Below are 419,636 nucleotides of genomic sequence, written 5' to 3'. Positions count from 1 at the left end.
GGGGGCGGAAGGGCTGGCGCCCTTGCTCCGGCCCTGACGGCCCGTCAGGGCCCCGCGCCTGACGGCGCGTCAGTTTGACTGGTGCGGGACGGAGTTGGGTTGGGGCCGCCAGGCACCAAGCCCCGTCGCTGACGCGACGTCATATCACGACAGTGCAGGTGGAGATGAGTAAGCCCCTGACGGGGCGTCAAACGAGTATGTATGCCTGGCATTGGCATGCCAGGCATCACGTGTGGTGACTGTGGCACGTGTGGTGACTGGCGTCACCATACCGGGGACACCTTGACCGTGAATCCTCCGAACCACACCCCACCCCCAAGAACCCCCACCACCGGACCGACCGAACACACAACCCCAGAACGGGCCCTGACGGCCCCTAGCAGCACACCACACGCAACGGGAACAAGAGAGAGGAAAGGTCGGGGCAGCCGCACAGTCGCACGCGACGCCGCACAGTGGCGCACACGGCCACACAACCCCACCACGCAGGACCGGACGGCCCCTCAGGGCCCGGAGGAGAGAAACCAGGACCAAAGGGGGCGGGGGAACGCTGGGCGGGCCCTGACGGGCCCACACACAGCCACCACAAGCCCGGAGACGGACACCAGCAGGAAAAGGGACGGGGACGCTGCCGCGCCCCCACACGAGGGCGTACAGGGGCGGGAAGTGACGGAGAAGCAGAACAGCCCCCCACGGGCCCGCAGAGCACCACGCAGAGCCGGACCGGAGCCGATCCGGGGCCGAGGGGCCTGACGGCCCGGGGCGGGCCCCACGGAGCCCACACAGGGGCACACAGACCCCCGTACGGGCCGGTGGGGCCCGACAGGGCCACACCCCACAGGACCAGGGCCAGCCCCCACCACGCACAGCGCGCCAGCGACACACAGAAACCCGACACGCGAACCACACACCCCCACCCCACACCCACCAACAACACCACCCCACACCAACCAACAAGAAGGACAGCACGAAGGGTTGTCAGAAGCCCCCGGAGTACTTACCAGCAGCCTTGACCAGGGGTTTCCCTCGTTGGTCCCTCCGTCGTAAAACGTGCCGTAGGGAGTGTTCTAGGGGGTGCTGTAGGGGATGCCCTAGGGGATGTCTTAGGGAGTCTCTGATTCCTCCATCTGTCGCAGGTTGCCCCCACCCCCCGACCTATGTATAGTTAGCCATGTCGGAACGGGGGAACCCGGGGCGACGAGGGCAAACAATCCGCGTAGTGCGGGATGAGTCCTCAGAGGCCAGAGGAACCCTAGATTCGACGCTAGCTTTAACAACTGAAGACCCATTTGGGAGCCATGCGTCGCCAGGAGTCCGAAAGGACATGTAGCGCACCGCGATAAGGGGTACGGAAGTCGACCCTTAGATGCCTACTGTGCAATTCCTGACAAATGCACAGCATGAATCCGTGATCAGTGGAGACCGAGACGGAGCGACTACCCGTCCCTACTAGATAGCTGGGCCACTTTTGTACCCGGTGAACGTAGGCAAAAGCTGACGCACTGCGGATATGACGGCATGGTGCCGATCCTTGACAACTCAACAGCGCGCACCTATGTGTGACTTGCAGCCTCTCCCAGGTCTGATTGCACTTCCAGTGGACTTCCGCGAGATTCTTTGAATCTGTACGGCCCGCTGGCGGACCGGTCAGAATGGCATTGGGGATGGTATCCGAAGATCGCGTAGGGGCGTTGAATGCCTGGCAGTAATGTCGGGACGCGGTCAGTCTTGACCGTGATCGAGAGACGGCGGAAACGTGCCGCGAGCGACGAAGGGTCCGAGAGGGCGCCGGAGTAAGTGAGACACGCAACAGCAACCGTCTTAAAATAAGCCGTGAATAAGGTCTGCATTCGTTTCGTTGGCCCTGGAAAGAAACCTGCAAGCTTGGTCGAAGACCCGTTTTGGAGAGGCTTGGCAGCAACAGGAGTACAGGTGTCTAGCGATCCTGATAGTTGGACTGGACGACACGGAACGCGGCTTGATTGATGACCCATCTTGGAGAGATCAAGGACGCAAGCAGTACACGCAGGTTGGGCATCACTCACTTGCGTTCGAATGACCTACATGACGACCCTTCCCATAAGAACAGCGAGTGTAGGAATTCGCCACAATTTTCGTCCGGCAGGGGAGCTACTCCCCTGCCGGACCATCGTCCGCGAATCAAAGTAATTGGAGTGGCCAATGAATGGACTTCCGCAGTTATTTACTCACGTCGCGACGTACGTTCCCGGTATTCCTCCGGTGGTACAGCGGCTCCCGCGACCCGTGTCTGAATGGTTCATACGCCGAGAGCACCGACGCCTTAACTTCCAGTGCGTTTCCTCCCCTGGAAAGCTCACCGTGTTCATGGTGCAGGGGTTTCGTAGGAAGTGCCTGTACGTGTATTCCGTGTACGCTCCCGGAAGTGACAGGCCCAAGCAGAGCGGCGAGAGTCCGCGAGAGACTGTCGCACTAGCACGCAGGGTCGATACTGTTGCAAGGTGGGTCGAGCACGGGTGTGCCTCGGTCGTTGAGTACTCAGCGTCATACCTGGCTGAAATGCCAGCCGCCGAATCGGTGATGGACTTCATTGCGAATCAGATTCAGGCTACCGAGGGCATGGGCGCACCCCCGTATTTCGCTGAGCGAATCGCCTATCTCACTGGGATAGGCGAGATTCTGTCTCAGCATCCCGGACTCAAGAACGCGCCCCCCAAGTGGTGTTCCTGGACGATCTGCGGTGATGTTCTCGCCGAGGATGCTCCGGTTAGGGTGGCCATCCTTGCCTTGAATAGGCTTACGCGCGGCCAGGTGGCCCAGTTGGGATTCCGTTCGGGGCCTTCTTATGTAGTACTCACCCCTATGTTCCGCATCCAAGCTATGTAAAGTTAGCCATTAAGTTTGATCCCGGGGGTACGGCGCGCCCCCGGGATCCACGAAAACCAACGGGGGCCGACTGTGGCGGCCCCGCCGCGCTGCAAGTTTCTGCGCTCAGGTGGAACCACTTTGGAGGTGAAATGCCTGACGTCCAGGTCACGGAAGACACCGTGATTGTCACTTACGGCTCCGCTCGTGAAGTGTTCGAGATTGTCAGCAAGCGGATCACAGGCACTGGTCGAGTGATCACCATGCCCGTCGTCGACGACGAGGGTCGCTTGTGGATCACAGCGTGGATTCAGGTTCTCCCCAGCGTGATGGAGGCGTACGCCTGGGCTGAGACTAACCACGCGCTCGCGGTGCCGGCCCCGAACGAGGACGCAGCAACCACCGCCCGTCCGGGTGGGGTTACACGTGACCGCGAGGCCGCAGGTACCCATACCGTCGTCCCCTTCCGTCGAGGTGTCGGGGCGAGGGCAGCATGAGGAATCAGGTAACCCGACTCGATCCCTTGGACAGTTGGCGAGCCGTCAGCCTGTCGGGGGCCGAAGCGAACATCGACATTCGCGGTCAGCACGTGTCCAACTCGCTCGACTGGTGCCTTTACAACTTCCGGGACCGCCGTGGCACGCCCATGCGCGTCGTGGCGCTCGCCGATAAGAGCGAGGTCCGCCAGGTCTATGAGCAGTGCGCAACGGGTACCGCGATTCAGCCATGCGATTGGCTGGAGGGCGAGAGGCCGAGGCGCCCCCCGAAGCCGAAAAGGAGCCCCGTCAAAGTCGGTGGTTGGGTGTCGGCCAAGCCCGAGGACGACGACTACTGGGCGGGAATCGTGATCTCGTGCGAGTGGGCGCAGCAAGAGGCGTCGTATCCCCGGAACCTGCCGCCGTTTTGGTCCTGGGGGTGGTGGGTCGAAGTGAGGTTTTCTGACGGCCGAACACGCCAGGGATTTTGGAACCGCAGTTGGGTGCGAAGCTTCACGGAAGTGCCGGAAGAGCGTCTGGCCGGCTTTGAGCCGTCGTGGCTGGCGCTTGAGGCCGAGCTCGTGGCGGAGCGGGTAGGGCAGTAGGAGTTGGATCGGCAGTTGAGCCGTTGGGCGTTGGGCCGTAGCACGAACGAAGCGCGGCCCGACGTCCAGCAGTGCACTTGGCGCCCCGGAGCACCCCAACGAACGGGGGGTGTGCGTCTCGTTCGAGTCGGGCCCGGGGCACTCGGCGCCAGCCAATCAGGCTGGCGCAGATATCTCATAGGAAGTGCAAACGATGGACACCACCATTGCGGCTCATCTCCAGGCCGCTCGGCTCTGCGAGGAACACACGCGGCCGGGAAGGCAATTCTGGTGCGCAGCTTCCGTGTGCGCCGTTCCTTCGTGCGCCTGACCAGTGAAGGGGGCTGGTTCACCCCCGCGATCGATGTCCCTCATCGCTACCAGGCAACGCCGCGTGAGCTTGAGGACGAGGCGGCGCGGGTGATTGGGCGGAACGGGTTCGCGACGGTCGGCGGTTGGGCCTCCGAGGAGACGGACAGCCGGATGCGCGCCTGCATCACGCTGACGCCCACCGAGAACTATCACGCCCTTGTCAAAGAACGCTGCGCGCAGGTGCCGCGGCTGCTGGGATCGGTGGAGGGCTGGACGATCAAGCCCAGGGAACATGGCGGGTGGACGGTGGAAGACTCCCCCAACGGAGGCGAGTTGATTTTGCTGTGGACGCCCGGGCTGGCGGGCGATGTGTGGTCCGTGGTGTGGCGGTACGCGGAACGACGGTCTTTGGTGGTGGCGACCAGTGGCACCCCCGCCGCGGCGCTGGAGGCTGCCCCGGTTGTCATGCATGCGGTCGTTGAGGACCTTGCATCGGAGCAGTAGCGCCAGGCGCCCCGGAGCACCCAGCGAACGAGGGGGTGCGTAGCGCGTTCGAATCGGGCCCGGGGCACTCCCCCGCTGATCTCCCGGTCAGCGGTTGTGACTTCCCTTAGGAGGCTTCATGTCGTTCCGTCCGACCTGCTGTGAGTGCCGCGAAGCCAAGGACGACGTCGTTCTTGAAGAGGTGCCGGCCCTTCTCGACCCCGCCGAGGAGCCGCCTGCTGGCCCCCTGCACGAATCGGTCTGGCTGTGCGGAGAGTGCAAGCCGATTCGCATGGAGCAGCGCTGACGGGCGCAGCTGCGCCCATGGTGGGTCTTGGTTGCTGAAGGGCCAAGGCTCACCACGGGTGGCAGGGTTTCAACTTCAGACGTTGCGGGCCGCTGCCGGATCGGATCGGCGACCTGGGGCACGAATCATTCGGCGATGCGGCGCACTTCATCTGTGAAGCCGCGCCAACTTGATTCGGGCTGGTCAGGCGGGCTGGTGTGATGCCGTCGCGGGGGCCTTGGGCTGGTGGTGGGCGGTAGTCCATCGTCTTGATCGTCGGGCGAGAGTCACGGGCGGTCTGTCCGTTTCCAGGTCAGAGGGCTGAGCGGGTTCTAGGCTCGCGGGATGACGGAGATCAGCGAAGTCGCCGAACGCGTCGCCGCTCGCCGGGCGGAACTCGACGAGGAGGAGAAGCTCCTGGTCGAACGACTTGAGAAGGTCCGCGCGGAGCGCGAGGATCTCGCTGCGGCGATGCGAGTGTCGGAGCGCATGCACGCTCAGCTGCAGACGGAGAAGGCCGCCACGCAAGCGGTGCCTGCGCAGGTCGGCGGCCGTGGCGTGCTGCTGGTCCGGCACCGCGAGGCGGGCATCGCCGAGGACGCGCTGCCGCCGGACTACCAGCAGATCATGAAGATCGTCCGGGAGGCGGGAGGCCCGGTACGCGCCAAGGACGTCGGCACCGCGCTCGGCCTCGAAGTAGAGGTCAAGGGTCGGCTGGAGCCACTGCGCGGGAAGTTGACCAAGCTGTCGGGCCGGGGCTGGCTGCGCAAGCTGCCCTACGGGCGCTTCCAGCGCATGCCGTAGCCACGGCCGCGGGCCGTAACCGGCATTCCCTCGGCGGTCGTTGACTTCGACGTGTGCATGAAGAAGCTCAACGAGCCCGCCGGGGATACCGGCTTCCCTATCTACCAGTGCCGTCTGCCGGTGTCCCGGAAAACCAACGAATACTGCGCGGACCTGCTGCGGCGCCACCTCAAGACGATCGGTTCACGCTGGCGCCGCCGGGCGCCCGGGCGGATCGTCGTCATCGTCCTCGCCATGCTCCGCCACGACCAGCGCATCGCCGACATGGCCGGCGGCAACCAGGTCGGCGAAACGACCGTACGACGCTGGCGAGATGAGCTGACTGCCCTGCTCGCCGCCCGTGCACCGCGCCTGGACCGAGCCCTGAAGAACATCGCCCAGCGGGGCGGGGAAGTCGTCCTGATCGACGGCACCCTCATCCCCACAGTCCGTCGCACCGGCAAGGACAACCGGCCCAACTACTCGGGCAAACACCGACGTCACGGCCTGCACTTTCTTGCGCTCACCGACGAGAAGGGCCGCCTCATCTGGATCTCCGCGGCGCGCCCCGGCCGCACCCATGACATCACCGCGGCCCGCCGCGACCACATCCTCGAGCATCTGCGCACCGCCGGTCTCGGCACCCTGGCCGACCTCGGTTTCCTGGGGCTGGACGACGACGATGCCCAGCCCGTCGTCGTCACCGGCTACAAAGCCACCCGCGCCCGCAAGCTCACCCCCGGCCAAAAGGAGGCCAACCGCGTCCTGGCCGCCTCACGCGCTCCCGTCGAACACGGCTTCGCCCACCTCAAGATGTGGCGCACCCTCGCCAAGCTCCGTACCGATCCGGCCCGCGCCACCGACCTTGTGCGAGCCCTGCTCGTGCTGACGAACCTCGAGGTCAACCGCTGACAGACGATCAAGGGCACAGACTGTCGCTCGCGAACCGCGTGAGCATGCCCTTCACCGATCACGCCACCTCGCTGACCTGCGACTTCAAGTTGGCAGGGCATCTGTGGGTGCGATGGCCGCGTACACATGGCTTGTCGGCCTGCGCCTGCACCCGCGGGGACTCCCCGTCCTGTCAGCTGGCCGATCTACCTATCGTGGCAAACCACCGGCCCTCACCACCGGGCGTGACACGTACAACCGCGTCTACACCTGGGAGGAATCGGGCCACCGACGGAACTCCCGTCCCGCATCGATGAAGCGTCCGCCGCCCGATCCCGCGACCGGGGCAAGATCACCGTCACCTGAAGCGGTGGCTCGACCGGGACGGCCGCGTGCAACGCCACAGCCCCACCGCTCTCCATCGCCTGACCTCCATTCGAAGGAGTCTGACGTGACCAACACGGATCCGACCGGCCGCTTCCCTGGCGACGCCACCCCTGATGAGATCCGCCTCGCCGTAGATGCTCTGAAACTGTCTGCCAGGCACGACGGCGTCAAGGACTGGGAACGCGTCGCCTGGGTCGCCCGCTGGATCGCTGACGCTGCCGGCTGGCAGAGCCGCGACTCGAAGGCCGAGGCCACGGCTGCCAAGCCCTGGTTGGCCGAGTGCTACGACGACACCACGATTGCGGGCGCCTGATCACGGCCCTCCAGGGCCGGCGGGCCAGCGATACCTCTGTTCTTCTACAGGCCGGGTCCCGACACCCCTGAGACCGATGGACGCTGTTGGTCATCCCGCCACGGTCCGGCCCTGAGCACCCATTCCCTAAGTATCGACTAATCAATAATCTGGCGATCTCTGCTCAGCCGGCGCGCCCACTAGGGGCGCGCCGCCGGCACAGTTGGCGCAGAGGTCCAGGCCCCGGATGGCCACGAGTGAGAACGGAGCCCTACCTATGTCGAGTCACATTTTGATCCCGCTCGATGGCGCCCCTTCCGACCGCACGATCCGTGTCGGCTGGGACGCCCCGCTCGCCACCTTCTTCGCCCATGTCCTTGACAATCCCATCGGCGATGCCGACGAGCCGGTTGCGCTGATGTCGACAGGTGGCCAACCGTACGAAGTGCCTGACGTGGACGTCATCTTGGGCCTCATCGCTCCATATGCGGTGATCCCTTCGGATCTACGTGAGCAGCTGATAGCCGAGGAGGCCGCGGAAGGCGACTCCTTTGCTGGCCGTCCCGGCAGCGCGGTCGTCGCTCGCGTGGCTCTGCAGAATCTTGAAGATCCTCGGCAGATCGCCGCGATTCGTGCGGCGATGCCCGATCTTCCCTAAGTGCAAGTGCGTCCGGGCGACAGGAAAGTCGGCCGTGGTCGTCCTGCGGTCGGGACGCGCACGTGCTGGGTCTGACAGTGATCAGTGATCGGCCTGCGGCGGCCGCCCTCGGGGCGGCCGCCGGCCCCTTTCACGGGAGGAGCGTGATAGGCAACAACGAGGTGGTGCGGCATCCGTTGCGCCTGGATTGGGACCAGGCAGTAATCGTCGAGATGGCAACCTGCCACCCCGAGTGTGGAGCCATGCTCTGTGTGCTGGACGGTGTGCGCAACGACGCGCACGTCTGGATCCGGCATGAGCTAAGCGACGGCGGCCGCGGCGAGACGGACGGCTTGAAGGTGGCAGCGTGCGATCGCGTGCCCGAGCCCCAGCCGAAGGCGTCCACGTGGTCAATGACGATCAGCCAGGTGCCGGCGGTCGGCTTCGCGCTGGGGGTTTCTCATGATGTCGACCGGGCATGGTGGCACTTCACATCACCGAATTGCGCACCCAACGGCAGGTCTTCAACTGCCTGTTCGAGCGGGCGGATGCTGCCGGTCAGGCTTTCTGGCTCGGCAACGCCATTGCGGCGACGTATGCATCCGATTCGGTATGGACACGAGACATCATCCGAGACAGGGCACAGCTGCAGCCGTCGCTGTTGTTGTGGACGTGCCGGGTATGTGAGCAGAACTTCGAGCACCATGAGCGGCTGATCGTGCGGGCCGCGTACTGGCCCTTGGAGACGCCAGCTCGGCTGCGCCATGTGCTGGTGATCGACTGCGGGCCCGGCGCTGCGCCACCGGCAGCTGTCAAGAATCGGCACGAGGCAGAGGTAGCCCGGCTGGAGGCGCTGGGGTTCTACCCGCTGACTGGGCTTGCTGCGAGCTAATGCCAAGCCTCTACCAGCAGCGTGATGCCCCGGTTGGCGGGAATGGAGCCGTCCACGGGAACGACGCCGGCCCGCGACGAACAAGGAGGTCGACGGCTTGGTCCTGTTCGAGGACAACTACGCCCTCCATGCGCACGAACGGACCGTCGAAGACAGAACGGGACCCCGCTCCCCTTTCAGCCTTGACGCACAGGTGTAAGTGGCCCAGCAGGGCCGATCCTGCCTGGCCCAAGGAGAGCCATGTCGGGCGAGACCATCATCGCGGTCAAGGGAATCGTGCACGGAGCGCCAGAGAAGATACGCATCCCCAATGGGGAACGCGTGGTCGGGTTCGGTGTGATAACCCCGCGGGAAGAGTTCGACCACAAGACCCACCGGTGGCGCGAGGCCGAACCCGTCTTCGTAGTCTGCTACGCGTTTGGTAAGCGTGGTGAAGGCGTTCTTACCACCCTGCGGGACGGCATGAGCATCGTCGCCCAAGGCCATCTGACCCTGCGCGACGGAGCCGGGCAGACGCCCTACCTTCGTCTCACCGCAGTGGGACCGGACCTTGGTAACCACCACGTCATCGTGGATCCGGTCAATCTGCCACCACGGCCGGCGTCTCACATACCGCGCCCTGTTCCCCCGAAGCCAGCGGCTTCCCCCACCGTGCACCTGGACCACGAGCATGAGCCGCCGGGCACTGAGCCCTCACGCCCCATCAACTGGTGGTCCCTCACTCACTGAACACGACGGCCGACCAATCACGAACCGTGGTGATCGGGGCTGGTGATCAACAAGGCCCACAGGGCAAGAGCAGACGGCAGCCGTTCACCCCTTCCATTCACAGGGCTGCGCCGCGGAGCGTCACGCTTCCGCCGCGCAGCCCTTTCCTGTAACCACATCTGAAGGAGTCTGTATGTCCGGCAAGAGTCGGAAATCCCGACAGCGCGCCCGGAACAATTCGTCCAGGACTCTGATGGCCGAAGCCATCGAAAACGCTCACGGCGTGTACCGCATGGACATCTCATCGAGCGACCTGCACACGTTGATCCGCCAGGGCTGGGCCACTCCCACCCCGGATGGAAAGAGCTGGTGCATCACCAAGTCCGGCCGCGACGCCCACAACAAAGGCATCAACTAAAGACATCGAGGCCCCATGCCCGCACCGAAGTGCCGTCGCCATAAACGGCATCAGCCTTACCCACGAGGGCCCTTTACTACCGCCCACTCCTGCAGATCACATTCGAACCAGCCGAATCGAACTCCCTCACCGGGTGGGACAACGCGCCTCAATCTGGATGACGAGCTCATCCTGGATCAGGTACCTCATGTCGCATGAATCCTCCATTACGAAGGATCGGCGGACAGTTCGCTACGGCGACAGATCAGTCTCGCTGCCACGCCAGGAGTCTTCACTCACCCGAAATCGATACAGCAAAGGTATGCTCATGACCGCCCATGAACTGATAAAAGCGCTTCTCCCGGAGGCCCCTTATATCGAATCCATACTCCGTGCGGCGGGGTGGGCCCACGAGGAGATAGACAAGGCGCAGGACCGTCACGGCGAGCGAGGAAAGGGCCTGATCTGGAATAGCTTCCTCTTGCTCCAAGCTACGCACGACAAGCTTTTCCGCGAAGTGCTCTACCGCGCGCACTGCCGCGAGATCTTGGACCGCGTCGCCAGGGACGAGGACACCCGACCGGGCACGGACGCGGAGATAATCATCGGCATTCACGAGGCGAGTCTCGTCGCACCCATGACATCCGGCGCCGCTTGCCTCTACTTCCGCCTACTCGACAGGTCGGTGCCTGAACTTTCCCAAGCCGCGGCACCTGACATTGACCTAGCGGCGTATGAGAAAGTGCACGGCCGCGTGGCAGACGAGTATGAAGCCGATTTGCGCCGGAAGCTCCGACAGGAGTCCCGAAAGAAGTGACAGCAAGAGGAGATGACCGTGACAGACGATTTCTGGGCCGTAATCAAGGACCAGCTCAAGGAGCTTGAGTCGGCCACGAGTGCGGATGATGTGATCCGCATCCTGAGTCCGGACCGTAATCCGTACGGCCCTGACTGGGACGGGATGGACGGTGCCGCCGAAGGCTTCTTCGCGGGGTCCGGCGGCGACGGGCGCGTGACGGAGTCCCTGGACGAGGCCGGATGGACCACGGTGTGGTTCAAGGCCCATTACTACTGGGCCATGCGGGCGCCGAACGGCGACGTCATCACCTACATCGAGGGCGACATCTATCGCGGAAACCGGGGCTAATCATGGCTGCTCACGACGAGATCGAGATTCGGAACCTCACCGGTCACGGCTGGTACCGGACCAGGGCGGGAGCGTTCGACCTCATGATCATGAGGTACCTGCCCGCATCCGTCCAAGATCTGCGGGCCAAGATCCGCGAATTGAACCCGGACGCGAACGTGGACGATCTCCAGACGGTCACCGAATGCCTGATGATCCTCGCCGAGCTGCGAGGTCACGCCACCAACTGAACATTCCCGACGCAGCAAAGGCGTGGATCGGTGAGGTTTTCCGGTCCGCGCCCTTCTTTGTCGGTCGTGCAATTAACCAGGGGAGAGGAAATGTTCAAAGTCACGACTGAGTGGCACCAGCAGCGCAACGTGCAAGGCAAGGCGTCACAGAAGAAGCTCAGGAGTGAGACTGACGAATTCGACTGGCCGGACGCCGTAGCGCGTTACGTTGGCGAATTCTTGGAGGAAAACCCGAAGATTGTGTTTTCCGGCATGGAGGAATTCGGCGCCGGCGAGTGCGTGCTGAACCCGATCAGCCTTCGGTGCCGAGTGTACGGGGACTGCCGGGCACACCACATCGAATCCGCTCGGGAGTATGTGGAATCGACGGTTGGTGAGCTGAAGCCCGGTGAGAGTACGGACCTGACCGGGGGCGCGCTGAAGTGGGTGTCCATCACGATCGAGGCCCTGCCGGACAGCGATCCTGAGGAGGATCTCGACTCGGCTCCCGACCCTGAGGAGGAGCTGGAGGGGGAACCGGCAGAGCCCAACGAGCCGGACGCCCCGAAGCCGGCCGAGCCGGAGACATACGTACGACGCTCGGCCTTCCACAGTGAGGTGCGTCCGGTCGGGGAGCCGATCACGCACGCCGAGGACTCACCAGAAACTCTGGCCGAGCGTCGCGAACTGGTCCGCGTCCGGCCGCACTTCAAGGTGCCGGATGGCCGGTCCAGCCTGCGGACGGTGCGCTCTCCGTGGTGCTACGAGGCCCGCGTGGTCCGCGAGAGCTGCGGAGACATGGTGCTCGTCAAGTACACGTGGGAGACCGAGGACGCCCCGTGGACACCGACCGGCGCATTCAAGGTGTCAGAGCTGCACAAGGTGCACGAATGCGAGTGCGCCGGATGCTGCGGCAAAGACGGCATCACCGAATTTGAGGGGGCGTAACCGTGGGAATTTCTCTAGCTCTTGTCGACTCGGAAGCCGTGCTCGGCGAGAGAGCCGCATGGATGGACGAAAAGACCGAACCGTGCGTGCGGCTCGATGAGCTTTTCGAGAAGTGGTACGAAATCCACGGCAAGTACCCGTACGGCCCGATGCAGTTCCTCTCCTGGCTGGAGCGGCGCGGTGTGCCCGTTCAGCCCCCGCACTGGGGCGACCTGAAAACCGCGAACACCCAGAACCAGGTCACGTGGCTGGACGAGGACTTCCACTACACGGTGTTCCAGCTCGGCGACGCGCATTACGTCGCGACAAGTGAGGCCCACACAGTCGAGCACCCCGAGTTCTTCGAGATCACGGCCGCCGAGCCGGAGGACTTCCTGGCGTTCAGCTCCGCGTGGATGGAGTGCGACGCCGGTCACGCGTACGAAACCCAGAACACCTTCCACTGGCAGTTCTACGTCGAAGGGGTGGGCCCGCGCGGGACGAAGTACCGGCTTTGCGACCTGGACCAGGACGGGGACGGCGACCTGCTGTGCCCGAAGTGCACGAACAAGATCAGGAAGTTGGGGGCGTACTGATGCTGATGGAACGCAACGGCATGGACAGGCGGCAGCCGATCGGAACCATGACCGATTCCAGGGGGACGTTGTGGTCGGTGTACGACGTGCGCCACGACGCCGCCGGTGAGATCAAGCAGGCGTACGTCGAGTTCAGTCAGAGTGCGGACGGCCGTGGTCAGTCCATGAAGGACTGGGGCCTTTCGTCGCCGCACTGGACGAAGGAGATCTACCCCGGCAGCACGCTGAAGATCACGCACCGGATCGAGTTCCGGCTGTACAAGCACGAGCACCCGGAGTTCTTCGGCTGCACGACGTGCCCGTACGACGTGGTCGACAGCGAGCAGGCTGGCTGGGCGGCGGCCCGCGAATGGTTGACGGGCAAGGGCTGGCCGGTCGGGGGCCTCGAATTGAAGACGGCCAAGACCTACACGGGCGGCGGTGCGGTGCTGTGGCGCTTCGAGGTGCCCACTGAGGACGCACACGAGTCGGCGAAGGAACGCAGCATCCGTCTCGTCTGGTTCTGACGGCCCGCCCGGTCGACGAGTAGCGAAAACCGTCCTCCCCTATGCGGTATTCGGCGGGTTCGATTCCCGCGCCGGGCACTCAGGGATTCAATTTCGAAATCAGGGAGGGAAAGGTGGCCGCAAGCATGCGCGAAATGCGCGAACAGGCCGTGGAATATCTGGGTTGGGAGAAGCGCGACCCGGAGCGGTACGACATCGACGGAATCGTTCGGGACGCCTGGGTCACCGGCAACGGATCGGACGAGGCGTGGAAGGCCGCCGTGGAGAAGCACTACAAGCGCTTCATGGTCGGTGACTGGGTACGCATCACGGTGGAGGTTGAGGACGGTTTCACCGAGCACCACTACGGCCCGATCGAGAACTTCCGCAAGCCTGACGGCAACTTCTACAAGCGCAACGTCACCCAGCCGTACGCGGCTTTCCTGCACCCGGAGCACACCCGCAGCCACGTTGTACCGCTCGCCGATTTGGTCGAAGAGATCAACGACTTCGAGATCATCACCGAATGGCCCAAGGTCCACGAAGGCGGCCCGAAGCACAACTACGGGGTCTACTCGTGCATCGGAGGTCACGGGCCCTACCCGCCACCCGCCACGGTGATGGTGGTCCACAAGGTGTCAGGGCGAAAGAAGCGGTTCTGCGATGCCTGCAACATCCCTGACTATCGGGCCCGGCTCGCGAACGAAGCGCTGTGGCATCAACGCAATTGCAAGACCACGATTCTGGAGCTGCGCGCGAATCCGGAGCTGATCACCGGCCCGACCAGCGATCCCCGGGAAGCCTGGGACCAGACACCGGCCGACGAGTACCGGTCCTGGGCTGACACCTTCCCCTGGCTCGTGCCGGCCCCGGCCGCCGAGCTGTACGCACAGTGGAAGGAGCAGCAGAGTGCGAGTGTCGCTGCCTGAGATCTGGATTCAGTTGCGTTCGGATGTCGACCTTAAGGAGTACGAGGCCGAGGACGCAACGGCAATTCGCACCGGTGAAATCGTGGTATACGACATCGCGATCATCGAGCCGCGCACCGACGAGAACTGGGACAGTCCGGAGGAATGGACGTTCCTCGACTCGTGCGGGAACTACTTCGGTATCCCGGGCCAGGACAACGTCTACTCCCACCCGCGCCAGATCACCGACGAGATCCTGCGCTTCTACATCACCGACATGTGGATGCATAACCTCGGAATTCGGCCCGGCGATCTCATCCACCACAAGGGCCAGGTCCAGGCCGTGCTCGGCCTGGAATGCGAGCCGTACGAGATGGACATTGTCGGCTACGCGACCGGCCACCTGGTGTGCCGGCCGGCCGGCGGGGGTGCTCCGATCCGTGTGCCAGCCGAGGACGGTCTACGCCAGGTGCTGGAGCTGGCGTGAAGTGTTCCAAGTGCGGGAGGCCGCAGGCTTCCTGACCCCTTCGACGCCCACCGCGATGCAGCCCGAAGCGGTGGGCTTACTGCATTCGAGAGGAAACCACGTGATCGGCAAAACAGTAGGCACCGTGGGTTTGGGGTGGACCATCGTCCACCAGGCCCGCCAGAAGCACTACGACGACCGCTACTACGGCCAGTTCCTCGGCACCCGTAAGGGCAAGACCGGCACCGCCGAATGGATCGTCGGCCGCATGTACCCGGGCAAGAGCAAGGACGACGGCTTCCGCGACGGCGAGTGGGCCTACTCCAAGCACTTCGACGGGCCCCGGTCCACGGACAACGCGGACGCCGCGCTGAAGGCGTACGTCGAGATGTCGCACAAGACGTTCGTGTGGGACCGCATCTTCGAACAGCGTGTGGGTGAAGCGATCGACCGGCACTGGTCCGGTCCCGAGGCCCCCGACGCCCCCAAACTCGCGACCGGCTGGCAGGAGAGCGACGCCGGCCACCGTAACCCGGCGCGCGGTCACACGATCCTGCTGCCGTTCCACGAGGCGAAGTACTACCTGCTGCATTTCCTTCGGAGCACCGAGCTGGGAGCGAAGGCGCACCTGACCAAGGGTGTGACCATCGACCGGCACCAGGCCGTCAAGCTGGTCACCGCAGCGACCGGCCCGATCCGGTTCGAGTACGGCTACAACACCTACTGGCTCGCCGCCGAGGTCGACGTATGAACAGCACTACGGAAACGCAACCTGCCCGGGCCCTTCGAGTCGGAGAACGGCTCGAAGGGCCCGGCGACAAGTCGTGGGAAGTCGTCAGCGTCCAGCACAACGGATGGCGCATGGAGAACGGATACCCCCGGTCTCTCGATCTCTCGTACACCCTGCGCGGCGAGACCACAGGGGAAAGCCGGAAGCTGAAGCCCGCTGACATGGCCGACTACTTCTTGATCGCCCCCGAAAAAGAAACGGACCCGGCCAACCCCGGCCCTCTCTCATAGGAGCGTCATGCGCTGTTCCACTCTTCAGTCCACCGTTGTCCCCGCCGACGACCCGTGCGCCGGTGAGGCCACCCACATGCTCTTGGGCTCGATGCTCGACGGTGAGGCCGGTACACGGGAGCCGTTCCGTGACCCAGTGTGCAAGCCCTGCGGCGAGTCCTACGTACGGCGCCCCGCACTCAAGGCCCGGCTCGTGCCGCTCCACGTGCACATGCCGGAGAGCGTGTTCATCGAGATCGTCGAAGGACACCGGCTGCTCAAGGACGCGGAGCACGAGGCCCGGTGCTTCGACTGCGGCACGACCGGCCGCGTCAACTGGTTCCGTTTCCAGACCAACGGGTGCCCGGGGCGTCCGGAGTCCATCGAGGTTCTGCGTTTCTCGCGCGACATGGTGCACGCCGAATTGCACGAGCGGGCCACGGCATCCGCCGCCGAGTGGCGGGAGTACGCCGTCGATTTCATCCACACGCACATCGAGGACTGGCGGGTGGTCACCGACGACGACCAGTACAGCGCCTACTTCACCTTCCGCGACCGCGAGTACGGCCTGCGGCACGACCTGCCCGCTGGCCGGTTCGGAGCCGAGAAGTTGCCCAACCGGGGGCGCCCCAAGCCGGACATTGTCAACCCCGAACTCGACCGCTCGTACAAGCAGGCCGTCTTCCACTTCCACAACCGGGTCACCGAATCCGGCTCCGCGTACTTCGCCACCTGGACGCCCGGCCACACGAACGTCACCGACCGGGAACTGATCATCCTCTACGCCCCCGAGGGCCAGATCGTGGAAGTCCTGCGCGTCCCGGGCCTGCGGGGCTGGGACGAGACCACCGGCGCGATCTGCGATGCCTTCGGCTCCATCAGCTACGTCGTCCTCCAGACCCGCATCTACGAGTAGGAGCAACACCGTGCCGCAATTCACCTTCGAACCGGTCGACCCCGACAACGACAACCGCCTACGCGTGCGCCTGAAGGACACCGGCGAAGCGCTCGGCAGCGCCTGGCTGACCAAGGGCGCCGGCTGGGTCGCCGAGCACGCCGGCCTCACCGGCACGCAGGGCGCAGTGCACGGCTTCAAGACCGAGCACCTGGCCGCCGAGTTCATGTACTGGTTCAAGCCGCCCGAGCAGTCCGACCGCACCAACCCCACGGACCGGCCACGCCCCCTCAACCCCGAACTGCTGCCGAAGCACGGCGTACTCATCTCCCTCATGCCGATCAACGGCGGCGACTTTCTGGTGGACTGCAACACCCGGGGCGCGGGGTCGGGGATCGGCTACCTCCAACAGCGCGACGACGGCCGCTTCGATGTCCGGGAAGGCCCGACGAGCATCGGCATCGCCGAGAAGCCTGAGACAGGCATGTGGGCGTGCCTGGGTGCCTGGACCGGCGGCAAGTTCTTTGCACGGTTGGTGAAGGGCTTCACGACGCACCCGAAGCACGATCCGTGGGTGAACGGCGTCATCACCTTCCGAGGTGAGACCGTCGAGGCCGCCGCCGAGGGGATCCGTGAGGTGGCCGAGGCAGTGATCGAGGGCCACACCGAATACGAGGCGAGCGAGACCACCTACGACGTGAAGCTCACGCCTACCGAGTGAACCTCTTTCATCCTGAATAGCTGCAGGTGAGAAGGGTGTGGATGGCCTGTACGGTGCGGCTGATGCGGTTGGTGGAGCATCGGGCCCGGCGGAGGATCCGCCAGGACTTCAGCCGGGCGAAGGCCCGTTCGCCCGGCGCTCGGAGTCGCGTGTGGACGCGGTTGAACTGCTGGTAGTGCTCGGGGAGTTCGCGGTGTCTGTAGTACGGAGTGCGCACGGTGGCGCCGGCCCCCTGGTAGGCCCGGTCGGCCAGGACCAGGACTTCCCTGGTCAGGCAGGCCTGGACGATGCCGTGGGCCCGGGCAGCGGTCAGATCGTGCGCCCGCCCCGGCAGCGCGCGGGAAAACCACAGCGGGGTCCCGTCCGGTGCCGCGACGACCTGGACATTCATGCCGTGCCGCTTGTGTTTCTGGGAGTAGTATGGCTCGTCCGCCTTGATGCGGTCGGTGGGGATGAGCGTGCCGTCAACGATGACGAAGTCGCCCTCACCCAGCCCGACCAGGGCCTCGCGCAGGCCTGGGGCCCAGGCAGCGAGGATCTCGAGGGTTTCGTCGACGTATCGCCAGGCCGTGGACTCCGAGACTCCAAAACCTGCTCCGACCTGGGCGAACGTCTCGTTCTTCCGGAGATGCACCAGCACCAGCAGGGCCTGCTTGAAGCACCCCAGCCTCCGCCAGGGCGACTTCAGCTCGCGCCGACGGGCGTGGATCAGCCACGAGACGTGCTCAACGAGCTCGTACGGGACATCGAGCATGGCAGGATACGGAACCAACAGAGCCCCTTGGCGCCGGTGTCGAGTGAGATCAACACCCCAACGACAAGGGGCTCTGCCATGTCACCCACCACCCCGCTGACCAGGCCACTTCACCCCCACGGAACAGGATGAAAGAGGTTCAGTGACCTGGCCGATGACCGGCCAGCCCCGTCAGAAGAATGCAGCCGGTTCAATTCCGGCGCGGGGCACCATGCGTTCAGCCATGGACGCAGCAGAAACGCAGCGGCTCGCCAATCGGCAGGCCGCATTTTTCATGCCCGTGCACCAAGTGGGATGAAGCGCAAGTTAGGAGAACCCATGTCCGACCCCATCTGGAACGATATGCGGCTCGTTTCTGAACCGCTCCGCCTGATCGCGTATGAGACAGCCGCCATGCTCGGCCCGGAGTGGCGGGTCGAGGGCATCTTGAGTTCCGCGATCGTCGTGCACCCCATCGGATTCCGAATCGCCCTGGACGACGGCGCGGACCGAGTCCTTCTCACCGCGCATGTGTCGATCAGCCGCGACAAGCTCAGGCCGCTGGAAGATGTCACCGCCGTGATCGAGACGGCCGACGACCGCTCAGTCAGTGTCCAGCGGACGGTGCAGGCCATCCGCACCGAGATCCTGCCGCACTTCGGACGGGAGGACGCAGTGGCCGGCCTGCGGGTGCTCTCCTTGCCGCTGCGGGATGCGGGAATCAACGCCATCGCCCGGCCTCACACCGAGCGGACGACTATCGAGTACAAGCGAGAGCGGCTGAATGTATCAATCCGGGAGTACGAAGACGGAGAACGACGTCCCCTCCATGTGATCATCACCGCCCCGACCGACGACAGCACCCGTGTGGAGATCCGCCTCCCGCACTTGTCCGTCCGGGAGGCGGCACGAATCACGCAGGGCATCCGGCCGGTCCTCGGCACTCCCATGAAGGGCGTCGAGAACCTTCCGAAGGAATACCGCGCCACGCTCGCCGTGACCTTCCCGGGCCTGATCGCGAAGCATGTCGTCAGCGACATGCCCAGGTACACCGACCTGCAAGACGTCAGTGGCGTTCTCACCATCCGGCATGCCCTGGCCGTGACGCGTGAAGAAACCGGAACCCGGAGCCGGACGTGGGCTGCTGTGTGGCTGCGCAACGCCTCCGTCGCCCAGGCGTACACGGTCCTCAGCGCATACGCATCCTGACCCACCCGACCAAGGAACCACGGAAAGAGGACTGATGAGCACGCCGGTACGGTGGGACGCGTGGATACACACCTGGATCGACAAGGACGGAATCCAGCGGCAGGCGAAGATCCACTACACCCGAGATGATCACGAGGTCGTGTGGGACCCACGCTGGCTCGGTGACGAGGAGCCCTGGTTCGACTCCAGCACTACCAACTGGCGTTGCGGTGACGATGAGTTGGTAACCCTCGGCGACCCCAACGCCCCGCATTTCGGTCCGATAGACCCCGACGAGGAAGAGGAATTCAACTGATGGAGCCCCAGACCGACCGCGGCATCATCGACCTGCGCACGCTGCCGAGCATCCGAGACATCGACCGCAGCCACCTGCCGCCGCTGGAGCAGTCGTTGAACGGGCGTCATGAGCTGATCATCGGCGACATTGCCCGCTTCCGCTCCGGCTTCGAGTACTACGCGCCGATCGCCCCCGACGAGGACGGCCGGCCCCGAGGTGGGACGTTGTCCCTGGACGAGGCGCAAGCCCGCCACGTCTACGCTCAGCTCGGCGCGATGTTCAAGCGCTGGGACCTGGAGAACGAGCGCGAGGCTGACTGGTCCAGCCGCCCTCACTTCAGCGCCTGGATGACCTACGGCATCGGTCACCTCTCCCAGCCGCGCATGGAAGTCGCCGTGTGGCAGGACAAGTTGATTGGCGAGCATCCGGGCGACGAGCGGGCGTGGTCGCCCGACTACCCCACGCCCGCTGCCTTCCGCGCGCTGACCACGGTGACCGCCGAAGACGGGGACCCCGAGGACGGCCGGCACGAGGCCGAGCAGCTTCTGAGCGAGGCCGGGTGGCGCGTGATCGGCGAGTGGCGCGACGCCGAGGACATGGCCTACATCGTCACGGTCGAACGCGCCGAGGACTGACATCCCGGCGCGACGTACGCCCCAAGACAGCGGCGGCTCATCCAAATCCGGGTGGGCCGCTTTTCCATGCTCGGGAAACCGCCCGACCGAGGAACCACGAAAGGACAACGCAATGGAACCCAATGAGCCCGAGCCGGCTGACACCGAGGAAGCGGGATCGGTCCTCACGAAATATGCCGTGAACTGGCACTCGAAGGAGCGCCCCGACATCGTGCGCAGGACGCGCAGCATCGTCGATTCAGCCGACATGACACGGCCTGGTGATCCTGAGCAGCGGGACCAGATCATCCGCGTCCAGCTCGCGAGCCTCCTGCCGATCGGCCAGGGACCGGGGGACGTCATCCTCGATACGGTCGACCCGATCTGCAATTGCGAGCCGTTTCCGGAGTCGGCGAACTGCCTCTACCGCGAGTACCAGGGCCGGCGGTTCTACCTGTCCGCGTCCATCGCCAAGCGCGGCCACGAGGTCATCCACGACCGGCACGGGGACAAGATCCTCGGCGTCGTGCACAACACGCTCAGCGTCAAGTTCCTAACCATGGTCAGAGAAGAATACGGGCACCAGTGATGCCCGACGACTTCCACTTCACCGCCCGGGCGGTGACCGTCCAGGCCGAAGCCGACAGCGAACCGAGCGGCTATGTATGGACCGACGGCCACGGCGCAAACGCAGTGCAGGAGCAGCGCCCGACCGCCCAGGAACTCACCGGCCCGATCGATGACGCCCTCCTGGCCTACTTCGCCGAGACGTACGCCGCCGTCGCCGCCGGAACCGCGATCCCGGTGCGCGCCGACATGGTCCGCCCCGGCATGGACGTGATCGCCGCCGTCCGCCTGGAAGACCGCACCATCGGCACCGTGAAGGCGTACAACGGCCCCGGCACCCCGTGGGTTCAGATCACGTGGACCACCCGCACCCACGCTGACAGCGTCATGGGCGACGCCCGCGTGTTCGAGCCCGGACACCACCTGATCGTTGCGGTCGACTCTCTCGCCCGCCTGTACGGCACCGCCCCCGCCCCCGCCGCGCGCTCGGCCGCCGAGGTCCTCGCCGCCGACCCCGTTCCCGCTGGCGCCTCCGTCCTCGAAGGCATGCCCGGCCGCGAACTCACCCGCGAGGAGCTGCGCACGCCCGCCGAAGTCCTCGCTCACACGGACTACGTCGTCCAGCTCCGCGACGCGGGCCGTTGGATCCTGCCCAACCACGACGACCAGGCCGACATCGACCGCGGCGGCGTCGCTATGGTGCAGCGCCGCATGCTCGACAACACCCCCGGTCGCGCCCGCACCACCCTGGACACCGACGGCACCGTCTACGTGTCCAACGGCTACCAGGCCGCCCGGTACATCCCCACCGCGTTGATCGCTGACCACTCCGTCGACTTCTGCCCCGGCTGCGGCACGCCGTACGCCACAAACGGGGACGGCCCCTGCACCGGTGGCCGCTCCGTCCCCACCGCCGAGGAGCGCCCGGCCGACGACGTCAAGACCCGTCGCCACGCGGTGCAGTTCGCCGGAAAGTGGTGGGCCGACCAGCACACCGAGGAGCCGACCGACGAGGCACTGTGCGCCGCGTTCGCCCACTGCGTGAAGCCGCCTCGGCCGGAGCTGTACCCCGCGATCCGTGAGGCCATCGCCGCCGAGATGCCCCCGGCCACCGCCGCGCCCCTGTTCACCGCGCTCGCCGCGTACGAGGCCATCCGCGACGCGTCCCTGAGCGAGTCCCCGCGCGACCTGCACACGATCGCCTGCCACCTGGAGACGCTGCCCCTGGCCGCGCCCGCCGGCCTTCACCCCGAGCTGCGCGCGGCACGGGACGCCACCGAGGAAGCATGGGAGGCCCTGCGCACCGCCGAAGGGCTCGCCAGCCGCACCGCCGCCCGGGACAAGGCGCGCGCCGCCATCGAGCGCGCCCGCGCGGCAGTCCTGGCTGTCGAGCCGCGCGCCGAGCAGATGCGCGGCACGTACGTCCCCGCCACGGCCGAGGAGATCCGGACGGCGGCCCGCGCGTACATGGCCACCATGGGCACGCCCGACGAGCGTGCCGCCATCGAGACCGGCACGCCCAGCATCCGCGTGGACTGCCGGCCGGTGCTGCCGACCGGGAAGCAGGTGTTCGTCCGGATCACGGCGGTCGTCGACTCGCCCATGGGCCGTATCCCCGCGCACCCGCCCCTGATCGTGCGCATCGCCCGGCTCGACGGCCGCCTGAACGCGGCGGACAACGCCCGTAAGGCCCTGAACCACTTGTTCCGCGTCGAGGTCCCCGTCGAGTACGCCGGACTGAGCCAGGTCTGATCCCGCACCGTGGCGCCGCCCGGCGATCGGGTCGGGCGGCGCCCCCGCGGCCCCGTACGCGCCCACGTGCGTGTGACCGGTTCAGAAAGTCCAGAAACCGCGTCTGTTCGCCCTGCTGGGCGGCGACGTTAGCCGGGCCTGCCCGGCGCAATCCCCGGCGAGAGCAGGCCGGTACCCGAAGGAGAGGAACACCTGATGAGCAGCAGCGAGCAGCAGGCGGCGTACGCCATGCGGATGGTGAACGGCGGTACGCCGGAGCGCATCGAGTTGGAGGCGGCGCATCGAGCGGTAGAGCCCGACAAGCACGGCGAGGGGGGTGTGCGGCAGTCCCAGGTGGGGGAGCTGCGCCCGGCCGTGAGCGGTGAAGGTGCGGAGCTGGACGCGGTGGGAGTCCTGCCGGAGTACGCGCAGGACCCGGGCGTTATCGCAGCGATAGACATCCTGCGGGCGGCCGAAGTTCCGGTGGCCACGGTTCCCGGTCGCAAGATGCTGTACCGGGAGTGGCACAGCCCGGAGGGGCCGCAGGGCGCGTTCATGTGGCCCGGGGCGGGGCGGACGCTGGAACTCTTCTGGTTCATCGACGGTGCGCAGGACGAGCGGGGCATGAGGTCCCGTAAGTCGCGGACCGTCCGCACCGCCCGGAACTCTGCTCTCGACACCGTCGCCGCCGCGTTCGTTGAGGCAGGCTGGAAGGTGTGGCGGGTGGAGAGCAGCAACACGGCGACACGGCGCGCCCTGCGGGTGGACGTGACGCCCCCGCTGGCCGAGAAGCCGCAGGCCAGTTCCTGACCCTGCCCAGTGCCGTCTGGCCGAATGAGGCGGCGGCGCCCTCACCACCACCGCGCCGTCGACGTCGGACGTACCTGGCTGAGCCCCGGCCGTCCGGCCGTACCCGAGCCAGATCGTGCCCCGGGTACGGCCCCACCCCAGCACGCCACACCTCAACCAACACCATCCACCTCCAGGATGTCGGCCGGCGGCCTGCCGTAGAGGCGGCCTCGAAGCCGACCGCGGAGGGCGTCACGTACGGAGCCTTCCGGGACGAACTGACCGTCCCGCACGTCGACGAGTGCGACGACGACTGCTCCTCCTGCCGGGAGAACAACATCATGACCGCTTGGCGTGAACGCCAGACCGTCACCGAACTGCCGCCCGTTTCGGGCATCTTCAGCAGCATGCTCGCAATGGAGGAACGAAAGGTCTGGAAGGTCGAGGACGCCGGCCACGTGTTCACCGTCCAGGGCCAGCCGAATGAGGACCCGCAGCGAGCCGCCTTCTACGTATGGGAGGGGGAGAGCATCGAACTCATTCCGGCCGACGAACTCGTGTCCACCTTCTCTCTGGACCGGGCTCAGTTCTTCATCGCACGCCTAGTGCACAAGGACGACTTCAAGGACTTCGACTGGCTCAATAGGGAAGCCGCCTTCATGGCCGAGTCCGACCCCTGGACCACCGAAGTACCGGACGGCGAAGGAGTCTGGGAATTCACCTTCGACTTCCCCAACGACCCTGCACGAGGCCGGTACTCCTACGTGGCCGACGGCGAATTCTCGTACGCGCGTGAGGTGGCCATCACCCACTTCATCACTGATCAGGAAGCTGACCCGGTCGATGCCCGACTGTGTGAGTGGAACGCGGGCGTACCCACCGGCCTCTACGGCTGGAACGACGTTCGGAAGGCCACCACCTGCTGACTGCTTCGGCGCTCCGCGTCAGCGACGTGGAGTCGCCGTGGCGGCCAACAGGCGCCCGCAACGAGGAAGGAGAAGAGCATGCAGTGTGGCTTCAAGGGGTGCACGAGCACCAACTTCGAGATGGCGCCCGTTGTGTTCATCGACGTCGATGCATCCGACACGCCCACGTTCGAGATCCGGGGTATCGGAGGGGATCTCCTCAACCGCGTATGCGCGAAGTGCGCGAGCGAGGTCGACGGTTCGGATACAGAATTTGATAAGGCAGTTCGGAATTTTCTCGGAGAGCTGCAAAACAAGCTGAGTGGCGATCTCGAACTGTTGCCCAAGGTGTACCCCGACGGAACCCGGATCGACGGAAATTCCGTTTCCACCGACGCGTAGGACAAGACGAATTCGACGGCGGGCCGCTCCCTTCGGGGAACGGCCCGCTTTTGTGTCCGGTAACCCCCGGCAGAAGGAGGATCCGAATCACCATGAAGTACACGACAAAGGCGTGGCTTAGTACCACCGCCACCGAGATCGAGATCAAGCAGGATACCCGCCCAACCTGCGGGGGATTTCCGGGTGACGAGGCGCGCTGCATCATGCGACCGGATCACGTCGTGACGTACACGGTGAACCGTACAGGGATTCCCGGCCTCGGCGAGCGCAGGAACGAGTTCGCTTGCTACCAGCACCTTCACCCCATTGTCCTGCACGCCGAAGAAATGGCGGTCGCAGGGCACGCCTCGATCACGGCGTACAAGGAAGGCTGACCGTGGCCCGCAAGCGACCCAAGATCAATCAGAGCATCGTCGAGATGCTGGAGGAGGCGGAGAAGACCCTGTTGGACGTGCTGATGAAACACGACCCGACGGTCACCGAAGCTCCCGTCAATACCACAGAGATCACCAAGGATCTGCGGCGCCTCAAGTACTACGCCCTCGGAAAACTCGAACTCGCCTTGGAGGAGATCAAGGGGGAGGAATCGAACTGAACCACCCACGCCGTGAACCAGACGGATTCGACGCAGCCCCGGCCGGAACATGGCCGGGGCTGCATTGTGCCCGGTACTCCGCCAGCTGAACCAAAAGGATGCAGAAGTGAGCGACTACTCCGATCGTGCAGCACATGGATATGACGGCCCGCAGGGGCAACAGGACCAGACAGATATTGCGCCGGTGTTGGTGTCGGCGGAGGGGGCCGAGGTGGCTGGGGTGGACATGGTGGCGCAGGCGGTATCGGATGGCGCCCCGCGGAATCTGGGGTCGTTGGGGCGTAAGGCGCAGGCGCGGGGGTGGGAGTGCTCCGTGTGGCGTGACAGTGCGCGGTGCTGGCGTCTGGTGATGAAAGGGTTGTGGCTGGCGCCGGATGGGCGTGGTGATCTTCAGATGACGGATGTGGTGGCCGAGGCTGTGTGGAACGGCAGTCGGTGGGGGTCGGGGACGATGGGGTGTGTGGAGCCCGATGGTTCCGTGACGGTGGTGCACTCCGGCTGCGGGTATCGGGACATGCTTGCCCGCGTCCGAGATGAGGCATGGACGCTGGTGGACCGCACGGGGGAGCGGGAGCAGCGTACGGCGCAGGGGCGGGACGCTGGCCACTGGTGTGAGGTGGCTGGGGAGCGTTCGGCGGATGCGGCGGGGGCGCTGGAGCGGGCGCAGGTGGCGTTGGATGCGGTGACCGCACGGCGCGGCGAGGCTGCGTGGGTGGCGCAGGCGGAGTTGGAGGGGGGCCCGCATTACCGGGCGGCGTATCGGATCGCGTGCCGGGCTCGGGATGTGGTCGAGGCGCTGATGTTTGATGTGTCGGACACGGAGGCTCGCGGCCTGGTGCCGGATGCGCGTCGGGCGTTTGAGATGGCGCGGCGTGTGGCCCGGCTGGCGCAGTTGGCCGTGGACGCGGCCGACCGTTTGGAGAAGGCCCTGTTGGCGCCTGAGGCGGATGAACTGTTCGCTCCGTTGCTGGCGGCCGCTCAGGCCGAGGTGGCGCGGCGGGACGCCGAACGTCTTGCTGCCGCTCCGGGTATGAACCTGGAGACGTTCCTCGGGCAGGTGCGAGGGATCCTCTCCGAGTACGTGCGCCGGTACGCGGATGCTCCGGCATTTGTGGGGGTGGCGCGTGAGCAGTGGGGCGCGGTGTTCGACGCCGAGCGCGAGCGACGGTTTGAGCAGTCCACGGCGGAAGGTGAGGTGTGGGAGGGGCTGTGGGATGCGCGGGACCGCGCGGTAATCGAGCTTGCGGGGGCGGCGGGGCATGAGGAGGTGGCGGAGGAGGGGCGTGCGCTGGACGTTCCGGGCGCCAGGGTGCGGCGCGGTGAGCGCGGAGACATGGTGGCTGCCGCCTGGCGGGCTCTGACCGGCAGCCGGATCGGGATGTACACGCTCCGCCCGTGGCGGGATATGCGGGCTTTGGAGGCAATGCTCCGGGACGGCCGCGTGCCGGCCGGCCCTGAGGCGGCCGAGTTGCGACGGGCGTTGCTGCTGATGGTGGCCGAACGGAATCGGAGCGAAGCACGCCGCCAGGCCCGGGTCGTAATGGAGAAGTGGGAGCAGCGGCGTAGCGAACAGCCGTTGGCGGTGAACGTCGTGGCGCGCGGCTGGGCGTTGGCGGCTGGGTGCGGGCCGGTGGAGACGTACCGGCGGGAGTTGCGGGCGGGGTGGGCGCGGATCACATGGTTCAAGGCAGCGTTCCCGTGCCCTGTGGTGCGGGTGGAGGGGCGTCGGGTGGTGGTGACGCCGGTGGGTGCTGATGTGTCGGCGGGGATGCTGGCGCACCGTGCGGCGCAGGTGTGGGCGTCAGCGGCTGCCGCGCCGATGGGCGAGGAGCACGATCCGACGTTCCCGCGGTGGGTGTCGTCTTCTAGCCGGGAGATTGAGTGGGGGGTTCGGCAGCGCGAGAAGCGGTCGGCTGTGGAGCGTGAGGAGGCGGCGGCGAACGCCCGGGCCGAAGCCACGCTGCAGGTAGGGGCTTGGCTGGGCGAAGTGGTGCCGGGGGCGGTGCTGGGGTCGGTGGAGGTTGCGGCGCCGGTGGAGCGCAACGGCCACGAAGGACTGATCGAGTACCACGAACAGCGTGGTGGGGAGGGTCCGTTTCGGGTGATGTGCAGGTGCCCCGGCATGGGGACCAGGGGGCAGTTCATGGACGGTGATCGGGTGCTGCGTTTCGCTACCGCGCAGGCTGCGCGGGACGCGTTCGCCGAGCACGCCGCGCCGGCTCCCGTGGCCGGTCCCGAAGGCGCGGCGCCGGGTGTGATGACCGACCGTGAACGCGCCAACGTCCTCCGGTGGCAAGCCCGTCTCCCCGAGGTGCTCCGCGCTATCGACGCAGGCGCCGTGAAAGTCACGACGTCGGGCAAGTGGCGCATCCGTAAGGGCGCCCCGGTCCTGCTCAGGGATATGGGGTGGGCGACCGGTCACGGACTGGCAGGGATCACGGTTCCTGAGGATGACGCCGCGCCGCTGTCTGTGGAGTTGACCACCAAGGGACATGAGGCGTTGGCGGTGTGGGACGCACACCAGCCTCCGCAACCGGGCCCCGAGCCGGCTCCACAAGGGGCGCCGAGGGTGGACGTGGCGAGGTGTAAGCGCGCGGTGATCAACGCGGCCGGCGGTGCTGCTACGGCGGTCCTGCGGCTGACGGACGGCCGGTGGAAGGAACTTCACGCGGTGGACCTGACGCCGCCTGGGGAGGCCCGGTGGTTCGTGCGCGGTGCGATGGATCCCGGTGCGGTGAAGGCGGCGAACGCGGCGCTTGCCTCCTTGGGGCTGGTGGCCGAATGGGGGGATGCCGGGTACGACGGGCCGTTCAAGGGCCGCACGGCACGCCTGTCTGCCGCACCTGAGGTGAAATCGGCCCCTGAGCCGGCTCCGGTCCCGGTGCGGGCGGAAGCGGTGGTCACGGAAGACGTGGACGCCGCGCGGTACGACCTGCCCACGGGGTACGTACAGCTGCGGCAGGTGGCGCAGCAACAGGGCTGGTCGTTCCGGGCGCACCCGGGGATCGTGGTCAAGGCTCCGGATCGCGATGCGGTCCCGGCACCCGAGGCGTCCGAGGAAACCAGCGAACCTGAGGAGACCGAGGGGCCGCAGTCGACGGCGCCGGCCGGGCCAGGCCGCCAGGCAGTCCCCCTCCACGCGTTCGCCGGCGCCCCGTCAGATGAGCTGATCGCGCTTGGGTGCGTGGTGACAGGCGCCAACGAGGGGGGCCGGTGCGACATCTGCCACGGCCGCTTCGGTCTCCTCATCGAGGGAGAGCAGGACGGGACACGGTTCCAGGCTGACCGGTGGTGCCTTGGCCGGTACACCGACGCGCCAGCCCAGGCTGCGCAGATGGGCGCGGACGATCACGAAGATCTGGCGGTGGCCTTCGCCGGTCGCACTTGGGGCGAGATCGTGGAGAGCAGCCGGAAAGCGTCGGCCGCGCAGCGGGAATGGGTGCACCTTGAGCGCATGGCGTATGTCGCCTGGTGGGTACGCGCCATCCCCGCCGATGCCATGGACACCCCCGCGGTGGGATGCGGCGAGGAGATGACCCGGACTGGGGAGGCGGACGGGTACGCGTCGATCATGACCACGGCATACGGCCACACGTACCGCATCGAGACCAACCACCGGCTGAAGAAGCCGTTCGTGGTCAAGAACGGCGACGGCAGGAAGGTGGGCGCGGCGTCGGACCGTGGCAACGTGTGGGCAATGGTGCGCCAGGACTCCGAAACGCGCATGCTGGCTGCCGCAGACGACCACGTGCAGCGCGCCCTGGTGGGTGCTCCGCAGGGTAAGTCGGATGAGGGCTGGGAGATCACCTACGGCGGATGGCAGTCGTACGGGATGGAGCGGTACGGGGAACAGTTCGTGGTCTGGGAAGGGCCCGGGTACGGCCACGATCCCAAGACGCGGCGGCTGGTGGGGATCGCCGACAGTAAGCCGGCGGCGCATCAGTTGGTGGTGCAGGCGTACAACGCGACGCGGGCGCGCCTGGCGGAGTTGGCAGAGCAGGACCGTAAGGCGCGGGAAGCGGTCAAGGTTCCCGAGGCGGGAGCGGATGACGCGGCGGAGGTAGTGACTCCCATTCCTGCACACTCCCCCGGCAGCCACTGCGGGGACGATGAGCACGGACCCGTTCGAGATGCTGACAGCGGCGTTGAACGCGTTGGCCGACCGGTGGGCGACGGCGCCGAAACCGAAGACGGGGACGAGGGCAGCGAGATGCTTCCGGCCGACCCCGAGACCGGCGCACCGGAACAGTCCATCGCCGAACGTGAGCGGTGGTACCCGGACTACATGGACGCGGTGGGCATCGTTCCGCGCCTGGGATGGTCGGAGAAGGTTGCCGAGGTAGCCGGATGGGCGGCCGCGGGACGGCTGACCATGGACACCGACGGGGTGGTACGGCTCGATGGAGGCCGCGCGGTGAGCGGGCCTCGGGTTCGGCTGTTGGCCACCGGCGGGTTTGTGCGGCTCCCCGTGCAGGGGCACTGCGGGCCGGTCCAAGCCACAGCAGACGGGAAGCGCGCAGCGTACCTGGCGACGCTGCACACCTCCGGGTGGCTTTGTTCATGAGTCGTGACGGCGGTTGTACACGGGTTCTGGAGGCGCCCGGTTCCACGGTCGGGTGATGTTCACGAGTTTTGACGGCGGTGGGGGGCTTGCCAGGACAGCATCGGGGTGTTTCCGGTGAAAGGTCCTGGTCATGCCGCAGATGTCGAAGGTCGAGCTGTACGCGGCGATCCGGCGGGACCACCGGGCTGGCCTGGCGATGCGGGAGCTGGAGCGCAAGTACAACGTCGGCTGGCGGACGGTGCGCAAGGCTCTGGACTCGGCCTGGCCGGAGCCGCGCAAGCCGCTGCCGCCGCGGCCGTCGGCGCTCGATCCGTACAAGGCGGTGATCGACGGGATCCTGCGGGCGGACCTGGACGCGCCGCGCAAGCAGCGGCACACGGTGACGCGGATCTTTCACCGGCTGGTCGAGGAACACGGCGCCGAGGTGTCGTATCCGATGGTCAGGCGGTATGTCGCCGACCGGAAGCCGCAGATCGCGGTGGAGGCGGGCAAGGCGCCCATCGAGGCGTTCGTCCCGCAGACCCATCCGCCGGGGATGGAGGCGGAGGTCGACTTCGGTGACGTGGCCGTGCGGCTCGCCGGCGAGCTGGTGACCTGCTACTTGTTCTCCTTCCGCCTGTCGTATTCCGGCAAGGCCGTCCACCGGGTGTTCGCCTCCGCCGGCCAGGAAGCCTTCTTCGAGGGCCACGTGCACGCGCTGCGGACGCTGGGCGGTGTCCCGCGGGGGCGGGTGCGCTACGACAATCTCAAGGCCGCCGTCGCCCAGGTGCTGGGACTGAGCCGGGCCCGGGTGGAGACCGACCGGTGGATCGCCTTCCGGTCGCACTTCGGCATCGAGAGCTTCTACTGCCGCCCCGGCATCGACGGCGCCCACGAGAAGGGCGGGGTCGAGGGGCAGATCGGCTACTTCCGCCGCAACCACTTCACCCCGGTGCCGGAGGTTTCCTCGCTGGCGGAGCTGAACGAGATGGTCGAGCAGTGGGACCTGCACGACGGCCGGCGCCGGATCGGCTCGCGGCCGCGGACCATCGACGAGTACTTCGAGCTCGAACGGCCGCTGCTGCTGCCGCTGCCGGAGGAGCCGTTCGAGACCGGGCGGGTGTTCACCCCCAGGGTCGACCGCTACAGCCAGATCACCGTCCGCACCAACCGCTACTCGGTGCCCGTCCGCCTGATCGGCAAGCGGGTCCGGGTCGTCCTGCACGCCTCCCACCTGGTGGTTTACGACCAGAATGTGGAAGTCGCCCGGCATGAGCGGCTGATCGCCAAGGCCGGCTGCCGCCTGGAGCTGGACCACTACCTCGAAGCCCTGATCCGCAAGCCAGGCGCCTTCCCCGGCGCCACCGCCCTCGAACAGGCCCGCTCGGCAGGCAAGTTCACCCCCGTCCATGACGCCTGGTGGGCCCAGGCCCGCAAGGTCCACGGCGAGCGGGACGGCACCCGGGCCCTGATCGAGGTGCTGCTGCTGGGCCGGCACATCCCGCACGAGCACCTGGTCGCCGGGCTGGCCACCGCCTTGCGGGCCGGAGCCCTGACCGCGGACGCGGTCGCGCTGGAGGCCCGCAAGGCCGCCCAGGCCGAGGACGAACCACCGGCCACCGGTCCGGGACCGACGCCAGGAAACGTGACGTTCCTGCACGAGTGGCGTCTTGCCCACCTTCCGCCGGACACCAGGCCGCTGCCCTCGGTGACCCCCTATGACCAGTTGCTCCGACGCCGTCGCGAAAGCGGCGGTGACCACCGTGAGGGAGAAGCGCAATGACCACCCTGCCCCGCCAGCGAGGCTTGACCGAGCAGGCCGCCGACGCCGCCATCGACACCGCCTGCCGCATGCTGCGGCTTCCGTCGATCCGCAAGGAGTTCTCCGACATCGCCGAGCGGGCGCTCAAGGAGCAGATGAGCTACCGGGGCTTCCTCGCCGAACTGCTGATGGCCGAGTGCGACGACCGGGCCCGCCGCCGCTCGGAGCGGCGGATCAAGGCGGCTGGCTTCCCGAGGGAGAAGTCCCTTCGGACGTTCGACTTCGACGCCAACCCCAATATCGACGCGGCCACCGTCCACACCCTCGCCTCCTGCGAGTGGATCAAGAAGGGGCAGCCGCTCTGCCTGATCGGCGACTCCGGCACCGGCAAGTCCCACATGCTCATCGCCCTCGGCACGGAGGCCGCTATGAAGGGCTACCGGGTCCGCTACACGCTCGCCACGAAGCTGGTCAACGAGCTGGTCGAGGCCGCCGACGAGAAGCAGCTGAACAAGACCATCGCCCGCTACGGCCGCGTCGACCTGCTCTGCATCGACGAACTCGGCTACATGGAACTCGACCGGCACGGCGCCGAACTGCTCTTCCAGGTCCTGACCGAGCGCGAGGAGAAGAACAGCGTCGCCATCGCCTCCAACGAGTCCTTCGGCGGTGAAGTAGGCCGCCGACGAGGTGCCCCTGGCTGGGGTCCTTTTCCGACGGCCCCTTCCCGAACGGTACGGGCGCCTTTCAACGCATACCGCTCTCCAGTGACGTCATCTCCGAGTTGAGACCGTGGCCCGTCCTCTATGGATTTCCCAATGGCAGTCGTGACAGACCACAAGGGTCTTGCGTCGACGTTGCGCCATGAGCCTTACCCAGGGAGAAGGTTCGGGCCGACCAGGCCGGTTGAGATCTGCCATCTTACGGATGTGGTGGACTTGCAGACCATTCCGCGATCTGCACATCTCACACTGCCCCGCCAAGAGCCGGTGAATCAGCTCGTTGCTGCCGGTGTATCTCGTTGACGGTTTCCTGTCGACCAGGTCAGCAAAACGTTGCCGCTTCAGCGGGATTCCGCCAAAGCGGGCGACCAGTGGCTTCCTGCCGTCACTGCGCTTGACTATGACCTGCATGCACGTCCGTGGCCCGTCGGGCGTCTGGACGGTCGCCCTATGTCGGCGAGCCATCCTGGTGACGGTGGACTGATGCTTCCTGGCCAGAGTCTTGAGCATGGATGTCTCCATGACCCAGTGCAGTATGCCCAGACGTCCCACGTTTTGGGCCAGCAGGTAGTACTGGACGAGTCCCCGATATTCCGCTTGGTACTTCGCAACGATCGAGTAGTCCTGATCGTGTATCAGTGCCCCGCGAAACTTGGATTTCCCGCGCTTCATATACAACGCGCACCGATTCCGGATTACATCCCGTGGCACGTATAGGCCGATACAGCCATTGACCGCTCGACGCCCCCGAGTGATCTTCGTGTCGGCAAGCTGAGTCCTCAGTTCATAACCGAGGAAGCGCGCCGCCTGGCTGGCAGCGTGCGTGATCAAGGTTTTGGACTCGGAGAGTTCCAGCCTGAGTTCGTCATGCAGGAAATCCTTCATCCGTTTTTTGATCTCCATGGCTTCTCGCTTTGGCCCAGCGAATCCGAGCAGCCAGTCGTCGGCATAGCGGACATACCGCAGCCGCCGATAGTCCGGATCATCCGGGTCGGCACTGGGAAGGCGTCGCAGCTGCTGCCGAAGCGCATGTACTGCCGCCTTATCTCCACGCTGGCCTGCCCGTTTAATCCTCGCTTCGACGCGCCAGTACTCCCGGTTCCGCCGGCGCAGCCTGCCCCGGTTGTAGTCCGGCATGAGGCGCTGTTCAACGAACTGATCCAGCCGGTCCAGGTAGATGTTGGACAGGATCGGAGAGGCCACGCCACCCTGTGGCGCACCACTGAGCGTGGCATTCCATCGCCAGTCCTCCAAGTACCCGGCCTTGAGCATCTGGCGGATCAGCCGCAGAAATCGTCCATCGTGGATTCGCTCTCCCAGGATTGCGAGCATCACCCCGTGATCCAGACTGCCGAAGCAATCGGAGATGTCTCCCTCGATGAACCAATGTGTTCCCTTCCAGACTTCCACCACCTCGTTGAGCGCGGTGTGGCAGCCCCGACCGGGGCGGAAGCCGTGGGAGTGACGGGAGAACTGGACGTCGTAGTACGCCTCCCAAAGGAGGCGGACCACCTCAGCGACCAGCTTGTCCGACCACGTAGGCAGTCCGAGCGGTCTCTTTCTCCCGTTCTTCTTTGGGATGTAGGTCCGCCGAACCGGAGTCCAACGATACGTCTCGGCACGTAACTTACCGATGATCGTGTCGATCTTCTCCAGGGACATACCATCCACGGTTTCCCCGGTGGCCCCGGGCGTCATCGCACCCTTGTTGGCGTAGATGCGCCCGTAAGCCATCAGGAACAACTGCGGGTTGAACAATTGCCGATACAGTCTTGCCAGCGGCAGACCTTGCCTGCCGCGTTCCCGGAGGACGCCCAGCACCGTTGCGGCGCTCTGCATTACGCATACCTCCCATCGCCGGACGCCTCAATCACCTGTGCCCCTTCGCCCTGTGACCGGCTTTCCCGGCCTCCCTGGCAGGTCGTCACTCCTGCGACTACTACGGGCACTCCGTCGCCATAGAGCTCGCGCCCCGTAGGCGATCCCGTGGTACGTCTTCGTTGTACGTATCTAGCGCGACTTAGGCCGCCCACTCATTCCCTTGGCCGCCCTCGCTGGGAGGCGCTCAACGCCATGGAGGTTGCTCCAGCCTCCAACCGCGACCGAAGCATGGCGTGACGTCGAATTCAGGCGTCGTTTCGACGGGTGTCTTTCGCACCGCTGGGAATTGGGCTTCAAGTAATCAAGCCTTAGCCATATCGCGCGGGTCTTGCGGCACCCCGCCCTGGACGCCTCCAGACGGACACCGCTTTCCGAGCATGCTGTTGTCCCCTCACGCTTTCGCGCTCAAGTAAGCCCGGCGACCCAAGAACCTCCCTCCAAGTTCATCCCGACTGCGTCGGGGATACAACGAAGCGCCGCACGGCGCACGCTGGACCAAGACGTTCACCGACCCCCGCCTCTGCGCGGCCATCGTCGACCGCCTGACCTTCAACGGCACGATCATCGAGACCGGCACCGACTCCTACCGGCTCGCCTCCACCCGGGCCCGGGCCGAGGAACCCGCTAAGGCCGGCTGACATCCGCAGGCCCGAACTCGATGGCCCGCCGCCCTCACGGGCGGCGGGCCATCCCACGAAGTGACGTCATTTCTCATGCACATCCACGCCCCCGCAGACCGCGTCCCGCCGCCAAAACCGATGGACAAACGCTGTCGCTTGAAGTGAACGAAGCCATCCGGGCTCCACAAGACGGACAAGGAGGCGAAAGCGGCGCGCCTGGAAGCCGCCTCGGGCTCGCGTGTGTCGAAACAGGAAGCGCGAGACCAAGCCGAGCGGCTGCCGTTCCTGCCCCGCGGCGAGGCAGAGAAGGCGCACCGCGCGGCCCAGATGCGGGAGCTAGAGCAGTGGGTAGCCGACGCCCCGAAGCGTCGCGCAGAGCTGGAAGCGATCACCGCCAAAGGTGAGCTGCGGGACCGTGAGCGGGCGGCCAGGCGGGAACGGCAGATTGCGGAGCGGGAAGCTGCGCGAGCCAAACGAGAAGCGCAGGCATGGGAACGACGGTTCGCCGGATGCGCCGAGGTCGAGGAGGACGAGGAGCAGCAGGACATGAGCGGCGCGGGGAAGCGGCGGATCACGCTCACGCGGATCATTGACGGCATGTGGCACGCGACCACACGCGGCGAGGTCTTCAATGTCGCGAAAGAGTCGGCAGGGTGGGTCGTCGTCGCTCCGGATGATGCACGAATCGGCGTGCCGGTGATCGGTGCGGACGGTGAGCCGGACGCGGAGAGCGTGCGGGCGTTGGTGCGGGCGTACCTGGACGACGAGCCGGCACCGGCCGTGGAAGAAGCGCGCGGGGAGCACGGCTACACGTGGGCGGACGTACGGCGACGGCCGGCCGCGGATGGCCAGGTGGGTGATGTCTTCGTGGTGCCTGGGGTGGGGACGGCGTACGAGGAGTTGTCGGATGGGGTGGTGCGCGGGACCGGGGTCGCTGTTGGGATGCCCCTGGATGGGGTGGCGTGGACGATCACGGCGCGCTCCGGGGACATGATGACGGCGAAGAACCATCGAGGCGAGCGGCATACAGAACTCGTTAAGGCAGGGGCGTATGTGCTTCGTGTCGAGTCGTTGCGAAACGTTGTGGATTCGGAGTCTGGGGGTTCGGAGGCGTTCTTCTCGGCAGCGGGGCCCGAGGTGGTGGCCGATGGTGTGGGCAGCTGTGGAGGTGTTCGCAGTGGTCCTGTTGGCGATCAGGCCGATGTGTCGACGGCTGGTCAGGTGCCCGGCGGTGCCGTGAGCGACGCGCTGGTAGGCAACGGAGAGGAGGGCGACCAGGCGGCAGTGGCGCCGGCTCCCGTACCGGTACCGGTGGAGGGGAACTACATCTCACGGCCGGCGGCGCGGGCGACGGCGTTGGACCTGGCCGAGCGGGAGTGGGCGGTGGAGTGTGACCGGCACGGCCCGATGACGGTCCTGGTGGACAAGTTCGGGGAGCCGACGGAACGCAGGGACCGGGCGGGAGTGTTCACCGGCCGGGAGGATGCGGAGTACGCGGCCGGGCTACACCTGGACGAGCACCAGCGGCGGGATGCGGGAGTGATGACGCCTGAAGAGATCGACGAGGCGGCCGCGCTGGCGCTCAGCAGCGCGCAATCTAACGTGTTGTGGTGGGCGCACGACGGGAAGCTGTTCGAGACCGCGGACGGGTTCGTGGCCGAGGACACGTCGGCGACGCGGTTCGATGTGAACACCAGGGTTGCCAAGGGTCGGGTGTTGACGCTGTGGGCGGCCGGCATCGTGGGCGCAGCCGCGGGCGGTCCGGGATGCCGAAAGATCGTGCTGACGGCGAAGGGACGCCGGACGCGGGACCTCTGGCGCCGGGCGCGGCAGATCGAGGCGGTGGAGTGCGCGGTCGCGGACAACGGCTTCGGGGTGTCGGCGGCGGATCGGCGCCGGTACCCGCTGCTGAGTGAAGATCGGCTCTTCAAGGGGGAGGAGGCGGGGCCGACAGTCGCGGAGCTCAAGGCCGCGCGGGATGCGGCGGCGGCTGAGGCGGCGCGGATCGAGGCGGAGCGCGAGACTCTGCCCGCGGCCGCTGTGGACCTGGTGGCCGAAGCTGAGGAGCAGGGGTGGTCGGTGCGCACTCAGGTGCAGTCGGATCACGCGGTGATGTTGGCGACGCGGGAGCCGGACGGCCTGGCGGTCAAGGCCGCTTGGAAGCACGAGGGGGCTGACGGCTGGCGGTACATGATCGGTGGTGCGGCCAGTGACCATGTGGCGATCAATGACATTCGTGATCTCGACCAGGTGCGGCGCTGCTTGTTCGAGTCAGGGGTGCTGGTACCGGTGAAGGTGGCCGACGTTGTCACCGGTCCCGGGACGCTGGAGGGGTGGGCGGATGACGGCGGGTACTGCCCTGGTGTCGCCGCGCCTGCGGGCGTCGTCCAGGGCGCGGGCGCCGAGGTGGAGAAGGTGCCGGCGGCGCGGTGGGGGGACGGTCCGGCGCTGGTGTTCATCGCCTCCCGCAAGAGCGCTCCGGCGCGAGCGCGCGGGTTGTGGGTGGTGACGCGTGAGGAGGCGCAGCGGTTTTGCTCGCATGCGGCGACGCGTGGGCGGTCCTTCTTCCTGGCGTGGACGGAGCGGCCCGGTGTCGAAGGTGAGGACTGGAGGTGGGTGCGCGATACCGGGTCGTTCGATTTGGTGTTGGCAGAGCTGGGGGTGACGCCCCGGCGGGTGTGGGATGTGGCGGAGGTGGAGCGGTTCCCGGAGTCGTGCCCCCGGTGCTTTGACCGGGACTATGTGCGCGGTGAGCGGTGCGCGGCGTGCCCGACGTTCGGCAGGGGTCGGCACCAGGTTGCCAGCGTGGTTCAGGCGGCCGCGGACGCGGAGTTGCAGGCAGCGATCAAGGGGGCGCTGGTGCGGGCGGCCTTGCCGGCTCCGCGGTACGTCAAGGGTCAGCGGGTGATGGTCACGCCCGAGCCGGTGACGCACGGCGGGGTGACGGTGCAGGGGTTGCCGTGGCGGGGGACGTTTGACCGCTACGAGACGTACGGGCGGGCGTGGGTGCTCCAGGACGGAGAGTACTCGCCGGTGATCGTGCCGGCTCGGGAGGCGAGCGCCGACGTGGCGCCGCCGGAGCATGTGACGCGAGTGTTCACGGTGCCGGGTCAGGGGGCGCGGTCGCGGCGTGCGGGGTATGACCCCACGCTCGATGTGGTCGCGTGGGTGACGTGCTCGTGTGGATGGTCGGCAAGGGCTGGCGGTAATGAGTGGGGCGCGTGCGTGGGGTGGGGGCGTGCTCATGTGGCGGCAGCTCAGGTGGGGCCGTGGAGGGTGCTGGCGCCACCGTATGTTCCGGGTCCGCGGGTGTTCGCGATAGATCCAGTGACGGGTGGTGAGGCATCGCAGGATTGTGGCCTTGGATTTCAAAGCGTAACTGCGCCCCCACGTCTTGCTATCGAAGGCATATCGGCGGGTGAGGCATTGCCGAGGCAGTGTGAGGTGACGGAGTGTCGGCACCGGCAGACGAGCGAACCGGCTCCCTGTAGGGATCACGCAGGGTGCGCTCGGCGCCGTCAGCTCGACGGCGCCGTGGCTGTGCAGTTGGACGACGACGCAACGGTGGTTCGGCTGGCGCGGGTTCCTGCCACCAGGACCGAGCCGTCGACGTCGCCCCACGGCCCGGCCCCCCTGCAGCTCGCCGACCCAGTCGCCGTGTTCGCTGAGGTTGTCAGTGCATTTGACCTGGATGAGCCCACGACTCGAACGAAAGGGAATACGCAGGTTCGCGAGCCGGCCAAGGAAGATACTCAACGAGACCGCAAGAAGCGGGCCGCTCAGCGGCGAGCGGCCAAAGCAAGGGCCGCACTGGAAAGCGCCGGGCAGCAGCGCTTGTTCTAAGAACAGGCATCAGAGCACTTTTCATCATCAACGACTCCGACCTGCCCGACGCGGGTCGCACGCTGCTGCACCTGCCCTTCTTCCGCGAGTGGTTCGCCGAACAGGCCGGATGGGACGACGGCACTCTGCCGGACCTGCTGTGTCTCGCCGACGACTCCCACCCCGGCTCCCCGAGTAGGCCACCTCAACGGCCTCCGCCGCGAGCGGGCCGAACACCTTGCCGCGTCCGACAGCTCCCAGGCCCTGCCGCCCGCGCCCCTGCTCGCCCTCCTGGGCTGACCTGCACCACTCCCCCGCCCGGCCCGCATCCGGGCCCCGCACGAGCGTGAGGGTGGTCGACGACAGAGGCCCGGATCGGGCCCTCCGACATGTTCAGCCTGGCCTTTAGGCCAGTCCTTTGCGCCCGAACAGACGTCCCCACTTCGGTCAGACGGGCATACTTCCCTTGGCCACCCGATCACCTTGGCCGAGGAACAGGACCTTGAACCCTCCAGCACACTCGGGCCAGGCTGATCTCCCTGGAACCACAGACCAGTTGGGAGGACAGCCCATGCCCGACTCGTGCCAGGTCTGACGCCGGTACGGTGAGCCAAAGCCGAAGCCACCGAGGCCACCGGCACGAGGGAGGGGAGCAGGCATGGCGTTGGCCGTACGGATGAGCCCGGAGGTCGAGGCGGCCCTTGGTCCGCAGATGGCCCTGCAGGCCCGGAGCATCGCCGAGGGGACGTGCATCGAGTGCCGGGAGCCGCTCGACAGCGGGCCGGTCAACGTCGTGTTCGGCCGGAGCACCGTGGCGACCGCCGGCAGCATCTGGTTCGCCCACGACCGCTGTGCGCCGTCGAGGGTCATCGCGCTGAACGCCGAGGCCACGGCCGCGGTCGTCCAACCCGAGGGCGGGCTCGACATGACGATGGCCACGGACATCGTGGACGGCACACCCATGCTTGTTGCCCGGATGGTCATGACGCCACTGACGGACTCCGGCACCCACGGCGCCGAGCCCCGCAACATCCTGATGCAGAGCCTGTTGGAGAACGGGTTCCACCTGGTCACGGCCGAGTTGGACGCCCCACCACTAGGACAGTGGGTCGCCGTGTTCCAGCCGCACGGCCGCAACCTGCAGCTCATCGTGCTGGATCCGTCCGGCCAGCGCTTCTACCACGGCACACTTGCCAAGCCCATCCCCGGATGGATCAAGAGCGTGCTCGACGTCCGCCAGGTGCTGCTCCTGGCCGGGGACATCGGCGGCCGCCACGACGACGAGCCGGACCAGTTGCGCGAGGCCCTGGCCGTCGCCGCCAGCAACGGCCAGCTGGCCGGCGCCCGCATTGCGTGCGGCCGCCCCACCGACTTCGGCCTCAACTAACCCACTCGACCAGACATTTCAGGGGGAAACATGAGCTTCACGCCCAAAGGCTGCCTTTTGATTCTGCTCGCCGCCATCGTCCTTGGCGTGATGCGGTGGCATCGTCGGTTGGGCCGAACCGGACCACGCCCAGCACCTGCGTCCGCGACGTGACGCCCATCTCCAGCACCACGACGAACGAGCACGGCCACCCGGGGATGAACTACGAGGGTACGGCCAGCCGGCGGCGGCAGCGTCTCTCCTCACCATCCCAAGATCGCCACACCAGTCCATATTGGATGCGCCTCTTCGCAAGATGCAGTCCGCCCCGATGCAAACCGCGCCTACGGAACGGAACGTCCCGTCCCCAACGAGGAGAACACCAGTGTCCGGCAAGATAAAGATCACGGTTGAGGGGTACCTGTCCTCCGACCCCAAACTGCGTTTCACTCCCAAAGGCACCCCGGCAGCACGGATATTGGTGGTGACGCCATGTCGGCAGTGGGACCATTAAAGCCACCGTTGGATCCCTGACGAGGCTCAACTTACGATCGGGACCGCGCTGGGTCAGTTGGCACTCGACATGTGTGAAGTCCTCCGGGACAGCTTTCCGGTAACCGTTACTGGCCATCTGGCAGGCACCGATAATGGATACGTGGAGCTCGACCTCACTGACGTGGCGATCAGCCTGCGAAATGGCACCGAACCCGCCAAGTCCGCCCACCCAAAAGCGTCTTACGACGTGCGAAAGCTGAGACTCCCCACACCACACGAGGCCCCTGCCGTGTCTTTCGGTGCAGCACCCCTTCCTGCGATACCTCCTCCCCCAGCAACCCCACCGCGGATTCCTCCACAGCCCCCTACGCCCCCCCGTTATGTTTTTCGCGGTCCTGCAAGAGGGCCGCTGGCCTCCGGGCCCGGCATGACTGTTCCCCCCTGTCGAAGGCATGACCTGGGGGGTGGTGTCACCGGGCCCGGGAGGTGCCGTCGGAGACGCTGATAAGAGGTCCGACCGCCGCCTGGCCGGGTGCAATGCCCGGCCGCTCGCGGGCGGCAGGTCTGCATAACGTGGATGCGCGCGTACGACACCGACGCCGAGGCCGACACCGGCAACGTTCCTGGAAGGGCGCGATGTTCGATACCGAAGACGTGGGCGTGTTCCTCGGCCTGGACGTCGGCAAGACCGCTCACCACGGCCACGGACTCACCCCGGCCGGCAAGAAGGTCTTCGACAAGCCCCTGCCCAACAGCGAGCCGAAACTGCGGGCCGTGTTCGACAAGCTGGCCGCGAAGTTCGGCACCGTCCTGGTGATCGTGGACCAGCCCGCCTCCATCGGCGCCCTCCCGCTGACCGTCGCCCGCGACGCGGGCTGCAAGGTCGCCTACCTGCCGGGACTGGCGATGCGGCGGATCGCCGACCTCTACCCGGGCGAGGCCAAGACCGATGCGAAAGACGCCGCGGTCATCGCGGACGCGGCCCGCACCATGCCGCACACCCTGCGCTCGCTGGAGGTGACCGACGAGAACACCGCTGAGCTGACCGTGCTCGTCGGCTTCGACCAGGACCTCGCGGCCGAGACCACCCGCACCTCCAACCGCATCCGCGGCCTGCTCACCCAGTTCCACCCCAGCCTGGAGCGAGTCCTGGGTCCCCGCCTCGACCACGTCGCGGTGACCTGGCTGCTGGAACGCTACGGATCCCCGGCCGCCCTGCGAAAAGCCGGACGCCGCAGACTCGTTGAGGTGATCCGCCCCAAGGCCCCGCGCATGGCCACCCGACTGATCGACGACATCTTCGACGCCCTGGACGAACAGACCGTCGTCGTCCCCGGGACCGGCACCCTGGACGTGGTCATCCCGTCCCTGGCCCGTTCCCTCACGGCCGTCCACGAACAGCGCAGGGCCCTGGAAGCCCAGATCAGCGAACTGCTGGAGGCCCACCCTCTTTCCCCGGTCCTGACCTCGATGCCCGGGGTCGCGGTCAGGACCGCCGCCGTCCTGCTGGTCACCGTCGGCGACGGAACCAGCTTCCCCACCGCCGCCCACCTCGCCTCCTACGCCGGCCTCGCCCCGGCCACCAAGTCCTCCGGGACCTCGATCCACGGCGAACACGCACCCCGAGGCGGAAACCGGCAGCTCAAACGCGCAATGTTCCTCTCCGCGTTCGCCGCCCTGCACGACCACGCCTCCCGCACCTACTACGACAAATGCCGAGCCCGCAGGAAAACCCACACGCAAGCCCTCCTCCGCCTCGCACGCCACCGCATCAGCGTGCTCTTCGCCATGCTCCCCGACGGCACCTTCTACGAACTACGCACCCCCGAAACCGCCCCCGCATGACCCACTCCGCCTTGCCGAAGGACATAGAGGCACCCCCCCCCGCACCTCGCGTTCCTTCCTTCCCTGCGGCGCAGACGATGAAAGTCACGAACCCGAACTGGTTGTTCGAAGTCTGCCGTTCCGCCGCGGAAAACACATCTCGTCACGTGCACAAATCGCCGCGATGACCTGCGACAGCGATCTCGATGCCTGTCGAGTGGCCAGCCGGTCCTGACCGAGGACGAGTTGAATTGCCTGCTCAACGAGGATGGCTGCGGCGCCGGATGGGAGGAGAACGAAGCCTGCGACTGGATCGGTGCCGATGGGCAGGTCATGGGCTCGATGCTGGGGGCGGAACACGCCCGAGGCAGCAGTCCGGGCGCCGGGCAGGGGCCGCCACGCTCCCCGCCCGACACGCGGAGCCTACGGGTCGGCCCCGGCAGCCGTCTCCGACCTGTCGTGGCGGACCAGAACCGGGGTATGCGCCTCGGGGGCCGAAGTGCTTGTGCGGAAGTGCGCGATCGCAGGTCAGATGGTGTAGACGAATGACCAGTCCAGCCCCAGTCGTGGGCGGGGCGGCTGAATGCCTCGCCGGTGGCAAGGACGCGGCCCACGTCATGGCAGGTGGCAGGGCGGTGGTTCTTCGAGCCCGGCGTTCGGCCGGGGCCGGGTCCACATCAGTTAGCGTGCCCGCCCCGAGCGCTGACGGTGGGCCACGCGCACTGACTACGCTCGGCGGAGTCGAGTCTCTTGCCTGCCTGAGTGGGTGTAAGCCGTGTGTGGCCCCAGAGGCTTGGCAAACGCAGCACCCTTCTCCGCGCAAGCGGAGGAAGACGGGCCCCGGGCGACTGGGGACTTTGTCGTGTGTTCACTGCAATGTGGCGAACGCCCTCGCAGCCCGGCTACGCGCGCCATCATGCTCTGATGAACGCACCACTGGAAGTACCGGCGCGTCGCGTCGGCACGCCACTCGGCTGATCGCCACCTTGACTGCTCTGATCGGCGACTGCGCGGCGGCTGCCGGCGCGGTGTACGGGCCGATCGCTGAGGCTTCGCCGGAGCAGGCCGGCGTGCCCGGCCGTCATCTCGACGCGGATGACGGAATTGGCTGCCCGTGCAGGCCGCTAGGGTGACCTGCATGACGCGTTCCACCGTGCCCGTACGCGACGGGCTGCCCACGTCCAAAGAGCTCACGCAGGCCCTGGCCAAGCTGCAGATCCCGCTGAAGGGCTCAATCCTGGAGAACATGACCGAGGACCGGAAGGTCGCGGTCCTGACCGGCATCCTCAACGCGTGGGCTCAGGCGTACGCGATGACCGCGATCGAGGAGGCCAAGCTCGGCCTAGAGGAGTTCTACCTGCTGGTGGAGTCCTCCCAGTCCGAGGTGTCGTTGTCACCGTCGGCGCCCGGGCAGGCTCCGCTCATCGATACCAACATGATCGTTGAGCGGCTGAGGTGGACCGAGGCGCACCTGGCGGCCGTCGACGGGTTCAGCGGACGCACCATCGCAGATCCGATGCGGGGCATCCTGCAGTGCCTGATCGGCCTGGTGGAGCAATGGCGCGACTCGATGGCCGACCCCGCCGCGCAGCTCGGCGATTCCGACACTCGTTTCGCTGACAGCGAGACCGGCGCGACGCATGTCCGTGAACTCGCCGTACATATCCAGGACTTGGCAACACTCATGTTCGGAACGCCCGAGCCGGATACCGGCGGTGCGTAGGCTTCGGGCCCGTGCCGTCATCGGCCTCGTCCACCATGCGTTCGTCGGCGGACCGGCCGTCGTCGGCCCAGCGGCCGAACGGGCCCTCGCAGCCGGGGCCCCGGGCTCCGAGGACTACCCCGACCTTCGTGCGGTGCGACGGTAGCCGGGTCACGACGCCGCCTTCCCGGCTGCCCCAGGAACGGAAGGCCACCCCCGCGTCGGTCAGCAGGCGGTGCGCGCTGCCATACGACCGGCCCGTCACCTCGGCCAGTGCCCTGATGGATGGTGTCGCACCGCCAGGCCACCGCCCCATCGTCCCGGATGGGGGATTCGGCGTCGCCGCCTTCGCTGGAGCGGAACCGGTGCACCGGCGGGCGGCGTTGTCGACCACACGGCCGGTGAAAGACCTCCACCGCCACGTCGAGGGCCTTGCAGTGGTCGACCAACTCGATCGCCTCCAGAGAAGCCAGCCAGTCCCGCCCGAGCCGGTACGGCGCGAGGGGATGCTGCTTGCGCTCGGCCTGTGGGAGGGTGGTGAGCCAGTGCTGGGTGACCTCGTGGCTAAACTGCCGCTCCGGGTCGGCGTACACCGCAACCTGCTCCGGCTCTGCGCTGTCACACTCGGCGCGCAGCTGTTTGGACAGCTTCTGCACCTGCCGGCGCAGGTCAGCGCTCGTGTCGTCCTTCTCCCACAGCAGCCGTTCCTTCTCGGCGAGCTGGGCGGTGTGCCGGTCCAGTTCGGCCTCGCGCCGGACATCCTCCTCGCCCTCCGGCTGGGCCGGGGTCTCCTCGATGCGCTGGACGAGCACGACCGGCGGCGGTGCGCAGGTGGGCTGTGACCGGTCGCGGCCTCGGGCAGCGCCGGATCGACCTGGGTCAGCGGATGGTGCTGCAAGGGACCAGCGCGGTCGGCGTCTGGCAGGTAGGTGCGCACCGCGCCGCCCAGACGCTGAGCCGGTCCAGCCTGTTCGAGAGCGCCCTGCTGGCAGCGTCGTCGGCCATCACCGCGACCTCCGTGAGGTCGCCAGCCTGCTCGCGCAGGATGTCCGCATCGAGCAGGGGGCGGTCACCGCGGCGGTGGGAGGTGCCGATAGGTCGGGCACGACCGAGCCGACGGCGTCCTCCTAATCGTCCTCGGTGCCGTCACCGACGGCGTACGTCCACCACCAGGCGGCCTCCAGCAAGGTGCCGTCTTCGGCGTGCGCCTCGATCCGCCACTGGCCGAGGGTGTCGATCCCGAAGACGACCCTGTGCGGGGTCTTGGCCTCCACCAGCGGCACCACGCTGGGGATGTCGTCACCGAAGGCCGAGCCTGCTGTAGTCGATGCCGGACTCGGCGGCGGTCTGCTACCCCTCGGACACGCGCTGTCTCCCCTCCACGATCAGGACGTCACCGTACGGCGCGATGTGCCGCCTGCGGACGGGCATTGGCCAGGACCGTACACGAACGGGTGGCCTTCGGCCTGAACGTGTCCGACTCCGCTGGGGTGTTTCATAGGCGTGGCTTCGCATGAGGACACCGAGGATCTCGACTGCTTGACGCTGCGCCGCTCCGGCCGAGGATGGCGTCTCAACCCAGTGCTGCTGGCGCCCTCCCGCCGCGCAGGAACGAGGGCGGCCGCCTCGTGCAACCAGTATCCATTCGACGTCGATGCCGGTCTTGGGGCCGCTCTCGTAGTCCAGATGCCGACGACAGTGACGCCTCCCGTCGCCTCAGCGACAGCACTGTCATGTTTCCCGTATGGCCGGAGCAGAGGGCCCCGTACCTCGCATGTACGATTAACCATGCAGGAGTGCTGGCTCTTGGAGTTGCGAGTCGTCGCGGCCGTAACAGGCGGCGTTTTCCCAAGATGGCAGTACCGACCGGGCATCGAGCTGCATTGGCAGGCATGCGGCCCAAGGAGAAAGGTTGCGGTCGCGGTGCAGTTGAACCCGAAGACTGCCGTATACGAGGGCCGTACGGTGGTAAATCGAGACTGGATCAGGCAGAGAACCGGCGCTGGCCTGTCCACGGTCAAACTCTGGTACGCGGAGCGCGAGCAGCAGCCAGAGGGGTTTCGGCACCCGGAAAAGATCACACTCGATCGCGCCGCCTACTTCGACCGAGAGGAATTTGAGCGGTTTTATGTTGCGCATCAGCAGCGCAAACGTGACGCCATTCTTCCCACTGACCCGGAGCTGTACAACGGCGATCCGGATGACTTGATCTCCATTCGTCAAGCCACCGAGTGGTTGAATTTCGCCATGCCGGCTCGATCGCCATACGCCACCATCAAGAAATACTTGGTTGACTTTCCAGGGTATTTCCCTGATCCCGTAGGAGAGGTGGAGGGGCCGACTGGACATCCTCTACCTGCGTTTCTCCGTAGTGACCTTCAAGAGTTCGACCAGAAACGAAAGGGTGTCCAACCGGGCACCGGTACCGGCAGACCGGAGGGTTCTGTCACCGAGCCGAAAGGGCTCAAGGCTACCGACCGAGTCGATATTGCACGCGAGCAGATGCAGAAGCATGGTGGGTGGTATCGAGGGATCGCGACTGAACTATCGCAGAGAAACGGAGGATCACTAACGCTGTGGAGCGTAGCGGTTCGTGAGGCTCGGAAAGCCTTCCCTGAGGCATCCGGCAATCGCGACCGACCGTGAGGTTGGTGAGCGGCTGCCGCGCACGCCTCACCGCAGTCAGGTGGAGCCATAACCATGGTGGATGTGATTGCTTCGCAATGAGGGTGAGCCGTCGTGGTAGGTAGCGTGGTAAGCGGTTGCGGGTGAGCTTAAGGCGAGGGTTACCAACCCTCCCCGCGGCCGATGGCTGCGGGCCCTCCATGCCCGGGAACCTTGATGTTTACCTCGTCCCCCACGGCTTTCTCCCATCGGCCAACACCTGTGCGCGAGCAGGCCCTTGCTGCGCTGTTCGTCCATCGCGCCGCGGAAACGGATCAACTGCGGCGTCTGTTGAGTCCTCCTCCTGAGCTAAGGTACTTTCGGCACTGCCTCCGTGATCTTCAACGGCAAGGAGTGCTCAGCAGCGTCAAACGGGCGCACCATCCGAGCGTCTGGTCACTCACCAAAGACGGCGCCCATCTCGTCGCCAACTGGCCTGAGTTTGCCGGCCAGCGGCGGGTTCGCCGGCATACGGCGTTGGGGGCACGCACGGCACACACGCTGGCCGTGACACGGACTGCGCTGGCGTTTGTCGAAGATGCTCGTCGCCGGGGCGACGAGGTCACACCCTTGGACTGGTCTCCGGAGGTGGCTCATCCCGTCCGTGATGGGGCCGGTGACGGGGATCGCGCGTTGATCGCGGACGCTTTGCTTCGATATACCCGAACGGCGCCTACACGGGCGATGCTGCGGGCCTTCGTCGAGGTAGATCGAGCTACCGAGTCATCCGAGCGCCTGGCGTCGAAGGTGATCACCTATGCGAGGTTCCACAACCATGTCTCAGTCTCGGGGCGACGTGAGGTAGCAGACGTGTCCGGGATGCGTGCGTGGCAGCGTACGTACCCTGTCTTTCCTCGGCTGCTGTTCGTTTTGACCGGAGCCGGCCGGAAGGCGCTTTTGCATCGCGTGGCGGATCTACGGGCATTGGTCCGTGAGCATCCCGCGACGGCTCGGTTCGCCGAGGAAGTGCCCAGCGGTGCCGCAGTGCTGGAGGAGTTGGAGACCCAGGGTGCTTCGGCGGCGGTGTGGTGGCCCCTGGACGACCGTGTGGGCCGACGCAGCTGGATGGAGCTGTGAACCGGCCTTCCCACCGGTGCATGCCAGCAGGTAGTGGCAGACCGCGGCTGCCACCAATCTGGAAGCGGTCGCCTGGGCAGTATTCGCCGGCTAGGTCGAGGGGCCGGTCTCTCCCGCCTTCCCCCGTCGATGCAGCGCACGCTGGTGCGGAAGCCGCCCCAGCCGCAGGCCAGTTTCACGGGTCGACAAGATGCAGCGTCTCCCCCGTTGCGCCGGCGCCCGCCGGCGGGCGGGCCTACCTGGTACGGCGCTGCACTCCCATTGGGATTCGTTTCTCTCCAGCACTGCGGGGATCTCCGTGCAGCTCCGCTCAAGGGGACATTGGCGAGCGAGCACCTGTGCTGGCGACGCTCAGTATTCCCGGCAGCGGCCTGTGACCTCTACCTCGACAACGTGAGTCAACGATCGGAGGAATCTGCCATGCAACCAGATGTCGTCACTGCTCTGAACGACTGGGAACTGGAATGGGACCGCGTCCAGAAGACCGCGATCAAAACGTTGCAGACTGCGTTTATTCCGCTGGCGCGAGCCAAGACTCCGACGTACTGCTGTGCTATCACGTTGGAGTACGACCATGCCGATCTCGGTTCGGGGAAGTTGTGCCTCGACGATCACGGGCGAGTGACCATCGACTTCGGTGACCTGCCCAACGGTGTGATCGCTGAGGCGATGGACGCGGCGTTCGGAATCGCCAGGTTCAACGGTGCGGAGAAGGCTCTCGGAGAGTGCGGGCCCGGGACCTACAGCTACGACTGTGAGACTACAGGCGCTGATTTCGAGGTCGTTTTGGGCACAGCCGAGGTGGGGAAGTTCTGCACGAACTTCGTGACGGTTCCGGATGCGACAGTGATCCTCGACTGTCTGAGCACTGCAGCCAAGCGGCGCTAGCTGAATACGAAGTGAGCCGTGTGCACCGAGAGTCTGCACAATGCCGATCGGTTCCCGGAGTGGGGCTTCACTCCGTCCACGATCTGGTTAAGCGGCGAACCAAAGGGACGGGGCCGCCCGCTCGTGGAGTGTGCGGGCCGTGCCGGCCAGTCAAGGGCGCCTACGGCGGCGCTACGCGCTGGGCGATGCCCACCCTTGACTGCCCGCCCCGTCCCTGGACCTGGCTGGCTATCGGGCGGCCCCTCCCGTGTGGCGACCCTGCCGGAGCTGGAGCGCGAGGACGGGGTATCCAGCGCCTGCGGGTTCGGCTGCCATGAGCAGGGGGCGGTGCGTTTCAGGTCCACATCCGTACGTTGCGTTGGAAGTAGTAGCTGAGGGAGTCGTCGGTGACCCTATCCATTTGCCCGCTGAGCTTCCGGCATGCCTGCGAGGTAGTTGACGCGATGCATCGGCATCATCGCAGGCCACAAGGTCACAAGTTCTCGTTGGGAGCGATTACTGCCAGCGGCGATCTGGTTGGTGTAGCGATCGTGGGAAGACCCGTTGCTCGTGCCTTCGATGACGGAGTGACGGTTGAGGTAACCCGGTTGGCAACCGACGGCACGCGGAATGCCTGCTCACTTCTCTATGCGGCTGCCTGGCGGACGGCCAAAGCGGCTGGATACCACCGGATCATCACCTATACCCAGGAGGGCGAGAGCGGGGCCAGCCTTCGTGCTGTGGGATGGCAGGCAATCGCGCACCGGGCGCCTCGGACCGGCTGGGACGCACCCGGGCGGCCCCGCCAGGTGCTCGGTACCGAATTTGTGGCGAGGACCCTATGGGAGAAGACAGCACGGGCCACCCCGCTCCTGCGCCCGCCAAGTCGGGACGTTCGTGGCAGGCATCCGGGCTCCGATATTCACTGACGCTTCCACCGGCTGTGCGGGTCACCGGGCGCCGGATACCGCGTTTCTGTTAACTCGCCCTGAATCAAGATGAGTTGATGACAATCGACCAGAACCGTGACCAGCAAATGCACCAGAATGGCCGGAAGGGAGGCCAGACCGCCCGCCAGCCCGGCCGCCGCCCGCTCCGGCCGACAGCATCGCCTCCCGACCGGATCCCTTCCGCTCCCCTCTCCCGCCCGAGTGAGCGACTGGAGGGCTACGTCCGGCGCATTGCCGCGGCCGCCGACGTCCTGCTCATGCGGCAGCGGTCGTGCGCAGGAGGGGAAGGCTCGGTGCCCGCATGGGGCGCTCAGTCGTCGCTGAGAACACTCGACCTCATCGCAGCAACAAACAGGTCCCACACCCAGTGTGACAGGGACAAAGACAGACCGGAGGCCGGCAGCGTGAAGCCGACAGGAGCAACGCCTGACGACATCGAACAGACCGAGCCGGACCGCCCAGGACCTCGGCGCAGCCACAACCGGATGGAGGAGTACGCCATGATGAACCACATGACTCAACCCCACCCCGACAACCTGCGTCTCATCGCCTTGATCACCGACCACGATCAAGCCACCGGCAACGCCCCTGACCCGGCCGGAAAAGTCGCCGGGTACGACAGCTTCGCTCTCCTTGGGGCAGCAGGCCACCGGGCCCAGCTGATGCTTGAAGGGCACGGCACCCTGCGAAAGACCGGGCCTTGACCCAAGGCCGGGTAGTTAGGGCTTGCCGGGAAACAAGCCGTCGCTTCCGGCTTCGAGGCTCGTTGTTGTGGTATGGGGAGACCGGAGGGGATCGAAGCCGCACTGACCGCGAAGTTCGAGACGCTGTTCCCGCATCTCGACGAGCGTCAACGGCGGCTGGCTATAGGAGCAGAAGCACGGTCACTGGGACACGGCGGGATCAAGCTCGTCGCCCGCGCGGCCGGGGTCCGGGAGGGCACCGTTTCGCGCGGCGTGAGAGAACTTGAGTCCGGCCAGGCACCGTTGGGACGTGTCCGTCGGGAGGGCGGCGGGCGCAAGCGCGCGGTCGATCTCGATCAGGGGCTGCGGCCCGCGCTGCTGGCCCTGGTCGAGCCGGACATGCGTGGGGATCCGATGTCGCCGCTGCGCTGGACGGTGAAGTCGACCCGGCACCTGGCGGCCGAGCTGACGCGGCAGGGCCATCGGGTCTCGGCGGACACGGTTGCCGTGCTGCTGCGGGAGGAGGGCTTCAGCCTCCAGGGCAACGCCAAGACCATCGAGGGCGCCCAGCACCCGGACCGGGACGCACAGTTCCGCTACATCAACGAGCAGGCCAAACAGTTCCAGGCAGCCGGAGATCCGGTGGTCAGCGTGGACACGAAGAAGAAAGAGTTGGTGGGCAACTACAAGAACGCCGGCCGCCAGTGGTGTCGTGAAGGCGATCCGGTCCGGGTCCGTACCCATGACTTTCCCGACGCCGACCTGGGCAAGGCGATCCCATACGGGATCTACGACCTGGCCGCGGATGCTGGCTGGGTCAGCGTCGGCACCGACCACGACACCGCCGCCTTCGCCGTCCAGACGTTGCGCCGCTGGTGGCACGCGGTGGGCCGCGCCGCGTACCCGCGCTCAGGCCGCCTGCTGATCACTGCGGACGCGGGCGGCTCCAACGGCTATCGCACCCGTGCCTGGAAGGCCGAACTCGCCGCGCTGGCCCTGGAGACGGGCCTGGAGATCGCCGTGTGTCACTATCCTCCAGGCACATCAAAATGGAACAAAGTGGAACACCGGCTGTTCTCCCACATCACCATGAACTGGCGAGGCAAGCCCCTGACCAGCCACGAAGTCATCGTGAACAGCATCGCGGCGACCACCACCCGCACCGGCCTGACCATCCGCTCCGAACTCGACACCGCCACCTATGAAACCGGTGTCCGCATCGGCGACCGGCAGATGGCAGCCTTGCCGCTGGACCGTCATGCCTGGCACGGCGACTGGAACTACAGTCTCCGACCCGAGCCGTATGCCCAGGTCAGTGATGTCCCGGACCCGTTCGATCAGCCCAGTCCCGACCTTGCCTGGCTGTGCCACCCGGCCCTGACCGGACTGCCGCCCGCCGAGTGGGATGCGCTGATCTCCACACTCACCGCCCTCCATGAGGAGCAGCGGGAAACGCACCTGGACAAGCGGCGTGGCCACCGACCCCGCATCAAGGGTGGCCCCCTGACAGGCCGTCGTCCCATCCTCACCCTCGCCGACCGCCTACTGGCCGCCCTCCTCCACTACCGGCACGGGCTCCCGCAGGTCACCGTCGCCCGCCTCTTCACCGTCACACCCGAAACCATCAACCGGCGCATCCGCGACATCCGCCAGCTCCTCGACACCGCCGGATACACCGTTCATCCCGCCGACACCCGTCTCGCCGCCCTCGAAGACCTCCAGGCTTTCGCAGCGGCGGCAGGCATCACCTGCCCATCAGAGATCAAGACGGCGAGTTATTGATCGGCAAGCCCTTAAAGGGCTTGCCGGGAAACAAGCCGTCGCTTCCGGCTCCGAGGCTCGTTGCCATGGTATGGGGAGTCCGGAGAGGATCGAGGCGGCCCTGGCCGCGAAGTTCGCGACGCTGTTCCCGCATCTCGACGAGCGGCAGCGGCGGCTGGCCATAGGAGCAGAAGCACGGTCGCTGGGCCATGGAGGCATCAGGCTCGTCGCTCGTGCGGCCGGAGTCCGGGAGGGCACCGTGTCGTGCGGGGTGACGGAACTGGAGTCCGGCGAGGCGCCGTTGGGGCGGGTGCGCCGGTCCGGTGGGGGCCGCAAGCGTGCCGTGGACCTGGATCCGGGCCTTCGGCCCGCGCTGCTGGCCTTGGTGGAATCGGATGTACGCGGGGACCCGATGTCGCCGCTGCGCTGGACGACGAAGTCGACCCGGCAACTGGCTGCCGAGCTGACCCGGCAGGGGCACCGGGTCTCGGCGGACACCGTGGCGGCCGTGCTGCGCGAGGAGGGCTTCAGCCTCCAGGGCAACGCCAAGACCATCGAAGGTGCCCAACACCCGGACCGCGATGCGCAGTTCCGCTACATCAACGACCAGGCCAAGGACTTCCAGGCCGCCGGAGACCCGGTGATCAGCGTGGACACCAAGAAGAAGGAGTTGGTCGGCAACTACAAGAACGCCGGCCACGAGTGGCGTCGCGAGGGTGATCCGGTCCGGGTTCGCACCCACGACTTTCCCGATGCCGATCTGGGCAAGGCGATCCCATATGGGATCTACGACCTGACCGCGGACACGGGGTGGGTCAACGTCGGCACTGACCACGACACCGCAGCCTTCGCAGTCGCCTCCGTCCGCCGCTGGTGGCACGCGGTCGGCCATGCCTCCTACCCGCGCTCGCACCGTCTGCTGATCACTGCGGACGCGGGCGGTTCCAACGGCTACCGCACCCGGGCCTGGAAGTTCGAGCTTGCCGCGCTGGCTGTCGAGACCGGCCTGGAGATCACCGTGTGTCACTTTCCTCCGGGCACATCTAAGTGGAACCGAATCGAGCACCGACTGTTCTCCCACATCACGATGAACTGGCGGGGCAGGCCGCTGACCAGCCATGAAGTCATCGTGAACAGCATCGCAGCGACCACCACCCGCGCGGGACTGACAGTCCGCGCCGAACTCGACACCGCCAGCTACGAGACCGGCGTCCGCATCAGTGACGGGCAGCTGAACGCCCTGCCACTGAGCCGCCATGACTGGCACGGCGACTGGAACTACACCCTCCGCCCCCAGGAACACCGCCGGGACGGCGTCCTTCCGATCCCGCCCCAGAACGAAGCCGGCCCCGGCCGTGACTGGCTTACCCATCCCGCCCTCACCGGCATCCCGCACGAGCAGTGGGACTCGCTGGTCACCGAGTTGGCAGCGGCCCGCGCGGCTCAGCGGGAAGCAGACCTCCATCAGCGACGCGGCGGCGACCGGCAGAAGACCCCTGCCGCTGGCCTCTACACCGGTCGACGCCCCGGCCTCACCCTCGTCGACCGGCTCCTGGCCACCATCCTCTACCAGAGGTTCAAGCTCCCCCAGGTCGTCATCGCCCCGCTGTTCACCGTGACACCCGTGACCCTCAACCGGGCAATCAGCCAAACCCGCCGGCTCCTCCACGACATCGGACACGCCATCGAACCCGCCGAGACGCAACTGGCCACCCTCGACGATCTCACCGCACACCTCGGCATCCTCAAACCGGAGATCAAGACGGCGAGTTATTGATCGGCAAGCCCTACCCGGCCTTGGGTCAAGGCCCTCGGTCGTGTCGCCCTTCCTCTTGACCAGCTACGAGGACGCGTATCGGACCCCCTCGGCCCATAGACCAGGGCCCGTTGGAATTGGTAGCCCAGGTCAACGGATGACATTACAGCATTCCTCTGTGGACTCCTGACGGTTGATCTACTCGGCGATCTCGTGAGGGCTGTAACAATGCGGCGCGTCGAGATCCCTCCGGTTTTCGACTGGCGAAACTGGAGCATGCCGTTTTTCAGTGAACGAAGAGCACCCGTCGACGACAACGGGCAACTGTTGCTCTGCACATCTCCAATGACCGAGTCTGACCTGGGCGTAGCTCTTAGATGCTTCCGGACGGCTAGGTGGTTCCCTCTGCCAAATTGCAATAAATTTCGTTCCGTTGGGCTCTGAGCGGGAGCACTCAAATCAAATCTGCAAGAGGTCAGCGGGCAGCCAGCGACCAACGTTCTGCAAGGTGATGCGACCGCCATGCCCGACCCATAGCTCAGGTGGGAAAACCAAACCCATTCTCTGCGATCCACCCTGATGCACTGTTCCTTCGTGCCCACTACTGCCACGCGGAGCGGACCGACTCGGCCTCATCACGCCCCGAACTGCCGGCTTCGCGCTTGCATGCACCGCGGCTTCCCTGCCTGATCCGTTTTCACTCACCATGCGAGGAGATCCCGAATGGCAACCCCATCGCTGCAGGAAGAGTTCTGCATTCGAATCGACCCGTATGGGCGCGCCATTCAGGAGGAGGCGGCCCATCTCCGAAAACTGGGGGACCTCATTGCAGTTGAACTTCCTGGCAGCATAAAGGCTTGGGCACCAACTCGCCACAGCGTACTCAAATTCCTTCTGACTGATGACCGGGTGAGCAAGGACGCCACGCAGCACTGGGACGCTTGGCGTAGCGGCTGGCTTCAGGAAAACCCTGAAGCACAATGGATATACGCGTGGTGCGGGGTCCGTAACATGCTCACCGCATTCGGACCTGATCACACTAGGCTACGCAAGTTGGTCGCTCCGGCACTTACGGCAGGGCGAATCAAGGCGCTCCATCCAGCGATAGAGCGTATAACTGCAGAATTGATCACTCATCTCGCCAGGCGACCGGCAGGGGAAGTGGTAGATCTTCGGGCGGCGTTTGCTCACCCCTTGCCCATGGAGGTCATCTGTGACCTCTATGGGCTTGGCGAAGGCGAGCGCGCTGACGTTGCTGCCCTCGCCTCGACGATGATGGACACCTCCGCTCTTCAGACCACCGCGATCGAGGCGTTGGAGGCCGCTCGGGCCGCCCTCGCTCGGCTGGTTGCCCGCAAGCGCACTTTCCCCGGCGATGATTTGACCACTGTGTTGATTGACGCCCGCGATGGTCGGGATCAACTTACCGAGGAGGAGTTGGTCGACACGTTGATCCTCGTCCTTGTCGCCGGCCACGAGACAACGGTCAATCTGATCGCCAATGCCGTCATCGCCTTGCTGCAGCACCCCGACCAACTCACACTGGTCCGAGGTGGAGCTCTTCCGTGGAGCGCCGCCATCGACGAGACGTTGCGGTGGGCACCATCCATCGCAAACCTTCCATTGCGGTTCGCCGTTACGGACATCGCCGTCGCAGGACGCACCATACGAGCTGGCGAAGCAATCTTGTCTACCTTCGGTACCGTCGGTTGGGATCCCGCCCAGCACGGCGCAGGAGCCGCCGCCTTTGACATACGGCGTGCGCGCACCGGTCACTTGGCCTTCGGTCACGGCGTGCACTATTGCCTAGGAGCACCATTGGCTCGCGCAGAGGCATCGATTGCACTTCCTAAGTTGTTCGCACGATTCCCTCGCATCGAACTCGCCGAAGAGGGGCGCCTTGAGCCCCTCTCCTCTTTCATAACCCATGGGCACCGTGCGGCCACGGTATTCCTCAACGGCACGGATATGGTGCAGCCTCCGACTTTCGCGCTCACGCAAAGCACACGTTGTTCTGGCTCCGAACTGACTCCGGAAGAGGGGCAGGCCGGGACAACTGCTGCCTGAGGTTTGGGCGTTGGAGGTCTCAGGTGGTGCTGCCCACTGCCTCCCACAACCACCCCTGTCTTCGACCACGCCAGATGGGGAGATACACCCCGTTCCCAGCGAGCCGAAGCGGCCACGTGGACGCAACGGCTCATGCCACGGTGATTCGAAGTTGATGGGGTACGCCGGCGCGTATCGCTTCAGCTCGGCTCCTGAGTTCGGCTGGGGACACGGCACGCGTCGGCGGAGCCGTGCCGTAGCGTCACGGGTTGGCTCGTCGCCGGCTCCGTGCAGTCAATACACCGCATGTGTGCCCCCTCGCAGTGAGCCCTGGTCACTGCCCCCGAACGTGTCAGCAGTGCGGTACGAGGCGCCATCGGCATCGTTAGCGTTGGAGCTATGACGAACGGCCTACAGTCCGGTCCGTGCGCGGGGACGGAAACACCAACGCACCCGACTACGAGCCAGGGGTGAACCATTTGCATAGTGTTCCCTCACTGCTGACCGCCGCATCACATGATGCGGCGGGTCTACGTGTGCTCCCCGGAGTCGAACCGGGGACCTGACGATTGAAGAGGTTGCGATCGTGGCACGTACCTGGCTGTCCATCAGGGTGGAGTTGGTCTCTGGGCACGGTGTGGACCTGTGGCCTCGCCCTGGCCGTGTCTTCGCCGCCGCGCGCTCGCACTCCTTCGCTCAGTTCGCCACGGCCATCGATCTCGCATTCGGCCGCTGGGATCTGGCCCACCTGCACCTGTTCACGTTGTCCGACGGCGCCGAGATCAGTCCCCTTGATTGGTGGGACGACGAGGCCCCGAATGGCACCGTCGATGGCCGTGCCACCACGCTGAGCAGGCTGCAGGCCGGCGAGCAGTTTGCCTACGTCTTCGACATGGGCGACGACTGGGCCCACCTGTGCACGGTGGCAGACAAACGCATCGATCCTCTCGACGAACTCGGCGCGGCACCTGCCCGCCCGGTTCCCTACTGGGGCTGGGGCAACCTTCCGGACCAGTACGCACGCCGCTGGGACGAGGACGACGGTGAGTCGCCAATGCCGAAGCGCCCAGCGCGCGGGCTCGGCGACCTGCCTCCGATCCTGCCGTGGTGGGGCGAGCGCCGCCGCGGGTGATCTCACCTTGAGATTTAACGTCTCGACTTATCACGCGACATAGACGTTGCGCGGATCAGTGTCGGTTGGTGGTCCGTCACCGGCGTAGAACGTTTACGACGCGTTCCCTGCCCAGGATCGGGGCGTCCTCGCATCCTTCGGGGGTGACGAGGTAGGGGCCGACCCACTTGCGGGAGTAGCCTGTCGGGTCGTCTTGGTCGGGGTAGGTACGGCGGTGCGGCTTTACGAACCACTGGTGGCGGTAGACGCGGCCGGCGGTGTCGCGGGCCCCGCGATCGTCGTTGGGGGCGGGCCGGATGGACTGGCGCAGCGTGATGTAGCGGACCGGGGTATCAGGGTGTTCGGCACCGGCCCGGCGCAGGCGTTTGCGGGCAGCGGCGTCGGGCCGTACCTGCTCGGCCTGCCACAGTGCGCGGCGTGCGTCGGCAGGCTGGCGGATCAGCAGCAGGGTGCCCAGCAAGGTCCGTAGGATCCGCAACTGGTCCTCGTTGATGTCGTTGAGGCGGTCGGCGCCCACGCTGTACCGGTCCTTCGCCGGGCGACCGTGCTTGTCTATGGCCCAGGTCTGCTTCATCTCGTCCCATGGGGTCTCGGTGTTCAGCGGGATCGTCGCGCCGAAGCCGATGGCCAGGTCACCGGCGAGCGAACTGTGGACCTGTCTCGCCCAGCTCGGATCAGCCCGGTTGCCCGCGTCTTCCAGAGCGCGCCGGTAGGGGCCGGCGTCGTCCAGGACCAGGACACGCAGCGACATCCCGGTCCGGCACCACAACACGGCCCGAGGCCGCCCGAGAGTCTTGGTGTGGGCGCTTGGGTCGTCGGACCAGATCAGAAACCCGATCGGATCCGGCAAGTCGTCCGCGTCGAACGCGCACACCGGCAGTTCCTCGCCCGTCGTGCGCGCCAGCCACGTCATACGGTCGTTGACGAAGAACTGTTCCGCGCCTCGTACTGCCGACTGCATCAGGAGTGGATCGGTGAAGCCGTTGACCTGCACCGCGCCCGATTTGAATTTGACCCACAGGAGCAGGTCCTGGCGGACCTCTGGAACATCGCACGCACGCAGGTGAGTTGTCGTCACATGCGGCAGCCTCCCGAACCGCGTATCGCGATGCAAGTCGGGGGCGGGTCTGACAACGGGGACTATGCCTCCGTGCCCTGGCCATCGTTGCTGGGGGTGCTTACCGCAGAGTCGTGATGGGCCTGTGACGGGTGAGCGGAGCGCTGGTAAGCGTCGTGGTAAGCGGCCTGCGGAGAGTCGGGATATCCAACTCCCGAGGAGTCGTCGTGCCGCCCTTGCCCGCCTCCGGCAACCATCGCCGGGCCTCCGCCTCATCACCGTCGGATTCTGCTGGACAGTCGCTGCGTCATCGCAGGGTTTCTTTGGTTCGTGCCGCAGCTCTGGTTGCGCTGGCGTGCGGTCCGCTTGCGCTGGCGACGTCGTGGTTTCCCTCAGTGCCGGCGGTTGGCCCGGCCCACGGTGCCGTGCAGCAAGCGACCGGGAAGTCCGGAGGGGCAGAGGGGCCGGGGGGCTTCGCCGAGTTGTTCGTGAGGATGTGGCTGGCCGGCGATCCTGGGGACGGGCAGGCGTCCGATGCGCAGAAGACTGCGCGATCGTTGGCTCCGGAGGTAGCCCTTCCGGAGTTCCACGGGCGTCCCCCGGCAGTGACAGTGGTTCGGACCGTGCGTTGTGAGGCCGTGCGGCCGGGGGCGTGGTCGGTGACGGTAGGGGTGGTGCTGCAGTCCCCTGGGACGGGGCCTGCGGTGCGCTACTTCCGCTTCCCGGTGCTCTGGCGAAATGGGGCGGGTGCGGGCGGGGGGCAGAGCTTTGTGGTGACCGCGGCGCCCTCTGCTGTGCCCGGCCCCGTTGCTGGTAGGGCCGGGTCGTCTCCGTACACGGTGGAAGTGTCACCCGGATCGGCGCTTGCATCGACGGTAGGGCAGTTCTTGGCGGCGTACCTGGGTGGGTCCGGTGGCGCCGAGCGGTACCTGGCCGCACGTGTGCGGCTTCCTGCTTTGGGTGTGTCCTACGGCGGGGTGCGTACCGAGAGGGTCAGTTCGACACAGAGCGCTGGCGAGGTAGGGCGGGACGGGCAGCAGGTACGTGTTCTTGCGCGGGTCGTGGCGCGCGATGCTCAGGGGACGCAGTGGCCGCTGAGTTACGCGCTGCGGCTGTCGGCGCGCGAGGGCCGGTGGGAGGTCCTGGCCGTGGAGAGCGGTCTGGAGGGCGAGGGTGTGTCGGGTAGGGGAGGTGGTGCGTGATGCATACCGGTCAGACGGTGCAGTTGGCGGGTGCGTTCGCCGACATCGGCAATCACCTGTTCCAGTTGGGGACGAGTTGGGCTGAGGGCGCGCTGAAGCTGGCGCTGCTCATATTGATCGTCGCGAAGATCATTCAGCGGTTCAGTGTGAAGGCTGGTATCGGGGCGATCCTCGGCTACGTGATCATCCTGGCGATCTACAACTCTCAGACCCAGCTGGCGGATGCGTTCAAGGACGAGATCACCCATGCGGGATCCGCGCCGGCTGGGGTGGTGCGCGTTGACAACCGCGGGCCTGAGCCGCTCGGGCCGGCGGGTGCGCAGGGGCGGAGTTCTGGGGGTGATCACGCGTGAGCGGCGTCGATGTCGGGATCCGGGTTGGTCGCTCGTATACGCGGGCGCGGCGGTTGCCGTGGGTATTTGGGAAGGTCGGCGACTGGGTGCTGCCGTTCGGCCCCTATACCGCGGCGCAGATCGGGGTGGCGTTCGTCGGCGGGTTCGTGCTGATCAAGACCTTCTCCTGGTGGCGTGTGCTGGGGCCTGTGCCGGTGGTGGTGCTGGTCGTGGCGGTGTGGGCGGTGCGGCGCGCGAGGATCGGTGGCCGGACGCCCTTCAACCTTGCTGTGGGGGTGGCGGCCCGGATCTTCCAGCCGCGCGGCGGGCGGGTCGACGGCCGGGCAATGCGCCCGCCGAGGCCGCAGGTCGTGTACGGCGGGTGCGTGATCGAGGAGGTCTCTGTGGGGGTGGCGGACGACGTCGCCGATCGCGCTGCGGTCGGTGGGAAGCGCGGTCTGGGTGCGCTGTTGCGAGGGGTAGAAGGACGTCTTCCGCGTGAAGGTCGTCGTAAGCCGCTGCCTCCGCCGCAGCCGCGGCCGGTGCCGACGGCTATGCAGCAGATCTTGCAGCGGCGGGACGCACGGGGCGGGGATGGAGGCATGGGCGCATGAGGCTCGCGATGCGGCATATCGCCGGCAACGTGGTGTGGTCGGCGACCGGTGAAGTGTGGGCGGTATGGCGGCTGGACCCGCAGGGCGGGCAGTACGCCAGTGCCCGGGAGCGGGCGCAGAGCTCCGGCCGACTGGCTTCGCTGCTGCGCGCGTTGCCGACGGCGGCACGGTTGTACAGCCTGTGTGCGCAGACCGATCCGGGGGAGATCGCCGCGCGGATGATCGCTGACGTGTCGTTGGAGGACTGCCCGCATTGGGCGGAGGTGACCCGGGCGCGGCTGGATCTGCTGGACGGGGTCGAGATGCACGAGCGGACCTTGTGGCTGGCGGCCCCGCTGTCGGCGACGGGGTGGCGGGCCGAGGTGCGGGCGACGTTCGGTGCCGCGTGGGCGGAGGTCGGTGCGGTGCTGGGGATGCGTCCGGCTGCGGTGTCGGAGGAAGAGGTCATCGGCTACGTGCAGCAGGCTCGGCGGCTGGCGAACGAGTTCGAGGCGTTTGTGGAGCTCCGCCCGGCTCGTCCGGCGGAGATCGTGTGGATGCATCAGCACGCTGTCCACCGTGGTCAGCAGGAGCCTTTGTTGTTGGAAGCGTCCCGGCACCAGGGGTTTGGGGGCGAGATCGCTCGTGGTGTGTTGCGCTCACCGTCCTATGCCGATCTCGGTCAGGTACGCCTGCTGGAAGGCGGGCACGGTGAGCACAAGCATCGCCCTCGTTCGCGCCGTGCCGAGGGGAAAGCGTCGCTGTTGAAGCGGGCGTGGCTTGAGGTGGAGTCGGCCAGCGGTACGGGGTATCAGGCTCATCTTGCCCTTGAGGAGATGCCGCGTGCTGTGGACGAGGCGGATGCCGACATTCTGGCTCAGTTGGAGGCGCTGCCATGGCCGGTGGATGTCACGGTCGACATGTCGCTGGTGCCGGCGGAGAAGGTGAGTGTCGAAGTCGCCAAGCGGCGGATGGAGTTGTTGGATCAGATTGAGCAGCGCACGGCGCAGCGTGCCATTGGTCTGCCTGATGAGATGCATGATGCGATCGAGGACCTGGACGACGAGGCCGCGCAGGCTGCTGCCAGTCAGTTGGAGGTGGAGGTCCGGTTCGTCACCGTGCTGACGGTGTGGGGCCCGACGCCGAGTGTGTGTATGGAGCGGGCTCAGTCGCTGCAGAAGCGGCTGGGTGGCGCCAGCTATCGAGTGGTGGCTCCACTGGGGGCGCAGGTGGATCTCTTCACGATGGGCTTGCCGGCTGGTGGCAGTCCTTCGAAGTTGAGGGAGTTCACCCAGTACCAGCTTTCGGGTGACTTCGCGCTCAACGGGGCATTGTCGGTGGACGTGTTCGGTGACCGCGGTGGGCAAATGGTCGGCATTTCGCTGGATGCCGGCACGGTGCGGCCGGTGCTGTGGGATGTGGCTGATGCACCGCGTCAGGACGCCTCTGCTTCGTTGGGTGTGGCGGGTGATTTGGGTGGCGGCAAAAGCGTCCTGCTCAAGGTCATCGCGTCCGGTGTCGTCGACCGGGGCGGGCGAGTCATCGTCATCGACCGCACGCCGGTGCGGGAATGGGCTCACTTCGCGAAACGAGCTGCTCCCGGCAGGTGCCAGGTCGTGGACATCGCTCGCGCGGAGGTGTCACTGGACCCGTTGCGCCTGTTCGACCGGGATACGGGGATCCGGTACGCCCGGTCGTATCTGAGTCTGCAGTTGGGAATCGGCCCGATGACCACGCAGGGGGCGCTCTTGAAGAAGGCCGTGGTGGCGGCCGCCGACTCGCAGCAGCCGTGCATGGCTCGGGTCGTGGTGGAACTGGATTCCATGACGCACGGGGACGGGGCGATGGCGCGTGATGCGGCGACCTTGGCCGCGCTGTTGCAGGTGGTGCGCGACGAGCCGCTCGCCGCCGCGGTGTTCGACCCCAATCTGCCGGTCCTCACGATGGATGAGGGCAGCTGCGACGCGGTGGTGGTGACCACCGCGGGTCTGACATTGCCGCCGCGCGAAGCGGTGTTGAACCCGGATCTGCTGCGTATCCAGCCGACCGAGGCGCTGATCGGTCGGGCCGTGCTGTATCTGGTGGCTGCACTGGCGCGGGAGACGGCGTTTGCCATCGATCGGTTCTGCCAGGTCATTGTCGATGAGTGCTACTGGCTGACGATGTCCGCGGAAGGCTCTGCGCTGGTGCACGAGGTCGTCTCGGATGGGCGGAAGCACTACGCCGGCATCGCGATGGGGGCCCATGACGTACGCGAGCTGGGTGGCGAAATGATCCGTGGGCTACTGGCCTACTTGGTCATCTCCCGCACCACCGACCGGACCCTAGCCGGGCACGCTTTGACTGCCTTGGGGCTGCCGGGCGACGACGAGCAGTTGCTGGAGAAGGTCATGACGTTGTCGCCGATGGGCAATCGGGAGCGTGCCGGCGAGATGCTCGGGCGCGATGCCCGTCAGCGCATTGGGCACTTTCAGGTGTTGGTCCCGGAGGTGCATCGCATCCAGGCCAGCATCTTCACCACCCCCGGCAAAACACCCGTACCAGGGGGCGCGACCGCGGCAGCTGGGGCCCTGTCAGCGGCTGACGCGCGGTCATCGTAGTCCTGATTGCGTGGTGGGGAGCTGCTGAGGGAGCGGGTGGTGAGCCCCGTGAAGGAAGCGACGCAAGACTGAAGGAGGAGAGTCTCGTGAGTGATCCCCGTATATCGGATAGCGCCTCGGTGGAAGAGGGTTCAGAGGCGCCGACGTGGGAGCGTCCTCGTGTTCTGTTGCGCCGTATGCGTTCTTCTTGCGCTGGTGAACGGGCGGAGAGGATCTGGAAATGGACTTTGCCGGCGTGGTCGGGAAAACTTCCCGACGGGCGCCCATACAATTCCTGCCCTTCGGCTGGAGAATGCCGAAAGATGTGTTATGCCCGCGCCGGGATGTTCATGATGCCCAGCGTTCTGCGGGCTCACCAGCGGAACCTTCAGTACGTCATGGATGAACCGGACGCATGGCAAGCTCAGATGATCGAAGAGTTGCAGCTCCCCCGGTTTCGGCCTGTCGGCGACACACCTGCACACGTACGTGTACATGACAGCGGAGATTGGTTTTCCGACGAATACTTGTCGCGATGGCTTGAGGTTATGCGAAGCGCACCTGACGTCGCGTTTTACAACTACTCCAAGGAAGTTGATCGACTAAAGCGCATTGCCCAACCGGATCCACCCCCGAATTTCACGTGGCGGTACTCCTACGGGGGCCTCCAGGACGAACTGATCGAACCCCATGACCTTCATGCTGACGTGTTTCCCGACGAGGAGTCGCTGGCCGCAGCCGGCTACGTCTCGCAGACCCCATCGGATCTGCTCGCCGCCTATGGGCCGGAGAAGCTGGGTCTCGCAGCAAATAACTTGCCGGGGCAGAAGCGGAAGCAGGGCGACAAGTCCTTCAGGGCTCTGCAGAGGGCAGCCAACGCCCGCGCCGCGGGTCGGCGATATCCTCGGCGCGGACCGGTACCCCGCCGCCCCGAGGCGCGATAGTTTCCCTGCCGGCGGCAACCTCTTGTCGGCCGGACGACGCCAATGGGTCTAGCTCCTGACGCGCTCGGCATTTGGCGTTCCCGAACGCAGACAGTTGAACGACGGGCGCGTGGGGAAGACTTGGGGACACATGCCGGTCGATGGGGAGGGGGCGGTGTCCGTGGCCGCGGTCGCAGGTGCGGACTCCCTAGCCGCGAGCCCGCTACCGCTGCGCTGGAAGCTCGCCGCCGTGCGACTGCTGCACGGCCTGCCTTACGCGCGCCTCGCCCGGCTGGAGGCTCTGTATACGGCGGTGCTGGCGGTGATTCCCTCGTGGTGGCCGGGCCGGATTGCGTGTGCGGAACTGAGCCTCGCCACTGTCATCGCGACCGCCCTGACCGGCCGCAAGGCCCGCTGGGTGCACGGCGCCCGCTTCATGCCCCACGCCGCACACGCCTGGGCCGAGGTGCCCGAAGGCACGGTCGGCCGGGACATCGGCGACGCCGTCGACCGGCCGTGGATGCCGGTCCTGGCCGAGCCGTAGCAACTCCCGCGCCACCGTGGTCCGGGGCCAACACGAGCCTCCCCGGCCCTGGACCACGGCATCACTCGTTCGAATGAAATGCTGACGGGGGCGGTCGGGGTGACCAGGGGCGATCCCGGACCTGGGGGAACAATCCCGTTGCTCGGCCCCCTGGTTCGGCTCCCTCATGGGGCGCGTGAGTTCTTCCGTATCCTCCCCGCCTGTCGCCGCAGCGGGCCAGCCACCGGTCATGCACCTTGCCTCCGACCGGCACTTCGAGGCGAGCGTCAACCTGTCCACGTGGGCCATAGCCCGCCGACTCCCGCACACTCTCGCCCAAGCAGCCCGGCTCGGCTGGCGCACCGACCACCGTGCCGTCCTGACCCTGCTCACCTGCCAGATCGGCGCCGCCGCCCTCACCGCCACCGCGCTCGCGGCCACCACTCGCGTTCTGGCCGCTGTGTTCACCAGCCCCGACATCTCCACCGGCCTAGGCGAGAACCTGGCCGCCGTGGTCGTGCTCGCCCTCGCCGCATCCGGCCGCTACCTACTCGATGCCGCCGCCCGCGCGTCCGCCGCGCGCCTCGCACCGAAGGCCGTCCGCGAGGCCGACTTGGAGGTCATCACCGCGGCCACCGCCGCCGAGCTCGTCGCCTACGAGGACCCGGACTTCGAGGACGCCCACGCCGCTGCCTCCGACGGGGCGGAGAAGACCGGCGACCTCATCCTCGACGCCCAGCTGCTGACCTCCGCCGCGGCCCAGATGGCCGCCGCCGCGACGGTCGTCACTGTGCTGCACGCGTTGATGCTGCCGCTGCTTCTCGCCTCCGTCATCCCTTGTGCATGGGGTGCCGTACGGGGGGCGCGGATCGAGCACGGCGCCCACCACCGCAACCTCGCCGACTCCCGTCTGCGCAACGTCTTCCGCGCGTACACCACGGAGCGGGCCACAGCCGATGAGGTCCGCGCAGGCACCATGGCCGGCTTCCTGATCCGGCAGTACCGCATCGTCTCCGGCCGCCTGGACGCCGAGCAGCTCAAGGCCACCCGGCAGGCCCTGGTGGTGCAAGGGATCGGCGATGCCCTTACGGCGGTCGGCACCGCCGCGACCTGGGGCGTGCTCGTGCTCCTGGTGGCCACCGGCCGGATGGAGCTCGCCGCGGCGGGAACTGCCGCGCTGGCGGTGCGGACCTCCGGGGCCGCGCTGGCCACGACGGTACGGGCCGGGGCCCGGCTGTTCCGCACCTCTCTGTCTTTGGACGACTGGGCCCGGTTCCTGGCCGTGGCCAAGCCATGGATGACCCGCCGCGGTTCAGCTCAGGTTGCCGAGGACGGGCCCCAGGTGATCAGCGCTACGGACGTCTCCTTCACCTACCCCGGGGCCGACCGGCCCGCGTTGGACGGCATCGACCTGGACCTCAAGCGCGGCGAGGTCATCGCGCTGGTCGGCGAGAACGGCGCCGGCAAGTCCACCCTCGCCCGCGTGCTGACCGGGCTGTTCCTGCCCACGAAGGGCTCGGTGCGGTGGGACGGCGTGGACCTGGCGGACGCCGACCCGGGCGCAGTGCTGTCGAAGGTGGCGCTTGTGCCGCAGGACTACACGCGCTGGCCACTGGCCGCCCGCGAGAACATCACCCTCGGCCAGCCCCGGCCCGAAGGCGACGTTGCCGTGCACGCCGCCGCCGAGGCCGCCGGCGCCGACAGTGTCATCGCCGACCTGCCCCACGGGCTGGACACCTCGCTGGCCCGCTCCTGGTGGGGAGGACACGACCTGTCCGGCGGGCAGTGGCAGCGCGTCGCCGTTGCTCGCGCTTTCCACCGCGACGCCCCCGTGCTGGTGATGGACGAGCCTACGGCCGCGCTCGATGCCCGCGCGGAGCACCGGATTTACATGCGGCTCAAGCATCTGGCCGCCGGGCGGGCGACCGTGTTCATCACCCATCGCCTGGCCAACACCCGCCTCGCTGACCGGATCATCGTCCTCGTCCAGGGCCGCATCTCCGAAACGGGTACGTATGACGAGCTGATCGACCAGGCCGGCGGCTTTTTTGAGATGTTGAAGTTGCAGGAGGACAGGGACTGATCCATTCGCTCACCTGTGAGCACGGGATCGGAGAGAGCGGCCCGGCGGTGCCCGTCTTACCGATGCGCCGCCGTCGGGATCCGGACCGATGTGGAGGGGACTCGCGGGTAGCCGCGGAGAGCGCCGAAGACCCGCTACATGTAAGGACCTGTGCGCCCGAGACGTCGATGAGAGGCCGGTGCAGTTCGTACGGTCTGTGGACACCGACAAGATGGACTTCGACTGCGGCGTCTTCGGGCGCGAACTCGTCCCCCATAAGAAGGGCACCAAACACCGCCGAACTGTTCAGGATTCAGGTCGAAGGCCCACCGCATATGGCTGATCACACCCTCGTCATCCCTGGCTTCGGCATCCTCCAGCCATGCCGCGCGCGGACACGAAGTTCAATGTCCGCGCGCCCCCTGGCGCAGTGCCTGAGCAGCGTGGTGGAGCAGCTCAGCCAGAGCCTCGTCGAATTCGAAGGCCCAGACCAGTCGGACTGCGGGCAGCACATAAATCTCAAGCCGACGGGTCTCGTATGGAGTTGTTGTTGCCGAGCCGGCGAGCCGCCGAGCCGCGTCTTGATGCCCGGCGAGGCAAGCTTGCTCGGCTGTTGGTCCGAACGCGTACGTCGTTGGCGGGCGGCAGCTGAGCTGGGCGTGGTAAGTCGCGGAAGGGCGCCTGGTGAGCAGCCGGGCCTCCCTCTTACCAGCCAGACGTGATGGCCTTGTGACGGGTGAGGAACTCGCTGGTGAGCAGGGTGGTAAGCGACCTGGCGAGCGTTGGGGCATCCCCGAACTCTGTTCTCAGGAGTGCCGATGCCCGCCCTGTTTCGTCGACTGCGTCAGCGTTTCCCTGCCGGCACGCCGGCGACGCCCGGTGTTCGACTGCGCCTACCGGATGCTCCCGGCGTGCGGACAGCCTCGGGCAGGCGTGGTCGACACCGGGCTCCACGACGTTCCTTCTTGCGCTGTCGCCCTGGCCTTCGCCCTCAGCAGGGCACCCATGGGGGTGGGCGGGGGCTGGTGTTGCTGGCGGTGGTTTTGTTGGGCTTGGCGCTGGCGGCAGTTGCGTGGACCACCGGGTGGTCGTCTCTGGCGCTTCCTCAGACAGGACGTGCTTTTTCGCCTGCTGCTCCGGTGTCCGGCCAGCCCCGTCTCCCGCGGCTCGACGGTGACCCGTGTGACCTTCTCGTGGGGCCGGCGAGCGAGTACTGCCACCTGCGCGCGACCCGGCATCGAACGTCTGCTCCGAGCCGGGACTCGGCGGAAGCGCGGCTGGCCACCGTGGTCTTGGGCCTGGGTGCCCTGACGGCGGGGGCTGGCGCGCTCGTCGTGACGCGGCGGCGGCGGTGAGGCGGTGGTTTGGCCGCGGCGCGGTCCTGGCCGGGGTGACAGGGGGCCTGCTGGTCGCTGCGGCCAGCTCTGCGGTGGCGGCTGACGGTACGGGCCCACAGTCGTTGGCAGCCGATGACGGGGGCCTGCTCGGCCCGTTCAGCAACATCAAGACGCCCGAGGGCATTCCGTCGTCGTTCTACGAACTGACCGGTGGGGGCAATGGCATCTCGGATACCGTGATGCGGTTTATGGCCAGCGGCATGTTCGCTCTGGCTCGCCTGGTCACCGGGTACGCATGCTGGATCGTCGACTGGGTCTACAAGTTTCCGATCACCGATCGGCTTGCATCGACATCCCAGCGGGTTGCTGACGCCTATGCGCAAAATATCGTCACTCCTCTGGGTTTGGCAGGTCTCTTCACTGCATGGGCTTTTGCTTTTGGTCTGTTCATGGTGGCGCGTGGCCGTGCAGGGCGTGGTCTCGGAGAGATCCTGGTGACACTGTTGATCGCTGCCATCGGAGCTACATCGCTGGTGCGACCCGATGTGATGCTCGGACAGAATGGGCCGTTGCATCAGGCTCAGCGCGCCGCATTGGAAGCCGCTGCAATCACGACGAAGGCGACCTCGGAGCCCAAGGATGATCCCAATGATCCGTGCAACCTGATGGGCCCAGCGAAGGACATCTGCGAACGAAGCGGCATTCCGGAAAAGGAAAAGAAAGAAGCGGAGAAGAAGGAGAAGAAGCGCGCGGAGTCGTGCAAGTACATGATCGGCCCTGCGCGCGATCTGTGTATCAACGGCAGGACGGAACCGGTTTCAGAGGATGTATCCCGTCCGATCACTAAGACCCTGACTGACGTGTTGATCGTGCAGCCCTACCAGCTCCTGCAGTACGGGCAGAGCATCGACAAGGACAGTCCCTTGTACAAGGACTACCAAGCAGCCCTGGTCACTGGAGATGCGGACCCGACGGCGCATCCATGCGACATGTTGGACGGAAAGGTAGCTGCCCTGTGCCGCCAACGCAGCAAGAACCTTAGTGAGCAATGCGATGACCTGCCGAAGCCGAGCATGGAGATGTGTCGGGAAGACAACGGCGCCGGCGGCGGCAATGGAAAGGTGCAAGAGGAGCTGTTGAAAAAGGACGGGCCGGAGGGAGAGGCAGCCGCCGCTTACATGTCGTCGATGACGTGGGAGCGGGTTCTGGGCGCATTGTGTGTGCTTGTAGCAGCGTTGGTGATGGCTGCAGTCGTAACCGCGATGGCATTTGCGATGGTTGCCGCACAGTTCGCCTGCGTGCTCGCGGCTTGCGCCACCTATGTGGTGTTCGTGGTGGCACTGTTGCCGGGGCCGAACAGGATGATGCTCTGGCGATGGGTCGGCGTCTTCGCCTCTTCCACGGTCGTGCTGTTCTGCGTCTCTGTGTTCATCCCGCTCTTCGGCGTAGCCGCCCGGACGTTGCTGGAGTCGGAGGACACCGCCTTGATCGAACGCCTCGTGCTGCTCGATGCGTTGGCAGTGACCGCCGTCGTGCTGCATCGCCGGATGGTGGCTAGGGGCAGCAACCTCGGCCATGCCTTCGCGTCCTGGATGCGCTTCGCCAAGGTCGGCGGTACTCACATGATGGGCGACGAAGCTGCGGGGATGGGAATGGCTCTGGCAGCTGCCGGTGCCGGCGGGCGCGGATCCGGAGGCATCCCCCCCAGCGCCTCGGTCTCTTTGGCTCGCAGTGGTGCCTCTCCTGCCCATGCAGCGCTGGCCATGCGGCGGGCAAAGCTCGCCTCGGGCATCGCAGCTCTGTCAGACACAGCGGGTCTGCCCGGAAATCCAATGTCGGCTCTGGGCGAAGCACGTGCGGAGGTCCGCCGCGCAGCGGCTCCGTTGTCAGTGCCGCTGCGAGCAGCCCAACTGGCCTGGGTTGGCCCACCGCGCGAGCCAAACTGGCGAGACGGTGCGGCGGGCAATGGGCCCCGCGGTCGCGATGGCACCAATGCACCCGGAAGGACGCGGGGTGGTCAGCTGGCCTTCGACCCGCGGACGGGCGAGATCCTCTCCGAGCGGCCCAATGAGGTTCGACCCGTCGGTCAACGCCTGCGAGAGCGTGTCTCGCGCACACGCGGCGGCCGGGTGCTGCTGGGCGCGGCGCGCGTGGCATGGCACACCACGGTCGGCTTGCCCGCTGGGTGGGAACGGCTGCATCGCCGCAGGAGCGACTTCACCAGGGAGATGTATCGACAGCTGGACCACTACACCAAGGCTCGGGAGAACTGGGGCTCGCTGTCCCGTAACGGGATGCGGCGCATCACCCGCGGTCGAAGCGATCGGGTACAGAACTGGGTCAGGTCGCGCGGTGCCTCTCTTCGTAACCACCTCTGGCGCGGGAGGAGGCTGCCGTGAAGAAGCTTGGATGCCTGGTCGTGCTGTTCGGACTGTTGCTGTTCGGGATACCACTGGGCCTGATCGTGGTGGCCAGCAACAAGCCGCGGCAGGATACGACGATGTCTGCGGCAGCCGCGGCGGCCCCCGACATTCCTGCGCGCATGTTGCAGGCGTACCGGAATGCGTCAGCGAAGGTCGCCTCCGTTGTCCCGAAGTGCCAAGGGATGACATGGGCCGTGGTGGCCGGCATCGCCAAGGTGGAGTCCAATCATGCCGCTGGCCACACCATCGCTGATGACGGGACCATCAGTCCGCCCATCTACGGGCCTCGGTTGACGGGAAGTGGGGTGGGAGGAAACACGCAGTACTTCGCCGATACCGACGGCGGAAAGTACGACGGTGACCCCACCGCAGAGCGTGCTGTCGGGCCGTTTCAGTTCATGCCCTCGACCTGGTCGAGCAGTGGCCAGGACGGCAATGCGGATGGTCGAAAGGATCCTCAGAACGCTGATGATGCGGCGCTGAGCGCCGCTGTCTACCTGTGCGGGCAAGGCCGGAACTTGGCCGACGCACGCCAGCTCCACGATGCGGTGTACTCCTACAACCACTCGGAGGCGTACGTCTCGGAGGTCACCGGTTGGATCAGCCGGTATGCCCAGCTCGATTCGAAGTCCACGTCGCCAATGTCGGCGACCGGCTCGGCGAAGAACGTCATCGAGGCAGCGCTGTCCCAGCTCGGCATGCCGTACTCATGGGGTGGCGGCAACGCCAGCGGAGCAACTACAGGTATCTGCTGCTCACCGGGGGGAAAGTCTGGAGCCTCCATCAAGGGGTTCGACTGTTCGGGGTTGACTCAGTTCGCATTCGCGCAGGTCGGCGTTCAGCTCCCTCGCACGGCAGCTGCCCAGGCCCAGGTCGGCCGACGGATACCCGCCAGTCAGGGGCTAGCTGCCTTGCACCCCGGTGATCTGGTGTTCTTCGGGTACGGGACGGACTCGTCGATCTATCACGTCGCCATCTATCTGGGGTCCGGACAGATGCTCGACTCTCCCCGTCCTGGAAGTATGGTCCGCCGCGAGGCTGTCTGGCAGGACGGGTTCGCCGGCGGGGCTCGGGTGATCTGATGGAACACACCAGGCCCAGGTACTCCGTTGATCCGGCTGGTCCGTATCGTCACGTCGATCGTCGTGTGCGACCGGGTGTCCGCGTGCAGGCTACGCGGTCGGGGGCATCCTCCCGGCCATCTCGGTCCCGTCCTGGTGACGCGCCGGATGTGGCTGGGCGGCCTTGGCTCGGCCACAGCGTGGAAAAGACGCCGCGAGTGCGCAGTTCACCGTCCAATCGAGTTCGAGGGGCGGGATCCTCCACCGCAGCGTTGCAACGCCGCTGGCCTTGGGGGCCGATAGCGCTGGCTTCCGGGTTCGCGGTCCTCGGCCTGACCCTTCTGGTCCGCGCCCCCGCCCAGCCTCTAGCGGCTGGCGGGGCTGCGACTGCGGTTCCTTGGAGCACTGAGTCGAAGAGGCCGAGCCCGTCCTCGCCTCACCAGACAGTGCCCCCCAACCGTGTCACTGGCGGGATTCCGGTCCCAGGAGATGGGCCGGCCGGCGACGCCGCCGTCCAACGCCTGCTCGATCGCAGCTCGCCCCCCGACCTGCCCCGATCCTTGGAGGCCCGGCTCGTTCAGCTTGGCATGCAGGTGTGGGAAGCCGACGTTACTGGCCGTGGGCGTGAGCGGTGGCCGAAGTATTTCGGCTCCAGTGGACCTGCGGCAGGGGGCGGTCGTTCCGTGTACCGCGATGTGCGAATCCAGGCCGGCATCGCTCGAAGAGCCGGCAGTGGGCTGGTCGATGTCCGGTTGGTTTGGGCCGCCACGGACCCGTCTGGTGATCGACGCGACGGACGCCTGGCCCAGTTGTCGTTCCGTCCAGTTCCTGGCCATCCGAATCGTTGGGAGCCCGTTTCATGATCAGCTATGCCTCTTCTCTATGGACCGCGGGGACGGGCCTTGTCGGTGCTGTCGTCGCCACTGTCACGTGGGCCAGCAGCCATCTGATCCTGCTCTGCTGCGTGGGAGCAGTTGTCTGGATCGCCTTCGAGGCGGTGCGGACGCGTTTGGCGGACAAGGCGTCTCGCCGGCGGGCGGCTGTCCGCCTCATACCGGGCAAGACTTTTCAGACCAATGACGAGGAAATCTGGCGCTATGCCACGTTGCTTGCTCGCGTGGCCATGAGTGGTCCGTGGTGGGTTCCCCGCAGGGCGAAAACGGCTCGGCTCCGCATGACGGCCGATGGCAGCCGCCCGCTGGACTTCAGGGTGGAGGGCCCTGCGGCTGCCCGCCACCTGCTGGTCACCACTCCGTACCGCGGCGTCCAGGCCGTCCGGGCTACGCCTGCCCCGCGGGGCAAGAAAGCCAAGCACACTGCCCGTGCAGAGTTCATAGTCCGTGGATCACCGGCTGCGTACCTGCGCGAGGTGCCGCTCCAACCAGACCCACTGCAGCCACTCGTCGATGCGCTGGCAACCGTTCGCTCGGACCTCGGTGACCGAGTTGAAATCTGCCTCGACATCCAGCGCATCCCCGTCTGGCAATTGCAGCTACGTCGTTGGACGTTGTTGGCCGAAGCTCGCCAGAAGGCGATCCGCGCGGCGCAACAGGAGCAGAACGCCTCCATGCGGGTCGAGGAAGGTTGGCGTACGGCGCTTGCGAACCTGGTTTCCTTTGGCCACGAGGAGTCGCGAACGCGACTTTCGGTGCCTCACCGACCACGGCCGGTGGACCGCGGCAAGGTGCTGGGCAAATTGCAGGATCCGGCTGGCCTGGTGCGCGTGCAGATCCTGGTGCGAGCCCTGTCCAACCAAGACGGGCGGGCTCAGCAACGGATCGGGCAGATCGCTGCTGCCCTGGACGTGTTTGCGGGCACCAATCGTTTGATCCACACAGGTCAGCGGCTGGGGCCGATTCGGTTCGGCCCCGACCACCGGTTGCTTCGTAAGGGCTTTGACAAGCGATGGGCGACAGCCCAGATCAGGGGCCATTCGTCGTGGGTGCGCGTGACCGAGATCGCTGGGCTTCTCAAGCCACCGACGATGCACTGCGTGCTCCCCGTTCTGCCTGGCGAGGTGCCTACGTACGTGCCGGGAAGCTCTTCGGCGCAGGAGCTGATGGTGCACGGTTGGTACCCGGGCCCAGATGGGAGGGACCGCTTGCTCGGCACGCGGCTGAGCGAGACGCTCTTCAGCTTGCGTGTCGGCAAGAGCACCTACGGCAAGACGGAGCAAGCACTGTGCCAGTTTGTCGGCCTTGCGCACGCCGGCGAAGCAGGGATGTTCATCGACCCCCACGGTGACTCTCTGCGCAGTGCCGCCCCCTATCTTGCGCACGATCCGATCATGAAGCGGCTGGTGTGCCTGGACTTGACGGGTCGGCTCGGGGGGCGTACGCCGATGGGGACGTGGAACATCTTGAGTCTGGAGCGGGGGCAAAGACCAGACGAGGTGGTGCGCACTGTCACTGATGCCGTCGCTGGGACTCTGGGGTGGAATGATGCAACGCACCCGCGAGCGTTGACATTGCTGACCAAATCAGTGGAGTTGCTTGTAGCGTTCAACGTCAGGGCTCTTGAGGAGAACGCGCCGTCACGGCAGGCAACGCTCTTTCAGATCCGGACTCTTTTGACCAATCCTTCGTGGCGCGAACAGGTGCTGCGGGCCGTGGACAGAAAAGTCGGCGAATGGTGGCGTGTCGTTTTCCCGACGTATCCCCCTGACTCCCCCGCACCAGTGGTCAACCCATTGGAGCGACTGTATGCCAATCCCGTTACGCGAGCTTTCCTGGGCAGCCCAACGAGTACCTTTGACTTCCGTGAGGCGATGGACAGCGGAAAACTTGTTTGGGTTTGCCCCTCGGCAAGTGGCCCGACGGACCGACTGTTGCTCTCGCTGATGTTCGCTGACTTCTTCCGGGCCGGACTCTCGCGTCGCGATCTGCCCGAGCGTGAACGTCGTCCGTTCCATGCCTTCGTGGACGAGCTGATCAGCATCGACGCGGCTTCCTCCAGCGTCATTGCGCAGGTCAGCGAGGAGTTGCGGAAGTTCGGCATCCGACTGCATGCCATGACACAGCTGCTTCAACGGGTCTCTGCCGCCACGCGAGAGAGCCTGATGCAGAATGCCTCGGTGATCTCCTCAACCGCTGGATCAGTTGAGGCAGTCGGCATCGTGGCCAGGGAGTGGGGCTCCGTCGACCTCGTCGAGATTGCCGATCTCCCTCGCTATCACCACTACGTCACTCTCACGGTGGATGGCCGTCGGGTCGGCCCCCTCCTCATTCGTGGGCCGCAGCTCAGCGAACTCTTCGATGATCTCGCTCGCCCCGGGCAGCTGCGAGCATTGCGGGCAGCCATAGACGCCAACCTACGGTCCCGTCCACAAGCCGAGTTGTGCGAAGAAGTGCAACAGCACGAAGCCTTCGTTGAGGAATTCCTGAAGGGAGTGAAGGCGAACAGGCACACACAGAAAGTGTCGTTGAGCAAGGCTCATGGGGCGACGCACGCCGGTGGATCCGATCCGATCGATGACGAACTGCCAACCTCGCACACCGATGCCTAGCAGGTGTCAGCACAGCGTCCGGCAGGAGGTATTGGCCTCGCTGAGATTCCGACGCGTCGGCGGGCCAGACTTCAGATCACGAGGTGATCAAGAGGGTCCAAATTTGGGCGAGTTGCGCAAGCCTTCGCATGATGCCGAGACAGAAGCGCCAGCGGGCTAAGGAAAATCCTGACGACTGGCCTCGTTGAGGCAGCCGGAAGACGAACAGGATGGCCCGGCGTGGAGCCGTCACACTCCCCGCCGGGCACCTGAGCATACAGGCCCCACAGCACCGAGATGGGAAATATTCAAGGATGCATGAGAATCCGCGCGCCCGGTCTCATGCCATCATCCGGGGTGCCTGCCGTGCCTCATTTTCACCTAACGAAATGCGAGTTGGCCGCCGAACATTTTCGCAGCTACCGTGAAGGAAAATCGTCGGATGGCGTCACCGCCTTCCGCCTTATCGACCGTCGATCGTGCTGGCTTCGCCGGGGACGGTGGGGCCATGGGAGGGAACCAGATGGCCGGAAATACTCCGCGGAACGGGATGTCACGGATACCTGGGCGGGTGTCGGCCGCATTCTTCGTAGGCTGTGCCGCGGTGGCATTGGCCGCATGCGGCGGCACGAGCGATCCGTCCCACAGCCGCGCCACCTCAACGCCGTCGCACGCGATCAGCGCGGCACCGACGGCGGGGCAAACCGATCTGCAGGAGCAGGAGATTGCGCGGGCGGCCGTGCTGGCGTCGTACCGGGCGTTGTGGAACGCGCAGGTCAAGGCGTATGCCAGGGCCAGCGATGCGGGTACGGATCTCCAGAAGTACGCGACAGCAGGCGCCCTTGCACAGGCGATGGGCGACCTCCAACGCCTCAAGGCCAGGCACCAGGTAGTGCAGGGCGAGCCGACGCACAATCCCACGGTCACGTCGATCAATGTCAACCAGAAGATCCCGGACGCGAAGGTCACGGATTGCTTGGACGTCTCAGGGTGGAAGCTGATGACAGATGACGGCAAGCCGGTGCCCATATCCAAGGGCGTTCTCAAGCGCTACATCGCGACAGCTACGGTGCAGAAGTGGGGGCAGCGGTGGATGGTGACCCAGCTGGCTCCTGATCCACAGAGGAAGCCGTGCTGATGTGGCGGCGCCTGGGCGCGGTGCTCGCTGCCGGCATGATCGGAGCGTCGATCCCGGCGGTTGCGGCTGCCGATGATGGTGCTGCCGGGCTGTGTGGGGCCCAATGGGTCTGTCTCAGGGCTGCCTCGCCGGGAAACCCTGGGAGCGGAGGCACCGACGGTGGCCCGTCGGCCACGGCGCGCTCTGCGAAGGGAGCTGTTGCGCCTCCTGAGGTGTGCTGGAACCAGCGGCTGTCTCCGCAGCCCCCGGTGTGGAGCCCCCTGTGGGAAGGTCACCGGCCAGGAGACGGGGCGGTGTACATGCGGGTGTGCCCGCACACCTCGGGCGCGGCCTACCTGGCCCCTGGTGTGTTCGCTCCGGGCCCTACATTCTGGGCAGCTACGCCGCCGCCTGCCCGCGCCGTGGATCCCGAGGTCTTGGCGCGCCAGGCCGTTGACCGGATGAGGCTGACCGGTCCAGACATCCAAAGTCCAGCAGCGGACCGGAGGTACCTGGTCGGGATGCCGATGTGGATGCACGTAGGCGTCTCACCGACCACGTTCGGTCCGAACTCGGCCAGTGCGACGGCCGGCGCTGTGACGGTGAAAGCTACCGCCCGCGTCACCAGCGTCCGTTGGGCGATGGGAGATGGCACGACTGTCTCGTGCCCGGGTCCGGGTGCCGTCTACGAGCCGAGTCACGGGAGGAAGACCTCACCGGACTGCGGCCACGTCTACAGCCGCACATCGGCGGACCACAGCGGGTCGACGTACGCGGTCTCCGCGACCTCGCAGTGGGAGGTCGATTGGACCGGCGCCGGTCAGCAGGGCCAATTCACCGTGGAGCGAAGCTCGCAGGTGCACATATCGGTCGGCGAACTCCAGGCACTCGGATAGAGGAGGTGCGGGTGAGCAAGAACGAGGCGGCGTCTGACGGGGACGTCTCTGGCCTTGAGCGTGCGCGACCGGTGGCGCCGCCTCGCGTGGGCCCGCGCCGTCGTCGGCCCGGCGTGATCGCGTTGGGTGTGGTGCTGATCGCCGGCGGCGGCGTGGGCGGGTCGATGCTGTACCTGCACAACGGGCAGCGCACACCGGTGTTGACCGTCGTGCGACACATCCCGGTGGGCGCGACCATCACCGATGCTGACCTGGGTGAGGCATCGGTGGCACTCGATCCATCGATCAGAGCCGTCCCCTCCCGTGACCGGGGCTCCGTGGTCGGCAAACGCGCCGCCGCGGCTTTGACGCCGGGCAGCTTGCTTTCCTCTTCGCAGGTGACGACCGCGACGTTGCTGAAGTCGGGAGAGCAACTGGTGCCGGTCGGCCTCAAGCCTGAGCAGGTCCCGGCCAGCTCGGGCACCTTCCTATTCCCCGGTGCACAGGTGCAGATCGTGCAAGTGCCCGGTGAGAACCAGCCGGCCAAAACGCCAGGAGCTCAAGCGGATGGTCAGCCCATCTCCGCGCGAGTGGTACAGGTGGGCGCTCCGGCTCCCGGTACGGGTGCGGTGGTGGTCGATGTCGCCGTCGCGTCGGTGGACGGGCCCCGACTGGCGGGGTGGGTTTCCTCGGGAAACGCGCGGATTTTGGTCAATGCTCCAGGCGATGGGGCCTGACGATGCCTGTGATCGCGTTGGCCGGCTGTAGCGGTTCCCCCGGGGTGACGACGTCGTCCCTAGCGCTTTTGCTGTCCTGGCCGCTGATGCAGGGCCGGCGGATGGTGCTGGCCGAGTGCGACCCCGACGGTGGGTCGGTGCTCTATGGGATGTTGCAGGGCTCGCTGGGTGATGAGTACGGGATGCGGCATCTGTCGGTGGCCGCGCGGCGCGGGGACATCGAGGACACGTTCTGGCGTCAGTTGATCGTCATGGATGAGGTCAGCCAGGACCGGCTCATCCTGCCCGGGCTGACCGATCCCGCGCAGGCGGCGGCCATGGCTCCTGCCTGGGCGCGGCTGGCGGCATTGTTCGGCCGCATCGAGCAGGAAGCGCAGCACGATGTGCTGGTCGACCTGGGCCGGCGGGGGGCGTTCGGGCCGAGCGGTGTGCTGGCCCAGCAGGCTGACCTGTTGGTGGTCGTCGCACGCTCGACGCTGCGGGGCGTGCAGGCTGCCCGGTCCCGGCTGGAGGCACTGCGCGAGCAGTTTGGCGAGCTGGGTGTACTGCTGGTGGGCTCCGGCCCCTATGGGACACGCGAGGTGGAGCGGGCGTTGCGCACGCCGGTGGTGGCCAGATTGCCGTACCAGCCGGAGTTGGCCCGGGTGCTGTCCGATGGTGCACCGGCCCCGCGGACCTTTGCGCGCAGTGCGCTGATGCGGGCGGCGAACGGGGCGTCCACCCCGCTGCTGCAGCGGGCGATGCTGCGCCGCTCGCGGCTTGCGCCGGCAGCGGTGCGGGAGGGGGAGGGCCGTGCTGGGTAAGCCTTTGCACCCGCACCACGGAGGTGTTGGCGACGTGAGGCCGGCGTCGGTGACGCCGGTGGAGGGTCCCGGCCCGCTGGCCGGTGGAACGCCGACGCGTATCGGCGCAGCACCTGGCGACGCTGTGGGTGCGGTGTTGGGGGAGGTTCCGCAGGTTCACCTCGACTACCAAGTGGTTGGGGAGATCAAGCGCCAGGTCGCCAAGCAGATCCATCGGTGGCGCCAGTCGGCTTCCGGGCCGGTGAGCCGTGCGTCGCTGGAGCAGCGTAGCCGGGGGTGGATCAATGAGGCGGTGGCGTTGTGGTCGGATGGCGTGGCGGCCCGCCACGGGGTGGGTCCCTCGCCGGCTGAGGACGCGGCGATGGCCCAGGCCGTGTTCGACGCGCTGCACCGGGCCGGACGTCTACAACGGTACTTGGAGCGTCGGGACGTCGAAGACATCCTCATCAACGGGCACGACCAGGTGTGGCTGGACCGCGGGGAGGGGCCGCTGGTGCAGGCGGCGCCGGTGGCCGACTCGGAGGAAGAACTTCTGGAGCTGCTGCGGGATCTGGCGCGTAACACCGAGGGCGGACACGGGGAGCGGTCAATCTCCACCGCCAGTCCGTCGCTGGCGTTGCGGTTGGCGGACGGGTCGCGTCTGCAGGCGGTGACCGGGGTGAGCGGTGAGCGGACGTACGTGACGATCCGGCGCCATGGTGTCGAGGACGCTGACTTGGTGGACATGGTGCGGCTGGGGATGATCAGCGAGCCGCTGCGGGCCTTTTTGGCGGCGTGTGTGGACGCGTCGAAGAACGTGATGATCGTGGGGCCTCAGCGGGCGGGGAAAACGTCGCTTATGCGGGCGATGCTGCGGCAGTTTGATCGCGATGAGCGGTTCGCCACGATCGAGAGTGAATTCGAGCTGTGGGCACACACCAATGACTACTTCCGGCAGGTCGTGCCGCTGGAGGCCCGGGAATCCAACGGCGAGCGGGGACCCGATGGCCGGCCGGTGGGTGAGATCACCATGTTGGACCTCATGTACTGGGCGTTGCGGATGTCGCTGTCGCGGATCGTGGTCGGTGAGGTTCGTGGTCCAGAGGTCACCGCGATGATGCAGGCGATGACCAATGGTCAGGGCGGCAACCTGTGCACGCTGCATGCCACCAGCCCGCAGTTGGTGTTCGATCGGATCGCCGAGCTGTATCTGGAGGCAGGAAGCAACCGTTCGGAGGCGTTGGCCTACCGGCAGGCGGCCAACGGATTGGACTTCGTCGTGTTCGTGTCGATGACGGACGAGACGAAGATCGGTGGGCGTCGGCACCGGTACGTCAGTCACGTGCTGGAGGTAGCGGGTCTGGGTGAGAGTGGCCGGCCGGCCACGAACGTGATCTTCGGGCCTGATGTGGAGATGGGTGAGCTCCGTGCCGTGCCGCAGCGATATCCGGCGTGTATCGATGATCTGCGCCGCGTGGGGTTCTCCTCGCTTCATCTGAGTGACCGGTATGGCACATGGGAGCGACCGCTGGAGCTGAAGGTGGGGTCGCGGTGACGCTGGTGTGGGTGATGGTGTGCGCGATGGCGGTGCCCGCGGGGCTGGTGGGTGTGGTGGCCGGCCTCGTGGGGACACAGCAGCCCCCTTCGGTGGGGTGGTGGCGGCGCTGGCGTGCTGATCGAGTGGCTTCCCTGCCGGCGGGCGAGCAGCGCAAGCGCCGTTCCCGGTGGATCGCGGCCGCGGTCTTGGGGGTGGCGGTGTGGCTGGTCAGTGGTGTGTTCGCGGTGGCGGCGTTGTTGGCGGTGGCGGTGGTCGGGGTGCCCTGGCTGCTGTCGCCGACGAGGTACGCGGGCACCCGGATCAAGCAGCTCGAAGGGCTGGGCGAGTGGTGCCAACGGTGCGCGAACGCACTGCAGTTGGGCATGGGGTTGGAGCAGGCCCTGGCCTCCACAAGGAAGAACCCCCCGAAGGGCCTGGAGGATCAGATCACGGATCTGGCTGACCGGCTGCAGGTGGGGTGGCGCCCGCAGGAGGCCCTGCGGCAGTTCGCCGCCGAGGTGAACGACGTCACGGCCGACAAGGTGGCGGCCGCACTGCTGCTGTCGGCAGCCAGTCGGGGACCGGGGCTGGCCCGGTCGTTGGAGGACATGGCCGAGTCGGTGCGAGAAGAAGTCGCACGCCGTCGGACGATCGAGGCGGACAGGGCCAAGCCGCGGACCACGGTCCGGTGGATGACGATCATGACGCTCGGCATAGTCGCCGCCGGGTTCCTGGTGCCCGACTACACGGCCCCGTACGGGAGCGTGCTGGGCCAGTTGGTGTTGGCGGGATTGGGCGGCGGGTTCGTCGCGGTGTTGGTGTGGATGCGGTCGTTGGCCGATCACCGGCCCGTGCCGCGTTTCCTGGTTGCTGATCCGCGCAGTCGTGTCCGTCAGATGTCGACCACAGGGGCTGTGGACGCGGTGGGGGCGAGGGTGCGATGAGCGTGGTGCCTGGCGTCATAGCGGGCGTTGCCGCGGGTGGTGGTCTCGCGCTGCTGGTCGGTGAACTGGGCAGGGTGCAGCCGTCCTTGGAACAGTCGTTGCGCCGTGCGTCAGGGGGTGTCGCGGTTGCGGCTGCGGCCAGTCGGGATGAAGCGGTCGGGCGGTGGGTGCTGCAGCGTCTGCGTCACGTGCCGGGGGTGAGCATCCCTACCCGGAACCTGTTGCTGTTGCAGCAGGCCCCCGAGCGGTTCGTGGTGCTGAAGGTGGGCATGGCGGTACTGGGACTGCTGCTGCCGTCGGTGGCGCTGTTGCCGTGGATGTTTCTTGGCGGCGGCGTCCCCTTTGTCGTGCCGACCGCGGCGGGGCTGGCTGCGGCAGCGGTGTTGTGGTTCGTTCCCGACCTGTCGGTGCGGGACCAGGCGAAGCGGGCTCGGGAGGAGTTCGCCCATGCTATGGCGGCCTACCTGGACCTGGTTGCGCTCAAGCGGGCCGGGGACGCCGGGCCGACCGAGGCCCTGGAACAGGCCGCGGGTGTCGGTGAGGGATGGGCGTTCCAGCGGATCGGGCAGGCGCTGGCGCGCGCCCGGATCGACAAGATCGCGCCATGGCAGGCGTTGGCCGACATGACCGAGGAGTTGGGTCTGCCCGTGCTGAGCGACGTCGCCGACATCATGCGGCAGTCCAGCGACGACGGTGCGGCCGTCTACTCCACGCTGCGCGGTCGAGCCCGGGCGTTGCGTACCGAACTGTTGGAGGCGCAGGCGGCCGAGGCCAATGCCGACAGCGAGAAGATGACCGCTCCCGGTGCCCTGCTCGCTGTGCTGGTCATGCTGCTTCTCGCCTTCCCGGCCGTCATCCGCATCGTCGCTACCTGACTCGTCGAAGGGAGAACGTCATGTTGACCAAACTGGTGGCGCGCGCCTCTGTGTGGGCTGCCGACTACCGCGAGCGGATGGCCAAGTCGCTGGCACAGCCCGATCGCGGGGACATCAGCATCACCACCGTCATCATCTGGGCTGCCGCCATTGGTGGAGCGATCGTGATCGCTGGCACCATCGCCGCGGTGGTCAAGAAGTACGACGGCAAGCTGGGGGGCGTGTGAACCATGCCCGGCAGCGGGGGAAACAGCGATGGCCGAGGAAGGTGGTGGCGGCGGGATCAGGGGGAGGCATCGGTGCAGATGGCGATCGTGCTGCCGGCCATCATCGTGCTGACCCTCGCCGTGGTGCAGGCGGGGCTGTGGTTCCTGGCGCGCGGCATCGCGCTGACCGCTGCACGTGAAGGCGCTGCCGCCGCACGGAGTTACCACGCCACGCTCGGCCAGGGGCAGGAGCGTGCCCGCTCGGTGCTGGACCGGACCGCCGGGGATCTGCTCACCGGCGCCACGGTTCAGGCGGCCGGCACCGGGGAGCGTGTCCGTATCGAGGTCACGGGGCGTGCCTTGTCGCTGCTGCCGGGCGTTCCCGGGCTGCAGATCACTCAGGTCGCGACGGGCCCTATCGAGCGCTACACCTCGCCCGGAGGCTGAGATGCGTGTGCGCTGGCGGTTTGGCGATGACCGGGGCAGTCAGGCGGTCGAGGCAGCCATCGTGACGCCGTTGCTGGTGATGCTGGTGTGCCTGGCCATCGCCGCCGGCCGCCTGGTGCTGTCCGGCTCCCATGTGGATGCGGCGGCTGCCGATGCGGCCCGCGAAGCATCTTTGGCTCGCAGCGTCGAGGCCGCGCAGACTGGCGCCCTTGCCGCAGCTCGCGACACGCTCGGCCGCCAGGGGGTGTCGTGTGCGAGTACCAGCGTGTCGGTCGACACCAGCGGTCTCAATGCCCCCGTCGGTCAGCCCGCCGCGGTGACGGCCACGGTGCGGTGCAGCGTGAAACTGACGGATCTGCTGCTGCCCCTGCCGGGGGCGCACACACTGACGGGGACGTTCACCTCCGTGGTGGACACCTACCGAGAGCGAGTGGCGGGCTCATGACGCACCGGTGGGGAGGGTGGCGAGGGGATCGTGGATCGATCTCGGTGTACACGGCGATCTGCGCCGTGGCGCTACTGGCGCTGATCGGACTGCTCGTCGACGGGTACGGGCGGGTGCGGGCGGTGGAGCAGGCCGATGCGTTGGCGACGGAGGCGGCGCGGGCCGGGAGTCAGGCCGTCGATCCGGCCCAGGCTGTGCCCGGTCGGCAGGTGGTGGTTGATCCGCAGGCCGCCCGGGCGGCCGCGCAGGCATATCTGCGGGCGCACGGTGCGTCTGCGACCGTGACGGTCTCCAGCGGCGGCCGTCAGCTGAGCGTCAGCGTGCACACCGCCTACGCCGCGAAGTTCCTGCCCCTGGAGCTGGCGGTGTCCGGCCACGGGCACGCCAGCCTCGTCCGTGGCGTGGCAGTCGAGGAGGGATCCTGATGCCTACTGTTTCTCACCACCGGGGTGTTCTCCGGAAGCCGGGTGCGGTGGTGCGCGCGGTCGTCAGCGTGGTGGTGCTGGCCGCTGCGATGATCGGGGCTCCGGTCGGTCTTGCGATGGCGTCGCCCCTGGTGTGGGCCAGCGGTGGCGATGCTCTGTTCCACCTGCTCAGCCGTCCCGATACCGGTGCTGCGGCCCTGGTGGTCGTGCTGGCCGTCGCCTGGCTGGCCTGGGCGCAGTTCACGCTGAGCGTGTTGGTCGAGATCGTCGCGCAGGTCCGTGGCCGCGTCATCCGCCCGAGGTGGTCCCTGGCGGTCAGCCAGCGTGCCGCGGCGACGCTCATCAGCAGCATCGTGGTGCTCCTGCCGACCGGCACCGCGCTGGCGGCTCCCGTCTCTGCTCATGCCATCAGCGCTCATCCAAGTGCTGGGCCGGCTCGTGGCCCGTCCTCGCTTGGCGACGCGACGCCGGCCGCGAGGACAGCGCAGATGGACGGTCCTATGGTCCAGGCGGCTCAGACGCAGACGCAGCGCACCTACACCGTGCGGGAGGTCAGGCCGGCGGAGAGTCTGTGGGGCATTGCCGAGAAGGAGTTGGGTAACGGGGAGTTGTGGACGGCTATCGCCGACCTCAACGAGGGCCGCACCATGCCAGACGGCGCGATCTTCCACGCTGAGGGGTTCATACAGCCGGGGTGGGTACTGCGGCTACCAGATACTGGGCAGCACGCCGGACAACCCCACGATGCCAAGGCGCGGACCGTGGTGGTCAAGGAGGGCCAGACACTCTCCGACATCGCCCGGCAGCAACTCGGCGACGCCTCCCAGTATCCGCGGATCTTCGAAGCCAACCGCAACGCGCGGTTCACCGACCCCGGCCTCATCTACCCCGGGCAGCACCTGACGGTGCCCTCACCGACCAGCGACGGCACGAAATCCTCAAAATCCGCCCCGCCTCCCGACACGTTGCACCGCCCCGCCCCGAGCCAGGGCTCACCGGGCGCCCAGCGTGATCGAGATACCCAAGCCCTGCCCCACCAGAACAACCATGCCTCGCCCCGTCCCAAGCAACCGGAGCAACCCGCCGGTCCGTCCTCAGCCGACCCGACGCACACGGCGGCCGCCGCTCCCCCGGCGGCGCACCCCTCCCCCACGCCGACCCCCACTTCTGAACCCAGCACCGCTCATCCCTCTCCTACCTCGGCGGGCCCTGCGGCACCGGACGCGAGGAACGTCAGCCACCAGTCCGACACCGGCATCGGGACCCAGCAACTCGCCGGAATCGGGGCACTACTGGCTGCGGCGCTGACCGGCGGGCTGGCGCTGAAACGCATCCTCCAACAGCGACGACGCAAGGCGGGCGAGACGATCGCCATGCCCGACGAAGCCAGCGCACTGGAGCAGTCCCTGGCCGCGGCCGCCGAACCCGGCAGCGTCCAGCTTCTGGACACCGCCGCGCGCACCCTGCACCACCACCTGCTCGACCAGGGCGAAAAACTGCCGGCGCTGCACGGCGCCCGAGTCACCGGCCGAACCGTGGAACTTCGGCCCGACGCCCCCGCCACGGCACCGATCCCGCCGTTCACCGCGGGGGCGGACGGGTGGTGGACCCTGCCCGAGAAGGCTCAGTTGCTCGACGCCGACCAGGCGCGGAAGGTGCCCGCGCCGTGGCCGGGCCTGGTGACCATCGGCAGCAACCCCGATGGCGATCTGCTGCTGGTCAACCTCCCCCACACCCGCACCCTTTTGATCGAGGGCAACGAGGCGGAGGTGCGCACGGTGGTACGGGCCATCGCGATGGAGGCCGCGACATGCAGTTGGAGCGACCGCACCGAGATCCTCACCGTGGGACTGGGAGAGGAGTTGTCCACCCTTCTCCCCCAGGGTCGTGTCCGGGCGGTGCCCCACCTGCGGGCCGCCACCCGGGACCTGGGCGAACTCCTACTGGAGCAGCATCAATCTGTCGACGCCGAGACCAAACCACTGCCGTGGCTGCTGATCTGCGCTGCCGACGCCGAGGAGCAGGACGCGTGGGACCTGGCCGATGCCGTCGCCGCCGCCCGGGACCTGCCCGTCGCGCTGGTGCTCCCCGCTGCCCGCACCGCCGCCTGCTTTCCCGAAGCGGAGATCCTGCGTGCCGATGGCGACGAGCAGACCTGCAGTGCGCTGTCCAGCCGTGTGGTCATCCAGCACGTCACCGACCAGGACTACGCCCAGTTCATCGCCGACTTGCGCACTGCCGAGGAACCCGCCCGGCCAGCCGAGGGCCCGTGGCGGAACGTCCCTGATCCCACCCAAATCCCCGAGACGGATGGGCACATCGAGGAGGGGACGCCGTTTGCGGCGCTCGCGGCGGCCGCCGGTCCTGCCACCATTCACCGGTTCCCGATGCAGCCTCCCACCGGGGAACCAGCGGAAGGAGATGCGGAGGGTGTTGTCGATGAAGAAGGCCGCGCGCCGGCTGCGGTAGTGACGCTGCACAAGGGCACCGCGGACGAGCACGCTGAGCAGGTCAACCCCGCAGGCACAGGGTCTGAGAATCCCGATGCACCGCAGATCCAGGTCCTCGGGCCGGTCGCAGTGACTGGGATCCAGGCATCGGGACACGGCGGGAAGCTCGCCTCGCTGGCGGCATTGCTCTTCTTCAAACCCGGCCGTGGTGCCGAGGCGCTGTGCGAGGCCATGGATCCCGCCTCGCCTTGGTCACGGGCCACCCTGCAATCGCGCATGTCGGAGCTGCGCAGCCGCCTCGGCTCCGACACTGATGGCGAGCTGTACCTTCCGCGGCATCTCAACGCCGGATACCGCCTCTCGCCCGCCGTGCGCTGCGACTGGGTCCGCTTCCAACACCTGGCCGAACAGGGTCTTGCCCTCGGCCCGGACGTCGGCCTTGCACAACTGGAAGAAGCCCTGGAGCTGGTGCGAGGGCGTCCCTTCGAAGGTGGCGACCACGCCTGGGCAGCGCCCCTGCTCCAAGAAATGCTGGCCCGGATCACGGACGTCGCGCACACCATCGCCACATGGCGGCTCACCGGCCCGAGCAAGGATCTGGATGCCGCGCGACGCTCCATCACCATCGGACTTGAAGTCGATGACAGCGCGGAACTCCTCTACCAAGGCTGGATGAAAATCGAGCACGCCGCAGGCAACCGCGCCGGGATCTACAAAGCCGTCGAGGCCCTCCAAACCGTCAACCGTCGACTCGATGTCGGCATGCTGCCGGCGTCCGAGGCCCTCATCGAGAAACTGCTTGCCAGCCCTGCACATGCCGAGGTGATGTAGAGGTAACTCCCCCCAGTCCTTGTCCCGCGTGAGCCTCCGAGCTCGGGCGGGGCCACGCCGAAGACGCAGTCTGTGTGATCAGCGATCACGCCGGCCACGAAATCACAATCAAACGTCAGGAGAAGAACCGCATGGTCGACATCTGGGTGCTTTGCACCTCCCTGCAACCTGATTCCCCGCGCCAGTTGGTTCGAGCCGACGCCATTACCCATCTCAGGGCCTCAGCAAAGAAGCTGACTGCGTCGCGGCTCGGCTCCGGCGATGTCGTTACGCTCGCCCACAGGGACAGCGAGATGCTGGGCGTACCGGCTCCAAACGACCTGCCCGAGGACTTCGACCTGGCCCTGTTGGCCAAACATGCCGAAGCTGTCCAGCGCGCCAAGACCAGCGAGGAGCATCTCATCCTGCTTCCCGACCTGGATGACAATCGTCAGTGGGCGTGGTCGGTGTTCTCCGTCTCGGAGCTGTGGCCGGACTGAACTCTCAGGGCCGGGGCGTGAGGGGCTCATCGTGTCGGCCGGAGTTCCTCAATGTTGCAGGTCGGTGCGTGCACCTTGGCGCAACTCGACTTGTTTGATCTGCTCGGCCGAGTAACCCGAGACGCGCTTGATATTACGGTCGGCCAGGATAGCGCGGGCGCGTGACGCGCTCACTCCCCAATACGAGGCGGCTTGCTCTGCCGTCCACAGTCGGTTCTCCCAATCGCTCTGCAGTATCGTGCGAACGATTTGCCAGCCACAACGACGGAGGATCCTTTGGGCGTTCTGAACGGCAGAAGTACCGGCCACAGGCAATTCGAGGGTGCCTCCAGCCCCCTGCTTGAACTTTGTCTCGCTCCCGTTCTCGTAGGTGAAGCCGCGTTGCCCGAGGTCCGCGCTGAGTGCTGCATGGACCCGATCAGGTGGCAAGGCGTCCACTGAGTCAGGTCTGACCAGGAGAACCAGCGCGCTGTCTTTCACGACATTTCCCTGATGTGCTCCGGCAGTTCAGCGGCTACAACGTTGACGGGGACCCACTCGTCGTGCCCCATGTCGAGTCGACTGATCGACGGAAGGTACCGCAGCGATTTGGGATGGATCCACAGCCCGATCATTCCGTCGTCGAAGAACACTACTGCCCCGGGATTGTGATTCTCTTCCGGGACCTGAAACTTCGGAACGAAATCGCCATTCACCCACAAGTAGCCGAGCTCGTCTTGTGCGACGGGAGAATTTTTCGCAAGGTGCGATCCGACGGCGATCCATCCCCAGCTGTTCTCATGGTGCGGGATGTCCCGAACACGCGGCGGACAGGGCCAACCCGGCAGGTCGAACGCCCTGGCGTGAGGTTTGTCGACCATGACAGCTCCTTCGCGACTGGCCTGAGGTGACACCAACTTACGAGCGTGGCGCTCGCAAGTCAAAGTGGTGCCGAGAGCTTTGCCCGGCATTCATTTCGTTCCCAGGCCACCGTGCGCAGACTCGCGACAACCGTGCAATGGATTGGCCAGTCCTTGACCAAGTGAACTGATCATCAACCCTGCGCGCCCTGAGGTGGAACCATCCGTGACGGCCGGGTGCAAGCCCGCCTGCCGTCAGGCATGCAAGTGCCGACGTGAGACGGGGCAGACTACCGCCTGGGAAAGCTCGGCACACTGTCGGAAGAAGGACTTTGCCCGAGGGCTTCAACCTGGCGTTGCTGGCCAAACTCGGCGAAGCTCGCCAGCGTGCACGGAATAACGAGGACTGTTGCCCGACTTGGACGACAACCGTCAGTGGGGCTGGTCGGCGTTCCCCGTCTCGGAAGCGTGCACGAGCTTCCCTCACACGGCCACGCCTGGGTACATGCTCGCAGCGAACATAGCCAGGCGCCGGGATGGCCCCTCGGACGAGCGTGATGAGGGCGGCACAGGCTCTCGGCCCTCAGAGGGGCGCACGGGCGGCCACCGGTCACGCGCGGGGCGGGTAGAGACTGAGAAGTCGTTCCTTCTGACGGGCGCCGAGGCCCTGCACTCGTCGGGTCTCGGAGATCCCGAGTTCGTCCAGCAGTTGACTGGCGCGCACCTTGCCGATTCCTGGCAGCGCTTCCAGCAATCGCTTTACGTAGGTCTTCCCAACCACCGTGTCTTCGCGCTTCAACACCTCCTCCAATGTCACTTTGTGGTCCTTGAGCTGGGCCAGGATCTCGCCGCGCTCCTTGCGGACAGCCGCGGCCTTCTTCAACGCCTCGGACCGCTGAGCCGGGCTTAGCGTGGGCAGAGCCATCAGTCACCATCTCCCCTCTTCTCGTACGATGTTGTGGCACTCATCATTGCCCGTCATACCTGAAATGGCCAGGTCATTGAGACGTTTTCAAGCTGCGGCATCATGGAGTCAACCGAGACCAGTGCCCCTACTGCCCAGTCCGCACGCTACCGTCGAGCCATGAAGCAGCGACGTCGCTCCAGCGATCGAGGCCAGCCCGCCGCCTGAGTGTGCTCCGTTCAAAGGTGGGCAATGATGTTGGGGATGAACCAGGCAGCCCATGCCAGAGGCACGACAGCGATGTACGCCAGCGGGCGTCTGTGGATGGGCTTTCCCTGTTGCATGGGAGTGGCTCCGGGTGCCGTGGGCCCAGGGGGCGGCAGGGCGGCAATCTTACGGTGAGCGAAGACGTTCGCGATCAGGGTCGCGGGGGTGAAGGCGACCAGGGAAAGGGGCGACCACCAGCCCTGGTAAAGGGTCAGGGTCGTCAGCACCCGTATGACGGCTGTGCCGCAGGTTCTGCAGTACAGGCCATTTTGGGTGTGAAATCGCATGAGCATGATCACGCCTTGGTGTGCGCGCACGGATACGTGGGCGGCGGGCTGTGCTCCGCAGACGCGACAGTGCGGGGCGACGGACCACCAGGCAGGGGCAGGCTCAGTTGGTGCGTGCGGCTGCATCCTGGTCGGGGCATTGTGCATAGGGTCGTTGGGATTGGGGTGTGCCGGTGGTGTGGTCATCGGCATGTCTCCTGAAGGACGTTGTCTCGTGGGCTCGGATCGGGCCGGGTTCGGTGCGGGTTGGGGATATCGGGGGCTGGAAGGGGTTGTTCAGCCAGCTTCCGGTCCTCTCCGGTCGCGCCGGTGAGTTGCGTTTGCTGGTGGGTTGGCTGGCTGAAGGTTCGGTGAAGGGAGTCGTGCTCGGCCTTGCTCCCTGGCGGATGGGGTCTGGTGGCGGGTCGGCGTGCGAGAAGCGCGGCGTGAGAGCAGCCGGTGGCGTAGACGGCCTCGGGCTCGGGCTGCGGGGCGCGGTTCTCGAAGGGCGCATGCGACCGGTCCCGTTGGGTGTGCGCAGGACTCGCATGTGCGGGCGTATGCCGGTCATGTGCGGCGGTGCCGATGCCGCTTGCGAGCACTCCGCAGTCCTGTGGTGCGGGGGCGCCACCGAAGGCACGTCGTGGTGGTGTCGCGGTTGCCGGTATCGGGGCTGCGCGCGGGGTGTGCTGGTCTTGGCCGGTGCATCGGCACTAACGCGGCTGCGACGACGGTGCATGGCAGAGGGGTGATGGGGTTTGTCATCGGGGCCAGTTCTGGACGCTTTGGTGATGGTGCGGCTGGTCGGCTTCGTCGCGGGTGGTGGTGCCGGGCGTGGCGCCGTAGTGGTCTTGGTAGTTGGCGTTGGCGATGGGGATGGTGGCTAGATGAATGAGTCCGATGTCTTCAGTGGTCATACGCGATCAGTGATCGTTTGGCTGGGGCGTTGGTGGTCCAGTTGTGCCAGATCACCGTGGCCAGGGCGAGGAGTCGTTGACCGGTGCGGGCGAAGACACCGGCGAGTGTTCGGCCTCCGTGTTGTTCCAGGCTGAGCTGGCCTTTGAGGGTGTCGAATACCGCCTCGATCCACTGGCGGACGTGGGCCAGGCGTCCATGTCGGACAGGCTCGTTCTTCATGTCCGGCCGCACCAGATGGACGCCCAGGCACTCTTCGAGGAACGCCTCGAACTCCCGCCCGGCGAAGCCCTTGTCCGCGAGGATCACTTGACCGGAGCGGATGAGGTGGTGGTCGCGTTCCAGCAGCGCGGTCATCACCTGACGTTCACCGAGTTTGGGGTTGGCCAGGCACCAGGACACCGGCATGCCCTCGGCGGTGGTCAGCAGGTAGAGCCGGAATCCCCAGAAGAAGCGGGAATGGCTTGGGCAGTAGCCGTATCCGGCGTGCCCGGCCAGGTCGGAGCGTTTGACTGTCTCGCGGGAGGCCGCGCAGGGCACAGGTGTGGAATCGATCAACCGCAGGTTGTCGTTCCACGTGGGAACCTGCCTGGCCAAGGTCTCGATCACGCGGCTGATCAGCGGGCCGGCTGCGTTGAGGCGCTTGTTGTAGGCGGACTGTTGGGGTAGATAGCGAAAGAGGTGTCCCAGGCGGGCGTGTACGAAGCGGATCCAGTGCCTGGCTGAGGGAAAGCCCAGCAGGACCTGGGCGACGGCCAGGCACAGCAGTTCGGCGTCTGTCAGTTTCGGGGGTCGCCCGATCCGGCGACGCGGGGCCACATGGTCGTCGATGAACACGTACAGTGCCGCCAGAAGGGCGTCCAGGTTTGTCGTCACACACGAGCCAACGGGCGCCCTTCGCCATGGTCGCGGCCAGCACAAACATCGGACTCATTCATCTAGGTATTCGGTTGGGAGCGCGAAGGCGTCGGTGAGGGTGAGGAGGTGGGGGGTCAGGCGGTCGACGGTGTTGTCGATGTGTTCGGGGAGCGTGAGGGCGGCGTCTTCGGTGAGGTTTCCGCGACTGACGAGTGTGGTGATGTGGGGTGCCAGCTGCCGTAGCAGGACCAGGCGGCACATGTCGCGGAGCAGTTTTTTGGCTTGCGGATGGCGGCAGCCGTCGATGGCTTGGCGGAAGGCGTTGCCGGTTTGGACGGCGGTGTGAAGGGTGGCGGCGTCAACGGCGGGACGGCTGCTGCCGTTCCAGCGGCCCAATCCTTTGGTGTCGGAGGTCATGAAGCGTGAGCAGGCGGTGATGGCCAACAGGTCCCGGGCGCAGGCGAGCAGGTGGCACAGATCTTCCAGGGGGGTCTGTTCATCGAGGGATGTGACGATGAGGCCCTGATGGTCGGCGGTGGCGTCGAGCAGTGCGTCTGCGGAAAGGAGCTCGCCGGCGGCTTTGACTGTGATCGCAAGGTTGTCGCCCTCGGCAGTGATGGCCCCGGAGATTGCGTCGGCCATCCCTCCCAAGGCGTTGACGAGGAGGATCCCGTGGGCGCCGCATCGTTCCCTGGCCTCGGTGACGATGTCGAGACATGCCCAGGTGATCGTGGCCTTGGCCAGGGCGATGTCGCGTTCGAGGTCTTCCTGGTTGGTCTGGTCGTGAGCGGCCCAGGCATGGAGGGTGTGCCGGTGGAGACACGTCAGCGCGTAGAGAGTGCTGACGCGCGTGGTCAGCCGCTCGGCGTGGGTTCGGTGGCTGACGATGGGAACGGGCTCGGACCTGCCGGGAATGTAGCGGTTGTGGGCGTAGCGTGTGGCGATGTCCATCGCGGCGCGGGCTACGCCCAGGCACCCTGCGGACATTGCCAATTTGCCGGCAGTGACGCGGCGGATGCTGCGGAGGAAACGGGCACGGGGCTTTTCCACCGCGCTGATGAAGGAGCCGTTCGCGGACAGGTTTCCGTGGTCGCCTTCCAGCAGCGCAAAGCGCGACAGTCTGACGTGGTGGAAAGTGGTGATGCTGTGGTCCAGTGGGTTGTTGCCGGATCGGCTCGGCAGGGTGTCCACGTCGATGCCGGGGTGTGGGTGCCCGGTGGGGTCGGTGATGGATACGTGGAAGAGGAAGACGCCGTGGTCGTTTCCGTTGACCTGCAGGCGAGCGGCGACAACACCGTCCTTCGCACCGCCGATGGGCCCGGTATTGGGCATGAACTTCCTTGCGCCGGCATCCGGTGTGTGGAGGTCGAAGGTGCGTGTTGCTGGGTCCCAGGTGGCAGTGGTTCGCAGTTCGGCTGCATTGCAGCCAGCGCCGATCTCCGTGACGAGGAAGACGCCGGTGTGGGTGAGGTCGACAGTGAAGTGTTGGTTGGCTTCGGCCATGCTGCCGAGATACAGGTTGTGATGGATTGAGGCGAGTGAGGCGGTGGCCGGATCGGCGATGGCTATCCATTCGTGCAGGCCGGCCAGGCGGATGGGGTCCTCGGCCAGAGCGAAGGGGTGGGCGAGGAGATCGCTGATGGCGTGGAGTCGGCGGTAGGACTGGGCGATGCGCTCGTGGTCGGGCAGGGCGTCGTCGTGGCGGAAGCCGGGGTTGCCGATCAGGCCGCGCCAGGGTTCGTGGACGGTCTCGAAGTCATCGGGCTCGAAGAGAGCTTGTGTCAGGGCGTCGGCGGTGGTGTGGTCCATCTGAGGACCAGTGGTGGTGTAGTGCACGGGGGCCTCGCTTGAGATGTGTGCGGACGTGCCGTCCGCCGGGTGGGTGCGGGGTTCAGGCCGTGGTCGGCCTGCCGGGGAATTGCGTGCGGTGCATAAGTCGGAGCCGACGAGGGTGGTTGTTGAGGGCATCTGTCTCGATGCGGGTGTCGGCCGGGCCGGGGCGCCCCACGGGGATGCAGGTTTCAGCGCCGCCGACGCCAGGCATCGTGGGTGGAGCGCAGCGGAGGTCACCATGTTCCGGCCTCGGCTGTCAGCGTCGTGGTCCACTCGCACAAATATGCGGTCTTGTAGCGGTGCTGCCCTGGGTCGGGCAGGGTGCGGCCGAGGTCGAGTCGGCGGTAGCCGCTGCGGGCAAGATCATTGGTGAGAAGGCGCGTCAACGCGTGGCCGAATGCCAGCTCGGGATGGTCGGGTGCCATGGCGGGTAGCACCGAGTAGCAGGTGTCGCCGCGATAAAGGCAGACCGCGGCTGCCACGGGAGTGTTATCCAGACGGAGGCTGGCGACGAGTGCCTCCTGCGGGCCGATCCGGCGGACCACCTCAAGCAGAGCCCCGGGGTCCGCATCGTGGAGGACGGGGTGTCCGGCCCAGCGGCGCTGGTGCAGTTGCTCGGCGATGGCGGTGGCCGCGGCGAGTTCAGTCTGGGTCCGAGTCCGGGAGTAGAGCACCCTGCCGTCGGCAGCCAGTTGCGCCCAGGTGCGTTCCCGGCGTGCGTGCTCACGCCGCGTGGAGGGGCTCATGTTGGCGTACTGGACGGGGAGCGGGACGGTCGCGTAGTCGACGGTGCGGTGCTGCCAGGCGGGCTGCGCCTGCAGGATGTGGCCCAGGTGGGTGTGGGTGGGCAGGTCGGGGACGACGACGTGGGTCTCGCTGCTCGCGGCGGCTCCGAGGTAGCGGGCCAGGGCGTGGGCGACGGCCGGGTGGTGTGCACCGGGCCCGACGGGGCGCACCTGTTCCGCGTGCGGTGAGCCGAGCGGTTGGATGCGGGTGGGCTGCCCTCGCTCGCTGGTGCGCGACAGCGTCAGGGCCAGGGCAGCGGGGGCGGGGCCCTCAGCGACGAGGATGAGCGGAACCGAATTGGCTGGCAGCAGGGAGGCCCAGGCGCGCAGGAATCGAGGTGATTGATACGGCGTGGCGTCGGGATCATGTGTGTACATCGCTGGCCAGCGATGGGTGAGGAAGTCCTGGGCGGGCTGGCCTTCCAGGACGCGCAGGGGGATGTGATGGGGGGGTTGGTTGTGGCGGGTGCGGCAGGCGTCGAGGAGTTTCACCGGGGCCTCCGGGCGAGGTGGTACAGGCCGCGGGCTTCGGCGCGGCGGATGGTGTGGTGGTCATCTGTGATCGCCTGAGGGTGGGCGGAGGTCAGGGTGAGGGCCCCGGGGGATGTGTCGGCGTCGATGGTGCGGGTCACGGGTGCGCCGGGGGTGAGGGTGGGGGTGAAGCCGCTGACCGTGGGCAGGCAGGTCAGTGTTCGCAGGGTGGGGCCGTCGATGACGGCGTCCTCGGGGGCGATCAGAGTGATGCGGGTTGTGTGGTGGCCGGCGCGGTGCTCGGTGGGCGGGGGCTCCGCGGTGGTTTGGAGGGAGAGCAGGATGGGGCCGCGGTCGGGCGTGAGGACGATGCGGGTCCGGGCGGGTCCTGTACGGACGCCGAGGCGGTCCAGGACGGGTTGAAGGTAGCGGGTCAGGGAGCGCGCCAGTGCGTTGGTGGGGTCGAGTTGGTCGTCGCGGTCGGGCAGCAGGCTGGCGGTGCGGGTGGAGGCCCACAGGCTGGTGACGGTGTGGGTGGGGGCGCCTTCGAGGTCGCGGTGCGTGTGGGTGTGGAGCACGTATTGTGGGCCGGCGAGGCGCTCTTGGAGGACCAGGTCGCTGCCTCCCCCGCGGTTTCGAGCGGTGCGTTGCAGGCTCGGCCAGACCACGCGGACGTCGGCGGGGCTACGGCAGATGCGGGCTCCCGCGACGGAGGTGTTGGCCGGTGTCAGGACGTACTCGGTCGCGCGGAGGAACCGCATCCAGCGGGTGGCCGTGGTCAGGCTGGTGGTGCGCATGCCGCACGGCGCCGGCAGGGCGGCCTGTCGGAGGGCTTGGGCCTGTTCGTGCCGGTCTTGGCGGGCGTGTGCGGTGCTAGAGCCGTTTGTTGGCAGGCCAAGGGCTGCGGCGATCTGCTCGGCGAGATTGATGCCGTGGGCGCTGCCGGCCAGGACGGCGGTGACGTGGTGGGCGTTGAGTTCCTTGAAGGTGCGCCGCAGGCTCACGTGCTGGACGATCGCGGCGTAGGGGCAGCCATGGGGGAGCTCGGTGGCATGGGTGAGCGGAAGCCCGTGCGGTGGGAGATGGACGGCGATGGCGGTGTTGTGCTGGCGTGCGCAGGTGGGGAGTTCCGCGCTGGTGGGCGCCACGATGACAATGGCGCTTGGGGTCGGGGCGCGGTGTGCGGGGGTGATGTTGCTGGACGCGTTCATGGTGTTGTGCTCCGGGCGGGCGGTCAGCGCACGCACGTGCTGGCGAAGGGTGCGAGGGGGGTGATGGTGCAGGTGACGCGCTTGTCCATCTCCGCCAGGCGGTTCTCGCATGCGGCGATGTTGGGGCCGGTGACGACCCAGTGGGCCAGGCGGTCCTCTATGGTCAGGCCGTCTTCGACGATGGCGCCGACCTGTCGTGTCCACACGATGCGCTCCAGCCAGCTGGAGATGTTGGTCTGCCGGAGCGTGCTTTGGTCGGTGGTGCCTGGGTTCTCGTCTTCGGGCGTGTGGGAGTCGTCGAGACGCTGGTGCTCGATCTGGCCGACGGTGGAGGAGTAGAGGAAGCGGATGGCGGCGGCGTCCTGGCGCGTGGGGGTGAGGTCGGGGGTGCGGCCCAGTGCCAGTTCTGCTGACGCGCGGGGCAGGCTGATGCCGGTGGCGAGCTGGACCAGGAGCGGGATAAGGTCGCCGGCTTGGCGGCCGTTGACCTCCACCACGCGGGGGCCGGCTTTGGTCAGGCGCAACTCCACATGAACTGCGCCCAGTTGTATGCCCAGGGAACGGATGGCCGCCGTGGTCACCTCGGCGATGGTGTGGTCGTTGCGGAGCGGGTCATGGGCGTCGACCAGGTGGCCGACCTCCACGAACCGTGGTTCGGGTCCTAGGCTCTTGCGGGTGACGGCGATGATTCGTATGTCGGTCTCGCCTAGGACGATGCATTCGACACTGATCTCCGGGCCGGGCAAGTACTCCTCCACGAGGGTGCCTCGCACGGCGTAGTCGTGCAGTCCCAGTACGGTCGCTTCAGAGGCGGTCTCGAATGCGCGGCGGACTTCGTCAGGGGTGTCGGCTCGCAGTACTCCGATGCTCCCGGCCATTCCCCGGGGCTTGACGACGACCGGGTATCCCACCTTCTTGGCCTGCCGGACGGCCTCCTGTTCGTTCTGCACCTCGGCGAACGCCGCGGAGGGCACGGCGTGTTCGGCGAACACGGTGCGGGCGAGGGCTTTGTCGCGGCAGGCGTGCATCGCGGCCGTGTTCGCGCCGGGCAGGCCGAGGTCCTCGGCCAAGCGCGCGGCGAGCTCGACGTGGTGCTCCATGTAGGTCGTCACGCCGGCTACTCCGCGGTCCGTGTGCAGCTGCGTGATCGCGGCCGCCACGGCGTCGTGGTCGCGCAGGTCGATGTCCCACATGGCGGCGGTGTGGGGCCAGGCCCAGGCCGGCGGGTCTGTGTCCATGAGCAGCACGGGGTGGGTAGCGGCGATCTGCTCCAGGGTGAAGGCGCGCATGTCGGCATCGCCGGCGCCCAGGACGACGAGCACCGGACGCGAAGAAGAGGTGATGGCGCGCATCAGGGAGTTCCTTCCAGGTGGCGGGTATTTGTTGAAGGTGTGGAGTGCTGGGTGTGGCACCGGGGGAACAGCCGCCGCTGTCTGCCGGTGGTAGAAGCCGAGGCGGGGGCTGGTGGCGTGTAGGAGTCGCGGTGGCGCCACAGGCCGATCAGCGCCGCGGTCATGGCGAAGGCTTGGAGGGCGGCGGCGGCCAGCAGCAGCGCGGGCAAACTGGGGGCAGGCACCGCGGCGACCATCAGGCCGGCTACGGGCATCGGCACGACAACCAGGACAGCGGTGGCGGCGAACGTCACCCCGAAGAGGTCTTGTGGGATCAGCCGGGCGCGTAGTGTCCGCAGCACCACGGTGGTGGCGCCTTCGGCGCCCATGAGCACCGCGACGCTTACCGCATAGAGGGCGAACGTTCCGGCTACTGCGGCGGTCAGACACGCCAGGCAGGCCGCTGCGGCGGCGGCCGCGCCGACAGGCCAGAGCCCCCACCGGTCGACTGCGCGGCCGCACAGGCTCAAGGTCACCAGCGAGGCCACTCCGGCGGCGCTCCATACAGCTCCGGTCTGGAGGGAGGAGCGGCCGAAGGTGTCGAGCAAGGTGATCGGTGAGCTGGCCTGGAAGGCGCCGACGGCGAAGTTGCTGGCCATCAACCCGATGACGAGCCATGTCAGCGCGGGGATGGCGCGCACCGTCCGGTATCCGGTGACCAGTCCTGCGACCACGCTTGTGCGCTTCGGGGGTGGCGCGTCGGCGGTGGTGTCCTGAACAAGGGTCGTGGTGAGGGCTGCGAGGGCAGACAGAAGGGCTACCGCGACCAGGAGGGCTTGGGGACTGGCAAGGAGCAGCAGGCTGCCCAGGAGGGGTGCGGCCAGCAGAGCGGCCTGGTCGATGGCGACCTGGCAGGCTTGGATGCGGTGCCCGTCGTGGGCGGCTTGGCGGGTGAGATGGGCGCCGAGGGTCTCGGTGCCCATGAAGGAGATCTGGCCCAGGATCCCGCTGGTCGCTCCGGTTGCCAGCACCACGGCGGTGGCTGCCGGTCCGGCGGGGGCGAGGGCGCTCAGCGTCGCCGCGGCGGCCGTCAATAGGGCGGCGCGCGTGACGGAGGTCAGGCGCAGCAGGGTGATGGTGCGGAAGGCATCGAGGGCGGAGCCGCCTATCGCGTAGGCGGTCAGACGTGGGCCCCATTCAACGACGAAGGCCAGTCCGGTCAGGGTCGATGAACCGGTGGTGGTCAGCACCAGCAGCGGTATGCCGTAGGTGGCGATGGCGGTGGCCAGTGCGTCGGTGGTTCGCAGAGCGGCGATGACTCGGCGCATCTCGTCTCCTCCGCGGTGCTGGCCTGTCGTCAGGGCGAGGTCGACGTGCCGGCCACACCCGGACCTGGCTGGTTGTGGGAACTGCGGGAAGGGGGTGCCGTCGCCTCCCACACGCGGCGGCGGCACCCTTGTAGCCGAGGTCACCTTGGGGGAGGGCAGTCGATCTCGGCCAGACCAGTGCAGTCCGCATCAACGCCACGGGGCAGTGCCCTATGGCTATGCGTGGGCGGGTCTGCTGCCAGCTGGTGCTGTCGGAGAGTGGACCAGGGCTCGCGGCAACATCACAACGGTGTCTCCAAGGAGGCTGGGCTGCTGTTTCGCTGAGCGAAGAAGGTCGCCGAGGCGCTTCATCTGGTGGAGCGCGGCGCCTTGTTGCCGATGGCGGGTGATCGCGGGGAGGGTGGTGCGGGCAGGGCGCGGTGGGCTCATGAGGAGGCCGGGGAGTTCGCGCGCTCTGCTCGGGGGCTGCTTTCGGACGTGCACGGCGTCGAGCAGTGCCCGTCGAGGGCCGGTTGGCCAGCTGTGATCGAGGAGTTGGGGATCATAGACCGCCGCCCTTGGCGGTGAGGGCGGCGACGATGATGGTGCGTTTTGAATGTCCCAGGGCCGGCCAGCAGGTGACGATCGTCATCTCCGGCTGGGTGGGTGTGGCGTCAGGGTGGCCAGGCACCTGCCCGAGGTAGCCGACCGCGCTGGGCGGAACGGTGACGACCTTCGTGACTGTGTAGATGTAGGTGACGCGGTGGGCGGTCGTGACGTTGATATGCGAGCCCACCGTGATGCGGTCAACGTCTCTGAAGGGCGGGGCGCTCACCCCGCTGCGGTGTCCGGCTACGGCAAAATTGCCGATCTGGCCGGGCTCCTCCGTCCCTTCAAAGTGCCCTACACCTGAGTGGAGTTGCGCTGATCCGGTTCCTTCGTAGATCGGCTGCGCCCATGCATTCCCGAGTGCGGGGATGCGCAGAATCTCCTGGATGTGGCCTGCAACCCCGGCGGCCGGCTCGGTGCCGACGGCATGTCGACCGGCACCGGCGGGATTTGCCGCGCCCCAGTTGCGCAGGATGCGGTGCGCCTCGTCGGCTGATGTGTTGGTTCGGTCAGTCGACGAGGCGGAGGCCGGGGTGCTGGTAGCAGAGGTCGAGGGCCGGGACGCGGCAGAGTGCTGCGTGGCAGTTGACGGGGCGGCCGTCGACTGGCCGTTGGCGTGTGGCACTGCGAGCGCCGCGCCCAGGGCCACTGCGGCGGCCGCGGTGATGGCCACGGTGATCGCTGTGTTGCGGCGCCTGCGGCTACGGGGTGACGGTGTGTCGCCGGCAGGGGATGCGTCCGGCGGAACGTGGGGTTGTTCGGGCATGCTGTCCGTCCAGCGTGTGTGGGCCAGGGTCGGCAGGCAGTGCAGCGGCGGGCGGGCGTGCTGGGGGCGTGCTCGCCCGCCGCTGCGGACTTGGGGAGTACCTGTTAGGTCAGGCGCCGGTCTGCGGCAGCTCGTGGATCACGATCGGGCGCGGCCGCGGCGCGGGCTGCTCCGCGATCTTGGTGTCGGTGATGGTGACTTGGCCGGGCACCAGGTCACCGATGGTCACCGCGCGGTCCGGGGCGAGCTGGTAGCCGGGGGCCGCCTTGACCTCGTGAAGGGTGTAGCGGCCGGCCGGGATCCCATCTGCCTTCCAGATGCCGTGGGAGTCGGTCATGCCCTGCGCGACGGTGGCGCCGCGGCTGTCCTTGAGCGCGAAGTTGACGTCGCCCATCACCGTGTGGGAGTCGGCCGCGATCTTGACGACCTGCAGTGTGCCCCCGGTGGCGGTGGCCTTCAGATGCGCGGTCGCCGTGGCCGAGGAGCGGCCACCGGTGACGACCAGGCGCTGGGCGTCGGGGGTGTCGGGGAGCTGCGCGTACAGCGTGGTGCTGGGCAGCACTCCGGCGCGGGCAGTCAGGTCGATCGCGCCGGCCTTGCTGGCTATCAGGGTGGTTCGGGCAGTTCCTGCGTCGTCGGTGGTGACGCGGGTAGCTGCGGTCGAGGCGCCGCTGGCCTTCAAGTTCAGCGTTACGTGGGGCAGACGGTGACCGGTTGCGGAGGTGACGTCCACACTGATCGGCACCTGCTTGCCGGGCGTGACGGTGCCGCTGAGGGTGTGGATGTTGACCCGGTAGGGCCCGGCGTACCTCTCGGCCAGGTTCATGTACCTGGTGGCCAGAGTCTTCACGGACGCCGGCACGTTGGGGTAGTTCAGGCGCTCGGTGGCCCGCTGGCCGCCGGGGAAAGCGTAGGTTGTGCCGCGGTTGAGGTAGGTGGTGATGGCAGTGTCCGCCGCTGCCGCCTGATCGTCGTAGGGCGTGTGGGTGTCGCTGAGAATGAAGGCGGCGCGCATGAGGTCGGACTGGCTGACCTGGGCCCCTGTCGCCTTGGACGTCCAGGTCTTGAACGGGGTGAACGGGCCGTAGTGAACACCCTTGCGCGGGCCGGCCAGGAACGGATCGGCGCAGTAGGCGTGCGCGACGGCGTGCGGGTACAGGCTGCCCGGCTTGCCCAGGGCCCCGAAGTGACTGACTCCTCCTTGCCCGTTGGGGACGGTGTACCCCGGTCCCCACTTGTCGAGGGCGTGCGCCGACGGTGCGAACATCAGGCCGGTCCCCAGCGCGACCGCCGTTGCCGTCAGGATCGGCCGCCGGAGGCGGGATCGGCGACCGGTCGTGGCGGCACGCGATGCTGTCGTACTCATGGATCTCTCCAGTGTGGGGTTGTTGTGGAGGACAGGGCGGCTCAAGTGCCGTGGTCCACGGGATGGGGGGGTGGCGCGGTGTTTCCGTCTCGTGTCAGTGGCGCTGGCGGCACAAGGCATGTAGGTGCCGGCAGTTCGTCCGACGACCTCTCGTGCTCGGTCGCGGTCCTCTGCCTCCAGCCACCTCGCGCCACCGTTCACCTCGGTGGCGGTGCTTGTACTACGGCTGCATTCGAGCTGGGCGGAGTTGGCCGGGGAACCATGAGGAATTCCTCGGCCGTCCCCGGCCTTCGAGTGCGTGCGGAACAGAGACGGTGTGGTGCAGAATGGCTCAGTACAGCGAGGTGTACCAGCGATCAACCCACCCATATTGGCCCTTCAATGGGCCGTTGAGCACCTCGATCTTGACCCAACGCCAATGGCCCGTGGAGCAGTACGCCCAAAAGCTCGGCTTTTTGTACAGAATTCCTTTGGAGCTGGCCCAGTCGTATGGACGCGTACGCAAGTTCAGCGCGCTAGTGGTCACCCTCCCCATCGTGGCGCCCTGAATGTTTCCATGGTCCTTGACGGCTTCTATGAAGCCGCCGCATATCGACCCGTTCGCGGCGGTGGCGGGGGTGGCCACGACCACAGTGCCGGCGGTCATGAGGCCAGCAGTGACCGCGGCTGTGGCTGCGTTGCGGAGCCATCGGGAATTCATGGGACCTCCGTGTCCGCGTCAGCGGCTGTGTAGCACGATGACGCAAAGAGCTGATCGCACTCGCGGTAGAGGGAACTTGCGCAATCGGCCCCCTGTCGATCCCAGAACTGGCCGCTTTCCTCACTTCAAAGAAGCGACTGCGCCGTCCGGACGAGAATGTGAAACAGGTTCCCGAGCGTTCCGTACCCTGCGAGCTTCAGAATTGACATATCCACGCTGCCGAGGGCTACGCGGACCGTGACGCCACTGAGTCGACCAGCGATGCGGAGGTTGCACAACGCTGCAGCCGGGAAATGAGGATGGTTCTTCGCCTGGAGAAATTTGACGCCGAATGCGCTCCGCTGCATGAAATTTCGCCAGTCGAAATGCTTGTGATTGAGTATGAGAACAGGAGGTTGATGCTGGTGTCGTCCGGCGATTAGCTCTTGCAGCGGCCCCGAGGGGCCGCGGGCTCGGTACAGTCGATACAGCGCATAGCCATCCCCCGGCACAGTCCGACCGCGACCACCTCAATTACCCAAGTCGCCGAAGATCCGGCCTTCTACGAGACAGCTATGGCCATGTGGCTCTGAGAGGGCGGACCGCGCCCACCGCTTCCAGCTTGGCGGTTCAGCCCGACGAGTCTCGTGGAGTGTGATGGCCGGGCCGGTGCAGACCTCGGCCCGCTCCTCGACGGCGCGCACTCGCTCGACCACGGGCCAGCAGAGCTCGTCCCGTCCTGAGCCGGCGCGACCATCCCACCTGCTCAATCGAGGTGGCCCGAGACGGTACGAGGACGAACGGCAGCAACGCCCGCGCATCGAGCAGCACACCCGAGCCACCGCAGGCGGGCAGGCCGCGAGCGCCGAGTTGGCGGGCAGCAGTCTTCGATTTGCCCCCGGGGGCAGGGGCACCCGCATCGGCCAGCACGCTGATCGGTTGGTCGATGGCCCACGGCGGCCGCGGCATCCGATGATGATCGGTCAGCGACGTGGAGCTCAGCGGTCCTCAACCTCTGCTCGGCTCTCACGTGTGCAGCCCTGTGTCAGGACTGCCCGGCTCTTGGGCAAGGGAATGCGATGTTCTATGGATGAGGGTGCCCGTTTGACTGGTCATCCTGCGGTTGCAAGCAGACCTCCGGGGCGGGCCGTGAAACCTGGAACTATGGGAAGTTGCCGTACTGGCGCCAATTCTCCGAAGGGCCCTGATTCTTCGAGCACTTGCGCGCTGAACGCCTGTCCGCCGTAGTTCACGAACATATGCAGTGGCGAGGAAGAGGTGATGAGAACCGGGTAGCGCTTCCGGTTTTCCGCTGGCTTACTTGGGTCATATTCGGCCGTGGGTAGGTTGAAGCCTCGAATCCCACCGTCGATTAGAAATCCGGAATCCATTCCACCGTTACGCAGCTCTGCCCTCACTCGCCCATTGAATGTGTCCCACAGGAGAGGGTCTTGGCGCACCTCTTCGTACATCTGTGCAAGTTCGGGGTGCCAGTCATCCCCGTGAGATATGAGCTTTGCGCCGAACTCGATGAGCGATGGCACAAGCCATTCCTCGTGCCAATTCGCAAGAGTGTGCCGTGCATCTTCATGGAACATGACGTAGCGGAACGAACTTTTCGTGGGGTGGTTCTCGTTGTCTGCAGCATGACTAAAGAGGGCTGCATAGGCCGCGTTATGCGCAATAACGTTCCACTGTCCGTCTTCGAGGGAAGACGGGATCGGCTGGACGGCGTCATCTATAAATTCTCGCGCCCAGACCCGGGCCTGGCTCTCGAACTCTGCGCCTCCACGGACTCCGATCGTGGGTGGATGCCCACCGCTGATCATCCGATGCAAGAGACGGGTTACAGATGTAGGGATCTTCAAAGCCTCTTTAATCGTGGGCAACATGTCGAGCTGGGGAAGCGCAGTGTCAGACTCCAGGTCCCGGTACTTTCGATCAGAAATCTTGAGCGGCGTTACGTGGCGGATCCTGTTTTGCGGGATTTTCGGGGGTAGCTCGCGGTAGTAGCGCAGAATCTGACCTACAGTGACGGCCACGTCTGGATATCGAAGACCTTGTGTTAGCCGAACAGCTATTGCACGGTCTCGATCCTTTTGGTATCCAGCGCGCGCTTGCGGCGGGTGATTGCCGGAGGCACTATCGACAGCTTCCGACGCGATCTTCAGGCCATTGGGCACGGTGGCATCACTCTCGTAGATACTGGGTGGCAAATCCACTAGAGGTTGCCCCTTGATGACACTACTGAGCTTGCATGCCTGGTATCCAACCCAACGTCCGTGCCATGGAATGCAGGTCGTCAAGCGGCACTGCATTTCTCCCTTCCCCGGTACGTAGATTTCCCGCACTTCTCCATCTGATGCGTATATCCGGTCGAGCCCATGAGTGGTGAGCTCCTTTCGCACGTCCACGGTAAAGAGTCTCTCTAGAACATCACTCTCGCTGATTCTCTGGCGCATGTGCCGGAGCTCCGGATTGTCGTGATTGAGATGATAGTGGTGAGCGAACTGACACAGGATGGTAAAGACCCACCCTTGTTCCCAATTCAGAAAGACTTCCTGTGCACGCGGGTGGAAGAGCATGAAGCGCACAGGGTTGTCGAGCGGGTGATCTGTCGGGTGTGGCGGGAAGTCGCCAAACAGTGCTGCCCAGGCCGCATTGCAGTGGAGGAGGTTCCACCCCCCGTCCAGCAAGACCGTTGGCTCCCGGAGAGGGGCTACATGCGCCGATACCCAGCTTCGCGTCACGCTGTCTAGTCCCACGTCCCGGATACCTTTAAAGAACCGCACACTGCCGTTCACCAGCCCGAAGAACTGGTCGGCGTCCTCCCGGGGCATTTTAAGGAAGTGCTGGAGTGCAACCGCGGCGCCTGCCGTGATGTGGGCTCCGTTCTCGATGCCGCTCCACCACCTCGGAGAGGCCCCGAAGCGCAGGGCGGCTTCTTCTTGGCTGTACCCCAGCGCCAAACGCCTTGAGCGAACGATCTCGCCAGCCGTTAGCGGTTCCCCCGGCGCCACATTCCCCAAGGGGAAACTCTCGCCTCGGTCCTTCACTTCGCCCCCGATCGGTCGACTCTCCCGAAACCCCTCGCTGCGACCGCGCCGAATTGACGTGATCCGTCCCTGAGCAGCGATAACGCAGGCGAGGAGGGTAGTACGCCGACATAGATGGTGCGCGCATCGACATGCCGTTTCAGCAGATCGCCATGGCGCCTTCACGGGCTTTTCGAATCAATTCCGGGCACTCGTTTTATTTGCCATTATTTATAGAGAACAAGACTAAAGGGAACTTTCAGCCCTCACCCGAGGTGCTGGCCCGGCCTCTTGGGAGTGCAGGACCCCGCGGCCGCGCCGTCGTTGGTTTGGGATTCCTCCAGCACTGCTGACACCCGAGCGTGGCTCGGCTCACCAGTCCCGGCTCGCCGGCCGCGGGCCACCGCAGGTCTGCGCACAGGCGTGATTGATCCACATACTCACGGGTGCCGCGAGATTTTTTGACCGGTCGGTAGTTTATGCCCTCTTTCCTGGGAAAACTTGGGGGACATGCGTTCGAGGCTCGTCGCTTCGGCGCCCCGACTACGTCAGCGTCTGCGGAGGATGCGGATGACCGTTCTCGCCGAGCAGTGGCCCCGGCATGCCGGCAAGCGAATCGAGCTGGCCCTGGGAAGGCGAGGCGCCTGCGGGTGCCAGGCTCCGGGGCTTCCCCTGGCGGGCCTCGGTATGGCCAGTCAATCAGCGCAATGCGGCTAAAGAACGGTCGAATGCCGGGACGAATTCTTCGCGACTTTCTTTGTGTGCGGCATCCATACCAATGACGCCGCCCGCCCAGCAATGACCGCGACTCTCGCTCACGAAAGACAATGAAGGCGCATGAGATATTACGACTGGGGCTCACCAAACCGCGCCGAAAGGCTCAACGAATTACTGAAAGCTGCACGGAAGAGGGCAGGTCTAACTCAATCCAAAGCCGCCTATTTAAAAAATTGCCATGATTCATACTTGCAGCGGGTAGAGAAAGGTAAGGATCGACCCTCAATTGCGTTCTTGGTCGAATTAATCGACATTTATGGAATCGATGACGGGGAAGAGCTCCACGAAATATGGTGGCTGGCACGCGGTCACGCCCCTCCCGGTAATGTAGACCCCCTTGCAGGAATGCGCGTGGACAGTCACTACAGGGACTTGGTACTCCAGGACACGGAGTGCATGGCTTACCTTGCCGATGGAGCCTACAATGTCCTGGCCTGTAACCCGCTGTGGGCAGAGAACTTCGAAGGCGAACCTCCGACAAACATGCTTCGCTGGATGATGCTCGACGATCGAGCGCGAGGTGGTCCTGAGGTGAAGAATCCCGTTCTCATGAATTGGGAATCGCAGTGGGCCCCCTACTTCGTGACCCGCCTGGAGCGAGTGATTTCCATGTCGGGAGGAAGAAACCTCGAATTGAATGGACTGCTCAAGGAGATGAGGGCCGACCCGCGGGCAGTGCACGCCTATTCGAGCTACGCTGGCACGCAAATCCATTCTGATGGCGCATTCCGGCCTTTCTTTCACTCCAAGCAGGGAGCGGGTTTCGTGCGGCTCTTCCCTGTCGAGGTGGTCGGCTCGACGGCGACCATCATGCGTTTGAAGTTCACGAAGACCCGCCCATCACACCAGGTCTTGCTGACATCGGCGGGAGAGGTGCTGGAGGAAATCACCTGAGCCGGCGTGTGGGTCGCCCGTGCCGCTGCCCCACGACACGGCGATGTCCGATGCGCGATGCCGCGTGGAGTCATCGCGGGCCGGCCACAGGTGCCGTCCGTCGAACTGTTACGGGCGTCCTTGGTCGGCCCGAGACGGGCCTGACCCTCCCCCCCACCGGTCAGCTTCCCGTATGCGAACTTTGATCAATTCCCAATTCCCTGGTAGTCACGGCGCAGTTGGGTCCGTACGCTGCGCTCGCAACCATGCTCTGTGCATGGTGCCGAACATGCTCACAGGAGGACATCGCATGGTCACAGCTCATGTTGGACGCCCGCAGATCGTCCGCGGGAAGGTCACTGTGCCCTTCGCCGAGATATGTAAGGAGCTCGTATCCCACTACCCTCTTGCCTCTGACGGGCGGTTGACGGAGACCGCTCGGACGGTTTCGATCATGTTGCAGAACCTCGGCGTTGAATCGCTCTCCTTCGCCCGAGAACTGCACGATCCGACCATCGCTGGCACCGCGCAGGTCGAGGAACGCAACGATGCGGCCTATGAGGACGCGTTCATGATGGGCGTCAAAGCAGGGCAGCAGGCCCTGGAGGCTGAGGGTCTGGAGCCGCACGAGGTCGATACCGTCTACGTCAGCCACACCATGTCACACCGCCTTCCTGGCATCGGGGTTGCCCTGTGTAGGGCCTTAGGGCTGCGACCGGATGTGACGCTCATGAACGTGAGCACTGCGGCATGTGCCGGCGGCGGGCTCGGCCTGGCCTACGCCTTCGACCGACTCCAAGGCTTCCCTCACGAGACAGTGATGGTGCTTGTCACCGAGAGGCTCACCACGAACATCCGCAAGGAGCCGACCAAGGACCCCATGGAGAAGGTCTACGGCGGCCTGTTCGCCGACTCTGCCGGCGCCTGTATCATGACCTCCGCCCAACGTCCGGGGCTCATCATCGAGCATGCCGGGCAATACCGGCTGGAGAACAGCGAGGACCGCTATTTCATGCGGCTTGGCAGCGAGGGGTACCGCTTCGCCTCGGACAAGAAAGCCCTCCTGGTGGCGCGGGAGGTCATGCCGGAACTGCGCAAGCAACTTCACAAGTATGGCCGTGGCACCCCGGAGTGGACCCTTCTGCACCCCGGGAGCAACAAGATCCTCGACTACATGGCGATGGGCCTGGAGCTGGATCCAGACCCCAAGGGCGTGACGCGGCCCTCCCGGGAGAGCCTGCTGACGGGCAATAAAGGTGGTGTGGGCGTGCTCGACGCGACATGGTCGATGTACGACAACCCTCCGAAGCCCGGCCAGCAGGGTGCGCTGATGACGCTGGGACCTGGTGTGATCATGCCGTGGTGCCTGGGGACATGGAACTGATGGCACGTCGTTCGCCAGCGGGTGGCGACCGCGCTGGGTGAGTAGGGCCGAGGACGCCGGTCGAGGATGCAACCGTCCGGAGCATTCCGACTGGCACGACTGTGCGAATGCTCCGAGTCTCCAGGTCGCGTCCCAAGGTTGACTGTGCACCATTAGCCAGGACATCCCCCGAGGTCCTGGCTAATGGTGCCGGCTGGTTCGTCCGACCAGCAGGACAGCGCCTGAGCCAAGGGCGGGAGGGAGCCTCCGTGAGGGCTACGGTGCCGCCGAACGCCAACGCCCCGATTGCTCTCAGTCCCTTGACGCCGCTCCGCGGGCGTGCCGCGGTCGTAGGACTCCGGCGTCCGCGGGGTTGTTCGGTAACCCCGGACAGCACCTTGTGCGAGGTCGTCAACCATCGGATTGGTGTCGCCGGCTCGATGCTTCTGCATTTGCGGCAAGTTCAGCTCGAAGGCGCTGAAACGCTGCCTTTGCTGCTGCCTCGTCGGCGCGGCGCTCCCATTCAGTGAGCGCGGCTGCCGTGGGTTCTTCTGGCTGGTGGATGGGCTGCTGTCCGCGGGCTCTGGCGGCGTAGATGTCCGCGGGGGTGCCGGAGGGTGGCAGCGTGGCGAAGAAGTCCTTCTCGCGCTCACGCAGCAGTGGCTTCCAGGTGGTCGTTGGTTTGGACGGCTGCCGGAGTTCGGCGCGGATCCGCTTCAGGGTTGCCCTCAAGGGTCCAGCCAGGGTCTGGAGGTAGCGGAAGTAGGCCGGGGCGCAGCGTGCCCAACGGTCGCGGACCATTTGGGCGTGACGCTGCCCCTCTTCGTCGGCCTGGGTGTCGTGAAGGGGCTGGAGGTAGGCATCAGGCAGGTGGAGTACGCCTCTGACGCCACGGCGGTGGAGTTCGGCTCGGATGTACCCCACCACGTTGGTGGGACGGCCATGGGGTTGCCAACGGGAGAGTTCACGAGCGGCTTCCTGGGATGTGAGCCCCGCGGTGATCAATGGGCGGAGGGCATAGGCGAGCTGGCGCAGGCAGCCGCCTTGTGTCCACCCCACCAAGCAGCGCACCTGCTGTGCGTAGGTGATGCCGGCCGCAGCTTCATGAGGAGTGACGCTTGTTGCGCCAGCTGCTCGCTGGTGAGGTCTGGAAGCGCGACGGCACGGCTCGCTGTAGTTTTTCCCCCCGCTATCTGTAGGTGCAGGTACTACGGGGGGTACGTCGCAAGAAGGGGTCCGTGAGGTCCCGCGCTGGCGGCGTGCGGCTGCCGCCGCCTGGTGATGGCCGGTCTTGGTAACGGCTTGGATGCGTGCGTGGTAGCCGTGCCGGCCGCCGCGGAGTTGGCCACGGTCGCGGTCGAAGGCAGGTGGGGCGCATGGGGCGTAGATCGTGGCAGTGCCGCGGTATCCGGTGCCGGTGGTGAACCGGTTGCCTAGGCGTGTGCGCAGGACGTTGGTGCTGGATCCGTGCTCAACCCAGGCCAGCAGGCCCAGTTCTCGGAGGATGCGGACGTGTTTGGTGATGGTGCTGCGGGTCAACCCGAGGCGCTGCTGCATGCCGGCCAGCCCGTACGCGACATGGCCGTGCTTGCTCTTGTGCATGCGTGATGCCATGTCGCGGGCTATGCGGCGTGTGGTGTCGGTGGCTTGCGGATGGAGGCCACCGCTCAGTGCCCAGTCGACGGCCTGCAGGAAGTCCGCTTCGCGGCGTAGGCGCCGAGAGCACGTGCTCTCTATCTCTTGCTCGGCGGGCTCGGTGACCAGGGCCTCGATACGTGTAGTGCTGGTCTGGGTGTGCGTTGCTGTCAGATGGCTCTGGCAACGCAGACAGACATGCTGCATCATAGGGCGTGCGTCCTGGGATGAGGGCGTGCGACACCCCGCTTTGGCGGGGGTTGGTTCGAATGGAACCTGTTGTCCCGGGCTGGTGTCCGGGCCTGCAGACCGGGGGGCAACCCGATCTGCGGGGTAGCGCGTGGCCGCAGCTGCTCGGTTGGTACCCGAACGGCATGCGGGGGCAGGCGAGTTGGTCGCTCGGCTGCCGCCGTTGGCTAACTCATGGCCGCCTCCCGTGTGCGAAGTGCGGGGGGCTGAGCCATCTGCACGGCCATGTGCGTCTGCTCGGCCCGTTCAGGGTATTTATGGAGGGTCGATGCCCGGTGCCGCCGGCCGGTGCTCATTCCTAGACCGTGTGCAAGACGTGTGCGCGGTGCGACGGACGGAGGCCGGCTGTCGAGTGGGCGAGCTGCTCCGCGGCGTGCCACAGCTCGTCGAGCCAGGGCGCGGGAACCCCGCCGTGGGGGTCGATCGGGCCCGAGACGAGCAGGCTGACCGCTCCGGCTACCGCATGGCCGCTTGAGAGAATGGTGGGCCGGTCGCCGTGGGGGACGTACACGGGGACGGACAGGAGGTGCCAGCCTGCGAGCGGTGCCGGGGTGAGGGCGTAACCGTGGGAGCGGATGCGTTGCAGTTCGATGCTCTGTGGAGAGGACTCCAGGTGGGCGCCGATGACCTTGCCTGCCGCGTCGACAGTGAGGGGCGCCCTGCTCAGGTTCTCTGCGGCGGCAGGATCTGCCTTGATCTGCTGCTCGAAGTCGCTTCTGTCTCCGATGCAGAGGTCCGTGCAGATCCTCAGCGCGGGCAGCGCCAGGTAGCCGTGGAGCACAGCGACGTGTCCGGTGCGTTGTTGGAGCGTGCGGAGGTCGTCGCGGTAGTCCGAGTGCACGCCGGGCAGGGCCTGCATGCGCCGCCTGGAACTGGGTTCCACTGGCTGCACACATGCTTCGAAGTGACCTGGCATGCCAGCGGTGGGCTTGCAAAGGCGGGCCTCGGCCAGTTGGTCGAGGGCCGCGCGGGCGGCCCTTCTGGGTACTCCGGACTCCTCCACTATCCGCTGCAGCGGATGTGGTCCTCTTCCCAGGTCCACCATCGTGGCGAGCACTGTGAAGAGGTCTGCTGGACCTGCATCGTGGTCGAGGGGACTGAGGGGTGTCACGGTAGAACGCATCTGCGCCTCCTCGGTGGGTGTTAAGCAACCCCTGCGCGGCGGTTGCGGTCGAAGCGCCGGTCTGTCGGGCTCGCGCGAGGTCCGTTCTGCGGCCGGCGCGGGGAGTTGGTAGCAGCGGTGGCGTAAGAGGTCCTAACAGAAGTGGTTGATCATGTGACTGTTGGTCTATCCGGTCGTTGGTCTGGTCGTGGGGAAACGTCAGTCGCGGCCGTGGATCGTGTCGGATGAACTGTGGGCCCTGATCGAGCCGTTGCTGCCCAAGCCGGGGCCGAAGCTGGTCGAGGGGCGGCCGAGGGTGCCGGACCGGCAGGCGTTGTGCGGGATCCTTTTCGTGCTGCACACCGGCATCCAGTGGGAGTTCCTGCCGCAGGAGCTGGGCTTCGGTTCGGGTATGACCTGCTGGCGGCGGCTGGCCGCGTGGAACGAGGCCGGGGTGTGGGATCAGCTGCATGTGCTGCTGTTGAAGAAGCTGCGGTCGGCGAAGAAGCTGGACTGGTCGCGGGCGGTGATCGACTCCTCCCATGTGCGGGCGGCCCGCAGGGGCCCAAAAGCGGTCCCAGCCCGGTCGATCGCGCACGGCCGGGCAGTAAGCACCACGTCGTCACCGATGCCCAGGGCATCCCGCTCGCGGTGTCGCTGACTGGCGGCAACCGCAACGACGTCACCCAGCTCCTGCCCCTGCTCGACAAGATCCCCGCCGTCGCCGGGGTTGTCGGCCGGCCCCGGCACCGGCCCGACGCGCTGTTCGCCGACCGCGGCTACGACCACGACAAGTACCGGCGCCTGCTGTGGCAGCGCGGAATCCGTCCCGTGATCGCGAGACGAGGCGAGCCACACGGCTCCGGCCTGGGCATCTTCCGGTATGTCGTCGAACGAACGATCGCCTGGCTGCACGGCTTCCGTCGCCTGCGCATCCGGTGGGAGCGACGGGACGACATCCATGAAGCCTTCCTCGGGCTCGCCACATGTCTCATCACCTACAGACATGTCCGACGCCTTTGTTAGGACCTCTAAGTCGTGCGGGCTGCTGGTTAGCCAACGCTCCGGGGGGACTGTGCTGTGAGGGCGGGGCACTCGGTGTCGGCTTTCCACGCGTCCTGTTGCTACTCGTCAGGTGGCATGGGACGCCTCCCTGATCTGGCGGGGCATGCACCAACATCGAACCATGTCGTGGCCACGTCAACGATGTGCGTAGGCGAGGGCGTGCTACCGCTACTCGCGGCCTGTCTTTGCCAGCAACTACCGAGCCGGCCCGTTGGGACTTTGGTGTCGGGCGTCGGAGAAACGTCACTTCGCCGGCTGGTCCTACTGTCGAGAACAACGACGATGTGCTGACCGTGCGTCAGGGGTGGGTCGGTCGTGGCCAGATTGATGGTGGTTATACCTCCTGTGATGAGGGCGGGCTGTTGGACTTCGGGAACGGGCATAGGTGGAGCTCCGTGCTGGCGTGGGGCAGTGGGTTCTCAGGCAGCCGAGCGCAGCAGGGGCTGGCGCGTGAGGTGATTGCTCATGGTGCTGCCGATGTCCAGGACGGCGCTGATCAGGTCCGTCCGTCGTTTCTGGGAGCGCATCTGGACGCGCAGGGGCATCAGGGCGACGGCGCCTGCTACGGAGGAGCCGCGCCAGATGGGAGCAGCGATGATGTCGTGGTGACCGCCTTCGAGAAGGGCGGGGCCGACGGCGAAGCCGACCTGGCGGATCCGCCTCAGTTCTGCGGCCTGCTCTTTGCGAGGCGAGGTGATGCCCATGGCCGCGGCGATTGCCATACCCGCGGCGTCGGCTCCAAGTGGCGCGAACTCCACGTCTTCTTGCCTGACTGGCTCGTGCGGTCCCCACACCTGGGCGGTGCACTCACGCATCGGTTGCTCGGCGAAGGAGTAAGGCGCGTAGAGCATCGCGATCTGACCTGTCTGGGTGGCCAGTTGAACCAGCAGGCCGCGTGTGCCTTGCGAGGGACTGCCGCGCGGTGGTTCTTCTGTCGCCATGTGCCATTGCAGCCGGTAGCGGCCGCGGGAGGCGTCGCGGGAGGCATAGTTCTTCGGCTGTGAGACGACCCCTGCCTGGCGCAGCGCCTGGAGATACCGGTAGGCGGTCGCGCTCGGTAGGCCGGTCGCAGCAGCGATCTCGCGGAGGTATGCCTCGCGGCTGTGGGGTTTCTGGAGCCCCTGAAGGGCTCGCAGTACCGCAACGGTGCGCAGCACAGCGATGTTGCCCTTGGGTGACTGCTTGTCGGGCACAACATTGAGCACGTGAAATCCCCCTCACGTCACGGACTGCGGATGGGGCGCCCCCACACGCTCCGCATCCGGGCTGCCGATTCTGACGTGCCGAGAATGCGTTGACCAGGCAAGGAATTTTCCCGCACCTAATTACGGGGTCGGGAAACGATAGATTAATTGCCATGCCTACGGTTACCGAACGCGACGACTCGGCCGGAGAGCCCGGCCAGCCACAGCTGTCTTACCTGCTCAGAGAGCTTCTGACGGCGCATCGGGTGCTGGCGGATCCGAAAGAGTTCGGCTGGAGAGAGAACAAGCGCCAGAGCGAGACTGCGGGGAGAAAGTCCGGAAAGCGTGTCAACGAGAAGCACTTTGCGGCTAAAATGGGCAAATCGCCTGCATGGTACGCGCGGCGCATGTCGGGACGCCCGCCCTTCGCAACGGCGGAACTTCAGCAGGTCGCGGACCTCTTGAGGATGACATGGCGGGCCCGGGTCGCCCTCTACCGGCGCTCCCTCCAGGCGGAACCTCATCCTTCCTGTCTGACAGACGCCAACGCCATCGACGCCTCCGAGTGGGCAAGAGGGCACCTCAGTCGACCGACCTGTCTGGTCGACACGAACTTCGCCCTCCTGGAGTACAACGAGCCGTTCGCCAACCTCCTTCGGGTGGGCAAGCGGCGCCTGTCACGGGCCAACTTGATGGAGCTCGTGCTCCTGGAAGAGGTCACCCGCGAACGGTGGCCAGATTGGGAAGCATGGCACGAGATGCTGCTCGCCGAGCTCATTGAGGCAGTGGCTCTCCACTGGGAAGAGAGCCCAGAACTCCAGCAGCTCCACGCCACCATCCGCGCCGATCCCATCAGTGGCCCCGCCTATCAGAAGGCTCCCGGGTACACGTTCCCTGACCTGAATCGCAAACTCCTTATCCGCCTTGTCCGGCCAGGAGTTCAAGAGGTCACCCTCGTCCATACAGTCGACTGTTAGCACTGGTAAGGCCACGCCAAATGCCGACCGCGCAGGTGGGTGTTTCACCTGACGATGCCATCTACCGATGGCATTTCGCCTGGCGACGCGATGCTTGCCTCCGCGAAGGCCATCACTTGCCATGACAGCACACCATCGGCTCCAGTGTTCCCGACGCCGTGCTTCCCGAGCAGCGCGTCGTACGAGCCGAGCCGGTCGTGGGGGCCGGGCTCCGCTCCCCCGGGCACGACGGTGCCCATCCGGCCCGGGCCGGATGCCGCGATCCCCCTCCCGGCATCCGGCCCGGGCCGTACTCCCCCACCAGCAGCCACCAACCCCGTTGAACTCAGTTCCGACTCACGCGAATCGGCGACACCTCCAGATCCTGCGTGTTGGCAAAATCTTCATGCCAAACCGCAAGGCCAGCGGCACCCCTCCATGTCGATCACGGCCGGGTCGCGCGGGAACGGATTTCCCCGAGTGACTCCGGGGATATGGTGAGCCCTCCTTCACGCCCCGGAGGTCTCTCCTGGTGTCTGCACGTGCCCACGCTTCTTTCGTCCACCTGCACAACCACACCGAGTACTCGATGCTGGACGGCGCCCAGAAGCTGCGGCCGATGTTCGGTGAAGTGGCGCGACAGGGGATGCCCGCGATCGCCATGAGCGACCACGGGAACATGTTCGGGGCCTATGAGTTCGCACAGGTCGCGAAGGACTTCGACGGCATCAGGCCGATCATCGGGATCGAGGCGTACGTGGCGCCCTCCTCCCGGTTCGCCCGCAAACGGGAGTTCTGGGGCCCGGGCGGACGCCGCGCCGTGGGCGACGACGGCGAGGGCTCCAAGGACGTCTCCGGCGGCGGACGTTTCACGCACATGACCATGTGGGCGCGGACCGCGCGGGGCCTGCGGAACCTGTTCTGGCTCGGCACGCAGGCCAGTTATCAAGGGCAGTTCCCGGCGGGCAAGCCGCGGATGGACCGTGAGCTGATCGCCGAGCGGCCGGAGGGCATCATCGCCACGACCGGCTGCCCCTCCGGGGAGATCCAGACCCGGCTGCGGCTGGAGCAGTACGCCGAGGCCAGGTCCGCCGCCGCGGCCTACCAGGACATCTTCGGCCGGGAGAACTACTTCCTGGAACTGATGGACCACGGCCTGGCCATCGAGCGGGACGTCCGCGACGGACTGCTGCGCCTGGCCCGGGAGTTGGACATCCCGCTGCTGGCCACCAACGACGCGCACTACGTCACCGAGGACCAGGCCGACGCCCACGACAACCTGCTGTGCATCGGCGTCGGCAAGAACAAGGACGCCCCGGGCCGCTTCCGCTTCAACGGCTCCGGCTACTACCTCAAGTCGCCCGCGCAGATGCGCGCCCTCTTCGCCGAGCTGCCGCAGGCGTGTGACAACACGCTGTTGATCGCCGAGCGGGTCGAGCCGTACGGCGACGTCTTCGACTACGTCGACGAGATGCCGCAGTACCCAAATGTCCCAGAGGGTGAGACACAGGAGTCCTGGCTGCGCAAGGTGGTCTTCAAAGGGCTGACAGCACGCTACGGAGACCCGATCCCCGCGCACGTCCTGCAGCGGTTCGAGACCGAGATGTCGGTCATCGGCCCGATGGGCTTCAGCTCGTACTTCCTCGTCGTCGCGGATATCTGATGCATGGAAGCTCTGTTCTACCCTGGAGAGAATCATGCTAGCTGTGTCGGAGTGTGTGCCTGGGCCTGGTGGGGTGCGGGACTTGTTGATCTGGCATCTGCCTGCCGGGGACGATGAGTGCATGGGCGACTGCGACTTCCACGCCATCGTGTGCAGTGATCTGGACGGCATCGCGCTGCCGTCTCCACAACGCGATGTGCCGCTCGAAATGGACAAACCGCGTGAGCGGTGGTGTGACGCGTGCCGGGCGATTGCAGCCACCACAGCGAGTTCGTGATTGTGCGGTGAGGCCGTAGTCCTGTCTGGTGGAAAGCGGGGTCGAGACGTTGATACTCGCGGGCAGTATGGCACCGCCAGGAGAGTCGCCGTCGCCGGTGACGGTCAGCGTGCGGAGTCGGAGGACGGCTTCAGCGCTCGCTGAGGCCCCAACTGGTGCCGGTGGGGTCCAGGCGGTCGGCGATCAGGTGGCGGAAGGCATGCTCGACGACTCCCGTAGCGAATGGCCACCCCTCGGTGAGTGCGGTGTCTGAGCGGAGCCGGCCGAGGTGGCCGGTGAGGGAGCGGTGATAGGCATCGACCGCTTCGCGCCGGGTGGGCAGTAGCGCGGCCCGTTCGGCTGCGACGATCATCTGGTCGGCGGTGCGGGCAGCGTGACCGGTAAGAAACGTCCCTCCAGAGGATCCGCACCCATGAGGTCTGCTGTGTTGATCAATGCAGAGGCTTGTAGCCCTGCCGATAGCCGGTCACGCTCAGCGCGTCTATCCCAATAAAGTGGCCCTCGAATTTGAAGGCGAAGACCTTATTGGGACTCGGGAAGGTGAAGCCTCGGCGGCTGAACCATTGCAGGGCGCTGGTAGAGCGAACCTGCGCGATCAGTTGCGTGGTGCCGCGCGTCGCGAGCATCGCTTCAGCAGTGCGCAGCAGGTTGCATCCAATGCCGCGCCCTTGTGCTGTGGTGTCGACGGCCAGGACGTCGAGTTCGCCGATCCGGTCGGCGAGGCGTTGCTGCACATGTGCCCCGAGGTGAGGGTGCTGCTGCGCGAGGCTGATAGCCGGGTGGATGTTGCACATCCCGAGCACCGTGTGCTGCTGGTCGACAGCGACGAGGATACGCGCCTGCCCATAGGGGACGCGGTGGCGTCCGCCGCGTTGATCAACCCCTTTGGCGAGGTCACCGTCGCCCTGGCGATCGGCATCAGGGTCGGGAACTGCGAGGGCGGCGAGACGAGCTACGGCTACGCCGTCGCCAGGACGTGCCAGTCGAATTTTCACGTGAGGCTCCAGTTTTCGATGTGCGATGGATACCGACTATAGGCATCGCGCTCATCGACCATGGCCGCCAGCAGCCAGGCGACACTGCTATCGTCCCGCGCACAAGGCGAAGGCGAAGGCCGGCGCGCTGGCCAAGGAGACCCTGGACGTCCTGGACGAGGAGGCCCTGCCCGGCGAGGTGGCTCGCCGGTTGAACCGGAAGGTGTCGGCGGCCCCTTCTCGACCGGCGCGCCGTCGTCGTCCTCTCCGCGCCGAACTCCTCTCAGCCACTATCGAGTTGGCCGCCGGGATGCATGGCGCAGGACCTGGGCGGTCGCGGAGAAACACTCCCGCCCGAGCCCGGCAATGCGATCGTTGGTTTCCTCGAAGGTGTGCTGCCAGTTATGCGGGTCGCGTGGTATGCCGCCCAACCCCGCTTCCGGGTACGGCCACGGCCGACGACCGCTGAGGACAGCGCGACCGCGACGCGGAGGAGATCCGGTCCTGAGCGGTACCGGGACAGCGGCTATCGGTGAGGTTGGCCTTGGGCTTCGGGCAGTGCTCCAGCGCGTTGGGTGACCAGGTGGCCATACCGCTCTGAGTCGGCCCTGCGACGTTCATCCGCTTTTGATGAGCCTCCTGGGAGGCCGAAGGCCGGCTGGAGTGTCATCGCGAACTGCACCGGGGGGAGCTTCTGCTGACCGTCAGGGGCATAGGCGTCTTCCTGGATGAGGATCTCCATCTTGCCAACGGCAGGGTTGCGCCAGAAGTCCGCGAGGGTGAATGTCAGGTTCCACGAACCGTCGAAGGTCGCCTTCTGTCGAGCGTCAAGGCGGAAGATGCAATGCGTCATAGTCGCGTTCGGGAAGCCGTCGACCCTCCAGCCTCCCCCCTGGGACGGTTCGGATCCGCCGCTGATTGCCACGCGGTAGTTCCGGTCGTCTGCCAGCAGGTCGCCGGGGCCGCTGCCGTAGGGCACAGCGAGGATGAACCGCCAGGCACTGACATCAGCCTTGCTGCCCTGGTGCTTGCCGATGGCGAGTGAGAGCGTCTCCAGGTCATCCTGCTTGGGGACGCTGTTGTCCAGGAGGCGCTGCAGCGAATGGTTCAGCCGGTAGTTCAGGAGGGGGCTCGGCGCAGGCGTGCTCATCGGCAGGCCGTCCTTCATGTAGTGATTACTGACTTCGGCTCGTCAGGGTGAACTTCGGCGAAGTCCCTGATGAGTCTGGTGTGGTGGCCGTATCACGTGCTGTGTGAGATACGCGGATGGAGGCGGGCTGACGGCTGCGGGACGCAAGCGTCGGGAGACCGTGCGGATGCAGGCGGCCGAGTTGTTCGAGCAGAAGGTCAAGCCAGCGGAGGTCGCGCGGCAACTGCGGGTGAGCCCGAAGTCGGCCTGCCAGTGGCACCAGCTGTGGCGGAACGGTGGTGTGCAGGCTCTGGCTTCCCGGGGTCCGAGCGGTTCGCGGTGCCGTCTGTCCCCGCGGTGCCTGGAGAAACTGGCCGTGTATCTGGAGCAGGGTCCGGCCGCGCACGGCTGGGTGGAGGACCAGGTGTGGACCGCCGCGCGGGTGGCCACGCTGATCGGCAGGAAGTTCCACGTGTCCTACAGCGTCTCCGGGGCCACTCGGTTGATGCACCGGCTCGGCTTCAGCCCGCAGGTCCCCACACGGCGGGTCGCCGAGCGCGACGAGCAGGCCGTCACCGCGTGGAAGGAGGCGACCTGGGCCGAGGTAAAAGAGCGAGGGCGGCCTGCGGGGGCTACATCTGCTTCGAGGACGAGGCAGGCTTCACCCGCCGGCCGCCCAGGGGACGCACCTGGGGCCGGCGCGGCCGCACCCCGCAGGTGACGGTGAGCGGCCGCCGATCGGGACGCCTGTCCGTGGCCGGGCTGATCGCCGTGCGCCCCGGCTCCCGGACCCGGCTATGCCACCGCCTGCGCACCCACCAGGCGGGCAAAGGCAAGCGTCGCAGCATAGGCGAGGGGGACTTCATCGCGCTGCTCGACGGCGCCCACCAGCTCCTCAAGGCGCCCATCGTGCTGGTGTGGGACCGCCTCAACACCCACGTCTCCCGCGCCATGGGCGAGCTGATCGCCCAGCGTGAGTGGCTGACGGTGTTCCTACTGCCCGCCTACTCACCCGACCTCAACCCGGTCGAGTGGGTATGGGCACACGTCAAACGCAGCCTGGCCAACCTCGCCGTCGTCGCCCTCGACCGACTCGAAGCCCTCGTACGCAACCGGCTCAAACGCCTTCAGTACCGGCCCGACACCCTCGACGGCTTCATAGCCGGCACCGGCCTGACCCTCGACGACCCAGCACCACCTTGACGAGCCGAAGTCAGTAAGTCGATACTCAACGTAGCGCTTCCGGCCGTGGATACGGGTGGGCTTTGAAGGAACTCCGTTTACTCCTGGTCCTGTCGTCGTCTGCCGCGGCCGGGTTGCGCAGCGGACAGGGCCCGCCGCGGTACCGCGGCGGGCGTCCCGAAGCCAGAACATGAACCTGCCGGTCGAGCCCTGGCATCACGGATGGCCTCAGATAGTGCGCCAATCGCCGGAAGCGTCGAGCAGATCGATCTGCTGTGTATTGAGCTTTCCGGCCTTGGCTGCGGCAATCTGCCGGCGCTGCCAACGTCCTGGCAAGAAGGCAGGGTCGGAGTCAGGACCTGGCCGCTTGCTGGAACCGGTGAGGGTTCCGCCTGCAGCCAGATAGGCCCTCCAGCGCCGGTATCCGCGGACCCATAGTGGGTCCAGGGCCCACCGTGGGTCCAGGGCATCGAGACGAGCGCGCTGGTCATTGGTGAGGTCGTCGATGTTGTGGCGCTGGCGTTGCATCCAGCGTCCACGGCTGAAGCCATCGTGGACGTCGCTGGTGGGGATGGCCAGGTTGCCGTGCTTGTGGTACCAGACCAGTGCGTGGGCGAAGCCGCGATCCCAGGCGTGCTCGTGGCGGTCCCAGATCATGCCGATGGCGTTGAGTTTGTTGATCCGGTCCGGGGGCAGCAGGCCCTTGGCGTAGAGGTACCGCTGCTGGTTGAGCCAGCTGACGAGAGGGCCGTCGCGGACATCGAGGTGGCCTTGTTCCTCAAAGAAGGCTTTCGCGCGGGTGTAGTTGCGTTCCCAGTCTTCTGTACGTGGGGAGAAGCTGCGCAGGCGGAGGGCTCGCAGGATGGCGTCTTTGTGGTCACTGGCATTGATCTTCAACCATGCGAACGGCGCTTCGGCCTCAGCGCCGTCCTCGGCGGTGGTTGCGCTGGATTCGTCGGATCGGGCGAGCGGGGTGGCTCGGTGGCTGCGCAGTTCGGTGATGCGCCCGATCATGCGGCCGTCGTGAGCGGCCAGCGCCTGCAGGACCTGCCAGACAGTCTTGAACGCGGACGCGGCGAGTGTGGCTCGGTGTTCGTCGTTGGTGGCCGCGTCGTTGACGGCGGCCGCATCGGTGGGCGTCTGCTCGTCGTCGCCGATGGCCGGCAGGTAGACGGGGATGATGATCCGGGCCTTCTTGCCCTGGCCCGGCTTTTGACGCAAGGCGCGGCCGATGGCCTGGACAATGTCGATGACGCTGCTCTTGGGGTCGGCGAACACCACGGCGTCGACGCCGGGCAGGTCAACGCCTTCCGACAGCAGACGCGAGTTGCTCAGGACGGCGCGCTCGTCGCTGCCGGGGGTGTGGGTGCCGAAGTCGGCGAAAATCTCGCGGCGGGTCTTGAGCCGGTCGGTGCCGGCAACTGCGCGGGTCCACAGCTTGGGGCGCTGCTGTGCGGGCAGCAGTTTGGCGATGCGGGGCAGTGCTGCGGCGAAGGAACGGGCGGCGTCGACGCGTGAGTGGTACGTGAGGATCCGGTAGAGGTCCTCATCTGTCATTGCGCGCAAGAGCCCGACGCCCAGGGCGAGTTCTTGGAGCTCGGCGTTGGTCCGCTGGGAGCGGAGATCGGCGATGGCGGGCATGATCAGTAGCTCGCGCAGATCCTCGTCGGTCACTACGGGGACGAGGACCTCGTAGTCGGCGATGAGGCCCAGTGCGATGCCCTGCGCAGCGGTAAGCCGATAGACCGTTTTACCGAAAACATCATCATTGTCCATTGAGTAGACCGTCGTGGAGTCAACGGTCTCCCCCGGGGCGAGGTCCACGATCCGGGGGGTCGCGGTGAAGTTGGCGCGACGCTGGGCTGGGACCTTGTCATCTTGGTGGACTGCTGCCCAGGGTTTGTCGGCCGCCCCCGCGGTGCGGTGGGCCTCGTCGATGACGATCAGGTCCCAGGTGGGGAGTTGGTGGTCGGCATGGGCAGTGACGATGCGTTGCAGGCTGGCGTAGGTGGCGTAGATAGTGACAGGGCCGGTGGCGCTGGTGACGAGGTGGGCGAGGGTGCCGGCGTCGGTGGTGACCGTGACGTCGCTGTGAGCGCCGGCCTCGGCCAGTTCGAGGGCCTCGTCGTGTGAGCACGCACCGATGGCGCGGCCGCGACGGCGTCCCAGGATCGACCAGGCCGTGGCGGTCTGGTCGAGCAGCTCGATCGTGGGGACCAGGACCAGGACGCGACCCTTGGCCGCCATGCGGCGGGCGGCGGCCGCCGCCATGAGCGTCTTACCGGAGCCGCAGGCCGCCTCCACAATGGCCCGGCCGCCGTCCTTCAGGGCTCGCCACAGGTTGCTCACGCCGTCCTTTTGGTGCGGGCGCAAGGGGATGACTCCAGGCCGAGGGGCCTGGACGACGGGAGATTCAGGCGCTGCGGGCCGAGTGGCATCGCGGGGTGTGGGGATGGCGGCGGGTTCAGTCACGGGCTCCACGATCTGGTCTCCACGGGCTATCGAGCACACGGCTGAGGGCTATCTGCGGGGCAACCAGGTGCGCACTTCAAGGAACTGCAGGCGCGCCTGCGGGACCGCACGGCCCGTCTCGACCAACCACGCCTGCACCGCCGCGGTCACATCCCCATAATGATCGGCGACGCGCCGGGACCATTCCGCGGCGTCGAATCCACCAGTTTTCGCCGAGCCGTAGCTGCGTTCCTGGGTGCCGTCCGTGCGAGGCACCACGCCGCGCTTGAGGCCCGGGGAGTCATCCTCACTGCCGGGATGGTATACGTACTGGTCGCCTTCCATGCGGATGGTGAAGGCGAGACGGCCGCCGGCCCGTCCTGCTGCGTGTACCACCTTGGCCAGGTGGGCCGCTCCGTGGGCGATGGCCTGCTGGCCCGCCCGGCCCGCCGCTGATCTCCCTACCGTCCCGACGATGTCCTTGCCCCGCACCCGGGCCCTCGCGCCCGTGCTGGTCAGACGCCGCGTCACATGCTCCTGGGCAACGCGACGCAAGGCGTCACGGTCCCTCTCCCCCGCGCCTACTGCCCGTACGACGTGCTGCAGGGCGGGAATGAACGCGGCCCCTTTGCCTTTGGTGAAGAACTGGCTGACGAGGGAGGCGTCGCGGTCGAGGAGGTCGGCCACCTGTTTCCGGGTCAGTCCCGCGTCGATCAGTTGCTGGGTCAGGCGTGCGGCCTCGTTCTGACGGGGGCTCATGTTGCGCCTCCTGCTTGGGCGGTGCGCAGGGCTGCGCGGCCTTCACCTTGAAGTTTGAGGAGCTCGGCTTCCGTGGTGGGCCACGGGACGGGACCGATGAGGTGCCCCTTCTTTCGGTATTCGCCGGGCTTTCCGTGGTAGGGCCAGCGTGGGTCCATGGTGAGGGTGAGCGCGTCGGTACGTGCCGCCACCAGAGCATCCCGGGGCACGTACAGGGCCCCGACATGGACCTTGTCGCCCTTCATGTTCGTGTCGAGCAGGGCGTATCGTGCTCCGCCCCATACGTACATCGGCCACTCAGGGTGGGAGTTTCGCTCGTCGGTAGCTTCCGTTCGGCGCTGCCAGGTGATCACGCCGCGGTGTTCGCCGATGATCTCCACTCCGTCGGGCAGGTGCTCTCCGACCCTGGCGGTGCCGGTGACCATGCCGGGGCGTGAGGCGAAGCTGCCGATGCCTTGTAGCAGGATGGCTCGGACAGCGCGGGAGGCGAGGTAGGCGACAGCGCGTTCGCGCGGGTCACCGTGAAGGTCCGCGCGGCTCTTCAGTCCGGCCCAAGCCGCCTGTAGTTTCTTCGACCAGTCGTCGAGCGGCTTGCCTTCCTGCCACACAAGGCCGTCGAGGATTTCGATCTTCCACGGCTGGAGGTGGTTGGTCACCGCGCCATAGACCTCGGGGCCGCTGGCCCACGTCTCGAACACGGCGCCAGCGCCAGCCGGGTAGTGCCAATCCCGGTCCCCTGGCGCAGGGGCTGGGAGCAGCCCGATGTGGTCCCACCCTCTGGGGACGGTGGCTCGCACATGCCAGTGGGAGCAGGCAAACAACGCCTTCTTCTTGTCGCTGTCCGACAGAGCCCCGAACGCTGCACCGGTCATGCGTCGAGGTTCCCCGACCGGCGATTTCCAGGTGTGGCGGGCATAGGCGAAGGTGCGGTCGTATTCGACGAGTTCAGGGGCCTGGGTGAGCCCGGGCGGGGCGAACAGCTCGACTCGCCCTTGTCCTGCCGTGGCATGAATCAGGCCGCGCAGTTCCGGCGACATGACGGGGTACCCACCGGCCCATTGTCCGGTCGTGGGAACGGTGCGGGTCCACAGGTCACGTCCGGTCTGACCGGGCGATCCCATCAAGACGACTTCATCGGGCCAGTGTTCAGAAAGGGCGCGCCACAACGCCCGAAGGGCGTCTCGGCCCAGCGCCGGGTCGTCCTCTTCCTGATCCAGCCACTCTCGAAGGGAACGGATCTCGACGTGGTCGTTCGAGTCCGCCCGCATGAACCGCCCTACAGGGGTGCGGGCGCGCAGGAAATGCCCGGCCAGTCGGTCACGCCCCTGCCCGGTGTCGGTGGACCAGCGAGGCGAGGGGATGCTCAGCCACGCAAGGACGGCATCGGTAAGGGTGTTGTAGCGGTGCTCGTCACGGTGCCAGGGATTTCCTGCGGTGACGTAGATGCGCTGGGTGTCGGGCGCAACAGACAGGACCGCGTCGAGGATCGCTCCGGGCGACCGGTCCCCCAGGTCGAGCCGGACGTGCTTGTCGGCCCGGTTGACCCGTGCAACCAGGTCACCCGTGTTCGTGTTCAGAAAGACCATTTCACGGGTCTTTTGCTTGAACCGGCGCCGGGTGGACTTCAGCCCCGGCGCCAGCTCCAAGAACCGCGCCCCTTCCGGGCCTTCGGGAATCGAGGGCAGAACCCTTGCTGCTGCCTCTTGCTTCGACGGCTGCGCCGGGGCGGACACGACGGTGGTGGGGTCAGGGGCGTTCCGCTCGGCGACGTCGATGGCCTCGTGGGAGGCATGTGAAGAGAGCTCGGCTGAAGCATCACTTGGCTCAGCAGCAGGGGCCTGTGCAGAAGGGGCCTTGGACAGTGCGGATGTTGATTCACTGACCGTAGGCTGCTCGGCCACCTCGCGGACAGCCGTTGGCTGGGGAGCTTCCACCCCATCCCGTGCTTCCCGCACATCGGTGGGGGTGGTGTCCAGCCGCGGCGCGATCTGCGCCAATTCTGCGGGCCTTATGCCAGCTGCCTTGGCTACCGTCTCCCCGTTCGCCTTTCCGTAGCCCTCTATGTCGCAGACAATACGGTTGCGTTGCCTAGCCAGTTCATCACGCGCCACCGCAGCGGCATCGACTCTCTTTTGTGCAGCAGCCTCCTCCTTCTCCTTCGCTGCGATCTGCTTCCTCAGCTCGCGCAGTTCCTTCAGCTTCGCGGTATAGGTCGGGCCGTCCATGCTCATCAGGACAACTCTCCCTCGATGTCAGCAACGCTTGTGGCAGGTCGGGTTTTGACATAGGCGATCGGGCCACCGGACTCAGAGAACAGGCGTTTCCCCAGAAGCAGGCTGGCCAGGCGCTGTTCATCGGCGTGGTCGGGAGTCGACTTCACGGCGTTGACCGGTGCGGTCAGGTCGGTGAGGTAGCCGGACAGACGCGCATGTGGGAACCAGTGGCGCGCGCTGCGGGCAGCGCCCTGCGAGACGGAATCCTCCAGCCCCGTGAGCACCGCAACGGTGTAGGTAGCCACGGTGACCACCAGAATCTTGGCGTCCGCCACGCGTTGAGGATTGCAGCGCCACCAGCCCTGCAAGGCGGCCAGGAGTTCCTCTTCTGTCAACGTCACGCCGAAGCCGACCCATCTCCTGTTGTCTTCCTCAACGGGAGTTGCCGCGTCAGCCCTCAAGACGGCCACCTCGCCCGCTGGAACCCCTGAGAGGTCTGCGTCGGGCAGCCGCTGCAGCGCCTGAAGGGCGTCATCCGGGATCACCTGGCCGTACCCTCCCCCCTCGAACCACCCCTTCCGCACACCCGGCACCAGCCCCGTCGCGAGGAGCTTATTGACGGTGGGAATCGAGAAGCCCAGAGCCTGCCCCACCTGCCTCGTGGTGACAGTCATCCAACCCTCCTACGCCTTTTAAGTATGCTTAAAACGCATCCAGGATACACGTCGCAGATGGTTGACGCCAATGCCTTTTAAGCATACTTAAAAGGCATTGGCGTCTCGTCCATCCCACCGCTCGTCCAAGCCGACGCCCACCATCTGTGACCAGGTTCGGCGCCCTCGGGTAACTGTGGCGGAGTCGCCGATCACAGCGCGTGCGGTGCGCCGGCCCGCTACCGACCGCGCGGAATCACGCCTGAGACGGCGCCGCCAATTCCCGACAGGAGAGGGAGGGGCGGCATGCGCCTCGTCGCCATCGTCGAAGGCGACCTGAAGCTGTGTGGAATCGTTACGGCCCCGGCGGTGGGCGCCGGGGCTACGCCCGGTGAGGCTGGGGTTTCGAGGGTGATGAGACCGCGTGCTGAATCTGCTCTCGGAGGTCGGCCGCCTCATGGGTTGCGACGAAGGGCTCTGCCTCGTCATGGAGTTCGATCAGCCTATCGGCGACTCGCGTGGAGGTGACAGCACCGAAAAGCTCTACGGCTGCGGCGGTCTCTTCTCGCGCTCCCGCCAGCTCGCCCACTACGAGGTGAGTGCGCGCCAGCCCCAGCCGGTCGAAGGCCATGCTTCGCACGCGATTGTCCGGTCGAAGGTCAAGGGCTTCGGTCAAGAGCCTCACGGACTTCTCCGCGCGCTGGGCCCGGCGCGCGGTGGTGTCGCTCTTGGCGGCGATCTGGTGGGCAACACCGAGGGTGGCACACAGCTCGGCACGATCGAAGAACGCCATGTGTGGCGGTTCCTCTGCTGGGTTGATCCGGGTGAATGCCTCCTCGGCACGGCCGGCGGCGCGTTCGCTCTCATCGCTGAAGCCGAGCAGGGCGTGGAAGCGCGCTTCCAGCGCGGCGAGCATGGAGATGGTGGATGGGCTCGCCTGGCGTCGGGCGCCGTACTGGGCGAGGTGGACCAGGTCCACGGCGTCCTCGATGTGGCCTAGGTGCGACATCTGGCGGGCCATGCACTGGAGGATGTGCGCTCCGAGGGCCGAATCCCGGCCCTCGGAGGCGGCATGCAAGGCCGTGATGAACAGTTGTTGGGCGCTGGTGTGAAGGCCGGAGTCGAACGCCATCCAACCAGCAACCGATCCGAGGTCTGCGACGGCCGCGAAGAGGTGGCGTCCGACGCTTTCGGTGTAGGCGCATGCGTCCAGCATGGCGGTGGCGTCGGCCATCTGGGCGACGACCGCTTTTCGGGACAGCATCCCGCCGAGGCGGTTGTCGGAGTCGCGGAACATGCGGGTGAGCTCTTGGAGGCCCTCGACCTCCGTCATGCCGATATGGCGACCGGAGGTTTCGGTGTAGGGCTGGCCTGTGACGGTGCCCTTCGCGGAGGTCCAGAGGGCGAGGGGGGTGAGCAGGTCTTCGCCGTGGTGAATGCGCGCGGCGTCCTCGCCGTTGCGGGTGTGCGGCAGCATGAGTTCGCTCCGGGTCAGGTGTGCGATGGCCTCGACCGTTCCAGCCGCGTTCCAGGGGAGGTCCGGGCGGTCAACTCGGATCACTCTGATGCTGGGAAAACCAAGGTCAGGGCCGGTGAGAGGATGGCCAACGCGCTCGGCGAGGACGCTGGCGATCAGCTCGGGCAGGGGCTCGCGCGGCGTCTCGCCAGCTAACCAGCGGCGTACGCGGCTCTCGTCCGGGCTTACCTGCCGGTGGCCGCGAGCGCGGGCGAGCTGTGCAACGGCACGGGCGAGCCCGACGTTGGACAAGCCAGACCTGACGAGCCAGTGAGCCAGCAGCGCGTTGGGCTGCCGGTTGAGGGCGGGACGTCCCATGAGGTGGCGCCTCCAAAGAGCTGGACTCCCAGCGTAGGCAGAGGCGTTCAGCTGCGGAACGGTCTGGAGTTTTTCGCCGTAATTCGCCGAGGCACACGCCGATACGGCGCCGAGGCAAGCGCCGCCCGACGCCGGTGTCCGCCGAGTTCCTGGCCCGTTCCCCCTGTGGTGATCTGGTCATGCCACAGCGGACAGGCCGCCGTGGAGCACCACCCGTCGAACCTTCTCGGAGGTAGCCATGAGCGTGACCACTGACGTCCCCACCACTGTCGAGGAGACCCCGGCGCTGGCCCTGACTTTCGACCTTCCCACGACCCAGTCGGGCGAGGCCGCGATCCTCGGGCGCCAGCCGAACAACGACGGCGACAACTCCGGCGCCATGTTCTTCGAGTGATCACCAGCACCTGACCGCTGCTGGTTGAACCTGGGGGCCGGGTACACCGGCCCCCAGGGTCTTGAGAAGGGGAGGAGAGGCATGCACGGGGAATGGATGACTGGCTGCGGGCATAGGGAGCATGCGTGGGCCGGCGAGCGGCAGATTGACGGTATGCCCGGGGTCGCAGTAGCCCGGGGGTGCCGAGTTGAGGTGCTGGCAGGATGGGGGGCTCGTGTGGCTCTGGTCGGGGACGTCTGTCTGTCCGACGACGACAGGCCGGTCCTGGTCGAGGCTGCCTCTGCGGGCCGGTGGAGCGACCTCACGCGGTGCCCGGGGTCGTATTGGGTGATCGCGGAGAACAGCAGAAACCGGTTCGTCTGTGGTGATCTTTCCGGGCTCCGGTCCATCTTCTACACCGAGCAGGGCGGACACACCCTCTGGTCGACCAGTGCCCGCGGGCTGGCCGAGCGCCGCCGCGCCCCGCTGAACCTGGCGTTGACTGCGGCGCACTTCACGGTGGGCGCGGAACATTGGCTGGACCGCACACTGTATGACGGGGTGTTCGCCGTTCCGGGTGGCTTCGGTCTGCTGTTGGGGGGAGAGCGCCCACAGCTGATCGACGTGACAGGCATAGCGCCGGACCTCACGCTCTCCGAAGGGGCCAGCGCATTCGGCCAGGCTCTGCAGACAGCTGTGCATCGGCGGATGAGCAGCGCCGATGGACTCGCCAGCGCCGACGTCTCCGGCGGCTTGGACTCCACCGCCCTGGCAATCACGGCCTCCGCGGTCGGAGAGGTCCGCGCCGTCACCTATGCCGATGCCTACACCAGCGCCGAGGATCTCTTCTTCGCTCGGCGGGCGGCTGTGCACATGGGGGTCAAGCTCCACGTGGGGCGAGGTGGTGTGGAGCAACTGCCGTTCGCGTGGACATCGTCCCAACCCATCCCCGACCAGCCCGCCGCGGCCAGCCTGACCATGGCGCAGAGGCATCTCTACCTGGAGCCGGCGGCGAACCTCGGAGGCATCCATTTCACGGGTGATGGCGGTGACGTGGTCCTCGACTCGTGCTCGGCTGTCTGGGTCGGGATGGTGCAGTCCGGCGAGCGAAGGGCCGCGCATCGGGAAGTGACCAACTGGGCTCGCGCCCGTAACCGTTCTCCCCGAGATCTGTGGCGGGCTGTTACCCGAGCCGCCGGCTCCGGGTACGGCGGTGCGCTGGAGGAGGCGGCTCGTCAGATGGAGACGGGTGGCGTCGAGGGCAAACGACCGGGCGTGTGGTCGTGGTGCCACGTGGGGCAGTCCAGCGGGTGGTTGACTGCGGCCGGGCGCGATCAGGTCGCTGCGTTGCTCCGCGAGGCGGCGAAAGTTGCCACGTCGTTGAGAGCGGACCTCACGGAGCAGCAGTCGTCCCTCCGTTTGGTCGGCGCGGACGTCCGCAATACGGCGCCGCTGGCGGCGGCGTGGGGGGTGCGGCCGGTTTATCCGTACCTGGACAACGAGGTGGTGCGCGCGGCGTTCGCGATCGCACCTGCGGAACGGCACGGTGTCACGGCCTTCAAGCCCCTGCTGGGTGTGGCGTTGCCGCAGCTGCCGTCGTGGCTAACCAGCCGGACGAGCAAGGGCTCGTTCAGTCGCCAGCTGATCGCCGGGATGGTCCATCACCGAGCACGGCTGGCACACCTGTTCCGCGACAGTGTCCTGACGACGAGCGGTCTGCTCGATCCGGAGCCCGCGATCACCGCGCTGGCTGGTGTGGAAGGCGTGCGCTCCGACGCCCTGTACGACCTTCAGCGCCTGGCGATGGTCTGTCAGTGGCTCGCTGCGAACGGCCGTCACGACGGCCAGCTCTTGGAGGCCGCATGCTGATCCCCGCCCCTCAGGTCTATTGGCGCCGCTGTGCCGGTGGAGGGACTGCCGTGCTCGACCTGGGTTCCTGGCAGTGCCACATGTTCCACGGGAACGGCGCCCGTGTGTGGGACGCGATCACTTTGCGGGGAGATCTCTCCGGCCTCGCCGAGGAGATCGCCATCCCCGCCGGAGCGGATGTCGCCAGCGTGCGCGAGTCGATCGACGCGTACACGGAAAGCCTGTGCGCCATGGGCCTGCTGGTTGATCCTGCGGTGCCTCGTCGGCGCCGGTGGTGGTGGTTTCGGTGACCGAGATGGTCCACGCGCCGGCCGCCCCGCCGTGGCGGCGACGGATTCCGGCGACCCTCGCCGTGCTCGCCGCGCTGTCGGTCAAGATCCTGCCTTCGCGTTGGAGAGGCCGCGCCCGGATCCACCTCGCGCGCTGCTGCAGCTGGCTGCCGGCTGCCTCCCCCCAGCATGTCCGCGGCCTTTACGACGCCGTCGTTGCCTGCCAGCCAGCATGGTGGCCTGGGCAGATCGACTGCAAGGAGCGGGCGCTGGCCACTGTGCTGGCAACAGCCCTGACGGGCCGACGATGCCACCTGGTGATGGGGGCCCGTTGTCTGCCAGATGCCTTCCACGCCTGGGTTGCAGCTGCTGACGGCACGCAGATCGGCGTCGAAGAGGGCGGCGGCTCCGATCATCCGTGGGAACCGGTCTACACCTCCCCCTGACTGCCGGGGCGGGGGCGGACTTGAGTCATCCCACCCCCGCCACCGGATCACCCGATCGAGTGATCCGATGGTTGCGCGATTGACCCTCTCTGGGCGTGACCAGCACGAACACGCTCCAGGTCGAGGAATGGCGTTGAACGTCTGCCGCAGCTACGCGCCAATGGGACGCGTGACTTCACCGCCCACGGCGGATCCGCCTGCAACACCGGGTCCGCCCCCCATGATGCAGCTCCAAGACGACACGCACGCAGCCGCGAAGACGTGCGTCAGCACCCGGGCCATTGCCGCTCGGCTCCCGGCGACGCTGCGCCGCGCCTGGCACCTGAGTTGGCAGGCCGATCGACGCACCGTGCTGGTGCTCGTCGCCTGCACCCTCGCCTACGCCGTCCTCACCGCCGTTGCGCTGCGATCCACGGCCGCCTTGTTGGAGGCCCTGCTCGCTCCGGGAGAAGCCGCTGATCGGCTCCGCCATGCCCTACCTGCTATCGCGCTCGTCGCTGGCACAGCCTGCGCGAGCTATCTGGCGGATGGCGGCGCCCGTCTGTCGGCCCGCCGCCTGGCCCCGCAGGTCAACCGGGACGCCGACCTCGCCGTCATCACCGCCTGCACCGACGCCGAACTCGGTGCCTACGAAAACCCCGAATTCGACGACGCACGGTTCGCCGCCACCCAGGGCGCGGAGAAGACCCCCGAACTGATCAGCGGCGCCCAGAACCTCATCTCCGCCTGCGCCCAGCTCATCGCCGCAGTGATCGTCGTCAGCACCCTCAACGTCCTGCTGCTCATGTTGCTGCTCCTGGCAGTCGTCCCCCGAGTTTGGGGGGCCGTTCGCGCCGCCCGGCTCGACCACGACGCCGCTCATCGCAGTCTGGCCGACAGCCGCCTGCGCCGGGTCTTGGCGCAGTACACCACCGACCGTGGGACTGCGGCGGAGATCCGCTCAGGCACCATGGGAACCTTCCTCCTTACGCAGTACCGCATCATCTCCGGCCGCCTGGAGAGCGAACAGATGACGGCGGCCCGACAGGCCGCGCTCACGCAGGGCATGGGAGATTTGCTGTCCACCGTCGCGCTGGCTGTCGTATGGTCCGGCATCGTCTTCCTCATGCTTACCGGTCACATGGCCGTGGCCGCCGCAGGCACCACCGTCCTGGTGATTCGCACGGCCAGTGGAGCCCTGACCAGCACCGTCCGCGCAGCGGCCCGCCTGTTCGCCACCAGCCTCTACATCGCAGACTGGGCTAGGTTCCTCGACGGCGCGCACGCCTGGGCAATGCGCCGCGGCACCACGCCTGCCCCGCTCGTGGGGCCTGAGACGATCAGCGCCCGCGGCCTCACCTTCACCTATCCCGGGAAGACCGAGGCTGCTGTCACCGACGTCAACCTGGATATCCGTCGTGGCGAGGTCATCGCCCTCGTCGGAGAGAACGGTTCAGGTAAGACCACCCTTGCCAAGTTGCTGACCGGGCTCTATCTCCCCCGCGCCGGCACGGTCACCTGGGACGGTCACGATGTAGCCGACCTTCGCCCCGACACCTTGTGGCGCACGACAGGGGTGGTCCCGCAGGACTACACACGTTGGCCTCTAGGGACTGTATTGAGTCGTGATCATGTGGTTCGGATGAGGTCCTTGATCCAGATCATGGAGGCGCGAAGGTGGAGTCCGGCTTGGTAGCTCTCGGGGGTCTTGTCGTAGCGGGTGGCGATGCCACGCCAGGCTTTCAGCTTGTTGATCAGGCGCTCAACCGTGTTCCTCACCTTGTAGAGCTCGGCGTCGTGGCTGAGGGGCCGGCCGCCTCGGCGGCCCTTCTTCTTCCGGTTGGCAGCCTGGTCCTTCTTCTCTGGTATGACCGCCTTGATCTGGCGTTTGCGCAGGTAGGCGCGGTTGCCACGGGAGGAGTACGCCTTGTCGCCGGCGACCGCGTCGGGGCGGGTGCGGGGACGCCCGATGGGGCCGCGGACCCGGATCTTCTTCAGCACGGGGATGAACTGAGGGCTGTCGGCGGCCTGTCCGGCGGTCAGGATGATCGCGAGTGGGCGGCACTGGCGGTCGGCGGCGAGGTGGACCTTGCTGGTCTGTCCGCCCCGCGAGCGCCCCAGCAGGGCGGCCTTCAGCCGGACTCGGTGCCGGCGTCGAAGGCGTCTTCGCTCCTCGCGGACGGGATCGCCGTCCTGTCCGCCTTGTCCTTCCGGGCTGCCCCCTTTTGCCGGGCCTTCTCCTCCTCGGCGGCGGCTTTCTCCAGGGCGGTCAGGACTTCGTCATCCAGGTGCATCCCGGCGGCGTCGTGGTGGGCGCGAGTGGTGGTGGAGTCCACGCTGACCAGGGACAAGTCCACCTCGTCCCGCTTGGCAGCCTCGGCGATCAGGCCCTCCAGCAGGGTCTCGAAGACGCCGGCGTCCCGCCACTGGCGAAAACGGTTGTGGACGGTGGACCAGGCTCCGAACTTCTGCGGCATCTCCCTCCATTGCCCGCCCGACCTGAACTTCCAGATCACGCCCTCGAACTGCTGCCGCAGCCGTTCGGGATACGGGCCGTACCTGCCTATCGGTAGGTACGGCCCGATGAACTCCCACTCTTCATCAGTCAGTTGCACCCGCGTCATGAAAGACGATCTACCAGGACGTGCCACGCGACGCAGGCCGATTCCGCAGATTGATCACGACCCGATACAGGCCCTAGCCGCCCGGGAGAACATCACTCTCGGACAACCCCAGGTCGGCGGTGACCAGACCGTGAGGCGTGCCGCTGAACTGGCCGGAGCAGACTCTGTCATCGACGGCCTCCCTCAGGGCCTCGACACCTCCTTGGCCCGCTCCTGGTGGGGTGGACACGACCTCTCCGGCGGCCAGTGGCAGCGCATCGCCATCGCGCGCGCTTTTCATCGCGATGCTCCGGTCCTCGTCCTGGACGAACCCACCGCCGCGCTGGACGCTCGTGCCGAGCACAAGGTCTTCAGCCGGCTTACTCGACTGGCCGCGGGGCGCACCGTGCTCTTCGTGACCCACCGGCTCGCCAACACACGCCTCGCCGACCGCATCCTGGTCCTGAAAGACGGACACGTTGTCGAGAGTGGCTCGTACGAGCAACTGCTCACGGGTGGCGGCCTTTTCGAGGAGCTCCACCGACTGCAAGAGGCTCCGGACAGGCCATCTGCTCACAGCGTCGCAGCGCCCGCGGGCACGTGAACGGAGATAGACCTGCGGCCCGCTTCGTCAAATGCAGCGTGGGGAGAAGGCGAAGCCCTCTCCCCACATCCCGCCGAACTCCCACCTCACCTGCGGGCAGCCGGCGGTTCCACTGGCTGATTCGTGACCGCGAACGCCAGGTGCAGCGAACGCTCTGGCGTATCGACGTCATGGGGGACGCCTCGGGGTAGGACTAGCACGTCACCGACCCGGGTGACCATCTCCGTCGGACCGTCTTCCGAGGCCGTCCACACGCGCCACCTCTTCGCCCCCTCCAACTGCACGATGACCCCGTCCCAGTCGTCGTAGTGACGGCCCAGGGAGCTGTACCCGGCCTGCGAGGCATACGCAGCACAGGTAACGCGCCGCCCCAACGCCAACTCGATGGACCGCGAGGCGAGACGGATCCAGTCGACATGAACGTGCAGGTTCTCGTAGGACCGGGTCCGAGGGAGAGCCACAGCAGCGTCGTCTGCCGAGACGCGCTGAAAGACCGCGCCGTCGATCAGGGTCACCGGGACCCTTCCGACGGGCAGTTCCAAGGAAGAGAGCCACGATGCACTGAACGCATCACGCACATGACACGTGGACGGTTGCGAACACACCAGCGGCACAGCGACCGTGTTGAGCCGTATCCTGAAGGCGAAGGCTGCTGCGGACAAGGCAGTTACTGTCATCGTTTCGGCCTTAAGAGGTCCTAACAGAAGTGGTTGATCATGTGACTGTTGGTCTATCCGGTCGTTGGTCTGGTCGTGGGGAAACGTCAGTCGCGGCCGTGGATCGTGTCGGATGAACTGTGGGCCCTGATCGAGCCGTTGCTGCCCAAGCCGGGGCCGAAGCTGGTCGAGGGGCGGCCGAGGGTGCCGGACCGGCAGGCGTTGTGCGGGATCCTTTTCGTGCTGCACACCGGCATCCAGTGGGAGTTCCTGCCGCAGGAGCTGGGCTTCGGTTCGGGTATGACCTGCTGGCGGCGGCTGGCCGCGTGGAACGAGGCCGGGGTGTGGGATCAGCTGCATGTGCTGCTGTTGAAGAAGCTGCGGTCGGCGAAGAAGCTGGACTGGTCGCGGGCGGTGATCGACTCCTCCCATGTGCGGGCGGCCCGCAGGGGCCCAAAAGCGGTCCCAGCCCGGTCGATCGCGCACGGCCGGGCAGTAAGCACCACGTCGTCACCGATGCCCAGGGCATCCCGCTCGCGGTGTCGCTGACTGGCGGCAACCGCAACGACGTCACCCAGCTCCTGCCCCTGCTCGACAAGATCCCCGCCGTCGCCGGGGTTGTCGGCCGGCCCCGGCACCGGCCCGACGCGCTGTTCGCCGACCGCGGCTACGACCACGACAAGTACCGGCGCCTGCTGTGGCAGCGCGGAATCCGTCCCGTGATCGCGAGACGAGGCGAGCCACACGGCTCCGGCCTGGGCATCTTCCGGTATGTCGTCGAACGAACGATCGCCTGGCTGCACGGCTTCCGTCGCCTGCGCATCCGGTGGGAGCGACGGGACGACATCCATGAAGCCTTCCTCGGGCTCGCCACATGTCTCATCACCTACAGACATGTCCGACGCCTTTGTTAGGACCTCTAAGAGCCCATGAGGTGCCGAAGACGGTCGTCCTTGTCCGGAAGAGGGTAGTACTTGCTGAGCTGTGGGTCACCTGGTGTTGCTTGAAGAGCGGCGTCGAGCGCCAACTCTTCGGCCAGACGCAGCTCGTGCGGGGAGAGCCAGTTCCCGAGGACCTGCTTGACCGGGTGCTGCTGCAGCAGCTGAGTGGCCTGAAGGAGCAACTCCGGTTCCTGCTCGGTCGGCTTGGTCATGGTCTGTTCCACAATGATCTCCATGGTGGTTGAGAGAGGGAGAGAGTTTGGCCGCTGCTGACATCCCTGTGCAGGCGGCGGCCGGCGGGCGTGGGCTTCTGCCCATTGCTGGCTCCACGCCCAGTTCTTGGTCCGCGATATCGCGGTAGGCGACCGTCAGGCGGCCACGGGTTCGCTGTGGCTTAGCGCACGTCGAAGGCCGCTGAGGCTGAACGTCGCCACGACCGGACGGTGGTTGGACGCCTCACGGATATCGTCGTCGACGACGACTTCCAGACTGACCAGGGCTGCGGCCACCTGCGGGGTGGCGTAGATCCGATCAATGCGTTGCATGCTCCCCTGGTCGGTTCGCCAGAGCGAGGAGGTCGGTGTGAGGGCACTGGATTGCCCCAGGCCAGTAGCGGCGTAGTGCCCCAGTTCAGCGAAGATTGGGTGGCCCGTCTTCCCGCCGGCGAGGACACGGTCCGGCTGCGTGTCGGAGACCCGCTCGCCGAGCCAGTCCACGGTGCGGTGCTCGTAGTGCGTCCGGTCAGCGACCTGGTCCCAGTTCGGTAGGGACGCGGCCTCCTCCTGGTTGTGGGGGTAGGAGTTGCAGTCGCCCCCGATGATCGCCGCCATGCCCGGCTTACCCAGAGTGGTCAGCCGACGTGCCTCTTTCAGCCGCTGGTCGGGATCGAAGCTGCACATGTGGAAAGAAGCGAGGCTCAACTTCTTCGGTGCGCCCTTGAGCCGCACGACGGGGTTGCAGATCGGGTGCCACATCGCCGTCCTGTGCTCGAAGTACGCGGTCGGCTCGAACAGGTTCGGGTCGACGTAGACCCCGGTGGGGTTGGCGGACTCAGGGGTCGCGGCGGCGAGGAACGGGAAGTGCCCGCCAAGGCGTGCCGCCTCTGACCAGACAGCGTGTCCCCCGTACATGGAGGCTCGGGTCAGCTCCTGGCGCAACAAGATATGTGGGCGTAGGTCGGCCAGAACATCCATCGCCAAGTGCCACCGATGGTCAGAGCCGTCGCTGTTTATGCCGTTGTGCTCCACGTTCCACGAAACAACACGTATCTCATCATTGTTGGTTGTACTCAACAGTGCCCCCTTGGGGTTGTGCGGTCGGGTGATACCTGGGGCAGGCGGAATGGCCCGCCTGCGGTCGGGGAACAGTGAGGCCCGGCTGCCGCGTTCACGCCGCGGCGGATACCAGCGAGCCGGGGCGGTGTGGAGCAATGACCTGCCCGTCCGGCAGTAGTTCACCGGCGTCCTCGACGAGGAGCAGGACGCCGTTGCACAGCAGAGCCCTTCTCTGCACCTTCATCACCGTCCCATCTCCACGTCGATCACCGCGGGCAGGTGATCCGAGACTTTGCGAGCCTGGGGTGTGTCGTGGGTGTAATACGACTTCACCGACAAGTCGTTTACGAGGGCGTAGTCCAAGCTCCAGGGCACGGGCTCGGTTTCGTAGTAGTAGCCGACGGTTGCTGTCCTGTGCTCGCCGGTAAGCGCCTGCGGGTCCTCCCAGCCGGATCTGAGAAGTACCTGGAGGGCCCGGCGGTCCGCACCGCCGAACTCCCCGTTTCCCAAGACGAGGCGGTACCGCGAGTGCATGTTCGCGGGGATGAGAGACCAGCTCGCTGGCTCACGATCGGGCACGTTCAAGTCCCCCAGCAGCATCGCGCGGGGTGGTGCACCGGGGAACTTCCCGCCGTAGTCGGTCATCCAGCGTGCCTCGCGCAGGCGTGTATCGCCGTCCGTGTAGCTGAGGTGGGTGGCGAGGACGAGAAAGTCGCGCTGGTCGTCGTGCTCTTCGACGGGGCGAAGCCGGGCTCGGATCAGAGCGTGATGGAATACGTCCCTCCCCAAGATCGCCCTGCCCATGAGCCGCAGCTTGGACGGCCGGTACAACAAAGCGGTGTGATTCTGGACGGGGGGCGTGCCCAGCCGGGAACGGACCATGGCCACGGGCTGGAGGCCCAAGGTGTGCGCCATCCACCACAGGCGTCCCTCGTTGTCCTCGTCCCACCGGTTGCACTCCGGCAGGCACACGATGTCGGCATCGATCTCGGAGAGGATTTCCGCCTGACGACCGAGGCGCGTCTCGTCGGCGCCGTCCAGTCCGCCGAGAAACAGGTTCCACGTCACTGCCCGCAGGTTCACGCCGCCTCCGCCCATCGGCGCGGTTCGATGGTCTGCCCATTGGGCAGCAGCTCACCGGTGTCGTCGAAGAGCACGACGCCGTTGCACAACAGGCACCAGCCCTGCTCCGGGTGGTACGCCGCCAGTTGGGCGGCTTCCCGGTCGGTGGAGTCAGCTGACGGGCATGGCGGTTGGTGCGTACACATGGGATCCCCTACGGGGTAGATGCCGAGAATGATGAGGGCCACTGCCGGGGCCGCCGCCTTCGTCAACGGGGGTGTCGGCCGGAGGTGCGGCGCCGACCCTGAGGGCGCCGCACCTGCCCTTCCTCCCGTGGACCGTTGTGCAGGGCCCGGCCCTATAGGAAGGAACACAACGGCACAGTGTTCAGGAGTAGGTACGGCCGCAATTTGGGCAATAGGCGGTACCTCCGGTGCGCTCAAGCTGTGCACCGCATGCCTGACAAACGTCCATCATTCACTTCCCTTGGGTTTTCCGAGGTTGATCGGCAAGGACCCCCTCGGTGGCGAGTAGAACCCGGCGCGAGGTAGGTCCGCCGGGGGCTGTGGGCGGCCTTCCGGCCGCGGGTAGGACGTTGCCCCTCATGCCTGCAATGCGGGGTGTGCTTTCTCGATGGCGCCAGCCAGCTCGGCGGCGGCCAACGATGAGGCAACGCCGAGGACGACGTCTGGGGCTGGCCCGAGGGGTCTCGCTTGCAGGGAGATCAGTGAGCGACGGGGCGCAGGATGATCCAGGCCACACCGCTGTGGTCCTGGCGCCTGACCTGCCATCCCTCGCAGAGCACGTCGATCTCGTGGGGAGTCATTTGGCCGGTTTGAAGAGGGTGTTCGCTGATGGGGACAACCAGGTAGACATGACCGCCGGGAGCGAGCCATAGGTCACGCACCTGGCGCAGCCAGTGGACGGGTTTCGAGAGGAAGGGGACCAGCGTGCGAGCAACGACTAGATCAACGCCATGACGGGGCAGCCCAGGAGGCACACCGGCCTCCAGGTCAGCGTCCAGATACCTCAGCTGGGGTCCGTACCCTTCGGCGCGGGCCACGTCCAGGGAACACGAGGAGTGGTCGATCGCCGTGACGTTGTATCCAAGGCGGCGAAGGCGCCGGCTGAAGTGGCCGAGCCCACAGCCGGCATCGACGGCGACCCGACCGTAGTGGCCCGAGGTGGCCGCTACAAGGAAGCGCATCTCGTCCGCGCCGATCTCGTAGGGGACATACCCTAGGCGCGCCATGGCGTCCCAGAGGACCGGTGAGACCGGACGTCCCTGAAGTGTGCCTGCTGACGGCTCGTCCCTGTGCACCGCTGACCTTTCGTCGTGTTACTGCGAGAACCCGTACGCCGCCGCCAGCTCGACCTGCTGGGGTTGCGGCAGGCCGAGCTGGCGGGGCTGGGCACCGGGGATGGTGGTGCCCGGTCTGGTGCCTCCCGGTGACCGGTGTCTGATCACCGAGCGATCGGGAGGGGCTGGAGAGGGGGCCGGCCACCGCATCCTCAACAGCGGCGGCCGGGAACCCTCCGCTAGACCAGGGCGGAAGGTTCGCTCGCGCGATAGCTCACCGGGTGGAGAGCCTCCGCTCGGCCCGCGAGCCCCAGCGGTCAGCCTGCTGCCGCGCAGGGTGACCGGTCTCAAGGCGCCGCTAGCGGCGGATCGAGAGGTATACGTCAATCAGCCAGGCGGCCACGGCTCCGACCACCAGGAGGGCACCAACGGCCTGCCAAGGAGGAATACCCTCGCGATCAAGGACCTGGAGGGGGTGTCGGAACGCCCTTCGCAGACGCGGAAATTGCGCATCGTTGAGCAACATGACTTCTCCAAGAAGCTTTCAGCAAAGAACAGTTCGTTCAAGCGTTGCCTGGGCGGTACCGCCCCCGCACGACGCGGTCTCCACCACCATCGGCGATTCGACGACGCGTTCATGCGAAGGGCGAGGATCCTCCCGACCCTTAGTCTTCGCACGGCATTCCCAGCCGCGATCAGTTCGTCGAGCCACCCTGTTGCTCTGACCCGATCCCCTTCGGCCATGCCGACGGCAAGACTCCGCAGGTCCTGACGGATCCAGGTGACGGCACGGCCGGGGTACGAGACAAGACAGCTCTCGCCTACCGCCATGCAGTCGCTGTCAGGGCGGAGACAGGCCCTGTAGCACCGGTATCTCGACAGCGAACTCACGGCGGCCCTCCAGGCCAATCCGTCAGGCGACACACCAGCTTGAACAGGGCATCGGGATCGACGTACTGCTGAACCGCCGTCGGGTGCGACTCCCAACGCACGGGCACCGTCGCCCACCCCCGAAGAGCGGGCACCGCCACGTACTCGCGCCACTGCACCCCGTGGGCAAACACGCCCGGCGGCCAATGAAACGACTCGGCCGTGCCCGGCGGAACGATGAAGAGCACGTCCTGCCCCGACGACGCGACCCGCACGAGGATCGGGCCCGCGTTCCCCTTGGCAGCCGCTATCAGCTCCTCAGAGACCTGCGCGCCCCTGTCACCTGGGATGCGCACGACATCGATCGCAATGCCGGTTCCATGCGATCGATGCCCGGCCTGCGGCACCCACGTAGGCCGGTAGGGGAACTTGCTCGCCGACGTCAACTCGGCTGCTGACGCCAGCTCTTCAGGGAACGACGATTCGCTGGACATGGATGAAGCCTCGCCTGACCGCGGTAGCGTTGGCACCGTCCACGACCGTCCAAACCTGCGACTGACAAGGCGAGTTGTTCCGATGGACGGCCATGGACAGTCAAGGAAGGTAGGCATGGATCCATGCGAGAAGACACCAATCCCAGCGATGACGAGGCGCTGGACGACGACGTTCCCCTCACCAGGAAGATCCTCGCACTTCAGCAACTTAGGCTGAGGAAACTGAGGGGCCTGACGCAGGAAGAACTGGCGGATCTAGCGAAGTATTCCGTCACCCAGGTCCGAGGCGTCGAAAGGGGAAGGCGCAAGGCCACCCGCAGCTATATCGAAGCCATCGACGCGGCACTCAACGCAGAGGGGCTGCTTATCGCCACAGCGCAGGACCTGATCGACAAGTCCAAATTCCCAGAATGGTTTGAGGAGTTCGCCCAGACAGAGAGGGCCGCCCGTCGGCTCTACAGCTACTCCGCCCACGCCATCGATGGGCTCTTGCAGACCAAAGAGCACGCCCACGCGGTGACGAGCGCCTACGTGCCAACGCTTGACGACGACCGGGTGGAAGAACTGGTAGTCGCTCGACTCGAACGACAAGCACTGCTGACCAGGAAGCCACAACCGACGCTCGGGTTTGTACTGGAACAGGTAGTCCTCGAACGTCCCATCGGGGGGCGCGACGTGCATCAACGCCAACTTGAGCACCTCATCCGATGCGCAGAGATGCGCAACGTCTCAATACAGGTACTTGAGACCAACATGGTCACGCACGTCGGCCTCGACGGGCCGATGACACTCCTGGAGACACCAGAGGGCCAGACACTTGGGTACGTTGAGGTACAAGGCGTGAGTCAGATCATCGCTGCACCTGTGTGGGTCGGCGACCTGGAACAACGGTATGGGATCATCCGATCGCAGGCACTGAGTCCTGAGAGGTCCCTCGGCTTCATCAAGGAACTGGTAGGAGCACTATGACAACCGATACCGCCACACCCGGAAGGGCCCTGGTGTGGCACAAGTCCAGCTACAGCGGCAATGCAGGCGGCCAGTGCGTCGAGGTCGCCACGGCCTGCAGCGTGATCCACGTCCGCGACTCGAAATCCCCTAACGGCCCTCGAATTACGACTTCGGGCCCGAGTTGGGCCAACTTCCTCGAATACGCCGCAAGCCGCTCAGTGTGACGCAGCTGTGGCCCCCCAGCCAGACGAATTGGCTGGGGGCCCACGCTTTCAGAGTATCTGCTGCGATGGTTCAGACGATGCCGACTCGGCCGTGCGGCGGTCGTCAACTGGCGCCGCCGTCACAGCGGTCTCGACGCCACCGGCGGCACTGAGGAGAGCCCTACCTTCCCCCGCGCGACCGCCGAGCGGTGGCTGCGCGCCCGCGGCAAGCTCCCCCGGACCACTCCGACCGAGCCCGCCACCCTGGTCTTCGAGGGCGGACAGACGATCACCGCGTACGCCCCACTCCCGTACCCGACCAGAGCCCCGCCCCCTTCCTCCACGGCCTGGACACCTCCCCCGAAGACGTCCACGTCGCCTGGCGCGCCGACCTCCCCTTCGCCGATGGGCAACCGGACTTCGCGCAGTGGGCGGCCCGCATGGACCAGGTACCGCCGCACCCAGGCGAGACCGTCGCTCTCCCGGCAGCGCACCTGCGCCGGTTCCTCACGCGTCCCATCGACGACGACGAGCTCAGCGACCTCGAAGCCACCCACCCCACCCCACCGGCCACCACCGGCGGTGGCAAGCGTGCGCGGACCAAGGCCCACGTGATGGCGCCGGTGCTGCGCTTCGACGAGGCCGACAGCACCTGGCAACCCGCCCTGGCGCCGGGAGACATCCGGCCCGGCGACACCGGGGTGCTGCCCAGCACCTACAGCGGACACGACCGTTTCGGCTTCACCGGCGCACCCGGCCAGCCCGTCCCCGACCTCTGGGACTTCCCACCCGGAACCGAAACCGCACCCACCCGGCTCGACGCCGCCACCCTCGCCCTGCTTACCGACACCGGGGCGGACAGCGCGGCGCTGGAGCAAGTCCTGGCCGGCGCCACGGCACGGCTACGGGCCGGCGATGGCGACGATCCGCCCAGCGTGGTCGTCCGCGAACTCCTGGACACCCTCACCACCACGTTCCTCTCCCCCGCAGCGTCAGCGGTTGGTGCGGCTGCCTCAGAAGCCCTCCCCTGCTCGGGTTCCGATCTGCTACGGCAGCGGCTGGCTCAGCTGCGCGCCGTACCCCGGTGGGACCTGGCAGCGGCCGGCCGTTCCACCACCGCCGGCCACGTCATCTGCGACCCCGATGACACGGCCCGTCTGCTGCTGATCCCCGCCCGCCGGGATCCGGGCCAACTGGAGCGGACCGCTGGCGTCGGGGACGACAGCGCCGACGCCAGCTCTCTGACCCGGCCCGTGCCCCTGCCCCAACACGGCAAGGCCGTCGCAGACCGCGCCGCCGACCTCGCCCACCGTCTCCGCCTGCCCCATGAACTGGCCGCCGCGATCGAAACCGCCGCACATGCCCACGACTGCGGCAAGGAGCATCCGCGGTTCCAGTGCATGCTGTGTGCGGGCGATCGCCTCATGGCGGAGACTCTGCCCGAACCGCTGGCCAAATCGGGGATGGACCCCGCCGACCGCGCCGGCCGACGCAAAGCCGCCCGCCTGGCCTCCTGGCCCACCGAACTGCGGCACGAGGCCCTCAGCGCGCTAGGGACTGTATTGAGTCGTGATCATGTGGTTCGGATGAGGTCCTTGATCCAGATCATGGAGGCGCGAAGGTGGAGTCCGGCTTGGTAGCTCTCAGGGGTCTTGTCGTAGCGGGTGGCGATGCCACGCCAGGCTTTCAGCTTGTTGATCAGGCGCTCAACCGTGTTCCTCACCTTGTAGAGCTCGGCGTCGTGGCTGAGGGGCCGGCCGCCTCGGCGGCCCTTCTTCTTCCGGTTGGCAGCCTGGTCCTTCTTCTCTGGTATGACCGCCTTGATCTGGCGTTTGCGCAGGTAGGCGCGGTTGCCACGGGAGGAGTACGCCTTGTCGCCGGCGACCGCGTCGGGGCGGGTGCGGGGACGCCCGATGGGGCCGCGGACCCGGATCTTCTTCAGCACGGGGATGAACTGAGGGCTGTCGGCGGCCTGTCCGGCGGTCAGGATGATCGCGAGTGGGCGGCACTGGCGGTCGGCGGCGAGGTGGACCTTGCTGGTCTGTCCGCCCCGCGAGCGCCCCAGCAGGGCGGCCTTCAGCCGGACTCGGTGCCGGCGTCGAAGGCGTCTTCGCTCCTCGCGGACGGGATCGCCGTCCTGTCCGCCTTGTCCTTCCGGGCTGCCCCCTTTTGCCGGGCCTTCTCCTCCTCGGCGGCGGCTTTCTCCAGGGCGGTCAGGACTTCGTCATCCAGGTGCATCCCGGCGGCGTCGTGGTGGGCGCGAGTGGTGGTGGAGTCCACGCTGACCAGGGACAAGTCCACCTCGTCCCGCTTGGCAGCCTCGGCGATCAGGCCCTCCAGCAGGGTCTCGAAGACGCCGGCGTCCCGCCACTGGCGAAAACGGTTGTGGACGGTGGACCAGGCTCCGAACTTCTGCGGCATCTCCCTCCATTGCCCGCCCGACCTGAACTTCCAGATCACGCCCTCGAACTGCTGCCGCAGCCGTTCGGGATACGGGCCGTACCTGCCTATCGGTAGGTACGGCCCGATGAACTCCCACTCTTCATCAGTCAGTTGCACCCGCGTCATGAAAGACGATCTACCAGGACGTGCCACGCGACGCAGGCCGATTCCGCAGATTGATCACGACCCGATACAGGCCCTAGATGAATGAGTCCGATGTTTGTGCTGGCCGCGACCATGGCGAAGGGCGCCCGTTGGCTCGTGTGTGACGACAAACCTGGACGCCCTTCTGGCGGCACTGTACGTGTTCATCGACGACCATGTGGCCCCGCGTCGCCGGATCGGGCGACCCCCGAAACTGACAGACGCCGAACTGCTGTGCCTGGCCGTCGCCCAGGTCCTGCTGGGCTTTCCCTCAGCCAGGCACTGGATCCGCTTCGTACACGCCCGCCTGGGACACCTCTTTCGCTATCTACCCCAACAGTCCGCCTACAACAAGCGCCTCAACGCAGCCGGCCCGCTGATCAGCCGCGTGATCGAGACCTTGGCCAGGCAGGTTCCCACGTGGAACGACAACCTGCGGTTGATCGATTCCACACCTGTGCCCTGCGCGGCCTCCCGCGAGACAGTCAAACGCTCCGACCTGGCCGGGCACGCCGGATACGGCTACTGCCCAAGCCATTCCCGCTTCTTCTGGGGATTCCGGCTCTACCTGCTGACCACCGCCGAGGGCATGCCGGTGTCCTGGTGCCTGGCCAACCCCAAACTCGGTGAACGTCAGGTGATGACCGCGCTGCTGGAACGCGACCACCACCTCATCCGCTCCGGTCAAGTGATCCTCGCGGACAAGGGCTTCGCCGGGCGGGAGTTCGAGGCGTTCCTCGAAGAGTGCCTGGGCGTCCATCTGGTGCGGCCGGACATGAAGAACGAGCCTGTCCGACATGGACGCCTGGCCCACGTCCGCCAGTGGATCGAGGCGGTATTCGACACCCTCAAAGGCCAGCTCAGCCTGGAACAACACGGAGGCCGAACACTCGCCGGTGTCTTCGCCCGCACCGGTCAACGACTCCTCGCCCTGGCCACGGTGATCTGGCACAACTGGACCACCAACGCCCCAGCCAAACGATCACTGATCGCGTATGACCACTGAAGACATCGGACTCATTCATCTAGCCGTCGCCGCCTGGCTGACCACCAATCCCCCGCACACCGACGGCCAGGACGAAGAACTGCTGGTGCATCTCGTTGCCTCCCACCACGGCCACGCCCGCCCCCTCCTGCCCCCGGTCCCCGACCCAGATCCGGTCGAGGTGACCTGCACAATGCCGGACCAGCAGCAGGTCACGATCAGCAGCGCAGCGATGGGTGTGGACTGGGACGGCCCCGATCGGTTCGCCGCTCTCAACCGCCGCTACGGGCCCTGGGGCCTGGCCCTGCTCGAAGCGACCGTCCGCCTGGCCGACATGGCCTGCTCGGAAGAAGGCACCTGAAATGCACGAGCTGGAACTACCCGCCCTTCGTGGAAACTCGGCCCTCGGGTTCCTCGCTGCTCTCGGCGTCCTCGAACTGACCGCCCTCAGCCTCGACCACACCCCCCGCCTGTCCTGGCGCAGTCCCACCGGGCCCGCCGTCCTCCACACCCACCAGCCCTTCACCCACGAAGCGGTCGCCGGACTCCTCCGCACTCATCTGCCCACCACACCCGAAACCGAGCCGCTGCCCATCGCGCCCGGAATCCTCTCCCTCCCGCGACACGAGGCCGCTGAGAAGACGCCCAATGAGCCGCTCAGAATGCCAATCGCCATGGCCCTGAGGCGCCTACGCGAACACACCACCGCCGAGCGCCTCGACCACTCCCCCGTCGCCCACTGGTTCACCGCGCTGGTCAACCAACTCCACCTGGCACCCCCCACCAGCGGCGCCAAACCCGGTCCCATCGAGAGCCTCTACACCAAGACCACACCGCTGTTCGCCCCCAGTGGGGGAATGACACTGGCGAACAACTGGACCAAGGCAGCTGAGCTCTGCCGCAAGGACCCCAGCCACCTGCTGGCAGCCCTCACCGCGTGGCGGCGGGTTGAGGGCTATACCGGCGCCAACCTCGACCACGCCTCCGCCGGCGACGCACACACCACCAGCCACGGCAAACCCGCCCAACAAGGCGTCCCCGGCGCCACCTGGCTCGCCCTCCACTCCTTCGCCACCTTCCGCCTCACCGGCACCGCCCGCCGCGGCCACACCACCAGCTGGGAAACCACCCCCGACGGCCCCACCCTCACCTGGCCCACCTGGCACCCCCCACTCACCCCAACCGCCCTCACCACCCTCCTCGAACACCCACTTCTCCGCGCCCACAACCCCGACCCCTCAAAACTCGATAGCCTCGCGTCACAGCCCGCTACACCGCCACCCGAAACCGCCTCTCCAACTCCGACGGCCCCCTCCAACCCGCAGCCCTCACACCCCTCCCAGAGCCTCGGAACCCCAAGCACACACGCAACACGCCAACCACACCTAATAAAAATGTCCGCTAAGCGCGCACATGCCCGAACCAGAACAGCACAAGAAACCGTCGCCGGAACGAATTTGTGCAGCTCATGCAGGGGCATCTCCGCGGTCCACAGCCGCGGCACCACAGCAGCGCGACGAGGGCGGCCACGTCGGCGCGGCCGGTGACGGGCATCTCCGCGGTCCACAGCCGCGGCACCACAGCAGCCGCACCGTGTCACGCTCGACCTGACAACCGAGCAGGCATCTCCGCGGTGCACGACCGCGGCACCACAGCAGCCTCGCCATCCGGGACCGGCTGACCACCTCCATCGAGGCATCTCCACGGCCACAGGCCGCGGCACCACAGCAGCCACGTTCCGGAGGCGTACCTCGCCTCCATCCCCGTACATCTCCGCGGTCCACAGCCGCGGCACCACAGCAGCTCGATCTTGTCCTCGACTGTTCCTGCCACGCGCAGGGCATCTCCGCGATCCACGACCACGGCACCACAGCAGCAAGGTGAACCCGGCGGCGAGCAGCGCGTCCGCAGGGGCATCTCCGCGGTCCATGTCGGCGGCGGCTGAACTCTGACCCACTTTGGTCGGTTGAATCCTGACCCAGGTGGTGTCTGCTGCGGTTGCTCAGTCGTTGTCGGTGGTGTCGTGCGGGATGCGTCCGAGTTCGCGTCCCTTCATGCGATACGAGTCGCCCTTGAATGAGTGGACCTCGGCGTGGTGGACGAGGCGGTCGATCATCGCGGCCGCGACGGTCTCGTCGCCGAAGACCTCTCCCCAGCGCCCGAAGGGCTTGTTGCTGGTCACGATCACCGAGGCGCGTTCGTATCTGTTCGAGATCAGCTGGAAGAACAGGTTCGCCGCCTCGGCTTCGAAGGGGATGTAGCCCACTTCATCGATCACGATCAGTGGGTAGCGGCCGAGCTTGGTGAGCTCGACCTGGAGGCGTCCGGCCTGGTGGGCGGCGGCCAGGCGGTCGACCCATTCGGACGCGGTGGCGAAGGCGACCCGGTGGCCGGCCTGGCAGGCCCGCACTCCCAGACCGATGGCCAGGTGTGTCTTCCCGGTGCCCGGCGGGCCCAGGAAAACGGCGTTCTCCTTTCCGGTGATGAAGTCCAACGTGCCCAGATGCGCGAGCTGTTGGCGCGTCATGCCGCGCAGATGGGTGACGTCCAGCTCCTCGACCGTCTTGATCGCCGGGAAGCGGGCCGCGCGGACGCGGGCCTCGCCGCCGTGGGACTCGCGGGCACTGACCTCCCGCTGGAGGCAGGCGACGAGGTATTCGGCATGCGTCCAGGACTCCTTGCGGGCCCGCTCGGCGAGCCGTTCGGCGGCGTCCAGCAGTGCCGGGGCCTTCATCGCCCTGGCCAGGAAGGCCAGGTCAGCCGCGGTCTGCTGACCGGTTCGGCGACTTGTGGCGGGGGCGGCGTCGTCGGTGGCGGCGCGGGCGGGCATCAGCCGGCCTCCTGGTTGTTGCCGCCGTCGATGACGGTGAAGAGCCGGTCATAGGTGCCCAGCTCGCGCTGTTCGACCTCGACCACGTCCGGGGCCGCTGCCGCGCAGGCAGCACCGTGCCGTCGATGTACTTCGCGGCGCATCACGTCGCCGGCGGCGGCGTGATGCGGGTCGGTGAGGGTCTGGTGGCGGGCCCAGCAGCGGGGATGCCGGGCCACGATCTCGCCGCCCTGGGCCAGGACGATGACCTCGTCGTTGTCGCAGAGCACGGTCACCATCCGGCCGATCGCCGCGGGGTCGACGGAGTAGTCGCAGGTGTCGACGCGGACGTAATGATCGCGTCCCAGGCGGATCTGGAACCGCCACCAGGACGGCGGGTCAACGGGTGGCAGTGCGAGCATCCCGGCCCGGTCCGCCTCCCACCGGTCGCTCGGGCGGGCCTGCAAAGTGCGGTGGACGCGCCGGTTGGCGACCTTCAGCCAGGCGTCCAGCTGTGTGTTGAAGTCGTCGGGGCCGGTGAAGTGACGGCCCGGCAGGAAGGAGGTCTCCAGATAGCCGTTGGCCCGCTCGACCAGCCCTTTCGCTTCTGGATCCCGGGGCCGACACAGGTAGATCTTGGTGGCCAGCAGGCCCGCGAACGCGGCGAACTCGGAGGTGACCCGGCCCTTGCCGACGCCGGCCTCGTTGTCCCAGACGAGCATCCTGGGGACGGCTCCCCAGGCGGTCAGCAGCCGCCAGTGCCCGTCGATCAGGTCCCCACTCCGGCGCGAGGGCAGCATCCTCGCGGCGATGATCCGCGAGTAGCCGGACACCATCACCAAAACCGGCGGCCGTCCTGTCTGCCCATAGCCCAGCGGGATGTCGGCCTCGGGAAACCACAGGTCACACTGGGCCAGCTCGCCCGGCCGATACGTAGTCCGCGAGACCGGGTCCACCGGCAGATACGCCGGCCGCAGCTCGCGCACCCGTTCCCTGAGGATGGTCATCCCGCGCTGCCAACCGATCCGCTCCGCGATCACGGTGGCAGGCATCGTCGGCGTCTCCCGCAAAAGCTCACGGATCTGCACCTCGACCGCGTCCACCGCCGAGCCCTTCGCCGGACGCTCGTACTTCGGCGGCCGGTCGTGCGCCAGCGCGCGTTTCACCGTGTTCTTCGAGATGCCCAGGTGCCGGGCGATCGCCCGGATCGGCATCTGCTCGGCCCGGTGCAGTCGGCGGATCTCTGCCCAGTCCTCCACGTGGATCACCTCTTCCCTCCTGACCTTGATCACCAAGGCCAGGGTCAGATGAAGATCACCAAGTGGGTCAGATTTGATACGCCGTCAGAGGGTCAGGATTCGAGCGACGCCGAGAGTCCACGGCCGCGGCACCACAGCACGGCTTTAATGGTCGCTGATCGTGGTGGTCTTGAGGGTGTTCCCGTTTGACCCGCTGCCTGCCTGATTCGTCCAGGGACAGTGGCGCGAGGTGTTCCCCTGGGGAACACCCGCGGCAGTTGAGAGGAATGTCCTTTGACATCCAACCTAGTCGCTCCAGGTCAGGACATCGCACCGGACTAACTTGGCTTCAAAGGACAGCGTAACCTGGTGGTGCACAACGACAAGGCCCGTACCGGGCGCGGAGGATCTCAGCTTCCGCGGCCGGTACGGGCCTTTGGTGTTCCCCAGGGGAACAGGCGTTAGGGGTTCAGATCTACGAACCCGAGGGCAGTGGCCAACTTGTTGTAGTCCTCGATCGGTGCGGCGTTGCGCGGGCCGAAGGCGGGGACTGGGGCCTGGAGTCGATGTTGCCGACGGATGTAGCTGCTCCAGCGAACCTTGTGCAGTTGGAAGTGCTCGCCATACGTCTTCGTCATTGATGCGACGGTCGTATCGCCTTCGACATCGGGGCGTCCAGGTGTCGGGGTACCGCACATCACGATGTGCTTGATGGTCGGGGCGGTCTTGCGTCGGCGAGAGCGTGAGTTCTGCTGCTTTCGCATCTCTGCAAGCTCCTCGAACGTTGCCTTGAGGTCGGTTTCTTCCTTGCTTGTTACGAGGACAGGCGGGACGATCTCGTTGTCTTCTTGGAAGGGGATGAGCACAGACACCTGTCAACGGCCTCTTGGTCGTCCCCGCTGGCGGCCTTGAGGCATCCCTGCTGGTGGAAGGCATTGTCGCCCCACTCGCGGCCAGATGTTCTCCCCGCCCTGGGTCGGTGTGGATCAGCTGAAGGGCTTCACTCCCTTTCCGGTGGTGGCCTCGGTGAACCTGAACGAATCACCCTGAGTGACTGTGACGTGAGCGTGATGGAGGAGCCGGTCGACGGTCGCGGTGGCCAAGGTCTTGGGCATGATCTCGTCGAATCCAGACGGGTGGAGATTGCTCGAAACTGCGATCGAGCGCCGTTCATATGCGGCATCCACCAGGCGGTAGAAGCCCTCGGCGGCGTCCTCGGAGACGGGCAGCAGCCCGATGTCATCGACGATGATCAGGTCCGAGCGGACAATCTTCGCCAGCGCCCGGGCGATGGAGTCGTCCGCGCGGTGCCGGCGGACCAGGGCGCCCAGGTCCTCGATGGTGAACCAGGCGACGGTCAGGCCGGCCTCGACCGCGGTCTGCCCGAGCGCCTCAGTGAAGTGTGACTTTCCCGTCCCCGACGGTCCACAGATACAAAAATTCTCCCGGCGGCCGACCCATTCCAGGCTCTTCAGGGCGTCCTGCGTGGTCCTGGGTATGGAGGACTTGGACTCGTGCCAGTCCCCGAAGGTCTTCCCGGTGGGGAACCCGGCCCGCTTGCGCCGGGTGTGGAGATTGGCCCGGTCACGTCCGGCCGCTTCCTCCGCCAGCAGGACGCGGACGACCTCGGCGGGATCCCAGCGTTGGGCCTTCGCGGTGGGGATGATGTCGGTCAACGACCGCCGGATGTGCGGGAGTTTGAGTCGCTTGGTCAGCTCGATGGCCTCGGCGAGCGGGTCGCCGTTCGTGCCGGGAACGGTGCGAAGAGGGGTGGCCATCAGAAGTGGTCGCTTTCGTCGTACTCGGAAAGATCAGCAGTGCTCGGGGCGGCGGCGCCGAGGGCGGACCAGGCGGAGGTGCCGGGCTGCAGCGAGTGGGCCTCGCTGCGACGGACCGGCTCGGCCAGGCCGTGGACGGCCTGGTAGTCGAGGATCGACATGAGGTCCTTGTCCGCGAAGCGGGCGGTGACCGCGGCGGTGCCGAGCGCGCGGTCAACTTCCGCTATCGAGTAGAGCTTCGAGAGGGCAACGGCCTCGGCCATCTTCGCCTTGATCCGGCGAACCCCGGCCGCCCCGGCCTCGATCAGCCAGCTCGCAGCACCCGGGCCGAGCTGGAGAAACGCAGCCTCCTCGGCGGAGGTCGCCCTCGGAGTGCGGTCGGCTTCCTTGTCCTCGCGCGGCGGATAGTGGGCATCCTCCAGGACCGGCGAGCCAGGCTCGCCGCGCGGATGGCGGGCGACCTCAAGGGCCGAGCCCGTCTCGTCGACGGCGGTGACGATCAGCTCGTCCCCGTGGAAACGGGCCCAGACCCGGGTGTCGATCAGCTCGTGCGGGACCGAGTAGCGGACCGCGTCGACCGAGATCGTCGACTCCCAGGAGACCCGCCGGGTGGTGCCGAACGCCGCGGTGAACGGCCGCCGCGGCAGCGGGTGCAGTCGATGCTGCTCTTCTGCGAGCCGCTCGACCGGCTTGCGCCGAGTCACCTTGTGTGTGCGGGAGTTGACCTCTTCGCAGAACTGTCGGCAGGCGGCCTCAAGCTCGCCGAAGGTCTTGTACTGCTCGCGCAGATTGACGTCCCTGGGCACCAGATCGGCATTCGCGATCTTCACTGTGGACTCCGAGCCGCCCTTCGTTTCCGGGTCCGCCGGCAGGCAAGTACGGATCGTTGTGCCGTAGTGCCGGGCGACCTCGACGACTTCTGAGTTGCGGACCGCGATCCCGGCGACGTGGTCGGTGGTGACCGTCTTCTCGTTGTCCGTCAGGACGTAGGCCGGGATGCCGCCGATCCTGCGGAAAGTGGTGTCCAGACACGCGGTGATCGTTGGCAGCGTCTTGTCCCAGATCGGAATGACGACGCGGAAACGCGACCAGGCCAGCCATGCGCAGAACAGCGTGGTCTTGCGGCCCTTGATCACCGGGCCGTCGCCGAAGTCGTACTGAAGCCAGAGCCCGGGCTCGGTCACCCATGGCCGGTAGACACGGCGTCGACCTGCCCTGAACTGGGCTTTTGCCTCGGCAACGGTGCGGCGGGTGGTGCGTTCCCCGCCGGTGAAGCCCATCGCGGCGATCCTCTTGTGGACCACGTCCGCGCGGATCTTGCCCTGCGAGCGGACCACCAGTTCCTCGATCTTCGGCAGATAGTCGTCGATCTGCCGGGCCCGCTGCCGGCGCTTGTCGGGCTGCTGGCCGGCCGCCCGCATCTTCACATAACGGGCCACCGTGTGGTGGTCGCACCCGGCCAGCTCGGCCGCGGCACGGTAACTGCCTGTGAGGTCGTATGCCTCAAGGATCTCCATGATCTCCCTGCTGTTCTTCACCCGCTCCAGCGTCGCCGAGCGGGACTACTCGGGGCGAGCGGGGAGAAATCTGGCCGTACTCGGGGAAACCCGTGGCCACAAATTGCGCCGTATATGGCCGCCACCGGGGAGCTTACGGGGCTCTGATCAACATTTCGGGATGACCGTGCGTAACTGATCTCCAACCCCCTTGTTGACCAGGTGTGTTAGGAGATCACATAGCCAAGACGCTGCTGCCGCACCTGGCCAGCGTCGCGATCGAGGACATACGAGCTGATGGTGGATGTATCTGTATCACTGCCTCGGCGGCTGCTCGCTCAGCCCAGTGCCCAGGCTGCGGGACGCACTCACAGCGAGTCCACGACCGATATCGTCGGCGGCTCGCTGACGTCGCGATCGGTGGACGGGCGACAACGATACATCTGACGGTTCGCCGGTTCCGGTGCGAGCAGTCGTCGTGCCCGCGCAGAACCTTCGTCGAGCAGGTCGACGGGCTCACCTTCCGCCACGGCCGCCGCAGCCAACTGCAGCAGGCGATGCTGATATCGATCGCACGCTGCCTGGCCGGTCGGGCCGGTGCCCGGCTCGCCGCCCTGCTGCACTGCGCGATCAGCCCGAACACCCTACTCAACCGTGTGCGGAGGCTGCCTGCCGAGCCGCCGGAGCGGAGCCCGCGGGTACTGGGCGTCGACGACTTCGCACTCAAGCGCGGTCACGTCTACGGCACCGTCCTCATCGACATCGAGACCGGCCGCGTCGTCGACGTCCTGCCCGACCGCACCGCCGAGACCTTCACCGCCTGGCTCGAAGAACATCCCGGCGCCGAGATCGTGTGCCGTGACCGCGCGAGCGCGTACGCGGAGGCGATCCGCACGGCCGCGCCGGATGCGGTCCAGATCGCAGATCGCTTTCACCTCTGGCAGAACCTGTGCAAGGCGGTTGAGAAGTGCGTCGTCGCCCACCGCTCCTGCCTCACTCCGGCCGAGGAGGCGAACCAGGACGCCCTGGTGGAACGGCCTGCCGAGCCGCCGGCGATCGAGGGCAAGCGGGCCGCGAACACACGCCGCAACTTCGCGGCGGTGCACGAGATGTACGACAAGGGCGTCGCCATCGAGGTGATCGCCAAGTCCCTGCGGATGGACCGCAAGACAGTCCGCAAGTACGCCCACGCGACAGTCGTCGAGGACCTGCTCTCGCCGCCGCGGCAGAGCCGACGGATGCTGCAGCCCTGGGCCGAGTACCTCAATATGCGCTGGCAGGAGGGGTGCACTGACAGCGGGCGCCTGTTCCGCGAGATTCAGGAACGCGGCTACCGCGGCAGCAGCCGCAGTGTCCGGCGCTGGCTCGAGCCGTTGCGCTCCGCCGAGTCGCCGACCCCGAAGAGGTCGGAGGCGCCCACGGTCCGGCAGGTCACCGGCTGGCTCACCTGTCACCCCGACAACCTCAGCTCCGGTCAGCAGCTCCGCCTCAAGCGCATCCTGGCCGATTGCCCTGAACTCGCCGATCTACGACGGCACATCGCGGCGTTCGCCGCGATGATGAAGAACCTCGACGGCCGTCTGCTGCCCCGCTGGATGAAGGCGGCCCAGGGCAGCGAGCTGCCACCCCTGCGCGGTTTCGCCCGCAACCTCAGCAAGGACCTCGACGCCGTCACCGCCGGCCTCACCCAGCCCTACTCCAGCGGCATGGTCGAGGGCCACGTGAACCGGGTGAAATACCTCAAACGTCAAGGGTATGGACGGGCCAACTTCGATCTCCTGCGGCGCCGTATTTTGCTCACACCGTGAGCCGATCACGCACGGTCATCCCGAAATGTTGATCAGAGCCGTATCTACTGGCCGCCGTCAACCGCCGTCACAGAGTGGATCAACGACGCTCCCCTGTGGGTCTGCCGAGTGCTGGGGTTCCCGCTCGACCCGCTGACCGGCGCGGTGTCCGTCCCGCCCCTGGCAGGAGATCACCCTCGACCACTACGAGCGCACCCGCGCCCACCACCGCCACGAGATCCGACGACTGAAGACTGCCACCTTCGCCCACCTCGACTACCCCGATGCGAAGCAGGCCCTCCAAGTCGTGCGCTGGAGGAAGGACTTCACCACCGGCAAGCTCAACATCGAACGCGTCTACCTGATCACCAGCCTGCCGCCCGGCACGGCCAGCGGCGCCCAGCTCGCCGCAGGGATCCGCGGCCACTGGAAGATCGAAAATCTTCTGCACCACGTCCGCGACCGCACCTTCCGCGAGGACGACTCCAAGATCCGCACCCGGCGCCTTCCCCGCGTCATGGCCACCCTGCGCAACCTCGCTATTGGCGTCCACCGCCAGGACGGCCACACCAACATCGCCGCCGCCCTCCGCCACACCGCCAGCGACTGCCACCGACCCCTGACTGCCCTCGGCCTCACCGGATGAACCCGGACAGAAGACGATCATGCAACGGACCCTGCACGGCAAGGTTTGTGCCATACACGAACAAGAAGGAGTGTGCTGGCCCCCGGACTCACGTCCGGACGCGTACGAGATCAAGGACGACCTGACAAGGGTCCTGCTATCTCTGGGAGGTGGGCTACTACTTTATTCGGGCCGCAGGACAACCTAGTGCCGCATCAATGAACCTTTGCCACGTTGTGATGTGACATGTCGGTGGACGTTGGCCCGTGGGGTTCGGTGCCGCCAGGATGTCCGGGTGGCAGAACGAGTACGCGTCCGTGAGATCGATGACGACGAAGGCAGGCGGTTGCTGCGGATTGTCCGCAGGGGCAGCGGGTCGGTGGTGACCTGGCGGCGGGCACAGATGGTGTTGCTGTCCGCCCAGGGCATGCCGGTGATGAAGATCGCCGAGGTGACGTTCACCAGCGCGGACCGGGTCCGGGACGTGATGCACAACTTCAATGCGGACGGATTCGATTCCCTGTATCCGAAGTACTCCGGAGGTCGGCCAAGGACGTTCACCTTGCCCGAGCGGCGTGAGATCAAGAAGATCGCCAAGTCCAAGCCGGCCGAGCACGGTCTGCCGTTTTCGACCTGGAGCCTGGTCAAGCTGGCCGACTTCCTGGTCGCTGAGGGGGTGGTCGACGACATCAGCCACGAGGGCCTTCGGGCCCTGCTCCGCGAGGAGGGCGTGTCCTACCGCTGGGACACACACCCCCACAAACGCCCCTGAACACCACCATTCCGCCCACGCTCTTATTCACCAGAGCTTTGTCATGGTCCTCGATCTCGGTCTGTGGGTGTGCAGGGTCTGTGGCAGCGCGATGTTCCACGACAATGCTGCCCCATGCAATACGCCAGGCGCGCCTCTCCAGGTGTGTCGCCTGCATCGCGGGTAAGGAATCGCCCCTCACCAGTGCGCACTGCCCTGACTCGCCTTTCCTGCACGGATCTCCGGCGGGGACCCAGAGACGCAAGAATGCACCGCGGCATTCGGAATGCGTACCGAGGACAGGGCTTGGTCGGGTTAAATTTCGATGGAGCGTGTCCCCTGCGTGGTGTGTGTCGTTGAGAGGGGCGTGGCCCCAGAGGAAATCATCGTTGTTCGTGGCGAGTTGGAGGATTTCGCGGGAGATGTCTTCGATTCGTTCGGACGCAGCGATCAACGTCGGTGGGGTCGGGTCTACCTGCGGGGGCTGCTGACAGACGGGCAACGCAAGTCGGTGGAGCCGATGGCGGCGCGGCTGGGTGAGGATGGGATCCGGCAGGCGCTGGCCCACTTCATCACGGCCAGCCCGTGGGATCCTGTTCATGTGCGGGCTCGCTTGGCGCGGACGATGCTGCCGGTCATCAAGCCGACCGCGCTGATTATCGATAACACCGACTGTGCGCCACGAGGCGCTGAGAATCGAGCGGGAGGAGGTGGCCCCGCCGCTCCCCCGCCCACCTCGCCACCTGCGCCGCCTACGACTGAGATGCCGACCAGCAGCAGCCGGACACCGGCACCGCCCAGGGCCTCATCTCGTCGAGCCGGGGGTGAGCAGATCGCCAGCCAAGGCGACCGCGCTCCAGTTCGACGGCAAGCGTCGAGCGTCCTCACATGCCGCACCGACCAAGGTCGTCACGATCCGCACCTTGCCCGCTCCCGCATTCACCAGGCTGGCCGCGCTGTGTCTGGCCTGGAACGCGAGTGCATCCGCGACCGCACCCTGGAAGGTCATGAGTCCGCCCGCAAGCACGGCAATACCATCAGCGGGGCCAGCGTCGCCGGCGACCACATGCTGTCCATGACCCTCCATCTACAGGAGCAGGAGATGAGCCTGCACGACATCGCGGCGCGACTCGTCATCGCCACCGGTAAGAAAAAGAGCCAGCACCCCTCACCCGCGGCAGTGATGCGGATGCTGCGCACGTACGACGAGACCACCGCGCCGAATCCGTAAACCTGCTGGTCAAAGCCCTGATGGTCCGAACATGATGGACCCGTTCCGTTTCACGCGACAAGAGGACCATCCTCGTGGGCGCCCAGTCTCGAACTGCGCCGGGCCACGCTCGACACGCCGCCGCCCGCAAGGAGCTAGCCGAGGCCAAAGACGCCCTCAAGCACGGCAAGCTGTCCCTGTACACGGTACTGGCCAGCGACTCCAAAGCCATCCGCAAGATGCCGGCCCGCGCCCTGCTCGAATCTCTCCCCGACATCGGCAAAGTGAAGGCCCAAAAGCTCCTCGCCGAGATGGAGATCTCCGAGAGCCGCCGGGTGCACGGTCTGGGCATCCAACAGCGGAATGCATCCACGAACGGTTCGCGCCCCAGGGCCGACCGATCCGGTGGACGGTACAACTGTGCGTTCTCTGGGCCGTTGCTACTCGCCCCAATCCGCCAGCAGGCCCCGGCCCCCTGCAATGATCACCTTCCGTACATCGAAGCTGAAGGGGACGAACTCATGAACAAGGGAAAGCGGATCACCGGCACGGCCCGCGACAAGCTCGCCACCGAACTCAAGAAGGAATACGAGGGCGGCGCCTCCATCCGCGCCCTCGCCGAATCCCGGGGGCGTTCCTACGGCTTCGTCCACCGCATCCTCACCGAAGGCGGCGTCACCCTACGCGGCCGAGGGGGTACTTCGCGTCCGCAGTCCGGAATGTGAGGGCAGTGCCGACCTCGACACGTACGAGAGGTATGGCGATCACCCCAGCCAGTACGGACATCCACGCCCGAAGGCGGAACTTCGGCCGGAACACCGGCCCGGCCCGACGAGACGAGACCGCCCCGGAGGGGGAGACCACCGAGGCGAGATGCCAGCATCGTGCGACCGCACCGCACGTAGCCCGCTGTTTGCCCTGAGCGTGCGGCGTCGGCCGGCGGCTGGAACGTGGCACCGCCGATCTGCTCAGCGATGGGCAGAAAGGATTCCCAGTTCTCCCCCGGGCTCACGTGGCGAGGCGGCGGATGGCGTCGCGGTCGTTCAGGCAGCCGTCGTCCCGCGGCGTGTAGACGCTGATCACGGCTGTTGCGAGAAGGAGCCGTGTGACGATGCCGTCGGTGCGGTTCAGTACTGCTCGATCTCGGCGAAGCCCGTGTCGTCGCCTGCGCCGAAGGCTGCAGCCGCGGCAGTCGGATCGAATCCGGGCGGGCTGTCCTTGAACGCTAGACCCATATCGGCCAGCTTCGCCTTGACCTCGTCGATCGACTTCGCACCGAAGTTGCGGACGTCGAGCAGGTCCGCCTCACTGCGCGCCACCAGCTGACCCACGGAGTGGATGCCCTCGCGCTTGAGGCAGTTGTAGGACCGGACGGTGAGCTCCAACTCCTCGATCGGGGCCGCCAGGTCGGCCGCCAGCGCGACGTCCGTCGGCGACAGGCCCACCTCGATGCCTTCGGCGTCGACGTTCAGCTCGTGGGCCAAGTCGAACAGCTCGACCAGCGTGCTGCCCGCCGAGGCCATGGTGTCGCGCGGACGCATCGCCTGCTTGGTCTCGACGTCGACGATCAGCTTGTCGAAGTCGGTGCGCTGCTCGACACGGGTCGCCTCAACCTTGTACGTGGCCTTGAGCACCGGCGAGTAGATTGAGTCGACCGGGATCCGGCCAATCTCCTGGCCCTGCTGCTTGTTCTGGACGGCGGAGACGTAGCCACGGCCACGCTCGACGGTCAGCTCCATCTCCAGCTTGCCCTTGGCGTTCAGGGTGGCCAGGACGAGATCGAGGTTGTGCACCTCGACGCCAGTTGGCGGAGCGATGTCGGCGGCGGTGACCAGGCCGGGGCCATGCTTGCGCAGGTACATCACGACCGGCTCGTCGTGCTCGCAGGAGACGACAAGCTGCTTGATGTTGAGGATGAGGTCAGGGACGTCCTGTTTCATGCCGGGCACGGTGGTGAACTCGTGCAGCACGCCGTCGATCCGGATGCTGGTGACGGCGGCGCCGGGGATCGAGGAGAGGAGGGTGCGGCGCAGGGAGTTGCCGAGGGTGTAGCCGAAGCCTGGCTCCAGCGGCTCGATGACGAACCGGGAGCGGTATGCGTCTACGATCTCTTCGGTGAGAGTGGGACGCTGAGCGATCTGCATGAGATGTGGCCTCCAGTCTTCAGCACCCGCCATATGCTGCCGACCCACCGGGCGGCAGCTTGATGCCGGTGCGGCCAGGGTACGGGCGATGCGGATCACTGGCCGTATGCCTCGCGGAGGAACCAGCGGGTGAGGGGCTATTAGGGCTTTGTTAGGTTCTGTGGTGGGGTTCGGGTGTGGGGGCTGGTTGGCCGCATATGCGGCAGGCGCCGGTCCAGGTGGCCAGGAGTGTCTGTAACGCGCGGAGGGCGGCGTAGAGGGTCAGGCCGGCGCAGGGGCTTTTGGGTCGAGCCTGAGCAGGGTGCAGAATGCCTGGGCGAGGGCGGTGAGGGTGACGTGGCGGTGCCATCCGGGGTAGTTGCGGCCTTCGAAGTGGTCCAGTCCCAGGCCGTCCTTGAGTTCGCGGTAGTCGTGCTCGATGCGCCAGCGGATCTTGGCGGTGCGGACCAGTTCGCGTAGTGGGGTGTCGGCGGGCAGGGTGGACAGCCAGTAGTTGGTGGGTTCGGCAGAGCCGGATGGCCATTCGGCCAGCAGCCAGCATTCGGGTAGGGAGCCGTCGGTGGCGCGGCGGATGGTGCGGTTGGCCGGACGGACCCGCAGGGCCAGGAACCGGGAGCGCATCGCGACTTTGGGGTTGCGTTTTGTGGTCTTGCTGCCCTGGCGCCAGGTGACAGTCCGCGCCGCGGACCTGCCCGTATCCAGGGCGAGTTGCCGCAAGGTGGTGTGCGGGATCGGGTAGGCCGGCACGGGTGGTCGGCCCCGGCCGCTGTAGGGAGGGCGGACGGGGACCGCCTGGCCCGGATAGGCGGTGGTGGTGCCCTTGACCGCCACCGCGTAGGTCAGGCCGCGCTCGGTCAGGCCCTCGCGAAAGCCGGTGGCGTCCCCATACCCGGCATCGGCTACCACCGGCAAGTCGGGAAGTTCCCAGTCCCCTCGCACCTCATCCAGCATCTCCAAGGCCAGGCGCCACTTCTCCCGGTGCCGCTCACAGTCCGGGATCCCTGCCTTGGCGCGTCGGCGTCGGATGGCCTCGGCCAGCAGCCTGTCGTCCTCGGTCGTGGTGTCGTCCCAGCTCTCGGGCACGAACAGGCGCCAGTCGACGGCCGAGGAGGCGTGGTCGGACACCAGGTTGACGCTGACGGCAATCTGGCAGTTGCCTTGCTTGCCCAGCGCGCCGCAGTACATCCGCGCCACCCCCGGAGAGTCGTAGCCGTCCTTGGGAAAGCCCACATCGTCGATGGCGTACGCCTGTGGTGCGACATGCGCAGCCGCCCACTGCGCCAGCCGCTGACGGACCACGGTCCAGTCCCAGGTGGAGGAGGAGACGAACTGCTGGAGTTGCTGATGGTCCACTCCCAGACGCTCGGCCATCGGCTGCATCGACTTGCGTTTGCCGTCCAGCATCAGCCCACGCAGGTACAACTCGCCCTTGGCCCGCTGATCACAACGCGGCAGCGAGCCGAGCATCTCCGCCGCAAACGCCTCCAGGCGCGGACGGACCTCTTCCATCTCCTCAGGAGTCACACCTGACAGGACATCACAGAGCCCTCAGGGCTTGCCGATCAATAACTCGCCGTCTTGATCTCTGATGGGCAGGTGATGCCTGCCGCCGCTGCGAAAGCCTGGAGGTCTTCGAGGGCGGCGAGACGGGTGTCGGCGGGATGAACGGTGTATCCGGCGGTGTCGAGGAGCTGGCGGATGTCGCGGATGCGCCGGTTGATGGTTTCGGGTGTGACGGTGAAGAGGCGGGCGACGGTGACCTGCGGGAGCCCGTGCCGGTAGTGGAGGAGGGCGGCCAGTAGGCGGTCGGCGAGGGTGAGGATGGGACGACGGCCTGTCAGGGGGCCACCCTTGATGCGGGGTCGGTGGCCACGCCGCTTGTCCAGGTGCGTTTCCCGCTGCTCCTCATGGAGGGCGGTGAGTGTGGAGATCAGCGCATCCCACTCGGCGGGCGGCAGTCCGGTCAGGGCCGGGTGGCACAGCCAGGCAAGGTCGGGACTGGGCTGATCGAACGGGTCCGGGACATCACTGACCTGGGCATACGGCTCGGGTCGGAGACTGTAGTTCCAGTCGCCGTGCCAGGCATGACGGTCCAGCGGCAAGGCTGCCATCTGCCGGTCGCCGATGCGGACACCGGTTTCATAGGTGGCGGTGTCGAGTTCGGAGCGGATGGTCAGGCCGGTGCGGGTGGTGGTCGCCGCGATGCTGTTCACGATGACTTCGTGGCTGGTCAGGGGCTTGCCTCGCCAGTTCATGGTGATGTGGGAGAACAGCCGGTGTTCCACTTTGTTCCATTTTGATGTGCCTGGAGGATAGTGACACACGGCGATCTCCAGGCCCGTCTCCAGGGCCAGCGCGGCGAGTTCGGCCTTCCAGGCACGGGTGCGATAGCCGTTGGAGCCGCCCGCGTCCGCAGTGATCAGCAGGCGGCCTGAGCGCGGGTACGCGGCGCGGCCCACCGCGTGCCACCAGCGGCGCAACGTCTGGACGGCGAAGGCGGCGGTGTCGTGGTCGGTGCCGACGCTGACCCAGCCAGCATCCGCGGCCAGGTCGTAGATCCCGTATGGGATCGCCTTGCCCAGGTCGGCGTCGGGAAAGTCATGGGTACGGACCCGGACCGGATCGCCTTCACGACACCACTGGCGGCCGGCGTTCTTGTAGTTGCCCACCAACTCTTTCTTCTTCGTGTCCACGCTGACCACCGGATCTCCGGCTGCCTGGAACTGTTTGGCCTGCTCGTTGATGTAGCGGAACTGTGCGTCCCGGTCCGGGTGCTGGGCGCCCTCGATGGTCTTGGCGTTGCCCTGGAGGCTGAAGCCCTCCTCCCGCAGCAGCACGGCAACCGTGTCCGCCGAGACCCGATGGCCCTGCCGCGTCAGCTCGGCCGCCAGGTGCCGGGTCGACTTCACCGTCCAGCGCAGCGGCGACATCGGATCCCCACGCATGTCCGGCTCGACCAGGGCCAGCAGCGCGGGCCGCAGCCCCTGATCGAGATCGACCGCGCGCTTGCGCCCGCCGCCCTCCCGACGGACACGTCCCAACGGTGCCTGGCCGGACTCAAGTTCTCTCACGCCGCGCGAAACGGTGCCCTCCCGGACCCCGGCCGCGCGGGCGACGAGCTTGATCCCGCCGTGTCCCAGTGACCGTGCTTCTGCTCCTATAGCCAGCCGCCGTTGACGCTCGTCGAGATGCGGGAACAGCGTCTCGAACTTCGCGGTCAGTGCGGCTTCGATCCCCTCCGGTCTCCCCATACCACAACAACGAGCCTCGAAGCCGGAAGCGACGGCTTGTTTCCCGGCAAGCCCTCAGTGCAGGCCAGTTGACACACCTAACAAAGCCCTAATAGGCCGGTGGCCCACAACCGGTTGGGCGCCTCGGCGGTGAAGTCGCGGCCCACCAGGTGGGCTTCGGTTCGGAGTCGCGGTACATCCGCACCGCACGCTCACGCAACTCCAACGGGTATTTTCTGGGAGCAGCCATGGTCACAAGTCGGGCCTCTCATGAGACCCTATGCCCCTCCGTCAACTCCTTCCGCATCTCGGGGGAAGTTCAGGGGGCAGATCCCGCCGCTGACTGCCTGGAGGTGCTTAGCCACTGTGGGCCGGGCGGCCTGGGCGATCGCGCGGATCTCGGTGTCCTTGCCGGAGGACACTTCCTTGTCGATCAGTGCAAGGGCCTGCCGGTGGCTCGTGTCTTGGTCCCGCAGCCACACCCGGTTGTAGACTCGTTTACCGTGCAGGGACTTTAGCTTGGTGAGCTGTTTCTGCTGAGCAGCTGCCGCGGTGGAGGGCAGGGTGATGCTCTCACTGCGGGCTAGCGCCATGACCTGCGCATCGAACTCGGTGTGGTCGCGTACGAACATGTTCGCTGCTTGTTTCACACATGCGCTGGTGGTGTGCTCCTGGGCATCCTTGGCGGTGGCGATCTCGGCAAGATTGCCCTGGTGGATCGTCTTGAGGAAGGTGACGTCGGGTCCGGTGACCGGGGCTGCCGCCGTAGCCGGAACGGTGACTCCGGCCACGGCGAGCGCCATGGTTGCGACGGCTGCGCCGCACGGGCGGTTCATTCGCATGGTGTCCTCCGCGTGTCCGAGGAGCCGGCCGATGTGCTGGGCGCTCGTGTAGCGGACGCGCCGGCCTCGCCGTCTCCTGGGCCAGGCTGACTGCTTTCGCCGCCGCTCGCTTGTCGAGCCACCCGACGGAAGTGTCACATCCTCCGAAAAATCCGGGCCTGGCCTGGGCAATGTGGCCATGCGCGGTCGCACGACCAGGTTCGCCTGAGCCGGTGAAGAGGGGGCACCACCACCCTCAGAGCGCTGCCCCGCGCTGCTGCCGGCGCCGCCCGCCACGCTCCGTGTTCTGCGGCAAGCACGGCTCAAGACGAGCCCACTCCCGATCCAACAGATCGCCTCGCCCACACGGCCCTGATCGATCCGTGGCCCATGTCGTCACCGACCCGAGTGTGGGAGTGTTCAATGATTGGCGGATCCGATGATCAAGGAGACGCCAGATGAGCGACACGACCATCGAGCAGATACCGGGCAGCGAGCCGGCAGCGGAAGCCGCGGCGGCGAGTGACGAGCAGTTGGTCGCGGTGCTCGTGGAGCGGGCCCGGTCGGAGGGCCTGCAGCTGACCGGGGAGGGTGGGCTGCTCCAGCAGTTGACCCAGCGGGTGCTGGAGTCCGCCCTGGAGGGCGAGATCGCCGATCACCTCGGATACGAGAAGCATGACGCCGAGGGCCGTGGCAGCGGCAACAGCCGCAACGGGACCCGGGCGAAGTCGGTGCTCACCGATGTGGGCCCGGTCGAGGTCAAGGTCCCCCGGGACGTGGCGGGTTCGTTCGAGCCGCAGATCGTCAAGAAGCGGTAGCGGCGCCTGTCCGGGGTGGACGAAATGGTGTTGTCGCTGTCCGCGAAGGGCCTGACGCACGGGGAAATCTCCGCGCATCTGGCCGAGGTCTACGGCGCGAGCGTGTCCAAGGCGACCATCTCCACGATCACCGACAAGGTGATGGAAGGCATGGCGGAATGGCCCAACCGCCCCCTGGACCGCGCTTGAGTTCTATCGGTGGTTGCGAACGCTCCGGAAGGAGAGCGTTCGGATGCCGAAGTACGCCCCGAACAAGATGCCGTCGGCAGTGAAGAAGCGGTACTTCGAACTGCTGAGGGAGGGCTACAAGGGTGCGGCTGCCGCCAGGGTGGTCGGAGTCTCGACCAGCTGCGGTTCGAACTGGTTCATCGAAGCTGGAAGCATGATCCTCCCCGACACCGGAACTGGACAAGCAGCTCACGGACAATGCTGCCCGGATGCAGAGCCTTGTGGAGGCATCCGGGCAGCGCGCTGATGGACACCCCAGGCATCGGGCCAGTCATAGCCGCCCGGCTGATCGGCCGCACCCGACGGGCACACCGATTCCCCACCTCGGCGGCGTTCGCGAACTACGCCGGTGCCGCCCCAGTGGAGATCGCCAGCGCGGACAAGGCCCGCCACCGGCTCTCCCGCTCCGGCGACCGCCAGCTCAATTCTGTCCTCCACACCATCGCAGTCGTGCAGATACGGATGCCGAAATCACCCGGACACGCCTACTACCAGCGCAAACTCTCCGAGGGCAAGACGCCGAAGGAAGCGAAGCGCTGCCTGAAACGCCGCTTGGCCGACCACGTGTGGCGCGTCATGATCGCCGACGAACGAGAAGCCAAGTCCATCCCTGGCCAGGCGGCTTGACAAGACACAGAGGCACCCCGGGTTCCATAGAGATCTCAGACTGTGGTTGTGAACTGGGGTTTCGTGAGTTCGGTGTAGTAGTTGGCTTCGTATTCGACGGGCGGGACGTGGCCTACCTCACCGTGGAGTCTTCGGTGGTTGTACCAGTCGGCCCACTCGGCGGTGGCCAACTCGACCTGAGAGAGCGTCCTCCAGGGCCGCTGGGGCTTGATCAATTCGGTTTTGCACAGGCCGATCGTGGACTCCATCAGGGCGTTGTCGTACGCGTCACTGAACCTCTTTCATCCTGCCTCTGCGAGGGTGAAATGCCTGGTCAGAGGGGAGTTAGTGACAAGACAGGGCCCCTGGTCGTTGCTGTGGTGACATCACTCATCACGCAGCGTCCGAGGAGCCCTGTTGGTTCCGTATTCTTCCATGCGCGACGTCCCGCACGAACTCGTTGAGCACGTTTCCTGGCTGATCCATGCCCGCCGGCAGGAGCTGAACTCGCCCTGGCGACGGCTCGGTTGCTTCAAGCAGGCCCTACTGGTGTTGGCGCACCTTCGGAAGAACGAGACGTTCGCGCAGGTCGGAGCCGGTTTCGGGGTATCGGAGGCGACGGCTTGGCGGTACGTGGACGAGACCTTGATGATCCTCGCCTCGTGGGCACCCGGCCTGCGCGAGGCCCTGGTGGGCCTGGGTGAGGGCGACTTCGTCGTCGTTGACGGGACACTGATCCCCACCGACCGCATCGCCGCAGACGAGCCGTACTACAGCCAAAAACACAAGCGGCACGGAATGAACGTGCAGGTCATCGCGTCCCCAGACGGCACTCCACTGTGGTTCTCCCGCGCGTTGCCCGGACGCACCCACGACCTGACCGCGGCACGGGCTCACGGCATCGTCCAGGCCTGCCTCACCAGGCAGATCCTCGTCCTGGCCGACCGCGCCTACCAAGGCGCCGGCGCAACCGTCCGCACCCCCTACAAGAACCACCGCGAACAACCCGACCACTACCAACTGTTCAACCGCGACCACGCCCGCCTCCGAGCACCGGGCGAACGCGCCTTCGCCCAACTCAAGCAATGGCGGACCCTCCGCCAGGCACGATGCTCAACCAACCGCATCAGCCGCATCGTCCAGGCCGTTCACACGCTCCTGACCTGCGACTACTCAGGATGAAAGAGGTTCACTGACGGATCCAATACTCGCCGCGATGCCGGCAGCGTCCAGGTGCTCGGCGAGCTTGAACGATGTGTACTGCTTGGTCTCAATCGGTCGTCGCAACACCGGCTACCTGGAGAGATGGTAGATGCTCGTTGAGGGTGAAGGCGACGGCCTGGAGCTCGTCGGCGTTCCACCGCGACAGGTCCGTACCTTTGGGAAGGTACTGCCGCAGCAGACCGTTCGTGTTCTCGTTGGTGCCCCGCTGCCAGGGGCTGTGCGGGTCGGCGAAGTATACCTGGAGCCCGGATTCGACGCGTAGTTGGGCGTGCTGGGCCAGTTCCGTGCCGCGGTCCCAGGTCAGCGACCTGCGCAGTTGCTCGGGCAGCGTGGTGATGGTGGCGGTGATCGCGTCCTTCACGGCCTCGGCGCCGCGGCCGGCCAGCGCAGGCCCGTTCTTGGTACGTGGTTCGGTGCCGGAGCCCTCCATCCGGGGCAGGTGCAGCAGCATCGTGAACCTGGTGCTGCGCTCCACCAGCGTGCCGATCGCGGACCGGCCGGTGCCGATAATGAGGTCGCCCTCCCAGTGACCTGGGACCGCACGGTCCTCGGCCTCGGCGGGCCGCTCGCTGATCAGCGCATCGGCGGTGACGTGCCCACGGACGCTCTGCCTGGAGCGTTCCCGCGGGACCCGCAGCGATCGCCCAGTGCGCAGACAGGCGACCAACTCGCGCTTGAGCGCACCGCGTCCTTGCACGTAGAGGGCCTGGTAGATCGCTTCCGGGGAGATGCGCATGGACTCATCATCGGGGAAGTCCACCTTGAGCCGCTGCGATATCTGCTCCGGGCTCCACGCCGTCGCCCAGAGGCGGTCCTGCCGCCTCGGCTTGTTCCGGCCCTTCCACGGCGGCACCTGCGGTCCCTCGACGATCTGACCGTCCACGGCATGGGCGACGGCCTCGGCCAGTCGTTCCTGCACGTAGTCGCGCAGACGCTCGTTGGCCACCAGCTTCGCCGTCTTCGGCCGCTTCGCACGCCGCTCGGCGTGCCACTGCGCCAGCGAGACCCGGTACTCCAGGTGGTAGGTCCGGGTCGAGGCGTTGCGCCGCAGCTCCCTCGAGACCGTCGAGGGCAAACGCCCCAGACGCCGCGCGATCGCACGGACGCCGAAGTCCTGAGCACGCAGCACAGCGGCCTCCTCCCGTTCGGCGAACGACAGGTATCGGCCCGACACGGTCAGGGCAAGGCACGGATTCACCCCGCCAGCATGACGAAACCACCGCGGCCCCACCGCCGGGGAGACCCCGATCGCGACCGCCGCGTCCACCGAGCTCAGCCCCCGCACAATCGCCCGCCAGAACCCAACACGGTCCTCACGCCACGCGACCCCCGGCCGGCCCGGCGAGGGCATCTGCCCGCGATACTCCCGCGCCGCCCACTGCCGATTCCCCACACCCATCCGCAAACCTCCAGCTCACAGAGGTGTTGCGACGACCAGTTGAATCCGCCCTGCGACCCGGCGTCGGAGTGATGGATCAACTCTCCTGGCTGAACGGCCTGTTGGTCGCGGTCGCGTTGCCAGATGGCCATCTCCAGGGCGTCCAGGACAAAGACGGTCTCCTTCACGGTGGCCGCGGACCAGCCGACGATCCGGCGGGAGAAGGTGTCCACGACGAACGCGACATAGACGGTCGCGGACCAGGAGGGTTATTCACGTAGGCCTCACCAGCCTCTTGTGTAGAAGGTGAGGGCGGTGACGGTCTTGACGATGTCGGGGAAGCGGGTGAGGGGGCCGCGGTAGCGGGTGGCGAGAATCTTCCAGTTCTTCAGGTGCGCGATGGCCCGTTCGACTGCGGCTCGGAGCGTGTTGACGGAGCGGTTGGCTCTCTTGTCTCCGGCGGATCGTTCCTGGCCGGGCGGCTTGCGCCTGGGGGTGAACAGTCGGGAGCCGGCGTAGCCCAGGTCGCCTATGCCCTCGCGTTCGGCGAATGCCTCGGGGAAGTGGGACTGGCGCCAGGCGTGCATGTCGTGCCGGCTGCCGGGCACCGGCGCGGAGACCGCGAGCAGGTCGCCGGCGAGAGTGGCGGCGATCTGCAGGTTGAAGCCGGTGTCGCGGTGCTTGCCGGAGAACATCGTGGTGCCCTCGCTGGACCAGTCCCACGTCGTGACCAAGGTGCCATCCACGAGTACGATCCGGCCGGCAGAGGCCTCGGTGGGATCGGGAACGTGCGTGGCCAGGACCTTCTCCACCATCGGCAGCAGGGCCGTCCACCTCCTGGAGACGGTGGCCTGGGAGATCCCGAACAACTCGGCGGCCACCTCCTGCACCGGGTTCTGCCGCAGCAGGAACAGCACCAACACCACCGACTTGTACAGGCCCAGCGCCCACATCCGCCCCGGCATCACCGGCGGATCCGGATCCTGCACGAGCTCTTGGTGAACTCGTGCGACCAGCCCGTCAAGTTGCTCGGTGTCCAGTCCTGTCGTAATGTTCCAGCTCAACGGCCCTGCCACGGTAGTTAACTGACGCTCTCTCAAACGTCACGCTACCGAGCAGGGCCGTCCTCGTGATCAAGAACGATGGTTGAAACCCCCGTGAATAGGCCTCCAGGTCTTCACGTGGGTGAAGTCCGCCACCCAGCACCGGTTCGGAGCGGCGGCTACGAAGTCGCGGTCGACCAGATCGGGGGCGTGCTGGACCTGTCCGCCGGGGATCGTGGTGATGACGCGTCTGCCGCACACGGCGCCCTGGATGCCGAGTTCGCGCATCAGGCGCTCGACGGTGCAGCGGGCCACCGCATGTCCCTGGCGGTTCAGTTCGCGCCAGATCTTCCGGGCGCCGTAGACACAGTAGTTGGACGTGTAGACGTCCTGGATCCTTTCCTTGAGCTCCTCGTCGCGCATGGAACGGGCGGAGGGAGTTTCGAGGTGTTTCTTGTGGGCGTAGTACGTGGAAGGGGCGATCTTGCAGTCGTGTGCGGTGAGCGTCCTGCAGATCGGCTCGACCCCGCCGAAGCGGTCCCGGTGCTCGTCGATGAACGCTACGAGCGCGTGTGTGGCCGGTCGAGCTCGGCCGCGAAGAAACTCGCCGCAGCCTTCAGGATCTCATTCGCCCGCTTCAACTCGGCGTTCTCCTTCTTCAACGCCTTGAGCTGGGCGGACTCCTCCTTCGTCGTCCCCGGACGCTGCCCAGCGTCGATCTCTTGCTGCTTCACCCAGTTCCGCAGAGTCTCGCGGGAGCCGATGCCGAGCTTGTCCGCGACCACCTGCAAGGCGGCCGTCTCGTTCGGGTAGTCGTCGCACACTTCGGCGACCATACGAACCGCACGATGGCGCAGCTCAAGCGGGTAACGGGAGGGTCGTGCCATGACTCAATCCTTTCACGGAATCGAGTCTCTATTCGAATCGGGGCGGTTCACGGAGAGTCGCCGAAACAGGTTGACAACCCCATTGGGAATCAGTAGCTCGTCGAGTACATGCGACCGGAGCGCCTCTCGGTGATGTACTGGCCAATTGTGATGGGCTGGTAGCGTGGTGTGGCGCCGGGTGGGATGCAGTTAGGCAGGCAGCGGATCTCTGCGTCCCAGTTGCCGTCGTGAAAATATGCGGCTGAGCGGCGGCGGACGGCATTCCCTTCATCGTCGGTCGGCGGCAGAACACGATGCAGCGCGGACCGCCACCGGTCATTGGTCCAGCGAGCCAATAGGTCGCCTAGGTTGACCAGCAGGCATCCGGGTTCCGGCCGTACGTCGAGCCAGCTGCCCCTGGAGGTAAGGACCTGCAACCCTTGCACGTTGTCGACCCACAGTACGGTGAGGATTCCGTAGTCGGTGTGTGCACCCATCCCGATCTGGTTCCGGTCGAGGGCGGAGTCCGTGCCGGGATGAGGGTAGTGGTTCATGCGCAGCGTGGCGATCGGATGGTCTGTAAACGGCACGAAGTAACTTTCCTCTACGCCCAGCGCATACGAGAAGATCCCCGTCAGCCGTCGGGTGAACTCACCTAATTGGGCATACAATTTCTCGACCACCTCACGGAAACCCAACAGCGGTGGCCAGTTGTTAGGAGGGTAGTGTGCTGGAGGAAGATCTAACCCTGGGAAGTCGGACCCCTGCGAGCCGATCTCGAATGCCTCGAAAAGATCTGCCGCAGCTGTGGGGCTGAGCTTCTCGGCACGCTGCGGGATGTAGCCGCGACCGGTGCCGGGGAGTGACGCGCGCAGCTTCCTCTTCTCCTCCAGTGGCAGCGCGAAGAGTGCATCGAGCGCTTCGGTGAATGCTTGCACTGCGGACATCGGAATTCCATGCCCCATGATCTGCATAATGCCGAGAGCGCTCGCCGCGTCGTCAACTACGACGGCGATAGCTGCACGGCCTGCATCGCCTCCAGTATCCCAGCCGGAGATGTCGACGACGGGGATCATACCGCCGACAGCCGAGGATTCCTGGAGCCTGGATCCTTCCGACGTAAGCCCGCCTACGGCCTTACCCTTCGCGCTATCTGCACTCCCGCACACTTCTTGACTCCTCCAATTCTGGAGAAAATTCAGTTCTCCAATCAACGACTTACATACCGAATTATCCCCCTGCAGCTCCATCTTGAGTCGAAACTGGTGGCTTTCCTACTCGATCGTGTAGCGGACATGGTGGGCTCTGGAGTAGCCGCAGACGATGTGGGGTTGGTGTTGTCTGCGGCGCAGAAAGCGCAGGGTTTCGCGGGCGAGGTCGTCGACGGTGGTGGCGCGGGCGGCGTGGACGTGGTGTTTCAGGTCGGCGTTCAGCAGTTCGCCGGGGTTGAGTTCGGGGCTGTACCCGGGCATCAGATGCAGCTCGACGCGCTGGGCGTTCTTCTCGAGCCAGGCCCGGACGGCCTTGCTGCGGTGGACCGGGTGCCGGTCAGCGATCATGTGGCCCTTGCGACCGGCCTGCTCCGCGAGGCGGTCGAGGAACGTGCGCATCACCTCCGCGGTGAACGTGCCGGGAAGACGGTGACCACAGGGCTCCGTCGAGACATAAGACGACTTCGGGTTCGCCGTCCTCGGGTATGACCTCGCGGTCGGCAATCACATCACCCTGGAGAGGTACCGCTGAAAGGCTCAACTCAGCTTCGTCGAGAACATACGGGCCAAGCGCGCCAGCCCTGTGCTTTGAGGACCCTTTCGGCGATCGCCATCTGCGCTGCCCGGGAAGCTTGATGTGCAAAGGGAGCGTACTGTTGGCCTCCAAATTTTCTCCAGGTTTCTGCAGAGAACTGCAATCCGCCGTAGTAGCCGTTTCCTGTCGCGATGTTCCAACGACCATCGCTCTCGCAAGCTGCCACGGCATCCCACCTGACGCTGGCGGTTCGTGCTGTAGCGGTGCTTGTCGCCTGAAAGCAGGTGATGCCAACTGCTAGCAACAAACAGGAGAATGTGCGGAGCGCGGAGAGAGTCGCCACATGAAACATGAATGGATCCAATGTTTGGGGACAGGGGAAGTTGCCAGACTGGCTGGTCGTGGGAAACAGTAGCTCCTGCTCCAGGAGGTGCTCGGGAGTCCAAGAGACCACTCATGCGGCTCTCATAGCTCGTCGTTTTGAGAGCTCTACCCGTACCGCCATTTTGCATCGAAACGGGCAGATGACGGTGTTGGTGCTTTCACTGTTCCCGCTGCGTCGCACGACGCAGCCCATGGCACACGAAACGAGTAACACGATTCACCAGTTGGCTCAGTGAACCTCTTTCATCCTGAGTAGTCGCAGGTCAGGAGCGTGTGAACGGCCTGGACGATGCGGCTGATGCGGTTGGTTGAGCATCGTGCCTGGCGGAGGGTCCGCCATTGCTTGAGTTGGGCGAAGGCGCGTTCGCCTGGTGCTCGGAGGCGGGCGTGGTCGCGGTTGAACAGTTGGTAGTGGTCGGGTTGTTCGCGGTGGTTTTTGTAGGGGGTGCGGACGGTTGCGCCGGCGCCTTGGTAGGCGCGGTCGGCCAGGACGAGGATCTGCCTGGTGAGGCAGGCCTGGACGATGCCGTGAGCCCGTGCCGCGGTCAGGTCGTGGGTGCGTCCGGGCAACGCGCGGGAGAACCACAGTGGAGTGCCGTCTGGGGACGCGATGACCTGCACGTTCATTCCGTGCCGCTTGTGTTTTTGGCTGTAGTACGGCTCGTCTGCGGCGATGCGGTCGGTGGGGATCAGTGTCCCGTCAACGACGACGAAGTCGCCCTCACCCAGGCCCACCAGGGCCTCGCGCAGGCCGGGTGCCCACGAGGCGAGGATCATCAAGGTCTCGTCCACGTACCGCCAAGCCGTCGCCTCCGATACCCCGAAACCGGCTCCGACCTGCGCGAACGTCTCGTTCTTCCGAAGGTGCGCCAACACCAGTAGGGCCTGCTTGAAGCAACCGAGCCGTCGCCAGGGCGAGTTCAGCTCCTGCCGGCGGGCATGGATCAGCCAGGAAACGTGCTCAACGAGTTCGTGCGGGACGTCGAGCATGGAAGAATACGGAACCAACAGGGCTCCTCGGACGCTGCGTGATGAGTGATGTCACCACAGCAACGACCAGGGGCCCTGTCTTGTCACCAACTCCCCTCTGACCAGGCATTTCACCCTCGCAGAGGCAGGATGAAAGAGGTTCAGTGCGATCCCGTGTCCGTCGAAGCGATGCCTAGCGATTCACCCGAGCGCCGGACCTCGTGTGCTGGGTGAGAAGGTTGGCTAAGGATTCCCAGCGCAGGGCCTCCGTCAAGCGTGTCTTTCTTTTTAGGGCGGAGAACTTGCCATGAGAGACAAGACAGCCGAGCTTCGCCAGTCGAGAGACGGCTACATGTCTCCGGATGCGCGCCCCGGACATTCGATGCAACATGGCACATGCCTCACGGGGCAAGATCCGTATGCGAGTACCCGAAAGGACAAGCGGAATCCACAGACCACCACCGGTCACACCCCGACCACGCACTCGACCTGAGAGTGCCCGCCAACTGAGAACGTCGCGCCTTGGGTCAGCCCGCCCCCTTGCAGACACCGCATGCCGCTGGTGAGATCGCACCGGAAGACCAGCCGTCACCCTCTACGACACCACGAGTTCAACCTCAGTAACCACCCATCTCGACAAGCGAGAACGCTTCAGCCCTGACCCAAGCAGCCCTCGTCCTCAACAACGCCTGACGATCATGAACGCTGAGAAAACCTCATTGAGGTGTTCTCAGCGAAAGGGGTGCGGTCCGGGCTGGTGAAGACGTGAAGCCCCTGGTAGGAACGGGTCTGCCAAGATCACGTTCCTGAATCCCAGAGGCTTCACGATGGTTCGCTATTCTGCCATGCTCGACGTGCCACGCCCGGTGGTGGAGTACTTGTCCCGGCTGTTGGCCGCGCACCGCCGTGCGATCGGCACGCCGAAGGGATCGCGGGCACTGGGCCCGTTCCGCCAGGCGGTGTTGATACTGCGCTGGTTCCGGGAGAAGAGGTGTGTGCACTGCGCCGCGGTGGATGCTGGGATCTCGCAAGCCACCGGCTACCGCTACCTTCATGAAGGCATCGACGTTCTCGCGGGGCAGGCCCCTGACCTGCACGAAGTCCTCCAGCAGTGCCGGCGCGAGGGGACGAGCCATGTGGTCCTGGACGGCACACTGATCGAGTGTGACCGGCTCGCCGGGGCGCGGGAGACGGGGACGGACTGGTGGTACTCAGCCAAGCACAAGGCCTTCGGTGGGAATATCCAGTTCCTCTCTGCCCCCGACGGTACCCCGCTGTGGGTTTCCGACGTCGAGCCCGGCTCCGTTCCAGACATCACCGCCACTCGACACCACGTGCTACCCGCGCTCTACAAGGCGGCCGCCGAAGGCCTGCCGACCCTGGCCGACAAGGGCTACCAAGGCGCCGGCATCGGAGTGCACACCCCCATCAAGCGGCCCTGCGGCCGCTCCGAGAAAGCTCTGCATGTCAACAACCGCACCTACAACCAACTCCTCCGCGGCATCCGAGCACTGGGCGAACGCACCGCCGCTGAACTCAAGCAACGCTGGCGGGCCCTACAGCACGTTACCCTCAGCCCCAGCCGCATCGGCGCCATCGCCCAAGCCGCCCTCACCCTCAACAACCAATGGAAATAACCCCCGTTGAGAAAACCTCAATGGACGCCAGCCTTCGCCGCGCTGGTCACCGCATCTTCGTGCTCACGAGGCACGGCAAGGCAGACTGTGCCGCACATGGCTGGCCCAACGCACCGGCTGGCTGTGACCGCACCGTCTCCCGGCTATACTTTCCCTCCCTGTCACGGGTGAACGCCGCCACCAGTGATCGCCTGGGTTGAGCCAGTCCCACACCACCACGATCGGAACCTTAGGGCTCGCAGAGAATCAACATGCGGATTTGATCTTCCCTGGGGGCTGGTTGCCGTACTTGTTGAGGTGGGCGGCGACGTCCGTGGGAGTGCGGAATCGGGCGGTTGAGGCCGGGATGGCTGTGTCGGTCAGGAGGGGCCGGACTTCCTGGACGGCCCGGGTGAGGGTGCTCGTGGCGACGCCGAAGAGCCTGGCAAGCAGTTCGTGAGTGCCGATCCTGCGCAGGCACAGCACCGTGGCCAGGATCCGGTCGCTGTCGGAAAGCTTGTCCTTGGAGCCTGCGCCTGGTGCGCGAAGTCGCTCACCGCCCCGGCGTTCGTGGCGAAGCCGTTCGCGCTGGTCCGCCAGAGCCGGGCTCAAGGAGTGGGTCAGAGCGTCCAGTTGCTCGGTGGTCATGCCGGTCAGCTCCGGTCCCGCAGTGGAGAGGTGCTGAACCCAGTCAAGTGAACGGGCCGTTCTACGTCGATCGCGGAGGAGGCCCTGGGGTCTGTCTCGCAGTCGGGAGGTGCCTGGGGGCGGTGGTGGAGCGTGTAGTTCCAGTCGCCGTGGAAGCGGTGCCGGCTCAGCGGCAGCGCGTCGATCTCGCCGTCGGTGATCTTCACACCGGTGTCGTAAGTGCCTGTGTCGAGTTCGGCGTGGACTTTCAACCCGGTGCAGGTGGTGGTCGCAGCGATGCTGTTGACGACGACGTCGTGGCTGGTCAGCGGTCTGCCGCGCCAGTTCATGGAGATGTGGGAGAACAGCCGGTGTTCCACTTTGTTCCACTTCGAAGTCCCAGGGGGCATGTGGCAGACCGTGATGTCCAGGCCCGTCTCACCGGCGAACGCGGCGAGTTCGGTCTTCCAGGCACGGGTGCGGTAGCCATTGGAACCGCCCGCGTCCGCAGTGATCAGCAACCGGGTCGCACGTGGGTAGTCGTGCCGGCCCCGGGCCTGCCACCAGCGGCGGATGGATTCCACGGCGAAAGCGGCTGTGTCGTGATCGCATCCGACATTCACCCAGCCGGTATTCGCGGCCAAGTCGTAGATGCCATAGGGGATCGCCTTGCCCGGGCCCTGCCGGTCCAGGAAGTCATGTGTCTTGACCAGCACCGGCTCGCCGGCCGGACGCCACTGACATCCGGCGTTCTTGTAATCGCCCACCAGCTCCTTCTTCTTCGTGTCCACGCTGATCACCGGCTGCCCGGCGGCCATGTGCCCCTTGGCCCGGTCGTTGATATAGCGGAACTGGGCATCCCGATCCGGGTGCTGCCTGCCCTCCACGGTCTTGGCGTTGGCCTGCAGACTGAAGCCCTCCTCCCGCAGCAGATCCCCGACCGTGTCCGCACTCACCTTGTGCCCCTGACGAGTCAGCTCGGCCGCGAGGTTCCTGGTCGACTTCACCGTCCAGCGCAGCGGCGACATCGGATCGCCCCGCTCGTCCGGCTCCACCAGCGCCAACAACGCGCGCCTCAACCCCGGGTCAAGGACGGCAGACTTCTTCCTTCCACCACCGGGCCGCCGCACCCGGCCCAGCGGTTCCTCGCCTGCCTCCAGCTCATCGACGCCCTTACGGACCGTGGTCTCGCTGACCTGGGCCGCCTGGGCAACCGCCCGGATCCCGCCGTGCCCCAGGATCCGGGCCTCGGCCCCCATCAGGAGACGCCGCTGTCGCTCATCCAGATGTGGAAACAACACCTCAAACTTCACAGCGAGTTGGTCACGGATCGACTTGGGGACGCGCATACCACATCAACGAGCCACAGGGCCGGAAGCAACACGTTGATTCTCTGCGAGCCCTTACGGCGTGGTGCGCGACAGTGATCGTAGTTTGGGGCCGTGGCGTGAAGAGGGCCGTACGGGTTAGGGAGGTTGTGACGCAATCCTTGGCCCGTACGGCCTTTTCGCATCCTATCTGTACCGGCATCTCGCGGAGGCAACTCGGCAAGATCATCACCGAGTTGGTGGGACCGTGGCTGGCGCGGGAGGAGTCTCGGCTGTGTGAACGTCGAGGTCACGAGCGTGTGCGGGCCGAGGGCGGAGGCCCGGACCATCAGCTGGTTTTCACCGATCGGGTGATCACCACCCTGGTCATCTTGCGCTTCCAGCTCCCGCACGCAGCCCTTGCCGTCTTCTACGGTGTCGATCGCTCCGCCGTCACCCGTGCCGTCCATGAGATCCGGCCGCTGCTCGCCGCCCGCGGATTCGCTGTGCCCGGCATGCCTGGGTTGCGGCTGGGGACCCTGGCTGATGTCTTCGCCTACGCGGCGGCGGCAGGTGTCGAGTTGCGGATCGACGGGACCGAAGTGCAGGTTCGCCGTCCCCGGGCCGGCCGCCCGGACGCCGGGCCTTCGTCTCCGGCAAGCGTAAGCAGAACACGAAGAAGACCACTGTGATCAGCGACGAGGCGGGCCGCACCCTGTGGACTGGAGCAGTTCGCCCAGGCCGCATGCATAACCAAACTGCGCTCAAAACCGAAGGCATCGGCGACCTGTTCCCCCGGTATCCGCAAGTCAAAGCCCAGGTCGACGCCGGGTACCGGGGTCTGGCCAAGGACTTTCCCGACCAGGTGACCGCACCACCGAAGAGGCCCGGAAAGAGTGCCGATGCCGTGGATATCGCTGCCTGGGAACAGGCACGCAAGACCCAGTCCTCAGCCAGGATCCCCGTCGAGCACGTCAATGCCGAACACAAGGCATGGCGCCCTCTCCAACGCTGGATCGGACGCCGCGAGTACTACGACCAAACCCACCTCGCCATCGCCAGTCTGGTCTCCGACCGCACCGCCATCCGGTAAACACCACCCACCACCCCAACCAGACCGGCACACCCCAACCCCAGTCGCGCACCACGCCGTAAGCGATCTGAACCGCACCGAGGCGGACGGGCCAGGGCATCCCGGGGTGCGTGGCGGGCCCACTGGCCGACCGCGGCGTAGGAACGGGCGCCAGCCAGGACCGCGCAGGCCGCGACCAGCAGTACCGACACCAGAGAGTGACGACGCCCACGGCGTCGACGCGGGTCCGGCAGCGTCCTCAGCCGCCCGTCCAGACCCCACGATCCCACGGTGTTGACGGGTGGATGGCTTCACCAGGCAGACGGTGACAGACTGACGGCACATCGAAGCTCCGGCTGTTCAGGGCGACTTGAGAGGTCACCCCGTCAACCGGAGCTTCGCTGCATCCGTCACGGCCCACAGAAACGGCCTCACACGCCCCTGACCAGCGCGGCCACCTGACCTCCAGGACTATGAATCAGCCCTGGGATCTGGGGCTACGCCATTCCGAAGAAGATCCCTCCAGGGGCGCTGATGCTGGGCGTGTAGAAGAACTGGCGGGCTGAGCGGACACAGTCCTCGCGCGTAATGTAGCCGTTTCCGTCGTTGCCGATCCCCGTGAACTGGTCGACCGTTTCAGGAGAGGTGGTAACTTCCAGGAGCTTCAGGAGACGCACGAGTTCCTCCCTGCCAAGGATTTTGCAGTCGTTGGCGTCCATGACGTCGAATACTGCCTGCGGAATTCCTTCGACCAGGTTGAACCGACTGGTGTCCATGCTGGCCATGCGATTGGCGGCAACGAACTCCTCCTTAGCAAGGAGCGAGGAGGTGCTGCCAGCGTGACGCAGCAGTTCGTACCAGTACATCTGGTAAGTGGCACGCAGTGCCTGGAATCGACGGTCACGCTTGTCGGGCTTGTAGCCGACGGCCAGGCGGTCGAGGAGGCGCTGGTAGTCCGCCCAGTCGATGTTGCCGTCGCGGTTCGCGTCGACGGCTTCGAAGAGCCAACCGAGCTTTAACGTGATGGGGTCAGTCATCCCATTGTCCTTTCGGGTACTCACATAGGGAACTTGTCCCATGAGGCATGTGCCATGCTGCATCAAGCGTTCGGGGCACGCACCCGGGAATACGTCGCCGTCACTCGACTAGAGGCTCGGTCGCCCTGTCTCTCATGACAAGTTCTCCACACGACGAAGAAATATGTCCTTGGCGGATACCCTGCACCGGGCCCCTTAGACGACTTTCTTGCCCGGCACGCGAGCTTCGGTGCTCGGATGAATCGCTTCGACGAACAATGGGACCGCACTGAGCCAACAGGTGAATCGCGTTACTCGTTTCGTGTGTCATCGGCAGTGTGCCCGTCATAGACGGTGATAGTAAAAGCATCAACACCGTCATCTAACTTCTTCCATGGAAGATATTGAGGCGGAACTGTTGAGTTGCCTGTCTCGTTGATGGGGTGTGGCTGGTTCTGGGGGTCTGCGGCGGGTGGTGCGGGCGGGGTGGGAAGTGGTGCGGTTGCGTGTGGTGGCTGCGCTGGAGTCGGGGCAGGTGAAGGGGTATCGGCAGGCGGCTGAGGTGTTCCAGGTGGCGGAGCGGTCGGTCGGCTCCTGGTGGCGTGCCTACCAGGCGGGTGGCTGGGAGGCTTTGGTGGTGAGACGGACGAGCCGGCCGGGCCCGCACGAGAAGATCGGCCCGGAGGACCGTGCGGTCCTGTTTCAGGCGATGGCCGACTACACGCCCGAGGAGCTGCTGATCGTGAGGAGCTGCTGATCGGCGGGCCCTTGTGGACGAGGCTCCTGGTCGCCGAGCTGGTGCGGATGGTCACCGGGGTGGTGATGACGGAGCGCGGTGTGGGCAAGTGGCTGCGGCGGTACGGTTTCTCCCCGCAGCGGCCCGACCGCCGCTCCTACCGCCAGGACCAGGCGAAAGTGGATGCCTGGCTGAGGGACGAGTACCCGGCGATCGCCGCCCGGGCGAAGACGGAGAACGCGGTGGTGGCCTGGGCCGACCAGTGCGGGCTGCGCTCCGATACGGCCCCGCCCGGCACGTCCTGGGCCCCGAAGAGCCAAACTCCCATCGCGCGGGTGTCCAGCCGCCGCTTCAAGGTCAACACCATGTCCGCAATCACCTCACGCGGCACGCTCTACTTCACCGTGTTCACCGAGAGGTTCACCGCGAAGACCTTCACCGGATTCCTGGACCGGCTTGCCCGTCAGGCCGGCCGGAAGGTCCACGTGATTGCCGACCGGCACCCGGTCCACCGCAGCAAGGCCGTGACCGCCTGGCTCAAGGCAAACACCGAGCGGATCGAGCTGCACCTGATGCCCGACTACAGCCCCGAACCCAACCCGGACGAGCCCCTCAATGCGGACATCAAACGCCACATCCACGCCGCCCGCGCCCACTCGGCCGACGACCTCGCCCACGAAACCCGCCGCTCCCACCACCAGCGCCAACCGACCATCGTCCGCAGCTACATCCACGCCCACCACGTCCGCTACACCTCCAATAAGGCAACTCAACAGTTCCGCCTCAATAAGACGGCTCCTGTCACATCGATGCCGTCCAGCAGGGGCTGGAAGCGGACAGCAGATGGATCTTCCGGCCGTGGGCCCGGGACTCGCCGCGCAGGGACTTGCCGTCCACCGCGATCGCCCGCAGCAACCGCCCGCTGGCCTGCGGGCATCGGACGGCAAGCCAACTGCCGACGGCTTGGTCGAGTACGTCACCGTCGACCTGGGCGAGCACCCTGCGGATGGTGGCCTCGCCAGGGGCGTGGTGTTGGCCGGTGAAGGGGTCGCGGCGGGCGCCGAGCCGGGCCAGGACCGGCTGCGAGGCGTCAGCCGCCCACTCGCTGATCGCCAGAAGCGAGGTCGCGCCGGTCAGGACCGCAGCGGCGCAGATGGCGAGTACACCGACCAGGGGATGCAGCCGGCCCCGTGGATCACGGAGGTCCCGTCACCATCGCGAGGCAGGTCAACAGGCCAGGACACTCCTCAATCGAGAGAGACGACGCGGCAGCGAGTTGGTCAAGCGAGGCGGGCATGGGGGATGATTCGGCAACAGCAGGCACGGTCTTCCAGCAGGATCGTGGGACGTAGACACTCACACGATCGCTGGCGACCGCGCCTGCCGCATATCTCCACCAACCCACTCAGCAAGGAAAGTTGGGGTGAACACACTCAAGCCACCTTCGCGCCGATGCCCTGGGCAGGGCCCAGGGCATCGGCGTAGTTGGATGGCGTCCGGTGTGTGATCATCCGAGGCCGAGGAGTGCGAGGGGGCGTCGGGGGTCGCGGGCGTTGCGTCTCAGGCCCGCCACGATGTTGGTGACGCCGGCGAGCTTCATGGCGCCGGCGGCCAGGTTGCGCCAGGTGTCCATCGAGTGGGGCGCGTTGCCGGTCCGCCGCTGGGAGGCGTCCTCGGCGAAGGTGGTGTCGCGGACGTGGTGCAGGGCCTCGATTGAGGCTGATCCTTTGGAGTGGGCACCCTGACAATTGGATCTTGATGGTCCAGGGAGGGATGTTCAGGTGGGACGTCAGTCTCCGTACCCGGAGGAGTTCCGTAACGACGCCATCGCGCTGTGGCGTGCGTCCGATGGCAAGCCTGACCTGCGATGTCACGTGAATGGCTGACAGATGATGGACGGTTTGCAGCGTGTGGAGTTCTATCAGTGTCTGCCGGGCGCTGTGGAACGACGGGCAGCGCGGCGCCCGGCATGTCTGCCTGTTTGTTCTCCCTGGAGGGAGGATGCCGCAGTGCAGGGTTTCGCGGCCTGTAGCGCGCGTGAGGCTGGGGCGTCAGCTGTCAACTTGCTCGCTGCGGTCGGCTAGGCATAGTTATCAAACTTTGCCTGCTGTCCGGTGCTCGGTACGCACTCTCTGTGCACCGGGCGACGGCCCCAGTAGGGCGAGTACAGGGGATTCCCCGGGCCGTCGAGAGCACGTGTGGGACACTGCTCGTCTCGTCCTCCGGGCGAATGGTGGGGGTTGGACGAAATAGCGAGAAGGGAGTGCGTAGTTGCCGTCAGCTGTAAGGGCTGACTAGTGCTTGATCTGGCAGAAGGCGTGGTGGTCTCGATGGTGCCAGGGCTTTTTGGGCAATGAAGAAGGCCTACGGTGTCCGGAGCTAGCGGCCATGCCAGGGATACCGAAGTCTGCTGCGAGATGCAATATGAAAGGGCTTTTATGGAATTCTCTGGTTGGCACTCGCTTGCCAGGAGAGGGCCCTCGAGGTCTTCCGCAGTGAACATGGTGGGAATCCTGGCGCGCAACGAGGCTTCAACGATCGCCGGGGTCGCTGAGGCTGCGGACAAGGGTCTGCATCTGGCTTTCCCCTCGTGCAGGAACGTGGTCATGCTGGCGGACAGCGGAAGCGTGGACGGTACCGTTCAGTGCTTCGCAACGACGCGTTTACAAGCCGAGAAAGTGATGGTGTGCTCCAACGGGGCTGACAGCGGGAAGGGGACCAATGTCTTGGCTATCTCCGGCAGGGCCCTCCAACTTGGCGCCCGCCAGGTGGTGATACTGGGAGGAAATCTTCGTACACCCGACCCTGAATGGGTCAGGCTCTTGGCGTCGGCAGTGGCCGGTGGCAAACCAGCCATTGCCTTGGCCACCCATGCCCGCGATAGGTATGACGCGAGCATTGCCAACCACCTGGTGCGTCCGCTGATCGCCGCTACCTTCGGAGCACACCTGGCACAGCCAATCGGCGGTGAGGTCGCCATGAACTACGCTTTTCTGCAAGAGATGAGTTCCTGGGAGGCCCCGGACAGTGCGCGCCTGTACGGTATTGATGCCTGGCTTACGGCGAATGCGTTGCGGCAGAGCCTGAAGGTTACCGAAGTGCCGCTGGGGGGTACGGTGCACCGCCTGGCACCTGTTAAGACGCTTCCCAGATGTCAACAGGTTGTGGATGCGCTGTTCTATGTGATGACTTGGCTCGACAAGCCGCATCCGGCCCCGCGGACCGCAGCCGCATACCGTGAGGTGGTCAGCCAGACGGCAGCTCGCCGTAGCCCGCCGCAATTGCCTCCTGCTCTGTGCGACCGCCTGACTGGCTATGTCACCCGGCATCGAGAAGACCTGTGTGCGCTGTTTCCCTCGATCAGGTCCCTTCAACATGCACCGTGGGGAGTGCGTATACCTGTTGAAGCATGGCCAGATCTGCTCGCGGACGCTGTAGAGGGCCTGGCGGCAGGGGAGTTCCTCCGTTCCCGTGATCACTTAGCGGTCCTGCTGGCCTGTCGGACTGCGACGTTCTGGTATGAGATCGAAAGTCTGGATGCTCAGCGCATCGACAGCCTGCTGGCTCACCAAGCGAGGGATACCGCGAAAACTGTCCGCAGACGGAAGATCACCTTTGGGGAGCTGTTCCAGAGTAGTTGGAGCACGGGGCTATGGAAGGGGCTGTGATTGAGCCTTTTTCATCCTGTAGCGTTTTTCATGTGTACGGCTTGCGGGTGAGCTGTGGTGTGGCGTTGACGGTGGCGTGACGAGCGGGGCATCTCGTCGGTTTGGGGAGTCGCCAAACATAACCTGACCTGCGGCGATGCCCCGTGTTCTTCTATCCTGCCGCATGTGACCTTGATGAGGACCTCTTGGAGCTGGTGACGATGGTCCTCGTCGCGGTGGAAGGCGACCGCTCCTGCAGGCTCCGGCCGGTCGACCGAGCCCGGTGCACCCTGGTCTACCTGCGTAAGCACGACACCCTCGAACAGCTCGCCGCGGGCTTCGCCATCGGAACGGCGACCGCCTGGCGCTACGTGAACCACACGATCGGGCAACTCGCCCGGTTCGCCCCGTCGTTGACGGAAGCGCTCACCAGCCATCACGCCGAGGGATATGTGCTGCTGGACGGCACCATTGCCGAGACCGACCGTGTCGCCGCCGAGGAGCACTTCTCCGGCAAGGTTCGCCGCGAGGGCGTGAACCTGCAGGTCATCACTGCGGACGAAGGGCAGTTGCTGTGGCTCTCACCCGCTCTGCCCGGTGGTACCCATGACGTGAAGGCCGCACGCGAGCACGACATCATCAAGGCCTGCGAGCAGTTGGACCTCGAAGTCCTCGCGGACAAGGGCTACCAGGGCGCCGGCGGCACCGTCATCACCCCGATCAAGCACCGCCCAGGCACCGAGCCCCCAACAAGCACAAGAAGTCGAACAAGGTCCACGCGGCACTGAGGGCGCCGGTTGAGCGGACGATCTCCCGGATCAAGCAGTGTCGGATCTTCCGCCACGCTCGCATCAGCCCGAACAAGCTCACGTCAGTAGCCATAGCCATCCTCACTCTCACGATCTACACGTGAAAAAGGCTTCTGGCCCTTGAGGGGTGAAAGGGCAGTTCGGGCTGGGACTGCGTGACATGGCGAAGCCCCCGTCGTTGGTGTGGTGATTCCACTCATCGCAACCGACCGCCGGGGGCTTCGTTGGTTCCGCATTCTGCCATGCTCGAGGTCTCGCACGAGCTCGATGAGCGCATCTCCCACCGTGACGGCCTGGCGATATGTCGGCGAGGCCCTCGAGGCCCTCGCCGCCCGGGTGTGAACCTAGTAGATTGTCGCAGCTTAGTTTTGCTGTGTGGTTGGGTAGAGGCGGTGCAGTTTCACGCGGGCGTCGTCGGTGGTGAAGTGCCAGTCGACTTGACGCTGCTCGCTGTTGGTCTGCTGTTGCCAGGCGGCGAGTTCGGCGTTGAGCATGGCGAGGTCGTCGATGCGGCGGTCCAGGCACTGGCGGGTGAGTGCGGAGAGCTCGATCTCGGCGATGTTGAGCCAGGAGCCGTGCTTGGGGGTGTGGTGGATCTCCAGGCGCTGTGCCAGCGTGAAGGCTTTCCCCGGGGCGAACGCCTCGTACAGCGAGGCGATGCTGTGGGTGTTGAGGTTGTCCATCACCAGCACGACCGTGGTGGCGTCGGGATAGTCCACGGTCAGTAGGTGTTCGACCTGGCGCGCCCAGTCGACCTTGGTTCGTCGAGGTTGGGCATCCACGCGTCGTCATCCGCGCAGCGGTTCAACCCAGCAGAAGATCGAGCAGGTCCCCGCGCGGAGGTACTCGTTGTCCTCGCGGCGGTCACGGCCGGGCCGCGGGGGAAGCGGATCACGGACATGGCCGAGCAGCTGGTAGGGCTTTTCGTCCATGCATACCACCGGACGCTCCGGGTCCAAGGGGCGGCGGTAGACCGCCAGGACGTCTTCCATCGCCGCGGCGAAGGCCGCATTCGCGGCGGGCGGGATGGTCCAGCACTTCTTCAGGTGAGGACGCAGTTCCGTTTTTTTAAAACCCGGCCGATCGTGGAGTTGTCCAGGTTCGGGATGTCCTCCATCAGCGCGACGTGCCTCTCCAGCAGGCGCAGCGACCACCGGGCGTGGCCCTTGGGCGGCGTCGAGCAAGCCAGCGCGATCAGCCTCGCCTCGACCTCACCGGTCACCGGGGAGGGCACTGGAGGGCAGGCGCGTTCCTTCCGGCCGACCGTGGCCCACACATCGCCGCCAGTCTCCGCGTACCGCTTCGAGACCAGCCGCACCGACTCGCACGAGACCCCCACCCGGTCCGCGATCACCGCCCGCGGATCGACCGCACCGACCGACGTATCCAGCGCCAGCAACACCCGCGCCCGCCTGATCATCGACGCGCTACGGACTCCCGTCGTGGTCACCCGCACCAACGCCTGACGATCCTCAGCGCTCAAGGCAACTGGATACTTCTTCTGTGACGACATGACAACCCCGCCCGGTCGAAGTAAAGCGACGAGGGGAGACTGCCCGACCGCCAACTCCACCAACCAGAACCATACTTACTGACTTCGGCTCGTCAAGGTGGTGCTGGGTCGTCGAGGGTCAGGCCGGTGCCGGCTATGAAGCCGTCGAGGGTGTCGGGCCGGTACTGAAGGCGTTTGAGCCGGTTGCGTACGAGGGCTTCGAGTCGGTCGAGGGCGACGACGGCGAGGTTGGCCAGGCTGCGTTTGACGTGTGCCCATACCCACTCGACCGGGTTGAGGTCGGGTGAGTAGGCGGGCAGTAGGAACACCGTCAGCCACTCACGCTGGGCGATCAGCTCGCCCATGGCGCGGGAGACGTGGGTGTTGAGGCGGTCCCACACCAGCACGATGGGCGCCTTGAGGAGCTGGTGGGCGCCGTCGAGCAGCGCGATGAAGTCCCCCTCGCCTATGCTGCGACGCTTGCCTTTGCCCGCCTGGTGGGTGCGCAGGCGGTGGCATAGCCGGGTCCGGGAGCCGGGGCGCACGGCGATCAGCCCGGCCACGGACAGGCGTCCCGATCGGCGGCCGCTCACCGTCACCTGCGGGGTGCGGCCGCGCCGGCCCCAGGTGCGTCCCCTGGGCGGCCGGCGGGTGAAGCCTGCCTCGTCCTCGAAGCAGATGTAGCCCCCGCAGGCCGCCCTCGCTCTTTTACCTCGGCCCAGGTCGCCTCCTTCCACGCGGTGACGGCCTGCTCGTCGCGCTCGGCGACCCGCCGTGTGGGGACCTGCGGGCTGAAGCCGAGCCGGTGCATCAACCGAGTGGCCCCGGAGACGCTGTAGGACACGTGGAACTTCCTGCCGATCAGCGTGGCCACCCGCGCGGCGGTCCACACCTGGTCCTCCACCCAGCCGTGCGCGGCCGGACCCTGCTCCAGATACACGGCCAGTTTCTCCAGGCACCGCGGGGACAGACGGCACCGCGAACCGCTCGGACCCCGGGAAGCCAGAGCCTGCACACCACCGTTCCGCCACAGCTGGTGCCACTGGCAGGCCGACTTCGGGCTCACCCGCAGTTGCCGCGCGACCTCCGCTGGCTTGACCTTCTGCTCGAACAACTCGGCCGCCTGCATCCGCACGGTCTCCCGACGCTTGCGTCCCGCAGCCGTCAGCCCGCCTCCATCCGCGTATCTCACACAGCACGTGATACGGCCACCACACCAGACTCATCAGGGACTTCGCCGAAGTTCACCCTGACGAGCCGAAGTCAGTAGCTGCGACAATCTACTAGTAGTACTTCGTTAACTCGATTTGATCGTGTCGGGCTGGGTAGGGCATGTTGTTTCGGTGGACTTTGGGGAAATCGAGGAACTGCGTGGTGAGTTGGCCGCGTTCGTGGCCGAGGTGTTCGCGTCGGTGCGACGCAAGGACACGCGTGGGTGGGGGGACTGCTACCTGCGGGGGTTGATGCTGGACGGCCGTAGGAAGTCGATTCAGCCGATGGCGGAGCGACTGCCGGATGGTGAGATGCAGGCTCTTCAGCAGTTCGTGAATCAGTCGCCCTGGGATCACACCGCGGTGTTGCGTGCGGTTGCCCTGAAGACCGTTCCGGTCGTTGATCCCATGGTGTGGGTGATCGACGACGTGTCGTTCCCCAAGGACGGGAAGATGTCGGTGGGGGTGGCCCGGCAATGGTGCGGGGCGCTGGGCAAGCAGTCCAACTGTCAGGTCGCCGTCAGCCTGCACGCCGCCTCCGACGCCGCTTCCGTGCCGATCTCGTGGCGGTTGTTCGTGCCCGAGGAGTGGGATGAGGACCTTGAGCGTCGCAGAAGGACGGGAATCCCCGAGGAGATCAGGCACCGGGAGAAGTGGCGCCTGGCGCTGGACCTGATCGACGAGGCGATCGCCTGGGGACTGGCCCCGCAGGTGATCGTGGCCGACGCGGGATACGGCCAGAACACAGCATTCCGGCAGGCGCTGGCCGACCGTGGCCTGGACTTCATCGTCGCGGTGCGGGCGGACGAGTCCGCTCACCCGCACGATGCGGTCCCCACCGCGCCCGCCTGGAGCGGAACGGGCCGCAAGCCCGCCGTCCGCTACCGCACCCCGGCACTGCCGCTGAAGGCACTGGCCGCCGAGGCGGGACGCAGGGCCTACCGGCAGGCGACCTGGCGAAAGGGCTCGCGCGGCCCGATGCGCTCCCGGTTCGCCGTCCACACGGTGCGGCCAGCCGGCGTGGCCACCCGCAGATTCGCCATGGCCAAGGCGGGCGGCTCCGCTGCCTGGGACGGTGTTCTGCCTACCGCGACCCTGCTGGCCGAGTGGCCCACCGGCGAGAAGGCGCCGACCGACTACTGGCTGACCAGCCTGCCCGCCGACACCCCGCTACGGAAACTGGCCCGCCTGGCCAAGATGCGCTGGCGCATCGAGCACGACTACCGCGAACTCAAACACGGCCTGGGCCTGGACCACTTCGAAGGCCGCACCTGGCGCGGCTGGCACCACCACACCACCCTGGTAACCGCCGCACACGCCTTCCTCACCCTCCACCGCCTGGACCCAAAAGCAACAGCGCCGGCCTGACCTTCTACCAAGTCCTCCACACCATGCAGGACCTGCTGCTGTGCTGGACCGGTGCATGCCCCACCTGCCACCGCCAGTTACCAACCCCAACCAGAAGCAAACAGCCCTCTCGAAGCCCAACCTAACGAAGTACTACTAGTGGACCTCCACCGCTGTCGTGACCCGATCGGAGGCTGACTTGAAGAATCTCAAGGGAGGTGCCATTCCCACGAGCAGCCCCACCACAGCATCCAGCCCCCTGGTGCCACGCTCCGAGCGGGAGTTGACATACGGAAGGAAGTGTCACACAGTCTAAGAACTGTACTGCCGTGCGCCTGCTCCCCTAGTGCGCAATTCTCAGAGGGTGGCGGGCACGATCCCACTCGTAGCGTCAGCTACGGCCTAGGTTGATCCTAAATGTTTGCCGCGTGGGGACAGGCGTTGTTGACTTCTTTGCTCGAGGCTTCTCGATGCCTGTGTTGTGGCGTATATGGACGCCACAACATGGGGATGGGCTTGTTCCAACCTGGTGGCCACCCAAAGTCAAGGTTGGTGAATTCTCCAATCTAGCTGGGCAGATCTTCTTGGGACGCAGGTACCGAAAGCCTGACTGGTCGTAGGCAGATGCCAGTTGACCGCTGCCTGCGTCTTCCCATGCCCTGGGCAGCTGACCGCGAACGCTGCTACCAAGCCGGCCTCTGGCGTTCCCTGCGAAACGACGGTGGCGATGGCCAAGAGAATGACATGCTGGAAATCGTGAGCAAATGTCCCTTCTGGGCGATTCCCGCAGATGCCGCCTGAAACTACGCAAAGGGATGGCAGTTCGATCTGGAATAGTTCGACGTTCTCTACGTAATGCCACCGCCACAACATCCCTGTCACTTGCTGGGCCACAGGTTGCCCCATCCACGAACTGTTCACAACGCGTCCCAACCATCAACGGAGGCGAGATCGATAATTCGCACCCTCATCCCATTTATCACCTACCCAATCAAGGGTGGGAATGTCAAATAATCTCAAACAGGAATGAGCGGGAGATTCACCAAAGTAAATTTTCTAAATGGCACCGGAGCATTCCTATGCTTTACCCGAGGAGTGCACATGTCACCCATTCCCAAGAACACGCCCTTAGCTGCAAAGCCCTCCCGCCCCCTTTCTCTCAAGCTACAGTCATTTGCCAGGATCCATAGCCAAAACAGCACCCTCTACCACCCGCTAGGACGTTGGCCGCTCCGTCTCGCCTATAGACCGAGAGCCAAGGTGCGCCGTCTCGCAACACTGACGTCTACGCTTCTCGCAACAGCACTCGTGGCGATCATTTGGAACACCAACATGTCAGTTTCCGAGTTACCCTATTCAGGGCGCATACGTTCACCCATCGCGCCGGCATCACTAGAATCCGCTACGCCCACGCCACGCGGCAACCCACACGAGCCGATTACGCGACCGACATGCGAGTACTGCCACGGCCTACGCAAAAGCGGCGGTCATCGAGCTCCCCCGGACCGAGACGCAATGGTCGCACGGATTGCCATCGCGATCTTTGGTATTAGCACGTTGACTGCAGGAATCCGCGCACTCATGCGACAGAGGAAGCGGTGAAAGAAAGTTGACCATAAAGCGAAATCGATTAGTCCTGTACACGCCTAGCCGGACTGTCGCGCGGCCCCCTTATTAGCCACCTCCAACATCACACAGAGGATCGACATCAGACAGGAGTCTCCTAAATGTGGACCGCATTCGGCCCTCTTGCCCAGAAAGCAACTCCACACATGATCGCGCTCTTCCGCATGGTCGTCGCATTTCTCTTTGCCTGCCACGGCGCATCCTCACTATTTGGTGTCCTCGGCGGCTCAATGGGTACGGGTGAAACCGTTCCCATAGCTACCTGGCCAGGCTGGTACGCTGCGGTGATTCAACTGGCCGGAGGCGTCCTCATCCTGCTAGGGCTGGGATCCCGCGCCGCCGCGTTCGTCAACTCCGGCTCAATGGCATATGCCTACTTCTCCGTCCATCAAGGCACTTCACTGTGGCCCTTACAAAATGGCGGAGAAGCTTCCGTAATGTTCTGTTGGGCCTTCTTGCTGATTGTCTTCATCGGACCAGGAAGCTGGACATTGGACCGTATCCTATTCAGTGGGAGCGAGCTGAGCTCATCAGCTCAGCGATCCGCGATTTCCAGGAGATCTTAAAAGATCTCCCGAAAACCACTTCGCTCACCAAAATTCCACAGCAAGAGAATTACTCGTTATCACGAGTCAGTCCGCCAGCACGCCTCGCCTCGAATCTTTGCATTTTCGGCTACGTGAAAGGGATACTTCCATCCGCCTACATCAAGACAAGTAGCAGCCAGAAGCAGCACCTTCTCCTGATCTACATGGAAGCCGCGGACCGGGGGCCCGCTACCATCGACGCCAGACTCCCCCCCCCCCCCCCGATCACATCAGAATCTTGCCAGGCAGCAGCAAAGCCGTCCAGGTTCGGATACTGGTGAGTATACTAATGCCAGCCGTAATCGCAAGAGAATAATTAACAACCCTGACGATCAACGTGAGTCATGCAGGCACATCACCTATGGAAAATTAGAATAAATAAAACATTCCATCACTGCGGGCGCTTTCCCTACCAGAGCGACCAGCAAGGAATGAAGCCACCGAAATCGACCCTGGATGAAATTCGCATGACACCTGTGGGGCGACGGGGTAAGTTAATACATGAAGATTCCCATTGCACTCCGCGGTGGCTTCTAAATATCCGTAGGGCCCACCCATTTGTGAGTCTTGAGAGACATCGATCTCAATGTAAGCATCTATGGGGCTATCGCAGGTATAGCTGACGGTCACGTCGACTCCCCTTCGGGAGGTCCCGCTAAAGTCAATATTCTCGATGTTTATATGAGAAGCCGCCTGCGCTGGGGCAGCTCCCTGCATCATACCGACTAGTGCAAAAGTAAGTATAGATGCAAGAACGATAGATCTTGACCGTAACATCTCCCCAACCTTCCACCAGATCCTCAGATGTTGCCCAAAAGGTGACCTCCTTCATCATCTCCCTTGGCTGTCCGCTGTCAACTTGGAAGAAAACTTTAGCGCTAGTTGGATGAAACCCGTTGATTCCCCTTGCTGATCCCCTAAATATAAGCTCAGCGCATGCGTCACCTGCCGCACCTTGCCAGCAAGGAACCTTCCAAGCGCAGCAAGGCGCACAAAGCTGCTATGGGGTCGAAACCAGGGCTTCGGTGTAGTTGCATGAAGTCCGGTTTGTGATCAACCGAGGGCGAGGAGTGTGAGGGGGCGGAGTGGGTCGCGGGCGTTGCGGCGGAGGCCGGCTGCGGTGTTGTTCACTCCGGCTGTGCAAAGACCCTGGCGATCGGAGAGTGGATCGCAGACGCACCCCGCTGGGTCCTGCGCGCGGTCGGCTTCCATCCTGATCCACTGACTGGCTCCACCACGGTCCCGCACCCTGGCACGGTCCGCCGGCTCCTCGGGCACCTCGACGGTGACGCCCTGGACATGGCGATCGGCGCCTTCCTGACCGCCCGGGCCCGGCCCGACGACGCCAACGCCCACGACCGCTCCCGCCCGCCGCAGGCGATCGCGGTGGACGGCAAGGTGATGCGTGGCTCGCGCACCCGCACGGGGAGGGCGACCCTGCTGCTGGCCGCGATGGCGCACACCGGAGAGGTCCTCGCCCAGCGCCAGATCGCCGACAAGAGCAACGAGATCCCCTCCTTCGCCCCGCTGTTGGCCACCCTCGATCTCACCGGCGCCCTGATCACCGCCGATGCCCTGCACACCCAGCACAAGCATGCTGCCTACCTGCGCGAACACGGCGCCCACTACCTGGCCATCGTCAAGCGGAACCACCCCGGCATCTACGAGCGCGTGCGCCGCCTGCCCTGGCGGGACATCGTCCTCGATCACTTCGACCGCAACCTCGCACTCCACCGCGACGAAATCCGCTTCCCAATCTGGAAGTCAAGCCGCATGAGTGACTGGAGGTATCACTTGGTAACACCGACGGTCACGGATCAGAGCCCAGAAGACGTTGACTCGTCGGCGGGCAAGCGCGAGGACGGCTTGGATGTGGCGCTTCCCCTCAGCGCGTTTGCGGTCGTAAAAGCGGCGCGAGTTCGGGTCGCTGCGGATGCTGATCAGCGCGGAGGTGTAGAAGACCCGCTGGAGGCCGCGGTGGTACTGCTGCGGTCGGTGCAGGTTGCCGTGGGACTTCCCGGAGTCGTGCGGGGCGGGAGCCAGGCCGGCGAAGGCGGCCAGCCGGTCCGGGGTGGCGAAGGATGCCATGTCGCTGCCCACGGCGGCCAGGAATTCTGCGCCCAGCAGGGAGCCAATTCCCGGCATGCTGGTGATCACTTCGGCGAGTTCGTGGCGGCGAAACCGGCCCTCGATGAGCTTGTCGACGTCCGCGATCTTCTCGTTGAGGGCCATCACCTCCTCGACCAGCGCACCCACCAGCGAGGCGATGGCCGCTTCGCCGGGGACGGCGGTGTGCTGCCGCTCGGCGGCTCTGACCGCAGCGGTGGCCAGGGACTCCGCATTGCGAACGTTGCGGACGCTCAGCCACTTGGTGAGACGGGTCAGGCCCACGCGACGGATTGCCAGCGGGGTCTGATAGCCCGTCAGCAGCACCAGCGGCCCCTTGGTGGTCAGATCCAGCGCGCGTTCCAGTGCGGGAAACATGCTGGTCAGCGTGGCACGCAAGCGGTTGATCGACCGGTTACGGTCGCATGCGAGGTCGGTGCGGCGCGCGGTGAACAGCTTCAGCTCCGCGGTGATCTCGTCGCTGGGTCGTATGGGCTTCAGGTCACGGCGGACGCGGGCCTGGTCGGCGATGACGAGCGCGTCGCGGGCGTCGGTCTTGCCTTCGCCTCGGTAGCCGTCGGCGGCCCGGTTGACCGCGCGGCCGGGGATGTAGAGCAGTTCCTGATCGTGGTTGACCAGCAGTGCAATCAGCAGTGCGGCACCGCCGTCGGCCATGTCCACCGCCCACGTTGCGTCGTCCGCGAGTCCGAGGACGTCTGCAAGGAGCTGGAGGAGCTCCGGCTCGTCGTTGGCCACCCGGCGCGACAGCAGCTTGGCGCCGTCGGCGTCCAGGACGACGCAATGGTGGTGGGTCTTGCCGCTGTCGATCCCGGCCCATACCCGGCTCATCATGCTCCAGACGGTCGTCGTTGCAGTGCGTACCACAGACGACCTCGCCGGCATTGCCTTACACAGCGACTCGTTCGCACTTCCCAATCAGCGGCCTGGTCGTCGTGGGGTGCCGGGCGGCGAAGCGAGTTCAGCCACGGACGGCAGCCGCCTGATAGCCACACCCAGCACCCCTGGGCGACCCAACCCTACGAATGGCTCGATCAACCCGTCCAACAACGTAAGGCCGCCTGAAGACCGCCGTCTTCGCCCACCTCGACTACCCCGGCGCCCGCCAGGCCCTGCAAGTAGTGCGCTGGCGACGTGACCTATCCACCGGCAACCTGACCATCGAGAGGATCTACGCGATCACGAGCCTGCCACCCGACGCCGCCAACGGCGCCCAACCGGCCGCCTGGATCCGCGACCACTGGCTCATCGAGAACCAACTCCACCATGTCCGCGACCGCACCTTCCGCGAAGACGACTCCGAGATCCGAACCGATCAACTCCCTCGCGCCATGGCCAACCTGCGCAACCTCGCCATCGGCGTCCACCGCCACGACGGCCACACCAACATCGCGGCCGCCCTCCGCCGGACCGCCCGTGCCCCCGCCCCCTGACCGCCCTCGGACTCACCGGATGAACCCGGACAAGATCACTTCACGCAAAGACCCTGGGTGCGGAGGGCTCCGACGGCGGGGTTACGCCAGGTGGCCATCGCGCGGGGCGCGTTGCCGGTTCGCAGCTGGGAGGCGTCCTCGGCGAAGGTGGTGTCGCGGATAAGGCGGGCGAGCTGGGCCGGAGTGGCCTGCTCGGCGGTCAGGCTGGTGACGGCGTAGACCGTCTTGACGGTGGTCTTGCCGGTCTTGCGGTCGGTGCGGCGTCGCTTGATCTGGATGGCCTGGCGGGCGCCGGGGAAGAGGAGGCTGTTCACGGTGGCAACCTTGATCCGTCGGATCTCCGAGCGGCCGTGGCTGGTGCCCCGGGTGCGTTCCTGCAGCGGGATGCCCTTCCAGGGAAGGGACTTGAGCTGTCGGCGCAGCTTCTTCTGGTTGCCCTTGACGATCACGATGTAGTGTGCGGCCCGGCCGAGGAGGTAGCCGGCGTGCTCGCGCTGGGTGTGCATCGCGTCGCTGGTGACGACGACGCCGGCCAGGTCAGCGACGGTGTCCAGCAGCGGCTGGAAGCAGGCGATCTCGCTGCTTTTCTCTCCGACGTCCAGCTGGGCCAGGACCAGGCCGGTGGTGTGGTCGAGGTCTGCAAGCAGGTGGATCTTGCGGCCCTTGGCCCTGGCCACGCCGCGCAGGCTCTTCCCGTCGACCGCGAGGCCGCGCAACCCAGTCGCTTTCGGGCGTCGGTCGGCGAGCCAGCGGCCGACGGCCCGGTCCAGCGCATCGCCGTCGATCCGGGCCAGCAGCCGGCGGACCGTCGTTTCCGCAGGCAGGAACCGCTTCGGGAACAGCGGATCGAGGCGTGCGGCAGGGCGTCAGCGATCCACTCGCTGACTGCCGGCACAGAGGTCGCCCCCGCCAGAACAGCGCACGCGGTCAGCGCGAGCACGGCAACCAGAGCGTGCCGTACTCCGCGTGGGTCTCGCGGGTCGGGTACCTCGGCCACTTCGGCGTAGTTGCATGACGCCTGGAGGCCTATTCACGGGGGTTTCAACCATCGTTCTTGATCACGAGGACGGCCCTGCTCGGTAGCGTGACGTTTGAGAGAGCGTCAGTTAACCACCATGGCAGGGCCGTTGAGCTGGAACATTACGACAGGACTGGACACCGAGCAACTTGACGGGCTGGTCGCACGAGTTCACCAAGAGCTCGTGCAGGATCCGGACCCACCGGTGATGCCGGGGCGGATGTGGGCGCTGGGCCTGTACAAGTCGGTGGTGTTGGTGCTGTTCCTGCTGCGGCAGAACCCAGTCCAGGAGGTGGCCGCCGAGTTGTTCGGGATCTCCCAGGCCACCGTCTCCAGGAGGTGGACGGCCCTGCTGCCGATGGTGGAGAAGGTCCTGGCCACGCACGTTCCCGATCCCACCGAGGCCTCTGCCGGCCGGATCGTACTCGTGGATGGCACCTTGGTCACGACGTGGGACTGGTCCAGCGAGGGCACCACGATGTTCTCCGGCAAGCACCGCGACACCGGCTTCAACCTGCAGATCGCCGCCACTCTCGCCGGCGACCTGCTCGCGGTCTCCGCGCCGGTGCCCGGCAGCCGGCACGACATGCACGCCTGGCGCCAGTCCCACTTCCCCGAGGCCTTCGCCGAACGCGAGGGCATAGGCGACCTGGGCTACGCCGGCTCCCGACTGTTCACCCCCAGGCGCAAGCCGCCCGGCCAGGAACGATCCGCCGGAGACAAGGAGCCTTTTCCAACCTGATGTGGTTGGTGGGGGTGTGGTTCGGGCGGGGTGGACGGAACGACGAAGCTCCTGGTAGACGGGTTGTCGACCAAGATCAACTGTGTCCCACCAGGAGCTTCGTGTGCTTGTCTACCCGTCGGCGATCGATCTGTCCAGCGCGTCCCTGCAGTTCCTCGCCGGCCGCCTGACAGTCCATCGTCGGCAGATCGGGACGCGGTGGCGTCGGCTGACTGCAGGCCGACAGGCCCTTCTGGTCCTGGCGCACCTGCGCTGCGGGGACACCTATGCCCGCCTCGCAGCGGGCTTCGCGATCGGTATCGCCACCGTGTGCCGCTACGTCCACGAGGGCATCGGCGTCCTGGCCGCTCTTGCCCCGACGTTGCAGCAGGCGATGAAGACCGCGGCAGGCAAGGCTTTCGTGATCCTCGACGGGACACTACTCCCCATCGACCGCGTCGCCGCCGACCGCCCGTACTACTCCGGGAAACACAAGCGGCACGGCATGAACGTGCAAGTCCTCGCCGACCCCTTCGGCCGGATCCTATGGGCCTCACCCGCACTGCCAGGAGCCGTCCACGACATCAAAGCCGCCCGAACCCACAGCATCATCGAGGCTCTCGCCTCATGTGGCGTCACATGCTGGGCGGACAAGGGATACCAAGGCGCCGGCGGCACCGTCCGTGTCCCGTATCGCGGCCGTTGGAAGCACCTCTCCCACGGTCAGCAAGCCGTCAACCGTGCCCACGCAAAAATCCGCGCCCTCGGCGAACGCGCCATGGCCACCCTCAAGAACTGGCGTCTCCTCAGGAAGCTCCGCTGCAGCACCACCCGCATCACCCACACCGCCCAAGCCATCCTCACCCTGACCCTCAACACCACAACCTGAGGTTGGAAAAGGCTCAAGAGAGCCAACCGCTCCGTCAACACGCTCCGAGCCGCAGTCGAACGGGCCATCGCGCACCTGAAGAACTGGAAGATTCTCGCCACCCGCTACCGCGGCCCCCTCACCCGCTTCCCCGACATCGTCAAGACCGTCACCGCCCTCACCTTCTACACAAGAGGCTGGTGAGGCCTACGTGAATAACCCTCCTGGTTTGTGGCGATCTATTGAGGCAAAACTATTTGGTTGCCTATTCGATGGTGTAGCGGGCGTGGCGGGCGTGGAAGTAGCCGCGGACGGTGCGGGGTTGTTTCTGGCGGCGGTGGAGGATGAGGAGCCCCGAAGTTCTCGGACAGCGGTCCCCATAGGATCGAAGTCCAGAACGACGGAGAGAGCACGTGGCACAGAAGCGTAGGAAGTTCAGTCCCGAATTTCGGGACGAGGCGGTCAAGATGGTGGTTGTGGAGTCCCGCCCGATCGCTGAGGTCGCCCGAGAGATACAGGTGAACGAGGGAACGCTGGGCACCTGGGTCAGCCGGTACCGGCAAGAGCACGCCGGTGAGGAGCCCCCGTTGAACATCAGCGAACGTGCCCGCCTTCGCGAATTGGAACGTGAGAACCGGGAACTCCGTATGAAGACCGAGTTCCTGGGAAAAGCTGCGGCCTTCTTCGCCCAGGAATACCGGTGACGGAGAAGTACGAGTTCATCGACGGCGAGTCTGACAACTTTCCCGTGCAGCAGATGTGCGCCTGGGCGGGAGTGTCCACGTCGGGCTTTTACCATTGGAGATCGAGGCCATTGTCGGCCACGGCGAAGCGCCGTGCAGAACTGAAGACCGTCATCCTCCAGGTCTTCTCTGACTCGCAAGAGACCTACGGCTACCGGCGTGTCCACGCCGCGCTCCAGCGAATGAACGTGCAGGCCGGAGCAGAACTGGTCCGCGCGCTGATGCGCGAGCTCGGTCTGGTGCCGTGCCAGCCGCGGCCCTGGCGGGCGACCACGATCGCCGATGATGCGGCGCCGGCCACGCCAGACCTTCTGGCCCGTGACTTCACCGCTGACGCTCCCGGGCGCAAACTGGTCAGCGATATCACCTACGTTCACACCTGGGCCGGGTTACTTTATCTCGCAACCGTCATCGACTGCCACACCAAAGCTGTGGTCGGCTGGGCGATGGCCGACCACATGAAGACCTCTCTCATATCGGATGCACTCGATATGGCGGCCCGGAACATCGACCTCGCCGAAGGCTGCATATTTCATTCCGATCGCGGCAGTCAATACACGTCTCGGGAACTTCGTCGTAAGCTCGGCTCGTTGGGCCTGCGAGCTTCGGTCGGCCGCACCGGTGTCTGTTGGGACAATGCGATGGCTGAATCCTTCTTCGGCGCCCTCAAAAACGAACTCGTGCACCGAACTACGTTCCCAACACTCGCACATGCCCACCGAGCGATCGTTCGCTACATCGAGATGTTCTACAATCGAAAACGCCTCCACTCCGGACTCGGCTACAAGACCCCCGCAGAAGTCCACGCCGAGTACGAGGAGTTGCAGGCAGTGACATAAGGAAAACCTTCAATACCGCTATCCGAGAAGCGCAGGGCCCCTCACGAGCGGCTTGCGGATGTGCCCGACCTCCGCGATCTGCGCGGAGTGCGTTACGCCGACGCCCTGGGTAAAACCGCCAGTGACACAGCACACCTGCATATGCAGACCAAGTAGGCCGTCGCCGGCCAGGGGAAGTGACTGATTCGCCATCGGGCTCCGCCGCAGCCCCCAGCACCTCACGTCAATTGCTGGAGCCACCTTCACCCGTGAAGCAAGAAAGCTGAGGATTCTTCCGCTACGCCAAGACCAAAAAAAATCAAATTCCTCCAGGCGATGCCCGTGAACATCCGATACGCGAGAACCACCCAGTTGACCCAATCACGGCAACCAAATTATGCCGACTACCAGCAACGATACCAGTAGCGATCTGGCCCACCATCGTGCAACAGCTCGTAAGCTATCTTTCCGACCGAGGGCTCAACAGTTCGCACGGCCCGAAGAAGTGTTCCCACTGTTAAGGAGCCGCCGATGGCGGAGGTGCTGACCTGGGTGATGCAGCGACGAGCAGTCCTGACCGACCATGCTGAGCGGCTACGCAAAGAGCTCGCGGAGATCGAAGCCGAAGTTGCGCGGCTTGGGGCAGCCGAGGAGGTACTCGGACAGTTCATCGAGACCGGACGCACCGACAGGGCAGATATTCCGGGGAAGGACGCGGAGCTGGAACGGTTCATCAATGTGCCGTGCCAGATTGGAGTGTCTACGACACTGAATCATGAAAAAATTATGAACGAAGGCGCTCTTCCCTCGCGGGTAGAGTCGGCCGCTTTCGATTTCGACCCCGAGATAGAGCTTCAGAGGATAGGCGTCCCTATCCAGTACGTCCCTATCCAAGGCGTCCTTGCAGCCTGGGAAGCCGAACAAGGAAAGGTACTCTGCAGCCTCGGCCTGAGCCCCATCCAAAAGCGCTGTTCCCTCACACATGAACTGGCACACATCGTCCTGAAGCATCAACGCTGCGCTTACACGGGTAAAGGTGTTACAACCATTACATCTTTCGCTCAAGAACGCGCCGCGGAAATGTGGGCTGCACGCAAACTCATCAGCCCCGTAAAGTTGGCCGCAGCCCGCGAATCTGGGCTCCCATCAGTCGACATCGCACGTGAACTCGGAGTTACCACGCGTGTTTACCGCGCACGACTACTAGCCGAGCAGCATGACGAACAACGCTGGCTAGGCACCGAATCCACTGACTTCTGATCCACCAGCTCCACCATTACCCAATGGATCTCTACTTAGTCAACGGAAAATCACTGCATAGATTCAAGGCAGCCTCCAACTACAGACGAATCGCAAAAATTCAGGCTACGGCGGCAGAGGATACTTCCCCTACCAGTAGTAGCAACCTCACCCCTACTCCTCTGATGCATGGAGTTACCGATGCCCCACTCCCTGCCCAATTACGATAACCCAAGGCATCGCCTACTGACCACAAAGGAGGCTGCAGCAGTCGCTCATGTCACACCGGCCTGCATTCGACAATGGGTCAAACGGGGCTACTTGACCCCGACAGCAAGCTATCGTCGCGGTAAAAAAGTTCACCTGTTCCTCGAATCTCACATATTGAAAGTCGAACGGGACCGCCGAGTTCGACAACAGCAGGCATCGAAAGTCACAAATCATCCACCCATTGACAGATGACGAGCCCGCCTTTATCTAGCGGCAAGATGTTAATCAATTTAATGTCACACCCGTCGGCATTCATGGCGGACTATCAACAACTTCGACAGTACCCCTCGCCTGTCACAACAGGCGGCGATTCGCTGCTACAACGACATCCCGAGGAATCGATGCCGCTACACGCGAGCGAATCGTCGCGTATTACTCTCGGAGTCATTTCCCTACACTCAGACATCGTACCCCTCTCTCGCGCCAAAGGAATTGAAAATTAAGATGTCAGGAGGTCTATTCACGGTGTTTCACCAGCCTTTCTTGTAGAAAGCGAGGGCGGTGACGGTCTTGGTGACGAGAGTGAAGCGTGTGAGGGGGCCGCGGTAGCGGGTGGCGAGAATCTTCCAGTTCTTCAGGTGTGCGATGGCCCGTTCGATTGCGGCTCGGAGCGTGTTGTCGGAGCGGTTGGCTACCTTGTCTCCTGCGGATCGTTCCTGGCCAGGCGGCTTGCGTCTGGGTGGGAGCAGTCCGGAGCCGATGTAGCCCAGGTCGCCGATGCCCTCGCGTTCGGCGAATGCCTCGGGGAAGTGGGACTGGCGCCAGGCGTGGATGTCGTGCCGGCTGCCGGGCACGGGGGCGCAGACTGCGAGGAGGTCGCCGGCGAGGGTGACGGCGACTGCAGGTTGAATCCGGTGTCGCGGTGTTTGCCGCAGAACATCGTGGTGCCCTGGCTTGTCCAGTCCCACGTCGTGACCAGGTGCCATCGACCAGGACGATCCGCCCGGCAGACGCCTTGGCCGGATCGGGAACGTGGCGGGCCAGGACCTTCTCCGCCACCGGCAGCAGGGCCGTCCATCGTCTGGAGACAGTGGCCTGGGAGATCCCGAACAGCTCGGCGGCCGCCTCCTGCACCGGGTTCTGCCGCAGCAGGAACAGCACCAGCACCACCGACTTGTACAGGCCCAGCGCCCACATCCGCCCCGGTGACACCGGCGGATCCGGGTCCTCCACGAGCTCTTGGTGGACCCGTGTGACCAGCCCATCAAGTTGATCGGCATCCAGCCCTGTCGTAACGTTCCAGCCCAACGGCCCTGCCCCGGCAGAAAACTGACGTCGTCGCAAACGTCACGCTACCCAGCAGGGCCGCCCTCGTGATCAAGAACAGCAGGCCGAAAACCCCCGTGAATAGACCTCAAGCTGTCGCCGAAATTGCACCTCTTTAAATGGCCGTCAACTATCGGTTTCGGGATACTTCCAAGCATGGATTGGGGGACACATCAGGTGGCGGGTAGCAACGATGTGAAGGGGTGCTTTCGCCCGTCGACTCGTCCAACGTTGGCTCCTGCCGCTCCAGGCCAATATCTCGGCCACGTCAAACGTCTGCATGTGTCCGGCCGGCTACGCGAGGAGGTGACTGTCAGAGCCATCACGGCAGAGGTAGGCCACAGCTCGGCCACCGTGTGCCGGGAGATGCAACGCATCGGCATCCCAGCCGGTTCCGACAACCCGACGGAGGAGATCATGGCCGAGCGCATCTCCCGTTTGGCGGCGGGCCTGGGAGCGATGGTCCTGATGGGCGCGGTAGCAGGCTGCGGTGGCGGCAGACCGGTCGCCGCCGCGGACCGCACGGGGGAGCTCACGGTCTGGCTGACCGTGGACGCCCAGGAGAGCTGGCCGGATCTGGTGAACGAGGTCAACGACCGCTTCCGGAGGACCTATCCCAAGATCAAGGTCACCGTGCAGTACCAGCAGTGGACCACGAAGAACCAGAAGATCGACGCCGCACTGGCCGGACGCAAAGTCCCCGACGTGATCGAAATGGGCAACAGCGAGACCACCAATTACATTGTCAACGGGGCCTTCGCAGCCGTCGATCCGGCGAAATTCGACCACTCCGCCGAATGGCTGCCGGCACTTCGCGACGCCTGCCGGAACGACGGCAAGACCTACTGTGTCCCGTATTACGTCGGTGCCCGGGTGGGAATCTACCGCACCGATCTGCTCGCCCAGGTCGGCGTGACCCGGGCCCCGCGCAGCTATACCGAACTCCGCGCCGATCTCGACAAACTCAAGGCGAAGTTCGGAGCCACCGACAAGAATTTCTCGGCCTTCTACATGCCCGGCCGCTATTGGTACGCGGCGATGGCCTTCGTCAAGGACGCCGGCGGCGAGATAGCGGCGCGCGGAAAAGACGGCCGCTGGCACGGCGCGCTCTCCTCCGCCCGTTCCGTCGCCGGACTCACCGCCTGGAAGGACCTCCTCGACTCCTATTACACCGGCGACCGTTCCAAGGACAACGGCGACGAGCCGGCGGTCGTCGGCCAGGGCAAGGTCGGCATGTTCTACGGCAACACCTGGGAGGCCAAGGCCGCGACCGACAGCAGATCGGGCGGCGACCCGGCGCTGCACGGGAAGTTCGGCACGTTCGCCTTCCCCGGCCCCTCCGGCAAGATGATGCCGTCGTTCCTGGGCGGCTCCACCCTGGCCGTCCCCGCCAAGTCCGAGAACCAGGACCTCGCCCAGGACTGGATCCGGCTGTTCACCGACCGAACCTCCCAGCGCCGCCTGATAGCCGCCGACACCCTCCCCAACAACACCGCCCAGCTCAAGGAAGTGGCCGCAGACAGCGTCAACGGCCCCGCCGCACAGGCCGCCACCCGCGGCTGGGTGACCCCGCTGGCCCCCGGCTGGGGAGCCGTGGAGAAGTCCAACGTCCTCCAGGAGACGCTCCAGGACATCGCGACCGGGAAACAGTCGGTGCCGGACGCCGCGCGGGCCGCGGACCGCCGCATCGACGCCGTGATCAACGAGAACTGAGGGCGGTGGGGAGCGTGGAACTGCCCGGACCGCCCCGCGCCGCCCGGCCGCCGCGACCGGCCCGGGCACCCCGCCCGCGGCGCACCATCCGGCGACGGGCGCTGCCGTATCTGCTGATCGCGCCGACCGTGCTCGCCCTCGCCGCGGTCCTCGGCTACCCGCTCGTCGACCTGGTGGTGCTGTCCTTCCAGGACATGACCCGGCGCGAACTGTTCTCCGGGGCCACGCCGCCGTGGGCCGGGCTGGCCCACTACCGCTCGATCCTCTCCGACGGCTTCTTCTGGACCGTCGTCGGCCGCACCGCCCTGTTCACCGTCGCCTGCGTCGCGGCCACGATGGTGCTGTCGCTCCTGGTGGCGCTGCTGATGCGACGGGTCTCACCATGGGTGCGGACGGTCATGACCGGCGTCCTGGTCGCCGTCTGGGCCATGCCGGTCATGGTCGCCGCCTCCATCTTCCGCTGGCTCTCGGACGCCGACTACGGCGTCGTCAACTGGCTCCTCGGCCTGCTGCCGGGACTCGACTTCAGCAAGCACAACTGGTTCGAGAACCCCTGGCAGGGCTTCGCCGTCATCACCGGCGTGGTGGTCTGGGGCGCCGTCCCGTTCGCCGCGCTGACCCTGCAGGCCGCGCTCAGCCAGGTGCCGGCCGAACTGGAGGAGGCGGCACTGGTCGACGGCGCCCGCCCCGGCCAGCTGTTCCGGCACGTCACCTGGCCGGTGATCAAACCGTCCGCCGTCCTGGTCACCTCGCTGTGCGCCATCTGGGACTTCGGCGTGTTCAACCAGATCTGGCTGATGCGCGGCGGCCAACCGGAGAAGGACTACTACCTTCTCGGCGTCTACTCGTTCATCGAGTCCTTCGCCGTCAACCGCTACAGCGCCGGCGCGGCCATCGCCGTCCTCACCGTCCTGATGCTGCTGGGCGGCGCGGTCGTCTACGTGCGCCAGCTCGTCCACCTGGGAGCGGCCGAGTGAACACAGCCCCACGTACCGGGCACGCCCCCGGCCGCCGACGACGGCGCGCGACGGCGAACGCCCTCGGCCTCGCCTTCAGCGCGCTGATGGCCTTCCCGCTCTACTGGATGCTGCTCACCGCGTTCCGCCCGGCCACCGAGATCCACGCCGATCCGCCGCACCTCTGGCCCGACCACCTGACGCTGGAACACTTCCGCCGCGCCCTGAGCACCCCGACGTTCTGGGCCAACGTCCGCTCCAGCGTCCTGATCGGCGTCGGCACCGTGCTGGTCTCCCTGCTGATCGGCACCCTCGCGGCCTTCGCCCTCGCCCGCTTCTCGTTCGCCGGGCGCAAGGCCCTAGTCCTGATCATCCTCGGCGTCCAGATGATCCCGCTGGCCGGTCTGATCATCCCCGTCTACCTGCTGCTGAGCGACGCCGGACTGACCGACAGCCTGCCCGGCGTCATCCTCACCTACCTCGTCTTCATGCTGCCGTTCACGGTCTGGCTGCTGCGCGGCTTCATCGCCGCCGTCCCGGTGGAGCTGGAGGAGGCCGCGATGACCGACGGCTGCACCCGCCTGGGAGCCTTCCGCCGGGTCGTCCTCCCGCTGCTCGCCCCGGGCCTGGTGGCGACCTCCATCTACGCCCTGGTCCAGGCGTGGAACGAGTACGTCCTCGCCTACGTCCTGCTCTCCAGCAACGACAAGCAGACCCTCAGCATCTGGCTGCTGTCCTTCCAGACCAGCTTCGGCACCGACTACGGCGGACTGATGGCCGGCGCCACCCTCACCGCGCTGCCCGTCGCGGTCTTCTTCGCCCTCGTCCAGCGGCGGATCGGCGCGGGCCTGACCACCGGCGCGGTCAAAGGGTGAGCCGCCGAAGACGGGACGCCGGTCCCGCGCGGTCCGGCCGCCGCTGAGCCGCCGGGCGCCCCGGCCGCCCGGCACGACCGCCCCACCGGGCGCGCCGCCCCAGAGCCATGTCGCACGCACTCGACCGGCGGACCGACCTCCGCCGGCGGCGGCCATACCGCTGCCAGCCTCGTGGTCGCCGAAAACAGTCCCCAACCGTCACACCAGGCACTGCGCCCTTCCCCCAGCGCTCCCTGCCGTTCCTCACCGGACAGCTGATGGTGGACCTCCAGGAGATCGGGGCGCGGCGGCGTACCACAGGCCGGCAGGCTGTTCTGGCGCTGGCACACCTGCGCTGCGGGACACCTACACCCGCCTTGCAGCCGGTTTCACGATCAGCATCGCCCACCGTCTGCCGCTACAGCCACTACCGCATCGGGAGCATCATCCAAGTCATTGATGTGAGGTGGTTGGGGCTGCAGCGTGCTCGGTGGAAGATGTGCCAGGTCTTGAGTCGGGCGAAGGCGCCTTCGATTGGGCTGCGCAGTCGGGAGCGTGCACGGTTGACGGCCTTCTGTGTGGTGGTGAGCTTGTGTCCGCGGTGTCGTTTGAAGGGGGTGCAGACCGTTCCGCCGGGGCCCTGGTAGGCCTTGTTCGCGAGGGCGGGGATCTTCAGATGCTCGCGGGTGGTGGCGATGCGGTGGGTTCGGGCCGCAGTGATGTCGACGGCCCGCCGGGCAACGCGGGCGAGTACCAAAGGAGTTCTCCGGCGGGCCCAGTGACGGCTTGGATGTTCACGCCGTGTCGTTTGGCCTTGCCGGAGTAGTCGGCTGTGCCGCCGCCGACACGGTCGCATCCGGCGAGGGTGCCGTCGACAAGAACGTATTCCGGTCGGGCCCGACGGAGAGCCTGGGTAAGGGATGGTGCCCGGGAGGCGAGGAGTTTGATCACACTGTGTACGTAGGCGTGGGCGGTTTCTTCGCTGATGCGGAAGCTGGCCGTCAGCTTGGCGTGGGTGGTGTGCTCGCGGAGGTACACCAGCGCCACGATCGCGCTGTGAAGGCCGCAGCTTGCACCTGCGGTCACCCTCGCGGGCGACGATCAGCACCGTGACCACTCCACGAGTGCGTGCGGTAGGACCAGTGCGCAAGGATAGGTGACCAACAGGGCTCCCTGGCCGGGTGGTTGAGACGTCAGACATCTCGCCCAACAGTCAGGGAGCCCTGCTCGTTACGGGCCGACCGCCGTCACCCAATCAGTGGCCCCTCTGAAGAAGCTCACTGAACCTCTTTCATCCTGAGTAGTCGCAGGTCAGGAGCGTGTGAACGGCCTGGACGATGCGGCTGATGCGGTTGGTTGAGCATCGTGCCTGGCGGAGGGTCCGCCATTGCTTGAGTTGGGCGAAGGCGCGTTCGCCTGGTGCTCGGAGGCGGGCGTGGTCGCGGTTGAACAGTTGGTAGTGGTCGGGTTGTTCGCGGTGGTTCTTGTAGGGGGTGCGGACGGTTGCGCCGGCGCCTTGGTAGGCGCGGTCGGCCAGGACGAGGATCTGCCTGGTGAGGCAGGCCTGGACGATGCCGTGAGCCCGTGCCGCGGTCAGGTCGTGGGTGCGTCCGGGCAACGCGCGGGAGAACCACAGTGGAGTGCCGTCTGGGGACGCGATGACCTGCACGTTCATTCCGTGCCGCTTGTGTTTTTGGCTGTAGTACGGCTCGTCTGCGGCGATGCGGTCGGTGGGGATCAGTGTCCCGTCAACGACGACGAAGTCGCCCTCACCCAGGCCCACCAGGGCCTCGCGCAGGCCGGGTGCCCACGAGGCGAGGATCATCAAGGTCTCGTCCACGTACCGCCAAGCCGTCGCCTCCGATACCCCGAAACCGGCTCCGACCTGCGCGAACGTCTCGTTCTTCCGAAGGTGCGCCAACACCAGTAGGGCCTGCTTGAAGCAACCGAGCCGTCGCCAGGGCGAGTTCAGCTCCTGCCGGCGGGCATGGATCAGCCAGGAAACGTGCTCAACGAGTTCGTGCGGGACGTCGCGCATGGAAGAATACGGAACCAACAGGGCTCCTCGGACGCTGCGTGATGAGTGATGTCACCACAGCAACGACCAGGGGCCCTGTCTTGTCACCAACTCCCCTCTGACCAGGCATTTCACCCTCGCAGAGGCAGGATGAAAGAGGTTCACTGAACCTCTTTCATCCTGTTCCGGCCGGGTGAAATGGGCTGGTCAGGTGGGGTGACATGGCGAAGCCCCTCGTCGTTGGTGTGGTGATCTCACTCAACACGCCATCGGCCGCGGGGGGCTTTGTTGGTTCCGTATCCTTCCATGCTCGACGTCCCGCACGAGCTGGTCGAGCACGTCTCCTGGCTCATCTACGCCCGAAGGCGTGAACTTCGCTCGGCCTGGCGGAGGTTGAGCTGCTTCAAGCAGGCCCTTCTGGTTCTGGCACACCTGCGGAAGAACGAGACGTTGGCACAGGTCGGTGCCGGGTTCGGAGTTTCCGAGGCCACCGCGTGGCGGTATGTACACGAGACCGTCGAAGTCCTCGCCTCGTGGGCGCCGGGACTGCACGAGGCCCTCGTCGGCTTGGGCGAAGGCGACTTCGTCATCCTCGACGGCACGCTCATCCCCACCGACCGCATCAAGGCCGACGAGCCGTACTACTCGCAGAAACACAAGAAGCATGGCATGAACGTCCAGGTCATCGCACGTCCCGACGGCACACCGCTGTGGTTCTCACGGGCAACGCCGGGCCGAACCCACGACCTGACCGCAGCACGCGCCCACGGCATCGTCCAGGCCTGCCTCAGCCGCCAGATCCTCGTCCTGGCCGACCGCGCTTACCAGGGCGCCGGCGCCACTGTCCGCACCCCGTACTACGGCTACCGCGACCTGCCCGAGCACTACCAGCAGTACAACCGCGACCACGCCGGCCTGCGCGCTCCCGGCGAACGCGCCTTCGCCCGCCTCAAGTCCTGGCGACTGCTGCGGCGAGCGCGCTGCTCAACCAACCGCATCGGCAGGACTGTGGCAGCCGTGCACACCCTCTTGACCTGCCAATACTCAGGATGAAAGAGGTTCACTCAGGGAGAATTCATGCGCATAGCCCGCCCACGTGGACGCGCCGCGGCCACGACGGCCGCAACCGCCGCCCTCACCGTCGTCGCTCTGGCGACCACCCCGCTCGCCGGTACCGGTACCGCCGCAGTGCCGCACACCAAGGCCGTCCCGGCCGTCGCCGGGCACCAGTTGGTGCACGGCGTGGGCAGCCCGCTGTCCATCGCGGAGTGCCGGGCCAAGTTCAAGCTCGCCTGCTACAACCCCCTCCAGTACCGCACGGCGTACAACCTCAACGCGCTGTACAGGAAGGGAATCACGGGCAAGGGCCGCACGATCGTCATCGTGGACTCCTTCGGCTCCCCGACCGTCCAGCACGATCTGGACGTCTACAGCAAGCAGTTCGGCATCCCCAGCACCAAGGTGAACGTGGTCAAGTGGGGCAACGTCCCTGCCTTCGACCCCAAGAACCCCGACATGACCGGCTGGGCCGGCGAGACCACCCTCGACGTCGAGATGGCACACGCCGTGGCGCCCGACGCGAAGATCGTCCTGGTGGAGACGGCGGTCTCCGAGACCGAGGGCACCACCGGTCTGCCGGAGATGATGGACGCCGAGAGAGCCATGATCAAACGTGGCGTCGGCGATGTGATCAGCCAGAGCTTCGGCGCCACCGAGAACACGTTCCCCGGCTTCGACAAGGGTGACTTCTCGAGTATCAAGAACCTGCGGTACGCCTTCAAGGAGGCCGCCAAGAAGCACGTCACCGTCCTCGCCTCCTCCGGTGACGGGGGTGCCACCGACAACACCGCCGACGGGAAGGGCTTCTACAAGGAGCGCGTCAACTCCTGGCCGTCCTCGGACCCGTTGGTCACCTCGGTCGGTGGCACCCAGCTGCACCTGAACGACCAGGGTCAGCGCATCAAGCCGGACAGCGTCTACAACGACCACGGCGCGGGCGGTGGCGGCCAGTCGCACGTCTTCACCCGCCCGGCCTTCCAGAACGCGGTGAAGAGCACCGTGGGCGACCGCCGCGGCACCCCGGACATCTCGATGACCGCCGCCGTCGACGGCGGCGCCTGGATCTACTCCAGCTACGACCCGACCGCCACCGGCTGGGGCATCACCGGCGGCACCAGCGAGTCGGCTCCGCTCTTCTCCGGCATCGTCGCCCTCGCCGACCAGGCCGCCGGCCGCCGCCTCGGCAACATCAACGACGCGCTGTACACGCTCTACAAGCGCTCCGCCCACGACAAGAGCACCGGCATCGTCGACATCAACGACGGTACGAACAACAGCTACGAAGGCGTCACCGGCTACACCGCCGTCAACGGCTACGACATGGCCACCGGCGTCGGCACCGTGGACGCCGCCCGCTTCGTCCCGGCCCTCGCTCGGGCAAGCCACCGCGGCTGACGCGCACACCGCCTCTCGCGGTCCGAGCCTCGCCGGGCCCGGACCGCACCGCTGTGCGGGATTCCTCGCAAGCCGCCACTGAAGTTCCCCCAAAGCCGGGTAGTTAGGGCTTGCCGGGAAACAAGCCGTCGCTTCCGGCTTCGAGGCTCGTTGTTGTGGTATGGGGAGACCGGAGGGGATCGAAGCCGCACTGACCGCGAAGTTCGAGACGCTGTTCCCGCATCTCGACGAGCGTCAACGGCGGCTGGCTATAGGAGCAGAAGCACGGTCACTGGGACACGGCGGGATCAAGCTCGTCGCCCGCGCGGCCGGGGTCCGGGAGGGCACCGTTTCGCGCGGCGTGAGAGAACTTGAGTCCGGCCAGGCACCGTTGGGACGTGTCCGTCGGGAGGGCGGCGGGCGCAAGCGCGCGGTCGATCTCGATCAGGGGCTGCGGCCCGCGCTGCTGGCCCTGGTCGAGCCGGACATGCGTGGGGATCCGATGTCGCCGCTGCGCTGGACGGTGAAGTCGACCCGGCACCTGGCGGCCGAGCTGACGCGGCAGGGCCATCGGGTCTCGGCGGACACGGTTGCCGTGCTGCTGCGGGAGGAGGGCTTCAGCCTCCAGGGCAACGCCAAGACCATCGAGGGCGCCCAGCACCCGGACCGGGACGCACAGTTCCGCTACATCAACGAGCAGGCCAAACAGTTCCAGGCAGCCGGAGATCCGGTGGTCAGCGTGGACACGAAGAAGAAAGAGTTGGTGGGCAACTACAAGAACGCCGGCCGCCAGTGGTGTCGTGAAGGCGATCCGGTCCGGGTCCGTACCCATGACTTTCCCGACGCCGACCTGGGCAAGGCGATCCCATACGGGATCTACGACCTGGCCGCGGATGCTGGCTGGGTCAGCGTCGGCACCGACCACGACACCGCCGCCTTCGCCGTCCAGACGTTGCGCCGCTGGTGGCACGCGGTGGGCCGCGCCGCGTACCCGCGCTCAGGCCGCCTGCTGATCACTGCGGACGCGGGCGGCTCCAACGGCTATCGCACCCGTGCCTGGAAGGCCGAACTCGCCGCGCTGGCCCTGGAGACGGGCCTGGAGATCGCCGTGTGTCACTATCCTCCAGGCACATCAAAATGGAACAAAGTGGAACACCGGCTGTTCTCCCACATCACCATGAACTGGCGAGGCAAGCCCCTGACCAGCCACGAAGTCATCGTGAACAGCATCGCGGCGACCACCACCCGCACCGGCCTGACCATCCGCTCCGAACTCGACACCGCCACCTATGAAACCGGTGTCCGCATCGGCGACCGGCAGATGGCAGCCTTGCCGCTGGACCGTCATGCCTGGCACGGCGACTGGAACTACAGTCTCCGACCCGAGCCGTATGCCCAGGTCAGTGATGTCCCGGACCCGTTCGATCAGCCCAGTCCCGACCTTGCCTGGCTGTGCCACCCGGCCCTGACCGGACTGCCGCCCGCCGAGTGGGATGCGCTGATCTCCACACTCACCGCCCTCCATGAGGAGCAGCGGGAAACGCACCTGGACAAGCGGCGTGGCCACCGACCCCGCATCAAGGGTGGCCCCCTGACAGGCCGTCGTCCCATCCTCACCCTCGCCGACCGCCTACTGGCCGCCCTCCTCCACTACCGGCACGGGCTCCCGCAGGTCACCGTCGCCCGCCTCTTCACCGTCACACCCGAAACCATCAACCGGCGCATCCGCGACATCCGCCAGCTCCTCGACACCGCCGGATACACCGTTCATCCCGCCGACACCCGTCTCGCCGCCCTCGAAGACCTCCAGGCTTTCGCAGCGGCGGCAGGCATCACCTGCCCATCAGAGATCAAGACGGCGAGTTATTGATCGGCAAGCCCTTAGCGCTTGCGTCGAGAGTGCAAGTGGGGCTGAAGCGCCCCTGACCTGCCCAGAACGCGATCAACGCGGCTACGGGCCCACTGCCCGATCGCGGTGTACGACCGTGCGCCGGCCACGACGGCCAAGGCCGCGACCAGTAGTACCACCACGAACGGGTGACGCCTGCCACGACGCTGGCGTGGGTCCGGCAACCTGACCAGCCGCTCCGCCAACGGCAGGCCCGAACACCCCGACAGCGAGACGGACTTGACCAAGCAAACAGTGGCAGACTGACGGCACATCGGGGCTCCGGTTCAGGACGACGACTTGGTAGGTCATCCGTCCTCAACCAGAGCCTCGATGCCTTCGACACGGCCCCACCCAGACCGTCACCACGCTGCGACCAGCACATCCACATGATCACCATGACTTTGGAACGGCCCTGGACTCTGCTGCGCAATTGGTGAGGTCTATGTGGTGAGTTGGTAGGCGAGGCGTTCGAGGCGGCTGGTGCGTTGGCGGCCGAGGGGTTGGTCGGTCCAGTAGGCGTCCAGCCGCACCACGTTGATTGCGGTGGCGGAGAAGGCGTGCTGGAGGCGGACTTTCGGCAGGCCGCGGTAGCGGGCCCTACGCAGGCCGGTGACGTCCAGGGTCTGGTTGATCGTGCCCTCGATACCCGCCCTCAGCGCGTATGTGTCCTTCCAGGTCTTGGTCTTCTGTTCGGTGCGGGCTCGGGTGAGGGTGTCGTGGGCTTCTTTCGGGCGGAGGGTGAGCATGCGGGAGCCGCGGGCCGAGGTGGTGCATCGTTTCTGTGCGGGGCAGGCCCGGCAGTCCCATCGGTCGAACTCGACGACGATGGCGTCGTGTCCGTGCTGGGTGACGGGATGCCAGCCGATGCTGGTGGATCCTTCGGGACAGCAGACGGTTCGGGACTTCCAGTCGATGCGGAACTCACCCTTGGCGTATCCGGCACCGGCCTTGGCTTGCGGGGAGTGGTCGGCCATCAGCGGGGTGATCATGGTGATGCCGTTCTTCGCGGCTGCGGTGACCAGGTCAGCCGAGGGGTAGCCGGCATCGAGGTAGTGCTCGCCCGGGGCGAGGTTGCGCTCGGCCAAGCGCTGCTGGATGCCGGTGGTGGCCTTCACATCCGGCACGGTCGCGTCGGTGGTGTGCACGTCCGTGATCAGGTTCGGCCGCGGTCCGGCACGCCGTCCGGCTTCGGCTTCGGCTTCGGCTTCGGCTTCGGCTTCGGCTTCGGCTTCGGCTTCGGCTTCGGCTTCGGCTTCGGCTTCGGCTTCGGCTTCGGCTTCGGCTTCGGCTTCGGCTTCGGCTTCGGCTTCGGCTTCGGCTTCGGCTTCGGCTTCGGGAGGAGTGTCGCAGCTCTCGGTGAGATGGATCTTGTAGCCGCACCAGAACAACTCCTCGCCCTTGGCCGCCCAGCGTGCGTCGGGGTCGTAGGGAGAGGCCAGGCGTAATCTGCCGGGCGGGACGCCCCCTGGTCGGTGTCCCGCTTGGTGATCGCCTCCCGCCCCGGCTGTCGGTGCGCTGGTAGTAGGTCTGCACCAGCACCTGCCGCAGGATCTGCACCGCCTCGACCTCACGAATCCATATCGGGGCGCCGGCATCGTAGGCGGCCCGCACGATCGCGTAGCCGTCCTGTGCGAACAGCTGCGCCAGGTGGTCCCGTTTGGCCTGGGACGAGGGCATGGTCCAGCCGTTGATCCTCGGTCCGTAGCGGTGGGCGAACTCGGCGACATTGATCTGGCTGGCCAGCCAGGTCGGGGCCGCGACCGTCAGCGCCTCCAGCGCGGCCCGCACGCTCTCCCCGGCCAGCTCCAGCCGATTCAGATCCCGCACCGCGGAGATGACATGGGTGGAGTCGGTGCGCTGTTTGCCACCGGCACCGACCAGGGCGGCATCGCGGCAGTGGTCCACCAGCCGGTCGAACACCAGTCGCTCCAGGCCGTGCCCGGCCAACCGACCGCGGAAGCGGGCCAGCACGCTGGGGTCGAAGCCGGTATCGGTCAACTCCGCCCCGATCGCGTACTTCCAATCGATCGCACGGACGGCCATCGCGGCAGCCTGCCGGTCGGTCAGGTTCTCGGCGAACTGAAGCACCGTGACCAGCGACAGCACCGCCGGCGCCATCCCCGGGGCACCACGGACCCCGAGGCACCGGTGAACGGCTCGTCGGCGAAGACCTCCGCCAAGCGGTCCCGCACCCGCATCGCCAGGCTCCCCTTCGGGAACGCCGCCCGGGCCACCACAACAGTCTGCTCCGGAATCTCCGGCAGCCCCTTCACCCGCAACGACATCCGCATCATCTCCCCAGCGGCCGCACGACAAGAAAACGACCACCAGGGCAATCATCTCGCCAACACCCACTGCCCCACAGCGAATTGCGCAGCAGAGTCCAGGGCCGTTCCAAAGTCATGGTGATCATGTGGATGTGCTGGTCGCAGCGTGGTGACGGTCTGGGTGGGGCCGTGTCGAAGGCATCGAGGCTCTGGTTGAGGACGGATGACCTACCAAGTCGTCGTCCTGAACCGGAGCCCCGATGTGCCGTCAGTCTGCCACTGTTTGCTTGGTCAAGTCCGTCTCGCTGTCGGGGTGTTCGGGCCTGCCGTTGGCGGAGCGGCTGGTCAGGTTGCCGGACCCACGCCAGCGTCGTGGCAGGCGTCACCCGTTCGTGGTGGTACTACTGGTCGCGGCCTTGGCCGTCGTGGCCGGCGCACGGTCGTACACCGCGATCGGGCAGTGGGCCCGTAATGCCCCCCAAGAGACCCTGGCCCGACTCGGCGCACGGCTGCTGATCTCGCTGAACGTGCGCATCACCCCCAGCAGGTCAACGATCCGCCGGGTCGTGGCCACCGTCTGCCCAGGCGGTCTGGCAGACCTGATCGGCAGCGATCCGTCCGGAGCCGCGTCACTGGCGGTGGACGGCAAGAGCGCCCGCGGCTCCCGCTGCAGGGACACGCCTGCCGCACATCTGCTGGCTGCCATGACCATCGACGGCCGCATCGTCACCCAGTTGCGGGTCCCGGACAAGACCAACGAAATCACCTGCTTCGCAGCCCTGTTGGAGCCGTTCGACCTGACTGAGACCGTGGTGACCGCCGATGCTCTGCACACCCAGCGTGGTCACGCTCGCCTCCTCGTCGAGGTCAAGAAGGCCCACTACGCATTGACCGTGAAGAAGAACCAGCCCGCCCTCCACCAGCGTCTGCGAGCTCTGCCCTGGAGCGGGCGACCGCGAAATTCTACGACCGCGGTGAAGGCCACGGCCGCCACGAGACACGGGTCATCCCGGCGCTTACCATCGATGACCTGGATTTTCCGTACACCGCACAGGCCGTGAGGATCACCCGACACCGCACCGTCCTTCGAAGTGGAAAGCGCACCCGCGAGACCCTCTACGTGATCACTGACCTCACCAGCCGGCAGGCATCACCCGAAAGGATCGCCCGACTGATCAGATCACACTGGCTGATCGAGAACCGGCTCCATCATGTCCGTGACACCGCCTTCGCCGAGGACGCCTCGAAGATCCGCACCGGCCACGGACCCGAGAACATGGCCGCCCTGCGCAACCTCGCCATCAACACCCTCAGGGACCACGACCACACCAACATCGCAGCCGGCCTCCGCGAGATGTCCTACCACCCCATCACCCGCCCCCTCGACCTCCTCGGAATCACTCCCTGACCAGCAACTACACCAATCACACAGCACTTTGGAACGGCCCTGCTGCCTGTCCGGCCTCGACACCGTCCCAGTCCGCATCGTCGAAGCGCAGATCATCATGACGTGCAAGGACGGCATCGAGCATGGCTCGAGAGGCTCCTCGGGCAAAGCCCGGTGCGTAGAAAACACCAGCAACGACCAGGAGCCTCGCCCCGTCACGTTACCCCTCTGACCTGTGCCTTTCACCCTCCTCACACAAGATGAAAGAGGTCCAATCAAACTCACACCCCGGCACTGCAGGAAAGGCCACCCATCATGATCACTTACGCTTTTCTTGTCACCTCCATAACTGCCGCACTTACTGCGTTACTGCAATCACCCTGCACGCCAGCTAATGGATCAGTCACTGATTTCGGTAACCGACCTATCACCGCCCTGGTGCTAACAAGCACTCGGGCCGGCATCAACCCCACTCCAGCACCGAGTGAGTTTGCAGTGTTACTTTGCAACCCCGCTCGAGGAACACATCCACACGGTGAGCAAGCCTGCAAGGCTTTAACGGCCGCAGATGGAAACATTAAAAAGGTCAACATCAACCCAAGAGGAATGTGCCCTGACATATACAGCCCAATAACGGTAACCGCCCAAGGGTGGTGGAACGGAAAGAAGGTTTCGTACGAAAATACTTTCGGGAACTCCTGTGAGTTATCTCGGTCTACAGGCATTATATTTGCTTTTAGTCAGCCAGCTGCGATACATCATAGATCCAGCGGCAGCAGGTTGATGAGCTCGCATCGAAGGCAACTCGGGAACTCGACACCTTCGCCTGCCAAGAACGTGGCGGATCCCCCCAAGTGATTTCACCAGCACTCCTGAGGCGTTCACCCGCTTCGCCCTCGCCGCCAAGACCACAAGCCCCCTCCGTCTTCAGGAGTACCAGGTCGGCAGTGAGGTTTTGTCAGCGCAGAGCGGACTTACCCTGCCAATCGTTCCAGGACAGGTTCCATTCTCCAAATCCGTTACCAGGACCTACTCTCTCTTTGCCATTGTTTACTTCAAAGACGTCACCGACTTGAGCCTGGCCGTAGAACCAAATGGCGTCTTTGGTCGTCATCCCAAGGCAGCCATGACTGGTATTGGTGATTCCAATGTCGCTTCAGCCCATTCAGCCTGATGGGCATAGGTTCCCGAGACAGTCATACGCATGGAGCGCTGCACCATGAAGTCATACTCTTTCCCTAGGCCAATGCTCTGGGAGCTCATGCGGATGGCGTCTTCTTTCGACATGAGCGTCATCTTCCCACTCCAGGTTCGATGGTTCGCGTCGCCGCCGGTTACAGGGATAGTCTTTACCTTATGACTATCGCTGATTAGCGTAAGGGTGTGGGCATTGAGGTCGACCTTCGCTATATGACTGGGCCCGATAGCGAAAGCAGTGGAGTAGGGGTGTGTAAGATAGCGTCCGTTTCCGGTGTCGACGCCGTTGAGGTCAGCGTCGAGGGTGACCTTAGTGCCGGAGGCCCAGTACGTCTTGGGTCTCCAATCGACGCGTTCACGGCCAGTTATGGGTTCAGTGACCCAACCCCATGACCCTTCCGTATTGCTACTATCCGAAACTTTGAGCTTGCGTTCAACCGCCGCTTTATTTTTGACGGGGTAATCAAAAGCCAGAGAGACGGGTTGCCCAATTCCTACGATTACCTCTTCCCCAGGCAAGACATCTATTCTGTTGACTTTCTTTGGGGCTAGAGTGGTAAAGTAGGTAATTCTGGCATTCTCGCGGCCACCGCCGTCCACGACTTTCACAGTAACCCTATATGTGGTCCCAATTACGAATCCTCCCCGCCTAGCCTCGCGCTTTCACGAGGTGGGCTGTCCGGCTGGTGATCAAGAAAGCAGAAAGTGCCTCTGACCAGCGAGAATGAGGATTGCTGAGGTCCTTGTTCCCGCCACCGTCGGAGGCACTTTCCAGGTGAAGAAGCGTATCGGGTCCTACCCGCGTGTCCGCGTTGAGGGCGGCGGTCGCGCAGTGGTTTCGCAGGCCGGTGCGGTGCTGCTGGTCGAGACGGTCCGCAAGACCGGCCTGGATGCGGCGATATCGGCGGCACTCGCCCCGTGGCGCAAGCAGCGGGCCGTCCATGACCCGGGGAAGGTCCTCCTGGACGTCGCCCTCACGGTCGCGCTGGGCGGGGACTGTCTGGCCGACGTGGGCATGCTGCGGGCGGAGCCCACTGTGTTCGGGCCGGTGGCCTCCGACCCGACCGTCTCCCGACTCATCGACACGCTCGCCCGGGGTGGGAAGCGGGCCCTGACCGCACTGCGCACGGCCCGCGCCGAAGTACGCGAACACGTCTGGAAGTTGGCCGGCCAGTCGGCGCCAAACGCGGGCGGGCAGGTGATCGTGGACATCGACGGCGTCCTCGTCATCGCCCACTCCGAGAAGCAGGACGCCGCCGCGACCTGGAAGAAGACGTTCGGGCACCACCCGCTGATGGGGTTCGTCGACCACGGCCGGGGCGGGTCCGGTGAGCCGGTCGTGGGCCTGCTGCGGCCCGGCAACGCGGGCTCCAACACCGCCGCCGACCACATCGAGGCCGCGAAACTGGCCCTGGCCCAGTTGCCGAAACGGCTCCGGCAGGGGCGCCAGACCCTGATCCGCACCGATTCTGGCGGCGGTACCCACGAGTTCGTCGCCTGGCTCACCCGGCGGGGGCGGTGGCTGTCGTACTCGGTCGGGATGACCATCACCGACGCCATCCACCAGGCCGTCGTGAAGGTCCCGGCCTCGGCCTAGTACTCCAGCAGCGGTTCGTGTCCTGAGCTGCTTCTTCTTTTGTAGTGGCAGTGTTGGGCGGTTGCCTGGCGGTGTCTGCGCCAGTGGGACCAGGCCAGTGCGCGATCTCGTGGATGGCGGTGTGATGTTCGGTGGGGCAGGAGATGTTCCAGGAGCCGGCGGAACTCCGCCACGGTGAGTGGGATGGTTCTGCTGGTGGGGTCGTTTCTGCAGCCCCTTTTGAGGCGTCAGCGGCGAGGCCGGCGAGAAAGGCGTGGGCGAGCATGACCAGGGTGACGTGGCGGTACCAGCCCACGTAGCGGCGGACTTCGTACTCGTCCAGGCCGCATTCGTTCTTCGCGGCCTGGAAGCACTCCTCGATCGTCCAACGCATACCGGCGACCCGGGCCAGATCAGCGACAGTGCAGACGACCGGGGCGTAGGCGAAATAGTAGGCGATCTCGTCCGGGCGGGTCAGGCTTCGGCGGGCCAGGACCCAGCGGTGATGGGTGGGCTCATCACCGTCGAAGAAGCTGATGGCCGGAAGTCTGGCGCTCGCCCAGTCGTAACGGCGCGGGCCTTTTGCACCGATGCCGCAGGAGAGCCGCTGCCAGGCATCCTCCGGGGCCTGGCTGATGAGCTCGTCGATCCTCCAGGAGCCTGCCAGGGACTTGACCTGCTGCGACTTGGGTACCGCGACCACATAGCCGACACCGAGTTCCTCAAGTAAGCGCCGGAACTTCCACTCCTGGCCGTACGCCTCGTCCGCCGTTACCCACTGGGCAGGCAGGCCCGCTGCCAAGGTACGGATCACGATCGACTTCGCAAGCTCGCCCTTGGTTGCGAACCCTCTCTCGTCAGGGATCTTCGCCGCCCGGCAGCGTTCCCGGTCACTCGTCCAGGCTTTGGGGAGATACAATTCCCGGTCCACCAAGGCCCGTCCATGCTCGGTGGCGTAGGCGGCGAAGACTCCGATCTGGCAGTTGTCGATCTTTCCAGATGTGCCGGTGTATTGCCGTCCCACGCCCGCGGACGTGGTGCCTTTCTTGATGAATCCGGTGTCGTCGAGGATGAGTACACCGCCGGGGCCGAGCTTCCCGGCAACGTAGTCCCGCACATCGTCACGGATCTCATCCGCGTCCCAGACGCTCGAGTTCAAAAGCCGCTGGAATCCGTCCGGGCTACGGTGACCTGCGTATTCAGCCAACTGCCAGCCGTTCTTGCGGGCCACCGGAGCCAGCAGTCCACGCAGGTAGTCCCGCATCCGCCCGAGCGAACCGACCCGCCACCCGAGCAAACACCGACTCCAACTCAGCGGCCCAGGCCGCACCGTCCGTCATCCCCACCATGCCCAGTCAACGATGAACTACAGCTCAGGACACGAACCGCTGCTGGAGTACTAGTGGCTCGTCACGCTGTCTTGGCGGGGTAATGAGTCCATGTTCGGATCGTTGAGTCTGGGGCGAAGTGTGTCTTCGGTTTCGTGTGAGTGTTGCGCCAGCGGACGTAGGCTCCGATGGCGGCGTTCTGCTCGTCGTGGCTGCGGTGGTCGGTGCCGTTGAGCGCGAAGTAGCGCAGGGCTGCGAACTCGGCCTCGATCCAGTTCAGCCAGGAGCCGTAGGTCGGCAGGAAGACCAGCTCGATGCCGTTGTCGGCCGCCCAGGTGCGGACCTCGGTGTGTTTGTGCGGGGAGAAGTTGTCCAGCACCACGTATAACTTCTGACCGGGCCAGCGGGCGCGCAGGGCCTTGAGGAGGCCGAGGAACTCTCGCCACCGCTTGCGCGGGCGGATGCGGTAGTACAGCTTGCCGGTGGCCAGATCGAGGGCGGCCAGCATGTGCCGCACTCCGCTTGTGCGGCGGTAGGTGGCCCGCAGCCGACGCGGGCGTCTGGCAGGCCCCCATGCCTTGCCCTTGCGGGGCATCAGGTTCAGCGGCCCGAACTCGTCGACGCATATCACCCGCCCGTCGGTGGGTGGGGTGTCGTACAACGCCAGGACGCGGTGCATCTTGGCGATGAACTCCGGGTCGGTGGACGCCTTCCAGGTCGTGGTGGTCTTCCAGGAGACCTTGCCCTCGCGCAGGATCCGACGCAGGGTCTCTCGGCTGATGGACGTGGTGACGTTCTGCCTGACCAGATGCTCGGCGAGCTTGGCAAGGCTCCAGGTGGAGAACGCGGTGATCTTCCAGTCGGTGGGGGACGTCCGGGCGATCAGGCAGATGTGCTCACGCACCTCATCGCTGATCGTCTTGGGGCGTCCCCCGCTCCATTTTGGGTCCAGCGCGTCAAACCCCCGCTCGTTGAAGGCGTGGATGACCTCGCGAACGTAGTCCTCTCCGACCTGCATCAATGTCGTGATGTCCTTGACCGTCTGGCCCTGGGCGGACATGAGGACCACGATCGCCCGGCGGAGTTTCACCGGGTCCCTCGCGCTCCGGCTGATCCGCTGCAGCTTCCGGCCCTCGTCCACTGCGACCGGCCGGACGAACACACTCGGTCGACGTCCCACAACCACCTCCAAGACCAGGACTTGGAGACAGTCTGCTCGCCGACGACCAGCACATCGATTACCCGACCAAGGCTGTGTGACGAGCCACTAGACGCCGGCCGTCGAACCCGACGGCGACATCCGTGACGGCGCCTGGGTCGCCGAACTCGCCGGCGACTGCCTGACGGGCTGGCCGAAGGGGCTGCGACTGATCGTGCGCAAGGAACGGCCGCACCCCGGCGCCCAGTTGCGCTTCACCGATGCCGACGGCATGCGGTTGACCTGCTTCGCCACCAACACGGCCGACGAGGCGATCGCCGCCCTTGAACTGCGTCACCGGCAGCGGGCCCGGGCCGAGGACCGCATCCGCGCCGCCCGCGCCACCGGCCTGCGCAACCTCCCCCTCCACGACACCGCGCAGAACCAGATCTGGCTGGAGATCGTGCAGATCGCCCTCGACCTGCTGGCCTGGATGCCCCTGCTCGCCCTCAACGGCACCGCCCGGCTCTGGGAGCCCCGCCGCCTGCGGCTTCGACTGTTCTCCACCGCCGCCCAGTTCATCACCACCGGCCGCCGCCGATACCTCCGCCTCGCCAAGCACTGGCCCTGGACCGACGTAATCACCAACGCCCTGGACCAGCTCCACACCCTCCCGAACCCAGGCTGACCAGCACCTTCCCATCCCTGCGATCAGCACCAGCCCACCGGAGCCGTGGAACCCGGCGCACACCCGACGCGACAGCCGGGCCACCGACCTGCCCATCACCAGCCCGGACAACCAAAACGGCCCGCCGGAGAAACCGACGGACCGTCACGAAAGATCGAGGTTAGTAGCCAAGCAGTTATGAGTCCGGAGGCAGATATTCGAGAGCCTGGTCGCAAGCTCTCAGTGACCGATGGAAGGGGCCAGGCGCTGCGTCCCGCAAGTCTCCATAGGAGCAGGCCTGGAGGCCTATTCACGGGGGCTTTCGGCCTGCTGTTCTTGATCACGAGGGCGGCCCTGCTGGGTAGCGTGACGTTTGCGACGACGTCAGTTTTCTGCCGGGGCAGGGCCGTTGGGCTGGAACGTTACGACAGGGCTGGATGCCGATCAACTTGATGGGCTGGTCACACGGGTCCACCAAGAGCTCGTGGAGGACCCGGATCCGCCGGTGTCACCGGGGCGGATGTGGGCGCTGGGCCTGTACAAGTCGGTGGTGCTGGTGCTGTTCCTGCTGCGGCAGAACCCGGTGCAGGAGGCGGCCGCCGAGCTGTTCGGGATCTCCCAGGCCACTGTCTCCAGACGATGGACGGCCCTGCTGCCGGTGGTGGAGAAGGTCCTGGCCCGCCACGTTCCCGATCCGGCCAAGGCGTCTGCCGGGCGGATCGTCCTGGTCGATGGCACCTGGTCACGACGTGGGACTGGACAACCCAGGGCACCACGATGTTCTGCGGCAACACCGCGACACCGGATTCAACCTGCAGTCGCCGTCACCCTCGCCGGCGACCTCCTCGCAGTCTCCGCCCCCGTGCCCGGCAGCCGGCACGACATCCACGCCTGGCGCCAGTCCCACTTCCCCGAGGCATTCGCCGAACGCGAGGGCATCGGCGACCTGGGCTACATCGGCTCCGGACTCCTCACACCCAGACGCAAGCCACCCGGCCAGGAACAATCCGCCGGGGACAAGAGAGCCAACCGCTCCGTCAACACGCTCCGAGCCGCAGTCGAACGGGCCATCGCACACTTGAAGAACTGGAAGATTCTCGCCACCCGCTACCGCGACCCCCTCACACGCTTCACTCTCGTCACCAAGACCGTCACCGCCCTCGCTTTCTACAAGAAAGGCTGATGAAACCCCGTGAATAGACCTCATGCTGCGATGGTGAGTATATCTGCTCGCAGGTGCTGTTGTTCGAACTCACACCTCGCTGAACAGGCAGGCGGCACCTGGCGCCGCCATGCCCCGACGACCACTCACGGTGACCACGAGCCTCCAGCCGCCAAGGAACACGCGACTCCTGACTACGCAAAGGCACTTGTTTTGATCTTCTACCACGGGCTCCAGAGGCCTTCCTGGCACCCGCAGGCGGCCTGCCGAACCCGAGCTTGCCGGCAGGGGTACGGTGATGACCCACGCATTCACCTATGACGGTCACGTCTGTGGCCCAGCAGCCTGGGCCCTCGCCCTCCCTGCACTTGCCCCGTCCTCGTCGGTCCGCCCCCGCAGTTTGGCAAACCGGCGGCCGAACCTGTACTATTGATCCGAAACACTTGTGATTCTTGGCCGTTGAGCTGGGTGTGAGTGATCTGGTGAGGGACGCACGGCATCTGCCGCCGTCAGCGCAGGGGGTTCTGCGTCTGCGGGCGGTGGCGGGGCGGTGTTCGGGGTGTCGCTGAAGGCCGTGGTGGTCGGTGACCTGATCGCGAAGCTGTACCGGGTGCGGCTGACCGAGCCCGGGGTGGGCAAGTACCTCAAGCGGTGGGGCCTGACTTTTCAGCGGCCCGACAAGCGGGCCGTGGAACAGAGTCCCGAGGCGGTACGGCGCTGGCACGAGCAGACCTGGCCGGCGATCCGGACGAAGGCGAAGGCCGAGAACGCCGAGATCCTCTTCGCCGACCAGGTCACAGGCCGGACCTGGGGCGAGAAGGGGCACACCCCGATCGTGCGGCGCACCGGCAACCGGTTCTCGGTCAACGCGATGTCCGCGATCAGCACCAAGGGCCGGATGCACTTCATGGTCTTCTCCGAAACCCTCGACGCGGACGTGATGTGCCGCTTCCTGGAGCGGCTCGTCGGGCAGTTCGACCGCAAGATCCACCTCGTGGTCGACGGGCACTCCGCTCACCGCTCGAAGACGGTCCGTACCTGGCTCGCCGACCACACCGACGCGATCGAGCTGCACTTCCTGCCGCCATACTCGCCCGAACTGAACCCCGACGAGCTGGTCAACGCCGACCTCAAGCACAGCCTCCCCAAAGGCCACCGGGCCCGGAACCAGGCCGAACTCGCCGCCGAGACCCGCAGATTCTTCCGCAGACGCCAGCGCCAGCCCCACATCGTCCGCGGCTACTTCCGCGGCCCCCACGTCCGCTACACCCTCAACGAGAACCCTTTGAGTTCCTGATCAATACAAGCACAATGGATTACTCGGCAAGAGGAGGGGAACCCTATGAGCGATGACGGCATGCCTGCCGAGAAGACGTGTCCAGACTGCGGGGGCGTAGGGAAGATCCCGACCGACATGGGCGACGAAATCCAGTGTTCAGGCTGCATGGGGACCGGAACGGTGGTGGCATAGTGCTCTGCCCCCACTGCAACGTGCGTGCCGCCAAGTTGCCCTTCCGTGAGAACTACCTGTGCATCCCGTGCTACCGCCACGCCGTTGAGAAGGCGAACCAGGATCGAATTAGGCGAGGCTTGTCCGTGGTGGCGAACTTCGTCAGTGACCCCTGTTACGGATGCGACAGTCACGATGTTGACGCCAATGGTACGCACTTTTGGTGCAACAACTGCGCGATGGTCGTTCGTGTGGCGATCTGAGCCACCATGAGCTTCTTATTGAGTCGGAACTGTTCAGTTGTTCTTCTCGTTGGTGGGGCATGGTTGAGTCTGGGGATCTGCGGCGGGTGGCTCCTTCGGGGCGGGAGGTGGTGCGGTTGCGGGTGGTGGCCGCGCTGGAGTCCGGGGCGGTGGGCTCGTACCGGCAGGCGGCCGAGGTGGTTCGGGGTCGCGGAGCGGTCGGTGGGCTCCTGGTGGCGTGCCTACCAGGCCGGAGGGCGTGAGGCCCTGGCCGCGAAGCGGGTGCGTCGTCCTGGGCCGCATGAGCTGATCAGTGATGAGGAACGAGCGGTCCTCTTCCAGGCGATGGCCGACTACACGCCCGAACAGCTCCTGATCGGCGGCCCGTTGTGGACCAGGCCTTGGTGGCGAAGCTGATCCGGATGGTCACCGGGGTGGCGATGACCGAACGCGGGGTGGGCAAGTGGCTACGCCGGCACGGCCTCTCTCCGCAGCGCCCCGCCCGCCGCTCCTACCGCCGGGACCAGGAGAAAGTGGACACCTGGCTACGGGAGGAGTACCCGGCGATCGCCGCCCGGGCAAAGGCGGAGAACGCGGTGGTGACCTGGGCGGATCAGTGCGGACTGCGCTCGGACACCGCCCCGCCCGGCACCTCCTGGGCACCGAAGGGCCAGACCCCGATCGTGCGCGTGTCCGGGCGCCGGTTCAAGGTGAACATCATGTCCGCGATCGCCACACGCGGCGCCCTGTACTTCACCGTGTTCACCCAGAAGTTCACCTCGAAGGTCTTCACCACCTTCCTCGACCACCTCGCCCGCCAAAGCGGCCGGAAGGTCCACGTGATCGCCGACCGGCACCCCGTCCACCGCAGCAAGGCCATCCGAGCCTGGCTCGAGGAAAACACCGAACGAGCCGAGCTGCACCTGATGCCCGACTACAGCCCCGAACTCGACCCAGACGAGATCCTCAACGCCGACGTCAAGCGCCACATCCACGCCGCACACGCCCGCTCCGCCAACGACCTCGCCCACGAAACCCGCCGATTCCTGTAGCGCCGCCAGCACCAACCCCACATCATCCGCAGCTACTTCCACGCACGCCACGTCCACTACACCCTCGAATAGACAACCCAACAGTTCCGACTCAATGAGCCTTTTCCAACCTGATGTGGTTGGTAGGGGTGTGGTTCGGGCGGGGTGGACGGAACGACGAAGCTCCTGGTAGACGGGTTGTCGACCAAGATCAACCGTGTCCCACCAGGAGCTTCGTGTGCTTGTCTACCCGTCGGCGATCGATCTGTCCAGCGCGTCCCTGCAGTTCCTCGCCGGCCGCCTGACAGTCCATCGTCGGCAGATCGGGACGCGGTGGCGTCGGCTGACTGCAGGCCGACAGGCCCTTCTGGTCCTGGCGCACCTGCGCTGCGGGGACACCTATGCCCGCCTCGCAGCGGGCTTCGCGATCGGTATCGCCACCGTGTGCCGCTACGTCCACGAGGGCATCGGCGTCCTGGCCGCTCTTGCCCCGACGTTGCAGCAGGCGATGAAGACCGCGGCAGGCAAGGCTTTCGTGATCCTCGACGGGACACTACTCCCCATCGACCGCGTCGCCGCCGACCGCCCGTACTACTCCGGGAAACACAAGCGGCACGGCATGAACGTGCAAGTCCTCGCCGACCCCTTCGGCCGGATCCTATGGGCCTCACCCGCACTGCCAGGAGCCGTCCACGACATCAAAGCCGCCCGAACCCACAGCATCATCGAGGCTCTCGCCTCATGTGGCGTCACATGCTGGGCGGACAAGGGATACCAAGGCGCCGGCGGCACCGTCCGTGTCCCGTATCGCGGCCGTTGGAAGCACCTCTCCCACGGTCAGCAAGCCGTCAACCGTGCCCACGCAAAAATCCGCGCCCTCGGCGAACGCGCCATGGCCACCCTCAAGAACTGGCGTCTCCTCAGAAAGCTCCGCTGCAGCACCACCCGCATCACCCACACCGCCCAAGCCATCCTCACCCTGACCCTCAACACCACAACCTGAGGTTGGAAAAGGCTCAATACAAACCCTCCTTCAATACGGCTGCGACGCGATCGAGCACGGACGGAGGCGGGGTGAAGGGCACTCTCAGGTAGCGGGTCAGCGTTGCGTCGGCTGCGAAGTGCGGGCCCGGTACGAGGTCGAGCCGGTGCGCGCGGGCTCGCTCGACGACCATGTCGGCCCGGGCGTTGACCAGCCGCATCCACAGAGATAGTCCGCCGGGTGGCACTGCGAAACGCCAGCGATCGTCTCCAGTGAGCAGACCGCTCAGGTAATCTCTCTGCCCCCGCAGTTCGGTCCGGCGCCGCGCCACTACCGTATCCAGATCACTCAGCAGTTCGACAGCAACCATTTGCTGCATCGGTGCTGCGGACAGCGACCCGCACAGCGGATTGCTGCTCAATTCGCCGATGAACTGTGCAGAGCCGCGGATCCAGCCGACACGCAGGCCGCCCCAGACCGTCTTGCTGGCCGAGCCGATCAGGATCGCCTGTCGCATCCGCGGCTCAGGGCTGTGGTCATGACGCAGATCGAGGTCACGCATGGTCTCGTCCACCACGAGAACGACCTCGTGGCGGGCAGCCAGTTCGGCAACCGCGTGCCGGGTGCGAGCGGCCATGAGCGCGCCCGTCGGGTTCTGGAAATCTGGCACTAGGTAGGCAATCCCCCCGCGTGCCCTTCTCAGTGCATCCCCTAGTCGGTCCATGAGCCTTTTCCAACCTGATGTGGTTGGTGGGGGTGTGGTTCGGGCGGGGTGGACGGAACGACGAAGCTCCTGGTAGACGGGTTGTCGACCAAGATCAACCGTGTCCCACCAGGAGCTTCGTGTGCTTGTCTACCCGTCGGCGATCGATCTGTCCAGCGCGTCCCTGCAGTTCCTCGCCGGCCGCCTGACAGTCCATCGTCGGCAGATCGGGACGCGGTGGCGTCGGCTGACTGCAGGCCGACAGGCCCTTCTGGTCCTGGCGCACCTGCGCTGCGGGGACACCTATGCCCGCCTCGCAGCGGGCTTCGCGATCGGTATCGCCACCGTGTGCCGCTACGTCCACGAGGGCATCGGCGTCCTGGCCGCTCTTGCCCCGACGTTGCAGCAGGCGATGAAGACCGCGGCAGGCAAGGCTTTCGTGATCCTCGACGGGACACTACTCCCCATCGACCGCGTCGCCGCCGACCGCCCGTACTACTCCGGGAAACACAAGCGGCACGGCATGAACGTGCAAGTCCTCGCCGACCCCTTCGGCCGGATCCTATGGGCCTCACCCGCACTGCCAGGAGCCGTCCACGACATCAAAGCCGCCCGAACCCACAGCATCATCGAGGCTCTCGCCTCATGTGGCGTCACATGCTGGGCGGACAAGGGATACCAAGGCGCCGGCGGCACCGTCCGTGTCCCGTATCGCGGCCGTTGGAAGCACCTCTCCCACGGTCAGCAAGCCGTCAACCGTGCCCACGCAAAAATCCGCGCCCTCGGCGAACGCGCCATGGCCACCCTCAAGAACTGGCGTCTCCTCAGGAAGCTCCGCTGCAGCACCACCCGCATCACCCACACCGCCCAAGCCATCCTCACCCTGACCCTCAACACCACAACCTGAGGTTGGAAAAGGCTCCATGTCCCAGCCACCGGTAGTGACCCGACAGCCGACCAACCGTGAGCCCACGCCGCGCAACAAGTTGAGTGCGTCGAAGAACGTAGGGATCTCAACAACCGCGACTCGGGGCCGTAGTTGCGCGCTAAGCAGGGCGAGCGCGGCCCGTGTTCCGGAGGTGACCAGGACCTGCCCGGGTCTGGTCGGCAGGCCCTCCTGGGTATACCTCTCCGCGATCAGGGTACGCAGTTCCGGCAGGCCTGGCCCCGGTTCCCCGTCCTGTGCCAGCAGCGGAGCCGCCCGCTCCGCGGCCCGGAGAGTTGCTGCCAAATAGTGCGCCTGGGGTGCGGCCGGCACAGCGAGACGCAGGTCGATGGAGTTCGTCGCCCCGGTTGCCGAGATGGGAGCGATTCGCTCGGCGGCTTCGGTCGGCAGCCGAACCGTGCTCGCACTGCCGTGACGGGTATGCACCCACCCACCGTCACGCAGCCTGGCCAGCACTGCTGTCACCGTGCCGCGACTGACGCAGAGAGCGGATGCCAAGCGGCGTTCCGCAGGCAGGCTACTTCCGGTCCGCAGACGGCCGTCGAGTACCGCTTCCTGCACCGCTGCAGCCAGCGCCTCGGCCAGTGGAACACCGGGTCGGCGCCACTCCCCCAATGCCCCGATCAGCTGTTCATCACCCATCCGCATTAGTCCAGTTTCTCACGATTGGATCAAGGCGCCCAACTCTCAGCGGGATAACGTCATACCAAATTGACGGATGGAGCCCCCAATCCGCCCCCACTCGCGCATGATCTCGCCCGGCCGTTAGACCGCCGGGAGGCTTCCCGACAGCATGCCGCGGAAATCCTCGACCGTCTCAGTGAGGGGCCCTGCGCTTCTCGGATAGCGGTATTGAAGGTTTTCCTTATGTCACTGCCTGCAACTCCTCGTACTCGGCGTGGACTTCTGCGGGGGTCTTGTAGCCGAGTCCGGAGTGGAGGCGTTTTCGATTGTAGAACATCTCGATGTAGCGAACGATCGCCCGGTGGGCATGTGCGAGTGTTGGGAACGTAGTTCGGTGCACGAGTTCGTTTTTGAGGGCGCCGAAGAAGGATTCAGCCATCGCATTGTCCCAACAGACACCGGTGCGGCCGACCGAAGCTCGCAGGCCCAACGAGCCGAGCTTACGACGAAGTTCCCGAGACGTGTATTGACTGCCGCGATCGGAATGAAATATGCAGCCTTCGGCGAGGTCGATGTTCCGGGCCGCCATATCGAGTGCATCCGATATGAGAGAGGTCTTCATGTGGTCGGCCATCGCCCAGCCGACCACAGCTTTGGTGTGGCAGTCGATGACGGTTGCGAGATAAAGGAACCCGGCCCAGGTGTGAACGTAGGTGATATCGCTGACCAGTTTGCGCCCGGGAGCGTCAGCGGTGAAGTCACGGGCCAGAAGGTCTGGCGTGGCCGGCGCCGCATCATCGGCGATCGTGGTCGCCCGCCAGGGCCGCGGCTGGCACGGCACCAGACCGAGCTCGCGCATCAGCGCGCGGACCAGTTCTGCTCCGGCCTGCACGTTCATTCGCTGGAGCGCGGCGTGGACACGCCGGTAGCCGTAGGTCTCTTGCGAGTCAGAGAAGACCTGGAGGATGACGGTCTTCAGTTCTGCACGGCGCTTCGCCGTGGCCGACAATGGCCTCGATCTCCAATGGTAAAAGCCCGACGTGGACACTCCCGCCCAGGCGCACATCTGCTGCACGGGAAAGTTGTCAGACTCGCCGTCGATGAACTCGTACTTCTCCGTCACCGGTATTCCTGGGCGAAGAAGGCCGCAGCTTTTCCCAGGAACTCGGTCTTCATACGGAGTTCCCGGTTCTCACGTTCCAATTCGCGAAGGCGGGCACGTTCGCTGATGTTCAACGGGGGCTCCTCACCGGCGTGCTCTTGCCGGTACCGGCTGACCCAGGTGCCCAGCGTTCCCTCGTTCACCTGTATCTCTCGGGCGACCTCAGCGATCGGGCGGGACTCCACAACCACCATCTTGACCGCCTCGTCCCGAAATTCGGGACTGAACTTCCTACGCTTCTGTGCCACGTGCTCTCTCCGTCGCTCTGGACTTCGATCCTATGGGGACCGCTGTCCGAGAACTTCGGGGCTCCTCACAGGAAAGAAGGGGCCTCAATGTGGACTTATCACGAACTCCAGCACCATTACCGCGCCCAGGAGCTACAGGCGGCAGCGCGACGGTACCGTCTGGCTCGTGACGCCGCGAACGCCAATCCTGAACACAGCCGACAAGGAAAGGGAACAATGAGGCACTGGAACGTGACCATTCCCACCAGCCTGCCCGACGGGACCCGCGGTATTCACATCTTCGTTGTCGAGGCAGAAGAAGAACGCACTGCGCAAGAAACTGCACTGAAACAGGCCGTCGAGGCGCACGCCACATACCACAGACGCGGCGCCATAATATTCCGCGATAAAGTTCACTGAACCTCTTTCATCCTGAATAGTTGCAGGTCAGGAGGGTGTGGATGGCTTGGACGATGGTGCTGATGCGGCGTGTGGAGCATCTGGCGTGCCGTAGTACTCGCCAGGACTTGAGTTGGGCGAAGGCGCGTTCGCCGGGTGCTCGCAGTCTGGCGTGGCCGCGGTTGAACTGTTGGTAGTGCTCGGGTTGTTCGTGGTGGTTCTTGTAAGGGGTGCGGACGGTTGCGCCGGCGCCTTGGTAGGCGCGGTCGGCCAGGACGAGGATCTGCCGGGTCAGACAGGCCTGGACAATGCCGTGGGCCCGGGCTGCGGTGAGGTCGTGGGTGCGGCCTAGTGTGGCGCGTGAGAACCACAGGGGTGTGCCATCCGGTGAGGCGATGACCTGCACGTTCATCCCGTGCCGTCTGCGCTTCTGCGAGTAGTACGGCTCGTCCGCGGCGATCCGATCGGTCGGGATCAAGGTGCCGTCAACGATGACGAAGTCCCCTTCACCCAAGCCGACAAGGGCTTCACGCAGGCCCGGTGCCCAGGAGGCGAGGAGGTCAAGAGTCTCCGACGTACCGCCAGGCCGTCGCCTCCGACACACCAAACCCTGCTCCGACCTGCGCGAACGTCTCATTCTTCCGCAGATGCGCCAACACCAGCAGGGCTTGCTTGAAGCAACCCAACCTCCGCCACGGCGAGTTGATCTCACACCTGCGGGCGTAGATCAGCCAGGAGACATGCTCGACGAGCTCATGCGGGACGTCGAGCATGGAAAAATACGGAACCAACAGGGCCCCTCGGACGCCGGTGTGATGAGCGAAGTCACCACGGCAACGACCAGGGGCCCTGCCTCGTCACCCCCACCCCCTCTGACCTGCTCCTTCACCCTTCCAGAGACGGGATGAAAGAGGTTCACTATTCCATCATCAAAAATGCTCTAATGTGATCCTGGTAAGCATCCCCGCCCGGTCGTCGGTAGCCTTCTTGTCTTAGCAGGCTTCATCTTAACTGCAGAGACGCCGCCCTTCGCCGTCTCTGCGCCCCCACCCCAGCGCTCCAAATTCTCGCTAGCGGTCTGATATCCCGTAGACAGGCAAAGCATCTTCCGGGCCCGGGAAAGCAACACCGACCTCACTCCCACCGAATTCGCAGCAACCCAAGTACTGCCCAGCGCACTCACCACGTGATCAGCGCTAGCACGACCTCCGGTCTGGCACTCGGCGGCATCACCTCGACGCCGACAGGCGCCCTCCCTTCCCCCGGAACCGCCACCACGCCCGTCTCGCCGCAGCAGACACCCCGGCCGCCCTCGGCCCCTCCCACAGTCCTTGCGTCCATTACCCCGAGGGAGACGTCATGACCGACTCCATACCTTCCCGCACCACGATCCCACTCACACGCCAGTCCCTCACCACCCACCAAGGGCAAGCCAGCACCCGCACGCAGGCGAACGGCGCTCGCCTCACCCGTGCCGAACTCGAAGTGCTTCAGCTGCTACCGAGTGATCTCACCCTGCACGAGATCGCTACCAGACGGCACGTCTCCGCCAACACCATCAGCACCCAGATCAAAAGCATCTACCGCAAACTGGGCGTCCGGCGACGGCTCGGCGCCATCAACGAGGCCCAGCAACAAGGCTTCCTCCGCCCCGACCAAGACGCCAGGTAGTAAAGGATTCACATATGGAGTATCAACCCGAGCCCGTCCCGTTCTCTGGCCCCGGCCCCGGCGGCCCCGCCGAGGATCCCTTCTTCGGCCGGATCGACATCGGCCTGGACACCCGCGGCGGGGTGCTGACGGTCCAGGGCCGCCGGCTCCCCCGGGTCGAGCTGCGTCGCCTTCCGGGGGCGGAGGTGGACGAACGCATCCCCATCGGTACACGGGAGGTGGCCTGGCTCACCATGAGCCTCGACGGCGCCAGCGTGCATATCTCTCCCGCCAAGGGACGGCTCTCGCGCCGCTCCTATCGCGTGGACGTGACGTACGAGGGCGCTGACTACCGGCTGGTGCCACGCTCCTCCGCCGAGAGCAAGCTGCTGAAGGATGAGCGCCGCATCGGAACATTCGCTTCGCGCGGCGACGGCACGGTGGTGGCCGTATGGCGGCACGACGCGAAGGCGCTGCCTCAGGACGCGGCCGTCGGCTATGCCCTGGCAGCCGGGTTCGGTACGGGAGGCCAGTCGGCACTGATGGTGGTTGTCGACATTATCGGTGGCCTTATCCCCTGAAGCGCGCCGTCCGACAGACGCTCCTGCCCCAGGGCGACTCTGCTGCGCAATTTGCTGCGGTGGGCGATGTGTTGGCGAGATGATCGTTCCCGCGGTCGTTTCCTTGTCGTGCGGCCGTAGGGGAGATGGTGCGGATGTCCATCCCCTCTGTGTGTGGAGGGTTTTGTTAAGCGGCTTGGGGCTGCTGTTCCCTGGCGTGGTGTCGGTTTTCGTAGTCGATGGGTGACAGACAGTCGCAGGCAGAGTGCCTGCGGTGCGGGTTGTACCAGTCGGTGATCCAGGTCGCGATCTTGATGCGGGCCTCGGCCCGGATGCGGAAAGGGTGCCGGTGGATGTACTCGACCTTCAGCGTCGAGTTCGTTGCCTCGGCGACCGCGTTGTCCAGGGCGGATCCGACGCGCCCCATGGACTGCACCACGCCCAGGCGACCACAGGCGTCCCCGAAGATCTTTGACGTGTATTCGCTGCCGCGGTCGGTGTGGAACACGACACCGGCCACATGGCCGCCGCGGGTCGCGGCGGCCATGTTCAAGGCGGCGACCACGAGTTCGGTGTCGTGGTGGGCGTCCGTCGCGTAGCCGAGCAGGCGGCGGGAGTGCAGGTCGATGACGGTGGCCAGGTAGAGCTTGCCCTCGTCGGTGACGATCTCGGTCATGTCGCCGCACCAGGCGACATCCGGTGCCGGCGCGGTGAACTTCCGCTGGACCAAGTCCGGCGCGACCGGTCGTTTGCCCTGCCGGGTCAGCGACCGCCGGCGCTTTGGGACGCGGCCAGGCCGAGCTCGGCCATCAACGTCGCGACCGTGTTCTTCGACACCCGCCAGCCACGCTCGCGCAGCTCAACGTGGACTCGCGGGGAGCCGTAAGTGCCGCCGGAGGCATCGAAAGACCTCACGGATCGCCAGGGCGAGTCGGCGCGACGCTCATCGCATGCGGATGGTGTGCGTCCCAGCCACTTGTAGAACCAGGACTGCGAAACCTCAAGGGCCCGGCAGGAGACGGCGTGCGGCACCCGGTGGCTGGCCCTCTGGTCGGCGATGAAGTCCGCAACCCTCACTTCGTCGCCTCCTTCACCCACAGGACCACCGATCGCTTGAGGACATCACGTTCCATCCGCAGCTCGTGAATCTCCCGGCGCAGCCGCGCGAGCTCGGCCCGCTCATCAGAATCCAAGCCAGCCCGGGCGGCCTCCTTCTCCCGGGAGATCCAGGTCGCCAGCGTGCCCTCGTTGATCCCCAGATCCCTCGCGACCTGTGCCACGGGCTTCCCCGTCTCACGGACAATCCGAACGGCCCCGGCCCGGAACTCCGCGTCGTACCTCTTGCATATCTCTGACATCAAACTTCCTCATAGCGGACATCTCCACACTACGAGGGGAAGCACAGGCAGCGTGACGACCCGCTGACAAGGGTTGACACACGACAGGAATTGTCACACGCTCTTAAAAGCGTGGTGCTGCACGCGCACGGCTCTTGCAAGGTCGCTGTGATCTCGTGAATGTGCTGGTCAACTGCAGTGTGACCGGAAATGCCGAAGCTCCGTTGATATGGGTGAGCTACTGTACCAACTCGCCTGCAAACAACGGAGATGCTTCGATGTGCCGTCAGTCTGCCATGTCTGCATTCGTGTTGTCGCGTTCTGTCCTCTCCCTCTCGACGGCCACGTCGTCACCGCCGACGCAATGCGCACCCAGACCAGCCACGCCGAGCAGATCACCGCCCGGGGCGCCCACTCCATCCCAGCCTTCAAGGACAACCCGAGGCACTCCCGCCGCCAGCTGCGGCACCTGCCCTGACAGGAGGCCCCACTTCAGCACCGCACCCACAAACGGGCGCACGGAAGAGACAAGATCCGCCGCCTGAAGGTCTACACGGTCCGGCCGACCCTGCCCTTTCCACACGCGGTCCAGGCCATCAAGCTCAAGCGCCGCCGCACCCACCGCACGACCGGCAAGACCACCCTCACCTCGCCCCTGCGGTCACCAGCCTCACTCCTGGACAGGCCAACCCCGCCCAGCTCACCGAACTAAGGGCTTGCCGGGAAACAAGCCGTCGCTTCCGGCTTCGAGGCTCGTTGTTGTGGTATGGGGAGACCGGAGGGGATCGAAGCCGCACTGACCGCGAAGTTCGAGACGCTGTTCCCGCATCTCGACGAGCGTCAACGGCGGCTGGCTATAGGAGCAGAAGCACGGTCACTGGGACACGGCGGGATCAAGCTCGTCGCCCGCGCGGCCGGGGTCCGGGAGGGCACCGTTTCGCGCGGCGTGAGAGAACTTGAGTCCGGCCAGGCACCGTTGGGACGTGTCCGTCGGGAGGGCGGCGGGCGCAAGCGCGCGGTCGATCTCGATCAGGGGCTGCGGCCCGCGCTGCTGGCCCTGGTCGAGCCGGACATGCGTGGGGATCCGATGTCGCCGCTGCGCTGGACGGTGAAGTCGACCCGGCACCTGGCGGCCGAGCTGACGCGGCAGGGCCATCGGGTCTCGGCGGACACGGTTGCCGTGCTGCTGCGGGAGGAGGGCTTCAGCCTCCAGGGCAACGCCAAGACCATCGAGGGCGCCCAGCACCCGGACCGGGACGCACAGTTCCGCTACATCAACGAGCAGGCCAAACAGTTCCAGGCAGCCGGAGATCCGGTGGTCAGCGTGGACACGAAGAAGAAAGAGTTGGTGGGCAACTACAAGAACGCCGGCCGCCAGTGGTGTCGTGAAGGCGATCCGGTCCGGGTCCGTACCCATGACTTTCCCGACGCCGACCTGGGCAAGGCGATCCCATACGGGATCTACGACCTGGCCGCGGATGCTGGCTGGGTCAGCGTCGGCACCGACCACGACACCGCCGCCTTCGCCGTCCAGACGTTGCGCCGCTGGTGGCACGCGGTGGGCCGCGCCGCGTACCCGCGCTCAGGCCGCCTGCTGATCACTGCGGACGCGGGCGGCTCCAACGGCTATCGCACCCGTGCCTGGAAGGCCGAACTCGCCGCGCTGGCCCTGGAGACGGGCCTGGAGATCGCCGTGTGTCACTATCCTCCAGGCACATCAAAATGGAACAAAGTGGAACACCGGCTGTTCTCCCACATCACCATGAACTGGCGAGGCAAGCCCCTGACCAGCCACGAAGTCATCGTGAACAGCATCGCGGCGACCACCACCCGCACCGGCCTGACCATCCGCTCCGAACTCGACACCGCCACCTATGAAACCGGTGTCCGCATCGGCGACCGGCAGATGGCAGCCTTGCCGCTGGACCGTCATGCCTGGCACGGCGACTGGAACTACAGTCTCCGACCCGAGCCGTATGCCCAGGTCAGTGATGTCCCGGACCCGTTCGATCAGCCCAGTCCCGACCTTGCCTGGCTGTGCCACCCGGCCCTGACCGGACTGCCGCCCGCCGAGTGGGATGCGCTGATCTCCACACTCACCGCCCTCCATGAGGAGCAGCGGGAAACGCACCTGGACAAGCGGCGTGGCCACCGACCCCGCATCAAGGGTGGCCCCCTGACAGGCCGTCGTCCCATCCTCACCCTCGCCGACCGCCTACTGGCCGCCCTCCTCCACTACCGGCACGGGCTCCCGCAGGTCACCGTCGCCCGCCTCTTCACCGTCACACCCGAAACCATCAACCGGCGCATCCGCGACATCCGCCAGCTCCTCGACACCGCCGGATACACCGTTCATCCCGCCGACACCCGTCTCGCCGCCCTCGAAGACCTCCAGGCTTTCGCAGCGGCGGCAGGCATCACCTGCCCATCAGAGATCAAGACGGCGAGTTATTGATCGGCAAGCCCTACCCACGGGCACCGGCAGGTCAAGACCTGACACTCCAACTACTCGACCTCGAAACCTGAGAATACATCAGCCCTGTCAGCGAGCTGGCGGCCCCTCATACAAGATCGAGGCACGTACTTCCGTCGAAGCACTGAGGAGCCCCGAAGTTCTCGGACAGCGGTCCCCATAGGATCGAAGTCCAGAACGACGGAGAGAGCACGTGGCACAGAAGCGTAGGAAGTTCAGTCCCGAATTTCGGGACGAGGCGGTCAAGATGGTGGTTGTGGAGTCCCGCCCGATCGCTGAGGTCGCCCGAGAGATACAGGTGAACGAGGGAACGCTGGGCACCTGGGTCAGCCGGTACCGGCAAGAGCACGCCGGTGAGGAGCCCCCGTTGAACATCAGCGAACGTGCCCGCCTTCGCGAATTGGAACGTGAGAACCGGGAACTCCGTATGAAGACCGAGTTCCTGGGAAAAGCTGCGGCCTTCTTCGCCCAGGAATACCGGTGACGGAGAAGTACGAGTTCATCGACGGCGAGTCTGACAACTTTCCCGTGCAGCAGATGTGCGCCTGGGCGGGAGTGTCCACGTCGGGCTTTTACCATTGGAGATCGAGGCCATTGTCGGCCACGGCGAAGCGCCGTGCAGAACTGAAGACCGTCATCCTCCAGGTCTTCTCTGACTCGCAGGAGACCTACGGCTACCGGCGTGTCCACGCCGCGCTCCAGCGAATGAACGTGCAGGCCGGAGCAGAACTGGTCCGCGCGCTGATGCGCGAGCTCGGTCTGGTGCCGTGCCAGCCGCGGCCCTGGCGGGCGACCACGATCGCCGATGATGCGGCGCCGGCCACGCCAGACCTTCTGGCCCGTGACTTCACCGCTGACGCTCCCGGGCGCAAACTGGTCAGCGATATCACCTACGTTCACACCTGGGCCGGGTTCCTTTATCTCGCAACCGTCATCGACTGCCACACCAAAGCTGTGGTCGGCTGGGCGATGGCCGACCACATGAAGACCTCTCTCATATCGGATGCACTCGATATGGCGGCCCGGAACATCGACCTCGCCGAAGGCTGCATATTTCATTCCGATCGCGGCAGTCAATACACGTCTCGGGAACTTCGTCGTAAGCTCGGCTCGTTGGGCCTGCGAGCTTCGGTCGGCCGCACCGGTGTCTGTTGGGACAATGCGATGGCTGAATCCTTCTTCGGCGCCCTCAAAAACGAACTCGTGCACCGAACTACGTTCCCAACACTCGCACATGCCCACCGAGCGATCGTTCGCTACATCGAGATGTTCTACAATCGAAAACGCCTCCACTCCGGACTCGGCTACAAGACCCCCGCAGAAGTCCACGCCGAGTACGAGGAGTTGCAGGCAGTGACATAAGGAAAACCTTCAATACCGCTATCCGAGAAGCGCAGGGCCCCTCACACGGACATTCATGGTCCGTGCCACGCCCACGGAATCACAAGAATAGGAGAATGCTGAATGTTTCGTGCAATCACATCCCGATTAGCCACAGCTACAGCATTAGCAGGAGGTCTATTCACGGGGGTTTTCGGCCTGCTGTTCTTGATCACGAGGGCGGCCCTGCTGGGTAGCGTGACGTTTGCGACGACGTCAGTTTTCTGCCGGGGCAGGGCCGTTGGGCTGGAACGTTACGACAGGGCTGGATGCCGATCAACTTGATGGGCTGGTCACACGGGTCCACCAAGAGCTCGTGGAGGACCCGGATCCGCCGGTGTCACCGGGGCGGATGTGGGCGCTGGGCCTGTCAAGTCGGTGGTGCTGGTGCTGTTCCTGCTGCGGCAGAACCCGGTGCAGGAGGCGGCCGCCGAGCTGTTCGGGATCTCCCAGGCCACTGTCTCCAGACGATGGACGGCCCTGCTGCCGGTGGTGGAGAAGGTCCTGGCCCGCCACGTTCCCGATCCGGCCAAGGCGTCTGCCGGGCGGATCGTCCTGGTCGATGGCACCCTGGTCACGACGTGGGACTGGACAACCCAGGGCACCACGATGTTCTGCGGCAACACCGCGACACCGGATTCAACCTGCAGTCGCCGCCACCCTCGCCGGCGACCTCCTCGCAGTCTCCGCCCCCGTGCCCGGCAGCCGGCACGACATCCACGCCTGGCGCCAGTCCCACTTCCCCGAGGCCTTCGCCGAACGCGAGGGCATCGGCGACCTGGGCTACATCGGCTCCGGACTCCTCACACCCAGACGCAAGCCACCCGGCCAGGAACAATCCGCCGGGGACAAGAGAGCCAACCGCTCCGTCAACACGCTCCGAGCCGCAGTCGAACGGGCCATCGCACACTTGAAGAACTGGAAGATTCTCGCCACCCGCTACCGCGACCCCCTCACACGCTTCACTCTCGTCACCAAGACCGTCACCGCCCTCACTTTCTACAAGAAAGGCTGATGAAACACCGTGAATAGACCCCCTTGGCCCACAAGGGAAATAGGCCCCTTAGGGATCTACCTGAATCCTTGCGGCTTCCGGTCCTCCCGGGAGGGTTATTCACCAGAGCTTTGTCATGGTCCTCGATCTGTGGGTGTGCAGTGAGCCTTTTCCAACCTCAGGTGCAGGAGGTCTATTCACGGAGGTTTTCGGCCTGCTGTTCTTGATCACGAGGGCGGCCCTGCTCGGTAGCGTGACGTTTGCGACGACGTCAGTTTTCTACCGGGGCAGGGCCGTTGGGCTGGAACGTTACGACAGGAGGCCTATTCACGGGGGTTTCAACCATCGTTCTTGATCACGAGGACGGCCCTGCTCGGTAGCGTGACGTTTGAGAGAGCGTCAGTTAACCACCGTGGCAGGGCCGTTGAGCTGGAACATTACGACAGGACTGGACACCGAGCAACTTGACGGGCTGGTCGCACGAGTTCACCAAGAGCTCGTGCAGGATCCGGACCCACCGGTGATGCCGGGGCGGATGTGGGCGCTGGGCCTGTACAAGTCGGTGGTGTTGGTGCTGTTCCTGCTGCGGCAGAACCCAGTCCAGGAGGTGGCCGCCGAGTTGTTCGGGATCTCCCAGGCCACCGTCTCCAGGCGATCGGACGGCCCTGCTGCCGATGGTGGAGAAGGTCCTGGCCACGCACGTTCCCGATCCCACCGAGGCCTCTGCCGGCCGGATCGTACTCGTGGATGGCACCTTGGTCACGACGTGGGACTGGTCCAGCGAGGGCACCACGATGTTCTCCGGCAAGCACCGCGACACCGGCTTCAACCTGCAGATCGCCGCCACTCTCGCCGGCGACCTGCTCGCGGTCTCCGCGCCGGTGCCCGGCAGCCGGCACGACATGCACGCCTGGCGCCAGTCCCACTTCCCCGAGGCCTTCGCCGAACGCGAGGGCATAGGCGACCTGGGCTACGCCGGCTCCCGACTGTTCACCCCCAGGCGCAAGCCGCCCGGCCAGGAACGATCCGCCGGAGACAAGAGAGCCAACCGCTCCGTCAACACGCTCCGAGCCGCAGTCGAACGGGCCATCGCGCACCTGAAGAACTGGAAGATTCTCGCCACCCGCTACCGCGGCCCCCTCACCCGCTTCCCCGACATCGTCAAGACCGTCACCGCCCTCACCTTCTACACAAGAGGCTGGTGAGGCCTACGTGAATAACCCTCCGGGTATGAAACTCACTAAATCTTCCTACGGGTCGGCCAGCGCGATCCGAATTATTCCTCTGACATGAAAGGTTTCAAAAATGAACAAGTTGCACATGAAGACCCTTGCGGTAACGGTGACTCTGCTTGCTTCCCTAGGGGTGGCAGGGGCGACCGCGGCTCTGGCTGCGCCAAATAATGCAGCAAATCTAGGATCCCCTTCTCCCTTTAATTGTAAAGAATTCATTACAGTGTTGAGTCGGATTCACGACAAAATCGAGAGGGAGGCAGTCATTAGAAGCTACAGCGAGACATCCGGTGAGGATGAGGTGAAGAAGTGCATAGAGGAGAATAAGGGCCTCCTGGGCTACTGAGCCTCTTTCATCCTGGGGTTGCGAGGGTGACGGACGACAGTGTTTCCGCAGGTCGGACATGGTTGGTGCTGCGCACCGAGCCGAGGATGAAAAAGGCTCACTGATTCCCAGTGCCCACAGGACGTTCATGCGGCGTCGTGCGAGAGCGATGATCGCCTGCTTGTGGCTCATGCCCTCGGCTCTCTTACGTTCGTAGAACGCTCTGGAAACGGGGCAGGAGCGGGAGGCGACCTGGGCGGACATGTAGAAGACCCGCATCAGGCGGCGGCAGGAGCGACGTGGACGGCGCATGTTGCCGCTGATGCGTCCGGAGTCCTTGGGGACCGGGGCCAGGCCAGCGACGCCGGCGAGGCGGTCGGAGCTGCCGAAGACGCTGAGGTCGCCGCCGGTATGGGCGATGAACTCGGCACCCAGGACGGGGCCGATGCCAGGCATGCTCAGGATGATCTCGGCGTGTGGGTGGTCGCGAAACCGGCCCTCGATCAGGGCGTCGGTCTCGGCGATCTCCTCATCGAGGGCCATCACCGCCCTCGCCAGCTTGGCGACCACAGCGGCTGCGAGCTTCTGCCCAGAGATGGCGGTGTGCTGGGCCTCGGCGGCTTGAACCGCGGTGGACGCGACGAGTTGGTAGCTGCGGACCTTGCGGTTCTTCAACCAGATGGCGAGCCGGTTCTTGCCGATACGCCGGAGGGCAGCCGGAGTCTGGTACTGGGTCTGAGGCGACCGCATCCCCTATGACGAGAGCACGGCCTTCCCCACGAAACTCATCGCATTGGCGGTGGCAGCTTGACTCCAAACCGCATCGGATGTCTGGTCGGCGATGACGAAGGCGTCCTTCGCGTCGCTCTTGCCATCGCCCCGATAGGAGCCTGAACCGTTCCGGGTTTGACGGAGATTCGAACAGGAGGTCTATTCGCGGAGGTTTTCGGCCTGCTGTTCTTGATCACGAGGGCGGCCCTGCTGGGTAGCGTGACGTTTGCGACGACGTCAGATTTCTACCGGGGCAGGGCCGTTGGGCTGGGACGTTACGACAGGGCTGGATGCCGATCAACTTGATGGGCTAGTGGCTCGTCACGCTGCCTTGGCCGGGTAATGAGTCCATGATCGGATCGTTGAGTCTGGGGCGAAGTTCGTCTTCGGTTTCGCGTGAGTGTTGCGCCAGCGGACGTAGGCTCCGATGGCGGCGTTCTGCTCGTCGTGGCTGCGGTGGTCGGTGCCGTTGAGCGCGAAGTAGCGCAGGGCTGCGAACTCGGCCTCGATCCAGTTCAGCCAGGAGCCGTAGGTCGGCAGGAAGACCAGCTCGATGCCGTTGTCGGCCGCCCAGGCCCGGACATCGGTGTGCTTGTGCGGGGAGAAGCTGTCCAGCACCACGTATAACTTCTGACCGGGCCAGCGGGCGCGCAGGGCCTTGAGAAGGTCGAGGAACTCTCGCCACCGCTTGCGCGGGCGGATGCGGTAGTACAGCTTGCCGGTGGCCAGATCGAGGGCGGCCAGCATGTGCCGCACACCGCCTGTGCGGCGGTAGGTGGCCCGCAGCCGACGCGGGCGTGTGACCGGCCCCCATGACTTGCCCTTGCGGGGCATCAGGTTCAGCGGTTGGGTCGGAGACGGGACGCCGTGCACCGTCACCGGTGTCGGTTTTCCCGTCCCCGCCCGCCGAACCGGACGTGCCCGTTGGCCGGGCATCCGGCTCTCCACGTGACCCGGTGAGTCAGGTGAGGTGTTCACTGACCTGGGCGACGAAGGCCATGTCGTCGTGGTCGATCCGTCGGAAGCGTGCTTCCTGGGGGTCGACTTCGTCGATGTTCCATTGATGAGGATCTCTGATTTCGGCTCTGACCGCGCTTGCGTGATCGTCATGGCTGGGTGAGGACCCGGGTGCGGAGGAGTTTGAAAGAGGCTCGACCGTACATCGTTCGTTTGAGGGTTTTGATCCGGTTCACGTGGCCTTCGACGACGCCGGAACTCCAGGGCAGGGTGAGTCCGGCGGTGACCGCGTCGAGGTCTTGGCGGAGGGAGCCAGCAAAGCTCTGCAAGGGCTTCGGGGCGTCCTGTTCGGCTTGGCGGATCCATTGCATCAGCAAGAATCCGCGCTGGTGGCGGACGAGTTCGGCGAAGGCCCGGGCCAGGTCGCAGGCTCGGGTGATGTCAGGGCAGGCCAGCCGGACGCCGAGCAGTCGTTCTTCCTGGCTGTCGGTGAGTTTGTCGCGCGGCAGCATGATCCATGACGTGATCTTGCGTGGGCTGGGGATGTCGGCGCGGACGGGTTCGGCGGTGCCTGCCCGGAGGGCGGTGAGATGTCTGCGCACGACCTGGCGGCTCCCGCGGTAGCCGCGTTCGCGGATCTCGTGGAACAGGCGGACGCCGCTGACTTGGCCCTGGGTCTCGGTGAAGCGGGCGTTGAGGTATGCCTTGAACGGTTCGAGTACTCCGTTGGGGCGTCGGTCGCGGGCCGAGGCCAGCAGCTGGTCGAGGTCGGTGTCGCGGAAGCGGCGGACGGTCTGGCGGTCGAGGTTCAGGCGGCGGGCGATGGCGCTGATGGTCCAGCCTTTGTCGAGGAGTTGATGGATGTCTTGGTAGCGGTGGCGGGTGCGCTCGATGATCTGGGTGCGGGGCAGCTCGGGCGGTGGCAGCTCCAGTGTCGGCGGTTCGGATGGCTTGTCCCCGGCCTCCTCTTCGGCGTGTTTGCGCAGGCAGGTCCGGTGCTGGTGGCAGGTCTTCTCCACTGCAGCAGAGAGGTTCTGCAACAAGTGCCAACGATCCGCAATTTCCCGGGCGTTGGGGGCGGCTTCCTTGATCGCACGGGTGTAGGCCGTGGCGCGGTCGCGGCAGATGATCTCCGCTCCCGGGTGGTCCTTCAGCCAGGCTGCGAGCGTCTCGGCGGTTCGGTCGGGCAGCACGTCCACGACGCGGCCGGCTTCGGCATCCACCAGGACGGTGCCGTAGGTGCGGCCCTTGCGGAAGGCAAAATCATCGACGCCGAGCACACGCGGCGCCCGTGTCGGCACCGGTGGCGCCTCCAGCAGGCCCAGCAGCCTGGTTCGCCCTGCGGTCAGGCGCAACTGGCGGCATAGCCGCTCACCGGCACGTCCGCCCAGTTCCGTGGCGATCGATTGCAGCCACGTCTTCAGCCCCACGCTCGACCTGCGTCGCCGCTCGGTGAGACCGTCGACCTGTTCGGCGAACGTCTTGCGGGCACAGGACATGCGGTCGCAGAAGTAGCGCCGTACCCGGAGCCGGACCAGCACGCGGCGGGCGCCCAACGGACGCTCTGCGAGGTGTCGTTGATACGAACTGTGCACGCGCCTCGCACGCTGTCGGCAGTCTGGGCAACGGCCCGGCCCACTGGTGGACATCGCTTCAACCACGAGCTCGCCTAAGGACTCGCTGACGCGCTCGACTCGCACATCGGCCCCAGGGAACAGCACATCCTCGATCGCCTTGATCACCACGCAGCGGAACACCAAGCCGAAACGTTCGTGCGTTCCCACCCCTCACCTGGTGATTCACGCAAGCGCGGTCAGAGCCCTGATTTCGGCCAGTGCTGCTCTTCCCTCCATTTCGTTGGATCTTGAAGTGTGTGGGGAGGATGGGGAGCGAAGAGCATGGGTGAGGCCCCGGCGACCGAAGGTCGCCGGGGCCTGGTGATCCGTGACGGTCAGACAGTGTTGTCCGCGTAGTTGTCCGCGTAGTAGACGCGCAGAACGGGGTCGATGTCGGCGACGGTGGTGGAGATGCTGATGTTGTCGATCCATCGGTGCCTGGTGTGGGCGGTGCGGCAGATGGCGTCTGGCTGGTCGGCGGTGACCGCGAAGACGAAGATGCGGGTGGTGCGTCCGTCCTCGTGATCGTGGTCGTTGTGGCCGAGGTAGCGGGTGGCGTGGACGGGGTCGAGGGCGAAGTGGTCGCGCAGGACGCGGTCCAGGCCGTCGAGGAGGGTTTCGCCGGCCCGGATTCGGCCGGTGGGCAGTTCCCAGCCGGGCGGGGTGTCGAAGTCCGGCGGGGTGGTCTCGACGAGCAGGAACCGTCCGCCGTGCTCGATCAGGGCCGCGGCCGCGATGCCGGTGATGCCCTCCGCGTGGGTGCGGTCGACAATGTCTGCGAGGTCATCGGGGTGCAGGGTGACTTTCACGGGGTCCTCCGCAGCGGGGTGATGTCGGGGACGCGGCTGCTGATCGAGGGACGGGCGGCCTCCGGGGTGGCCAGCAGGGCGACGATGGTGATCGGCTGGTCGCAGTGCGGGCAGTTGCGGGTCGCGGTGGGCTCCAACGGGTCCCGGACTCCCGGTTGTTGGCGGGGAGCGGGCCGGGCGGTGGGCAGTTCGCCCACCGGTCGCGGTGATCGCGGGCTTTCGCCCAGACGGCGGGCCCGGTCGTCGTCCCGGGCCTGGCCCCGGCGCCGGTCGGCATCCTTGCGGCAGGCGGGAGAGCAGTAGACCTGCCGGACGGTTTTGGGTGCCTCGAAGGCATCGTTGCAGACCGGGCAGGCGCGTTTCTCCAACGCGTGTTCGCTGGAGCGGGCCTTGGTGCGGCATTCACGCGAGCAGAAGACGCGTCTTGGGCTGACGTCGGTGGTGAACTCGGTGCTGCAGACCGGGCAGGTGCGCTGGACGGGCACTCTCTGGCGGTTGGCTTCCCGGCAGGCGGGAGAGCAGTAGACCTGGCGGCTGGCGCGGTCGGTGACGGTGAAGACCGTCGCGCAGAACGGGCAGCGTCGGGCCGTGTCCGAAGGGACCTCGGCAGTGTTGGGTGCCTTGTTACGCCGTCGCAGGGCCGTCACCAGCACACTTCTGGCTCAACTCCTGAATGTCGGCCGCACCAACCTGTCCAACCAGTTCCAAGACGGCCACCGTCTCCTGGACCTGCACCGCGTCGCGGTCACTCCGCTACCCGGAACCCCGGCCCGCACCCTCGCCCAACTGCAAGCCCGCCTACCGAAACACGACGACACCTGCACAGATCAACTCTGACAGTTATTCAGACACAAGCCCTCAAAGGCGTCGGGCTGTGCCAGGTCGCCGTGCATCTGCCGTGGTCACCGCCTCGGTGCGGGTCGTGATCGACCGGGCCCTGTATCTGCCGAGGGACTGGGCCGCGGACGAGGAACGCCGTGAGGCGGCCGGTCTCCCGGAGGAGATCATGTTCGCGACGAAGCTGCAGCAGACCGCCACCATGGTCGCAAATGCCCTCGAGCTGGGCGTCCGGGCACGCTAGTTCACCGGCGACGAGGTGTACTCAGGCCGTGAACTCCGCAGGAACATACGCGGGTTCGGGCTCGGCTACACGGTTGGTATGTCTCACGGCCACACGGTCATGGACGGAGCGGGCCGCCGGTGGCAGGCCCGCCAGATGATCAACAAGGTGCTGCCACACCAGTGGATGCGCATGCAGACCGGACACGGCACCAAGGGCACCCGCGAATACGACTGGGCCTGGCTCGACGTCCGTGCGGACGACACCCCCGACGGACACCAGGATGACGGCATCAGCGTCCTGGTCGCCCGCCGGCACCGATACACCGGCGAACTCTCCTTCTTCCGCTGCTGGGCACCAGGAGACATCGCCCTCGCCCAGCTCGTGGAGGTGATCTGCCGACGGTGGCGGATCGAGGAGACCTTTCAGCTCGGAAAGACCTTCACCGGCTTGGACGAAGGGCAGGTGACCTGCTGGAACTCATGGATGCGCTGGTCACTGTTCTCCCTCATCGCTGCCGCCGTCCTCGCCCTCACTGCCGCCGCGACGATCACGACCGGTCAGACCAGACTTGTCCGTCTCACACCGTTGACCTGCCCCGAACTCATCCGACTCCTCCGGGCGTTCACCCTGACACCACCCGTCCGGAAAACGGAGGATGTCCTGCACTGGATGGTTTGGCGTCGACATCATCAGGCCGTCGCACAAGCCTGCCACCAGCGCCGACACGCCTGCCAGGACCAGCTGTGAACAGAACTACAACTGCCGTGACTGACGGCCGAGGCCCGACGGATCTTCCACCGGCGCCAACGGCAACCCCACATCGTCTGCGGCTACTTCAGCGGACCGCACATCCGCTACACCCTTGAATAGAACCCCAACCGTTTCGGATCAATAACTGGACTGCGATGGCGTAGAGGACAGAATTGAGCTGGCGGTCGCCAGTGCGGGAGAGCTGATGTCGGGGGGCCCTGTCCGCGCTGGCGATCTCCATCGGGGCGCAGCTGACGGCGCCGCGACCGCCAGAGCCCAGTTCGTCGGGGTTCAGCTCCGGCGAGTACGGCGGCAGGAAGTGCAGCTCGATGCGGTCGGGGTGATCGGCGAGCCAGGCGCGGACCTGGCGGGAGCGGTGGGCGGAGTGGCCGTCCACGACGAGGTGCACCTTGTGGTCGAAGTGGCCCGCGAGCCGGTCGAGGAAGCGGCATATGACGTCGGCGTCGAAGGTCTCGGTGAACACCATGAAGTGCATCCGGCCCTTCGTGCTGATCGCGGACATCGCGTTCACCGAGAACCGGTTGCCCGTGCGGCGCACGATTCGGAGTGCGGTCCTTCTCGCCCCAGGTGCGGCCGGTGACCTGCTCGGAACGGATGCCGACCTGGTCGGCGAAGAGCACCTCGCCGCCCTCGGCCTTCGCCCTGGCCCGGATCGCCGGCCAGGTCTCCTCCCGCCAGACGCGCACCGCTTCCGCGTCCTGCTCGACCGCCCGCTTGTCCGGGCGCTGGAAGGACAGGCCCCAACGGCGCAGGTACTTGCCCACCCCCTGCTCGGTCAGGCGCACCCGGTACAGCTTCGCGATCAGGTCCCCCACCCTGGCGCGCGTCCACAGCTGCCCGGCCAGGCCCAGGTCACAGGGACGGTGACCCAGTACGGCCTGCCGGACCGCCTGCTGCTCGACCACATCGAGAACCTGATGCTCACCGACCCGCCGCCCACGCGGCTGGGCCACGAGTGCCTCACGTCCGCCTGCCAGCCACTTCGCCCACCAGTTGTCCACCGCCTTGAGCGAGACCTGGAACACCGCCGCGACATCCTCGCGAGTCCGGCCCGCCACCAACGCGGCCACCGCCCGCAGCCGCAGAGTCTCCTGCGCCGACGGCGACAACTGCCGTGCATCCCCCACCAGTTCACTCACACAGGGATCAACGACCCAGAACACCTACCGTTTCGGATCAACAGGCCAGCGCCAACTCCGCCGCTACCTCGAGGCGCTGGGCTCCCGACTCATCCTTGTAGCTCTTGTCCCCGAAGGCGAACAGATCCCGCTCACCAATGCGGTGGCGTGACCTGGCCTTGGTCGAAGCCGGTGGTCGCAATGAAGAACAAGGACTTCTACCTCGGAGTCTTCTTCCGCCGCATCGCTGCACGATGCGGCGGCAAACGCGCTCTCGTCGCTGTGATGCACAAACTCGCTATCGCCATCTGGCACGTCCTGCACGGCAAGGTCCCCTACCGAGAACTCGGCGCTGACCACTTCACCCGGCGCGACCCCGAGCGCGCCCTGCACCGCAGGATCAAGGAGCCAACAGCCTCGGCCTTCGCCGCCCAGGGCTAGGGCCTGTATCGGGTCGTGATCAATCTGCGGAATCGGCCTGCGTCGCGTGGCACGTCCTGGTAGATCGTCTTTCATGACGCGGGTGCAACTGACTGATGAAGAGTGGGAGTTCATCGGGCCGTACCTACCGATAGGCAGGTACGGCCCGTATCCCGAACGGCTGCGGCAGCAGTTCGAGGGCGTGATCTGGAAGTTCAGGTCGGGCGGGCAATGGAGGGAGATGCCGCAGAAGTTCGGAGCCTGGTCCACCGTCCACAACCGTTTTCGCCAGTGGCGGGACGCCGGCGTCTTCGAGACCCTGCTGGAGGGCCTGATCGCCGAGGCTGCCAAGCGGGACGAGGTGGACTTGTCCCTGGTCAGCGTGGACTCCACCACCACTCGCGCCCACCACGACGCCGCCGGGATGCACCTGGATGACGAAGTCCTGACCGCCCTGGAGAAAGCCGCCGCCGAGGAGGAGAAGGCCCGGCAAAAGGGGGCAGCCCGGAAGGACAAGGCGGACAGGACGGCGATCCCGTCCGCGAGGAGCGAAGACGCCTTCGACGCCGGCACCGAGTCCGGCTGAAGGCCGCCCTGCTGGGGCGCTCGCGGGGCGGACAGACCAGCAAGGTCCACCTCGCCGCCGACCGCCAGTGCCGCCCACTCGCGATCATCCTGACCGCCGGACAGGCCGCCGACAGCCCTCAGTTCATCCCCGTGCTGAAGAAGATCCGGGTCCGCGGCCCCATCGGGCGTCCCCGCACCCGCCCCGACGCGGTCGCCGGCGACAAGGCGTACTCCTCCCGTGGCAACCGCGCCTACCTGCGCAAACGCCAGATCAAGGCGGTCATACCAGAGAAGAAGGACCAGGCTGCCAACCGGAAGAAGAAGGGCCGCCGAGGCGGCCGGCCCCTCAGCCACGACGCCGAGCTCTACAAGGTGAGGAACACGGTTGAGCGCCTGATCAACAAGCTGAAAGCCTGGCGTGGCATCGCCACCCGCTACGACAAGACCCCTGAGAGCTACCAAGCCGGACTCCACCTTCGCGCCTCCATGATCTGGATCAAGGACCTCATCCGAACCACATGATCACGACTCAATACAGTCCCTAACGCAAGTTTATGTTGATCATGGATCTGGGCTGGTGAGAGCCCCTCGACCCAGGGCTTCAGTGTAGTCGGACGGTGTCCGGTTCGTGACGAGAAGTCAGAAACGTGGAGGGGTGGCAAGCGAAGCAGGCACGGCTTCCAAGATCATGGAGTTCTCGACGCCCCGTGATCCCGATGGAAGACCGTGCCTGCCGACGCATCATCCCCGATCCCTGCCGCCCTTGACCAACTCCGCGACCGCCGCGCGACCGCCTCGACAGAAGTGCCGGGGCTGCTGGAGCGCCTGACCGCCGTCCCCGACCCGCGTGATCCACGCGGGGTGCGCCACGCTCTGGCCGTCGTACTCACACTGACGGCCTGTGCGGTCCTGGCCGGAGCGACCTCGCTGCTGGCGGTCGGCGAGTGGATCGCCGACGCCCCCGATGCTGTGCTCGAGCAGCTCGGCATCCGCCTCGACCCGGTGATGCCGCAGCGCACCCGGCCGGCCGAGACCACCGTGCGCCGCCTGCTCGCCCGGATCGATACCGATGCGCTGGACGTCGCGGTCGGGCGCTGGCTCGCCGACCGGCGAACCCGCCCGAGCAAGCCCACCGCTCTGCAGGGACTGGCCGTGGACGGCAAGACCCTGCGTGGCGCGGCCCGCGCCGACGGCCGCAAGATCCACCTGCTGGCCGCGCTCGACCACACCTCCGGCCTGGTCCTGGCCCAGCTGGACGTCGGCGAGAAGACGAACGAAATCACCTGCTTCCAGCCGCTGCTGGAGAGGGTGGCCGACCTCGCCGGAGCCGTCGTGACCAGCGACGCGCTCCACACGCAACGTGACCACGCCACCTATCTGTTCGGACACGGCGCCCACTACATCGTCATCGTCAAGGGCAACGCGAAGAAGCTCCGTGCGCAGCTCAAAGCCCTGCCCTGGAAGGACATCCCGCTCCAGGGAAGAGTCAAGGGCGTCGGCCACGGCCGCAGCGAGATCCGCAGAATCAAGGTCGCCACCGTGAACAATCTGCTCTTCCCCGGCGCCGCCAGGCCATCCAGCTCAAGCGGCGGCGCACCGACCGCAAGACCGGCAAGACCACCATCAAGACCGTGTACGCCGTCACCAGCCTGAGCGCTGAGCAGGCCGCCCCAGCCCAGCTCGCCGCCTTGATCAAGGACCACTGGAAGATCGAAGCCCTGCACCACACACGAGACGTGACCTTCGCCGAGGACGCCTCCCAGATACGGACCGGCAACGCGCCCTGGGCGATGGCGACCTGGCGCAACCTCGCCATCGGCGCCCACAAACTCAACGGCGTCACCAACATCGCCGCCGGACTGCGGCGGGCCGCCCGCGACCCGTACCGCCCCCTCGCCCTCCTCGGACTCGCCTGATCACAAAACGGACGCCATCCGACTACGCCGAAGCCCTGGGAACATGACGGTTTCGTCCGACGCGCCGGGTCCCGCTTCGGCGATGATCTGAGGCGACCCCGGTGGTGTGGACACTCTGACAATGGATCTTGTGGATCCGAGGAAGGGTGTCCTGGTGGGACGAAGGTCTCCGTATCCGGCGGAGTTCAGGAACGATGCGGTCGCGCTGTACCGGGCCGCGGGTGGGAAGCGTACGTATGGGGCGGTCGCGGCGGACGTCGGGGTGACCGGCGAGACGCTGCGCAGTTGGGTGCGCCAGGCCGACGAACTGGCCGGCCGGGCCGACAGTCGCGGCGGAGAGCCGGCGGCGGAGAGCCGGGATGAGGAACTGGCGAGGCTGCGGGCGGAGAACGGCCGGCTGCGCAAGGCCGAGAAGGAGTGGGAACTCGAGCGGGAGATCCTGCGCCGAGCAGCCCAATATTTCGCGAAGGAGATGAGGGCATGACCGGCCGCTGGAACTTCATCTCCGCCCACCGCGCCGACTTCGGCGTGCAGCGGATATGCCGGGTCCTTGGAGTCTCGCGCTCGGGCTACTACCGGTGGCTCGCCGACGCCAAGGCCCGTGCCGTGCGGCAGGCCGCCGAGGACGACCTGGTCACGGAGATCCGCGAGGTCCATACCGCGCACAAGGGCACGTACGGAGTTCGCCGCGTCCATGCCGAGCTGCGGGGCTTCGGACGCATTGTCAACCACAAACGCGTCGAGCGCCTGATGCGCAAGCACGGGATCGAGGGACGCCACCTGCGGCGCCGCAAGCGCACCACGGTCCCCGACCGGCTCGCACCACCGGCCCCGGATCTCGTCCGCCGAGACTTCTCGGCCCAGCAGTTGAACGACAAGTGGTGCGGCGACATCACATACGTGCAGGTGGGAGGCACATGACTGTATCTGGCCTGCGTCCTGGACATCTGCTCGCGCCGGGTGCTCGGCTACTCGATGGCCAACCATATGCGAGCCGAACTGGTCATCGACGCCCTGAAGATGGCCGTGGCGAGCCGCGGCGGCACCGTCGACGGGGTGATCTTCCACGCGGACAGGGGCACGCAATACACCTCGGACGCGTTCGCGCGGGTCTGCGACGGTTTCGGGATCCGCAGGAGCATGGGCCGGGTCGGCTCGAGCTACGACAATGCCCTCGCAGAGAGTTTCTGGCAGGGCCTCAAGAGGGAGACGATGCACCGGAGGCTGTTCTCGACGGTGAGTCAGGCGAGGCTGGAGATCTTCCAGTGGCTGACCTACTACAACGCCCGCAGGCGCCACAGCGCTCTCAACTACCTCTCACCAGCCGAGTTCGAACAACAGCACCTGCGAGCAGATACACTCACAACCGCAGCATGAGCCCCTGTGTCCACACTCCGGGGGTCGCCTCAGTACAGCCCCGCACCCCAGGGCGATTGCAAAGTCCTGGGGATTTTGTGAGTGCGCAGGTCACAGCAGTGTGACGATGGTCGAACGAAGCTCCGTTGCGGAGGTGACCTTCCCAAGTCGCCTGCGTCCAACGGAGCTTCGATGTGTCGTCAGTCTGCCACTGTCTGTCTGGTCAAGTCGCCCACCCGTCAGCATCGTGTGACGGGTCCGCTGGCCGATCGGCTGGCCAAGCTGGCCGATTCGCGGTGCCGGCGCGGGAAGCGTCACCCTTTCGTGGCAGTGCTGCTGATCGCGTGCTCCGCTGTGGTGACCGGGGCGAGGAGCTTCATGGCGATCGATGAGTGGGCCACCGATGCCCCGCAGGACGTCCTGGTCCGGCTCGGTGCCCGCACCGCAACTGCCCTGGCCGTGCGCATCCCGCCCAGCGGCGCGACGATCCGCCGAGTCATCAAGGACACCTGCCTCGGCGGCCTGGCCGACCTCCTCGGCCATGACCCGGCCGGCACCGACACCCTCGCCCTCGACGGCAAGACCGCCCGCGGCTCGCGTCTGGGCAGCACCCCGGCCGCCCATCTGCTGGCCGCGATGACCGGCACCGGCCTGACCGTCACCCAGCTCAGGGTCCCTGAGAAGACGAATGAGATCACGTGCTTCGCCGCCCTCCTGAACCCCTATGACCTGCAAGGAGTCACCGTGACCGGCGACGCGCTGCACACCCAGCGCGACCACGCCCGCTTCCTCGTCGAAACGGAGAAAGCGCACTACGCCTTCACCGTGAAGCGGAACCAGAAGAACCTCTACGAACAATTGCGAACCCTGCCCTGGGAGAAGGCGACGGCGAAGTTCTACGAACGCACCACTGGCCACGGCCGCAAAGACACCCGAGTCGTACAGGTCCTGACCGTCACTGACCTCGGCGTCAACTTCCCCCACGCCCCCCAGGTCGCCAAGGTCGTACGCCACCGCACCGACACCAAGACCAGCAAGCAGAGCCAGGAGACCGTCTACATGATCACCGACCTGACCAGCCGCCAGGCATCCCCGGAACGCATCGCGAAGATCTTGAGGGCACACTGGGTGATCGAAAACAGGCTCCACTTCGTCCGCGACACCGCCTTCCGCGAGGACACCTCCAAGATCCGCACCGGGCACAGCCCAGAGAACATGGCCACCTTGCGCAACTTCGCCATCAACCAACTCCGCACCGCCGGCCACACCAACATCGCCGCCGCACTCCGCACCACAGCCCTCCACCCCTACGAGCGGCCACTGGCCATCCTCGGACTCAACTGACCTGCGCCAACGCACGATCAACGGACTTAGCAATCGCCCTGACCGGCACCCCACCCCAACCCGAGGTTGGAAAAGGCTCACTGAACCTCTTTCATCCTGAGTAGTCGCAGGTCAGGAGCGTGTGAACGGCCTGGACGATGCGGCTGATGCGGTTGGTTGAGCATCGTGCCTGGCGGAGGGTCCGCCATTGCTTGAGTTGGGCGAAGGCGCGTTCGCCTGGTGCTCGGAGGCGGGCGTGGTCGCGGTTGAACAGTTGGTAGTGGTCGGGTTGTTCGCGGTGGTTCTTGTAGGGGGTGCGGACGGTTGCGCCGGCGCCTTGGTAGGCGCGGTCGGCCAGGACGAGGATCTGCCTGGTGAGGCAGGCCTGGACGATGCCGTGAGCCCGTGCCGCGGTCAGGTCGTGGGTGCGTCCGGGCAACGCGCGGGAGAACCACAGTGGAGTGCCGTCTGGGGACGCGATGACCTGCACGTTCATTCCGTGCCGCTTGTGTTTTTGGCTGTAGTACGGCTCGTCTGTGGCGATGCGGTCGGTGGGGATCAGTGTCCCGTCAACGACGACGAAGTCGCCCTCACCCAGGCCCACCAGGGCCTCGCGCAGGCCGGGTGCCCACGAGGCGAGGATCATCAAGGTCTCGTCCACGTACCGCCAAGCCGTCGCCTCCGATACCCCGAAACCGGCTCCGACCTGCGCGAACGTCTCGTTCTTCCGAAGGTGCGCCAACACCAGTAGGGCCTGCTTGAAGCAACCGAGCCGTCGCCAGGGCGAGTTCAGCTCCTGCCGGCGGGCATGGATCAGCCAGGAAACGTGCTCAACGAGTTCGTGCGGGACGTCGAGCATGGAAGAATACGGAACCAACAGGGCTCCTCGGACGCTGCGTGATGAGTGATGTCACCACAGCAACGACCAGGGGCCCTGTCTTGTCACCAACTCCCCTCTGACCAGGCATTTCACCCTCGCAGAGGCAGGATGAAAGAGGTTCACTGCTTCAACAGGCAGCGATCACCGCTGACGAATCAAGGCCAGTTCAATCTGAGCAGAAAGGGAGTAAAATATGTATAGAGAGATATGCGTGACCTGCGCCATCGCGCTTTGGGTCACGGCAACTCCGACTGCTTTCGCTGCAGCAACACTCGATAGGAGGTCTAGTGAAACTGAAGGCACTTACGCAATATCTTTAGGGGATTCATACATTTCAGGAGAGGCCGGGTTCTGGAAAGGGATTGTGGGGCGCGATGGAAATACAGCAAACGCTGACGATGGAACTGAAGATGGAACCGATAATAGCAACAATGATGAGACCGTCATGGACTTTGCATCCGTCTATGGCGATACTTGGGTTGGAGGGTGTCACAGGTCAGACTCTGCCGAGATTAACGGGGCTCGCAAAAGCCAAAGTGAAGGAGAGCTTGTGGATGAGGTGGTCAATCTCGCATGCTCTGGCGCCGAGACAAGGCATGTCCTAAATGACGCATTTAAGGATCAAGGGAAGTCTCAGGTTGAATTGATGGCCGACGAGATAGAACGGCAGGGCAACAAAAAGCTAAAGGCGGTAGTCGTTTCGATCGGAGGAAACGATCTTGACCTATCCACGCTGCTCACGAATTGCGGAAAGGACTGGGTCTTAGGCGACCTTGGTGTATTGACCGACTGCACGAGCTACAAGAATCTAGAAGAGTGGGTTAAAGGGAAGCTAGGAAATGAGCATGGACTGGTCAAGGAAGGGGTGGGTAGCCTGAATGAGGAAATCCACAATGTCATCACAAAGGTCAAGGTGGAGCTCCGGAAGCATCCAAATTCCAAGAATGCCAGGATTATCATACAGAGTTATCCAAACCCATTTCCGTCAACTCTTCAAGGGGCGGATGGCCAGACCGACATAAGGGTGAAGAATAACTACGCGCGATACTTTGGATGCGGCGTGCCGGCAAACGACGAGACGATTCAATTCTTCCGTGACACCAATGTTCGCATCAGGGATGCAATCCGACTGGCCGCCCAGAAGGAAAGGATCTCTTTCCTTGACTTGCTGGACACATTCAACGGTCACGAGGTGTGCTCTAGGCACGACAAGGCAACCCCCAGCGGGGCGGATGACAATGGAGCTCAAGTCGAGTGGGTAAGAGGCGTCGATAATGCGATAAAGGACGGAATTGCCAATAACCTGATCGGCCAGCGGGTATATGCCAATCTCATCCAAGAAGCCGCCCATCCAAATTACTACGGCCAGTTGGCGCTGCAAAGCTGCCTGAAGGATCTCATGCTTAATGCCGTGGATGAAGAAAAGGACGGGGAAATGCTGCCACGTCCAATCGCTGGGATGTGCAGAGCAGGTACAGGAAAAGCACCCAATGAGGCTAAGGTGTTCCCCAATTTTTACCAGGACTGGCCGGAAAAAATTGAGGAGCCTCCATTATAGGAGTCGCCGAGGAAGAATTTGAGCAGAGGGATTTATTGATCCGAAACACTTGTGATTCTTGGCCGTTGAGCTGGGTGTGAGTGATCTGGTGGGGCAGGGCTATTCCAAAGTCGTTTGATCCTGGAGGGTTATTCACCAGAGCTTTGTCATGGTCCTCGATCTGTGGGTGTGCAGTGAGCCTTTTCCAACCTCAGGTGCAGGAGGTCTATTCATGGAGGTTTTCGGCCTGCTGTTCTTGATCACGAGGGCGGCCCTGCTCGGTAGCGTGACGTTTGCGACGACGTCAGTTTTCTACCGGGGCAGGGCCGTTGAGCTGGAACATTACGACAGGACTGGACACCGAGCAACTTGACGGGCTGGTCACACGAGTTCACCAAGAGCTCGTGCAGGATCCGGACCCACCGGTGATGCCGGGGCGGATGTGGCCGCTGGGCCTGTACAAGTCGGTGGTGCTGGTGCTGTTCCTGCTGCGGCAGAACCCAGTCCAGGAGGCGGCCGCCGAGCTGTTCGGGATCTCCCAGGCCACCGTCTCCAGACGATGGACGGCCCTGCTGCCGATGGTGGAGAAGGTCCTGGCCACGCACGTTCCCGATCCCACCGAGGCCTCTGCCGGCCGGATCGTACTCGTGGATGGCACCTTGGTCACGACGTGGGACTGGTCCAGCGAGGGCACCACGATGTTCTCCGGCAAGCACCGCGACACCGGCTTCAACCTGCAGATCGCCGCCACTCTCGCCGGCGACCTGCTCGCGGTCTCCGCGCCGGTGCCCGGCAGCCGGCACGACATGCACGCCTGGCGCCAGTCCCACTTCCCCGAGGCATTCACCGAACGCGAGGGCATAGGCGACCTGGGCTACGCCGGCTCCCGACTGTTCACCCCCAGGCGCAAGCCGCCCGGCCAGGAACGATCCGCCGGAGACAAGAGAGCCAACCGCTCCGTCAACACGCTCCGAGCCGCAGTCGAACGGGCCATCGCGCACCTGAAGAACTGGAAGATTCTCGCCACCCGCTACCGCGGCCCCCTCACCCGCTTCCCCGACATCGTCAAGACCGTCACCGCCCTCACCTTCTACACAAGAGGCTGGTGAGGCCTACGTGAATAACCCTCCTGTATTGGCTGCATAGCCAATACAGGCCACAGTGAGTGCTGTAAGCATGGAGCCTCCGTGGGACGGTTAACTAGTGGGTTCTTGCTTGGAGTGAATCACGCGGGCGATGGCTTAATGCTTCGCGGGATCGCGTCAGGAAGGATGGCTTGGGTCGCATCTCAGCTACTCGGGTATCGGCCGCAAAGCTCTATCTCATGGGGGTGGATTCAGGATCCGCTTCTGGGTTAGCAGGGTGAGTATGCGGCGGCCCTGGGGTGACTTTGCCAAGGTTGTCCATAACGAGGATGGGTCCACTGCGGTGTACGCGCCAGGTTTTCCTGCCCGGCCGCACCCATCCCCGTAAGATACAATCCCGATTTGCACCCAGGTGCCTTTGGGGGCCGCTGTGAGCAAGGGGCCTCCGCTGTCGCCTTGGCAGGAGTCCCGGTTTACGGCACCCGCACAGATATTCCGCCCGGCTCTATAGGATTTCGGGTAAGCCTTCGTGCAGGCGGAATTACCCTGCAGCGGTACTTTCACTTCACGCAGTCGGTCCGGTCCGCGTTCGCCTCCGTCAACTGTGGTGCCCCAGCCGATGACCACCGCGGTGCCACTGGCCCGGTCTGCTGGCCGACTCGTAAGCGGGGCCAGGCGCACGGGAGTGATTCCCTTGACTGGACTGCCCAGATCGATCAGCGCTAGGTCGAAGGCGAAGGTCTTCGGAACGAACCCGGGATGTATCACGACGTGCGTGAGGCTCACAGAACGGATCTGGCCCTGCCTAGGGTTGGACAGAGCAGTGCGTCCCACAGCGATCTTTATCGAATCCTGCTGGAGATCTGTGAAGCAGTGGGCAGCCGTCATAAGGATGGAGGGTGACACCAAGGTGCCACCGCAAAAAGGCTGGTTGTCGTGCTCGGTCCCCTCCAGGAGCGCAGCCATGAAGGGGTACCGGTTAGTTCCTGCCTGACTGCCGCCGACGATCGCAGCGCTGCGGCGAGGTTGATAAGTTGCTGAGGTGGTTGTGACAGGCATGGCTCCTGCCGCTTGCCCGGTGGACAGTGCGAAGATAGTCGCCAGACACACAGCATGGGTAATGATCGTACGGCGCGGGGCCGGAGATGGGCATGTGCATTGGCTCCTGCTGCCATGCACGGAGCGGTAAGTCTCAGCGAGGAAGCGCGTTATCTTTTCTCGACCGATCGGCCAGCGGAGCGGGCCAATCATCGGGCTAACCCGTCTTTTGCCTCGCAGATGGTGTTGAGTGTGGCTTGTTCCTCTGGGTCGAAGTATGTGGTGTGGCTTGCTGCGCAGTAGTCCTCCATCTCGTTCCATGACGTCGCCTCCACTGCCACCGAGGTGATTCTTGGGTCTTTGAGGGACCAGCTCAGCGCCATCTGTGGCAGTGTTTGCTGCCTCTTAGCGGCTACCCGTGTCAGTTGGTGTCTGATAGGGGTGAGGGCCTCACGCATCTGCAGGTCATCTGGTCTGCCTGGAACTGTTACAGCGAGGTCTCCTCCAGCCAGCGGATTCGTAGCTACGCACCCCACGCCATAGTGTTCCAGCAATCCGAAGACGCCGTCTTCAGCCCACCGATCCAGCAGGGAGTAGTCCACCTGGCACGCCACTACCCGTGCTCCGTGTTCTTCCATGAGGGGTAGCAACTTCCGTAGTACGGCCGGAGCGAATCCCGAGAGCCCGACGTACAGTGCCTTGCCCTGCTGAACCGCCCATGCAAGGGCCTGGGCGGTCTCTTCTAATGGGGTTGTTGGGTCGAACCGGTGCGCGTACAGAACGTCGACGAAGTTCAGTCCGGTGCGTTGCAGAACGGCGTCCAGCGTCGACAGCACGCGTTGGCGAGAGCCGAAGCCGTACAAGGGGCCGGGCGTCCCGATGCCTACCTGCAGTGATACCGTTACTTCCTCTCTTCGAAAACGCACGGTGTGTAGGGCATTTCTGAGCTCTTCTATCGCTGCAGGCCCGCCGAAGGGTGGCGCGATATCCACGTGTGTCACGCCTACCTCTAAAGCTTGCCGTAGCAACATGGCGGCGTGTCCCCAGGCGTTGTTGTGCCTGCGCAGAGCCAAGGAGACTGCCGGAAGGTGAAGGCCGCTGCGTCCGCAACGGCGTGCCGGGACCAGGCCTGTTCGGTCTGAGAATGCAGCTAGCGAATCTACCATCAGATGCCTTTCGGATGGGTGCCAGCAAACCTTTTAGAAGGTTTCCTTCTCTGTTCTCTCTCATGGATGCAGCAATGTGTTGCTGCACTCATGTGAGCTCATCTGCGCTGAGCTTCCATCTTCTAAACAGCGTGTAGAGGATGGAAGCTTGCACGACGCTGCGCTTGCAGGCAGCCACGGACTGAGTAGCCTCATCCTCGGTCTCTGGGGATGAGGGGCGGCGGTGTTTCCGTCTTTGAGAGGTGGTTTGTGCGTTGCATCGAGCGGAGGATGAAAGAGGCTTAGTGAGAGGTTCGCTCCTTCGGTCCGTGGCCGGTGCTCGTGAGGTGTGCAGGACTTGAACCTGCGACCGGAGGATTATGAGTCCCCTGCTCTGACCAGCTGAGCTAACACCTCATGATGGGTTGGATGCTCGGCGTCGATCGATGAGGGCGTACTTGCCAACGCGATAGCTGGCGTGGCCCGTGAGCGAGGTGGGATTCGAACCCACAAGCCCCAGGGGGCGGTGGATTTTAAGTCCACTGCGTTTGCCTGTTTCGCCACTCGCCCTTACGCATTTTGTCGCTCAGCTCAAGGAGCGGGCATGGTGCAGGGAGTTCTTGAAGTTTATGAATCGCCTCAGTTGTTGGTGACGGTGCCTCGCACGTGCCTTGCTCAAGAAGGCGTGCCACGACGTTACATCTGCACGACGTAGCAACAATTGCTTGCGCCACAGTGCGGTCGTGCCCCCGAACACTCCATATTCCGTGCGTTTGTCCAATGCTTGTGCCAGGCACTCGGTCCGCACGGAGCACGGCTTACACACTTCCAGGGCTTCTGTTTCCCGCCGGGAGTCGAAGAAGAGGTCAGACTCCAGTCGCTTGCATCGCGCCTGAATCCACCACTGTGGGTCCAGTTCACCTCCTGAGTCGTCACGCCGTCGTGTCCGTGCGGTGCGTTCCCACGCCGATGTCACGCCCATAGCAACTGCCAGGTGCGTGCGGTGGGGTATCCGGTTGCTTCGCTGCCGCGCAGTCCGTGGTCCAGTTGGAAGAGAGTGCAGCAGACCCGCAGGTCTTCGTCCCACTCGCTGGAGGCGTGCAAGTCGGGGTCGTTTGCCAGTCGCGTCTTTTGCTCTTCTGCGTAGCCACGGGCCACCAACCGCAACCTCAGCATCAGTACCCAGACGTTCGACGTGCCTGGGCCAAAGCATGCTTCACCAGGAAACTCTGGGAGGGGCTGCGTCTGTACATGCTCACTGCTTATGTGCCTGCTCATGACAGGAGAGTCCGCTGCCGGCGCGTTCGATGTCCCCTCGCCACTGCTTGTCACCGCGTCCGGTGTGTGTGCTCCGCTCTCTGCATTTGCACGGGACCTGAGAGGTAGACGTACCACGCCGGCGAAGAAGGTGGAGCTCCCTTGCACTACACGTTCAGCGCATCGTTCGCCACGCTCCTTGAGCAGGTACAACGCCACAAGAAGGAGAAGCAACGTGGTACTTGGCCAGTCGAGCTGGGGAAAGTACCCACCTGGCCTGTGCCGGGTTACCTGTGGAGGCTGGGGGTTTCCATGACAGTGACGCATTTCGGCTCCTGACTGATCGCGGCCCACAAGGGCCAATCGAACTAGTACGTTCTGTCTTCCAACAGGAGGTCTTCGCTGCCACTCCCCCGCCCCGGACCACCCGCCGGCCAGGCTCCAGCGCCGCGCCGGCCCGGCGCATGAGCGCCCATGCCGCGCTTTGTACTGGGGAGTTCGTGCAGCACGCAGTGGTGGCCCAGGTGCCGGTGCTTGGCTGGTGTGAGAGCGAAGTAGCAATTCGGCGAAGAGAGCTTGAGACTGTCGGTACGCTAACGTGGTGTGTTCGCGTGGTGACAGCTCTAGGTGGTCGGGGTGAAGAGGGGCTGTCTGGTCGGCTCTCAGCTGCGGCTTTCCGGCCCTGGGTGAGCTGGGAGCAAGCGTGTGCCGTATCCAGGCCCTGTGTTCTAGGTGTGGGGGGTCCGCAGAAGCCGGGCCCCGTCTTGTAGAGGCGCGCTGGTCGCCGGTCCGCCCCTGACTGGCAAACCGAAGGCATGCGAGCGGGATGCAGCTATTCGTTTGTCCGGGCCTGGGGTGCTCGCGGCTGGGGGGAGTGAGTGGCGGCGGGTGCTGTTGCGGGACCGAGCCAGTTTCAGGTGCTGGTGGTGTCTTCTGGGCAGAGGCCAGAAGTGAGTGCCTACGGAATCGACTCAGTCGCGGCGATCTGCTCCTGGGGGTGGTCCCGCTGATTGGCCCCGGGAAAGCCCTACCGACTCGTCGCCCCAGCACTGGGTTCCTATGGGGAAGAAGGGCTTGTTGTGCTGGGGCCCGGGAACTTTGCAGCGTCCTGAAGCCATTTACGCTATGTGCCCGGGAGAGGTAGCGGCGTGCCACGCTTCGATTGGCCAGTGGGCGCGGCAGCTTCGGCAGATGACAATGTAGTTGTCGATGGACAGTAATGCGCGCATCTGGCAGTTGGGGCAAGGAGTGGCTAGTTGGCGAGTGAGGTCGGCCTCGCCCAGCAGTCTGCGAGCGATGCTGTAGGCCCTCCACGTACGGCCGGCGTGCCTCCCGCCTTCTGTGCTCGTGACGGCTGTGGGCAAGTCTGCGGCCAAGGCATGGCACAGGTTTTGGAAGAGGCGGCCAGGCTGAAGCTTCTCTTCCGGTACGAGGTCGGGTATCGCGTAAGTGGCCCACTCCCGTAGGACGTCGGTGCAGCGCTGGGCGTGATCCAGCAAAGGCAGACGCAAGGGCGTGGTTTTCTCTCTGCTCTTCCAGGGGGTGTGGCTGGGGATCTGGTTGAGACTGTTGCGGGGAACGAAGGGAAGTTCGAGGTGCAGTTGGACGTACAACTGTGGAAAGCGGGTGAGCGCACCGCGAAGACGGCGCTGGCATCCCAAGCAGATGCTGGTGTCGTCGCTGCTCGTGGGCGCGGTCGTACAGATTATGCAGTACCGCTCCATGGTCTCTCCTGGATACATCCTGTTGAGATTTGTTGCTAGGGCCTGGCATGCCTGGGGGCGGCGCGACCAGTTCTTGCCCTGGAGCCCTGGGAACCGTCCGGGCAGCCGTTGTTCGGGCACGGGAAGATGTGTCTGTAGCAGTGGTCTCCTGTGAGGCGGTGATGGGTTCTTTTGGATTCTGTAGGCGGGTCGTTGGGGAGCGATAGGGGACGTTGCTGTGTGGTCCCCATTGGAGATTGATGCGTAGGTATCGCTCGTGGGATGAGAAGGTGCCGGTGACTTTGAGTCTGGTTAGTGCGGCCAGAGCGATGCGTGAGGCGTCGTGTGCACTATTGGCGTTGCGGCCTTCGCGAGGCGGTGGCCACTGCGGTGTCTGGAGTCTGTTGGTCCTCCAGAGGGCATTGGCCCTTGCCGCCGGGTCTGTGCCTGTCGTGGGGGTGGCTTGGTGCACTGTGATCAGTGTCCTCTCTGGTGCCTAGGCGAAGGAGACTCTCGGCGATGGCAATGTGTCTTGGCGATGCATGTTCCTGGCGGGGCATGCGGGACTCGAACCCGCGACCGGAGGATTCTGGATCCTCTGCTCTCGCCGGCTGAGCTAATGCCCCCATCCTTTCGGGCCGGCTGATGGGCATAGGGCTGGTGACTCAGTTGAGCCGCAGTGCTCCAGGGCCCGCGGGTGTGGTGTAGTGAGCACGGATGATGCCGCCCGTAGCGAGAGCGCTTTGGCACCGTGAGCACGGGCGAGCCATACGGGGAGCACCGGTTGCGCTGACGCGAGCGACGTAGACTACGGCCCCGCGGGGGCACCGCGCTCTGCGCAGCAGCACCTCCTCCGCGTGGAAGGTGGCGTGGTGGAAGTCGATGCCCGGAGGGTTCCGGTACCTGTTGCAGGCGTGGGCTAGAACCCGGCTGCCTTTGACCAGGACTGCGCCAACACGGTAGCGGCATCTGGATTGTTGGGCATGCCTGAGCGCTATCTCGAAGAACGCCCACCGACCACTGTGCCTTCCGAAAGTCACATCTAGATGCGATGCGTTCTGCGGTACGTGGTCGCCACGCAAGGATGGTGTTTCGGGGTTCCGTGGCACGGCAGTGTTCCTTTCTTGGCTACGGGGCTTCCTGCGCCTCTTTCATCCTCCGTTCCCGCAGGTCAGTGACTTGGTCGGTCGCGAGGTGGCCACTGCTGGCCTGGGAGGATGACGGCGCTTCTCCAGGAGTCGCAGCGACTCATCGCCCTTTCAGGGCGGGATGAATGAGGTTCCCTGCCTGCATGCAAGTGGACGCTGCCTGAGCAGCCGACCGCTGTGCGTGGGGCCGTGTCCCTCGTGGTGGTGTAGCCGATCACGCTCTGTCGGCTCCGCTTCGAGGCCGTCCGGTGCCTGCCACTGCGGGCTTCCTGGCGATCGCCGCTGGTATCGGCTCGGTGAGCCCCAACAGCACTTCCAGGGAGGGCGATTCGACCCGTGACCTGGGGATTCCGCCGCCTTGATCGGCTACACCACGAGAAGGGACACCATCGTGCGTGGCAGGGACATCGAAGTGAAAGGCGGTGGAGGGGAAGATTCGGCTGGTCGCTGCGAGACAAATAGCGAGGTGCCCCTCAACACCGGCTGGTCTCCCCCACGTCGCAACATCCCGTTTCTGTGTCTGGGGACGGTTGCGGCCTTGAGGCTGTTGGAGGGCAGGGCAGCAGCGAGGTTCAGTCGCAGAGGCGTCGCGGCTTGTGTCACCTCGGTGAGGGGAGCCTCTGTCACGTTTGATCGTGCACCCGGCCGAGATCACGAAGGAGGCATGCCCTGCCCTCACGTGAAAGGATCGGCAGCCGGGCATTCCGGCAATCGGTGAGGGGCCGTGTTGGACCTCTTCGTAGAAGGTTTCGGGGGTATTTGGGTGGGGGGCCGCAGGACGCGGTTGCGGGTGAGCGAGCGGCTGTGCCGTAGTAAGGGAAGTCATCGGTCATACCTCTGTCTAAAGGAAGCCCGGCAACGTATGCTGCCTTAATTGCTATTGTGGAAAGTCGCGCCCCGGCCAGGGAGACCCCAGCCCGTCCATCGGGGCGGCCTGTCCCTCGGCACGGTCCTGGGCCAGGAACATCTGCCAAGACGCTGCGGCAGGCAGCGGCCAAGGGCCGACAGTCTTTGCATGATCAGCTGTCGGTTTGTTCGAAGTCCACGGGAGCCAACTGTAAGCCCCTGTCCACAAGGGGGGTATCGAGCGGTGAAGGCTGCTGAAGGCAACGGCTAGATCCGCAGGTCGGCTCATCAGGTCAGCAGCTGGGATATTCACCGCGTGGTAGAGCGGCACGATGGGCGGGGCGTTTGAGGGAAACTCCGTACGAACCCAACGATGATGTTCTGAAGGGAATGTCAGCAGGCACTGTCCAAGGAAATGAGAAAGCACCTCGACGCGGTGCTGTGGGGGCCATCCCGCACCGTTGAGCGCCCTGCGGCGAAAGCGGTGTAAGGATACGGCGACGATGGCGCCAATGAGCTCGTCCAGCCTTTCAGAGTCAGACAGCTGCTCGCAGGTCAGGCACAAGCGTTTTCGAGATACTCGTCGCACGCGCGTGTAAATGCTGCCGTCGTCGCACCAATGACGCAGTAGGGTGATAGCGCAGTGAGCAAGTTGGTCTTCCACCGCGGACCAATACCGAACAGCGTTCTCCCAGATCGCCAGCACATCGGCAATACAGGATGGAATGTTCCCGGACCCATAAGGCTCGTGCCAGCGTCGCCTTGGGCGACCACGGTGTACAGGGGAAGACGGCATCGAAACCTCCAGTGGAGCAGGGGCACAGCACACGTCACACCAGGCCCTACCTGGCTTGAGCCAGACTGAGCGGTGCGATGTAGGAGGCACAGGCTGTGCTGGGACGGGATGGTTATTCCACTGGTCACGTGTGCCATGGCGGTTCTGGGGCCAGAGGCGATGCGGCGCGCAACCCGACAGGGGTCAGCCCAACCAGGACGTGCTCTCCATGTGGGTCATGAAGATGTGTCCGCGTAGTGCGGTGACGGCGACAAAGCGGCAGGAACCCATCCACCGTGCAGCGCGCTGGATATGACGCCGCGGGAGGCCCGAAAGCGGCCCACGCCTTGCCTGCCCGGTTGCTCACGTTGATGTGCCGTGATAGCTCAGGCAGTATGGTCCCCAACGTTCGACACAGTCGCATAACCTGTTTCGACGTGGTAACGATCGCAAGTGGTACGCCGATGCTGAACGGTTTCGCCATGTCGCTGCCCTCGCTGAGATATGGCGACTGAGGCTGGCGCGGATGCTTCCGGACGGTGCAACCAATCCGTGGGATGACTTTCGCGCCGACACACCCGTGTCACCAATGTAATACGGATCGCTATCCATTAGCGTTCCTGGTGATGTTGCTTGCGGAGCCCTACCTGGCGGAAGCGGCTCGTTCTCACGACGACCAGGTGTGGATAGCCTTCAGCAGTCGATGTTGACTTAGCAGCTTCATCCTGCATCACCACAACATGGCCGGCAACTGGGACACCATCCATGAACCATCTGAACCGGCTGCGGGTATCACCGTGGACAGAGTCAGGCGACTTCCCACCCGTTCCCCTGAAGCCGACACGAGGAGGCAACCGCATGGAAGATGACCTGCAAAAGCTCGTCCTGGCACGGCTTGCTGAACTCGGCTCCGCGCGCCGCCCTCTGAGCTACCGCGCCGCGGCGGCACGCAGCCAAGGGCACGTTAGTCACGGAACGATCGGCCGCATCGCACGCGGCCAGCACACCGGAGCGCTCGAAGACGAAACCCTGGACGGCCTCGCCCTGGCCCTCAACGTCCCACGCACCCACATCGAAAAAGCCGCAGGCGTCTTCCGCGAACGCCCTCTACAGCCCTTTACCCTCCCACCACGCGCCAGCCGACTCTCACACAGCGAACGCGAAGTCGTCCTCAGCATCGTCGACGCGCTCTTGGCCGCCGCCGCACACGCAGGCACGACACGTCGACCGAAGCCCACGCCCTCACCCAGCCCCCTGCGCCCACTCCGGCAGACATCACCCGCCGATCACACCCCGCACCGCGACGACCACGCTCTCGTGGCCTACTCCACCGACGGCATCGGGCGGATCTCCGCAGCAGACCTCGAAACCATCCGCCGACACGAGGAGAGCTACAGGAAAGCTCACACAGAGAAGAAGCAACAGGAAGACCTATGAAACCGAACCTCGAGGTTGGTCAATGAACCTCTTTCATCCTGTTCCGTGGGGGTGAAGTGGCCTGGTCAGCGGGGTGGTGGGTGACATGGCAGAGCCCCTTGTCGTTGGGGTGTTGATCTCACTCGACACCGGCGCCAAGGGGCTCTGTTGGTTCCGTATCCTGCCATGCTCGATGTCCCGTACGAGCTCGTTGAGCACGTCTCGTGGCTGATCCACGCCCGTCGGCGCGAGCTGAAGTCGCCCTGGCGGAGGCTGGGGTGCTTCAAGCAGGCCCTGCTGGTGCTGGTGCATCTCCGGAAGAACGAGACGTTCGCCCAGGTCGGAGCAGGTTTTGGAGTCTCGGAGTCCACGGCCTGGCGATACGTCGACGAAACCCTCGAGATCCTCGCTGCCTGGGCCCCAGGCCTGCGCGAGGCCCTGGTCGGGCTGGGTGAGGGCGACTTCGTCATCGTTGACGGCACGCTCATCCCCACCGACCGCATCAAGGCGGACGAGCCATACTACTCCCAGAAACACAAGCGGCACGGCATGAATGTCCAGGTCGTCGCGGCACCGGACGGGACCCCGCTGTGGTTTTCCCGCGCGCTGCCGGGGCGGGCGCACGATCTGACCGCTGCCCGGGCCCACGGCATCGTCCAGGCCTGCCTGACCAGGGAAGTCCTGGTCCTGGCCGACCGGGCCTACCAGGGGGCCGGCGCCACCGTGCGCACTCCGTACTACAGACACCGCGAACTCCCCGAGCACTACCAGCAGTTCAACCGCGTCCACACGCGACTCCGAGCGCCGGGCGAACGGGCCTTCGCCCGGCTGAAGTCCTGGCGGATCCTCCGCCGGGCCCGATGCTCCACCAACCGCATCAGCCGCACCGTACAGGCCATCCACACCCTTCTCACCTGCAGCTATTCAGGATGAAAGAGGTTCAATCTCGGTGAAAAAGCATCACACGCACCGCGAGCCCTCTGTTCTCCACCGGCCAGAAGGTTTTTCCTCATCCCGTAGCGCGCATACTTCACAAAAGCAACTCTGACGGAGGACAGGAGCCCAACGTGTCCACGTTTGACCCTGAAGTCGAACTGGAGAAACTCAGCATCCCCATCCACTACCTAGCTCTCCAAGACGTCCTTGCAGCCTGGGACGCAGAACACGGAAAGGTGTATTGCAGCGTCGGCCTCAACCCCATCCAAAAACGCTGCGCACTCACACACGAGCTAGCACACATCTCACTCAAACACCAACGATGCGCCTACGCAGACGACAGCGTCACAACCATCGCATCCATCACCCAAGAGCGCTCAGCAGAAATGTGGGCCGCCCGCAAACTCATCAGCGCCGTCCAACTAGCCGCCGCCCGCGAATCCGGACTCCGCCCCACCGCAGTCGCACGCGAACTAGGAACCACACCCCGCATCTTCCGCGCACGCCTACTAGCCGAACAACACGACGAACAACGCTGGCTAGGCACCGACTTCGTCGGATTCTAACCAGGAAGGCTGGGATTGTCTGGGACCTTGCGTAAGTCCTCGAGCCTTTTCCAACCTGATGTGGTTGGTGGGGGTGTGGTTCGGGCGGGGTGGACGGAACGACGAAGCTCCTGGTAGACGGGTTGTCGACCAAGATCAACCGTGTCCCACCAGGAGCTTCGTGTGCTTGTCTACCCGTCGGCGATCGATCTGTCCAGCGCGTCCCTGCAGTTCCTCGCCGGCCGCCTGACAGTCCATCGTCGGCAGATCGGGACGCGGTGGCGTCGGCTGACTGCAGGCCGACAGGCCCTTCTGGTCCTGGCGCACCTGCGCTGCGGGGACACCTATGCCCGCCTCGCAGCGGGCTTCGCGATCGGTATCGCCACCGTGTGCCGCTACGTCCACGAGGGCATCGGCGTCCTGGCCGCTCTTGCCCCGACGTTGCAGCAGGCGATGAAGACCGCGGCAGGCAAGGCTTTCGTGATCCTCGACGGGACACTACTCCCCATCGACCGCGTCGCCGCCGACCGCCCGTACTACTCCGGGAAACACAAGCGGCACGGCATGAACGTGCAAGTCCTCGCCGACCCCTTCGGCCGGATCCTATGGGCCTCACCCGCACTGCCAGGAGCCGTCCACGACATCAAAGCCGCCCGAACCCACAGCATCATCGAGGCTCTCGCCTCATGTGGCGTCACATGCTGGGCGGACAAGGGATACCAAGGCGCCGGCGGCACCGTCCGTGTCCCGTATCGCGGCCGTTGGAAGCACCTCTCCCACGGTCAGCAAGCCGTCAACCGTGCCCACGCAAAAATCCGCGCCCTCGGCGAACGCGCCATGGCCACCCTCAAGAACTGGCGTCTCCTCAGAAAGCTCCGCTGCAGCACCACCCGCATCACCCACACCGCCCAAGCCATCCTCACCCTGACCCTCAACACCACAACCTGAGGTTGGAAAAGGCTCCTCGCCTTTCACGTGGTGTTGAGCCGGTCCTCGAAGAAGAGTGAGAACTGGTTCAACGCCTTCTTCCGGTGTGCCGCGACGTGGTTATTGGGCCGGAACTGTTGGGTTGCTTATTCGAGGGTGTAGCGGACGTGGCGCGCGTGGAAGTAGCTGCGGATGATGTGGGGTTGGTGCTGGCGGCGCCATAGGAAGCGGCGGGTTTCGTGGGCGGCCTCGAGAACGCTCCGGGCACCCAGAGCGATCGATATCGCCAGCCGCACGAAGACCACCGCCCGGTCCCGCCAACCACTCCCGCCCGTGGGAAACACCCTGGCCAGCGCGGTGACCAACCCTGTCCGGTCGGCGAGCCGGCGCAGCAGCACCGCTCCCGCATGCCCGACCACGCCCTTCCCGTCGGCCCCCACGGACAGCCCGCGGTCCCACGCTGTACTCTCGATTATCGATCCGAAACAGTTGGGGTTCTGATTCGTTGATCGCTGTGTGAGTGAACTGGTGAGGGACGCACGGCATTTGTCGCCTTTAGCTTAGGAGGCTTTGCGGTTGCGGGCGGTGGCCGGGTTGTGGAGGGACGGGATCGTGAGGACGTCGCGGCGGTGTTCGGGGTCTCGCTCAAGGCAGTGGACAGCTGGTGGGCGAAGTGGCTGGCAGGAGGGCGTGAGGCGCTCACCGCGCGGCCGAGGGGGAAGCGGGTGGGCGAGCATCAGGTGCTGTCCGCCGCCGAGCAGGCGGCGGTGCGGCAGGCGGTGCTGGATCACCAGCCCTGCGACCTGGGGCTTACGGGTCAGCTGTGGACGCGTTCCCAGGTAGGCGCTCTGATCGCGAAGGGGGATGTCAACTGGTTGGCTCTGGCCCGTAGTCGGTGGTGACGCCGAGTAGCCGCCCTTGATCATGATTTTGTGGTGGATATCAACTCCCTTATTGGGACGGTGTTTTCGGGGATTTCGGGGCTTTCGGCGCTGGTCGTCGAGGACGTGGCGGACGGCGGCGACACGGTGGTGGTCTCGGCCCGGACCCGGGACGTGGCGGTGCCGTGTCCGGAGTGCGGGACGCCGACGGCGAAGGTGCACGGGTACCACGGCCGGACGGTGAGGGACGTGCCGGTCGACGGCCGCCAGGTCGTCGTCCGCTTGCGCGTACGGCGGCTGGCCTGTCCGGTCCTGGGCTGCTGGCGGCAGACCTTCCGCGAGCAGATTCCCGGACTGCTGGAGCGTCATCAGCGCCGCACGGTGCGGCTTGCCGGGCAGATATCCCAGGTGGCGCGGGAGTTATGCGGCCGGGCGGCCGCACGCCTGGCCGGCCTGCTGGCCATGCCCGTTTCCCGGAGTACCGCGCTGCTCCATCTGCGGCGCCTGCCACTGCCGCAGCAGTCGGTCCCGCGAGTGATCGGCGTGGATGATTTCGCCCTGCGCCGCCGCCACCGCTACGCCACGATCATCACGGATGCCGAGACCGGCCGACGCGTCGCGGTCCTGCCCGACCGCGAGAGGGCCACCCTGGAGTCCTGGCTGCGCGAACATCCTGGTGTCGAGGTCGTGTGCCGCGACGGCTCGGCCACTTACGCCGAGGCCATCCGCCGCGCCCTGCCCCACGCGGTACAGGTCAGCGACCGATGGCACCTCTGGAGAAACCTCTGCGACAAAGTCCAGCTCGAGGTCCGCGCGCACACCGGCTGCTGGGCCACCATCAACCCGCCCCGCCCCGGCGGAGTACGCGAGCAGACCACCCGCGAACGCTGGAACAAGATCCACGACCTCCTCGGCCAGGGCGTCGGCCTGCTCGACTGCTCCCGCCGCCTGGACCTGGCCCTGAACACCGTCAAACGCTACGCCCGCATGCCCGAACCCCAGGCCCTGCGCATCGCCCCCACCTACCGGCCCACCCTCGTCGCCCCCTACCGCGACCATCTGCGCACCCGCCGCGCGGCCGAACCGGCAGTTCCTGTCACCCATCTCCTCGAAGAGATCCGGGAGTTGGGCTACACCGGCAGCGCGAACCTCCTGGTCCGCTACCTCAATCAGGGCCGTGCTGAAGGCGACCGCCCCGTCACCACCCCACGTCACGCCGGCCGTCTCCTGCTCACCGACCCCGAAAACCTGCGCCCGAAGGAAACGACCCTGCTGGAGAGGATTGCCGCGGCCTGCCCGGAGATGACCGCACTCGCCGATCTCGTAGGCGGCTTCGCCGCCCTGCTGAAACCGGTCGAGGGCAACGACGTGAAACTCACCAAGTGGATCACGGCCGCCAGTGCCGTCGACCTACCCCACCTGCGCAGCTTCACCAACGGCCTCGAAATCGACCGGCCCGCTGTGAACGCCGGCCTCACCTTGCCCTACCACAACGGCCGCACCGAAGGCGTCAACACCCGCACCAAGAGGATCATGAGACAGATGCACGGACGCGCCGGATTCGACCTCCTCCGCCACCGCATCCTTCTGCCCTGACCGCTACTCGGCGTCACCACCGACTACGGGCCAGAGCCGCTCGTTTGACAGACCCTCCAGTGACAGTTGACATACGCAGGGAAGTGTCACACGGTTGAGGAACCGTGCTGCCGTGTGCCTGGTTCCCTAGATGATCGATTCCAAGGGGTTCAGTGGTCGTAAGCGGTGAGAGAGCGCATGGTCGGCTGGCCGGTGTGGTCGTTGTGCTAGATCGCTGCGGTGAGGGCGAGGATGCGTTGCAGAACACGGACGGCCACCCCGCTGGGAGTGCGGCCACGGTGGCGTTCGAGGTCGAGTTGACCTTTGAAAGTCTCGTTGACCGATTCGATGATCTGCCTCAGGGGCTTGAACAGCTGTGATCCAGGACGCTCGGCCTCGCCCTTGCGGGACGGCCGCAGCAGTTGGATGTCCAGTTCAGCCAGCTGCTGCTCGAACTCGCTGCCGAAGTAGTTCTTATCGCCGATCAGAGTCTGTCCCGGACGCTCGTCGGTGAGCTGCGGCTCGACTGCAAGGATGTCCAGCAGTCTCTCTCGCTCATCGGCCTTGGCGCCAGTCACCGCGAAGGCGATCGGAAGGCCATGAAGGGTGCAGACCAGGTGCAGTCGAAGTCCCCAGAAGTAGCGGGTGTGGCTGGCGCAGTATCCATATTGGACCCATCCGGCAAGGTCGGAGCGTTTGACGGTCTCGCGGGATCGGCCGCACTTGACCGGTGTGGAGTCCACGACCCACACGTCGTCGCTCCACAGCGTGGTGCCGCAGGCCAACGCACGGGTGAGGCACCGGATGAGGCCGGTGGCCTTGCGCAACCGCTTGTTGTAGCCGGGCTGCTTCGGCAGGTAAGGGAAGAGGGTCCACAGGTGGGCGCGGCATGCCGCAGCCAGCGGGCCTCGGAGGTGAAGCCGAGCATCGCCTGCATCATCGCCAAGGTCACCAGCTCCGCGTCGCTGAGCTGCGGCGCGATGCCCACGGCAGGCCGCCAGGGAGCGAGTTGCGGTGAGTCCTTCAGTAGGTCGTCGGTCCTGACGTAAAGTGCGGTCGCGAGGGAGTCCAAGTCTGTATTCACACACTGAACCTCTTTCATCCTGAGTAGTCGCAGGTCAGGAGCGTGTGAACGGCCTGGACGATGCGGCTGATGCGGTTGGTTGAGCATCGTGCCTGGCGGAGGGTCCGCCATTGCTTGAGTTGGGCGAAGGCGCGTTCGCCTGGTGCTCGGAGGCGGGCGTGGTCGCGGTTGAACAGTTGGTAGTGGTCGGGTTGTTCGCGGTGGTTTTTGTAGGGGGTGCGGACGGTTGCGCCGGCGCCTTGGTAGGCGCGGTCGGCCAGGACGAGGATCTGCCTGGTGAGGCAGGCCTGGACGATGCCGTGAGCCCGTGCCGCGGTCAGGTCGTGGGTGCGTCCGGGCAACGCGCGGGAGAACCACAGTGGAGTGCCGTCTGGGGACGCGATGACCTGCACGTTCATTCCGTGCCGCTTGTGTTTTTGGCTGTAGTACGGCTCGTCTGCGGCGATGCGGTCGGTGGGGATCAGTGTCCCGTCAACGACGACGAAGTCGCCCTCACCCAGGCCCACCAGGGCCTCGCGCAGGCCGGGTGCCCACGAGGCGAGGATCATCAAGGTCTCGTCCACGTACCGCCAAGCCGTCGCCTCCGATACCCCGAAACCGGCTCCGACCTGCGCGAACGTCTCGTTCTTCCGAAGGTGCGCCAACACCAGTAGGGCCTGCTTGAAGCAACCGAGCCGTCGCCAGGGCGAGTTCAGCTCCTGCCGGCGGGCATGGATCAGCCAGGAAACGTGCTCAACGAGTTCGTGCGGGACGTCGAGCATGGAAGAATACGGAACCAACAGGGCTCCTCGGACGCTGCGTGATGAGTGATGTCACCACAGCAACGACCAGGGGCCCTGTCTTGTCACCAACTCCCCTCTGACCAGGCATTTCACCCTCGCAGAGGCAGGATGAAAGAGGTTCACTGAGTGTTTTTCATCCTGGGCCTCCGAGGGTGACAGGTGAAAGCGTTTACGGGATCAGAGATGGCTCGCGCTGCGCACCGAGCCGAGGATGGAAAGGTTCACCATTGCTACTGCGCCTTCTCCCTGCTTCACAATATATTGAGGCGGAACTGTTGAGTTGCCTTATTGGAGGGTGTAGCGGACGTGGCGGGCGTGGATGTAGCTGCGGACGATGGCCGGTTGGCGCTGGTGGTGGGAGCGGCGGGTTTCGTGGGCGAGGTCGTCGGCCGAGTGGGCGCGGGCGGCGTGGATGTGGCGTTTGATGTCCGCATTGAGGGGCTCGTCCGGGTTGGGTTCGGGGCTGTAGTCGGGCATCAGGTGCAGCTCGATCCGCTCGGTGTTTGCCTTGAGCCAGGCGGTCACGGCCTTGCTGCGGTGGACCGGGTGCCGGTCGGCAATCACGTGGACCTTCCGGCCGGCCTGACGGGCAAGCCGGTCCAGGAATCCGGTGAAGGTCTTCGCGGTGAACCTCTCGGTGAACACGGTGAAGTAGAGCGTGCCGCGTGAGGTGATTGCGGACATGGTGTTGACCTTGAAGCGGCGGCTGGACACCCGCGCGATGGGAGTTTGGCTCTTCGGGGCCCAGGACGTGCCGGGCGGGGCCGTATCGGAGCGCAGCCCGCACTGGTCGGCCCAGGCCACCACCGCGTTCTCCGTCTTCGCCCGGGCGGCGATCGCCGGGTACTCGTCCCTCAGCCAGGCATCCACTTTCGCCTGGTCCTGGCGGTAGGAGCGGCGGTCGGGCCGCTGCGGGGAGAAACCGTACCGCCGCAGCCACTTGCCCACACCGCGCTCCGTCATCACCACCCCGGTGACCATCCGCACCAGCTCGGCGACCAGGAGCCTCGTCCACAAGGGCCCGCCGATCAGCAGCTCCTCGCGATCAGCAGCTCCTCGGGCGTGTAGTCGGCCATCGCCTGAAACAGGACCGCACGGTCCTCCGGGCCGATCTTCTCGTGCGGACCCGGCCGGCTCGTCCGTCTCACCACCAAAGCCTCCCAGCCACCCGCCTGGTAGGCACGCCACCAGGAGCCGACCGACCGCTCCGCCACCTGGAACACCTCAGCCGCCTGCCGATACCCCTTCACCTGCCCCGACTCCAGCGCAGCCACCACACGCAACCGCACCACTTCCCACCGTTATGTTTTTCGCGGTCCTGCAAGAGGGCCGCTGGCCTCCGGGCCCGGCATGACTGTTCCCCCCTGTCGAAGGCATGACCTGGGGGGTGGTGTCACCGGGCCCGGGAGGTGCCGTCGGAGACGCTGAGTAAGAGGTCCGACCGCCGCCTGGCCGGGTGCAATGCCCGGCCGCTCGCGGGCGGCAGGTCTGCATAACGTGGATGCGCGCGTACGACACCGACGCCGAGGCCGACACCGGCAACGTTCCTGGAAGGGCGCGATGTTCGATACCGAAGACGTGGGCGTGTTCCTCGGCCTGGACGTCGGCAAGACCGCTCACCACGGCCACGGACTCACCCCGGCCGGCAAGAAGGTCTTCGACAAGCCCCTGCCCAACAGCGAGCCGAAACTGCGGGCCGTGTTCGACAAGCTGGCCGCGAAGTTCGGCACCGTCCTGGTGATCGTGGACCAGCCCGCCTCCATCGGCGCCCTCCCGCTGACCGTCGCCCGCGACGCGGGCTGCAAGGTCGCCTACCTGCCGGGACTGGCGATGCGGCGGATCGCCGACCTCTACCCGGGCGAGGCCAAGACCGATGCGAAAGACGCCGCGGTCATCGCGGACGCGGCCCGCACCATGCCGCACACCCTGCGCTCGCTGGAGGTGACCGACGAGAACACCGCTGAGCTGACCGTGCTCGTCGGCTTCGACCAGGACCTCGCGGCCGAGACCACCCGCACCTCCAACCGCATCCGCGGCCTGCTCACCCAGTTCCACCCCAGCCTGGAGCGAGTCCTGGGTCCCCGCCTCGACCACGTCGCGGTGACCTGGCTGCTGGAACGCTACGGATCCCCGGCCGCCCTGCGAAAAGCCGGACGCCGCAGACTCGTTGAGGTGATCCGCCCCAAGGCCCCGCGCATGGCCACCCGACTGATCGACGACATCTTCGACGCCCTGGACGAACAGACCGTCGTCGTCCCCGGGACCGGCACCCTGGACGTGGTCATCCCGTCCCTGGCCCGTTCCCTCACGGCCGTCCACGAACAGCGCAGGGCCCTGGAAGCCCAGATCAGCGAACTGCTGGAGGCCCACCCTCTTTCCCCGGTCCTGACCTCGATGCCCGGGGTCGCGGTCAGGACCGCCGCCGTCCTGCTGGTCACCGTCGGCGACGGAACCAGCTTCCCCACCGCCGCCCACCTCGCCTCCTACGCCGGCCTCGCCCCGGCCACCAAGTCCTCCGGGACCTCGATCCACGGCGAACACGCACCCCGAGGCGGAAACCGGCAGCTCAAACGCGCAATGTTCCTCTCCGCGTTCGCCGCCCTGCACGACCACGCCTCCCGCACCTACTACGACAAATGCCGAGCCCGCAGGAAAACCCACACGCAAGCCCTCCTCCGCCTCGCACGCCACCGCATCAGCGTGCTCTTCGCCATGCTCCCCGACGGCACCTTCTACGAACTACGCACCCCCGAAACCGCCCCCGCATGACCCACTCCGCCTTGCCGAAGGACATAGAGGCACCCCCCGCCGGCATCACCCGCCGCAGATCCCCAGACTCAGCCACACCCCCCTCAACGAGACAAGCAACTCAACAGTTCCGCCTCAATATTTCCTGCCGCGGAGTCTTTATGGGGAAAAGTTATATTCCGGAGATCTTGGAGGATCTCCGGAATATTTGGGATCGTTGAGCGGACTTCTTCAGCTCGCTTTTGCCGAGGAGGGCGTGGTCCAATGCCCAGCTGCCCGGCCCGATGAAGACGATCAATGCGAAAGCCCAACAGAACATCACGGACGCTTCTCCGCCGTTTTGTAAGGGCCACAGTGAAGTGCCCTGATGAACGGAGAAGTAGGCATACGCCATTGAGCCGGAGTTGACGAACGCGGCGGCACGGGATCTCAGTCCTATCAGGACGAGTATGCCGCCGGTCAGTTGAATAACTGCAGCGTACCAGCCTGGCCAGGAGGCTGTGAGGACGGTTCTACCCGTACCCATTGAGCCGCCGAGGACGCCAAAGATTGAGGATGCGCCGTGGCAGGCAAAGAGAAACGCGACAACTATGCGGAAGAGTGCGACCACGTGTGGGGTTGCTTTCTGGGTAAGCGAGTCGAATGCGGCCCACATTTAGGGAACTCCAGTCTATTGTCGACCTTTTATTGAGCCTCTTTCGCCCTCCGTTTCGGCAAGTCAGGAGGGCGTCTCTCCGGTGAGCTTCTTCAGCTCGGCCACCGAACGAGTGACGGCAGAGGGAAGAAGCCGGTTGGTTGAGAACTCAAATCCCGAGATCTGAGTTGAATCAACTCCCGGCCCAGGGCTTCGTCGTTCAGCGGGTCTGTCCCGCTTGATGACGGTTCAGGTGGCTGGCGCGGTGATGGAGTTCGGGGCTGGGGCGGGGCGCAGGCAGGCACGGCCTCCGGGTGATCATGAGGTGTTGAGTCCCTGATCACCGCAACGGAAGACCGTGCCTGTCCGCTCATCATCGCTCATCCCAGTCGGCCTGGGCCAACTCGCCGGCGCTCGCCCCTCCGACCCTGGGGAACACCCGCATCTGCTGGGCTGCCTCGTGACGGTGCCCGATCCGCGCCGGGCCAAGGGCCGCCGTCATCCCCTCTGCTTCGTCCTTGCGCTCGCCGCGTGTGCGGTGCTGGCCGGCGCGAAATCGCTGACGGCGATCGCTGAATGGGCGGCCGACGCACCGGCCGCCGTGCTCACCGTGCTCGGCGGCCCAACCCGCGAACCCACCGGCCCTGCCGCCCCTGCCGAGGCCACCGTGCGCCGAGTCCTGCAGCGCGTTGACGGCGACGCCCTCGATGCGGCAGTCGGCGCCTGGCTCGCCGCCCGCGACCCAGGCCCCCATCCGCCGGCCAGAACGCGGCCCATCGGCCCCGCCGCTCACTGGCCGTGGACGGCAAGACAGTCCGCGGCGCCCGCTGCACCAACGGCACCCAGGTCCACCTGCTCGCCGCGATGACCGGAACCGGCCTGGTCACCGCCCAGCGCGAGGTCGGCTCCAAGACCAACGAGATCACCGTCTTCCAGCCGATGCTCACCGAGCTCGACCTGACCGACACCGTGGTCACCTTCGACGCCCTGCACTCCCAGCAGGCCCACGCCCGCTTCCTGGTGGAGGAGAAGAACGCCCACTACATCGCCGTGATCAAGGGGAACCAGCCGCTGCTGCACCAGCAGATGAAGCAACTGCCCTGGCGAGACGTCCCGCTGCTGGGCAAGACCCGCGCCACCGCACACGGCCGGGACGAGATCCGCCGCGTCAAGACCGCCACCGTCACCCGCGGCCTCGCCTTCCCCCACTCCGCCCAAGCCGTGCAGATCGTACGTCGCCGCCGGACAGTCACCACCGGCAAGGTCACCCTGGAGCGCGTCTACGCAGTCACCGACCTCACCGCCGAGCAGGCTGGCGCTCCCGAGATCGCACACCGCGTGCGCGAACACTGGGGCATCGAGAACAAGATCCATCACCTCCGCGACACCGCCTTCGCCGAGGACGCCTCGCGCGTACGGACCGGCACCGCCCCCCGGGCCATGGCAGCCCTACGCAACCTGGCCATCGGCGCACTCCGCCTCACCGGATGTGACAACATCGCCGCCAGCCTGCGCACGCACAGCCGAGACGCCACACGGCCGCTGACCACCCTCGGCATCACGTGATCAAACCCGACACAACCCCTGAACGACGCCACCCTGACTCCCGGGACCCCTGTCACTCCTGCATGACCAAGCTGAAGAAGCTCAGTGGCCGTTTTGAAGAAGCTCCTGCTCAGACCTGCCGATACGTCTCGTTCTTCCGCAGATGCGCCAGGACCAGCGGCGTGCTGAGGCCCGTTCACGGACTCAAGCCGCATAGACGAAGACTCCACGATCCCAGGGGATTGCCACCCCTGGCCTGCTCAAGACGCTGCGCAAGCACGATCCGGACTTCGTCCTGCTGGACGGGACCCTCGCCGAGTGCGACCGCGTCGGCGACAGCCGGGCGGACTACTCGGCCAAGCACCGCCGGCACGGCGTGAACGTCCAGGTCCTCACCGATCCGGCCGGCGAGCTGCTGTGGATCTCGCCCGCCCTGCCGGGCCGCACTCATGACCTCACCGCGGCCCGTACCCACCGGATGATCCGGATCTGCGAACGCCAGGGTGTCCCCGTCCTCGCCGACCGTGCCTACACGGGCGCCGGCCCCTGGGTCACCACCGGACTCAAACGGCCACCAGGGCGCGAGTAATAGTCAAGACCTGTGGATCGGTGAAGTTATCGGCTGATGCTCCGGTGCCATCGGATCTCGCCTTCGTGCCATTCGTCGGTGGGTGTGAGCCCGGCGGCAGTGGCGACGGCAGCGGATGCCCGATGTTCGGGGTGGATGTGGGCGATGACGGTGTGCACCGGCTGCCGGCCGAGCCAGTCGACGAGCCCTTGGGCTGCTTCGGTGGCGATGCCCCTTCCCTGCCACGGGGTCCCCACCACCCAGGCGATCTCGGCGATGGGGCCGTGGCCGGAGGGGCTGACCGTCGCCTGGACTGTGCCCGTCAGGCAGGACTCGTCACGGAGCCGGATCACCCAGTTCAGCCAGGACACGGCCGGATCGGGAGAGCCTGCCGTCATGCGCTGGTAGCGCGAGCGCAGGGCTTGCGGGGCGTCCGGCGTGCCGCCGATGAAGGTGTGGAGGGCCGGGTCGGACAGCACCGCGGCCATCTCCTCGGCGTGCTCGACGTGCAGTGGCAGCAGGTCGAGCCTGCTGGTGTTGATGGGCTGGGCCGCGAGGGTACTCATGCTGCGACCACCACGGGGCGTTCGACGAGCTGGCCGCGTTCGAAGCGGGCACCTGTCCGGACGAGGGCGACGAGGTGGGGTGCGTTCACGGCCCGCCACCGTTGCTGGGCGGACTCGACGAGTTTGAAGACCATGGCCAGGGCGGCGGTGCGGGAGCCGGCGCCACGGGTGACCTTGGTCCGCAGTCGGACGGTGGAGAAGGTCGACTCAATGGGGTTCGTGGTCCGCAGATGGATCCAGTGCTCGGCCGGGAAGCCGTAAAACGCCAGCAGTTGCTCCTGGTCGTCGGTGATCTTCTTGACCGCCTTGGGGAACTTCGCGCCATAGAGCTGGGCGAACGTCTTGATCGCCACCTCGGCGTGGTCGCGATCCTCCGCGTTGTAGATGTCCTGGATCGCCCTCTTCGCGCCCGGCTGCGCGGACTTCGGCATGGAGTCGAGGACGTTGGCCGTTTTGTGAACCCAACACCTCTGCTCGTGGGTTTCGGGGAACACCTCCGCCAGGGCCTTCCAGAAGCCTAGGGCGCCGTCGCCGACCGCGAGGACCGGGGCGCGCATGCCCCGGCGGGCGCAGTCCCGCAGCAGGTCAGCCCATGACTCGCCGGATTCTCGGTAGCCGTCCTTGAGGGCGACGAGCTCCTTGGAGCCGTCGGCGCGAACCCCGATGAGCACCAGGACGCACGCCTTGGCCTCCTCCAGACGGACGTTGAGGTGGATGCCGTCGGCCCACACGTAGACGTAGTCGACCTCCGACAGGTCGCGGTCCATGAAGGCGGCGTGGTCGGACTGCCACTGCGTCGTCAGCCGGGTAACCGTCGCCGCCGACAGCCCGGCAGAGGAGCCGAGGAACTGCTCCAGGGCGGGCACGAAGTCGCCAGAGGACAGGCCGTGCAAGTAGAGCAGGGGCAGCACCTCGCTGATCTTCGGCGACTTGCGGCACCACGGCGGCAGGATCGCGGACGAGAACCGCCTGCGCTCGCCGGTCTGTTCGTCGACGCGCTTGTCGTTCACCCGCGGCGCCTTCACCTCGACCACGCCCGCAGCGGTGGTGACCTGCCGGGGTTGGTGATAGCTGTTGCGGACCACCAGGCGGCGCCCCCTGGCGTCGCGCTCATCAGTCAACTCGGCTATGTAAGCGTTGACTTCGGCCTCCAGTGCGGCGGCCAGCATCCGCCGTGCGCCTTCCCGAACAACCTCATCCAACAGCGAACTGCCGCTTGGCGTGGTTCCGTCCTCGTTGACTACGGTAAGCACCGGCGTGCCTTCCCGACCGACGCGGCAACGTCGGCCTATCGATCGATCCATCGGGAAGGTACGCCTCCTTCCGTCAGGAGTGATCCACAGGTATTGAGCATTGCTCGTCCGCCGCCGCGCCCGATCGCCGCGTCTTCAGGCCAGGACCGGTCGGCGATCGCGGAAGACTGCCCTGTACTGACAATTGCTGCTGGTCCCTGCGCGGACGAGGCGAGGGAGTCCAGCATCAGTGAGCCTCTTTCATCCTGGGGTTGCGAGGGTGACGGACGACAGTGTTTCCGCAGGTCGGACATGGTTGGTGCTGCGCACCGAGCCGAGGATGAAAAAGGCTCAGTGAACCTCTTTCATCCTGCCTCTGCGAGGGTGAAATGCCTGGTCAGAGGGGAGTTGGTGACAAGACAGGGCCCCTGGTCGTTGCTGTGGTGACATCACTCATCACGCAGCGTCCGAGGAGCCCTGTTGGTTCCGTATTCTTCCATGCGCGACGTCCCGCACGAACTCGTTGAGCACGTTTCCTGGCTGATCCATGCCCGCCGGCAGGAGCTGAACTCGCCCTGGCGACGGCTCGGTTGCTTCAAGCAGGCCCTACTGGTGTTGGCGCACCTTCGGAAGAACGAGACGTTCGCGCAGGTCGGAGCCGGTTTCGGGGTATCGGAGGCGACGGCTTGGCGGTACGTGGACGAGACCTTGATGATCCTCGCCTCGTGGGCACCCGGCCTGCGCGAGGCCCTGGTGGGCCTGGGTGAGGGCGACTTCGTCGTCGTTGACGGGACACTGATCCCCACCGACCGCATCGCCGCAGACGAGCCGTACTACAGCCAAAAACACAAGCGGCACGGAATGAACGTGCAGGTCATCGTGTCCCCAGACGGCACTCCACTGTGGTTCTCCCGCGCGTTGCCCGGACGCACCCACGACCTGACCGCGGCACGGGCTCACGGCATCGTCCAGGCCTGCCTCACCAGGCAGATCCTCGTCCTGGCCGACCGCGCCTACCAAGGCGCCGGCTCAACCGTCCGCACCCCCTACAAGAACCACCGCGAACAACCCGACCACTACCAACTGTTCAACCGCGACCACGCCCGCCTCCGAGCACCAGGCGAACGCGCCTTCGCCCAACTCAAGCAATGGCGGACCCTCCGCCAGGCACGATGCTCAACCAACCGCATCAGCCGCATCGTCCAGGCCGTTCACACGCTCCTGACCTGCGACTACTCAGGATGAAAGAGGTTCAGTGGCGGGTCTTCACTTCATCTCTTTTGCGAAATAGGCCGCCGCCCAGCGCAGGATCTCCCGCTCGAGCTCCCACTCCTTCTCGGCCTTGCGCAGCCGGCTGTTCTCCGCGCACAGCCGGGCCAGTTCCTCGCCCCGGCTCTCTGGGTTCTGCCCGCCAAAGCTGTGAGTGCGGCCAGCCTGTTCGTCGGCCTGGCGCACCCAGCTCCGCAGCGTCTCGCCGGTCACCCCGATATCCACCGCGACCGCCGCATACATGCGCTTCCCACCCACCGCCCAGTACAACACGACGGCATCATTCCTGAACTCCTCCGGATACGCAGACCAACCTCCCCCCAAGACACCCTTCCGCGGACCTGCAAGATCCATTGCCAAAGTGTCCACACCACCGGGGCCACCTCAAAGCCCCCACACACCCCACCGGCGCAACAAACGGGACGAAGTCGCAGCCTCGTCAGACAGCGATCACCGCTGACGAATTGAGGCCAAGGTCAGAGTCAGACGAAGATCACCAATGGGTCACTTTTGATGCGCTGCCTTCAGGGAGCCAGAGTTCGACCGCCGTCGAGACGGAGAATCCTCACCGCCACACGGTAAACGCCAATGGCACAGCACAACTGCATATGCAGGCCGATGCCCACCAGGAGAAGTGACGGATTCGCCACCGGGCCCCGCCGCAGCCCCGCCACCTCACGTCAATGGTTGGAGCTACCTTCACCCTAGAGTAAGAAAGCTGGGGATTCTTCTGCCACCCGAGACCAAAAAACTCAGATGCCTCCAGGAGATACCCGTGAACAGCCGGTACACGAGAATCATCCGATTGGCCTAATCGCCTCAACCGAATTATGCCGACTACCAGCGGCGACACTAGTAGTGACGTAGCCCACCATCACGCAACAGCTCGTAAGCTGTCTTTCCGGCCGAGGGCTCAATGGTTCGCACGGCCCGAAGAGGTGTTCCCACTGTTAAGGAGCCGCCGATGGCGGAGGTACTAACCTGGGTGATGCAGCGGCGGGCAACCCTGACCAACCAAGCTGAGCGACTACGCAAAGAGCTTGCGGAGATCGAAGCCGAGGTCGCGCGGCTTGGGGCAGCAGAGGAGGTACTCGGTCAGTTCATCAAGACCGGACGCATCAACAGAGTTGATATTCTGGAGGCGGACGCGGAGCTGGAACGGGTCGTCAACGTGCCGTGCCAGATTGGGATGTCTACGACACTGAATCGAGAAAACAGTGTGAACGAAGACACCCTTTCCTCACATGTGCAGCCGGTCACTTCCGCTTTCGACCCCGAGACAGAGCTTCAGAGGATGGGCGTCCCCATCCAGTATGTCCCTCTCCACGGCGCACTTGCAGCCTGGGACCCCGAACAAGGGAAGGTGCTTTGCAGTCTCGGTCTGAGCCTCATCCAAAAACGCTGCTCCCTCACACATGAGCTAGCGCACATCGTCCTGAAGCATCAACGCTGCGCTTACACGGGTGAAGGTGTCACAACCATTACGTCTTTCACTCAAGAGCGTGCTGCAGAAATGTGGGCTGCACGTAAACTCATCAGCCCCGTACAGCTGGCCATAGCCCGCGAATCTAGGCTCTCATCAGCCGACATCGCACGTGAACTCGGAGTTACTACACGCGTTTACCGCGCACGGCTGCTAGCCGAGGAGCACGACGAACAACGCTGGCTGGGCACTGAATCCGATGGCTTCTGATCCGTCAGAGCCGAGCAATGCTCAATACCTGTGGATCACTCCTGACGGAAGGAGGCGTACCTTCCCGATGGATCGATCGATAGGCCGACGTTGCCGCGTCGGTCGGGAAGGCACGCCGGTGCTTACCGTAGTCAACGAGGACGGAACCACGCCAAGCGGCAGTTCGCTGTTGGATGAGGTTGTTCGGGAAGGCGCACGGCGGATGCTGGCCGCCGCACTGGAGGCCGAAGTCAACGCTTACATAGCCGAGTTGACTGATGAGCGCGACGCCAGGGGGCGCCGCCTGGTGGTCCGCAACAGCTATCACCAACCCCGGCAGGTCACCACCGCTGCGGGCGTGGTCGAGGTGAAGGCGCCGCGGGTGAACGACAAGCGCGTCGACGAACAGACCGGCGAGCGCAGGCGGTTCTCGTCCGCGATCCTGCCGCCGTGGTGCCGCAAGTCGCCGAAGATCAGCGAGGTGCTGCCCCTGCTCTACTTGCACGGCCTGTCCTCTGGCGACTTCGTGCCCGCCCTGGAGCAGTTCCTCGGCTCCTCTGCCGGGCTGTCGGCGGCGACGGTTACCCGGCTGACGACGCAGTGGCAGTCCGACCACGCCGCCTTCATGGACCGCGACCTGTCGGAGGTCGACTACGTCTACGTGTGGGCCGACGGCATCCACCTCAACGTCCGTCTGGAGGAGGCCAAGGCGTGCGTCCTGGTGCTCATCGGGGTTCGCGCCGACGGCTCCAAGGAGCTCGTCGCCCTCAAGGACGGCTACCGAGAATCCGGCGAGTCATGGGCTGACCTGCTGCGGGACTGCGCCCGCCGGGGCATGCGCGCCCCGGTCCTCGCGGTCGGCGACGGCGCCCTAGGCTTCTGGAAGGCCCTGGCGGAGGTGTTCCCCGAAACCCACGAGCAGAGGTGTTGGGTTCACAAAACGGCCAACGTCCTCGACTCCATGCCGAAGTCCGCGCAGCCGGGCGCGAAGAGGGCGATCCAGGACATCTACAACGCGGAGGATCGCGACCACGCCGAGGTGGCGATCAAGACGTTCGCCCAGCTCTATGGCGCGAAGTTCCCCAAGGCGGTCAAGAAGATCACCGACGACCAGGAGCAACTGCTGGCGTTTTACGGCTTCCCGGCCGAGCACTGGATCCATCTGCGGACCACGAACCCCATTGAGTCGACCTTCTCCACCGTCCGACTGCGGACCAAGGTCACCCGTGGCGCCGGCTCCCGCACCGCCGCCCTGGCCATGGTCTTCAAACTCGTCGAGTCCGCCCAGCAACGGTGGCGGGCCGTGAACGCACCCCACCTCGTCGCCCTCGTCCGGACAGGTGCCCGCTTCGAACGCGGCCAGCTCGTCGAACGCCCCGTGGTGGTCGCAGCATGAGTACCCTCGCGGCCCAGCCCATCAACACCAGCAGGCTCGACCTGCTGCCACTGCACGTCGAGCACGCCGAGGAGATGGCCGCGGTGCTGTCCGACCCGGCCCTCCACACCTTCATCGGCGGCACGCCGGACGCCCCGCAAGCCCTGCGCTCGCGCTACCAGCGCATGACGGCAGGCTCTCCCGATCCGGCCGTGTCCTGGCTGAACTGGGTGATCCGGCTCCGTGACGAGTCCTGCCTGACGGGCACAGTCCAGGCGACGGTCAGCCCCTCCGGCCACGGCCCCATCGCCGAGATCGCCTGGGTGGTGGGGACCCCGTGGCAGGGAAGGGGCATCGCCACCGAAGCAGCCCAAGGGCTCGTCGACTGGCTCGGCCGGCAGCCGGTGCACACCGTCATCGCCCACATCCACCCCGAACATCGGGCATCCGCTGCCGTCGCCACTGCCGCCGGGCTCACACCCACCGACGAATGGCACGAAGGCGAGATCCGATGGCACCGGAGCATCAGCCGATAACTTCACCGATCCACAGGTCTTGACTATTACTCACTTCACCAACAGAAAATAGCTCCCTAAATTCGAAGCAATCCCCAACTATAGAAGCAACGCAAAGAAATGCAGTCTACAGCCGCAGGGGATGCGGTTCTCACCAGCAGTCGCAACCTCGACCTGCCCCCCCTTTAACCTGTGGAGTTACCAATGTCATCCTCCCTGCCTAATTACGACGATCCAACGCGCCGCCTACTGACGGCGAGGGAGGCTGCGGAAGTCGCTCATGTCACACCAGCTTGCATTCGACAATGGGTAAGACGTGGCTACTTGACCCCGACAGCAAGCTACCGACGCGGCAAAAAAGTTCACCTGTTCCTCGAATCGCACATATTGAAAGTCGAACGAGATCGACGGGTTCGACAACGGCAGGTCTCGACGACTGCAGATTCTTCATCCACTGAACCTCTTTCATCCTGAGTAGTCGCAGGTCAGGAGCGTGTGAACGGCCTGGACGATGCGGCTGATGCGGTTGGTTGAGCATCGTGCCTGGCGGAGGGTCCGCCATTGCTTGAGTTGGGCGAAGGCGCGTTCGCCTGGTGCTCGGAGGCGGGCGTGGTCGCGGTTGAACAGTTGGTAGTGGTCGGGTTGTTCGCGGTGGTTCTTGTAGGGGGTGCGGACGGTTGCGCCGGCGCCTTGGTAGGCGCGGTCGGCCAGGACGAGGATCTGCCTGGTGAGGCAGGCCTGGACGATGCCGTGAGCCCGTGCCGCGGTCAGGTCGTGGGTGCGTCCGGGCAACGCGCGGGAGAACCACAGTGGAGTGCCGTCTGGGGACGCGATGACCTGCACGTTCATTCCGTGCCGCTTGTGTTTTTGGCTGTAGTACGGCTCGTCTGCGGCGATGCGGTCGGTGGGGATCAGTGTCCCGTCAACGACGACGAAGTCGCCCTCACCCAGGCCCACCAGGGCCTCGCGCAGGCCGGGTGCCCACGAGGCGAGGATCATCAAGGTCTCGTCCACGTACCGCCAAGCCGTCGCCTCCGATACCCCGAAACCGGCTCCGACCTGCGCGAACGTCTCGTTCTTCCGAAGGTGCGCCAACACCAGTAGGGCCTGCTTGAAGCAACCGAGCCGTCGCCAGGGCGAGTTCAGCTCCTGCCGGCGGGCATGGATCAGCCAGGAAACGTGCTCAACGAGTTCGTGCGGGACGTCGCGCATGGAAGAATACGGAACCAACAGGGCTCCTCGGACGCTGCGTGATGAGTGATGTCACCACAGCAACGACCAGGGGCCCTGTCTTGTCACCAACTCCCCTCTGACCAGGCATTTCACCCTCGCAGAGGCAGGATGAAAGAGGTTCACTGAACCTCTTTCATCCTGTTCCGGCCGGGTGAAATGGGCTGGTCAGGTGGGGTGACATGGCGAAGCCCCTCGTCGTTGGTGTGGTGATCTCACTCAACACGCCATCGGCCGCGGGGGGCTTTGTTGGTTCCGTATCCTTCCATGCTCGACGTCCCGCACGAGCTGGTCGAGCACGTCTCCTGGCTCATCTACGCCCGAAGGCGTGAACTTCGCTCGGCCTGGCGGAGGTTGAGCTGCTTCAAGCAGGCCCTTCTGGTTCTGGCACACCTGCGGAAGAACGAGACGTTGGCACAGGTCGGTGCCGGGTTCGGAGTTTCCGAGGCCACCGCGTGGCGGTATGTACACGAGACCGTCGAAGTCCTCGCCTCGTGGGCGCCGGGACTGCACGAGGCCCTCGTCGGCTTGGGCGAAGGCGACTTCGTCATCCTCGACGGCACGCTCATCCCCACCGACCGCATCAAGGCCGACGAGCCGTACTACTCGCAGAAACACAAGAAGCATGGCATGAACGTCCAGGTCATCGCACGTCCCGACGGCACACCGCTGTGGTTCTCACGGGCAACGCCGGGCCGAACCCACGACCTGACCGCAGCACGCGCCCACGGCATCGTCCAGGCCTGCCTCAGCCGCCAGATCCTCGTCCTGGCCGACCGCGCTTACCAGGGCGCCGGCGCCACTGTCCGCACCCCGTACTACGGCTACCGCGACCTGCCCGAGCACTACCAGCAGTACAACCGCGACCACGCCGGCCTGCGCGCTCCCGGCGAACGCGCCTTCGCCCGCCTCAAGTCCTGGCGACTGCTGCGGCGAGCGCGCTGCTCAACCAACCGCATCGGCAGGACTGTGGCAGCCGTGCACACCCTCTTGACCTGCCAATACTCAGGATGAAAGAGGTTCACTGGTTTTCTGGCAGGGCTGACGCAAGTTCCTGTTGATCATGGATCTGGGCTGGTGGGAGGCCCCCGCGACCTGAAGAGCCGAAGTTCCGTTGGGATCAGCTGAGACTCCAACTCGGCTGTCCAGAACGGAACTTCGGCGTTGTCGTATCCTGCCATATCCCTTTGCTCACACTCCGCAATTGTCGATGGGGATCCGGAGGTGTTCGATTCCCGTAGTCGCCGGGGTCGGCGCTGGCCGTTGCTTCCGGTCCTTCGTGCCGCGCAGGCCGCGGTGATCGCGGGTGCCACGTCCTTCACGGCGATCGCCGACTGGCTGCGTCACAGCACCCAGGACGCGCGTGCCCGCCTGGACTTTCCCTCCAACGGAAGCCTCGGAGTCCGCCCCGTTCCGGCCAAGGACACTGTCCGGCGTCTGCTGTTGATGACCTGCCCGCAGGGGCTCACGGCTCTGCTGACCGGCCGCGCCATGACGGAAGGGCGTCCTGAGCGTCTGGCGGTGGACGGCAAAAGCGTTCGCAGCTCGCGCACCCGCACCGCCCACTCTGCGCACTTGCTGTCAGGTTGCGATGAGAATGGCCTGGTCACCGGGCAGATGCGCATCCCGGACAAGACGAACGAGATCCCGTGCCTGCGCCAGTTGTACGCCGACGTCGACCTGACCGACACCTGGGTGACCCTGGACGCGCTCCACACCCAGACCGAGACCGCGAAGTTCCTCATCGAGGCGAAGAAGGCACACTTCGTCATGGCGATGAAGGCCAACCAGCCGACGCTGTACGCGGCGTGCCGGCGCCTGCCGTGGGAGCGGGCGAAGGCCCGGCACACCGAGCAGAGTCGAGCACACGGACAGCTGGAGCGGCGCACCATCACCGTGCTGACGCACGACGGCCTGGACTTTCCCCATGTGGCGCAAGTGGCGCGGATCTACCGCACCCGCACCGAGATCGCCACGGGCAAGCAGACCCGCGAAATCATCCACGTCATCACCGACTTGACGTCCCAGCAGGCCAAACCGCATCAGCTCGCCGCCGCCGTCCGGGGGCACTGGGCTATCGAGAACAAGATCCATTACGTTCGAGACGCAGTGTGGTCCGAGGACCGCTCCCGCATCCAGCCCGGACACGGGCCCGAAAACATGGCCACACTCCGCAACATCGCGATGAACCTGCTACGGAAGAACGGGGCCACCAACATCGCCCAAGCAGTCCGCGAGCAGTCCTACCACCCCTTCACCACACCCCTGGACCTCCTCGGACTACCACCCCGACCTGCGGAAACACACAGTAATTAGCTTCTTGCGTTAGCCCTGGGTTTTCTGGAGTGACGCAGGAGGTTCGGCCGCGAAGTAGGCGGCCTCGTGCTCGGCGGGGGTGATGTGGCCGAGCTCGCCGTGCAGGCGTCGCTGGTTGAACCAGTCGATGTACTCGGCGACGGCGATTTCGATGTCGTTGATGCCGGTCCACGGTCCCTTGTTGCGGATCAGCTCGGCCTTGAACAGGCTGTTGAATGCCTCGGCCAGGGCGTTGTCGTACGAGTCGCCCTTGGAGCCGACCGAGGCCACGGCGGCTTCCTGTTTGAGGCGTTCGGTGTAGCGGATGGCACGGTATTGGACTCCGCGGTCCGAGTGGTGCGTGAGTCCGGTGAGGTCGGATCCGGTGTGCCGGCGGCGCCAGATGGCCATCTCCAGGGCGTCGAGGGCGAGGTCGGTGTAGAGGCTGGTGGCGACCTGCCAGCCGACGACCTTGCGGGAGAAGACGTCGATGACGAAGGTGGCGTAGACCCAGCCGGAGAAGGTGCGGATGTAGGTGATGTCCGCAACCCAGAGCTGGTTCGGGGCGGTCGCGGTGAACTGCCGCTCGACCAGGTGGGCGGGTCGGTTGGTCTTCGGGGCCGGGCGGGTGGTGCGTGGGCTCTTGGCCCGGATCACTCCGCGCAACCCGGCCTGGCGCATGAGGCGTTCGACCGTGCAGCGGGCCACCTGGTGCCCTTCGCGGACCAGGGCGGCGTGGATCTTGTGGGCTCCGTAGACGCCGTAGTTGTCGGCGTGGATGCGGTGTATCTCCTCGGTGAGGTGTCCGTCGCGCAGGCTGCGAGCCGACGGCGGGCGGGTGTGGGCGGCGTAGTAGGTGCTCGGCGCGATCGGCGCGTCGGTCTCGGCGAGGACGTCGCAGATCGGCTGGACGCCGAACGTCTCCTTGTACTTGGCGATGTAGGCGACCTTCATCGCAGTGGACGGTCCAGCTCCGCGGCGAAGAAAGCCGAGGCGGACTTCAATATCGCGTTCGCCCGCCGCAGTTCCTTCACCTCCCGCTCCAGCTGCGCGATCCGGGGGGCCTCCGCGCTGGTAGTACCGGGCACCATGCCCTCGTCGGCCTCGGCCCGCTTCACCCAGCCCCGCAGAGCCTCGGGGTGCACATCGAGCCGGTCGGCGATCCGCTTGATCGCACCAGCCCGACCAACCGGATCCTTACGAGCCTCGACCGCCAGACGTGTCGCACGTTCGCGCAGTTCATCGGGGTACTTACGGGGAGCAGCCATGATCGGCATCCTTCCGGGTCTTGATGATCTCCATCAAACCCGGGGCGGTTCAAAGGGCACCCCTGAACGCCTTCCAACCCCAACCAACTCGCCAGGCAACATGCCCGCACATCAATCGCGGGCAAGGCCGTTAGGGCTCGCAGAGAATCAACGTGTTGCTTCCGGCCCTGTGGCGCGTTGATGTGGTATGCGCGTCCCCAAGTCGATCCGTGACCAACTCGCTGTGAAGTTTGAGGTGTTGTTTCCACATCTGGATGAGCGACAGCGGCGTCTCCTGATGGGGGCCGAGGCCCGGATCCTGGGGCACGGCGGGATCCGGGCGGTTGCCCAGGCGGCCCAGGTCAGCGAGACCACGGTCCGTAAGGGCGTCGATGAGCTGGAGGCAGGCGAGGAACCGCTGGGCCGGGTGCGGCGGCCCGGTGGTGGAAGGAAGAAGTCTGCCGTCCTTGACCCGGGGTTGAGGCGCGCGTTGTTGGCGCTGGTGGAGCCGGACGAGCGGGGCGATCCGATGTCGCCGCTGTGCTGGACGGTGAAGTCGACCAGGAACCTCGCGGCCGAGCTGACTCGTCAGGGGCACAAGGTGAGTGCGGACACGGTCGGGGATCTGCTGCGGGAGGAGGGCTTCAGTCTGCAGGCCAACGCCAAGACCGTGGAGGGCAGGCAGCACCCGGATCGGGATGCCCAGTTCCGCCATATCAACGACCGGGCCAAGGGGCACATGGCCGCCGGGCAGCCGGTGATCAGCGTGGACACGAAGAAGAAGGAGCTGGTGGGCGATTACAAGAACGCCGGATGTCAGTGGCGTCCGGCCGGCGAGCCGGTGCTGGTCAAGACACATGACTTCCTGGACCGGCAGGGCCCGGGCAAGGCGATCCCCTATGGCATCTACGACTTGGCCGCGAATACCGGCTGGGTGAATGTCGGATGCGATCACGACACAGCCGCTTTCGCCGTGGAATCCATCCGCCGCTGGTGGCAGGCCCGGGGCCGGCACGACTACCCACGTGCGACCCGGTTGCTGATCACTGCGGACGCGGGCGGTTCCAATGGCTACCGCACCCGTGCCTGGAAGACCGAACTCGCCGCGTTCGCCGGTGAGACGGGCCTGGACATCACGGTCTGCCACATGCCCCCTGGGACTTCGAAGTGGAACAAAGTGGAACACCGGCTGTTCTCCCACATCTCCATGAACTGGCGCGGCAGACCGCTGACCAGCCACGACGTCGTCGTCAACAGCATCGCTGCGACCACCACCTGCACCGGGTTGAAAGTCCACGCCGAACTCGACACAGGCACTTACGACACCGGTGTGAAGATCACCGACGGCGAGATCGACGCGCTGCCGCTGAGCCGGCACCGCTTCCACGGCGACTGGAACTACACGCTCCACCACCGCCCCCAGGCACCTCCCGACTGCGAGACAGACCCCAGGGCCTCCTCCGCGATCGACGTAGAACGGCCCGTTCACTTGACTGGGTTCAGCACCTCTCCACTGCGGGACCCGGAGCTGACCGGCATGACCACCGAGCAACTGGACGCTCTGACCCACTCCTTGAGCCCGGCTCTGGCGGACCAGCGCGAACGGCTTCGCCACGAACGCCGGGGCGGTGAGCGACTTCGCGCACCAGGCGCAGGCTCCAAGGACAAGCTTTCCGACAGCGACCGGATCCTGGCCACGGTGCTGTGCCTGCGCAGGATCGGCACTCACGAACTGCTTGCCAGGCTCTTCGGCGTCGCCACGAGCACCCTCACCCGGGCCGTCCAGGAAGTCCGGCCCCTCCTGACCGACACAGCCATCCCGGCCTCAACCGCCCGATTCCGCACTCCCACGGACGTCGCCGCCCACCTCAACAAGTACGGCAACCAGCCCCCAGGGAAGATCAAATCCGCATGTTGATTCTCTGCGAGCCCTTATCGCGCGAACGCGCTGTTGGACGCTCACCGCGAGGACCCGGAGTTCGGCTACCGGTTCCTGGCCGACGAAGCACGCGATGGCGGACCGGACCGCGTGGCGGATCTGCCGGGGCAACCGCTGGTGGAGCGTGTTCGGCAAGAAGCACGGCCGGGGCAAGAAGGCCGGCCCGCCCGTGCACGACGACCTCGTGAGCCGCAACTTCACCGCGGCCGGCCCGAACCGGTTGTGGCTCGCCGAGATCGCCGAACACGCCACCGGCGACGGCAAGCTGTACCTCTGTGCGGTCAAGGACGTGTTCAGCAACAGGATTGTGGGCTACTCCATCGACACGCGGATGAAGTCCCGCCTGGCCGTGACCGCCCTCGACAACGCCGTCGCCCGGCGTGAAAACGTCGACGGATGCATCCTGCACAGCGATCGCGGCTCGCAATTCCGGTCACGGAAGTTCGTCCGGGCACTCGACCGGCACTGCATGGCCGGATCGATAGGGAGGGTCGGGGCGGCCGGCGACAACGCAGCCATGGAGTCCTTCTTCAGTCTGCTGCAGAAGAACGTCCTCGACCGCCGGAGCTGGTCCACTCGCGAGGAACTGCGGATCGCGATCGTGACCTGGATCGAGCGGACCTACCACCGACGCCGCAGACAAGCCGCACTCGGGCGGCTGACCCCCGTCGAATTCGAGACCGTCATGACGACACCGGCCCTCCAGGCCGCGTGACCCAACCTGTCACCCAAACCTGCAGCAGACCCATTGGGGTCAAGGCCCGGGAGCAGAAAAGCTGTCAGCCATGCACGCTGGCCATCAGCTCACGCATGGCGTGGGAGTTGTAGATGTTCCAACGGTCCCAGACGAGCACGATCGGCGCCTTGACGAGCTGCTGGAGAGCGTCGATCAGCGCGATGAAGTCCCGTTCTTCCATGCTGTGGCGTTTGCCTTTGCCTGCGGGACGGGTGCGCAGGCGGTGGCACAGCCGGGTGCGGGAGCCGGGCCTCATCGATCGGCCCGGCCACCGACAGCCGTCCCGAGCCTCGGCCGCTGACCGTCACGACGGGTGTTCGGCCACGCCTGCCCCACGTGCGTCCTTTGGACGGCCGACGGGTGAAGCCTGCCTCGTCCTCGAAGCAGAGTACCCCGCAGGCCGCCCGGGCCCTTCTACCTCCGCTCAGGCCGCCTCCTTCCACGCGGTCACGGCCTGCTCGTCGCGCGCAGCCATCCGCCGCGCGGGTACCTGCGGGCTGAAGCCCAGCTGGTGCATCAACCGCGTCGCACCCGAGACGCTGTAGGAAACATGGAACGTCCTGCCGATCAGCGTGGCTACCCGGGCAGCGATCCACACCTGGTCCTCCACCCAACCGTGCGCGGCCGGAGCCTGCTCCAGGTACCCGGCCAACTTCTCCAGACAGCGCGGCGGCAGACGGCACCGCCGTCCGCTCGGGCCACGCGAGGCCAGGGGCTGCATATCGCCGTCCGCCACATCTGATGCCACTGGTAGGCCGACTTCCGGCTCACCCGCAGTCGCCGCGCGACCTCCGGCGGCTTGACTTTCTGCTCGAACAGCTCGGCCGCTTGCATCCGTAGCGCCTCCCGGCCCAGGGCTTCGTCGTTCAGCGGGTCTGTCCCGCTTGATGACGGTTCAGGTGGCTGGCGCGGTGATGGAGTTCGGGGCTGGGGCGGGGCGCAGGCAGGCACGGCCTCCGGGTGATCATGAGGTGTTGAGTCCCTGATCACCGCAACGGAAGACCGTGCCTGTCCGCTCATCATCGCTCATCCCAGTCGGCCTGGGCCAACTCGCCGGCGCTCGCCCCTCCGACCCTGGGGAACACCCGCATCTGCTGGGCTGCCTCGTGACGGTGCCCGATCCGCGCCGGGCCAAGGGCCGCCGTCATCCCCTCTGCTTCGTCCTTGCGCTCGCCGCGTGTGCGGTGCTGGCCGGCGCGAAATCGCTGACGGCGATCGCTGAATGGGCGGCCGACGCACCGGCCGCCGTGCTCACCGTGCTCGGCGGCCCAACCCGCGAACCCACCGGCCCTGCCGCCCCTGCCGAGGCCACCGTGCGCCGAGTCCTGCAGCGCGTTGACGGCGACGCCCTCGATGCGGCAGTCGGCGCCTGGCTCGCCGCCCGCGACCCAGGCCCCCATCCGCCGGCCAGAACGCGGCCCATCGGCCCCGCCGCTCACTGGCCGTGGACGGCAAGACAGTCCGCGGCGCCCGCTGCACCAACGGCACCCAGGTCCACCTGCTCGCCGCGATGACCGGAACCGGCCTGGTCACCGCCCAGCGCGAGGTCGGCTCCAAGACCAACGAGATCACCGTCTTCCAGCCGATGCTCACCGAGCTCGACCTGACCGACACCGTGGTCACCTTCGACGCCCTGCACTCCCAGCAGGCCCACGCCCGCTTCCTGGTGGAGGAGAAGAACGCCCACTACATCGCCGTGATCAAGGGGAACCAGCCGCTGCTGCACCAGCAGATGAAGCAACTGCCCTGGCGAGACGTCCCGCTGCTGGGCAAGACCCGCGCCACCGCACACGGCCGGGACGAGATCCGCCGCGTCAAGACCGCCACCGTCACCCGCGGCCTCGCCTTCCCCCACTCCGCCCAAGCCGTGCAGATCGTACGTCGCCGCCGGACAGTCACCACCGGCAAGGTCACCCTGGAGCGCGTCTACGCAGTCACCGACCTCACCGCCGAGCAGGCTGGCGCTCCCGAGATCGCACACCGCGTGCGCGAACACTGGGGCATCGAGAACAAGATCCATCACCTCCGCGACACCGCCTTCGCCGAGGACGCCTCGCGCGTACGGACCGGCACCGCCCCCCGGGCCATGGCAGCCCTACGCAACCTGGCCATCGGCGCACTCCGCCTCACCGGATGTGACAACATCGCCGCCAGCCTGCGCACGCACAGCCGAGACGCCACACGGCCGCTGACCACCCTCGGCATCACGTGATCAAACCCGACACAACCCCTGAACGACGCCACCCTGACTCCCGGCCCCGACGCCCCGCAGTGATCAGACCGCCCCATTCGCATATCTCACACACCACGGAATACAACCAACACCCGAGCCGCATCAGGGACTTCAGGAAAGATCACCCTGACGAGCCGAAGTCAGTACTAGACAGACGCACCACTCTACGAGCGGAGGCCTAACATGCTGGAACCCGTGCTGATAGTGCTAGCGTCCTGCGCCCTGGCATGGGGTGCGTTACTGCTTATTCAAAAGGTATGGCCGCCTACACAGCGAGCACCACATAATGACGTGCTCGGGTTTGTCTACGCGGTGGTGGGCGTGCTCTACGCCATGGTTCTCGCGTTCATGGTGATCGTCGTCTGGGAAAATACTGGGGCAGCACAGCAGACCGTGTACGCCGAGATGGTGGCACTACGTCAAGTCCACGACCTCGCCGCCGCGCTGCCTGCGGGCCAAGGGGCCGGGGTCATCGCCGAGGAGAGAGCATATGTCGAGTCAGTCATTACCCATGAGTGGCCACACATAGACCATGGCGTCGATCCCAAAACTGAGCAGCACGCCGCTAACTTGCGGACCGCGATGCTACGCATCAACCCAGGAACTGATCCCCAACAGCAGGCGATCTACACGCATTTGCTAGATCGACAGCACGATTGGCTGCTATCCCGCCGAGAACGGATTGAACGAGCCGGAGAGGGAATCAAGCCAGCCTTCTGGTGGTTCATGGTCATCGGCGCAGTTCTGACCATCGGCTACATCTACCTTTTCGGACTCACCCGGACATGGCCACACCTCATCACAACGCTGATCCCGACGATAATGATCGTGGGAATGCTGGTGCTGATCTGGGACGCCTCCAAGCCCTTCCACGGCATGATCTCCATCAGCCCAGAACCATTCAAGACTATGCTCACAAGCTGGCAATGAGACATCCCCCATAAACCGACGGCCAGTCACGGAGGGTTATTCACATTCACGGGCTTTCACCAGCCCTTCTTGTAGAAGGTGAGGGCGGTGATGGTGCGGACGATGTTGGGGAAGCGGGTGAGGGGGCCGCGGTAGCGGGTGGCGAGGATCTTCCAGTCCTTCAGGTGTGCAATCGCGCGTTCGACTGCAGCGCGGAGGGTGTTGATGGACTGGTTGGCCACCTTGTCTCCCACGGAGCGTTCGCGGCCGGGCGGCTTGCGTTGGCCTGTGAGCAGGCTGGTCCCGACGTGGCCGAGGTCGCCGATGTTCTCACGGGCGGCGAACGCCTCGGGGAAAGTTGACTGTCGCCAGGCATGGGTATCGTGCCGGCTTCCGGGCACGGGCTCGGACACTGCGAGCAGGTCCCCGGCAAATGTGGCGGCGATCTGCAGGTTGAAGCCGGTGTCGCGGTGCTTGCCAGAGAACATCGAGGTGCCCTCCCTCGCCCAGTCCCAGGTACGAATCAGGGTGCCATCGATGAGTACGATCCGCCCCCGCGAGACCTCGGTCGAGTCGGGAACATGACTGTTCAGGACCTTCTCCACCACGGGGAGCAGGCCCGTCCAGTGAACCGCCCCGTGTCAGGTAGAGACTCGATTCCGTGAAAGGATTGAGTCATGGCACGACCCTCCCGTTACCCGCTTGAGTTGCGCCGTCGCGCGGTGCGCATGTTCGCCGAAGTGCGCGACGACTACCCGAACGAGACGGCGGCCCTGCAGGCGGTCGTGGACAAGCTCGGCATCGGTTCCCGCGAGACTCTGCGGAACTGGGTGAAGCAGCAAGAGATCGACGCTGGGCAACGTCCGGGGACGACCACGGAGGAGTCCGCCCAGCTCAAGGCACTGAACCTTGAGGAGCCCCGAAGTTCTCGGACAGCGGTCCCCATAGGATCGAAGTCCAGAACGACGGAGAGAGCACGTGGCACAGAAGCGTAGGAAGTTCAGTCCCGAATTTCGGGACGAGGCGGTCAAGATGGTGGTTGTGGAGTCCCGCCCGATCGCTGAGGTCGCCCGAGAGATACAGGTGAACGAGGGAACGCTGGGCACCTGGGTCAGCCGGTACCGGCAAGAGCACGCCGGTGAGGAGCCCCCGTTGAACATCAGCGAACGTGCCCGCCTTCGCGAATTGGAACGTGAGAACCGGGAACTCCGTATGAAGACCGAGTTCCTGGGAAAAGCTGCGGCCTTCTTCGCCCAGGAATACCGGTGACGGAGAAGTACGAGTTCATCGACGGCGAGTCTGACAACTTTCCCGTGCAGCAGATGTGCGCCTGGGCGGGAGTGTCCACGTCGGGCTTTTACCATTGGAGATCGAGGCCATTGTCGGCCACGGCGAAGCGCCGTGCAGAACTGAAGACCGTCATCCTCCAGGTCTTCTCTGACTCGCAGGAGACCTACGGCTACCGGCGTGTCCACGCCGCGCTCCAGCGAATGAACGTGCAGGCCGGAGCAGAACTGGTCCGCGCGCTGATGCGCGAGCTCGGTCTGGTGCCGTGCCAGCCGCGGCCCTGGCGGGCGACCACGATCGCCGATGATGCGGCGCCGGCCACGCCAGACCTTCTGGCCCGTGACTTCACCGCTGACGCTCCCGGGCGCAAACTGGTCAGCGATATCACCTACGTTCACACCTGGGCCGGGTTCCTTTATCTCGCAGCCGTCATCGACTGCCACACCAAAGCTGTGGTCGGCTGGGCGATGGCCGACCACATGAAGACCTCTCTCATATCGGATGCACTCGATATGGCGGCCCGGAACATCGACCTCGCCGAAGGCTGCATATTTCATTCCGATCGCGGCAGTCAATACACGTCTCGGGAACTTCGTCGTAAGCTCGGCTCGTTGGGCCTGCGAGCTTCGGTCGGCCGCACCGGTGTCTGTTGGGACAATGCGATGGCTGAATCCTTCTTCGGCGCCCTCAAAAACGAACTCGTGCACCGAACTACGTTCCCAACACTCGCACATGCCCACCGAGCGATCGTTCGCTACATCGAGATGTTCTACAATCGAAAACGCCTCCACTCCGGACTCGGCTACAAGACCCCCGCAGAAGTCCACGCCGAGTACGAGGAGTTGCAGGCAGTGAACCTCTTTCATCCTGAGTATTGGCAGGTCAAGAGGGTGTGCACGGCTGCCACAGTCCTGCCGATGCGGTTGGTTGAGCAGCGCGCTCGCCGCAGCAGTCGCCAGGACTTGAGGCGGGCGAAGGCGCGTTCGCCGGGAGCGCGCAGGCCGGCGTGGTCGCGGTTGTACTGCTGGTAGTGCTCGGGCAGGTCGCGGTAGCCGTAGTACGGGGTGCGGACAGTGGCGCCGGCGCCCTGGTAAGCGCGGTCGGCCAGGACGAGAGGATCTGGCGGCTGAGGCAGGCCTGGACGATGCCGTGGGCGCGTGCTGCGGTCAGGTCGTGGGTTCGGCCCGGCGTTGCCCGTGAGAACCACAGCGGTGTGCCGTCGGGACGTGCGATGACCTGGACGTTCATGCCATGCTTCTTGTGTTTCTGCGAGTAGTACGGCTCGTCGGCCTTGATGCGGTCGGTGGGGATGAGCGTGCCGTCGAGGATGACGAAGTCGCCTTCGCCCAAGCCGACGAGGGCCTCGTGCAGTCCCGGCGCCCACGAGGCGAGGACTTCGACGGTCTCGTGTACATACCGCCACGCGGTGGCCTCGGAAACTCCGAACCCGGCACCGACCTGTGCCAACGTCTCGTTCTTCCGCAGGTGTGCCAGAACCAGAAGGGCCTGCTTGAAGCAGCTCAACCTCCGCCAGGCCGAGCGAAGTTCACGCCTTCGGGCGTAGATGAGCCAGGAGACGTGCTCGACCAGCTCGTGCGGGACGTCGACCATGGAAGGATACGGAACCAACAAAGCCCCCCGCGGCCGATGGCGTGTTGAGTGAGATCACCACACCAACGACGAGGGGCTTCGCCATGTCACCCCACCTGACCAGCCCATTTCACCCGGCCGGAACAGGATGAAAGAGGTTCAGTCAGCCGGTTGCAGTATGCCACAAATCCAGCGACAGTAGGTTGATGAGCTCACATCGAAGGCAACTCAGGAACTCAACACCTTGAGGCCTATTCACGGGGGTTTCAACCATCGTTCTTGATCACGAGGACGGCCCTGCTCGGTAGCGTGACGTTTGAGAGAGCGTCAGTTAACCACCATGGCAGGGCCGTTGAGCTGGAACATTACGACAGGACTGGACACCGAGCAACTTGACGGGCTGGTCGCACGAGTTCACCAAGAGCTCGTGCAGGATCCGGACCCACCGGTGATGCCGGGGCGGATGTGGGCGCTGGGCCTGTACAAGTCGGTGGTGCTGGTGCTGTTCCTGCTGCGGCAGAACCCAGTCCAGGAGGTGGCCGCCGAGCTGTTCGGGATCTCCCAGGCCACCGTCTCCAGGCGATGGACGGCCCTGCTGCCGATGGTGGAGAAGGTCCTGGCCACGCACGTTCCCGATCCCACCGAGGCCTCTGCCGGCCGGATCGTACTCGTGGATGGCACCTTGGTCACGACGTGGGACTGGTCCAGCGAGGGCACCACGATGTTCTCCGGCAAGCACCGCGACACCGGCTTCAACCTGCAGATCGCCGCCACTCTCGCCGGCGACCTGCTCGCGGTCTCCGCGCCGGTGCCCGGCAGCCGGCACGACATGCACGCCTGGCGCCAGTCCCACTTCCCCGAGGCATTCGCCGAACGCGAGGGCATAGGCGACCTGGGCTACGCCGGCTCCCGACTGTTCACCCCCAGGCGCAAGCCGCCCGGCCAGGAACGATCCGCCGGAGACAAGAGAGCCAACCGCTCCGTCAACACGCTCCGAGCCGCAGTCGAACGGGCCATCGCGCACCTGAAGAACTGGAAGATTCTCGCCACCCGCTACCGCGGCCCCCTCACCCGCTTCCCCGACATCGTCAAGACCGTCACCGCCCTCACCTTCTACACAAGAGGCTGGTGAGGCCTACGTGAATAACCCTCCTTTGCTACGCGACGGTGCCTGCCAAGAACCGGATGGAGATTTCTGGAAAGTCCACCAGCACCCCTGAGGCTCCATACCTTTAACCTCGATCTTTCGTGACGGTCCGTCGGTTTCTCCGGCGGGCCGTTTCGGTTGTCCGGGCTGGTGATGGGCAGGTCGGTGGCCCGGCTGTCGCGTCGGGTGTGCGCCGGGTTCCACGGCTCCGGTGGGCTGGTGCTGATCGCAGGGATGGGAAGGTGCTGGTCAGCCTGGGTTCGGGAGGGTGTGGAGCTGGTCCAGGGCGTTGGTGATTACGTCGGTCCAGGGCCAGTGCTTGGCGAGGCGGAGGTATCGGCGGCGGCCGGTGGTGATGAACTGGGCGGCGGTGGAGAACAGTCGAAGCCGCAGGCGGCGGGGCTCCCAGAGCCGGGCGGTGCCGTTGAGGACGAGCAGGGGCATCCAGGCCAGCAGGTCGAGGGCGATCTGCACGATCTCCAGCCAGATCTGGTTCTGCGCGGTGTCGTGGAGGGGGAGGTTGCGCAGGCCGGTGGCGCGGGCGGCGCGGATGCGGTCCTCGGCCCGGGCCCGCTGCCGGTGACGCAGTTCAAGGGCGGCGATCGCCTCGTCGGCCGTGTTGGTGGCGAAGCAGGTCAACCGCATGCCGTCGGCATCGGTGAAGCGCAACTGGGCGCCGGGGTGCGGCCGTTCCTTGCGCACGATCAGCCGCAGCCCCTTCGGCCAGCCCGTCAGGCAGTCGCCGGCGAGTTCGGCGACCCAGGCGCCGTCACGGATGTCGCCGTCGGGTTCGACGGCCGGCGTCTAGGGCGCTTCTGATGGATCTCCGCGGCGTCGTGGCGCCTGCCACGCACGCTCGCGGCGTTGCCGAAATGCCCCCATAGCTCCGCTATGAAGACATCCCGGCGCCTTGCGATCGCACGCACCAGGCGCCGCTCCTTCTTCCACGGAGATCCATCAGAAGCGCCCTAGGTGTTCTGTCCGGGGAGGTTGTGGACGGGTGAGCCAGGTCTCGGCTGGGGGATCTTGAACGGGTGAGGGCCTTCCGGTTCGGTGTGGATTGCGACGTCTACACCGACAGAAAGGCCCTCATGCCCCACCGTAATGCACCCCTGACCGAGACCGGACGCCTGCGCCTGGCCCGCTGTGTGGTCGAGGACGGCTGGCCCCTGCGCAGGGCAGCCGAACGTTTCCAGGTCTCCCCGACCACGGCCCAGCGATGGGCAGACCGCTACCGCGAGCACGGCCAGGCGGGCATGGCCGACCACTCCAGCCGCCCGCACCGCAGCCCGGGACGAACCCCGACCCGCACCGAACGGCGGATCATCAAGGTCCGCCTCCTGCGCCGGTGGGGCCCCGCCCGCATCGCAGGCCTGCTCCACCTGGTGCCGTCCACCGTGCACCGCGTCCTGACCCGCTTCGGTCTGGCCCGCCTGTCCCACCTCGACCGTGCCACCGGCCGCGCGATACGCCGCTACGAGCGTGAACGACCAGGAGAGTTGGTACACGTGGACATCAAGAAGCTCGGCAACATTCCCGACGGCGGCGGCCACAAGGCGCTCGGCCGGCAAGCAGGCCGCAAGACCCGCTCGAACGCCGGCTACAGCTACATCCACACCGCCGTCGACGACCACTCCCGCCTCGCCTACAGCGAGATCCACACCGACGAGCGCAAAGAGACCGCCACCGCCTTCTGGCAACGCGCCCAGGCGTTCTTCACCCAGGCAGGGATCACCGTCGAGCGGGTCCTGACCGACAACGGCTCCTGCTACCGCTCACACGACTGGCGGGACGCGCTGGCAGCGGCCGGGATCACCCACAAGCGCACCCGGCCCTACCGACCCCAGACCAACGGCAAAGTCGAACGCCTCAACCGCACCCTGCTCGACGAATGGGCCTACGCCCGCCCCTACCGCTCGGAAACCGAACGACGCGAAGCCTTCCCACAGTGGCTACACACCTACAATCACCACCGCGGACACACCGCACTCGCAGGCCAACCACCCGCCAGCCGCGTCCCCAACCTCACAGGGCAATACACCTAGGCCGAGGCCGGGACCTTCACGACGGCCTGGTGGATGGCGTCGGTGATGGTCATCCCGACCGAGTACGACAGCCACCGCCCCCGCCGGGTGAGCCAGGCGACGAACTCGTGGGTACCGCCGCCAGAATCGGTGCGGATCAGGGTCTGGCGCCCCTGCCGGAGCCGTTTCGGCAACTGGGCCAGGGCCAGTTTCGCGGCCTCGATGTGGTCGGCGGCGGTGTTGGAGCCCGCGTTGCCGGGCCGCAGCAGGCCCACGACCGGCTCACCGGACCCGCCCCGGCCGTGGTCGACGAACCCCATCAGCGGGTGGTGCCCGAACGTCTTCTTCCAGGTCGCGGCGGCGTCCTGCTTCTCGGAGTGGGCGATGACGAGGACGCCGTCGATGTCCACGATCACCTGCCCGCCCGCGTTTGGCGCCGACTGGCCGGCCAACTTCCAGACGTGTTCGCGTACTTCGGCGCGGGCCGTGCGCAGTGCGGTCAGGGCCCGCTTCCCACCCCGGGCGAGCGTGTCGATGAGTCGGGAGACGGTCGGGTCGGAGGCCACCGGCCCGAACACGGTGGGCTCCGCCCGCAGCATGCCCACGTCGGCCAGACAGTCCCCGCCCAGCGCGACCGTGAGGGCGACGTCCAGGAGGACCTTCCCCGGGTCATGGACGGCCCGCTGCTTGCGCCACGGGGCGAGTGCCGCCGATATCGCCGCATCCAGGCCGGTCTTGCGGACCGTCTCGACCAGCAGCACCGCACCGGCCTGCGAAACCACTGCGCGACCGCCGCCCTCAACGCGGACACGCGGGTAGGACCCGATACGCTTCTTCACCTGGAAAGTGCCTCCGACGGTGGCGGGAACAAGGACCTCAGCAATCCTCATTCTCGCTGGTCAGAGGCACTTTCTGCTTTCTTGATCACCAGCCGGACAGCCCACCTCGTGAAAGCGCGAGGTTAAGGTCAATAGGTGCCGGGGCAGGGGTTTCAGGGAACGCCGAGCCTCAGTGCAGCGCGGACCTACCCTGCCAGTCTTCCCAGGACAGGTTCCACTCCCCAAATCCGTTACCAGGCTCTACGCTCTCTCTGCCATTGCTCACTTCGAAGACGTCGCCAACTTGAGCCTGGCCGTAGAACCAAGTGGCGTCTTTGGTCGTCATTCCGAGGCAGCCATGACTGGTATTGGAGGCTCCAATTGTTGCCTCGGCCCACTCGGCCTGGTGGGCATAGGTTCCGGAGATGGTCATACGCATGGAGCGCTGCACCATGAAGTCATACTCATTTCCTAGGCCAACACTCTGGGAACTCATGCGAATGGCGCCTTCTTTCGACATGAGTGTCATCTTCCCACTCCAGGTTCGATGGTTCGCGTCGCCGCCGGTTACGGGTATGGTCTTTACCCTATGACTATCGCTGATTAGAGTAAGGGTGTGGGCATTGAGGTCGACCTTCGCAATATGACTGGAACCGATAGTGAAGGCAGTGGAGTAGGAACGCGTGAGATAGCGCCCGTTTCCGGTGTCGACGCCATTGAGGTCAGCATCGAGGGTGACTTTAGTGCCGGGGGCCCAGTACTTCTTGGGTCTCCAATCGACGCGTTCACGGCCAGTTATGGGTTCGGTGACCCAACCCCACGACCCTTCAGTATTGTTACTATCGGCAACTTTGAGTCTGCGCTCAACCGCCATTTTATCCTTGACAGGGTGATTAAAAGCCAGAGAGACGGGCTGGCCAATTCCTACGGTCGTTTTACTTCTAGGTAAGACATCTATTCTGTTGACTTTCTTCGGAGCTAGAGTGGTGAAGTAGGTGACTCTTACATTCTCACGACCACTGCCGCCCGTGACCTTTACAGTAACCCTATAGGTAGTCCCGACTAAGAATCCTTCGCGTTCGGGGGAAAAGCGACCACCCTTGAGAGTTCCGGGGACTCGAGTGCCGCCCAAAGTGCTGACACTAACACTGGTCAGTGCCCCATTGGCGACCTGTACCGACACTCGCTCCCCTGGCCTCACATCCCGAGTTCCGTCGGCGGGGGCGACGATAGCGACAGGTTCTGGAACAATGGACTTAAGGTCCGGGGAACACGCGGCCAATACCACTACCTCCGCCGCAAGCAACATTATCAAGCGAAAGTTGCAAAAAATGCGGCGCGTGAATGACGAATCGCGATCACGGTAAGCGCACATAAATCAGTGACCTTTCGCACCATATAGCTGTAATCGACGGAGGCGCTGGCAAGCAGCAAAGGCTTAAGCTGCACGCATTAATTACCTCATAGCAGTGAGCCAAAGAACGGCGGTTGATGAATTTTAGGGCATCCATATGGCTACATATAGCGCCACTCCGAGCTTTCCAGAGGAAATCGGCCGTGAGCCTTCTAACTTCAACGCTCAGGATGGGAGAGTGAGCCCGAGAGGTCCGGTCTGATCGTGAGCGTCACCGCACCCGGCACGGCCTGCGCCGACTCCTTCGTCTTGGTGCCGGGCAGCCGTCCGGCGAGCACCTCGGCCTGGGTCTTGAGGCCGGGCGGGTAACTGACCGTGGTCGTGTCGGTGCTCGGGCCGTTGTCGGTGAAGACGACGGTGAAGCCGAGCTGCCGCAGCTTCTGGGCGACGTCCGCGGCGAGGCCCTTGGTGACGGTGCCGTTGAGCACCCGCACCCGGACGGAGCGTGCGGTCACCGGGTTCTTCTGGGCGTCGGCGAACTTCTGCTTCCCGGCGGCGCCGATCTCCCGGTCGTGGGCGAGGTCGCCGAACAGCTCGGCGGCCTGCGGATACTGCCAGACCACGTTGGCCTTGTCGGTGGGGACGTCCGCCTCACGCGGATAGGTGGGGACGGTGAGGAAGGTGAGGCGGTCGGAGGGGATGTCCTTGACCGTCGAGGCAAGGCTGGTGAGCGCGTTGATGCTGTCCAGGCCCGTGTCGGTGGTCAGCGACTTGGTCGCCGAGTCGAGGAAGCCGTAGAGAGCGGTGGGGCTGGTCAGTTTCTCCTGCGCCTTCTTGCCCAGCGCCTTCATGAACTCCTGCTGGCGGCCGATCCGGCCGAGGTCGGAGCCGTCGCCGACGCTGTAGCGGGTGCGGACGTAGCCGAGCGCCTTCTCGTCCTGGATGTTCTGGCAGCCGGCCTCCAGGTCGAGGTGGGCCTTCTTGTCGTGGATGGCGTGCTTGGGGCAGACCTCGATGCCGCCGAGCGCGTTGACCATGCCCTTGAAGCCCTGGAAGTCGACCGAGACGAAGTGGTCGATGCGCAGCCCGGTGTTCTTCTCGACGGTCTTGATGCTGCACGCCGCCGCCTTGGCGACGTCTCCGCTGAGGCCACCGATGGTGTACGCCTCGTTGATCTTGAAGTGGTGCGGGGCGGACTGCGTGCCGTCGCCCTTGTCGCACGCGGGGATCGGCACCCAGGAGTCGCGCGGGAAGGACACCGCGGTGGCCCATTTGTGGTCGGCGGAGATGTGCAGCACCATCAGCGTGTCCGACTGCATGGTGGTCAGGCCGCTGCCGTACTTCCCGCCGGTGCCGGCCCGGCTGTCGGAGCCGACGACCAGGATGTTCTTGGAGCCGGGGCTGAGGTTGACCGGCCGGTCGCCGCCCAGTTCGCTGTTCACGTCCGCGCCGTGGATGTTGCCGTTGAGGTGCTGGTACACCCACACGCCGGTCCCGGCCGTGCCCAGCAGGAGCACGCCGACCACCCCGCCAGCCAGGGGCCGACGCCGTAGACCGTTGTTCAGGAATTTCGCGACCTCAAGTGCTCGGTAGGTGAGCTTCGAGACGCGCAGTGCTAGCCCTCTATCACCACAAGGGTCGTACGGGGCGGTGAATCCTAGGCCAGCGCATCCCGGGGACAGTGCGCGCGTTAGTAGCCAAGCAGTTATGAGTCCGGAGGCAGATATTCGAGAGCCTGGTCGCAAGCTCTCAGTGACCGATGGAAGGGGCCAGGCGCTGCGTCCCGCAAGTCTCCATAGGAGCAGGCCTGTATTGGCTGCATAGCCAATACAGGCCACAGTGAGTGCTGTAAGCATGGAGCCTCCGTGGGACGGTTAACTAGTGGGTTCTTGCTTGGAGTGAATCACGCGGGCGATGGCTTAATGCTTCGCGGGATCGCGTCAGGAAGGATGGCTTGGGTCGCATCTCAGCTACTCGGGTATCGGCCGCAAAGCTCTATCTCATGGGGGTGGATTCAGGATCCGCTTCTGGGTTAGCAGGGTGAGTATGCGGCGGCCCTGGGGTGACTTTGCCAAGGTTGTCCATAACGAGGATGGGTCCACTGCGGTGTACGCGCCAGGTTTTCCTGCCCGGCCGCACCCATCCCCGTAAGATACAATCCCGATTTGCACCCAGGTGCCTTTGGGGGCCGCTGTGAGCAAGGGGCCTCCGCTGTCGCCTTGGCAGGAGTCCCGGTTTACGGCACCCGCACAGATATTCCGCCCGGCTCTATAGGATTTCGGGTAAGCCTTCGTGCAGGCGGAATTACCCTGCAGCGGTACTTTCACTTCACGCAGTCGGTCCGGTCCGCGTTCGCCTCCGTCAACTGTGGTGCCCCAGCCGATGACCACCGCGGTGCCACTGGCCCGGTCTGCTGGCCGACTCGTAAGCGGGGCCAGGCGCACGGGAGTGATTCCCTTGACTGGACTGCCCAGATCGATCAGCGCTAGGTCGAAGGCGAAGGTCTTCGGAACGAACCCGGGATGTATCACGACGTGCGTGAGGCTCACAGAACGGATCTGGCCCTGCCTAGGGTTGGACAGAGCAGTGCGTCCCACAGCGATCTTTATCGAATCCTGCTGGAGATCTGTGAAGCAGTGGGCAGCCGTCATAAGGATGGAGGGTGACACCAAGGTGCCACCGCAAAAAGGCTGGTTGTCGTGCTCGGTCCCCTCCAGGAGCGCAGCCATGAAGGGGTACCGGTTAGTTCCTGCCTGACTGCCGCCGACGATCGCAGCGCTGCGGCGAGGTTGATAAGTTGCTGAGGTGGTTGTGACAGGCATGGCTCCTGCCGCTTGCCCGGTGGACAGTGCGAAGATAGTCGCCAGACACACAGCATGGGTAATGATCGTACGGCGCGGGGCCGGAGATGGGCATGTGCATTGGCTCCTGCTGCCATGCACGGAGCGGTAAGTCTCAGCGAGGAAGCGCGTTATCTTTTCTCGACCGATCGGCCAGCGGAGCGGGCCAATCATCGGGCTAACCCGTCTTTTGCCTCGCAGATGGTGTTGAGTGTGGCTTGTTCCTCTGGGTCGAAGTATGTGGTGTGGCTTGCTGCGCAGTAGTCCTCCATCTCGTTCCATGACGTCGCCTCCACTGCCACCGAGGTGATTCTTGGGTCTTTGAGGGACCAGCTCAGCGCCATCTGTGGCAGTGTTTGCTGCCTCTTAGCGGCTACCCGTGTCAGTTGGTGTCTGATAGGGGTGAGGGCCTCACGCATCTGCAGGTCATCTGGTCTGCCTGGAACTGTTACAGCGAGGTCTCCTCCAGCCAGCGGATTCGTAGCTACGCACCCCACGCCATAGTGTTCCAGCAATCCGAAGACGCCGTCTTCAGCCCACCGATCCAGCAGGGAGTAGTCCACCTGGCACGCCACTACCCGTGCTCCGTGTTCTTCCATGAGGGGTAGCAACTTCCGTAGTACGGCCGGAGCGAATCCCGAGAGCCCGACGTACAGTGCCTTGCCCTGCTGAACCGCCCATGCAAGGGCCTGGGCGGTCTCTTCTAATGGGGTTGTTGGGTCGAACCGGTGCGCGTACAGAACGTCGACGAAGTTCAGTCCGGTGCGTTGCAGAACGGCGTCCAGCGTCGACAGCACGCGTTGGCGAGAGCCGAAGCCGTACAAGGGGCCGGGCGTCCCGATGCCTACCTGCAGTGATACCGTTACTTCCTCTCTTCGAAAACGCACGGTGTGTAGGGCATTTCTGAGCTCTTCTATCGCTGCAGGCCCGCCGAAGGGTGGCGCGATATCCACGTGTGTCACGCCTACCTCTAAAGCTTGCCGTAGCAACATGGCGGCGTGTCCCCAGGCGTTGTTGTGCCTGCGCAGAGCCAAGGAGACTGCCGGAAGGTGAAGGCCGCTGCGTCCGCAACGGCGTGCCGGGACCAGGCCTGTTCGGTCTGAGAATGCAGCTAGCGAATCTACCATCAGATGCCTTTCGGATGGGTGCCAGCAAACCTTTTAGAAGGTTTCCTTCTCTGTTCTCTCTCATGGATGCAGCAATGTGTTGCTGCACTCATGTGAGCTCATCTGCGCTGAGCTTCCATCTTCTAAACAGCGTGTAGAGGATGGAAGCTTGCACGACGCTGCGCTTGCAGGCAGCCACGGACTGAGTAGCCTCATCCTCGGTCTCTGGGGATGAGGGGCGGCGGTGTTTCCGTCTTTGAGAGGTGGTTTGTGCGTTGCATCGAGCGGAGGATGAAAGAGGCTTAGTGAGAGGTTCGCTCCTTCGGTCCGTGGCCGGTGCTCGTGAGGTGTGCAGGACTTGAACCTGCGACCGGAGGATTATGAGTCCCCTGCTCTGACCAGCTGAGCTAACACCTCATGATGGGTTGGATGCTCGGCGTCGATCGATGAGGGCGTACTTGCCAACGCGATAGCTGGCGTGGCCCGTGAGCGAGGTGGGATTCGAACCCACAAGCCCCAGGGGGCGGTGGATTTTAAGTCCACTGCGTTTGCCTGTTTCGCCACTCGCCCTTACGCATTTTGTCGCTCAGCTCAAGGAGCGGGCATGGTGCAGGGAGTTCTTGAAGTTTATGAATCGCCTCAGTTGTTGGTGACGGTGCCTCGCACGTGCCTTGCTCAAGAAGGCGTGCCACGACGTTACATCTGCACGACGTAGCAACAATTGCTTGCGCCACAGTGCGGTCGTGCCCCCGAACACTCCATATTCCGTGCGTTTGTCCAATGCTTGTGCCAGGCACTCGGTCCGCACGGAGCACGGCTTACACACTTCCAGGGCTTCTGTTTCCCGCCGGGAGTCGAAGAAGAGGTCAGACTCCAGTCGCTTGCATCGCGCCTGAATCCACCACTGTGGGTCCAGTTCACCTCCTGAGTCGTCACGCCGTCGTGTCCGTGCGGTGCGTTCCCACGCCGATGTCACGCCCATAGCAACTGCCAGGTGCGTGCGGTGGGGTATCCGGTTGCTTCGCTGCCGCGCAGTCCGTGGTCCAGTTGGAAGAGAGTGCAGCAGACCCGCAGGTCTTCGTCCCACTCGCTGGAGGCGTGCAAGTCGGGGTCGTTTGCCAGTCGCGTCTTTTGCTCTTCTGCGTAGCCACGGGCCACCAACCGCAACCTCAGCATCAGTACCCAGACGTTCGACGTGCCTGGGCCAAAGCATGCTTCACCAGGAAACTCTGGGAGGGGCTGCGTCTGTACATGCTCACTGCTTATGTGCCTGCTCATGACAGGAGAGTCCGCTGCCGGCGCGTTCGATGTCCCCTCGCCACTGCTTGTCACCGCGTCCGGTGTGTGTGCTCCGCTCTCTGCATTTGCACGGGACCTGAGAGGTAGACGTACCACGCCGGCGAAGAAGGTGGAGCTCCCTTGCACTACACGTTCAGCGCATCGTTCGCCACGCTCCTTGAGCAGGTACAACGCCACAAGAAGGAGAAGCAACGTGGTACTTGGCCAGTCGAGCTGGGGAAAGTACCCACCTGGCCTGTGCCGGGTTACCTGTGGAGGCTGGGGGTTTCCATGACAGTGACGCATTTCGGCTCCTGACTGATCGCGGCCCACAAGGGCCAATCGAAAAAGTAAGCTCTGCCTGCCATCAGGCTGCTTCGCTGCCACTCCCCCGCACCCCGCCGGCCAGGATCCGGCGCCGGGCCGCCCTGGCACATGGACGCCCATGCCTTCCTTGTTTTGTACTGCGGAGTTGGGGCAGCAGGAAGATGTGATCCCAGGTATCGGTGCGGCGCCAGCGCGAGTACGAAGTAGGATTTCGCCGAAGGGAACCTGAGACTGCCGTCGGCTAAAATGGTGTGTTCGGGCAGTGACGACTCTAGGCCGGGGTGAAGAGGGGCAGTCTGGTTGTCTCTCGGCTGCAGCTTGCCTGCCCTGGGTGAGCTGGAGGCAAGCACTTCCCCTATCCAGGCCCCCCGTTCTCGGTATCGATGGCCCACAGGGACAAGTCTCCCCTGTCGCAGCACGCTAGTCGCCGGCTCCCCCCTGGCTGACAAGCCGAAGGAAGGGAAACAGGATCCGGCTGTTGGTTTGTCCGAGCCTGAAGTACTCATGGCCGGGGAGGCTGCGTGATGGCTGGTACTGTTGCGGTACCAAGTCGGTTTCAGATGCTGGTGGCGTCTTCCGGGCGGAGACCAGAAGTGAACGGTCCCGGAATCGACTCGGTTGCGACGATGTGTTCCAAGGGGTGGCCCCGCCAATTGGCCGCGGACAGCCCTACCGACTCGTCGCCCCAGCACGTGGGCCCTGCGGGCAGGGAAGGCTTGTTGTCCCAGGGCCCGGGAGTCCAGCAACATCCTGAAACCACTCACGCTATGTGCCCGGGACATGTGGCGGCGTGCCATGTTTCGGTCGGCCAGTGGGCACGGCAACTTCGGCAGATCACGATGTAGTTGTCGATGGACAGCAATGCGCGCATCTGGCAGTTCGGGCAAGGAGTCGACAGTTGACGAGCGAGGTCGGCCTCGCCCAGCAGTCTGCGAGCAACAATGTAGGCCGTCCACGTACGGTCGGCGTGCCTCCCGCCCTCTACGCTCGTGACGGCTGTGGGCAGGTCCGCGGCCAATGCGTAGCACAGGTCTTGGAAGAGACGGCCAGGCCGAACGGCTTCCTCCGGCACCAGGTCGGGTATCGCATAAGCGGCCCACGCCCGCAGGACATCGATGCAGCGCTGGGCATGGTCCAGCAGTGGCAGACGCAAGGGCGTGGTTTTCTCCCTGCTCTTCCAAGGCGTGCGAATGGGGGGCTGGTTGAGGCTGCCGCGGGGGACACGGGGAAGTTCGACGTACAGTTGGACGTACAACTGGGGAAACCGGTTGAGCGCACCGCGAAGACGGCGCTGGCATCCCAAGCAAATGCTGGTGTCGTCGCTGCTCGTGGGCGCGGTCGTGCAGATTATGCAGTACCGCTCCATGGCCACTCCTGGATACATCCTGTTGGAATCGGTTGCTCTGGCATGGCGTGACTGAGGGCGGCACAACCAGTTCTTGCCCCAAAAGCGCGGACACTGTTTGGACAGCAGGTGTTCGGGTGCAGGGGGAAGTGAGCTTCTTCACCTCGGCCACCGAACGAGTGACGACAGAGTAAAGAAACCGGCTAGCTGAGGGCTCAAATCCCGAGATCAGAGCTGAGTCAACTCCCGGGGCTCCTGCCACTCCTGCATGACCAAGCTGAAGAGGCTCAGTGTCTGTAGCAGCGCTCCTCAGTGAGGTGGTGATGGGGTCTTCTGGCCTCAGTAGGCGAGGCATTGAGGAGCGACATGGAACGCTGCCGTGTGGACCCCACCGGAGGTTGATGCGTAGATATCGCCCGTGGGACGAGAAGGTGCCGGCAACTTTGAGTCTGGGTACCACGCCCAGAGCGATGCGTGGGGCGTCGTAGTCCGTATGCGCGCTGCGGCTTTCGTGAGGCGGTGACCACTGCGGTGTCTGGAGCCTGTTGGTTCCCCAGAAGGGGCGGGCCCTGTCGGCCGGGCCTGTCATGGGGGTGGCCTGGTGCACTGTGATCAGTGTCCTCTCTGGAGCCTAGGCAAGAGAGCCTCTCGGTGAGAGCAAAATGTCTGGCGATGCACGTTCCTGGCGGGGCATGCGGGATTCGAATCCGCGACCGGAGGATTCTGGATCCCTGCTCTCACCGGCTGAGCTAATGCCCCAAACCTTCGAGCCGGCTGATGGGCACGGGTCTTGTGGCTCAGTTGAGCCGCAGGGCGCCCGGACCTGCGGGCGTGGTGTAGTGGGCCCGGATGACGCCGCCAGTAGCGAGAACGCCTTGGCATCGTGGGCACGGGCGTGCCATACGGGGAGCACCGGTTGCGCTGACGCGGGCGACATAAACCACGGCCCCGCGGGGGCACCGTGCTCTGCGCAGCAGCACCTCCTCCGCGTGGAAGGTGGCGTGGTGGAAGTCGATCCCAGGAGAGTTCCGGTACCTGTTGCAGGCGTGGGCCAGAACCCGGCCGCCTTTGACCAGGACTGCGCCAACACGGTAGCGGCACCTGGATTGTTGGGCGTGCCTGAGCGCTATCGCGAGGAACGCCCAACGACCACTGTGCCTTGCGAGAGCCACATCGAGATGTGATGCGTTCTGCGATACGTGATCACCACACGCGCGTGCTGCTTCGGGGTTCCCTGGCACGACAGTGTTCCTTTCTTGGCTACGGGACTTCCTGAGTCTCTTCATCCTCCGTACCCGCAGGTCAGCGACTTGGTCGGCTGCGGGGTAGCCGAGCTGCTGGCCTGGGAGGATGCCAGCACTTTCTAGGAGCCGCGGTGACTCATCACCCTCCCGGGACAGGATGAAAGAGGTTGCCTGATCGCAGGCGAGTGGACGCTGCCTGAGCATCTGACCGCTGTGCGTGGCAGTGGCGTCGAAGTGGAGGGTGGCACAGCGAAACCCACGTGGTCGGACGCCCAAAGTCGAAGGCGAGGTGCTGGCGGAGGGAGCCCCCGGGCCTGCCTTGCCAGCGGCTCTTGGGCGGTTGGAGGGGAAGACTCGGCTGGGTTGCTGCGGAAAACACAGCGAGGTGGCCCTCAACGCTGACCGGCTCCCCCCCACGTCACAACATCCCGTTTCCGTGTCTGGCGAAGGTTGTGGCCTTGGGCGTGTTGGAAGGCAGGGCAGGCACGAGGTTCGGCCGCGGATGCGTCGCGGTTCGTGGCGCCGCGGCGAGGGGATCCTCTGTCATGCTCGATCGTGCACCCAGTAGAGGTCACGAAGGCGGCACGCCCTGCCCTGACTTGAAGGAATTGGCAGCAGCCGGACGTACCGGCAATCGATGATGGACCGTGTTCAGCCTCTTCGAGGTAGGGTGCGAGGATTTTCGGTTGGCGGACCGTAGGATGTAGTTGTAGGCGAGTGAGCGGATTTGCCGTAACGGAAGAAGCCATCGGTCATGCCTCCGTCTAAGGGATGATCGGCAGCGCATGTTGCAGTGAGAGCTATTGCGGATGCGGAAGGTCGTGACCTGGCCATGGTGATCCCAACAGATGCATCCAGGCGGCATGTCCCTGCGCATGGTCCTGGGCCAGGGATATCTGCCAGGATCCGACAGCCGTTGCACGATCATCTGTCGGCTTGTTCGAAGTCCACGGGAAGCAACTGCAAGACCATGCCCACAGGGGGGTCGTCGAACGGTGAAGGCCGCTAAGGGCGATGGCCAGATCCGCAGGTCGGCTCATCGGGTCAGAGGCAGGGATATTCACCGCGTGGTGGAGCGGCACGATGGGTGGGGCGTTTGAGGGAAACTCCGTGCGGACCCAGCGTTGGTGTTCCGATGGGAACGTCAGCAGGCAGTGCCCAAGGAAATGGGCAAGCACGTCGATGTGGTGTCGCGGAGGCCATCCCGCGTCGTTGAGCGCCGTGCGACGAAAGTGGTGCAAGGATACGGCGACGATGGTACCGATGAGCTCGTCCAGCCTTTCAGAGTCGGACAGTTGCTCGCCAGTCAGGTGCAAGCGTTTTCGAGATGCTCGTCGCACACGCGTGTAAATGCTGCCGTCGCGGCACCAATTTCGCAGCGCGGTGATAGCACAATGCGCAAGTTGGTCCTCGACCGCGGACCAGTGCAGAGCAGCGTTATCCCAGGTCGCCAGGGCATCGGCAATACAGGATTCGATGTTCCCGGGCCCACAAGGCTGGTGCCAACGTCGCCTTGGGCGGCGACGGTGTATGGGGGAAGACGGCATGAAAACCTCCAACGGATCAGAGGCACAGCGTGCGCCGCACCAGGCCCTATCGGACTTGAGCCAGACCGAGCAGTCCGATCTGGGGCGCACGGGCTGCATTGTGCCGGGATCGCGTCTCCGCTGTGTTCCGTGACGGTTCTGAGGCACGGGATGGTGCGGCGCGCAACTCGGCGGCAGTAAGTCCAATCGCGTGGTGCCCTTCATGTGGGACGCGAAGGTCTATCGGCATAGTGCTGTGACGGCGACAAGGCGGCAGGCACTCGTCCACTGTGCAGCATGCTGGATGTGACGCTGTGGGAGGCCCGGGACCAGCCCGCGCCTTGTCTGCCCGGTTGCTCACGTCGATGCGCCGTGATAGCCCAGGCAGTACGGTCCCTGACGTTGGACGTAGTGGGGTTACCTGCTTCGATGCGGTGACGATCGCAAGTGGTGCGCCGGTGCCGAGCGGTTTGGCCATGTCGCTGTCCTCGCTGATATGTGGCGGCTCAGGCCGGCGCGGACACCTTCCGGAGAGTGCGACCAATCCGTGAAGTGACTTTCGCGTCGACACACCCGCGTCACCGATGTAATACAGATCGCTATCCATTAGCATTTCTGGTGATGTTGGTTACGGAGTCCCACCTGGCGGAAGTAGCCCGCCCCCAAGGCGACTAAGGGTGGAGATGGCCTGCAGCAGCCAATGTTGACTTAGCAGCTTCATCCTGCATCACCACATCAGAGCCGGCAACTGGAACGTCATCCGTGAACCATCCTGACGGGTTGCGGGCGTCACCGTGGACAGAGTCGGGCGACTTCTATCTCCGTTCCCCCTGAAGCCGACACGAGGAGAAACCGCATGGAAGATGACCTGCAAAAGCTCGTCCTGGCACGACTTGCCGAGCTCGGCTCCGCGCGCCGCCCTCTGAGCTACCGCGCCGCGGCGGCACGCAGCCAAGGACACATCAGTCACGGAACGATCGGCCGCATCGCACGCGGCCAACACACCGGAGCGCTGGAAGACGAAACCCTGGACGGCCTCGCCCTGGCCCTCGACGTACCACGCACCCACATCGAAAAAGCCGCAGGCATCTTCCGCGAACGTCCTCTACAGCCCTTCACTCTCCCACCACGCGCCAGCCGACTCTCGCACAGTGAACGCGAAGTCGTCCTCAGCGTCGTCGACGCACTCCTGGCCGCTGCCGCACGCCCGGGCACGGCACACCGACTGAAATCGACGCCCTCAACCGGCCCCCTGCGCCCACTCCGGCAGACATCACCCGCCGGTCACACCCCGCACCGCGACGACCACGCCCTTGTGGCCTACTCCACCGACGGCACCGGCCGGATCTCCTCAGCAGACCTCGAAACCATCCGCCGACACGAGGAGAAGCAGAGGCAGGCCCACACAGATAAGAAGCAACAGGAAGACCTCTGAAACCGGATCTCGGGGTTGGTCAATCTCGGTGAAAAAGCATGAAACGCACCGCGAGCCCCCTGTTCTCCACCGGCCAGAAGGTTTTTCCTCATCCCGTAACACGCATACCTCAAAAAGCCACCCTGACGGAGGACAGGAGCCCAACGTGTCCACGTTTGACCCTGAAGCGGAACTGGAGAAACTCTCCATCCCCATCCACTACCTAGCCCTCCAAGACGTCCTTGCCGCCTGGGACGCGGAACACGGAAAGGTCTATTGCAGCGTCGGCCTCAACCCCATCCAAAAACGCTGCGCACTCACACACGAGCTAGCACACATCTCACTCAAACACCAACGATGCGCATACGCAGACGACAGCGTCACAACCATCGCATCCATCACCCAAGAACGCGCAGCAGAAATGTGGGCCGCCCGCAAACTCATCAGCGCCGTCCAACTAGCCGCCGCCCGCGAATCCGGACTCCGCCCCACCGCAGTCGCACGCGAACTAGGAACCACACCCCGCATCTTCCGCGCACGCCTACTAGCCGAACAACACGACGAACAACGCTGGCTAGGCACCGACTTCGTCGGATTCTAACCAGGAAGGTTACCCACAAGCTCATTTCCCTTGAGGGTCTGATGCACGATCGGGTGACATCCAAAGTGGCTTGCCCTGTGGGGCGGGCGGGAAGGATGTCGCTGTGCCCAAGCCCTACCCGGAAGAGTTCCGCCAGGACGTCGTGCGGGTCGCGAGGAACCGCGGCCCGGGTGTGACGGTGGAGCAGGTGGCCACCGACTTCGGAGTCCACCCGATGACGTTGTGGAAATGGATGCGTCGGGCGGACACCGATGACGGGACCAAGCCCGGAACCTCCAGCCAGGAGAGCGCGGAACTGCGGGAAGCACGTCGGCGGATCAAGCTGCTGGAGCAGGAGAACGAGGTCCTGCGCCGGGCTGCGGCCTATCTGTCGCAGGCGCATCTGCCGGGGAAAGGGTCTACCCGCTCGTGAAGGAGCTGGCCGTTGACGGGGTGCCCGTCAACGCCGACGCCCCGCCGAACGGTCCGGCGGCTGCTGACCAGAATCGACGGCGATGCATGGATCGGGCGATCGGCCGTTGACTCGCGGACCGACACAGCCCCGCTGGGGCTGGCTGCACGGCCTGGCGGTCGACGGGAAGAGCCTGCGCGGTGCCGCCAGGGCAGGAGGCCACAAGAGCCACCTGCCCGCACCCCCGACCACCGGCCTTCCCCTCATAGCGTGGAGGCCTGGCTGAAGGGGAAGTTGAGGGACATGGGTGGGAAGCGACGGTCGTATGACGCACCGTTTGGTGAGGGTGCAGTACGGATCGTGCTGGAGACCGGGAAGCCGGCCGCAGAGGTGGCGCGGGACTTGGGCGTGCATAAGGGCACGCCGCAAACGGGCCTTGACCCGGGAGTTTGAACACGTCTATGCGGCTCGGGTCCAACGCCGCGTAGTTAACAGCGTGTCAACGGCCTCTTGGTCGTCCCCATTGGCGGCCTTGAGACATCCCTGCTGGTGGAAGGCATTGTCGCCCCACTCGCGGCCAGATGTTCTCCCCGCCCTGGGTCGGTGTGGATCAGCTGAAGGGCTTCACTCCCTTTCCGGTGGTGGCCTCGGTGAACCTGAACGAATCACCCTGAGTGACCGTGACGTGAGCGTGATGGAGGAGCCGGTCGACGGTCGCGGTGGCCAAGGTCTTGGGCATGATCTCGTCGAATCCAGACGGGTGGAGATTGCTCGAAACTGCGATCGAGCGCCGTTCATATGCGGCATCCACCAGGCGGTAGAAGCCCTCGGCGGCGTCCTCGGAGACGGGCAGCAGCCCGATGTCATCGACGATGATCAGGTCCGAGCGGACAATCTTCGCCAGCGCCCGGGCGATGGAGTCGTCCGCGCGGTGCCGGCGGACCAGGGCGCCCAGGTCCTCGATGGTGAACCAGGCGACGGTCAGGCCGGCCTCGACCGCGGTCTGCCCGAGCGCCTCAGTGAAGTGTGACTTTCCCGTCCCCGACGGTCCACAGATACAAAAATTCTCCCGGCGGCCGACCCATTCCAGGCTCTTCAGGGCGTCCTGCGTGGTCCTGGGTATGGAGGACTTGGACTCGTGCCAGTCCCCGAAGGTCTTCCCGGTGGGGAACCCGGCCCGCTTGCGCCGGGTGTGGAGATTGGCCCGGTCGCGTCCGGCGGCTTCCTCGGCCAGCAGGACGCGGACGACCTCGGCGGGATCCCAGCGTTGGGCCTTCGCGGTGGGGATGATGTCGGTCAACGACCGCCGGATGTGCGGGAGTTTGAGTCGCTTGGTCAGCTCGATGGCCTCGGCGAGCGGGTCGCCGTTCGTGCCGGGAACGGTGCGAAGAGGGGTGGCCATCAGAAGTGGTCGCTTTCGTCGTACTCGGAAAGATCAGCAGTGCTCGGGGCGGCGGCGCCGAGGGCGGACCAGGCGGAGGTGCCGGGCTGCAGCGAGTGGGCCTCGCTGCGACGGACCGGCTCGGCCAGGCCGTGGACGGCCTGGTAGTCGAGGATCGACATGAGGTCCTTGTCCGCGAAGCGGGCGGTGACCGCGGCGGTGCCGAGCGCGCGGTCAACTTCCGCTATCGAGTAGAGCTTCGAGAGGGCAACGGCCTCGGCCATCTTCGCCTTGATCCGGCGAACCCCGGCCGCCCCGGCCTCGATCAGCCAGCTCGCAGCACCCGGGCCGAGCTGGAGAAACGCAGCCTCCTCGGCGGAGGTCGCCCTCGGAGTGCGGTCGGCTTCCTTGTCCTCGCGCGGCGGATAGTGGGCATCCTCCAGGACCGGCGAGCCAGGCTCGCCGCGCGGATGGCGGGCGACCTCAAGGGCCGAGCCCGTCTCGTCGACGGCGGTGACGATCAGCTCGTCCCCGTGGAAACGGGCCCAGACCCGGGTGTCGATCAGCTCGTGCGGGACCGAGTAGCGGACCGCGTCGACCGAGATCGTCGACTCCCAGGAGACCCGCCGGGTGGTGCCGAACGCCGCGGTGAACGGCCGCCGCGGCAGCGGGTGCAGTCGATGCTGCTCTTCTGCGAGCCGCTCGACCGGCTTGCGCCGAGTCACCTTGTGTGTGCGGGAGTTGACCTCTTCGCAGAACTGTCGGCAGGCGGCCTCAAGCTCGCCGAAGGTCTTGTACTGCTCGCGCAGATTGACGTCCCTGGGCACCAGATCGGCATTCGCGATCTTCACCGTGGACTCCGAACCGCCCTTCGTTTCCGGGTCCGCCGGCAGACAGGTACGGATCGTCGTGCCGTAGTGCCGGGCGACCTCGACGACTTCTGAGTTGCGGACCGCGATCCCGGCGACGTGGTCGGTGGTGACCGTCTTCTCGTTGTCCGTCAGGACGTAGGCCGGGATGCCGCCGATCCTGCGGAAAGTGGTGTCCAGACACGCGGTGATCGTTGGCAGCGTCTTGTCCCAGATCGGAATGACGACGCGGAAACGCGACCAGGCCAGCCATGCGCAGAACAGCGTGGTCTTGCGGCCCTTGACCACCGGGCCGTCGCCGAAGTCGTACTGAAGCCAGAGCCCCGGCTCGGTCACCCACGGCCGATAGACCCGCCGCCGACCTGTCCTGAACTGGGCTTTTGCCTCGGCAACGGTGCGGCGGGTGGTGCGTTCCCCGCCGGTGAAGCCCATCGCGGCGATCCTCTTGTGGACCACGTCCGCGCGGATCTTGCCCTGCGAGCGGACCACTGTCGGCGGCGGCTGAACTCTGACCCACTTTGGTCGGTTGAATCCTGACCCAGGTGGTGTCTGCTGCGGTTGCTCAGTCGTTGTCGGTGGTGTCGTGCGGGATGCGTCCGAGTTCGCGTCCCTTCATGCGATACGAGTCGCCCTTGAATGAGTGGACCTCGGCGTGGTGGACGAGGCGGTCGATCATCGCGGCCGCGACGGTCTCGTCGCCGAAGACCTCTCCCCAGCGCCCGAAGGGCTTGTTGCTGGTCACGATCACCGAGGCGCGTTCGTATCTGTTCGAGATCAGCTGGAAGAACAGGTTCGCCGCCTCGGCTTCGAAGGGGATGTAGCCCACTTCATCGATCACGATCAGTGGGTAGCGGCCGAGCTTGGTGAGCTCGACCTGGAGGCGTCCGGCCTGGTGGGCGGCGGCCAGGCGGTCGACCCATTCGGACGCGGTGGCGAAGGCGACCCGGTGGCCGGCCTGGCAGGCCCGCACTCCCAGACCGATGGCCAGGTGTGTCTTCCCGGTGCCCGGCGGGCCCAGGAAAACGGCGTTCTCCTTTCCGGTGATGAAGTCCAACGTGCCCAGATGCGCGAGCTGTTGGCGCGTCATGCCGCGCAGATGGGTGACGTCCAGCTCCTCGACCGTCTTGATCGCCGGGAAGCGGGCCGCGCGGACGCGGGCCTCGCCGCCGTGGGACTCGCGGGCACTGACCTCCCGCTGGAGGCAGGCGACGAGGTATTCGGCATGCGTCCAGGACTCCTTGCGGGCCCGCTCGGCGAGCCGTTCGGCGGCGTCCAGCAGTGCCGGGGCCTTCATCGCCCTGGCCAGGAAGGCCAGGTCAGCCGCGGTCTGCTGACCGGTTCGGCGACTTGTGGCGGGGGCGGCGTCGTCGGTGGCGGCGCGGGCGGGCATCAGCCGGCCTCCTGGTTGTTGCCGCCGTCGATGACGGTGAAGAGCCGGTCATAGGTGCCCAGCTCGCGCTGTTCGACCTCGACCACGTCCGGGGCCGCTGCCGCGCAGGCAGCACCGTGCCGTCGATGTACTTCGCGGCGCATCACGTCGCCGGCGGCGGCGTGATGCGGGTCGGTGAGGGTCTGGTGGCGGGCCCAGCAGCGGGGATGCCGGGCCACGATCTCGCCGCCCTGGGCCAGGACGATGACCTCGTCGTTGTCGCAGAGCACGGTCACCATCCGGCCGATCGCCGCGGGGTCGACGGAGTAGTCGCAGGTGTCGACGCGGACGTAATGATCGCGTCCCAGGCGGATCTGGAACCGCCACCAGGACGGCGGGTCAACGGGTGGCAGTGCGAGCATCCCGGCCCGGTCCGCCTCCCACCGGTCGCTCGGGCGGGCCTGCAAAGTGCGGTGGACGCGCCGGTTGGCGACCTTCAGCCAGGCGTCCAGCTGTGTGTTGAAGTCGTCGGGGCCGGTGAAGTGACGGCCCGGCAGGAAGGAGGTCTCCAGATAGCCGTTGGCCCGCTCGACCAGCCCTTTCGCTTCTGGATCCCGGGGCCGACACAGGTAGATCTTGGTGGCCAGCAGGCCCGCGAACGCGGCGAACTCGGAGGTGACCCGGCCCTTGCCGACGCCGGCCTCGTTGTCCCAGACGAGCATCCTGGGGACGGCTCCCCAGGCGGTCAGCAGCCGCCAGTGCCCGTCGATCAGGTCCCCACTCCGGCGCGAGGGCAGCATCCTCGCGGCGATGATCCGCGAGTAGCCGGACACCATCACCAAAACCGGCGGCCGTCCTGTCTGCCCATAGCCCAGCGGGATGTCGGCCTCGGGAAACCACAGGTCACACTGGGCCAGCTCGCCCGGCCGATACGTAGTCCGCGAGACCGGGTCCACCGGCAGATACGCCGGCCGCAGCTCGCGCACCCGTTCCCTGAGGATGGTCATCCCGCGCTGCCAACCGATCCGCTCCGCGATCACGGTGGCAGGCATCGTCGGCGTCTCCCGCAAAAGCTCACGGATCTGCACCTCGACCGCGTCCACCGCCGAGCCCTTCGCCGGACGCTCGTACTTCGGCGGCCGGTCGTGCGCCAGCGCGCGTTTCACCGTGTTCTTCGAGATGCCCAGGTGCCGGGCGATCGCCCGGATCGGCATCTGCTCGGCCCGGTGCAGTCGGCGGATCTCTGCCCAGTCCTCCACGTGGATCACCTCTTCCCTCCTGACCTTGATCACCAAGGCCAGGGTCAGATGAAGATCACCAAGTGGGTCAGATTTGATACGCCGTCAGAGGGTCAGGATTCGAGCGACGCCGAGAACCACCAGTTCCTCGATCTTCGGCAGATAGTCGTCGATCTGCCGGGCCCGCTGCCGGCGCTTGTCGGGCTGCTGGCCGGCCGCCCGCATCTTCACATAACGGGCCACCGTGTGGTGGTCGCACCCGGCCAGCTCGGCCGCGACGCGGTAACTGCCTGTGAGGTCGTATGCCTCAAGGATCTCCATGATCTCCCTGCTGTTCTTCACCCGCTCCAGCGTCGCCGAGCGGGACTACTCGGGGCGAGCGGGGAGAAATCTGGCCGTACTCGGGGAAACCCGTGGCCACAAATTGCGCCGTATATGGCCGCCACCGGGGAGCTTACGGGGCTCTGATCAACATTTCGGGATGACCGTGCGTGATCGGCTCACGGTGTGAGCAAAATACGGCGCCGCAGGAGATCGAAGTTGGCCCGTCCATACCCTTGACGTTTGAGGTATTTCACCCGGTTCACGTGGCCCTCGACCATGCCGCTGGAGTAGGGCTGGGTGAGGCCGGCGGTGACGGCGTCGAGGTCCTTGCTGAGGTTGCGGGCGAAACCGCGCAGGGGTGGCAGCTCGCTGCCCTGGGCCGCCTTCATCCAGCGGGGCAGCAGACGGCCGTCGAGGTTCTTCATCATCGCGGCGAACGCCGCGATGTGCCGTCGTAGATCGGCGAGTTCAGGGCAATCGGCCAGGATGCGCTTGAGGCGGAGCTGCTGACCGGAGCTGAGGTTGTCGGGGTGACAGGTGAGCCAGCCGGTGACCTGCCGGACCGTGGGCGCCTCCGACCTCTTCGGGGTCGGCGACTCGGCGGAGCGCAACGGCTCGAGCCAGCGCCGGACACTGCGGCTGCTGCCGCGGTAGCCGCGTTCCTGAATCTCGCGGAACAGGCGCCCGCTGTCAGTGCACCCCTCCTGCCAGCGCATATTGAGGTACTCGGCCCAGGGCTGCAGCATCCGTCGGCTCTGCCGCGGCGGCGAGAGCAGGTCCTCGACGACTGTCGCGTGGGCGTACTTGCGGACTGTCTTGCGGTCCATCCGCAGGGACTTGGCGATCACCTCGATGGCGACGCCCTTGTCGTACATCTCGTGCACCGCCGCGAAGTTGCGGCGTGTGTTCGCGGCCCGCTTGCCCTCGATCGCCGGCGGCTCGGCAGGCCGTTCCACCAGGGCGTCCTGGTTCGCCTCCTCGGCCGGAGTGAGGCAGGAGCGGTGGGCGACGACGCACTTCTCAACCGCCTTGCACAGGTTCTGCCAGAGGTGAAAGCGATCTGCGATCTGGACCGCATCCGGCGCGGCCGTGCGGATCGCCTCCGCGTACGCGCTCGCGCGGTCACGGCACACGATCTCGGCGCCGGGATGTTCTTCGAGCCAGGCGGTGAAGGTCTCGGCGGTGCGGTCGGGCAGGACGTCGACGACGCGGCCGGTCTCGATGTCGATGAGGACGGTGCCGTAGACGTGACCGCGCTTGAGTGCGAAGTCGTCGACGCCCAGTACCCGCGGGCTCCGCTCCGGCGGCTCGGCAGGCAGCCTCCGCACACGGTTGAGTAGGGTGTTCGGGCTGATCGCGCAGTGCAGCAGGGCGGCGAGCCGGGCACCGGCCCGACCGGCCAGGCAGCGTGCGATCGATATCAGCATCGCCTGCTGCAGTTGGCTGCGGCGGCCGTGGCGGAAGGTGAGCCCGTCGACCTGCTCGACGAAGGTTCTGCGCGGGCACGACGACTGCTCGCACCGGAACCGGCGAACCGTCAGATGTATCGTCGTCGCCCGTCCACCGATCGCGACGTCAGCGAGCCGCCGACGATATCGGTCGTGGACTCGCTGTGAGTGCGTCCCGCAGCCTGGGCACTGGGCTGAGCGAGCAGCCGCCGAGGCAGTGATACAGATACATCCACCATCAGCTCGTATGTCCTCGATCGCGACGCTGGCCAGGTGCGGCAGCAGCGTCTTGGCTATGTGATCTCCTAACACACCTGGTCAACAAGGGGGTTGGAGATCAGTTACGCACGGTCATCCCGAAATGTTGATCAGAGCCGCTTACGGAGGCCGCCGTCAACAGCGTGCGCGGATAGGCGGTGTGTGAGGAGTCGGACGCGGGTGCAGGCACGGGGCTGCGCGATCATGTGAGTTCCTACACTCTGTGATCGTGGGGGGCTCCGTGCCTGCGCTGCCATCATGGCTTATCGAACCGCTGTGGGACCAATTCCGGGAACTGCTGCCTGTGCACGGCGTGTTCGACCCGGCTCATCCTCTGGGGTGTCATCGCCGTCGCATCAGCGACCGTGCCGTCTTCGACAGGCTCGTGCAGGTCCTGGTGTTCGGCTGCGGCCCCAGTAGACACGGGAGGCGGACGAGGACGGGCGGTGCTCGTAGTCGCGGACCAGGCGCCGGTGCAGTATGAGGGTCCCGTAGGTCTGCTCGACTCTCCACCGTTTCGGCTGCGGGACGAACCCCTTGTCCTGCGGGTTGCGTTCGACGGTTTCGACGTCGATGCCCAGGCGGGTGCCGTGGGCGGCGACCTGGTTCTTGAAACCCTGGTCGACCAGCGCCTTGCAGACGGTTCCGCCGGCGCTCTCGGCGACTTGGTCGAGCAGGGCGAGACCCGCGGCGTTGTCGTGCGTGCTCGCGGCGAGGACGGTGACAGCGACGACCAAGCCGAGCACATCCACGGCCGGGCCCCGCTTGCGGCCCGGCGCCCGCTTCGCCGGATCCCTGCCGGTCGTGGAGGCGGGGACCCCGGCGGCCGCGTGGACACTTTGGGTATCCAGCACCACCAGGGTCGGGTCCTCTAATCGGCGGGCCCGCTCACGGACTTGGCAGCGCAGGAGTTCATGGATGACCTGGTCTATTCCGTCATCCCGCCAGACTGCGAAGTAGTAGTACGTCGCGCTCTTCGGCGGCAGGTCGTGCGGGAGGTAGGCCCACTGGCAGCCGGTCCGGCTCTGGTAGAGGATCGCGTTCACGATCTCCCGCATCGCATAGGCGCCCTGGTGACCGCTGACCGAACGATGCCGGTCCTTCCACACGGTGATCACCGGGTCGATCAGAGCCCACTGCTCGTCCGATAAGTCGCTCGGGTGCGGCTTGCGTTCACTCACCCAGCCACCCCAGCAGATCACCGGCTGCGGACCAGCGGAATCCGCCCGCACCCACACCATCAGGCGACGACAGGACCACTCAAAAACTCACGAACCGCCCTGTGAAGGCGTTGGCCAGACAGGAAACGGGCCCTCGTGTAGGGCAGGGGATGGACCAAGATCGTCCTGTCGTGCGAGGTCCCGTTGCTGGATCAGTGTGCCATTACTGCGTCTCAACCACCCGGCAATGGAGCCGAGTTCGTCTTCGTGCCAGGGTACTTGGGTGAGCTCATTCGCTACCTTCCCGCCGAGCTCATCGATGCGGTCTTGGAGGAGACCCGGACCGTGCAGCGGCGGTTGCGATGCCTGCCCTCTCGGTTCGAAGCCAACTACCGTGTCTACGGAGCGAGGAAGATCTGGCGTGAGCTGAACCGGCAGGGCCACCGCGCGGCCCGCTGCACCGTCGAACGCCTGATGCGCGAACTCGGCATCGCCGGAGCGGTCCGCGGCAGACGCGTGATCACCACGCTGCCCGGCGGGCAGGTGGACCGGGCGCCGGACCTACTGGACCGCGACTTCGTCGCCGCTGCCCCGAACCGCTGCTGGGTGGCGGACTTCACCCACGCGAAAACCTGGGCCGGTGTCGTCTACGTCGCCTTCGTCGTGGACACGTTCTCCCGCCGGATCGTCGGCTGGTCCGCGGCCACAGTGAAGGAAACGGTCTTCGTCCTGGACGCCCTGGAGATGGCCGTGTGGCAACGCGACCGAGACCAACACCCGGTCCAGCCAGGTGAGTTGATCCACCACTCGGACGCCGGGTCGCAATATACGAGCTTCCGGCTCGCCGAGCATCTGGACGCCGCCGGCATCGCCGCCTCGATCGGATCGGTCGGCGACGCCTACGACAATGCCCTGATGGAGAGCACGATCGGCTTGTACAAGACCGAGCTGATCAAGCCCCGACGGCCCTGGAAGTCGCTCTCCCAGGCCGAGTTGGCCACCGCAGAGTGGGTCGACTGGTACAACCACCGCAGACTTCACGGTGAGATAGGGCACGTTCCACCCGCCGAGTACGAGGCCAATCACTACAAGGAATCCACGAAACCCCAGGTCACAACCAAAATCTGAGATCTCTACCGAACCCGGGGCGGTTCACTTCTGAACAGGCACTCCGCAGTAGCCGTTGGGCAGGGTCTGAGTGGCGATGCCGTAGCGGGTCTTGGCCCACTGGGCCTGCCCGAGCGGGCCGTCCTCGGCGAGGGTGACGCGTTCGCCCTTGATGTTGACCTTCACGATCCTCGCAATAACCGAAGATGGAAAAATGTCGGTCGAATTTTCGACAGGGCGGACAACTCCTGGGTTGCTTTCGATGACGCAATATACCTAGTCAAACATGGCAGCCTAGAAGAGAAGGACCCCCCGAAACTCGCAGAAAAAATATGGGAAACGGAGGGGCGATGCTTGGGGGGTTACATTCCCGCATACATCAGCAGAAAACCACCAATTACAGGTGATTGCGGAAAGGCTGACGGCCAGGAATGGAATGCCCCACCCTCAAAAAGGATGGAAAGTGGAGAGGGGAGATATCCTCCTCCAAAGGCAAGCGTCTCGCTGCAGACAGGGAGACAGGGAGACAGGGAGACAGGGAGACAGGGAGACAGGGAGACAGGGAGACAGGGAGACAGGGAGACAGGGAGACAGGGAGACAGGGAGACAGGGAGACAGGGAGACAGGGAGACAGGGAAGGTACCACTCGAGGAGTGCCGCGGCGGAGGTCACGAAGAATGGGAGTATGAAAGTAACCATAAAACGATCAAGAACATTTCCCTTGCCGGGAAAGATAGCCGCCTTAAGCAACCCGGGCAGCGCATCTCAAAGAAAGGGAAGCGCTTCTACGCCGGTCTGCATCCACGACAAAACTCTGTTGAATAACCTTCCTAACCCGGCCAGCCGCACAGGAGAGGAAAATCGGCGATTATGAATATTTCAGACGCCCCTACACTCCAGGCCCAATCAGGCGGGTCCCACAACCGTCTACAGGCCCGTATGCTAGCCATGATGGCATGCGTGTGCGCGATGACCCTGTTTCCAACCCTCACCGCCGCTGCGGCAAATCCTGCCGCGCAGAATACGCCCACCACCACAACGGTCTGGGCAAGAGAAGCCGGAGTCCTACTCGATGGCAGATTCCGCCTTGTGGACTACCCCGGCTTGCCATCCTGGCTGCAGGGATTTACGACCGGAAACAGATCGTACGCCTACCCGGATGAGCAGCTCATCTTCTTTCCCTCTGCTTATATTTACGGGAAGCAAAAGATAGACACGCTCGTACTCACAGTCGATTTGCCCGAGGGGGTGAAATTGACCGATGGGCTCACCACGCTGGATATCGCTGCAGCCCCACTCCAGTCAGCGTGTAAGCCCGCCGAGAACCTCAGAAGAGTTACATGCGCATGGCATAATATACAACCAATCGCAGAGGAGATGCCAAGTTGGAGGGGCTTTGCCGGGGACCTTAGCACCTTCCTTGGTGGAATTGATCTAGAAACATTCAAAAAGGATCCATTGAAGGTCGTTCAAGATGGAGCAAAGGTGCTCGGCAACACCGCACCCTTCTCAGTCAAGGTCGACAATGACAAGAAATACTGCGACAAGGTCACGAAGTGGGGAAATGTTACGGCCGTGGCTTATAGCGGTAAGGGAGGGGGCGAAATAGCGCGAGATTCGCGAGATCTTGGAGGCCTATTCACGGGGGTTTCAACCATCGTTCTTGATCACGAGGACGGCCCTGCTCGGTAGCGTGACGTTTGAGAGAGCGTCAGTTAACTACCGTGGCAGGGCCGTTGAGCTGGAACATTACGACAGGACTGGACACCGAGCAACTTGACGGGCTGGTCGCACGAGTTCACCAAGAGCTCGTGCAGGATCCGGATCCGCCGGTGATGCCGGGGCGGATGTGGGCGCTGGGCCTGTACAAGTCGGTGGTGTTGGTGCTGTTCCTGCTGCGGCAGAACCCGGTGCAGGAGGTGGCCGCCGAGTTGTTCGGGATCTCCCAGGCCACCGTCTCCAGGAGGTGGACGGCCCTGCTGCCGATGGTGGAGAAGGTCCTGGCCACGCACGTTCCCGATCCCACCGAGGCCTCTGCCGGCCGGATCGTACTCGTGGATGGCACCTTGGTCACGACGTGGGACTGGTCCAGCGAGGGCACCACGATGTTCTCCGGCAAGCACCGCGACACCGGCTTCAACCTGCAGATCGCCGCCACTCTCGCCGGCGACCTGCTCGCGGTCTCCGCGCCGGTGCCCGGCAGCCGGCACGACATGCACGCCTGGCGCCAGTCCCACTTCCCCGAGGCATTCGCCGAACGCGAGGGCATAGGCGACCTGGGCTACGCCGGCTCCCGACTGTTCACCCCCAGGCGCAAGCCGCCCGGCCAGGAACGATCCGCCGGAGACAAGAGAGCCAACCGCTCCGTCAACACGCTCCGAGCCGCAGTCGAACGGGCCATCGCGCACCTGAAGAACTGGAAGATTCTCGCCACCCGCTACCGCGGCCCCTCACCCGCTTCCCCGACATCGTCAAGACCGTCACCGCCCTCACCTTCTACACAAGAGGCTGGTGAGGCCTACGTGAATAACCCTCTTGGTGTTGAGTACTATGGCTCCTATTATAGAAAACTTATACCCGGGAAAGGGTACGTACGCACCGTAGACACCTGCAAGAACTCCTAATGCAACGCTGAGCCTTTGCCATCCCGACGCTTGCGGGGTGAAAGAGCAGGTCATTGAACCTCTTTCATCCTGAGTAGTCGCAGGTCAGGAGCGTGTGAACGGCCTGGACGATGCGGCTGATGCGGTTGGTTGAGCATCGTGCCTGGCGGAGGGTCCGCCATTGCTTGAGTTGGGCGAAGGCGCGTTCGCCTGGTGCTCGGAGGCGGGCGTGGTCGCGGTTGAACAGTTGGTAGTGGTCGGGTTGTTCGCGGTGGTTCTTGTAGGGGGTGCGGACGGTTGCGCCGGCGCCTTGGTAGGCGCGGTCGGCCAGGACGAGGATCTGCCTGGTGAGGCAGGCCTGGACGATGCCGTGAGCCCGTGCCGCGGTCAGGTCGTGGGTGCGTCCGGGCAACGCGCGGGAGAACCACAGTGGAGTGCCGTCTGGGGACGCGATGACCTGCACGTTCATTCCGTGCCGCTTGTGTTTTTGGCTGTAGTACGGCTCGTCTGCGGCGATGCGGTCGGTGGGGATCAGTGTCCCGTCAACGACGACGAAGTCGCCCTCACCCAGGCCCACCAGGGCCTCGCGCAGGCCGGGTGCCCACGAGGCGAGGATCATCAAGGTCTCGTCCACGTACCGCCAAGCCGTCGCCTCCGATACCCCGAAACCGGCTCCGACCTGCGCGAACGTCTCGTTCTTCCGAAGGTGCGCCAACACCAGTAGGGCCTGCTTGAAGCAACCGAGCCGTCGCCAGGGCGAGTTCAGCTCCTGCCGGCGGGCATGGATCAGCCAGGAAACGTGCTCAACGAGTTCGTGCGGGACGTCGCGCATGGAAGAATACGGAACCAACAGGGCTCCTCGGACGCTGCGTGATGAGTGATGTCACCACAGCAACGACCAGGGGCCCTGTCTTGTCACCAACTCCCCTCTGACCAGGCATTTCACCCTCGCAGAGGCAGGATGAAAGAGGTTCACTGAACCTCTTTCATCCTGTTCCGGCCGGGTGAAATGGGCTGGTCAGGTGGGGTGACATGGCGAAGCCCCTCGTCGTTGGTGTGGTGATCTCACTCAACACGCCATCGGCCGCGGGGGGCTTTGTTGGTTCCGTATCCTTCCATGCTCGACGTCCCGCACGAGCTGGTCGAGCACGTCTCCTGGCTCATCTACGCCCGAAGGCGTGAACTTCGCTCGGCCTGGCGGAGGTTGAGCTGCTTCAAGCAGGCCCTTCTGGTTCTGGCACACCTGCGGAAGAACGAGACGTTGGCACAGGTCGGTGCCGGGTTCGGAGTTTCCGAGGCCACCGCGTGGCGGTATGTACACGAGACCGTCGAAGTCCTCGCCTCGTGGGCGCCGGGACTGCACGAGGCCCTCGTCGGCTTGGGCGAAGGCGACTTCGTCATCCTCGACGGCACGCTCATCCCCACCGACCGCATCAAGGCCGACGAGCCGTACTACTCGCAGAAACACAAGAAGCATGGCATGAACGTCCAGGTCATCGCACGTCCCGACGGCACACCGCTGTGGTTCTCACGGGCAACGCCGGGCCGAACCCACGACCTGACCGCAGCACGCGCCCACGGCATCGTCCAGGCCTGCCTCAGCCGCCAGATCCTCGTCCTGGCCGACCGCGCTTACCAGGGCGCCGGCGCCACTGTCCGCACCCCGTACTACGGCTACCGCGACCTGCCCGAGCACTACCAGCAGTACAACCGCGACCACGCCGGCCTGCGCGCTCCCGGCGAACGCGCCTTCGCCCGCCTCAAGTCCTGGCGACTGCTGCGGCGAGCGCGCTGCTCAACCAACCGCATCGGCAGGACTGTGGCAGCCGTGCACACCCTCTTGACCTGCCAATACTCAGGATGAAAGAGGTTCATTGAACCTCTTTCATCCTGCCTCTGCGAGGGTGAAATGCCTGGTCAGAGGGGAGTTGGTGACAAGACAGGGCCCCTGGTCGTTGCTGTGGTGACATCACTCATCACGCAGCGTCCGAGGAGCCCTGTTGGTTCCGTATTCTTCCATGCTCGACGTCCCGCACGAACTCGTTGAGCACGTTTCCTGGCTGATCCATGACCCGCCGGCAGGAGCTGAACTCGCCCTGGCGACGGCTCGGTTGCTTCAAGCAGGCCCTACTGAGGTGTTCTCAGCGAAAGGGGTGCGGTCCGGGCTGGTGAAGACGTGAAGCCCCTGGTAGGAACGGGTCTGCCAAGATCACGTTCCTGAATCCCAGAGGCTTCACGATGGTTCGCTATTCTGCCATGCTCGACGTGCCACGCCCGGTGGTGGAGTACTTGTCCCGGCTGTTGGCCGCGCACCGCCGTGCGATCGGCACGCCGAAGGGATCGCGGGCACTGGGCCCGTTCCGCCAGGCGGTGTTGATACTGCGCTGGTTCCGGGAGAAGAGGTGTGTGCACTGCGCCGCGGTGGATGCTGGGATCTCGCAAGCCACCGGCTACCGCTACCTTCATGAAGGCATCGACGTTCTCGCGGGGCAGGCCCCTGACCTGCACGAAGTCCTCCAGCAGTGCCGGCGCGAGGGGACGAGCCATGTGGTCCTGGACGGCACACTGATCGAGTGTGACCGGCTCGCCGGGGCGCGGGAGACGGGGACGGACTGGTGGTACTCAGCCAAGCACAAGGCCTTCGGTGGGAATATCCAGTGAGCCTTTTCCAACCTGATGTGGTTGGTGGGGGTGTGGTTCGGGCGGGGTGGACGGAACGACGAAGCTCCTGGTAGACGGGTTGTCGACCAAGATCAACTGTGTCCCACCAGGAGCTTCGTGTGCTTGTCTACCCGTCGGCGATCGATCTGTCCAGCGCGTCCCTGCAGTTCCTCGCCGGCCGCCTGACAGTCCATCGTCGGCAGATCGGGACGCGGTGGCGTCGGCTGACTGCAGGCCGACAGGCCCTTCTGGTCCTGGCGCACCTGCGCTGCGGGGACACCTATGCCCGCCTCGCAGCGGGCTTCGCGATCGGTATCGCCACCGTGTGCCGCTACGTCCACGAGGGCATCGGCGTCCTGGCCGCTCTTGCCCCGACGTTGCAGCAGGCGATGAAGACCGCGGCAGGCAAGGCTTTCGTGATCCTCGACGGGACACTACTCCCCATCGACCGCGTCGCCGCCGACCGCCCGTACTACTCCGGGAAACACAAGCGGCACGGCATGAACGTGCAAGTCCTCGCCGACCCCTTCGGCCGGATCCTATGGGCCTCACCCGCACTGCCAGGAGCCGTCCACGACATCAAAGCCGCCCGAACCCACAGCATCATCGAGGCTCTCGCCTCATGTGGCGTCACATGCTGGGCGGACAAGGGATACCAAGGCGCCGGCGGCACCGTCCGTGTCCCGTATCGCGGCCGTTGGAAGCACCTCTCCCACGGTCAGCAAGCCGTCAACCGTGCCCACGCAAAAATCCGCGCCCTCGGCGAACGCGCCATGGCCACCCTCAAGAACTGGCGTCTCCTCAAGAAGCTCCGCTGCAGCACCACCCGCATCACCCACACCGCCCAAGCCATCCTCACCCTGACCCTCAACACCACAACCTGAGGTTGGAAAAGGCTCAGTTCCTCTCTGCCCCCGACGGTACCCCGCTGTGGGTTTCCGACGTCGAGCCCGGCTCCGTTCCAGACATCACCGCCGCTCGACACCACGTGCTACCCGCGCTCTACAAGGCGGCCGCCGAAGGCCTGCCGACCCTGGCCGACAAGGGCTACCAAGGCGCCGGCATCGGAGTGCACACCCCCATCAAGCGGCCCTGCGGCCGCTCCGAGAAAGCTCTGCATGTCAACAACCGCACCTACAACCAACTCCTCCGCGGCATCCGAGCACTGGGCGAACGCACCGCCGCTGAACTCAAGCAACGCTGGCGGGCCCTACAGCACGTTACCCTCAGCCCCAGCCGCATCGGCGCCATCGCCCAAGCCGCCCTCACCCTCAACAACCAATGGAAATAACCCCCGTTGAGAAAACCTCACTGGTGTTGGCGCACCTTCGGAAGAACGAGACGTTCGCGCAGGTCGGAGCCGGTTTCGGGGTATCGGAGGCGACGGCTTGGCGGTACGTGGACGAGACCTTGATGATCCTCGCCTCGTGGGCACCCGGCCTGCGCGAGGCCCTGGTGGGCCTGGGTGAGGGCGACTTCGTCGTCGTTGACGGGACACTGATCCCCACCGACCGCATCGCCACAGACGAGCCGTACTACAGCCAAAAACACAAGCGGCACGGAATGAACGTGCAGGTCATCGCGTCCCCAGACGGCACTCCACTGTGGTTCTCCCGCGCGTTGCCCGGACGCACCCACGACCTGACCGCGGCACGGGCTCACGGCATCGTCCAGGCCTGCCTCACCAGGCAGATCCTCGTCCTGGCCGACCGCGCCTACCAAGGCGCCGGCGCAACCGTCCGCACCCCCTACAAGAACCACCGCGAACAACCCGACCACTACCAACTGTTCAACCGCGACCACGCCCGCCTCCGAGCACCAGGCGAACGCGCCTTCGCCCAACTCAAGCAATGGCGGACCCTCCGCCAGGCACGATGCTCAACCAACCGCATCAGCCGCATCGTCCAGGCCGTTCACACGCTCCTGACCTGCGACTACTCAGGATGAAAGAGGTTCATTCTAGCGGTGGTTTGTTGACGGCGGGTGTGTGGAGGAGTACGCAAAGGTGTAGGTCTCAACTCCGGTCAGAGGAGGCAGGGATGACGAAGCGGTTGCCATGTCCGCCCGCGCCTGGTCCGATGGAAGCCTACGCCGCCCGCTTTGATGATCTGTTCTCCACGCTGGCCCAGCGGCGTGGGTTCGGTGAGTATCTGGCCGGCCTGCTGCTGCCCCGGGACCGTAACAAGACGCTGACCTGCCTGGCCGGGGCCGAGCCGGTGGTCGCTGCCCAGCACCGGTCGGTGCAGCGGCTGCAGTTCTTCTTGTCGGAGTCGACTTGGGACCACGAGAAGGTCAATGCCCGCCGTCTGGAACTGCTGCTTGCGGATCCGGCCACCGCCCCGCACTCGGGTGGGGTGCTGGTGGTCGACGACTCCGGGGACCGCAAGGACGGGACGGCGACCGCGCACGTGGGCAAGCAGTACCTCGGTTCGGTGGGAAAGGTCGACCGTGGCGTAGTCACCGTGACCACCTGCTGGGCTGACGAGCGCGTCTACTACCCGGTGCACGCTCGCCCCTACACACCAGCCCATCACTTCCCAAAAGGCAAGAACGACCCGGGTTTCCGTACCAAGTTGCAGATCGCGGCCGGCCTGGCCGCGCAGGCCAAGGCGGCCGGATGGGTCTTTCGGGCGGTGGCCGCTGACTGCGCCTACGGCGACCAGGACAGTTTCCGTGCCGACTTACATCAGGCCGGTCTGCCGTTCGTGATGGTGCTCAAACCCCGGCACGGTACCTGGGCCTACGGGCGTGATGCGCATACCCCGGTCGACGCCGCCCGCCTGCTGACCTGGCGGGACTCACACCATCCCGGGGAGTGGACACGCATCGAGCGCACCTTCCGGGATGGGCGCACCGTCACCTGGCGGGCCGCAGAAGCCCGGCTTGGCTGGTGGTGTCCGGACGGCAACGTCCGCCTGGTTGTGGCCACCGCCGACCCGGCCACTCTGCCGGAGAAAGCCACCTGGCACCTGGCCACCGACCTGCCCCGCCCCGGATCCCCACGCGCCGCCGAATCGCCCTATCCGCCCGGCGACCTGGCCGAGATCGTACGGATCTACGGTCTGCGGCACTGGGTCGAGCAGAGCTACAAGCAGGTCAAGGACGAACTGGGCTGGGCCGACTTCCAAGTCCGCTCCGATATCGCCATCCGCCGTCATCAGGCCCTGGTCAACTGCGCGTTCAGCTTCTGCTGGGACGCCTGGTTCGCTCCACCACCGCCGACTCCAGAGCCTGCCCAAGCCCCGCCCCCGGAGCCCGCTCCGGCAGAGAGAGGGGGCCAACCCAAATCGCAGCAGCCCCCACCGCCCTGCTGGCCCCAGGCACTACGAGCCGTCCGTGGCTGGCTGACGCCCTGGACCACGCTGCAACGCTACTGGCGGGCATGGTCAACCAAGCCCCCGCCCACCGAACTCCAGACCCTGCTCAACACCCTCGGCACCGGCAGATCTCTCGATCTCTACCGCCTCGTTTAACAAACCACCGCTAGCGTGCGCGTATGGATCTTGAACCTGGAAAGACCGTGCCCGCCGTTCCCGTTCCTCTCGATGCCGAACTTCAGGTCGCTTATGACGCCTACCTGGCGGAGGAACCGGACTTGGCGCCGATGAGCCTCGAGAAGCTGTCGGTGATCCGCGCGGAGGTCGACGCCGCAGTGGCGGCGCTCGAGGACCTCAGCCATGGCGGGCGCTTCACCGTCTTCCAGCCTTCGGTGCCCGGCCTGGACGGCGCCCCCGAGATCCCGCTGCTGGTGTGCACACCCTCCAGCGCGCCCGCATCGCGGCCGCCGCTCTACTTCATACACGGCGGCGGCTTCTACTGTAGCGATCACCGCACCGGGCTCGACCAGATACTCGAGACGGCCGAGCGGTTCGGGGCCACGCTGATCTCGGTCGGCTACCGGCTCGCGCCCGAGCACCCCTACCCCGCCCAGATCAACGACGCTTACGCCGGTCTACTGTGGGTCGCCGACCACGCGGACGGGCTCGGCATCGACTCGGAACGCATCGTCGTCACGGGCTTCAGCGCCGGCGGCGCCCTCAGCGCCGCGCTCGCTTTGACCGTGCGCGACAAGGGCGGTCCCCGCCTGCTCGGCCAGCTGCTGATTGCCCCGCTGCTCGACGACCGCAACGACAGCGCCTCGGCCCTGCAGATGGACGACGTCGAACTCTTCGACCGCAGCCGCAACGGGTTCGCCTGGAGCTCGCTGCTCGGCGACGGCCAGGGCGGAGCTGACGTGCCGCAGTACGCTGCGCCCGCCCGCGCCACCGACCTGGCCGGCCTGCCGCCCACATTCCTCGACGTCGGCTCCGCCGAGTGCCTGCGCGATGAGATCCTCGCCTACGCCGACCGGATCTGGCAGGCCGGCGGCGAAGCCGAGCTGCACGTGTGGCCCGGCGGAATCCACGGTTTCGACCGGAAAGCCCCCGAGGCGCGGATCAGCAAGGCCGCTGTCGCGGCACGCCGCAACTGGCTGGAGCACCTTCTCGCCACCAACTGACGGTCTCCTCCGGCGGTAGTCGGCCGCGGGATGGACAACGTGCCGGCCAGGCGTCCCGTAGCAACGAGATCGACGAACCTTGCGACGGAACTCAGGCGGATAGCTGCGTGACACGGAGCCCTCCCAAGGTTCTGGACCAACAAGTGTCCAGCATCCCGGCTCCGTCAAACCCCGAGCGCATTACTGAACCTCTTTCATCCTGCCTCTGCGAGGGTGAAATGCCTGGTCAGAGGGGAGTTGGTGACAAGACAGGGCCCCTGGTCGTTGCTGTGGTGACATCACTCATCACGCAGCGTCCGAGGAGCCCTGTTGGTTCCGTATTCTTCCATGCTCGACGTCCCGCACGAACTCGTTGAGCACGTTTCCTGGCTGATCCATGCCCGCCGGCAGGAGCTGAACTCGCCCTGGCGACGGCTCGGTTGCTTCAAGCAGGCCCCACTGGTGTTGGCGCACCTTCGGAAGAACGAGACGTTCGCGCAGGTCGGAGCCGGTTTCGGGGTATCGGAGGCGACGGCTTGGCGGTACGTGGACGAGACCTTGATGATCCTCGCCTCGTGGGCACCCGGCCTGCGCGAGGCCCTGGTGGGCCTGGGTGAGGGCGACTTCGTCGTCGTTGACGGGACACTGATCCCCACCGACCGCATCGCCGCAGACGAGCCGTACTACAGCCAAAAACAGGCTCTCCTGCCGTATGTGTGGGTGCTGTGAGCTGGGCTGATGCGTGAAACACGCCGTTCTCTGCCAGGCTTGAGGTGTCTAGCAACAAGTCTGATCTTGCAGAGAAACGGCGTGTCTGTCTTCAGCATATGGAAGAGAACTCTGACGGTCGAAAACACCGTGGTCGAGGGGATCCGCTTCGACGAGAGCGAACAGTGTGTGATCGTGTCGGTACGACCCGATGCGCGGAGTCGGCAGCGGTGTGGGATCTGCCGCAGACCGGCTGCCCGGTATGACGCCGGCCGGGGGCGTCGGCGGTGGCGGGATCTGGATCATGGTGCGGTGCGGGTGTTCCTGGAGGCTGATGCACCGCGGGTGGGATGCCACATCCACGGTTCCGTCGTGGCCTGGGTGCCGTGGGCCAGACACGGTGCCGGCCACACCCTGGCCTTCGATCAGCAGGCTGCCTGGATGGCCGCCGAGTGCTCGAAGACGGCAACAGCCGCACTGATGCGGATCTCCTGGCGGACGGCCGGGGCGATCGTGGCCCGGTTCGTCGCCGACCGGGACCGCGATGTGGACCGACTGGCAGGACTACGGCGGATCGGTATCGACGAGATCTCCCACCGCCGGGGGCAGAAGTACATGACAGTCGTGGTCTGCCACGACACTGGCCGGGTGGTGTGGATGGCCGACGGCCACGGCAAACACGTCCTGCACCGCTTCCTCGACGGCCTTGGCCCCGGCAGGACCGGACGCCTGACCGATATCAGCGCCGATGGCGCCGGCTGGATCGCCGGCGTGCTGGCCGAACGCGCCCCACACGCCAGGCGCGTGATGGACCCCTTCCACGTGGTCGCCTGGGCCACCACCGCCCTGGACGCCGAGCGCCGGACGGCCTGGAACCGGGCCCGCCACAGCCTCGGCGACCGGGAGACGGCCCGCGCACTGAAGGACTCCCGCTTCGCGTTGTGGAAGAACTCCGATGACCTCACCGACCGGCAGGCCGCGAAACTCGCCTGGATCGCCGCCACCGACCCCCAACTCCACCGCGCCTGGCGCCTGAAAGAAGCCCTCCGGACCGTGTTCACCCTGGCCAAGTCCCGCCCCACCGCCGCCCTCAAAGCCCTGGACCGCTGGATCGCCTGGGCCCGACGCTGCCGCATCCCCACCTTCGTCGACCTCCAACGCAAGATCATGCGCCACTACGACGCCATCCGCGCCGCGCTGACCACCGGCATGAGCAACGGACTGATCGAGTCCACCAATACCAAGACTCGCCTGATCATCCGACGCGGCTTCGGCTTCCACACCGCCAACGCCATCATCGCCCTCGTCATGCTCACCCTGGGCGGACCACGACCACAACTCCCAGGCCGCCAACTCGCCACAGAATGACCCACACATACGACAGGAGAGCCCAAAAACACAAGCGGCACGGAATGAACGTGCAGGTCATCGCGTCCCCAGACGGCACTCCACTGTGGTTCTCCCGCGCGTTGCCCGGACGCACCCACGACCTGACCGCGGCACGGGCTCACGGCATCGTCCAGGCCTGCCTCACCAGGCAGATCCTCGTCCTGGCCGACCGCGCCTACCAAGGCGCCGGCGCAACCGTCCGCACCCCCTACAAGAACCACCGCGAACAACCCGACCACTACCAACTGTTCAACCGCGACCACGCCCGCCTCCGAGCACCAGGCGAACGCGCCTTCGCCCAACTCAAGCAATGGCGGACCCTCCGCCAGGCACGATGCTCAACCAACCGCATCAGCCGCATCGTCCAGGCCGTTCACACGCTCCTGACCTGCGACTACTCAGGATGAAAGAGGTTCGCTGAAACTTTCGACGTGAAGTCGGTGGTGACGGGGGGCGATCCCTGCGGTACGCCTTGTTCACGCGATATGCGCAAGGGGGTGGCCTGAGTGCCGAACGGCGGCAGGCCCGGGAACAAGTCACACTGGAAGCTGCGGAACGGTTCGCCCGGGGTGAAAAGAACTCGCAGATCGCGAAGGAACTGCGGGTCACCGAGCGGTCGGTGGAACGCTGGCGACACGCGTGGCGTCAGGCCGGCGCGCAAGGACTGGCCTCCCGGGGATCGCCCGGGCGTCCGAAACTGACCGACGCGCAGTTCGCTCTCCTGGAAGAAGAATTGGCGCGGGGGCCTGCGGCGCATCGGTGGGCTGACCAGCGATGGACTCTGACCAGGGTCAAGGCCGTGATCGGTCGACGCTTCCATGTCACCTGCTCGGGGCCGCTGTGTGGCGGCTGCTTACCGGGCACGGCTGGTCCTGGCAGGCCCCTTCGCGACGCGCCGTGGAACGGAACGAGGATGCAGTCCAGCTGTGGAAGAAGGAGGTGTGGCCACGCGTGGAAGCACCGCGGCGGCGCTCGATGCCTGGATCGTTTTCGAGGACGAAGCCGGATTCTCGATGACGCCGCCACGTGCCAATACCTGGAGCCGGCGCGGGCAGACGCCCGTCGTGCGGGTCCGCGGGCGGTCCTGGCGATGCTGGTCTGTCGCCGCCCTGTGCTGCTACAAGCGCGGCCAACCCTCCCGGCTGATCTACCGCCCGCGGAATTACAGTCGCCGCAAGGGCGAGCGCAAGAGCTTTGCCTGGACCGACTACCGCGACCTGCTGATCACCGCTCACCGGCAACTGGGCGGTCCCATCGCACTGCCGAGTAGCCGAGGGGAATCTCACCCCTCGGCTCTCACAGAACGGAGCGTGACAATCTCTCGTCACTCCGCTCTTGCCGCTCTGATCATCAAGCCAGCAAGGCGTCCGTGGTAAGGCTCCAGTGCGCGAACATGCGGGGATATCGCTGAGTCTACGCACGAGACCCGCGCTGGTCGTACGCCAGTGCCAAGTGCGGGGTGTGCCCAGCGCGATATTGGGCAACTGCTCGCCCAACCGCGGGACTTCATTCTCGTGACGACCGGTTGCCGTCTTGCGGATCGGCTCTGCGGTGCACGAGGCTGACGTTTTCACTACCGGGAGGAGCTGGAATGTCGTTGGCGTACGCGTTGAGCGATGGCGGGGACGGCGACGACGATCTGCCCGGTTCGCCTTGGACTCCCGACGAGCCGAGTCCTGACGGGACGACGCCACCCGGCGACGGCACGCACCGCAAGGAATGAAGCCATGACGGTGGCAGTGGATCGTCCCGGCCGCCGGCGGCTGGGACGATCGCTTCTTGATGCAGGTGTCCTGCGACCGGAGTGGGAGGTGACGTTCGCAACCGTCGACCGTGCGATGTTTTTGCCCCATGTGATGTGGCCGTGGGACATGACGAGCAGAGCATGCAACCGCGTCGACAAGGCCGCGGATGCGGACACCTGGCATGCGGCCGCAGACACCGACCAGCCGATCGTCACCCAGTGGGACGATGGCCGGCACACCGGCCCTGGCCCGGGGACGACGGCGACGAGTTCCTCCTCCATGCCCTCTGTCGTCTACCGTCTGCTCGGCGACCTGGACGTCGACGAGGGCATGCACGTGCTCGACAACGGCACCGGCACCGGGGAGACGGCGGGTGCCCTCACACACCGCTGCGGGTCGGACAAAGTCACCACGATCGAGATCGACGCAGCGGCATCTCGACAGGCCGCACAACGCCTCAACGCTTCGGGGCTTCACCCCACCGTCGTGGTCGGCGACGGCACGGCCGGCTACCCGGCCTGTGGCCCGTACGACCGGATCCTGGTCACCTACGGCCTGCGAGAAGTCCCCGGCGCGCTGGTCGGGCAGACTCGACCCGGCGGTCTGATCGTCGCCCCGTGGGGAACGCACTACAGCAACGCCGACGCCGTCGTTCGCCTCACGGTCCAAGGCACAACCGCCTCGGGGCGTTTCACCAGCGGCGTCGAGTTCATGAAGTCGCGGAACCAGCGCCGCACGGCGATCAACCCCAGCAACTACGTGCCCCCCGAAGGGGTTCGCGGCGCCGACACATCACGGACCAGTATCACCGAGGAGCAATTCGCCAGCGGCCGCTTCGGCGTTCTGCCGTTCGTGCTCGGTATCCGGGTTCAGGACTGCGCCCAGGCTGTGGCAGCGAAGCGGGAAGGCTCCCGGCCGATCTGGTTCTACGGTCTCAGCGACCGGTCCTGGGCATGTGTCCTTTTCCGTGACGGCCAGGCCGAGGCCCGCGTGTGGCAGTCCGGGCCACGCCGGCTGTGGGATGAGGCGGAGACCGCCTACCACTGGTGGGCCGCCCAAGGCTGCCCAGGATTCGACCGGTTCGGTCTCACCGTCACCCCTGATGGACAACAGGTGTGGCTGGACGAACCGACCAACTTCTGGTCCGTTTGAGGTGGTGGGATCTCAAGTCCCGCGGCTCGAGTCCGACGAACCCCGGCCGTCCCCTGACCGAGGGGCCAGGCACCTGAGACTGGCCAGTCAGGGCCTCAGCCACACAACGCGTCCGTCATCGATCGGGCTCATCCTCGATCAGGCTCATCCTCGCCTGACCGAGGGAAAGACGCGTCGCTCGAAACCACGCCAGGCTTGACACACAGGTGTCCGTCGGCACCACAGCTCTGAAGGCTGACTGATGCGAAGCAAGTGGTCGAACCGGCCCGGGACTTCACAGGATGCCCGCCTCCCCAGGGAAGGCGGGCAGCTTTGTCTCGGTGGGTTGTGGTGTCACGGATGTGTAGTGGTTTTTCGCCCAACGAAGTCCCGAAACTCGTCCGTGCCAGCCCGGTGGATGGTCACCGCAGGCGCCGAACAGAGTGATGCGAGGTGGGTGGATGACGGAACTTTTCGCCTCAGCAGGGCATCTCCACCCATACATGCCCCGACGGGAGGAGTTATTCCCCATGACGCGTCGCGTTCGCATACCGCTACTGGCCGCCTTACTACTGGTGACAGGCGCACTGATGTCATCCGCGCCGGCCTGCGCCGTCATCGGCGGGTCGAAGAGTACCTACGGACCGTGGGCGGTGCGTATGCTCGTCGACGGCAAACCGGCGTGCACAGGCACGGCAGTCACGCCTCAATGGATCATCAGCGCCTCGCACTGCTTCTTCGAACAAGCGCAGCCGATCGCCGACAAGCGGATCTCGTTCAGGGTCGGCAACCTCGACACGCGCAAGGGCACCACGGTCCGCCCGCTTCCCGGCAAACGCGTGGGAAGCGTGCACGCCGACATGATGCTCGTCAAGGTTCCGGCGATCAAACTGCGCACGGCGCGCCTGGCCACGGCCGGCGTCCACCCCGGCCAGGTTGTGCGCCAGTACGGGTGGGGGGCCACCTGCACCGGCGACGAAAACACCTGCCAGTCCCCCGTGCTAAAGCAGTCGGACCTGCGGGTCGTACGGTCGGACGACCCCCGGTGTGAGGGCTCCACCGCGCCGGGCGGCTCGGACTTCTGCATGGAGAAGGTGTCCGGGATTCCCGCCGGCGGCGACTCCGAAGGTCCGGTGATGAGCATCGCCCCCAACGGCACCGAAACCCTCCTCGGCGTCTTCGACGGCTCCGACCGCGAGCAGATCGCCGAGGCCGGGGAGGTCTCCCAACAACTTGCCTGGATCCGCTCGGTCACCCAGCGGTAGCACGGAGCGGAGCGGGAACGCATGCCGCCGACGCCCGGCGCACGGTCCACCTCCGGTGCGGAGGGGGACTCTGAGACACGTCCTGCGATCCAACACCTGTCTGCGCATTGCCGATACATGAGCCAGCACGGGAAAGGGGGCAAGGGCGGCAAAGGACGACGAGTACGGGCCATGGCCGTCATCAACGAGTGGCCGTTTGGGTGGACAACGTAGCTGCCGGCTCGGCTTCGGCGCCGTGATCGGGCTGACGCGGCAGTGGCGGACCCCGATGCCCAGGCACCCCGCTCCGTGGGGTGCCTGGGCTCTGCCGGGCCGGGGCCCGCGACGCCGGACCATCCAGTACGAGCTTGACAACCGCCTCTCGAAGATGCTGCCGGACTGCTCGCTCAACCCGGGCAACACCGTCGTCGCCGACAGGAGAGACGGCGAACTCAAGCTGGCCCTCGAAACACCGTCCGCCGGAAAAGACGGCGCGGGGACGTCCGGTTCCAAGGAGGCCGGCACGGTGTCGGGCCCCGGCTCGTAGCACCGCCCCGCGGCCCTCCCCTGCTACCGCGGACTCAGCCTCGCGGAGCGGCACTCACCGTCCGCACGAGGGGCAGATGTCGCGGCCCGCGCAGGATCGGGCTGTGCCGGTACGGGGGTGGGTCCTCGGCCAGCCGGGGATCGTCCAGGTGGTCGAGCAGCGCGGTGAGCCCGATCTGGGCCTCGATACGGGCCAGTGGCGCGCCGAAGCAGTTGTGGATGCCGCTGCCGAAGCCGAAGTGCTGGTTGTCCCTGCGGGCCGGGTCGAAGTGGTCGGAGTTCTCGAACCGCAGCGGGTCCCGGTTGCTGGAGGCCAGCATCAGGTACAGCGGTGCGCCCTGGGGGACGATGTCGTCGATCAGGGAGCCGGTCTCGGTCGTTCCATCGGCGTTCACTACGCTGAGCACAGGCGTGCCTTCCCGGCCGACGGTGCGACGCCGGCCTACTCGATGACCAGAAGCCGATCACTCGGGAAGGTACGCCCTTCGCGTCCAACCCGAGGCCGATCCACAGGTCATGAGCATTGCTCCGGGCGGCGCTGGGCCGGAGGGGTGCGCACGCGGAGTGACCAACAGGGCGGGGCGTTGGGGCCTGGCCCCGACCCGCCGGACGGTCCCTACGTACGCGATCGGCGCACCACCTTCACTCTGCTCTGCCGCGGGCGCGGCGACCGTTTCACGCCGAATCTGGCCCTCGGCCGTACGCAGGACCCGCAGCACTTGGCGTCCGAGTGCGCTGCCCGGCCCGGAGCCCTGTGGGCCGTAGTCGAGAGGAGGCGGTCCTGCTCTCGCGGCGTAGCGCAGGCTTTCGCCTTCGTATGTGGCCAAGGCCCCGCCCCTGGCCCCGTGCCCTCGAGCCACGGCTGACCAGCGCTGTCTCCGGGGCCGCCAGCGGAACGGTACCCGCTCGCCGGATGGCCTGCTTGAAGCAGAGGGTGGCCGATCCGACGTGCATGCGCTCTTCCGGTGCCCCTGCGATCTGACGCAGGTTGGCTTCCTCCCCTTCCCGAAGGAGGAGAGGAGAAAGAGTCCCCAGATTCTGCCCGATCGTTGCGCATATCAACGAATCTGGCGCGCTGGGGCATGCGGACGGCCACCCTCCGCGATGGTGCTGGTGGGGGTGGCCCTTGCACCGCTCGTCGTCCTTGACGTGGGGAAGCGGTGACCGCAAGGAGTCAACAGGAACGGCCCTACCCCGTACCCTGGCAGTGACTAGCTGGACAGAGAGGGGTAAGGCCGTGTCTCCAGATACTACCTCGGACCCGTCCGTTGAGCCGGTTGCCTTCGGTCAACGCATGCAGATCCTTCGGACCCGTCGCGGCATGAGCCGTGATGTCATGGCTGGCCTACTGGGGAAGTCACCGAGTTGGGTCAAGCAAGTTGAGGGGGGGCGTCTTCAAATGCCCAAACTTCCCATGGTTTTGCGCATTGCCGAAGCTCTGAGGGTCGGTGACCTCTCGGACCTCACTGGTGATCAGTCGATGGCAATTGAGTTGTTCACTGGTCCCGGACACGCTCGACTTCCCCTGGTGCGGTCAGCCATCAACGCCTTTCCGTTGGCAACACAGGCAGAGGCCCCAACTCAAGCACACCTCCGGCGACGCCTCGAACGTGCTTGGAGCACCCGGCACTCAGCTCCCAATCACCGTGACGCTATCGGGGCACTGTTGCCCGATCTCATTCAGGACGCCCAACTTGCCGTACTCCAAGCCGACTCATCGAGCGAGCGGCGCACGGCTCAAGCTGCCTTGTCCGAGGTGTACAGCCTGAGCCAGTTCTTCATCGCGTACCAGCCCGACGCGTCACTGTTGTGGCGTGTCGTAGAGCGTGGGATGGTCTCTGCACAAGAATCCACAGATCCTCACGCGATCGGCGTCGCAGCTTGGCTCACGACACAAGCCCATCGCGACAGCGGTCCCGCTCACTTCGACGCGGCGGACGCGGTGAATCTGGAAACACTCCGTTACCTGGAACCGCTCTTGCCCGACGCCAGTGACGATGTACTCGCCATCGCCGGGGCGCTCCAATTCGAAGCTGGATACACGGCCGCCCGTCGCGGTGAAACGGGAACCGCCTGGCGATACTGGGACACAGCACGTGCTATGGCTGCACGGTTGCCCGCTGACTACTACCACCCCATGACGTCATTCTCGCGAGCCATCATAGGGGCACACGCGGTCACCGTCGCGGTTGAGCTACATGCGGGCGCCGAGAGCGTTCGCCAAGCGGTCGTTGCGGACGCCACCACGATCCCTTCGCGCCCCCGTCGTGCCAGGCACCGCATTGAAGAAGCGCGTGGATACCAACTCGATGGGCAAACCGAAGCTGCGCTAGCCACGCTCGACAAGGCTTACGAAGCTGCGCCGGAAACCATCCGTTACAACGGCCATGCCAAGCGCATCGTGTTGGAAGAGACCGAGTCCAAGAACCCGGCTCAGCGGCGTCGAGCGAGCGAACTCGCCGTCAAGATCGGCATGTTGGCAGTCTGAAGCAGGGGGCACAAAGTGTGCCCCCTGCCTTTTCCCAGGAGCCATACGGTCACTCCCGACTGACCGACAGCAGACCCCCGCGACCGTGGCGACGGCCCGGGGGCAAGGCCACCAACCCCTGGGAGGTTGACGACATGCGCAAACATAGCGCGTGGATCTTCGAAGTGCTGCTGCGGGCGTTACTCCCTGCACGGGGCCGGCATCGGTCGGCCGACGCACCGCCCACCCCCGGGCACCCCGACACCCCCACGCTCACCATCCCCCGTGTCCCCGTCGAACAGCGGATGCTGCGGGGCGAGGACGTGGCGTTCCTCCGTCCGTACGTCCTGACGCCTCAGGAGCGCCAGGAGCGGCGGTCGCAGCGTGGGTGGCGCCGGGCGTTGTGGTTCTCGACGTACGGCGTTGATGCGGGGCCGCGTTGGATTCACGGGGTCGAGGTGGGGTGCTGATGCCGAGTCTGAGTGGGTCGGTGCACCTGAGGTACTCGTTTCCGTTGCCGCTTCCTGAGCCCGTGGCCGGGTGCGACGTGTGCGGCGCTCTGGCGAAGCAGCGGGCGGCGGCCCGTGCTGCCGGGGACGAGTCGAAGGTGATCGACTGCAACATCGAGATGCGTGGTCATCCGCACCGAAAGGCGGCGCGATGACATCCTGGACGCAGTGGCGCGACCGGGGAGGGGAAGCGTGGAACCGGCACGTCAGGTATCGGGAGTCGTACCGCCAGCTCGACGCCGTGCGGGATGCACTGAAGGCTCGTACGGCGTGGGTAGATGAGCTGACCGAGGAAGAACTCACCGAGATGCAGCGTGGTTTGACTGCGTGCATCGACGCGTTGCAGGCGGCGGCCGTCAAGGCTCCGGAGCGTCCCGAGAGCACGTCATGACGGGGCGTAGGAGGCCGCAGGAATGGGCGCTCCAGATCGACCCGGACTGGAGCGTGCAGCACGTGGGGAAGTGCCTTATCTGCGGGGAGTTCTGTGACGATACTGCCTCCCCTGGTGAAGCCCGAGAGTGGTGTGCCGGCCACGCACGCGCCACCGGCGACGACCACTTCGAGTTGGCAGCCTTTGAGTACATCAGCGCCATCTCGGCCGAACACCCTCCGTCGGTGAACGGCACTTCGCCGACGAAGGCCAGGGCGGGCCGCTCTCCCGCCCGCATAGATGTCCCGCCCTTTGCCGGGCTACCGGGGAAGGGCGGGATCACCCCGCATCTGCCAGGGGACCGTCTCGCAAGGCACCCCTGGGCTCCTTGGCAGTCTTGGCCTTGGCTCCAATAATCCCGGAAACACGCTTACTTGCGAACCCGCCGCGGTTTCCGTGCATTGACATCCATAGCCGTGCAGTTCGATGGCCAGCCGCCCGTCAGGGCGGCTGGCCATCGAAGGCATGCAGCGGCAGAGGTCAGCCGGCCTTCGCGGATTCCTCAACTCGTGCCCGCGTGCAGGCCAGGCGATAGGAGTCGGCGCCGGTCTCGATGATGGTGCCGTTGAACGTCAGCCGGTCGACGATAGCCGCGGATCCGTGAAAGGCTTCGTCCAGCCGCCACAGGATTCGTTCGAGGCGATGGCGACGCTGTTCTTCTCCTCGCGTGCGATCAGAACCCGGAACAGGAGTTCGGCGCCGTGCCGGTCCAGCTCCACGTGTTGGGTCAGGGACGGGACGCCTTGCGCCCTTTCGGGCGTCGGTTCTCCCGTCCCCGCCCGCCGAACCGGGCGTGCCCGTTGGCCGAGCATCCGGCTCTCCACGTGATCCGCTGGATCAGGCGAAGTATTCACTGACCTGGCCGACGAAGGCCACATTGTCGTGGTTCGTCCGACGGAAGCATGCTCCGTCAGAGTCAACCTCGTCGATGTTGTACGGCGTGCTGATCTGCGCTCCACGAAACGTGTATCGCTGGACCTTCATCTTCGCCGGGTCGTAGAGGACGATCCCGCCCTCGGTGATGCGGTTCGCCCCGTAGTAGCGGCGCCACAGTTGTTTCCAGCTCAGGTGGGGGTGTTTGCTGCGGATCCAGAGAAGCAGTCTCCACCACACGTACCAGCCGAGGTAGGAGAACGTTCTCTTCGATGCGCCGTAGCGGAAGTAGGCAGCCCAGCCCTTCAGGACCGGGTTGACCGACCGCAGCACCTCCTCCAACGAGAGCGACGTAGCACTTCGTCCCGTAGGTTCTTGATCTTGTGCATGGCGTAGCTGACCGTTGAAGAGCGCACAGCACGCAGCCGGCCCGCGGGTTCAGCTGCGGGCCGGCAGGTGCTCGGCGGCCGGGGTAGGGCTGGCGGCGTCGAGGGGAACGTGAACCGGGTGAAGGCCGCATCGGCCGCACATGCCTACCACTCGTCAGGCAGCCGGCCGACACCGTGCCTCCCCGCGGCGCTCCAGCCCGGCCCACAGTGGCCACAGGGAGGACCACGGTGATCGCCAGTGGGTTCATGGTGCTTGCAGCAGGGTGTGCAGCGGATGAGTGGCTGTGTGGGCGGGGGGCCGTGACAGGTGCAAGGCCGTGTGGAAGTGGCCGTCGGACTCTTTTCCGCGAGGGTCGTCGCCGGCCGCGGACACCGCGGCGATGGCGTGCTGCTGTTCGTCGGTGTCGGTGAATCGCCTTTGCGGGTAGGTGCGGGACGTGTCCTTCTGTGTGGTCAGGCCGAACCGGGCCAGGCCGTCGGCGATGTTCTGGTAGGAGCCGGTGCGCAGTACGAGGGCGGCCACCCACGGTGGCTCCTGCCTGCCTTCCAGTAGCGGCCGGAAGGTGCGGGCGGACAGGAAGCTCGCCCCGCCGGTCACGGTGATCAGGCGGGTGCTGCGGGTGGCCCGGTACAGCGTCGGGCTGGGTGGGGCGGTTTCCAGGTTCTCGGCGAACCCCGCGTGGAGCAGGCCGGTCGCGCGGGCGTAGGCGATGGCCGGCGCGGCGATGTCGAGGCCGATGACGGGCACGGCGTCCGGGCGGCGACGCGCCGCGTAGTACTTGCGGTCCGCCTCGATCAGCTCGGCGGTCGTCAGGTTCACGATGCGCGGCGAGGTGTAGCGGTCGTACAGCTCCTGAAGCGTCACGTGGTGGTTGAGCAAGGCCGCGTTGATGCCGTACGAGCAGCAGATGTCCAAGACCGTGGCCCGTGGCTCGGCGTCTCGGCCGTCCGGGCGCACGGGGTCTTTGGGAAAGCCGGCCAGAGGCAGGAGGCGGCGAAAGATGCTCTGAGCATGATGGGGTGTCTGATAGCCCAACGCTCCCAGAGTGCCGAAGTACGACCGCGGGTCCGGCTGACTGTAGATGTCGTCGAAGCGGGTCATCCGCACGGACATACTGGATGCGTGATGGTTCCGAGCCGTGGTCACCAAGGGCCTCCTTAGGCTGTGAGGCAGGCATAGCGCATTGCGTCGTGGCGGGGAAGACCGCCGGGACCTCCTCACCGCGAAGTGGACCGGCCACGCCATCTGGGCGCTGCTGGCTGCGGGAGCCTGCGTGGTGTTGAGTTGAGCAGTCACCTGGGCTTCCCAGGTTGCAGGCGCGTCCGCGTACCTGACAGCGTGGTTCGCTGCCCTGGCGCTGGTCGATCCGGCCCGGTGACCGGTCCCCGGCGGCTACCGGAGCCGGTGGCCGCGAGGGGTTTCGGTCAGCCGAGGCGGCGTACCGGCTGGCCGGCCAGGAACGCCTGGATGCCCTCGACGGCGTGGCTGTAGTACGTCGCGTAGTTGGCCTGCGAGACGTAGCCGAGGTGTGGGGTGGCGAGCAGGCGGGGCGCGGTGCGCATCGCGTGGTCGGCGGGGAGTGCCTCGATGTCGAAGACGTCCAGGCCGGCGCCGGCGATCTGGCCTTGGTGCAGCGCGGCGAGCAGGGCGTCCTGGTCGACGATGGCTGCGCGGGAGGTGTTGATCAGGTAGGCGGTGGGCTTGAGGAGGGCGAGTTCGCTCGCGCCGAGCAGGCCGCGGGTGCGGTCGCTGAGCTTGAGGTGGATGGAGATGAAGTCGCTGCTCTCCAGCAACTCCTCTTTGGAGGCGGCGAGTTCGACTCCGAATTCGTCGGCGCGCTGCTTGGTGAGGTTCTGGCTCCAGACGCTGACCTGCATCCCGAAGGTCAGGCCCACCTGGGCGACCCGGCTGCCGATCTTGCCCAGGCCCAGCAGGCCGCGTCGACGGCCGTGCAGGTCGGCGCCGACGGTGGACTGCCAGGGGCCGCCGGAGCACAGTGCGTTGTTCTCCTCGACGATGCCGCGGGCAAGGCCCAGCAGCAGGGCCCAGGTGAGCTCCAGCGGCGGGGGAGAAACTCTTGGTGCCGCACACCGTGACGCCGTTGCGTTCGGCGGCGGTGTGGTCGATGACGGAGTTGCGCATGCCGGAGGCGATGAGAAGCTTCAGTCGGGGCAGGCGGTCGCGCAGGGACGCCGGGAAGGGGACCCGTTCGCGCAGGGTGACGACGATGTCGAAGTCGGCGAGCCGGGCGGCGAGTTCGTCCTCCTCACGGAGGTGGTCGCGGAAGACGACGGGCTCCACCCGGTCCAGGATCGGGCTGGGGCGAGCTGGGGCGAGCTGGGTCATGGCCGTCACCCCGAGCGCGCTGTCCAGCTTGCAGCCGAGCATGGCCTTCAGGACGAGGCGTCGGGCGAGCATGATCGTCTCGCGGGCCCGAGGCCAGGCCGAGGCCACTCACCAACCGAAGGCTCGACCACCTGTGCATGGGGACCGCGGCTCGCCAACGACAACGCTGTGCTGTCAGCTGCAACTACCCCACTGGCTACTTTCGCAGGCAATCCACCAGATCAGGCGTTGCTGTGAGAGGTATCCAAGGTACTCGCGGATCGTCTCGAACCGCATAGCAGGGTGTCCGCGGCAGACGTTCCCAGCACAATGCCCGGCGGCTGACCTGCACCAAAGCCCCGCCTCAACTTGTCATGCCAGGCTCATACACAGCTTCTCAGCAGGCGCCCAGCAGATGCTCCACGGCCAGCTGGTCCAACTGCTCGAAAGCCATGCCTCGTTGGCCGGCCGCGGTGGGGGCGAACTCCTCGAAGGCGCTCCGGTCGGCGAGCAGCGCGGCGAGTCCGTCCTCCGCCGTGGGCCGCGCGAGGTCGTCCAGGCGGGCGGCGGACAGTGCTTCCTGGACCCGCGGGTCGGCGCGGAAGGCGGCGGCGCGCTCCTTGAGGATCAGGTAGGTGCGCATGCAGCCTGCGGCGGAGGCCCACACCCCGTCGGAGTCCTCGGTGCGTGGCGGCTTGAAGTCGAAATGGCGGGGGCCTTGGTATCCGGCGGTCTCCAGGAGGTCGACGAGCCAGAAGGCGGCGCGCAGGTCACCTGCTCCGAACCGGAGGTCCTGGTCGTACTTGATGCCGGACTGGCCGTTGAGGTCGATGTGGAAGAGCTTGTCCGCCCACAGGGCCTGGGCCACGCCGTGCGGGAAGTTGAGCCCGGCCATCTGCTCGTGTCCGACCTCCGGGTTGACGCCGTACAGCTCCGGGCGGTCCAGGCGCTCGATGAAGGCGAGGGCGTGGCCGACGGTGGGCAGCAGGATGTCGCCCCGCGGCTCGTTGGGCTTGGGCTCGATCGCGAAGCGGATGTCGTAGCCCTGCTCCAGGACGTACTGGCCGAGCAGGTCGAACGCCTCCTTCATCCGGTCGAGCGCGGTGCGTACGTCCTTGGCGGCGCCGGACTCGGCGCCCTCGCGGCCGCCCCAGGCGACGTAGATGCCCGCGCCCAGTTCGGCTGCCAGGTCGATGTTGCGGATCGTCTTGCGCAGTGCGTAGCGGCGCACGTCGCGGTCGTTGGCGGTGAAGGCGCCGTCCTTGAAGACCGGGTGGGTGAAGAGGTTGGTGGTGGCCATCGGGACGATCAGGCCGGTGGCCTCCAGTGCGTGTCGGAACCGTTTGACGTGTGCTTCGCGCTCCATGTCGCTCGCGCCGAAGGGGATCAGGTCGTCGTCGTGGAAGGTGACGCCGTACGCCCCGAGTTCGGCGAGCCGCTGCACGGATTCGACCGGGTCGAGGGCGGGGCGGGTGGCGTCCCCGAACGGGTCCCTGCCCTGCCAGCCGACCGTCCACAGGCCGAAGCTGAACTTGTCGCCGGGGGTGGGCGTGAAACGTTCCGTCATGTCCGACCGCCTTGCGTCCATCGGGTCCGGCTGATGTCGGACCTCTTGTCTGTTTTTTCTGGCCTGCCTCATCATGCCCATGTGAGGGACGGCCATCTCACCGCAATCGAGACCAACCGTGTCCTGGAGCGCGGTGACATGCTCAGCACCCCGTTGCTCGCGGTGGAGCGCTTCTTCCGCACCGGGTGGAGCGTCGGGGCCGGACGGCCCGCCATGCCGAACGAGCCGACCGCGGAGTCGAGCGTGGCCACACCGGCGTCCCCCACTGTCCGTCTTCCGTGTCGACTGCTTCTGGAGGGAGGCTTCCTCCGGGCGCCCGCCGTCTTTCGGCGCCCGGAGGAAGCCGGCCGGCCGATCTGCGGACCAGACGTCAGTGGGGTCTTTCGACGTCTGGTGACGTCCTCAGATCTTGCCGACGCCCGCACCGGCGGTCACGGATGCCTTGACGCCGGACGCGGGGGCTGCGGTGTACGGGTAGGGGATCGGCGCGACGGGACCGCCCGTCTGTCCCTTGCCGGAGTTCACGAAGTTGTTGTCCTTGGCCATCAGGGAACCGGGGTGGGAAGATCCCTCGCCGAGGTGGTAGGGGTCCTTCACGTTCTCGAAAGAGTTGCCCTCCACGATCACGCCCGCGTTCTGCGTCGAGGCGGCGCCGTAGGAGGCGATGTTGCTGAAGTAGTTGTTCAGGACGTGGACCGGATTGCCGAAGCGAACGCGTGGATTGCGTTGTGTGGTGCCGTCGAACCAGTTGTGGTCGTAGGTCGCGTTGAGCTTGCCGGTGTCCTGCCCCCCGTTGTCATCGGAGTGACCGTCGCCGCACCGCCGGCCCCGCCCGTGGTGCCGGCTCCGAAACCGACGGGCCCGGCGGCGGTGGCGACCTTGGAGGGCGGCTGGGGTGCGGTTCCTGCTGTGTCGTGCCGCGCTCGTCCTGCGCATGCGTGATCTCCCTTGTGCGGTGTGGGGGGAATTGCTTCATGGCGTGGCGTGGCCTGTCGGCGGTCATCGTGGCCATCTGACGGCGTCACGTGTCCGTGCCTGGCCGGCGGCGTTCGCCTTGGAGGGGCGTGGTGTTGCGGCCAAGGCCACGCACGTGGCGAAGGCGGTCCTCCCGGTTGTGCCGGTCCGCTCCAACGTTGCCGCATGGGGCCCTTTCCTGTCAGGAACTGGGGCATCCGCCTGTGATTCAGCGCCCGCACCGGCAAGATTGCGATCCGTCCACCTGATCTGAGCCGTCTCCTACCGGACGCACGCAGCGGGCGCCCCCGTGGTCCGAGGCAACCGCCGACGCGCGCACCGGTGGTCAGGCCGTCCAAGGCCGGGTCACGGCCCAGCTGACGTCGTCCCGCCAGGAGGCGGTGGTGTCCCAGACGTCGGAGCCGCCGTCCGCGGCCACGTACAGGGTGTTGTCGTAGTGGCGGAGGAACTTCTCGGGGTGGTTGTAGGAGGCGAGGGACGTGCCCTGGCCGTTCTTGCCGGGCTTCGGGCAGAAGGTGGCGTCGGCGCGGAAGGGTGCGCTGCCGTCCATGGGTTGCCGGTAGACGTGGAGGTTCTGGTGGCGCAGGAAGTCGCCGGGATAGTTGCGTGACTCGAAGGACAGGCAGGACGCGTCGGCCAGGCCGCGGCGCACGATCCAGGACGCGTCCGCCTTGTCGGGGGCCGCGCCGCCCGAGGTGGTCACGGAGTCGACGGCCACATTGTTCTGGTGGCGCACGTAACGGTTGGTGTAGCCGGGGGTGGTGGCTCGCAGGGAGATCGTGGAACCCGGAGGGTTATTCACGTAGGCCTCACCAGCCTCTTGTGTAGAAGGTGAGGGCGGTGACGGTCTTGACGATGTCGGGGAAGCGGGTGAGGGGGCCGCGGTAGCGGGTGGCGAGAATCTTCCAGTTCTTCAGGTGCGCGATGGCCCGTTCGACTGCGGCTCGGAGCGTGTTGACGGAGCGGTTGGCTCTCTTGTCTCCGGCGGATCGTTCCTGGCCGGGCGGCTTGCGCCTGGGGGTGAACAGTCAGGAGCCGGCGTAGCCCAGGTCGCCTATGCCCTCGCGTTCGGTGAATGCCTCGGGGAAGTGGGACTGGCGCCAGGCGTGCATGTCGTGCCGGCTGCCGGGCACCGGCGCGGAGACCGCGAGCAGGTCGCCGGCGAGAGTGGCGGCGGTCTGCAGGTTGAAGCCGGTGTCGCGGTGCTTGCCGGAGAACATCGTGGTGCCCTCGCTGGACCAGTCCCACGTCGTGACCAAGGTGCCATCCACGAGTACGATCCGGCCGGCAGAGGCCTCGGTGGGATCGGGAACGTGCGTGGCCAGGACCTTCTCCACCATCGGCAGCAGGGCCGTCCACCTCCTGGAGACGGTGGCCTGGGAGATCCCGAACAACTCGGCGGCCACCTCCTGGACTGGGTTCTGCCGCAGCAGGAACAGCACCAACACCACCGACTTGTACAGGCCCAGCGCCCACATCCGCCCCGGCATCACCGGTGGGTCCGGATCCTGCACGAGCTCTTGGTGAACTCGTGCGACCAGCCCGTCAAGTTGCTCGGTGTCCAGTCCTGTCGTAATGTTCCAGCTCAACGGCCCTGCCACGGTGGTTAACTGAACCTCTTTCATCCTGAGTAGTCGCAGGTCAGGAGCGTGTGAACGGCCTGGACGATGCGGCTGATGCGGTTGGTTGAGCATCGTGCCTGGCGGAGGGTCCGCCATTGCTTGAGTTGGGCGAAGGCGCGTTCGCCTGGTGCTCGGAGGCGGGCGTGGTCGCGGTTGAACAGTTGGTAGTGGTCGGGTTGTTCGCGGTGGTTCTTGTAGGGGGTGCGGACGGTTGCGCCGGCGCCTTGGTAGGCGCGGTCGGCCAGGACGAGGATCTGCCTGGTGAGGCAGGCCTGGACGATGCCGTGAGCCCGTGCCGCGGTCAGGTCGTGGGTGCGTCCGGGCAACGCGCGGGAGAACCACAGTGGAGTGCCGTCTGGGGACGCGATGACCTGCACGTTCATTCCGTGCCGCTTGTGTTTTTGGCTGTAGTACGGCTCGTCTGCGGCGATGCGGTCGGTGGGGATCAGTGTCCCGTCAACGACGACGAAGTCGCCCTCACCCAGGCCCACCAGGGCCTCGCGCAGGCCGGGTGCCCACGAGGCGAGGATCATCAAGGTCTCGTCCACGTACCGCCAAGCCGTCGCCTCCGATACCCCGAAACCGGCTCCGACCTGCGCGAACGTCTCGTTCTTCCGAAGGTGCGCCAACACCAGTAGGGCCTGCTTGAAGCAACCGAGCCGTCGCCAGGGCGAGTTCAGCTCCTGCCGGCGGGCATGGATCAGCCAGGAAACGTGCTCAACGAGTTCGTGCGGGACGTCGCGCATGGAAGAATACGGAACCAACAGGGCTCCTCGGACGCTGCGTGATGAGTGATGTCACCACAGCAACGACCAGGGGCCCTGTCTTGTCACCAACTCCCCTCTGACCAGGCATTTCACCCTCGCAGAGGCAGGATGAAAGAGGTTCACTGACGCTCTCTCAAACGTCACGCTACCGAGCAGGGCCGCCCTCGTGATCAAGAACGATGGTTGAAACCCCCGTGAATAGGCCTCACGGACTCAAGCCGCATAGACGAAGACTCCACGCCCCCAGGGGGATTGCCATTCTAAGGGGGCGTCCAGTTTTCGGAGCATTGCTGATGCAGGGGCACCACCCTCTATCACCTAACCCGACAACGTGAAAACCTTTCCCCTGCATAGGCAGGGGAAAGGCGAATGACACGTACTATCTGATTCGAAAATCGGCCACACCTTGGACGCTGCACGCCCTTCTTTTCGGTATTCTTAGTCTATCGCGAAGAGGAGTCAGTTACATGCTCTTTATAACCTTGCCTGCCCTGCAAAATAATGGACCGCTTCAGTGCATTGAGCTCAGCTCACATGCTTCGGTTCGCTCTGCCCAGCCATCGGAGTTCCCTCCATCGACCAGCATTCGGTTCAGCTCGAGTAGTCATTCCCTCACTGCGGAGCCGGATCTCCACATCACGCCCCTTACCTATCTCGGCCGTCCAGTAATCTCTGGGGACACATCCCCGCGACGGATACGGGGAGGTGGCATCGAGCTTCGCCCCGAGAGGGATTCGGGCATGCACTCTCTTCTCTTTCAGCTTAGCCCCAGAAGTATTCAGGAGGGCTTTAGCAATCGGGTCACCCACTGGCACACTGAATGACAGTCTCGGGCTGAATCCGAAGAGTCCATCCCCCGCTTCCAAGGGGTCGTTTTCGTAGCTCCTCACGCCCAACCTGCTGTTCAGCTCACTAGCGGCCCTCGAGTATAGCGAAATATAGTTACCTCCGGCACAGAAAACAAATTTAATATCAGAATCCCCTCTCTTCTTATGGAGGCAAAGGGACCCTGCGTCAAATCTCCCAAGATTCATCGATTTGCCGTCAATGTCAATCTTGACATTCCTCGACCTAATGTTGAGATGAGGGTTGGACAATTTTACCTTTGCGGCACCGGAGTTGATTTCAACGCTACCGCCAAGCTGAATCTCCCCGCCGACCAGCCTGCTGCCCTCAGTGATTAGCTTCCCGCCACCCACCTTCCATGAACCCGAGCTTTGCCAGTCGAAGAATTCTTCGCCAAGGACAGGTGACGCCATAGCCCCTGCAGCGATCGCGAAGTTGCTTTTCGCTTTGCCCGGAGGAGTCACGAAGGAATGCCTGGAACTAGCTACGGCCATCGGACTCGCCGGCGTCATAGCGACCGCGAATGAGACGACCAGGACACCGGCATGAGTCAAACGGCCGGAGAAGCAAGAAGTCTTTATAGACTTGGTACGCACGGGGCCTCGCTCTCTACTCTTCCCAGAAGGACTGAACTGGCGCCAGGTAACCTCAAAAGGGATTTCGTAGACAAGAGCCTTTACTTCTTTTAGTTGCATTTTTCACTCGTATGGCGTCAGGGTCTGGCCATCCAAGTGGGGGTTTGGTGGCACTTTTAGTAGAGGGTGAGGACCAGGGCCTCGGCAAAGTATTGAGGCGGAACTGTTGAGTTGCCTGTCTCGTTGATGGGGTGTGGCTGGTTCTGGGGGTCTGCGGCGGGTGGTGCGGGCGGGGTGGGAAGTGGTGCGGTTGCGTGTGGTGGCTGCGCTGGAGTCGGGGCAGGTGAAGGGGTATCGGCAGGCGGCTGAGGTGTTCCAGGTGGCGGAGCGGTCGGTCGGCTCCTGGTGGCGTGCCTACCAGGCGGGTGGCTGGGAGGCTTTGGTGGTGAGACGGACGAGCCGGCCGGGCCCGCACGAGAAGATCGGCCCGGAGGACCGTGCGGTCCTGTTTCAGGCGATGGCCGACTACACGCCCGAGGAGCTGCTGATCGCGAGGAGCTGCTGATCGGCGGGCCCTTGTGGACGAGGCTCCTGGTCGCCGAGCTGGTGCGGATGGTCACCGGGGTGGTGATGACGGAGCGCGGTGTGGGCAAGTGGCTGCGGCGGTACGGTTTCTCCCCGCAGCGGCCCGACCGCCGCTCCTACCGCCAGGACCAGGCGACAGTGGATGCCTGGCTGAGGGACGAGTACCCGGCGATCGCCGCCCGGGCGAAGACGGAGAACGCGGTGGTGGCCTGGGCCGACCAGTGCGGGCTGCGCTCCGATACGGCCCCGCCCGGCACGTCCTGGGCCCCGAAGAGCCAAACTCCCATCGCGCGGGTGTCCAGCCGCCGCTTCAAGGTCAACACCATGTCCGCAATCACCTCACGCGGCACGCTCTACTTCACCGTGTTCACCGAGAGGTTCACCGCGAAGACCTTCACCGGATTCCTGGACCGGCTTGCCCGTCAGGCCGGCCGGAAGGTCCACGTGATTGCCGACCGGCACCCGGTCCACCGCAGCAAGGCCGTGACCGCCTGGCTCAAGGCAAACACCGAGCGGATCGAGCTGCACCTGATGCCCGACTACAGCCCCGAACCCAACCCGGACGAGCCCCTCAATGCGGACATCAAACGCCACATCCACGCCGCCCGCGCCCACTCGGCCGACGACCTCGCCCACGAAACCCGCCGCTCCCACCACCAGCGCCAACCGACCATCGTCCGCAGCTACATCCACGCCCACCACGTCCGCTACACCCTCCAATAAGGCAACTCAACAGTTCCGCTTCAATACATGACCGTGGTCGTCTGCCACGACAGCGGGAAGGTGGTGTGGATGGCCGACGGCCACGGCGAGAGCGTGCTGCACGCCTTCTTCGATGCCCTCGGCGCCGAACGCGCCGGGCGGCTGACCCACATCAGCGCCGACGGCGCGCTGTGGATCGCCGAGGTCCTGGCCGAGCGCGCCCCGGCCTCGCTGCGGGTGATGGACCCCTTCCACGTGGTCGCCTGGGCCACCGAGGCCCTGGACGCCGAGCGCCGCGCGTCCTGGAACCGGGCCCGCCGGGAACTGGGCGACGCCGAGCGGGCCCGGGCCTTGAAGGACTCCTGAAGGAAGCCCTGCGCGCCGTGTTCACCCTCGCCCACACCCGCCCCACGGCCGCCCTGAAAGCCCTGGACCGCTGGATCAGCTGGGCCCGCCGCTGCCGCATCGACGCCTTCATCGACCTCCAGCGCAGGATCCGCCGGCACTACGACGCCATCCGCGCCGCCCTGAGCACTGGCATGTCCAACGGACTGATCGAGTCCACCAACACCAAGACCCGACTGATCATCCGCCGCGGCTTCGGCTTCCACTCGGCCGAAGCCATCATCGCCCTCGTCATGCTCACCCTCGCCGGAGACAAGCCCACCCTCCCCGGCCGCCAACCCGCCACAGAGTGACCCACACATACGACAGGAGAGTCAAAAATACCCACCGCCACTGGTCCAGGATCAGGCAGTCAGCGTGACGACCCACTGAGGAGCCCCGAAGTTCTCGGACAGCGGTCCCCATAGGATCGAAGTCCAGAACGACGGAGAGAGCACGTGGCACAGAAGCGTAGGAAGTTCAGTCCCGAATTTCGGGACGAGGCGGTCAAGATGGTGGTTGTGGAGTCCCGCCCGATCGCTGAGGTCGCCCGAGAGATACAGGTGAACGAGGGAACGCTGGGCACCTGGGTCAGCCGGTACCGGCAAGAGCACGCCGGGGAGGAGCCCCCGTTGAACATCAGCGAACGTGCCCGCCTTCGCGAATTGGAACGTGAGAACCGGGAACTCCGTATGAAGACCGAGTTCCTGGGAAAAGCTGCGGCCTTCTTCGCCCAGGAATACCGGTGACGGAGAAGTACGAGTTCATCGACGGCGAGTCTGACAACTCTCCCGTGCAGCAGATGTGCGCCTGGGCGGGAGTGTCCACGTCGGGCTTTTACCATTGGAGATCGAGGCCATTGTCGGCCACGGCGAAGCGCCGTGCAGAACTGAAGACCGTCATCCTCCAGGTCTTCTCTGACTCGCAAGAGACCTACGGCTACCGGCGTGTCCACGCCGCGCTCCAGCGAATGAACGTGCAGGCCGGAGCAGAACTGGTCCGCGCGCTGATGCGCGAGCTCGGTCTGGTGCCGTGCCAGCCGCGGCCCTGGCGGGCGACCACGATCGCCGATGATGCGGCGCCGGCCACGCCAGACCTTCTGGCCCGTGACTTCACCGCTGACGCTCCCGGGCGCAAACTGGTCAGCGATATCACCTACGTTCACACCTGGGCCGGGTTACTTTATCTCGCAACCGTCATCGACTGCCACACCAAAGCTGTGGTCGGCTGGGCGATGGCCGACCACATGAAGACCTCTCTCATATCGGATGCACTCGATATGGCGGCCCGGAACATCGACCTCGCCGAAGGCTGCATATTTCATTCCGATCGCGGCAGTCAATACACGTCTCGGGAACTTCGTCGTAAGCTCGGCTCGTTGGGCCTGCGAGCTTCGGTCGGCCGCACCGGTGTCTGTTGGGACAATGCGATGGCTGAATCCTTCTTCGGCGCCCTCAAAAACGAACTCGTGCACCGAACTACGTTCCCAACACTCGCACATGCCCACCGAGCGATCGTTCGCTACATCGAGATGTTCTACAATCGAAAACGCCTCCACTCCGGACTCGGCTACAAGACCCCCGCAGAAGTCCACGCCGAGTACGAGGAGTTGCAGGCAGTGACATAAGGAAAACCTTCAATACCGCTATCCGAGAAGCGCAGGGCCCCTCAGTCGGCGGCGACGCGGTCGATGGGGAGTAGTGTCCCGTCGAGGATCACGAAAGCCTTGCCTGCCGCGGTCTTCATCGCCTGCTGCAACGTCGGGGCAAGAGCGGCCAGGACGCCGATGCCCTCGTGGACGTAGCGGCACACGGTGGCGATACCGATCGCGAAGCCCGCTGCGAGGCGGGCATAGGTGTCCCCGCAGCGCAGGTGCGCCAGGACCAGAAGGGCCTGTCGGCCTGCAGTCAGCCGACGCCACCGCGTCCCGATCTGCCGACGATGGACTGTCAGGCGGCCGGCGAGGAACTGCAGGGACGCGCTGGACAGATCGATCGCCGACGGGTAGACAAGCACACGAAGCTCCTGGTGGGACACAGTTGATCTTGGTCGACAACCCGTCTACCAGGAGCTTCGTCGTTCCGTCCACCCCGCCCGAACCACACCCCCACCAACCACATCAGGTTGGAAAAGGCTCACTGTTTCTGCAGGTCAGGAGCGTGTGGATGGCTGTGGTGATGCGTGTGATGCGGTTGGTTGAGTAGCGTGCTCGGCGAAGGATGTGCCACGACTTCAGTTGGGCGAGGGCGCGTTCGCCGGGCGCCTTCAGTCGTGCGTGGTCGCGGTTGAACTGTTGGTAGTGCTCGGGTTGTTGTTGGTGGTTTTTGTAGGGGGTGCGGACGGTTGAGCCGGCGCCTTGGTAGGCGCGGTCGGCTAGGGCCTGTATCGGGTCGTGATCAATCTGCGGAATCGGCCTGCGTCGCGTGGCACGTCCTGGTAGATCGTCTTTCATGACGCGGGTGCAACTGACTGATGAAGAGTGGGAGTTCATCGGGCCGTACCTACCGATAGGCAGGTACGGCCCGTATCCCGAACGGCTGCGGCAGCAGTTCGAGGGCGTGATCTGGAAGTTCAGGTCGGGCGGGCAATGGAGGGAGATGCCGCAGAAGTTCGGAGCCTGGTCCACCGTCCACAACCGTTTTCGCCAGTGGCGGGACGCCGGCGTCTTCGAGACCCTGCTGGAGGGCCTGATCGCCGAGGCTGCCAAGCGGGACGAGGTGGACTTGTCCCTGGTCAGCGTGGACTCCACCACCACTCGCGCCCACCACGACGCCGCCGGGATGCACCTGGATGACGAAGTCCTGACCGCCCTGGAGAAAGCCGCCGCCGAGGAGGAGAAGGCCCGGCAAAAGGGGGCAGCCCGGAAGGACAAGGCGGACAGGACGGCGATCCCGTCCGCGAGGAGCGAAGACGCCTTCGACGCCGGCACCGAGTCCGGCTGAAGGCCGCCCTGCTGGGGCGCTCGCGGGGCGGACAGACCAGCAAGGTCCACCTCGCCGCCGACCGCCAGTGCCGCCCACTCGCGATCATCCTGACCGCCGGACAGGCCGCCGACAGCCCTCAGTTCATCCCCGTGCTGAAGAAGATCCGGGTCCGCGGCCCCATCGGGCGTCCCCGCACCCGCCCCGACGCGGTCGCCGGCGACAAGGCGTACTCCTCCCGTGGCAACCGCGCCTACCTGCGCAAACGCCAGATCAAGGCGGTCATACCAGAGAAGAAGGACCAGGCTGCCAACCGGAAGAAGAAGGGCCGCCGAGGCGGCCGGCCCCTCAGCCACGACGCCGAGCTCTACAAGGTGAGGAACACGGTTGAGCGCCTGATCAACAAGCTGAAAGCCTGGCGTGGCATCGCCACCCGCTACGACAAGACCCCTGAGAGCTACCAAGCCGGACTCCACCTTCGCGCCTCCATGATCTGGATCAAGGACCTCATCCGAACCACATGATCACGACTCAATACAGTCCCTAGGACGAGGATGTGCCGGGTCAGGCAGGCCTGGACGATGCCGTGGGCCCGGGCTGCGGTCAGGTCATGGGTACGTCCCGGCAGGGCGCGGGAGAACCACAAGGGTGTGCTGTCCGGGGCGGCGATGACCTGCACGTTCATCCCATGCCGCTTGTGCTTTTGGCTGTAGTACGGCGCATCCGCGGCGATCCGGTCGGTCGGGATCAGCGTCCCGTCAACGATCACGAAGTCGCCTTCGCCCAGACCGGCCAGGGCCTCGTGAAGGCCCGGGGCCCAGAAAGCGAGGAGGTCCAGGGTCTCGTCTACGTACCGCCAGGCCGTCGTGACGGAGACACCGAAACCCGCTGCGACCTGCGCGAACGTCTCATTCTTCCGCAGGTGTGCGAGGACGAGAAGGGCCTGTTTGAAGCAACCCAGCCGCCACCACGGCGAGTTGATCTCCTGCCTGCGGGCGTAGATGAGCCAGGAAACGTGCTCAACGACCTCGTGAGGGACATCGAGCATAACAGGATAAGCAACCAACAGGGCCCCTCGGACGCCGGTGTGATGACGGGAATCACCACGCCAACGACCAGGGCCTGCCCTGTCCCCCACACCCCACCTGACCAGGCACTTCACCCCTCAAGGGCCAGGATGAAAAACGCTCAGTAAACTTAAGGGCTTTTCCCGAATTTCTTTGAAGTTCTGGTTCGAGGTGCGAAAGTATGGGCGGGGCTCACGGATACATGGCTTGTATCGCAGAGATATCACCAGAGGAAAGCCCTTCCCTCTGCCCTATTTCCACCCCGGCAGGAATTTCTGATATAGGAACCATTGTGTCTGCGCCATTCTTACTGAAGGCCGACAACGGATATTGCATAATTGACCCAAAGTCATATGGCGTCCCAAACGTACCCATGTCATTATTTTCTATTTCGAATTGAGATTTATACTCGTCGTCAACGTTTTCCCACTCGATTTTGATATACTCATCTCGGTCCGGGCGTTGCTGCTCATGCAACAGGCCGGCAGCGTGGCCAATTTCGTGAATAGTGTTACCGAGGCTACATCCATCCCCTATATTGATGGACTGGTTTCCACCGATTCGCCCCATGTATGCATAACACCCGCTGTCGTTACCCTTAAACTGCACGTAGTCTGGATGCTCCTCGGCATTCGCGGCCGTTCGCTCGATGAATCGGATTGGGGTTTTCTGCTTCCATTCGTCCATCGCTGCTAGCGCCATCTCCTTTTTCTGCTCATTGAATGCGGGATCGAAACTGTAAGGGATAAGTCGATCCTTCCAGCGTAGGGACTCGTTAGTTGAGCCCAATGATTTGGGAGAGGGGCCGGCGGGGACCGCGAATTTCCCTTCGGCGGTCGGCTCATCTTCATTCATCAAGACGATGGCTACTTCGCCGCCGACGGACTTATCAAAGTCTGCACTGTCTCCATTCTTGGTGATTTCGAGGGAGGCGTCTTGGGCCACTCCGTCACAGGTAACCTGTTTAGTAGTCGTGTCTCCGACTGCCTCCTTTCCGCCCCCCAGATCCTGCTCAAAGCTGACGGTCAAAAATCTGACCGATCCGGAGATGCACTCATAAGATACTTCCACCTTGACGGTGTCCAATGACTGATAGCTGAGTTTCTTGAAGCTGACCACGGCATGCGGGGGTTCTTGTGCCGGACCATTCCCCACGACCGAGGCTACGGGGCTGAATGGCCCGACATGTCCGCCCATTACTAATGCGCAACCAACGCCGTAAGTAATGAAGCGATAAATTATCATGAGATATCGGTTTCCTTACGTTGTGGGTGGATTGATTCCGTGCACTCAATAGAATTGAAACACCCTGGGGCATTGAACGCTTCTCATGCCGAGTGCCAGGCGATCGCGATGGCGTGAACGGCGGAGATTGAGGCTTATCGAGTTTGACGTTTATGCAAGAATGACAGAAGTCCACGGATGCATAGAGCCTTTTCCAACCTGATGTGGTTGGTGGGGGTGTGGTTCGGGCGGGGTGGACGGAACGACGAAGCTCCTGGTAGACGGGTTGTCGACCAAGATCAACTGTGTCCCACCAGGAGCTTCGTGTGCTTGTCTACCCGTCGGCGATCGATCTGTCCAGCGCGTCCCTGCAGTTCCTCGCCGGCCGCCTGACAGTCCATCGTCGGCAGATCGGGACGCGGTGGCGTCGGCTGACTGCAGGCCGACAGGCCCTTCTGGTCCTGGCGCACCTGCGCTGCGGGGACACCTATGCCCGCCTCGCAGCGGGCTTCGCGATCGGTATCGCCACCGTGTGCCGCTACGTCCACGAGGGCATCGGCGTCCTGGCCGCTCTTGCCCCGACGTTGCAGCAGGCGATGAAGACCGCGGCAGGCAAGGCTTTCGTGATCCTCGACGGGACACTACTCCCCATCGACCGCGTCGCCGCCGACCGCCCGTACTACTCCGGGAAACACAAGCGGCACGGCATGAACGTGCAAGTCCTCGCCGACCCCTTCGGCCGGATCCTATGGGCCTCACCCGCACTGCCAGGAGCCGTCCACGACATCAAAGCCGCCCGAACCCACAGCATCATCGAGGCTCTCGCCTCATGTGGCGTCACATGCTGGGCGGACAAGGGATACCAAGGCGCCGGCGGCACCGTCCGTGTCCCGTATCGCGGCCGTTGGAAGCACCTCTCCCACGGTCAGCAAGCCGTCAACCGTGCCCACGCAAAAATCCGCGCCCTCGGCGAACGCGCCATGGCCACCCTCAAGAACTGGCGTCTCCTCAAGAAGCTCCGCTGCAGCACCACCCGCATCACCCACACCGCCCAAGCCATCCTCACCCTGACCCTCAACACCACAACCTGAGGTTGGAAAAGGCTCATAGCCTGCACTGTCACGGCAGCTGTAGTTCCGAGGCTGTCCGCGTTGATGCTGGTCAGCGGGATGGTGGGGTGCCTGCGGGTATGAGTGCGGCCACCGTGATCATGACGGTTTGTGAAGACTCATCAAAACCAGGTGGCCGCGGAGGCCACGATAGCTGAGGACGCGTGGATGGCCGCGCTGGGGGCGGCGACCGGCCGGATCGTGGACTGCTTCGAGCGCCGTGAGCCGCGTACGTTGGTGCGGGTGATGTGCGAGGCGATGCTGATGGAGCTGGACACCCGCAACTGCTGGACCTTGGCCGAGGCACTGGGACATGCCGGCCCGCATCGGCTGCAGCATTTCCTGTCCCGCGCCGTGGTGGACCACGACCGTGCTCGCGACCGGATCGCAGTGTGGACCGCCGGTGAGCTCGCCGACAAGAACGCTGTGTTGATTGTGGACGAGACCGGGGATGCCAAGTCCTCCACCGACTGCGTAGCGGCAGCGAGGCAGTACTCCGGCGCGCTGGGGGCTTGTATTTCAATTAGTGCTTGCCCGGGTGGTGTTGGTGGGAGGGTGGAGCATGACTGTGCGTCCGCCCGTTGCAGTGTTACGGGCCAAGTTCGATCGGATCCTGCCGCATCTCGACGAGCGCCGCCGTCGGCTCTACCTGGCCAGCGAGGCCACGGCCATCGGCCACGGTGGGATCGCCCTGGTAGCTGCTGCGTCTGGGATCAGCACGGCCACTGTCGCGCGAGGCGTCACTGAACTGGCCGGAGACCCGGCGCCGACGAAGCGGGTTCGGGCTCCGGGAGCCGGCCGAAAGCCGTTGACGGTCACCGACCCGGGTCTGCTACCGGCGCTGGAGTCGTTGATCGAGCCGCACACCCGCGGTGATCCCGTCTCACCCTTGCGGTGGACCACTCTGTCGTTGCGTGCCCTGGCCTTGACCCTCACGTCACAGGGCCATCGGGTCAGCGCCGCAACCGTCGGGCGCCTGCTGCATGGCCTGGGTTACAGCCTGCAGGGCACCGTCAAGACCACCGAAGGCGCCAGCCATCCGGACCGCGACGCTCAGTTCGCTCATCTCAACGCCGCGGCCACCGCTTTCCTCAACGACAGTCAGCCGGTGATCAGTGTCGACACCAAGGCCAAGGAATGGCTCGGCAATCGCGACCGGCCCGGCCGCACCTGGCGGCCGGGCAAGGACCCGATCAGGGTGGACTGCCACACCTTGAGCCTTTTCCAACCTCAGGTTGTGGTGTTGAGGGTCAGGGTGAGGATGGCTTGGGCGGTGTGGGTGATGCGGGTGGTGCTGCAGCGGAGCTTCCTGAGGAGACGCCAGTTCTTGAGGGTGGCCATGGCGCGTTCGCCGAGGGCGCGGATTTTTGCGTGGGCACGGTTGACGGCTTGCTGACCGTGGGAGAGGTGCTTCCAACGGCCGCGATACGGGACACGGACGGTGCCGCCGGCGCCTTGGTATCCCTTGTCCGCCCAGCATGTGACGCCACATGAGGCGAGAGCCTCGATGATGCTGTGGGTTCGGGCGGCTTTGATGTCGTGGACGGCTCCTGGCAGTGCGGGTGAGGCCCATAGGATCCGGCCGAAGGGGTCGGCGAGGACTTGCACGTTCATGCCGTGCCGCTTGTGTTTCCCGGAGTAGTACGGGCGGTCGGCGGCGACGCGGTCGATGGGGAGTAGTGTCCCGTCGAGGATCACGAAAGCCTTGCCTGCCGCGGTCTTCATCGCCTGCTGCAACGTCGGGGCAAGAGCGGCCAGGACGCCGATGCCCTCGTGGACGTAGCGGCACACGGTGGCGATACCGATCGCGAAGCCCGCTGCGAGGCGGGCATAGGTGTCCCCGCAGCGCAGGTGCGCCAGGACCAGAAGGGCCTGTCGGCCTGCAGTCAGCCGACGCCACCGCGTCCCGATCTGCCGACGATGGACTGTCAGGCGGCCGGCGAGGAACTGCAGGGACGCGCTGGACAGATCGATCGCCGACGGGTAGACAAGCACACGAAGCTCCTGGTGGGACACAGTTGATCTTGGTCGACAACCCGTCTACCAGGAGCTTCGTCGTTCCGTCCACCCCGCCCGAACCACACCCCCACCAACCACATCAGGTTGGAAAAGGCTCCTTCACTACCAGCGACCAGCCGGTGGCCATTCCCTACGGGATCTATGACATCGCCACCAATACCGGCTGGGTCAACGTCGGGACCGACCACGACACCGCCGAGTTCGCAGTGGAATCCATACGCCGCTGGTGGCAGCGCCGCGGACGGGACAACTACCCGGACGCCACCAGGCTGTTGATCACCGCCGACGCCGGCGGTTCCAACGACCCCCGCCGCTGGACCTGGAAGAAGCACCTGGCCGCCTTCGCCCTGGAAAGCGGACTTGAGATCACGGTCTGCCACTTTCCGCCCGGAACATCGAAATGGAACAAAATCGAGCACCGGATGTTCTGCCATATCACCGCGAACTGGCGGGGGCGGCCGCTGACCAGCTACCAGGTCGTCATCGACACCATCGCCGCGACGACCACCCGGAGAGGGCTGACCATCGGTGCCGAGCTGGACACGGGCAAATACTGCCTGGGCACCACCGTCACCCCTGCCGAGTTCCACGCCTTACCGATCACACCCAACGCGTTCCACGGCGATTGGAACTACACCGTGGCCCCCATTCCACCCCGCGCCCCACAGACACCAGCGACCATCCGGCGGATCGACCCCGCCCTGACCACTATGCTCACGGACCCAGCACTGACCGGCATGCCACGGCCCACGTTCGAACGCCTGGTGGCAACCTCGGAGCCCTACTGGGATGCCCTGGCCGAGGCGGCCTTCCAGCGGCGCTTCCACCGCCCGCGCAGCTACCGACACCCGCAAACCAGCAGCCTGGACCACTACCACCGTCTCCTGGCGGCCCTGTTACGCCGCCGCAGGGCGATCACCAGTACCCTCCTGGCCCAACTGCTGGGAGTCAGCCGCACCAACCTGTCTAACCAGTTCCAGGACGGCCACCGACTCCTGGACCTGCACCGCGTCGTCGTCACACCGCTGCCGGGATCACCTGCCCACACCCTGGAACAGATCCAAGCCCACTTGACTCCTGAGGGAGACGAACAGGCAGATCAACCCTGACAGTTATTCAGATACAAGCCCTGGGCGGGATCGGACTGTGCCAAGTCGCTGTCCACCTCACCTACGCAGGCCACAACGGGCATGCCCCGATCGACCGGGCTCTATACCTCGGCGCCGGGTGGGCTGCCGATGAGGAACGCCGCCTGCGGGTGGGTGTCCCGGACGAGACAGAGTTCGCTACCAAGCCCCAGCTGGCCGCCGCCATGCTCCAACGCGCTCGCGACCTGCGTATACCGGCCCGGTGGCTGGCCGGCGACGAGGTCTACGGCGGCAAGGGCCTGCGGCGCCGGGCTCGTGAGCTCGGCTTCGACTACGTGCTCACCGTCCGCGCCGACCACCGCGTGGACACTCCGGCTGGCCGTTTCACCGTCACCGACCTCGCCGCGCTGGTCCCGAAACGGAACTGGATGCGGATTCGCACCGGCCACGGCCTCAAGGGCGACCGCCACTACGACTGGGCGATGCTCGACATCGACGGCGACGACATCCCCGACGACCAGGCGCCGGGCCATTCGGTCGTTCTGGTCCGCCGCCACCGCTACACCCGCGAACTATCCTTCTACCGCTGCCACTCCACCACCTCTGTCACCCTGGCCACACTCGTCGACGTGGTGTGCTGCCGGTGGAAGGTCGAGGAGGACTTTCAACTCGCCAAGGGCGTCTGCGGCCTCGACCAAGGCCAGACCACCTGCTGGAACTCCTGGATGCGCTGGACCCTGATCAGCATGCTCGCCGCTGCCGTACTGGCCGTCACCCGCGCCCACACCGTCACGGCCACCACTACAGACAGCGAGCTCGTCCCGGCCAGCGGCCGCGAACTGCTCCGACTCCTGCAGGGCACCGGCCCTGCCCCACCCCCTACGCGACCGCGACCACCTCCTGCACTGGTCCGCCTGGCGCCGTCACCACCAACACCAAGCCGCCGAAGCCCACCGCAAATGGAACAACATCACCGCCACAGCAACGGCTTGACCTGCACCAATACCCCATCAACCAGGAACTACAGCTGCCGTGACAGAGCCTCAGGATCCAGTGTCTCGTGTGTCCAGGATCAAGAGTCAAGGCCCGGCAGTGGTTCGGGCAGGGTCTGGCTGGCCGGCATGGTCTGCTGCAAACCCCACAGCCGAACCCGGCTCATCTACCGGACGATCACCCACCACGGTCGCAGTCACGAGAAGAAGGGTTTCCGTGAGGATGACTTCGCCCACCTGCTGGACACCGCGCACCAGCAACTCAGAGTCTGGTTGTGGGCTCGTGGCGGATATTTTATTGCCAGCTTGTGAGCATGGTCTTGAATGGTTGAGGGCTTATGGAGATCATTCCGTGGAAGGGTTTGGAGGCATCCCAGACTAGCACTAGCATTCCCACGATCATTATCGTAGGGATTAGGGTGACGATCAGATGTGGCCATGTTCGGGTGAGCCCGAAGAAGTAGATGTAGCCGATGGTCAGCACTGCGCCGGTGATCATAAACCACCAGAAGGCCGGCTTGATTCCCTCTTCGGCCCGTTCGATCCACTCTCGGCGGGCTTGCAGCCAATCGTGCTGTCGGTCTAGCAAGTGCGTATAGATTGCTTGCTGTTGGGGTGGTTCCTGGGTTGATGCGCAATATCGCTGCCCGCAAGTTAGCGGCGTGCTCCTCGGTTTTGGGTTCGACGCCGTGGTCTAGGTTCGGCCATTCGCGAGTGATGGCCGAATGAGGTTTTCTCAACGGGGGTTATTTCCATTGGTTGTTGAGGGTGAGGGCGGCTTGGGCGATGGCGCCGATGCGGCTGGGGCTGAGGGTAACGTGCTGTAGGGCCCGCCAGCGTTGCTTGAGTTCAGCGGCGGTGCGTTCGCCCAGTGCTCGGATGCCGCGGAGGAGTTGGTTGTAGGTGCGGTTGTTGACATGCAGAGCTTTCTCGGAGCGGCCGCAGGGCCGCTTGATGGGGGTGTGCACTCCGATGCCGGCGCCTTGGTAGCCCTTGTCGGCCAGGGTCGGCAGGCCTTCGGCGGCCGCCTTGTAGAGCGCGGGTAGCACGTGGTGTCGAGCGGCGGTGATGTCTGGAACGGAGCCGGGCTCGACGTCGGAAACCCACAGCGGGGTACCGTCGGGGGCAGAGAGGAACTGGATATTCCCACCGAAGGCCTTGTGCTTGGCTGAGTACCACCAGTCCGTCCCCGTCTCCCGCGCCCCGGCGAGCCGGTCACACTCGATCAGTGTGCCGTCCAGGACCACATGGTGATGAGGATCTCTGATTTCGGCTCTGACCGCGCTTGCGTGATCGTCATGGCTGGGTGAGGACCCGGGTGCGGAGGAGTTTGAAAGAGGCTCGACCGTACATCGTTCGTTTGAGGGTTTTGATCCGGTTCACGTGGCCTTCGACGACGCCGGAACTCCAGGGCAGGGTGAGTCCGGCGGTGACCGCGTCGAGGTCTTGGCGGAGGGAGCCAGCAAAGCTCTGCAAGGGCTTCGGGGCGTCCTGTTCGGCTTGGCGGATCCATTGCATCAGCAAGAATCCGCGCTGGTGGCGGACGAGTTCGGCGAAGGCCCGGGCCAGGTCGCAGGCTCGGGTGATGTCAGGGCAGGCCAGCCGGACGCCGAGCAGTCGTTCTTCCTGGCTGTCGGTGAGTTTGTCGCGCGGCAGCATGATCCATGACGTGATCTTGCGTGGGCTGGGGATGTCGGCGCGGACGGGTTCGGCGGTGCCTGCCCGGAGGGCGGTGAGATGTCTGCGCACGACCTGGCGGCTCCCGCGGTAGCCGCGTTCGCGGATCTCGTGGAACAGGCGGACGCCGCTGACTTGGCCCTGGGTCTCGGTGAAGCGGGCGTTGAGGTATGCCTTGAACGGTTCGAGTACTCCGTTGGGGCGTCGGTCGCGGGCCGAGGCCAGCAGCTGGTCGAGGTCGGTGTCGCGGAAGCGGCGGACGGTCTGGCGGTCGAGGTTCAGGCGGCGGGCGATGGCGCTGATGGTCCAGCCTTTGTCGAGGAGTTGATGGATGTCTTGGTAGCGGTGGCGGGTGCGCTCGATGATCTGGGTGCGGGGCAGCTCGGGCGGTGGCAGCTCCAGTGTCGGCGGTTCGGATGGCTTGTCCCCGGCCTCCTCTTCGGCGTGTTTGCGCAGGCAGGTCCGGTGCTGGTGGCAGGTCTTCTCCACTGCAGCAGAGAGGTTCTGCAACAAGTGCCAACGATCCGCAATTTCCCGGGCGTTGGGGGCGGCTTCCTTGATCGCACGGGTGTAGGCCGTGGCGCGGTCGCGGCAGATGATCTCCGCTCCCGGGTGGTCCTTCAGCCAGGCTGCGAGCGTCTCGGCGGTTCGGTCGGGCAGCACGTCCACGACGCGGCCGGCTTCGGCATCCACCAGGACGGTGCCGTAGGTGCGGCCCTTGCGGAAGGCAAAATCATCGACGCCGAGCACACGCGGCGCCCGTGTCGGCACCGGTGGCGCCTCCAGCAGGCCCAGCAGCCTGGTTCGCCCTGCGGTCAGGCGCAACTGGCGGCATAGCCGCTCACCGGCACGTCCGCCCAGTTCCGTGGCGATCGATTGCAGCCACGTCTTCAGCCCCACGCTCGACCTGCGTCGCCGCTCGGTGAGACCGTCGACCTGTTCGGCGAACGTCTTGCGGGCACAGGACATGCGGTCGCAGAAGTAGCGCCGTACCCGGAGCCGGACCAGCACGCGGCGGGCGCCCAACGGACGCTCTGCGAGGTGTCGTTGATACGAACTGTGCACGCGCCTCGCACGCTGTCGGCAGTCTGGGCAACGGCCCGGCCCACTGGTGGACATCGCTTCAACCACGAGCTCGCCTAAGGATTCGCTGACGCGCTCGACTCGCACATCGGCCCCAGGGAACAGCACATCCTCGATCGCCTTGATCACCACGCAGCGGAACACCAAGCCGAAACGTTCGTGCGTTCCCACCCCTCACCTGGTGATTCACGCAAGCGCGGTCAGAGCCCTGATTTGGCTCTGGCCGCAGTTTCGTGAAGGTCATGGTTGGGTGAGGATGCGGGTGCGGAGAAGTTGGAATGAGGCCCGTCCGTACATGGCTCGCTTGAGCGTTTTGACCCTGTTGACGTGGCCTTCGACGGCGCCGGAACTCCAGGGGAGGGTGAGGCCGGCGGTGACGGCGTCGAGGTCCTGTCGGAGGGAGCCGGCGAAGCTCTGCATCGGTTTGGGAGCGTCCTGTTCGGCCTGACGGATCCACTGCAGCAGCAGGTATCCACGTTGGTGGCGGATGAGGTCGGCGAAGGTGCGGGCGAGATCGCAGGCGCGGGTGATGTCGGGGCAGGCGAGCCGGACTTGGAGCAATCGCTCCTCTTGGCTGTCGGTGAGGGTGTCACGGGGCCGCATGATCCAGGAGGTGATCTTGCGGGGGCTGGGGATGTCGGCTCGGACCGGTGCGGCGGTGCCCGCCCGGAGGGCGGCAAGGTGTTTGCGGACGACCTGGCGGCTGCCTCGGTAGCCGCGTTCGTGGATTTCGTGGAAGAGGCGGGTGCCGCTGGCCTGGCCCTGGGTCTCGGTGAAACGAGCGTTGAGGTATGCCTTGAACGGTTCCAGCACGCCGTTGGGCCGGCGGTCGCGAGCGGAGGCCAGTAGCTGGTCGAGGTCGGTATCGCGGAAGCGGCGCACGGTCTTGCGGTCGAGGTTCAGCCTCCGGGCAATGGCGCTGATCGACCAGCCTTGCTCCACCAGGCGGTGGATGTCCTCGTAGCGGTGACGGGTCCGTTCGATGATCTGGGTGCCAGGCAGCTCGGCGGGCGGCATCGGCATCGGTGGCGACTCCGGTGCGTTCGTCACTGTCTCCTGTTCTGCGTGTTTGCGCAGGCAGTCGCGGTGCTGGTGGCAGGTCTTCTCCATCGCGGCAGACAAGTTTTGAAGCAAATGCCAGCGATCGGCTACTTCCAGGGCGTCCGGGGCTGCCTCCTTGACCGCCTTCGTGTAGGCGGAAGCCCTGTCACGGCAGATGATCTCCGCACCGGGATGGTCCTTGAGCCAGGCCGCGAACGTCTCTGATGTGCGGTCGGGCAGCACATCCACGACCCGGCTGGCCTCCACATCGACCAGCACAGTGCCGTACGTGCAGCCTTTGCGGAAGGCGAACTCGTCCACCCCCAGGACCCGCGGGGCACGGTCCGGCACAGGCGGCGGCGTCAGCAGCCTGAGCAGCCGGGTCCGGCCCGCGGCCATCCGCAGCTTGCGGCACAGCCGCGCGGCCGGACGGCCGCCCAGCTCCACCGCGATCGACCAGAGCCAGCCCGTCATCCCGACGCTTGACCGGCGGTACCGCTCGGTCAGCCCGCCGACCTGCTCGACGAACGTCCGGCGCGAACAGATTGATCGATCGCAGAAGAACCGTCGCACCCGGAGCCGGACCGTGACCTGACGCGGACCCAACGGCCTCTCATCCAGGGAGCGTTGATACGAACTGTGCACGCGATCCGCCCGCTTCCGGCAGTCCGGGCACCGACCCGGACGCCCCGTGGACTCCGCCTCCAGCACCAGGCCGCCGGAGACATCATTGACGCGCACCACTCGCACATCCATCCCCGCAAACAGCACATCCTCGATCATCTTGCTCGCCACGGCAGGGAACACCGTGCTGAAACGATCCCTCGTTCCCACCCCTGACCATGACCTTCACGAAACTGCGGCCAGAGCCGTTTTCAGGGAGCGTCATCAATGGCTCGTCCCCTCGCGCCGGCACTGCTGGAGGACTTCGTGCAGGTCAGGGGCCTGCCCCGCGAGAACGTCGATGCCTTCATGAAGGTAGCGGTAGCCGGTGGCTTGCGAGATCCCAGCATCCACCGCGGCGCAGTGCACACACCTCTTCTCCCGGAACCAGCGCAGTATCAACACCGCCTGGCGGAACGGGCCCAGTGAGCCTTTTCCAACCTCGGGTTGGGGTGGGGTGCCGGTCAGGGCGATTGCTAAGTCCGTTGATCGTGCGTTGGCGCAGGTCAGTTGAGTCCGAGGATGGCCAGTGGCCGCTCGTAGGGGTGGAGGGCTGTGGTGCGGAGTGCGGCGGCGATGTTGGTGTGGCCGGCGGTGCGGAGTTGGTTGATGGCGAAGTTGCGCAAGGTGGCCATGTTCTCTGGGCTGTGCCCGGTGCGGATCTTGGAGGTGTCCTCGCGGAAGGCGGTGTCGCGGACGAAGTGGAGCCTGTTTTCGATCACCCAGTGTGCCCTCAAGATCTTCGCGATGCGTTCCGGGGATGCCTGGCGGCTGGTCAGGTCGGTGATCATGTAGACGGTCTCCTGGCTCTGCTTGCTGGTCTTGGTGTCGGTGCGGTGGCGTACGACCTTGGCGACCTGGGGGGCGTGGGGGAAGTTGACGCCGAGGTCAGTGACGGTCAGGACCTGTACGACTCGGGTGTCTTTGCGGCCGTGGCCAGTGGTGCGTTCGTAGAACTTCGCCGTCGCCTTCTCCCAGGGCAGGGTTCGCAATTGTTCGTAGAGGTTCTTCTGGTTCCGCTTCACGGTGAAGGCGTAGTGCGCTTTCTCCGTTTCGACGAGGAAGCGGGCGTGGTCGCGCTGGGTGTGCAGCGCGTCGCCGGTCACGGTGACTCCTTGCAGGTCATAGGGGTTCAGGAGGGCGGCGAAGCACGTGATCTCATTCGTCTTCTCAGGGACCCTGAGCTGGGTGACGGTCAGGCCGGTGCCGGTCATCGCGGCCAGCAGATGGGCGGCCGGGGTGCTGCCCAGACGCGAGCCGCGGGCGGTCTTGCCGTCGAGGGCGAGGGTGTCGGTGCCGGCCGGGTCATGGCCGAGGAGGTCGGCCAGGCCGCCGAGGCAGGTGTCCTTGATGACTCGGCGGATCGTCGCGCCGCTGGGCGGGATGCGCACGGCCAGGGCAGTTGCGGTGCGGGCACCGAGCCGGACCAGGACGTCCTGCGGGGCATCGGTGGCCCACTCATCGATCGCCATGAAGCTCCTCGCCCCGGTCACCACAGCGGAGCACGCGATCAGCAGCACTGCCACGAAAGGGTGACGCTTCCCGCGCCGGCACCGCGAATCGGCCAGCTTGGCCAGCCGATCGGCCAGCGGACCCGTCACACGATGCTGACGGGTGGGCGACTTGACCAGACAGACAGTGGCAGACTGACGACACATCGAAGCTCCGTTGGACGCAGGCGACTTGGGAAGGTCACCTCCGCAACGGAGCTTCGTTCGACCATCGTCACACTGCTGTGACCTGCGCACTCACAAAATCCCCAGGACTTTGCAATCGCCCTGGGGTGCGGGGCTGTACTGAGGCGACCCCCGGAGTGTGGACACAGGGGCTCATGCTGCGGTTGTGAGTGTATCTGCTCGCAGGTGCTGTTGTTCGAACTCGGCTGGTGAGAGGTAGTTGAGAGCGCTGTGGCGCCTGCGGGCGTTGTAGTAGGTCAGCCACTGGAAGATCTCCAGCCTCGCCTGACTCACCGTCGAGAACAGCCTCCGGTGCATCGTCTCCCTCTTGAGGCCCTGCCAGAAACTCTCTGCGAGGGCATTGTCGTAGCTCGAGCCGACCCGGCCCATGCTCCTGCGGATCCCGAAACCGTCGCAGACCCGCGCGAACGCGTCCGAGGTGTATTGCGTGCCCCTGTCCGCGTGGAAGATCACCCCGTCGACGGTGCCGCCGCGGCTCGCCACGGCCATCTTCAGGGCGTCGATGACCAGTTCGGCTCGCATATGGTTGGCCATCGAGTAGCCGAGCACCCGGCGCGAGCAGATGTCCAGGACGCAGGCCAGATACAGTCATGTGCCTCCCACCTGCACGTATGTGATGTCGCCGCACCACTTGTCGTTCAACTGCTGGGCCGAGAAGTCTCGGCGGACGAGATCCGGGGCCGGTGGTGCGAGCCGGTCGGGGACCGTGGTGCGCTTGCGGCGCCGCAGGTGGCGTCCCTCGATCCCGTGCTTGCGCATCAGGCGCTCGACGCGTTTGTGGTTGACAATGCGTCCGAAGCCCCGCAGCTCGGCATGGACGCGGCGAACTCCGTACGTGCCCTTGTGCGCGGTATGGACCTCGCGGATCTCCGTGACCAGGTCGTCCTCGGCGGCCTGCCGCACGGCACGGGCCTTGGCGTCGGCGAGCCACCGGTAGTAGCCCGAGCGCGAGACTCCAAGGACCCGGCATATCCGCTGCACGCCGAAGTCGGCGCGGTGGGCGGAGATGAAGTTCCAGCGGCCGGTCATGCCCTCATCTCCTTCGCGAAATATTGGGCTGCTCGGCGCAGGATCTCCCGCTCGAGTTCCCACTCCTTCTCGGCCTTGCGCAGCCGGCCGTTCTCCGCCCGCAGCCTCGCCAGTTCCTCATCCCGGCTCTCCGCCGCCGGCTCTCCGCCGCGACTGTCGGCCCGGCCGGCCAGTTCGTCGGCCTGGCGCACCCAACTGCGCAGCGTCTCGCCGGTCACCCCGACGTCCGCCGCGACCGCCCCATACGTACGCTTCCCACCCGCGGCCCGGTACAGCGCGACCGCATCGTTCCTGAACTCCGCCGGATACGGAGACCTTCGTCCCACCAGGACACCCTTCCTCGGATCCACAAGATCCATTGTCAGAGTGTCCACACCACCGGGGTCGCCTCAGATCATCGCCGAAGCGGGACCCGGCGCGTCGGACGAAACCGTCATGTTCCCAGGGCTTCGGCGTAGTCGGATGGCGTCCGTTTTGTGATCAGGCGAGTCCGAGGAGGGCGAGGGGGCGGTACGGGTCGCGGGCGGCCCGCCGCAGTCCGGCGGCGATGTTGGTGACGCCGTTGAGTTTGTGGGCGCCGATGGCGAGGTTGCGCCAGGTCGCCATCGCCCAGGGCGCGTTGCCGGTCCGTATCTGGGAGGCGTCCTCGGCGAAGGTCACGTCTCGTGTGTGGTGCAGGGCTTCGATCTTCCAGTGGTCCTTGATCAAGGCGGCGAGCTGGGCTGGGGCGGCCTGCTCAGCGCTCAGGCTGGTGACGGCGTACACGGTCTTGATGGTGGTCTTGCCGGTCTTGCGGTCGGTGCGCCGCCGCTTGAGCTGGATGGCCTGGCGGCGCCGGGGAAGAGCAGATTGTTCACGGTGGCGACCTTGATTCTGCGGATCTCGCTGCGGCCGTGGCCGACGCCCTTGACTCTTCCCTGGAGCGGGATGTCCTTCCAGGGCAGGGCTTTGAGCTGCGCACGGAGCTTCTTCGCGTTGCCCTTGACGATGACGATGTAGTGGGCGCCGTGTCCGAACAGATAGGTGGCGTGGTCACGTTGCGTGTGGAGCGCGTCGCTGGTCACGACGGCTCCGGCGAGGTCGGCCACCGTCTCCAGCAGCGGCTGGAAGCAGGTGATTTCAACTTCACCTCCTGCCGACGGGCATAGATCAGCCAGGAGACGTGCTCGACCAACTCATGCGAGACGTCGAGCATGGAAGAATCCGGAACCAACGAAGCCCCCGGCGACCGGTTGTGATGAGTGGCCACACCAACGACGGGGGCTTCGCCATGTCACCCACACCCACCCTAAGCCTTTTCCATTTGTACGGCTGGCGGGTGAGGTGGGGTTAGCGCGTTGACGGGCGGCGTGACGAACGGGGCATCCCGCTGGTTTGGCAGGTCACCACAACTAGCCTGACCTGCGGAGATGTCCTGTGTTCTTCTATCCTGCCGCATGCGATGTTGAGGAAGAGCTCCTTGAGCTGGTGACGATGGTCATCGTCGCGTGTGATGGTGAGCGGAACTGCAAACTGCGTCCGTATGACCGGGCTCGCTGTGCCCTGGTCTACCTGCGTAAGCACGACACTCTCGAACAGCTCGCGGCCGGCTTCGGGATCGGCGTGGCCACCGCCTGGCGCTACACCAACGACACGATCGAGTGCCTCGCCAAGTTCGCTCCGTCATTGACGGAAGCCCTGACGAGCCATCACGCCGACAGGTACGTACTCCTTGACGGCACCGTCGCGGAGACCGACCGAGTCCAGGCCCCCGGCCACTTCTCCGGCAAGGTCCGCCGTGAAGGCGTGAATCTCCAGGCCATCACCGCGGACAAAGGCAAGTTGCTGTGGCTCTCGCCAGCCCTGCCCAGTGGCACGCATGACGTCAAAGCCGCCCGTGAGCACGGCATCGTCGACGTCTGCGAGCAACTGAGTCTCAAGATCCTGGCGGACAAGGGCTACCAGGGCGCAGGCGGCACCGTGATCACACCCATCAAGCGCCACCGGGGCACCGAACTCCCCGACAAACACAAGAAGTCGAACACGGTCCACGCCGCACTGCGAGCGCCGGTCGAGCGGACGATCTCCCGGATCAAGCAATGGCGGATCTTCCGCCACGCCCGCATCAGCCCGAACAAGCTCACGTCAGTCACCGCAGCCATCCTCACCCTCATGATCTACACGTGAAAAAGGCTTCCTGACCTACCCTTTCACCCTTCCAAAGCCAGGATGAAAAAGGCTCAATCATCGTCATGAGAGTTTTCTGCTTACTCTATATTTCACCGTAATTGCACCATTAGGGGTTTCCCAGAAGCCCTCATATTCATCCTTCTCGCCGAATAGATTGTCGCTAGGGATTACATACGTCACGCCACCTCCAATTTCCGGCTGATCCTTCGGGCATGCACCATCGTTCACTACTTGCTGCGCTCTCCCCCCTAGCACGAAACCCGGACCTCCTTTTCCCGTGTAAGTCAGCACCGTTTCACTTGCGTCATTAACCGGCAGACTCCCCCCCTCTGCTACGGGTGTCGGCGAAAGGCACTTATTATTCTTGGGATCGTACCATGCGGTGTCCACGTAAAAGGTTGGCCACCATCCCTTTCCTTCGATTGGAGAACCTACCAAGGAGGCTACAACCTCCCCCTTTCCGCCCTGTGTATAGTCCGGGAATCTATTGACCTTAACATCGAGAACCTTGAGGATGTATTTTCCCTTCTTAAGATTACAGTCCACTGGGACCGACACTTTCGGTGCCCCCAACGGGGCTGGCTCTCTGTTTTTGAGCTGTGAAACGCCGAAGGAAATAGGTTTCATGTCAGTCCACGACTGAAATGAGCCCGCAACATACGAGTTAATATCGCCATCTAGTATAGACTTCTTAAGGCTACTGGTGCTTAAGGTTCCTCCCCACTGCTCAGCCTCGTACGTGGCTTCACGTAGTACTTTCTCGTACGTGGTCTTCAGGTCGGCGCTTAAGCTTACCAATCCGCCGTTGTATGACGCATTGACTGCAGCCTCCATGTTGGTGACGCTATCTTTAGACTCCATACGCACCAGCGCCAAACCGCCATAGGTGAGGCTATCGACCACGAGAGGGTACTCACTCTCCTCTTTTATGCCCTCCAAGTCTTTCCCTGTCGCTTTCTCGTTGAACCACGCGACTGGAGGCTTACCTTTCGACATGGCGCGGATGGAAAATGAAGTAAACGGCATCGAGAATATCACGGCATGGTGATCCTTCTTGACTGATGCCGTTATCTTGGAGCTCACGCTGACTGGCCCATAGCCGACCGAAAGTCCGAGCTCGGCACTCCATTTGTCCGACCCGCTAAATTCCGTTTGTTTTATAGAAGCCTTCTCCACGGAGGGCTTCCCCGTCATACCGGAGAGTTTTCCAGATATCGCCTTCTCTATTTCCGCTCCGGACGCCTTCTCTGTACTCACGGAGCCCAGGGATGAACCCAAAAGTAAATCGATTCCACTTCTCTTGCCTGGATCTTCGTAGATGTTAGCTTGATTTGGATTTATGGCAAGCTCGCCAGACTTATAGTCCTCACCTTTGATGAATTGCCCAGGCCATAGCGAACTCGCAATTCCCGGTGCAGTGATTTCGGATGAAGAGTCTACCGGGCGACGACACTCTCCCCCTTCCCAGGAAACCGAAGCTTTTTGCGATGGGCCGCGAGGGAAATCCTTAAAGATTTCGAAATCCTCTTTTTTTACGCTCGCCGAAGCGCTTGGTGCAGCAACTGGCGTCACTATTCCAATCATCAAGGATAGTGAAATTATTCTAATAAGCGCACGCGATCGCGTCAAGCATACCATTTCACTCTCACTTCCTTCGGGGTCCTGTGCCGTCTACACTAGGCCTCTTTCATCCTCTGTTTTCGCAGGGCAGCAGTGTGTGGAGGGCTTGGATGATGGTGCTGATGCGGTTGGTTGAGCGTCGACCACGGACGCATCCGGCCTGTTACTGACTTCGGCTCGTCAGGGTGATGTTGGGGTGTTGAGGGTGAGACCGGTTCCGGCGATGAAGCCGTCGAGGGTGCTGGGCCGGTATTGGAGGCGTTTGAGTCGGTTGCGGACGAGGGTCTCCAGGCGGTCGAGGGCGACGACAGCGAGGTTGGCCAGACTTCGTTTGACGTGCGCCCACACCCACTCCACCGGATTCAGGTCGGGCGAGTAAGCAGGCAGCAGGAATACCAGGGCGACTCTGCTGCCGCTGCGCAATTGGTGAGGTCTATGTGGTGAGTTGGTAGGCGAGGCGTTCGAGGCGGCTGGTGCGTTGGCGGCCTTGAGGGTGGTCGGTCCAGTAGGCATCCAGCCGCACCACGTTGATTGCGGTGGCGGAGAAGGCGTGCTGGAGGCGGACTTTCGGCAGGTGTCGGCGGCCAGCAGAAAAGGTTCTGATCCACCACGGCAGGAGGTCTATTCACGGTGTTTCACCAGCCTTTCTTGTAGAAAGCGAGGGCGGTGACGGTCTTGGTGACGAGAGTGAAGCGTGTGAGGGGGCCGCGGTAGCGGGTGGCGAGAATCTTCCAGTTCTTCAAGTGTGCGATGGCCCGTTCGACTGTGGCTCGGAGCGTGTTGACGGAGCGGTTGGCTATCTTGTCCCCGGCGGATCGTTCCTGGCCGGGTGGCTTGCGTCTGGGTGTGAGGAGTCCGGAGCCGATGTAGCCCAGGTCGCCGATGCCCTCGCGTTCGGCGAATGCCTCGGGGAAGTGGGACTGGCGCCAGGCGTGGATGTCGTGCCGGCTGCCGGGCACGGGGGCGGAGACTGCGAGGAGGTCGCCGGCGAGGGTGGCGGCGGCTGCAGGCTGAACCCGGTGTCGCGGTGCTTGCCGCAGAACATCGTGGTGCCCTGGCTTGTCCAGTCCCACGTCGTGACCAGGGTGCCATCGACCAGGACGATCCGCCCGGCAGACGCCTCGGCCGGATCGGGAACGTGGCGGGCCAGGACCTTCTCCACCACCGGCAGCAGGGCCGTCCATCGTCTGGAGACAGAGCCTTTTCCAACCTCAGGTTGTGGTGTTGAGGGTCAGGGTGAGGATGGCTTGGGCGGTGTGGGTGATGCGGGTGGTGCTGCAGCGGAGCTTCCTGAGGAGACGCCAGTTCTTGAGGGTGGCCATGGCGCGTTCGCCGAGGGCGCGGATTTTTGCGTGGGCACGGTTGACGGCTTGCTGACCGTGGGAGAGGTGCTTCCAACGGCCGCGATACGGGACACGGACGGTGCCGCCGGCGCCTTGGTATCCCTTGTCCGCCCAGCATGTGACGCCACATGAGGCGAGAGCCTCGATGATGCTGTGGGTTCGGGCGGCTTTGATGTCGTGGACGGCTCCTGGCAGTGCGGGTGAGGCCCATAGGATCCGGCCGAAGGGGTCGGCGAGGACTTGCACGTTCATGCCGTGCCGCTTGTGTTTCCCGGAGTAGTACGGGCGGTCGGCGGCGACGCGGTCGATGGGGAGTAGTGTCCCGTCGAGGATCACGAAAGCCTTGCCTGCCGCGGTCTTCATCGCCTGCTGCAACGTCGGGGCAAGAGCGGCCAGGACGCCGATGCCCTCGTGGACGTAGCGGCACACGGTGGCGATACCGATCGCGAAGCCCGCTGCGAGGCGGGCATAGGTGTCCCCGCAGCGCAGGTGCGCCAGGACCAGAAGGGCCTGTCGGCCTGCAGTCAGCCGACGCCACCGCGTCCCGATCTGCCGACGATGGACTGTCAGGCGGCCGGCGAGGAACTGCAGGGACGCGCTGGACAGATCGATCGCCGACGGGTAGACAAGCACACGAAGCTCCTGGTGGGACACAGTTGATCTTGGTCGACAACCCGTCTACCAGGAGCTTCGTCGTTCCGTCCACCCCGCCCGAACCACACCCCCACCAACCACATCAGGTTGGAAAAGGCTCACAGTGGCTTGGGAGATCCCGAACAGCTCGGCGGCCGCCTCCTGGACCGGGTTCTGCCGCAGCAGGAACAGCACCAGCACCACCGACTTGTACAGGCCCAGCGCCCACATCCGCCCCGGTGACACCGGCGGATCCGGGTCCTCCACGAGCTCTTGGTGGACCCGTGTGACCAGCCCATCAAGTTGATCGGCATCCAGCCCTGTCGTAACGTTCCAGCCCAACGGTCCTGCCCCGGCAGAAAACTGACGTCGTCGCAAACGTCACGCTACCGAGCAGGGCCGCCCTCGTGATCAAGAACAGCAGGCCGAAAACCTCCGTGAATAGACCTCCAGGATGAAAAAGGCTCACTCAAAATCCCAGACAATAAACCAGGTCGAAGTCTTCATCATTCTCGTCACATGGGTCGCTGATGCTGAGAGTGGCTTTCTCCGACGGGATCCAGGCAGGTTCTCTGCTTGCCTGAGCTGACGTTACACCGGCTGCAGTCGCCCCTAGAACCAGTCCGACCGCAGCCACTAAGCATGCAATTCGCTTCATGTGGATCTCCCATCTAAATAATCGAGGACTGCTGTGCGCTGTCGCTTGAGCGGAAGCCCGCCAAAGCGGGCGCCCAGTGGCTTCCTTCCCCGGTCGCGTTCAACCGTGGCCTGGATGCATGAGCGAGGTCCCTCAGATGTCTCGATCGTTTTCTTGTATTTCCGAGCCGTCTTCGTGACCGTCGCCCGGTGCTTCCCAGCCAGGGTCTTCAGCATCGAGGTCTCCATGACCACTGGAACTTGCCCAGGCGATAGACATACATCCTGGGCAAGGAGGGTGAGGTAGGACGCTGGCGAGGTGCCTACCGAAGGTAGGCCTTTTTCCAGCGCCCCCTCCCGAGTCCGCAGACCACGAGGGTCTTCCGGCGCCGCTGTTCCATGACTTCCACCCACGTCGGCCGTGGCTGTCCCATCCTTTTGAGGTATGCGAGCTTGCGGACGTGACGCACTTCGGTGCCGCCTGCGCCTTCACACATCTCACACCGCCGGTAGTTGGGATGACTTGACGGTCTGCAAGGACCGCACTCATCTGCCGCTTCAGTTACGGCAGCCGTAGATAGCGGTTCTGGCACGTTCTTCCTGTTCAGGGTGTCTGGTCGTGAAGGAGGTGGCGTTGTCGGTGGCAGGCCTGGGCGGTGGCTTGGCGGTGGAGCCGCCAGGTGGACCAGAGCAGGATGTGCTCCGCGTCGCGGGCCGGGGCCGGCAGTGCGAATGCGCGGAGGAGGCGGAGGAGTTCGGGACAGGAGACCGGGACGAGGCCGGGTGGCCAGCCGGGTTCGGTGCGGGTCGTGGTGGCGGCCCGGGTCAGGGTGAGGATGATCGCGGCGATCATCGAGAACAGTGAGCCTTTTCCAACCTCAGGTTGTGGTGTTGAGGGTCAGGGTGAGGATGGCTTGGGCGGTGTGGGTGATGCGGGTGGTGCTGCAGCGGAGCTTCTTGAGGAGACGCCAGTTCTTGAGGGTGGCCATGGCGCGTTCGCCGAGGGCGCGGATTTTTGCGTGGGCACGGTTGACGGCTTGCTGACCGTGGGAGAGGTGCTTCCAACGGCCGCGATACGGGACACGGACGGTGCCGCCGGCGCCTTGGTATCCCTTGTCCGCCCAGCATGTGACGCCACATGAGGCGAGAGCCTCGATGATGCTGTGGGTTCGGGCGGCTTTGATGTCGTGGACGGCTCCTGGCAGTGCGGGTGAGGCCCATAGGATCCGGCCGAAGGGGTCGGCGAGGACTTGCACGTTCATGCCGTGCCGCTTGTGTTTCCCGGAGTAGTACGGGCGGTCGGCGGCGACGCGGTCGATGGGGAGTAGTGTCCCGTCGAGGATCACGAAAGCCTTGCCTGCCGCGGTCTTCATCGCCTGCTGCAACGTCGGGGCAAGAGCGGCCAGGACGCCGATGCCCTCGTGGACGTAGCGGCACACGGTGGCGATACCGATCGCGAAGCCCGCTGCGAGGCGGGCATAGGTGTCCCCGCAGCGCAGGTGCGCCAGGACCAGAAGGGCCTGTCGGCCTGCAGTCAGCCGACGCCACCGCGTCCCGATCTGCCGACGATGGACTGTCAGGCGGCCGGCGAGGAACTGCAGGGACGCGCTGGACAGATCGATCGCCGACGGGTAGACAAGCACACGAAGCTCCTGGTGGGACACAGTTGATCTTGGTCGACAACCCGTCTACCAGGAGCTTCGTCGTTCCGTCCACCCCGCCCGAACCACACCCCCACCAACCACATCAGGTTGGAAAAGGCTCAGTGACCAGCGGTGCCAGGAGTTCCAGCAGGTCACCTGGCCCTGGTCGAGGCCGACGAAGGACTTCCCGAGCTGGAAGGCTTCCTCGCCCCCCCACCGTCGGCAGATCACCTCGACCAGTTTGGCGAGGGTGACGGGCCGCTGGTGGTGGCAGAGGTAGAAGGAGGTCTTGCCGGTGTACCGGTGCTTGCGTACGACCAGCGTGGACGTGCCGGTCTCATGGCCGTCCGGGGTGTCGTCCGCCTGGATGCCGATCAGGGCCCAGTAGTACTCGCGAGTGCCCTTCTGGCCCTGTCCGGTGGCCATCCGCATCCAGCTCTCGGAAGTGAGCTTGTTGATCACTTTCCGGCCCTCCCATCGGGCGCCCGAGTCCACGGTGACCTTCTGGTGCTGCCTGACCGCGACCGCATAGCCCATTCCCATCGCGCGGATGTCGCGCCTCAGCTCCCGGCCGCCGTATACCTCGTCGCCGGCGAACCAGTCCGCTTCGATACCGGCCGCGACTGCGTCCCGCACCATGGCGACGGCCTGCTGTGGCTTCCTGGTGAACTCCACCTCGTCGGGCACACCGGCAAGGTCGCGGCGTTCGTCGTCGCCCGCCCAATCTGTTGATTGCCACTCAGGATGGTGATGGGGAGGGCCGGAGGGCGCCACTCCGGATGAGCATGGCGATGTGATCGTTGCAGGTGGGTTGATCTCCGGAGTGCCGAGGGGCACGGTGACCATGTCTTGATCGGCAAACGGCCCTCCCGTTGTCGTTGGCCGCGAAGCCGGGAGGGCCGTTCGGGTGCGCCCGGAGGCGCTTTGATCACCGTAGAGGTGGACGCCGGGGATGTCGAACGGCAGCTGATGGCAGGCGAGTTGGAGTGCCCAGCGTGTGGCGGGAGCCTGACGCCATGGGGGTGGGCCCGGTCTCGTGGACTGCGCGGGGCCGGTGACGGGCGCCTCGACGTACGTCCGCGTCGCTCACGCTGCTCGGGCTGCGGGGCCACACATGTGTTACTGCCGGTCAGCGGTTTGTCGCGGCGGGCGGATGTAGCCGAGGTGATCGGGGTCGCGCTTGAGATGAAGGCGGCCGGGGCCGGGCACCGGACGATCGCCGACCGGCTGGGGAGGCCGGCGACGACGGTGCGGGGCTGGCTGCGGCGGTTCGACAGTCGAGCCCGCCTGGTCGCGGGGGTGTTCACCGCCCACCTGGTCGCGCTCGCCGACAACCCGTCGGCGGTGCTGCCGGCGCCCGCGGCCAGTGTGTTCGGTGACGCGGTCGCGGCGGTGATCGCCGCCGCGATGGCGGTGAAGGCCCGGTTCACGGTGGTCACCGCGCCGACCTGGGAGGTCGCCTCAGCGGTCAGCCGCGGCCTGCTGCTGGCGCCTGCCTGGCCGCCGCCGACACGGTGGTAGTCGATCAACACGAGTTGGCTCTGACGGGCCGCGGTGGTGCCCGGCCATGCTCGCTGGCTGACATGTCCGCAGCCCTTTTGGAGGTCACCGACGATGGCTCTGGTCGACGAGGAGGAACGCCGGCGGGCCGAGCGAGCCCACCAGGTCGCACTGTTCCGCTACCAGTTGATCCGTGAGGCGGCCGACCCTGCCCTCAGTCCGTGCCAACGCGGGGCGATGGTCCGGGAGCTGGCGGCGAAGACGCATACGGATCCGTTCGGACGGCAGATCACGGTGGGCCGCGGCACCCTGGACCGGTGGCTGAGGAACTGGCGCGAGGGCGGCTTCGACGCCCTGCTGCCGCCGACCAGACAGGTCACCCCCAGGACACCGGAGGAGGTGCTCGATCTCGCGGCGGCGCTCAAGCGGGAGAACCCGCAGCGCACGACCGCGCAGGTGGTACGGATCCTGACCCAGCACCTGGGCTGGGGCCCCTCCTATCGCACCGTCCACCGCCACCTGGGCCGCCTCGATCTGCTGGACCGCCCGGACGGGCTGGCGCCGCCGGTCTTCGGCCGGTTCGAGGCCGACCACCCCAACGAACTCTGGGTCGGGGATGCCTTGCACGGCCCGAAAATCGCAGGTCGCAAGACGTACTTGTTCGCTTTCGTTGACGACCATTCACGCGCGATGGTCGGGCACCGCTGGGGATATGCGGAGGACTTCGTCCGCCTGGCCGCCGCCCTGCGGCCGGCACTGGCGGCCAGGGGCGTCCCCGAGGGCGTCTATGTCGACAACGGCTCCGCCTTTGTCGACTCCGCCCTGCTCAGGGCCTGCGCGAGGCTTGGCATCAAGCTGATCCACTCCACCCCGGGGCGTCCCGAGGGACGCGGGAAGATCGAGCGGGCGTTTAGAACGGTGCGGGACCAGTTCCTCGTCGAGGTGGACAGCGAGAAGATCACTGACCTCGCCGAGCTCAACCGCCTGTTCACGGCATGGTGTGAGCATGTGTATCACCGGGCGGTGCATTCCGAGACCGGGCAGGCACCGATGGAACGCTGGCTGGCCGCCGCCCCGTTCCCGCAGCCGACCGCGGCCCAGCTGCGGGAGGCTTTCCGCTGGTCGGAGTACCGCACCGTCACCAAGACCGCGACGGTTTCCCTCCATAACAACGTCTATAACGTCGACGCTGCCCTCGTCGGGCGGAAGGTCGAGTTGGTCTTCGACCCGTTCGACCTGGCCGAGATCGAAGTCCGCTTCAACAACCGGCCGTTCGGCCTCGCCGTCCCGCACCGCATCTCCCGTCACGCACACCCCAAGGCCAAGCCCGAACTCCCCAAGTCGCCGCCCGTCCCGGCCACCGGCATCGACTACCTGCGGCTCGTCGACACCGCCCGGACCGCCGAGCTCGGACAGAAGATCAACTACACCGCCCTGATGCCCGACCAGCCGACCCAGGACTCGTGACCGCCGGCCACAACCCGGTCCAGGACCGCATCGACCATCTCGAAGCCGCCGAGGACCGGGCCCGTGAGCTGCTGGAACGGGCCCTCCATCTGGCCGGACGCCAGCTGGACCGCGATGCCCACACCGCGATCGCCCCGACCCTCCGCCTGGCCGTAGTCTTCCACCGGCGGGCAGACGCCGCCGCAGCCGACCTCGCGTCCTTCATCAACTACCTGGAAAGAGACGTGTGTTGATAGACAAGATCCAGGGCTACTACGGTTTTCGGTCATGCCCTTCGGCAAGGACCTGGCCCCGGGGATGCTGCACCGGCACTCCTCCCACGCCCAGGCCGCGGCCCGCATCACCTGGTGTATCGGCGAACGCTGCCTCGAAGTGATCACCGGCGAGGTCGGCGCCGGGAAGACCGTCGCCGTCCGCGCGGCCCTCGACGCCCTCGACCACCCCAGACACACCGTCATCTACCTCCCCAACCCCGCCATCGGCGTCACCGGCATCCACCAGGCCATCGTCACCCGCCTCGGCGGGGTCCCCAAACCCCACCGCTCGACGCTAATCCCTCAGGCCGCGGACGCGCTGGCCACCGAACACGCCGAGCGCGGGCGGGTTCCCGTCCTGGTCATCGACGAGACCCACCTACTTGATCACAAGCCACTGGAAGCCGTGAGGATGCTCACGAACCACGACATGGACTCCACCAGCCCGCTGGCCTGCCTCCTGGTCGGACAGCCCACCCTCCGCCGCAACATCAAACTCGGCATGCTCGCCGCCCTTGGCCAGCGCATCGCGATCCGCTACAACATGCCGCCCATGACCAGCGAGGAAACCAACAGCTACCTCGCCCACCACCTCGCCCTCGCCGGACGCTCCGACACCCTCTACTCCGACGACGCAATCACCCTGATCCACGACAGCTCCCGCGGCTACCCACGCGCGGTCAACAACCTCGCCGTCCAGGCCCTGCTGTCCGCCTACGCCGACAGCAAATCCATCGTCGACGAAGCATCCGCCCGCGCCGCCATCGCCGAAGTCACCGAGGAATGACCCGTTGCGAACGGCACCCTGAGCACCCCAGTGACACCGTGAACATCAAATGCCCTGCCGGAACCCCACCGGCAGGGCATTCTTCATCGCCCCACACGCTCATCCCGAGTGACAACACCATGCTCATCTTGAACGGCACTCAACACCCATCCCCGGGGCAGGTACAGCTTCCGGTCGATCATGATGCGCGTCGTCGGGGTCACCGCCACGAGATGGACCGCGACCTGGCACTTCGCCGTGCCGCCCACCGCTCCGGAGTACTGGTGGGCGGACCCGACGGCGTACTCGGATGCCTTCTCATCATCGGTCTCGTCCGCGACCAGCACGATCTCCTCGCCGGTGAGGTGGACGGCGACCTGCCCGGCGACCTTCCTGCGGGCCGCCTCGTGGTCGAACTTCGCCCTCGCCAGAAGATGCTGGAACCGATCCGGGCCCCGATGGCCCACGGCTTCGGCCAGGGTCCAGCAGTTGCGAGTCTCCAGCTCCATCAGCAGCCCCGACGTCAACTCGGCCGCAGTCTGACGGGGTTCACGCCGCTTGAAGCAGTCCGCGATAGCCCCCATCACGGCCCCGAATGTCTCCGCCCACTCCTGCGCGGCTATCCTGGCCGTCGCGGCCACCGTCTCTTGATGACTCGTCACAAAGCTTCATGATCACGGTGGCCGCACCCATACCCCCACCCAGCCCCCGAAATCCCACCTGACCTGCAGAAACACCGGAACTACGGCTGCCGTATCTGTGCTTCTGCGAGTAGTACGGCTCGTCCGCGGCTATCCGATCGGTAGGGATCAAGGTGCCGTCAACAATGACGAAGTCCCCTTCACCCAAGCCGACAAGGGCTTCACGCAAGCCCGGTGCCCAGGAGGCGAGGAGGTCAAGGGTCTCGTCGACGTACCGCCAGGCCGTCGCCTCCGACACACCAAACCCTGCTCCGACCTGCGCGAACGTCTCATTCTTCCGCAGATGCGCCAACACCAGCAGGGCTTGCTTGAAGCAACCCAACCTTCGCCACGGCGAGTTGATCTCACGCCTGCGGGCGTAGATCAGCCAGGAGACATGCTCGACGAGCTCGTGCGGGACGTCGAGCATGGAAAAATACGGAACCAACAGGGCCCCTCGGAGGCTGCGTGATGAGTGAAGTCACCACAGCAACGACCAGGGGCCCTGACTCGTCACCCCCACCCCCTCTGACCTGCTCCTTCACCCTTCCAGAGGCGGGATGAAAGAGGTTCAGTGACTCCCCTATCTTAAATCCGGGTAACAAACTCCTTCGCTTCTCGGAATTCCAGGAACTGGCTTCGCATAACGGTAGAATCCTGCAATCATGGCTTCCAGTCCAGGTAAATTGAACTCGCGCCCAAGGGATCGCATCAGCGAATCTTCCGTCGGTCGAAATATTCCTTTCGTCTGATATTTACCGCCTTCATAGGCCCCTATCTTTCCTCCGTCCGGAGATTCTTTACCGATACAGCGATACCATTTCTGACTCTGATCTGCCATCTGAGTCTCGCCCAGCTTGGTAACATTGACTTCTGTAGGCTCAGGCCCGTCATAAGGAGTGCTTGCTTCGCCATTATATGAGTCATATTCGTCCGCGAGGTCGCCAACAGAATGTCCGTACTCGTGGGCAAGGACTTGACCGGCGCTATCGGTGTTTGAGATGACAACAATGGATTTATACCCGACGCTCGAGTTCACTTGGCTGGCTGCGCCACCATATTTAGTGGAATTTGCCAGCACCGCAACAGCATCAGCGCCAGGCGCCCTCCTTGCATACGACTCCACCGCTTCCGGGTCGGCACACATTACCCTTTCTGCACCAGGAACGCAATAGAACTTTGATCCAACTGCGGTGTTCTTCACGGCTCCTTCGGTCGTATCTCCGGAGACGCCAGACTCTGGAGATACGGCATTGACGGCCCATACGTTAAATAGTCCTAGATGGGAACGGAAGGGCTCAATTTTTGCCACTTCATCCCATGCCTTAGTTGCTGCCTCTTGAAATTCTTTCTGTTGATCCTGAGTAAACCCATCACCTATAAATACATAGTCAAGCTTGTCGTCGGCCGGGCCATTTTCAAGTATTGGAGTGACCTCAACATCGTCGCGCGCAGACAAGGAGGTAGAACGGAAAGGAGTGCGCATTTTGGCAAAATTTGGATGGCCGCCCGACTTTGTGAAGTATTCGATGTTCTGAATTATCTTCTTTTCCATTGGCTCGCCGCTGGCGAAATGCATAGAGGAGGCAAGGGTAAAAGTTGCTGTAACGCCCGCCGCGAGAAACATTCGAGTAACCCGCCGCGATTGTTGCTGTAATTTCATCTTAAACCACATTTCTGGGTTGCATCGCCTTCACCTTGAAGGCAATCTATTTTCATCTGTGTACCGTAGCTTCGCATCAACCTTGTGATGGGCGAGGGGGTTTCCTGGGGGCTATCCATGCGAATAACCCTCCCGATCTCAAGATTTGAGACGTTGGCCGACCGAGACGCCCTCGCCGTTTTCACTCGATCGTGAGCCGAATTGAAGAAGTTTAATCAGATTCAACCCCATAAGCCTTTTCCATTTGTACGGCTGGCGGGTGAGGTGGGGTTAGCGCGTTGACGGGCGGCGTGACGAACGGGGCACCCCGCTGGTTTGGCAGGTCACCACAACTAGCCTGACCTGCGGAGATGCCCCGTGTTCTTCTATCCTGCCGCATGCGATGTCGAGGAAGAGCTCCTTGAGCTGGTGACGATGGTCATCGTCGCGTGTGATGGTGAGCGGAACTGCAAACTGCGTCCGTATGACCGGGCTCGCTGTGCCCTGGTCTACCTGCGTAAGCACGACACTCTCGAACAGCTCGCGGCCGGCTTCGGGATCGGCGTGGCCACCGCCTGGCGCTACACCAACGACACGATCGAGTGCCTCGCCAAGTTCGCTCCGTCATTGACGGAAGCCCTGACGAGCCATCACGCCGACAGGTACGTACTCCTTGACGGCACCGTCGCGGAGACCGACCGAGTCCAGGCCCCCGGCCACTTCTCCGGCAAGGTCCGCCGTGAAGGCGTGAATCTCCAGGCCATCACCGCGGACAAAGGCAAGTTGCTGTGGCTCTCGCCAGCCCTGCCCAGTGGCACGCATGACTCTGCTGCGCAATTGGTGAGGTCTATGTGGTGAGTTGGTAGGCGAGGCGTTCGAGGTGGCTGGTGCGTTGGCGGCCGAGGGGGTGGTCGGTCCAGTAGGCGTCCAGCCGCACCACGTTGATTGCGGTGGCGGAGAAGGCGTGCTGGAGGCGGACTTTCGGCAGGCCGCGGTAGCGGGCCCTACGCAGGCCGGTGACGTCCAGGGTCTGGTTGATCGTGCCCTCGATGCCCGCCCTCAGCGCGTATGTGTCCTTCCAGGTCTTGGTCTTCTGTTCGGTGCGGGCTCGGGTGAGGGTGTCGTGGGCTTCTTTCGGGCGGAGGGTGAGCATGCGGGAGCCGCGGGCCGAGGTGGTGCATCGTTTCTGTGCGGGGCAGGCCCGGCAGTCCCATCGGTCGAACTCGACGACGATGGCGTCGTGTCCGTGCTGGGTGACGGGATGCCAGCCGATGCTGGTGGATCCTTCGGGACAGCAGACGGTTCGGGACTTCCAGTCGATGCGGAACTCACCCTTGGCGTATCCGGCACCGGCCTTGGCTTGCGGGGAGTGGTCGGCCATCAGCGGGGTGATCATGGTGATGCCGTTCTTCGCGGCTGCGGTGACCAGGTCAGCCGAGGGGTAGCCGGCATCGAGGTAGTGCTCGCCCGGGGCGAGGTTGCGCTCGGCCAAGCGCTGCTGGATGCCGGTGGTGGCCTTCACATCCGGCACGGTCGCGTCGGTGGTGTGCACGTCCGTGATCAGGTTCGGCCGCGGTCCGGCACGCCGTCCGGCTTCGGCTTCGGCTTCGGCTTCGGCTTCGGCTTCGGCTTCGGCTTCGGCTTCGGCTTCGGCTTCGGCTTCGGCTTCGGCTTCGGCTTCGGCTTCGGCTTCGGCTTCGGCTTCGGCTTCGGCTTCGGCTTCGGCTTCGGCTTCGGCTTCGGCTTCGGGAGGAGTGTCGCAGCTCTCGGTGAGATGGATCTTGTAGCCGCACCAGAACAACTCCTCGCCCTTGGCCGCCCAGCGTGCGTCGGGGTCGTAGGGAGAGGCCAGGCGTAATCTGCCGGGCGGGACGCCCCCTGGTCGGTGTCCCGCTTGGTGATCGCCTCCCGCCCCGGCTGTCGGTGCGCTGGTAGTAGGTCTGCACCAGCACCTGCCGCAGGATCTGCACCGCCTCGACCTCACGAATCCATATCGGGGCGCCGGCATCGTAGGCGGCCCGCACGATCGCGTAGCCGTCCTGTGCGAACAGCTGCGCCAGGTGGTCCCGTTTGGCCTGGGACGAGGGCATGGTCCAGCCGTTGATCCTCGGTCCGTAGCGGTGGGCGAACTCGGCGACATTGATCTGGCTGGCCAGCCAGGTCGGGGCCGCGACCGCCAGCGCCTCCAGCGCGGCCCGCACGCTCTCCCCGGCCAGCTCCAGCCGATTCAGATCCCGCACCGCGGAGATGACATGGGTGGAGTCGGTGCGCTGTTTGCCACCGGCACCGACCAGGGCGGCATCGCGGCAGTGGTCCACCAGCCGGTCGAACACCAGTCGCTCCAGGCCGTGCCCGGCCAACCGACCGCGGAAGCGGGCCAGCACGCTGGGGTCGAAGCCGGTATCGGTCAACTCCGCCCCGATCGCGTACTTCCAATCGATCGCACGGACGGCCATCGCGGCAGCCTGCCGGTCGGTCAGGTTCTCGGCGAACTGAAGCACCGTGACCAGCGACAGCACCGCCGGCGCCATCCCCGGGGCACCACGGACCCCGAAGGCACCGGTGAACGGCTCGTCGGCGAAGACCTCCGCCAAGCGGTCCCGCACCCGCATCGCCAGGCTCCCCTTCGGGAACGCCGCCCGGGCCACCACAACAGTCTGCTCCGGAATCTCCGGCAGCCCCTTCACCCGCAACGACATCCGCATCATCTCCCCAGCGGCCGCACGACAAGAAAACGACCACCAGGGCAATCATCTCGCCAACACCCACTGCCCCACAGCGAATTGCGCAGCAGAGTCACGCATGACGTCAAAGCCGCCCGTGAGCACGGCATCGTCGACGTCTGCGAGCAACTGAGTCTCAAGATCCTGGCGGACAAGGGCTACCAGGGCGCAGGCGGCACCGTGATCACACCCATCAAGCGCCACCGGGGCACCGAACTCCCCGACAAACATAAGAAGTCGAACACGGTCCACGCCGCACTGCGAGCGCCGGTCGAGCGGACGATCTCCCGGATCAAGCAGTGGCGGATCTTCCGCCACGCCCGCATCAGCCCGAACAAGCTCACGTCAGTCGCCGCAGCCATCCTCACCCTCATGATCTACACGTGAAAAAGGCTTCATGGAACCTCTTTCATCCTGCCTCTGCGAGGGTGAAATGCCTGGTCAGAGGGGAGTTGGTGACAAGACAGGGCCCCTGGTCGTTGCTGTGGTGACATCACTCATCACGCAGCGTCCGAGGAGCCCTGTTGGTTCCGTATTCTTCCATGCTCGACGTCCCGCACGAACTCGTTGAGCACGTTTCCTGGCTGATCCATGCCCGCCGGCAGGAGCTGAACTCGCCCTGGCGACGGCTCGGTTGCTTCAAGCAGGCCCTACTGGTGTTGGCGCACCTTCGGAAGAACGAGACGTTCGCGCAGGTCGGAGCCGGTTTCGGGGTATCGGAGGCGACGGCTTGGCGGTACGTGGACGAGACCTTGATGATCCTCGCCTCGTGGGCACCCGGCCTGCGCGAGGCCCTGGTGGGCCTGGGTGAGGGCGACTTCGTCGTCGTTGACGGGACACTGATCCCCACCGACCGCATCGCCGCAGACGAGCCGTACTACAGCCAAAAACACAAGCGGCACGGAATGAACGTGCAGGTCATCGCGTCCCCAGACGGCACTCCACTGTGGTTCTCCCGCGCGTTGCCCGGACGCACCCACGACCTGACCGCGGCACGGGCTCACGGCATCGTCCAGGCCTGCCTCACCAGGCAGATCCTCGTCCTGGCCGACCGCGCCTACCAAGGCGCCGGCGCAACCGTCCGCACCCCCTACAAAAACCACCGCGAACAACCCGACCACTACCAACTGTTCAACCGCGACCACGCCCGCCTCCGAGCACCAGGCGAACGCGCCTTCGCCCAACTCAAGCAATGGCGGACCCTCCGCCAGGCACGATGCTCAACCAACCGCATCAGCCGCATCGTCCAGGCCGTTCACACGCTCCTGACCTGCGACTACTCAGGATGAAAGAGGTTCATGGATAGGGATTGAATCGGTGGATGCCTGGGCGATTTGTGTCGTTCCATCGTATTCCCCTAGTCTTTTCCGGGAATTTGGCAGATCTCCACTAATCGGCGCCGTGTGGCACGTCAGCTTAAGGTCAGCGAGTTGTCATTCCTCACCCTCGCAGCTGGCTGACCGGGCAGGAATTCAGGAGAAGGGGATTTAACGGTCCTGAGCCTTTTCCAACCTCGGGTTGGGGTGGGGTGCTGTACACAGTGGTGAAGCTCCTGGTAGACGGGGAGGTCTATTCACGGAGGTTTTCGGCCTGCTGTTCTTGATCACGAGGGCGGCCCTGCTGGGTAGCGTGACGTTTGCGACGACGTCAGTTTTCTACCGGGGCAGGGCCGTTGGGCTGGAACGTTACGACAGGGCTGGATGCCGATCAACTTGATGGGCTGGTCACACGGGTCCACCAAGAGCTCGTGGAGGACCCGGATCCGCCGGTGTCACCGGGGCGGATGTGGGCGCTGGGCCTGTACAAGTCGGTGGTGCTGGTGCTGTTCCTGCTGCGGCAGAACCCAGTCCAGGAGGCGGCCGCAGAACTGTTCGGGATCTCCCAGGCCACTGTCGCCAGACGATGGACGGCCCTGCTGCCGGTGGTGGAGAAGGTCCTGGCCCGCCACGTTCCCGATCCGGCCAAGGCGTCTGCCGGGCGGATCGTCCTGGTCGATGGCACCCTGGTCACGACGTGGGACTGGACAACCCAGGGCACCACGATGTTCTGCGGCAAACACCGCGACACCGGATTCAGCCTGCAGTCGCCGCCACCCTCGCCGGCGACCTCCTCGCAGTCTCCGCCCCCGTGCCCGGCAGCCGGCACGACATCCACGCCTGGCGCCAGTCCCACTTCCCCGAGGCATTCGCCGAACGCGAGGGCATCGGCGACCTGGGCTACATCGGCTCCGGACTCCTCACACCCAGACGCAAGCCACCCGGCCAGGAACAATCCGCCGGGGACAAGATAGCCAACCGCTCCGTCAACACGCTCCGAGCCACAGTCGAACGGGCCATCGCACACTTGAAGAACTGGAAGATTCTCGCCACCCGCTACCGCGGCCCCCTCACACGCTTCACTCTCGTCACCAAGACCGTCACCGCCCTCGCTTTCTACAAGAAAGGCTGGTGAAACCCCGTGAATAGACCTCGGGTTGTCGACCAAGATCAACCATGTCCACCAGGAGCTTCGTGTGCTTGTCTATCCGTCGGCGATCGATCTGTCCAGCGCCTCCCTGCAGTTCCTCGCCGGACAGCTGAGGGTGCACCGTCAGGAGATCGGGACGCGGTGGCGGCGGTTGACTGCAGGTCGTCAGGCTCTGCTGGTCCTGGCGTATCTGCGGTGCGGGGATACCTATGCCCGCCTTGCAGCGGGTTTCGCGATCGGCACCGCCACCGTCTGCCGCTACGTCCACGAGGGTATCGATGTTCTGGCGGCCCTTGCACCGACGTTGCAGCAGGCGATGGAGACCGCGGCAGGCAAGGCTTTCGTGATCCTCGACGGGACACTGCTCCCCATCGACCGCATCGCCGCCGACCGCCCGTACCACTCCGGGAAACACAAGCGGCACGGCATGAACGTGCAGGTCATCGCCGATCCCTTCGGTCAAATCCTGTGGCCCTCACCCCCCGTTGCCAGGGGCCGTCCACGACATCAAGGCCGCCCGGACCCACCGCATCATCGAGACTCTCGCCTCATGTGACGTCACATAACGATGGTTGAAACCCCCGTGAATAGGCCTCTCGCCGTCGATGAACTCGTACTTCTCCGTCACCGGTATTCCTGGGCGAAGAAGGCCGCAGCTTTTCCCAAGAACTCGGTCTTCATACGGAGTTCCCGATTCTCACGTTCCAATTCGCGAAGGCGGGCACGTTCGCTGATGTTCAGCGGGGGCTCCTCCCCAGCGTGCTCCTGCCTGTACCGGCTGACCCAGGTGCCCAGCGTTCCCTCGTTCACCTGTATCTCTCGGGCGACCTCAGCGATCGGGCGGGACTCCACAACCACCATCTGGACTGCCTCGTCCCTAAATTCGGGACTGAACTTCCTACGCTTCTGTGCCACGTGCTCTCTCCGTCGTTCTGGACTTCGATCCTATGGGGACCGCTGTCCGAGAACTTCGGGGCTCCTCACGGTTCCAGTCTCGGGCCGCTTCGTGTAGGGCGGCGGCGATGTTGGTGCGTCCATCCTGGCGGTGAACACTGATGGCGAGGTTGCGCAGGCCGGCCATGACGCGAGGGAGCCGGCCGACGTGGATCTTGGAGTCATCCTCGCGGAAGGTGCGGTCCCGGACGTGGTGTAACAGGTTTTCGATCTTCCATTGCCCTCGGATCCATTCGGCGAGCTGGGCGCCGCTCACGGCGCCGGGCGGCAGGCTGGTGATCAGGTAGACGCGTTCGATGGTGAGCCTGCCGCTGGTGAAGTCCTTGCGCCAGCGCACAACTTGGAGGGCCTGGGCCGCGTCGGAATAGTCGATGTGGGCGAAGGCCGCGGTCTTCAGCCTGCGGATCTCCAGGCGGTGGTGGGCACGGGTGCGCTCGTAGTGGTCCAGGGCGATGTCCCGCCAGGGCAGGCGGCGCACGCGGTCGAAGAGGGTGGGGTGGTTCGCCTTGACGTGCGCGATGTAGTGGGCGCCGCGGGCTCGGAGGTAGGCGCCGTGGGCGTGCTGGGTGTGGAGCGCGTCGGCGGTGATCACGGTGCCGGTCCGGTCGACGCTGTCCAGCAGCGGGGCGAACGCGGGGATTTCGTTGCTCTTGTCGGCGACCTGGCGCTGGGCGAGGACGGTGCCGGTGTGGTCCATTGCGGCGAGCAGGGTGACGTAGCCGGTGGTGGAGGTGCGCGAGCCACGCAGGGCCTTGCCGTCGACCGCGATCGCGCGCAGTCCGGGCCCGGCCGGGGTGGCGCGGGCGGTGAGAAACGCGCCGATCGCGGTGTCCAGGGCATCGCCGTCGAGCTGCACGAGGAGGCGTCGCAGCGTATGCGGGTGCGGAACGCGGACCTGTCCGGTCAGCGGATCGACGGGGAAGCCGAGGGTCCGGCAGGCCCACGCCGGTGCGTCGCTGATCCACTCCGTGATCGCGATGAGCGAGCGGGCGCCGGCCAGGACACTCGCCGCGGCAGCGGTCACCAGCGCCGACAGCCGATAGCGGCGTCCGCGGCAGCCGCGTGGATCGGGAACCAGATCCAGGAATACGGACAGACGGACCGCGTCCATCAGCGGGACCGGAGCAGAAACCGGGGCCAGTTGTTCCAGCGCGGCAGGCATGCGGGAACATGCAGATGCAGGCACGGACTCACCAAGCGCTCATGGGACTTCGACACCCACATGATCACCGAGGCCGTGCCTGTACTGCGCTCCCCTTCTGCCCGAACCAGGACGCTCACCCTGCTTCACGACAACTCCGGCGAACCGGACGATCTTCGATCTCGCAAGGACCCCTGCCTACACCCCCACCAACCACATCAGGTTGGAAAAGGCTCCAGGAGCGGGGCGCGTTACTTTATGCAGGTCGACAGCGGCCTTTTCAGGGGTTCTGCATAACCCTCCTCGTCCTTGCTGGATAACGCAGCAACCAGCAGATCGCCCAGTATGTCAAAGTCTAACCATGGAGCACACCTTAGCGCTGCCACAGATCACCAAGAGCGAGCTACTTCCTCCGCCTTATCACCCCAGCGGCTAAGTATCTTTTCTTCATTGAGGTCCAAACTCCGCTTGAAGGCATCGATGATATAGGACTTATTCTTCTTTATTCCCTTCTTGAAAGCATCCTTATAGTGCCTACCGGCGTCCCACCAAAGGGTGAACGGATTTCCACCCTCCGCAATTCGCTTCGCAAGTGGAATTGTCGCCTCGTCGACCCAAACGTTCACCACGCTCTCAAAAAGGTCGTAATATGCTTCTGGATGCTCCCTCATCGAATCTAGTTTACTCTTACCCTTCGCACGCGCAATGTCTTTAACGTAAGCGCCAAAGTCATTACCGGGCTCCCCGCCGCTGATATTTGAATATACGAAGTCCGCATAGCCGGCCGATCCCACAATTTGAGTGACCTCGGCATCAGAAGGACTCGTAACATCCGAAACCATCTCGGTTAACACTGGCGCCGCAAAAGCATTCATTCCATCGACAGTAAGGGAGGGCACGCCGGGGGTGGCCAAGGCGCTATCGAGGGCATTAATTAATGACGGTATATATAACAACGCAGCCGGTGGGAACCAGGGCAGAAGGAAGCTGCCAAGAAAGGCGGCTCCATCTATAGCGACTCCCGAGCTATCCCCCTTAGTGATAGAGCTGGCCAGCGCAGCACCATCCGATGCGGTTCCTAACACCCATCCCGCATAGGGGACCAGCTTACCTGCACTTATCGCGATACGTGAAGCCGAACCTCCCGTAAATTTCGCAAATGCGCGTTTAGCAAAAGGGGTTGCGGCGTCAACTACCGCGGCCCCCATTCCGGTATATGCAGAAACCTTATCAGCAGCAATTGCGCTGTTATCCGAAAGTGTTGCATAAAGTCCCCAGCCTGCGAGTAAATTGCCCGCAGCGCTGTGTGCAGTAAAATTCGCCGCCTGGAGTGGATTCCTGACAAGGTCAACCGCTACCTCCGTTGCAAACCCCCGGAAAGCCTGTGCGACTTCATCGCTTGAAACTACGCCACCATTGGACGTCTTAAACGCCCCTGATGGTCGACTGTCTAGGAAGTTCTTAAGCTTACTGTCAGCACTCTTGAGCAGCTCAAGATATTGCGTCCCGTTAATTACAGGCTGACCCTTTCCTGCTCGCCCTTGATTTATTGTGTGCCACCCACCAGCGGACGTATCTGGCAGGAGGAAATCTGGGACCACAAAAAGATTATCGGTCTTAATTCGACTGTAGTGACACGCTTCATCGGGCATACCTTCCACTGGCAAAATGCCGAGGATGCTGCTACCGGGCCCAGAAAGAGCCTCCTTAATCTTAAAATTCTTCGGTTCCAAGAGCCACTCTGAACCGTCTGCCGGAATCATTATGCGGCCTTCAAATTTTGCGCCAGGCCCTTCAGTCGCAGAATCCGCACCCCGCGCGCTAACGTACAACTCAGCCATGGAGAAATGGTCATTTTGATTACACTTTACGCGGGCCTGCCTATCATCATTCTCGAACGTGACGTCACAATCCGACGGCCGAAAATTTACATGGGAGCCTTCATTTTCTTCCGTCCAGTTATACTTATCAACTAGCGCCGAATCGCTGCTTACGTTCTGATCACAGCCATTAAAGGTGACGACACCCTTTTTCTCTTCCTCCGCATCATTGATGTTGAGTCGACTCGATCCACAAACCTTAGTGTGACGCGATTGAATTACCCTGGTAAATGCAGAGGCTGTCCCTGCTGGCAATATTAAAGACGCACTTACTGCCGAAGCCACTACACTCACCGAAATCGAAGCATATCTCCTCATGGTCTCTCCTCGGCCCATCCTTTATTGATCCGAAACACTTCTGATTCTTGGCCGTTGAGCTGGGTGTGAGTGATCTGGTGGGGGACGCGCGGCATCTGCCGCCGTCAGCGCAGGAGGTTCTGCGTCTGCGGGCGGTGGCCGCGCTGGTGGCGGGGCGGGACCGCGAGGATGTCGCGGCGGTTTTCGGGGTGTCGCTCAAGGCCGTGGACAGCTGGTGGGTGAAGTGGCAGGCCGGAGGCCGGGACGCGTTGCTTGCCCGGCCTAAAGGCCGGCCGGTGGGCGTGCACCAGGTACTGTGCGAGGCGAAACAGGCGGCGGTGCGGCAGGCGGTTCTCGATCAGCGGCCCTGTGATGTGGGGCTGGTGGGCCAGTTGTGGACCCGGCGCCTGGTCGGTGACCTGATCGCGAAGCTGTACCGGGTGCGGCTGACCGAGCCCGGGGTGGGCAAGTGCCTCAAGCGGTGGGGCCTGACTTTTCAGCGGCCCTACAAGCGGGCCGTCGGCGTCCGCTCCGACCAGGTCACAGGCAGGGGCCGTTGCATGATCGCTTTCTGTCCGGGTTCATCCGGTGAGGCCGAGGGCGGCCGGGGGCGGTTCCAGTCGCGGGCCGCTTCGTGTAGGGCGGCGGCGATGTTGGTGCGTCCATCCTGGCGGTGAACACTGATGGCGAGGTTGCGCAGGCCGGCCATGACGCGAGGGAGCCGGCCGACGTGGATCTTGGAGTCATCCTCGCGGAAGGTGCGGTCCCGGACGTGGTGTAACAGGTTTTCGATCTTCCATTGCCCTCGGATCCATTCGGCGAGCTGGGCGCCGCTCACGGCGCCGGGCGGCAGGCTGGTGATCAGGTAGACGCGTTCGATGGTGAGCCTGCCGCTGGTGAAGTCCTTGCGCCAGCGCACAACTTGGAGGGCCTGGGCCGCGTCGGAATAGTCGATGTGGGCGAAGGCCGCGGTCTTCAGCCTGCGGATCTCCAGGCGGTGGTGGGCACGGGTGCGCTCGTAGTGGTCCAGGGCGATGTCCCGCCAGGGCAGGCGGCGCATGTCAATCCCCCGGGAACGTAGAGTCCTGTCTCACGCCGCTTCGCGCTTCTCGCGGGCGGCTTGGCGTTGCTGACGGATCATCCGCTCGAACTCCACGGGCGGGAGACCGCCAGCCCGGCTGTGCCGGCGTCTGGTGTTGTAGAAGTCCGCGATCCACGTCGCGATCTTCAGGCGGGCCTCGGCCCGGGTCCGGAAACGGTGCCGGTGGATGTACTCGACCTTGATCAGCGAGTTGAACGCCTCGGCGGCGGCGTTATTGAGGCAAAACTATTTGATTGCCTATTCGATGGTGTAGCGGACGTGGTGGGTGTGGAAGTAGCCGCGGACGGTGCGGGGTTGTTTCTGGCGGCGGTGGAGGAAGCGTCGGGTCTCGTGGGCGAGGTCGTCCGCCGAGCGGGTGCGTGCGGCGTGGACGTGGCGCTTGAGGTCCGCGTTCAGGAGCTCGTCGGGGTTGAGTTCGGGACTGTAGCCGGGCATCAGGTGCAGTTCGACGCGGTCGCTGTTGGCCTCCAGCCAGGCGCGGACGGTCTTGCTGCGGTGAACGGGGTGCCGGTCGGCGATCACGTGGACCTTGCGGCCGGCTTGGCGGGCCAGGCGGTCGAGGAAGACGGTGAAGACCTTCGCGGTGAACTTGCCGGTGAACACGGTGAACCAGAGCGAGCCGCGGGAGGCGATGGCGGACATGATGTTCACCCGGAACCGTCGGCCGTTCACGCGCACGACGGGGGTCTGGCCGGCTGGAGCCCAGCTCCTGCCGGGCGGGGCGGTGTCCGAGCACAGGCCGCACTGGTCGGCCCACGCGATCACCGCCTTCTCAGCCGAGGCCCGGGCGGCGATGGCCGGGTAGTCCTGCTGCAGCCAGACGTCGACCTTCTCCTGGTCCTGCCGGTACGAGCGCCGGTCCGGGCGCTGCGGGGAGAAACCGTGGCGTCGCAGCCACTTGCCGATGCCCTGCTCGGTCATCGTCACGCCGGTGACCAGCCGGATCAGCTCGCCGACCAGGGCCCGGGTCCACAGCGGCCCGCCGATCAGCAGATCCTCGGGGGTGTAGTCGGCCATCGCCTGGAAGAGCACCGCCCGGTCCTGGTCGCTGACCAGCTCGTCCCGGCCCATCCCGGTCTTCACCGGGGCGGCCAGCGCCTCCCGGCCCCCGGTCCGGTACGCACGCCACCACGTACCCACCGACCGCGACGAGACACCGAACACCTCGGCCGCCTCGCGGTACGAGCCCACCCGCCCCGACTCCAGCGCGGCCACCACCCGCAACCGCACCACCTCCTGCGCGGCCGCCGACAACAACCGCGCATCCCCCACCTCGATCGCCACGACCACTCAACGCACAAGACAACCAAGAAGTTTCGGCTCAATACGTATTGAAACACGACCCCACGCGCCCGATGGACTGCACTACGCGCAGTCGGTCACACAGGTCGTTGTAGGCCGCGGACGTGTATTCGCTGCCGCGGTCCGAGTGGAAGATCACTCCGTCCATGGTGCCGCCGCGTGTCGCGGCCGCCATCTGCAGGGCCGTGTCGTGGTGTGCGTCCATGGCGTAGCCCAGGCAGCGGCGGGAGAACAGGTCGATCACCGTCGCCGGTACAGCTTCCCTTCCTGGGTATCGATCTCGGTCATGTCGCCCACCCACAGCACGTCGGGAGCGATAGCGTCGAAGTGCCGTCCCACCAGGTCACGGGCGGCCTTCCGCTTGCCCAGCCGGGTCAGCGACCTGCGCTTCTTCGGTGGCCGGCCGTACCAGCCCTGCTCGGTCATGATCTCGGCGACCGTGTTCACGGACACCTGCCAGCCCTCCGCCCACAGGTCGAGCGTGATCCTGGGGGATCCGTACGTGCCGCCCGAGGCGGCGAAGAAGTGCTTGATCCGCTCGATCAGCGCAGCCCGTCTGACCTCGCGTTTCGTCGGGCTCACGGGTCTTTTGCGCCATTTGTAGTGCCAGGCCGGTGACACGCCGAGCGCGCGGCAGGCCACGACGTGCGGAATCTTCTCCTCGGTCCTGCAGTCGCTGATCACCCCGACAACCCGCGCCAGGTCCGCCTCAGCTACTTCACCCACAAGACCATGCAGCGTTTGAGGACCTCACGCTCCATCTCCAGCTCGACGATGCGCTTGGCCTGCTCCTTCGCATTCGCGCGTAGCCGGATCAGCTCCTCGCGCTCCGACTCGCCAAGTGGCCCGTCCCCGGATTCCTGGGCGGCCCGGGCCTTGCTGACCCAGTTCTGCAGCGTGGCTTCGTGGATCCCGAGGTCCCGCGCGACCTCCGCCGCCGGCTTGCCCGTCTCCAGCACGATCCGGACCGCGCCCTCACGCATCTCCGGGTCGTACTTCTGTCGCTTCCCCACCATGACCCCCAACTCCCCATCTGGTCACGGCTCTACGCTACGAGGGGAACCTCACGTTCGCCCGGAGCCCGCAGTCGGGTGTGGTCGCGGTTGAACTGTTGGTAGTGCTCGGGTTGTTCGCGGTGGTTTTTGTAGGGGGTGCGGACGGTTGCGCCGGCGCCTTGGTAGGCGCGGTCGGCTAGTACTGCAACGGTGTTTGGTGTGACCGTTGGGCAGGTTGGTCGTTGGTGTGGTTGTGGGTGGGGATCTTGCTGATGTGAGGGTGTGGGCTGGTGAGTTGGAGGCGGTGCACGGGCGGTTTGTGCATCGGTTTTCCAGGTCGGAGCCGAGGGAGTCGGCCCTGGCGTATATGCGGGGGTTGATGGCTCCGTTGGAGCGGAAGAACGGGTGGACGCTGGCTGAGGAGGCCGGCCATACGGGCCCGGACCGCCTCCACCGGTTCATGAACCGGATCGAGTGGGATGCCGACGAAGTCCTGGGCGACGTACGGGACTACGTGGTCGACAATCTCGGTGACCGGGATGCTGTGCTCATCGTGGACGACACGGGCTTTTTGAAGAAGGGCGTGCGGTCGGCGGGAGTGCAGCGGCAGTACTCCGGGACAGCAGGGCGGACGGAGAACTGCCAGGTAGGCGTCTTCCTCGCCTACGCCACCGACCGTGGTCGGACGCTGATCGACCGCCGTCTGTATCTGCCTACCTCCTGGACCGATGACCGTGAACGCTGCCGTCAGACCGGTATCGACGACGACATCGCCTTCGAGACGAAGGTGGCGATGGCCAAGAAGATGGTCCGCCAGGCGATCACGGACAAGATTCCGTTCCGGTGGGTGACTGCGGATGCTGCCTACGGCTTCAGCAAGGGCTGGCGGTCTGAACTGGAGCAGGCCGATGTCTTTCACGTGATGGCCACCACTCGCCACGACACTGTCGTCACCCGCTGGGCTCTCGATCACCCCGTCCACGACCTGTTCAACGGCCTGCCGCGGCAGAAGTGGAAGCGCCGGTCTTGTGGGAAAGGCGCCCACGGCCCGCGGGTGTTCGACTGGGCACGCATCGAGGTGCGGCCCTGGCACCGTCCAGACCGGCGACACTGGGTCCTTGCCCGCCGCAGCGTGAGCCGCCCGCAGGAGATCTCCTACTACATCGCCTACTGCCCCGCCGAAACGACCCTGGACGCACTGATCCAGGTCGCCGGCAGCCGGTGGGCGGTCGAGGAGTGCTTCCAGACCGCCAAGGGCGAGTGCGGTCTGGACGAGTACCAGGTCCGCCGCTATCCCGGCTGGCACCGCCACATGACCCTAGCCATGGCGGTCCATGCTTGCCTGACCGTCCTGCGGGCCCATGAACTCGACACCGGGAAAGCAGAAACGGATCCTCCCCACTCATCCACCTGAGCCTCGTCGAAATCCGACGCCTGATCACCCGCCTCACCCACCGCCAACCCCCACCCATCAGCCACGTCCTGCACTGGTCCCACTGGCGCCGCAAACGCCAACACCAAGCCCGCACCAGCCACTACAAACGACGAGGGCACAGCCCATAGAACTGCCCAACCATCAGCACAAACACCGTTGCAGTACTAGGGCCTGTGTGGAGTTGCGATCAAGGCTGTGACTCGAGGTGTCGGATCCAGAGAAGGCCGGCGCATAATTCGAGTCCGGCCTGGTAGCTTTCAGGCTTTTTTGTCATAGCGGACGGCGAGGCCGCGCCAGTCCTTGATCTTGTTGATGGTGCGTTCGACGCTGTTGCGAAGCTTGTACAGCTGCTTGTCCCAGATGACGGGCCTTCCGCCGCGTGAGCCGCGGTTCTTGCGGTGGGCGGCCTGATCCTTCTTCTCGGGGATGACCGCTTTGATCCCACGTTTGCGCAGGTGGGAGCGGTTTTGGCGGGACGAGTACGCCTTATCGCCGGCGACTGCGTCGGGCCGGGTGCGGGGCCGGCCGACCGGGCCGGGGACGCGGATCTTGCTGAGGACGGGGATGAACTGGGGACTGTCCCCGGCTTGCCCCGCAGTGATCTTGAGTGAGAGGGGCAGGCATTGCGGCACGCAGGGCAGGTGCGTCTTGGTGGTCAGTCCGCCGCGAGAACGCCCCAGGTCGGCGGCGAGCCGGGCCCTGCGGCGGCGCCTCACGCGTCGTCGTCTTTGCCGCTCTGGGTCCAGTTGCCCGTCTTGTTCCTGGCCGGTGCCCCCTTTTCCGCGGCGGCCTTCTCCAATGCGTCCAGGGTCTCGGGCTCCACGATCATCCCCGCGGCATCATGATGGGCCCGGACCGTGGTCGAGTCCACGCTGACCAGCGACAAGTCCACCAGGCCCCGCTTCGCCGCCTCGGCGATCGCACCCTGGAACACCGCGGTGGACACCCCAGCATCCCGCCACTGCCGAAACCGGCCGTAAACGGTGGACCAGTGCCCGAACCGTTCGGGCAACTCCCGCCATTTCTGGCTCTCCTGTCGTATGTGTGGGTCATTCTGTGGCGAGTTGGCGGCCTGGGAGTTGTGGTCGTGGTCCGCCCAGGGTGAGCATGACGAGGGCGATGATGGCGTTGGCGGTGTGGAAGCCGAAGCCGCGTCGGATGATCAGGCGAGTCTTGGTATTGGTGGACTCGATCAGTCCGTTGCTCATGCCGGTGGTCAGCGCGGCGCGGATGGCGTCGTAGTGGCGCATGATCTTGCGTTGGAGGTCGACGAAGGTGGGGATGCGGCAGCGTCGGGCCCAGGCGATCCAGCGGTCCAGGGCTTTGAGGGCGGCGGTGGGGCGGGACTTGGCCAGGGTGAACACGGTCCGGAGGGCTTCTTTCAGGCGCCAGGCGCGGTGGAGTTGGGGGTCGGTGGCGGCGATCCAGGCGAGTTTCGCGGCCTGCCGGTCGGTGAGGTCATCGGAGTTCTTCCACAACGCGAAGCGGGAGTCCTTCAGTGCGCGGGCCGTCTCCCGGTCGCCGAGGCTGTGGCGGGCCCGGTTCCAGGCCGTCCGGCGCTCGGCGTCCAGGGCGGTGGTGGCCCAGGCGACCACGTGGAAGGGGTCCATCACGCGCCTGGCGTGTGGGGCGCGTTCGGCCAGCACGCCGGCGATCCAGCCGGCGCCATCGGCGCTGATATCGGTCAGGCGTCCGGTCCTGCCGGGGCCAAGGCCGTCGAGGAAGCGGTGCAGGACGTGTTTGCCGTGGCCGTCGGCCATCCACACCACCCGGCCAGTGTCGTGGCAGACCACGACTGTCATGTACTTCTGCCCCCGGCGGTGGGAGATCTCGTCGATACCGATCCGCCGTAGTCCTGCCAGTCGGTCCACATCGCGGTCCCGGTCGGCGACGAACCGGGCCACGATCGCCCCGGCCGTCCGCCAGGAGATCCGCATCAGTGCGGCTGTTGCCGTCTTCGAGCACTCGGCGGCCATCCAGGCAGCCTGCTGATCGAAGGCCAGGGTGTGGCCGGCACCGTGTCTGGCCCACGGCACCCAGGCCACGACGGAACCGTGGATGTGGCATCCCACCCGCGGTGCATCAGCCTCCAGGAACACCCGCACCGCACCATGATCCAGATCCCGCCACCGCCGACGCCCCCGGCCGGCGTCATACCGGGCAGCCGGTCTGCGGCAGATCCCACACCGCTGCCGACTCCGCGCATCGGGTCGTACCGACACGATCACACACTGTTCGCTCTCGTCGAAGCGGATCCCCTCGACCACGGTGTTTTCGACCGTCAGAGTTCTCTTCCATATGCTGAAGACAGACACGCCGTTTCTCTGCAAGATCAGACTTGTTGCTAGACACCTCAAGCCTGGCAGAGAACGGCGTGTTTCACGCATCAGCCCAGCTCACAGCACCCACACATACGGCAGGAGAGCCGATTTTTGGCTGTAGTACGGCTCGTCTGCGGCGATGCGGTCGGTGGGGATCAGTGTCCCGTCAACGACGACGAAGTCGCCCTCACCCAGGCCCACCAGGGCCTCGCGCAGGCCGGGTGCCCACGAGGCGAGGATCATCAAGGTCTCGTCCACGTACCGCCAAGCCGTCGCCTCCGATACCCCGAAACCGGCTCCGACCTGCGCGAACGTCTCGTTCTTCCGAAGGTGCGCCAACACCAGTGGGGCCTGCTTGAAGCAACCGAGCCGTCGCCAGGGCGAGTTCAGCTCCTGCCGGCGGGCATGGATCAGCCAGGAAACGTGCTCAACGAGTTCGTGCGGGACGTCGAGCATGGAAGAATACGGAACCAACAGGGCTCCTCGGACGCTGCGTGATGAGTGATGTCACCACAGCAACGACCAGGGGCCCTGTCTTGTCACCAACTCCCCTCTGACCAGGCATTTCACCCTCGCAGAGGCAGGATGAAAGAGGTTCACTGAACCTCTTTCATCGTCCGCGGCTACTTCCACGCCCGCCACGTCCGCTACACCATCGAATAGGCAACCAAATAGTTTTACCTCAATATTGCCAGCTTGTGAGCATGGTCTTGAATGGTTCAGGGCTTATGGAGATCATTCCGTGGAAGGGTTTGGAGGCATCCCAGACCAGCACTAGCATTCCCACGATCATTATCGTCGGGATCAGGGTGATGATCAGGTGTGGCCATGTTCGGGTGAGCCCGAAAAAGTAGATGTAGCCGATGGTCAGCACTGCGCCGATGACCATAAACCACCAGAAGGCCGGCTTGACGCCCTCTTCGGCCCGTTCGATCCGCTCTCGGCGGGCCTGCAGCCAATCGTGCTGTCGGTCTAACAAATGTGTATAGATTGTTTGCTGTTGGGGATTGTTTCCTGGGTCAATACGCAATATCGCTGCTCGCAATTTAGCGGCGTGCTCCTCGGTTTTGGGTTCGACGCCGTGGTCTAGGTTCGGCCATTCGTGAGTGATGACCGAATCGACATAGGCCCGCTCCTCGGTGATGACCTTGGCACCTGGACCTGCGGGCAGAGCGGCAGCCAGGTCATGGATTTGACGCAGCGCCACCGTCTCTGAGTAGACAGTTTGCTGCGCTGCTCCGGTGTTCTCCCAGACGACGATCACCATAAATGCGAGAACCATCGCGTAGAGCACGCCCACCACCGCGTAGACGAAACCGAGAACGTCGTTATGTGGTGCCCGCCGAATGGGCGGACACATTTTTTGCACAAGCAGTAACGTTGCCCACACCAAGGCGCAGGCCGCTAGCACTATCAGCACGGCTGTCAGCATGTTGGGCCTCCGCTCATAGCGGTGGTACGTCCTTTTGTTATTGATCTGGAACTGTTGAAAATTATTGAACCTCTTTCATCCTGCCTCTGGGAGGGTGAAAGGCCTGGTCAGGCGGGGTGTGGGTAACGAGGCAGGGAGGCCTATCCACGGGGGTTTCAACCATCGTTCTTGATCACGAGGGCGGCCCTGCTCGGTAGCGTGACGTTTGAGAGAGCGTCAGTGAACCTCTTTCATCCTGCCTCTGCGAGGGTGAAATGCCTGGTCAGAGGGGAGTTGGTGACAAGACAGGGCCCCTGGTCGTTGCTGTGGTGACATCACTCATCACGCAGCGTCCGAGGAGCCCTGTTGGTTCCGTATTCTTCCATGCGCGACGTCCCGCACGAACTCGTTGAGCACGTTTCCTGGCTGATCCATGCCCGCCGGCAGGAGCTGAACTCGCCCTGGCGACGGCTCGGTTGCTTCAAGCAGGCCCCACTGGTGTTGGCGCACCTTCGGAAGAACGAGACGTTCGCGCAGGTCGGAGCCGGTTTCGGGGTATCGGAGGCGACGGCTTGGCGGTACGTGGACGAGACCTTGATGATCCTCGCCTCGTGGGCACCCGGCCTGCGCGAGGCCCTGGTGGGCCTGGGTGAGGGCGACTTCGTCGTCGTTGACGGGACACTGATCCCCACCGACCGCATCGCCGCAGACGAGCCGTACTACAGCCAAAAACACAAGCGGCACGGAATGAACGTGCAGGTCATCGCGTCCCCAGACGGCACTCCACTGTGGTTCTCCCGCGCGTTGCCCGGACGCACCCACGACCTGACCGCGGCACGGGCTCACGGCATCGTCCAGGCCTGCCTCACCAGGCAGATCCTCGTCCTGGCCGACCGCGCCTACCAAGGCGCCGGCGCAACCGTCCGCACCCCCTACAAGAACCACCGCGAACAACCCGACCACTACCAACTGTTCAACCGCGACCACGCCCGCCTCCGAGCACCAGGCGAACGCGCCTTCGCCCAACTCAAGCAATGGCGGACCCTCCGCCAGGCACGATGCTCAACCAACCGCATCAGCCGCATCGTCCAGGCCGTTCACACGCTCCTGACCTGCGACTACTCAGGATGAAAGAGGTTCACTGATGCGGATCTCCTGGCGGACGGCCGGGGCGATCGTGGCCCGGTTCGTCGCCGACCGGGACCGCGATGTGGACCGACTGGCAGGACTACGGCGGATCGGTATCGACGAGATCTCCCACCGCCGGGGGCAGAAGTACATGACAGTCGTGGTCTGCCACGACACTGGCCGGGTGGTGTGGATGGCCGACGGCCACGGCAAACACGTCCTGCACCGCTTCCTCGACGGCCTTGGCCCCGGCAGGACCGGACGCCTGACCGATATCAGCGCCGATGGCGCCGGCTGGATCGCCGGCGTGCTGGCCGAACGCGCCCCACACGCCAGGCGCGTGATGGACCCCTTCCACGTGGTCGCCTGGGCCACCACCGCCCTGGACGCCGAGCGCCGGACGGCCTGGAACCGGGCCCGCCACAGCCTCGGCGACCGGGAGACGGCCCGCGCACTGAAGGACTCCCGCTTCGCGTTGTGGAAGAACTCCGATGACCTCACCGACCGGCAGGCCGCGAAACTCGCCTGGATCGCCGCCACCGACCCCCAACTCCACCGCGCCTGGCGCCTGAAAGAAGCCCTCCGGACCGTGTTCACCCTGGCCAAGTCCCGCCCCACCGCCGCCCTCAAAGCCCTGGACCGCTGGATCGCCTGGGCCCGACGCTGCCGCATCCCCACCTTCGTCGACCTCCAACGCAAGATCATGCGCCACTACGACGCCATCCGCGCCGCGCTGACCACCGGCATGAGCAACGGACTGATCGAGTCCACCAATACCAAGACTCGCCTGATCATCCGACGCGGCTTCGGCTTCCACACCGCCAACGCCATCATCGCCCTCGTCATGCTCACCCTGGGCGGACCACGACCACAACTCCCAGGCCGCCAACTCGCCACAGAATGACCCACACATACGACAGGAGAGCCAGAAATGGCCGGGGGCCTGGACTCGGTCGGTCTCCGCGACGGTGCCGTCAAGGAGTACGTACCTGTCGGCGTGATGGCTCGTCAGGACTTCCGTCAATGACGGAGCGAACTTGGCGAGGCACTCGATCGTGTCGTTGGTGTAGCGCCAGGCAGTGGCCACGCCGATCCCGAAGCCGGCCGCGAGCTGTTCGAGAGTGTCGTGCTTACGCAGGTAGACCAGGGCACAGCGAGCCCGGTCATACGGACGCAGTTTGCAGTTCCGCTCACCATCACACGCGACGATGACCATCGTCACCAGCTCAAGGAGCTCTTCCTCAACATCGCATGCGGCAGGATAGAAGAACACAGGACATCTCCGCAGGTCAGGCTAGTTGTGGTGACCTGCCAAACCAGCGGGATGCCCCGTTCGTCACGCCACCCGTCAACGCGCTAACCCCACCTCACCCGCCAGCCGTACAAATGGAAAAGGCTTCATGGAACCTCTTTCATCCTGCCTCTGCGAGGGTGAAATGCCTGGTCAGAGGGGAGTTGGTGACAAGACAGGGCCCCTGGTCGTTGCTGTGGTGACATCACTCATCACGCAGCGTCCGAGGAGCCCTGTTGGTTCCGTATTCTTCCATGCGCGACGTCCCGCACGAACTCGTTGAGCACGTTTCCTGGCTGATCCATGCCCGCCGGCAGGAGCTGAACTCGCCCTGGCGACGGCTCGGTTGCTTCAAGCAGGCCCTACTGGTGTTGGCGCACCTTCGGAAGAACGAGACGTTCGCGCAGGTCGGAGCCGGTTTCGGGGTATCGGAGGCGACGGCTTGGCGGTACGTGGACGAGACCTTGATGATCCTCGCCTCGTGGGCACCCGGCCTGCGCGAGGCCCTGGTGGGCCTGGGTGAGGGCGACTTCGTCGTCGTTGACGGGACACTGATCCCCACCGACCGCATCGCCGCAGACGAGCCGTACTACAGCCAAAAACACAAGCGGCACGGAATGAACGTGCAGGTCATCGCGTCCCCAGACGGCACTCCACTGTGGTTCTCCCGCGCGTTGCCCGGACGCACCCACGACCTGACCGCGGCACGGGCTCACGGCATCGTCCAGGCCTGCCTCACCAGGCAGATCCTCGTCCTGGCCGACCGCGCCTACCAAGGCGCCGGCGCAACCGTCCGCACCCCCTACAAGAACCACCGCGAACAACCCGACCACTACCAACTGTTCAACCGCGACCACGCCCGCCTCCGAGCACCAGGCGAACGCGCCTTCGCCCAACTCAAGCAATGGCGGACCCTCCGCCAGGCACGATGCTCAACCAACCGCATCAGCCGCATCGTCCAGGCCGTTCACACGCTCCTGACCTGCGACTACTCAGGATGAAAGAGGTTCATGCATCGGACTTCGCGGTGTACCTTATCGCGTCGGATTCGAAATTCTTGCCGGGTTTACCTAGCACCGCCTTCCCAACTTCCGTGGTGCAGCTCTCGTCAGAGAAGAAAGTGATGGTGTAGTTGCCAAGGATGCTCTCGCCGGACCGCGCAGCATGACTCTCGCCGGACCCCACAGTTTCGAATGGCTTACATTCCCCAGGGAAGAGCTCCTCTGACGTTGCTTCGTCGCTCCAGCCCACTTCCGGATCACTGTACGCATAGCCCACCAGCGTCTCCTCTCTGACGCCGCCAGCGCTGGCCGGGGAAGCGGCGATGCTGGCGAATACTGCAAAAATCGACAATAGCGGGAACGCTCGTTTGACCGTATGTAACATGATGCCCCATTCCTTTCTTCGCGGATGTGAACTAATAGTCTCGTGAATAGCGGTGAGGTATCGCAGGAGCGTTTTTCAGGTGTAGATCATGAGGGTGAGGATGCAGGGCCCGGAAAAGTCGTGATCATGCGGTCAGGACCAAATGGACGGGGCGGGCGGTGTTGCGGGAGTGGTGCCGTAGCGCGGCGGCGATGTTGGTGTGGCCGTGGAGGCGGAGGAGGGTGATCGCGGTGTTCCGGAGGCTTGCCATGACGCGGGGTGCCTGGCCAGTGAGGACCTGGGAGCGGTCCTCGTCGGACCGCATGCTGCGAGACAACCGCGCCGGAACCCCGCAGGGTTCGATCCTTTCACCGCTGCTGAGCAACGTGGCCCTGACGGTCCTGGACGAGCACATTGCCCAAGGCCCCGGCGGACCCGCCTCAAGCCAGACGGAGAGAGCCAAGCGCCGTCGTCACCGCCTGCCCAACTACCGGCTCGTCCGCTACGCGGACGACTGGTGCCTGATGGTGTCGGGCACGAACGACGACGCCGAAGCCCTCCGGGAAGAGATCGCAGAAGTCCTGTCCGAGATGAGCCTGCGCCTGTCACCGGAGAAGACCCTGATCACCCACATCGACAAGGGCCTCGACTTCCTCGGCTGGCGCATCCAGCGCCACCGAAAACGAGGCAGCAACCAGCACTACATCTACACCTATGGGCTTGCCGGGAAACAAGCCGTCGCTTCCGGCTTCGAGGCTCGTTGTTGTGGTATGGGGAGACCGGAGGGGATCGAAGCCGCACTGACCGCGAAGTTCGAGACGCTGTTCCCGCATCTCGACGAGCGTCAACGGCGGCTGGCTATAGGAGCAGAAGCACGGTCACTGGGACACGGCGGGATCAAGCTCGTCGCCCGCGCGGCCGGGGTCCGGGAGGGCACCGTTTCGCGCGGCGTGAGAGAACTTGAGTCCGGCCAGGCACCGTTGGGACGTGTCCGTCGGGAGGGCGGCGGGCGCAAGCGCGCGGTCGATCTCGATCAGGGGCTGCGGCCCGCGCTGCTGGCCCTGGTCGAGCCGGACATGCGTGGGGATCCGATGTCGCCGCTGCGCTGGACGGTGAAGTCGACCCGGCACCTGGCGGCCGAGCTGACGCGGCAGGGCCATCGGGTCTCGGCGGACACGGTTGCCGTGCTGCTGCGGGAGGAGGGCTTCAGCCTCCAGGGCAACGCCAAGACCATCGAGGGCGCCCAGCACCCGGACCGGGACGCACAGTTCCGCTACATCAACGAGCAGGCCAAACAGTTCCAGGCAGCCGGAGATCCGGTGGTCAGCGTGGACACGAAGAAGAAAGAGTTGGTGGGCAACTACAAGAACGCCGGCCGCCAGTGGTGTCGTGAAGGCGATCCGGTCCGGGTCCGTACCCATGACTTTCCCGACGCCGACCTGGGCAAGGCGATCCCATACGGGATCTACGACCTGGCCGCGGATGCTGGCTGGGTCAGCGTCGGCACCGACCACGACACCGCCGCCTTCGCCGTCCAGACGTTGCGCCGCTGGTGGCACGCGGTGGGCCGCGCCGCGTACCCGCGCTCAGGCCGCCTGCTGATCACTGCGGACGCGGGCGGCTCCAACGGCTATCGCACCCGTGCCTGGAAGGCCGAACTCGCCGCGCTGGCCCTGGAGACGGGCCTGGAGATCGCCGTGTGTCACTATCCTCCAGGCACATCAAAATGGAACAAAGTGGAACACCGGCTGTTCTCCCACATCACCATGAACTGGCGAGGCAAGCCCCTGACCAGCCACGAAGTCATCGTGAACAGCATCGCGGCGACCACCACCCGCACCGGCCTGACCATCCGCTCCGAACTCGACACCGCCACCTATGAAACCGGTGTCCGCATCGGCGACCGGCAGATGGCAGCCTTGCCGCTGGACCGTCATGCCTGGCACGGCGACTGGAACTACAGTCTCCGACCCGAGCCGTATGCCCAGGTCAGTGATGTCCCGGACCCGTTCGATCAGCCCAGTCCCGACCTTGCCTGGCTGTGCCACCCGGCCCTGACCGGACTGCCGCCCGCCGAGTGGGATGCGCTGATCTCCACACTCACCGCCCTCCATGAGGAGCAGCGGGAAACGCACCTGGACAAGCGGCGTGGCCACCGACCCCGCATCAAGGGTGGCCCCCTGACAGGCCGTCGTCCCATCCTCACCCTCGCCGACCGCCTACTGGCCGCCCTCCTCCACTACCGGCACGGGCTCCCGCAGGTCACCGTCGCCCGCCTCTTCACCGTCACACCCGAAACCATCAACCGGCGCATCCGCGACATCCGCCAGCTCCTCGACACCGCCGGATACACCGTTCATCCCGCCGACACCCGTCTCGCCGCCCTCGAAGACCTCCAGGCTTTCGCAGCGGCGGCAGGCATCACCTGCCCATCAGAGATCAAGACGGCGAGTTATTGATCGGCAAGCCCTATCCATCCGGCAAGACCGGCAAGGTCAGGACGATGTGCCGGACAACGGACACGAGCCAGCCGCTCGACGCCCTGCTGCGTCAGCTCAACCCTGCGCTCAAGGGCTGGTGCGTCTACTTCCGGCCCGGCGTGTCCAGCGCGACCTTCTCCTACCTGAGCTACTACACGTGGCGCCAGGTCGGGAGCTGGCTGCGCCGCAAACACCGCCGGTCCACCTGGAAGGACCTACGCCGCCGCTACTGCGACGTCGGATGGTGGCCGGCCTCGGAGGAAAGGCCACTGTTCAACCCCGCGAAGGTAACCACCACGCGTTACCGCTACCGGGGAACAGTCATCCCGACTCCATGGCCTGGCCTGGAATGAGGACAACACACAGGTTTTGAGCAGGACTTGTGGAGCGCCCGGTGCTCGGAAACGGGCACGCCGGGTGCGGGAAGCGGTCTGGGGAAACGGGCCGGTCGACAAGACCGGAACCGCGCCCCGGATCGACTTCACTGTCCACAAAGACCGCCGGATGCGCGCCTTCATCGACGCGCAGGACTGGATCTCGGCCTACCACCTGCCGCCCTATGCACCCGACCTCAATCCGGTCGAGGGCATCTGGTCGATCCTCCGCCGCACCACCCAGGCCAACACCGCCTTCACCGACCCGGACCACCTCATGCGCCGGCTCCGACACGGCCTCCGCCAAATCCAATACCGCAGCGACATCATCGACGGATGCCTCACCGGCACCGGACTCACACTCACGACACCGCGACTACAGGTCAGTAGCAGCCTGGTCCTTCTTCTCTGGTATGACCGCCTTGATCTGGCGTTTGCGCAGGTAGGCGCGGTTGCCACGGGAGGAGTACGCCTTGTCGCCGGCGACCGCGTCGGGGCGGGTGCGGGGACGCCCGATGGGGCCGCGGACCCGGATCTTCTTCAGCACGGGGATGAACTGAGGGCTGTCGGCGGCCTGTCCGGCGGTCAGGATGATCGCGAGTGGGCGGCACTGGCGGTCGGCGGCGAGGTGGACCTTGCTGGTCTGTCCGCCCCGCGAGCGCCCCAGCAGGGCGGCCTTCAGCCGGACTCGGTGCCGGCGTCGAAGGCGTCTTCGCTCCTCGCGGACGGGATCGCCGTCCTGTCCGCCTTGTCCTTCCGGGCTGCCCCCTTTTGCCGGGCCTTCTCCTCCTCGGCGGCGGCTTTCTCCAGGGCGGTCAGGACTTCGTCATCCAGGTGCATCCCGGCGGCGTCGTGGTGGGCGCGAGTGGTGGTGGAGTCCACGCTGACCAGGGACAAGTCCACCTCGTCCCGCTTGGCAGCCTCGGCGATCAGGCCCTCCAGCAGGGTCTCGAAGACGCCGGCGTCCCGCCACTGGCGAAAACGGTTGTGGACGGTGGACCAGGCTCCGAACTCCTGCGGCATCTCCCTCCACTGCCCGCCCGACCTGAACTTCCAGATCACGCCCTCGAACTACTGCCGCAGCCGTTCGGGATACGGGCCGTACCTGCCTATCGGTAGGTACGCCCCGATGAACTCCCACTCTTCATCAGTGAACCTCTTTCATCCTGAGTAGTCGCAGGTCAGGAGCGTGTGAACGGCCTGGACGATGCGGCTGATGCGGTTGGTTGAGCATCGTGCCTGGCGGAGGGTCCGCCATTGCTTGAGTTGGGCGAAGGCGCGTTCGCCCGGTGCTCGGAGGCGGGCGTGGTCGCGGTTGAACAGTTGGTAGTGGTCGGGTTGTTCGCGGTGGTTCTTGTAGGGGGTGCGGACGGTTGCGCCGGCGCCTTGGTAGGCGCGGTCGGCCAGGACGAGGATCTGCCTGGTGAGGCAGGCCTGGACGATGCCGTGAGCCCGTGCCGCGGTCAGGTCGTGGGTGCGTCCGGGCAACGCGCGGGAGAACCACAGTGGAGTGCCGTCTGGGGACGCGATGACCTGCACGTTCATTCCGTGCCGCTTGTGTTTTTGGCTGTAGTACGGCTCGTCTGCGGCGATGCGGTCGGTGGGGATCAGTGTCCCGTCAACGACGACGAAGTCGCCCTCACCCAGGCCCACCAGGGCCTCGCGCAGGCCGGGTGCCCACGAGGCGAGGATCATCAAGGTCTCGTCCACGTACCGCCAAGCCGTCGCCTCCGATACCCCGAAACCGGCTCCGACCTGCGCGAACGTCTCGTTCTTCCGAAGGTGCGCCAACACCAGTAGGGCCTGCTTGAAGCAACCGAGCCGTCGCCAGGGCGAGTTCAGCTCCTGCCGGCGGGCATGGATCAGCCAGGAAACGTGCTCAACGAGTTCGTGCGGGACGTCGAGCATGGAAGAATACGGAACCAACAGGGCTCCTCGGACGCTGCGTGATGAGTGATGTCACCACAGCAACGACCAGGGGCCCTGTCTTGTCACCAACTCCCCTCTGACCAGGCATTTCACCCTCGCAGAGGCAGGATGAAAGAGGTTCAGTCAGTTGCACCCGCGTCATGAAAGACGATCTACCAGGACGTGTCACGCGACGCAGGCCGATTCCACAGATTGATCACGAACCAATACAGGCCCGAGCGGCAGCTGCGCGCGAGGGAATCGAAATCGCCGGTGCACGTGCAGCACCACGCTTTTAAGAGCGTGTGACAACTCCAGTCGGGTGTCAACCCTTGTCAGTGGGTTGTCACGCTGACTGCTGTCAATGCTCCCGCAGAATCAGTCTTACGGAAGCAACGACAGACTGCCTGGTGCTGGACCAGTGGCGGGGGGATTTTCGGTGGTTCGTTGTGTCAGACACCCCATGCCGTGGGCCTGTATTGAGTCGTGATCATGCGGTTCGGATGAGGTCCTTGATCCAGATCATGGAGGCGCGAAGGTGGAGTCCGGCTTGGTAGCTCTCGGGGGTCTTGTCGTAGCGGGTGGCGATGCCACGCCAGGCTTTCAGCTTGTTGATCAGGCGCTCAACCGTGTTCCTCACCTTGTAGAGCTCGGCGTCGTGGCTGAGGGGCCGGCCGCCTCGGCGGCCCTTCTTCTTCCGGTTGGCAGCCTGGTCCTTCTTCTCTGGTATGACCGCCTTGATCTGGCGTTTGCGCAGGTAGGCGCGGTTGCCACGGGAGGAGTACGCCTTGTCGCCGGCGACCGCGTCGGGGCGGGTGCGGGGACGCCCGATGGGGCCGCGGACCCGGATCTTCTTCAGCACGGGGATGAACTGAGGGCTGTCGGCGGCCTGTCCGGCGGTCAGGATGATCGCGAGTGGGCGGCACTGGCGGTCGGCGGCGAGGTGGACCTTGCTGGTCTGTCCGCCCCGCGAGCGCCCCAGCAGGGCGGCCTTCAGCCGGACTCGGTGCCGGCGTCGAAGGCGTCTTCGCTCCTCGCGGACGGGATCGCCGTCCTGTCCGCCTTGTCCTTCCGGGCTGCCCCCTTTTGCCGGGCCTTCTCCTCCTCGGCGGCGGCTTTCTCCAGGGCGGTCAGGACTTCGTCATCCAGGTGCATCCCGGCGGCGTCGTGGTGGGCGCGAGTGGTGGTGGAGTCCACGCTGACCAGGGACAAGTCCACCTCGTCCCGCTTGGCAGCCTCGGCGATCAGGCCCTCCAGCAGGGTCTCGAAGACGCCGGCGTCCCGCCACTGGCGAAAACGGTTGTGGACGGTGGACCAGGCTCCGAACTCCTGCGGCATCTCCCTCCACTGCCCGCCCGACCTGAACTTCCAGATCACGCCCTCGAACTACTGCCGCAGCCGTTCGGGATACGGGCCGTACCTGTCCAGGGCTGAAGCGTTCTCGCCTGTCGAGATGGGGTGTTTGCCCTGATGGTGGGTGTTCGGTCCAGCGGGCCCGGTGGGCATACGAAGGACGCGACCTCTGATGATCAAGGTGTCTAAGCCGTTGATCGTCCAGGGGTCGCGTCCATATGCCATTTTCCACGATCGAAGTCCTGTCCTGCCACCGTGCGCGCATGGCGGACTTGCCGATTGGCGAGCCTGAGGCGTTGGTCCGTCTCGCTGGGGTCCTGGCGGCTCTCCCGGATCCGCGTCGGCGCCAAGGGCGTCGTTACCGGCTCGGCGGGCTGCTGGCCCCTGTGCACCGTCGCAGTCCTCGGTGGTGCTGCCACCTTGGTGTCCATCGCCCGGTTCGCGGCTGGCGCCCCGCCCGAGATCCGGGCCCGCCTCGGTCTGGAAGGAAGCGTCCCGCGGGCCTGCACGTTGGGACGGCTGCTGTCCCGGATCGACACGAATGCCTTGGACCGGGCTGTCGGCAACTGGCTTGCCGGCCAGCTCGAGCCTGCCGGCGGACTGCAGGCCCTGGCCGTGGACGGCAAATCCCTGCGCGGTTCGCGCACCATCGCGCGGACCGCGGTCCACCTCCTGGCCGCGGTCCTGCACGGCGAGAAGGCGGTCATCGCTCAGCGCCAGGTCGACGTCAAGAGCAACGAGATCACTGCGTTCCAGCCGCTGCTCGCCCCGCTCCCACTCACGGGCACGGTCGTCACGTTCGACGCGCTGCTGACCCAAACCGATCACGCCCGTTTCCTCGTCGAGGAGAAGAACGCCCACTACATCGCCGTGGTCAAGGGCAACCACCCCACTCTGCAGACGGCGCTGAAGGAGCTTCCTTGGCGGGATGTCCCGTTGCTGGACAAGACCCGCACCACCGGTCACGGCCGCAACGAGATCCGCCGGCTCAAGGCCGCCACCGTTACAGGTCTCGCCTTCCCGCACGCCGTTCAGGTACTGCAAATCGTGCGTCGACGCCGAGATGCCCGCACTGGCAAGGTGACACTCGAACGCGTTTACGCGGTCACCAGCCTGGCTGCCGGACAGGCCACTGCGGCCCAACTCGCCGCCCTCGTTCGCGGGCACTGGGAGATCGAAGCCCTGCACCACATCCGCGACACCACCCTGCGCGAGGACGCCTGCCGAGTACGGACTGGAAACGCGCCCCGGGCCCTGGCCACCTTCCGCAACCTCGCAATTGCCCTGGCCCGCCTCGATGGAGGCCGGCCAGGCCGCGGCTCGTCCTGCAAGCCGTCGAGGCGCTTGGCAATGAAGCGGGCTCGCCAACGCTCCACCGTTGACTCATCGACACCCAGGTCCATCGCGGCCTGCCGGTTCGTCCCGCCCTCCGCGCACCGCAGCACGATCCTGGCCCGCAGGGCGAGGAACTGCGCGGTCTTCGCCCGCCGCGACCAGCGCACCAGCTGGCCCTGTTCGGCTTCGCTCAGGACCAAGTCCGCCTTCGGCCGGCCCGTGCGGCCCGCATCCTGCAGCCCGGCCATCCCCTCGGCCGCGAACTTCCGGCGCCACTTGCCCACCGTCTTGGCCTGGACATCGACCTGCCTGGCAGCAGCGGCATTCGACATACTGAACCGCCCCGGGTTGGGTGGAGGCTCGATTCCATGTAAGGATTGAGTTATGGCACGACCTTCCCGTTACCCGCTTGAGTTCCGCCGTCGTGCGGTGCGCATGGTCGCCGAAGTGCGCGACGACTACCCGAACGAGACGGCCGCCGTGCAGGCGGTCGCGGACAAGCTCGACATCGGCTCCCGCGAAACACTGCGGAACTGGGTGAAGCAGCACGAGATCGACGCGGGCCAGCGTCCGGGGACGACGACGTAGGAGTCCGCTCAGCTCAAGGTGTTGAAGAAGGAGAACGCCGAGCTGAAGCGGGCCAAGGAGCCGTAAATTAACTACTGCTGGATTCGGGCCAATACCTTGGTTCTGTGTGGCAGTTGGTCTGTTGTGGCGATCCCGGATGAAGTCCTGTCGGTGCTGGATGCGAAGTTCGCGGTGGTGCTGCCGCATCTGGATGAGCGGCAGCGCCGTCTGTATCTGGCTTCCGAGGCTTGGGCTCTGGGGCATGGCGGGATCGCGGCCGTGGCCAAGCTGGCGGAGGTCTCGGAGTCGACCGTTGCGCGAGGGCGTGAGGAACTCGCTGGCGGGGCAGAGGTGTTGGGGCGGGTGCGCAGGCCCGGCGGCGGGCGCAAGTCGGCCGCGGAGCGCGACCCCGGTCTGGTCGCGGCTCTCGAGTTGTTGATCGAGCCGCGTGAGGTGGGCGATCCAGTGTCCCCGCTGCGCTGGACCACTGCCTCGCTGCGGGACTTGTCCCGGGAGTTGGCCGATGCCGGTCATCCGGTCAGCGCCCCGGTGGTCGGCGGCCTGCTGCGTGCGATGGGCTTCAGTCTGCAGGGTATGGCCAAGACCCGGTCCGGCAGCCAGGTGCCCGACCGCGACGCCCAGTTCCGGCACATCAACTCCGCCGCCGAACGCTTCCTGGCTGAGGGCCTGCCGGTGGTGAGTGTGGATACGAAGCAGAAGGAACCGATCGGCGACTTCGCCAGGCCCGGCCGCACCTACCGCCCCAAAGGCCAGCCCATCACCGCCCCAGACCACGACTTCATCGACCCCGACACCCCGGTCGCCATCCCATACGGCATCTACGACCTGGGGCGCGACAGCGGCTGGGTGAATGTGGGCACCGACCGCAACACCGCCGCCTTCGCGGTGGAGTCCCTGCGCCGCTGGTGGAAGACCCAAGGGCACCTCGACTACCCCGGCGCGGACCGCTTACTGGTCACCGCCGACGCCGGAGGGGCCAACTCGGCCGACTCCCGCCTGTTCAAGATGGGCCTGGCCGACTTCGCCGACGAGTGCGGGCTGAGCATCACCGTCATGCACTTCCCGCCAGGTGCTCAATGCCGTTGCTTGACTACCGAACTATCACGGGCTGCAACGTGATGGCCTTGGCAGCGATCCGTCGTGTCGGCCTCCGGTCCCGGGTGTTGATCCGGTAGGAGAGCTTCGAGGAGTATTTCGACTCCGGACGCTTCAGGTGCCGGTCCGCTTCACGCAGACGCCTGGCACCGTTGTCGAGCTTCCGATGCACCTTCGCCGCCAGCACGGACAGGAACTTCTTGATCTTCGTTGGCGTGTCCGAGCACTGTCGGACCACGCTGCGTCGCACGTGCTTGAGGACCTTGACGAACGAGACCCGGCCCGGATCGACCCCGTTGCCGTCAGCCAGACCTACGATGACCTGCGTGAGGCAGTGGTGCACGGTCAGGTGCGCCCAGACCTCCTGACGCACCAGATCCGGGTCGCCCGAGCGCAGGACTTCGATCGGTCCGCGCTGGAACGTCTTGATCTGCCGGAACGCCGACTCCGCTTCCCATCTCGCATGGTAAAGCCCCGCCAACTCCGACGCCGGATAAGCGACCGGGTCGACCAACTCGGTTAACAGCCTGACCACCTCGCCGCCGTCGACGCGGTACTCGATCACACGGACCAGTACTCCGCCAGGATGAGCGCCTTTCTGCCCGGCCAGGTTCATCCTCGCCAGGTAGGTGCCGTCCGGCAGGTGCTCGGCCGGGCGAGCCGCGACGCTCGAACGGGCCCGGATCAGCAGATGTGCCCCAGCCCCGGTATACGCCTTCCACAGCGCCACCCCGGGAAGACCTCGGTCCATGATGACCAGTATCCCGGCGGCCGAGTCGGCCATTTTGATTGCCAACTCCGGCTCGCCGCCGTTGAACCCGCCGACCGCCGCATCGATTTGCGCGTGTGTGCTGCACTCAGTCAGCGTCACCACCCGTGCCTGCGGGAAGCCTGCAGGCTGGCCGTTCTTGACTGGCCCGCCGAATGCGGCCCGGTTGGCCGTCGTGTCTGGCACATCCAGCACGAACCCGTCCACCGCGACCAGCCGCATTCCACGATAGAAGGCGCTCTTCAAACCGAGTGGAGCCAGCGGGCCAGCCAGCTCACGGAACAATGTCTCCAGGACCCGCGGCCCCAGACGCCCGCGTGCCCGCGTGAACGAGGACTTGTTGGGGATGCATCCACCCAACTCCGGGATACCACCGACCAGTTGCTCTGCTACGTCGTCATAGGAATCCTGCTGGAACAGAGCCAGTGCGAGCGTGAAGTAGACCATGAACCCGGCCGGCAGAGCGCCAGGCTTTTTGTGGCTCTCCTGCCGTATGTGTGGGTGCTGTGAGCTGGGCTGATGCGTGAAACACGCCGTTCTCTGCCGGGCTTGAGGTGTCTAGCAACAAGTCTGATCTTGCAGAGAAACGGCGTGTCTGTCTTCAGCATATGGAAGAGAACCCTGACGGTCGAAAACACCGTGGTCGAGGGGATCCGCTTCGACGAGAGCGAACGAGCCTTGACCCTTGATCCTGGACACGCGAGACACTGGATCCTGAGGATCTGAGAACGGGCATCTCGTGGTCATGAAGAACTATCCGCCGCAGTTCAAGGTGGACGCGGTCGCGTTGTACCAGTCGCGGCCCGGGGCGACGATCCGGCAGGTCGCTGCCGATCTGGGGATCAATCCCGAGACCTTGCGGAACTGGGTCCGGGCAGCCGGCGCGAGCCGGCCGCGGGGACGCCGAGCGGAGGTGCCGACCGAGCCGCCGACGCCGTTGGAGGCGGAGAACGCCGCTCTGCGGAAGAAGGTCCGCGAGTTGGAGGAGGAACGCGAGATCCTGCGCAAGGCGGCGAAGTATTTCGCCGGGGATTGTGTCCTGAGCACGAAGGGGAGTTGGTTGTAGGACAACTTTTCAAGAGTGGTGCTGTGCGGAAGATGAAGGTTTTGTGGCCCTTCGGAGCCGCCCTGCGGGGGGAGGCTTCAAACCGCGTGTGTCACGAACGCAGAGGGGAGTTCAGGTAGGGAGAGCTTCACGATGCGGTGCTGTGCGAGAGATGAGGGATTCGGCCCTTCGGTGCCGTCCTGCGGGGGATGGTGCCAAACCGCCACATGCTGCGTTGGTTGACGACCGTCGTGGTGAGCGATGTGGAAAAGGCGGCGGTAGAGCCGTCAGGTGGGGATCAGGAAGACGAACGCAAGTGAATCGCTGCTGAAGTGTCGTTAGAAAACAGGTGACATCAGAACCGGAGATTTGTGGTTGCTCCGGGATAAGTCTGGCGGGGGTCCCGTTTACTGGCCAGGCGGTGTCCGGCACGGAGGCGACGTGAGCCTGATCTGCGGCTTTCGCATGGAACGTGAGAAGGCAAGCCCCGATAGTGCTGCTCTGATACGGGTGGCGAGAGGGAGCGGCCCAAGCGGAGGAACCGTGAGGGCTTGAGTACCGATGCGGGGCTTGCTGGCGGACCGGCTCGTAGTAGTGATGAACCCTTTGTAATGAAGGGGGAGCGAAGGGGCCGGGTCATCCGTGACTGATTGTTCGTTCGGTCAACCGGAAGTTCTCCGGGAGGAGCTGGGTGGATCAGTTGAAATCATCAGGCAAGCCGTTTGACGTCTCGAAATGGGAGGTGCAGGAGGCGTACGAGAAGGTCAAGGCCAACAAGGGCGCGCCAGGGGTGGACGGGCGCTCCATCGAGGACTTCGAGAAGGATCTGAAGAATAATCTCTATCGGATCTGGAACCGTCTATCCTCGGGGAGCTGCTTTCCCCCTCCGGTAAAAGGTGTGGAGATTCCGAAGTCGCATGGTAGCGGGGTTCGTTTGCTCGGAGTGCCCACCGTAGCTGACCGGATCGCCCAGACTGTGGTAGCCCGGCGTCTTGAGGAGAAGGTCGAGCCGATCTTCCATCAGGACTCCTATGGTTACCGTCCTGGGCGGTCCGCGTTGGATGCGGTCGCGGCATGCCGGAAACGCTGCTGGAAGTACGACTGGGTGATCGATCTGGACATCCAGAAATTCTTCGACAGCGTGCCATGGAACCTCGTGGTCAAGGCGGTCCAGGCCCACACCGATCTCCCATGGGTGGTGATGTATGTGCGGCGGTGGCTTGAGGCTCCGTTGCAACTGCCTGACGGGACCTTGCAGCGGCGTGATCGTGGGACCCCACAGGGTTCTGCGATTTCGCCTGTGCTGGCCAACCTGTTCATGCATTATGCGTTCGACATGTGGATGGCCCGGGAGTTCCCGGGCGTGCCGTTCGAACGGTACGCAGACGACGGTGTTGTGCACTGCGTCAGCGAGAGTCAGGCCCGGAAACTGCGGGAGGCAATCGCGAACAGGATGCGGGAAGTTGGGCTGCGGCTGCATCCCGACAAAACCAAGATCGTGTACTGCCGGGATGGCAAGAAGCGCCGACGGTCCTACGGGCAGACGGAGTTCACCTTCCTGGGGTTCACTTTCCGAGCCCGCAAGGCCATCGACAGGAACGGGGAGAGGTTCACCTCGTTCCTGCCGGCGATCAGCAAGGAAGCCTCGAAGAAGATCAGTGGTGAAGTGCGGCAATGGCGGCTTCACCGACAGGTCGGCCGGACCTTCGCTGAGCTCGCACGGGCGATCAATCCGATCGTTCGGGGCTGGATGCAGTACTTCGGTGCGTTTTACCGGACAGCTCTGCTTCCTCTCCTGGAGCGTATCAACGCCTACTTGATGCGCTGGATCCGAAAGAAGTTCAAGCGGCTGCGGACCTTCAAGAAGGCCCACGCGTGCTGGCGGCGTATCACGCGTCAGTACCCCAGGCTCTTTGCCCACTGGGCATGGGTTCCCACGTTCTGGTGACCAGGATGACAAGAGCCCGGTGACGGGAGACTGTCACGCCGGGATCTGTGAGGGCCGGGGGGTGAAATTTCCCCCCGGCTACTCGACCTCATGCCGCGTTAGCCGAAGACTGTCGTGGTGAGCGATGAGGAAAAGGCGCCGTAAAAGGCGTCAGGTGGGGACCGGGAAGACGAACGCAAGTGAATCGCTGCTGACGTGTCG

Annotated in this window: 331 protein-coding genes, 6 tRNA genes and 107 pseudogenes; 242 read left to right on the top strand and 202 right to left on the bottom strand. The window is 65.5% G+C overall.

From position 1 onward, the window contains the following. Positions 1 to 2,996: 2,996 nt before the first annotated feature. The 23 genes from SNOUR_RS41965 to SNOUR_RS41875 all read left to right on the top strand — a co-directional run bounded on the left by SNOUR_RS41965 (position 2,997) and on the right by SNOUR_RS41875 (position 17,325). Positions 2,997 to 3,341, top strand: coding sequence for a hypothetical protein (locus tag SNOUR_RS41965; protein WP_067342795.1), 345 nt, complete (start codon positions 2,997 to 2,999; stop codon positions 3,339 to 3,341). Beyond that, the gene (locus SNOUR_RS41960; protein WP_159425700.1) at positions 3,338 to 3,925 is read left to right on the top strand and encodes a hypothetical protein; all 588 of its coding nucleotides are present in this window, start codon (positions 3,338 to 3,340) and stop codon (positions 3,923 to 3,925) included. The genes SNOUR_RS41965 and SNOUR_RS41960 overlap by 4 nt, the downstream gene beginning before the upstream one ends. A gap of 270 nt (positions 3,926 to 4,195) precedes the next feature. Further along, complete coding sequence (locus SNOUR_RS41955) at positions 4,196 to 4,720, top strand: hypothetical protein (protein ID WP_067342798.1); 525 nt, start codon at positions 4,196 to 4,198, stop codon at positions 4,718 to 4,720. A gap of 118 nt (positions 4,721 to 4,838) precedes the next feature. Continuing rightward, the gene (locus SNOUR_RS46935) at positions 4,839 to 5,006 is read left to right on the top strand and encodes a hypothetical protein (protein ID WP_159425701.1); all 168 of its coding nucleotides are present in this window, start codon (positions 4,839 to 4,841) and stop codon (positions 5,004 to 5,006) included. Positions 5,007 to 5,330: 324 nt separating this feature from the next. Beyond that, complete coding sequence (locus SNOUR_RS41950; RefSeq protein WP_067342800.1) at positions 5,331 to 5,789, top strand: hypothetical protein; 459 nt, start codon at positions 5,331 to 5,333, stop codon at positions 5,787 to 5,789. 57 nt (positions 5,790 to 5,846) lie between these two features. Continuing rightward, complete coding sequence (locus tag SNOUR_RS41945; RefSeq protein ID WP_067342802.1) at positions 5,847 to 6,680, top strand: transposase family protein; 834 nt, start codon at positions 5,847 to 5,849, stop codon at positions 6,678 to 6,680. Positions 6,681 to 7,110: 430 nt separating this feature from the next. Continuing rightward, positions 7,111 to 7,359 carry a hypothetical protein gene (locus tag SNOUR_RS41940; protein WP_067342803.1) on the top strand — a complete coding sequence of 83 codons (249 nt, stop codon included), beginning with the start codon at positions 7,111 to 7,113 and terminating at the stop codon, positions 7,357 to 7,359. 256 nt (positions 7,360 to 7,615) lie between these two features. Next, positions 7,616 to 7,996 carry a hypothetical protein gene (locus SNOUR_RS41935; protein ID WP_067342805.1) on the top strand — a complete coding sequence of 127 codons (381 nt, stop codon included), beginning with the start codon at positions 7,616 to 7,618 and terminating at the stop codon, positions 7,994 to 7,996. Between the two features lie 457 nt (positions 7,997 to 8,453). Then, positions 8,454 to 8,867 (top strand): hypothetical protein, encoded by a 414-nt coding sequence (locus tag SNOUR_RS41930; protein ID WP_067342807.1) that lies wholly within the window; start codon positions 8,454 to 8,456, stop codon positions 8,865 to 8,867. A gap of 240 nt (positions 8,868 to 9,107) precedes the next feature. After that, the gene (locus tag SNOUR_RS44315) at positions 9,108 to 9,596 is read left to right on the top strand and encodes a single-stranded DNA-binding protein (RefSeq protein ID WP_079141892.1); all 489 of its coding nucleotides are present in this window, start codon (positions 9,108 to 9,110) and stop codon (positions 9,594 to 9,596) included. Positions 9,597 to 9,768: 172 nt separating this feature from the next. Beyond that, on the top strand, positions 9,769 to 9,993 hold the full coding sequence (locus SNOUR_RS46930; protein WP_159425702.1) for a hypothetical protein: 225 nt from the start codon (positions 9,769 to 9,771) through the stop codon (positions 9,991 to 9,993). 307 nt (positions 9,994 to 10,300) lie between these two features. Beyond that, entirely contained in the window at positions 10,301 to 10,789 is a 489-nt protein-coding gene (locus tag SNOUR_RS41925; RefSeq protein ID WP_159425703.1) for a hypothetical protein, read from the top strand. A gap of 18 nt (positions 10,790 to 10,807) precedes the next feature. After that, entirely contained in the window at positions 10,808 to 11,119 is a 312-nt protein-coding gene (locus SNOUR_RS41920) for a hypothetical protein (protein ID WP_312631419.1), read from the top strand. 2 nt (positions 11,120 to 11,121) lie between these two features. Then, positions 11,122 to 11,349 (top strand): hypothetical protein, encoded by a 228-nt coding sequence (locus SNOUR_RS41915; RefSeq protein WP_067342812.1) that lies wholly within the window; start codon positions 11,122 to 11,124, stop codon positions 11,347 to 11,349. 90 nt (positions 11,350 to 11,439) lie between these two features. Further along, entirely contained in the window at positions 11,440 to 12,276 is an 837-nt protein-coding gene (locus SNOUR_RS41910) for a hypothetical protein (RefSeq protein ID WP_067342813.1), read from the top strand. 62 nt (positions 12,277 to 12,338) lie between these two features. Then, positions 12,339 to 12,851, top strand: coding sequence for a hypothetical protein (locus tag SNOUR_RS41905; RefSeq protein ID WP_067342815.1), 513 nt, complete (start codon positions 12,339 to 12,341; stop codon positions 12,849 to 12,851). A 47-nt stretch (positions 12,852 to 12,898) separates the two neighbouring features. Then, positions 12,899 to 13,357, top strand: a complete 459-nt coding sequence (locus tag SNOUR_RS41900; protein ID WP_159425704.1) for a hypothetical protein — start codon at positions 12,899 to 12,901, stop codon at positions 13,355 to 13,357. Between the two features lie 125 nt (positions 13,358 to 13,482). Next, positions 13,483 to 14,265, top strand: coding sequence for a hypothetical protein (locus tag SNOUR_RS41895; RefSeq protein ID WP_067357440.1), 783 nt, complete (start codon positions 13,483 to 13,485; stop codon positions 14,263 to 14,265). Continuing rightward, complete coding sequence (locus SNOUR_RS41890; RefSeq protein WP_067342820.1) at positions 14,252 to 14,731, top strand: hypothetical protein; 480 nt, start codon at positions 14,252 to 14,254, stop codon at positions 14,729 to 14,731. The genes SNOUR_RS41895 and SNOUR_RS41890 overlap by 14 nt, the downstream gene beginning before the upstream one ends. A gap of 124 nt (positions 14,732 to 14,855) precedes the next feature. After that, entirely contained in the window at positions 14,856 to 15,461 is a 606-nt protein-coding gene (locus SNOUR_RS41885) for a hypothetical protein (RefSeq protein WP_067342822.1), read from the top strand. After that, on the top strand, positions 15,458 to 15,730 hold the full coding sequence (locus SNOUR_RS46925; protein ID WP_159425705.1) for a hypothetical protein: 273 nt from the start codon (positions 15,458 to 15,460) through the stop codon (positions 15,728 to 15,730). Before SNOUR_RS41885 ends, SNOUR_RS46925 begins: the two co-directional genes overlap by 4 nt. A 7-nt stretch (positions 15,731 to 15,737) precedes the next feature. Further along, positions 15,738 to 16,625, top strand: coding sequence for a hypothetical protein (locus tag SNOUR_RS41880; protein ID WP_067342824.1), 888 nt, complete (start codon positions 15,738 to 15,740; stop codon positions 16,623 to 16,625). A 10-nt stretch (positions 16,626 to 16,635) separates the two neighbouring features. Next, positions 16,636 to 17,325 (top strand): hypothetical protein, encoded by a 690-nt coding sequence (locus SNOUR_RS41875; protein WP_067342826.1) that lies wholly within the window; start codon positions 16,636 to 16,638, stop codon positions 17,323 to 17,325. A gap of 7 nt (positions 17,326 to 17,332) precedes the next feature. Here SNOUR_RS41875 and SNOUR_RS41870 read toward each other — a convergent pair whose 3' ends face one another. Further along, positions 17,333 to 18,079: a transposase family protein gene (locus tag SNOUR_RS41870; RefSeq protein ID WP_067342830.1), complete on the bottom strand. Its 747-nt coding sequence runs from the start codon at positions 18,077 to 18,079 to the stop codon at positions 17,333 to 17,335. A 318-nt stretch (positions 18,080 to 18,397) separates the two neighbouring features. On the opposite strand from SNOUR_RS41870, the gene SNOUR_RS41865 reads away from it, so the two are divergent. The 13 genes from SNOUR_RS41865 to istB (SNOUR_RS41805) all read left to right on the top strand — a co-directional run bounded on the left by SNOUR_RS41865 (position 18,398) and on the right by istB (SNOUR_RS41805) (position 32,240). After that, positions 18,398 to 19,267, top strand: coding sequence for a hypothetical protein (locus SNOUR_RS41865; RefSeq protein WP_067342831.1), 870 nt, complete (start codon positions 18,398 to 18,400; stop codon positions 19,265 to 19,267). A gap of 34 nt (positions 19,268 to 19,301) precedes the next feature. After that, positions 19,302 to 19,562: a hypothetical protein gene (locus SNOUR_RS41860; protein WP_067342833.1), complete on the top strand. Its 261-nt coding sequence runs from the start codon at positions 19,302 to 19,304 to the stop codon at positions 19,560 to 19,562. Next, positions 19,562 to 20,179, top strand: a complete 618-nt coding sequence (locus tag SNOUR_RS41855; RefSeq protein ID WP_067342835.1) for a hypothetical protein — start codon at positions 19,562 to 19,564, stop codon at positions 20,177 to 20,179. Before SNOUR_RS41860 ends, SNOUR_RS41855 begins: the two co-directional genes overlap by 1 nt. 112 nt (positions 20,180 to 20,291) lie before the next feature. Then, complete coding sequence (locus SNOUR_RS41850; RefSeq protein ID WP_067342837.1) at positions 20,292 to 20,747, top strand: hypothetical protein; 456 nt, start codon at positions 20,292 to 20,294, stop codon at positions 20,745 to 20,747. Next, complete coding sequence (locus SNOUR_RS41845; protein ID WP_067342839.1) at positions 20,747 to 22,477, top strand: hypothetical protein; 1,731 nt, start codon at positions 20,747 to 20,749, stop codon at positions 22,475 to 22,477. The genes SNOUR_RS41850 and SNOUR_RS41845 overlap by 1 nt, the downstream gene beginning before the upstream one ends. Positions 22,478 to 22,672: 195 nt before the next feature. Beyond that, the gene (locus SNOUR_RS41840; protein WP_067342840.1) at positions 22,673 to 23,266 is read left to right on the top strand and encodes a hypothetical protein; all 594 of its coding nucleotides are present in this window, start codon (positions 22,673 to 22,675) and stop codon (positions 23,264 to 23,266) included. Between the two features lie 320 nt (positions 23,267 to 23,586). After that, complete coding sequence (locus tag SNOUR_RS41835) at positions 23,587 to 24,171, top strand: hypothetical protein (protein ID WP_067342842.1); 585 nt, start codon at positions 23,587 to 23,589, stop codon at positions 24,169 to 24,171. Between the two features lie 78 nt (positions 24,172 to 24,249). Further along, complete coding sequence (locus SNOUR_RS41830) at positions 24,250 to 24,552, top strand: hypothetical protein (RefSeq protein ID WP_067342844.1); 303 nt, start codon at positions 24,250 to 24,252, stop codon at positions 24,550 to 24,552. Between the two features lie 92 nt (positions 24,553 to 24,644). Further along, the gene (locus SNOUR_RS41825) at positions 24,645 to 24,926 is read left to right on the top strand and encodes a hypothetical protein (RefSeq protein ID WP_067342845.1); all 282 of its coding nucleotides are present in this window, start codon (positions 24,645 to 24,647) and stop codon (positions 24,924 to 24,926) included. A gap of 2 nt (positions 24,927 to 24,928) precedes the next feature. After that, positions 24,929 to 25,147, top strand: a complete 219-nt coding sequence (locus SNOUR_RS41820) for a hypothetical protein (protein WP_067342847.1) — start codon at positions 24,929 to 24,931, stop codon at positions 25,145 to 25,147. A 106-nt stretch (positions 25,148 to 25,253) separates the two neighbouring features. Continuing rightward, on the top strand, positions 25,254 to 29,711 hold the full coding sequence (locus SNOUR_RS41815; RefSeq protein WP_067342849.1) for a hypothetical protein: 4,458 nt from the start codon (positions 25,254 to 25,256) through the stop codon (positions 29,709 to 29,711). 139 nt (positions 29,712 to 29,850) lie between these two features. Further along, complete coding sequence (gene istA, locus SNOUR_RS41810; RefSeq protein ID WP_167739084.1) at positions 29,851 to 31,473, top strand: IS21 family transposase; 1,623 nt, start codon at positions 29,851 to 29,853, stop codon at positions 31,471 to 31,473. Further along, the gene (gene istB / locus SNOUR_RS41805; protein ID WP_312631428.1) at positions 31,470 to 32,240 is read left to right on the top strand and encodes an IS21-like element helper ATPase IstB; all 771 of its coding nucleotides are present in this window, start codon (positions 31,470 to 31,472) and stop codon (positions 32,238 to 32,240) included. The genes istA (SNOUR_RS41810) and istB (SNOUR_RS41805) overlap by 4 nt, the downstream gene beginning before the upstream one ends. On the opposite strand, the gene SNOUR_RS41800 is transcribed toward istB (SNOUR_RS41805), so the two are convergent. Then, the gene (locus tag SNOUR_RS41800) at positions 32,226 to 34,013 is read right to left on the bottom strand and encodes a reverse transcriptase/maturase family protein (protein WP_174717825.1); all 1,788 of its coding nucleotides are present in this window, start codon (positions 34,011 to 34,013) and stop codon (positions 32,226 to 32,228) included. The two genes, istB (SNOUR_RS41805) and SNOUR_RS41800, sit on opposite strands and share 15 nt — an antisense overlap. Positions 34,014 to 34,546: 533 nt before the next feature. On the opposite strand from SNOUR_RS41800, the pseudogene SNOUR_RS49050 reads away from it, so the two are divergent. The 5 genes and pseudogenes from SNOUR_RS49050 to SNOUR_RS41780 all read left to right on the top strand — a co-directional run. Further along, a pseudogene (locus SNOUR_RS49050) lies at positions 34,547 to 34,693 on the top strand (ATP-binding protein); the annotation flags it as partial. Positions 34,694 to 34,915: 222 nt separating this feature from the next. Then, positions 34,916 to 38,518, top strand: a complete 3,603-nt coding sequence (locus tag SNOUR_RS41795) for a hypothetical protein (protein WP_067342852.1) — start codon at positions 34,916 to 34,918, stop codon at positions 38,516 to 38,518. Positions 38,519 to 39,155: 637 nt separating this feature from the next. Continuing rightward, positions 39,156 to 39,884, top strand: a complete 729-nt coding sequence (locus SNOUR_RS41790) for a DUF8842 C-terminal domain-containing protein (protein ID WP_067342854.1) — start codon at positions 39,156 to 39,158, stop codon at positions 39,882 to 39,884. A gap of 1,110 nt (positions 39,885 to 40,994) precedes the next feature. Continuing rightward, positions 40,995 to 42,203 carry an IS110 family RNA-guided transposase gene (locus tag SNOUR_RS41785; protein WP_067342856.1) on the top strand — a complete coding sequence of 403 codons (1,209 nt, stop codon included), beginning with the start codon at positions 40,995 to 40,997 and terminating at the stop codon, positions 42,201 to 42,203. A gap of 1,117 nt (positions 42,204 to 43,320) precedes the next feature. Next, complete coding sequence (locus SNOUR_RS41780; RefSeq protein WP_159425706.1) at positions 43,321 to 43,905, top strand: hypothetical protein; 585 nt, start codon at positions 43,321 to 43,323, stop codon at positions 43,903 to 43,905. Here the strand turns inward: SNOUR_RS41780 and SNOUR_RS49520 are convergent. After that, on the bottom strand, positions 43,865 to 44,200 hold the full coding sequence (locus SNOUR_RS49520) for a helix-turn-helix domain-containing protein (RefSeq protein ID WP_376738479.1): 336 nt from the start codon (positions 44,198 to 44,200) through the stop codon (positions 43,865 to 43,867). The two genes, SNOUR_RS41780 and SNOUR_RS49520, sit on opposite strands and share 41 nt — an antisense overlap. Between SNOUR_RS49520 and SNOUR_RS41775 the strand changes: the two genes are divergently transcribed. Further along, positions 44,166 to 44,726, top strand: a complete 561-nt coding sequence (locus tag SNOUR_RS41775) for a hypothetical protein (RefSeq protein WP_159425707.1) — start codon at positions 44,166 to 44,168, stop codon at positions 44,724 to 44,726. The genes SNOUR_RS49520 and SNOUR_RS41775 overlap by 35 nt on opposite strands. A 285-nt stretch (positions 44,727 to 45,011) precedes the next feature. On the opposite strand, the gene SNOUR_RS46920 is transcribed toward SNOUR_RS41775, so the two are convergent. Next, positions 45,012 to 45,170, bottom strand: coding sequence for a hypothetical protein (locus SNOUR_RS46920; protein WP_159425708.1), 159 nt, complete (start codon positions 45,168 to 45,170; stop codon positions 45,012 to 45,014). 520 nt (positions 45,171 to 45,690) lie between these two features. On the opposite strand from SNOUR_RS46920, the gene SNOUR_RS46915 reads away from it, so the two are divergent. From SNOUR_RS46915 to SNOUR_RS41740, 9 genes are all read left to right on the top strand, one after another. Next, complete coding sequence (locus tag SNOUR_RS46915; protein WP_159425709.1) at positions 45,691 to 46,530, top strand: hypothetical protein; 840 nt, start codon at positions 45,691 to 45,693, stop codon at positions 46,528 to 46,530. 240 nt (positions 46,531 to 46,770) lie between these two features. After that, a complete protein-coding gene (locus tag SNOUR_RS41770; RefSeq protein ID WP_312631433.1) occupies positions 46,771 to 47,625 on the top strand; it encodes a replication-relaxation family protein in 855 nt (284 codons plus the stop codon). 420 nt (positions 47,626 to 48,045) lie between these two features. Beyond that, positions 48,046 to 48,513 carry a hypothetical protein gene (locus SNOUR_RS41765; protein WP_067342863.1) on the top strand — a complete coding sequence of 156 codons (468 nt, stop codon included), beginning with the start codon at positions 48,046 to 48,048 and terminating at the stop codon, positions 48,511 to 48,513. Positions 48,514 to 48,899: 386 nt separating this feature from the next. Beyond that, entirely contained in the window at positions 48,900 to 49,421 is a 522-nt protein-coding gene (locus SNOUR_RS49515; RefSeq protein WP_079141898.1) for an XF1762 family protein, read from the top strand. 77 nt (positions 49,422 to 49,498) lie between these two features. Then, a complete protein-coding gene (locus SNOUR_RS45755) occupies positions 49,499 to 50,146 on the top strand; it encodes a hypothetical protein (protein WP_107407272.1) in 648 nt (215 codons plus the stop codon). Positions 50,147 to 50,218: 72 nt separating this feature from the next. Beyond that, on the top strand, positions 50,219 to 51,907 hold the full coding sequence (locus SNOUR_RS41755) for an ISAzo13 family transposase (RefSeq protein WP_067342866.1): 1,689 nt from the start codon (positions 50,219 to 50,221) through the stop codon (positions 51,905 to 51,907). A gap of 70 nt (positions 51,908 to 51,977) precedes the next feature. Continuing rightward, positions 51,978 to 53,663, top strand: a complete 1,686-nt coding sequence (locus SNOUR_RS41750; RefSeq protein WP_067342868.1) for an ISAzo13 family transposase — start codon at positions 51,978 to 51,980, stop codon at positions 53,661 to 53,663. A gap of 702 nt (positions 53,664 to 54,365) precedes the next feature. Beyond that, the gene (locus SNOUR_RS44295; RefSeq protein WP_079141900.1) at positions 54,366 to 55,709 is read left to right on the top strand and encodes a cytochrome P450 family protein; all 1,344 of its coding nucleotides are present in this window, start codon (positions 54,366 to 54,368) and stop codon (positions 55,707 to 55,709) included. 565 nt (positions 55,710 to 56,274) lie between these two features. Next, a complete protein-coding gene (locus SNOUR_RS41740) occupies positions 56,275 to 56,820 on the top strand; it encodes an IS1096 element passenger TnpR family protein (protein ID WP_067342872.1) in 546 nt (181 codons plus the stop codon). 76 nt (positions 56,821 to 56,896) lie between these two features. Here SNOUR_RS41740 and SNOUR_RS41735 read toward each other — a convergent pair whose 3' ends face one another. Continuing rightward, complete coding sequence (locus SNOUR_RS41735; protein WP_159425710.1) at positions 56,897 to 57,898, bottom strand: hypothetical protein; 1,002 nt, start codon at positions 57,896 to 57,898, stop codon at positions 56,897 to 56,899. 1,180 nt (positions 57,899 to 59,078) lie between these two features. Here SNOUR_RS41735 and SNOUR_RS41725 point away from each other — a divergent pair. The 21 genes from SNOUR_RS41725 (at position 59,079) to SNOUR_RS41620 (ending at position 86,546) form a co-directional block, all read left to right on the top strand. Then, positions 59,079 to 59,432 carry a hypothetical protein gene (locus tag SNOUR_RS41725; protein ID WP_067342876.1) on the top strand — a complete coding sequence of 118 codons (354 nt, stop codon included), beginning with the start codon at positions 59,079 to 59,081 and terminating at the stop codon, positions 59,430 to 59,432. Then, positions 59,429 to 60,025 carry a hypothetical protein gene (locus tag SNOUR_RS41720; protein WP_067342877.1) on the top strand — a complete coding sequence of 199 codons (597 nt, stop codon included), beginning with the start codon at positions 59,429 to 59,431 and terminating at the stop codon, positions 60,023 to 60,025. The genes SNOUR_RS41725 and SNOUR_RS41720 overlap by 4 nt, the downstream gene beginning before the upstream one ends. Then, positions 60,022 to 62,604: an ATP-binding protein gene (locus tag SNOUR_RS41715; protein ID WP_067342879.1), complete on the top strand. Its 2,583-nt coding sequence runs from the start codon at positions 60,022 to 60,024 to the stop codon at positions 62,602 to 62,604. The genes SNOUR_RS41720 and SNOUR_RS41715 overlap by 4 nt, the downstream gene beginning before the upstream one ends. An 86-nt stretch (positions 62,605 to 62,690) precedes the next feature. Further along, on the top strand, positions 62,691 to 63,527 hold the full coding sequence (locus SNOUR_RS46910; RefSeq protein WP_159425711.1) for a GP88 family protein: 837 nt from the start codon (positions 62,691 to 62,693) through the stop codon (positions 63,525 to 63,527). Between the two features lie 160 nt (positions 63,528 to 63,687). Continuing rightward, positions 63,688 to 64,050, top strand: coding sequence for a lasso peptide biosynthesis B2 protein (locus SNOUR_RS41710; protein WP_312631442.1), 363 nt, complete (start codon positions 63,688 to 63,690; stop codon positions 64,048 to 64,050). Between the two features lie 229 nt (positions 64,051 to 64,279). Next, the gene (locus SNOUR_RS41705; RefSeq protein ID WP_312631443.1) at positions 64,280 to 66,112 is read left to right on the top strand and encodes an ATP-binding cassette domain-containing protein; all 1,833 of its coding nucleotides are present in this window, start codon (positions 64,280 to 64,282) and stop codon (positions 66,110 to 66,112) included. A 1,438-nt stretch (positions 66,113 to 67,550) separates the two neighbouring features. Further along, a complete protein-coding gene (locus SNOUR_RS41695) occupies positions 67,551 to 69,827 on the top strand; it encodes a hypothetical protein (protein ID WP_159425712.1) in 2,277 nt (758 codons plus the stop codon). Then, positions 69,824 to 70,933, top strand: coding sequence for a C40 family peptidase (locus SNOUR_RS41690; RefSeq protein ID WP_067342887.1), 1,110 nt, complete (start codon positions 69,824 to 69,826; stop codon positions 70,931 to 70,933). The genes SNOUR_RS41695 and SNOUR_RS41690 overlap by 4 nt, the downstream gene beginning before the upstream one ends. A gap of 838 nt (positions 70,934 to 71,771) precedes the next feature. Next, a complete protein-coding gene (locus SNOUR_RS41685) occupies positions 71,772 to 74,417 on the top strand; it encodes a type IV secretory system conjugative DNA transfer family protein (protein ID WP_067342888.1) in 2,646 nt (881 codons plus the stop codon). A gap of 583 nt (positions 74,418 to 75,000) precedes the next feature. After that, the gene (locus SNOUR_RS41680) at positions 75,001 to 75,534 is read left to right on the top strand and encodes a hypothetical protein (RefSeq protein ID WP_159425713.1); all 534 of its coding nucleotides are present in this window, start codon (positions 75,001 to 75,003) and stop codon (positions 75,532 to 75,534) included. Positions 75,535 to 76,420: 886 nt separating this feature from the next. After that, positions 76,421 to 77,125 (top strand): SAF domain-containing protein, encoded by a 705-nt coding sequence (locus tag SNOUR_RS41670; RefSeq protein WP_067342892.1) that lies wholly within the window; start codon positions 76,421 to 76,423, stop codon positions 77,123 to 77,125. 2 nt (positions 77,126 to 77,127) lie between these two features. Then, positions 77,128 to 77,928: a MinD/ParA family ATP-binding protein gene (locus tag SNOUR_RS41665; RefSeq protein ID WP_067342893.1), complete on the top strand. Its 801-nt coding sequence runs from the start codon at positions 77,128 to 77,130 to the stop codon at positions 77,926 to 77,928. 49 nt (positions 77,929 to 77,977) lie between these two features. Next, positions 77,978 to 79,462, top strand: coding sequence for a TadA family conjugal transfer-associated ATPase (locus SNOUR_RS41660; RefSeq protein WP_312631448.1), 1,485 nt, complete (start codon positions 77,978 to 77,980; stop codon positions 79,460 to 79,462). Further along, entirely contained in the window at positions 79,459 to 80,388 is a 930-nt protein-coding gene (locus tag SNOUR_RS41655) for a type II secretion system F family protein (RefSeq protein WP_312631450.1), read from the top strand. Before SNOUR_RS41660 ends, SNOUR_RS41655 begins: the two co-directional genes overlap by 4 nt. After that, positions 80,385 to 81,263 (top strand): type II secretion system F family protein, encoded by an 879-nt coding sequence (locus SNOUR_RS41650; RefSeq protein WP_067342898.1) that lies wholly within the window; start codon positions 80,385 to 80,387, stop codon positions 81,261 to 81,263. Before SNOUR_RS41655 ends, SNOUR_RS41650 begins: the two co-directional genes overlap by 4 nt. Before the next feature lie 20 nt (positions 81,264 to 81,283). Next, positions 81,284 to 81,490: a hypothetical protein gene (locus SNOUR_RS41645; RefSeq protein WP_067342900.1), complete on the top strand. Its 207-nt coding sequence runs from the start codon at positions 81,284 to 81,286 to the stop codon at positions 81,488 to 81,490. A gap of 78 nt (positions 81,491 to 81,568) precedes the next feature. Continuing rightward, complete coding sequence (locus SNOUR_RS41640; protein ID WP_067357451.1) at positions 81,569 to 81,916, top strand: TadE/TadG family type IV pilus assembly protein; 348 nt, start codon at positions 81,569 to 81,571, stop codon at positions 81,914 to 81,916. A 1-nt stretch (position 81,917) separates the two neighbouring features. Further along, positions 81,918 to 82,361: a TadE family protein gene (locus SNOUR_RS41635; RefSeq protein WP_067342901.1), complete on the top strand. Its 444-nt coding sequence runs from the start codon at positions 81,918 to 81,920 to the stop codon at positions 82,359 to 82,361. A gap of 44 nt (positions 82,362 to 82,405) precedes the next feature. Next, entirely contained in the window at positions 82,406 to 82,786 is a 381-nt protein-coding gene (locus tag SNOUR_RS41630) for a hypothetical protein (RefSeq protein WP_312631451.1), read from the top strand. Next, entirely contained in the window at positions 82,786 to 86,067 is a 3,282-nt protein-coding gene (locus SNOUR_RS41625; RefSeq protein WP_067342905.1) for an AfsR/SARP family transcriptional regulator, read from the top strand. The genes SNOUR_RS41630 and SNOUR_RS41625 overlap by 1 nt, the downstream gene beginning before the upstream one ends. A gap of 74 nt (positions 86,068 to 86,141) precedes the next feature. Continuing rightward, positions 86,142 to 86,546, top strand: coding sequence for a hypothetical protein (locus SNOUR_RS41620; protein WP_159425714.1), 405 nt, complete (start codon positions 86,142 to 86,144; stop codon positions 86,544 to 86,546). A 48-nt stretch (positions 86,547 to 86,594) separates the two neighbouring features. Here SNOUR_RS41620 and SNOUR_RS49040 read toward each other — a convergent pair whose 3' ends face one another. From SNOUR_RS49040 to SNOUR_RS45750, 14 genes are all read right to left on the bottom strand, one after another. Further along, a complete protein-coding gene (locus SNOUR_RS49040; RefSeq protein ID WP_312631452.1) occupies positions 86,595 to 87,026 on the bottom strand; it encodes a hypothetical protein in 432 nt (143 codons plus the stop codon). Continuing rightward, complete coding sequence (locus SNOUR_RS46905; RefSeq protein WP_159425715.1) at positions 87,023 to 87,406, bottom strand: hypothetical protein; 384 nt, start codon at positions 87,404 to 87,406, stop codon at positions 87,023 to 87,025. Before SNOUR_RS46905 ends, SNOUR_RS49040 begins: the two co-directional genes overlap by 4 nt. Before the next feature lie 589 nt (positions 87,407 to 87,995). After that, on the bottom strand, positions 87,996 to 88,310 hold the full coding sequence (mihF, locus tag SNOUR_RS41615; protein WP_067342908.1) for an integration host factor, actinobacterial type: 315 nt from the start codon (positions 88,308 to 88,310) through the stop codon (positions 87,996 to 87,998). A gap of 1,273 nt (positions 88,311 to 89,583) precedes the next feature. Next, the gene (locus SNOUR_RS46900) at positions 89,584 to 89,739 is read right to left on the bottom strand and encodes a hypothetical protein (RefSeq protein WP_159425716.1); all 156 of its coding nucleotides are present in this window, start codon (positions 89,737 to 89,739) and stop codon (positions 89,584 to 89,586) included. After that, positions 89,729 to 90,613 (bottom strand): IS982 family transposase, encoded by an 885-nt coding sequence (locus SNOUR_RS41605; protein WP_067342910.1) that lies wholly within the window; start codon positions 90,611 to 90,613, stop codon positions 89,729 to 89,731. Before SNOUR_RS41605 ends, SNOUR_RS46900 begins: the two co-directional genes overlap by 11 nt. Before the next feature lie 54 nt (positions 90,614 to 90,667). Continuing rightward, the gene (locus SNOUR_RS41600; RefSeq protein ID WP_099055615.1) at positions 90,668 to 92,404 is read right to left on the bottom strand and encodes an acyl-CoA dehydrogenase family protein; all 1,737 of its coding nucleotides are present in this window, start codon (positions 92,402 to 92,404) and stop codon (positions 90,668 to 90,670) included. 257 nt (positions 92,405 to 92,661) lie between these two features. After that, a complete protein-coding gene (locus tag SNOUR_RS41595; RefSeq protein ID WP_067342912.1) occupies positions 92,662 to 93,705 on the bottom strand; it encodes a GNAT family N-acetyltransferase in 1,044 nt (347 codons plus the stop codon). Next, entirely contained in the window at positions 93,702 to 94,931 is a 1,230-nt protein-coding gene (locus SNOUR_RS41590; protein ID WP_159425717.1) for a hypothetical protein, read from the bottom strand. The genes SNOUR_RS41595 and SNOUR_RS41590 overlap by 4 nt, the downstream gene beginning before the upstream one ends. Beyond that, positions 94,919 to 96,247: an ATP-grasp domain-containing protein gene (locus tag SNOUR_RS41585; protein ID WP_067342915.1), complete on the bottom strand. Its 1,329-nt coding sequence runs from the start codon at positions 96,245 to 96,247 to the stop codon at positions 94,919 to 94,921. Before SNOUR_RS41585 ends, SNOUR_RS41590 begins: the two co-directional genes overlap by 13 nt. Continuing rightward, positions 96,247 to 97,554, bottom strand: a complete 1,308-nt coding sequence (locus SNOUR_RS41580; protein ID WP_067342917.1) for an MFS transporter — start codon at positions 97,552 to 97,554, stop codon at positions 96,247 to 96,249. The genes SNOUR_RS41585 and SNOUR_RS41580 overlap by 1 nt, the downstream gene beginning before the upstream one ends. A gap of 541 nt (positions 97,555 to 98,095) precedes the next feature. Then, complete coding sequence (locus SNOUR_RS44285) at positions 98,096 to 98,815, bottom strand: sortase (RefSeq protein WP_159425718.1); 720 nt, start codon at positions 98,813 to 98,815, stop codon at positions 98,096 to 98,098. A gap of 202 nt (positions 98,816 to 99,017) precedes the next feature. Further along, positions 99,018 to 100,274 carry an MSCRAMM family protein gene (locus SNOUR_RS41570; protein ID WP_159425719.1) on the bottom strand — a complete coding sequence of 419 codons (1,257 nt, stop codon included), beginning with the start codon at positions 100,272 to 100,274 and terminating at the stop codon, positions 99,018 to 99,020. A gap of 331 nt (positions 100,275 to 100,605) precedes the next feature. Next, the gene (locus tag SNOUR_RS46895; protein WP_159425720.1) at positions 100,606 to 100,920 is read right to left on the bottom strand and encodes a hypothetical protein; all 315 of its coding nucleotides are present in this window, start codon (positions 100,918 to 100,920) and stop codon (positions 100,606 to 100,608) included. Positions 100,921 to 102,065: 1,145 nt separating this feature from the next. After that, positions 102,066 to 103,973, bottom strand: a complete 1,908-nt coding sequence (locus SNOUR_RS45750) for a helix-turn-helix domain-containing protein (RefSeq protein WP_312635760.1) — start codon at positions 103,971 to 103,973, stop codon at positions 102,066 to 102,068. 852 nt (positions 103,974 to 104,825) lie between these two features. Here SNOUR_RS45750 and SNOUR_RS41560 point away from each other — a divergent pair. Further along, entirely contained in the window at positions 104,826 to 105,659 is an 834-nt protein-coding gene (locus SNOUR_RS41560) for a helix-turn-helix domain-containing protein (RefSeq protein WP_079141913.1), read from the top strand. 433 nt (positions 105,660 to 106,092) lie between these two features. Next, on the top strand, positions 106,093 to 107,022 hold the full coding sequence (locus SNOUR_RS41555; protein WP_159425722.1) for a beta-ketoacyl-[acyl-carrier-protein] synthase family protein: 930 nt from the start codon (positions 106,093 to 106,095) through the stop codon (positions 107,020 to 107,022). A 390-nt stretch (positions 107,023 to 107,412) separates the two neighbouring features. Here the strand turns inward: SNOUR_RS41555 and SNOUR_RS46890 are convergent, their stop codons facing one another. Next, positions 107,413 to 108,846, bottom strand: a complete 1,434-nt coding sequence (locus SNOUR_RS46890) for a helix-turn-helix domain-containing protein (protein WP_159425723.1) — start codon at positions 108,844 to 108,846, stop codon at positions 107,413 to 107,415. A gap of 337 nt (positions 108,847 to 109,183) precedes the next feature. Further along, on the bottom strand, positions 109,184 to 109,744 hold the full coding sequence (locus SNOUR_RS41550) for a hypothetical protein (RefSeq protein ID WP_067342927.1): 561 nt from the start codon (positions 109,742 to 109,744) through the stop codon (positions 109,184 to 109,186). Positions 109,745 to 110,195: 451 nt separating this feature from the next. Between SNOUR_RS41550 and SNOUR_RS44280 the strand changes: the two genes are divergently transcribed. Beyond that, positions 110,196 to 111,013 (top strand): IS5 family transposase gene (locus SNOUR_RS44280; RefSeq protein ID WP_162494992.1). Its coding sequence is split into 2 segments (ribosomal slippage): positions 110,196 to 110,547 and positions 110,547 to 111,013, totalling 819 coding nucleotides; the frame shifts between segments, so codons are not numbered across the junction. A gap of 458 nt (positions 111,014 to 111,471) precedes the next feature. Here SNOUR_RS44280 and SNOUR_RS41535 read toward each other — a convergent pair. Continuing rightward, positions 111,472 to 112,257 carry a helix-turn-helix domain-containing protein gene (locus tag SNOUR_RS41535; RefSeq protein WP_067342931.1) on the bottom strand — a complete coding sequence of 262 codons (786 nt, stop codon included), beginning with the start codon at positions 112,255 to 112,257 and terminating at the stop codon, positions 111,472 to 111,474. A gap of 152 nt (positions 112,258 to 112,409) precedes the next feature. Here SNOUR_RS41535 and SNOUR_RS41530 point away from each other — a divergent pair, with 152 nt between their 5' ends. The 3 genes and pseudogenes from SNOUR_RS41530 to SNOUR_RS46885 all read left to right on the top strand — a co-directional run bounded on the left by SNOUR_RS41530 (position 112,410) and on the right by SNOUR_RS46885 (position 115,132). Then, on the top strand, positions 112,410 to 113,213 hold the full coding sequence (locus SNOUR_RS41530; protein ID WP_159425724.1) for an MmyB family transcriptional regulator: 804 nt from the start codon (positions 112,410 to 112,412) through the stop codon (positions 113,211 to 113,213). Between the two features lie 511 nt (positions 113,214 to 113,724). Further along, positions 113,725 to 114,852, top strand: a pseudogene (locus tag SNOUR_RS41525) (PHP domain-containing protein); the annotation flags it as partial. Positions 114,853 to 114,976: 124 nt separating this feature from the next. After that, positions 114,977 to 115,132, top strand: a complete 156-nt coding sequence (locus SNOUR_RS46885; protein ID WP_159425725.1) for a hypothetical protein — start codon at positions 114,977 to 114,979, stop codon at positions 115,130 to 115,132. A gap of 130 nt (positions 115,133 to 115,262) precedes the next feature. On the opposite strand, the gene SNOUR_RS49510 is transcribed toward SNOUR_RS46885, so the two are convergent. From SNOUR_RS49510 to SNOUR_RS41505, 3 genes are all read right to left on the bottom strand, one after another. After that, a complete protein-coding gene (locus SNOUR_RS49510; protein WP_067342938.1) occupies positions 115,263 to 115,484 on the bottom strand; it encodes a hypothetical protein in 222 nt (73 codons plus the stop codon). A gap of 79 nt (positions 115,485 to 115,563) precedes the next feature. Further along, positions 115,564 to 116,127, bottom strand: coding sequence for a GNAT family N-acetyltransferase (locus tag SNOUR_RS46880; protein WP_159425726.1), 564 nt, complete (start codon positions 116,125 to 116,127; stop codon positions 115,564 to 115,566). Between the two features lie 505 nt (positions 116,128 to 116,632). Continuing rightward, entirely contained in the window at positions 116,633 to 117,274 is a 642-nt protein-coding gene (locus SNOUR_RS41505; RefSeq protein WP_067342944.1) for a hypothetical protein, read from the bottom strand. A gap of 85 nt (positions 117,275 to 117,359) precedes the next feature. Between SNOUR_RS41505 and SNOUR_RS49660 the strand changes: the two genes are divergently transcribed. Then, positions 117,360 to 118,438, top strand: a protein-coding gene (locus SNOUR_RS49660) for an IS630 family transposase (protein WP_446677936.1) whose coding sequence is annotated in 2 segments (ribosomal slippage) — positions 117,360 to 117,861 and positions 117,861 to 118,438 — 1,080 coding nt in all. Because the reading frame shifts where the segments join, the coding sequence is not laid out codon by codon here. Between the two features lie 207 nt (positions 118,439 to 118,645). On the opposite strand, the gene SNOUR_RS41490 is transcribed toward SNOUR_RS49660, so the two are convergent. The 5 genes from SNOUR_RS41490 to SNOUR_RS41470 form a co-directional block, all read right to left on the bottom strand. Next, positions 118,646 to 120,889, bottom strand: coding sequence for a DEAD/DEAH box helicase (locus SNOUR_RS41490; protein ID WP_312635750.1), 2,244 nt, complete (start codon positions 120,887 to 120,889; stop codon positions 118,646 to 118,648). A gap of 48 nt (positions 120,890 to 120,937) precedes the next feature. After that, entirely contained in the window at positions 120,938 to 121,627 is a 690-nt protein-coding gene (locus SNOUR_RS41485) for a hypothetical protein (protein ID WP_067342952.1), read from the bottom strand. Then, positions 121,624 to 123,858 carry a hypothetical protein gene (locus SNOUR_RS41480; protein ID WP_312631462.1) on the bottom strand — a complete coding sequence of 745 codons (2,235 nt, stop codon included), beginning with the start codon at positions 123,856 to 123,858 and terminating at the stop codon, positions 121,624 to 121,626. Before SNOUR_RS41480 ends, SNOUR_RS41485 begins: the two co-directional genes overlap by 4 nt. Continuing rightward, positions 123,858 to 124,514, bottom strand: a complete 657-nt coding sequence (locus tag SNOUR_RS49030; protein WP_067342954.1) for a hypothetical protein — start codon at positions 124,512 to 124,514, stop codon at positions 123,858 to 123,860. The genes SNOUR_RS41480 and SNOUR_RS49030 overlap by 1 nt, the downstream gene beginning before the upstream one ends. A 361-nt stretch (positions 124,515 to 124,875) precedes the next feature. Next, a complete protein-coding gene (locus SNOUR_RS41470) occupies positions 124,876 to 126,327 on the bottom strand; it encodes an NsdA family TPR-like regulatory protein (protein WP_067342956.1) in 1,452 nt (483 codons plus the stop codon). Positions 126,328 to 126,565: 238 nt separating this feature from the next. Here SNOUR_RS41470 and SNOUR_RS46875 point away from each other — a divergent pair, with 238 nt between their 5' ends. The 5 genes from SNOUR_RS46875 to SNOUR_RS41455 all read left to right on the top strand — a co-directional run bounded on the left by SNOUR_RS46875 (position 126,566) and on the right by SNOUR_RS41455 (position 130,959). Next, positions 126,566 to 126,721 carry a hypothetical protein gene (locus SNOUR_RS46875; RefSeq protein ID WP_159425727.1) on the top strand — a complete coding sequence of 52 codons (156 nt, stop codon included), beginning with the start codon at positions 126,566 to 126,568 and terminating at the stop codon, positions 126,719 to 126,721. A 327-nt stretch (positions 126,722 to 127,048) separates the two neighbouring features. Then, positions 127,049 to 128,569, top strand: coding sequence for an asparagine synthase-related protein (locus SNOUR_RS41465; RefSeq protein ID WP_312631464.1), 1,521 nt, complete (start codon positions 127,049 to 127,051; stop codon positions 128,567 to 128,569). Next, positions 128,563 to 128,859 carry a hypothetical protein gene (locus SNOUR_RS41460; RefSeq protein WP_159425728.1) on the top strand — a complete coding sequence of 99 codons (297 nt, stop codon included), beginning with the start codon at positions 128,563 to 128,565 and terminating at the stop codon, positions 128,857 to 128,859. The genes SNOUR_RS41465 and SNOUR_RS41460 overlap by 7 nt, the downstream gene beginning before the upstream one ends. 5 nt (positions 128,860 to 128,864) lie before the next feature. Continuing rightward, entirely contained in the window at positions 128,865 to 129,284 is a 420-nt protein-coding gene (locus tag SNOUR_RS44270; protein WP_079143291.1) for a lasso peptide biosynthesis B2 protein, read from the top strand. A gap of 220 nt (positions 129,285 to 129,504) precedes the next feature. Continuing rightward, the gene (locus SNOUR_RS41455; RefSeq protein ID WP_067342961.1) at positions 129,505 to 130,959 is read left to right on the top strand and encodes an ATP-binding cassette domain-containing protein; all 1,455 of its coding nucleotides are present in this window, start codon (positions 129,505 to 129,507) and stop codon (positions 130,957 to 130,959) included. On the opposite strand, the pseudogene SNOUR_RS44265 reads toward SNOUR_RS41455, so the two are convergent. After that, a pseudogene (locus SNOUR_RS44265) lies at positions 130,893 to 131,887 on the bottom strand (IS5 family transposase). The gene SNOUR_RS41455 and the pseudogene SNOUR_RS44265 sit on opposite strands and share 67 nt — an antisense overlap. Here SNOUR_RS44265 and SNOUR_RS44260 point away from each other — a divergent pair. Continuing rightward, positions 131,886 to 132,470, top strand: coding sequence for an ATP-binding cassette domain-containing protein (locus SNOUR_RS44260; protein WP_079141923.1), 585 nt, complete (start codon positions 131,886 to 131,888; stop codon positions 132,468 to 132,470). The pseudogene SNOUR_RS44265 and the gene SNOUR_RS44260 sit on opposite strands and share 2 nt — an antisense overlap. Positions 132,471 to 132,556: 86 nt before the next feature. Here SNOUR_RS44260 and SNOUR_RS41435 read toward each other — a convergent pair whose 3' ends face one another. Then, the gene (locus SNOUR_RS41435) at positions 132,557 to 132,985 is read right to left on the bottom strand and encodes a JmjC domain-containing protein (protein ID WP_067342967.1); all 429 of its coding nucleotides are present in this window, start codon (positions 132,983 to 132,985) and stop codon (positions 132,557 to 132,559) included. Between the two features lie 237 nt (positions 132,986 to 133,222). Here SNOUR_RS41435 and SNOUR_RS44255 point away from each other — a divergent pair. Then, a protein-coding gene (locus SNOUR_RS44255; protein ID WP_162494992.1) for an IS5 family transposase occupies positions 133,223 to 134,040 on the top strand; the annotation gives its coding sequence in 2 pieces (ribosomal slippage) (positions 133,223 to 133,574 and positions 133,574 to 134,040; 819 coding nt in all). 5 nt (positions 134,041 to 134,045) lie between these two features. On the opposite strand, the gene SNOUR_RS41420 is transcribed toward SNOUR_RS44255, so the two are convergent. The 8 genes and pseudogenes from SNOUR_RS41420 to SNOUR_RS41395 form a co-directional block, all read right to left on the bottom strand. Then, on the bottom strand, positions 134,046 to 134,291 hold the full coding sequence (locus SNOUR_RS41420) for a hypothetical protein (protein ID WP_067342968.1): 246 nt from the start codon (positions 134,289 to 134,291) through the stop codon (positions 134,046 to 134,048). Between the two features lie 144 nt (positions 134,292 to 134,435). Continuing rightward, a complete protein-coding gene (locus SNOUR_RS41415; RefSeq protein WP_067342970.1) occupies positions 134,436 to 135,359 on the bottom strand; it encodes an endonuclease/exonuclease/phosphatase family protein in 924 nt (307 codons plus the stop codon). A gap of 94 nt (positions 135,360 to 135,453) precedes the next feature. Next, positions 135,454 to 135,711, bottom strand: coding sequence for a DUF5999 family protein (locus tag SNOUR_RS49505; protein WP_376738574.1), 258 nt, complete (start codon positions 135,709 to 135,711; stop codon positions 135,454 to 135,456). Further along, a pseudogene (locus tag SNOUR_RS41410) lies at positions 135,681 to 136,439 on the bottom strand (endonuclease/exonuclease/phosphatase family protein); the annotation flags it as partial. The gene SNOUR_RS49505 and the pseudogene SNOUR_RS41410, both read right to left, overlap by 31 nt. Continuing rightward, positions 136,421 to 136,609, bottom strand: a complete 189-nt coding sequence (locus tag SNOUR_RS41405) for a DUF5999 family protein (protein ID WP_067357464.1) — start codon at positions 136,607 to 136,609, stop codon at positions 136,421 to 136,423. The gene SNOUR_RS41405 and the pseudogene SNOUR_RS41410, both read right to left, overlap by 19 nt. A gap of 518 nt (positions 136,610 to 137,127) precedes the next feature. Further along, positions 137,128 to 137,655, bottom strand: a complete 528-nt coding sequence (locus SNOUR_RS41400; RefSeq protein WP_067342974.1) for a class I SAM-dependent methyltransferase — start codon at positions 137,653 to 137,655, stop codon at positions 137,128 to 137,130. Between the two features lie 87 nt (positions 137,656 to 137,742). After that, positions 137,743 to 137,871, bottom strand: coding sequence for a hypothetical protein (locus SNOUR_RS49020; protein WP_312631471.1), 129 nt, complete (start codon positions 137,869 to 137,871; stop codon positions 137,743 to 137,745). 719 nt (positions 137,872 to 138,590) lie between these two features. Then, a complete protein-coding gene (locus SNOUR_RS41395; protein WP_159425729.1) occupies positions 138,591 to 139,067 on the bottom strand; it encodes a hypothetical protein in 477 nt (158 codons plus the stop codon). Between the two features lie 123 nt (positions 139,068 to 139,190). On the opposite strand from SNOUR_RS41395, the gene SNOUR_RS41390 reads away from it, so the two are divergent. The 3 genes from SNOUR_RS41390 (at position 139,191) to SNOUR_RS41380 (ending at position 141,861) form a co-directional block, all read left to right on the top strand. After that, positions 139,191 to 140,036: a helix-turn-helix domain-containing protein gene (locus tag SNOUR_RS41390; RefSeq protein WP_079141929.1), complete on the top strand. Its 846-nt coding sequence runs from the start codon at positions 139,191 to 139,193 to the stop codon at positions 140,034 to 140,036. Then, complete coding sequence (locus SNOUR_RS44250) at positions 140,033 to 140,242, top strand: DUF397 domain-containing protein (RefSeq protein WP_079141931.1); 210 nt, start codon at positions 140,033 to 140,035, stop codon at positions 140,240 to 140,242. Before SNOUR_RS41390 ends, SNOUR_RS44250 begins: the two co-directional genes overlap by 4 nt. Positions 140,243 to 140,430: 188 nt before the next feature. Then, entirely contained in the window at positions 140,431 to 141,861 is a 1,431-nt protein-coding gene (locus tag SNOUR_RS41380) for a hypothetical protein (RefSeq protein ID WP_159425730.1), read from the top strand. Here SNOUR_RS41380 and SNOUR_RS44245 read toward each other — a convergent pair. After that, a pseudogene (locus tag SNOUR_RS44245) lies at positions 141,795 to 142,789 on the bottom strand (IS5 family transposase). The gene SNOUR_RS41380 and the pseudogene SNOUR_RS44245 overlap by 67 nt on opposite strands. Before the next feature lie 139 nt (positions 142,790 to 142,928). On the opposite strand from SNOUR_RS44245, the gene SNOUR_RS41365 reads away from it, so the two are divergent. Genes SNOUR_RS41365 through SNOUR_RS46870 form a run of 3 tightly spaced genes read left to right on the top strand, consistent with a single transcriptional unit; the run spans position 142,929 to position 145,339 of the window. Next, positions 142,929 to 143,813, top strand: coding sequence for an IS982 family transposase (locus tag SNOUR_RS41365; RefSeq protein WP_067342910.1), 885 nt, complete (start codon positions 142,929 to 142,931; stop codon positions 143,811 to 143,813). Then, positions 143,803 to 144,153 carry a hypothetical protein gene (locus tag SNOUR_RS41360; protein WP_067342978.1) on the top strand — a complete coding sequence of 117 codons (351 nt, stop codon included), beginning with the start codon at positions 143,803 to 143,805 and terminating at the stop codon, positions 144,151 to 144,153. Before SNOUR_RS41365 ends, SNOUR_RS41360 begins: the two co-directional genes overlap by 11 nt. 1 nt (position 144,154) lies before the next feature. Then, positions 144,155 to 145,339 (top strand): type I-G CRISPR-associated protein, Cas3-extension family, encoded by a 1,185-nt coding sequence (locus SNOUR_RS46870; RefSeq protein WP_159425731.1) that lies wholly within the window; start codon positions 144,155 to 144,157, stop codon positions 145,337 to 145,339. Between the two features lie 455 nt (positions 145,340 to 145,794). Here the strand turns inward: SNOUR_RS46870 and istB (SNOUR_RS41345) are convergent, their stop codons facing one another. The 5 genes from istB (SNOUR_RS41345) to istA (SNOUR_RS41330) form a co-directional block, all read right to left on the bottom strand. Then, positions 145,795 to 146,622 carry an IS21-like element helper ATPase IstB gene (gene istB, locus SNOUR_RS41345; protein WP_067342984.1) on the bottom strand — a complete coding sequence of 276 codons (828 nt, stop codon included), beginning with the start codon at positions 146,620 to 146,622 and terminating at the stop codon, positions 145,795 to 145,797. Next, positions 146,622 to 147,869, bottom strand: coding sequence for an IS21 family transposase (gene istA, locus SNOUR_RS41340; protein WP_067342985.1), 1,248 nt, complete (start codon positions 147,867 to 147,869; stop codon positions 146,622 to 146,624). Before istA (SNOUR_RS41340) ends, istB (SNOUR_RS41345) begins: the two co-directional genes overlap by 1 nt. Before the next feature lie 431 nt (positions 147,870 to 148,300). Next, entirely contained in the window at positions 148,301 to 148,711 is a 411-nt protein-coding gene (locus tag SNOUR_RS46865) for a hypothetical protein (RefSeq protein WP_159425732.1), read from the bottom strand. A 114-nt stretch (positions 148,712 to 148,825) separates the two neighbouring features. After that, complete coding sequence (gene istB, locus SNOUR_RS41335) at positions 148,826 to 149,617, bottom strand: IS21-like element helper ATPase IstB (protein ID WP_067342987.1); 792 nt, start codon at positions 149,615 to 149,617, stop codon at positions 148,826 to 148,828. Continuing rightward, the gene (gene istA / locus SNOUR_RS41330; RefSeq protein ID WP_067342988.1) at positions 149,617 to 151,155 is read right to left on the bottom strand and encodes an IS21 family transposase; all 1,539 of its coding nucleotides are present in this window, start codon (positions 151,153 to 151,155) and stop codon (positions 149,617 to 149,619) included. Before istA (SNOUR_RS41330) ends, istB (SNOUR_RS41335) begins: the two co-directional genes overlap by 1 nt. A 182-nt stretch (positions 151,156 to 151,337) precedes the next feature. On the opposite strand from istA (SNOUR_RS41330), the pseudogene SNOUR_RS49655 reads away from it, so the two are divergent. From SNOUR_RS49655 to SNOUR_RS41305, 7 genes and pseudogenes are all read left to right on the top strand, one after another. Beyond that, positions 151,338 to 152,102: pseudogene (locus tag SNOUR_RS49655) on the top strand (ISL3 family transposase); the annotation flags it as partial. 120 nt (positions 152,103 to 152,222) lie between these two features. Next, on the top strand, positions 152,223 to 152,921 hold the full coding sequence (locus tag SNOUR_RS49650; protein ID WP_446677953.1) for a transposase: 699 nt from the start codon (positions 152,223 to 152,225) through the stop codon (positions 152,919 to 152,921). A 286-nt stretch (positions 152,922 to 153,207) separates the two neighbouring features. Then, entirely contained in the window at positions 153,208 to 153,546 is a 339-nt protein-coding gene (locus SNOUR_RS41320) for a hypothetical protein (protein WP_376738480.1), read from the top strand. A 274-nt stretch (positions 153,547 to 153,820) separates the two neighbouring features. Further along, positions 153,821 to 154,267: pseudogene (locus SNOUR_RS41315) on the top strand (helix-turn-helix domain-containing protein); the annotation flags it as partial. A gap of 376 nt (positions 154,268 to 154,643) precedes the next feature. Beyond that, positions 154,644 to 154,946 (top strand): annotated as a pseudogene (locus tag SNOUR_RS49645) (transposase); the annotation flags it as partial. Between the two features lie 635 nt (positions 154,947 to 155,581). Then, a pseudogene (locus tag SNOUR_RS46860) lies at positions 155,582 to 155,794 on the top strand (hypothetical protein); the annotation flags it as partial. A gap of 213 nt (positions 155,795 to 156,007) precedes the next feature. Then, complete coding sequence (locus SNOUR_RS41305) at positions 156,008 to 156,211, top strand: helix-turn-helix domain-containing protein (protein WP_067357475.1); 204 nt, start codon at positions 156,008 to 156,010, stop codon at positions 156,209 to 156,211. Positions 156,212 to 156,613: 402 nt separating this feature from the next. Here SNOUR_RS41305 and SNOUR_RS41300 read toward each other — a convergent pair whose 3' ends face one another. From SNOUR_RS41300 to SNOUR_RS41285, 4 genes are all read right to left on the bottom strand, one after another. Beyond that, positions 156,614 to 157,630, bottom strand: coding sequence for a DNA-directed RNA polymerase subunit alpha (locus tag SNOUR_RS41300; RefSeq protein WP_067342990.1), 1,017 nt, complete (start codon positions 157,628 to 157,630; stop codon positions 156,614 to 156,616). A gap of 261 nt (positions 157,631 to 157,891) precedes the next feature. Beyond that, positions 157,892 to 159,154 carry an IS701 family transposase gene (locus tag SNOUR_RS41295; protein ID WP_376738482.1) on the bottom strand — a complete coding sequence of 421 codons (1,263 nt, stop codon included), beginning with the start codon at positions 159,152 to 159,154 and terminating at the stop codon, positions 157,892 to 157,894. Positions 159,155 to 159,192: 38 nt separating this feature from the next. Continuing rightward, the gene (locus tag SNOUR_RS41290) at positions 159,193 to 160,881 is read right to left on the bottom strand and encodes an ISAzo13 family transposase (RefSeq protein ID WP_067342866.1); all 1,689 of its coding nucleotides are present in this window, start codon (positions 160,879 to 160,881) and stop codon (positions 159,193 to 159,195) included. 257 nt (positions 160,882 to 161,138) lie between these two features. Next, positions 161,139 to 161,702, bottom strand: coding sequence for a DUF4142 domain-containing protein (locus tag SNOUR_RS41285; protein WP_159425733.1), 564 nt, complete (start codon positions 161,700 to 161,702; stop codon positions 161,139 to 161,141). A gap of 437 nt (positions 161,703 to 162,139) precedes the next feature. Between SNOUR_RS41285 and SNOUR_RS41280 the strand changes: the two are divergent. The 3 genes and pseudogenes from SNOUR_RS41280 to SNOUR_RS41275 form a co-directional block, all read left to right on the top strand. After that, positions 162,140 to 162,679 (top strand): annotated as a pseudogene (locus SNOUR_RS41280) (transposase); the annotation flags it as partial. A gap of 52 nt (positions 162,680 to 162,731) precedes the next feature. Continuing rightward, positions 162,732 to 162,902, top strand: a pseudogene (locus SNOUR_RS45020) (IS30 family transposase); the annotation flags it as partial. A 71-nt stretch (positions 162,903 to 162,973) separates the two neighbouring features. Continuing rightward, positions 162,974 to 163,354, top strand: a complete 381-nt coding sequence (locus SNOUR_RS41275; RefSeq protein WP_312631479.1) for a transposase — start codon at positions 162,974 to 162,976, stop codon at positions 163,352 to 163,354. Between the two features lie 35 nt (positions 163,355 to 163,389). Here SNOUR_RS41275 and SNOUR_RS41270 read toward each other — a convergent pair. Continuing rightward, positions 163,390 to 163,620: pseudogene (locus SNOUR_RS41270) on the bottom strand (integrase core domain-containing protein); the annotation flags it as partial. A 90-nt stretch (positions 163,621 to 163,710) separates the two neighbouring features. Between SNOUR_RS41270 and SNOUR_RS41265 the strand changes: the two are divergent. Continuing rightward, positions 163,711 to 164,515 (top strand): annotated as a pseudogene (locus tag SNOUR_RS41265) (transposase family protein). 88 nt (positions 164,516 to 164,603) lie between these two features. Here the strand turns inward: SNOUR_RS41265 and SNOUR_RS41260 are convergent. The 9 genes and pseudogenes from SNOUR_RS41260 to SNOUR_RS41230 all read right to left on the bottom strand — a co-directional run bounded on the left by SNOUR_RS41260 (position 164,604) and on the right by SNOUR_RS41230 (position 171,022). After that, complete coding sequence (locus SNOUR_RS41260) at positions 164,604 to 165,956, bottom strand: IS30 family transposase (RefSeq protein ID WP_067342999.1); 1,353 nt, start codon at positions 165,954 to 165,956, stop codon at positions 164,604 to 164,606. A gap of 59 nt (positions 165,957 to 166,015) precedes the next feature. Then, positions 166,016 to 166,180, bottom strand: a pseudogene (locus SNOUR_RS49015) (IS3-like element ISPfr13 family transposase); the annotation flags it as partial. 39 nt (positions 166,181 to 166,219) lie between these two features. Continuing rightward, complete coding sequence (locus tag SNOUR_RS41255; protein ID WP_159425735.1) at positions 166,220 to 166,999, bottom strand: transposase family protein; 780 nt, start codon at positions 166,997 to 166,999, stop codon at positions 166,220 to 166,222. A gap of 69 nt (positions 167,000 to 167,068) precedes the next feature. After that, positions 167,069 to 167,401: an IS3 family transposase gene (locus SNOUR_RS41250; protein WP_079141943.1), complete on the bottom strand. Its 333-nt coding sequence runs from the start codon at positions 167,399 to 167,401 to the stop codon at positions 167,069 to 167,071. A 137-nt stretch (positions 167,402 to 167,538) separates the two neighbouring features. Then, entirely contained in the window at positions 167,539 to 167,865 is a 327-nt protein-coding gene (locus SNOUR_RS41245; RefSeq protein ID WP_067343002.1) for a transposase, read from the bottom strand. A gap of 89 nt (positions 167,866 to 167,954) precedes the next feature. Next, a complete protein-coding gene (locus tag SNOUR_RS41240; protein WP_067343004.1) occupies positions 167,955 to 168,920 on the bottom strand; it encodes an isopenicillin N synthase family dioxygenase in 966 nt (321 codons plus the stop codon). A gap of 198 nt (positions 168,921 to 169,118) precedes the next feature. Then, entirely contained in the window at positions 169,119 to 169,559 is a 441-nt protein-coding gene (locus SNOUR_RS41235; protein ID WP_312631485.1) for a transposase, read from the bottom strand. 38 nt (positions 169,560 to 169,597) lie between these two features. Then, positions 169,598 to 169,942 carry a transglycosylase family protein gene (locus SNOUR_RS44225; RefSeq protein WP_099055777.1) on the bottom strand — a complete coding sequence of 115 codons (345 nt, stop codon included), beginning with the start codon at positions 169,940 to 169,942 and terminating at the stop codon, positions 169,598 to 169,600. A gap of 275 nt (positions 169,943 to 170,217) precedes the next feature. Next, positions 170,218 to 171,022 (bottom strand): annotated as a pseudogene (locus SNOUR_RS41230) (transposase family protein). 748 nt (positions 171,023 to 171,770) lie between these two features. Between SNOUR_RS41230 and SNOUR_RS41225 the strand changes: the two are divergent. Continuing rightward, the gene (locus SNOUR_RS41225) at positions 171,771 to 172,580 is read left to right on the top strand and encodes a transposase family protein (RefSeq protein WP_067343008.1); all 810 of its coding nucleotides are present in this window, start codon (positions 171,771 to 171,773) and stop codon (positions 172,578 to 172,580) included. Positions 172,581 to 172,826: 246 nt separating this feature from the next. On the opposite strand, the pseudogene SNOUR_RS49010 reads toward SNOUR_RS41225, so the two are convergent. Continuing rightward, positions 172,827 to 173,230, bottom strand: a pseudogene (locus SNOUR_RS49010) (helix-turn-helix domain-containing protein); the annotation flags it as partial. 84 nt (positions 173,231 to 173,314) lie between these two features. After that, positions 173,315 to 174,535, bottom strand: a pseudogene (locus tag SNOUR_RS44220) (ISAzo13 family transposase); the annotation flags it as partial. A gap of 128 nt (positions 174,536 to 174,663) precedes the next feature. Here SNOUR_RS44220 and SNOUR_RS41215 point away from each other — a divergent pair. After that, positions 174,664 to 175,586 (top strand): annotated as a pseudogene (locus SNOUR_RS41215) (transposase). Here SNOUR_RS41215 and SNOUR_RS44215 read toward each other — a convergent pair. Together SNOUR_RS44215 and SNOUR_RS41210 are read right to left on the bottom strand one after the other, a co-directional pair. Continuing rightward, positions 175,526 to 175,855 carry a transposase family protein gene (locus tag SNOUR_RS44215; protein WP_079141947.1) on the bottom strand — a complete coding sequence of 110 codons (330 nt, stop codon included), beginning with the start codon at positions 175,853 to 175,855 and terminating at the stop codon, positions 175,526 to 175,528. The pseudogene SNOUR_RS41215 and the gene SNOUR_RS44215 overlap by 61 nt on opposite strands. Before the next feature lie 207 nt (positions 175,856 to 176,062). Then, the gene (locus SNOUR_RS41210; RefSeq protein ID WP_067343012.1) at positions 176,063 to 176,602 is read right to left on the bottom strand and encodes an EF-hand domain-containing protein; all 540 of its coding nucleotides are present in this window, start codon (positions 176,600 to 176,602) and stop codon (positions 176,063 to 176,065) included. A 424-nt stretch (positions 176,603 to 177,026) separates the two neighbouring features. Between SNOUR_RS41210 and SNOUR_RS41205 the strand changes: the two genes are divergently transcribed. Both SNOUR_RS41205 and SNOUR_RS49495 read left to right on the top strand, forming a co-directional pair. Next, complete coding sequence (locus SNOUR_RS41205; RefSeq protein WP_079143281.1) at positions 177,027 to 177,338, top strand: helix-turn-helix domain-containing protein; 312 nt, start codon at positions 177,027 to 177,029, stop codon at positions 177,336 to 177,338. A 47-nt stretch (positions 177,339 to 177,385) separates the two neighbouring features. Next, positions 177,386 to 178,360 carry an IS630 family transposase gene (locus SNOUR_RS49495; protein WP_376738575.1) on the top strand — a complete coding sequence of 325 codons (975 nt, stop codon included), beginning with the start codon at positions 177,386 to 177,388 and terminating at the stop codon, positions 178,358 to 178,360. Here the strand turns inward: SNOUR_RS49495 and SNOUR_RS49490 are convergent. Further along, a pseudogene (locus tag SNOUR_RS49490) lies at positions 178,275 to 178,511 on the bottom strand (transposase family protein); the annotation flags it as partial. The gene SNOUR_RS49495 and the pseudogene SNOUR_RS49490 sit on opposite strands and share 86 nt — an antisense overlap. Before the next feature lie 313 nt (positions 178,512 to 178,824). Next, entirely contained in the window at positions 178,825 to 178,950 is a 126-nt protein-coding gene (locus tag SNOUR_RS49000; protein ID WP_312631493.1) for a hypothetical protein, read from the bottom strand. An 862-nt stretch (positions 178,951 to 179,812) separates the two neighbouring features. Between SNOUR_RS49000 and SNOUR_RS46845 the strand changes: the two genes are divergently transcribed. Together SNOUR_RS46845 and SNOUR_RS41180 are read left to right on the top strand one after the other, a co-directional pair. Next, positions 179,813 to 180,985 carry a glycosyltransferase family protein gene (locus SNOUR_RS46845; protein ID WP_159425737.1) on the top strand — a complete coding sequence of 391 codons (1,173 nt, stop codon included), beginning with the start codon at positions 179,813 to 179,815 and terminating at the stop codon, positions 180,983 to 180,985. 143 nt (positions 180,986 to 181,128) lie between these two features. Further along, positions 181,129 to 181,877, top strand: a pseudogene (locus tag SNOUR_RS41180) (transposase). Positions 181,878 to 182,135: 258 nt separating this feature from the next. Here SNOUR_RS41180 and SNOUR_RS41175 read toward each other — a convergent pair. The 4 genes from SNOUR_RS41175 to SNOUR_RS49640 form a co-directional block, all read right to left on the bottom strand. Beyond that, positions 182,136 to 182,555 (bottom strand): transposase, encoded by a 420-nt coding sequence (locus SNOUR_RS41175; RefSeq protein WP_159426077.1) that lies wholly within the window; start codon positions 182,553 to 182,555, stop codon positions 182,136 to 182,138. 6 nt (positions 182,556 to 182,561) lie between these two features. After that, a complete protein-coding gene (locus SNOUR_RS46840) occupies positions 182,562 to 182,765 on the bottom strand; it encodes a hypothetical protein (RefSeq protein WP_159426076.1) in 204 nt (67 codons plus the stop codon). A 50-nt stretch (positions 182,766 to 182,815) separates the two neighbouring features. Beyond that, the gene (locus SNOUR_RS41170; protein WP_312635744.1) at positions 182,816 to 183,256 is read right to left on the bottom strand and encodes a helix-turn-helix domain-containing protein; all 441 of its coding nucleotides are present in this window, start codon (positions 183,254 to 183,256) and stop codon (positions 182,816 to 182,818) included. Between the two features lie 122 nt (positions 183,257 to 183,378). Continuing rightward, positions 183,379 to 184,457 (bottom strand): IS630 family transposase gene (locus SNOUR_RS49640; RefSeq protein WP_446677936.1). Its coding sequence is split into 2 segments (ribosomal slippage): positions 183,379 to 183,956 and positions 183,956 to 184,457, totalling 1,080 coding nucleotides; the frame shifts between segments, so codons are not numbered across the junction. A gap of 151 nt (positions 184,458 to 184,608) precedes the next feature. On the opposite strand from SNOUR_RS49640, the gene SNOUR_RS41155 reads away from it, so the two are divergent. The 3 genes and pseudogenes from SNOUR_RS41155 to SNOUR_RS44190 all read left to right on the top strand — a co-directional run. Continuing rightward, positions 184,609 to 185,844, top strand: coding sequence for an IS701 family transposase (locus tag SNOUR_RS41155; protein WP_067343054.1), 1,236 nt, complete (start codon positions 184,609 to 184,611; stop codon positions 185,842 to 185,844). A 1,706-nt stretch (positions 185,845 to 187,550) separates the two neighbouring features. Continuing rightward, positions 187,551 to 188,015 carry a DoxX family protein gene (locus SNOUR_RS44195; protein ID WP_079143280.1) on the top strand — a complete coding sequence of 155 codons (465 nt, stop codon included), beginning with the start codon at positions 187,551 to 187,553 and terminating at the stop codon, positions 188,013 to 188,015. 1,170 nt (positions 188,016 to 189,185) lie between these two features. Then, a pseudogene (locus SNOUR_RS44190) lies at positions 189,186 to 189,656 on the top strand (transposase); the annotation flags it as partial. Between the two features lie 144 nt (positions 189,657 to 189,800). On the opposite strand, the gene SNOUR_RS41145 reads toward SNOUR_RS44190, so the two are convergent. Next, positions 189,801 to 190,991 carry an IS110 family RNA-guided transposase gene (locus tag SNOUR_RS41145; RefSeq protein ID WP_067343972.1) on the bottom strand — a complete coding sequence of 397 codons (1,191 nt, stop codon included), beginning with the start codon at positions 190,989 to 190,991 and terminating at the stop codon, positions 189,801 to 189,803. Positions 190,992 to 191,281: 290 nt separating this feature from the next. On the opposite strand from SNOUR_RS41145, the gene SNOUR_RS49485 reads away from it, so the two are divergent. Next, a complete protein-coding gene (locus tag SNOUR_RS49485) occupies positions 191,282 to 191,593 on the top strand; it encodes a DDE transposase family protein (RefSeq protein ID WP_067357423.1) in 312 nt (103 codons plus the stop codon). Between the two features lie 134 nt (positions 191,594 to 191,727). On the opposite strand, the pseudogene SNOUR_RS41135 reads toward SNOUR_RS49485, so the two are convergent. Beyond that, positions 191,728 to 192,363, bottom strand: a pseudogene (locus SNOUR_RS41135) (ISAs1 family transposase); the annotation flags it as partial. 345 nt (positions 192,364 to 192,708) lie between these two features. Between SNOUR_RS41135 and SNOUR_RS41130 the strand changes: the two are divergent. The 5 genes and pseudogenes from SNOUR_RS41130 to SNOUR_RS44180 all read left to right on the top strand — a co-directional run bounded on the left by SNOUR_RS41130 (position 192,709) and on the right by SNOUR_RS44180 (position 197,021). Beyond that, positions 192,709 to 193,353, top strand: coding sequence for a transposase family protein (locus tag SNOUR_RS41130; protein ID WP_079143279.1), 645 nt, complete (start codon positions 192,709 to 192,711; stop codon positions 193,351 to 193,353). 103 nt (positions 193,354 to 193,456) lie between these two features. Beyond that, positions 193,457 to 194,221, top strand: coding sequence for a transposase family protein (locus SNOUR_RS41125; RefSeq protein ID WP_067343085.1), 765 nt, complete (start codon positions 193,457 to 193,459; stop codon positions 194,219 to 194,221). A gap of 27 nt (positions 194,222 to 194,248) precedes the next feature. Next, positions 194,249 to 194,404, top strand: a pseudogene (locus tag SNOUR_RS49480) (hypothetical protein); the annotation flags it as partial. A 209-nt stretch (positions 194,405 to 194,613) separates the two neighbouring features. Then, positions 194,614 to 195,782, top strand: a protein-coding gene (locus SNOUR_RS41115; protein WP_099055772.1) for an IS3 family transposase whose coding sequence is annotated in 2 segments (ribosomal slippage) — positions 194,614 to 194,866 and positions 194,866 to 195,782 — 1,170 coding nt in all. Because the reading frame shifts where the segments join, the coding sequence is not laid out codon by codon here. 510 nt (positions 195,783 to 196,292) lie between these two features. Further along, positions 196,293 to 197,021, top strand: coding sequence for an ImmA/IrrE family metallo-endopeptidase (locus SNOUR_RS44180; protein ID WP_079143278.1), 729 nt, complete (start codon positions 196,293 to 196,295; stop codon positions 197,019 to 197,021). Between the two features lie 719 nt (positions 197,022 to 197,740). Here the strand turns inward: SNOUR_RS44180 and SNOUR_RS41105 are convergent. Beyond that, positions 197,741 to 198,196, bottom strand: coding sequence for a transposase family protein (locus SNOUR_RS41105; protein ID WP_079143277.1), 456 nt, complete (start codon positions 198,194 to 198,196; stop codon positions 197,741 to 197,743). 67 nt (positions 198,197 to 198,263) lie between these two features. Then, positions 198,264 to 198,407, bottom strand: a pseudogene (locus SNOUR_RS49470) (transposase family protein); the annotation flags it as partial. A gap of 435 nt (positions 198,408 to 198,842) precedes the next feature. Here SNOUR_RS49470 and SNOUR_RS41100 point away from each other — a divergent pair. The 4 genes and pseudogenes from SNOUR_RS41100 to SNOUR_RS49465 all read left to right on the top strand — a co-directional run. After that, positions 198,843 to 200,249, top strand: a complete 1,407-nt coding sequence (locus tag SNOUR_RS41100; protein ID WP_312635739.1) for an extracellular solute-binding protein — start codon at positions 198,843 to 198,845, stop codon at positions 200,247 to 200,249. Between the two features lie 5 nt (positions 200,250 to 200,254). Then, on the top strand, positions 200,255 to 201,226 hold the full coding sequence (locus tag SNOUR_RS41095; RefSeq protein WP_067343877.1) for a carbohydrate ABC transporter permease: 972 nt from the start codon (positions 200,255 to 200,257) through the stop codon (positions 201,224 to 201,226). Then, on the top strand, positions 201,223 to 202,080 hold the full coding sequence (locus tag SNOUR_RS41090; RefSeq protein WP_067343875.1) for a carbohydrate ABC transporter permease: 858 nt from the start codon (positions 201,223 to 201,225) through the stop codon (positions 202,078 to 202,080). Before SNOUR_RS41095 ends, SNOUR_RS41090 begins: the two co-directional genes overlap by 4 nt. Before the next feature lie 278 nt (positions 202,081 to 202,358). Beyond that, positions 202,359 to 202,465 (top strand): annotated as a pseudogene (locus SNOUR_RS49465) (transposase family protein); the annotation flags it as partial. A gap of 21 nt (positions 202,466 to 202,486) precedes the next feature. On the opposite strand, the pseudogene SNOUR_RS41085 reads toward SNOUR_RS49465, so the two are convergent. Both SNOUR_RS41085 and SNOUR_RS41080 read right to left on the bottom strand, forming a co-directional pair. Next, positions 202,487 to 203,223: pseudogene (locus tag SNOUR_RS41085) on the bottom strand (transposase family protein). 127 nt (positions 203,224 to 203,350) lie between these two features. Next, positions 203,351 to 204,155, bottom strand: a pseudogene (locus tag SNOUR_RS41080) (transposase family protein). A 166-nt stretch (positions 204,156 to 204,321) separates the two neighbouring features. Between SNOUR_RS41080 and SNOUR_RS41075 the strand changes: the two are divergent. The 3 genes and pseudogenes from SNOUR_RS41075 (at position 204,322) to SNOUR_RS41065 (ending at position 208,379) form a co-directional block, all read left to right on the top strand. Beyond that, positions 204,322 to 205,129, top strand: a pseudogene (locus SNOUR_RS41075) (transposase family protein). A 24-nt stretch (positions 205,130 to 205,153) separates the two neighbouring features. Further along, a complete protein-coding gene (locus tag SNOUR_RS41070; RefSeq protein ID WP_067357410.1) occupies positions 205,154 to 206,530 on the top strand; it encodes a S53 family peptidase in 1,377 nt (458 codons plus the stop codon). A 160-nt stretch (positions 206,531 to 206,690) separates the two neighbouring features. Beyond that, positions 206,691 to 208,379: an ISAzo13 family transposase gene (locus SNOUR_RS41065; RefSeq protein ID WP_067342866.1), complete on the top strand. Its 1,689-nt coding sequence runs from the start codon at positions 206,691 to 206,693 to the stop codon at positions 208,377 to 208,379. An 11-nt stretch (positions 208,380 to 208,390) separates the two neighbouring features. On the opposite strand, the gene SNOUR_RS44170 is transcribed toward SNOUR_RS41065, so the two are convergent. Further along, a complete protein-coding gene (locus tag SNOUR_RS44170) occupies positions 208,391 to 208,672 on the bottom strand; it encodes a transposase family protein (RefSeq protein WP_079143276.1) in 282 nt (93 codons plus the stop codon). 168 nt (positions 208,673 to 208,840) lie between these two features. Further along, on the bottom strand, positions 208,841 to 209,545 hold the full coding sequence (locus SNOUR_RS46835; RefSeq protein ID WP_167739083.1) for a transposase: 705 nt from the start codon (positions 209,543 to 209,545) through the stop codon (positions 208,841 to 208,843). Here SNOUR_RS46835 and SNOUR_RS48990 point away from each other — a divergent pair. Then, positions 209,540 to 209,845: a hypothetical protein gene (locus SNOUR_RS48990; RefSeq protein WP_174717824.1), complete on the top strand. Its 306-nt coding sequence runs from the start codon at positions 209,540 to 209,542 to the stop codon at positions 209,843 to 209,845. The genes SNOUR_RS46835 and SNOUR_RS48990 overlap by 6 nt on opposite strands. Before the next feature lie 562 nt (positions 209,846 to 210,407). Here the strand turns inward: SNOUR_RS48990 and SNOUR_RS49460 are convergent. Then, positions 210,408 to 210,518: pseudogene (locus SNOUR_RS49460) on the bottom strand (hypothetical protein); the annotation flags it as partial. 409 nt (positions 210,519 to 210,927) lie between these two features. Between SNOUR_RS49460 and SNOUR_RS49455 the strand changes: the two are divergent. Together SNOUR_RS49455 and SNOUR_RS49450 are read left to right on the top strand one after the other, a co-directional pair. Further along, positions 210,928 to 212,075: pseudogene (locus SNOUR_RS49455) on the top strand (ISAs1 family transposase). Between the two features lie 294 nt (positions 212,076 to 212,369). Then, positions 212,370 to 212,912, top strand: coding sequence for an SSI family serine proteinase inhibitor (locus SNOUR_RS49450; RefSeq protein WP_079143275.1), 543 nt, complete (start codon positions 212,370 to 212,372; stop codon positions 212,910 to 212,912). Between the two features lie 100 nt (positions 212,913 to 213,012). Here the strand turns inward: SNOUR_RS49450 and SNOUR_RS49445 are convergent, their stop codons facing one another. Both SNOUR_RS49445 and SNOUR_RS46825 read right to left on the bottom strand, forming a co-directional pair. Next, positions 213,013 to 213,168 carry a hypothetical protein gene (locus SNOUR_RS49445; protein WP_376738572.1) on the bottom strand — a complete coding sequence of 52 codons (156 nt, stop codon included), beginning with the start codon at positions 213,166 to 213,168 and terminating at the stop codon, positions 213,013 to 213,015. Further along, positions 213,165 to 213,884, bottom strand: a complete 720-nt coding sequence (locus SNOUR_RS46825; protein WP_312636270.1) for a L,D-transpeptidase family protein — start codon at positions 213,882 to 213,884, stop codon at positions 213,165 to 213,167. The genes SNOUR_RS49445 and SNOUR_RS46825 overlap by 4 nt, the downstream gene beginning before the upstream one ends. Before the next feature lie 142 nt (positions 213,885 to 214,026). Between SNOUR_RS46825 and SNOUR_RS41045 the strand changes: the two are divergent. Next, positions 214,027 to 214,845: pseudogene (locus tag SNOUR_RS41045) on the top strand (IS1380 family transposase); the annotation flags it as partial. Positions 214,846 to 215,053: 208 nt separating this feature from the next. Here SNOUR_RS41045 and SNOUR_RS41040 read toward each other — a convergent pair. Together SNOUR_RS41040 and SNOUR_RS41035 are read right to left on the bottom strand one after the other, a co-directional pair. Then, a pseudogene (locus SNOUR_RS41040) lies at positions 215,054 to 216,176 on the bottom strand (IS701 family transposase); the annotation flags it as partial. A 61-nt stretch (positions 216,177 to 216,237) separates the two neighbouring features. Then, complete coding sequence (locus tag SNOUR_RS41035; RefSeq protein ID WP_312635731.1) at positions 216,238 to 217,335, bottom strand: IS630 family transposase; 1,098 nt, start codon at positions 217,333 to 217,335, stop codon at positions 216,238 to 216,240. A 91-nt stretch (positions 217,336 to 217,426) separates the two neighbouring features. Between SNOUR_RS41035 and SNOUR_RS41030 the strand changes: the two are divergent. The 6 genes and pseudogenes from SNOUR_RS41030 to SNOUR_RS41010 all read left to right on the top strand — a co-directional run. Beyond that, positions 217,427 to 217,981, top strand: a pseudogene (locus SNOUR_RS41030) (transposase); the annotation flags it as partial. Between the two features lie 463 nt (positions 217,982 to 218,444). Further along, positions 218,445 to 219,143, top strand: coding sequence for a transposase family protein (locus tag SNOUR_RS41025; RefSeq protein ID WP_159426071.1), 699 nt, complete (start codon positions 218,445 to 218,447; stop codon positions 219,141 to 219,143). A 538-nt stretch (positions 219,144 to 219,681) separates the two neighbouring features. Continuing rightward, on the top strand, positions 219,682 to 220,419 hold the full coding sequence (locus SNOUR_RS41020; protein WP_312635728.1) for an IS630 family transposase: 738 nt from the start codon (positions 219,682 to 219,684) through the stop codon (positions 220,417 to 220,419). A 422-nt stretch (positions 220,420 to 220,841) separates the two neighbouring features. After that, complete coding sequence (locus tag SNOUR_RS49440) at positions 220,842 to 221,231, top strand: helix-turn-helix domain-containing protein (RefSeq protein ID WP_376738571.1); 390 nt, start codon at positions 220,842 to 220,844, stop codon at positions 221,229 to 221,231. Further along, positions 221,204 to 221,866: an IS630 family transposase gene (locus SNOUR_RS48970; RefSeq protein ID WP_312635726.1), complete on the top strand. Its 663-nt coding sequence runs from the start codon at positions 221,204 to 221,206 to the stop codon at positions 221,864 to 221,866. Before SNOUR_RS49440 ends, SNOUR_RS48970 begins: the two co-directional genes overlap by 28 nt. A 217-nt stretch (positions 221,867 to 222,083) precedes the next feature. Next, positions 222,084 to 222,848 carry a transposase family protein gene (locus SNOUR_RS41010; RefSeq protein WP_067343085.1) on the top strand — a complete coding sequence of 255 codons (765 nt, stop codon included), beginning with the start codon at positions 222,084 to 222,086 and terminating at the stop codon, positions 222,846 to 222,848. A 13-nt stretch (positions 222,849 to 222,861) separates the two neighbouring features. On the opposite strand, the pseudogene SNOUR_RS41005 reads toward SNOUR_RS41010, so the two are convergent. Continuing rightward, positions 222,862 to 223,599 (bottom strand): annotated as a pseudogene (locus SNOUR_RS41005) (aminotransferase class I/II-fold pyridoxal phosphate-dependent enzyme); the annotation flags it as partial. 73 nt (positions 223,600 to 223,672) lie between these two features. Here SNOUR_RS41005 and SNOUR_RS41000 point away from each other — a divergent pair. Further along, a complete protein-coding gene (locus SNOUR_RS41000) occupies positions 223,673 to 224,437 on the top strand; it encodes a transposase family protein (protein WP_067343085.1) in 765 nt (254 codons plus the stop codon). 444 nt (positions 224,438 to 224,881) lie between these two features. On the opposite strand, the pseudogene SNOUR_RS48965 reads toward SNOUR_RS41000, so the two are convergent. Together SNOUR_RS48965 and SNOUR_RS40995 are read right to left on the bottom strand one after the other, a co-directional pair. After that, positions 224,882 to 225,118 (bottom strand): annotated as a pseudogene (locus SNOUR_RS48965) (GntR family transcriptional regulator); the annotation flags it as partial. A gap of 223 nt (positions 225,119 to 225,341) precedes the next feature. After that, positions 225,342 to 226,510 (bottom strand): IS3 family transposase gene (locus SNOUR_RS40995; RefSeq protein WP_099055771.1). Its coding sequence is split into 2 segments (ribosomal slippage): positions 225,342 to 226,258 and positions 226,258 to 226,510, totalling 1,170 coding nucleotides; the frame shifts between segments, so codons are not numbered across the junction. An 87-nt stretch (positions 226,511 to 226,597) separates the two neighbouring features. Between SNOUR_RS40995 and SNOUR_RS46820 the strand changes: the two genes are divergently transcribed. Further along, positions 226,598 to 226,909, top strand: coding sequence for a hypothetical protein (locus tag SNOUR_RS46820; protein ID WP_159426070.1), 312 nt, complete (start codon positions 226,598 to 226,600; stop codon positions 226,907 to 226,909). A gap of 7 nt (positions 226,910 to 226,916) precedes the next feature. Here the strand turns inward: SNOUR_RS46820 and SNOUR_RS40985 are convergent. Then, positions 226,917 to 227,720: pseudogene (locus tag SNOUR_RS40985) on the bottom strand (transposase family protein). A 527-nt stretch (positions 227,721 to 228,247) separates the two neighbouring features. Between SNOUR_RS40985 and SNOUR_RS40980 the strand changes: the two are divergent. Beyond that, complete coding sequence (locus SNOUR_RS40980; RefSeq protein ID WP_079143272.1) at positions 228,248 to 228,559, top strand: LuxR C-terminal-related transcriptional regulator; 312 nt, start codon at positions 228,248 to 228,250, stop codon at positions 228,557 to 228,559. A gap of 14 nt (positions 228,560 to 228,573) precedes the next feature. Then, positions 228,574 to 229,119 carry a hypothetical protein gene (locus SNOUR_RS40975; RefSeq protein WP_067357399.1) on the top strand — a complete coding sequence of 182 codons (546 nt, stop codon included), beginning with the start codon at positions 228,574 to 228,576 and terminating at the stop codon, positions 229,117 to 229,119. 166 nt (positions 229,120 to 229,285) lie between these two features. On the opposite strand, the gene SNOUR_RS48960 is transcribed toward SNOUR_RS40975, so the two are convergent. From SNOUR_RS48960 to SNOUR_RS40965, 3 genes are read right to left on the bottom strand one after another with little or no spacing between them, the layout of a single operon-like run. After that, positions 229,286 to 229,828, bottom strand: a complete 543-nt coding sequence (locus SNOUR_RS48960; RefSeq protein WP_312635720.1) for an IS3 family transposase — start codon at positions 229,826 to 229,828, stop codon at positions 229,286 to 229,288. A gap of 32 nt (positions 229,829 to 229,860) precedes the next feature. Continuing rightward, complete coding sequence (locus SNOUR_RS48955) at positions 229,861 to 230,175, bottom strand: IS3 family transposase (protein WP_312635718.1); 315 nt, start codon at positions 230,173 to 230,175, stop codon at positions 229,861 to 229,863. Further along, positions 230,172 to 230,456 (bottom strand): transposase, encoded by a 285-nt coding sequence (locus SNOUR_RS40965; RefSeq protein ID WP_067357397.1) that lies wholly within the window; start codon positions 230,454 to 230,456, stop codon positions 230,172 to 230,174. The genes SNOUR_RS48955 and SNOUR_RS40965 overlap by 4 nt, the downstream gene beginning before the upstream one ends. 745 nt (positions 230,457 to 231,201) lie before the next feature. On the opposite strand from SNOUR_RS40965, the gene SNOUR_RS40960 reads away from it, so the two are divergent. From SNOUR_RS40960 to SNOUR_RS40940, 5 genes and pseudogenes are all read left to right on the top strand, one after another. After that, positions 231,202 to 232,890, top strand: coding sequence for an ISAzo13 family transposase (locus tag SNOUR_RS40960; RefSeq protein WP_067342866.1), 1,689 nt, complete (start codon positions 231,202 to 231,204; stop codon positions 232,888 to 232,890). Positions 232,891 to 233,101: 211 nt separating this feature from the next. After that, positions 233,102 to 234,270 (top strand): IS3 family transposase gene (locus SNOUR_RS40950; RefSeq protein WP_099055771.1). Its coding sequence is split into 2 segments (ribosomal slippage): positions 233,102 to 233,354 and positions 233,354 to 234,270, totalling 1,170 coding nucleotides; the frame shifts between segments, so codons are not numbered across the junction. Positions 234,271 to 234,642: 372 nt separating this feature from the next. Next, positions 234,643 to 234,783, top strand: a pseudogene (locus SNOUR_RS49435) (transposase family protein); the annotation flags it as partial. A gap of 67 nt (positions 234,784 to 234,850) precedes the next feature. Next, positions 234,851 to 235,303, top strand: a complete 453-nt coding sequence (locus SNOUR_RS40945; RefSeq protein ID WP_079143271.1) for a transposase family protein — start codon at positions 234,851 to 234,853, stop codon at positions 235,301 to 235,303. Between the two features lie 653 nt (positions 235,304 to 235,956). Continuing rightward, a complete protein-coding gene (locus SNOUR_RS40940; protein WP_079141959.1) occupies positions 235,957 to 236,487 on the top strand; it encodes a transposase family protein in 531 nt (176 codons plus the stop codon). 481 nt (positions 236,488 to 236,968) lie between these two features. Here SNOUR_RS40940 and SNOUR_RS40935 read toward each other — a convergent pair. Both SNOUR_RS40935 and SNOUR_RS40930 read right to left on the bottom strand, forming a co-directional pair. Further along, positions 236,969 to 237,574 (bottom strand): annotated as a pseudogene (locus SNOUR_RS40935) (transposase); the annotation flags it as partial. Between the two features lie 357 nt (positions 237,575 to 237,931). Then, positions 237,932 to 238,444, bottom strand: coding sequence for a transposase (locus SNOUR_RS40930; protein ID WP_312635715.1), 513 nt, complete (start codon positions 238,442 to 238,444; stop codon positions 237,932 to 237,934). Between the two features lie 136 nt (positions 238,445 to 238,580). Between SNOUR_RS40930 and SNOUR_RS46815 the strand changes: the two genes are divergently transcribed. Beyond that, complete coding sequence (locus tag SNOUR_RS46815) at positions 238,581 to 238,730, top strand: hypothetical protein (protein WP_159426069.1); 150 nt, start codon at positions 238,581 to 238,583, stop codon at positions 238,728 to 238,730. Here SNOUR_RS46815 and SNOUR_RS40925 read toward each other — a convergent pair. The 3 genes from SNOUR_RS40925 to SNOUR_RS46805 form a co-directional block, all read right to left on the bottom strand. After that, complete coding sequence (locus tag SNOUR_RS40925) at positions 238,717 to 240,216, bottom strand: ISL3 family transposase (RefSeq protein WP_159425740.1); 1,500 nt, start codon at positions 240,214 to 240,216, stop codon at positions 238,717 to 238,719. The two genes, SNOUR_RS46815 and SNOUR_RS40925, sit on opposite strands and share 14 nt — an antisense overlap. Before the next feature lie 302 nt (positions 240,217 to 240,518). Further along, positions 240,519 to 240,992, bottom strand: a complete 474-nt coding sequence (locus tag SNOUR_RS46810) for an NUDIX hydrolase (RefSeq protein ID WP_067357392.1) — start codon at positions 240,990 to 240,992, stop codon at positions 240,519 to 240,521. After that, entirely contained in the window at positions 240,989 to 241,639 is a 651-nt protein-coding gene (locus SNOUR_RS46805; RefSeq protein WP_159426068.1) for a hypothetical protein, read from the bottom strand. The genes SNOUR_RS46810 and SNOUR_RS46805 overlap by 4 nt, the downstream gene beginning before the upstream one ends. A 207-nt stretch (positions 241,640 to 241,846) precedes the next feature. Between SNOUR_RS46805 and SNOUR_RS40905 the strand changes: the two are divergent. Beyond that, positions 241,847 to 242,802 (top strand): annotated as a pseudogene (locus tag SNOUR_RS40905) (IS701 family transposase); the annotation flags it as partial. Between the two features lie 88 nt (positions 242,803 to 242,890). Here SNOUR_RS40905 and SNOUR_RS49430 read toward each other — a convergent pair. Both SNOUR_RS49430 and SNOUR_RS48935 read right to left on the bottom strand, forming a co-directional pair. After that, a pseudogene (locus SNOUR_RS49430) lies at positions 242,891 to 243,376 on the bottom strand (transposase); the annotation flags it as partial. Between the two features lie 37 nt (positions 243,377 to 243,413). Beyond that, positions 243,414 to 243,851 (bottom strand): annotated as a pseudogene (locus SNOUR_RS48935) (winged helix-turn-helix domain-containing protein); the annotation flags it as partial. Between SNOUR_RS48935 and SNOUR_RS48930 the strand changes: the two are divergent. From SNOUR_RS48930 to SNOUR_RS40860, 7 genes and pseudogenes are all read left to right on the top strand, one after another. Then, positions 243,820 to 244,116: a hypothetical protein gene (locus tag SNOUR_RS48930; protein ID WP_312636300.1), complete on the top strand. Its 297-nt coding sequence runs from the start codon at positions 243,820 to 243,822 to the stop codon at positions 244,114 to 244,116. The pseudogene SNOUR_RS48935 and the gene SNOUR_RS48930 sit on opposite strands and share 32 nt — an antisense overlap. Positions 244,117 to 244,145: 29 nt before the next feature. Next, positions 244,146 to 244,385 carry a hypothetical protein gene (locus SNOUR_RS40895; RefSeq protein WP_067357382.1) on the top strand — a complete coding sequence of 80 codons (240 nt, stop codon included), beginning with the start codon at positions 244,146 to 244,148 and terminating at the stop codon, positions 244,383 to 244,385. 73 nt (positions 244,386 to 244,458) lie between these two features. Further along, a pseudogene (locus SNOUR_RS44140) lies at positions 244,459 to 245,453 on the top strand (IS5 family transposase). Positions 245,454 to 245,657: 204 nt separating this feature from the next. Further along, positions 245,658 to 246,584: an ISAs1 family transposase gene (locus SNOUR_RS44135; protein WP_312635709.1), complete on the top strand. Its 927-nt coding sequence runs from the start codon at positions 245,658 to 245,660 to the stop codon at positions 246,582 to 246,584. Further along, complete coding sequence (locus SNOUR_RS48925; RefSeq protein WP_312636257.1) at positions 246,506 to 246,847, top strand: hypothetical protein; 342 nt, start codon at positions 246,506 to 246,508, stop codon at positions 246,845 to 246,847. The genes SNOUR_RS44135 and SNOUR_RS48925 overlap by 79 nt, the downstream gene beginning before the upstream one ends. 154 nt (positions 246,848 to 247,001) lie before the next feature. Next, positions 247,002 to 248,224: pseudogene (locus SNOUR_RS40865) on the top strand (IS3 family transposase). Between the two features lie 171 nt (positions 248,225 to 248,395). After that, positions 248,396 to 249,547 (top strand): ISAs1 family transposase, encoded by a 1,152-nt coding sequence (locus SNOUR_RS40860; RefSeq protein WP_312635632.1) that lies wholly within the window; start codon positions 248,396 to 248,398, stop codon positions 249,545 to 249,547. 91 nt (positions 249,548 to 249,638) lie between these two features. Here SNOUR_RS40860 and SNOUR_RS40855 read toward each other — a convergent pair. Beyond that, positions 249,639 to 250,443, bottom strand: a pseudogene (locus tag SNOUR_RS40855) (transposase family protein). Positions 250,444 to 250,599: 156 nt separating this feature from the next. Here SNOUR_RS40855 and SNOUR_RS44130 point away from each other — a divergent pair. Together SNOUR_RS44130 and SNOUR_RS40850 are read left to right on the top strand one after the other, a co-directional pair. Beyond that, the gene (locus SNOUR_RS44130) at positions 250,600 to 251,964 is read left to right on the top strand and encodes a GDSL-type esterase/lipase family protein (protein ID WP_079143269.1); all 1,365 of its coding nucleotides are present in this window, start codon (positions 250,600 to 250,602) and stop codon (positions 251,962 to 251,964) included. 308 nt (positions 251,965 to 252,272) lie between these two features. Beyond that, positions 252,273 to 253,052 (top strand): transposase family protein, encoded by a 780-nt coding sequence (locus tag SNOUR_RS40850; protein WP_159426067.1) that lies wholly within the window; start codon positions 252,273 to 252,275, stop codon positions 253,050 to 253,052. A 213-nt stretch (positions 253,053 to 253,265) separates the two neighbouring features. On the opposite strand, the gene SNOUR_RS49425 is transcribed toward SNOUR_RS40850, so the two are convergent. From SNOUR_RS49425 to SNOUR_RS49420, 8 genes are all read right to left on the bottom strand, one after another. Next, entirely contained in the window at positions 253,266 to 254,087 is an 822-nt protein-coding gene (locus SNOUR_RS49425) for a S1 family serine peptidase (protein WP_159426058.1), read from the bottom strand. Between the two features lie 188 nt (positions 254,088 to 254,275). Further along, positions 254,276 to 255,097 (bottom strand): aldo/keto reductase, encoded by an 822-nt coding sequence (locus SNOUR_RS44120; protein WP_312635681.1) that lies wholly within the window; start codon positions 255,095 to 255,097, stop codon positions 254,276 to 254,278. Positions 255,098 to 255,554: 457 nt separating this feature from the next. Continuing rightward, a tRNA-Ile gene (locus SNOUR_RS40845) sits at positions 255,555 to 255,628 on the bottom strand. Between the two features lie 69 nt (positions 255,629 to 255,697). Continuing rightward, positions 255,698 to 255,781 (bottom strand) — tRNA-Leu (locus SNOUR_RS40840). A 16-nt stretch (positions 255,782 to 255,797) separates the two neighbouring features. Next, on the bottom strand, positions 255,798 to 256,193 hold the full coding sequence (locus SNOUR_RS44115; protein WP_079143250.1) for a WhiB family transcriptional regulator: 396 nt from the start codon (positions 256,191 to 256,193) through the stop codon (positions 255,798 to 255,800). Beyond that, a complete protein-coding gene (locus SNOUR_RS48920) occupies positions 256,184 to 256,315 on the bottom strand; it encodes a hypothetical protein (RefSeq protein WP_312635678.1) in 132 nt (43 codons plus the stop codon). Before SNOUR_RS48920 ends, SNOUR_RS44115 begins: the two co-directional genes overlap by 10 nt. A gap of 2,405 nt (positions 256,316 to 258,720) precedes the next feature. After that, positions 258,721 to 258,797 (bottom strand) — tRNA-Leu (locus SNOUR_RS40830). A gap of 39 nt (positions 258,798 to 258,836) precedes the next feature. Next, positions 258,837 to 259,211, bottom strand: a complete 375-nt coding sequence (locus SNOUR_RS49420; protein ID WP_376738603.1) for a cytidine/deoxycytidylate deaminase family protein — start codon at positions 259,209 to 259,211, stop codon at positions 258,837 to 258,839. A 2,587-nt stretch (positions 259,212 to 261,798) separates the two neighbouring features. Here SNOUR_RS49420 and SNOUR_RS46800 point away from each other — a divergent pair. The 4 genes from SNOUR_RS46800 (at position 261,799) to SNOUR_RS40815 (ending at position 264,785) form a co-directional block, all read left to right on the top strand. Next, positions 261,799 to 262,377 (top strand): hypothetical protein, encoded by a 579-nt coding sequence (locus SNOUR_RS46800; protein ID WP_159426066.1) that lies wholly within the window; start codon positions 261,799 to 261,801, stop codon positions 262,375 to 262,377. A 165-nt stretch (positions 262,378 to 262,542) separates the two neighbouring features. After that, positions 262,543 to 263,289 (top strand): transposase family protein, encoded by a 747-nt coding sequence (locus SNOUR_RS40820; protein WP_067342830.1) that lies wholly within the window; start codon positions 262,543 to 262,545, stop codon positions 263,287 to 263,289. A gap of 134 nt (positions 263,290 to 263,423) precedes the next feature. Continuing rightward, positions 263,424 to 263,858: an ImmA/IrrE family metallo-endopeptidase gene (locus SNOUR_RS45695; RefSeq protein ID WP_159426065.1), complete on the top strand. Its 435-nt coding sequence runs from the start codon at positions 263,424 to 263,426 to the stop codon at positions 263,856 to 263,858. A gap of 162 nt (positions 263,859 to 264,020) precedes the next feature. Then, positions 264,021 to 264,785 carry a transposase family protein gene (locus SNOUR_RS40815; protein ID WP_067343085.1) on the top strand — a complete coding sequence of 255 codons (765 nt, stop codon included), beginning with the start codon at positions 264,021 to 264,023 and terminating at the stop codon, positions 264,783 to 264,785. A 125-nt stretch (positions 264,786 to 264,910) separates the two neighbouring features. Here SNOUR_RS40815 and SNOUR_RS40810 read toward each other — a convergent pair whose 3' ends face one another. After that, positions 264,911 to 265,204, bottom strand: coding sequence for a hypothetical protein (locus SNOUR_RS40810; RefSeq protein WP_067357371.1), 294 nt, complete (start codon positions 265,202 to 265,204; stop codon positions 264,911 to 264,913). Between the two features lie 156 nt (positions 265,205 to 265,360). Between SNOUR_RS40810 and SNOUR_RS40805 the strand changes: the two genes are divergently transcribed. Together SNOUR_RS40805 and SNOUR_RS40800 are read left to right on the top strand one after the other, a co-directional pair. After that, positions 265,361 to 265,666 (top strand): helix-turn-helix domain-containing protein, encoded by a 306-nt coding sequence (locus tag SNOUR_RS40805; RefSeq protein WP_079143266.1) that lies wholly within the window; start codon positions 265,361 to 265,363, stop codon positions 265,664 to 265,666. A gap of 30 nt (positions 265,667 to 265,696) precedes the next feature. Further along, positions 265,697 to 267,241, top strand: coding sequence for an ISL3 family transposase (locus tag SNOUR_RS40800; RefSeq protein WP_174717938.1), 1,545 nt, complete (start codon positions 265,697 to 265,699; stop codon positions 267,239 to 267,241). Between the two features lie 206 nt (positions 267,242 to 267,447). On the opposite strand, the pseudogene SNOUR_RS40795 reads toward SNOUR_RS40800, so the two are convergent. The 4 genes and pseudogenes from SNOUR_RS40795 to SNOUR_RS40780 form a co-directional block, all read right to left on the bottom strand. Beyond that, positions 267,448 to 268,322: pseudogene (locus SNOUR_RS40795) on the bottom strand (IS982 family transposase). Then, a pseudogene (locus SNOUR_RS40790) lies at positions 268,319 to 269,123 on the bottom strand (transposase family protein). The pseudogenes SNOUR_RS40795 and SNOUR_RS40790 overlap by 4 nt, the downstream one beginning before the upstream one ends. Positions 269,124 to 269,371: 248 nt before the next feature. Next, positions 269,372 to 270,103 carry an IS630 family transposase gene (locus SNOUR_RS40785; protein ID WP_099055770.1) on the bottom strand — a complete coding sequence of 244 codons (732 nt, stop codon included), beginning with the start codon at positions 270,101 to 270,103 and terminating at the stop codon, positions 269,372 to 269,374. Between the two features lie 11 nt (positions 270,104 to 270,114). Next, a complete protein-coding gene (locus SNOUR_RS40780; RefSeq protein ID WP_159426064.1) occupies positions 270,115 to 270,360 on the bottom strand; it encodes a helix-turn-helix domain-containing protein in 246 nt (81 codons plus the stop codon). Between the two features lie 286 nt (positions 270,361 to 270,646). Here SNOUR_RS40780 and SNOUR_RS40775 point away from each other — a divergent pair, with 286 nt between their 5' ends. Continuing rightward, positions 270,647 to 271,855 carry an IS110 family RNA-guided transposase gene (locus SNOUR_RS40775; protein WP_067342856.1) on the top strand — a complete coding sequence of 403 codons (1,209 nt, stop codon included), beginning with the start codon at positions 270,647 to 270,649 and terminating at the stop codon, positions 271,853 to 271,855. Positions 271,856 to 272,006: 151 nt separating this feature from the next. On the opposite strand, the gene SNOUR_RS44105 is transcribed toward SNOUR_RS40775, so the two are convergent. After that, positions 272,007 to 272,489 (bottom strand): DoxX family protein, encoded by a 483-nt coding sequence (locus SNOUR_RS44105; protein ID WP_079143265.1) that lies wholly within the window; start codon positions 272,487 to 272,489, stop codon positions 272,007 to 272,009. Positions 272,490 to 272,826: 337 nt separating this feature from the next. Between SNOUR_RS44105 and SNOUR_RS48915 the strand changes: the two genes are divergently transcribed. The 3 genes and pseudogenes from SNOUR_RS48915 to SNOUR_RS40765 all read left to right on the top strand — a co-directional run. Then, a complete protein-coding gene (locus SNOUR_RS48915) occupies positions 272,827 to 273,336 on the top strand; it encodes a transposase family protein (protein ID WP_312635690.1) in 510 nt (169 codons plus the stop codon). Further along, the gene (locus SNOUR_RS48910) at positions 273,267 to 274,034 is read left to right on the top strand and encodes an ISAs1 family transposase (protein WP_312635688.1); all 768 of its coding nucleotides are present in this window, start codon (positions 273,267 to 273,269) and stop codon (positions 274,032 to 274,034) included. The genes SNOUR_RS48915 and SNOUR_RS48910 overlap by 70 nt, the downstream gene beginning before the upstream one ends. 229 nt (positions 274,035 to 274,263) lie before the next feature. Continuing rightward, positions 274,264 to 274,599: pseudogene (locus tag SNOUR_RS40765) on the top strand (transposase family protein); the annotation flags it as partial. A gap of 29 nt (positions 274,600 to 274,628) precedes the next feature. Here the strand turns inward: SNOUR_RS40765 and SNOUR_RS40760 are convergent. Both SNOUR_RS40760 and SNOUR_RS40755 read right to left on the bottom strand, forming a co-directional pair. Further along, positions 274,629 to 275,147 (bottom strand): GNAT family N-acetyltransferase, encoded by a 519-nt coding sequence (locus SNOUR_RS40760; protein ID WP_067357356.1) that lies wholly within the window; start codon positions 275,145 to 275,147, stop codon positions 274,629 to 274,631. Next, on the bottom strand, positions 275,144 to 276,400 hold the full coding sequence (locus SNOUR_RS40755) for an IS256 family transposase (RefSeq protein ID WP_079143263.1): 1,257 nt from the start codon (positions 276,398 to 276,400) through the stop codon (positions 275,144 to 275,146). Before SNOUR_RS40755 ends, SNOUR_RS40760 begins: the two co-directional genes overlap by 4 nt. A 419-nt stretch (positions 276,401 to 276,819) precedes the next feature. On the opposite strand from SNOUR_RS40755, the pseudogene SNOUR_RS40750 reads away from it, so the two are divergent. Next, a pseudogene (locus SNOUR_RS40750) lies at positions 276,820 to 277,624 on the top strand (transposase family protein). 21 nt (positions 277,625 to 277,645) lie between these two features. Here SNOUR_RS40750 and SNOUR_RS40745 read toward each other — a convergent pair. Continuing rightward, a complete protein-coding gene (locus SNOUR_RS40745; protein WP_067357361.1) occupies positions 277,646 to 278,002 on the bottom strand; it encodes a transposase in 357 nt (118 codons plus the stop codon). A gap of 610 nt (positions 278,003 to 278,612) precedes the next feature. Here SNOUR_RS40745 and SNOUR_RS44100 point away from each other — a divergent pair. The 4 genes from SNOUR_RS44100 to SNOUR_RS49415 all read left to right on the top strand — a co-directional run bounded on the left by SNOUR_RS44100 (position 278,613) and on the right by SNOUR_RS49415 (position 281,684). Next, positions 278,613 to 279,341, top strand: coding sequence for an ImmA/IrrE family metallo-endopeptidase (locus tag SNOUR_RS44100; protein ID WP_159426062.1), 729 nt, complete (start codon positions 278,613 to 278,615; stop codon positions 279,339 to 279,341). A gap of 118 nt (positions 279,342 to 279,459) precedes the next feature. After that, complete coding sequence (locus tag SNOUR_RS40740) at positions 279,460 to 280,716, top strand: IS256 family transposase (RefSeq protein ID WP_079143263.1); 1,257 nt, start codon at positions 279,460 to 279,462, stop codon at positions 280,714 to 280,716. Further along, positions 280,713 to 281,231: a GNAT family N-acetyltransferase gene (locus SNOUR_RS40735; RefSeq protein ID WP_067357356.1), complete on the top strand. Its 519-nt coding sequence runs from the start codon at positions 280,713 to 280,715 to the stop codon at positions 281,229 to 281,231. The genes SNOUR_RS40740 and SNOUR_RS40735 overlap by 4 nt, the downstream gene beginning before the upstream one ends. Before the next feature lie 183 nt (positions 281,232 to 281,414). After that, positions 281,415 to 281,684 carry a MerR family transcriptional regulator gene (locus SNOUR_RS49415; protein ID WP_376738570.1) on the top strand — a complete coding sequence of 90 codons (270 nt, stop codon included), beginning with the start codon at positions 281,415 to 281,417 and terminating at the stop codon, positions 281,682 to 281,684. On the opposite strand, the pseudogene SNOUR_RS40730 reads toward SNOUR_RS49415, so the two are convergent. Then, positions 281,676 to 282,480: pseudogene (locus SNOUR_RS40730) on the bottom strand (transposase family protein). The gene SNOUR_RS49415 and the pseudogene SNOUR_RS40730 overlap by 9 nt on opposite strands. A gap of 166 nt (positions 282,481 to 282,646) precedes the next feature. Between SNOUR_RS40730 and SNOUR_RS40725 the strand changes: the two are divergent. Next, positions 282,647 to 283,454, top strand: a pseudogene (locus tag SNOUR_RS40725) (transposase family protein). A gap of 210 nt (positions 283,455 to 283,664) precedes the next feature. Then, the gene (locus SNOUR_RS40720; protein ID WP_159426061.1) at positions 283,665 to 284,756 is read left to right on the top strand and encodes an ISAs1 family transposase; all 1,092 of its coding nucleotides are present in this window, start codon (positions 283,665 to 283,667) and stop codon (positions 284,754 to 284,756) included. A 9-nt stretch (positions 284,757 to 284,765) separates the two neighbouring features. Here the strand turns inward: SNOUR_RS40720 and SNOUR_RS40715 are convergent. Continuing rightward, positions 284,766 to 286,003, bottom strand: a protein-coding gene (locus SNOUR_RS40715) for an IS3 family transposase (RefSeq protein ID WP_099055769.1) whose coding sequence is annotated in 2 segments (ribosomal slippage) — positions 284,766 to 285,724 and positions 285,724 to 286,003 — 1,239 coding nt in all. Because the reading frame shifts where the segments join, the coding sequence is not laid out codon by codon here. Positions 286,004 to 286,190: 187 nt separating this feature from the next. Between SNOUR_RS40715 and SNOUR_RS40705 the strand changes: the two genes are divergently transcribed. Further along, positions 286,191 to 287,900, top strand: a complete 1,710-nt coding sequence (locus SNOUR_RS40705) for an ISAzo13 family transposase (protein WP_067357349.1) — start codon at positions 286,191 to 286,193, stop codon at positions 287,898 to 287,900. A 24-nt stretch (positions 287,901 to 287,924) separates the two neighbouring features. Further along, positions 287,925 to 288,636: pseudogene (locus tag SNOUR_RS45690) on the top strand (IS3 family transposase); the annotation flags it as partial. Between the two features lie 32 nt (positions 288,637 to 288,668). Here the strand turns inward: SNOUR_RS45690 and SNOUR_RS49635 are convergent. Continuing rightward, a pseudogene (locus SNOUR_RS49635) lies at positions 288,669 to 289,527 on the bottom strand (winged helix-turn-helix domain-containing protein); the annotation flags it as partial. Between the two features lie 134 nt (positions 289,528 to 289,661). On the opposite strand from SNOUR_RS49635, the gene SNOUR_RS48890 reads away from it, so the two are divergent. The 3 genes from SNOUR_RS48890 (at position 289,662) to SNOUR_RS40680 (ending at position 291,820) form a co-directional block, all read left to right on the top strand. Then, a complete protein-coding gene (locus SNOUR_RS48890; RefSeq protein WP_312635690.1) occupies positions 289,662 to 290,171 on the top strand; it encodes a transposase family protein in 510 nt (169 codons plus the stop codon). Then, on the top strand, positions 290,102 to 290,869 hold the full coding sequence (locus SNOUR_RS48885) for an ISAs1 family transposase (RefSeq protein ID WP_312635688.1): 768 nt from the start codon (positions 290,102 to 290,104) through the stop codon (positions 290,867 to 290,869). Before SNOUR_RS48890 ends, SNOUR_RS48885 begins: the two co-directional genes overlap by 70 nt. A gap of 204 nt (positions 290,870 to 291,073) precedes the next feature. Beyond that, the gene (locus SNOUR_RS40680; protein WP_079143259.1) at positions 291,074 to 291,820 is read left to right on the top strand and encodes a bestrophin-like domain; all 747 of its coding nucleotides are present in this window, start codon (positions 291,074 to 291,076) and stop codon (positions 291,818 to 291,820) included. Positions 291,821 to 291,876: 56 nt separating this feature from the next. Here the strand turns inward: SNOUR_RS40680 and SNOUR_RS40675 are convergent, their stop codons facing one another. Continuing rightward, complete coding sequence (locus tag SNOUR_RS40675; protein ID WP_159426060.1) at positions 291,877 to 292,404, bottom strand: transposase family protein; 528 nt, start codon at positions 292,402 to 292,404, stop codon at positions 291,877 to 291,879. A 72-nt stretch (positions 292,405 to 292,476) separates the two neighbouring features. Here SNOUR_RS40675 and SNOUR_RS40670 point away from each other — a divergent pair, with 72 nt between their 5' ends. Together SNOUR_RS40670 and SNOUR_RS40660 are read left to right on the top strand one after the other, a co-directional pair. Next, on the top strand, positions 292,477 to 292,794 hold the full coding sequence (locus SNOUR_RS40670; protein ID WP_079143257.1) for a hypothetical protein: 318 nt from the start codon (positions 292,477 to 292,479) through the stop codon (positions 292,792 to 292,794). After that, a pseudogene (locus tag SNOUR_RS40660) lies at positions 292,778 to 293,934 on the top strand (IS3 family transposase); the annotation flags it as partial. The gene SNOUR_RS40670 and the pseudogene SNOUR_RS40660, both read left to right, overlap by 17 nt. 14 nt (positions 293,935 to 293,948) lie before the next feature. On the opposite strand, the pseudogene SNOUR_RS44095 reads toward SNOUR_RS40660, so the two are convergent. Continuing rightward, positions 293,949 to 294,758, bottom strand: a pseudogene (locus SNOUR_RS44095) (transposase family protein). Positions 294,759 to 295,016: 258 nt separating this feature from the next. Here SNOUR_RS44095 and SNOUR_RS40655 point away from each other — a divergent pair. Further along, a complete protein-coding gene (locus tag SNOUR_RS40655; protein WP_079143256.1) occupies positions 295,017 to 295,808 on the top strand; it encodes a transposase family protein in 792 nt (263 codons plus the stop codon). Between the two features lie 264 nt (positions 295,809 to 296,072). On the opposite strand, the pseudogene SNOUR_RS40650 reads toward SNOUR_RS40655, so the two are convergent. Then, a pseudogene (locus SNOUR_RS40650) lies at positions 296,073 to 296,627 on the bottom strand (transposase); the annotation flags it as partial. 287 nt (positions 296,628 to 296,914) lie between these two features. Between SNOUR_RS40650 and SNOUR_RS40645 the strand changes: the two are divergent. After that, positions 296,915 to 297,868, top strand: a complete 954-nt coding sequence (locus tag SNOUR_RS40645) for an IS481 family transposase (RefSeq protein ID WP_067359039.1) — start codon at positions 296,915 to 296,917, stop codon at positions 297,866 to 297,868. On the opposite strand, the pseudogene SNOUR_RS40640 reads toward SNOUR_RS40645, so the two are convergent. The 11 genes and pseudogenes from SNOUR_RS40640 to SNOUR_RS49405 form a co-directional block, all read right to left on the bottom strand. Continuing rightward, positions 297,868 to 298,686, bottom strand: a pseudogene (locus SNOUR_RS40640) (IS1380 family transposase); the annotation flags it as partial. The gene SNOUR_RS40645 and the pseudogene SNOUR_RS40640 overlap by 1 nt on opposite strands. A 169-nt stretch (positions 298,687 to 298,855) precedes the next feature. Beyond that, entirely contained in the window at positions 298,856 to 299,974 is a 1,119-nt protein-coding gene (locus SNOUR_RS44085) for a L,D-transpeptidase (RefSeq protein ID WP_312636265.1), read from the bottom strand. Positions 299,975 to 300,237: 263 nt separating this feature from the next. Next, entirely contained in the window at positions 300,238 to 301,584 is a 1,347-nt protein-coding gene (locus SNOUR_RS40635) for an LCP family protein (protein WP_312636263.1), read from the bottom strand. Between the two features lie 435 nt (positions 301,585 to 302,019). Continuing rightward, on the bottom strand, positions 302,020 to 302,841 hold the full coding sequence (locus SNOUR_RS49410; RefSeq protein ID WP_159426058.1) for a S1 family serine peptidase: 822 nt from the start codon (positions 302,839 to 302,841) through the stop codon (positions 302,020 to 302,022). 188 nt (positions 302,842 to 303,029) lie between these two features. Further along, positions 303,030 to 303,851, bottom strand: a complete 822-nt coding sequence (locus SNOUR_RS44075; RefSeq protein WP_312635681.1) for an aldo/keto reductase — start codon at positions 303,849 to 303,851, stop codon at positions 303,030 to 303,032. Positions 303,852 to 304,308: 457 nt separating this feature from the next. Next, a tRNA-Ile gene (locus SNOUR_RS40630) sits at positions 304,309 to 304,382 on the bottom strand. Positions 304,383 to 304,451: 69 nt separating this feature from the next. Further along, positions 304,452 to 304,535: transfer RNA gene (locus SNOUR_RS40625), tRNA-Leu, on the bottom strand. Positions 304,536 to 304,551: 16 nt separating this feature from the next. Beyond that, a complete protein-coding gene (locus SNOUR_RS44070) occupies positions 304,552 to 304,947 on the bottom strand; it encodes a WhiB family transcriptional regulator (RefSeq protein ID WP_079143250.1) in 396 nt (131 codons plus the stop codon). Beyond that, the gene (locus SNOUR_RS48880; RefSeq protein WP_312635678.1) at positions 304,938 to 305,069 is read right to left on the bottom strand and encodes a hypothetical protein; all 132 of its coding nucleotides are present in this window, start codon (positions 305,067 to 305,069) and stop codon (positions 304,938 to 304,940) included. The genes SNOUR_RS44070 and SNOUR_RS48880 overlap by 10 nt, the downstream gene beginning before the upstream one ends. A gap of 2,529 nt (positions 305,070 to 307,598) precedes the next feature. Beyond that, positions 307,599 to 307,674: transfer RNA gene (locus SNOUR_RS40615), tRNA-Leu, on the bottom strand. 38 nt (positions 307,675 to 307,712) lie between these two features. Next, positions 307,713 to 308,201 carry a cytidine/deoxycytidylate deaminase family protein gene (locus SNOUR_RS49405; protein ID WP_376738602.1) on the bottom strand — a complete coding sequence of 163 codons (489 nt, stop codon included), beginning with the start codon at positions 308,199 to 308,201 and terminating at the stop codon, positions 307,713 to 307,715. Positions 308,202 to 310,541: 2,340 nt separating this feature from the next. Here SNOUR_RS49405 and SNOUR_RS46795 point away from each other — a divergent pair. The 3 genes from SNOUR_RS46795 to SNOUR_RS48875 all read left to right on the top strand — a co-directional run bounded on the left by SNOUR_RS46795 (position 310,542) and on the right by SNOUR_RS48875 (position 312,112). Then, positions 310,542 to 311,120, top strand: a complete 579-nt coding sequence (locus tag SNOUR_RS46795) for a hypothetical protein (RefSeq protein WP_159426056.1) — start codon at positions 310,542 to 310,544, stop codon at positions 311,118 to 311,120. A gap of 145 nt (positions 311,121 to 311,265) precedes the next feature. Continuing rightward, positions 311,266 to 311,700: an ImmA/IrrE family metallo-endopeptidase gene (locus tag SNOUR_RS46790; RefSeq protein ID WP_159426055.1), complete on the top strand. Its 435-nt coding sequence runs from the start codon at positions 311,266 to 311,268 to the stop codon at positions 311,698 to 311,700. Between the two features lie 103 nt (positions 311,701 to 311,803). Then, positions 311,804 to 312,112, top strand: coding sequence for an IS3 family transposase (locus SNOUR_RS48875; RefSeq protein ID WP_067357333.1), 309 nt, complete (start codon positions 311,804 to 311,806; stop codon positions 312,110 to 312,112). 589 nt (positions 312,113 to 312,701) lie between these two features. Here the strand turns inward: SNOUR_RS48875 and istB (SNOUR_RS40600) are convergent. From istB (SNOUR_RS40600) to SNOUR_RS40575, 6 genes and pseudogenes are all read right to left on the bottom strand, one after another. Beyond that, positions 312,702 to 313,493, bottom strand: a complete 792-nt coding sequence (gene istB / locus SNOUR_RS40600) for an IS21-like element helper ATPase IstB (protein ID WP_067342987.1) — start codon at positions 313,491 to 313,493, stop codon at positions 312,702 to 312,704. Beyond that, positions 313,493 to 314,863: pseudogene (istA, locus tag SNOUR_RS40595) on the bottom strand (IS21 family transposase); the annotation flags it as partial. The pseudogene istA (SNOUR_RS40595) and the gene istB (SNOUR_RS40600), both read right to left, overlap by 1 nt. Positions 314,864 to 314,903: 40 nt before the next feature. Beyond that, positions 314,904 to 315,731 carry an IS21-like element helper ATPase IstB gene (gene istB, locus SNOUR_RS40590; protein WP_067342984.1) on the bottom strand — a complete coding sequence of 276 codons (828 nt, stop codon included), beginning with the start codon at positions 315,729 to 315,731 and terminating at the stop codon, positions 314,904 to 314,906. After that, the gene (istA, locus tag SNOUR_RS40585) at positions 315,731 to 316,978 is read right to left on the bottom strand and encodes an IS21 family transposase (protein ID WP_067342985.1); all 1,248 of its coding nucleotides are present in this window, start codon (positions 316,976 to 316,978) and stop codon (positions 315,731 to 315,733) included. Before istA (SNOUR_RS40585) ends, istB (SNOUR_RS40590) begins: the two co-directional genes overlap by 1 nt. Positions 316,979 to 317,065: 87 nt before the next feature. After that, positions 317,066 to 317,290: pseudogene (locus tag SNOUR_RS40580) on the bottom strand (IS21 family transposase); the annotation flags it as partial. A 158-nt stretch (positions 317,291 to 317,448) separates the two neighbouring features. Further along, positions 317,449 to 319,032: an ISL3 family transposase gene (locus tag SNOUR_RS40575; RefSeq protein WP_312631474.1), complete on the bottom strand. Its 1,584-nt coding sequence runs from the start codon at positions 319,030 to 319,032 to the stop codon at positions 317,449 to 317,451. 187 nt (positions 319,033 to 319,219) lie between these two features. On the opposite strand from SNOUR_RS40575, the pseudogene SNOUR_RS44980 reads away from it, so the two are divergent. Then, positions 319,220 to 319,387 (top strand): annotated as a pseudogene (locus tag SNOUR_RS44980) (IS5/IS1182 family transposase); the annotation flags it as partial. Here the strand turns inward: SNOUR_RS44980 and SNOUR_RS40570 are convergent. After that, positions 319,335 to 320,159 (bottom strand): IS5 family transposase, encoded by an 825-nt coding sequence (locus tag SNOUR_RS40570; RefSeq protein WP_067359184.1) that lies wholly within the window; start codon positions 320,157 to 320,159, stop codon positions 319,335 to 319,337. The pseudogene SNOUR_RS44980 and the gene SNOUR_RS40570 sit on opposite strands and share 53 nt — an antisense overlap. Positions 320,160 to 320,417: 258 nt before the next feature. Between SNOUR_RS40570 and SNOUR_RS40565 the strand changes: the two genes are divergently transcribed. Next, complete coding sequence (locus tag SNOUR_RS40565) at positions 320,418 to 321,266, top strand: IS3 family transposase (RefSeq protein ID WP_159426054.1); 849 nt, start codon at positions 320,418 to 320,420, stop codon at positions 321,264 to 321,266. Positions 321,267 to 321,290: 24 nt separating this feature from the next. On the opposite strand, the gene SNOUR_RS44975 is transcribed toward SNOUR_RS40565, so the two are convergent. Then, positions 321,291 to 321,431, bottom strand: a complete 141-nt coding sequence (locus SNOUR_RS44975) for a hypothetical protein (RefSeq protein WP_312635672.1) — start codon at positions 321,429 to 321,431, stop codon at positions 321,291 to 321,293. Positions 321,432 to 322,205: 774 nt separating this feature from the next. Between SNOUR_RS44975 and SNOUR_RS46785 the strand changes: the two genes are divergently transcribed. Then, positions 322,206 to 322,937: a hypothetical protein gene (locus tag SNOUR_RS46785; RefSeq protein WP_159426053.1), complete on the top strand. Its 732-nt coding sequence runs from the start codon at positions 322,206 to 322,208 to the stop codon at positions 322,935 to 322,937. 44 nt (positions 322,938 to 322,981) lie between these two features. Continuing rightward, positions 322,982 to 323,869: a transposase family protein gene (locus SNOUR_RS40560; protein ID WP_159426052.1), complete on the top strand. Its 888-nt coding sequence runs from the start codon at positions 322,982 to 322,984 to the stop codon at positions 323,867 to 323,869. Positions 323,870 to 323,933: 64 nt separating this feature from the next. Here the strand turns inward: SNOUR_RS40560 and SNOUR_RS40555 are convergent. After that, positions 323,934 to 324,738 (bottom strand): annotated as a pseudogene (locus SNOUR_RS40555) (transposase family protein). Positions 324,739 to 324,904: 166 nt separating this feature from the next. Here SNOUR_RS40555 and SNOUR_RS40550 point away from each other — a divergent pair. From SNOUR_RS40550 to SNOUR_RS40490, 15 genes and pseudogenes are all read left to right on the top strand, one after another. After that, positions 324,905 to 325,712: pseudogene (locus SNOUR_RS40550) on the top strand (transposase family protein). Between the two features lie 374 nt (positions 325,713 to 326,086). Continuing rightward, on the top strand, positions 326,087 to 326,509 hold the full coding sequence (locus SNOUR_RS40545; protein ID WP_168409273.1) for a hypothetical protein: 423 nt from the start codon (positions 326,087 to 326,089) through the stop codon (positions 326,507 to 326,509). A 119-nt stretch (positions 326,510 to 326,628) separates the two neighbouring features. Next, entirely contained in the window at positions 326,629 to 327,393 is a 765-nt protein-coding gene (locus SNOUR_RS40540; protein WP_067357251.1) for a transposase family protein, read from the top strand. 14 nt (positions 327,394 to 327,407) lie between these two features. Beyond that, positions 327,408 to 327,800: pseudogene (locus SNOUR_RS40535) on the top strand (transposase family protein); the annotation flags it as partial. A gap of 20 nt (positions 327,801 to 327,820) precedes the next feature. Then, positions 327,821 to 328,456 (top strand): annotated as a pseudogene (locus SNOUR_RS40530) (transposase family protein); the annotation flags it as partial. Between the two features lie 92 nt (positions 328,457 to 328,548). After that, a pseudogene (locus tag SNOUR_RS40525) lies at positions 328,549 to 329,996 on the top strand (IS701 family transposase). A gap of 9 nt (positions 329,997 to 330,005) precedes the next feature. Next, positions 330,006 to 331,007: an alpha/beta hydrolase gene (locus SNOUR_RS40520; protein ID WP_067357320.1), complete on the top strand. Its 1,002-nt coding sequence runs from the start codon at positions 330,006 to 330,008 to the stop codon at positions 331,005 to 331,007. A gap of 269 nt (positions 331,008 to 331,276) precedes the next feature. Further along, positions 331,277 to 331,682, top strand: a pseudogene (locus SNOUR_RS40515) (transposase family protein); the annotation flags it as partial. A 114-nt stretch (positions 331,683 to 331,796) separates the two neighbouring features. Beyond that, positions 331,797 to 333,062 (top strand): ISL3 family transposase, encoded by a 1,266-nt coding sequence (locus SNOUR_RS40510; protein ID WP_067357219.1) that lies wholly within the window; start codon positions 331,797 to 331,799, stop codon positions 333,060 to 333,062. Positions 333,063 to 333,082: 20 nt separating this feature from the next. After that, a pseudogene (locus tag SNOUR_RS40505) lies at positions 333,083 to 333,490 on the top strand (transposase family protein); the annotation flags it as partial. A gap of 65 nt (positions 333,491 to 333,555) precedes the next feature. Then, positions 333,556 to 334,345, top strand: a pseudogene (locus tag SNOUR_RS49630) (IS630 family transposase); the annotation flags it as partial. A 329-nt stretch (positions 334,346 to 334,674) separates the two neighbouring features. Next, positions 334,675 to 334,806 (top strand): hypothetical protein, encoded by a 132-nt coding sequence (locus SNOUR_RS48865; protein WP_312635651.1) that lies wholly within the window; start codon positions 334,675 to 334,677, stop codon positions 334,804 to 334,806. A 4-nt stretch (positions 334,807 to 334,810) separates the two neighbouring features. Then, entirely contained in the window at positions 334,811 to 335,980 is a 1,170-nt protein-coding gene (locus SNOUR_RS40500) for a methyltransferase domain-containing protein (RefSeq protein ID WP_067357316.1), read from the top strand. A 509-nt stretch (positions 335,981 to 336,489) separates the two neighbouring features. After that, the gene (locus tag SNOUR_RS40495) at positions 336,490 to 337,224 is read left to right on the top strand and encodes a S1 family peptidase (RefSeq protein WP_067357314.1); all 735 of its coding nucleotides are present in this window, start codon (positions 336,490 to 336,492) and stop codon (positions 337,222 to 337,224) included. A gap of 196 nt (positions 337,225 to 337,420) precedes the next feature. Beyond that, a complete protein-coding gene (locus SNOUR_RS40490) occupies positions 337,421 to 337,750 on the top strand; it encodes a hypothetical protein (protein WP_067357312.1) in 330 nt (109 codons plus the stop codon). Positions 337,751 to 337,784: 34 nt separating this feature from the next. Here the strand turns inward: SNOUR_RS40490 and SNOUR_RS40485 are convergent. Further along, positions 337,785 to 338,096 (bottom strand): annotated as a pseudogene (locus tag SNOUR_RS40485) (cytochrome P450); the annotation flags it as partial. Positions 338,097 to 338,986: 890 nt separating this feature from the next. On the opposite strand from SNOUR_RS40485, the gene SNOUR_RS44040 reads away from it, so the two are divergent. The 4 genes from SNOUR_RS44040 to SNOUR_RS49625 all read left to right on the top strand — a co-directional run bounded on the left by SNOUR_RS44040 (position 338,987) and on the right by SNOUR_RS49625 (position 341,511). After that, the gene (locus tag SNOUR_RS44040) at positions 338,987 to 340,237 is read left to right on the top strand and encodes a helix-turn-helix domain-containing protein (protein WP_312635648.1); all 1,251 of its coding nucleotides are present in this window, start codon (positions 338,987 to 338,989) and stop codon (positions 340,235 to 340,237) included. A gap of 134 nt (positions 340,238 to 340,371) precedes the next feature. After that, the gene (locus tag SNOUR_RS40480) at positions 340,372 to 340,686 is read left to right on the top strand and encodes a hypothetical protein (protein ID WP_067357306.1); all 315 of its coding nucleotides are present in this window, start codon (positions 340,372 to 340,374) and stop codon (positions 340,684 to 340,686) included. Positions 340,687 to 340,876: 190 nt separating this feature from the next. Then, complete coding sequence (locus SNOUR_RS40475) at positions 340,877 to 341,116, top strand: hypothetical protein (protein WP_067357303.1); 240 nt, start codon at positions 340,877 to 340,879, stop codon at positions 341,114 to 341,116. Beyond that, a complete protein-coding gene (locus SNOUR_RS49625; RefSeq protein ID WP_446677945.1) occupies positions 341,113 to 341,511 on the top strand; it encodes a DUF7848 domain-containing protein in 399 nt (132 codons plus the stop codon). Before SNOUR_RS40475 ends, SNOUR_RS49625 begins: the two co-directional genes overlap by 4 nt. 124 nt (positions 341,512 to 341,635) lie before the next feature. On the opposite strand, the pseudogene SNOUR_RS45660 reads toward SNOUR_RS49625, so the two are convergent. The 10 genes and pseudogenes from SNOUR_RS45660 to SNOUR_RS46780 form a co-directional block, all read right to left on the bottom strand. Next, positions 341,636 to 341,877, bottom strand: a pseudogene (locus SNOUR_RS45660) (ATP-binding protein); the annotation flags it as partial. A 115-nt stretch (positions 341,878 to 341,992) separates the two neighbouring features. Then, a pseudogene (locus tag SNOUR_RS40470) lies at positions 341,993 to 342,385 on the bottom strand (group II intron maturase-specific domain-containing protein); the annotation flags it as partial. Positions 342,386 to 342,661: 276 nt separating this feature from the next. After that, a complete protein-coding gene (locus SNOUR_RS40465) occupies positions 342,662 to 343,519 on the bottom strand; it encodes a hypothetical protein (RefSeq protein ID WP_312635645.1) in 858 nt (285 codons plus the stop codon). A 323-nt stretch (positions 343,520 to 343,842) separates the two neighbouring features. Beyond that, positions 343,843 to 344,764, bottom strand: a pseudogene (locus SNOUR_RS40460) (D-2-hydroxyacid dehydrogenase family protein). A gap of 376 nt (positions 344,765 to 345,140) precedes the next feature. Then, positions 345,141 to 346,310 carry a xylose isomerase gene (gene xylA / locus SNOUR_RS40455; protein WP_067357296.1) on the bottom strand — a complete coding sequence of 390 codons (1,170 nt, stop codon included), beginning with the start codon at positions 346,308 to 346,310 and terminating at the stop codon, positions 345,141 to 345,143. A 402-nt stretch (positions 346,311 to 346,712) separates the two neighbouring features. Beyond that, positions 346,713 to 347,246 carry a pectate lyase family protein gene (locus SNOUR_RS40450; protein ID WP_067357293.1) on the bottom strand — a complete coding sequence of 178 codons (534 nt, stop codon included), beginning with the start codon at positions 347,244 to 347,246 and terminating at the stop codon, positions 346,713 to 346,715. Between the two features lie 364 nt (positions 347,247 to 347,610). Further along, positions 347,611 to 348,087, bottom strand: coding sequence for an AbfB domain-containing protein (locus tag SNOUR_RS40445; RefSeq protein ID WP_067357290.1), 477 nt, complete (start codon positions 348,085 to 348,087; stop codon positions 347,611 to 347,613). Between the two features lie 7 nt (positions 348,088 to 348,094). Further along, positions 348,095 to 348,763, bottom strand: a pseudogene (locus SNOUR_RS48860) (transposase). A gap of 143 nt (positions 348,764 to 348,906) precedes the next feature. After that, positions 348,907 to 349,711, bottom strand: a pseudogene (locus tag SNOUR_RS40435) (transposase family protein). Between the two features lie 493 nt (positions 349,712 to 350,204). Beyond that, positions 350,205 to 351,116, bottom strand: a complete 912-nt coding sequence (locus tag SNOUR_RS46780; RefSeq protein ID WP_159426051.1) for a hypothetical protein — start codon at positions 351,114 to 351,116, stop codon at positions 350,205 to 350,207. 232 nt (positions 351,117 to 351,348) lie between these two features. Here SNOUR_RS46780 and SNOUR_RS40430 point away from each other — a divergent pair, with 232 nt between their 5' ends. The 4 genes and pseudogenes from SNOUR_RS40430 (at position 351,349) to SNOUR_RS40405 (ending at position 354,393) form a co-directional block, all read left to right on the top strand. Then, positions 351,349 to 351,660, top strand: coding sequence for a helix-turn-helix domain-containing protein (locus SNOUR_RS40430; RefSeq protein ID WP_079143240.1), 312 nt, complete (start codon positions 351,349 to 351,351; stop codon positions 351,658 to 351,660). 11 nt (positions 351,661 to 351,671) lie between these two features. Further along, a complete protein-coding gene (locus SNOUR_RS40425) occupies positions 351,672 to 352,403 on the top strand; it encodes an IS630 family transposase (protein ID WP_099055768.1) in 732 nt (243 codons plus the stop codon). A gap of 21 nt (positions 352,404 to 352,424) precedes the next feature. Beyond that, a pseudogene (locus SNOUR_RS48855) lies at positions 352,425 to 353,080 on the top strand (ISL3 family transposase); the annotation flags it as partial. A 144-nt stretch (positions 353,081 to 353,224) separates the two neighbouring features. Continuing rightward, a protein-coding gene (locus tag SNOUR_RS40405; protein ID WP_099055767.1) for an IS3 family transposase occupies positions 353,225 to 354,393 on the top strand; the annotation gives its coding sequence in 2 pieces (ribosomal slippage) (positions 353,225 to 353,477 and positions 353,477 to 354,393; 1,170 coding nt in all). Between the two features lie 44 nt (positions 354,394 to 354,437). Here SNOUR_RS40405 and SNOUR_RS40400 read toward each other — a convergent pair. Together SNOUR_RS40400 and SNOUR_RS44015 are read right to left on the bottom strand one after the other, a co-directional pair. Next, a pseudogene (locus tag SNOUR_RS40400) lies at positions 354,438 to 354,782 on the bottom strand (IS5 family transposase); the annotation flags it as partial. A 103-nt stretch (positions 354,783 to 354,885) separates the two neighbouring features. Further along, positions 354,886 to 355,152: pseudogene (locus SNOUR_RS44015) on the bottom strand (transposase family protein); the annotation flags it as partial. A gap of 64 nt (positions 355,153 to 355,216) precedes the next feature. On the opposite strand from SNOUR_RS44015, the pseudogene SNOUR_RS44010 reads away from it, so the two are divergent. After that, positions 355,217 to 356,211, top strand: a pseudogene (locus SNOUR_RS44010) (IS5 family transposase). A 20-nt stretch (positions 356,212 to 356,231) separates the two neighbouring features. Here SNOUR_RS44010 and SNOUR_RS40385 read toward each other — a convergent pair. Together SNOUR_RS40385 and SNOUR_RS44005 are read right to left on the bottom strand one after the other, a co-directional pair. Next, positions 356,232 to 356,794 (bottom strand): annotated as a pseudogene (locus SNOUR_RS40385) (transposase family protein); the annotation flags it as partial. Positions 356,795 to 356,946: 152 nt separating this feature from the next. Next, positions 356,947 to 357,999, bottom strand: coding sequence for a M12 family metallopeptidase (locus SNOUR_RS44005; protein ID WP_079143239.1), 1,053 nt, complete (start codon positions 357,997 to 357,999; stop codon positions 356,947 to 356,949). A 305-nt stretch (positions 358,000 to 358,304) separates the two neighbouring features. Between SNOUR_RS44005 and SNOUR_RS40380 the strand changes: the two genes are divergently transcribed. The 3 genes and pseudogenes from SNOUR_RS40380 to SNOUR_RS43995 form a co-directional block, all read left to right on the top strand. Next, positions 358,305 to 359,069: a transposase family protein gene (locus tag SNOUR_RS40380; RefSeq protein WP_067357251.1), complete on the top strand. Its 765-nt coding sequence runs from the start codon at positions 358,305 to 358,307 to the stop codon at positions 359,067 to 359,069. Between the two features lie 129 nt (positions 359,070 to 359,198). Further along, positions 359,199 to 359,597: pseudogene (locus SNOUR_RS49395) on the top strand (transposase); the annotation flags it as partial. A 52-nt stretch (positions 359,598 to 359,649) separates the two neighbouring features. Beyond that, positions 359,650 to 360,306 (top strand): annotated as a pseudogene (locus tag SNOUR_RS43995) (ISAzo13 family transposase); the annotation flags it as partial. Positions 360,307 to 360,317: 11 nt separating this feature from the next. On the opposite strand, the gene SNOUR_RS40375 reads toward SNOUR_RS43995, so the two are convergent. Further along, positions 360,318 to 361,082, bottom strand: coding sequence for a transposase family protein (locus SNOUR_RS40375; RefSeq protein WP_067343085.1), 765 nt, complete (start codon positions 361,080 to 361,082; stop codon positions 360,318 to 360,320). Positions 361,083 to 361,201: 119 nt separating this feature from the next. Between SNOUR_RS40375 and SNOUR_RS40370 the strand changes: the two are divergent. After that, positions 361,202 to 362,187: pseudogene (locus tag SNOUR_RS40370) on the top strand (ISAzo13 family transposase); the annotation flags it as partial. Between the two features lie 24 nt (positions 362,188 to 362,211). Next, positions 362,212 to 363,498 (top strand): IS701 family transposase, encoded by a 1,287-nt coding sequence (locus SNOUR_RS47635; protein ID WP_079143237.1) that lies wholly within the window; start codon positions 362,212 to 362,214, stop codon positions 363,496 to 363,498. Here the strand turns inward: SNOUR_RS47635 and SNOUR_RS49620 are convergent. The 9 genes and pseudogenes from SNOUR_RS49620 to SNOUR_RS48840 form a co-directional block, all read right to left on the bottom strand. After that, positions 363,482 to 363,808: pseudogene (locus tag SNOUR_RS49620) on the bottom strand (bestrophin-like domain); the annotation flags it as partial. The gene SNOUR_RS47635 and the pseudogene SNOUR_RS49620 overlap by 17 nt on opposite strands. A gap of 124 nt (positions 363,809 to 363,932) precedes the next feature. Beyond that, a pseudogene (locus SNOUR_RS40355) lies at positions 363,933 to 364,436 on the bottom strand (transposase family protein); the annotation flags it as partial. A 46-nt stretch (positions 364,437 to 364,482) separates the two neighbouring features. Further along, on the bottom strand, positions 364,483 to 365,982 hold the full coding sequence (locus SNOUR_RS40350) for an ISL3 family transposase (RefSeq protein WP_159425740.1): 1,500 nt from the start codon (positions 365,980 to 365,982) through the stop codon (positions 364,483 to 364,485). A gap of 204 nt (positions 365,983 to 366,186) precedes the next feature. Then, entirely contained in the window at positions 366,187 to 367,743 is a 1,557-nt protein-coding gene (locus SNOUR_RS40345) for an ISL3 family transposase (protein ID WP_067357823.1), read from the bottom strand. Positions 367,744 to 367,878: 135 nt separating this feature from the next. Continuing rightward, positions 367,879 to 368,061 (bottom strand): annotated as a pseudogene (locus tag SNOUR_RS40340) (IS5/IS1182 family transposase); the annotation flags it as partial. 95 nt (positions 368,062 to 368,156) lie between these two features. Further along, positions 368,157 to 369,308, bottom strand: a complete 1,152-nt coding sequence (locus tag SNOUR_RS40335) for an ISAs1 family transposase (protein WP_312635632.1) — start codon at positions 369,306 to 369,308, stop codon at positions 368,157 to 368,159. Between the two features lie 171 nt (positions 369,309 to 369,479). Then, positions 369,480 to 370,702: pseudogene (locus SNOUR_RS40330) on the bottom strand (IS3 family transposase). A gap of 154 nt (positions 370,703 to 370,856) precedes the next feature. Next, entirely contained in the window at positions 370,857 to 371,198 is a 342-nt protein-coding gene (locus tag SNOUR_RS48845) for a hypothetical protein (RefSeq protein WP_312636257.1), read from the bottom strand. After that, positions 371,120 to 371,464, bottom strand: a complete 345-nt coding sequence (locus tag SNOUR_RS48840) for a hypothetical protein (RefSeq protein ID WP_376738569.1) — start codon at positions 371,462 to 371,464, stop codon at positions 371,120 to 371,122. Before SNOUR_RS48840 ends, SNOUR_RS48845 begins: the two co-directional genes overlap by 79 nt. 328 nt (positions 371,465 to 371,792) lie before the next feature. On the opposite strand from SNOUR_RS48840, the gene SNOUR_RS40315 reads away from it, so the two are divergent. After that, entirely contained in the window at positions 371,793 to 372,542 is a 750-nt protein-coding gene (locus tag SNOUR_RS40315; RefSeq protein WP_099055765.1) for a transposase family protein, read from the top strand. A gap of 63 nt (positions 372,543 to 372,605) precedes the next feature. Here the strand turns inward: SNOUR_RS40315 and SNOUR_RS43985 are convergent, their stop codons facing one another. The 9 genes and pseudogenes from SNOUR_RS43985 to SNOUR_RS40280 form a co-directional block, all read right to left on the bottom strand. Beyond that, the gene (locus tag SNOUR_RS43985) at positions 372,606 to 374,129 is read right to left on the bottom strand and encodes a thiol-activated cytolysin family protein (RefSeq protein ID WP_159426048.1); all 1,524 of its coding nucleotides are present in this window, start codon (positions 374,127 to 374,129) and stop codon (positions 372,606 to 372,608) included. A gap of 216 nt (positions 374,130 to 374,345) precedes the next feature. Beyond that, a pseudogene (locus SNOUR_RS49390) lies at positions 374,346 to 374,561 on the bottom strand (transposase); the annotation flags it as partial. 239 nt (positions 374,562 to 374,800) lie between these two features. Beyond that, on the bottom strand, positions 374,801 to 375,238 hold the full coding sequence (locus SNOUR_RS40305; protein ID WP_067357259.1) for a transposase family protein: 438 nt from the start codon (positions 375,236 to 375,238) through the stop codon (positions 374,801 to 374,803). Between the two features lie 138 nt (positions 375,239 to 375,376). After that, positions 375,377 to 376,141 carry a transposase family protein gene (locus SNOUR_RS40300; protein WP_067343085.1) on the bottom strand — a complete coding sequence of 255 codons (765 nt, stop codon included), beginning with the start codon at positions 376,139 to 376,141 and terminating at the stop codon, positions 375,377 to 375,379. Positions 376,142 to 376,186: 45 nt separating this feature from the next. After that, positions 376,187 to 376,408: a helix-turn-helix domain-containing protein gene (locus SNOUR_RS40295; RefSeq protein ID WP_159426047.1), complete on the bottom strand. Its 222-nt coding sequence runs from the start codon at positions 376,406 to 376,408 to the stop codon at positions 376,187 to 376,189. A gap of 692 nt (positions 376,409 to 377,100) precedes the next feature. Further along, positions 377,101 to 377,274: an HNH endonuclease gene (locus SNOUR_RS49385; protein WP_376738568.1), complete on the bottom strand. Its 174-nt coding sequence runs from the start codon at positions 377,272 to 377,274 to the stop codon at positions 377,101 to 377,103. A 107-nt stretch (positions 377,275 to 377,381) separates the two neighbouring features. Beyond that, on the bottom strand, positions 377,382 to 377,630 hold the full coding sequence (locus SNOUR_RS40290; protein WP_067357254.1) for a hypothetical protein: 249 nt from the start codon (positions 377,628 to 377,630) through the stop codon (positions 377,382 to 377,384). Between the two features lie 25 nt (positions 377,631 to 377,655). Continuing rightward, entirely contained in the window at positions 377,656 to 378,420 is a 765-nt protein-coding gene (locus SNOUR_RS40285) for a transposase family protein (RefSeq protein WP_067357251.1), read from the bottom strand. A 45-nt stretch (positions 378,421 to 378,465) separates the two neighbouring features. Then, a complete protein-coding gene (locus tag SNOUR_RS40280) occupies positions 378,466 to 379,266 on the bottom strand; it encodes a transposase (protein WP_079143231.1) in 801 nt (266 codons plus the stop codon). Between the two features lie 318 nt (positions 379,267 to 379,584). Here SNOUR_RS40280 and SNOUR_RS48830 point away from each other — a divergent pair, with 318 nt between their 5' ends. From SNOUR_RS48830 to SNOUR_RS40260, 4 genes are all read left to right on the top strand, one after another. Further along, positions 379,585 to 379,941, top strand: a complete 357-nt coding sequence (locus tag SNOUR_RS48830) for a helix-turn-helix domain-containing protein (protein WP_312635620.1) — start codon at positions 379,585 to 379,587, stop codon at positions 379,939 to 379,941. A gap of 93 nt (positions 379,942 to 380,034) precedes the next feature. Beyond that, positions 380,035 to 381,387 (top strand): DDE-type integrase/transposase/recombinase, encoded by a 1,353-nt coding sequence (locus tag SNOUR_RS40270; protein ID WP_067357244.1) that lies wholly within the window; start codon positions 380,035 to 380,037, stop codon positions 381,385 to 381,387. Then, positions 381,384 to 381,620, top strand: coding sequence for a hypothetical protein (locus SNOUR_RS40265; protein WP_067357242.1), 237 nt, complete (start codon positions 381,384 to 381,386; stop codon positions 381,618 to 381,620). The genes SNOUR_RS40270 and SNOUR_RS40265 overlap by 4 nt, the downstream gene beginning before the upstream one ends. 34 nt (positions 381,621 to 381,654) lie before the next feature. Then, positions 381,655 to 382,428, top strand: a complete 774-nt coding sequence (locus tag SNOUR_RS40260; protein ID WP_067357239.1) for an ExeA family protein — start codon at positions 381,655 to 381,657, stop codon at positions 382,426 to 382,428. 83 nt (positions 382,429 to 382,511) lie between these two features. On the opposite strand, the gene SNOUR_RS40255 is transcribed toward SNOUR_RS40260, so the two are convergent. The 3 genes and pseudogenes from SNOUR_RS40255 to SNOUR_RS43975 all read right to left on the bottom strand — a co-directional run bounded on the left by SNOUR_RS40255 (position 382,512) and on the right by SNOUR_RS43975 (position 384,750). Continuing rightward, positions 382,512 to 382,934, bottom strand: coding sequence for a transposase (locus tag SNOUR_RS40255; RefSeq protein ID WP_312635614.1), 423 nt, complete (start codon positions 382,932 to 382,934; stop codon positions 382,512 to 382,514). A gap of 229 nt (positions 382,935 to 383,163) precedes the next feature. Continuing rightward, positions 383,164 to 383,575, bottom strand: a pseudogene (locus tag SNOUR_RS43980) (transposase family protein); the annotation flags it as partial. 95 nt (positions 383,576 to 383,670) lie between these two features. Further along, positions 383,671 to 384,750, bottom strand: coding sequence for a M64 family metallopeptidase (locus tag SNOUR_RS43975; RefSeq protein WP_159426045.1), 1,080 nt, complete (start codon positions 384,748 to 384,750; stop codon positions 383,671 to 383,673). 357 nt (positions 384,751 to 385,107) lie between these two features. Between SNOUR_RS43975 and SNOUR_RS40250 the strand changes: the two genes are divergently transcribed. Further along, positions 385,108 to 385,587, top strand: coding sequence for a transposase family protein (locus tag SNOUR_RS40250; RefSeq protein ID WP_067357235.1), 480 nt, complete (start codon positions 385,108 to 385,110; stop codon positions 385,585 to 385,587). On the opposite strand, the gene SNOUR_RS46765 is transcribed toward SNOUR_RS40250, so the two are convergent. Next, positions 385,577 to 386,281 (bottom strand): transposase, encoded by a 705-nt coding sequence (locus SNOUR_RS46765; RefSeq protein ID WP_312635609.1) that lies wholly within the window; start codon positions 386,279 to 386,281, stop codon positions 385,577 to 385,579. The genes SNOUR_RS40250 and SNOUR_RS46765 overlap by 11 nt on opposite strands. On the opposite strand from SNOUR_RS46765, the gene SNOUR_RS48825 reads away from it, so the two are divergent. Beyond that, on the top strand, positions 386,276 to 386,587 hold the full coding sequence (locus tag SNOUR_RS48825) for a hypothetical protein (protein ID WP_312635607.1): 312 nt from the start codon (positions 386,276 to 386,278) through the stop codon (positions 386,585 to 386,587). The genes SNOUR_RS46765 and SNOUR_RS48825 overlap by 6 nt on opposite strands. A gap of 562 nt (positions 386,588 to 387,149) precedes the next feature. Here the strand turns inward: SNOUR_RS48825 and SNOUR_RS49690 are convergent. Then, positions 387,150 to 387,341: pseudogene (locus SNOUR_RS49690) on the bottom strand (transposase); the annotation flags it as partial. A 171-nt stretch (positions 387,342 to 387,512) separates the two neighbouring features. On the opposite strand from SNOUR_RS49690, the gene SNOUR_RS49375 reads away from it, so the two are divergent. From SNOUR_RS49375 to SNOUR_RS40225, 5 genes and pseudogenes are all read left to right on the top strand, one after another. Beyond that, positions 387,513 to 387,839 carry a transposase family protein gene (locus SNOUR_RS49375; protein WP_067357233.1) on the top strand — a complete coding sequence of 109 codons (327 nt, stop codon included), beginning with the start codon at positions 387,513 to 387,515 and terminating at the stop codon, positions 387,837 to 387,839. A 97-nt stretch (positions 387,840 to 387,936) separates the two neighbouring features. After that, positions 387,937 to 388,741: pseudogene (locus SNOUR_RS40235) on the top strand (transposase family protein). A 494-nt stretch (positions 388,742 to 389,235) separates the two neighbouring features. Beyond that, positions 389,236 to 389,379: pseudogene (locus tag SNOUR_RS49370) on the top strand (transposase family protein); the annotation flags it as partial. Continuing rightward, positions 389,355 to 389,903, top strand: a complete 549-nt coding sequence (locus SNOUR_RS40230) for a transposase family protein (protein ID WP_079143228.1) — start codon at positions 389,355 to 389,357, stop codon at positions 389,901 to 389,903. The pseudogene SNOUR_RS49370 and the gene SNOUR_RS40230, both read left to right, overlap by 25 nt. Before the next feature lie 61 nt (positions 389,904 to 389,964). Then, positions 389,965 to 390,478, top strand: a pseudogene (locus SNOUR_RS40225) (transposase family protein); the annotation flags it as partial. Positions 390,479 to 390,542: 64 nt separating this feature from the next. Here the strand turns inward: SNOUR_RS40225 and SNOUR_RS40220 are convergent. The 3 genes from SNOUR_RS40220 to SNOUR_RS46750 form a co-directional block, all read right to left on the bottom strand. Continuing rightward, positions 390,543 to 390,833 (bottom strand): transposase, encoded by a 291-nt coding sequence (locus SNOUR_RS40220; protein ID WP_067357230.1) that lies wholly within the window; start codon positions 390,831 to 390,833, stop codon positions 390,543 to 390,545. Then, positions 390,817 to 392,034, bottom strand: coding sequence for an ISAs1 family transposase (locus SNOUR_RS40215; protein ID WP_312635599.1), 1,218 nt, complete (start codon positions 392,032 to 392,034; stop codon positions 390,817 to 390,819). Before SNOUR_RS40215 ends, SNOUR_RS40220 begins: the two co-directional genes overlap by 17 nt. Positions 392,035 to 392,402: 368 nt before the next feature. Further along, on the bottom strand, positions 392,403 to 394,211 hold the full coding sequence (locus tag SNOUR_RS46750; protein ID WP_159426041.1) for a hypothetical protein: 1,809 nt from the start codon (positions 394,209 to 394,211) through the stop codon (positions 392,403 to 392,405). Between the two features lie 65 nt (positions 394,212 to 394,276). Between SNOUR_RS46750 and SNOUR_RS47570 the strand changes: the two are divergent. After that, positions 394,277 to 394,654 (top strand): annotated as a pseudogene (locus SNOUR_RS47570) (helix-turn-helix domain-containing protein); the annotation flags it as partial. Positions 394,655 to 394,695: 41 nt separating this feature from the next. Here the strand turns inward: SNOUR_RS47570 and SNOUR_RS47565 are convergent. From SNOUR_RS47565 to SNOUR_RS45635, 7 genes and pseudogenes are all read right to left on the bottom strand, one after another. Continuing rightward, a complete protein-coding gene (locus SNOUR_RS47565; protein ID WP_312636298.1) occupies positions 394,696 to 395,250 on the bottom strand; it encodes a hypothetical protein in 555 nt (184 codons plus the stop codon). 30 nt (positions 395,251 to 395,280) lie between these two features. Next, positions 395,281 to 395,499: pseudogene (locus tag SNOUR_RS43955) on the bottom strand (integrase core domain-containing protein); the annotation flags it as partial. A gap of 30 nt (positions 395,500 to 395,529) precedes the next feature. Further along, entirely contained in the window at positions 395,530 to 396,576 is a 1,047-nt protein-coding gene (locus SNOUR_RS40205; protein WP_312635597.1) for an IS630 family transposase, read from the bottom strand. A 37-nt stretch (positions 396,577 to 396,613) separates the two neighbouring features. After that, a complete protein-coding gene (locus tag SNOUR_RS44955; RefSeq protein ID WP_067357226.1) occupies positions 396,614 to 396,838 on the bottom strand; it encodes a DDE-type integrase/transposase/recombinase in 225 nt (74 codons plus the stop codon). Continuing rightward, complete coding sequence (locus tag SNOUR_RS43950; RefSeq protein WP_159426039.1) at positions 396,835 to 397,176, bottom strand: IS3 family transposase; 342 nt, start codon at positions 397,174 to 397,176, stop codon at positions 396,835 to 396,837. Before SNOUR_RS43950 ends, SNOUR_RS44955 begins: the two co-directional genes overlap by 4 nt. 131 nt (positions 397,177 to 397,307) lie before the next feature. After that, positions 397,308 to 397,610, bottom strand: coding sequence for a transposase (locus SNOUR_RS40190; protein WP_067357222.1), 303 nt, complete (start codon positions 397,608 to 397,610; stop codon positions 397,308 to 397,310). A 50-nt stretch (positions 397,611 to 397,660) separates the two neighbouring features. Then, positions 397,661 to 397,798 (bottom strand): annotated as a pseudogene (locus SNOUR_RS45635) (IS5/IS1182 family transposase); the annotation flags it as partial. Between the two features lie 44 nt (positions 397,799 to 397,842). On the opposite strand from SNOUR_RS45635, the gene SNOUR_RS40185 reads away from it, so the two are divergent. Then, on the top strand, positions 397,843 to 399,003 hold the full coding sequence (locus SNOUR_RS40185; RefSeq protein ID WP_067359177.1) for an IS701 family transposase: 1,161 nt from the start codon (positions 397,843 to 397,845) through the stop codon (positions 399,001 to 399,003). 208 nt (positions 399,004 to 399,211) lie between these two features. Here SNOUR_RS40185 and SNOUR_RS48815 read toward each other — a convergent pair. The 4 genes and pseudogenes from SNOUR_RS48815 to SNOUR_RS43945 form a co-directional block, all read right to left on the bottom strand. After that, positions 399,212 to 400,060, bottom strand: a pseudogene (locus tag SNOUR_RS48815) (IS5 family transposase); the annotation flags it as partial. Between the two features lie 13 nt (positions 400,061 to 400,073). After that, positions 400,074 to 401,339, bottom strand: coding sequence for an ISL3 family transposase (locus SNOUR_RS40170; RefSeq protein WP_067357219.1), 1,266 nt, complete (start codon positions 401,337 to 401,339; stop codon positions 400,074 to 400,076). 114 nt (positions 401,340 to 401,453) lie between these two features. Then, positions 401,454 to 401,859, bottom strand: a pseudogene (locus tag SNOUR_RS40165) (transposase family protein); the annotation flags it as partial. A gap of 168 nt (positions 401,860 to 402,027) precedes the next feature. Beyond that, positions 402,028 to 402,777 (bottom strand): bestrophin-like domain, encoded by a 750-nt coding sequence (locus tag SNOUR_RS43945; protein WP_079143225.1) that lies wholly within the window; start codon positions 402,775 to 402,777, stop codon positions 402,028 to 402,030. Positions 402,778 to 403,082: 305 nt separating this feature from the next. On the opposite strand from SNOUR_RS43945, the pseudogene SNOUR_RS40155 reads away from it, so the two are divergent. Beyond that, positions 403,083 to 403,887 (top strand): annotated as a pseudogene (locus tag SNOUR_RS40155) (transposase family protein). Between the two features lie 10 nt (positions 403,888 to 403,897). Continuing rightward, positions 403,898 to 404,788 (top strand): annotated as a pseudogene (locus SNOUR_RS40150) (ISL3 family transposase); the annotation flags it as partial. Between the two features lie 144 nt (positions 404,789 to 404,932). On the opposite strand, the pseudogene SNOUR_RS49365 reads toward SNOUR_RS40150, so the two are convergent. Further along, a pseudogene (locus tag SNOUR_RS49365) lies at positions 404,933 to 405,100 on the bottom strand (helix-turn-helix domain-containing protein); the annotation flags it as partial. A gap of 271 nt (positions 405,101 to 405,371) precedes the next feature. Here SNOUR_RS49365 and SNOUR_RS40145 point away from each other — a divergent pair. Further along, positions 405,372 to 406,176, top strand: a pseudogene (locus SNOUR_RS40145) (transposase family protein). A gap of 7 nt (positions 406,177 to 406,183) precedes the next feature. Here the strand turns inward: SNOUR_RS40145 and SNOUR_RS46745 are convergent. After that, a complete protein-coding gene (locus tag SNOUR_RS46745) occupies positions 406,184 to 406,561 on the bottom strand; it encodes a hypothetical protein (protein ID WP_159426036.1) in 378 nt (125 codons plus the stop codon). 124 nt (positions 406,562 to 406,685) lie between these two features. Continuing rightward, positions 406,686 to 406,865 (bottom strand): hypothetical protein, encoded by a 180-nt coding sequence (locus SNOUR_RS40140; RefSeq protein WP_067357209.1) that lies wholly within the window; start codon positions 406,863 to 406,865, stop codon positions 406,686 to 406,688. On the opposite strand from SNOUR_RS40140, the gene SNOUR_RS40135 reads away from it, so the two are divergent. The 3 genes and pseudogenes from SNOUR_RS40135 to SNOUR_RS49615 form a co-directional block, all read left to right on the top strand. Then, positions 406,864 to 408,999 (top strand): ISAzo13 family transposase, encoded by a 2,136-nt coding sequence (locus tag SNOUR_RS40135; RefSeq protein ID WP_159426035.1) that lies wholly within the window; start codon positions 406,864 to 406,866, stop codon positions 408,997 to 408,999. The two genes, SNOUR_RS40140 and SNOUR_RS40135, sit on opposite strands and share 2 nt — an antisense overlap. Next, positions 408,996 to 409,373: a group II intron maturase-specific domain-containing protein gene (locus SNOUR_RS40130; protein ID WP_067357207.1), complete on the top strand. Its 378-nt coding sequence runs from the start codon at positions 408,996 to 408,998 to the stop codon at positions 409,371 to 409,373. The genes SNOUR_RS40135 and SNOUR_RS40130 overlap by 4 nt, the downstream gene beginning before the upstream one ends. A 133-nt stretch (positions 409,374 to 409,506) precedes the next feature. After that, positions 409,507 to 409,776 (top strand): annotated as a pseudogene (locus SNOUR_RS49615) (transposase); the annotation flags it as partial. 6 nt (positions 409,777 to 409,782) lie between these two features. On the opposite strand, the pseudogene SNOUR_RS43930 reads toward SNOUR_RS49615, so the two are convergent. The 3 pseudogenes from SNOUR_RS43930 to SNOUR_RS43925 form a co-directional block, all read right to left on the bottom strand. Then, positions 409,783 to 410,525: pseudogene (locus SNOUR_RS43930) on the bottom strand (transposase); the annotation flags it as partial. A gap of 30 nt (positions 410,526 to 410,555) precedes the next feature. Beyond that, positions 410,556 to 411,360: pseudogene (locus tag SNOUR_RS40115) on the bottom strand (transposase family protein). A 432-nt stretch (positions 411,361 to 411,792) separates the two neighbouring features. Next, positions 411,793 to 412,757: pseudogene (locus tag SNOUR_RS43925) on the bottom strand (IS5 family transposase). Positions 412,758 to 412,910: 153 nt separating this feature from the next. Here SNOUR_RS43925 and SNOUR_RS48810 point away from each other — a divergent pair. Then, positions 412,911 to 413,930 (top strand): annotated as a pseudogene (locus SNOUR_RS48810) (ISAs1 family transposase); the annotation flags it as partial. A gap of 77 nt (positions 413,931 to 414,007) precedes the next feature. On the opposite strand, the pseudogene SNOUR_RS49355 reads toward SNOUR_RS48810, so the two are convergent. Next, positions 414,008 to 414,058: pseudogene (locus SNOUR_RS49355) on the bottom strand (hypothetical protein); the annotation flags it as partial. A gap of 316 nt (positions 414,059 to 414,374) precedes the next feature. On the opposite strand from SNOUR_RS49355, the gene SNOUR_RS40095 reads away from it, so the two are divergent. Then, complete coding sequence (locus SNOUR_RS40095; RefSeq protein ID WP_079143222.1) at positions 414,375 to 414,578, top strand: transposase; 204 nt, start codon at positions 414,375 to 414,377, stop codon at positions 414,576 to 414,578. A 123-nt stretch (positions 414,579 to 414,701) separates the two neighbouring features. Continuing rightward, positions 414,702 to 415,649, top strand: a pseudogene (locus SNOUR_RS40090) (ISAzo13 family transposase); the annotation flags it as partial. A 19-nt stretch (positions 415,650 to 415,668) separates the two neighbouring features. On the opposite strand, the gene SNOUR_RS40085 reads toward SNOUR_RS40090, so the two are convergent. Then, positions 415,669 to 416,904 carry an IS4 family transposase gene (locus SNOUR_RS40085; RefSeq protein ID WP_312636253.1) on the bottom strand — a complete coding sequence of 412 codons (1,236 nt, stop codon included), beginning with the start codon at positions 416,902 to 416,904 and terminating at the stop codon, positions 415,669 to 415,671. Positions 416,905 to 417,187: 283 nt separating this feature from the next. On the opposite strand from SNOUR_RS40085, the gene SNOUR_RS40080 reads away from it, so the two are divergent. Both SNOUR_RS40080 and ltrA read left to right on the top strand, forming a co-directional pair. After that, on the top strand, positions 417,188 to 417,508 hold the full coding sequence (locus tag SNOUR_RS40080) for a transposase (protein WP_079143219.1): 321 nt from the start codon (positions 417,188 to 417,190) through the stop codon (positions 417,506 to 417,508). 670 nt (positions 417,509 to 418,178) lie between these two features. Continuing rightward, positions 418,179 to 419,435, top strand: a complete 1,257-nt coding sequence (ltrA, locus tag SNOUR_RS40075; RefSeq protein WP_067357196.1) for a group II intron reverse transcriptase/maturase — start codon at positions 418,179 to 418,181, stop codon at positions 419,433 to 419,435. The last annotated feature ends 201 nt before the right edge of the window (positions 419,436 to 419,636 follow it).

Source organism: Streptomyces noursei ATCC 11455, assembly GCF_001704275.1.
GTDB lineage: Bacteria > Actinomycetota > Actinomycetes > Streptomycetales > Streptomycetaceae > Streptomyces > Streptomyces noursei.
This window is presented reverse-complemented; position numbering and strand designations above follow the sequence as displayed.

What these genes read in the sequence shown, in the direction of transcription:
- SNOUR_RS41870 (WP_067342830.1), bottom strand. Translation starts at nt 18,079, where the DNA reads ATGCTCGATGTCCCGTACGAGCTCGTTGAGCACGTCTCGTGGCTGATC.
- SNOUR_RS41555 (WP_159425722.1), top strand. Translation starts at nt 106,093, where the DNA reads ATGTTGCAGAACCTCGGCGTTGAATCGCTCTCCTTCGCCCGAGAACTG.
- SNOUR_RS41945 (WP_067342802.1), top strand. Translation starts at nt 5,847, where the DNA reads ATGAAGAAGCTCAACGAGCCCGCCGGGGATACCGGCTTCCCTATCTAC.
- SNOUR_RS44295 (WP_079141900.1), top strand. Translation starts at nt 54,366, where the DNA reads ATGGCAACCCCATCGCTGCAGGAAGAGTTCTGCATTCGAATCGACCCG.
- SNOUR_RS41260 (WP_067342999.1), bottom strand. Translation starts at nt 165,956, where the DNA reads ATGGGTGTGGGGAATCGGCAGTGGGCGGCGCGGGAGTATCGCGGGCAG.
- SNOUR_RS46840 (WP_159426076.1), bottom strand. Translation starts at nt 182,765, where the DNA reads ATGGAAGACGTCCTGGCGGTCTACCGCCGCCCCTTGGACCCGGAGCGT.
- SNOUR_RS40960 (WP_067342866.1), top strand. Translation starts at nt 231,202, where the DNA reads ATGGGGAGACCGGAGGGGATCGAAGCCGCACTGACCGCGAAGTTCGAG.
- SNOUR_RS43945 (WP_079143225.1), bottom strand. Translation starts at nt 402,777, where the DNA reads ATGCTGACAGCCGTGCTGATAGTGCTAGCGGCCTGCGCCTTGGTGTGG.
- SNOUR_RS41895 (WP_067357440.1), top strand. Translation starts at nt 13,483, where the DNA reads ATGCGCGAAATGCGCGAACAGGCCGTGGAATATCTGGGTTGGGAGAAG.
- SNOUR_RS41965 (WP_067342795.1), top strand. Translation starts at nt 2,997, where the DNA reads ATGCCTGACGTCCAGGTCACGGAAGACACCGTGATTGTCACTTACGGC.
- SNOUR_RS41395 (WP_159425729.1), bottom strand. Translation starts at nt 139,067, where the DNA reads ATGTCCAGCGAATCGTCGTTCCCTGAAGAGCTGGCGTCAGCAGCCGAG.
- SNOUR_RS40860 (WP_312635632.1), top strand. Translation starts at nt 248,396, where the DNA reads ATGTGTCGTCAGTCTGCCACTGTCTGTCTGGTCAAGTCGCCCACCCGT.
- SNOUR_RS41685 (WP_067342888.1), top strand. Translation starts at nt 71,772, where the DNA reads ATGATCAGCTATGCCTCTTCTCTATGGACCGCGGGGACGGGCCTTGTC.
- SNOUR_RS40215 (WP_312635599.1), bottom strand. Translation starts at nt 392,034, where the DNA reads ATGCCTGCCGCGCTGGAACAACTGGCCCCGGTTTCTGCTCCGGTCCCG.
- SNOUR_RS41900 (WP_159425704.1), top strand. Translation starts at nt 12,899, where the DNA reads ATGACCGATTCCAGGGGGACGTTGTGGTCGGTGTACGACGTGCGCCAC.
- SNOUR_RS40495 (WP_067357314.1), top strand. Translation starts at nt 336,490, where the DNA reads ATGACGCGTCGCGTTCGCATACCGCTACTGGCCGCCTTACTACTGGTG.
- SNOUR_RS40350 (WP_159425740.1), bottom strand. Translation starts at nt 365,982, where the DNA reads ATGTCCACCAGTGGGCCGGGCCGTTGCCCAGACTGCCGACAGCGTGCG.
- SNOUR_RS41570 (WP_159425719.1), bottom strand. Translation starts at nt 100,274, where the DNA reads ATGAGTACGACAGCATCGCGTGCCGCCACGACCGGTCGCCGATCCCGC.
- SNOUR_RS44225 (WP_099055777.1), bottom strand. Translation starts at nt 169,942, where the DNA reads ATGTTTCATGTGGCGACTCTCTCCGCGCTCCGCACATTCTCCTGTTTG.
- SNOUR_RS41790 (WP_067342854.1), top strand. Translation starts at nt 39,156, where the DNA reads ATGGCGTTGGCCGTACGGATGAGCCCGGAGGTCGAGGCGGCCCTTGGT.
- SNOUR_RS40475 (WP_067357303.1), top strand. Translation starts at nt 340,877, where the DNA reads ATGACATCCTGGACGCAGTGGCGCGACCGGGGAGGGGAAGCGTGGAAC.
- SNOUR_RS40095 (WP_079143222.1), top strand. Translation starts at nt 414,375, where the DNA reads ATGGCACGACCTTCCCGTTACCCGCTTGAGTTCCGCCGTCGTGCGGTG.
- istB (WP_312631428.1), top strand. Translation starts at nt 31,470, where the DNA reads ATGACCACCCTGCCCCGCCAGCGAGGCTTGACCGAGCAGGCCGCCGAC.
- SNOUR_RS46905 (WP_159425715.1), bottom strand. Translation starts at nt 87,406, where the DNA reads ATGGTCGACAAACCTCACGCCAGGGCGTTCGACCTGCCGGGTTGGCCC.
- SNOUR_RS43975 (WP_159426045.1), bottom strand. Translation starts at nt 384,750, where the DNA reads ATGAAATTACAGCAACAATCGCGGCGGGTTACTCGAATGTTTCTCGCG.
- SNOUR_RS41290 (WP_067342866.1), bottom strand. Translation starts at nt 160,881, where the DNA reads ATGGGGAGACCGGAGGGGATCGAAGCCGCACTGACCGCGAAGTTCGAG.
- SNOUR_RS41850 (WP_067342837.1), top strand. Translation starts at nt 20,292, where the DNA reads ATGGAACCCAATGAGCCCGAGCCGGCTGACACCGAGGAAGCGGGATCG.
- SNOUR_RS41400 (WP_067342974.1), bottom strand. Translation starts at nt 137,655, where the DNA reads ATGGCGCGCCTAGGGTATGTCCCCTACGAGATCGGCGCGGACGAGATG.
- SNOUR_RS41635 (WP_067342901.1), top strand. Translation starts at nt 81,918, where the DNA reads ATGCGTGTGCGCTGGCGGTTTGGCGATGACCGGGGCAGTCAGGCGGTC.
- SNOUR_RS41130 (WP_079143279.1), top strand. Translation starts at nt 192,709, where the DNA reads ATGGCAGGGCCGTTGAGCTGGAACATTACGACAGGACTGGACACCGAG.
- SNOUR_RS46750 (WP_159426041.1), bottom strand. Translation starts at nt 394,211, where the DNA reads ATGAGGAGATATGCTTCGATTTCGGTGAGTGTAGTGGCTTCGGCAGTA.
- SNOUR_RS41560 (WP_079141913.1), top strand. Translation starts at nt 104,826, where the DNA reads ATGAGATATTACGACTGGGGCTCACCAAACCGCGCCGAAAGGCTCAAC.
- SNOUR_RS41405 (WP_067357464.1), bottom strand. Translation starts at nt 136,609, where the DNA reads ATGTGTACGCACCAACCGCCATGCCCGTCAGCTGACTCCACCGACCGG.
- SNOUR_RS41390 (WP_079141929.1), top strand. Translation starts at nt 139,191, where the DNA reads ATGCGAGAAGACACCAATCCCAGCGATGACGAGGCGCTGGACGACGAC.
- SNOUR_RS47565 (WP_312636298.1), bottom strand. Translation starts at nt 395,250, where the DNA reads ATGCGCCGCCTGCCCTGGCGGGACATCGCCCTGGACCACTACGAGCGC.
- SNOUR_RS41275 (WP_312631479.1), top strand. Translation starts at nt 162,974, where the DNA reads ATGGACACCCCAGGCATCGGGCCAGTCATAGCCGCCCGGCTGATCGGC.
- SNOUR_RS41455 (WP_067342961.1), top strand. Translation starts at nt 129,505, where the DNA reads ATGATGCAGCTCCAAGACGACACGCACGCAGCCGCGAAGACGTGCGTC.
- SNOUR_RS40080 (WP_079143219.1), top strand. Translation starts at nt 417,188, where the DNA reads ATGAAGAACTATCCGCCGCAGTTCAAGGTGGACGCGGTCGCGTTGTAC.
- SNOUR_RS44115 (WP_079143250.1), bottom strand. Translation starts at nt 256,193, where the DNA reads ATGGGCGTGACATCGGCGTGGGAACGCACCGCACGGACACGACGGCGT.
- SNOUR_RS41825 (WP_067342845.1), top strand. Translation starts at nt 24,645, where the DNA reads ATGAAGTACACGACAAAGGCGTGGCTTAGTACCACCGCCACCGAGATC.
- SNOUR_RS41225 (WP_067343008.1), top strand. Translation starts at nt 171,771, where the DNA reads ATGGTTCGCTATTCTGCCATGCTCGACGTGCCACGCCCGGTGGTGGAG.
- SNOUR_RS40775 (WP_067342856.1), top strand. Translation starts at nt 270,647, where the DNA reads ATGTTCGATACCGAAGACGTGGGCGTGTTCCTCGGCCTGGACGTCGGC.
- SNOUR_RS41505 (WP_067342944.1), bottom strand. Translation starts at nt 117,274, where the DNA reads ATGAAGGACGGCCTGCCGATGAGCACGCCTGCGCCGAGCCCCCTCCTG.
- SNOUR_RS49520 (WP_376738479.1), bottom strand. Translation starts at nt 44,200, where the DNA reads ATGGGGCGGTGGCCTGGCGGTGCGACACCATCCATCAGGGCACTGGCC.
- SNOUR_RS41210 (WP_067343012.1), bottom strand. Translation starts at nt 176,602, where the DNA reads ATGACTGACCCCATCACGTTAAAGCTCGGTTGGCTCTTCGAAGCCGTC.
- SNOUR_RS49510 (WP_067342938.1), bottom strand. Translation starts at nt 115,484, where the DNA reads ATGATCGTCGCAGCCGAACGGGCCGCGCTACTGCCCACCCGGCGCGAA.
- SNOUR_RS41845 (WP_067342839.1), top strand. Translation starts at nt 20,747, where the DNA reads ATGCCCGACGACTTCCACTTCACCGCCCGGGCGGTGACCGTCCAGGCC.
- SNOUR_RS40520 (WP_067357320.1), top strand. Translation starts at nt 330,006, where the DNA reads ATGGATCTTGAACCTGGAAAGACCGTGCCCGCCGTTCCCGTTCCTCTC.
- SNOUR_RS44120 (WP_312635681.1), bottom strand. Translation starts at nt 255,097, where the DNA reads ATGTTGCTACGGCAAGCTTTAGAGGTAGGCGTGACACACGTGGATATC.
- SNOUR_RS41925 (WP_159425703.1), top strand. Translation starts at nt 10,301, where the DNA reads ATGACCGCCCATGAACTGATAAAAGCGCTTCTCCCGGAGGCCCCTTAT.
- SNOUR_RS41300 (WP_067342990.1), bottom strand. Translation starts at nt 157,630, where the DNA reads ATGCAGATCGCTCAGCGTCCCACTCTCACCGAAGAGATCGTAGACGCA.
- SNOUR_RS41640 (WP_067357451.1), top strand. Translation starts at nt 81,569, where the DNA reads ATGGCGATCGTGCTGCCGGCCATCATCGTGCTGACCCTCGCCGTGGTG.
- SNOUR_RS49030 (WP_067342954.1), bottom strand. Translation starts at nt 124,514, where the DNA reads ATGACTGTCACCACGAGGCAGGTGGGGCAGGCTCTGGGCTTCTCGATT.
- SNOUR_RS41065 (WP_067342866.1), top strand. Translation starts at nt 206,691, where the DNA reads ATGGGGAGACCGGAGGGGATCGAAGCCGCACTGACCGCGAAGTTCGAG.
- SNOUR_RS41580 (WP_067342917.1), bottom strand. Translation starts at nt 97,554, where the DNA reads ATGCGCCGAGTCATCGCCGCTCTGCGAACCACCGACGCACTGGCCACC.
- SNOUR_RS40655 (WP_079143256.1), top strand. Translation starts at nt 295,017, where the DNA reads ATGGCAGGGCCGTTGAGCTGGAACATTACGACAGGACTGGACACCGAG.
- SNOUR_RS46795 (WP_159426056.1), top strand. Translation starts at nt 310,542, where the DNA reads ATGGAAGATGACCTGCAAAAGCTCGTCCTGGCACGACTTGCCGAGCTC.
- SNOUR_RS41765 (WP_067342863.1), top strand. Translation starts at nt 48,046, where the DNA reads ATGCAACCAGATGTCGTCACTGCTCTGAACGACTGGGAACTGGAATGG.
- SNOUR_RS40260 (WP_067357239.1), top strand. Translation starts at nt 381,655, where the DNA reads ATGCCCTTCGGCAAGGACCTGGCCCCGGGGATGCTGCACCGGCACTCC.
- SNOUR_RS40230 (WP_079143228.1), top strand. Translation starts at nt 389,355, where the DNA reads ATGGACGGCCCTGCTGCCGGTGGTGGAGAAGGTCCTGGCCCGCCACGT.
- SNOUR_RS49650 (WP_446677953.1), top strand. Translation starts at nt 152,223, where the DNA reads ATGTACGACAAGGGCGTCGCCATCGAGGTGATCGCCAAGTCCCTGCGG.
- SNOUR_RS40545 (WP_168409273.1), top strand. Translation starts at nt 326,087, where the DNA reads ATGGTTCGCTATTCTGCCATGCTCGACGTGCCACGCCCGGTGGTGGAG.
- SNOUR_RS46935 (WP_159425701.1), top strand. Translation starts at nt 4,839, where the DNA reads ATGTCGTTCCGTCCGACCTGCTGTGAGTGCCGCGAAGCCAAGGACGAC.
- SNOUR_RS41585 (WP_067342915.1), bottom strand. Translation starts at nt 96,247, where the DNA reads ATGCGCGCCATCACCTCTTCTTCGCGTCCGGTGCTCGTCGTCCTGGGC.
- SNOUR_RS48865 (WP_312635651.1), top strand. Translation starts at nt 334,675, where the DNA reads ATGTCGTTGGCGTACGCGTTGAGCGATGGCGGGGACGGCGACGACGAT.
- SNOUR_RS40895 (WP_067357382.1), top strand. Translation starts at nt 244,146, where the DNA reads ATGAAGAACAAGGACTTCTACCTCGGAGTCTTCTTCCGCCGCATCGCT.
- SNOUR_RS40735 (WP_067357356.1), top strand. Translation starts at nt 280,713, where the DNA reads ATGAGTACCCTCGCGGCCCAGCCCATCAACACCAGCAGGCTCGACCTG.
- SNOUR_RS49440 (WP_376738571.1), top strand. Translation starts at nt 220,842, where the DNA reads ATGAGCTTCTTATTGAGTCGGAACTGTTCAGTTGTTCTTCTCGTTGGT.
- SNOUR_RS40945 (WP_079143271.1), top strand. Translation starts at nt 234,851, where the DNA reads ATGGCACCCTGGTCACGACGTGGGACTGGACAACCCAGGGCACCACGA.
- SNOUR_RS40140 (WP_067357209.1), bottom strand. Translation starts at nt 406,865, where the DNA reads ATGCGGTCCGACGAGGACCGCTCCCAGGTCCTCACTGGCCAGGCACCC.
- SNOUR_RS44130 (WP_079143269.1), top strand. Translation starts at nt 250,600, where the DNA reads ATGTATAGAGAGATATGCGTGACCTGCGCCATCGCGCTTTGGGTCACG.
- SNOUR_RS41780 (WP_159425706.1), top strand. Translation starts at nt 43,321, where the DNA reads ATGACGCGTTCCACCGTGCCCGTACGCGACGGGCTGCCCACGTCCAAA.
- SNOUR_RS41070 (WP_067357410.1), top strand. Translation starts at nt 205,154, where the DNA reads ATGCGCATAGCCCGCCCACGTGGACGCGCCGCGGCCACGACGGCCGCA.
- SNOUR_RS46745 (WP_159426036.1), bottom strand. Translation starts at nt 406,561, where the DNA reads ATGTTACATACGGTCAAACGAGCGTTCCCGCTATTGTCGATTTTTGCA.
- SNOUR_RS41485 (WP_067342952.1), bottom strand. Translation starts at nt 121,627, where the DNA reads ATGAGCCCCCGTCAGAACGAGGCCGCACGCCTGACCCAGCAACTGATC.
- SNOUR_RS41470 (WP_067342956.1), bottom strand. Translation starts at nt 126,327, where the DNA reads ATGGGACGTCCCGCCCTCAACCGGCAGCCCAACGCGCTGCTGGCTCAC.
- SNOUR_RS44270 (WP_079143291.1), top strand. Translation starts at nt 128,865, where the DNA reads ATGGTCCACGCGCCGGCCGCCCCGCCGTGGCGGCGACGGATTCCGGCG.
- SNOUR_RS41935 (WP_067342805.1), top strand. Translation starts at nt 7,616, where the DNA reads ATGTCGAGTCACATTTTGATCCCGCTCGATGGCGCCCCTTCCGACCGC.
- SNOUR_RS46870 (WP_159425731.1), top strand. Translation starts at nt 144,155, where the DNA reads ATGCACGAGCTGGAACTACCCGCCCTTCGTGGAAACTCGGCCCTCGGG.
- SNOUR_RS41785 (WP_067342856.1), top strand. Translation starts at nt 40,995, where the DNA reads ATGTTCGATACCGAAGACGTGGGCGTGTTCCTCGGCCTGGACGTCGGC.
- SNOUR_RS40270 (WP_067357244.1), top strand. Translation starts at nt 380,035, where the DNA reads ATGGCTCTGGTCGACGAGGAGGAACGCCGGCGGGCCGAGCGAGCCCAC.
- SNOUR_RS49410 (WP_159426058.1), bottom strand. Translation starts at nt 302,841, where the DNA reads ATGCCTGTCACAACCACCTCAGCAACTTATCAACCTCGCCGCAGCGCT.
- SNOUR_RS49445 (WP_376738572.1), bottom strand. Translation starts at nt 213,168, where the DNA reads ATGACGACCAAAGACGCCATTTGGTTCTACGGCCAGGCTCAAGTCGGT.
- SNOUR_RS49405 (WP_376738602.1), bottom strand. Translation starts at nt 308,201, where the DNA reads ATGAAGAGACTCAGGAAGTCCCGTAGCCAAGAAAGGAACACTGTCGTG.
- SNOUR_RS41800 (WP_174717825.1), bottom strand. Translation starts at nt 34,013, where the DNA reads ATGCAGAGCGCCGCAACGGTGCTGGGCGTCCTCCGGGAACGCGGCAGG.
- SNOUR_RS41910 (WP_067342813.1), top strand. Translation starts at nt 11,440, where the DNA reads ATGTTCAAAGTCACGACTGAGTGGCACCAGCAGCGCAACGTGCAAGGC.
- SNOUR_RS40975 (WP_067357399.1), top strand. Translation starts at nt 228,574, where the DNA reads ATGGAGTATCAACCCGAGCCCGTCCCGTTCTCTGGCCCCGGCCCCGGC.
- SNOUR_RS44170 (WP_079143276.1), bottom strand. Translation starts at nt 208,672, where the DNA reads ATGTGCCGTCAGTCTGCCACTGTTTGCTTGGTCAAGTCCGTCTCGCTG.
- SNOUR_RS40280 (WP_079143231.1), bottom strand. Translation starts at nt 379,266, where the DNA reads ATGGTCACCGTGCCCCTCGGCACTCCGGAGATCAACCCACCTGCAACG.
- SNOUR_RS49000 (WP_312631493.1), bottom strand. Translation starts at nt 178,950, where the DNA reads ATGGACACCTGGCGCAACCTGGCCGCCGGCGCCATGAAGCTCGCCGGC.
- SNOUR_RS40930 (WP_312635715.1), bottom strand. Translation starts at nt 238,444, where the DNA reads ATGCCCCGCAAGGGCAAGTCATGGGGGCCGGTCACACGCCCGCGTCGG.
- SNOUR_RS44315 (WP_079141892.1), top strand. Translation starts at nt 9,108, where the DNA reads ATGTCGGGCGAGACCATCATCGCGGTCAAGGGAATCGTGCACGGAGCG.
- SNOUR_RS40465 (WP_312635645.1), bottom strand. Translation starts at nt 343,519, where the DNA reads ATGACCCGCTTCGACGACATCTACAGTCAGCCGGACCCGCGGTCGTAC.
- SNOUR_RS44195 (WP_079143280.1), top strand. Translation starts at nt 187,551, where the DNA reads ATGTGGACCGCATTCGGCCCTCTTGCCCAGAAAGCAACTCCACACATG.
- SNOUR_RS41285 (WP_159425733.1), bottom strand. Translation starts at nt 161,702, where the DNA reads ATGCGAATGAACCGCCCGTGCGGCGCAGCCGTCGCAACCATGGCGCTC.
- SNOUR_RS44180 (WP_079143278.1), top strand. Translation starts at nt 196,293, where the DNA reads ATGGCGGAGGTGCTGACCTGGGTGATGCAGCGACGAGCAGTCCTGACC.
- SNOUR_RS40135 (WP_159426035.1), top strand. Translation starts at nt 406,864, where the DNA reads ATGCTGCGAGACAACCGCGCCGGAACCCCGCAGGGTTCGATCCTTTCA.
- SNOUR_RS44250 (WP_079141931.1), top strand. Translation starts at nt 140,033, where the DNA reads ATGACAACCGATACCGCCACACCCGGAAGGGCCCTGGTGTGGCACAAG.
- SNOUR_RS40645 (WP_067359039.1), top strand. Translation starts at nt 296,915, where the DNA reads ATGCCCCACCGTAATGCACCCCTGACCGAGACCGGACGCCTGCGCCTG.
- SNOUR_RS41830 (WP_067342844.1), top strand. Translation starts at nt 24,250, where the DNA reads ATGCAGTGTGGCTTCAAGGGGTGCACGAGCACCAACTTCGAGATGGCG.
- SNOUR_RS41250 (WP_079141943.1), bottom strand. Translation starts at nt 167,401, where the DNA reads ATGCGCGACGAGGAGCTCAAGGAAAGGATCCAGGACGTCTACACGTCC.
- SNOUR_RS40745 (WP_067357361.1), bottom strand. Translation starts at nt 278,002, where the DNA reads ATGGATCTTGCAGGTCCGCGGAAGGGTGTCTTGGGGGGAGGTTGGTCT.
- SNOUR_RS44075 (WP_312635681.1), bottom strand. Translation starts at nt 303,851, where the DNA reads ATGTTGCTACGGCAAGCTTTAGAGGTAGGCGTGACACACGTGGATATC.
- SNOUR_RS49625 (WP_446677945.1), top strand. Translation starts at nt 341,113, where the DNA reads ATGACGGGGCGTAGGAGGCCGCAGGAATGGGCGCTCCAGATCGACCCG.
- SNOUR_RS46890 (WP_159425723.1), bottom strand. Translation starts at nt 108,846, where the DNA reads ATGATGCAGCATGTCTGTCTGCGTTGCCAGAGCCATCTGACAGCAACG.
- istB (WP_067342984.1), bottom strand. Translation starts at nt 146,622, where the DNA reads ATGCCCGCCCGCGCCGCCACCGACGACGCCGCCCCCGCCACAAGTCGC.
- SNOUR_RS41840 (WP_067342840.1), top strand. Translation starts at nt 22,673, where the DNA reads ATGAGCAGCAGCGAGCAGCAGGCGGCGTACGCCATGCGGATGGTGAAC.
- SNOUR_RS46875 (WP_159425727.1), top strand. Translation starts at nt 126,566, where the DNA reads ATGAGCGTGACCACTGACGTCCCCACCACTGTCGAGGAGACCCCGGCG.
- SNOUR_RS41105 (WP_079143277.1), bottom strand. Translation starts at nt 198,196, where the DNA reads ATGGCACCTGGTCACGACGTGGGACTGGACAAGCCAGGGCACCACGAT.
- SNOUR_RS41240 (WP_067343004.1), bottom strand. Translation starts at nt 168,920, where the DNA reads ATGATCCCCGTCGTCGACATCTCCGGCTGGGATACTGGAGGCGATGCA.
- SNOUR_RS41645 (WP_067342900.1), top strand. Translation starts at nt 81,284, where the DNA reads ATGTTGACCAAACTGGTGGCGCGCGCCTCTGTGTGGGCTGCCGACTAC.
- SNOUR_RS41860 (WP_067342833.1), top strand. Translation starts at nt 19,302, where the DNA reads ATGAGCACGCCGGTACGGTGGGACGCGTGGATACACACCTGGATCGAC.
- SNOUR_RS41715 (WP_067342879.1), top strand. Translation starts at nt 60,022, where the DNA reads ATGAGGCTCGCGATGCGGCATATCGCCGGCAACGTGGTGTGGTCGGCG.
- SNOUR_RS44085 (WP_312636265.1), bottom strand. Translation starts at nt 299,974, where the DNA reads ATGTTGCTTGCGGCGGAGGTAGTGGTATTGGCCGCGTGTTCCCCGGAC.
- istB (WP_067342987.1), bottom strand. Translation starts at nt 313,493, where the DNA reads ATGGCCACCCCTCTTCGCACCGTTCCCGGCACGAACGGCGACCCGCTC.
- SNOUR_RS49415 (WP_376738570.1), top strand. Translation starts at nt 281,415, where the DNA reads ATGTCATCCTCCCTGCCTAATTACGACGATCCAACGCGCCGCCTACTG.
- SNOUR_RS46895 (WP_159425720.1), bottom strand. Translation starts at nt 100,920, where the DNA reads ATGACCGCCGGCACTGTGGTCGTGGCCACCCCCGCCACCGCCGCGAAC.
- SNOUR_RS41360 (WP_067342978.1), top strand. Translation starts at nt 143,803, where the DNA reads ATGACCACTGAAGACATCGGACTCATTCATCTAGCCGTCGCCGCCTGG.
- SNOUR_RS41775 (WP_159425707.1), top strand. Translation starts at nt 44,166, where the DNA reads ATGGATGGTGTCGCACCGCCAGGCCACCGCCCCATCGTCCCGGATGGG.
- SNOUR_RS44005 (WP_079143239.1), bottom strand. Translation starts at nt 357,999, where the DNA reads ATGATAATTTATCGCTTCATTACTTACGGCGTTGGTTGCGCATTAGTA.
- SNOUR_RS40940 (WP_079141959.1), top strand. Translation starts at nt 235,957, where the DNA reads ATGGTGGAGAAGGTCCTGGCCACGCACGTTCCCGATCCCACCGAGGCC.
- SNOUR_RS41650 (WP_067342898.1), top strand. Translation starts at nt 80,385, where the DNA reads ATGAGCGTGGTGCCTGGCGTCATAGCGGGCGTTGCCGCGGGTGGTGGT.
- SNOUR_RS41880 (WP_067342824.1), top strand. Translation starts at nt 15,738, where the DNA reads ATGCGCTGTTCCACTCTTCAGTCCACCGTTGTCCCCGCCGACGACCCG.
- SNOUR_RS41905 (WP_067342815.1), top strand. Translation starts at nt 12,339, where the DNA reads ATGGACGAAAAGACCGAACCGTGCGTGCGGCTCGATGAGCTTTTCGAG.
- SNOUR_RS44105 (WP_079143265.1), bottom strand. Translation starts at nt 272,489, where the DNA reads ATGTGGGCCGCATTCGACTCGCTTACCCAGAAAGCAACCCCACACGTG.
- SNOUR_RS40925 (WP_159425740.1), bottom strand. Translation starts at nt 240,216, where the DNA reads ATGTCCACCAGTGGGCCGGGCCGTTGCCCAGACTGCCGACAGCGTGCG.
- istA (WP_167739084.1), top strand. Translation starts at nt 29,851, where the DNA reads ATGTCGAAGGTCGAGCTGTACGCGGCGATCCGGCGGGACCACCGGGCT.
- SNOUR_RS41960 (WP_159425700.1), top strand. Translation starts at nt 3,338, where the DNA reads ATGAGGAATCAGGTAACCCGACTCGATCCCTTGGACAGTTGGCGAGCC.
- SNOUR_RS40965 (WP_067357397.1), bottom strand. Translation starts at nt 230,456, where the DNA reads ATGTCAGAGATATGCAAGAGGTACGACGCGGAGTTCCGGGCCGGGGCC.
- SNOUR_RS49385 (WP_376738568.1), bottom strand. Translation starts at nt 377,274, where the DNA reads ATGTGTGAAGGCGCAGGCGGCACCGAAGTGCGTCACGTCCGCAAGCTC.
- SNOUR_RS46885 (WP_159425725.1), top strand. Translation starts at nt 114,977, where the DNA reads ATGGGCGACTGCGACTTCCACGCCATCGTGTGCAGTGATCTGGACGGC.
- SNOUR_RS40705 (WP_067357349.1), top strand. Translation starts at nt 286,191, where the DNA reads ATGCGCGTCCCCAAGTCGATCCGTGACCAACTCGCTGTGAAGTTTGAG.
- SNOUR_RS41835 (WP_067342842.1), top strand. Translation starts at nt 23,587, where the DNA reads ATGACCGCTTGGCGTGAACGCCAGACCGTCACCGAACTGCCGCCCGTT.
- SNOUR_RS46900 (WP_159425716.1), bottom strand. Translation starts at nt 89,739, where the DNA reads ATGACCACTGAAGACATCGGACTCATTCATCTAGCCACCATCCCCATC.
- SNOUR_RS40190 (WP_067357222.1), bottom strand. Translation starts at nt 397,610, where the DNA reads ATGGTGGGGAAGCGACAGAAGTACGACCCGGAGATGCGTGAGGGCGCG.
- SNOUR_RS44260 (WP_079141923.1), top strand. Translation starts at nt 131,886, where the DNA reads ATGAAAGACGATCTACCAGGACGTGCCACGCGACGCAGGCCGATTCCG.
- SNOUR_RS41145 (WP_067343972.1), bottom strand. Translation starts at nt 190,991, where the DNA reads ATGAGCCGGGTATGGGCCGGGATCGACAGCGGCAAGACCCACCACCAT.
- SNOUR_RS41460 (WP_159425728.1), top strand. Translation starts at nt 128,563, where the DNA reads ATGCTGATCCCCGCCCCTCAGGTCTATTGGCGCCGCTGTGCCGGTGGA.
- SNOUR_RS43985 (WP_159426048.1), bottom strand. Translation starts at nt 374,129, where the DNA reads ATGATTGGAATAGTGACGCCAGTTGCTGCACCAAGCGCTTCGGCGAGC.
- SNOUR_RS40345 (WP_067357823.1), bottom strand. Translation starts at nt 367,743, where the DNA reads ATGGATGTGCGAGTGGTGCGCGTCAATGATGTCTCCGGCGGCCTGGTG.
- SNOUR_RS40820 (WP_067342830.1), top strand. Translation starts at nt 262,543, where the DNA reads ATGCTCGATGTCCCGTACGAGCTCGTTGAGCACGTCTCGTGGCTGATC.
- istB (WP_067342984.1), bottom strand. Translation starts at nt 315,731, where the DNA reads ATGCCCGCCCGCGCCGCCACCGACGACGCCGCCCCCGCCACAAGTCGC.
- xylA (WP_067357296.1), bottom strand. Translation starts at nt 346,310, where the DNA reads ATGACGGAACGTTTCACGCCCACCCCCGGCGACAAGTTCAGCTTCGGC.
- SNOUR_RS41305 (WP_067357475.1), top strand. Translation starts at nt 156,008, where the DNA reads ATGAACAAGGGAAAGCGGATCACCGGCACGGCCCGCGACAAGCTCGCC.
- SNOUR_RS40670 (WP_079143257.1), top strand. Translation starts at nt 292,477, where the DNA reads ATGGCACGACCCTCCCGTTACCCGCTTGAGTTGCGCCGTCGCGCGGTG.
- SNOUR_RS41915 (WP_067342812.1), top strand. Translation starts at nt 11,122, where the DNA reads ATGGCTGCTCACGACGAGATCGAGATTCGGAACCTCACCGGTCACGGC.
- SNOUR_RS41750 (WP_067342868.1), top strand. Translation starts at nt 51,978, where the DNA reads ATGGGGAGTCCGGAGAGGATCGAGGCGGCCCTGGCCGCGAAGTTCGCG.
- SNOUR_RS40980 (WP_079143272.1), top strand. Translation starts at nt 228,248, where the DNA reads ATGACCGACTCCATACCTTCCCGCACCACGATCCCACTCACACGCCAG.
- SNOUR_RS41930 (WP_067342807.1), top strand. Translation starts at nt 8,454, where the DNA reads ATGGTGGCACTTCACATCACCGAATTGCGCACCCAACGGCAGGTCTTC.
- SNOUR_RS44070 (WP_079143250.1), bottom strand. Translation starts at nt 304,947, where the DNA reads ATGGGCGTGACATCGGCGTGGGAACGCACCGCACGGACACGACGGCGT.
- istB (WP_067342987.1), bottom strand. Translation starts at nt 149,617, where the DNA reads ATGGCCACCCCTCTTCGCACCGTTCCCGGCACGAACGGCGACCCGCTC.
- SNOUR_RS40680 (WP_079143259.1), top strand. Translation starts at nt 291,074, where the DNA reads ATGCTGGAACCCGTGCTGATAGTGCTAGCGTCCTGCGCCCTGGCATGG.
- SNOUR_RS40760 (WP_067357356.1), bottom strand. Translation starts at nt 275,147, where the DNA reads ATGAGTACCCTCGCGGCCCAGCCCATCAACACCAGCAGGCTCGACCTG.
- SNOUR_RS46930 (WP_159425702.1), top strand. Translation starts at nt 9,769, where the DNA reads ATGTCCGGCAAGAGTCGGAAATCCCGACAGCGCGCCCGGAACAATTCG.
- mihF (WP_067342908.1), bottom strand. Translation starts at nt 88,310, where the DNA reads ATGGCTCTGCCCACGCTAAGCCCGGCTCAGCGGTCCGAGGCGTTGAAG.
- SNOUR_RS46820 (WP_159426070.1), top strand. Translation starts at nt 226,598, where the DNA reads ATGTGGACTTATCACGAACTCCAGCACCATTACCGCGCCCAGGAGCTA.
- SNOUR_RS41855 (WP_067342835.1), top strand. Translation starts at nt 19,562, where the DNA reads ATGGAGCCCCAGACCGACCGCGGCATCATCGACCTGCGCACGCTGCCG.
- SNOUR_RS40290 (WP_067357254.1), bottom strand. Translation starts at nt 377,630, where the DNA reads ATGATCGCCGCGATCATCCTCACCCTGACCCGGGCCGCCACCACGACC.
- SNOUR_RS41950 (WP_067342800.1), top strand. Translation starts at nt 5,331, where the DNA reads ATGACGGAGATCAGCGAAGTCGCCGAACGCGTCGCCGCTCGCCGGGCG.
- SNOUR_RS45755 (WP_107407272.1), top strand. Translation starts at nt 49,499, where the DNA reads ATGACAATCGACCAGAACCGTGACCAGCAAATGCACCAGAATGGCCGG.
- SNOUR_RS41755 (WP_067342866.1), top strand. Translation starts at nt 50,219, where the DNA reads ATGGGGAGACCGGAGGGGATCGAAGCCGCACTGACCGCGAAGTTCGAG.
- SNOUR_RS41600 (WP_099055615.1), bottom strand. Translation starts at nt 92,404, where the DNA reads ATGGACCACACCACCGCCGACGCCCTGACACAAGCTCTCTTCGAGCCC.
- SNOUR_RS41245 (WP_067343002.1), bottom strand. Translation starts at nt 167,865, where the DNA reads ATGGCACGACCCTCCCGTTACCCGCTTGAGCTGCGCCATCGTGCGGTT.
- SNOUR_RS40450 (WP_067357293.1), bottom strand. Translation starts at nt 347,246, where the DNA reads ATGCGCAGGACGAGCGCGGCACGACACAGCAGGAACCGCACCCCAGCC.
- SNOUR_RS46800 (WP_159426066.1), top strand. Translation starts at nt 261,799, where the DNA reads ATGGAAGATGACCTGCAAAAGCTCGTCCTGGCACGGCTTGCTGAACTC.
- SNOUR_RS40480 (WP_067357306.1), top strand. Translation starts at nt 340,372, where the DNA reads ATGCGCAAACATAGCGCGTGGATCTTCGAAGTGCTGCTGCGGGCGTTA.
- SNOUR_RS41550 (WP_067342927.1), bottom strand. Translation starts at nt 109,744, where the DNA reads ATGCAGGCCCTGCCCGGCGTGCACTCGGACTACCGCGACGACCTCCGC.
- SNOUR_RS41705 (WP_312631443.1), top strand. Translation starts at nt 64,280, where the DNA reads ATGCACCTTGCCTCCGACCGGCACTTCGAGGCGAGCGTCAACCTGTCC.
- SNOUR_RS41625 (WP_067342905.1), top strand. Translation starts at nt 82,786, where the DNA reads ATGCCTACTGTTTCTCACCACCGGGGTGTTCTCCGGAAGCCGGGTGCG.
- SNOUR_RS44100 (WP_159426062.1), top strand. Translation starts at nt 278,613, where the DNA reads ATGGCGGAGGTACTAACCTGGGTGATGCAGCGGCGGGCAACCCTGACC.
- SNOUR_RS40335 (WP_312635632.1), bottom strand. Translation starts at nt 369,308, where the DNA reads ATGTGTCGTCAGTCTGCCACTGTCTGTCTGGTCAAGTCGCCCACCCGT.
- SNOUR_RS49495 (WP_376738575.1), top strand. Translation starts at nt 177,386, where the DNA reads ATGGTCACCGGGGTGGTGATGACGGAGCGCGGTGTGGGCAAGTGGCTG.
- SNOUR_RS40500 (WP_067357316.1), top strand. Translation starts at nt 334,811, where the DNA reads ATGACGGTGGCAGTGGATCGTCCCGGCCGCCGGCGGCTGGGACGATCG.
- SNOUR_RS41665 (WP_067342893.1), top strand. Translation starts at nt 77,128, where the DNA reads ATGCCTGTGATCGCGTTGGCCGGCTGTAGCGGTTCCCCCGGGGTGACG.
- SNOUR_RS41530 (WP_159425724.1), top strand. Translation starts at nt 112,410, where the DNA reads ATGCCTACGGTTACCGAACGCGACGACTCGGCCGGAGAGCCCGGCCAG.
- SNOUR_RS41725 (WP_067342876.1), top strand. Translation starts at nt 59,079, where the DNA reads ATGCATACCGGTCAGACGGTGCAGTTGGCGGGTGCGTTCGCCGACATC.
- SNOUR_RS41480 (WP_312631462.1), bottom strand. Translation starts at nt 123,858, where the DNA reads ATGAGCATGGACGGCCCGACCTATACCGCGAAGCTGAAGGAACTGCGC.
- SNOUR_RS49425 (WP_159426058.1), bottom strand. Translation starts at nt 254,087, where the DNA reads ATGCCTGTCACAACCACCTCAGCAACTTATCAACCTCGCCGCAGCGCT.
- SNOUR_RS46925 (WP_159425705.1), top strand. Translation starts at nt 15,458, where the DNA reads ATGAACAGCACTACGGAAACGCAACCTGCCCGGGCCCTTCGAGTCGGA.
- SNOUR_RS41865 (WP_067342831.1), top strand. Translation starts at nt 18,398, where the DNA reads ATGTCCGACCCCATCTGGAACGATATGCGGCTCGTTTCTGAACCGCTC.
- SNOUR_RS49450 (WP_079143275.1), top strand. Translation starts at nt 212,370, where the DNA reads ATGATCACTTACGCTTTTCTTGTCACCTCCATAACTGCCGCACTTACT.